The following is a 388958-nucleotide window of genomic DNA, read 5'->3' on the forward strand; positions in this document are numbered from 1 at the left end:
TCCGTGTTCGAGATCTGGCCGGCCCTGCTCAACGGCATCGAACTCGTCCTCACCGAGCCCGGACCAGCAGATCCGGCGGGCATCGCGCACACGGTGCACGACCACGGCGTCACCTCGATGTTCGTGTCCACTCCGATGTTTCACCTGATGACCGATCCGGTCATCGCGCCGGACCGGGTGTGGGAGCAGGTCGATTGCGTCGTCACCGCCGGTGAAGCGCTGTCCCCGGTGGCCGTCGACCGTTTTTGCACCGCACATCCGCACATCCTGGCGGTCAACGCCTACGGACCTACCGAGACCACAGTCTGCGCCACCACGTACGCCGTTCCCACCACCGACGACCCGGCCCGGACTACGGTGCCGATCGGGGCGCCCATCGACGGTGTGCGGGTGTACGTCCTCGACGCCGCTCTGCAACCGGTACCGGTCGGAGTACCCGGAGAGCTGTATATAGCCGGGGCCGGCGTCGGCCGCGGCTACCACGGCCGGCCGGCGATGACAGCGAGCCGGTTCCTCGCGTGCCCGTTCGAGGAAGCCGGGCAGCGAATGTACCGGTCGGGAGACCTCGTGACCTGGACGCCTTGCGGGCGCACCGAATCCGGGGAGGTGACGGCTGCGCACCTCGACTTCGCCGGCCGTGCCGACGCGCAGGTCAAGATCCGCGGATTCCGGGTCGAGCCCGGCGAGATCGAGGCGGTCCTGACGTCGCATCCCGCGGTCGCGCAGGCGGCGGTGATCGCGCGCCAGGTCCCGGGGGACACCGAGGGCAAGCAGCTGGTCGGGTACGTCGTGCTCGACCGCGAGCTGACCGTGCACGCGGACATCGATCGAGAATCGGCAGCGGTCGAGAGCTGGCAGGCGCTGTACGAGGACGTGTACTCGCAGGACACCGAACCCGTCGCGGCAGGGGAACCCCTCGCGGCGGACTTCAGTGGCTGGAACGCCAGCGACACCGGCGAACCGCTGCCCCGCGACGAGATGCTGCAGTGGCGGGACGCGACCGTGCAGTCGATCCGCCGACTGCGGCCGCACCGGCTGCTCGAAATCGGTGTGGGCGGCGGGCTGCTGCTCGCCGAACTGGCCCCCGACTGCGACGAATACTGGGCCACCGATTTCGCCGCACCGACGATCGCGTCCCTTCGCACCAAGGTGGCCGGACAACCGTGGGCGGAGCGGATACGGCTGCGGGTCCAACCCGCGCACGTGACCGAAGGGCTCCCCGAAGGCCACTTCGACACCGTCGTGCTCAACTCGGTGGTGCAGTACTTTCCCGACGCCGCATACGTGCTCGACGTGCTCGGCAAGGCCCTGCGACTGCTCGCGCCCGGCGGGACGCTGTACCTCGGCGACGTCCGGAACCTGACATTGCTGCCGTACTTCACCGCCGGGGTGGAGCTCGCGCGGGCCGACGGGACCGACACCGCCGCGAACGTGCGCGAGCGGGTACGCCGCGCACTGCTCGCCGAGCGGGAACTGCTGCTCGCCCCCGAGTTCTTCATCGCCCTGCGGCAGCACCTGACCGGCATCACGGGCGTCGAGATCCAGCTCGGTCGGATGCGAGCGATCAACGAACTCAGTCGCTACCGCTACCAGGTGGTCCTGCACACGGCTCCGGTCCGCTCGCTCGCCCCGGCACCGGCACAGCCATGGGCTCGGTTCGCGACCATGGAGGCACTGGTCGAGCACCTCCGGACAGACAGGCCGGACATGGTGCGTGTCACCGGAATACCGCACGCCGGGCTACGGCAAGCGGTCGCGTCAGCCGACGCGCTCGCCGACGCCCCCGACGCGATGCCGGTGCGGAATCTGCTCGACGCGGCCCCCGCCGATGGCGGGTGTGCGCCTGCCGACGCCGACCGCGTCGGAACGGAGTGCGGATACTCGGCCGCGGTGACCTGGTCGGACACACCCGACTCGATGGACGTCGTCTACGTCAGGCACACCGGTGATCGTGGTCCCGCCGCCCTGACCGACGTGTACCTGCTCGCCGAACCGCTCGGTGCACTCGCCCGATACGTCAACGACCCCGGTGCCGGCGCACGTCTCGACGAGATCCGCCGCTTCGCGGATGAGCGTCTGCCCGACTTCATGGTCCCCGCCGCGATCGTGCACATGGCCGCCCTTCCCCTGACGGTGCACGGGAAAGTCGATCACCGGGCCCTGCCCGCGCCGGAGTTCGCGGCCCCGAGCACGGGCTACCAGGCGCCGTCGACACCGACCGAGCAGACGCTGGCCGCGATCTTCGGCGACGTGCTCGGCATCGGAAGTGTCGGGGTGCAGGATTCGTTCTTCGCGCTCGGCGGGGACTCGATCATGTCGATCCAGCTGGTCGCCCGGGCCAAATCGGCGGGATTGGTGTTCACGCCACGAGAGGTGTTCGAACACAAGACTGTTGCGGCGTTGGCCGCTGTGGCGGCCTCCGTCGCGCCGCGGCCCGGGCCGCTCGCGGAACTGCCCGGCGGCGGAATCGGCGACATCACCGCGCTCCCGATCGTGCGATGGCTGCTCGAGCGTGGCGGTCGCTTCGACCGTTTCTCCCAGCCGGTGCTGCTGACCCTGCCGGCCGGAGCCGATGAGTCCACTCTGGTGGCCGCCCTGCAGGCCGTCGTAGATCGACACGACATGCTTCGCGCCAGGCTGCAGACCCGGCTGCCTTCGGAGGCCGATGAGTGCCTCCACGCACGGCCGGTCGGGGCGGTGGACGCCGCTGAGCTGTTGCTCCGGATACCGGTCGGCTCGGTATCCGGACCAGACTTCACTACCACGGCCAGGGCCGCTCTCGATGCTGCTGCCGGTCGGCTCGACCCTGCCTCCGGGGTCGTGCTGCAGGCGGTGTGGTTCGACGCGGGCACGACCGGCCGATTGTTGCTGGTAGCCCATCACTTGGTGATCGACGGTGTGTCGTGGCGCATCCTGGTGCCGGATCTTGCCATCGCATGGGGCCGAATCATCGCCGGACTCGACCCCGAACTCGAACCCGTAGGCACGTCGATGCGTCGATGGGCGCACGGATTGAACGAGGAAGCCCGCAGCGACACCCGGCGCGACGAACTTGCCCTGTGGCAGGAAATCCTCTCGGTCGACGAGCTCCCCTGGGGAGCGCGGCCCCTCGATCCGGCGACGGACGTCGGTGCCACCGTCGACACGATCACCGTCGACATGCCGACCGGCACCACAGCGACCCTGCTGACCACGCTGCCCGAGGCCGTCCACGGCGGGGTGGACAGCGGTCTGATCACCGCTCTCGGCCTGGCGGTCCGCACGTGGCGCCGGGGTCGCGGCCACGACACCGATCAGGTTCTGGTCGGGCTCGAAGGCCACGGTCGAGAAGAACAGGTGGTGCCCGGCGCCGACCTGTCCCGCACCATCGGCTGGTTCACCAGCATGTACCCGTTGCGCGTGGATCTGTCCGGATTCGATGCGGACGAGGTGCTCGCCGCCGGCGCGCGGACAGGGACAGCGATCGCGGCGGTCAAGGCGGTGAAGGAACAACTGCTCGCCGTACCGGACCATGGGATGGGCTACGGCTTGCTGCGCTATCTCCACGACGAGTTCCGGTCGGTGCTCGCCGCCCGCCCCGATCCGCAGATCGGCTTCAACTATCTCGGCCGGATCACCGCTACGCCGCCCGGAATCGCGCGTGAGTCCGGATGGCTACCGGTCACCGACGTCGATCTCGGTGGCGGTATCGACCCGGCTCAACCCGCGACCGCGGCGGTGGCCGTCAACGCCGTCGTCGTCGACACGGACGCCGGGCCGGTGTTGCGTACCTCGTTCGCGTTTCCGACGGGGGTGCTGGCCGCCGGTGAGGTGACCGAGCTGGCGGACCGATGGCGACAAGCCCTGACCGCGCTGGCCGACGGTGCCACCGCGCCCGGCGCGGGCGGACACACCCCGTCGGACCTGCCATTGGTGGCACTGACACAGCGGGCGATCGAGGAGCTGGAACTTCGGTATCCGGGACTCGAGGACATCTGGCCGTTGACGCCGCTGCAGAGCGGCCTGTTGTTCCATGCCCTGCAGGCCGACTCGGTCGACGCCTACATGGTGCAGCTCACTTTGCATCTGCAGGGCCGGGTCGATGCGCGGCGGCTGCGGCGCGCGGCCGCGGCCGTGTCGCAGCGGCACCCGAACCTGCGTGCCGCGTTCGCGCTGCACGACGGCCATCCCGTGCAAGTCGTCCAGCACGGGATCGAGTTCCCGCTCCGCGAGATCGATCTGACGGGAGGCGAGGCCGCCGATCGCGAGGCCGACCTGGATCGGATCCTGACCGAGGACCGGGCCGCTCGTTTCGACTCCGCCGTCGCGCCGCTGCTGCGGCTGACCCTGATCCGGCTGGCAGCCGACGAATTCCGGCTGGTGTTCACCAATCACCACCTCCTGCTCGACGGCTGGTCGGCGCCGCTGCTGCTGAAGGAGATGCTCGTGCTCTACGCCGGCGACAGCGACACGTCGGTGCTGCCGCGACCTCCCGCCTACCGCGACTATCTGAGCTGGCTCGCCGACCAGGATGCCGCCGGCGCGAGCACGGCGTGGTCGCGCTATCTGGCCGGGATCGACCGTCCGACGCTGCTTGTCCCGGGTGGGCGTGGTGAGCCGGTGGACGTCGTCTCCGAAGACACCTCGGTGACCCTCGGCGAAGACCGGAGCCGGCAACTCGAGACCTTCGCACGCGCACACGCTCTGACCCTGAACACTCTCGTGCAGGTCGCCTGGGGCATCGTGCTGGCCACACTCACCTCGCGGCGCGATGTGGTGTTCGGCAGTACCGTCTCCGGTCGGCAGGCGACGGTACCGGGCATCGAGGAGATGGTCGGCCTGTTCATCAACACCGTGCCGGTGCGAGTCACCCTCGACCCGAACAAGACCCTCACCGAGTTGCTCGAGCGGGTCCGCGCCGAACAGTCCCAGCTACTGGACTACCACTACCTCGGGCTGAGCGACATCCAGCAGGCCGCAGGCCAGGCCGCCGTCTTCGACACCTTGACGGTGTTCGAGTCGTATCCGGTCGACCGGGACGCGTTGCGCCGAGCCATCGATATCGCGGGCATGCGCGTGACCGACGTGACCGGCCGCGACTCCGGTCACTACCCCCTGACGCTGATCGCGCAATGGGACGCCGGATTGCGCCTGCGGGCCAGCTACCGCCCCGACCTGTACGCGCGCGAGAGCGCCGAGCAGGTACTGACACGGGTGGTCCGAGTGCTCGACGCCGTCATCGACGCACCCGAGATGCTGCTCGGGCGGCTCGATCTGCTCGACGAGACCGAGCACCGATACCTGGCTCCGGTCGTCAACTCCACCGTGGTCACGGAGACCGAGGCGACATGGACCGCGATGTTCGCCGACCAGGTGGCCCGCCATCAGCGCGAGGTCGCGGTCGTCGGGAACCGGGAACAGCTGACCTACGCGGAGTTCGGCGCCCGGATCAATCGGCTGGCGCGATGGCTGGTCGACCGAGGTGTCGGTCCCGACACGCATGTGGTCGTGGCGATGCGCCGTTCCATCGACCAACTCGTGGCCATGCTCGCGATCGTCGAGGCCGGAGGCGCCTACGTGCCGATCGACCCCGATCTCCCGGCGGCACGCATCGGCCACATCGTCGACACGGTCCAACCGGCGTGCGTGCTGACCTCAGCGGATACCGAATACGCGGAAACCACGTCGGTGGTGCGCACCGACACGCTCGACACTTCGGGCCTGGACGCCTCCCCGCTCACCGACGCCGACCGGCTCGCGCCGGTCCGGCCCGACAACATCGCGTACGTGATCTTCACCTCGGGTACGACGGGCGTGCCCAAAGGCGTGACGGTCACACACCGGGGACTGGCACATCTGGCCGGGTGGTTGTCCGTGTCGGGTGTGGCCGACGCCCGCTCGCGGGTCGTGCATGCGATCTCGCCGAGTTTCGACCCGTCGCTGCTGGAGGTCTTCACGGCCTTCGGTGCGGGAGCGCGGCTGGTGGTGGCGCCGCCCACGGTGAACGCAGGCCCCGAACTGGAAACGCTGCTTCGTACCGAGCAGGTCACCCACCTGATCATCACCCCCGCAGTGCTGGCCACCCTCGATCCGGGTCGGCTGCACGATCTGGAATTCGTGAATGTCGGGGGTGAGAGCTGTCCGCCGGCGCTCGTCGAGCAGTGGGCGAGCGGCAGGCGCATTCTCAACGGGTACGGCCCTACCGAGACCACGGTGACGTCGAATATCAGCGATCCGCTGGCTGCGGGCGATCCGATCACGATCGGTGGCCCGATGCCGGGATTTTCCGAGGTGCTACTCGATGAACGACTGCAACCGGTACCGATCGGGGTAATCGGCGAACTGTATGTCGCCGGTCCGGGATTGGCACGCGCATATCACCGCCAACCGGGGATGTCCGCAACCCGGTTCGTGGCCGATCCGTTCGGGGCGCCGGGCAGGCGGATGTACCGCACCGGAGATCTCATGCGGTGGACCGACAGGACCGGCCGGCTCGACCTCGAGTATGTCGGGCGTGCCGACTTCCAGGTCAAGGTGCGAGGGCTGCGAATCGAGTTGGAGGAGGTGGAGGCGACGCTGTTGCGGCATCCCGCGGTCGCCCAGGCGGTGGCGGTGGTCCGCGACGACGGAGGTGGCGACAGGCTCGTGGCCTACCTGGTGCCCGCAGCACACACCCACGTCGACACGGCCGAGGTGCAGCGATTCCTGACGTCGGTGCTGCCGTCGTACATGGTGCCGAGAACAGTGACCGTGCTTCCGGCGATGCCGGTGACACCGACCGGGAAGGTCGATCGCGCGGCGCTACCGATCCCGGCGCTGAGCCGGTCGCAGTACCGGGCCCCGCGCACCGATACCGAGCGGATCGTCGCGCAGGCCTTCGCCACGGTCCTCGATCTCGACCGAGTCGGGTGTGACGACAACTTCTTCGATCTCGGCGGCAACTCGCTGAGTGCCATCAGCGTGGCATCCACCCTCCAGGCGGAGCTGGCGCGCGACGTCGCGCTGCCACTGATCTTCCTCAGTCCTACTCCCGCCGATCTGGCACGCCGCCTGGATACCGGCGAGGCAACGACGCCGACATCCGGGGCACTCGACGTGCTGATCGCACTGCGCGCAGAAGGCAGTCGGACACCGCTGTTCTGTATACATCCAGCGATCGGCATCTCCTGGGTGTACACCGGCCTGTTGCAGTACCTTCCCGACCGGCCCGTATACGGCCTGCAGTCACCCATCCTGTCCGGCGGTCCGACCTACGCGTCTCAGCGGGCCCTCGCCCGCCGCTACGTCGAAGAACTGCGAGCCGTCCGTCCGCACGGCCCCTACCACCTGCTCGGCTGGTCACAGGGCGGCCTGATCGCGCACCACATGGCGGTTCAACTTCGCACCGAGGGAGAGACCGTCGGCCTGGTCCTTCTGGACTACTACCCGATCCAGCGCAGCAGCAGGGACCTCACCCTCGAGGAGATGCTCGCCAGTCTGGGCATCGACCCCGGCGACACCACGCAGACGACACTGTCCTCCGAAGACGCGGTCGCTCTGGTGAATCGCGCACTCGGTCACGAAACCGGGCTCACACCATTCGAACTCGAACGCATCCTGGAAGCGTATGCCGAGGTACACCGCAACGCCGCCGCGGAACTCGAGCTCGACGTCTTCGACGGCGACATGCTGTTCTTCGCCGCCGCGGACTCATTGGCAGAGTCCGACGAGGTGAGCCCGCAGTTGTGGCGGAAAGCCGTCGCAGGCACGATCTTCGAACACATCGTCGAGGGCGATCACCTGCACATGATGGCTCCTGAATCGGCCTCGATCATCGGTCCGCTCTTGGCAGACCACCTCGAGCACGGAGATGCGCCCGGCACGGTGAACGCGTGAACCGGGCCTTCCAGGAACGCTTCCTGCCCTCTCGCGGTATGGGGGAATGACCGAGCCGGACCCTGCGGTGTTTGTGCCGACGGTTCGGCTGGTGATATCTGCCACTTCGACTGGCCGTGTGCAGGCCCTCGTGATGATCTTGGTGGTTCCGGAATTCCGGAACTGTTTCCAGAGGGAGATCTTTCGAATGAGTTTCATGAGTAAGGCCGGTTTCGCCGTTGTGGCGGTGGGCCTTGCGGCAGGTTCGGTGTTCGGTGCCGGTGCGGCACAGGCGGCGAACCTGCACGGTGCGATCGCGATCAGCGGCGACGACTGGGCCTACGGGTCCAGCGTCAACGCGTCGAGCTTCGAGGAAGCGCGCGATGAGGCGATGGCGGTCTGCGGCGCCGCCGATTGCGAGATCCTGATCTCGTGGTCCAACGGCTGCGCGGCCATCGTGGAAAGCAACGACGGCGCGGCGGCGGGCGCGGGCGCTACCTCGGCCGAGGCTCAGCGTGCGGCGTTCCAGCGCCTCTCCGAGCTCACCCCGACCGCCCAGCTGGCCAACTTCGGGTCCTCCGACCTGAGTGGCGCCAAGGTCGTCGACGTGATCTGCACGGCGAACGCCCGCTGACCAGGGTGTAGAAATCGGGCCCGGATCCCCAACGGATCCGGGCCCGATGTGTGTCCGGCCGCTAGACGGGTTCGGGTTCGGTGACCGAGGCGATCCAGGCGCCGATCATGTCGGCGGTGTTGTCGATGACGACGTCGCGGTCCAGGCCCTCGTCTTCCATCTCGACCGATCGCAGGGCGGTGGCGAAACCGGCGTTGAGCACGACGAAGGCCATGATGTCGATGTCGGCGTTCTTGGTCGGGCCGAGCAGGTGGATCAGGTAGAGCTTGATGATCATGCGCAGTCGCGGCTCGAATTCCGGGATGCCGCTGCCGTAGAAGTGCAGGTCGGCGACGAGGGCGCGGACCAGCGGGCCGTTGGCGACGAGGATCTCGACCGCGGTGCGGATCACGTCGGCGACGGCATCGCGCGGCGTCATGTCGGCGGCGACCGTGAGCAGCCTGCTGTAGCGGTCTTCGACCTGCAGGAACAGCCCGTTGGTGAGCTCCTTGACGATCTCGTCGCGGTCGGTGAAATACCGGTACAGGGTGCCGATGCTCATGCCCGCTTCGGCGGCGATCCGGTTGGTCGAGGTGTTGCCGATCCCGCGGCTGCCGAAAAGCTGAGCGGACACCGTCAGAATGCGTGCCCGGGTCTCCTTCGCTCGATCCTGTTTGGGGCGTTTGCGCTGCTTATCGGCGTGCGGTGGCATTCGAGGACCTCGGCTGAAAGAGGAGTAGAAGGTGAGCGGTTACTCATCCTAGAGTCATGATCACGGAGAAACCGCGGTGTCGGCCATCACAGGGGCCCGCAGTGCGGAAGCTGAACCACCACCGGCGCCGCCGGCTCGGTGTGGAAGGAGTCGACGATGATGACGATCCCCGTGGACGGAGCCCCGATGTGGCAGCCGCTGCGCGAAGTCCGGACCTTGACGGGCACGCTCGTCGGCCACTTCGTCGACACCGTGGCAACCTGCCGGACGCTACCCGGTGACGTGATCTCGGGGGACGTCACCACCGTCACCCGGTTGTGCCTGGAAATCGTCGGCGGGATGCTCGACGGCCGCGACGAGACCGAACGGCTGAACCGGCTCTCGGTCGCCGCGGCGGGCTGGGCGCGCGAGGGCGTGCCGATCGACACCATTCTGCACGCCTTCCACGAGGGTTTCCGGCTCGCTTTCGACGCGGTGTTCGACAAGGTCGGCGACGGCGACCGCGCGAGCCTGATCGACGGATTCCGCAGGGCCGTCGCCATTTCGGATCTGCTGTGTACGACAGTCACCCGCGCCTACATCCGGGAGCACCGCGATATCGCGGGCGAGCACCACACGGCCGTGCACACCCTCACCTCGGCGCTGCTGGCCGGTCAGCCGACCGTCACGATGGCGCGCGAATGCGGGATCGCCGTCGCTGACGCGTATTCGGTACTGGCACTGTCGATCCGGCGCCACCCCGACCGCGACGATCCGCGGGTGAACAGCGTGGTGGTGGCCCGGCGCACCCTGCGCCGGGTGCAGGCGGCGCTGGCGTATCACGGCGGCGACCAGGTGCTGTCGTTGCTGTCGGTGGACGGCGGCACCCTGCTGATCCCGGCCGACCGGATGGATTCCGATGCCCTCGACACCCTGGTGGCCGCGCTCTCGCGGGCGGCCCGCGTGGACGTGACAGGCGCGCTGGTGCCCGCGACCACCGAGGAGATCCCGTCCGCGGCCGAGCGCGCGCACGAACTGCTCGACATGGTCGAACGCCTCGACTGCGAGCCCGGCCTCTACCGCTTCGGTGACCTTGCCTTGGAATACCAGCTCACCCGCCCCGGCCCCGGCCGGGCCCGCCTCGGCGAACTGCTGTCCCCGCTGGACAAGCACCCCGAGTTGTTCGAAACCCTGCGCGTGCACATCGCCAACAACATGAACCGCCGCCGCACCGCCCGCCTCCTGCACATCCACACCAACACCGTCGACTACCGCCTGCGCCGCATCGCCCAGCTCACCGGCCTGGACCCCGCCCAGGGCTCCGGCCTCTGGCAACTCCGCTCCGCCATGATCGCCCGCAGCTTCCACACCGGCCCCACCCCGGAAGCCCGCCTGGCCTAGCTCTTGCCCGCGAATATCGTTGGCGGACAGGCCACCCGCCGGTATATGGTTCACAAGACCAAAACCGGGAGGGGTTATGACCGTGGACACCGTCGAACAGTTGCGTCAGTCGATCGAGCAGGGCGCATCGCCGAAGTACCTGACCTTCTGGGGTCACACCCCGCGGCGTGACGGGACCATCGGCACGAGCTGCCTGAGCCAGTGGTGGCCCGCGGCGTTCGTCGTCGACGGCGCCGAGTTCACGAGCGCCGAGCACTACATGATGTGGCGCAAAGCGCTCCTGTTCGACGACGCGCGCACCGCGGCCCGCGTCCTCGAGGTGAAGCACCCCAGCGAGGCGAAGAAGCTCGGCAGGCAGATTCGCGACTTCGACGAAACCGTCTGGGAGCGGGCGCGATTCGAGATCGTGGTCGCGGGCAACGTGGCCAAGTTCGGCCAGGACGACGCGCTGCGGACCTACCTGCTCGGCACCGGCGCCCGCGTGCTCGTCGAGGCGAGCCCGGTGGATCGGATCTGGGGGATCGGGTTGGCCGCCGACGACCCGCGCGCGGCCGACCCCGCGCAGTGGCGGGGTCTCAACCTGCTCGGCTTCGCGCTGATGCGGGCCCGGAGCGTGCTGCGGTAGGCAAGGCGCGAGGGGGCGCGAGTTGTCGGTGGGGGTTGTTAGTCTGTGCCCGACGAACGGACCGGGAGGATTCGGGCGTCGCGACGGGCGGAATCTGTTGGCGCCGGGAATGTGTCGGTGCGCGCGGATTTCGCGGGAACGGCCGGGCGTGCAATTCGGGAAAGCTATTTCTCGAAGGTGCGTGTGGCGGTTCATGATTGGTTCGGCTTCGACCGCGAAGCCGATATTTCGATGGGGAGATTCACTGATGTCTGTTGTGGGCAAATATGCCCTGGGTGTGGCTGCTGTGTCCGCGGTGGCCGCGTTCACCGTCGTGAACGCCGGTTCGGCCGCCGCGGCCGAGAGTGGCGTGGCGATCGCCGAGGCACCCGGTTACACCGCTGTCTCGCGTGACGGTGGTTTCCAGGCCGCCGCCGGTGATCTCTACGGCGCGCTGGCGCTGTCGTCGAAGGAAGCCGTGGTCGCTTCGGCGGTCAACTACGGCAGCTGGGCGGCGGCGAGCCAGGCCGCGCTGGCCGAGTGCGGCGTGTGGGACTGCCAGATCGTCGTCGAGTTCCGCAATGCCTGTGGCGCTGTCGCGCAGGGCGCCGACTACCGCTTCGGCTGGGCCTGGGATCACTCCCTGGCCGCGGCCGAGCGGTCGGCGGTGGACGTGCTCGGGATCAGCGCCCCGCCGTTCCCGGATCCGGGTTCGGCCTCGCCGCGTGCGGCGAGCGTCATCCTGTCCGCCTGCACGGCGAACGTCTGACGAAAAGAGAGCGGGGCACGGACCATTCGGACCGTGCCCCGCTCTCGTCTTCGGTGATCGATATTCTCAGCGGCGCAGCACTTTCCGGGCCAGCCAATTCCCGGAGAACTGCACACCCTGCACACCGGCGATGATGATCAGCGTCGCCACGATCGTGACTTCCCAATCGAATTGCTGGTACCCGTAGACCAGCGCGAAATCACCGAGCCCGCCGCCGCCGACGGTGCCCGCCATCGCGGAGATGTCGACGATCGAGATCACCACGAAGGTGTAGCCGAGGATCAGCGGCCCGAGCGCTTCCGGAATCAGCAGCGTGAGAATGATCCGCAACGGTCCCGCGCCGACCGCGCGGGCGGCCTCGATCACGCCGGGATCGACCGTCACCAGATTCTGTTCCACGATCCGGGCGATACCGAACGACGCCGCCACGATCATCACGAACAGCGCGGCCTCGGTGCCGATGGTGGTACCGACGACCTCCAGGGTGACCGGGCCGAGCGCGGCCAGCAGGATGATGAACGGAATCGGGCGCACCACATTGACGATCACATTGAGCACCAGATAGACCGGCGCGTTCGCCAGCAGCCCGCCCTTGCGGGTGGTGTAGAGCGCTGTGCCGAGGACCAGGCCGATCACCCCGGCGACGACGAAGGTCACGCCCACCAGGTAGACGGTCGTCCCGATCGCCTCGAACAGGCTGGGCCGCAGCTTCTCCCAGTTGGTCTCCATCAGCCCGCCTTCCGTTCCAGGTCGGCGACCACGCGGTCCAGCGCGTCGTCGGGGCCGTGCAGCGCCAGGGTGATGCTGCCGAACGTCTTGTCCTGCAGGGTGCTCACACCGCCGTAGACGATCTCGAAGCGCACGTCGGCGGCGGTGGCGGCGGCCAGCGCCGCACCGATGCCGCTGTGATCGTCGACGTCGACGGTGACCAGCCGGCCGCCGTGCAGCTCCCGCAAGCGGTCGAGTTCGGCCGCGTCGGGCCGGTTGTGCAGCACGGTCGCCACGAACGACCGCGTCGGCGCCGCCGTCGGTGCGGCGAAAACATCGAAGGTGTCGGCCAATTCGACGATCCGCCCCTCGGCCAGCACCGCCACCCGGTCGGCGACCGCCCGGATCACGTCCATCTCGTGGGTGATCACCACGATGGTCACCCCGAGCTCGGCGTTGATCTTCTTCAGCAGCCGCAGCACCTCGCCGGTGGTCTCCGGGTCGAGCGCGGAGGTGGCCTCGTCGGCGAGCAGCAGCGACGGCGAGGTCGCCAGCGCCCGCGCGATCCCGACGCGCTGCTTCTGTCCGCCGGAGAGCTGATCGGGATAGGCGCGCGCCTTGTCGGTGAGGCCGACGAACTCGAGCAGCTCGGCGACCCGCGCCTTCCGCTCGGCGCGCTTCCAGCCCGCCACCCTGAGCGGATACTCGATATTGCCCGCGGCCGTGCGTGATCGGAACAGGTTGAACTGCTGGAACACCATGCCGATATCGCGCCGCAGCCTGCGCACCGCCGGCTCCGGCACGCCGGTGATGGGGGTGCCGGAGATCGTGACGGTGCCCGAGGTCGGCTTGTCCAGCGCGTTGATCAGCCGCACCAGGGTGGACTTGCCCGCCCCGGAGTAGCCGATCACACCGAAGATCTCGCCGCGCTCGATCCGCAGGTCGATGTCGTCGAGCGCGACCTGCCGCTCGTCGCCGCTGCCGAAGACCTTGGTGACCGAACGGAATTCGACAGCGGCAGCGCCGGAGCTCACTTGTTCGCGCGGATGCCCTGCTGCACCCGGTCCAGGATCTGTTCGAGCTCGGCGCCGGGACGGGTCACGGCGACCGCGGTGTTCTTGGTGACCTCGGCGTGCGCGGCGGCCACGGCCGGGTCCTTCCAGATCTCGACCAGCTTCAGGTAGGTCGGGTTGGTCTTGTCCTCGGCGCGGGTGACGATGACATTGATGTAGGGCTCGGCCGACGGGTTCTTCGGATCGTCCTTGTACAGCGCCGAATGCGGGTCGATGCCGGAGCGCTCGAGGAAGGTGTTGTTGACCACCGAGCCGTCGACCGAGGCCAGCGACAGCGCGGTCTGCGCGGCGTCGACCGGGGTCACCCGTACCTTCGACGCGCCCTTGTCGATGTCGGCGGGCGTCGGCTGGGCGGAGGTGCCGGTCAGCTTCAGCAGCCCGGCGGCCTGTAGCACGAACAGCGCGCGGGCCTGGTTGGTCGGATCGTTGGGGATCGCGATCTCACCGCCGGCCGGGATGTCGGCCAGCGCTTTGTGCTTCTTGGAGTACAGACCCAGCGGCACGATGTAGGTCGAGCCGATCGGGGTCAGCGTGTCCGCACTCGCCACGTTGTACTGGCCGAGGAACTGCAGGTGCTGGAACAGGTTGACGTCGATCTGCTTCTGCGACAACGCCGCATTGGGCTGCTTGTAGTCGGAGAAGTTGGTGATCTTCAGCGTGATGCCCTGCTCCTTGGCCTTCTGCTCGAAGACGTCCCACGCCTTGTCCTTGTCGGTGGTACCGATACGCACCACGGTGCCGGATCCGGCGTCGTCCGAACCGCACGCCGTGAGGGTGAGGGCCGCGGTTGCTACCAGGACCGGGATCGCCAGTACCCGACGGAATTTCACTTGATACTCCCGAATTGCTCGCTGAGGATGAACCCGGTCATCCAAGCCGCGGCCGGCGCCCGTCGACAACGGTTTGCGTTGGCTCGAGCGAAACCCTCGCAAATAGTTGGACGGCCGTCTAATTTGCGGATGTCAGCGGCGCGGGTGCTCCACCGACAGCCTGCCGCGGCGGATCAGGTCGTGACGGGTGTTCGCCGACATCGGCGGCAGCGGCTGCTCGCCACCGGCCTCGTCCGGGTTCGGCCGCACCAGCAGGGTGACGGTCGCGGCGGGCACGAAACCGGTGCTGGTCATCAGCGCCGCCGAGGCGCTGTTGCGGTCCTCGACATCGGTGACGATGTGGCGGGCCCCGCGCGCGAACAGCGCCTCCGAGCACACGTTCACCAGCCGCCGGGCGATGCCGTGGCCCTGCATATCGGGCGCGACCGCGATCCATTCGAGGTAGGCCCAGTCGTCGCGGTGCTCGAACTCCATCGAGCCGAGCACGAAGCCGACGACCCGGTCGGAATCCAGGGCGACCCAGCAGGCGTTGTCCGGGCTGTCCAGATGCTCGGCGACGGCCGTGAGCGACCACGACGTGTACGGCTTGGTGGTCGTGTCGAACACCTGGTGGCCGAGGTCGAGGACTTGACGCAGATGTCCCAGCCCCATCGGCACGACAGCGATCGAGGAGTCCATGAGGGTCAGTGTGCCCTACGCACCCTTGCGAGTCGCGGTCTTGCTGTCCGTGGATTTCTTCGCCGTCGCCTTACGCGGCGCCGCTTTCTTTGCCGCCGCTTTCCTGGCCGCTTTCTTCGGGGCGGGCGCCGGTTCGGAGTCGCGGCGGCCACTGGCCTCGAGACTGCGTTGCAGCGCCGCGACCAGGTCGACGACCTCGGCATCGGGCTGTTCGGCGGGTTCGGTGGCCGCGGCGGGTTCGACTTTGCCCGAACCGCTCGCGATCGCCTCGTCGAGGAGTTTCTGCAATTCGATCTGATATTCGTCGGTGTATTCGCCGGGATCGAAATCACCCGACATCGACTCGACCAGCGTTTCGGCCATCTTCAATTCCTGCGGGCGGGGTGCGGGCGCCTCGTCGAGCGACGGGAAGTCCACGGCACGCACCTCGTCGGGCCACAGCAGCGTCTGCAGGACCAGCACGCCGTCGCGCACCCGCAGTGCCGCCAGCCGGGTCTTCTGGCGCAGCGTGAAGTGCACGAGCGCGGTCTTGTCGATGCGTTCGAGGGTGGCCGCCAGCAGCTGGTAGGCCTTGGGCGTGGCCGAATCCGGTTCGAGGTAGTAGCTCTTGTCGAACAGGACGGGGTCGATCTGCTCGGACGGCACGAATTCCAGCACCGGGATTTCGTGTTTCTCCGCCGCGGGGAGTTTCGAGAAATCGGCGTCGGTGAGGACGACCTGGTCGCCGTCGGGGGAGACATAGGCCTTGTCGATGTCGGAATACTGGACCGAATTGCCGCACGCCTGGCAGACGCGGTCGTATTTGATCCGGCCGCCGTCCTTGGCGTGGACCTGATGGAACCGAATATCGTGGTCCTCGGTCGCGGTATAGACCTTGACCGGGACATTGACCAGCCCGAATGCGATCGAGCCCTTCCAGATCGATCTCATTGCCCCATGATGGCCGATATATCGCGCGGGGGCGAGCCGACGCCGCCCAACCGGTGCCCGTCCGTGACGCGGCGGTGCTCGACATCGTTGCGTCTGATCCAATCGTCGGGTGGACGCCGAGCTGATCATCTGCGGACTCGGCCCGGCGGGCCGGGCGGTGGCGCACCGCGCGCTGGCCCGCGGCCTGGCCGTCACGGTGATCGACCCGCATCCCGACCGGGTGTGGACACCGACGTACGCCGCCTGGGCGGACGAACTGCCGGACTGGCTGGATCCGGCCGTCGTCGCCGCGACCGTCGACGGGCCGACGGCATGGGCCGTCCGGGAGCACCGGATCGACCGCGTCTACCAGGTACTCGATACCGCGGCGCTGCAACGGTCGCTGACCGTCGACGGTGCGCGGGTGATCGCCGACCGGGTCGTCGACCTGGACGCGCGCTCGGTGCGCACGGCGAGCGGGCTCATCCGCACCGGGCGGGTGCTCGACGCGCGCGGACTGGCCAGGTCACCGCGCCGTGCCGAGCAGACCGCGTACGGCATGATCCTGCACCGGGACACCCTCGACCAGCCGACCGTGTTCATGGACTGGCGCCTGGACAACGGTGCCGGCCCGGACGATCCGGCCTCGTTCCTCTACGTCGTCCCGCTCGGCGCGGACACGATGCTGTTCGAGGAGACCTGTCTCGCGGGCCGCCCGGCTCTCGGCCCCGATGTCCTGCGGCACCGCCTCGAGCACCGTCTGCGGGCACGCGGCATTCCCTGCACCGGTGCGGAACCGGTGGAACGGGTGCGGTTCCCGGTGCAGGGTGGCAAGCCCGGCCATGGCCGATTCGGGGCGGCCGGTGGCATGACCCATCCCGCCACCGGCTACAGCGTCGCCGCCTCGCTGAGTGCGGCCGACCTCGTCGCCACGGGCACGACGGTGTGGACGGCCCAGGCACGCGCCGTGGCCGCCCTGCGCCGCGCCGGGTTGCGGGCACTGCTGGCCATCCCACCGCGCGATGTCGCGGTCTTCTTCGACGCGTTCTTCGATCTGCCCGCCCCGCTGCAACGCTCGTACCTGTCCGGCACCGACGACCTGCGCGGCACCCTCGCGGCGATGCGCGCGCTGTTCGCCGCTCTTCCCCCGCGACTGCGCCGCACCCTCGCGACGTCGGTGGCCGGAATCGGCCCGGCGCCGGCCGGGGTGTAACGGACCGGTCGCTGACCGTGAACTGAGGGGTGTGCCCGAGGTCACCCCGAGGCCCGGCGGCGCCGCCACGAAGTTGCTACCATCGCTGCGCGAACGCGCCCACCCGCCAACAGGATCGGGCCGGCGAGGCGGACCGGCCGGGAGTGTCCCGAGCCCCGCACGTCGACGTGCGTGCCGCACAGTTGCGTGACGAGTTAGGGGAATATCCGGTGTTCGAATTCACCAGGCGGCGCAGCTGCTGGGTGCTCGGCGTTTTCGCAGTGCTCGCGCTGGTGCTCGGCGCACTCGGCGCCACGCTGTTCGAGCGGGTGGAGGGCGGCGGATTCACCGACCCGGGCAGCGAGTCCAGCAGAGCACTCGACGTGCTGCGCGAGGAGTTCGGGCAGGCGCCGCCGAATCTGCTGCTGCTCGTGGAGACCGAGGGCTCGGTCGAGGACCCCGAATCGACCGCGGCGGCGACGGCACTGGTGGCCAACCTCCAGGAGCGCGACGGCGTCACCGACGTGGTGTCCTACTGGACCACCCACGAGCCCGCGCTGCGCAGCGTCGACGGCAAGCAGGGCCTGATCGTGGCCAGCGTGCTCGGCAGCGAACGTGAGATCGACCAGCGCGTCGCCGCGATCGCCGCCGAACTGACCGGAACGCAAGGCACCCTGCAGGTCAGGGCAGGTGGTCTCGCGATGTTCCTGCACGAGAGCGTCCAGCAGAGCATGACCGATATCGCCAAGGGCGAGGCCATCGCGTTCCCGCTCACCCTGATCGCGCTGCTGTTCGTCTTCGGTGGTCTGGTCGCGGCGAGTCTGCCGCTGCTGGTCGCGCTCGGCACCGTGCTGGCGACGATGGGCGCGCTGTGGCTGCTGACGCTGTTCATCCCGCTGTCGGTGTCCGCGACGAACGTGGCCACGCTGCTCGGCCTCGGTCTCGCCATCGACTACAGCCTGCTGATCGTCAACCGCTACCGGGAAGAACTGTCCGAGGGCCGCACCCCGGCGGGTGCGGTGGCGACCACCCTGCGCACCGCGGGCCGCACCGTCGCGTTCTCGGCGCTGACCGTCGCCGTCGCGCTCGCCGGGCTGCTGTTCTTCCCGCTGCTGGCGATCCGGTCCATGGGCTACGCGGGCATCCTCGTGGCGGCGCTGGCTGCCCTCGTCTCGCTGACCGCGCTGCCCGCGACTCTGCTGCTGCTCGGCCCGCGGATCGACAAGGGCCAGCTCGGCTGGTGGTTCCTGCGGGCCCCGCGCCCCGCGCCGGGTGAGGGCGCCTGGCACAAGCTCGCCACCGCGGTGATGCGCAAGCCGATCCCGATCGGGCTGGCCGTGACCGCGCTGCTGCTGCTCCTGGGCGCACCGTTCCTCGGCGTGCAGCTCGGTTTCCCGGACGAGCGCAGCCTGCCGGAGTCGATGAACTCCCGCCAGGTCACCGAGATCGTGCAGCGCGACTTCGGCGAGAGCGACCAGAACGCTCTCATCGCGGTGCTGCCCGAGAGCGCTTACAGCGCGACGGGAATCGACTCCATCGCCCGCGAGCTGTCCGACCTCGACGACGTCCGCCGCGTCGACACCGCCACCGGCAGCTACGCCGAGGGTGGCCTGCTCACCGCTCCCACCGCGGCGAACGCCCGGTTCCGGGCCGACCGGGCCGTCTACCTGTCGATCGTGCCCGCCACCACCGACAGCGACGCGCTGGCCGGGCTGGTCGAGCAGGCCCGCGCGGTGCAGACGCCCAGCGAGCTGCTGGTCGGCGGCGTCGCCGCGGCCAATGCCGACTCCATCGCCGCCATCGAGGACGCATTGCCCTGGGCGCTCGGCTTCGTGGTGCTCGTGATGCTGCTGGTGCTGTTCGCACTCACCGGCAGCGTCGTGCTGCCCGTGCTGGCGGTGATCCTCAGCGCGCTCAGCCTCACGGCGACCTTCGGCGCGTTGGTGTGGATCTTCCAGGACGGCCATCTGTCCGGGCTGTTCGGTTTCACCGTCACCGGCGATCTGGCCGCCACCGTGCCGGTGATGCTGTTCGCCGCCGCCTTCGGGCTCGCGATGGACTACCAGGTGTTCCTGCTCTCGCGGATCCGCGAGGAATACGACCGCACCGGCAAGAACGAGACCGCCGTCGCGGTGGGGCTGGAACGGATCGGGCGCATCGTCACCGCGGCCGCGATCCTCATCTCGCTGGTGTTCCTCGGCTTCCTGGCTTCCGACATCACCTTCATGAAGGCATTCGGGATCGGCCTGCCGCTGGCGGTGATCGTCGACGCCACCCTCGTGCGAGGTTTCCTGCTGCCCGCCGCGATGAAGGTGCTCGGCGACGCGAACTGGTACGCGCCGGAGTTCCTGCGCCGCCTGCACGATCGCTGGGGCCTGGACGAGGGCGGCGCCGGGCGGTCGCTGAAGCATGATGTCCCGGTGCGGGATCCGCTCGGTGTCACCACCGGCAGGCCCGTAGCCGCGGACGTCGAGACCATCGTCAACGATCCGCTCGCGCGGGCGGAAGCGGCCCGAGCCAAGGAAGACCTGGCAGCCGCGGGCCGCGGCGACACCACGGACTGACCCCGCGGGGGTCTGCTTCCCTGGCCGAGAGCTGTTGGGCGACACCGGTTTCTTGTCGGACCGGTGTCGCCCTTCGCGTTGTCCGGGTGCCTCAGATGCCGCCGGTGGCGAGCAGGCCGCCGTCGACCCGCACGCAATCGCCGGTGATCCACGCGGCCTCGTCGGAGACCAGGAACGCGATCAGCCTGGCCACGTCCTCCGGGACGCCGAGGCGCCGCAACGGGTAGGCGCTCGCGGCCCGCTCCTCATCCGCCGAGTACAGCGCGTCGGCGAACTTGGTCTTCACCACGCCCGGCGCCACCGCGTTGACGCGAATGGTCGGGCCCAGCTGCCAGGCCAGCTCCTCGGTGAGCCGGATCAGCGCCGCCTTGGACGCGCCGTAGGCCGAGATGACACCGGAGGACCGGATGCCCGCGACGCTGGCGACGTTCACGATCGCGCCACCGTGCTCGGCCATCCACGCCCGGTACGCCTGCTGGACGTAGCCGAGCGAGGCGACCACGTTCACGTCGAAGATCTTGCTGACCCCACCCAGGTCGGCGTCCATCAGCGAGCCGTACACCGGGTTGATGCCGGTGTTGTTGATCAGGATGTCCAGCGAACCGAACTCGGTGACCGCCCTGGCCACGGCCTCGGCCCTGGCATCGGCGTCGCCCGCGTTGCCCGCCAGCGTGCTCACCTGGCCCTTGTGCCCGAGGGCGCGCAGCTCGACCGCCGCGGCCTCGAGGGGCTCGGGTTTGCGCGCGGTGATCAGCACGTTCGCGCCGCGGCGCATCAGTTCGGCGGCGGTGGCCAGGCCGATGCCGCGGCTCGCTCCGGTGACGAGGGCGGTCCGGCCAAGGAGATCGGTAGTCATGCGACGAGAGTAACCACGCTCACACCGGGCGGCGCCGGTTCGGCCGCCGAGTTCGTGGACGGTAAAATGAGTGGTTCTTGCCGAGACCGACGGTGCACGATAGGTCGGTTCGGCGGCCACCATCTTTCCGACACGAGGAGAAGCTCTGTGATCACGGCGACCGACCTGGAGGTCCGGGCCGGAGTCCGCACCCTGCTCTCGGCCCCTGGGCCGGCGCTGCGGGTGCAGTCCGGCGACCGGATCGGACTGGTCGGGCGCAACGGCGCGGGCAAGACCACCACCCTGCGCATCCTCGCGGGCGAGGGCGAGCCGTACGCCGGAAAGATCGTGCGCTCCACCGAGATCGGCTACCTGCCGCAGGACCCGAAGGAAGGCGATCTCGATGTGATCGCCCGCGACCGGGTGCTCTCCGCGCGTGGCCTGGACACCCTGATCCGGGACATGGAGAAGCAGCAGGCGCTGATGGCCGAGGTGGCCGACGACAAGGAACGCGAGAAGGCGATCCGCAAGTACGGCCGCCTCGAAGACCAGTTCTCCTCGCTCGGCGGCTACGTCGCCGAGAGCGAAGCGGCCCGCATCTGCAACAGCCTCGGCCTGCCCGACCGGGTCCTCGGCCAGCAGCTGCGCACCCTGTCCGGCGGTCAGCGCCGCCGCATCGAGCTGGCCCGCATCCTGTTCTCCGCTTCCGACGGCTCCGGCGGGCGCTCCGATCGCATCCTGCTGCTCGACGAGCCGACCAACCACCTCGACGCCGACTCCATCACCTGGCTGCGCGGGTTCCTGCAGAACCACGACGGCGGCCTCATCGTGATCAGCCACGATGTCGAGCTGCTCGAGGCCGTGGTCAACAAGGTGTGGTTCCTCGACGCGGTGCGCGGCGAGCCCGACGTCTACAACATGGGCTGGAAGAAGTACCTCGACGCCCGCGCCACCGACGAGCAGCGCCGTGTCCGCGAGCGCGCCAACGCCGAGAAGAAGGCGAGCGCGCTGCGTCAGCAGGCCGCCAAGCTCGGTGCCAAGGCCACCAAAGCCGCTGCGGCACATCAGATGGTGCGCCGGGCCGAGCGGCTCATGTCCGAGCTCGACGACGTGCGCGTGGCCGACAAGGTCGCCCGCATCCGCTTCCCCGAGCCCGCGCCGTGCAGCAAGACCCCGCTCATGGTGAACAACCTGACCAAGCTCTACGGGTCCCTCGAAATCTTCACCGGCGTCAACTTCGCCGTCGACAAGGGCAGCCGGGTGGTGGTGCTCGGCCTCAACGGCGCGGGTAAGACGACCATGCTCAAGCTGCTCGCCGGCGTCGAGACGCCGACCTCGGGCGGGGTCGAGCAGGGCCGCGGCCTGAAGGTCGGCTACTTCGCCCAGGAGCACGACACCCTCGACGATGAGGCATCGGTGTGGGAGAACATCCGGCACGCGTCCCCGGACGCGGGGGAGCAGGAGCTGCGCAGCCTGCTCGGCGCCTTCATGTTCACCGGTCCCCAGCTCGAGCAGCCCGCGGGCACCCTGTCCGGCGGTGAGAAGACCCGTCTGGCCCTGGCCGGGCTGGTGTCCTCGGCGGCGAACGTGCTGCTGCTCGACGAGCCGACCAACAACCTCGACCCGATCTCGCGGGAACAGGTCCTGGAGGCACTGCGCACCTATGCGGGCGCCGTCGTCCTGGTGACCCACGACCCGGGCGCCGCCGAGGCACTGAACCCGGAACGCGTCATTCTGCTGCCCGACGGCACCGAGGACCACTGGTCGAACGAGTACGCGGAGCTGATCGACCTCGCCTGAGCCGTCAGGGCACGGAGGCGGTAGCGCAGCGTCACCACACAGCCTGAGCCATCGCGGGCCCAGAACGGCGGTGTGTCGCCCGTGAAACGCTGTGTCGCGAGGGAACTCGCGGGTCTCAGGTGAGTTTCATCACTGTTTTCGTTGATCACCGACTCCGGAGTGTCTAGCCTGGAATCAGCTGCTCGGCGACTCGGAGGAAGCCATGAGCGACAGTGCGAGACAGGCCGCTCGGTCGGCCAAGGGCAAGACGATCGGCAAGGCTGCGCTGGGGAAGGGCACCCGGGTCACGGGCAAGTCCCGCGACCGGTTGCAGTCCCAGCTGAAGAAACAGTACGAGGCGGGAGCGAGCATCCGCTCCCTGGCCAGGTCGACCGGCCGCTCGTACGGCTTCATCCACAATGTGCTGGTGGAATCGCACGTCGAGTTGCGCGGCCGCGGCGGCGCCAACCGGCGCAAGAATCCGGCCGACTGACCGCCCTCACCAGCCGGGGACGGCACCGTCCCCGCGGACGAGCAGGTTCGCCAGGCTGGTGAACAGCGGCAGGCCGGTCTTGACCTCCAGGTACGCGAACTGGCCCTGCGGGTTCACCTCGAGGAAGTAGTACTCCCCGTCGTTGCCCAGGCGCAGGTCGACGACGCCGAAGCTCAGGCCGAGTGCGCCCATCAGGGTGGCCAGCGACTTGCTGACCGAGGCCGGCAACCGGTCGCGCGCGAACGCGACCGAGGTGTCCAGCCGGGAATCGACCCGGCCTGCACCCGCCTGCGAATCGATGCGCACCGTCCACTCGATGCCGTCGACCCACACCACCCGCAGATCGCAGCTGGCCTCGACGTAGTCCTGGAAGGTGGTGGGCGTCGACCGGATCGAGCCGAGCCTGCTCAGCTCGGGCCTGGTGATGATCCGGGTCTCGGAGAACTCGCCGCGGCCCGTCCCTGTGCGCTTGTACACCACTGGGCCGGAACGGGATTCGACGAAACTGCGGGCCTCGTCCGGATCGTTGGTGATCAGCGTCTCGGGAATGGTGAAGCCTGCCCGCTGTGCCGTCTCCAGCTGCACGATCTTGCGGCTCGCGGTGCGCTCGGCGGCCGGGTCGTTGACCCAGTACGCCGGGATCGACCACAGCATGCCCTGCAGGAACCCGTCGCACTCGGCCTGGCGGAACTCGTCGTCGGCGGCGCGCACACTGTGCGGCACCCGGCACGGGTGCGCCCTGCGCCACCACACCGCGCGCACGTCGTCGAGACCGTGGATATGGGCGAGCGCGCGGTTGGTTCCTGCCTTGTCGAGCCGGAAACTGCCTGTCTCGGTGGGGAAGTCACGCAGGTCGAGCCGGATCGGATCGAGTCCGTGGTGTTCTCGCAGGGTGGCGGCCAGCGCATCGGCGTGCAGGTCGTCGGTTTCGGAGACGATGAGCACCGCGTCGGTCGCGCGTTCCATGACGGTGGGCCGCTTCAGTCGAGGCTGTCGCAGTTGATGCCGTCGCGGAAGGTGAACGTGGCGCCGGTGACGCCGCCGCGTTCGGCGATCCGCAACGTGGCCGCCCAGGTGCGGGTGGCCTGGGCCAGCAGGTCGTCACCGAGTGCCTCCGACGGCTCGGGAGCCAGCGTGATCGGCCGGTCGACGAGTTCGACGCGCATTCTGCGGGTGAAGTCGGCGGTGGCGCCGGGCCGTATGTCGACGCACACCTGCCGTTCCCCCGCGGCGGCGCGGTCCTCGGTGAGCCGCACGACATCACGCCGGTCGAAGGTCCACGTACCACCGTCGACGCGCACCGAGATGTCGCGATCGGACTCGGCCACCAGCAATCCGCGCAAGGCGGGGCCCCGATCTCGGGACGACGCGGTAGCGGGGAGGTGGATGGCGTCGGTCATGGGCACTCACTCCGATCTTCTCGTCTGCTCGCGATTTGCCAGAACCCCCGAAGGTGCTACGGATCATAGCGTGCGAGCGGGCGTCACCGAGCCGGTTCGCAAGATTTGAAGAGCCCCGGGCAAACCGCCGAGCGGCGCGTGATCGCCTAGCGGGGAGAGAATTTCGGACAACCGGGCCGCTGGTCGCCTCGTCGCACCGGCAATCGATCAGCTAACGATGCCCGGACGTGAGCGCGGCCCGCATCGCCCTGGAATTGCTGGGCGAGGCGGGCCGTGTCGGTCTGTCTCAGAGGCCGAGCAGCTCGGGGCGCTCGGCGAGAGTGCGGAAGTGCTCGGCGGGGTTGGCGACCAGCTTGCGCTCGGTCAGGTCCATCGCGCCGGCCACCACGGTGATCTCCGCGGAGATCGTGCCGTCGAGCTTGATGATCTTGTGGTGGAACCTGAAGACCTTGCCGCCGTCCCAATCGAATTCGCACGTCACGGTCACCTCGTCGCCACCGCGCAGCTCGCGCCGGTACTTGATCGTCGACTCGAGCACGACGGCCCCGATACCGCTGGCGAGGAACTTGTCCTGCGGGATCCCGGCCGCGCGCATGAGCTCCCAGCGGGCGTGCTCGCCGTACTGGTGGTAGACGGCATGGTTGAGATGGCCCTGGGTGTCGAGCTCATAGCCGCGGACGAGGACCGGTACGGAGAACGTCATACGGTGTATAACCCGGGGTTCGCGCGCGAATGTTCCCGGGTCGGGTGCAATCTCGGACACATACCGCGCGGTCCGGTATCGCATGGCATGTGCCCTCGTTGCCGTCCGGATGGGTATCTACCCCGGTCCGAGACCCACCGGAACCCCGATGTAGCGGTGTCGGCCTCAGCTGCGGTGGGCGTTGCGTTCGGCCCACCAGGCGGGGGCGTCGACGAAGTGGTTGTCGAATTCCTCTTGGGCGGCGAGGAATTCGTCGTGTGTCGCCGCGCCGTGGATGAGTCGGTCGAGCAGCCGGAAGTACTCGAAGCGCTGGACGCCGGGCATCAGGGCGATGAGGATGCGGGCGCCGCTGTCGGGGGTGGCGCCGAAGGCGTGTGGCATCAGGCGGGGGACCACCAGCGAGCCGCCCGCGCCGACGGTGAGAATGCGATCGCCCGCCATGACCTGGAGTTCGCCGTCGGCGACGTAGAAGAGCTCGTCGGAGCGGGTGTGGAAATGCGGCGCCGCGCCGTCGGCGCCCTGGTCCATGGTGACTTCCAGCGTGCTGACGGTGCCGTCGCTGGCGTCCGCATCGGTGAGCAGGCGCATGCGCACGGAGTCGGTGCCGAGGGTCTCCGCGTCTTCGGGCAGGCAGAGGGCGATGTCGCGAGTGTGCGTCATGGCAGTTCCATTCGCTGGTTGATAATTCGTTACCGAACTATATCGCAGCGAATAGAATCGTGTCCATGGATGAATCGGATCTGGATGCCGTCGACGCCATCACCGCCCAGTGGCGCCGCGAACGCCCCGACCTCGACCTCGCCGCCATGGCTGTCTTCGGCAGGCTCGGCAGGCTGATGACGGTCGCGACGGCTCGCATCGAAGCCGTGTTCACCGCCCACGGCTTACAGCGCGGTGAGTTCGATGTGCTCGCGGCGCTGCGCCGTTCGGGCGCTCCCTGCGAACTCAACCCGTCGGTGCTCGCCGACACGATGATGCTGTCGCGCGCCGGGATGACCGGCCGCATCGACCGTCTCGAAGCGGCGGGCCTGGTCCGCCGGATCGCCGACCAGAGCGATCGCAGGGCCGTCCGGGTCGGCCTCACCGACGAGGGTCGCGCGCTCGTCGATGTGGTTGTCGGCGTGCACACCGAGAACGAAACGGCGATGCTGTCCGTACTCGACCCCGCGGATCGGGAATCGCTCGATCGCATCGCCCGGATCCTGCTGCGGCGCCTCGAGGGCTAGCTGATCCCGATTTCCGCAACTCCCTGTGTTGTAGATCCCGCCGACGGCAATCGGGGTGTCAGGGAATCGTCGAACCGGCGTGCGAAATCTCGCCACGCACAACCGCCGCATCGTTCCCGGAAGAACGATGCGGCGGTTCGGGTTTCGGTGTTCAGTCGCGGCGGCGGACGGAGGCTTCGACGAGATCGAGGACGGCGGACAGGTTGTCGTCGGTGTGGCCCGAGGCGATGCGCGCGATGAGGCCGTCGAGGACCAGGTCCAGATAGCCGAGCAGGACATCGGTGGGGACGTCGTCACGCAGGGCGCCCGCGGCCTTGCGGCGTTCGAGGCGGGCCAGGGTGGCGGCGGTCAGCTCGGCCGAGCGCTGGGTCCAGCCTGCGCGGAACTCGGGGTCGGTGCGCACCCGGCGCGCGATCTCGAGGCGGGTGCCCAGCCAGTTGAATTCCTCTGGGCGGGCGAGCATATCGCGCATGACCTGCACGATGCCCTGGTTGGCTGCGACCTCGGCCATCCGCTCGGCGTCGTCCTTGGCCAGGGCGAAGAACAGCGCGTCCTTGTCACGGAAGTGGTGGAAGATCGCGCCACGGGAGAGGCCGATCGCCTCTTCCAGACGGCGCACCGTGGCGCCGTCGTAGCCGTATTCGGCGAAGCAGCGCCGTGCGCCGTCGAGGATCTGGCTGCGGCGGGCGGCGAGATGGTCGTCGCTGACCTTGGGCATGAGTCCTCCAACGGGAAATACACGGACCCCCGCCCCGGAACTCCGAGACGGGGGCTGTCGCACACAGGGCATCCGCTAGCGGATGCCCTTGTGGCGCAGCATCATTCGATACTGCACCACCGGACACCGAGGTGCTTAACCGCGGATCATGTTGCGCAGGACGTACTGCAGGATGCCGCCGTTGCGGTAGTAGTCGGCCTCACCGGGGGTGTCGATGCGGACGACCGCGTCGAAGACGGTCTTGGTGCCGTCCTCAGCGGTGGCGGTGACCTTGACGGTCTTCGGGGTGACACCCTCGTTGAGGGCGGTGATGCCCTCGATGTCGAAGGTCTCGGTGCCGGTCAGGCCCAGCGACGCGGCCGACTGGCCGGCCGGGAACTGCAGCGGCACAACGCCCATGCCGATGAGGTTGGAGCGGTGGATACGCTCGAACGACTCGGTGATGACGGCCTTCACGCCCAGCAGGCTGGTGCCCTTGGCGGCCCAGTCACGCGAGGAGCCCGAACCGTACTCCTTACCACCGAGCACGACCAGCGGGATGCCGGCGGCCTGGTAGTTCTGCGAGGCGTCGTAGATGAACGACTGCGGGCCGCCCTCGAGGGTGAAGTCGCGGGTGTAACCACCCGAGACGTCGTCGAGCAGCTGGTTGCGCAGCCGGATGTTGGCGAAGGTGCCACGGATCATGACCTCGTGGTTACCGCGGCGCGAGCCCAGCGAGTTGTAGTCCTTGCGGGCCACACCGTTGGCGTCGAGGTACTGCGCGGCGGGGGTGCCGGGCTTGATCGGGCCTGCCGGGGAGATGTGGTCGGTGGTGACCGAGTCGCCCAGCAGCGCCAGGACGCGGGCGCCCTTGATGTCGGTGACGGGGCTCGGGTCCATCGACATGCCGTCGAAGTACGGCGCCTTGCGGACGTAGGTCGACTTCTCGTCCCACGCGAAGGTGTCGCCCTCCGGGGTGGCCAGGCCCTGCCAGCGGGCGTCGCCGTCGAAGACGGTGGCGTAGGAGTTGCGGAACATGTCCTGGTTGATCGACGACTTGATGGTGTCGTCGATCTCCTGGGCCGAGGGCCAGATGTCCTTCAGGAAGACGTCGTTGCCGTCGGTGTCCTGGCCGAGGGCGTCGGTCTCGAAGTCGAAGTCCATGGTGCCCGCGAGCGCGTAGGCGATGACCAGCGGCGGGGAGGCCAGGTAGTTCATCTTCACGTCGGGGGAGATGCGACCCTCGAAGTTGCGGTTACCCGACAGCACGGCGGTGACCGAGAGGTCGTTGTCGTTGATCGCGGCCGAGATCTCCTCGGGCAGCGGGCCGGTGTTACCGATGCAGGTGGTGCAGCCGTAGCCACCGACGAAGAAGCCCAGCTTCTCCAGGTACGGCCACAGGCCGGCCTTCTCGTAGTAGTCGGAGACGACCTGCGAGCCCGGCGCCATGTTGGTCTTCACCCACGGCTTGGTCGACAGGCCCTTCTCCACCGCGTTGCGGGCGAGCAGGGCGGCGCCCAGCATGACCGACGGGTTGGAGGTGTTGGTGCAGGAGGTGATACCCGCGACCACGACGGCGCCGTGATCGAGGACGAAGTCACCGCGCTCCTCGGAGCGCACCTGGACCGGCTTGGACGGACGGCCGTTGGCGCCCTTGGCGGCCGAGTGGGCCGGGGTGTAGGTGTCGTCGGCCGCGCCGGCGGACACGGCGACCGAATCGGAAGCCGGGAAGGACTCCTCGCCCGCCTCGTCCAGCGCGGTGAGCTCACCCTCGCCGACGTAGTTGACGATGTCGGAGCGGAAGGCGCTCTTGGACTCGCTGAGCAGAATGCGGTCCTGCGGGCGCTTCGGGCCGGCGATGGACGGCACGACGGTGCCCAGGTCCAGCTCCAGGTACTCCGAGTACGCCGGCTCCTTGTCCGCGTCGTGCCACATGCCCTGTTCCTTGGCGTACGCCTCGACGAGCGCGAGCTGCTCGTCGGTGCGGCCGGTCAGGCGCAGGTAGTTGATGGTCTCCTCGTCGATCGGGAAGATCGCCGCGGTGGAGCCGAACTCGGGGCTCATGTTGCCCAGGGTGGCGCGGTTGGCCAGCGGCACCTCGGACACGCCGGCACCGTAGAACTCGACGAACTTGCCGACGACGCCGTGCTTGCGCAGCATGTCGGTGACGGTCAGCACCACGTCGGTGGCGGTGACGCCCGGCTTGATCTCACCGGTCAGCTTGAAGCCGACGACGCGCGGGATCAGCATGGAGACCGGCTGGCCCAGCATCGCGGCCTCGGCCTCGATGCCGCCCACGCCCCAGCCCAGCACGCCGAGGCCGTTGACCATGGTGGTGTGCGAGTCGGTGCCGACACAGGTGTCGGGGTAGGCCTGGCCGTTGCGGACCATGACGGTGGGGGCCAGGTACTCGATGTTGACCTGGTGGACGATGCCCATGCCCGGGGGGACGACCTTGAAGTCGTCGAAGGCGCCCTGGCCCCAGCGCAGGAACTGGTAACGCTCGCCGTTGCGCTCGTACTCGAGCTCGACGTTGCGCTCCAGCGCGTCGGCGCGACCGAAGACGTCCAGGATCACCGAGTGGTCGATGACCATGTCGGCGGGGGAGAGCGGGTTCACCTTGCTCGGGTCGCCACCGAGGGTGGTGACGGCCTCACGCATGGTGGCGAGGTCGACGATGCAGGGCACGCCGGTGAAGTCCTGCATGATCACGCGCGCGGGGGTGAACTGGATCTCGACGCTCGGCTGCGCCGAGGGGTCCCAGTTCGCGATCGCGCGGATGTGATCGGCGGTGATGTTGGCGCCGTCCTCGGTGCGCAGCAGGTTCTCCGCCAGCACCTTCAGGGCGTAGGGCAGCTTCTCGGTGCCGGGAACAGCCGAGAGACGGAAGATCTCGTAGGAGTTGCTTCCGACCTCGAGCGTGCCTTTGGCGCCGAAGGTATCAATCTTCGTCACGTCAGCTCCACTCATGTGTGAGGGTGTGCCGCCGGCGGGGCTGTGCCGGCGACTCGCGTCTTCGGAGGGGGGATCCGGCGCCGTGAGATGCCGGTTTCCTCGCCGTACGAGCCTAACAGTACGCTTGTCCTATGAAATACGCGGGGGCGGTTGGGATGCCGTGTGAGCGTATCCGCGCGCACCGTCGCGTACTGTGCCAGTCGAGCGAGTCGGGGAATGACGCGTTGACGCTCACCCTGCAGTGTTGGATGCCCGTCGCAACGTAGGCGACCGAGGCTCGACAGACCGGATGGAAGATGACCGTCTTGCACACCTTCGCGCCGATGGCCGCCGAATTGCCGCCGAATACCGTGCTGAGCAGTGTCCGGTCGGATCTCGCCGACAATCATGTCGCCGCCCCCAAAGGCGTGAACCAGGAGAAACTGGCGGCGATCGTCGCCCAGGCGCGATCCGAGGGGATCCCGCTGAGCGTCGTCGTTGTTCCAGGTAACCCCGGCCACGACTCGAGCCTACGTGACCTGGCCGCCGAGGTGGGCAAAAGCATCGACGGCACCGTCGCGGTCTTCAGCGACGACTGGGTGGGCACCCACAGCGACGGCATCAGCCGGGTCCGGCTGGAGTGGGCCGAGGATGCCGCCAAGTACAAGGGGAACCATCCCGAGGAGGCCGTGCAGGCCTTCGTCGACCGGCTGGAGCAGCCCGAGGGTCTGTCCTGGAGCGTGATCACCGCGGTGTTGCTGACGCTCGCCGCGCTGGTGATCGCCGGGCTGTATTTCGTGAAGGCGCGCCGCGGCCCCGATGCCGATGCGCAGATTGCGCCGTCGGCCCACCACGCTGACGCAGGTTCCGCCACGTAGCTGGTTTCCCTTCAGCAACATTTCCAGACCACCGGTCTGTTTTCTGCCATGAAAAGCTGACCTCCGACAGGCTAATTTCAGGCTATTCGCAAATTGCACCCCCGTGTCGCTGTGGCGGTTGTTTCCTTTGTGAACTATGTGTCGTACGGTTTCGGTGATCGCGATCGTGAATGCAGTGGTACAGGGGGCATTGGTCGACTCTTGTGGTCGGTGGGTGGGCTGATGCGCCGGTGGCGTATGTCGAGTCGAGTCACTCGGAGGTGCCGTGCGCGGTGCGGGCAGGCAGGACGAACCAGGTCTATTACGGATAGCGGCTGGATTGCTGATGACCCTGGCCGTGCTCGCGGGCGCGGGGCAGGTCGCGGCGGTGCCACCGCCCCCACCCAATCCCTCCGACGGTGAGATCGCGGGCGCCGGCGCACAGGTCGACGCGCGGGTGAGCGAGATCGATGTGCTGATCAACCGGGTCGCCGCGGCCGATCACCAGTTACGGGCCCTCGACGACGCGCTCGCCGCCAAACGTGAGGCGGCCAACCAGGCGCTGGTCGACCTGCAGACCGCGAGGGACGCCGCCGACGCGGCCGCGGCCGCGGTCACCGATTCGCAGGCACGGCTCGACGACGCGGGCGTACAGATCGGCGTGGCCCGCCAGGACTTCGACCAGCTCGCCGCCCATGCCTATGCCGACAGCGCCGCCGACGCCGCCGAGCAGAAGAAGATCGCCGCCCAGACCGCGGTCACCGTCGCCAAGACCGAATTCGCCACCCAGGCGGCTGCCCGCGACACGCTCCAGCGCGACCGCGCGGCAGCCCAGTCCGCCCTCGATGTCGCCCGCGCGACGGTGTCCGGGCTGCCGAGCCGGCGCGAGGTGTTCCTGGTCCGGGACGACCAGCGCAGGGCCGAGCTGACCGCGCTGCTCGCCGCCGCCAAAGCCGCGGCCGCCCGCGCCGCCGCCGATCAGGCCGCCCGCGACCGCGCCGCCGAGCTCGGCGAGGGGCAGCGCCCGCACACCGAGCTCGAATCCACCCCGGCCGCGCCGCGCAAGACCAAACCCAGACCGACGAAACCACCGTTCACCGGGTCGGCCGCGGTCGAGACGGTGATCGACCGGGCGATGTCGCAACTCGGCGTCACCTATGCCTGGGGTGGCGGCGACGAGGTAGGACCCACGCTCGGCATCCGCGACGGCGGTACCGGTGACGCGCACGGTGACTTCGACAAGATCGGCTTCGACTGCTCGGGCCTGATGCTCTACGCCTTCGCCGGCATCGGTGTCTCCCTGCCGCATTACAGCGGCTATCAGTACAACGCGGGCACCCGCGTCGACGTCGAGGACCGCGAACGCGGTGACATGCTGTTCTGGGGGCCGGGCGGCAGCCAGCACGTCGCGCTCTATCTGGGCAACGGGAAGATGATCGAGGCCCCCGAATCCGGTGATGTGGTGAGGATTTCGCCGGTCCGTGAGGACGGGATCATGCCGTACGCGGTCCGCATCGTCACCGACTGAGCCGTTGCCGGAGCTTCCCGATGGCTCCACGGCGACGGTGAACTGTTGGGCGAGAGCAACTTTCGGCTCGAATCCGGGTCCGGTCGGCGCGCTCGGCGATAGGCTGTAGGTGCGGCGCCACATCCGCGGGCGCTGAAACGGTCGCCTGGGGAAGACATGCCGAATCGTCTCGTCGACGCGGTCGCCCGCTGAGATCGTCGCCCGTGGCTCTGTCGAACCTGCCCGTGGGGATTGCGGACGTGTACGCGGCGCGGGATCGGCTGCGTTCGGTGGCCACAGTGACTCCCGTGCTCGGTCATCGGGTACTCGACGAGCTGTGCGGCAGGCCGGTCCTGTGTAAGGCCGAATGTCTGCAGCAGGCAGGGTCTTTCAAGTTCCGTGGCGCATACAACGCGGTAGCCGCCCTGACCGGCGAGCAGCGGCGGCGTGGGGTGATCGGGGCGTCGTCGGGCAATCATGCGAAGGCGCTCGCCTTGGCGGGCTATCTGTGGCAGGTGCCGGTTACCGTTGTTGTTCCCCAGGATGCGCCGCTGATCAAGGTCGAGGTGGCTCGGGCGCTGGGGGCCAGGGTCGTCGGCTACGACCGCGTCCGCGACGATCGCGACCGGCTCACCGTCGAACTCGCGACCGAGCACGGCTTGACCATCGTGCCGTCGGCCGACGACCGGAACGTCATCGCGGGCGCCGCCACGGTGGCACTCGAATTCCTCACGCAAGCACCGGGGATCACCGCGGTGTTGGTGCCGGTGGGCGGCGGTGGGCTCGCCGCCGGTACGGCGATCACGGTCGGGCAGCTGGCTGCGCATGTCCGGGTGGTCGGGGTGGAGCCGGAAACCGCCGCGGACACCGCGGCATCGTTGCGCGCGGGTCAGCGCACGACGCTGCCCGCCGTTCCGGACACCATCGCCGACGGGCTGCGCCATACCGTGCCGGGGGAACTACCGTGGCAGATCAACCGGCAGCTGCTCAGTACGGTAGTGACCGTGACCGACGCCGAGATCAGGGCGGCGATGGGCTGGGCGTTGCGCTGTCTCGAGCTCGTCGTCGAGCCGTCCGGTGCGGTGGCACTGGCCGCCGCGTCGCTGCTCGGCACGGCGAAAGAACCGGTGGGTGTGGTCATCTCGGGCGGGTCGGTCGACGCCGACACGTTCGCCAGGCTTGCCACACCATCGTGGTCACTCGCTGCCGATGGGTGATTCCTGTCGTATCCGCGCCGCCATCCCGCGCAGGGTCCGTTCGGTGAACAGGGTGTAGAGCTCGAGTTCGACGCCGAACTCCTCGTTGGTTCGTGACATGAGCCGGATCGCGCTCAGGCTGTGCCCACCGAGGTCGAAGAAGTCGTCGTCGAGTCCGAGCTGATCGACGCCGAGCACGTCCTGCCAGATTCCGGCCAGTGTCCGCTCGGTGTCGGTGGAGGGGGTGCGATAGTGCGTCGACAACCGGGGGCGCACGGTGGCAGGGAGGGGTAGCCGCCGCTGATCGATCTTGCCGTTGGCGGTGAGCGGAAACGCGTCGAGTGCTACCACCACGGTGGGGACGAGGTGGTTCGGCAGGCGTGCGCCGAGGAACGCGCGCAACCGGTCGGTGTCCACCTCGCTGTCCGCGACGACGTAGGCGGCCAACTGGGGTTGTCCGCTCGCATCGGGCCGGACGGTGACGACTGCGCTCCGTACCGGTGGGTACGCCAGCAGCGCACCTTCGGCTTCCGCCGGTTCGATGCGGAATCCGCGCAGTTTGATCTGGCGGTCCGTGCGGCCGAGGTACTCGAGTCTGCCGTCGCGCCGGTGGCGGCCGCGGTCCCCGGTGCGGTACATCCGCGCCGAGTCCGTGCCCGCGAACGGATCGGGCAGGAATCGCGTGGCGGTCAGCCCAGGCCGGCGGCGATAGCCACGTGCCACGCCGGGTCCACCGAGATAGATCTCCCCGGCTACTCCGGGGGGCACCGGCTGAAGGTGGGCGTCGAGGACGTGGACGACGGTGTCGCCGAGGGGATCTCCGATCGGCACCGGATCGTCGTCTCCGACCGGCGCGATGGTGGACCAGATAGTCGTCTCGGTCGGTCCGTAGACGTTGAACGCCGAGTCCGCCATGCGGCGGAGACCGGCCACCAGCGTGGACGGCAGCGCCTCGCCGCCGCACAGCCCGATCCGCACCCGCGGCGGGTCTTGCTGCTCGGCGAGGAGCTGCCAGGTGATCGGCGTCGCCTGCAGAATCGTTGCGCCCACGGTGTGCAGCAGGGCCCGCAGACGCGTCGGGTCGAGCGCGTCGCCGGAGTCGGCGATCACCACACGGGCGCCGATCGTCAGCGGGAGAAGCAGTTCGAGGGCGGCGATGTCGAACGACACCGTGGTGACCGCCACCAGTGTGTCGTCGGGGATGACGCCGAGCCGATCCGCCAGCTCGCCGAGCACATGGTCGAGCCCGGCATGAGTCACCTCGACGCCCTTCGGCTCACCCGTCGAGCCGGAGGTGTATATCACGTAGGCCAGCTCGTCGGCAGGGCACGGCGCCCACGGCCCGGTCGACGCCGGTGTCCTCCGCTCGGTCTCGGTATCGAACGGGTCCAGCGGCAGGATGCCGGGCAGGCAGGTGCCGAGGCGATCGATCAGTGATTCCTGCGTGAGCACCAGCGCTGGGCGCGCACCGGAAACCACGCGGCTCAGCCGATCCGCGGGATGTGTCGGGTCCAGCGGGAGGTAGGCCGCACCGGCACGGTGGATGCCGAGCAGGCCGGCGACGAGGTCGGGTCCGCGTTCGGCGCACAGTCCCACGAGCGACCCCGGGCCCACCCCGGCCTCGCGCAGCCGCGCCGCGATCCCTGCCGACGCGCCGTCGAGCATCCGGTAGGTCATGGTCCGGCCACCACCGGTCACCGCGACGCGATCGGGAAATCGCCGGACACTCTCGGCGATGCGGTGCGGGACAGCCGGATACGGCGGGTGTGCCCGGTGGGGGATCGGACGCGGGGCGAGGTCGTGCAGGGGCAGCGTCGCGATCGCGCGGTCCGGTGTGCCGAGAGCGGCGGCGAGCAGGTGCTCGAAATGTTCGGCGAGCAGTGCGATGGTGGCCGCGTCGAACAAGTCGGTGTCGAAGGTGAACAGTGCGGTCAGGCCGGTGTCGCGGCGCAAGAACGAGACGGACAGGTCGAACCAGCAGCCGCCGGTGTCGACCACCGTCGGCGTGAGACACACGCCGGGCAGGTCCATAGCCGGCGTGCGCTGGGTGTCGGCCAGGGTCTGGAAGACCGGACCGTGGGCGAGGCTGCGGTCGAAACGCAACTGTTCGACCAACCGCTCGAAGGGCAGATCACCGTGGTCGATCGCGCGGAACAGCGAGTCGCGCACGCGGGACAACAGCTCGCGCATCGTCGGTGTGCCGTGCAGCGACACCCGCACGGGCAGCACATTGACGAAAAGTCCGACCAGACGGTCGAATTCCGGCTCGGCGCGTCCGCCGACGGGAACGCCGATCACCAGCTCGTCCTGTCCGGTGTAGCGGCTCAGCAGCGCGGCCCAGACAGTCGACAGCACCATGAACGGGCTCGCACCGCAGGCCCGGCCGATCGCCGTGGCCGAATCGACGAGGCCCGGCGGCACCGGGCGATGGTGCACCGCGCCGTGGTGCCGCTGCACCGGCGGACGGTTGCGGTCCGTCGGCAGCGCGAGAAGTGGTGGGGCGTCGGCGAGTTCGGCTCGCCAGAAAGCCACGTCGCGGGCCACCCGCTCGGCGGTGAGCCGTTCGGCCTGCCACCCGATGTAGTCGGCGTAGGAATGCGTGGCGGGGGGAAACGCGGGTGCCGCGCCTGCCCGGCGCGCGCGGTAGGCCACGGCGAGGTCGTCGAGCAGTATCTCGAGCGACCTCGCGTCGGCGACCAGGTGGTGCACCCGCACCAGCAGCCCACCTCCCGCTTCCCCGTCGAACACCGTGACCTTCAGCATCGGTCCGTGCAGGATATTCAGCGGTTGTGCGGCCACCGAGTTCATTCGCCCGGCGAGATCGTCGGCGACGTGGACGATGTCGAACGACGTGGCGACGATGTCGGTGGGCAGGCAGACCGGTCGCCCACGGTCGTCCTGGAAGGTCGAGCGCAGCGCGTCGTGATACGCGACGACATCGCGCGTGGCGGCGGCCAGTGCCTCGTGATCGAGCGCGCCGTCGACCAGGAACGCGCTGGTGATGGTGTTCAACGGACTGTTCGGGAGCAACTGTTCGAAGAACCAGAGGCGTTGCTGGGCCGGGCACAGCGGCGCCGGGCCTGCGACGGCCGGCCTCGCCGTCGGGGCGGTGCGCGGCCCGGGGTCCCCGGGTGGCGGCAGCATTTCGGTGACCGCAGCGACCGTGGGCGTCCGGAAGATGTCGGCGGGTTCCGGGGCCCGCCCGAACGCCCGGCGGATCCGGGACACCAGCGACATCACCAGAATCGAGTCGGCGCCCGCCTCGAAGAGATCGTCGTGGACGCCGAAGTCGGGATGGTGCAGCACCTCCCGCCACAGCGTCAGCATGCGTGCCTCGTCCTCGGTGCGCGGCAGCCGGTCCGGCAGTGTCGGGGCGGTCGCCCGGTGCGCCGCCAGCGCGGCGCGGTCCACCTTCCCTCGGGCGGTGCGGGGCAGCGCGGACAAGGCGTGAAAAGCCCTTGGCACCACGGACTCCGGCAGCAGGTTGCCGGCGAACGCCCGCAGTTGCGCGGTATCGATCGAGTGACCGGCGTGCGGGACGACATAACCGACAAGGACGCTGCCGCCGGCGGCACCGGGAACCGTCGCCACGGCCGCCTCACGGACCGTTCGGTGCATCTGCAGGGTCGCCTCGATCTCACCGGGTTCGACCCGCACACCGTTGACATTGAGCTGAGCATCGACCCGCCCGTGGAACCACAGCACGCCGTCCGCGTCGAACCGGCCGCGGTCCCCGGTGCGGTACATGCGGCGGCCGGGCTCGCCGAACGGATCCGGCAGGAACCGGGTGGCCGACAGCCCCGGATCGTCGGCATACCCGCGGGCGACACCGGCCCCGCCGATGTAGATCTCACCCACCGTGCCCGGTGCCACCGGGGCCAGGACGGCGTCGAGCAGATGGATACGCCCCCACGCCGGGGGCCGTCCGATCGGGACCGGACCCGGTCGGTCCCCGCGGACGGGATGGAAGGTGGAGGTCATCGTGCATTCGGTGGGGCCGTAGTGGTTCACGATGCCCACACCTGCGCCGAATCGGTCGCGTGCGCGGCGCACGGTCTCGATGGTCAACGCTTCGCCGCTGACCATCAGCAGGCGCAGCGACCGGGGCTCCGATGTCCGGTTCGAATCGCAGAGCAACCGGATGGTCGCCGGGGCCAGCGCGGGCGCCACACTGACCCGGTGTCGCACGATCAGGTCGTGGAGAACGTCGGAGTCCGCTGTCAGCAGGTCGGGGACGAGGACCACCCGTCCCCCCACGGTGAGCGGACCCAACATGTCCCGGACCGAGGCGTCGAACGACGGCGTGGCCATCTGCAGGGCGGTGTCGGTCGCCGTGAGATATCCGGACCCCGCCAGGTTGCGCAGGTACGTCGCGGCTGAACGGTGGGTTGTGCCGACGGCTTTGGGGATTCCTGTCGAGCCCGAGGTGAACGTTATATAGGCGAGGTTGTCCGCGCGCACGCAGGCAGCCCGGTCTTCGTCCGCGCCGGTGACGTTGTCGGGATGGTCGATGTCGGTGCACACGACGTGCGTGATCGGCCCGGTCACCGTCGGGTCGTGCAGGTCGGCGCGCGTCACCAGGACCTGCGCGCCGGCGCGGCTCAGCATGGTCCGGCAGCGGGAGCCCGGCATCGCGGGTTCGACCGGAACGTAGATCCCGCCTGCCATCAGCGCACCGAGCATCGCCACGACCAAGTCGATCGATCGGCCCAGCCGCACCCCGACCACGGTCTCCGGGCCGACTCCGAGGGCGCGCAAGCGCTGGGCGAGCCGACCTGCCGAGACGTCGAGTTGTGCGTAGGTGACCATGGATTCGCCGGCGATCAGGGCGACCGCGTCCGGGGTCCGTACGGCCGTCTCCCGGAACATCGCGTGCACGAGGTCGGTGCCCGGCGGTTGTCTGCGTCCTTCGTCGGCAGCCTGCGGGACCGCACTCTCCGGCCATCCGACCAGGCGATGGAACGCGGGTGCAGCGTCGGCGGGCCCATCGGCGTCGGTGTCGAGGAACCGGGCCGTCGCTTCGATGTCCCTGCCGATCCGAGCGGCGAGGTCGCGGTCCACCGGTGGGTGCGCGTACCGCACGCTGCCGACCACCGTGTCGCGTCCGATCCGGAACGACACGACCAGGGTGGGGCCGCCGTTCTCGGCCCACTCTTCGTCCGGCGGGCCCGCGTCCGCCGTGTGCGCGGAAGTGCCTGCCATCTGCCCCGATTCGGCGCGGGTGAACCCGACGTTCAGTTCCACCTCCCACGGGCCGGGCGCGCCTGCTCGCAACCCCACCGGACGGCCGGTCCGCAGGCACACTTCCTCCACCGGCAGGCGGGACAGGTGCGTGAGCCCGGAGCGCAGCCGATCTCGTTGGGCTGCCACGGCTTCCGCAACGGTGGCACCCGAGCCGACCATCGCGTCGTGTACCACGAACCCGCGCACCAGACCGACGACGCCGGAGCCGCCGGGCAGGTGGCGTCCGCTGTGGACGACCCCGAGGGCAGCGGGCGCGCCGTCGGGGCGGCGGAAGTACAGCGCGACCGCGGCGGCCAGGACCTCGAATCCGCTGCCCAGGTATCGTCGTCCGGCCGCGTGGACCAGCGCCGTGCTGATCGCGTCGAATGTCCAGCGGTGGACGCCCATTCGCGCACGCGGAGCCGCCGACCTGGTGGCTTGCATCCAGGGCGGAACGGCAGGCCGGACACGGTCGAGTAGCGCGTTCCAGTCGGCCTGCGCTGTCCGCAACCCGTCGGCGAGCATGTCGGCGTAGTAGTCGGCGAACTGCACGGCGGTGGGCGCGGGTGCGCCGTCGTACGCACCGCGGATCTGTCCGGCGACCAGTTCTGCCGAGACACCGTCGACGCACACATGATCGAACACGCAGACAACGATGCTGCGCCCGCCGGCGGAACCGGAGATCACCTTGACGGGCAGGGCCCGTGCCCCAGCCGACCACTCGTCCGCGCCGGAGACGATGCGGCGCACGCCCGCGGGCGTACCGTCCCATTCCGCTGTCGCACAGGCAGATTCGGTGACCTCGGCGGGTTCACGAACGACCTGGACCAGTGCCCCGTCGTGCACTTCGATCGATGTGCGCAGGGCTTCGTGGGCGTCGACCACCTGCCGTACCGCACGGGCCAGTCGATCGCTGTCGACCGGTGCGTCCAGGGTGAACGCGACATGCGCGCGCTTGGCGGGTGACCAGGTGCCGTCGGCGGTGACGAAGTCGTGGTAGACGACCTGACCGGCGGAAGGCGGTAGGAACTTCACGGCAGGATCCCTCGCGTCACCGGCTCACTCCGGAATCCGGTAGTGATGCCGTTCCTCGGCGGACATCGGTCGAATCGTCAGGCCGGCCGCGTCGTCGCGGAGCCGATCCGCGGGAACGGCGAGCTCCCAGACCAGCAGCACACCGTCGGACGCGCCCGCGGCCAGCGCTCCACCGACCGCCCAGGAAAGTGAGGCGACGGCGCCACTGTCGCCCGCCAGGATCCGGGCATGCGTACCGGCGATGGGGTGCCGGACCCGGACCGTCCCGTCCGCGCCGCCGGAGGCGAGGAGCCCGTCGGCCGACCACGTCACGGCCGAGACCGCGCCGTTGTGCCCACTGTCGGCCGCCACCTGCCGGTCCTGGTCCGGACGCCACACCAGGACCGTCCCGTCCGCGCCGCCGGAAGCCAGGAGCCCGTCGGCCGACCACGCGACGGCCGACACCGCGCCACTGTGCCCGCTCAAGGCCGCCACTTCGCGCCAGTCGTCCCGATGCCACACCCGGACCACACCATCGGTCCCGCCCGCGGCGAGAAGTCCGTCGACGGACCAGGAGACGGCCGAGATCGCGCCGTTGTGCCCACCGAGGGCAGCTATTTCGCGCCAGTCGTCTCCGTGCAGCACCCGAACGATCCCGTCGGGCCCGCCACCGGCCAAGCGCCCGTCGGCCCACGCGATCGACCGCACAGCGACGCCGGGCACCTGGGCAGGCGCGGCGGGCGCCGCGGTGTCCCATATCCAGACACGGTCACCGTCGCTCACGGCCAACCGGTCGCCGTCGAGCCACGTGACGCTGAGGGCAGTCCCCGCATCCACGGTCGTCGATGCCGACACCTCGTCCAGGGCAGCGGGACGCACCTCGATCCGCCCGTCGTCCATCGCGACCGCCAGCCGCGGTCCGTTCCAGGAAACCCCGGTGATCGCGGCGGCCACGGCGAGAGCTCGCTCCGGGCGCCGCGACGGATCCCACACCCGTACCGCGCCATCGTGTCCGCCGCAGGAGGCGAGCAGGCCGGCAGCGGACCAGGTCAGCGAGAACACCTCGTCGCCTTGACGATTGAGGGTCAACGGGCGAGCCGCCGTGCCGCGGTTCCAGACGCGGATGATGCCGTCGTCGCCCGCGCACGCGAGCACTTCCTGTGCCGACCACGACAGCGCGAACACGCCACCGCTGCGCAGCGGCAGTTCCGCGGCGGGCTCGGTGCGATCACGCTCCCAGAGCCAGACCGACCCGCTGCCGCCACCTGCCGCGAGTCTGCCGAGGGGACTCCAGCCGACCGCCCACACCCCGCTGTCGTCCAGCGTCGCCTCCCAGGCCTCGCCGAGTCCGATGTCCCACACCCGGATTCGGCCGTCGGCTCCGCCCGTGGCCAGTCGCCCGTCGGGGGACCACTCCACCGAGTTCACATCGCCGACATGGCCGGGCAACAGCGTGACCGCTCCGGTGCCGGGATCCCACACCTGCACCGCGCCTTCGGAATTCCCGCCGGCCAGCCTGCCGTCGCGCGACCAGGCCAGCGACAGGACGCGACCGCCGGCCGAGGTGACCACCGCATCGGTGTCGCCGGTCCGCCGCACCCGGATCACCCCGTCGCCACCGCCGGACGCGAGCCCGCCGTCGGGTGACCAAGCCACCGCGAACGCGCCGGTGCCGTGGCCCGCCAAGGTCAGTGTCGCGCCGGCGGATTCGGTCGGCCACACCTGCACCGTGCCGTCCCCGCCCGCCGAGGCCAATTGCCCGGTGCGTGACCAGGACACCGACCAGACCACGCCGACGTGGCCGTGCCACACGTCCCGCAACGGATTCTCCAGCGCCGTCTGCAGGGCCATCCGGGCATAGATCGTCGCGGCGCACTCGGCGACCGCGACGTGGGCGAGCGTCAGGGCGAGTTGCGGGTCACGCTCGGCCAGCTCCAGCGATTGATCGGCGAGCCGATCGGCGGCTGTGCGGCGTTCCTCGCGTTGCCGGTCCAGCGATGTCCGGACGAATCGTTCCACGACCGGCGACAGTGCGCGGTGGTCCATTCCCTCAGCGGCCTCACGCAATTGGCTGCCACGAATCAGATAGTCGGCGCGCCGGCCGCTGCGCTCCCAGACCAGCGCGAGTGGTTCCAGCTCGGTGCGCCGCCGCACCGCCGCCTCCCGGGAACGCACCAGCAGGTTCAGTGGCTCCCACTGCCGCAGCAGCGCCTCGTGGGCGAGATCGAATTCCATCGCGGTCTGCGCCGACGTGGGCAGCTGCGACGGGCGGTCATCGATGATCAGGCGCGCATCCCGGAATTCGGCGACGATGCGGCGCTCCTGCTCGCCGAGTTCCTCGGCACTCACCCGGCGACGAGTGGGCTCCGGCCCCTCCCATGTGACGAAACGCAGCAATGTCTCCAGGATTTCGGTCGGGTCGTAGACGGCGGACAACTCGTCGAGGACCTGGTCGGCCTGATGGGCGATCGCACCGGCGATGCGCCCCGCGTTGTCGTAGTCGCGCAGGGTGATGAATTCCTGGTCCGTCGCCCCCGAATAGAGTTGTTGCAGAAGGTAGCCCAGCAACGGTAGGACATCGCCGCCGTGCGCTTCGCTCAGCATCAACTCGACCAGCCCGTCCTCGAAGGACACATCTGCGGCCCGCGCGGGACCGACGATCACCTCCCGGATCCGCTCCCGCGGCAGCACGCCGAGCCCATACGGGTGGGTGAACAGCGACCCGCCGTATTCGGCCTGAAAGGTGACGAGGAACTCCGCGCGCAACGACACCAGGACGTGGAACCGGGGTTCGAAGGTCAGCGCCGCCTCGAGCAGGGCGAGGATCCGCTGCCGATCACCGGCCTCGCTCAGGGTGACCAGCTCCTCGAACTGGTCGATCACCAGCAGCAGCCGCCGCTGCTCGCCGCGCGCCCGCTGCAAACGATGGATCAGCGTCCTGGGGCGACGGTAGGGGGCGCCGACGCTCGCGTCGAGCAGCAGCGTGTCTGCCTCCGAACGCAGCGCCTGCTCGGCGGCCGTGCGGGCGTCCGCGCTCTCCTGGGGGTCGGCCGATATCCGGCACAGCTCCTGGATCGGGTCGGTGCCCGGCAGGATCGGCCCGACTGTCTGCCAACCGCCCCGCTTGTTCACCGTGGGTAGTACGCCGGCCTGAATGAGCGAGGATTTGCCGCATCCGGAGGGGCCGACGATGGGGATGAACCGCAATGCCGGAATCTGTCTGGCCGACACGATCCGGTCGACCAGTTCCTCCGCCTCCGTCCGGCGGCCGAAGAACACACCCGAACGCGCCGAATCGAACGGCTCGAGACCGGGATACGGATTGCCGCTGCCACTCCACGTGCGATGCAGCACACCCCGGCGAGACAGCCAGATCACCGAGCCGAATGCGCCGATGGTCAGCGCCGAGAGCCAATACGGCGCGTAGGTGTCGATCGGTCGGAGGAGCGCGGGCCACTGCTGGGCGTTGGCGGTGACCAAGTTGGTGCCCATTCCGAGCACAACGCCGAGCAGCAACAGGGGAAGGTCGCGCTTCAAGCCCGGATCCCGTGGTTTCACGTCATGTCGCCTCTCGGGAACCGCGCGATGTCATCTGTTCCGGACCATGTAGAAGCCCACGTGCCCACCGGTGAGCCGGGCGGACCCGCAGACGATGTTCTTGGGCCGTGAGAACAGCAGACCGTCGAGGTACACCTCGGTCTCCGAGGTCGGCCGGGACAGCGTCATCGAGACCTGATGCGGTACTTCGATGTCCGGCCTGCCGACGACGTCGTAAGAGGGCCCCAGGGAGCGTCCCCAGCATGCGCCGCGCAATAACCCGGTCCCGGCGTCGTATTCGAGAACCAGATCCGCGGAATGCCCGTTCAATCGCATACCCCACGTCCCACAGAAATCGATCGGCTCGGCGGTGCCGCGGCGGAATTCTCCCGACAGCGGTGCATCCCGGCGCCAGGCGACGAATCCGAACGGAATGCCGCGCCATTTGCTCGACCCGGCAAAGGCATTGCGTCCACGGGTGAACAGGAAAGTCGAATACCGTTGTTCGGGCAGGAAATTGTAATCATGGATAACGAATTCGAGCATGTGGGGCGCGGTGCCGACGGCCCCCGTGACGTGGTGCGTCTGGCGGAACCGATCGCTGACGAATGCGCCCTCGAACGAATCCGCGCCGGTCCGGTGCAGCGACAAACGCCCGGGCCAGCCGTCGTCGGAAACCGACCAGGCGCCCTCGAAATGCTCGGCCCGCACGCGATCCCACAGTGCGGCAAGGGGGTGATCCAACTCGGTCACCGGACGCCTCCCAGCCCTCATTCGATTCGGCGCGTACGAACCCCGTTCGGCGATCGATGCCCGCCGTCACACGGAGAATTGTGCACCCATTTCCCTTGCCGCGCAACGATCTTTCGTGTCGTACAATAGCTATGCGACAGCAGCTCCCCACTACCGAAGGTGCGCGGATGGAACTCGATCCAACACGTGACGATCGAGCGCACACCGTGGATCTTCTGGTGGTCGGCGAGATCAATCCGGACGTGATCGTCAGCGGCGAGAATGTCGAGCCGGTGTTCGGTCAGGTGGAGACCCTCGTCGACAGTGTCACGCTGACGATGGGGAGCTCGTCGGTACTCACCGCCTGTGGCGCAACACGGCTCGGTGTGCGCACCGCATTCGTGGGTGCCGTGGGTGACGACCTGTTCGGCCGGTACATGCTCGGCGAGATGGCTCTGCACGGTATCGACACCGGTGACTGTGTGATCGATCCGGAGCGGTCCACCGGCGTGTCGGTGCTGCTGCATCGTGGTGCGGACCGCGCGATTCTCACCGTCCGCGGCGTGATGGCGGACTACCGGGCCGAACAGGTGCCCGATGGCGTGCTGCGGCGGGCCCGGCACCTGCACGTCGGTAGCTACTATCTGCAGCCCGCGCTCCAGCCCGGATTGCCCGCGTTGTTCGCCGCTGCCCACGCCGCCGGGGCCACCACCTCCGTGGACTGCAACTGGAATCCGCAGGGCCGCTGGGACGGCATCGCGGAGCTGCTCCCGGTCACCGACATCCTGCTGCTCAACAGCCGCGAAGCCGAGAACATCACCGGACACCGGAACCCGAGTGCCGCGGCCGCGGCCCTGCGGGACATGGGCGACGACCTGGTCGTGGCAGTGAAACTCGGTGCCGAGGGCGGCTTGCTCAGGAACCGGGACGGCGAATGGCACGCGAAGGCTCTGGAAGTCGAGGTGGTCGACACCACCGGTGCGGGTGACTCGTTCGACGCGGGGTTCCTCTACGGGTGGCTCAACGCCTGGGATCCGCTCCGGTCGCTACGACTGGCAGTCACCTGCGGTTCCCTGTCGACCTCGCAGATCGGCGGTGCGCCCGGCCAGCCGACCCTGGCCGACGCCCTTCGGTACATGTCCGATGCCGACTGAATCGGGCGCGGGCCTCGCGCAGGAGATCGCCGGTCAGCCCGATCTGTGGCAGCTCGCCGCCGCACGCGGCACCGCGATGCGCGCTCGCCAGGGCGATGTCGTCGGGCTGCCGCCACACGGAACCAGACTGGCGGTCATCGGCTGCGGCACGTCGCTGTACGTCGCCCGGGCCGTGGCCGCCCTCCGCGAGTCCGCGGGGTTGGGCGAGACCGACGCCTTCACCCCCACCGAGCTACCGCAGCGCCGGCGCTACGACGCGCTGCTCGCGATCTCCCGGTCGGGCACCACAACCGAAGTGCTCCAAGCCGTTTCGCGGCAGACACGAACCCCTGTCTACGGTCTGTGCGGCGACACCGGCAGCCCGCTGTCCGCGGCCGCAGGCCACGTCGTCACGATGCCGGAGGCTGCTGAACGCAGTGTCGTCCAGACCCGCTTCGCCACCACGGTCTTGGCCATGCTGCGTGCCTATTTCGGTGCGGATCTGACCGCCGCCATCGCCGACGCGCGGCGAGCACTCACCGATCCGCTGCCGATCGACCCCGCCGGGCACCATCATTTCGTCTTCCTCGGCCGGGGCTGGACCGTCGGCCTGGCCCAGGAGGCCGCACTGAAAGTCCAGGAGATGGCCAACGTCGTCGCCGAGTCCTACCCCGCACCGGAATACCTGCACGGACCCATCAGCGCGGCGACTCCCCGCACCGTGGTCTGGTCCCTCGGCCCCGCCGACCCGCTGGTCCTCACCGCAGCCCGCCGGGTCGGCGCCCAGGTCGTGGACCGACCATCCGACCCACTCGCCGAACTGGTGGCCGTCCACCGGGTGGCCTACGCCCTGGCCCGCACCCGCGGCCTCGACCCCGCCTACCCCCGCCACCTGACCCGATCAATCATCAGAGTCCCGTCCGCCGACGCCTGACCGTGGCGATCAGTTGTGGCGGGATGCTCGCCATGACTTCGCTCCGGAAGGAGAAAAGTCGAGCCGAGGCGACAGAATGAGCTCGAACCGGCGCCGGTACGTCGACTCGACGCGGATCGTAGCCATCTTCGCTGGTAGGTGCCGGTTCGTCGGTGGGTGATCGGGCTCGGCCGATGTGTGTGAGCCCCGTCACCGGCATGACGAATTCCGGTCTACTCCCGGCCGGTTGCGGCAGACCGGGCGATTACCTGGAATAGTTGGGGCCGCACGCACAGGACCAAAGCGAAAGCGGGGATGTTGGTGACTTCGACGGAAGGTGTGAGCGGGCCGAAGCTGGCGAAGGACGCCGGATCGGCAACGCCGAGCACCCTGGAGCGTGACGTCCAGACTCTCGAGAAGGCGATCTACGAGGTCAAACGGGTCATCGTCGGTCAGGACCGGCTCGTCGAGCGGTTGCTCGTCGGCGTGCTGTCGCGTGGTCACGTGCTGCTCGAGGGTGTGCCCGGCGTCGCGAAGACCCTCGCCGTGGAAACCTTCGCCAAGGTCGTCGGCGGCTCGTTCTCCCGGGTGCAGTTCACCCCGGACCTGGTGCCTACCGACCTCATCGGTACCCGGATCTATCGCCAGGGACGCGAGGAGTTCGATACCGAACTCGGTCCGGTCGTCGCCAACTTCGTGCTCGCCGACGAGATCAACCGCGCGCCGGCCAAGGTGCAGTCGGCGCTGCTCGAGGTGATGGCCGAGCGCAAGCTGTCGATCGGCGGCAAGACCTACCCGATGCCCGATCCGTTCCTGGTCATGGCGACCCAGAACCCGATCGAGAGCGAGGGCGTCTACCCGCTGCCCGAGGCCCAGCGCGACCGCTTCCTGTTCAAGGTCGTCGTCGACTACCCCTCGGTCGAGGAAGAGCGCGAGATCATCTACCGGATGGGCGTGACCCCGCCGGAGCCCAAGCAGATCCTGGCGCCCGAGGACATCATCCGGCTGCAGAAGCTGGCCGCGAACGTCTTCGTGCACCACGCGCTGGTCGACTACGTCGTCCGCGTGATCACCGCGACCCGCACGCCGGCCGACTTCGGCATGGCCGATGTCGCCAGCTGGATCGCCTACGGCGCCTCGCCGCGTGCCAGCCTCGGCATCATCGCCGCCGCGCGGTCGGTGGCCCTGATCCGCGGCCGCGACTACGTGGTGCCGCAGGACGTCGTCGAGGTGATCCCGGACGTGCTGCGCCACCGCCTCGTGCTGTCCTACGACGCGCTCGCCGACGAGGTCACCCCGGAAGACGTCATCAGGCGGGTCCTGCAGACCGTCGGCCTGCCGCAGGTCGCGCCGCAGGCCGTCGGCGGCCAGGCCGCCCCGCAGCAGCCCGTGGTGCCGCAGCCGCCCGCCCAGCAACAGCCCGTCCCGCAGCCGGTGAACGGGCAGCAGTCCCAGCCCGCCGGCCACGTCGCGCCCCAGTGAGTGCGCCGGAACCCGTTGTCCGCGTGCCCCTGTCGTCGCACGCGCCGCCGTCGTTCCGTGCCGGTGAACTGACCGACCCGAAACTGGCCGCCGCGCTCAAGACGCTCGAACTGACGGTGCGGCGCCGCCTCGACGGCGTACTGCACGGCGACCACCAGGGACTCATCCCCGGGCCGGGTTCGGAACCGGGCGAGGCGCGCCTGTACCAGCCGGGTGACGATGTGCGGCAGATGGATTGGTCGGTCACCGCCCGCACCACCCATCCGCACGTGCGGCAGATGATCGCCGACCGCGAGCTCGAGACCTGGCTCGTCGTCGACCTGTCGTCGAGTCTGGACTTCGGCACCGGCCGGGTGCAGAAGCGCGATCTCGCGATCGCGGCGGCCGCGGCCATCACCCACCTCACCTCCGGCGGCGGCAACCGCATCGGCGCCGTGGTCGCGACGGGTCAGCACCTCGTGCGCATCCCCGCCCGCAGCGGCCGACTGCACGCGCAGACCATGCTGCGCGGCATCGCGACCACCCCGCACGCCCGCGACGGCGTCCGCGGTGACCTGAAGGCGGGCATCGAATCGTTGCGCCGTCCGCAGCGCAAGCGCGGCCTGGCCGTGGTGATCAGCGACTTCCTGGGTGACGTCGACTGGCAGCGGTCCCTGCGCGCGATCTCGGCGCGCCACGACCTGCTCGCGGTGGAGGTGCTCGACCCGCTCGACGTCGCCCTGCCCGACGGTGGTGACGTGGTGCTGCACGATCCGGAATCCGGGCGCACCCGCGAGTTCAGCGTCACCCCCACGCTGCGGGCCGATTTCGCGGCCGCGGCCAAGGCCCAGCGTGAGCAGGTGCAGCTGGCACTGCGCAACTGCGGCGCGCCGGTGCTGTCCCTGCGGACCGATCGGGACTGGATCGCCGACGTGGTCCGGTTCGTGTCCACCCGGCGCCACAGCTTCGGCGCCCCGAGCGGGCGGGTGCCTCGCCAGTGAGTATTTCGCATTTCACGGCCGTCGTCTGGCTCGGTTTCCTGGCGGTCGTCGCCCTGCTGGTGCTCGGCTATGTGCTGGTGCAGCGCGCCCGGCACAAGCGGATGCTGCAGTTCGGCAACATGTCCGTGCTCGAGCGGGTCGCCCCGTCGCGGCCCAGCCCGGTGCGGCACGTGCCGATCGCGCTGATCCTGGTCGGCCTGGTGCTGCTGACCATCGCCGCCGCCGGTCCCACCGCCGTGCAGAAGGTGCCGCGCAACCGGGCGACCGTCGTGCTCGTGATGGACGTGTCGCTGTCGATGGAGGCGACCGACGTGGAGCCGAACCGGCTGCAGGTCGCGCAGAAGGCCGGTAAGGAATTCGTCGACGGTCTGACGCCCGGTATCAACCTCGGTTTCGTCACGTTCGCGGGCACCGCGTCGGTGATGGTGTCGCCGACGACCAACCGCGAGGCCGTCAAGCACTCGATCGACAACATCAAACTGGCCGAGCGCACCGCGACCGGCGAGGGCATCCTGACCGCCCTGCAGTCGATCGACACCCTGGCCGCCGTGCTCGGTGGCGCGGAGACCCCGCCGCCCGCGCGCGTCGTGCTGATGTCGGACGGCAAGCAGACCGTGCCCGACGACAAGGACGTGGACAACCCCCGCCACGGCTTCACCGCGGCCCGGCTGGCCAAGAACAAGAACATCCCGGTCTCGACCATCTCCTTCGGCACCGAATGGGGCACGGTCGAGATCCCGGATTCCGACGGCAAGGGTTCGCAGCGGGTGAAGGTCCCCGTCGACAACGCCTCGCTGCAGGAGATCGCCAAACTGTCCGGCGGTGAGTTCTACACCGCCTCCTCGCTGGCCGAGCTGCGCGCCGTCTACGACACGCTCGAGGAGCAGATCGGCTACGAGACCACCCGTGGCGACGCGAGCAGGCCGTGGCTGTTGCTCGGCATGCTGTTCATCGCCGCCGGCGTCGTGGTCAGTTTGCTCTATCGTCAACGCCTGCCCTAGCACCCCCGGCCCCGCGTGGTGAGTTGTCGCAGAGGCGCGACCCTGACGCGGGGCACACGAACCGGAACAGATAGGTTGGACCCTATGTCGAACGTCACATCCCGCTCGGTCCTGGTGACCGGTGGCAACCGCGGAATCGGTCTCGCGGTCGCCCAGCGCCTGCTCGCCGACGGCCACAAGGTCGCCGTCACGCACCGCGGATCGGGGGTGCCCGATGGCCTGTTCGGCGTGAAGTGCGATGTCACCGACAGTGAATCGGTCGACCGTGCGTTCACCGAGGTCGAGGAGCATCAGGGCCCGGTCGAGGTGCTGGTCGCGAACGCGGGCATCACCGACGACACGCTGCTGATGCGGATGACCGAAGAGCAGTTCGAGAAGGTCATCGACGCCAACCTCACCGGCGCCTTCCGCTGTGCCAAGCGGGCCAACCGCGCGATGCTGCGTGCCCGCTGGGGCCGGATGATCTTCCTCGGCTCCGTCGTCGGCCTCGGTGGTGGCCCCGGCCAGATCAACTACGCCGCCTCCAAGGCCGGTGTCATCGGTATGGCGCGCTCGATCACCCGTGAGCTGGGCTCGCGCTCGATCACGGCCAACGTGGTCGCGCCCGGTTTCATCGAGACCGACATGACTGCCGAGCTCCCCGAGGACCTGAAGGAGACGGCGAAGAAGTTCATCCCGCTGCAGCGTCTCGGCCAGGCCGACGAGGTCGCCGCGGTCGTGAGCTTCCTCGCCTCCGAGGACGCCCGCTACGTCTCCGGCGCAATCATTCCGGTCGACGGCGGCATGGGCATGGGTCACTGACCCGCTAACGGATCGCACCGCGCCGCCGACAATCCGGTGGCGTACGAATCGACCACCAGATTTCAGGAGAACCGAAAACTCATGGGCGGACTGCTCGAAGGCAAGACCATTCTGGTCACCGGCATCATCACCGATTCGTCGATCGCGTTCAGCGCGGCGGCGGTCGCGCAGGAGCAGGGCGCGAAGGTGATCATCACCGGCATCCCGGAACGGCTGCGGCTGATCGACCGCATCGCCAAGCGCCTGCCGCAGGAGGTGCCGCCGGCGATCCCGCTGGACGTCACCAACGAGGAGAACCTGGGCGCGCTGGCGGATGCCCTGCGCGAGCTGGCGCCCGAGGGCATCGACGGTGTCCTGCACTCGATCGCCTTCGCGCCCAAGACCCTGATGGGCCCGGAGGCGGTGCCCTTCCTGGAGGGTCCCGGCCCCGATGTGGCGAAGTCGTTCGAGATCTCCGCGTGGAGCTACGCCTCGCTGGCCCGCGCCGTGCTGCCCGTGATGAACGAGGGCGGCTCCATCGTCGGGATGGACTTCGATCCGCGCGTGGCGATGCCGTACTACAACTGGATGGGTGTCTCCAAGGCCGCACTGGAGTCGGTGAACCGGTACGTGGCCCGGGAGGTGGGCTACGCCAAGAAGATCCGCTCCAACCTGATCGCCGCGGGTCCGGTGAAGACCCTCGCGGCCAAGGCCATCGCCGGCACCGCCACCGACGACGCCAAGCAGCTGCGTCAGCTGGACGAGTACTGGGACGGCGCGTCGCCGATCGGCTGGGACGGCGCCGATGCGCGCGCCGTCGGCAAGTCGATCGTCGCGCTGCTCTCGGACTGGCTGCCCGCCACCACCGGCTCGATCATCTACGTCGACGGCGGCGCCAGCCACAACATGTGGTTCCCCGAGGGCTTCACCGCCAACTGATGACCGACGGCCTCCTGCTGCTGTCCTTCGGTGGCCCCGAGGGCCCCGAGGACGTGATCCCGTTTCTGGAGAACGTCACTCGGGGCCGCGGGGTACCGCGTGCGCGGCTCGACGAAGTCGCCCAGCACTACCTGCATTTCGGTGGCGTCTCGCCGATCAACGCGCTCAACCGCGACATCATCGCCGCGGTCGAGGCCGATCTCGCCGATGCCGGGCTCGACCTGCCGGTGTATTTCGGCAACCGCAACTGGCATCCCCAGGTGGAGGACACCGTCGCCCGGATGACCGCCGACGGTGTGCGTTCCGCCCTGGTCTTCCCGACCTCGGCGTGGGGCGGCTACTCCGGCTGTCGCCAGTACGACGAGGACATCACCCGGGCCCGCGCTGCCGTCGGCGACGGTGCGCCCGAACTGGTGAAGCTGCGCCAGTATTTCGACCACCCGCTGCTGATCGCGTCCTTCGCCGACGCGATCACCGCTGCGGTACAACAGATTCCGGCCGACCGGCGCGACGGCGTGCGCCTGGTGTTCACCGCGCACTCCATCCCGGTCTCGGCCGACATGGCCGCAGGCCCGCCGGCCGACGGTGGCCGCCTCTACAGCAGGCAGGTGGCCGAGGCGGCCCGATTGTGCGCCGCGGCAACCGGTTTCACCGACTACGACGTGGTGTGGCAGTCCCGGTCCGGCCCGCCGCAGGTGCCGTGGCTGGAACCCGACATCGTCGACCATCTGGATGTGCTGCACGGCAAGGGAATCGATGCCGTCGTGGTCTGCCCGGTCGGCTTCGTCTCCGATCATCTCGAGGTGATCTGGGATCTCGACAACGAGGCATCGGCCAGGGCTGCCGAACTCGGCATGGCCTTCGCCCGCGCCGCGACACCCGGCACCGATCGCCGGTTCTCCCGCATGGTCGTCGAGCTGATCCAGGAACGGCTCGGTGGGGGAGCGGTGCGCGAACTCGGCGAGGTGCCCGGCTACGGTTGCACCGTCGACGGCGCCCTGTGCGCGCCCGGCTGCTGCGCGCCACCGTCGCGCCCGGCCCGGCCATGAACACAACCGGATAAACATTCGCCGGGCTCCCGGGGTCCCGGGAGTAGGCTTTTCCGGACTGTGATCGACAGATCGGAGGATTTCCGATGCGTTCGATAGTGTCCCGCCGTGGACGGGTGGCGGGGGTTCTCCTCGTCCTGGCGGCGGCGACGCTGGGACCGAGCGGCTGCGGCAACGACTCCGGGTACGACGACGTCGGCCCGACCCCCACCGAACCCACCATCTCGCAGGCGTCGGTGGACGAGCTCTGCGGCATCCTCGGCGGCCAGAAGGGCACCTGGAAGGCGCTCGGCCCACAGGTCGCCCGGGTGGCGTTCACCGGCGCGATGGAACTGTGGACGGTGCAGGACCCGGTCGCGAACGCGGCAATCGCCTGGAACCGCCACATCGTCGACACCGTCACCACCCGGACCTGTCCCGAGGTCCGCACCGACACGCTGACAGTCCTCGACCTCCCCGATCTGAAGACCGCGATCGGCGGATTCTGAACCGGCGCTTGTCACTTCGCGCACCCGCTGCGCTAGCATCGCCCGCAGACCTTCGACGGAAGGTGGACATTCGCGACGGGGGAGGCCCGATGAATCATGCCGAAATGCCGGTGACCACACTAGTGCTCGCGTCCGCGACGGACGCTGTCGAAGCCCGCCGCGGGGGTGGTGGTGACGGGGTGAGTATCGGCATCGGCCTGCCTGATTGGCTCTGGATCACCATTCTTGCGGTGATCGTGTTGATCATCCTGATCGTGCTCATCCGCAAGTTCAGCAGCGGCTCGAACAACGGTGCGCCCCAGCAGATGCCGCCCCACCAGCCGTATCCGCAGGCGGTCGGGCAGCAGCCGTACCCGCCGCAGTACCAGCAGCCGCACGGATACCCGCAGCAGCCGCACGGTCACTATCCACCGCAGTACCAGCAGGCCCCGTACCCCCAGCAGTACCCGCCGCAGCAGCCGATGCCGTATCCGCAGCACGCGCCGTACCAGGGGCAGCCGCAGTATCAGCAGCCCTACCGGCGCTGACGCCTCGCGCGAAGCTAGCGGGCGGGCCCGGCGGCGGCATGCACTGCCACCAGCCGGGCTTCGCGGATCGTGTTCCACAGCGGGCGCAGCAGCGACTCGTGCGCCCCGATCGCGGTGGCCGACGTCGGCGACGACGCCGGCTCGTGCTGGGCGACCGTGAGGATCGCCGCCACATGGTCGGCGGTGTCGAGAATGCGCTTGGCGCGCAACGGAATCGAGTCGGGGTAGGCGTGCCGGGAGTACGCTGCCAGCTGCGCTTCGATCTGCTCGCGCGGGTCGGCGTCGGTGTTGCCGACGGAGGTGGTGTGCAGCTGCATGAGGGCGTCGGCGGCGTCGCGGACGGCCTCGCGCATCGTGTACTCGGCCTCGCCCAGGGACATGTCGGGCCCGGTAACGTGTGGGATGCCGACGCTGTAGACGGTCCACTGCAGGGTTTCGTCGTCGTCCCACTGCGGGATCAGGCCGGTGCCCTCCTCGCCGGGAACACCGAGCAGCAGACCCTCCTCGGCCTCGATCGCGTCGGCCGCGAACGCGGTGCCGACCGGCAGTCCGCGCACGTCACCGGGCGCGGGCAGCACCAGGCGCAGTTGCGCGCCCGCGGGCGCCATCGCCTCCCGGATCACCTTGAGCAGTGGCATGACCCCGGTGCCCGCCCCCTCCTCGCGCGAGGTCCACGGCAGGTCGCTGCGCCCGCCGGTGACCGGATCGCCCGCGGCCAGTGTGTGCCGCGCCGCCCAGGCGTGCAGTGCCTCCAGGAGGTCGTCGGGCGCGCTGGTACCGGCCAGCCAGGAGCCGGCCCACAGCGTCAGCGTGGCACTGGGAGAGCACATAATCATCGAGCATAAAGGTTTGCCCGCATTCGCGTGCGGGCACTGAGGACCTGCCTGACCTGCGGGTGGACTACTCGGGCTCGGTGACGAAGTCGATGAGCCGTTCGACGGCGCCGATCAGCGGCGCCTCCAGATCCCGGAACGAGTCCACCGCGTCGTAGACCCGGCGCCAGCCTTCCTGCGGTGTTCCCCAGCCGAGACGTGCGCAGATGCCGGTCTTCCAATCCTCGCCACGCGGCACCGTCGGCCAGGCGTCGATGCCGACCGCGGCGGGCCGCACCGCCTGCCACACATCGATGAACGGATGCCCGGTCACCAGCACGTGCGGTCCGAGGCCGGTGGTCAGCTGGGTCTCCTTGGATCCGGTCACCAGGTGGTCGACCAGCACGCCGACCCTGGCGCCCGGTCCCGGCCCGAATTCGGTGAGGCGAGCGCCCAGATTGTCCAGGCCCTCGAGGTGCTCGACGACGACGCCTTCCACCCGCAGGTCGTGACCCCACACCCGTTCGACGAGCGCCGCGTCGTGCACACCCTCCACCCAGATCCGGCTGGTCCGGGCGACCCGGGCACGCAGACCGTCGACCCGGGTGGACCCCGACGCCGACCGGGTGGGTTGCTTGGCCGCCGGCGCCGGGCGCACCAGCGTGACGGGTTTGCCGTCGATGAGGAACGCCGCCTCGCGCAGCGCGAACAGCCGGACCACGCCGCGCCCGTCCTCGAGTTTCACGAAGTCGCCGTCGTAGCTGCGGTCGAAACCGACTACGGCCCCGCAGAATCCGCTCGCCGCGTCCTCCACCACCAGATCCCGCTCGGCACGCACTGTCGGCACCGGTGTCTTCTTGGTCCGCTGGTGTCCGGAATAGATATCGCCGCCGTACATGTCACGCCCACTCACCCGGCCGAGCTTAGAGGCGCCGACAGCGAACCGGCGGTAGCGGCGCGCGAAAACGGTTGGCCGCCAAGATCGCGCCCGTGGGCGGCGAGCACGCCCGGAAACCCGTCTACAGGGCTAGTCTAGAATCGTGGCCGCAATAGTCTGGCTGATCGCGGGCATAGTCCTGGCGGCGGCGGAAATGCTCACCGGGGATCTCACGCTGCTCATGCTCGGTGTCGCCGCACTCGGCACCGCCGCCGTGAGCGCTGCCGCAGGCCTACCGCTGTGGGGCGACGCGCTGGTGTTCGGCGCGGTCGCGGGGGTGCTGTTTCTCGGTGTACGGCCGGTGCTGCGCCGCAAGTTCGGTTCCCCGCCCCCGATTCCGACGAATGTCGATGCGTTGCCGGGGAAGTCGGCGCTCGTGCTCGAACAGGTCGCGGCGCATTCGGGTCAGGTCAAGCTCGGTGGGGAAGTGTGGACCGCGCGGCCGCTGGACCCGAACGATGTCTATGACGCCGGCGTGACCGTCTACGTGATGAAGATCGACGGCGCGACCGCCGTCGTCTGGAAGGGTCCTTAGCAATGGTTGCCTTGATCGTGGCCGCCGTCCTCGTCCTGCTGGTCGTGGTGGTGGTCTTCAAATCGATCGCCCTCGTCCCGCAGGCCGAGGCGGCGGTGATCGAACGGCTCGGGCGCTATTCGCGCACCGTGTCCGGTCAGCTGACGTTCCTCGTCCCGTTCGCCGACCGCGTCCGCGCGAAGGTGGACCTGCGTGAGCGGGTCGTGTCCTTCCCGCCGCAGCCGGTGATCACCCAGGACAACCTCACCCTGCAGATCGACTCGGTGGTGTATTTCCAGGTCACCAGCCCGCAGGCCGCCGTATACGAGATCAGCAACTACATCGCCGCCGTCGAGCAGCTCACCGTCACCACCCTGCGCAACGTGGTCGGCGGCATGACCCTCGAGGAGACGCTGACCTCCCGCGACCAGATCAACAACCAGCTGCGCGGCGTCCTCGACGAGGCGACCGGCCGCTGGGGCCTGCGGGTGGCCCGGGTCGAGCTCAAGTCCATCGATCCGCCGCCGTCGATCCAGGAATCGATGGAGAAGCAGATGAAGGCCGACCGCGAGAAGCGGGCGATGATCCTCACCGCGGAGGGCACCCGCGAATCGCAGATCAAGACGGCCGAGGGCGCCAAGCAGGCCCAGATCCTGGCCGCCGAGGGTGGCAAGCAGTCCGCGATCCTCTCGGCCGAAGGTGAGCGCCAGAGCCGCATCCTGCGCGCCCAGGGTGAGCGCGCCGCCTCGTATCTGCAGGCGCAGGGTCAGGCCAAGGCCATCGAGAAGGTGTTCGCCGCCATCAAGAACGGCAAGCCGACGCCGGAACTGCTTGCCTACCAATACATGCAGACGCTGCCGATGGTGGCCCGCGGCGACGCCAACAAGGTGTGGCTGGTGCCCAGCGACTTCGGCAAGGCGCTCGAGGGTTTCGCCCAGAACTTCGCCACCAAGGGCGAGGACGGCGTATTCCGCTACGAACCGTCGCCCGAGCCGGAACAGCCGGTGAAGATCGAGGACGACTCCGACGTCGCCGGCTGGTTCGAGACCGCCTCGGACCCGAAGATCGAGCAGGCGGTGCGCGCCGCGGAAGCGACCGCCCGCACTCCCGTCGAGGGTTTCGAGCCGTCGCGGCCGAAAACCGTTGCGCCGGTACCACCGCCGCTGCCGGTACCACCGCCGATCGCACCCCAGCAGCAGCCGCCCGCGCCCCGCCCGGACGACCCGTACGGTCGCCCCTGGCAGCCGCCCCAGCACAGCTGAGGCGAGCGGGGCGGTCCGGGCCGCCTGCCCGGCGAGTGTGGCGAAAGCCGCCGCGGGCATCGGTGTGCGTGCGAGAGTAGCGGGCGTGGGCAGGCGTGTGTCAGGGAACCTCCCGGCGGAAGTGACCAGCTTTATCGGACGCGACGACGATGTCGCGGCGGCCAGGAAACTGCTCGGCGGCACCCGGTTGCTCACGCTGACCGGGGTGGGCGGTGTCGGCAAGACCCGGTTGAGCAGACGGGTCGGCGAGGCCGTGCAGCGGGCCTTTCCCGACGGTGTGTGGCTGGTCGAATTAGCGCCCGTCAGCGACGGTAACCTGGTCGCGCCGACCGTGGCACGCGAGCTCGGCCTGCGCGACGACACCAGCGCGCCGATGGCCGTCCTCACCGATTTCCTGGCAGGCAGAGATCTGCTGCTGATCCTCGACAACTGTGAGCACGTGATCGGCGCCTGCGCGGCGCTCGCGGACCGGATCATCCCCGCGACGACCGGTCTGCGGATCCTCGCGACCAGCCGCGAACCGCTCGGCGTGCCGGGCGAACAGGTCCTGCCGGTCGCGCCGCTGTCGGTACCGGACCCGGCCTCCGGCGACCTCGACAGCCCCGCGGCCCGGCTGCTCGTCGACCGCGCGACCGCCGCGGATCCGGCCTTCCGGAGGACCCCGGCCAACGCGGCGACCCTGGCCGCGATCTGCCGCCGGCTCGACGGCATTCCGCTCGCGCTGGAATTGGCGGCCCTGCGGATGCGGATGTTCACCCCCGACCAGGTGCTCACCCGCCTCGACGACGCGATGGGCTTGCTCACCACCGGTCTGCGGACCGCGCCACACCGTCAGCAGACCTTGGCGTCGGCGATCCGCTGGAGCTATGACCTGTGCACGCCCGACGAGCAGCGGCTCTGGGAACAGCTGTCGGTCTTCGCGGGCGGCTTCGACCTCGACGCCGCGGAGGCGGTCTGCCTGGTCGGTTCGCCGTCCGCGCTGCTGGCCGCGCTGACGGGGCTGGTGGAGAAGTCGGTGCTGGCCTACGGACCCGGCCTCGACGGCGCGGGGCGGTATTCGATGCTCGAGCCGTTGCGTCAGTTCGCCCGCGACCTGTTGCGGGCGCGTGGCGCCGAAGACGCCGTCCGCGTCGGCCATCGCGAGTACTACTACCGTCTCGCGCGGCGCTCGCGCACCGACTACTGGAGTGCCACCGACGTCGACTGGTTCCGCGATGTCGCCCGCGAACACGCCAATCTCCGTGCGGCCCTGCAATTCTCGCTCGACGAACCGACCGGTGCGCGGCGCGCGCTGGAGATAGCGACCGAGCTGTGGCCGTTCTGGGAGCACTGCCACTTTCTGCTGGAGGGCTACCGCTGGTTGTCCGAGGCCCTGGCGAAGGACACCGAGCGCACCGTCGACCGGGCCAGGGCACTGGCGGCGAGCTCGGTGATCGCGGCCATGCTGTCCGATACCGCGACGGCGGCGGATTTCGTCCGTGCCAGTGCGGAGATCGCTGCCGAATCCGGGTCGGCGCAGGTGCTGGTCGAAGCCGAGATGGCGCGGGCGGTCCTGGCCTTCGGGGCAGGCGATCTGCGCGCCGCGCTGGACATCGCCGTGGCGTCGTCGGTGAGCGCGCGGGACTGTGCCCATCCCCGGGTGGAGATGGAGAGCCTGGCGTTCGCCGCCGTCTGCGCGCTGGCCCTCGACGACCCGGTCGCAGGCACCATGGCCGAACGCCTGCTGGCACTGACGACCGAGCACGGCTCCCACCTGCTCGGTGGTCTCGCGTACTGGGCGGTCGGCACCCAGCGGTGGCGCGACGGTGACCAGGAGGGCGCGGTCGCGGCGCTGCGACGGTCGATCGAACTGTTCCGGCTCTTCGATCGGTGCGCCTGGCTCGCCACCAGTGTGGACGGCCTGGCCTGGGCGGCGGCCGCCGATGGCGACCTGGTGCGCGCCGCCCGCCTGATGGGGGCGGCTTCGACTGTCCGCCAGGGCAGTTCGCAACGGCTGGCGCACACGATGACCCAGCTCATCGGTCAGCGGGTCCGCGCTCGCGTCCAGGCCGCGCTGGGGGAGCAGGAGTTCGATGCCTGTTTCGACGCGGGCGCCTCGCTCCCGCTCGACGACGCCGTCGACTACGCGATGGACACCTCGCCGCCCCCGGTCGCCGTCGTCGACACGGCCGGGCCCGACGTGCTGACCCGCCGGGAACGCGATGTCGCCCGCCTGATCGCCCTGGGCTACGGCAACCGCAGGATCGGGCAGGAACTGGTGATCTCGATCCGCACCGCCGAGAGCCACGTTGACCACATCCTCACCAAACTCGGATTCACCTCCCGCACCCAGATCGCCGCCTGGGTCAGCCGGAACACCCTCTGACGCTGCCACTTTCGTGCGGAAGCGGGGTGGTCGGTCCCGGTGGGCGGGGTCGGCTCGCCGCTGAGTGGGACCGAATCCGTGCGGGGCGCGGTCCCGTGGTGAGGGTGGGCGCACGACGTCGCCGGTGTCCACCGCGCACTACGGTCCGACCCGGACCGGACAAGATCCGTAGTCGTCGGGCGATTTCCGTAGTTTCCGGGATTTCCGCACGCCGCCGGGACGGCACTGTGATGGGGGACACCAGTGCGACGTAGATGAGGTGAGCCATGACGGTCGAGGTGCTCGTCCAGGCCGGGTCCGCGCGGCAGAGCGGTCCACCGCCGGTATCGATGATCGAGCGGATGACGCTGATCCTGGACGCGTTCGACGGGGCGAGTCCGGTCCGCACACTGTTCGATATCGCCGAACGCACCGGGCTGCCGCGCTCGAGCGTGCACCGCATCATCGATCAGATGGTCCGGCTGCGCTGGCTGGCGCACGCACCCGGCGGCTACCGACTCGGTACGCGGGCGCTCGAAGTCGGCGGGCTCGCCGTCGAGCACAACGAGATCCGGGACGTGGTGAGCCCGCTGCTGCACGAGGTGTGTCAGCGGACCGGCATGGTCGGGCACCTCGGCGTGCTCGACGGCCCCGAAGTCCTCTACCTGGACAAGGCGGCGGGCCGCGCCTGCGACACCATCCCGACCCGCCTCGGCGGCCGGATGCCCGCGCACTGCACCGCTGTCGGTAAGGCGCTGCTCGCCACGCTGGAACCGAGCATCGTCGAGCTGGCTTTCCGGGAGCGGCTGCCGCAGCTGACACCGCGCACGATCAGCCACCGCGCCGAACTGCATCGCGAACTCGGCCGCGTCCGTAGTCACCAGGGGGTCGCCGTCGATCGCGAGGAGTCGGTTCCCGGCGTCGTGTGTGTCGCGGTGCCGATCCGGGCCCGCGCGCAAGGTGCGGTCGCCGCGCTGTCGCTGTCGGGCAGGCTCGGCGGTGCGCGCGCACCCGGCACGAGCAGTCTGGCCCGGGTCCTCGTGGACGTCGCCGACGAGGCCGCGCGGGCGGTCTTTCCCCGGTATCCGCGCGGGCAGTAGCGCGGGGGAAGGGGTTCAGTGGGGGAGCGGGAGCAGTTCGACGAGCGTGCCGCGGCCGGTGCCGGGCGGAAGCACGGCCAGTGCCTGGCAGCCGATGAGCCCGGCCAGATGTGGCGTGTGCGCGGGGCCGGTGCTGCGCCAGACGCCACCGGTCTGCTGCTGGACGGGGACGATCCGCGTCGGCTCGCCGGCCATCACGCCGGCGTCGGAGAGCCTGCCCCACATGGTCGGGCCGGGAGTGCGCAGGGTGAGCGCGTCTACGACGGCGGGGCCGACGGCGAGCAGGGCCGCGACCGCGGCGAACGGATTGCCGGGCAGGCCGAGCAGGACGCGGCCGTCGGGCAGCTGCGCCACCAGCGTGGAGCCGCCGGGGCGGATCGCCGCCCGTTCGACCACGATCCGTGCGCCCAGATCGGCCAGCAGGGTCCGCAGGTGGTCGGCGGCGCCGCGGCCGGTCGCCCCGACCATCACCACCAGATCGGCATGCGATTTCAGCGTCAGCCAGGAGCGCAGCAGGTCCTGGCTGTCGGCTAGGTGCCACAGCCCGGTGCTCTCGATATCGCAGCAGCGCAGGAACTCCGGCAGCACCGGCCCCAGCGAGTCCCTGGTCTCCCCGGGACCGAGCGGGCCGACCGCGCGGATCTCGTCACCGGTCATCACCACATCGGCCCGCAACGGCCCGCGCACGGTGACCGTCTCGGCTTCGGCGCTCAAGGCCGCCGAGGCCAGCGCGGCCGACACCCGGGTGCCCGCGGCCGCCAGTTCGACACCGGTGTCCCAGTGCTCGCCCTGCCGCCGGGTGTCGTCGCGCACCGGTGCACCCTGCGCCCGCATCACCACCGGCTTACCCGACACCGTCGTCGTCACCACGTGCTCGTCGCGCAGGGTGGCGGTGGTTCCCAGCGGCGTGGCCGCGCCGGTGGCGATCCGCACCGCCTCACCGGGCGCCAGCACCACCGAACAGCCGCGTCCGGCATACCTGACCTGCTGATGCAGACGCCACCACGGACCAGGTCCCGACACGGCGTAACCGTCCATCGCCGCGCTGTCCACCCGGGGAAGCGGAGAGCCGGTGGTCAGGGTGACGGCCAGCGTGGCGCCGACCGCGTCGGCCACCGGCAGTTCCCGCACGCCGATCGGCAGCAGGTGCTCGGCGATGTGCGCGCGCACTCTGGCCAGCCCGCATTCCACGGCCGGAACAACGACACCCGCTCGTGCGCTCACCACCACGTCCAGCCTCCGACCACAATTCACCGACAATCCTGCACATCGTCCGCATCGGCCGTTGCCTGCGATTTTCTGGCCAGTTGCCCCAGGGTGACGTTGTGCTCACCCGGCCGGACCGGATCTGGTGCGCATTCGGACACATCGCCGTCGCGGCGGTCATCGGCAGGCGGGCACCCGGTGAGCCCGGGACGGTTCAGGGGCGGGTTCCCCTGGCGTCGAGCAGCATGCCGAGGTAGCCGAGTTCCTGGCTCTGGGACTGGGCCATGGCGCGGGCCGCCTGCTTCACCGGTCCCGAGGTGATCAGGGCGTCGGCGGCGCGGGCCATGGTGATGCCGCCCGAGTGGTGGCGGTACATCAGTTGCAGGAACAGGGTTTCGGCCTCGGCGCCGCGCGCGGCCGCCAGCGCGTCGAGGTCGGCGGTGCTCGCCATGCCCGGCATCGCCGTCGCCGAATCACCGTGGTGCCCTGCGGATGCCGCCATCCAGGTCATCGGCTGGGCGGCGGTCGGCGCTGCGTCCGCCAGCTGTGACCAGCCGAGGAGCGTGCCGATCTCCACCCGCTGGGTGTCGGCGATCTGGTCGGCCAGCCTGCGCACGGTCGGATCGGCGGCGTGGTCGAGGCGTTCGGCGAGGATCAGCGCCTGCTGGTGGTGGGCGGTCATGTCCTGGACGAAGCCGAGCTCGGTCGCGGTGAGTACCGGTGCGGGCGTGGTGGTTTCGGGGATCAGCAGCGGGCGCAGTGCCGCGCCGAGCACCAGCAGGAACAGGGCGCCGGCGCACAGCGCGGCTCCGCGGATCGCACGGCTCATACTCACGACCCGACGGTGGATTGCTGATCCGCCGGCGGCGTATACACCGCGTTGTCGAGCTGCAGCACCATGAACCCGTTGTCGGAACAGGCGACGTAGAGCTGATCACCACGCCACTCCGGCGGAGAGAAGCACCAGTCGGTCGACATATCACCGAACGCGATATCGCCTGCGCGGGAAGTCAATGCCTGCGCCGGATCGAACCGGCCCTCCGCCATCGCCCGCAGTGCGGCGGGCGCGCTCATGAACGGAACGCCGATGATCGAGATCAGCGCGTGCGGCGAGTTCCAGACCTCCAGATTGCGCCCGGTCCGCGCCGGCGGATTGAAGTAGGCGATCTCGCGGATGGCGTCCGGATCGCGCACGTCGAACACCCGGATCCCGGAGGAGATCCAGCCGCACGCCAGTGCCGTCGGATTGTCGGGGCGATCGGCCGCACAGTAGTGCGATTCGTAGGAGAACGCCGAACCACCCATCGACGACCCGACATTGGCGTCGATATTGTCCGGCAGATTGATCTCGAGTTTGATCTTCGCGGTGATCCGCGGGGCGCTGTCATCGGAGACATCGATGAGTTTCACACCGCCGGAACCACCTTCGTCGATGGTGAAGATGTGCGGCACGCCGTCGTAGGTGACCGGCACGCTGTGCTGGGTGGCCCAGCCGTCGGTCCAGAACGTCCGGCCCAGGTGCGGCACCTGCGGATTCGGGTCGCGCCGCTGCACCGCGCTCACGTCGAGCACGGTGAAACCGCCGAGCGCGGAGAGGTAGAGCCGGTTCCCGTCCGGGCTCACGCCGAGCCCGTGCGCCTCGATCCCGGTCAGCCCCTGCCAGACGACCCGCGGCTGCGCCGGATCGGTGAGGTCGACGGCACTGAGGAAGCCGGGCACCAGACCCGAAGCCCAGTACGTGCGGCCGTCGGGGGAGAAACCGCCCTCGTGGGTCGTGATCGGCAGCGGCATCAGCAGATTCGTCCCGGTGCCGGGGTTGAGCAGCCGCGGATGCGCGCAATCGGAGATGTCGTACACCGACAGGTACCCCGCGCCGAGTGCGGCCGGGACACCCGTTCCGACGAGCAGTTTGCGAGTGGTGTTGACCTTCAACGTCTCCCAGGTCCCCGCCAGCATCGCCGGCTCGACGAGTGTCGCCGTCAGCCGGGGGTTCGCGGGATCGGACAGGTCGAGTACCTGTACGCCCTGGCGCTCGCTGAGCATGTTGCCCGGAAAGAACGTGCCGACATACGCACAGTGCTCGAAACTCGTGGACGTGATGCCCGCACCGCGGCCCTGATAGTTGCCCACCATCGACACATTGCAGCGATAACCCTGGGTGCTGCGGCCACTGTCTCGGTCACCTGCGGGCACATCGCCCTGCATCCCGGTTTCCGGCAGCGACCCCGGTCCGCAGTCCGCCCGCGGCACGGCGGTCCGCCCGACATCGAGGAATTCCTGCACCGCACCGCTGAGCTCGGCGAACGGATCCGCCGCCGACCCGGCAGGTAGCCCGATGCCGACCAGTGCGGTAACGGCCACCAGCGCCGTGTACCGCAAGACCGACCTACCCGAACGTGCGCGCATCCGTTGCCTCCCGACCATGACGAACCCCCACTGACCCAGACAGCTGTCCGTTGCGTTGGATAGTAAATCGAGTGGTGTGTCCGCGCGGGTGGTTTCGCCGAACCGGCCGCTTGTCCGGCGGGTCGAATCCCCCACCCCGGTGACGGAACGCTGTACGGTTGCCTGAGTTACGGCAGGTGCAGCCGGCGGGACCGTCTCCGCGACCGGAAAGGACTCGGATTCCATGTCGAACGATGTCGCAGGCGGGTCCGACGGCGCGGATACGACCGGAAAGATGGTAGCGGGACGATCGCCGAGAATGCCCCCGCTGGACCGATTCGTCTTCAGCGCCACCGCGATCGGAGCGCTGGCCTTCGTCGCCTGGGGCGTCCTCGACGACGAGAGCCTCGCCTCGGCCGCCGGAACCGCGCAGAAGTGGGTCATCACCAATACCGGCTGGCTGTTCGTTCTGGTGGCGACGGCGTTCGTCGTCTACGTGATCTGGCTGGCGGTCAGCAGATACGGGCGGATCCCGCTCGGCGCCGACGACGAGAAGCCCGAATTCCGCACCGTCTCCTGGATCGCGATGATGTTCAGCGCGGGCATGGGCATCGGGCTGATGTTCTGGGGTGTCGCGGAACCGTTGTCGCACTACGTGAGTCCGCCGCCGCACACCGCCGAGCCCGGCACGCCTGCCTCCGCCGAGCTCGCGATGGCGACCACGCTGTTCCACTGGACCCTGCACCCGTGGGCGATCTACGCCGTCGCCGGTCTGGCCATCGCGTACGGCACCTTCCGGAAAGGCCGCTCGCAGTTGATCTCCGCGGTGTTCCAGCCGCTGCTGGGCCGCCACGCCGAGGGCATCGGCGGCCGCGCCATCGACATGATGGCGATCTTCGCGACGCTGTTCGGGTCGGCCGCCTCCCTCGGCCTCGGCGCGCTGCAGATCGGCGCAGGCATGGAGTTCAACGGCTGGATCGACGGCATCGGCAAAGTCGGCCTGGTGGCCATCATCTCGGGCCTGACGGTCGCCTTCGTGCTGTCGGCGGTGTCCGGGGTGGAACGCGGCATCCAGTGGTTGTCGAACATCAATATGGTGCTGGCACTGGCGATCGCGGCCTTCGTCTTCGTCGCCGGGCCGACCCTGTTCGTGCTCGATATGGTGCCGACCTCGATCGGCGACTATGTGGAGTTGCTGCCGACCATGGCCTCGCGCACCGGCGCGGGCGACGAGGGGATGCAGCAGTGGCTGTCGCAGTGGACGATCTTCTACTGGGCCTGGTGGATCTCGTGGACGCCGTTCGTCGGCATGTTCATCGCCCGGATCAGCCGTGGCCGCACCATCCGCCAGTTCGTCACCGGCGTGCTGCTGGTGCCCAGCGCGGTGAGCCTGGTGTGGTTCGCGGTCTTCGGCGGGGCAGGCATCGCCGAGCAGGCCGACGACGGCGCGCTCACCGAGGCCGACGGCTCGGTGGACTCGAACTTCGCCCTGTTCCACCTGCTCGACCAGTACCCGATCACCTCGGTCACCACGGTGGTGGTGATGATCCTGGTCGGCATCTTCTTCGTCTCCGGCGCCGACGCGGCCTCCATCGTGATGGCCACGCTGTCCGAACGCGGCACTATCGAACCGTCCCGGCTGATCGTCATCTTCTGGGGCGCGGCCACCGGCGCGGTCGCCGCGATCATGCTGGTGATCGCCGATTCCGACGATCTCGGTGGCGCGCTGACCGGCCTGCAGGCGCTGACGACGGTGGTTTCGCTGCCGTTCCTGGTGGTGATGGCGGCCATGTGCGTCGCGCTGTACAAGGATCTGCGGGAGGACCCGCTCATCCTGCGCGCCGACCGCGGCATCGAGCTCGTCGAGATCGCCGTCGACAAGGGCACAGAATTGCACGAAGGCGACTTCGCGCTGGTCACCGAGCCCACCGAGGACGAGGTCGAGGAACAGCCCGACCGCAGCTAGTCCGCGGTCTCGATCCGCTCCAGCACCGCCGAGAGCTCGGCGCAGGCCTGCCGCAGGCGCCCACGCAGGGCGTCGGCCGACTCGGCGATCGCGGCCTGGGCGCGCACGTAATCGGCTCGCCCGCCGGGTGTTTCGATGCGGACCGGCTCGTAGCCGAACTCGCGCAGATCGTAGGGGCTGGCCCGCATGTCGAGTTCGCGTGCGGTGCAGGCGAGCTCGAAGCAGTCGAGCAGCAGGTCCGAGGGGATCAGCGGCGCGAGCTTGAAGCCCCACTTGTAGAGATCCATGTTGGCGTGCAGGCACCCCGGCTGTTCCCGGAGGACCTGGTCGGCCCGGGTCAGTGGTTCGGCGTTGCGGCCGACGGCGTCGGGGGTGAAGAAGCGGAACGCGTCGAAGTGGGTGCAGCGCAACGACATCGACTCCACCACCGCGTCGGTGCCCGCGTGCCCGAGCCGCAGCGGCACCTGCTGATGGCGGACGTCGTCGGTGTGATAGACCATCGCCCATTCGTGGAGCCCGAAGCACGACAGCTGGGCCGGGCGCCCCGCGGTCGCGCCGAGCAGCCGGGCCACGAACTCGATGGTGTCGCGCCGCTTCACCAGATACGCCGGGTCGGCGGTGTACACCTCGTCCTCCACCCGGTGATAACCGCGCGCGCCCGCGTAGTCGCGCGCATCGCGCAGCCCGATGCCGAACCCGGGATGCCAGCGCCGCAGCTGCGACGGCTTGTTGCCGTAGTACGTGAACAGGAAGTCGATGACCGGGTGGGTGGTGCCCGCCGCGCGGCGTTCGAGGTAGGGCCCGACCAGCTGATCGAGCCGCTCCCGATGCGCATGCGCGCGCGCCTGCCACTCGACCGCGGGCAATACCCGCAGGTCAAGAGAGTGGTCCAGGTCGTCGTGCGCGCTCACCAGGCCATTCTCCCGCACCGGTCCGCGGAGACCGATTCGCCCCGAACCCCACGCCCGGGGCAGCGCCTCCAGTCGGTCCGTGGGCTCCGGAATTCGACTTCTGACACGCTTTCGACACGAGTTCAGCGCGAGGGGCTGCGGAGAAGGACGGACAACGACACGTCGACCCCGAGGTGATCGATACAGTCGCGGACTGGCTGAAGGTGCGCTGACGCGGCTGGCATGATCGCGGTGTGGACCTACGATTCGGTATTCAGTTGGCGCCGACGGCGACCGAGCTGCCGCAGCTACGCGCGATGGCCAAGACGGCGGACCGGGAAGGCCTGGATCTGCTCGGCATCCAGGATCATCCGTACTCGGGCGGGCTGGCCGATACGTTCGCGGTGATCGCCACGGTGCTGGCGGAAACCGAACGGCTGCGGGTGTTTCCGGATGTGGCCAGCCTGCCGTTGCGCGGGCCCGCGATGCTCGGGAAGCAGGCCGCGACCTTGGATCTGCTCAGCGGCGGGCGATTCGAACTCGCTGTGGGAGCGGGCGCGTTCTGGCCGGCGATCGGCGCCATGGGCGGCCCGGTGCGATCGAATCCCGAAGCGCTGCAAGCGCTCGAGGAAGCTACCGAGATCATCCGCGCCATGTGGCATCCGGGGACGAAGGCGAAAGTCGAAGGCACGCACTACGCCGTGCAGGGCGTGCAGTCCGGACCCGCGCCCGTGCATCCCGTCGGGATCTGGTTCGGCAGTGTCGGCCCGAAGGCCAACGCCCTCACCGGACGGATCGCGGACGGCTGGGCCGCGCCTATCCCGCACTACCTGCCGTACGAGAAATGGCAGGCGGCACAGGACATCATCTCCGCCGCCGCGGGCGACGCGGGACGCAACCCGGCCGACATCACCCGGATGGCACAACTCGTCGGAACGATCACCGACACTCCGGGGCCTGTCACCTTGCGCGGCGAGGAACCGATTCGCACCGACGCCGCGGGCTGGGCGCGCATTCTGGTCGATCTCGCCACGGAAACCGGCTTCGACACCTTCGTGTACTGGCCGGAATCCGCCGACGATATCCAGCTTCGCCGCTGGATCGGTGACGTCGTTCCGGCCACCCGAGCCTTGTGCGCCTGACCGGCGTCCACTCTGCGCGCTATTCCGCACAGCTCAGGCCGGAGGTAGATTCAATGGGCGGCGGAGGCCGATTTTTTTGCTTGTGTGGCCGTGGCCGCTACGGCGCGAACAGCCGTTGCGAGAGGCACCGGGAGAGCATTCCGTGTGTCCATGACATCACGTCCATAATCTTGCGAGGTGTAATTGACGATGACACCGGATGAACTCATGGAAGAGGCCTGCAGGCTGGCAATAGAGTCGGTCGACAACGATTGGGGCGGCCCGTTCGGCGCCGTCATCGCGAAGGACGGAGTAATCGTTGCGCGCGGGCAGAATCGAGTGCTACTCACCGGCGACGCCACCGCGCACGCCGAAATCGAAGCCATCCGCAAGGCGACCCAGGTAGTCAATAGCGAAGCCCCGAGCATTGCCAAAGAACACCAGAACGAGTCGACGCTCGAATTGGTCCCGCGGCCTGCGGGATCCGCGGACAAGCTCCCGGAACGCGCGAAAATGCTGATGGGGTTGGAGATCTTCATCAGCGGCGCTCCCTGTCCCATGTGCATGAGCGCCATCTATTGGGCGCGTCTCGACGCCGTGCATTTCGCGAGCGATCTCGCGGATACCAGCGAAATCGGCTTCGACGACGCGTTTCAATACGAGGACTTTACGAGGCCGCTGCCCGAGCGGCGGGTGAAAATCGAACAGTTCCGCAGGGATCTGGGCGCCGAAGCGTACAAGACCTGGGCCGAAAAACCCGATAAGCACCCGTACTGACATGTCGGCCGCGAAAGCTGGATCGCCGAGGCAGGCCCCGGCGACGGTGGTCATCACGCAACAGCTTCTCCCCGGCCGCGAGGCGGAGTTTCGGCGGTGGCAGACGGCGGTGAACGATGCCGCGGCGGAATTCCCCGGGTTTCTCGGCGCCGACGTCACACCACCGGGTGACGCTCAGTCCGAGTGGTCGGTCGTGTACCGGTTCGATGACATCGTCAATCTGAAGCGCTGGCTCGGCAGCGCTACGCGGGCCGAGCTCCTCGCGAGCGGAACCGAGTTCTTCGAGCGGCCGTCGACGCAGCATGTGCTGGTCGACGAGCCGGACGAAGCGGGAGTGACCGTCGTCGTGTCGCATCCGGTGGCGGCCGACCGGGAAACGGAATTCATCGCCTGGCAGGACCGCATGACCGAGGTCGAACGGACATTTCGGGGCTTTCGCGGATCTGAGCTGCACCGGCCGATTCCCGGTGTCCAGAACGAGTGGACGATCGTCTATTCCTTCGCGTCGGCCGAGCATCTCAACCGGTGGCTCGAATCGCCCCAGCGCAAGGCGCTGCTCGCGGAAGCTCCGGACTTCAGGGACTTCGAGGTGCACCGCATCGCCAACCCCTACGGGTCGTGGTTTCCGCCGAGCAAGGCCGGCGAGGAGGGCGGTCCCGCGTCATGGAAGACGGCACTGTCGGTCCTGGTGGGGCTGTATCCGACGGTGGTGATCCTCACCCTGGTCATCACCGAGATCTGGCCGGGCGGGCAGCTGTGGATCAGCTTGCTGATCGGGAACATCCTGTCGGTCAGCCTGCTGACCTGGGTGGTGATGCCGGTGGTCACCCGCGCGCTGGGATTCTGGCTGCAGCCGGGCCGCGATCCCCGCACGGACGTGCTGGGACTCGCCTGTTCGGTGGGTTTCCTGACGCTCGCCGCCGTCTTCTTCTACCTGGTGACGCGGGTGTTCTGGACGCTTCCGTGAGGCAGACGCTCGACTCCGTCAGTCGCGGTCAGGGCGTATCCAGCACACTGGCCGGAACCCCGTAGGGCAGAAAACGCACCCGGCGGCGATCGTCGGTGTTGTCGCGATGCGCGCGCAAGGCCTCGAGCTCGTTCGGAAAGACCTGGTCGACCCTGGCCTGGCCGATGTCGTCGATGGTGTAGATCGCCCACACCCCGCTGCCGGTCTCGCCGGCGGTCTCCCGCTCGGGTTCCGGTGGACGGTGCGGTTGGACGAACTGACCGAGCAGCGATGTCAGCGAACCGACGCCGCCCTGATCAACACGATCGAGGTATCCGCCGGCTTTTCCGAGGAGGTCGCGGAGCTCGGTTCCTGCCTCACGTAGTGCGCGTTCGAAATCTTCCGGATCGATGCCGAAGGGCCCGTTGGTTGCCATCGCATGTGCTCCTGGGGACGAAGTGGGCGCTACGTCCTCAGTGTCCTCGCGAAACGACTACTCCGCCACGACGCACCCGCCCGCCACCGGGGACCGTGCCGGAGCGGGGCGTGGGTCACGCCGATCGGGCGACGAAAACCCGTTCCAGCAGCGCGTACAGGCAGTCCCGGTCTTGGTCGCTGAGCCTGCTCAGGCCCTCTTGGGTGGCGCGCATTTTCGCCCGGATCGCGTCGGTGACACGCTCGCCCTCGGGTGTGATGACGAGATGGGTGACGCGCCGGTCGGAGGGGCTCGCTTCGCGGCGCACGAGGCCGCGCTTCTCCAGCCGGTTGATGATCCCGGTGATATTGGAGGCGTCGCAGGACAAGATCTTTGCCAGGGCGCGCATCGCGACGGGCCCGCGGCGCAGCACCGTCAGCGTCTTGCCCTGGCTCGCTGTGAGGTTCTCGCTCGCCGCCGCCGCGGTGAAGTCCCCGTAGTAGACGCCGAGGGACACCGAGAGCAGCTCCATGAGCTGGGTCGTGTCGACGCGGGGAGCTGCTGTCATGAGACAAGCTTATCCGCAGAAACTTGACCATCTCAAATAGTTACCTCTACGGTGTCGCTATTGCTTGAAGTTCTCAACCATCGACATTGTCAAGTGACTATGAGGAGCACCCCGTGATCGTCACCGCGTCCGACGCCGCCCGTACGGCCGAGGTTCTGGCCCGGCCCGTCACCTTGAACGGCCTGACCGTCCCGAACCGCATCGTGATGGCGCCGATGACGCGCATGTTCTCCCCGGGCGGCGTGCCCGGTGACGACGTGCGGTCGTACTACGCCCGCCGCGCCGCCGCCGGCGTGGGCCTGATCGTCACCGAGGGGACCTACGTCGGCCACGATTCGGCCGGGCAGAGCGATCGGGTGCCGCGGTTCCACGGCGAAGAGCAGTTGGCGGGTTGGGCGAAGGTCGCCGCTGACGTGCACGCGGCGGGCGGCACGATCGTGCCGCAGCTGTGGCACATCGGCATGGTCCGCAACCAGGGCGAGCAGCCCTATCCCGACGCCCCGGCCGTCGGCCCCTCCGGGATCGGCGCCGACGGCACCGAGGGAGCGGGCAAGACGATGACCCAGGGTGACCTCGACGATGTCATCGGCGCCTTCGCCGAGGCCGCCGCGGCCGCCGAGCGCATCGGCTTCGACGGCGTCGAACTGCACGGTGCCCACGGCTACCTCCTAGACCAGTTCCTGTGGGCACAGACGAACCGCCGTGACGACGGCTACGGCGGCGACCCGGTGGCCCGCACGAGGTTCTCGGCCGAGATCGTGGCCGCGGTCCGCGCGGTCGTCTCGCCCGATTTCCCGGTGATCTTCCGCTACTCGCAGTGGAAGCAGCAGGACTACCGCGCCCGCCTGGCCGAGACCCCGCAGGAGCTCGAGGCGATCCTGGCCCCGCTCGCCGCGGCCGGTGTCGACGCCTTCCACGCCTCCACCCGCCGTTACTGGCTGCCGGAGTTCGACGATTCGGACCTGAACCTGGCGGGCTGGACCAAGAAGCTCACCGGCAGGCCGACCATCACCGTCGGTTCGGTCGGCCTCGACGGTGACTTCCTGCGCGCGTTCACCGGCGAGGGCGCCGAACTCAGCAGCCTCGACAACCTCCTCGATCGCCTCGAGCGCGACGAATTCGATCTGGTCGCCGTCGGCCGCGCCCTGCTCCAGGATCCGGAGTGGGCGTCGAAGGTCCTGGCGGGCCGGATCGACGAGCTGAAGCCCTACGACGCGGCGGCCTTGAAGACGCTCAGCTGACCGAGTCCGGACGGGTCATTCCGCGAAGGGATTCTGTCCGGCGGTGCACGTGGTGTCGGGCTCGGGGATCCGCAGGTCGATGAGGTAGCGCTCCCGGAGCGTGGCGGCGCACGCGCGGATCAGCTCGTGACCGTAGCCGTCGGTGACCACCACCAGTCGCGCCGTGCCCATGGCCTGCGCCGCGCGGCGGGCGGAGGTCACCGGCGTCGCCAGGTCGAAGCGGTTGTTGCCTGGTGTCGATCGGTGGGATGGCTAGGTTGCTCCAGAATTCGCTCCGGGCCGCCGAACTCGGGAAGCAGCGGACGGGGGGCGCTTCGCCCGACTCCACGCTGGTCGAAGGTGATCACGTCGAATCGTCGACTCAGCTCGCCGGCGAACAGTTCGCCGTCCGCGGCCCAGTCGATTCCGGAACCACCCGGTCCACCCGCTGCGGTGAGCAAGGTTCCGATCCGGCGTGCCGGGTCTGCTGCCTGTTGGCGGACGATCGCGAGCTCGATGGTCGGTCCGTCCGGTCGGGCGTAGTCCAGTGGCACAGGCGCGCCGGCGCATTCGTATCGCCGCAGGTTTCCTCGGCACACGGTGTCCAGGAGAGCCGGGGCGTGGGCGCGGCATCGGCGGCCAGTTCCGCGACGCTGTGGCTCGCGCCGGTCTGGTCGATCCCCGTGCAGCCGCCGGCGACGAGAAACACTGCGGCGAGTGCACCGCAGACGATCGATGTCGGAGTTGGCATGCGAACAATGGTCATGCCGGGCGTGCAGGGTGTCGTCCCCCCATTCGGGGGACCGGAACCCTGAGATCGCGTGGCCGCGCAGTGGCATAGGACACATCATTGCGCAGTCACAAGAGAGCGGGCACCGGCGTCTTGTGTGCGTTGAACACCCACCCAGCAGGGAGAGCGAGACATGAACGCACACAAGAAGGTTGCACTGGTCACCGGCGCGAACAAGGGAATCGGCCGTGCGGCCGCCGAACAACTCGCAGCTCTGGGCATGACGGTGCTACTCGGCGTTCGAGACCCGCGGCGCGGCGAGCAGACTGCCGAGGAGTTGCGCGCGGTGGGTGGCGATGCGCACGCGCTGACACTGGATGTCACAGACCCGGCCACCGCTGCGGAGTCGGCCGAGCAGATCGACGAGCGTTTCGGCAGGCTCGACATCCTGATCAACAACGCGGGCATCACCGGCTCGGGCCAGGTCTCGCCCGACCAGGCCCACGACCAGATCCCCAGCACCGTCGAAGTGGACATGGTCAGAACGGTGTTCGAGACCAACGTCTTCGGCGTGATCGCGGTGACCAATGCGATGCTGCCGCTGCTGCGTCGCGCCTCGGCGCCGCGCATCGTCAATGTCAGCTCGCACGCCGCCTCGATGACCCTCCTCAGCGATCCGGACGGTCCCTTCGCGGGGTTGCTGCCGTCGGCGGCGTACACGCCGGCCAAGAGCGCCCTCAACGCCCTGACCGTGCAGTACGCCAACGAGCTCCGCAAGGACGGCATCCTCGTCAACGCCGTCGCGCCCGGGTACGTCGACACCGACAGCAACAACCACACCGGATTCCTGACCCCCGCGCAGGGCGCCGCGGTGCTCGTCCGGATGGCCACGATCGCCGATGACGGGCCGACCGGCGGATTCTTCGGTGAAGACGGTCCGCTGCCCTGGTAGTGACGGCGGCCGCGCTCGACGAACGCAACTGCCCTGGGATCGATCGATCCCAGGGCAGGTCGGGTGGCAACCCGGAGCTGGACAGCGCTCAGTGACGCCCGCAGCCGGGCTCGCGCTACGGCGGGGTCACCACGACCTCGCCATCATCCGGCTCGTCGACCTCTGGGCGTGGTGGTCCGGTGGCCGCGTCGATCTGCTCGCCGATATAGCGGATGACCACCGCGATCATCGCGACGACCGGCACCGCGAGGAACGCACCGGTGATGCCGTAGAGCGAGCCGCCCGCGGTGACGGCGAGCAGCACGATGACGGCGTGGAGTTCCATGCTGCGGCTCTGCAGGACCGGTTGCAGCACATTGCCTTCCAGCTGCTGCACCGCGATGACGACACCGAGCACGATCAGCGCGGTGGTGAACCCGTTGCCGACCAGCGCGACGAGTACGGCGAGGGCGCCGGCGACGAACGCTCCGACCATCGGGATGAATCCGCCGATGAAGGTGATCACCGTCAGCACCAGTGCCAGCGGAACATCGAGGATGAACAGCGCCGCGCCGATGCAGACGGCGTCGACCAGGCTGACGATCGCCTGCGTACGGATGAATCCGCCCAGGGTCGCCCAGACCCGTTCCAGGACGGCTTCGACGTGGCGGCCGCTGCGGCTGCCGAACACCCCGTGCATCCAGGGCAGCAGACGGGTGCCGTCCTTGAGGAAGAAGAACACCAGCACCACCACCAAGAACACGGCGATCAGGGCCGATGTCGCGGTACTCACGCCGGTGAACACCCCGCTGGCGATCTGCGCGCCGCTGGACTGTAGTCGCCCCACGATGGCTTCGACCGCGGAATCGAGTTGCTCGTCGCGGATGCGCAGCGGCGGGCCCTGGATCCAGTCGCGTACCTGGTTGACCCCGGCGGTGGCCTTGTCGGCCAGTTCGGGTGCTTGATCGGCCACCGAGGGCACGATCAGCGCGATGACCCCGGACAGCAGCGCGAGGAATCCCACCAGGGTGATCGAAGCGGCCAGCGCGGGCGGCAGCCTGTGCTGGGTCAGCCAGCGGGTCGGCGGCCACAGGATCGTGGTCACCACGGCCGCCAGCGCGACGGGCAGGAGCACCACCCACAGCCGGGCGGTGACCGTACCGAGTACCCACGCTCCCGCCGCGATCGCGACGATGCACAGTGACCATTTGGCGACCCACAGGATCCCGCCGCCGATCACGTCCCCGCGTTCACGCCACGACTTTCCGTTCGGTTCCGCCCCGCTGGGTTCTTGCACCTGCCCATTCACGCCGCCAGTCTGGCACGCCTACCGGGGGTCCGCAGTGCCGTTCCGGCACCACCGAGGACCCCGGGCCGCGTCAGGCGGATCTGTTCACCACCGCGAGGGCGAGTTCGGTGCAGAGCGTGGCGACTTCGGCGCTCGACCGACGGGGGTCGCGCAGCCAGGTATCGACGAGCTGGTTGACCCCGCCGACGACGAAAAGCGCTTCCTGGCGCCGGATCTCCGGGTTCGCGGGGGCGTCGAGGAACTCCGCGCTGTACTGCACCACGAGATCGGTGACGATGCCGACGGCGCGGGCGCGCAGTTCCTCGAGTCCGGCGACGCTGTGCGCGTCGCTGGTGAGGATGCGGTGGACGCTCGGGTCGTCGGCGATCGTGTCGAGGTAGGTCGTCAGTGCCCGCAGCAGCTTGCGTTTCAGCCCGCCCGGCTCGGCCTGGCTGGCCTCGACCATGGCAGTGAACAGCTCCTCGTGCACCTGCTCGGCGACGGCGAGGATCAGCGCGTCCCTGGTGGCGAAATGCTCGTAGAAGTAGCGCGGCGTCAACCCGGATGCGGCGCACACGCGGCGCACGGTGACCTCGGTCAGTCCCGCCTCGCCCCAGCTCTGCCGACCCGCGGCGAGGAGCTTGTCGCGGCGTTCGTCGCGTCGATTCGCCGCGCTGATTCCCCGGTAGGACCGGACCACTTCTGCACGCGCCATTGACAGGACTTTAGCAGCCGACCTACTTTGGATATCATTCGTTATCCAGTTTGCGTCGCTCAACGAGGAGTGCCGATGGCCACCGTTCCCACCCGTCATCCCGATCGTCCCCACCGCACCCCGGCGATCGTCGGCGGCTTCGCGGCGATGCTGGGGGTCGGCAGCCCCGACCCGGTGCAATGGCAGCGCCTCGGCGAGGGCTTGCTCGTCGGCGACGAGGCGATGGATCGGCTGGTCGACTGGATGGTCACCGCAGGCACGAAGCAGATGCGCCCGCTGTTCGATCGAGCGCTCACCCACGGCATCGCCGAGGTCCCGGAGGCGCCCGAACCGCTGCGCGAGTTCTTCGCCGCGGTCGAGACCGTTCCGGCCTGGCTCGATCACGACAAACTCGTGCGCGGGGCCAAGGTCATGCTCACCAGCGGATCCGACGGCATGTACATCGCGCGCGACGTCGCCATGCTGGGCGGCTACCAATTCTCCGGCTTCAACAAGACGCTGTTGCGCACGGGAGCGCTGGAAAAGGGCTCCAATCAGCGCTGGGCCGAGACGATGCAGTGGGCGATGGACGTCCTGTCCGAGGACGGATTGTCCCCGCTGGGTCTGGGATACCAGTCCACGATCAGGGTGCGGCTCATCCACGCGTTCGTCCGCAGGCACGTGGCCGCCATGCCGGATTGGCAGGCCGAGGACTGGGGTCTGCCCATCAATCAGACCGACATGGCGGCCACGCTGGTCGGCGCCTTCATCGCACCGGCGATCGGGGGGATGGGGCTGGGTCTGCTGCTCACTCCCGCCGAAACCGACGCTGTCGCCCACCTGGTCCGCTATGTCGGCTGGCTGCTCGGCGTCGAGGAACAGTGGCTGCCGCACTCCTTCCGCGACGGCGTGCGCGTCCTGGTGCACACGCTGTCGGCTTTGGCTGACCCCGACGAGTCGACCCGCTTGCTCGCGGTGCCGATGTCACGAGACCCGCTGTCGTGGAATTACGACCGGCTGCCCACGGTCCGCCGCGGGCTCGCCTACGCCCAGCATCTGTCGGTGACGGGGACGTTCCTCGGCCGCCATACGATGCGCGCGCTCGGGCTGCCGACGGTGATCGTGCCGTGGTACCCGGCGCTGCGCATCCCCGTCAACGTACTGCGCTCGGCCACCCGCCTGCTTCCCGGCGGGCTCGACCGCGCGGCGACTCGCGGTGCGCGGGAACAGGATCGGTTCATGCGCACGCTGGTCAGCGCCGAACCGACCGTCGGCGCGGCCGCCGCGCGACTCACTCACGCGGCGTAGGTCGCTGGCGGGACTCGGCCCGGCGCGATTCCCGCTGGTCGGTCAGCGGGTGATGACCGGTACCAGGTAGGCGCGGGCGAACGCGTCCAGTTCTTCGTCGGTGTGGAGCGGGAGCAGGCCGGACGGCGCCAGGATCACCGAATGCACGATGCGGCACAGGACTTCGGCGCGGGCCAGCAGGTCCGGTGGCTCGGCCAGCATCCCGGCGGTGATCGCTTCCCGGAGCATGGACTCGGTGGTCAGGATCGACATCGCGACGGTCGGCGCACTGTCCGTGGTCAGGTGCGGCATCACGCGGTCGGGTTCGAGTGTCAGCAGGCGCTGGACGAGCGGGTGCGCACGCCAGCGGCCGACGACGGTCACGAGGATGTCCGCGACGAGGTCGTCCAGGTTGTCGTGCTTGCTCGGCAGGCTCTGCAGGTCGGCCAGCACGCGGGCGACCTCCCGGGCGAACACGGCGGTGACGACGTCGTCGCGGGACCCGACCCGGCGATACACGGTGGCCCGGTCGATGCCCGCCTGGCGGGCGATGTCTTCGATCGTCGTCTTCTTGACGCCGACCTGCTCGAACTGGATCAGTGCCGCATCGAGGATGCGCGCCGCCGCGGAATCGTCGGTTTCTGGTGTGTTCGTCGAGGTGACAGGTGCCGCGGTCATGCTGACCACGGTATCAACCACAGGGCTGATGCAACAGATCCACACTATTTGTCGCTGCAACATTGCAATCCTTTGTGTTGCATCGTACGGTTGAGGCATGGCTCACTCCGCTGACGCAACGAGGCGTCATCACCGCGAGGAAGCGCACGCGATCAACGCGCGGGACGTGCACTTCGACTTCGGTGATGTGCCGATGCACTACATCCCGGGCGAGGTCTTCGCGACCCACGTCATCAATGTCATGCACCTGGTGCTGCCGGAAGGCGAGCGGGCGATGGCCCAAGCGCTCGCCGAGGCGCTGCCCTATATCGACGACCGGCGGTTGCGCGAGGAGGTGCAGGGTTTCGTCGGTCAGGAGACGATGCACGCCAGCAGTCACGCCGGCGCGCGTGATCATCTGCAGTCCATCGGCCTCGACGTCGATTCGATGGTCAAGACCTTCGCCTGGTTCGTCGATCGCATCCTCGGTGACCACGGCCTGACCGGTCGGGCCAGGGAGGAATGGCTCAAGGAACGCCTGGCGCTGTTCGCCGGGATGGAGCACTACACCGCGGTCATCGGCGAATGGTTGCTGGAGAACGACAAGTTCGAGGACCTCGGCATGGATCCGACCATGCTCGATCTGATCCGCTGGCACGGCGCCGAGGAAGTCGAGCACCGCAGCGTGGTCTACGACGCCTACATGTATGTCGACGGCAGCTACGCGCGCAAGGCGCGCACGGCGGTGGCCGCCAGCGCGACGCTGCTGGCTACCTTCCTGGTGTCGTCGGCCTACCTGTACGCCAAAGACCCCGCCCCGCGGAAGGGCCCGTTCTGGCCGGTCCAGCTGGTCCGGGCGACCGCCCGTGGCATCGTGCCGAACTTCGGCCTGTTCCTCAGCGAGATCCCGCGGTACCTCCGGCCGGGTTTCCACCCGTCGCAGCTGGGGCCGATGGATCGCGCGCTGCGCTACCTCGCGCATTCGCCCGCGGCACGCGCGGCCGAGCAGTGACGGCGGCGGTGACCACGATGGCGGAGCAGTACACGCCACCGGCCGCCCTGCGTGCGCTCGGCGCCGTGGCCGACGGCTACCGCCACCTGTTCGTGGAGGGTCGCGCCGCGACCTTGATCTCGCGGCCGAACCCGGTGCGGCACAGCGGCTTCGAGATTCCCCTGACGATCACCCGGATCGACCCGATCGCGGTGGATGTCGTTTCTCTGACGCTGACCTCGCCGACCCGCTCACTCCTGCCGCCGTGGCGGCCCGGCTCGCACCTCGACATCGTCCTGCCCTCCGGCACACAGCGGCAGTACTCGCTGTGCGGTGACCCCGAGGATCGCCACCGCTACCGGATCGCGGTGCGCCGCATCGCCGACGGCGAGGGCGGATCGATCGAAGTGCACGACCAGCTGGCGGTGGGCGACACGATGCGCATTCGTGGCCCGCGCAACGCGTTCGACTTCATCGCCGCACCGTCGTATCTGTTCGTGGCGGCCGGAATCGGGATCACGCCGATTCTGCCCATGGTCCGGGCGGCAGCCCGGGCGCGGGCGCGGTGGCAGTTGATCTACCTGGGCCGCTCGCGGGAGACCATGCCGTTCCTCGACGAACTGGCCGCCATCGGCCATGGCCGGGTCGACCTTCGCCCCGACGACGAGTTCGGTACCCCCGATGTGGGTGAACTGATCGCCCGCGCCGAACCGGGTGCGGCGATCTATGTCTGCGGTCCGCCGCCCGTGCTCGACGCCGCGCAACGCCATGCCTTCGCCGTCAATCCGACGGGTTCGCTGCACACCGAGCGCTTCTCCGCGCTGCCGGTGGTCGACGGCAGGGAATTCGATGTGACGCTGGCCCGTTCGGGGACCACCGTCCGCGTCGGCGCGGACGAAACCGCGCTGGCCGCCATCACCCGGGTGAAACCGGACGTCGTGTACTCGTGCAGGCAGGGCTTCTGCGGTACCTGCAAGGTCGGGGTCCTGTCCGGTGCGGTGGATCACCGCGACCGCAAGCTCATCGATGCCGAGCGTGGCAGCCACATGCTGACCTGCGTTTCCCGCGCGGCCGGCGAGTCCCTTGTGCTCGATCTCTGAGTAGGGCACGAACGAGAAAGGTCGTCCATGGGACGAACAACACTTCCTTCGCCAGCACCCGTGACCACGCAGGCCGAGTCGACGTTCGACGTCCGCTCGCCGGCGACCGGCGCCGTGGTCGGTAGCTATCCGGTTTTCGCTGCGGCCGAGGTCGAGGCAGCCGTCGCCGACGCGCGCCGGGCGGCGGACTGGTGGGCGGGGCTGGGATTCACCGAGCGGGCCCGGCGGCTGGATGCCTGGCGGGGCGAAATCACCCGTGGGCGAGCCGAACTCGCCCGGATCATGCATCAGGAAATGGGCAAGCCGCTCTCGGACGCACGGCTCGAAATCGCCATGGCGCTCGAACATCTGGCCTGGGCGGCAAGCAATGCGCGGCAGGTACTCGGCCCGCGCTCGGTCCGGCCCGGCCTGCTCGCCCTGAACCAGGAATGCACGCTGGAATACCGCCCGTTCGGGGTGGTCGGCGTGATCGGACCGTGGAACTACCCGGTGTTCACGCCGCTGGGTTCGGTGTCGTTCGCCCTCGCCGCGGGCAACGCGGTGGTGTTCAAACCGAGCGAGTACACGCCGGGCGTCGGACTGTGGCTGGCGCAGCGGTTCGCCGATGTCGTTCCGGAACAGCCGGTGTTCCAGGTGATCACGGGCCTGGGGGAGACCGGTGCGGCCCTGTGCCGGGCCGGGGTCGGCAAGATCGGGTTCACCGGCTCCACCGCCACCGGCAAGCGGGTCATGGCCGCGTGCGCGGAGACCTTGACGCCGGTACTGATGGAACTCGGCGGCAAGGACGCGCTGATCGTCGATGCCGACGCGGACCTGGACGCGGCCGCCGACGCCGCGGTGTGGGGCGGGATGTCGAACGCGGGCCAGACCTGCCTCGGCGTGGAACGGGTGTACGTGCACACCGACGTCTACGACGAGTTCCTGACGAAACTCGTTGCCTGCGCCGAGAATCTGCGCGCGGGTAGCGGTGCGGCGAAGATCGGGCCGATCACCATGCCCAAGCAGATCGCGATCATCCGCCACCACATCGAGGACGCGCTGTCGCGCGGCGCGCGGGCACTGCTGGGGGGTGCCGGCGCGATCGACGGACAGTTCGTGCAGCCCACCATTCTGGTCGATGTCCCCGAGGACGCCGCTGCCGTCACCGACGAGACCTTCGGGCCGACCCTCACCGTCGCGCGGGTACGGGACATGGACGAGGCGATCGAGCGAGTGAACGCCGGGCCCTACGGCCTGGGCAGCACCGTCTTCTCGCGCCGCAACGGCAGGCAGATCGCCGACCGGATCCGCGCGGGCGGCACATCCATCAATGCCTATGTCGCCCATGCCACCATCGCGCGGCTGCCGCTGGGCGGTGTCGGTGACTCCGGCTTCGGCCGCGTGCACGGGCCGGACGGCCTCAAGGAATTCACCTACGCCAAGTCGACCACGCGCCAGCGCTTCGCGCTGCCGTTGGCGCTGACCACGTTCACTCGCAGCACGACCACCGATGCCGTCGTGGATCGGCTGGTCACCCAGCTGCACGGAAGGAACCGGTAACAATGGCAGCAACCGAACACCGTCACATCGTCGTGATCGGTGCCGGATTCGGCGGCATCGGACTCGCGATCAAAGTGCGTGAGGCCGGATTCGACGATCTCGTCATCCTCGAACGTGCCGCGGATCTGGGCGGTACCTGGCAGGCCAACACCTACCCGGGGTGCGCGTGCGATGTGCCGTCGCAGCTCTACAGCTACTCGTTCGCGCCCAATCCCGAGTGGTCGCGGACGTACGGCAAGCAGTCGGAGATCTTGGCTTACATCCGTTCCGTGGCAACGAAATTCGATGTCACCAGGCACATCCGGCTGAACACCGAACTGCTCGCGGCCCGCTGGGACGAGGCTCGCTCGCTGTGGCGCATCGAAACCTCGCAGGGCGCACTCACCGCGGACTACCTGATCTCGGCCGCCGGAGTCTTCGCCGAGGCGAAGTACCCGACGCTGCCCGGCCTGGACACCTTCGCGGGCAAGACATTCCACTCCCTGCACTGGGACCACGAGCACGAGCTCACCGGAGAACGGGTCGCGGTGATCGGTACCGGTGCCTCGGCGGTGCAGTTCGTGCCGGAGATCCAGCCGAAGGTGGCCGCGCTCACCGTCTTCCAGCGTTCGGCGCCGTGGATCATCCCGCGGATGGATCGGCCGACACTGGGTGCGGAGCGCTTCGTGTTGCGCAAGCTTCCCTTGGCGGGCAAGGCCGTTCGCGGCGCGTGGTATGCGGCGATCGAAGGTTTCGGGCTGGTCGGGTTCGTCGACAACCGCTTCCGGCACCCCTACGAGCTGCTGGGTCGCTGGCAGCTGCGCCGCCAGGTACGCGATCCGCAGCTGCGCAAGACGCTGACGCCGGACTACATGATCGGCTGCAAGCGAGCGATCTTCTCCGATGCCTACCTGCCCGCCCTCGACCAGGACAATGTCGAGGTGGTGACCGACGGGATCGCCGAGGTACGCCCGCATTCCGTCGTCACCCGCGCCGGAGTCGAGATTCCGGTCGACACGATCATCTACGGCACCGGGTTCGACACCGCGCCGTCGGTCTACGACCGCATCGTCGGCAGCGACGAGGGGTCGATCGGTGACGTCATGCGCCGGCACCGCCGCACCTACCTGGGCACCGCGGTGGCCGGGTTCCCCAACTTCTTCCTCACCCTGGGGCCGTTCGGCGCGGCGGGCAACCAGTCGGCGGTCTTCATGATCGAATCCCAGGTCGCCTACATCGTCGACGCGCTGAAGACCCTGCGCGACAAGGGTGCTCACCGGGTGGAAGTCCGGCAGCAGACCCAGGACGAGTTCATCGAGGAGATGCATCGGCGCAGCGCGTCGACGGTGTGGCTCACCGGTGGTTGCGACAGCTACTACACGACACCGGACGGGCAGAACGCCGGCCTCTATCCGAACTGGAGTTTCGAGTACCGGAAACGCACCAGTGCTTTCGACGCCGAGTCCTACGAGGTGAGTGTCTGATGGACCTCACCGCGTTCAATCCTGTCGGCCTGTTCGCTCGGCGGTCCTACGACGTGCGCGACAAGACGGTACTGATCACCGGCGCGGGTCAGGGGATCGGCCGCGAGCTGGCCGAGATCCTCTGTTCCCGTGGCGCTTTCGTGGTCGTCGTCGACGTCGACGCGATGGCCGCGGAGGCTGCCGCCGCGGGTCTCGGGTCACGTGCGCTGGCGATCGAGGCCGACGTGCGGGACCGCGCGGCGATGGTGGCCGCAACCCAGCGCGCGGTGGACACCTTCGGTCACCTCGACGTCGTGGTGGCCAATGCGGGGGTCACACCGAAGCCCGCGACGGTGCGCACGATGGACCCGCGCGATTTCGACCGGGTGATGGCGATCAACCTCGACGGTTGTTTCAACACAGTGCATCCGGCCCTGGATCACATCGTCGCGGCGCGTGGCCACGTGGTGGTCGTGTCGTCGTGCGCGTCGTTCGCGCCGGGTATGGCCGGGTCGCCGTACATGATGAGCAAGGCTGCCGTCGAGCAGTTCGGGCGCGCGCTGCGCGTGGAACTCGCCGCGGCGGGGGCGAGCGCGGGGGTGGCCTACTTCGGCGTCGTCGAGACCGAGATGACGCACGCCATGCTCGACCAGGATGATCTCGGCCGGGAACTGGACCAGATGCTGCCCTGGCCGCTGAATGTCCGGATCAGTGCCGCGCACGCCGCGACCGTGATCGCCGACGGCATCGGGCGGCGCGCGGCCCGGACCATCGCACCCAGCGGGTGGGAGCCGTACGCGCTGCTGCGCGGCGCGGTCAATGTGGTCCTGGACGCGCAGCTCGCCGGCAGCGGCAAGGTCAAGGACCTGCTCGAGCGGGTCGAGCAACGGACCATCGGGTGACGCCGAGCGGGCGAGGTTCGTTGCGGACCAGGGCCGCTCGGCTGGTGGCGGAGCGGACGGTGCGGCCCTTGGCGGCCGCGATCCCGGTCAACGCCGTGACGCTGCCGATGGCTCGCCTTGCCATCGATGCCGCGATGTGGGTCGTCGGGCCGAGTCTGGCCGGGACCGTGGTGGATCGGGTCGACGACGGCGCGGTCCACGGTGAGTTCGTCGTCGGCCCGAAGGCCACTCGCGCCGACGCGGTGATCCTGTATGTGCACGGCGGCGGGTTCGTCGCCGGGTCGGTCGCGGCGTATCGCGGTGTGGCGTCCCGGCTTTCGACGGCGACCCGCACCCGGGTCTTCGTCGTCGACTATCGCCTGGCGCCGGAATATCCCAGCCCGTGCGCCCAGCTGGACGTGGCGCGCGCGTATCGGTGGCTGCTCCGGCGCGGATACGCGCCGGACCGGATCATGATCGCCGGAGACTCGGCCGGAGGCTTCCTGGCGGCCGACCTCGTTTTCGCCAATGCTCGCTTGCGGGTTCCGGCTGCGGGCGGGCTGGTGCTGTTCTCGCCGATGGCCGACCTCGGGCTGCGGATCGCGCACACCGGGAACCGAAACCGCGACGGGGTGATCTCCTACGCGTTGTCGGCCAAGGCGGTCGCCCACTTCACGAGCGAACACCTCGAACTCCGGCCGGAGCGCGGCTTGGAATTACCGCCCACGCTGATCCAGACCGGTAGCGCGGAGTATTTCGCCGCCGACGCGGTCGAACTGACCGATCGCCTGCGCCAGGCCGGCGCGCAATGCGAACTGCAGGTGTGGCCGGACCAGATGCACGTATTCCAGGTGATGCCCGCCCTCGCGCCCGAGGCCAGGTTCGCCTTCGGCGCCGCAGGCCGATTCATCACTTCTCTCCTCGATACCGAAGCCGCCTCCGCGGTCTGAAACACGGAAGACACCACACTATGTCGACACCACGCTTCGAAACCCTCTGTGCCGCTTTCCAGCACAACGCCGCCATCGATCCCGAGGCCGTAGCGCTGCGCACTCCGGGTGACGCGCGAACCCTGACCTGGCGCGAATACGCGGCCGGCGTGCGAGACGCCGCGGCCGGTCTGGCGGCGCTCGGGGTGCGGCGCGGCGACACCGTCGCGTTGATGATGGGCAACCGCGTCGAGTTCTACCCCCTCGAAGTGGGTGCCCAGCATGTCGGCGCCACGTCGTTCTCCGTCTACAACACCCTCTCCGCCGAGCAGCTCGCGCACGTGCTCGGCAATGCGGGTGCGCGGGTGGTGATCTGCGAGCCGCAGTACGTGCAGCGGTTGCGCGACAGCGGAGTCCCGCTGGATCACATCGTCTGCATCGACGACGCCGTCGAGGGGACGGTGCCGGTGGCCGAGATGATCGCCGGTGGCGCATCCGATTTCGACTTCGACGCCTCCTGGCGTGCGGTCGAGGCAGGCGATGTGGCGACCTTGATCTACACCTCGGGCACCACCGGAAACCCCAAGGGCGTCGAGACGACGCACGCGAACCTGATGTTCCAGGCCTACGGCCTCGGTGATGTGCTGGGCTTCGAGTTCGGTGATTCGATCACCTCGTTCATGCCGAGCGCCCACATCGCCGACCGGCTCACCGCGCTCTACCTCCAGGAAGTGTTCGGCACCCAGGTCACCGCGGTGCCGGACCCGAAGCTGATCGCCGCCGCGCTGGCGGATCTGCGGCCGACCATCTGGGGTGCGGTGCCACGGGTGTGGGAGAAGCTGAAGGCGGCCATCGAATTCGTCGTCGCGAACGAACCCGACGAGACGCGCAGGCAGGGCATGCAGTGGGCGCTGTCGGTGGGCGCCAAGCGCAGCGAATACCAGCTGGCCGGGCAGCCGATCCCCGACGAGGTGGCCGCCGAATGGGCCGAGGCCGACGAACTGGTGCTGTCGAAGCTGCGGGCAAAGCTCGGTTTCGACCGCTTGCGCTTCGCCCTGTCCGGCGCCGCACCGATCCCGCCACAGACGCTCGGCTTCTTCGCCGGGCTCGGCGTGCCGATCTCCGAGATCTGGGGCATGTCGGAGCTGTCGTGCATCTGCAGTGTCAGCCACCCGCGCGACACCCGGCTGGGCACGGTCGGGCGGCTGCTGGCCGGTATGGAGTCGCTGATCGCCGAGGACGGTGAACTGCTCGTCAAGGGCCCGCTGGTGATGAAGGGCTACCGCGGTGAGCCGGCGAAGACCGCCGAAGCCGTCGACGCCGACGGCTGGTTGAGCACCGGCGACGTGGTGACCGTCGACGACGACGGCTACCTGCGGGTGGTCGACCGCAAGAAAGAACTCATCATCAACGCCGCGGGCAAGAACATGTCGCCGACGACGATCGAACACGCCATCAAGGCGGCGACCCCGCTGATCGGCGCCATGGCCACGATCGGCGACGCCCTGCCCTACAACACCGCCTTGATCGTGCTCGACGCCGAGAGCGCCGAACCGTATGCGGCCCAGCACAATCTGCCCGATGCCTCGGCCGCGGCGCTGGCCGTGAACCCCGAGGTGCTCGAGCAGATCGCCGCGGGCGTGGCCGCAGGCAACGCGAAACTCTCGCGGGTCGAACAGGTCAAGCGATTCCGGATTCTCCCGGTGTTCTGGGAAGCCGGTGGTGACGAGGTGACGCTGACCATGAAGCTCAAGCGGAAGGTGATCGCCGAGAAGTACGCGGCCGAGATCGCCGAGCTGTATGCCGAGAACCCGGCCGACCACGTCCTGGAACCGGCCTGATCGACGCAGTTCCCGCCTCGATGGCGGCCACGATCAGTGGTCCGCTATCGCATCATCCGGCTTCAGGGCCACTCGAGCCGCGCACGCCGGCACCGAGGCGGCGACCGGGAAAGTCCCGGTCGCCGCCGTCAGCGTGTCGAGGTCGATCTACGGTTTCAGAGCCCGGCATCGGGGCGCGGGATGTCGCCGCGCCAGGCACCGGTTTCGCGTCCCTCGCCCTCGATGAAGTGCTTGAAGCGGTTCATGTCACCGTTCACGCGGTGCTTCAGCACGCCGAGCTTGTCGGCGGCGGTTTCGATGAACCCCTCCGGGTCGACCTCCATCTGCGCGGTGATCCGGGTGTGGGTGTCGTCGAGGCGGTGAAAGGTGATGACCCCGGCGTGCTCGGGTCCACTGTCGGATCTCCACGCGACGCGCTCGTCCGGGTGCTGCTCGGTGATGGTGGCGTCGAACTCCCGCGTCGACGGGCCGACGTGGATGCGCCAGTGGGTGTGCCGGTCGTCGAGTTGGCGAACCTGCTCGACTCCCTCCATGAACTGCGGAAATGTCTCGAACTGGGTCCACTGGTTGTAGGCCGTACGGACCGGGACATCCACATCGACAGTTGCGGCTACCGTGCTCACTGGTACTCCTTCCCCAGCCCGACTGCGTCACCGCCACGGGCCGGATTCGGTTGAAATTGCGGGCCTGTACGGCCCGGCAGCTCGTACAGTGCGGCCCATACCCGGAGCCGCAGAGCGCAAACGAGAGTGCGGTGCTCACTCCGCGGCGCAGTGGGCCGGGGCTGTGTATTGGTAGCGTGGCGGACGGGCGTGTGAGCACAAGGATGGACAGAAGCTGGTAGCGGGCCGAAGGGCCGGCTGCGTTGGTCGATGTGGAATCGGTGTCCCCCCGGCGAGAGGCATCTCCGATGCGCGCGCAGATCAGTTTGACCATCGACGGACAGATCCGGACGGTCACCGTCGACACCCGAGCCACGCTGTTGGACGTCCTGCGTGAACAACTGGGCGTGACGACCCCGAAGAAAGGGTGTGATCACGGGCAGTGCGGGTCGTGCACCGTCCTGCTGGACGGGCGCCGGGCCACCCTCTGCCTGGCGCTGGCCGTAGCCAACGACGGGGCGACGATCGTCACCGCCGACGGGCTCGCCGACGGTGACGAGCTGCATCCGATCCAGCAGGCGTTCCTCGCGCACGACGGCTTCCAGTGCGGGTACTGCACACCGGGACAGATCTGCTCGGCGGTCGGCATGCTCGACGAAATGAGGGCAGGCGCGCCGAGCCAGGTGACCGCCCACCCGACGGCCGTGATCGAACTGAGCGCCGAGGAGATCCGCGAGCGGATGAGCGGCAATCTGTGCCGCTGCGGGGCCTACCCGAACATCGTCACGGCGATCCTGGAGGCCGGGCGATGAGGGAGTTCGCCTACGAGCGCGCCGACGACGCGGCGGGGGCGGTCGCCGCGGTTCTCGCCCAGCCCGATGCCGTATTCCTCGGCGCGGGAACCAATCTCGTCGATCATCTCAAGCTCGGGATCATCGCTCCCGGCCGACTGGTCGACGTCAGCAGGCTGCCGTTCGACGAGGTGACCGAGCGTCCAGGCGGCGGCGTGCGCATCGGTGCGGCCGTGCGCAACGCCGATCTGGCCGCTCACCCGATCATCCTGGCGCGCTATCCGATGTTGTCGTCGGCACTGCTGGCCGGCGCGTCGGCGCAGCTGCGCAACCTGGCCACCACCGGCGGCAACCTGCTGCAACGCACCCGGTGTGCCTACTTCCAGGATCCGTCCACGCCGTGCAACAAACGTGCACCGGGCAGCGGGTGCTCGGCAATCGGCGGATTCAATCGGGAACATGCCATCTTCGGCGCGTCCGGCGACTGCATTGCCACCCACCCTTCGGACATGGCGGTGGCGCTGGTCGCGTTGGACGCGGTGGTCCGCGTGCTGGGCGCGAACGGCGAACGCGATATTCCCGTGGTCGACCTGCATCGGCTGCCCGGCGACGAGCCCGAGCGCGATACCGTGCTCGAACACGGCGACCTGATCACCGCTGTCGACGTGCCCGCGCTCGACTGGGCCACCAGGTCCACCTACCGCAAGGTGCGCGATCGCGCGTCGTTCGCGTTCGCGCTGGTGTCGGTGGCGGCGGCGCTCGATATCGCCGACGGCGTCGTGCGAGACGCTCGGATCGCGTTCGGCGGCGTCGCGCACAAGCCGTGGCGAGCACGCGCCGCCGAAGACGTATTGCGCGGCACCGCTGCCACCGAGCAGCACTTCGCCGCCGCCGCGGACGCCGAGCTCGCCGCCGCGCGACCGCAGCGCCATAACGCCTTCAAGATCCCGTTGGCACGCAATGTCCTCGTCGCGACGCTGCGCGAACTGAGCGAGCAGGAGGCGCGATGAGCTCCTCGATCCGCCCACGGGCGATGGGCACTTCGCCTACCCGTATCGACGGCCCGGCGAAGCTGCGCGGTCGCGCGCCCTACGCGATGGAACATCCACAGCAGGACCCGCTGCACGGCTACCCGATCCAGGCGACCATCATCCGTGGCCGCGTGCGGGAGATCGACACGAGCGCGGCCGAGCGGATCGACGGCGTCGTCGCCGTGCTCACCCGGCACAATGCCACGCGGCTGGCCGGCAACGACGACAACGAGCTGTTCATTCTGCAGAACGACGAAGTGGCCTTCCGGGGTCAGCTGATCGGCGCGGTCGTCGCGAGCAGCCCCGAGGTGGCCCGGGAAGCCGCGGCCCAGGTCCGGGTGAGCTACGACGAGAGCTTCGCCGATGTCGCCCTGAGCGCGGACCGGGACGACCTCTACGCGCCCGAAGACGTCAGCGGGGGCTTCGCCACCGATACCTCGATCGGCGATGTGGACGCCGCGCTCGGCCTCGCACCGGTCACGATCGAACACACCTATACGACCTCGATGGTCCACAACAATGCGATGGAGCCGCACGCCACCGTCGCGCAGTGGACCGACCACACGTTGGTGCTGTTCGACTCCACGCAGGGCCCGCATGTGGTCCGGTCCACGATCGCGTCGTTGTTCGGGCTGGCGCCCGAGCAGGTGCAGGTCGTCGCGCCCTACGTCGGCGGCGGCTTCGGGTCCAAGGGCGAACCGCACGCCAATATCGTGCTCGCGGCGATGGCGGCGAAATTGGCCGACGGCCGGCCGGTGAAGCTGCCGTTGACCAGGCAGCAGTTGTTCTCGCTCACCGGCTACCGCACGCCCACGGTCCAACGGGTCCGGCTCGGTGCGCACCGGGACGGCACGCTGACCGCGATCGCCCACGATGTGGTCGAACAGGTCTCCAAGGTCAAGGAATTCGCCGAGCAGTCCGCCGTCGCCTCCCGGATGATGTATTCGGCCACCAACCGTTCGACCTCCCATCGCCTCGCGGCATTGGATGTGCCCGTCACGTCGTGGATGCGCGCGCCGGGTCACTGTCCGGGCATGTATGCCGCCGAGACGGCGATCGACGAGCTCGCGGTCGCCCTCGGGATGGACCCGATCGCGTTGCGCATCCACAACGAACCCCAGGTCGACCCGGAGTCGGGGCGGCCGTTCTCCAGCCGCGGTCTGGTCGAGTGCCTCCGCACAGGAGCCGAGCGCTTCGGCTGGCCGGATCGCGATCCGGCACCGAGATCGCGGCGGGAGGGTCGATGGCTGGTCGGGTCGGGGGTCGCGGCGGCGACCTATCCGGCCGAGGTGGCCGCCGGCAACAGTGCCCGGGTGCGGTGGACCGGTGACCGCTACGAAGTCGCGATCGACGCCATGGACATCGGCACCGGCACCTGGACGACCCTCGGTCAGATCGCCGCTGACGCCCTCGGTGTCGACCAGCATCGGATCGAGCTGCGGATCGGCGATTCCCGCCTGCCCGCCGGGACGGTCGCGGGTGGCTCGAGCGGCATGGCGTCCTGGGGCTCTGCCGTGGTGGCGGCGGCGAAAGTCTTTCGGGATCGATACGGGCCCGAACCTGCCGACGGTGCCGAGATCACCCTGGCAGCTCCCGAAGACCGTGCGCGCGAAGGGTATTCGACGCACGCCTTCGGCGCACACTTCGTCGAGGTCCGGGTGGACATCGACACCGCCGAGATCCGGGTGCCGCGCGTGGTCAGCGTCTTCGCCGCAGGCCGCATCATCAATCCACTGACGGCGCGTTCACAATTCGTCGGCGGCATCACCATGGGAGTGTCGATGGCGCTGCTCGAGCAGAGCCAATTCGACGAGCGTTTCGGTCAGGTGATCAACCACGATCTCGCCGGGTACCACATCCCGGTCAACGCCGATGTCGGCGACATCGATGTGAGCTGGATCGATGAACACGATCCCCACGTCAACCCCATGGGCTCCAAGGGAATCGGCGAGATCGGCATCGTCGGCTCGGCCGCGGCGGTGGGCAACGCGATCTACCACGCCACTGGTGTGCGCGTCCGTGATCTGCCGATCCGTCTCGAAGACCTGCTCGGGGTGATGTGAACATCGGGCAGGTTCCGCGTTGCCGGCCAGATTTTCCCGACTTGTCGACGGCCCTGATCAGGCGCTGGACCCGGTCCGTTCGGCTATCTTGAGGTCGATGTGCTCGCCTGAGATCGTTCGTCTCGCCCACGACGGTGCGCCGCGGCCCAGTCGGCGGGCTGTGCTCGGCCTCGCGGGTGCCACTGCGCTGGCCGCGGTGGCACCCGCGCCGGCTGTTGCCGCGCCGCGCTCCGGGGGTGTCGTCGATCTCACGCACACGGTGACACCCCAGTTGCCGGTCTGGCCGGGAAACCCGCCGATGGTCATGGTGCCGGTGGCCTGGCATGCGTCGGGTGGGTTCGGCCAGTTCGCGCTCGGGTACTGGGAGCACACCGGCACCCATATCGACGCGCCCGCCCACCGGATACCCGGCGCCACCACGACGGAGGCCCTCGCCGTCGACGACCTCGTCGCGCCGCTCGTCGTCATCGACATCAGTGCCAGGGCCGCCGTCGACGCGGACGCGGTGGTGACTGTTGCCGACATCGACCGTTGGCGCTCGCAACACGGGGAGATCCCGGAGCGGGCCTTTGTCGCGATGTATTCCGGGTGGGAGGGTCGCATCGCCCGACCGTCGACCTTCCTCAATCTCGACGAGCGAGGGAAGCCGCACGCGCCGGGATTCTCCGCCGAAGCCGCGGAATACCTTGTCACGCACTGCGGAATCGTCGGTGTGGGCGTCGATACGCTCAGCCTGGATTGCGGTGCCGACCCCGAATTCGGCGCGCACACAGCTGTTCTCGGCGCCGGTTGCTACGGGGTGGAGATGCTCGCCAACCTGGCCGCGGTACCGGTGACGGGTGCGACGGTCGTCGTCGGCGCTCCGAAACATGCGGGCGGTACCGGTGGGCCGTGCCGGGTGCTCGCCCTCACCTGATCGGCGTCACCAGTCCGGTCGGCCGACCGAAAGGCGGTGCTGGAAGACATTTCTCGGATCCACGGTCTTCTTGACCTGGAGCAGTCGCGGATAGTTGTCGCCGTAGTAGAAGGCGTGCCACGGTAGGCCCGAGGTGTTCCACGCGGCGTCGGTCAGGTCGGGGTCGGGATAGTTGATGTAGCTGCCGCCGTAGGTCTCGTTCGGCACCGGAACGCCACCGGTTTCGGCATGGACGTCGCGGTACATCTCGCGCGCCCAGCGCAGGTACCGGTCGTCGTCGAAGGGCAGTCGCCAGGATGCGTGGATCAGCATCTTCATGAACGAATCCCGCGCGGGCATGGCTGTCGCATCGGCGGCGACGGCATTGATCGCGCCGCCGAACGGCAGGAATTCGAGCTGGGATTCGCCGAGGAAGCGCAGATCGGTGAGGTAGCGGTAGAAGATCCGGAGTTGGTCGGGGGAGTAGGCCTTGCGCAGGTAGGCGGCCTTCGCTTTGACCCGGGTGGTGTTCACGCTCTTCGCGTAGTACACCTGGGACACGGTGTCCGGGTAGGACAGTCGGGTGACCGGGGTGCGGAAGGGCGGGGGAAATACGCCGTCGCTCACCGTGGCGACGAAATCGTCGAATCGACTTCGCGCATCGGGTTTGTCGGCATCGAACAGGATCAGCATCTCGGCCGCGCCGGTGCCGGTCGTCCTGATCATCAGCGGCGCGTAGAGACCGGCGAATTCATTGCCGGGTGCGCTGTGCCGTTCGAAGAATCCGAGGTAGTTGCCGAGGAACCGGACGAACGAATCCTCCGTCGTGATGGGCAGGATCAGCCGCGCGTTCAGCATGGCGCCCGGCGGTTTCGGTAGCGCAGCCGCCGGGTCGGAGCCGTCGGATTCGGGAGATCGGAGCAGGAACCGGGTCACCACACCGAAGTTTCCGCCCCCACCACCGGTGTGCGCCCACCACAGGTCGTGGTCGGGTCCCTCTTTGGTCGCGACAACGATTTTCGCGTCACCGTCGTCGTCGACGGTGACGACCTCCACCCCGGCCAGATGGTCGGCGACGAGCCCGAACCGCCGGGACAGCGGACCGTAGCCGCCACCGCAGACATGACCGCCCATCCCGACCCCGAGGCAGATCCCACCCGGCACCGTGACGCCCCACCGGTGCAATGCGTTGTACACCGTGCCGATATCGGCGCCCGCGTCGACCGAGAAGGCGCGGTGGTGCTCGTCCCAAGACACCGTGTCGAGCCGGCCGAGGTCGATGATCGTCCGGGTCTGCGCGTTGTCGACGAAGTCGTCGAAGCAGTGTCCGCCCGAGCGCGCCGCGATCCGCGAGTCCGCGGTGACCGCCCTGGCGACAGCGCTGCGCACCTCCTCGGTACTGGTGGGTGCGTAGATCTTGGCCGGGTCGGCCTGGAACCGCCGGTTGTAGCCACGCGCGGCGAGCGACGCGAACTCGCCCGCACCGGGAACAGGAGCCTGCGCGTGGCCGGCCGGCATTCCGAGCGCGGCGAGCGAACCGCCGACCGCGGCCGCGGTGATCAATTGCCGACGTGACAGCGACATCGGATTCCTTCCCACCGGCGCCCTTCGAGGCGAACCTGCTCGGACACTAGCGGAACCGGCCGTGCGTCGGCGGCCTGGCGGCGGGAAATGCGCAGACCTTCCTCGATCACGAATCCGTTCGCGCGCCCCACCCGGCCGAGCATGTCGCCCACAGTAATCGGCGTCGAAACTCCGGCCCGCGCCCTTGGCTGCCATCTCCTCGAAATCCCCGGAAACCTCCCACAATCTCTCCACATCTGCGCGCAGTCCTGGAGTACGGGCAAGGACACGCCACGCGTGTGGGCGCGGCGATGGCGTCGGTCGGCCTTTCGTGGGTCGTAGGCTTGTCCCATGGCATCCGATACCGACCCGTCGATCGACATCAAGCCGCGCTCCCGGGATGTCACCGACGGACTCGAGAAGACCGCTGCCCGTGGCATGCTTCGCGCTGTCGGCATGGGTGACGAGGACTGGGCCAAACCGCAGATCGGTGTCGCGTCCAGCTGGAACGAGATCACCCCCTGCAATCTCTCGCTCGACCGCTTGGCCGACGCGGTGAAGGAGGGCGTCCACGCGGCCGGCGGTTACCCGCTCGAGTTCGGCACGATCTCGGTATCCGACGGGATCTCGATGGGCCACGAAGGCATGCATTTCTCGCTGGTCAGTCGCGAGATCATCGCCGACTCCGTCGAAACCGTCATGATGGCCGAGCGACTCGACGGGTCGGTGCTGCTCGCCGGGTGCGACAAGAGCCTGCCGGGCATGCTGATGGCGGCCGCGCGGCTGGACCTGGCCAGCGTCTTCCTCTACGCGGGTTCGACGCTGCCGGGCAACGTCGACGGCAAGGACGTCACCATCATCGACGCGTTCGAGGCCGTCGGTGCCTGCATCAAGGGTCTGATCACGCGTGACGAGGTCGACCGCATCGAGCGGGCGATCTGTCCGGGCGAAGGCGCGTGCGGCGGGATGTACACGGCCAACACCATGGCCTCGGTGGCCGAGGCGCTGGGGATGAGTCTGCCCGGCTCGGCTGCCCCGCCCGCACCCGACCGTCGCCGTGACGAGTACGCCCGCAAATCCGGCGAGGCCGTCGTCGGGCTGCTGCGCCAGGGGATCACCGCACGCGACATCATGACGATGGAGGCGTTCGAGAACGCCATCACGATCGTCATGGCGCTCGGCGGGTCGACCAATGCCGTGCTGCATCTGCTGGCCATCGCCCGCGAAGCCGGTGTCGGTCTCACCCTCGCCGACTTCAACCGCGTCGGCGAGAAGGTGCCGCACCTGGGCGATCTCAAGCCGTTCGGCCGCTACGTCATGAACGATGTCGACAAGGTCGGCGGCATCCCGGTCGTGCTGAAGGCACTGCTGGACGCGGGCCTCCTGCACGGCGACGTCATGACCGTCACCGGCAAGACGATGGCCGAGAATCTGGCCTCGATCGAGCTCGGCCTCGACGGTGACGTCATCCGGCGCCTCGATCGGCCGATCCACCAGACCGGCGGACTCACCATCCTGCACGGCTCCCTCGCCCCCGAAGGCGCCGTCGTGAAGAGCGCCGGTTTCGACTCCGACGTCTTCCGGGGGACGGCGCGGGTCTTCGACGGGGAACGCGCCGCGATGGACGCGCTCGAGAACGGCACGATCGTGGCCGGTGACGTGGTCGTCATCCGCTACGAGGGCCCCAAGGGCGGCCCGGGCATGCGGGAGATGCTCGCCATCACCGGCGCGATCAAGGGCGCGGGCCTGGGCAAGGACGTCCTGCTGCTCACCGACGGCCGCTTCTCCGGCGGCACCACCGGACTGTGCGTGGGCCATGTCGCTCCCGAAGCCGTCGACGGCGGCCCGATCGCCTTCGTCCGAGACGGCGACCCGATCGTCCTCGACGTCGCCAACCACATCCTCGACGTCGAGATCGACCAGGACGAACTCGCGGCGCGCAAGGTCGGCTGGGAGCCGCTGCCACCGAAGTACACCTCGGGCGTACTGGCCAAGTACCGCAAGCTCGTCAGCTCGGCCGCGCACGGAGCGGTCACCGGGTAACTCCGCGGCGACCGCCACCCCGCTCATTCGGTGAGGCGATGGGTCCCGTCGCGTACGGTCCCGACGAACTCTTCGATCAGGTCCTCCATCGCCACCACGCCGACCGTGTTGCCCCGGCCGTCCACCACCCGGCCCAGGTGACTGTTGGTGCGGCGCAGCCGGGCCAGCGCCTCGTAGAGGGTGGTGCCGGTGCTCACCGTCGGCAGCGGGCGGATATCGGTGCGCGGGATCTGCGTCTCCGGGCCCGCGGTGTCGTCGGCCACCTTGTCGAGGACGTCCTTGACATGCAGGTAGCCGACCAGCGACCCGTCGGTGGCGCGCACCGGATACCGGGAGAAGCCGGTCTCGCCGACCGCGGCCTCGATATCGCCGAGCGTGGTTCCGTTGCCGCGCAACGGCACCGAGCGCGCCTGCGCCAACGGCACCATCACATCGCCGACGATCCGCTCCGAGGTGCCCAGCGCCTGGGTGAGCCTGCGGTGTTCCTCCTCGTCGAGCAGGCCCTCCGAGCGCGACTCACCGATCATCTCGGCCAGTTCCACCGTCGACACCGTCGCGTCCAGCTCGTCCTTCGGCTCGACCCGCATCGCCCGCAGCGAGATGTTGGCGAGGAAGTTGTAGAGCGCGATGAGCGGGCGCGCGATCCGCAGCCAGACCAGGTGGATCGGCACCAGCAGCAGCGCCGAGCGTTCCGGACCGGCCAGCGCGATGTTCTTCGGCACCATCTCGCCCAGCAGGATGTGCAGGATCACCACCACCGTGAGCGCGAGGGTGAACGCCACCGGATGCAGCAGCTGATCGGGCAGGCCCGCCAGGTCGAACGGACGCTCGAGCAGATGCGCCACCGCGGGCTCGCCGACCCGGCCGAGCAGGATCGAGCAGATGGTGATGCCGAGCTGGGCCGCCGCCAGCATGATCGACAGGTTCTCGCCCGCCTCGATGACGGTCTTCGCGTTCTTCTTGCCCTGGGCGACAAGGGCTTCCAGCCGGTCGCGGCGGGCGGAGATCAGCGCGAACTCGGCGGCGACGAAGAACGCGTTGCCCGCCAGCAGTACGAAGGTCAGCACGATGCCGAACAGGTCACCCATGATTGTGCTCCCGTGCCGCCAGGTACGCCGCGTCGACGGGGATCAACCGCACCCGGTCGATGCGCCGCCCGTCCATCCGTTCCACCCGGGCGATCCAGCCGCCGCCGGAACCGCGGGATTCGGGCAGCACCACCTCGTCGCCGGTGGCCGGGATCCGGCCGAGCTGGGTCAGTACCACACCACCCAATGTCTCGTATTCACCGTCCGGCGCTTCGTATCCGGTCGCCCGCGACACCTCGTCGATGCGCATCAGGCCCGAGCAGTCCCAGCCGTCGGAGACCCGGCGCACATCGCGTTCCTCCTCGTCGTGCTCGTCGCGCACGTCGCCGAGGATCTCCTCGATGAGGTCCTCCATGGTCACCAGGCCCGCGGTGCCGCCGTACTCGTCGACGACGAGCGCCACCTGCATGCCGTCGGCGCGGACCCGCTCCATGACGTCGTCGCCGTCGAGGCTCGCAGGCACGATCGGCACGGCGACGGCCAGCCGGCTCAACGGGATCTTTTTGCGCAGATGCACCGGATGGGTGAACGCCTGTTTGACATGCACGACGCCGAGCGCGTTGTCGAGATCGCCGTCGATGACCGGAAACCGGGAGTATCCGGTGCGGGCGGAGGCGGCGATGAGGTCGGCGATGGTGTCGTCGCGGTTGAGCGATTCGACCTTCACGCGCGGTGTCATCAGGTCCTCGGCACTGCGCTCACCGAACTCCAGCGAGCGGTCCATCACCTGCGCGGTGCGCTGATCCATGGCTCCGCGCAGGGCGGAGGTGCGCACCAGCGAACCGAGCTCCTGCGGTGAGCGGGCCGAGCGCAGTTCCTCGGCGGGCTCGATGCCCAGCCTGCGCACGATCCAGTTGGCGGCGCCGTTGAGGAAACGGATCAGCCATTTGAACATGGCCGAGAACCCGACCATCGGGCCCGCGGTGAACCGGGCCGTCGCCATCGGCTTGGCGATGGCGATGTTCTTGGGCACCAGCTCGCCGTAGATCATCGACAGCGAGGTCGCCAGGACCAGGGCGACTACCAGGGCCACACCGTGCGCGGCACTCGGGCTCAGCCCGGCCGCGTCCAGCAGCGGGTCGAGCAGCCGGGCCAGCACGGGTTCGGCGATGAAGCCGGTGACGAGCGTGGTGATGGTGATGCCGAGCTGGGCGCCCGAGAGCTGGAACGACAGGGTGTGATGGGCCTGCTTGACCAGCCGGGACCGGACGTCACCTGCGCGGGCCGCCGCTTCGACGGTGCTGCGTTCCAGCGCGGTGAGGGAGAATTCGGCGGCGACGAACAGTGCGGTGCCGAGCGTGAGTGCCACGAAACCGATCAGGCTGAGCACGGTCAGAACGATGGACATCCTCAGCACCACCCGAGCGGTGCGGCGGGGAAACCAAGAGATCGAACGGACGCTGCGAAAAGGAGGACGCCGGGTTGGTCACCCGGCTCCGTAGAGGAACCCTCCTGTGTGGCGCCCTTGGACGCGGGTGACAACTGGATCCTTTCGCGGTGGGAAAAAGCGCTGCCGAGATCGGCAACTCCATAGTAATCGGTCCCCACCGATGGTGTGTCAGCGGCGCGGGCCGGCGCCGCGCAGACGGGCGGACAGGTCCGGAAACGACGGCGGCCGACCGGAACTGCCGTTCCGGTCGGCCGTTGTCAGGCGGGAGTCACCAGCCGCTGGGCAGGGGGCGGCCCTCGGCGAAACCGGCCGCGGACTGCACACCGAGGACGGCGCGCTCGTGGAATTCCGGCAGCGAGCGGGCGCCCGCGTAGGTGCAGGAGCTGCGCACGCCAGAGCAGATGTGGTCGATGAGGTCCTCGACGCCGGGGCGCTCGGGATCCAGGCGCATCCGCGAGCTGGAGATACCCTCCTCGAACAGGGCCTTGCGGGCCCGGTCGAAGCCGCTGTCGGCGGCGGTGCGCGCGGCGACGGCGCGCTTGGAGGCCATGCCGAAGCTTTCCTTGTAGGCGTTGCCGTCCCGGTCGACGCGCAGGTCGCCGGGGGATTCGTAGGTGCCGGCGAACCAGGAGCCGATCATCACGTTCGACGCGCCCGCCGCGAGTGCCAGCGCGACGTCGCGCGGATGCCGCACGCCACCGTCGGCCCAGACGTGCACGCCGAGTTCTTCGGCGGCCGTGGCACATTCGGCCACCGCGGAGAACTGCGGGCGGCCGACGCCGGTCATCATGCGGGTGGTGCACATGGCGCCGGGGCCGACACCGACCTTGATGATCGTCGCGCCCGCCTCGGCCAGATCGCGGGTGCCTTCGGCCGAGACCACATTGCCCGCGACCAGCGGCAGTCCGAGCCCGAGTTCGGCGACGGTACGCAACGATTCGAGCATTTTGGTCTGGTGGCCGTGCGCCGTGTCGAGGACGAGCACATCGGCGCCCGCCTCGGCCAGCGCCTTCGCCTTGGCGGCCACGTCACCGTTGATGCCGACGGCGGCGGCGACCCGCAGCTTCCCGTTCGCGTCGACCGCGGGGGTGTAGATGCCGGCGCGGATCGCGCCGGTGCGGGTCATCACGCCTGCGAGGGTGCCGTCGGTGTGTGTCAGCACGGCGAGCTGGGCGTGGTCCTCGGCGAGCCGGTCGAAGATCTCGCGCGGGGACAGATCCACGGGGGCCTGGACGAAATCGGTGAGCGCGACCTCGCGTAGTCGCGCGAACCGGTCGACATCGGCGCAGGCGGCCTCGGTGACCACACCGACCGGCTTGCCGTCCTCGACGACGACCACAGCGCCGTGCGCGCGCTTGTGCATCAGCGCCATCGCATCGGATACCGACCGTTGGGGGTCGAGGGTGACGGGGGTGTCGGCGGTGAGCGAGCGGCTCTTCACGAACGCGATGGTCTCGGCGGCCGCCGGGATCGGCAGATCCTGGGGCAGGACCACGATGCCGCCGCGCCGGGCGACGGTCTCGGCCATCCGCTTTCCCGCGACGGCGGTCATGTTCGCGACCACGAGGGGGATGGTGGTGCCGGATCCGTCGACGGTGGCCAGGTCCACATCGAACCGGGACGCGACATCCGTCCGGTTCGGGACGAGGAAGATGTCGTCGTAGGTCAGGTCATACGGCGGCTGGGGTCCCGGAAGAAATCGCACTTGGCCGATGATAGCCCGGTGAGGGTCGGCGTGTGCGAGACCTCAGCGCACGGGTTCTCGTGCATCGGACAGCGGTGCCGCCTCGGTCCGGCACAGCGCGACCGTGGCCACGCACATCACCACGACGCAGACGGCGACGACCACCAGACCGACGCCGTCGGTGCGTAGTTGCTCGTCGAGGGCGGTGAGACCGAGGAACGCGGCGGCCAGTGGTTCGGCGACGGCCGCGGCGGGCAGCGACGCGGCCAGCGGGCCGGCCTGGTACGCCCGTTGTTGCAGGTAGAAGCCGAGCAGCCCGGCCCCGACCAAGGCCCAGGTCTGCCAGCCGGTGATCACGCTGCCGGGGCCGTCGCCGAACAGGGTGACCACCCGGTCGGTGAGCGCGGCGGCCAGGCCGAACAGCGCGCCACCGGCGAGTCCCAGACACAGCGCCCGCGAGGACGGATTATGGAGCAGGAACCCCGCCAGCGTCGCGACCGCGACGATGCTCAGCAGAATCGTCAAGGGCACCAGCCACTCTCGCAGCGGCGCGGTCTCCTCGCCCGCGGTCGGGTCGCCGACGATCAGGAACACGACCAGGGCGGCGACGAGGACCAGTGCCGTCGCGGCGGCCCGTCCGGTGATCCGCTGATGATTCATTCGCGCGGACAGTGGCAGCGCGAAGACCAGCGAGCTCACCAGAATCGGTTGCACAACCAGTACCGCGCCGACGCTGAGGGCGAGCACCTGCATGCCGTACCCGCCGACATCCCCGACGATCGCGGCCCACCACCGCTTGCTCCGGAGCAGGGACCGCACCAGCGCGGATCCCTCCGGGACGGCCGCGGCCGCCTGGTGCTGCGCCACCGACGAGACCGCGAACAGGAGCGCGGCGACGAGGGCGAACACGATCGCGGCGATCGGACGGTACGTCACGAGGTCAGTGTGGCGGATCCGTGGGCGGCAGGGCCGGTCCGCCGTCGGTGAGTCGCCGGCGCCATGACAGCGTCATCGGCCGGAGCGCACGGTCCCGGATCGGCCGTCCAGGAAAGAGCAGCGGGGCCGAACCGTAATCGGTTCGGCCCCGCGATGATTCAGTTTGCCGAGCGGTTGCGGCGGGCTGCCGTACCCGCCGGACGCGCGGCCCGACGACGTGAATTCGTCGGCGTGTCGCCGCTGCGGGCGTGTCCACCCGTGCCCGCGGGCTTGTGGGTCCTGGACTCGCCTGCCGGACGTTCCCGGCGCGGTGCGCCCGCGCCACGGCTGTGGCCCTGGGCCGCCTCGGAAGCCGGTGCGCCACCGGACCTGCCACGGCGCGGGCGGCCGCCGTTCGCCGACTTCGGCGCGTTGACCTGCGCCGGGGCGGCAGGCGCGGCCAGCGCGATCCCGCTGGGCTTGCGGGCGCCGGTGATCTCCACCAGCTTCCGGTCGCCGGGGCGGACCTCGACGCCGTCGGTCTGTACGCCCGCCTTGCGGGTCATCGCGGCGACGTCCTTGCGCTCCTCGTCGGTGACGAGGGTGACGACGACACCGTCCTCACCGGCGCGGGCGGTGCGGCCCGCGCGGTGCAGGTAGGCCTTGTGCTCGGCGGGCGGGTCGAAGTGCACGACCAGCGAGACGCCGTCGATGTGGATACCGCGCGCGGCGACATCGGTGGTGACCAGCACCGGCACCGACCCGTCGGCGAAGGCCGCCAGGGTGCGGGTGCGGTTGTTCTGCGCCTTGCCGCCGTGCAGCGAGCCGGCCGCGACACCGGCGCCGCGCAGCTGCTTGGCCAGGCGGTCGGCGCCGTGCTTGGTGCGCACGAACATGATGGTCAGGCCGTCGCGGGCGGCGATCTCGGTGGCGACCGAGCGCTTGACGTTCTTGTCGCGCACGTAGAGCAGGTGGTGCGACATGGTGGTCACCGACGCCTCGGGCGGCGCGGTGGAGTGGGTCACCGGCTGGTGCATGTAGCGCTTGACCAGCTTGTCGACGTCACCGTCGAGGGTGGCCGAGAACAGCAGGCGCTGGCCGTCCTTCGGGGTGCGGTCGAGCAGGCGGGTGACCTGGGGCAGGAAGCCCATGTCGGCCATGTGGTCGGCCTCGTCGAGCGCGGTGATCGTCACGTCGGACAGGTCCGCGGCCCGCTGCTTGATCAGGTCGTCGAGGCGGCCGGGGGTGGCGATGAGCAGGTCGACGCCGCGCGCGAGCCGGTCGGCCTGGCGCTTGATCGGCGCGCCGCCGACGACGGAGGCCACCCGCAGGCCCAGCGAGAGGGCGGCCTCGTCGAGCGCGCGCTCGATCTGGGTCGCGAGTTCACGGGTGGGCACCAGCACCAGGCCGCGCGGGCGGCCCGGCTTGGCGGACGCGCCGGTGAGGCGGGCCAGCATCGGCAGGCCGAAGGCCAGGGTCTTGCCCGAGCCGGTCGGGCCGCGGCCGAGCACGTCACGCCCGGCGAGCGCGTCGCCGATGGTGGCGGCCTGGATGGGGAAGGGCTTCTCGATGCCGGCATTGCGCAGGGTCTGCACCAGTGCGACGGGCAGACCGAGTTCTGCGAAGGTGGCGTCGGGACGCGTGGAGGTAGACAAAATGGCCTTTCGTTGGGCTGCGCATCGCGCTGGAAGATGTCCGGCGCCGATGACCCGGATACGCGCGGGGCGTGCACGGGGTGCGGCCCAGCAGGAAGGACCGAGCTCCCAGGATAGGCGGGATTGCCGTCGCGTGGGTAAACATGCTGGTCAGACGACCGTTTGTACCGGTGGTTGTTCGACCCTCGAAGCCGGGTGCGCGAGTGCTGCGGCTGACCGGTTTCCCGGTCGGGGGAAGGGCGGCGAATCGCCAGGTCAGCCGCGGAAGAGCCGGTTCAGCTCCTGCAGCCACGGCACCGCGACGGCGAGCGTCGGCACGACCAGGATGGCGGCCGAGCCGAGGTAGGCGGCGGTGGCGACTCTCACGTCGCCGGTGCGTCCCGCGAGCCGCTGGATGCGGATCAGCGTGCTCGGTCCGCCCGCGGCGAGCGCGCCCTGCGGCGCGGTCGACTTCGCGCAGGTGACCAGCGCGCGGGCCAGCGGCTTGGGGCCGGTGACCTTCACCGCGGAGTCGTCGGCGAGCAGTTCGATGAGCAGCTTCACCGAGCCGAGCGCGGCCTTGCTGCGGACCACCCGCGGGAACGCCTCGTGCACGGCGGTGAACGCCTCGAGCACCAGGTCGTGGCGGGCCCGCAGATGCGAGCGCTCGTGACTGACGATGGCGGTGACCTCGGCGTCGTCGAGGCTGGTCAGCGTGCCTTCGCTGAGCACGACGCGCTGGCGCAGCCCGGGTAGGCAGTAGGCGATGGGCTCGGTCGAGGCGAGCACGCGGATATCGGCGGCGCGGCGGACCGGGCCGCTCTGATCGAGCAGGTCGACCAGCATGCGATGCCGGGACCTGCGGCGACGGGTGTGCACGCCGACGCGCACGATGGAGAACATGAGCCGGGCGCCGATCATCAGGGTCAGCGCGAACACGGTGACATACACCGTCCACAGCGGCAGACCGAGCGCGTCGATCTCCTTGGTGGGGGAGGTGGTCGGCCTACCGTCGGGGCCGGGGACGAGTAGGAGGCTGGCGATGGCCAGCCCGGATCCGAAGGCGCTGAGCACGGCGGCCAGCGCGATCGCCTGCCACAGCACGAGTGCCGCGCGCGGGGACCGATGCACCCAGGTCGCGCGACTGAGCAACGCTGGTACCGGCCCTGCGAGAAGCAAGGCGAGACCGGCGAAGACTGCCGCGGTTGCGTTCATCGACTCTGCTCACTGCGTTGTGGGACCAGGGGCGCTCACGTCGTTGTGAGAGCCGCCAGGGAGTCTAGCTGCTCTTCTCGTCGGATTCGAGCTTGGCGAGTGCCTCCCGCAGCGCATCGGCCTCGTCCTTGCCCACCTGCTCGACGAAGTGCACCAGGGCGGCGGCGCGGCTGCCTGCCGCGTCGGCCTGCTGCAATGCGTCGAACATCAGGCTCGCGACCAGCTCGTCGCGGCTGTGCACGGGCGCGTATCGGTGCGCGCGATCGTCGCGCTGCTGCACCACCAGATCCTTCTTCGCCAGCCGCTGCAGCACCGTCATCACTGTCGTGTACGCGAGCTCACGCCGCGCGGCCAGTGCTTCGTGGACCTGCCGCACCGTCTGCGGTTCGTCGGCCGACCACAACTGGTCCATGACCGCTTTTTCGAGTTCGCCGAGTCCTGCCATCCCACAATTTTACGGACTCAACGACAAAGATGCGTACTACAGATCGTCGTAACGGGAGGTTTGCTGGTGTGTTATTCGTCATACCCGGCGGCGCCGTGCACGTGTCTGGTGCCGATCGGGACGATCATCGGCCGCCCCGAGACCGGATCGGTGAGCACGGTGGCCTCGAGGCCGAACACCTCGGCGAGCAGCTCGGCGGTGACGATCTCGGCCGGCTTGCCCTGTGCCACGATCCGGCCCGCGCACATCACGACGAGCTCGTCGCTGTAGCGGATGGCGAGGTTGAGATCGTGCAGGACCATCACCACGGTGCGCCCGAATTCGGCGTGCAGCCGGTCGACGAGGTCGAGGACCTCGAGCGAGTGCGCGAGGTCGAGGTAGGTGGTCGGCTCGTCGAGCAGCAGGATGTCGGTGCCCTGGGCCAGGGCCATGGAGATCCAGGCGCGCTGGCGCTGGCCGCCGGAGAGTTCGTCGAGGGCGCGCTCGGCCAGGTCGGCGATGCCGGTCTGGGCCAAGGCGGCCGCGACCTCGGTCTCGTCGTCGGCCGACCACTGCCGCAGCCAGGACTGGTGCGGGTGCCGTCCGCGGGCGACGAGGTCGGCGACGGTGAGGCCCTCGGGCGCGACCGGGGTCTGCGGCAGCATGCCGATCACCCGGGCGACGTCTTTGGTCTTCATCGACGAGATCGCCTTGCCGTCGAGCACCACCTGCCCGTCGCGCGGGCGCAGCAGCCTGCCCAGCGATTTGAGCAGCGTCGACTTGCCGCAGCCGTTGGGCCCGATGACGGTGGTGACCACGCCGGGGGCGATATCGAGGCTCAGCTCGTCGACGATCACCCGTTCGCCGTAGCCGAGGGAGACGCTGTCGGCGGCGAGGCGATGGGCGGGGCTGGTCATGAGAGCGTGGCCTTCCGATTCATGCGGACGAGCAGGTAGAGCAGGAACGGTCCGCCGAGCGCGGCGGTCACGATGCCGACGGGCAGGTCGACGGGAAGCAGTGTGCGCGAGATGATATCGGCTCCGGCGACCAGCCCGGCGCCGGTGAGCGCGGAGGCGATGAGCGGTTCACCGGGCGTGCGCAGGGCCATCCTGGCGATCTGCGGCGCCGCGAGCGCGACGAAACCGACCGGCCCGACGGCCGCGGTCGCCACCGACGCCGCCACCACCGAGGCCCCGATGAGCAGCGCCTGCTGCGCCTGGATACGCACGCCGAGCACCCGCGTCGACTCCTCGCCCAGGCGCAGCGCGGCCAGCGTCCGCGCCGACACCAGCGACACCACCGTCACCACGGCCAGCGCGATCGCGGCGGGCACGACCCTGGCCATGTCGGCGGCATTGAGCGATCCGTTGAGCCAGATCTGCGCCCTGGCGGCGTCGGTCAGGCTGGCCCGGGTGAGCAGCCAGCTGATCACCGACATCAGCACCGCGTTGACGCCGATGCCGATGAGCACCAGCCGGAACCCGGTGACCCCGCGTTCCCCGGCCCGGCCGCGTCCCCAGGCGAGCAGATAGATGACGACAGCGGTGAGCAGCCCGCCCGTGAGCGCGGCCAGCGGCGCGCCGATCGTGGCGATCAGGCCCGTGGTCGCGCCGCCGCTGCCGACCAGCACCGCGACCGCGCCGACACTGGCGCCGGTGGTGATGCCGAGCACATCCGGCCCGGCCAGTGGGTTGTGCAGAATCGACTGCATCAGCGCGCCGGACAGCCCGAGCGCCGCGCCGACCACCACGGCGGTGAGTGCCCGTGGCAGCCGCGATTCGATGATGATGAACCGCTGCGACCTGGTGCCGCCGCCACCGAGCACGTCGAGTACCCGGCCCAGCGGGATGGTGGTGTCGCCGACGGCGATGTCCAGGCAGAACAGCCCGAAGACCAGGACCGCGAGCGCGAGGACGACGCCGAGCATCACCGGGCGCAGCACCAGCGACACCGGCCCGACGCGCAGCGCGGGACGCACTTTCCGCAGCTCGGCGCCCGCCTGCTCGTCCTGCTCGTCCTGCTTGTCGGTCTCGATCGTGCTCACAGCGTCACCAGCTTCTTACGGCGCACCAGCGCGATGAAGAACGGCGCGCCGATCGCCGCCAGCATCACCCCGACCTGGAGTTCGCCCGGCCGGGCGACCACCCGTCCGGCGATATCGGCCACGACCAGCAACAGGCCGCCGAGCAGTCCCGAGTAGGGGATCAGCCAGCGGTTGTCCGGTCCGGTGACGGTGCGCGCGATATGCGGCACCACCAGCCCGAGGAACGCGATCGGCCCGACCGCCGCCGTCGCCGCGCCGCTGAGCAGCACCACCGCGAACAACCCGAAGGCCCGCGCCCGGCCGACATCGACACCGAGCCCGCGCGCCACATCGTCGCCGAGGCTCAGCAGATTCAGCCCGGGCGCCGCCGCGACCGCCATCGCCATGCCGACGACGAGGAACGGCAGCACCTGCCAGAAGACCCCGGCCTCGCGCCCGTTCACGGTGCCGACCACCCAGAACCGATAGGTGTCCAGGGCGGCGTTGTCCAGCACGACGACCGCGTTGGTCATCGCCTGCAGGAACGCGGTGACCGCGGCACCGGCCAGGACCAGGCTCAACGGGCTGGCCTTGCCGCCGCCGATCGAGGACACCCCGAACACGATCACGCCCGCGATCGCCGAGCCGGCGAAGGCGAACCAGATGTACTGGCTCGGCGCGGTGAAGCCGAACAGGAAGATGCTGAGCGCGGCCAGGAACCCCGCTCCGGCATTGAGTCCCAGCAAACCGGCATCAGCGAGCGGATTCCGGGTATACCCCTGGATGAGCGCGCCCGCGATGCCCAGCGCCATCCCGGCGATCAGGGCCAACGCGGTGCGCGGCAGACGCAGCTCACGCACGATTTCCTCGGCGGTGGAGCGGGCCGGGCATCGGAACGGGCCGCCGTCGCAGCCGAGAGCGTGTGTGACGGCGTCGAACACCGTGGACGGTGCGAGCGAGCGGGTGCCGATGGCAATGCTCGCCACCACCGCGACGGTGAGCAGCAAGACGAGCAGCAGAAGCCCGGTCAGACGACGACGTCTGACGGTGCCAGGGTGGATCACGGCGACGAACTTCTCCTGCCTCGAAACCAGACACAACTTGTGAAGTCTGGTAAGCCTAACCTATGTTCCGAGACATCATCGTCACGGGAACCAACGTTCGAGGAGGTTCGATGCCCGAGCCCGTCACCACCGCCCCGTCCCGCACCACCGCCGCGTTCGACCGCGCGTGCGCCCGGTTGCAATCGCTGCAACCCGAACATCCGCGGGTCTATGCCGTGGCGGCGATGGCCGGTCAGGGCAAACGGCGATGGTGGCATGTGCCGAACGGACTGTCCGAGGGTCGTGTCGAGCTGATGTACCGACGCCACGCCGCCGAGATGATCAACGACGACATCGCCGCCGAGGTGGTGGCGACCGCCCTCATCCACGCCGTGGTCGGCCGGGTCACGGCGCTGTTCGTGATGTCGGCCCAGGCCTGGGATCCGGGCCGGGACAACCTGTGGATCCATCATGACAACGATGGTGGCATCGACTGGGCGGGCTTGTCCGACACCACGATTCGTGTTGTCGACGGTGACCCCGGGGTGGACGAGCGCGACGCGGTCGCGCTGCCGTGCGAGGCCGCGATGGCGGTCTGGCTGGCCCAGCGCTGCGCGTCCTCGCTGATCCCGCTGCAGTCGGTCCTCACCCGTTGCTCCGGCCTGCCCGCGCGTCGATTCTGGTCCCTGGTAGGGGAATCCGTCGTCGGCGCCGCCACCTACGTGCCCGATCTGGCCCGCGCCGACAGCACCGCGGGCGGCCGCCGCGGCCAGCTCCTGCTCGGTGCGCTCGAGGACCGCGGCCTCCCGGTGCGGCGCACCAGTTGCCTGCAGCGTTAGTGCCCAGCCGGAACATCCTGGGAGAGTAGCGCGGTGGCGAGTTCGCGGAACGAGCGCAGCAGCAGCTCGCCGTAGTGCTCGGGGTCCGGCATCATCGCGGCATTCGTCGTGACCGCGATGACGATCTCGTCACCCTGCGAGGTGATCAGGTGGCGCAGGCCGTCGCCGTCGAGGATCGGCAGGGAGCCGACCGCGCGCCGGATCGGCCTGCCGCAGAAGGTGAGTGCGTCGGTGACCGGCGCCACGTTGCTGATCGTGGTGTTGCACAACGGCACCGTCGCCGAGTCGTCGAAACGTCGTTGCGCCCGTGCCCATCCCGCCGCGCGCAGCAGGAGTGCGGGCGCGGTCTCCACTCTGCGGTCGCTGCGCAGGACCACCGGGTCGGTGGTGCGCTGTTTGGCTCGGCTCGCCGACTGTTCGACGGCGGCCAGCCGGTCGATCGGATCGGCGATGTCGGTGTGCAGGTCGACGATCATCTGGGTGAGCTGGTTCGCCGAATCCCATTCGGCGACACCGCGCATCGATCTCGGCACCATCGCGGCGAGTGAGCCCGCGGGCACCTCGTCGTGCTCGGCGAGGTAGGCGGCCAGCGCGCCGGAGATGGTGGTCAGCATCAGGTCGTTGATCGTGACCCGCTGTGGTGCGGCGGCTTTGGCCGCGCGGACTTCCGGCAGTGGAATCGGCAGCAGGTGAAAGGTCAGCTCCGCGTGGATGTCCCGATTGAATCGGGTCGCCGGTCGCAGCGCGACGGGTTCGTGTACCGCACCGGCGTCGACCAGTGCGCGCAACTCCTCGTGCGCCGCGCGGGACCGCCGCAGTCCGGTGACGAAGCGGGCGGGCTGGGAGACGAGCGCGGCGGCGGTGCGCACCGCCGCCGACAGTGGTCGAGGCTCGCCGAGCCGGACGGCCGGCGCGGGTACGTCGCCGAACAACCGTTGCTCCAGCGCGCGGGTCGCGACACCGTCGCCGGCGCTGTGGTGGAACTTCAGCACCACGATCGTGGTTTCGCCGCCCATCGCGGGGACACCGTCGACGCGATCCAGGACGTGGATCTCCCACGGCGGCCGGTTCAGATCCATCCGGGTGGAGGTGATCTCGGCGATGCGCGTGCGGGCGTCGTCCCATGTCCCGGGGCGATCCAGCACCACGTGCTCCCGCACCGACAGTGCCGGATCGGGCACCCAGTACGGCAGGTCGAGGTCCATCGGCACGCGCCGCAGCCGCCGGTGGAACAGCGCCGCGTGCCCGATGCCCGCTCGCACCCAGTCCAGCACCTGTTCGACGGTGAGCGGCGGGTGTCCCGACGCGTCGGCGAAATACACCGCGACGATGTTCGACAGGTGCCGGTCGGTCTCGTCGTAGACGAAGACCGCGTCGCGCGGGCTCAGCTGTCCGGTGCCCACCCGGAGTTCGGCGCTCACAGGCCGAGCGCCGTCGCCATCATCGGCCACGAAGCGTGCAGGTCGTCTTCCCAGTAACCCCAGGAGTGGGTGCCGGTCGGGCGGACGTTGACGGTGATATTCGTGCGGCCCAGCTCGCGTGCGCGCTGTCCCATGCTCACCGTGCAGTACGCGGCCGCGGCTTCGATGCCGCCACCGACGAGCATCTGATTCATCAGGATCGAATTCGGGTTCTTGCCGTTGATGTGCACCCGCGGATTGGTGAGAGTGTCGTGCGCGCCGGGCAATCCGGTGCCGCTGGAGATGTAGATGGGGATGTCGGGCAGCCGGTGTGCCTGCACATACGGGTCGTGCTCGCGCCAGGCCGCGTCGGTGGCCGGACCCCACATGTTCTCGGTATCACCGCCGCCCATCCGCACGACGAGCGAGACGAACGCCCGCCCGATCGGGTCGCTGGTCATCGCGCAGCCGCTGTAGGAGGCGACGCTGCGGTACAGCTCCGGTGCCTGGATGGCCAGATCGAGCACCGAGGTGCCCGCCATCGAGATGCCGGCCAGCGCGTTGACCCCGGTCGTGGCGAACGCCGCGTCGATCACCGGCGGGAGTTCCCGGGTGAGGAATGTCGTCCACATGTTGTGGCCGTTGTTCTCGAGGTTCTTCGCCAGGCCGTCGTCGGGGCGCTGCCAGTCGGTGTAGTAGCTGAACGCGCCCTCCATCGGGATGACGACGTTGACGTGCTTGCCCGCGAAGAATCCGGCCGCGTCGGTCTGTCGGGGCCAGTTCGCCGAATCCTCGCCGCCGCCTGCGCCGTTCAGCAGGTACAGCGTCGGCGCGGGAACGGTCGTGTCGGCCGGGCGTAGCACCCGCAGCGCGATCGTGCGTTCCATCGACGGCGAGTAGACGCTGATGTCGGCGACCTGCCCCGACCGGGTCTGGCTCACCAGACGCGCACCGGGTTCGGCTCCCGCGTGCGCACCGTCGACGAAGACGGGCGTCGTGGCCACTGCCGCGGCGCAGACGGCCACCATGATTGCGCGGAGGAGGTGATTGTTCATCGTGATAAAAGCCCGCTGACTTTCCCTGGGAGGCGATATCGGCATCGGGGCGGGCTGTGAAATGACCCGCCCCCTATTCGTCGACGACGAATTATTTACCCGGCGTGGGAGTGCCGCCGCTCACTCATCGTTGAGGCTACCGGCACCGGTCTGCATCAATTCGTAGAGAGAACCCCTTTTTACTCCTGGATATGCTGGTTAATCAGCCCGACGAATCGGGTGCTATGGAAGGTGTGCGATTCAGGGGAAGAACGCTTCCACCGAGCCGAGGAAGACGGCGAGGAGGCCGTCGCCCTCGGCCGCAGAACCGAGGCCCGCGATCGCGGCCTGCACAATCTCGGTCAGTGAACCCATGGTCGATCTCCTTGCGTGGTCGCTGATGTGATGCCGGTAACGTAGCGCCACTTACATTATGTGGCAACCGGGTGTTTCACACACTGCGATTCGTTCATTATTTTCTTTCCTGATGGAAGCTGCTCGCCGATTGCCGCGATGCGCAACTGCACTGCATGTGACCTGTGGATACCTGGATCTTCTGGGACGGTATGGCGGCCTGTGGCGGTGAGCCTGCTCATTGCTGACCAGTTCAACAGACCCCAGTTTTGGGGGATGACGCCGAAGCGGTAGTTCTCTTTTTTCGGCTCCGGCTATGCCCTGATGTCATGTTGTATGGCTATCAATGTGGCGCATTGACGGCTCGGCGAACTAGTGGAAATGGGTCCGGGGACGGACCGTAACGGCCCGCCCCCGGATGCCCCGTCGCGTACTACTTACCCGGCGTGGGTGTGCCGCCGCTGACGGTGATCAGTGCCTGCACGAACGGCAGGACGGCCTCGCTGAGGCTGCCCGCGCCGGTCTCCAGCAATTCGTAGAGAGATCCCATGTTCTTTCTCCTTTGGTGAAGCGAAAAATATAGTGCTGTTTACGGGAAGAAGGCCTCGACCGAGCCCAGGAATACGGCGAGTAGGCCATCGCCCTCGGCCGCGGAACCTATTCCCGCAATGGCGGCCATCATCAACTCGGTCAATGAACCCATGGTGAATCTCCTTGCATGATTGGTAAGCATCCCGCCGGAAAAGAGGGGAACCCACGGCCGGGATGTGGGTAACGTAGCTCTACTCATTTCCGTCGGCAAGGAAATCGCCCGATTTGCGGAATTCGGCACCACATCCTTCCCGGTGGAAGTACCCGCCGGTGTTGGTGGCTGTCACAGCGGATCGCGCCGTGACCTGTACAGACGTCCAGTCCTGTCAGGTTCGACGGCGAACAACCACGTTCGCCGTCGGTACTGTCAATCCCCCTGGAGTGAGCCACGCCAGATGCGCGCCGGAATCCCACTGACCAGATCACGGCGCCGCAGCACCTGGATCCGCCACGGAGACAGGCGCAGGACCTGGAAGGCGGGATCATCCGGGCCCTGCCAGAACTGGCCGGGGTCGTAGCCCGCGCCGGGCGGGCTGCCGTGCCGGTACAGGTTCCACACGTGCGCGCGCTCGTCCGGATCGTCGGTCCACTCGGCCACGGTGTCGACCGCGACGGTGTTCTGCGCCGGACTCCAATAGGAGAACGTCACATGCGGATTTCCCGCGATATGGGCGGCTTTCACCGGTGTGCGGTAGGTCCCGAGCCAGCCGATCGGGTGCTCGGTGCCGGTCTCCCACACCGGAATCAGCACGCGCGACCTCGGCCGCCCCTCGGCGTCGACGGTGGTCATGGTGGCGTAGTTGATCGAGCCGACGATCGCGTCGAAGTCGGGCCTGAGATCGGCGAAGGTGTGGACCTGGGCGCGGGTACGGTTGCTCACTGCTGCTCCTCGAGGCGTGTGGTCACCGAGCGGTCGGGACTGTCGGTCACGGTGTGGTTCATGGATCCACCGTGACCGGCTGGACTTCGGATCGGCTCAGGGTCGACTCGAGGCCGCCGGTCGGCTCGGCGCCTGCGCCGGATATGGGCCCGCGGTCGCCGCCGGATTCAGGGTCGAGTCGAAGCCTCGGTGGCGTGCAGCGTGTGGGGGTCGGCTCGGCGCCCTTCGGCGAAGTCGGCGGCGAACTGGCCTGCGCCGATGTCAGCAATGATGCGCGCCTCGATGCGGACGACATCCCCGCGTTCGGCGTCGGGCAGTGGCGCGCCTGCTGACCGGCGCAGTGTGTCGGCGGCGCCGAGTAGCCGTGCGGCGTACGCGGAATCCCCTGCGAGCGAACGTGCTCCGGCGAGGCCTTCGAGTGCGAGTGCGTGGGCGCGTGGATCGCCGGTGCGCAGCGCGGAGTCCAGCCCGCGCAGCTGCAGCTTTTCGGCTTCGCCGGCGTCACCTGCCAGCTCGGCGGTGAAGCCCAGTTCGGCGAGGATCAGCGCGGCGCCGAAATGCGACCCGGCCCGCAGGTGCCAGTCCAGCCACGCGCTGAGGTGTTCACGGGCCGCGCGCAGGTCGCCGCGGCGACGGGCGACGAGGCCGAGCCCGAGTACGGCGGACTCCTCCCCGACGAGATGCCCCTGGCCGACCGCGACCTGACGGGCCCGTTCGTGCAGTTCGGCGCTGTGTTCGAGTTCGCCCCGCAGCAACGCGATCCGGCCCAGCGAGGTGAGCCGCTCACCGACTTCGGTCCACAGTCCCAGTTCCTCGGCGGTGCTCAGGGCAGCCCGGTGGTAGTCACGCGCGACGTCGAGGTCGCCGGTGACCTCGGCATGGCTACCGAGCAGGAATCCCGCGATGCCCTGTCCCCAGCGGTCGCCCACTCGCGCGAACAGGTCCCTGCTTCGTCCGGCGTGCTCGCACAGCCCGGCCAGGTCGCCGCGGGCGAACGCGTCGCGAGCCAGCGATACCGAGGCTGCCGCGACACCCCAGTCATCGGCGTTGCCGGCGAAGGCGTTGCGCAGGTCTGCCGCGTTGTCCATGCCCTGCCGCGCGGCGAACCCGGTGTGGACGTGCGCGAGATACCAGCGGGCGCGCAACTCCGCCGGTGCGAGCCGTTGTGCGACGGTGGTGTCGAGAGTGTGGCTCTCGCCCCCTTCCGTGTCGACGGTGTGGCCGGCGCCGAGCTCGAGGGCACTGCGCCACAGCAGGGCGACCCGGCGTGCGGTCGGGTCGGTCTCGCCGGGCACGGCCAGTGCGATGCCGATCGACCGGATGCCCTCGGCCAGCCGCCCCCGCATCACCCAGTACCAGGCCAGCGCGTTGACCAGGCGCAGCGCGTCGGCGGATCGGCCTGCGGTACGGGCGGTTTCGAGTGCCCGGCGCAGATCGGCCGACTCTGCGTCGAGCCGGGCGAGCCACCGCCGCTGATCGGCGGTGCGCAGCCGCTGGTCGGCGCGTTCGGCCAGGTCGAGGGAGAACGCGAGGTGGCGCAGCCGGGTGTCGAATTCCTCGCCGCTGTCGCGCAATCGGTCGACCCCGTACGCCGCGACCGACTTCAGCAGCCGGTAGCGCGGCCGGGACTCGGCGGCCGGCGTGATGATCAGGGATCGGTCGACCAGGCGAGCGAGCAGTTCCGCGACATCCGACCCGGCGACATCCCCACCCGCGCACACCACCTCGGCCGACTCCAGCGTGCCGCCGTCCGCGTGCGCCGAAAGCCGCCGCAGCACAGCGCGTTCGGGCTCGTCGAGCAGTTCCCAGCTCCAGTCGATCACCGCACGCAGCGTGCGCTGCCGGTCCGGTGCGTCCCGGTAGCCGGCCGAGAGCAGCGTGAACCGGTCCTCGATCCGCTCGGCCAGGGTGTGCACACCCAGCGCGCGGACCCGGGTCGCCGCCAGTTCCAGCGCCAGCGGCACACCGTCGAGGTGGGCGACGATGGCGGCGACCGCAGCGGCATTGTCGTCGGTGACGGCGAAATCCGGTGCGGCGGAGCGGGCGCGATCGGCGAAAAGCCGTGCGGCAGGCGACTTCTCCACCTCGGCCGCGGAGGCATCGGCGGCGGGCACCGCCAGCGGTGCCACCGGCCAGAGGTGCTCGCCCGCGATGGCCAGCGGCACCTGACTGGTCACCAGCACCCGCAGCTCGGGTGCGGCCCCGAGCAGCCGCGAGACCAGCGCGGCGGCCGCGTCGGCGACGTGCTCACCATTGTCCAGCACGAGCAGCACCTGCTTGGCGCGCACCGCCTCGGCGAGCCTGGCCGGCTGAGTCCCGTTGTCGAGCACCGGGAACGGAATCGACCCGGCCGAATCGTCGCGGACCTCGAACGCCGCGGCCACCACCTCGGTGAGCGCGGTCAGCGCACTGTCGTGCTCGGCGCCGAGGCACAGCCCGGCGAGCTCGACGAACAGGACACCGTCGCGCGCCGGATGGGTGGCCGCGGCGGCCAGCGCCAGCCGGGTCTTGCCGACTCCGCCGGGCCCGGTGAGCGTCACCAGCCGTTCGGCGCGGAGCAGCGCATCGATCCCGGCGAGGTCGTCTTCGCGTCCGACCAGTGTCGTCGGTGGAACCGGCACGGTGGGCCGCGGTGTCACGGGTGCCGCGGGCGCGGGACGTACCGGGGCGCCGAGTGCCGGATCCTGTTCCAGCACAGCGCGATGCAGCGCCGCCAGCTCGGGACTCGGATCGAGGCCGAGCTCCTCGGCGAGATGCGCACGCAGGCGTCGATAGGAGTCCAAAGCCTCCCCGTGGCGACCTGAGCGGTACAGCGCCAACATGTGCGCCGCGCGCAACCGTTCACGCAGGGGATGCCGTTCGGTGAGCGCGCCGAGTTCGTCGGCGACCTGATCGTGTTCGCCGAGCGCGATCCTGGCCTGCGCGAGTTCCTCGACGGCGGTCACACGTTGATCTTCGAGCCGCACCACCGGAATCCGCGCGAAGTCGTGATCGGCCAGGTCTGCCAGTGCGGGCCCACGCCACAGCGCCAGCGCTGCGGTGAGCAGCGGTGCGCGGGTGGCGGCATCCTCGGTGGCGCGCGCCTGCCGCAGCAACTCCTGGAACACCTGCGAATCCACCGCGCCGGCGGTGACGTCGAGCAGATAGCCGGGGGAGCGCGACACCAGCAGATCGCGGCCGCCCGCTTCGGCGTCACCGAGGACGCGCCGCAACTGGGAGGCGCGGGTCTGCAAGGAGCCCGCCGGATTGGCCGGCATCGCCGCCCCGCCCCACAGGTCCTCGACGAGCCGGTCGGCGGGCACGATCCGGCCCGGTTCGGCCAGCAGCGCACCGAGCAGCACCCGGACCTTGAGCTCGGGAACCCGGACGGGTTGCCCGTCGTCGGTCCATACCGCCAACGGCCCAAGCACCCCGAAACGCATGTCATCCACCCTAAACGGGGGCGGGGACACGGTGCGCTCGAGGCGATCCTGAGTCGATCCGAAGAGTTCCCGAAGGACCGGTCGGCACGGTGGGTCTCGTTCGAATCCTCCTCGAAGGGAAACCTCCTGATGTCCGCGTTCACCGATATCCCCGAGCGGGCCGGAGCCCGCCAATGGCTGGGGCTGGCGGTTCTGCTCCTGCCGACGGTGCTGCTGTTCCTCAGCATGACCGTCCTGTTCCTGGCCACCCCCTATATCGCCGCCGACCTGTCGCCGAGCAGCGGCCAGCTGCTGTGGATCAACGACATCTACGGGTTCGTCATGGCGGGTTTCCTCGTCACCATGGGCACACTCGGTGATCGACTCGGCCGCCGCAGGCTGCTGCTGGCCGGTGCGGCCCTGTTCGGCGCCGCCTCGGTCGTTGCCGCGTTCGCGCCGGGTCCGGAACTGCTCATCGCCTCGCGTGCGCTGATGGGTCTGGGCGCGTCCGCCGTCATGCCTGCCACCTTGTCGCTGATCACGACGATGTTCCGCGACGATCGGCAGCGTGCCACCGCCATCGGTCTGTGGGCGGCGTCGGTGTCGGCGGGTGTGGCGCTGGGTCCGCTGCTCGGCGGGCTGATGCTGGCCTCGCTGTGGTGGGGCGCGTCCATGCTGATCGGCGTGCCGGTGATGCTGCTCGTCGTGCTCGCGGTGCCGGTCCTCGTGCCCGAATACCGTGCGCCGGAAGCCGGTCGGCTCGATCCGGTCAGTGTCGCGCTGTCGCTGGCTGCCCTGCTGCCGTTCGTGTACGGCGTGAAGAAGCTGGCCGAGACCGGATTCGCCGCCGAGTCGGTGCTCACCCTGCCGGCCGGGGTGCTGTTCGCGGTGGTCTTCGTCCGCAGGCAGCTGCGCCTGGCCGACCCGCTGCTCGACGTGCGGCTGTTCGCGAACCGGACCTTCAGCGGTTCGCTCGGCGTCTACATGCTCGCCGCCATCGCCCTCGGCGGGGTGTACCTGCTGTTCACGCAGTATCTGCAACTGGTCGCCGCCCAGTCGCCGCTGGCGGCCGGGCTGTGGATCCTGCCCGCCGCGATCGGCCTGGTCATCGTCTCTACCGTGACCCCGGCCATCGCCCGCCGGGTCCGTCCCGCCTACCTGATCGCCGCGGGGCTGGCGGTCTCGACCGTCGGCTACCTGGTGCTCACCCAGGTCGACAGCGTCGCGGGCCTGCCGCTGCTCATCGTCGGGTTCTACGTCCTGTACCCGGGCATCGCGCCCGCCATGGCGCTGATCCCCGGCCTGGTCATCGGCGCGGCCCCCGCGGAGAAGGCGGGCGCGGCGTCGGCGGTGAACAGCACCGCCAGCGACCTGGGTGTGGCACTGGGTGTCGCGCTGCTCGGCAGCGTGGGTGCGGCGGTGTATCGCGCCGGGATGCCGGATGCCGAGGGCGCGGCCGCGGAAACCCTGCCCGGGGCACTGAGTTCGGCCGAGTCGCTGCCCGCCGAGGTCGCCGACTCCGTCGTGGCCGCGGCGCGCGAGGCCTTCACGAACGGACTCCATGCCGCGGCCTGGACCGCCGCCGTGCTGTCGGCCGTGGGTGCGGTGCTGGCAGTCGCGCTCCTGCGCCGGATCCCGGCCGGTGCGACATCCGTGCCGGATTCCGAAGCGGCAGTGGAGATCTCGGGTGACGGTGTTGCCGAGCGCGCCACCGTCGCGGTCTGATCACGACCGTCCCGCGCCAACACCTGCGACCACGCGATCCGCGGTACCGATCTTTCGGCGCCGCGGATCGCGTTCGATCTGCCTGCCTGTGATCACTAACTACAGTGTGCAGCACAGTGATTCAGGTCTCCGCTGGCCGACTTGCCGTCGGCCGCCACTGGACGCGATCGCGGCGCGGTCGGCCGCCCGATGCCGATCATCGACAGCGTCACGGTCGCGTGGGCGTCTGCCCACGCGGCCGACTCCACCTAGCGGTCCGGTGCGATGCGTCCGGTCACGACCATCAGCAGTTCCGCCGCAGTGCCGGAAAGCGGGGTGCCGGTGCCTGCGGTCCACCCGGTGTCGGTCGCGGTGAGTGCGTATCCGGCGAACCGCGTGCGGGCGTGGAACGGTGTGCCCATCGTCCACACCCGCTCCAGCGACCACTGCGCGGCCGACGTCGGCATGACCCGGTCGATGCCGAGCGGGATCGCGATGTCCTGACCGTGCACCAGCAGATCCATCAGCCGGTCGATCGGCATCGTCCCGATCGGCGTGATCCGGGAATCGACGGTGGCGCGCAGGTCGGTCAGCAGATCGGCGGTCGGCGTCCGGTCGGCCAGCCGGACGGCGGTGTCGTGGATGAGGCGATCGAGATTCCCCCTGGCCCGGATGAGATTCACGACGAGCGAACCGATCGTGACCTGCGTGGCCAGCACGAGATGCGCGACCACATCCCGTACCCGCCAGCCGTCGCACAGCGATGCGGTGTCCCATGCCGATTCGGGCAGGTCATGCAGCATGCCGACGAGGCTCGCGCGTTCCGCGGCCACCGCCTGCCAGATCGTCTCGGCGGTGGTGTGCTGTTCAGTCATGTGGGTACCGTAGGAACTCCACCGAGGTGGAGGTGCCAGCGACTGTGACCGACAGCACACGTCTGACGATCGGCGAACTCGCCACGCGCACGGGCGTCGCGGTCCGCACGATCCGGTTCTATTGCGACGAGGGCCTTCTCGATGTCTGGCGCACCTCGGCCGGTCATCGGGTGTTCGACCCGTCGGCCGCCGAACGCCTGATGCTGCTGCGCCGCCTGCGTTCGTTCGGCATCGGGTTGGCCGCGATCGGCGACGTGCTGGCCGGAGCGCGGTCGATCGAGGAGGTGATCGCGGCCGAACGCGCCGCCCTCGACCACGAACTGGACGCGCTGAGCCGCCGCCGATCGCTGCTCCGCGCGGTCGAACACGCCGCACCCGGCAGCCTGAATCTGCTTGCCGCCGTGACAGATCCACAGGCGGCCCGCGACGCGCTCGGCCGCTTCTGGCGACGTCAGCTGACCCCGCTGCCCACCGCGGTGATCGACGACTTCATCGACATGAATGTCCCCGAACCCGCTGCCGACGCGCATCCGGAACAGCTCATCGCCTACGCGGAACTCGTTGCCACCGTGACGAATCCGGCGCTCAGCGCGGCCATGTTCGACACCATCCGGCACCGCGCCACCCCCGGCGTCCGTGACGAACGCCGTCTGCTGTTCGAGGTGGCCGATGCCTGCCTGTCGGCAGCGCCGCTGGTCGCCTCGGGCCGCGCGCCCGCACCCGGCGCCGAACTCGACCGCTACGTCGATGCCCACGCCACCGCACGCGGTCTCGCCGACACCCCCGCCTTCCGGCGGCGCCTCCTGGCGGATGCCGAAGGCGCCGACCGGCTCCGGCGGTATTGGCAGCTCACCGCGACCCTCACCGGCGAGACGGTGACCTCCGGCGCCGCGCACCTGTGGCTGTTCGACGCGCTCGCCGCCTCGACCTCATGAGAAAGGGGAGGCCGACGATCCGGCCTCCCCTCGCTCACCGCGGCGAACTCACGGCACGACTTCGACGATGTCGCCCGGCTCCAGCCACTCGTAGTGCGCCTTGGCGCCTTCGGGTGTCAGCCGGATGCAGCCGTGGGACTGCTCCTCGGTGGGGCCGATGTGGTAGGCGATGTCGCCGTTGAAGAACACCGCGTACTCCATGGGCGCGTTGTGCAGGGTGCTCCAGTGGAACGGCTTCTTGAACGCGACCTTGAAGACACCGGGCGGGGTTTCGTACCCCGGCCTGCCGTGCGACATCGGACTCGGCCCGAAGGTCACCGTGCCCTTGTCCATCAGCCAGGCGTTGTTGGTGGACAACTGCAGGCAGGCGCGTGCCTTCTCGCTACACGGCGCGACGACCGGTTCCGGCGGGGGCGCCGGAATGATGGCCGGAACGCCGGGAACATCGGGTCCGCCGGGCCACAGTGGTTCGGCCTGTACCGGTGCCGCGACAGCCGCGCCGGCCACCGCCGCGCATATCGCCGCCTGCACAGCCCAGCGGGGGATACGACTACTACTCACGAAATCTTGCCTCTCTCGCCGCGCTCACCCCTGGCCGTCGTGCGCCCAGAACATGAGCTTTCAACATCGACACAAGCCTCGGAAACATGGAGGTATCAGTGATCATGAAGTATTGCGATCGTGTTGAGCAAGCCCGCGACGCCGCGTCCGGCGTGGCGTTTCGCGGCCCGCGAGGGAAGGATCGACGTAGCGCTTGACCACTTAGGTAAGCCTGACCTATGCTCATCTCGGCGTATGGATGAGCCGGTGGTCCCGAGGGCTGCGGTCGACCCCCTCATTCCTGCCGCGGCGGGCTCCGTCCCAGTGACGGGGTCCGCCGCTTCGTCTCCCGGGGTGCCGGGCGCGGAATCCGATGGTGTAGACCGGAGCGTATGACCGACAACACCCTGTCACTGGCCGAGATCACCCCGGAGCTGATGACCAAGGCCAGCGAAGGCACCTTCACCGATCTCATCGGATTGCGCTACACGGAGGTGAGCCCCGACCGGGTGCGCGGCGAATGGGAGGTGCGCCCGCAGCTGCACCAGCCCGCGGGCATCCAGAACGGCGGCGTCTACTGCACCATCATCGAAACTCTCGCCAGCGTCGGCGCCGGCGTCTGGTTCGGCGAGCGCGGCTCCGTCGTCGGCGTCAACAACAACACCGACTTCCTGCGCGCGGTTCGCGACGGCATCCTCACCGGCGAGGCCACCCCCATCCACCGCGGCCGCAGCCAGCAGCTATGGGTCGTGGTGATCACCGACGCCGAGGGCCGCACCGTCGCCCGCGGCCAGGTCCGCCTGCAGAACCTCGCCGCCTGACTCAGTCTTCGGTGGTGATCCGCCACCCCTCGCGGCCGAGGACGTCGACGACCAGCGCGCCGATATTCCAGGCGTCGTCCTCGCCGCGATGATGGCGGCCTTCCAGCGGCAGGCCCGCGATATGCAGCGCACCGGCCATCCCTTGCCGCTTGCGCAATCCGTACGACTCGGCGAACACCTGCTTGGCATTGGTGTGCAGCCTGCCGAACGGATACCGCACGCCGGTCGCCGCGCACTGGGCGCGGAACTGCTTGCGGTCGTAGTCACCCCAGCTCGCCCACGGCCGCGACCCCGCCGCGAACTCGGTCGCCAGCAGCAGGCAAGCCTCGGCGAACTCCACCCCACCGTCGACCTGCTCCTGGGTGAGGCTGGTCAGCTCCGTACAGAACTCGCTCACCGTCGACCGAGCGGGCCGCACGAGAATCCCGTGCCTGCTCACCCGCGTCCGCGTCGCGAGATCGACCACGGTCAGCCCGATCTCGATGATCTCGCTGCTCTGTCCGGCGGGCACCGCTCCCGCCCAGCACGTCGCCTCCACATCGACCACATTGAGCAGCCCCGTCTGCGTATTCACGCCGGTGACGCTACCGCTCGAAGAGTCTCGGATTCCCCTGGTTTTTCGTGCCGGGCGTCGATGCCTCCAGCAGAGCAGCCGGAACCGACCGGGCGGTGTGACCGCACAGCGGGTTCGCGCGGCGCGTGCCAGAATGTCTGGTCATCCGACTAGTCCACCGCCGAGGAGACCCGATGCGCCTGTCGCCGCACGAGCAGGAACGGCTGCTGCTGAGTTACGCGGCCGAACTGGCCCGCCGCAGGCAGGCTCGGGGGCTCAAGCTCAATCATCCCGAGGCGGTCGCGCTGATCACCGATCATGTGCTCGAGGGTGCGCGGGACGGGCGGACCGTGGCCGAGCTGATGTCGTCGGGGCGGTCGGTGCTGACCCGGGACGAGGTGATGGAGGGCGTGCCGGAGATGATCCATGACGTGCAGGTCGAGGCGACCTTCCCCGACGGGACCAAGCTCGTCACGGTGCACCACCCGATCGGATAGGTGACGAGCATGATTCCCGGTGAATACCTCTGTGCCGAGGGCACGATCGAACTGAACGCGGGCGCGGTCCGCCTCGAACTCGGGGTCGTCAACACCGGCGACCGGCCGGTGCAGGTGGGCAGCCACGTGCATTTCCCGCAGGCCAACGCCGTCCTCGACTTCGACCGCGCGGCCGCGCACGGCCACCGGCTCGACATCCCCGCGGGCACCGCCGTCCGGTTCGAACCCGGTCTGCTGCAGCGTGTTTCGCTCGTCCCGCTCGGCGGTACGCGCGAGGTGTACGGGATCAGCGCCAACCCGCCGGGTCGCCTCGATGCGTGACCACACGAACCCCTCGGGAGAGAACCGATGACCGAACTGAGCCGCGCCCGCTACGCCGAGCTGTTCGGGCCGACCACCGGCGACCGCATCCGGCTCGCCGACACCGACCTGATCATCGAGATCACCGAGGACCGCAGCGGCGGACCGGGTCTCGCCGGTGAGGAAGCCGTGTTCGGCGGCGGCAAGGTGCTGCGCGAATCGATGGGTCAGTCGCGGGCCACGCGTGCCGACGGCGCACCCGACACCGTCATCACCGGTGTCGTGATCATCGATTACTGGGGCATCGTCAAGGCCGACGTCGGCATCCGCGACGGCCGCGTCTGCGGCATCGGGAAAGCCGGTAATCCCGACACCATGTCGGGCGTGCACCCGGACCTCGTCGTCGGTCCGTCGACGGAGATCATCGCGGGCAACGGCCGCATCCTCACCGCGGGCGCCATCGACTGCCACGTGCACTTCATCTGCCCGCAGTTGATGGACGAGGCGCTCGGCGGCGGCATCACCACGCTCATCGGCGGCGGCACCGGCCCGGCCGAGGGCTCCAAGGCCACCACCGTCACTCCCGGCTCCTGGCATCTGGCGCGGATGCTGGAATCCCTCGATCACTGGCCGATGAACATCGTGCTGCTCGGCAAGGGCAACACGGTCAGCCAGGAATCCATGTGGGAGCAGTTGCGCGCCGGCGCTTCGGGTTTCAAGCTGCACGAGGACTGGGGTTCCACGCCCGCCGCGATCGATGCGTGCCTCACCGTCGCCGACGCGGCGGGCGTGCAGGTGGCGCTGCACTCGGACACGCTGAACGAGGCCGGGTTCGTCGAGGACACCGTCGCCGCCATCGCCGGTCGCGGCATCCACGCCTATCACACCGAGGGCGCGGGCGGCGGGCACGCGCCCGACATCATCACCGTCGCTTCGCATCTCAACGTGCTGCCCAGCTCCACCAATCCCACCCGGCCACATACGATCAACACCCTCGACGAGCACCTCGACATGCTCATGGTCTGTCACCACCTGAGCCCGTCGATCCCCGAGGACCTGGCCTTCGCCGAATCGCGGATCCGGCCGTCCACCATCGCCGCCGAAGACCTGCTGCACGACCTGGGCGCCATCTCCATGATCGGCTCCGACTCCCAGGCCATGGGCCGCATCGGGGAAGTGGTGCTGCGCACCTGGCAGACCGCGCACGTGATGAAGCGGCGTCGCGGCGCCCTGCCCGGTGACGGCGCGGCCGACAACGCCCGCGTGCGGCGCTATATCGCCAAATACACCATCTGCCCGGCGATCTCGCACGGTCTCGATGCCGAGATCGGCTCGGTGGAGGTCGGCAAGCTGGCCGATCTGGTGCTGTGGGAGCCCGCGTTCTTCGGTGTCCGCCCGCATGCGGTCCTCAAGGGCGGCATGATCGCCTGGGCCGCGATGGGTGACGCCAACGCGTCCATCCCCACCCCGCAGCCGGTGCTGCCGCGCCCCATGTTCGGCGCCGCGGCGACCGCTGCCGCGGCCACGTCACTGCACTTCGTCTCCGAGCAGGCCATCGACGACGGTCTCGCGAACCGGCTGAACGTGCGCCGAAAGCTGGTGCCGGTCAAGAATGTCCGCCAGGTCACCAAGGCTGACATGCCGCACAACGACGCCATGCCGCACATCGAGGTCGACCCCGACACCTTCACGGTCCGCGTCGACGGCGAGGTGTGGGCCGAGCAACCGGCCACCGAGCTGCCGATGGCCCAGCGCTACTTCCTGTTCTGACGGCGATGCCCCGCCGACCACAGTGTCGGCGGGGCATCGCGTGCGGCGCGCTCAGTCGAACGAGCAGCCGCTGACCGGCTTGTCCGCAAGCCGGTCCAGCAGGTAGGTCACCGCGTTGTCGGGACCGAAGCCGTCGATCAGTTCCGGACCGAAGTGGTTCGGAATCGTCGTGCCCGGCAGGATCGGCGGCAGCTCGTTGGTGCGGAAGGTGACGGTGGCACCCTGGCCGCACCAGTCCTCGGCGAGGCGGCGGGCCTGCCCGTAGGGGACGGTGTCGTCGTTGCGGCCGCTGGTGATGAGGACCGGGGTGGCCGGCTTCATGCTGCCGATGCGCAGCTCCGCGAGCACCGGTGCCGCCTCCGGCATCTCGGCGAGGTGCTCGGTGAGCGAACGGCCGTCGATGGTCAGCGAATTCGTCTTCAGGAACGGGTGATACGTGATCAGATCGGCCACGCAGGATTCGCTCAGGGTCGCGAGCATGGCGCGTCCGGAGGGGCTGATCACCCGGTCCACCGCCTGGTGGAGTTCGGGGTAGCGGGCGAGCATGGCGTTGACCCCGAATCCGATCGCGCCGCCGATCAGCGCGCCGTCGATGCGTTCCAGAATCTCCGAGAGGTCGGCGACCGGACCGCCTGCCCAGGTGCCCTTCAGATTCAGTTCCGGCGCGTACTCGGGCTGCATCTCCGCGGCCGCCGCGGTGGCGCCGCCGCCCTGTGAATAGCCCCAGAGGACCAGGGGAGTCTCGGGTCCGACACCGCCGAGCGCGTTGGCGGCGCGCGCGCCGTCGAGGATCGCGTGGCCGCTCTCGAACCGGTTGGCGTAGGTGTGGATGCCCGGGGTGCCGAGACCGATGTAGTCGGTGATCAGCACCCGCGCGCCCAGCGCGGTCCACACCGCCGAGGACGGCAGTTCCTGATTCGCCGACAGACCCAGCGGATCGGCGGTCACCGAGATACCGGTCGAGAACGCCACCGACATCGCGCACCGGTCCGCCTGGCCCGAGGTGCCGGGCCCGATGACCACGGTCGGCCGCGGTCCGGCGCCCTGCCAGGGATTCTTCGGTTCGATGTAGGTGCCGCTCACCGCGACGGGGGAGCCGTCCTGCAGCCGCGAGGTGTACATGACGTGCTGCGCCTGCGTCGGCCAGCCCGCCGCGGTCGGCGGCGTCGCGAGAATCGTCATCGGCTGCGTCTTCACGATCGCACCCGGCGTCTCCGGAATCGCCGCGGGCGGTGTGTAGAAGGCGTTCATCGGCTCCGCCGCCACCTGCTGGGCGCCTGCTCCGTGACCCGCCACTGCCGCCAGACACGCCACCGCCGTCAGCGCCGCCCGGCGCGCCAGCGATCGTGATTGCCGCATATCACTCCCATCGATGCCACGTCCGCACCGTCGCGGACGTGTTCTGAGCCGCAGCGGAGGTAGATCATGACCCAGGTCACGGCGCAGCGGCGTACCGGACGGTAACACGGTTACCGCACGCCGGAAAACCCGGGCTGGCACACTGGCGCCTATGACGGACAACGACTGGGCCGGTGTCGACCGCTATCTCGTGGACGCGCTCATCGGGGACGACGGCGCTCCGGCGCTCGCCGCGAACGCCGACGCGGGCCTGCCCGCGATCGATGTCTCCCCGCCCCAAGGCAAGTTCCTGCATCTGCTCGCCCGGAGCGCCGGTGCCCGGCGGGTGCTCGAGGTCGGCACGCTCGGCGGATACAGCACCGAATGGCTGGCGCGGGCGGTCGGGGACGAGGGCACCGTGGTGACCCTCGAGTTCGAGCCGCGCCACGCCAAGGTCGCCCGGGAGAACCTGGACCGGGCCGGGGTCGGTGCGCGGGTGGACATCCGGGTCGGGGCGGCGCTGGACACCCTGCCGGAGGTCGCCGAGGACGCGACCGAACCGTTCGACCTGGTGTTCATCGATGCCGACAAGGTCAACAACGCCAACTACGTGCAGTGGGCGCTGCGGCTGACCCATCCGGGGTCGGTGATCATCGTCGACAATGTCGTGCGCGGTGGCGCGGTGGCCGACGAGCATTCCGAGGATCCGAACGTCCGCGCGAGCCGCGAACTCGTCGAGTTGCTCGCCGCCGAGCCGAGCCTGGACGCGACGGTCGTGCAAACAGTCGGCTCCAAGGGCTGGGACGGTTTCGCCTACGCGGTCGTCAACGGTCCCCGCTCCTGAAGGCCGCAGGCGCGGTAGAGTGGGGACTCCTTCCCACGCCGCACCCGGTACGGGTTCACCCACCGGCAACGCGCGCGGCGACTACTGGGCGAACGGTATTCATCACCGGTTATCCGCCCTCGATAGCGTGGTGGTACTCGGAAGGAGCCCGGCGTCATGGAATTCCGACACCTCATTTCGTTCATCACCATCGCCGAAGAGTTACATTTCGGTCGCGCAGCGCAGCGCCTTCATCTGACCCAGCCAAGTCTCAGTGCCCAGCTGCAGAAGCTGGAGAAGTCGCTCGGCGTCCAACTGGTCGCCCGCAACTCCCATGAGGTGCGGCTGACCCCGGCGGGACGGGAGTTCGAACTCCAGGCCCGCCAGATCGTCGCCCAGCTCGACCGCGCCGCCCAGGCGGCCAAGGCGACCGCCGAAGGTCGCGCGGGCAGTCTGAACATCGGCTACAACCTTCCCGCCAGCAGACATGTGCTGCCGGAGGCCCTGACCAGGATGACCGAACGGCACCCCGACATCGTGGTGTCGCTGTGGGAGAAGCGGACCGGGCCGCAGCTGGCCGGCCTCGCCGACGGCTCACTCGATCTGGCCCTGGTCTACGGTCACCCCAGCACCGCGGACTTCCGGTATCGCCGTCTGCTGCACCGGGTTCCGCTGGTGGCCGTCGTCGGGAGACGACATCGGTGGGCGGACCGGCCAGGTGTGCCGTTCGCCGAATTACAGAGCCAGGACTGCGTGTTGTTCGCGCGGGAGCAATGTCCCGCGATGTACGACACGATCCTGCGCTCCGCGGCCGAGACCAGGATCTCGCTCAACGTCACGCATTCGGCGGACGACCCCGGCGCCACCGCGCACATGGTCTCGGTCCGTCCCCTGGTCGGGTTCGCCTCGCTCCCGCGGGCGATTTCGATGGGAATGGGTGTGCCGGGCAGTAGTTCGGTGGCGGTGAAATTGTTCGATCCGGTGCCGACCCTGGATTTGCACGCGGTGTGGCGTGCCGACGAACCGAATCCCGCCGTGTCGCTGTTCCTGGAATGCATCGAATCGGCACAGATAGATGATGCCCGGGCATTGTCGGCCTGAACCCGTCGATAGGACATGACTCTCGTGCGGTAGGAACGGCGATGACGGCGGCGACGGGAATGGTTGCCGCCGTGAAGAATTCATTTCGTGAACACAGTGTCTGTCACCGCGAACGGATTCGTTCCATCCGATACCTCCAGCCTGTACGCGATTGTTTCCGAAGCGGCCCGGCGTGACCCCGCGCGCCATTCCCTGTGTGCCGCCGACGGAACCCAGCTGACCACCGGCGAACTCGACACCCGGGTCCGCGCACTGGCCTCGGCGCTGCTCGACCGATCGGTCGCCGCGGGTGATCGCGTGGCTGTGCTCGGCCGCACGAGCCTGGAGTGGGCGCTGCTCGACTGTGCCGCCCTGGCCGTCGGCGCGGTGATCGTGCCGGTGTACCCGACCTCGTCGCCCGCGCAGATCGAACACATCCTGCGTGACAGCGGCAGCCGCTTCTTCGCGGCCGAAACCGCCGACGACGCAGCCCGTTTGGTCGCGGCCGGTGCGGCCGAGGGCACGGTGTGGTCCTTCGACGACCTCGGCGCGTGGTCGACGGGCGAGGAGCATCCGGCGCTCGACGAGCGGATCGCGGCGGTCGGCGCCGGCGATCTGGCGATGATCGTCTACACCAGCGGCACCACCGGTCTGGCCAAGGGCTGCATGATCAGCCACCGCAATATGTATGTCACCGCCGCGAACACCTCCCGGCAGACCGGCGCGCTGTTCGACGGCACGACGGTGCTGGCGCTGCCGCTCTCGCACGTGTTCGGCCAGACGATCCTGTTCGCCTGCCTCTACGGCGGCAGCCGCACCCATCTGCTGCCCGGCGTGCCCGATCTGGTGCCCGCGCTGGCCCGGCTGCGCCCCACGTTCCTGGCGCTGATTCCCTACGCGCTGGAGAAGATTCGCAAGCACACGCGCGCGCTGCTCACCGCGGAGCAGGAGGCGGAGGCGGTCGAGCGTGGCCTCGCGCTGCTGTCCGACGGCGCGGTGCCCGCCGCGGGCGACGACGCCGTGTCCGCCGCGTTCGGCGGTCGGTTGCGCTACGTGATCTCCGGTGGCGCGTCCCTCGACGACACCACGGCGGGCTTCTACGCCGGCTTCGGCGTGGTGATCCTGAACTGCTACGGCCTCACCGAGGCGGCCACCGCGGTCACCGTGAGCGCGCCGGCCACCAACCGGCTCGGCACCGTCGGCCGCCCGATCCCCGGCACCGAGGTCGGCATCGGCGCCGACGGTGAAGTGCTGGTCCGCGGCCCGCATGTCTCGCCCGGCTACTGGGGCGCGGCCGCCGACCAGCGGCCCGTCGACGACGAGGGCTGGCTGCACACCGGCGACATCGGCGAACTCGACGACGGCCACCTGCGGATCACCGGGCGCAAGAAGGAGATCCTGGTGACCTCCGGCGGCAAGAACGTCGCACCGACGCCGCTCGAGGACCGCGTCCGGCTGCATCCACTGGTCAGCAACTGCATGGTGGTCGGTGACGGGCGCCCGTTCGTGACCGCGCTGATCACCCTCGACGCCGACCGTGCGGCGAAGTGGCGTATCGACCATCCCGACGACGATCCGGCCACCGAGATCCAGGCCGCCGTCGACGACGCCAACTCACTGGTGTCGCGTCCCGAATCCATTCGCGCATTCCGCGTCGTCGACGGCGATTTCACCGTCGACGCCGGCCTGCTGACCTCGTCGTTGAAATTGCGCAGGGCCGCGATCGCCGAAACCTATTCCGCGGAAATAGATCAGCTGTACGTGTCGCGCGGGTAACACGGCGCGAAATTCCCTCCACGGTCCCGCCGACGATAGCCGGGACCGATCGGCCGATGAATTGCGGTGGCCCGCCATGGTTTCCGCAATACACCGGCGACAGACTCGAAATCGGAATTCGACCACCGAAAGTGATCACATCATGTATGACGTCATCGTCGTCGGAACCCGGGTCGCGGGCTCGCCCCTGGCCATGCTGCTGGCCCGTCAGGGCTACCGGGTGCTCGCCGTGGATCGCGCGACCTTTCCCAGCGACACCCCGTCCACGCACTACATCCACCAGGCCGGCCTCGGCTTTCTGAAGTCCTGGGGCCTGCTCGACGCCGTGGTGGCCACCGGCTGCCCGCCGATCCGCCACCTCGAGTTCACCTATACCGACATCGTGATCCCGGGCATGGCCGATCCGTCGGCCGACGGCATCGACGCCGTGTACTGCCCGCGCCGCACCGTGCTCGACAAGATCCTGGTCGACGCGGCGGGGGAGTCCGGCGCCGAGGTGATCGAGGGCTTCACCGTCACCGGGCTGCTGCGCGACGGCGACCGGGTCGCCGGTATCCGCGGCCGCGTCGGTGAGGGCCCCGAGCAGGAGTTCCGCGCCGAGCTCGTGGTCGGCGCCGACGGCTCGAACTCGATCGTCGCCAAGGAGGTCGGCGCGGCCACCTACGAGGGTTCGCCCGCCGCCTGCTTCATCTACTACTCGTACTACGAGGGCGTCGATTGGGGCATGCACCACCGCACCGGTTTCGGTGAGCAGCAGTTCGCGTCCTGGCCGACCAACGACGGCCTGGCCCTGGTCGCGGTCATGCGCAAGCGCGACCGGTTCCGTGACTTCCGCACCGATCCCGATGCGGGCGTGCAGGAGATCGTCGACCAGATCGACCCCGAAATCGGTGCGCGCCTGCGGGACACCGGCAAGCGTGTCGAGCCGTTCCGGCCGATGCTGTACCCGGACAACTACCGCCGCCAGTCCTTCGGTCCCGGCTGGGCGCTGGTCGGCGACGCGGGCTACCACAAGGACCCGTTCACCGGCTGGGGCATCACCGACGCCTTCAAGTACAGCCAGCTGCTGGCCGACCTGGTGCACGAAAGCCTCTCGGGCGCACGCCCGTTCGAGGAGACCATGCCGGAGTACCAGCGCGAGCGCGACGCCCAGAGCGCCAGCACCTACGAGCTGACCCAGTCCATCTCCGACCTCACGCTGACGCCGTACTACGACTCGGTGTTCCGCGCGGCGAGCAAGAGCGAGCACTACTCGAAGAAGTTCTTCGGTCTGATCGCCGGGCTGTACCCGCCGGACAAGTTCTTCGGCGAGGAGGAGCTGGCCGCGCTCTACGAAGAGGTGAACTTCCCCGTCGCCGACCGGCACGTGGTGAATACCGGAGTCTCGGCATGAACGGTCAGCGCCCGGAGGCGGTAGCGCAGCGTCACCACGCAGGGCGCCCGGGCATGCCGCAGGAGGTGGCAGCATGATCACGGCCGGCCTGACGGCGCTCGGCGACAGCTTCGTGGAAGGCCGGGGCGACCCGGCCGCGGCGGGCGGCTACCGGGGCTGGGTGTCGCGGCTGGGCGGCCAGCTCGGCCTGCGCCCCACCACGATCCGCAACTTCGGCACCCACGGCGCCACCACCGGCGATGTCGTCGCGGGTCAGCTGCCGGCGGCGACGAGCGCCCGGGCCGGCCTCTACGGTGTGGTAGTCGGCGTGAACGACCTGGTCAGCGCGTACGACGAGGACCGTTTCGCCGACAACCTGCACACCATCTTCACCACCCTGCGGGCGGGCAACGCCACCGTGTTCACGGCGACCTACCCCGACATCCCCGCCCGGCTGCCCGTCCCCGACGGCTTCCGCGCCCTGCTGCGCGAGCGATTCGCCGTCGCCAACGAGGTGCTCGCCCGCGTCACCGCCGACACCGGCACCCTGCTGCTGGATATCGCGGCGCACCCCGACTGGGCCCGGCCGGAGGTGTGGACCGCCGACGGTCTGCACCCCAGTCCGGCGGGCCACCGCCTCTTCGCCGCCACCGCGGCCGAACTGATCTCGTCGACCACCGCCACCACTGTCGCCGCTTGAGTGTCGCGACTGCCCGTTTTCGAGAGGAAATTACGTGACGGACGAACGACGTCTGGCCCGCGACCCGATCGCCATCGTCGGGATGTCGGGTCTGCTGCCCAAGGCACACACCCACCGCGAGTACTGGCAGAACATCATCGACGGCGTCGACTGCACCTCCGAGGTGCCCGCGTCGCGCTGGAGCCTGGACGACTACTACGACGCCGACCGCTCGGCGCCGGACAAGACCTATTCGCGCCGCGGCGCTTTCCTGCCCGACGTCGAGTTCGATCCGCTGGAGTTCGGCATGCCGCCGAATCAGCTCGAGGTCACCAGCACCATGCAGACCCTGAGCTTGGGGGTCGCACGGGATCTGCTCATCGACGCGGGCGCGACCGGTTCGCAGTGGTACGACCCGGCGCGCACCGGCGTGGTGCTGGGCACCACCGGCCCGGTGCCGCTGATGCATCCGCTGGCCGCGCGCCTGTCGACCCCGGTGCTCGAGGAGGCGGCCCGCTCGGTCGGCCTGTCCGACAGCGACGTCTCGGAGATCTCGCGCCGCTTCGTCGCCGCGTTCGCACCGTGGGAGGAGAACTCCTTCCCCGGTCTGCTCGCCAATGTGGTGGCGGGCCGTGTCGCCAACCGGCTCGGGCTCGGCGGCATCAACTGCACCGTCGACGCGGCGTGCGCGGCCTCGCTGGCCGCCATCCGCACCGCGATCGCCGAACTGCAGGACGGCCGCGCCGACATGATGATCACCGGTGGCGTCGACACCGAGAACTCGATCTTCATCTACCTGTGCTTCAGCAAGGTCGGCGCGCTGTCGCCGACCGGCCGGATCAGCCCGTTCGCCGCCGAGGCCGACGGCACCCTGCTGGGCGAGGGCATCACGATGCTGGCGCTGCGCAGGCTGGCCGATGCCCGCCGCGACGGCAACCGCGTCTACGCGGTGATCCGTGGTCTCGGCTCCTCCAGCGACGGTCGCGCCAAGAGCATCTACGCGCCGGTCGCCGCGGGCCAGCGGGTGGCGCTGGAGCGCGCCTACGCCGACGCCGAGTGCTCGCCCGCCGACGTGGAGCTGATCGAGGCGCACGCCACCGGTACCGCGGTCGGCGACAAGACCGAGCTGACCGCGCTGAAAGGGCTGCTCGCCGACGCGAGTTCGGAGACCGGGTTCGCCGCGCTGGGCAGTGTGAAGTCGCAGATCGGGCACACCAAGGGCGCCGCGGGCACCGCGGGCGTGATGAAACTCGCGCTCGCCCTGCACCAGAAGATCCTGCCGTCGACGATCAATGTCGACGCGCCCAACAGCGAGATCGACGCCGCGCACACCCCGTTCTACGTCAACACGAAGACCCGGCCGTGGGTACGCGACCCGCAGCGCCCCGTGCGCCGGGCCGCGGCGTCGGCAATGGGCTTCGGCGGCACCAACTTCCATCTCGTGCTCGAGGAAGCCGACAGTGAACGCGGGCAGGTGCTGCATCGTGTGCCCCGCGCGCACCTGTGGCACGCGCCGGATGTCGCGGGCCTGATCGACGTCGTCCGCAGCACCCCAGGCACCGACGGCGGCGACATCCCCGCCGACCACGCCCGCATCGGTTTCGTGTCCGTCGACGAGGACACCGCCGCCGATCTGCGCGCGCTGGCCGTCGACGAGATGGTGCGCAATCCCGAAGCGGCACACTGGGATCACCCTGAGGGTGTCTACTTCCGCGCCGCGGCGCTGCCGGAGGCGAAGGTCGGTGTGCTGTTCGCAGGCCAGGGCAGCCAGTACGTGGACATGGGTCTGGATGCGGCGCTGAACAATCCGCCGGTCGGCGCGGCCTTCGACGCCGCCAATGCCGCGTTCGTCGGTGCCGGGCAGCGACTGGGCGCGGTGGTGTTCCCGCCGCCCGCCTTCACCGAGCAGGCGCGTGCCGAGCAGGAATCCGCCCTGCGCCGTACCGAATTCGCGCAGCCTGCGATCGGCGCGCTCGCGGCGGGCCAGTTCCGGGTGCTCACCGAGTTCGGTCTGCGGGCGCACGGTTACCTCGGCCACAGCTTCGGCGAGCTGACGGCCCTGTGGGCCTCGGGCGCGCTGAGCACCGAGGACTTCTGCACCCTCGCCCGGGCGCGTGGCGCGGCGATGACCGTGGCCGACGGTGCCGAGGCGGGCACGATGGTGGCCGTCAACGCACCGCGCGAGGACGTCGCCGAGGCGCTGGCCGATCTCGGCGATGTGTGGATCTGCAACCACAACGCCCCCGATCAGATCGTCGTCGGCGGCGGCCCGGAGGGCATCGCCGCCTTCACCGCGCGGAGTGCCGACAAGGGCTGGGCCACCCGGGATCTGCCGGTGGCCGCGGCCTTCCACACGCCCTATGTCGCGCACGCGGTGACCGAATTCGGCGCCGCGGTCGACGAAGTCGACATCACCGAGCCCGACGCACCGGTCTACGCCGACACCGCGGGCGCGTCCTACGGCGCCGACGTCGCCGCCAACCGGGCGACGCTGACCGCGCAGCTGAGTCAGCCGGTCGAGTTCGTCGACGCGCTGCGGGCCATGCACGCCGACGGGTGCACCGTGTTCGTCGAATGCGGTCCCAAGCAGGTACTCACCTCGCTGGTGCGGCGCACCCTCGGCGACGACGTGATCGCCTTCGCCACCGATTCCGGCCCCATCGGCAACGGCGATGTGGCGCTCAAGCGTGCCGCGGTGCGCCTGGCCGTCCTCGGTGTCGAGATCGCGGGCATCAACCGCTACGCCGCCACCGAAACCCGGCCGGGCGCCCCGGCCGCCGACAGGATGACGGTAACCCTGTCGGCGCCGGAATACGTGCCTGACAGTCGCCGTACCGCCTACGCCGAAGCGCTGTCCGGGGACTACTCGGTTCAGCTCGCCGCGTCGCGGCCCCCAGCGGCTACCGAACCCGTCGCCGCCTCGATCCCCGTATCAACAGCCGCGCCGCAACCGTTCGCGGTGCACCAACCGGTGGTAGCCCCGACCGTGGAGGAACAGCTCGTGACCATCCCCGCCCCCGGCTCGTCCGCGTATCGGACGAGCGACTCGCTCGACACCGCCCTGGTGCAGCACCTGGACACCCACCGGCAGTACCTGGACGGCCAGCTCGACCTGGCCCGTGGCCTTGCCGGCGCGCTGAGCAAGGGCACGCTCGACGAGAACACCCTGCGCGCCATCGAAGCGGTGAAGGATCACGGCATCGCGATCAGCGAAAGCCACTCGCGGGCCGGCGACGTGCTCGCCCAGCTGGCCGAGCTCGAGGGCGGCGCGGCGGTGACCGGCCCCCGCGCCGTGGCCGTCACCCGGCCCGCCATGCGGGCGATCACCGCCGCACCCGCGGTGCCGGCGATCGCCGCGCCGACTCCCGCACCGGCCCCCGCGCCCACCAACGGGCACGCTTCTCCGGTCGCTCCCGCGGCGAATGGTGCTGCCGCCACTGCGGCTCCGGCACCTGCTGCGCCCCAGCCCGCCGCTGTCACGCCCCAGCACACTCCTGCCGTGCCGCAGGTCGCTGCCACCGTGCCGCAGGTCGCCGCGCCCGCCGCCGCGATCACCGGTGACGCTGTCCGCGCCGCGCTGCGTGAGGTCGTGGCCGACAAGACCGGCTACCCGGTCGAGATGGTCGACCCCACCATGGATCTGGAAGCCGATCTCGGCGTCGACTCGATCAAGCGCGTGCAGGTGATCGGCGCGCTGCAGGAGCGCTTCCCGTCGCTACCCAGCCTGGGCCCTGAGCAGCTGGGCACCCTGCGCACACTGGACCAGATCGCGGACCTGCTCGCCACCGCGGACAGCGCCTCTGCCGCGCCCGCCCCTGCCGCGCCCGCTCCCGCCGCGGCCGCCCCGGCCGACGCTGCCGCCCCGGCCGACGCTGCCGCCACCGCCGACACCCTGCGGCAGGCCCTGCGGGAAGTTGTCGCCGACAAAACCGGTTACCCGGTCGAGATGGTCGATCCGACAATGGATCTGGAAGCGGATCTCGGCGTGGACTCGATCAAGCGGGTCCAGGTGATCGGCGCACTGCAGGAACGGTTCCCGAACCTGCCCAGTCTCGGACCCGAGCAGCTCGGCACCCTGCGATCACTGGATCAGATCGTGGCCGAGCTGGCCGGGGGTGATGTCCACCCAAAAGCTGAGGCCGCGGCCGAAACGCCGCGGCACGTCGTCGAACTCGTCGGGCTGGCGCCGGTCGACCTGGCGGTCGATCCGTATCGCCTGGCTGGTCGTGCGCTGGTGGTCTGCCTGGATCCTTCGGCCGAGACCGATGCCGAGGCGATCGAGGAGACACTGCGCGAACGGAGCTGGACGGTGCAGCGAGTCGGCCCGGCCGACACCGTGCGCGGCCCGGCGGACGTGTGTGTCGTCGTGGCGGGCGTCGCGTCGGAATGGGACCAGGCCGAACACATCCTGACCGAGGCCATCCTGTTCAGCGGCCGGGTTCTGCCCGCACTGCGCGGTGCGAGCGGTCGCGCGGGCTATGTCACCGTCACCCGCCTCGACGGGCACCTGGGTCTGCTCGGTGACGCCGATCCCGTACCCGCGCTGCTGGGTGGTCTCGGTGGTCTGGTGAAGACCCTGGCCGCCGAGGAACCGGCACTGTTCTGCCGTGCCCTCGACATCGCCCCGGCAGCGACACCGGGACGGGTGGCCCAGATCGTGCTCGAGGAGCTGTGCGACGCCGCGATCGACACCATCGAGGTGGGCATCGACGGCTCCGGTCAGCGGCGCACTCCGGTGCCGAGCGGGCACAAGCCCGCCGTCACCACGGAGATCGTCAGCGCTGCAACAGCGTTCGCGCCTTCGGTGCTGACCGCCGACGACGTACTGCTGGTGACCGGCGGCGCCAGAGGTGTCACCGCCACCTGTGTGCTCGCCCTCGCCGAGCACAGCGCGGCGCGATTCGTCCTGCTCGGCCGGACCCGGCTGACCGGCGAACCGGTGTGGGCTGATGGCGTCGCCGACGGCGACCTCAAGCCGGCGGCGGTGCGCGCGCTGGCCGGAACCGGCGTGAAGCCGAAGGATATCGACCGGGCATGCGGCGAGATCCGTGCCGTCCGCGAGATCCGTTCCACCCTGGCGACTCTCGGTGATCGCGCCGACTACCTGGCTGTCGACGCCACCGACGCGGCCGCGCTCGCCGAGGCGATCGCACCGTGGCGCGAGCGTGTCACCGGTGTCGTGCACGGCGCGGGTGTGCTGGCCGACTCCCTGATCCCGGACAAGACGGCGGACTCGATCGGCCGGGTTCTGCGCCCCAAGATCGGTGGTCTCGCCGCCGTCCTGGCCGCGGTAGGGGAGCCCAAGGACCTGGTCCTGTTCACCTCGGTGGCCGGCTTGTTCGGCAACACCGGGCAGGCCGACTACGCCGCGGCGAACGAGGCCCTGTGCCGCTTCGCCGTGAGCTGGCGGCGCAGGCATCCCGGCCATCGGGTCACCGCACTGGACTGGGGCGCCTGGGACGGCGGCATGGTGACCGCCGAACTGCGCGAACACTTCCAGACCCGCGGCATCCCGCTGCTGGCCCCCGCGGCGGGCGCCGCGGCGTTCACCGCGCAGTTCACCGCGGACCGCAGGCCCGAACCGGTGCTGCTGGTCGGCGCGGCGACCGCACTGTCGACGGGCGAATGCCCGGCCGCACCGGTGCGCGCCCGCCGTGACATCACCGGCCTGGTCGACGAGCCCGTGATCGCCGCCCATCAGATCGGTGCGCACATCGTGCTGCCCGCCACCTTCGGGCTCGGCGCGATGATCAACCTCGCGGAGCGAACCCGCCCGGGCCGCACCGTGATCGGGGTCCGCGACTACCAGGTACTCAAGGGGCTCGTCTTCGATCATCCGGTCACCGCACTGGAGATCGAGCTCGAACCCGTCGCCGACGTCGACGGCCGGACCGCGGTGCGTGCCACCGTGTTCGGTGACAAGGCGGTCCACTTCCGGGCGACCCTGCTGCTCGCGGCAGGTCCCGAGGACGGGGGCAGCCAGTCGATCGTGGCCGGTCCGGGAACCGGTGCCGAGCGAATCTACGCCGACGCCGTCCAGTTCCACGCGCCGGCATTGCAGGGCCTGCGCACCATCCGGTCCGAGAGCGACAGCGCGATCGTCCTGGAGTGCTTCCTGCCCACCGGCCCGGTCGCCGACGGCGCCTACGCGGGCCGGCTGCACGATCCGGTCGCCGCCGACCTGATCCTGCAGGGCCCGCCGGTCCTCGGCCACCGCCTGCTCGGCGCGGCGTGCCTGCCGCTGGGTGTCGGCCGGATCGACTACCACCACCCGCTGCCTGCCACCGATCCGTTCGTCCTGGTGGTCGACAACCCGCGCGCCGGGCGGCTCGAAGCCCGCATCGACGCGACCGCACTGGCCACCGACGGCACAGTGCTGCAGCGCTTCTCGGACGTCACCGTCCTCACGACGCCCGATCTGACGGAGAAGTTCCAGACCTCGGTGAGGGAGTGGACCCGATGACAATCCTCGATTTCGACGGCATCGCCTTCGACCCGGTCGGCGCGGTCGACGCACGGACCGGGCAGGCGGAGCTGTCCACAACGTTCATCACGCAGGCGCCGGAGCCTGCGCCCACCTCGGCGGTCTCGCTGTACTCCGATGCAGCAGTGATTGATTCGGTGCCGAGCCCGATCGCCGAACTGCGCACCGGAGTCGTCACTGCGCACCGCGCCGCCCTCGCCGCACAGGTCGCCATGCAGCGCGCACTGTGGGTGCGGGCGACTGGTTCGGCGACATCCGGCGACGAGGCTGTCGCCACGGCGGACACCGGCCGCACAAACGGGCAGCGCGGTCACCGCGGGACCCGCGAAGCAGGTCGCGTCACCGGGATCGCGGCGCGGGAAGGTGCGTTCAAGCCCTTGGCGCGGACCGGCCGCACCCATCTCGACCGGGCGGCGCTGGCGCTGCTGGCCGAGGGCGCGGTCACGGAGGTCTTCGGGCCCGCCTATCAGCGCGACGGGGTCGAGGTGGCTGTCCGCCTCGCCGCTGGAGAACCGCTGGTGCTCAGGGAAATCGAGCTGATCGAGCTCTACGGCGGGAGTGGCGACGGCCGCGTGGTCGCCCGCTACGAGGGTGCGCCCGGCGCGGCCGGGCGGCAGGCCGCCGAAGTCTTCGCCCTGTTCACCGGCATGCACCTGTGCCTGTCGCGCAGCACGCTGACCGGCGCAACCCGGGTTGTGCCTGAGCTGACCGCGGCCGGGACTGAGACGACCTCGGTCGTGACCGGTTCCACCGCTGCCGGAACCGGGGCGACGCAGGGCACCCTGGAGCTCGTCGTCACCGGCCTGGATCTCGTTCCCCGCCCGCACGTCACCGGCACCGTGAGCTTCTCGGGTGGTGCGCCGAGCGTGGCCGTCGAGGTCGCGGTCACCGAACCGGCCGGCTCGGGCGTCGGCCCGGGCAAGGCAGTACCGAGCCTGCTGCTCAACGAGTTCCACATGACCCACCTGGCCCGCGGCGACCAGGCGATCGCCATGGGCCCGGAGTTCGCGGAGTACACCGGCGTCCGCGCGACCCGCCTGCCCACCGGCGGCCTGCTCCTGGTCGACCGGGTCCGCGACTTCGACGGTGCGCGCGGCACTCTCGACCACGCGTCGTACACCACCGAATACGATTCACCCGCCGATTCCTGGTACTACGCCGACACGGCGAACGACTCCATGCCGCACTTCGTGTACATGGAGACCTCGCTGCAGGCGGCATTGCTCATGGGCTACTACGCCGGACCGACCCTGACCCAGCCCGGCACCACCCTGAGCCTGCGCAATCTGGGCGGCACGGCAACGGTGCTGCGCCAGGTCGATCTCCGTGACCGCACGATCGAGCAGTCCTCCCGGATGCTGTCGACGACGATCCTGCCCGGATCCTCGCTGCAGACCTTCGATTACACCCTCAGCGTCGACGGTGAACCGTTCTACACCGGCGAAACCATGTTCGGCTACTTCAGCGATGAGGCACTGGCCAACCAGACCGGCCTCGACGCCGGTCGCCCCGCGCCGTCCTGGCTGGCCGAGAACCCGCAGGCACCGGTGCGGACGATCGACGTGGCCGCCCGCCGCGCCGACCTGGCCGCACCATTGTGCTCGCGCCGCACCCTGACCCTGATCGACCGGGTCGAGGTCGTCGACGGTGGCGGCAAACACGGTGCGGGATACCTGCATTCGCTGCGCGCCATCGACCCCGGCGACTGGTTCTTCACCCGCCACTTCCATCTCGACCCGGTCATCCCCGGCTCGCTCGGCGTCGAATCGGTGATCCACGCCGTGCAGGAATGGCTCGTCGACGCGGGCCACTCCGAGGGCATGGCCGATCCGGTGTTCCGGATCCCGGCGGGTATCCCGTTCAGCTGGCGCTACCGCGGCCAGTTCCTGCCCACCGACGGCACCGTCGAGCTCGAAGCGCACATCAAGGCGCTGCACCGCGGCCCGCACGGCGTGACCGCGGTGGTGGACGGTTCGCTGTGGAAGCCGGGCCTGCGGATCTACGAAGTGACCGACCTGGCCGTCGAACTCGTCGATCGGGCGGCGCGATGACCACGATGCGCACCCCCTCGGTGGCGAGCACCGTCGAGGAGATCACCGCACTGCTGCTCGACCTGGACGCCCCGGTCTGGATCGTCCGCACCGACGGCCGGGTCGGCGCCACCGCCGACGAGGCCGTGGCGGCCGGGGCCCAGGTACTGGCGGCCGTCGCGCCGCTGCCACCGGAACGCCTCGGCGACAGCGCTTTCCGCACCGCGCACGGTGTCAGGGCGGCCTATGCCGCCGGCGCGATGGCCAACGGCATCGCCGCACCCGCACTGGTGAAGGCCATGGCACGCAACGGCTATCTGGCCGCGTACGGTGCGGCCGGTGTCGCGCCGTCCGTGGTCGACGCGGCGCTGGGCGAGCTGGCCGGGGAACTGGGCGCACAGCCGTTCGCCTGCAACCTCATCCACAGTCCCAGCGAACCCGCGCTGGAACGCGCCATCATCGACGCCTGCCTGCGCCACGGCGTGCGCTGCGTGGAGGCCTCGGCCTTCATGGATCTCACCGCCGAGGTGGTGCGCTACCGCGCCGCCGGACTCGCGGTCGACCGGCAGGGCGGCATCGAACGACGACACCGGGTGATCGCCAAGGTCTCCCGCGTCGAGGTGGCCGAGCTGTTCCTGCGCTCTGCTCCGGTGCGGCTGCTGCGCGACCTGGTCGCGGCGGGCCGGATCACCGAGGAGCAGGCACGCCTCGCCGAGCAGGTGCCGATGGCCGACGACATCACCGCCGAGGCCGACTCGGGCGGCCACACCGACCGCAGGCCCCTGACGGTCCTGCTGCCCGAGCTGATCGCGGCCCGCGACCGGCTGGTCACCTCGGTCACCGGTGCGGGTCAGGTCCGCATCGGTGCCGCGGGCGGCCTCGGCACCCCGGACGCCGTCGCGGCGGCCTTCGGGCTCGGCGCCGCCTACGTGGTGACGGGGTCGGTCAACCAGTCGGCCAGGGAGGCGGCGCAGTGCGACGCCACCAAGAACCTGCTGGCCCGTGCCGAATTCGCCGACTGCGCCATGTCGCCGTCCTCGGACATGTTCGAACTCGGTGTGCAGGTGCAGGTCCTGCGTCGGGGCACCATGTTCGCCGCCCGCGCCCAGCGCCTCTACGACACCTACCGCGCCTACGACGGACTCGACGCACTGCCCCCGACGCTGCGCGCCGAGCTCGAGTCGGCGCTGTTCCGCAGGCCGCTCGACGAGGTGTGGCGGGAGTGCGTCCGGTACTTCACCGAACGCGACCCCGCCCAGCTCGCGGGCGCCGAGCAGGACCCGAAAGCCAAGATGGCGTTGGTGTTCCGCTGGTATCTCGGTCTGTCCTCGGGCTGGAGCATCCGCGGCGAAGCCGACCGGGTCGCCGACTATCAGATCTGGTGCGGCCCCGCGATGGGCGCCTTCAACACCTGGGTGGCGGACACCTATCTGGCCGCACCGGAGAACCGTGCCGTCGCCGATATCGCGGGCCAGCTGATGTTCGGCGCCGCCTACCTCACCCGTGTCGCCCAGTTGCGGACCGCCGGTGTCCGGCTGCCCGCGGCCTGCGCCCGCTACGTCCCACGTCCGCTGGAGGACCGATGACCATCGTCGAGACCGGAACCGCGACCATCGGCACCGCCTGGATGCTGTGCCCGGCCTGCCAGACCGTGATCTATCTCAAACGCTACGAACGCGCCGACCGGGTCTGCCCGGAATGCGACGACCACGGCATGCTCACCGCCGATCAGCGCATCGACCAGCTCCTCGACGAGGATTCGGCCACGCCGATCGCCACCGCGGCGACCGTCACCGACCCGCTCGCATTCACCGACACCCGCGCCTACACCGAGCGCGCGGAGCAGGCGCGCACGGCGACCGGCCTGCCCGAGGCGATCCGCTGCGTGCGCGGCACCGTCGACGGCACCCCGATCGTGCTGGCGGTCATGGACTTCCGCTTCCTCGGCGGCAGTCTCGGCAGCGCCGTCGGCGAAGCGGTCACCGCCGCGGCCGAAGCGGCACTCGCCGATCGCGCGCCGCTGGTGCTCGTCACCGCCTCCGGTGGGGCGCGGATGCAGGAGGGCATCCTCGCGCTGATGCAGATGGCCAAGACCAGCCGCGCGCTGCGCCGCCTCGACGACGCGGGCGTGCTGACCGTCTCCGTCATCACCGACCCGACCTATGGTGGCGTGGCCGCCTCCTTCGCCACCGCCACCGACATCATCGTCGCCGAACCCGGTGCGCGCCTCGGCTTCGCGGGCCCGCGGGTGATCCAGCAGACCATCGGCCAGACCCTGCCCGCCGGCTTCCAGACCGCCGAGTTCCTCCTGGAACACGGCATCGTCGACATGATCTGCCACCGCTCGGCACTGCGCGCCCGCCTGGCGCGGCTGGTCGCGATGACGAACCGCCCACTGCGCCGCACCGGGCCCGGCGACGCGGACGCGGTCATCACCGACCCGGCCGCGCTCACCATCGGTGAATCATGGGATCGCGTACGCGCGGCGCGCAGACTCGGCAGGCCGACGACCCTGGACTATCTGGCCGCCGCGTTCGACGATTTCGTCGAATTGCACGGCGACCGCATGTCGGCGGACTGCCCCGCCATGATCGCCGGCTTGGCTCGGCTCGACGGGTTGCCGGTCGTGGTGATCGGCACCCAGAAGGGCCACACCGGCGCCGAACTGACCGAACGTAACTACGGCATGCCGACGCCCGCGGGCTACCGCAAGGCGGTGCGGGTGCTGCGGCTGGCCGCCAAACTCGGCCGCCCGGTCGTCGCGCTGGTCGACACGGCGGGCGCCTACCCCGGCATCGAAGCCGAGGAACAGGGCCAGGCGGTCGCCATCGCCGAATCGCTGAAACTGCTTGCGGGACTGCCTGTTCCGGTGATCACGGTGATCACCGGCGAAGGTGGCAGCGGGGGAGCGCTCGCGCTCGCGCTGGCCGACCGGGTGCTGGTGTGCGAGAACGCGGTCTACTCGGTGATCAGTCCGGAAGGCTGCGCCGCCATCCTCTGGAAGGACCCGGCCGCCGCGCCGCGCGCTGCCGCAGCCCTGCGGGTCGACGCGGCCGCGCTGCTCGAACTCGGCATCGCCGACGCGGTAATCCCCGAACCGGACGGCGGCGCCGACCGTGACCCCGTCGGCGCGGCCGCCCTGCTGCGGCGGGCGGTGCGCCAGGCCGTGCACGAACTGCGCGCCTGGCCGACCGCCGACCTGCTCGCCCAGCGGCACAGCCGATTTCGGGCCTACGGTCTGACTCGGCCGGAAAGCCCGGCAGCGCGATGACCGCTTCCGTCTGCGGGCTCGATGTCACCGGCGATGTGCCGCACACGGTCTCGCTGCGCCCGCAACGCCAGAGACGCTGCCGCCGTCGACCATGGCGACGGTCCGCGTTCCGCCAGATCTCGGGAGAACCCATGGCCGACTTCCTGATCCGCAACCCGTGGACGGTGCTGCGGCAGGGCCTGCATCTCACGGCACGTACCGACCCCGCCCCTTCGACTCGCCCGCACCGAGAGCCAGGAGACCCGATGACCGAGTCAGCGACCAGCGAATCCACCCAGCGGGCGGTGAGTGCCACCGACGCCGATCACAGCCTCGCGGTGCTCACCCGGCACGCGATGTCCGTGCGCGCCACCGCGTCCGCCCCGACGTCGGTGACCGTCGCCAACGGCCCCGTGCTGCTCCGCATCACCTGGGACGACGGTCCCGCCTCGGCGCCCGCCGTCGGCCACGAACCCACGGGGGCCGAGGCCGGACGGCTCTCACTGGTCACCCCAGCCGCCGCCCCGACACCCACCGACCGCACCGAAAGTGCGCCCGCCGCGGACACCTTCACCCTGACCGCGGAGACCGTCGGCGTGTTCTACCGGTCGCCGGAACCCGGTGCGGCGCCGTTCGTTTCGGCCGGTGACCCGGTGCGCGCGGGCCAGCAGGTCGGCATCATCGAGGCGATGAAGCTGATGATCCCGGTCACCGCGACCAAGGAGGGCGTGGTCGCCGAACTGCTCGTCGAGAACGGTGACGCCGTGGAGCACGGCCAGCCGCTGATCGTGTTCGAGGCGCTACGGTGACCCGCCCCCTGCGCAAAGTGCTGATCGCCAATCGCGGCGAGATCGCGGTGCGGGTCATCCGCACCTGCCGGGAACTCGGCATCGCGACCGTCGCGGTGCACTCGGCCGCCGACCGGGACTCGGCGGCGGTTCGGCTGGCCGACGAACGCATGCAGATCGGACCGGCCCCGGCTAAACGCAGCTACCTGTCGATCCCCGCGATCATCGAGGCCGCCCGCGCCACCGGCGCCGACGCCATCCACCCCGGTTACGGATTCCTGTCCGAGGATCCGGATTTCGCCGAGGTGTGCGAGGCGGAGGGGTTCGTCTTCGTCGGCGCGCCCGCCGCCGTCATGGCCCGGCTGGGCGACAAGTCCACGGCCAGGGCGCTGATGGCCGACGCGGGTCTGCCGCTGCTGCCCGGCAGCCGCGACCCCATCGACGACGCCGAGGCGGCACGGGCGCTGGCCGAGGAGATCGGCTACCCGGTGATCATCAAGGCCGTCGCCGGTGGCGGCGGCCGCGGCATGCGGGTGGTGCGCGACAGTGACGATTTCGGCGCCGCCTGGCAGCACACCAGGGCCACGGCCGCCGCGGTCTTCGGGGACGGCAGGCTCTACCTGGAGCGCTATCTGGAATCGGCCAGGCACGTCGAGGTGCAGATCCTCGCCGACACCCACGGCACGGTCGCCCACCTGGGCCTGCGCGACTGCTCGCTACAGCGCAGGCACCAGAAACTGGTCGAGGAATCGCCCGCCCCCGGCCTGCCGGCCGAGCTCGCCGAACGGATCGGCGCCGCGGCCGTGCGCGGCTGCGAGGCGGCCGGCTACGTCGGCGCGGGCACCGTGGAGTTCCTGCTCGGCCCCGACGGGCAGTTCTACTTCATGGAGGTCAACTGCCGGTTGCAGGTCGAGCACCCGGTCACCGAGATGGTCACCGGCGTCGATCTGGTCGCCGAACAGTTGCGCATCGCGGCGGGTGAACCGCTGTCCCTGCCGGCCGATGTCCGCCCGCGCGGCGTATCGATCGAGTGCCGGATCAACGCCGAAGATCCGGAACGCGAATTCGCCCCGGCCGCAGGCACTCTCGTCGAGTGCGCGCTGCCCGGTGGTCAATTCGTGCGCGTCGACACCCATGTCACTGCGGGCTATGCGATTCCCCCGCACTACGATTCGCTGCTCGCCAAGGTCGTCGTCTGGGCGCCGGACCGCCCGGCCGCCATCGCCCGCATGCGCCGCGCCCTGGCCGAAACCACCATCACCGGTACCGGCGTCGCCACCACCACCGATTTCCTGCACGACATCCTCGACCACCCCCGCTTCCGCGCCGCCACCCACGACACCGCCCTCATCGGCACCTTCACGGCCCCGGCCACCACCGCCGCCCGCTGACGCATCCGGAACAGTGCTTACCCGCGGGCCTTCCTGTTCCGGACTCCGATCATAGGGTGCCGGCACCCTCGCGGCGACCGGCGATCGTGGCTGGTCGTCGTCGAGTTAACACATTCCGGAATTCCGGCGCCCGGGTGATGGGTGATGAATTCCGCACCCCAGGGTTTCTATCCGGGCGAGCAGCTGTTCCCGACACTTTGTTTACCGACGCACACGGCGACGGAAACGAAGATAAGGAACCAAGAAATGCACACCATCGACATCCTCGACACCGATATCGCTCGCGAGCTGGACGCGCTCGAGGAACTCTTCGCCCTCCCCGCGGACGATTCCGATCGGTCCGGCTACATCTACGCCTACCGGTACTGATCACCCGTTCGGCCGTCGCCGGGGGCGAGGCAGCCTGCTTCGCCCCCAGACCGTGAAGGAATTCCTTTGAGCGTCAGGCATATCGAATCGGTCCATGAGCTGGCGGACAACAGATATCTCGTCACGGGATACGAAGCCGCGATACAGCTGCTCGCGGACCGCCGGATGTCGAATGATCCGGCCAACGGCACGGATCGGCATTCGGATATCGCCGCGCAGTCGGCGGCGACTCAGCGCCACAGCACGAGCATGCAGATGTGCGACGGGGCGCGGCACACCCGGCTCCGGCGCGCGGTGGCGCCCACACTCACGCCACGCCGCTACGACGACCCCGTGGAGCGCATGCGGGGGCGGGCCACCGGCCTGCTCGACGCGCTGCTCGCGCGCGGCGGCGGCGACCTGGTCGCCGAGTTCGTGCTTCCGCTGGTGTTCTCCGTGATCTGCGAACTGCTCGGGATACCGGAAGCCGACCGCGACCGCGTGCTCGCCTGGGCCGAGGCCTCGACCATGCCCGATCCCGAGGTCAGCGAGCCCGGCACCGCCGCGCTGGACACCTACTTGGCCGCACTGCTGGCCGCCAAGGCCGAGCAGCCCGCCGATGATCTGAGCAGTGAGCTCGCCGCGTCCAGAGCCGCGGGCCGGCTCTCGGACGCCGAAGCCGTCGGTACGGCCGCGCTGATGATCGTCGCGGGCTACGAGACGACGGTCAGCTTCGTCAGCGTGTCCACCTTCACCCTCCTGATGGCGCCCCGGCTCCAGTGCGCGCTGGCCCGGCAGCCGGAGTCGCTGCCCGCGGTCGTCGAGGAGCTGTTCCGCTACCTCACTCCCACCGCGGGCACCTGGACCCGGTTCGCCATGGACGACGTGCCGATCGGCGACATCGTCATCCCGGCAGGCAGCGCCGTCGTGGTGGATCTCGTCGCCGCCAATCGCGACCCGGACCGCTTCGACCATCCCGATCGCCTCGACCCGGCCCGCACCGACACCAAGCATCTGGCCTTCGGGCACGGTCCGCACTACTGCCCCGGCGCCACCCTGGCCCGCAGACAGGCGCAGGTCATCCTCGGGGTCCTGCTCCCGCGCCTGTCCGAGTTGCGGCTCGCCGTCTCCGTCACCGACGTGCGCTGGCACCGGAATCGCTTCAGCAAGCGACCCAGCGCGCTGCCGACAACCGTCATCGACTCCCGCTCGGAGGTCATCGCGTGAACGCGACCATCCCGACACTCACCCGTCGCTACGTTGTGCTGAACGTCCTCGGCTGGCTGCCGACCGGGCTCTGCGCACCGGTGCTGATCCTGCTGCTGGCCGCGCGCGGGATCGACATGGCGACGATGGGCGCCCTCCTCGCGGCTTACGGTCTGACCGCCGCCGCCCTCGAACTGCCGACCGGCGGGCTCGCCGATGTCGTCGGCAGGCGGCCGGTGCTGATCGCCGCCTCCCTGCTGTTCTTGGTGTCGGCGGTGTCGCTCGGGATCGGCACGAGCGTGCTCGTCATCGCCGCCGGAATCCTGCTCGAGGCCGCGGGCCGGGCGCTGGACTCCGGGCCACTGCAAGCCTGGTATGTCGATGCCGTGCACGCGGTGGACGAGGACATGGACCTGACGTCCGGATTCGCGCACGGCCGCACCGCCGGATCGATCGCCCTCGCCGTCGGTGCGCTGGCGGGCGGTGCGCTCGCGGGGTGGGTCCCGGTGCCGTCGACCGGTGCCGGGCCGATCCTCGCGCTCTCGCTGCCCTACCTCGCGGCCGCGGGCGTCATCGTGCTCCGGATCGTGGTCCAGCTGGCCTGGGTCGGGGAGACGGTCCGCCGTCCCCGCGCCGATGTCCGTGCCGTGCTCGCCGATATCCCGCGGACGGTGCGGGTCGGCATCGGCACCTGCGCCCGTAACAGCGTGCTGCGCCGCATCACGGTGCTGTGCGGTGTCGTCGGTGTCGTGCTCGCGGCGGTCGAATTGCTCGCGCCGTTGCAGATCGCCGCGAGTCTCGGCGGGGACAGCCGGGCCGTCGGCGCCTTCGCCGTCTTCACCGCGCTGGGCGGCTTCGCGATGGCGGCCGGTTCGGCGGCATCGCCCACGCTGTCGCGGCTGCTCGGGTCCGTCCGGCGCACGGTGGTCGTCGCGCTGGTGCTGACCGCCGTCGCCGTCGCCGCGCTGGGTACCCCGATCCTGCTCCTGGTCGCCGCTGGATACGTGGGCGTCTACCTCGCGCTCGGGGCACCGGAACCGTTGCTGGACACGCTGACTCACCGCGCCGCGACCGCCGCGGAACGCGCCACCGTCCTGTCGGTCCAGTCGCTCGCCCTGCGGATCTGCGGTAGCGCAGGCGCGCTGGCGGCGGGCATGCTCGCGGCGAACGTCTCGTCCGCCGCCGTATGGGTCCTGGTCGTCGCGGTGCTCGGGCTCGGTGCCCTCGTCGCTACCGGGCTCCCCGGCGGCGACCGGTCGGCGGAGGCCGACTCGGCAGCCACCGACACCGGCGGGGTACTCGAGCTCGCGTGATGCCCCGCGGGGCGTGGCCCAGGGACCCCGGGCGAGCAGGCCGGATCCGGTGGCCGGACCGATCCTGCCGGTGGACACGGGCATTCGATGACATCGCCGGAATTGGCCGGGGCGTCACCGGCGGTTCGTGTGGTGCGGTCGCGGAATTCCAGCGAATCCGGTAAGCCGTACCTGTGAGGATCCAGCGTGGTCCGCGGCCCCGCCGTGGCGTCAGCGGACAGGTCGATGCGCGATGATCTGCCCGCATTGCAGCAGGGAGGTGCTGCGCCGCGAACGCGGAAACCGCACATGCGCGAAATGCAGGCGGGTGTTCGCGCTCGAACCGAAGGAGAGCCCGTTCCGGCTCCACGACGTCCGGATGCGCAAGCTGATCGAGCGGCTCGGGGACGGGCGGAATCTGCGCTACACGCTGCCGCAACTCTGGTACGCGGCGGCGCGCGGACGGGTGCCCGACCTGCGCGAGACGTTCTTCGGCCTCCGGATGGCGGTCTCGATGCTGATCGTCATCGCGACGATCATCGGGACCGTCGTCGTCGCCGTCAACGGCCTGGCCTTCTGGGCTGTCGGCATCGGGGTGGGGGTGGTCGTCCTGGTGGCGGCGAATCTGGTGCTGAACGCGGTGCGGCCCCGGTACCTGGCGACGACCTCGGTCAGGATGCCCGCCGGCTTCGACCGCTTCCAGCAGGAGGTGATCGCCCGGTGGACGCAGGTCTACGGCGCGCCGCCCCCGGGTTCGATAGATGGCCGAACCCCACTGCCGCCCGTGCCCGCGCGGCCGCGGTTCGCGGTGCTCTGTCCGGAAAGCAGTGTGCTGACCTGTCTTTCGGCGAACAATGTCGCGGGACTCTGGGGCATGGCACCCGTGGGGCGGATCGATCAGCTGCCGCCGGGTGTCCCCGTGCTGGTGCTGCACGACGCCAGCGTCCGCGGCATCACCTTCGTCGCCGACGCGCGCGCCGCCCTCGGCGCCAGGGTGGTCCCGGTCGGGCTCGCGCCGCGCGCGGTGCTCGGTAAGGAGAAGGCGGTGCGGTTGCGCGAGGGCAGGCCCACCGCCGACGAGCTGGCCCGGATCAGCGGCGAGCGACTGACGGCCGACGAACGCGCCTGGCTGGCCGACGGCTGGCAGACGCCCCTGGCGTCGGTGCCGCCCGCCAAACTTCTGGCGGCGCTGGGCAGCGCGGTGGAGCGGGTCGAGCGGGCCCTGAATCCGGATCGGCAGCGCGCCGAAGCGGTCGGGTTCCTGACATGGCCGACCCGGTGACGTCGGCGGTGCTGGGCCGGGCACTGCGGATCGCGGCGCGGCGGGCCGGTGCGCCCGGCGATCTGCGATTCACCGAACGCCAGCTCTACTACGAGCTCTGCCGCGTCCTGCTGCCGCTGCCGCGCGGACTGCGGCGTCCCACCTTCACCGTCCCGGCTCCCGTGCGCTACCCGGATTTTCGCGCCGCGCTGGCCGCGCACGGTCCGGTACCCGGCCTGCTGACACCCGAACCGCCCCGGGCCCGGCCCGCCGGTCGGCACACGCAGGAACCGGACCTGTTCGACTACGGCCTGCCGCGACTGCTGGTGTGCGAATCCACCGAGATCGCGCAGATGTTGCGCGCCAACGGCATTCCGATGGAATCGGCCTGTCCGGTGGTCGGCGCCGACGAACTGCCGCTGGACCCGCGCGTGGCGGGCATGCTGGAGCTGGTCGAGCGATCCGCGGTGTTCCTGCTCCACGACGCGAGCCCACACGGCCTGACCTTCCCCGACCGTGTGCGCGAGCTGACTCCGATTCCCGACGGCGTCCGGGTGATCCCGCTGGGATTGCGTCCCCGGCAGGCGGGCGCCCTGCACGCCACCCACCTCCCGGTCGTCGCGCCCCACGCCATCGACTCCGCGCTCGACCCGTGGGAACGAGCCTGGCTGCGTCGCGGCCGCGGCGTCGAGATCGCGGCGGTGCGCCCGGCCGCCCTGCTGCGCACCGTGCACCGCCTGGTCCGCGAGGTGCGGATCCGCGAGACGTCCACGCAGTGGAATCGCCTGCGCACCACCGGTTTCCTCACCTGGCCCACCGCATGAAAGGACCTGCTCATGTCGGTGCGACAGCAAGTCACCTACAACGATGAACTGCTCGCCGACGGCACCGTGCACCGGCACTACTCCGACGGCCGTCGCGAATGGCGCACGCGTGGATCGGGTTTCGTGTCCTGGCGCGACGACCGCGGCGGCTCCGGCCGCGACGAACCACTGGGCCGCACCCTGGTGAAGCGGATCTTCGCCGACGGCCGGGTGCTGTACGGCCGGGAATCCGGCTACGGCCGCACCCTGTGGGGCGACGGCATCCTCACCGTGAACCGGTCTTCCTTCGGCGGCCGGGTCGGCACCATCCTCGCCGCGGTCGCCGGTGGCGCGCTGCTCGGTGCCCTGGTGATGCCCCCGGAATTCCTGTCCCCGGTCGAGGAGGAGGAACTGCGCAGGCAGGCGGCGTCCCAGTCGACCGATTCCGGCGGCGGCGGTTCCGACGACTACGGCACCTGGAGCGACGACTCCGGTGACGACGGCGGCGATTTCGGGTGAGGGCGCACTGATGTCGCGCTGGTGCGCCTTCCTGACCCCCGCCGATCCGGCCGGGGCTGTCCGTGCCGTCGGCGGCGACCCGGTCGCGGTGACCACCCGGTCCGCCCTCGGACTGCTCACCGGATCCAGCTCGGCGGCAGGACATTTCACTGCGGGCAAGTACAGCGCCGTCGGCGCGGTCACCCTGTTCAACGCGCGGGCACTGCGCACCGCGCTCGGTGCGGACGCGCCACCACCGGACTGCTCGGACGGTGAGTTGCTGCTACGGATGTACGCGCAGTTCGGCGCCGCCGGAATCGCCAGGGCGGACGGCATGTTCGCGCTGGCCATCACCGACGGCGCCGATCTGGTGCTGGTCCGTGACCACGTGGGCACCCGCACCCTGTTCTATGCCCGCGCGGGTGACGCGTGGGCGGCCTCGGGATCGATTCGCGCCGTGGCGACGTGGCCCGTACTGCGCACCGGACTGCACCTGCCCGCCGTGCGTTCCTTCCTCACCTTCGCCTACCTGCCCGGCCGCGACACCTTCTTCCGCGACGTGCACGAGGCGCTGCCCGGCCGCTGCCTCCGGTTGCGCCCGGACGGCACCTCGGTCGAGGAAACCTACTGGGAGCCAGCCGAATCCGTCGACGACCTGCCCGCCGCCGAGCACGCGCTGACCCTGCGCGCCCTGCTCGACGACGCGACCGCGCGGCGGCTGCCCGCGGGCGAGCCGGTCGGCGTTCTGCTCTCGGGCGGGATCGACAGCAGCCTGGTCACCGCGCTGGCCGCCAAGCGCCACGATCAGCCGGTACGGACCTACTCCATCGCGTTCACCGGGACGACCCCCAACGAACTCGCCTACTCGGGCCTGGTCGCCGCGCACTGTCATACCGAGCACCGGGTGCTGACGGTGCCGGGGGAGACCGTCGCGGCCCGCCTCGCCGACACCGTCGCGCTGCTCGACTGTCCCGTCGGCGATCCGCTGACGGTCCCCAATCTGCTGCTCGCCGAAGCCGCCGCGGCCGACGGCGCGCGCGTGGTCCTCAACGGGGAAGGCGGCGACCCGGTCTTCGGCGGCCCCAAGAACCTGCCGATGCTGATCTTCGAACTCACCCGCGACGATCCGGACCCGGTGGCCCGCGCCGCCGCCTACCTCGACAGCTACCGCAAATGCCACGGTGACCTGCCGGTCCTGCTCAGCCGCGACGCGCTCGCCGCACTCGACGACGCCCCGCCGCTCACCGACCTGCTCACGCCCCTGCTCACCCCGGGTCCGATGACGAGCCTGCTCAACCAGCTGCTGCACACGAACCTGCGCACCAAGGGCGCGCACCACATCCTCACCAAGGTCGAAAGGCTCACCGCCGCAGCGGGAGTCGAGGGGCGGGCGCCGCTGTTCGACCGCGCCGTCATCGACCACGCCTTCCGGGTGCCGCCGCGACTCAAACTCGCCGGCGCTACCGAGAAGTGGATCCTCAAGGAAGCTGTCCGGGATCTGCTGCCCGCCACCATCGTCGACCGGCCCAAGAGCGGGATGCGGGTGCCGGTGCAGCAGTGGCTGGCCGGTCCACTGCGCGACCTCGGGCACGAGCTGCTGCTCGGCCGTTCCGCCCGGGCGCGCGGGCTCTTCCGCGAGGACACCATCCGCGCCTGGTTGCGCGGCGACGGCGCGCTGCTGCCCCGGCAAGGCGGCAAATTGTGGTTGGTGCTCTCGCTGGAACTGTGGTTGCGTGCCTTCGAGGTCACCTGAGCGCAAGGAGTCACCACCGCATGGCCGAACCGAGGATCAAGCACGCCGCGGACGACGAGAACGAGATCCACGAGGTGGCCGACTTCGCCGACGCCGGCCGCAACACCGTGACACCGGTCGCGAGTCTGCCCGCCGAGGTCGCGCTGGTCGTGGTGCGGACCTTCGCCGAGATCGTCCGCAAGGCCAAGACGATCCACGCCGCGACCACGCCCGACGCCGACGGCATCGTCCGCGCGCAGACCTTCGAGGAGGGCGACGTCTATATGGTCGAGAAGCCCTTCGACGGCTTCTTCGCCGACCGGTACCTGATGGACTTCTACGACGTCACCGAACGCGGGATCTGCTCGCGGATGCACCTGCACACCGGCCTGCGCTTCGTGCGGATGATGACCGGACCCGGCACCCACATCCGGGTCAGCAGCCTCTCCCCGTTCGAGGTCACCCACGTCGAGGGCGTGACCCCGTTCCGGCCCGAGCAGTTCACCGACGACCTGCCCGACCTGCCACCGCAGCAGCGCCGCACCCGCTACAACCTCATCGTGCCGCCGTGTTCGTTCGTGGACATGCAGATCCCGCGCGGAGTGAGTCACCAGTTCAATGCCTTCGGGCCGCACGCGGTGATCGACTCGGTGCACCCGGAGGAGTCCATCGAGGTCTTCCGCGAACGGATGTCGGGCTTCCGGATGACCGCGCAGACCGTCTTCCTGGCCGAGACCGCGCCCGACGCCGCGACCTGCGCCGAAGTCTCGGTCGCCGGGCGCTGACGCCAGCTGCGGTCAGACGGTCAGCGACCGGACGCCGGTGGCGATCTCGGTGGCCTCGGCCAGCTCCAGCCGCAGTTCGCGATCCGGTGCCGACGCGGGACCGTCGTGGTGGGTGACGCCGTCGGCGGTGATCACGTAGTGCAGCACGGTCTCGCCGATATGGACCGTCACCGTGCCCGCCGGGACGATCCCGGCGACCGCGTGGCCCAGCGGCAGCGCCAGCCAGTGCGCGCGCACCGCGTCGGTCGGCTTGCGGTCGCCGAGCCTGGGCGCGCCCCAGACCGACAGTGCGTCGAGCACCGGGCGCAAGGCCAGGCCCGCGTCGGTCAGCTCGTAGCTGGAGCGCATGCCGTTGCGGTGGTGGGTGAGCATGCCCTCGCGCTCGAGATCCTTGAGCCGGGTGGCGAGCATGTCGGTGCTGATCCCGGGCAGGTCGGCGAACAGGTCGCTGTACCGGCGCGGTCCGGCACACAGTTCGCGGATCACCAGCAGGGTCCACCGGTCCCCGACGAGGTCGAGCGCGCGGCTGACCGCGCAGTAGTGGTCGTAGCTTCGGCGTGGCACGTGTACTACCTTAACCATGGGCTTGGAAAAACCAAGTGAAATCTTGGAAATACCAAGTAGTGTGTGCGGCAACCACGGTTCGGAGGGATGTTCATGCAGGTCAAGCAGTCCAGCAAGCTGTCGGGAGTGTCGTACGAGATCCGCGGCCCGGTCGCGGAGGAGGCGGCTCGGCTCGAGGCCGAGGGCCATCACGTCGTCAAGCTCAACACCGGCAACCCGTTGATCTTCGGCTTCGACGCGCCCCCGGATCTGTTGCAGGACATGGTCCGGACGCTGCCCACCTCTACCGGGTACAGCTCGTCGAAGGGCCTGCTCTCGGCGCGGCGCGCGGTGGTGCAGTACTACCAGACCCTCGGTGTCGACGACGTGAGCGTCGAGGAGGTCTTCCTCGGCAACGGCGTCTCGGAGCTGATCATGATGGCGATGACCGCGCTGCTCGAGAACGGCGACGAGGTGCTGGTCCCCGCCCCGGACTTCCCGCTGTGGACCGCCGCGACCGCCCTCAACGGCGGCACGCCGGTGCACTACCTGTGCGACGAGGGCGCCGACTGGTACCCGGATCTGGCCGACATCACCGCCAAGATCACCGACCGCACCCGCGCCATCGTGCTGATCAACCCGAACAACCCCACCGGCGCGGTGTATCCGCCGGAGGTGCTGCGCGAGATTCTCGAGATCGCCCGCAGGCACAACCTGGTCGTCTTCGCCGACGAGATCTACGACAAGATCTACTACGACGACCTCGAGCACACCGCCGTCGCCTCGCTCGCCCCCGACCTGCTGTGCCTGACCTTCTCGGGTCTGTCGAAGAACTACCGCGCCGCCGGCCTGCGCTCGGGCTGGCTGGTGGTCTCCGGTCCCACCCAGCACGCCGCGAGCTACCTCGAGGGCCTGACCATGCTCGCCGGTCTGCGGCTGTGCGCGAATGTGCCCGCGCAGCAAGCGATCCAGGCTGCCCTGGGCGGACACCAGAGCATCTACGACCTCACCCTCCCCGGCGGGCGCCTGCGCGAACAGCGCGACCGCGCATGGGAAGCCCTCAACGCCATCCCCGGCGTCTCGTGCGTCAAGCCCAAGGGCGCGCTCTATGCCTTCCCCCGCATCGACCTGGACATGTACCGCATCCACGACGACGAGAAGTTCGTTCTCGACCTGCTCCTGCAGGAGAAGCTGCACATCGTCCAGGGCACCGGCTTCAACTGGCCGCGCCCCGACCACTTCCGCATCGTCACCCTGCCGCACGCCGACGAGCTCGAGGCCATCATCGAGCGCATCGGCCGCTTCCTGGCGACCTACCGGCAGTGATGCTCCCCTCTTTCTCGTAACGCGCTCGACCGGAAAACGGTGGGACACAAAGGCAGAACTGTGCCTCGCCACGGTGACCTGGATCGAGCGGACCTACCACCGGCGGCGACGTCAGCGAGGCCTGTCTCGGCTGACCCCGATCGAGTATGAAACCCTGAACCAGGCCTCACTCGCAGCCTGAACTACTACAACCCGCGAGTAATTCAGATCCGGGGCAGTCCCGTTCAAAGTCGGCTGGGGCCAGAAACTGTGCTTGTTCGAGGCGCGCTCCACCGTCGAACCTCGAGCAGTGGAAGCTGGCCAGTTCGCCGGTGAATCGTGTGTGGGCGAAGTTGGCGCGTTCTTGAAAGTCCTTGTGGCTGAGGCTTGCCTCGCACACGGTGGCGTGGCCGACGTCGAGCAATCGCCGCGGCTGCAAGTCGATTCGCAACGTGGCAGAGGGAAGTCCAGCCCGCCGCCCCGCCAAGAGCGGACGAGGATTCGGATCGTCGGCAACGGACGGAAGCATTCGACGTAAGTCATGACGCAGACGAGGCTGAGCATGCCGGAGTCTTGGCGCGGAACTGCGGCATCGGCAGAGCCGCAGCGACTTTGCCGTCGATCGGAGCCTTACCTGCCGGCTGGAAGCCTTGTAACCGGGAGTAGAAGGCAGTGCCGCGCGCCATGCCGTCCCGATCAGGTTGCCAAGGCCGACGACCGGACTGCGGGTTTCCCGTTCAGCTCCGGCCCGACCCACGTTCTTCGATAGCGATAGCGATAGCGCATTGCGGAAAGCGTATGGCGGATATCGCACGGACGCGATCTGCGGTGCGCGCAGTGAAGGATGCAACAACTTTGAGTTACATGCGGTACATGGACACGTGTGCACGAATGACCGGCGCTACGGCTCCCCGGCGGGAGAACCTGTTGCAGATCACGTCGTAATGCAGCGTGTGCCAGATGATGCCCGACGTCGATCTCGGTTTGGCTGCCGCTGTATCCACTACAGCGGCCCCTACTTCGCGGGTCTTGCTTCGCTACGCAGTTCAGAGTGGATCTGTCACGCCTGAATGGATAACGCGTGGTGGTTGGTTCGGCGGATGTAGCCAGGGAACCAACTGTTTGCCGGACAGCTATCTGGTCCTTCGTCCAACCATGCCGCGGGTCGACACCTTGGGCTTGATGTGTAGTCGCTCGCGCACGAGTGAGCCCCTCCGACCTGGGAACATACTGGCAAGTATTGGATACTCACAGGTATTGCGAGGAGGTCGAATGGGTGCTAGCTTTCCATCATCCGGTGGGGGAAATCGGTCTATGTGATGTGATGGAGGGGTGGGCAAGTATGAGCTCGCAGCAAGAAATTGGAACATCGGCCGAACGGCGTATCCGAGTATGGTTGATCGATCGGATCGCGGAGATTGCGGTCATCGATACGGAAAATGTCGACTCCGAAATGAGTTTCGCTGCGCACGGTCTTACATCGGCCGACATGGTCGGATTATCCGGCGAACTCGAGGAATTTCTCGACCGGAAATTGCCAGAAACGCTTCTATACCAGCACCCGACAATAAACCAGCTTGCCTATGCCCTCAGCGCTGTGGACCCGAAATCCGAATCAACGGCACTCCCTCCAGAAGTCCACGCCGACGACACCGATGATCCGCTCTGTGTGGTGGGGATGGCCTGCCGCTTTCCCGGTGGCGCAAACAGTCCAGAACAGTTCTGGCACAACCTCGTAACCGGCAAGGACGCCGGCTCCGAGGTTCCGATGCAGCGATGGGATGCACGGTCGCTGTACCACGCCGACCCCTATGAGCCCGGAACCGCATACACGACCAGGGGGGCGTTTATCGACGACATCGCCGGTTTCGATGCGAAGTTCTTCGATATCTCCCCCCGGGAAGCGCTTCGGTTGGACCCACAACAACGGGTCTTCCTCGAAGTCGTGTGGTCAGCTCTCGAGGACGCGGGAGTTCCCGCAGACCGCATCCGAGGCAGCCGGACCGGTGTATTCGTCGGAATGATGGCGACAAGCCAATATGCGAATGTCATGACCGATCGCGGGGGACAGGCAATGCTGGATGATCCGTACTTCGGGATCGGCACTGCGCCAAGTGTTCTGGCAGGAAGATTGTCCTACCTACTGGACCTGCACGGCCCGAGTCTTGTTTTGGACACGGCGTGTTCGTCATCGCTGGTCGCACTGCATCTCGCGATGGAGAGCGTGGCAAACGGTGAATGTGATCGTGCAATCGTGGCGGGAGTGAGCGCCATCCTGCACCCCGACACGTTCCGGCAGGCGTGCAAGATGCGGATGCTAGCTGTCGACGGTCGGACCAAGACCTTCGATGCCGCCGCAGACGGGTTCCTGCTCGGTGAGGGTTGCGGCGTGGTTGTGGTCGAGCGCCTCAGTGATGCCCGCGCGCACAACCATCGAGTTGTCGCGGTCCTTCGTGGATCAGCGGTCAACCAGGACGGGATGAGCAATGGGCTGACCGCGCCGAACGGCGCCGCCCAGGTGGAGGTTATTCGCACCGCACAGCAACGCGCAGGTGTGCGGCCCGGCGAAGTGGACTACGTCGAAGCGCACGGCTCGGGAACAGCTCTCGGCGATGCGATCGAGATCGCCAGCCTGACTGAGGTATTCGGCGGCGTGGATCGATCCTCGGGCCCCTTGCTCGTCGGCGCTGTCAAGACCAACGTCGGCCACCTCACCGGTGCCGCCGGGATGGCCGGCCTGATCAAGACCATTCTGGCAATCGGACACCATGAGATTCCGGCGAATCTGCATCTGCGCGAGCCGAACCCGTCGATTGACTGGTCGGCCTCGCCGGTCCAGTTGCCTGACAAGGCGACGAGCTGGCCGAGCCGTGCAACCGGGCCGATCGCAGGTGTCAGTTCCTTCGGCTGGTCCGGTACCAACGCGCACATCATCGTGGCCGGTCCACCGGTACGACAGCCCGGGTCGCGCACCAGTCGCCCTGACCAGTGGCACACCCTGCCGATCTCGGCCCGCACCGAGATCGCGCTGGTCGCCAGGGCGCGTACGCTCGCCGATCATCTTCGGACGCATAGCGACATCGACCCGGCCGATCTCGCCCACACGACACAATCAGGCCGCAGCGCGCTCGAGCATCGAAGTGCGGTCTCGTTCCAATCGGTAGAAGATGCTGCGGACCAGCTTGCCGGCATCGGAACGAAGGTCTCGACCTTTGCGGTGCGCCGCGGCGCCGACACCAGCGTGAGCTTTTTGTTCCCGGGAACCGGAGACCAGTTCGTCGGCATGGGCCGAACGCTCTACACCCACGACGACAGCTTCCGCGAGGCACTCGATACCTGTGCGGAGCTTGCGGCTGGGCATCTGGGTCTGGATTTGCGGACCGTGCTGTTCTCGACCGATGCCGACCACGATGGCGGATCAGATCTGCTGTCTGCTTTCGGCCGCGGTGCCGCAGCTACCGACGCACCGCTGGTCAGCCGCACCGACCTCGCCCATGCCGTGGTGTTTTCCCTGGACTACGCGACAGCGCAACTGTGGCGAAGTCGAGGAATCGAGCCCGCGGCGTTGCTGGGATACAGCCTGGGTGAGTATGCCGCAGCGTGTATTGCCGGCGTCTTCTCACTCGACGCGGCCATACCATTGGTCATCGGTCGTGCGAAGCTCGTTGCCGACGCGGAACCGGGTGTGATGTTGACCGTCGCAGGCAACGCCGATCGCCTCTCTCGCTACATCACAGCGGATCTATCGCTGGCCGCGGTCAATAGTCCGTCAGCCTTTGTCGTCGCGGGCCGCGAGGAAGCCATAGCCCGGTTGGAACAGTTGTTGGCGGCAGAGGAAATCGTATGCCGCCGGGTACCCACCACACGGGCGATGCACTCGCACCTGTTGCAACCTCTGCGTAACCGGTTCCTCGGAATGCTCGCGGACGTCGAACTGCGGCCACCAACGCTGCCGCTGATCTCGAATGTCACGGGAACCTGGATGACCGATGCGCAGGCGCAAGATCCCGAATACTGGGTCGACCACATGTGCTCGACGGTTCGGTTCGCCGATGGTGTGCGAACTCTCACGTCAGCGCATCCGGGGGTTGTCCTGGACCTGGGTGCTGGGCAGACCGGCAGCCTCGCCACGCAAACGCTTGCCGGCTCCGCAGACAACACCATCGTGTTGCCGACACTGCGACCTTCGGTGTCGAGAGAGCCAGAACTGGCCTTGATCGCCCGAACGGCGGGTCGTATGTGGACCCGTGGCGTCCAGATTGACTGGCCGGACGTCGACGGGAAGATCGTCGGCCTGCCGACCTATCCCTTCCAACACGAGCAGTTCTGGCCGGAAGGTGTAGCCCTCGCCACCCCCACCGACGCCACACCTCAATCTCCCGCGAGCGCTGAACCAGCTGTTCTTCAGCCCTTTTGGTCGCCGGAACCAGCCCAAGGGGGCAGAGCCATCGGCCCCTATCTCCTGTTCGCCGATCCGGACGGACCAGGAGGCCGACTTGCCGAGCTGCTCCGGCGAAGCATCAAAGACTCCGCAACTGTCATCACGGTCGTCCCCGGCAGCCAGTTCGGCCAGGTTGACGAGACCACCTACACCGTTCGTCACGACCAGCCAACCGACTATGGGCACCTCCTGACCGCGCTGGTCGCCGCTGGCACCGCGCCGCGCGTCGTCGCCCACCTGTGGTCGGTCACCGGGCACTGTTCTGATCCGGCATCCGCACCCAGGGTCGCCCAACAGCAGCTGATCGGATTCGACAGCCTTGTGGCGCTCGGAAATGCACTGGGCAGCACGGTGTTGCATGGTGTACGTCTGATCGTTGCCACCGACCACGCCGAGATCTTCGACGGTGAAACCCACCTACACCCCGCCAAAGCGACAATGCAGGGTCCGGCACTGACGTTGCCACAGGAGTATCCGGGGATCGGCGTCCGCACCGTCGACCTCGAGCTACCACCCGGAAGCGACAACACCGAATGGGACATACTCACTGCACAACTACTCGGGGAATTGCACTGGCCCGACACCGCAACAGCAGTGGCGTATCGAGGCGGACAGCGCTTCGTCCGACGCTTCCGGCCAGCGGCCCCACCGCCCCGCCGCGTCGAGTACCGAGTCGGCGGAACCTATCTGATCACCGGCGGGCTCGGCGCGGTCGGACTACAGATTGCGCGCCATATTGTCGGCACACAGGCGCAAGTGAACTTGGTGCTACTCGGGCGAACCGGGCTCGTCGGCAGGCCTGGCTCCGAATCACAAGATCAGCAGCGCAAACGGGTCATCGCCGAGCTCGAATCAGCGGGCGCCCGAGTGCTGGTGGTCGCCGCGGACGTGGCCGATCCCCAGGCCACACGCGCGGCAATCGAAACAGCGCGCCGCCGTTTCGGTTCTATCACTGGTGTCGTTCACGCTGCGGGCCTGACCACACCAGACACCTTCGCCACAGCTGCGGCGCTGACCCCGGAACTCACTGCGCTGCATTTCGGACCGAAGGTTGACGGCACCCTTTCCCTCGCCGCGGCCTTGACCGGAGACAACCTCGAGTTCGTGCTGCTCATGTCGTCGATGTCAGCGGTCCTCGGAGGGCTGGGCTTCACCGCCTACGCCGCGGCAAACGCCTTCCAAGATCGATTCGTCGAGTCAGCCGGACTACCGGGCGGCCCGGTGTGGAAGTCCGCTTGCTGGGATACCTGGCAATCCACACTGGCGGGCAACACCGCTGCGGGTGTCGGTGATTCGCTCAACCAGTACACGATGACCACCCAACAGGGGCTGAGGACGATCGACCGGATTCTCGCCGGCGCTGCGCGGCGCGTGGTTGTCTCAGCGGGGGAGCTGGACGGTCGGATTGGATCTTGGGTCGCGGGAATCGACCCGTGTCAAGCAGATACTGAACGGGAGATGAAGACGCCTCCTGCGACCATCGTGGCCGAACCTGCACATCGCCCGCAAGCCTTCGTCGGTGAAGCGGTAGGCACTCAGGACCACGAACGGCGTTTGGCTGCGCTGTGGCGAGAAGCACTCGGAGTCGAACGGGTCGGCGTGCACGACAACTTCTTCGAGCTCGGCGGCAATTCACTGGTCGGACTGCAACTCATCAACGCTATCCAGAAAGAGTTTCGGGTCGCGGTCCCGACCCTGGCGCTGTTCGAGGCGCCGACCGTCGCCGAAATGGCTGAATATCTACTCAGTGAGCGAAGTGGACCCCAGAATCCGCCGATACCTATCCCTATCGCCTCACCGGATCCCTTGTCGGAGAACACTGTTCGTCGCGGAGGCATGTTGGTCGAGGACATCGCCATCATCGGCATGGCCGGCCGCTTCCCAGGCGCGAACTCGGTCGAACAGTTCTGGGCGAACATTCGGGATGGCGTGGAGTCGATCAGCTTCTTCAGCGCCGAAGAGCTCATCGACGCCGGTGTACCGGCCGAAGTCGTCAACCAGCCGGGCTATGTCAAGGCGCGCCCAGTGTTGGACCGCATCGAGGAATTCGACGCCGAGTTCTTCGGATTCACCCCGTTCGACGCCCGTCTGACCGATCCACAGCAACGACTCTTCCTCGAAGTCGTGTGGGAAGCGCTCGAGAATGCAGGCTACGCGCCACGCTCGGTTGGAAAACCTGTCGGCGTCTTCGCCGGCGCCAACATCAGCACCTACCTGCTGCGCCGGATCACCCAGGACCCGAGCATCATCGACTCGGTCAACGACTACCAACTGGTGATCAGCAACGACAAGGATTCGCTCACGACTGCCGCGTCATACAAGCTGAACCTCCGCGGGCCCGCTGTCTCTGTGCAGACCTTCTGCTCGACCGGCCTCGTCGCCGCTCATATGGCGTGCCGGAGCCTCATCGGCGGCGAATGCGACATGGCTGTGGCCGGTGGCGTGTCGGTGCGAGTGCCAGACAAGGTAGGACACATTTTCCAAGAAGGCGGAATGGAGAGCCCCGATGGGCATATCCGTACCTTCGACGCGAAAGCCAAGGGCGCGCTCTTCGGTGACGGTGCTTCTGTCCTGGTTCTCAAACGACTGTCCGATGCGCTGGCGGACGGTGATTCGATCACGGCCGTCATCAAGGGCTCGGCGATCAACAACGACGGTTCGCAGAAGGTCGGATACACCGCGCCGAGCATCAAAGGACAAGCGGAAGTCGTATCGATGGCGATGTCGGTCGCCGGCATCGACCCCAGCACCATCGGATACATCGAAGCCCACGGAACCGCCACAGAACTCGGCGACCCCATCGAAATCGCCGCACTCACCAGAGCATTCGGTGACACCGAACGCAAACAGTACTGCGCGGTCGGCTCGGTGAAGACCAATATCGGTCACCTGGACCGGGCTGCAGGATCGACCGGATTGATCAAAGCGGCACTGGCGGTGCGCGACGGCGTGATTCCACCCTCGCTGCACTACGAGACACCGAATCCCGAGATCGACTTCGAGCGAAGCCCATTCTATGTGAGCACTGCTCTGTCGCCGTGGCGGCCCGGAGCTGGACAGCCACGCCGCGCCGGGGTCAATTCACTGGGCATGGGCGGCACCAATGCCCACGTCGTGTTGGAACAGGCTCCCCCGCAACGTGAAACAGTAGATGACGGCCGACCGAACATCCTGGTGATCTCGGCTCGCACCAGATCGGCATTGGAGGCCGCAACCCAGAATCTGGGCTCCTACCTGCGCGCCCACCCGAAACAAGCGATCGCTGACATCGCGTACACCCTGCAGGTCGGACGAGAGCGGTTCGAGCACCGGCGCGCGCTGGTCGTGACAGACAGCCACGACGCAGTGAGCGTGCTCGATGGCGACCAGGCGGATCGGTTGCTGGACCACCGCGATCGGTCCAGCAACCGGTCGATCGGATTCCTGTTCTCCAAAGCGGGGGGCCTTCGAGCCGGCATCGCCACAGACATCTACTCCTGCTGTAGAGAGTTCGCGGCGACCGTCGACACCTGCGCCGGTTTGCTCGCTCCACTACTCGGTCACGACATCCGTGACGCGTTGCTCGACGAGCAAGCCGTGCAACTCAACTCCGCAGACGAGCCGTTGCTCGCGTTCACCATGGGATTGGCACTCGCCACGCAATTCTCGGCGTGGGGATTGCGACCACAGACCATGCTCGGCTGTGAGATCGGCGAGATCGTCGCAGCCTGTGTCGCCGGGGCGTTACCGTTGGCCGAGGCCCTGATGTTCGTCGCGGAGCGATCTCGACTCCTCGACGCAATAGCCTTCGGGTCGATCAGCTTCGACGAGGGCACCCAACACCTCACCGACTGGACCGCCGAGAACCTGCACCCGGCCGCTCCGGCGATCCCTTACATCTCGACCATCACCGGGACTTGGATCACCCTGCAGGATGTCTGTGATCCGGCGTACTGGGCGCAGCTCCTGGCGGAGTCGCCAGCGTTCACCGAGGCTGTCGAGGAGATGCTCTCGGAACCCGAGCGGATGCTGCTCGAGATCGGACCAGCAGGAACAATCGGAGAGCTCGTTGCCCAGCACTGTGCCCCCGAACGCCGCCGAATGATCCTCGCGACCGGGCCTGCGACCTCCGATTCCGCAGGATGGCCCTCGAAACTGGCCACCATGCTGGCAGTGCTGTGGATCAACGGCGTCGCAATCGACTGGGCATCGGTACACGCCGCGCCGCGCCGGCGGGTGCCCCTGCCTACCTATGTGTTCCAGCGACAACGGTATTGGATCGACGAACGGTCGGCTGGCACCGACAACAACGGCCGCAACCCCTTGATCGACAGCGCTGAGGTCGCGCGTGACCCGGCCCGTGCTCTCGCGACACTGGCTCGCAGACCCGCCGACGAGTGGTTCTCCATTCCGGCCTGGCACCAGTCGGCACCAACGGTCTCGACCCCTGCGCACCTGGGCGACAACTGGCTGTTCCTCACCGATGGTAGCCAGCGCGCAAGGGAGATGGCAGACTCGATTGCCGCGGCAGGAGGCTCGGTTGTCACAGTCACGGCAGGCACCGCGTTCGCACGAACCGGCCCCGAGTCGTTCGTCGTCGAACCAGGCGTCACCTCCGACTACCTCGCCCTGCTGTCGGAGCTGATCGCCGAAGGCCTAGCCCCGCAACGAATCGTGCACATGTGGTCGACCGCCACGTACTCGGCGCCCGCGAGCACCGATGGCGCATTCCACAGCCTGCTCGCACTGGCGAAAGCCATCGCCGAGACCGGACTCGCCCAAGCGCGGCTCGACATCGTTACCGCGGGTGCGCTCGACACAGCGGCCCATGACACAGTCGACCCGTATCAGGCGATGTCTACCGGCCCACTCAAGGTGATTCCGCTCGAGTATCCAGCAGTCCAGGTCCGCCAGATCGACGCCGGCACAGATATCGGCGCAAGCCTGCTGCTGCGGGAGATATGCCGTCACACCGACGACTCCCAAATAGCCTTGCGTGGCCGCCGACGCCTCCTTCCGCGCTTCGAACAGCTCGTTCCACCCCCGATCCCCGAGGCCGACCAGGTCCTGCGTGCGCGCGGTGTCTACATCATCACCGGCGGACTCGGCGGTGTCGGACTTGCCATGGCCCAGCGGCTCGCCACACAGGTAGAGGCCAGACTGGTCCTGGTCGGACGCAGTGGGCTCCCGGCCGAGGACACCTGGGACGCTGTGGTGGCCGACCCAGCGACGTCGGCAGAGCTCAAACGTCGAATCGCCGGGATACGTTCAATTATCGCGGCAGGCGGCGAGGTGATGGTCTCTGCCGCAGATGTGTCGAACCTGGCCGAGATGCGCAAGGTCGTCGAGGAAACACTCGCCAGATTCGGTGACATCAACGGAGTCTTTCACGCGGCAGGCCAGCCGGGTGAAGGTCTCATGCAGTTCAAAACCGCCGCGCAGATAGAGAACGTCTTCGCCGCAAAGGTCTCAGGTACCGACGTACTGCGAGAGGTTCTCGCAGGAGTCGGGATCGACTTCCTCCTGTTGTTCTCGTCGATCTCGGCACTGACTGGTGGTGGCCCAGGCCAGATCGACTACTGCGCAGCAAACGCATACCTCGACGCCGTCGCGCTTTCGGAACGCGAAGACTATCGCGTCATCTCGATCAACTGGGGTGACTGGCAATGGAACAGCTGGGACGCGTCGATGACGGGGCTAGATCCTGCCGCCGAGGAGTTTCTGCGGATGAATCGTCGGCGGATAGGCATCGATTTCGATGACGGGTGGCGCTCGATCTTGCGGGTTCTTGCGATGAACGAACCACAGGTCTGCGTCTGCACACAGGATATATCCGCACTGGCAGCGGTAACTGCAGCTCTCAACATTGCGACACTCGCCGGCGCCAGTGGTCGGCCGCGGGGCGAGAAACACCCGAGACCGGATATCGGTATCCCTCTGGTAGCCGCTGACACCGAATTGACCCGTGCGATCGCCGACATCTGGCAGGACGCCCTCGGGCTCGCCGAGATCGGCATCCACGACAACTTCTTCGAACTGGGCGGAAACTCGCTGCTCGGTGTCGACATGGTGACCACGATGCGGACGAAACTGAACCTTCCCGCGCTACCGCCACACGTGCTGTACGAGGCCCCGACGATCGCAGACCTCGCCGAGTTCATCGATCACGCCGGCGCACAACCTGCCGACGAGATCGGCAACAGCACCGACCGTGGCGCGCTACGTCGGAAGAGTCTGCTGAACCGGAGGAGCCGTGGTTAGCGGCCAGGAGGTGCCACCCCACGCCGTCGCAATCATCGGAATGGCAGGCAGATTCCCCGACGCAGAAGACGTGAGCACGCTCTGGCGCAACTTGCAGGAGGGTCGGACCGCGATTCGGCGACAAAGCCCTGTCACGTCCGGGTACCGGATGCACGGCCCGAATGCTTCACTGCCCGAACCGGTCGCGGCAAGCGTGCTCTCGGATGCGGACTGCTTCGATGCCGACTTCTTCGGGGTTGATCCTGGGCAAGCACAGATCATCGATCCACAACACCGCCTGTTCCTCGAGTGTGTCTGGAGCGCTCTGGAAGCCGCCGGATACGATCCGGGAAACGCTGGCGAGAAGATCGGACTGTTCGCGGGATCGTGTTTTCCCACGTATCTACTCGGCCTTCTGGATCAGCGACCGGATCTGGTCACCGAGCACGGGCTGATGCCGATCACGATCGGCAACGACTGCGATTCGCTGACATCGTGGGTGTCCTACAAGCTGAATCTGCGCGGTCCGGCGGTGACGGTCCGCACCTTCTCGTCGAGTTCGCTCGTCGCGGTGCACCAAGCCGCGCAAAGCCTGCTGGCTGGTGAATGCGACATCGCTGTCGCAGGGGCAGCGGCCGTGAAATACCCCCAGGCCATCTCCTATCCCGGCGTCACCTCACCCAGCGGGGTATGCCGCCCGATGGATATCGGTGCAGACGGCTCAGTGGTCGGCAACGCCGTTGCCGCAGTGGTCCTCAAGCGAGCAGCGGATGCTGTTCGCGACCGAGACCACGTACACGCACTGATCCTGGGGTCGGCGGTCAACACCGACGGTGCGCGCCGTGCCTCGTACACCGCACCCGGGGTCGCAGGCAAATCTGAGGTTGTCGCCGAAGCATTGGCGAACGCTGATGTCACCGCAAGCAGCCTCGGATACATCGAGGCTCACGCGATGGGAACCAAGCTCGGCGACGAGGTCGAGATAGCCTCACTGGCAAGGGTTTTCGGTGGTTCAACCCGCTCATCGGAACCCTGCCTGGTGGGCGCTGTCGCGGCGAACCTCGGCCATCTCGACGCAGCGTCCGGAATCGTCGGCCTGATCAAAACGGCCCTCATGCTCGAACACCGTCGTCTGGTTCCACAGCCGAACTTCCGCACGCCGAACACCGCGATGCGGGCAGCCGCCGACTTCCTGCGCGTGTGCACACGCGAGGACCAGTGGGAATGCGCCGGGCCACGGCGCGCCGGGGTGAGTTCGTTCGGCATCGGTGGAGTGAACGCGCATGTCGTACTCGAGCAGCCGCCCGTCGTATCGAGCACAGCCGCACAGACCGGCGAACCACGACTGATCGTTATCTCTGCCCGCACGGCCGAGGCGCTGAACAGAATCTCTGGCCGGCTCTATGACTGGCTCGAGCAGCACCCGCAGACGTCGATCGACGACCTCGCTTTCACGTTGCGCACCGGCAAACGGGAATTTCGGCAGCGACGCGCCATCGTGACGTCGAGCCGGCAGGAGTTGCTGGCAACTCTGGTCGGTGCGCCGGGCACGCCCGCCCACATCCGAGACAACGCTGATCCTCGGCGCAAGCTGCTCGACGATCGGGGTGCGCGGTGGGCCGAAGGCGACTCGGGAAGCTTGGCCGACCTGCGCGATGGTCGTGCCCGGCGGATTCCGCTACCCACCTATCCATTCGAGCGCATCAGCTTCGCGCTGTAGCGCTGCACAACTGATGACGAATCCCGAACAGGCAACGGCGCCAACTCGGTTGAAGGGGAGTACAGATGAAGCAAGTTGGAGTTGTCGGGGCGGGCGTCATGGGCACCGGTCTGGCACAAGATCTCGCGGCCCACGGCCTGGAAGTGGTGCTCGTCGATAACTCGCAGAGCCAGCTCGTTCGCGCGGAGGAGGAGGTAGAGCGCTACTATCGGGCCGGGCGGCTGTTCGGACATGACACCGATCGATTCGGTGACCTGACCAAGAAGATCACCTACACGAGTGATCTGCAGCTGCTCGGATCCGCCGAATTCATCATCGAGAACATCACCGAAAACTGGGATCTCAAGGCCGCGGTCTATCCGAACCTCGATCGCGTATGCGCAGCGGATACGGTGTTCGCGGCGAACACGTCGTGTATTCCGATCACCAGGCTCGCATCATTGACCGGCCGCCCCGAACAAGTCGTCGGGATGCACTTCATGAACCCGGTGCCGATGAAGCCGACAGTCGAGGTCATCCGTGGCTGGCATACCTCCGACCACACCATCGACATAGCTCGAAACCTCTTGAGTCAACTCGACAAGCGCGGCGTTGTGGTGAACGACATGCCGGGTTTCGTGTCGAACCGGGTCCTCATGCTCACCGTCAACGAAGCGATATTCCTGCTCCAGGATGGCGTGGCAACCGCAGCAGACGTCGACGACATCTTTCGATCCTGCTTCGGACACGCGTCCGGCCCGTTGGAGACAGCTGACCTGATCGGCCTCGACACCATCTTGTTCAGCATCGAGGGACTGTATGAGTTCTATGCAGACAGCAAGTATCGACCATGTCCTCTTCTGAAGAAGATGGTGGATGCCGGGCTCCATGGGCGAAAGACGGGCCGGGGCTTCTTCACCTACTCCTGAACTACTGGATGGCGCTGCCGAGCGAAACGACTGGGAGGTCGACAAAAATGTTCACCGACGTACGCACCGAAATCCGCAACTTCACTGCACAACGCTTTCCCGACGGGGCGATCGCTGACGATCAAGACATTTTCGAAAGTGGCTTCGTGAATTCTCTTTTCGCCATGGAGCTCGTCATGTTCATCGAAAAGCGGATAGATGGCAGAATCCCGAACGACGAGGTCCGGCTCGACAACTTCCGGACGGTCGACTCGATGACAGAGTTGGTGGCGAGGCTGCTGCCAGCAGACGCACAGGAGTTGTCGTCATGACCCGCGTTGTCGGCATCGATCCGGCCCTCGACCAGAGGACGCGGGAGAGCATCCGAGCAATCGTCGACCGTGTCGTGGTCCCCAAGGCCGCCGAGTTCGACCGCACAAGCCGGGTCACCTCCGACGTGCTCGACGAGTTCTCGGCAGCCGGGTTCTGGGGTGCGGTACTGCCTGAAAGCGAAGGCGGGACCGGCACCGGAATGGAGGCCTTCGGCGAGTTGCACGAAGAGGTGGGCCGCGGCTGTTCGTCGATGCGTAGCCTGCTGACCGTTCACAGCATGGCGCTCTATGCGTTGGACAGATGGGGCAGTCATGCCTATCGCGAGGCGTGGTCGTCACAACTGGTGGCCGGCCGGCGACTGGGCGCATTCTGCCTGACCGAACCAGAGGCAGGTAGCGACTTCACTGCGCTGAGCGCCTTCGCGACCCGCGACGGCGCCGGATACGTGCTCAACGGGCACAAGCGATGGATAACCGGAGGTCAGCTAGCCGACATCCTGCTTGTGTTCGCCCGCACAGACAAAGGGCCCAGCGTGTTCCTGGTGGCGGCGGACCAACCCGGAGTGCACAGGCTTCCGGTGCCGGAGATCATGGGTACACGTGGCAGCCAGCTCGCCGACATCGTCTTCGAGAACTGCCGCCTCGGCCCTGAAGCGCTGGTCGGACATGAGGGTATGGGATTACCCATCGCTACCGGCGTCCTCGATATCGGTCGATTCAGCGTGGCGGCAGGTTCGGTCGGCATCCTGCAGGCCTGCCTCGAAGCCTGCGTGAGTTATGCAAGCAAACGCCGACAAGGCGGATCACTGCTGCGCGATCACCAGATGATCCAGCAGGCCATCTCGACGGTGGCCACCAACACCCGTGCCGCGCGACTGCTGGTATGGCAGGCGGGCAAACTCAAGGATCGGCGAGACCCCGACACGATTATGGCCACGTGCATCGCCAAGCAATTCGCTGCGACGAGCGCCGTGTCCGCGGCGAACGCCACAGTGCAACTCCACGGTGCCCTCGGCTGCAGCGACGAATACCCAGTAGCCCGCTATCTGCGCGACGCAAAGGTAATGGAAATCATCGAAGGCAGCACGCAACTGCAGCATGTACTGATATCCACCGATGCCTGCCAGAACCGGGCGCGCATCGTCCCGATAGATTGAGCTACCAGAGAAAGCACGATAGTGATGGAGAACTTCGCCCAGGCCGCGCCGACGGGGGCACGCATGAAAACCATCAAATGCGTAGTATGGGATCTCGACCACACCCTCTGGAGTGGAATTCTCCTCGAGGATGGCGACAGTGTTCGGCTGCGGCCGAGCGTCGTCGAGACGATCGCCGAACTGGATCGGCGGGGCATCCTGCATTCCATCGCGAGCCGCAACGACTTCGATACCACGATGGCGAAATTGACCGAACTCGGTGTTGCGCAATACTTTCTGTATCCACAGATCGGCTGGGACGCAAAGTCTGCCTCAGTGGCAAAGATCGCAAAGTTGCTCAACATCGGAATCGACTCGCTCGCGTTCGTCGATGACCAGCCGTTCGAACGCGAGGAGGTTGCGTTCGCGCACCCCGACGTTTTGTGTATCGACGCGCTCGATGCGGGGGAGATCGCGACACGTGCGGAGTTCCAGCCGAAGTATGTCACCGAGGACTCCGCCGCCCGCCGGGCCATGTACATCGCGAGCATTGACCGGACCAAGGCTGAAGACGAGTTCACGGGAAACAACGAAGAGTTCTTGTCGACACTCGGCATGGAATTCAAGATCAGCAGGGCCAGGCGCAAGGATCTCGGTCGCGCCGAGGAACTGGTGGTCCGAACGAACCAGCTCAATTCCACCGGTGTCATGTACTCCGAGGACGAGCTTGCGCAGCGCTGCGACTCGGATCGTCACCTTCTACTGATGGCCGAGTTGACCGACGTCTACGGATCATACGGGCAGATCGGGCTGGCCTCCGTTGCGCTCGAGGAGCGGGAGTGGAAGCTCGAGTTGCTGTTGATGTCGTGCCGGGTGATGTCGCGCGGTGTCGGCACTGTGCTTCTCAATCACGTCGTGGGGCTCGCGCAGGGCAACGGGGCCCGTCTGGTCGCAGCGTTCGTTCCCACCGGCCGTAACCGGATCATGTATGTCACTTACCGATTCGCCGGATTCGAGGACCTCGGCGAGAAAGATGGGGTGTCACTGCTCGTCGCCCCACTCACCGCACCGCCGAAGCCTCCGGCGTACCTGAACGTCATCACAGACTGAGCGGCCATATGACGACAGACAGCACACTGGCAGCTTCATGGCTGCCCTATCCCGGCCTTGCCGAGCAGACGCGGGTGACGCTGTACTGCTTTCCGCATGCGGGGTCGGGCGCTTCAGGATTCTTGGGTTGGCGCACCGGTTTGCCCGCCGAGGTAGCGGTGGTCCCTGTACAGCCACCAGGCCGGGAGATGCGGTGGCGCGAGGCACCGTATGAGACTGTCGACGAACTGGTCGAGGAGTTGCTCACCGTCATGTCCGGTCGCTGGCACCAACCGTTCGCGCTGTTCGGCCACAGTATGGGGGCGATCATCGCTTACGAGATCGCACGCAGACTACATGCCGGGGGGCAGCCCTCGCCGATACACCTTTTCGTCTCCGGCCGGCGCGCCCCTCAGCTTCCGGCGACCGAGCCGCTGGCGCATCGAGCGGGTGACGACGAGTTCGTCGAGGTGGTTCGAGAGCTCGGTGGTACCCCCGAACATGTGTTGACCGACGAAACGTTGCGCAGCAACCTGTTCACGCTGCTGCGCGCCGATTTCGCAGTCAACGAGACCTACCGGTACCGGCCCGGGCCGCCACTCGACACGGCAGTCACGGTGTTCGGTGGTGTCGAGGATCCACGGGTTTCGCGCAACGAGCTGACGGCATGGCAGCAGTGCACGACTGGACCGTTCGAACTCCGACTCGAGCCCGGCGGCCACTTCTTCGTCGTATCGCAGCGGGCGAGGGTGCTCGGGCACATCGGTCGCACCCTGACCGGTGCCCTGCGATGAGTGCCACCGCACTGGTTCGGATCGGAGCATACCCGACCGGCGAGGGAAAGTGGCTGCCAGGGCCGCCCCGGCCGACGATCGGAAGCCGAGACATTGACGTCTGGCGGGTATCCCTCGATGGCGGCTGTAGCCGCGCGGACTGGGATGCACTGTCGGCAGCGGACCGGCAGCGCGCGGATCGGTGCGCCGATGCCAAGACGACCAACGACTTCGTTCGCGCACATGGGACGTTGCGACGTTTGCTGGCAAGCTATCTCCTCCGCTGGCCGCCGAGCGTACTGCGGATAGCGCTCGGTCGGCACGGTAAACCCGCCTTGGCCGGAAACGAACTGACTTTCAACATGACCCATACCGATGGCCTCGCGGTCATCGCGGTGTCAGGGTCGTTGCCGGTGGGAGTTGATGCCGAGGCGACGGCGGGACCGGTCGATGTCGTCAGCCTGTCGCAACGGGTGTTGACGCCCGCCGAAGCAGCGCTCGTGGACGGCGATCCAACCCGGTTTCTTCGACTATGGACAGGCAAGGAGAGCGTCCTGAAATGCATGGGCGCCGGATTGACCATCCCGCCGGACTCGATCGAGATCCGAACAGACTCCTCCGGTCGACAGATCCTCGTGTGCCGTGGCCAGGTGTTGAATCGGTGGCAGCTCACGCCGTTGCCGCTGGGTCCGGCGTTTGTCGGCACGGTGGCCTTTCCGACTTCAGCTCGTCGAATCCGGCTGTTGAGGTGGGAGATTCGCGCTGAATCCGAACATTTGCCCTTCGAATCAACCAATCGCTCTAGGAGAGCTGCACTATGACAGTCGATATCGACCCGCCGGCCGTAGAGCCTGGTGTCGAAGCCCACGATCGGATCGCCGATGACTCCGCCACCCTCGTGCAGTTGCTGACAGCCAGGGCGCGCAGTCAACCCGACGCCACGCGGTTCGTCTTCCTCGGAGACGGCGAACACCTGACCGCGTCGTTGACCTACGCCGAGGTCGACACCACGGCCAGGGCCATCGCCGCACGACTGCTCTCCATGTCCAACCCAGGGGATCGGGCCCTGCTGTTGTATGCGCCCGGGTTGGAGTTCATCACGGCCTTCTACGGGTGTCTCTACGCAGGAGTCATCGCTGTACCTGTGGCTCCTCCCCAGATCAACAAGCTCGAGACCTCGCTGGCGAGGTTGGCTGCCATTCGCGAGAACTGCGGCGCCGAACTGATGCTCACCTCCGTCGACATCGAAGCCCAGCTCGACCCGGTCCTGACCGGGGTCGCAGCCTTCGTCGGCCTCGAGACGTTCAGCACCGACACCGTCGACGATGATCCGGCGAGGACGGTGGGACTGCCGGAGATCTCTCCCGACACCGTGGCATATCTGCAGTACTCGTCTGGGTCGACGGGACGGCCGAAAGGAATCGTGCTCACCCACCGTAATGTGTTGAGTAACAACGCACTTGTGCGCGAGTGCGTTGGAATCGATGCCACCAGCGTGGGTGTGTCCTGGCTGCCGACGTACCATGACATGGGACTGCTCGCGATGGTAACGCAGCCGGTGTTCAGTGACTATCAGATCGTCGCGATGTCACCTCTTGCATTCGTACAGCGCCCGATGCGCTGGATCGCTGCGTTGGCCGAGTACAAGGCGACGATTACCGTTGCGCCGAACTTCGCCTACGCACTCGCGGTGCAGCGGGTTCCGGTCGAGCGAGTCGCGGAGTTCGACCTGTCGCAGCTCAAGGTTGCCTTGTGCGGAGCGGAACCCATCAGGGCGCAGGCCATGGCCGAGTTTTCGCGGCATTTCATGCCTGCGGGCCTGGACGCACGGTCGTTGTTCCCGTGCTACGGCCTGGCCGAAGCGACGTTGTTCGTTTCCGGGGGGCCGGTCGGAAGTGGAGTGACCGTGCAAACTGCGGACCCGGAGCAGTTGGCGCAGCACCGATTTGCCCCAGCGATCGATGGACGTGAAATCGTCTCGAGTGGGCAGATCAATGACGGGTTCACCTTAGCGATCATCGACCCGAAGACCCGTGAGTCTCTGCCCGACGGGCGCATCGGGGAGATCTGCATAGCCGGCGACAGCATCGGTTTGGGCTATTGGCAGGCTGCCGAGCTGTCGGCTGAGGTCTTCGACGTCCAACTCCCCGAACTCGACGGCGGGTTCCTTCGCACCGGCGATCTCGGGTTTGTGCTCGATGAGCAACTGTATGTGACAGGACGCCGCAAGGACCTCATCATAGTTGACGGGCACAACCATTATCCGACCGACCTCGAGGCAACCGCGATGACCAGCCACAGTGCGGTCCGCCTCGATCGGTGTGCGGTGTTTCAGGTCGACTCGATCCCGGCAGGCGGGATCGTGGTGGTCGCCGAGATCGACCGTGGCTGGCGAATCCGCGAGACGGCCGATACGACATCGGCCGACACCAACGATGTGGGCCAAGCCGTGCCCGCAGCCGAGGTGGTCAGGGCTGTGCGCGCTGCAGTAGGAGAGCGACACGGTCTACCGGTCTCTGATGTCGTGCTGGTTGGGGCCGGTACCTTGCCGCTCACCTCGAGTGGAAAGTTGCAGCGTTTCGCGGTGCGCGAGACCTACGCCGGTGGGGGATTCACGACTCTGGGCTCGTGAGGGTCTCTTCCGGGGGCGGCGGGAGCACAGGCAAGCGTGAGGATGCGCCCGAACAGATCGCCGGCCACGGTCCCCTGATCCGGGATCTCCTCGATGGACAGTCCATTCGACAGCGCCAGCGCGACGATGGCCATTTCCGACGGACTGACAAGCAGGGTGAGATTGCGGCGACGAGCCTCGGCCTCGACGAAGTCGGCGATGCTCTGTCGGAGATGGCGGCGGTGGGTCCGAAATCGCTCGGCGATCTGTGGTTCGCGTACGACTCGCAACCAGAATTCCAGAAAGAGAATCTGCCAATCCTGCTCCGAGACCAGTGCGTCATTGATCTGCCGTCCGATGGCGGCGGCCGGATGCATCTCATCGGCATCACCTGACGGGTGATCGAGGGCGTCGCCGGCAGCCTTGATACGGCCGACGATCTGCTCTTCGAGCAGTGCGAAGAACAGATCGTCCTTGCTCGAAAAGCGTGAGTATACAGCGCCTTTGGTGAATCCGGCCGCGGCTGCGACCTCGTCGAGGGTAGTACGGTCGAATCCATTGCGAGCGAACTCGATCGCGGCAGCACCGAGGATCCGGCTGCGCATCTCTTCCTGGCTCAACCGTCGCCGGATCTCCGGTCGTGGCATTGACATCTCTCTCCCACTCCTCGATACTCATGAGTATCGAATACTGGTGCGGATCGTACTGGTGCACACGATACGCTGGAAGGGGATCGCATGTCAGCACCGGTCGAGGGTCCGGCTGCACCTGCGAGGGTCCTGCTGACAGAGGCATCCAGCCTCACCGCGCGCGAGTACATCACGGTGTTGGGTGCGGCGGGCTGTCACATCGAGGCGCTGTCGTCAGACGGCCTCGCCCTCAGTAGGTGGAGCAAGTGGCTGAGCCGCACCCACCGCTGCCCAGCTGCCGGACATGATCCGGTGGGATATTCGAGAGTGCTCACCTCGGTAGCGGAGGCCGGCAACTTCGACGCCATCTTGTCTACCCACGAAGACGCGTGGCTGTTCGCAGCCCGGCCCTCCTTGTTCCCGACCGGGCTGTCGCTGACGACCTCGAACGCCCAGAGCTTTCGCAGGGCCACCAACAAACTCGAATTTGCACGACTTGCCGACGAGATCGGCCTACCGCAACCAGATTGGGCTGAGACAACCGCCGATCGGCAATCGTTCGACTATCCCTACTACCTGAAGGCGCCGTACGGGACCGCGGGCAGTGGTGTGCGCCTCGTGCTCGACGACAACAGTCGCCGACGTGCGACTCGCGATCTCGGACAAGACCAGCCGCTCCTTGCGCAGCGACCAGCCGGCGGCACATACGCACAGGTGCAGGGGATCTTCGAACACGGCCGACTGGCGGCCGTCCATACATCGGAGAAGCGGGCATCCGGGATCGGTGGTAGCGCCGCTGCGCGTTTGAGCGTCGATCATCCGCTACCGCGCAAGCACATCGCCCTACTGGGCGAAGCGCTCGCTTGGCACGGCGGACTGACCATGGACTACTTTCACCAAGACGGCCACCCGCTCTACATCGAATGCAATCCACGAACCGTCGAGCCGTTCAATGCTGCGGCCAGCGGCGTCGATCTACCAGCCCTTTCCATCCAGCAGTCGCGCGGACAAAGCTTGCCTGCGGGCGTACGCATCGGCAAGCCCGGAATCCGCACCCACAGTCTCGCAGCAGTCAGCCTCGGCGTCGCCTCCATCACTGGTCGCCGCAGCGCAGTACTCACAGAGCTGGCCGCAGCGCTGAGCCAGCGCGGCACATACCGCAACAGCACCGAAGCGCTGACCCCCCGCCAAGACCCGCCTAGCCTGCTACCGCTTGCTGCGATCCTGTCCGCGGTGCTGATCCGGCCCCGGTTCGCCGAGGTGCTCGCCGGGCGCGCTGTACGCAACTACGCCGTCGTACCCGCGGTCGACGATCCGACTTAACTCAAACAGGAGCCTGCTGATGGCTGGAATGTTGTACAAACTCGGCGCGCTGTGCTTCCGGCACCGATGGGCCGTGACATCGGTATGGTTGTTGCTGCTCGTGGCAGCTGGGTTCCTGTCGCTGGTGCACGGCGGTAGTCCGACCAACACCTTCGTTGTTCCCGGTACCGAGGCACAGACCAGCATTGAACTCATCAAATCTCGCTTCCCGCAAGCTAATGCGGGAAGCGCCAATGCTCGGGTCGCACTCAAGTCAGCCTCGCAAGACCCACTGACAGACGTGCCCGCCGCCCTGGCCGTCGAGCAGGTCGTCGGCGCGCTAAGCGCGCTCGATCATGTCGCGGCGGTGACCAACCCGCTCAATCCGCAGCTACCCGGGATCTCCGATGACCGCCAGGTCGCGATCGTCGCCGTGACATACGACGTTCCCTCTGCCCAGCTGACCGACCACGACCGCACTGCCCTCGAGAACGCGGTCGACCCGGCCCGCCGGGCGGGTCTAATCACCGAGATCGGCGGCACCGCGGTCGAAGAACCGATTCCCACCTCCCCAGCCGAACTGATTGGGCTCGCCGTTGCTCTCGTCGTCCTCGGGGCCACGTTTCGGGCCGTCATCGTCGCGGGACTCAACATGCTGACCGCAATCGTCGGCGTCGGCATCGTCACCTTCACCATCGCCGTGACTAGCTCGATTGTCGAACTACACACGGCTGCACCAGTTCTCGCGACCATGATCGGCCTCGCCGTCGGCATCGACTACGCCCTGCTTATCCTGTCGCGATATCGTGCGGAGCTACCCGAGAGCCCCACCAACGAGGATGCCGCCGGCCGAAGTGTGGCGACCGCGGGCAGCGCCGTGCTGGTCGCTGGAGCCACCGTGCTCATCGCGTTGGCCAGCCTGTCGGTGGTCGGCATCCCATTCCTGACTGGGATGGGCCTAGCCGCGTCGATCGCGGTGGCGATTGCCGTCCTAGTCGCGCTGACACTGTTGCCTGCCCTGCTCGGCCTCGCGCAGCGCACAATCACACCAAGAACCCCGCTTGAATCCCCTTCCAGGGCAAGCGACCGGCGATGGATTGGTTTCATAGCCCGCCACCCGCTGACAATCATCGTCGTATGCGTGGGAGCACTCGGAGTCCTTGCGCTACCGATCGGTAGCATGTCCACTGGCCTGCCGAATGATGAAACGGCCCCGCCCTCGATCAGCAGGCACAAGGCCGCCGAGATACTGGCATCAGGGTTCGGTGCAGGCATCAACGGCCCACTCACCGTGGCCGTCGATCTCCAGACTGCCGCCGACCCTACAGGCGCGACCCATCAGATCGCCCGGCAACTTCAGACGTTGCCTGGAGTCGCCGCAATCCTTCCGCCGCTCGCGAACACCACCCACGACCTGGCGATCCTCACCATAATCCCGACGAGCGGACCGTCCAGCCCGCAGACACGCGACCTGGTCGACACCATTCGTGCCACCACTAACGAAACCCGAGCGATGACCGGTGCACAGATCGCTGTCACCGGGGACACAGCGATGGCGATCGATACCTCGAGGAAACTCGGGGCCGCACTGCCCGTCTATCTGGCGATCGTCGTAGCCCTGACCCTCGTCCTGCTTACCGCGGTCTTCCGATCTGTGCTCATTCCCGTCATCGCAGCCACAGGGTTCCTGCTTACCGTGGGGGCGGCACTGGGCTGCGCCACTGCAGTGATCCAATGGGGTTGGCTGGCCGGTGTATTCAGCGTCGACCAGCCAGGGCCGCTGATCTGCGTGCTTCCTATCCTGGTCATCGGGGTCCTTTACGGGCTCGCGATGGACTATCAGGTATTTCTGACCACCCGGATCGACGAAGAGCGCCGCAAAGGGGTCTCGCCGACATCGGCCGTCACCAACGGCTACTCATATGGCGCAACCGTCATCATTGCCGCCGCCGCGATCATGGTGGCCGTGTTCGGCGGGTTCGCGTGGTCGGAGGACCAGATCGTTCAGGCGATCGGATTCACCCTTGCGGTCGGTGTTTTGATCGATGCATTCGTTGTTCGTCTTACGCTGGTTCCCGCGGTGCTCCTCGTGCTCGGACGGACGGCCTGGTGGCTACCGAGCCGGATGGCACGGCTGCTCCCGGAACTGGATCTCGAAGGAACCAAGTTCGAGCGCAACCCAGTCACCTCTCGAAATTGAGACCCCATCATTGGACTTGAACTGTTACGGATTCTGAGACCGCCTTCTTCCGTCTTTGAGGAAGATGGTCTCCATCATGTCGAAGCGTTACCCGCCCGAGGTCCGCGAGAGGGCCGTGCGTCTGGCTCTCGAACGGCTCGATGATTACGGATCCGCCTACGCTGCTGCGCGCGCGATCGCCCCGATCGTCGATGTGCATCACGAGACGCTGCGGTTGTGGATCAAGAAGGCCCACGACGAGGCACCATTACCGAAAGCGTCGGTCTTTCCGGGCCTGTCCACAGCGGAGCGAGAGGAGTTGGCGCTGTTGCGGAAAGAGGTCCGAGATCTTAAGCAGACCAACGGGATCCTGAACCTGGCGTCAGCCTTTTCGCGCGGGAACTCGACCCGCGACACCGGTGACCGCGTGGGTGTTCGATATCGAAGAGTTCGCCGCGCTCTGGTACGGCCCGGCCGCCGACCGCATGCTGTTCCCACTGTACTATCTGAGCCGCTTCAGCCACATGAACGCACTCGAGCAGCTCAGGTCTGCCGTTCGACGCGATTGGTCCGAACAGGGACGACTCGACGGGGACTCGGCCGAGCAACTGGACCGCGCCTTCGAGGTACTGACCTTTCCTGAAACGTAGATCGAGATCCACGGACACGAACAGCGCGGCCCGCTGCGTGCGGTGGCTGCCCGCCACGATCAGCATGCGGCGATCGCCGAGCAGTCCCTTGGGCGCGGTGATCGTGCTCGGTGGCGGCGCAGTTGCGGCAGCTGTCGGCATCACGATCTCGATCGTCTGAGGAAAGCGCCGATGGCCCCTGTTCCCTGGTGCGATTCTGGGGAATGTCGGAGCAACTGCGGCATGGGTCGTCGGCTTCGGCATGATCAGCGGATAGGCAAGGCGACTCCCTGGCCGCAGTGTGGACGACAGCTTCGGTTGTTTCACCGTTGTTCTCGGATGTGCGGTTGTTCGACGTCCCGGACGATGGAGGACGGGAACCCTAGGTGCCGGACAGGCTCTGATGCCCATTCTCGGAGGGCCGACGAGAACCGGTCCAGCAGAACCGCCGAGGCTGCCACCCATGGCTCTCGAGCGGCCGGGAACACAAACGAGCAGGGACTCGCGTGGGCAGACATGTCGAGTGGACAAGGCCCGTCTGTTCCAGCTCGAGAAGTAGGCGGGAGTGTTCCGCCATCTGATCGCGATCGGTATTGCTCATCTGCATGTCTCCCGCCCAAGTGAAGGCACCGGGAATCGAGGCGGACGCGGCGGTGAGGGGCGGCGAAGGCCCGCCACCCCGGTGGAACACTCCCTTGGTTCTGCCGTGGTGCCCACCCCTGGGTCAGGGTGGATGTCTCGATTCCCAGTGCATCTAAAGGTTGTCAGCGCACCTGAAGCCGTGGAAGGTCTAACGTGGTTTCTATTGCCCTAGCGGCGATCTGCAACCACGGGGCGATGTGTTCGCGAACGAGCTATTGGCAGGATTGCTTGGGATGATGACGCAGACAGACGAGACCGGGCCCACGCTGAAACGGCTGCGGCTGGAACGCAACCTGACCCTGCGCGAACTCGCAGGGTTGGCGTTCTGCAACCACTCCTACCTGTCGAATGTCGAAGCCGGCCGACGGTGGCCGAAGGACCGGGGTTGGGGTGAGCGGATCGGCCGACTGCTCGATGACGGTGGCCAGCTCGTCGACGCTTGGGATGCCGACCAGCGCGAGCCCGCCCGGCATAATGACACGCTGCGAGCTCTCGCCGACGCCCGGCAAGACTCGGAGGCGCTGCTGTTGGACCCTGATGCCGCCGACCTGGACACAATTCAGGATGACGTGATCGCGATCTCTACTCGCGCGCGGCACGAATCCTATGACGAGACGCTGAGACACGCGCTGAGCCTGCGTGCGGAGCTGATGCGCCGGGTGAAGCTGGGGGCGTATCGACCTGAGGAGATCCGCGATCTGTACGTTGCCCTCGGCCGAGTGTGCGGCATCCTGTCGTATCTCACCCTCGACCTCGGGCAGGCCGACATGGCGAAGGTGCATGCGCGCGCGGCATTCGCGCTGGGAGACAGGGCGAATCACGACCATCTCCGCGCGTGGGCGAGAGGCACGCAAGCGTTGGCGCTGCGGTTCACCAAGGACTTCGAGGAAGCCGCAGCCGCTGCCCTAGACGGGCTTCGATATGTCACCACGTCGACTGGCACCGCTGACCGCGCCTGCTGTGCAGTTTCGCCGCGTCGAATGCGAACCTCGGCAATTCGGTGCGGTCAGTGGAACCGCTTGAGAAGGCAGACAGGGCGCGCACAACGCCGGACTCGATGAAATACCTGGATTCTTCACATTCACCCCGGCCAAAAAGATCTATTACCATGGCTTTTCGCTGATGTGGGCCGATGATGCGCGAGTGCTGAAACGGTCGGTCGCGGCAAGCGAGTCAGCGATCACGGCGTGGCAGGACCAGCGTTCTCCGGGAGACGAGATTCTGAGCCAGATCTACCTGGCGACCGCGTGCGCGCGTCTCGACGATCTCGACGGCAGCATCGCGGCGGTAGCGCCGGTGCTGGTCAACCCGATCACGGCGCATTTTCCTGGGTACGGCGACGAATGAGCCAGCTCGCCGAACTCCTGACCAGATACTTTCCAGATTCGGCAGTCGCGCAAGGGATGTGCGGGACACTGGGCGACTACATCCATGGTTCGTGAGCCGGGCCACTCCCCGGCGCCCGCCTGCGCGAACAGCGGGACCGCGCCTGGGAAGCCCTCAACGCCATCCCCGGCGTCTCGTGCGTCAAGCCCAAGGGCGCGCTCTATGCCTTCCCCCGCATCGACCTGGACATGTACCCCATCCACAACGACGAGAAGTTCGTTCTCGACCTGTTCCTGCAGGAGAAGCTGCACATCGTCCAGGGCACCGGCTTCAACTGGGCCCGCCCCGACCACTTCCGCATCGTCACCCTGCCCCACGCCAGACGAACTCGAAGCCATCATGCGAACGCATCGGCCGCTTCCTGGCGACCTACAGTGACGACATGAGCGAGGTCGCCTGGCGGGGCGTGGGAGCCCTGATCCGTCCCGGCGTGCTCGCGTTCGCCGGGACGATTGGCGGGACCGAGCGCCACGCCCATCACGCCGTGCAGATCGTCATCGCCGACGCGCCAGTGACCGTCCTCGACCGTGCCGGCGCGGCGCATACCGGTGCCGAGGTCGTCGTTCCGGCCGACACCGAGCACCGGATCGAATCCGGCGGTGCGACAGGCATTGTCGTGTTCCTCGACCCCGACTCCGTCGCCGGGCGCGCCGCGGGTCGTCGGGCGATCACCGCCGGATGGAGCGCGGGACCGCCCCTGCGCGAGCCCATCCGCCCGGTCACGTTGACGGCGGACTTCGTCGACGGGCTGCTGGCCACGCTCACGTCGGCGACCGCCGGCGAGATCGTCGACCGGCACCCGTGCGTCGCCGCCGCGGTGGCCGCACTGCCCGCGATGGTGGCCCGCGGACCGGTGCGCCCCGGCGAGGTCGCCGCGGCCGTCGGCCTCTCGCCGAGCCGGCTCACCCATCTGTTCACCGCCCAGGTCGGGCTGCCGCTGCGCCGCTACATCCTGTGGCTACGGCTGATGAACGCCGTGCACGGGGCACAGGCAGGTCAGGATCTGACCACGATCGCGCACGCGGCGGGCTTCGCCGACAGCGCCCATCTCACCCGGACCTGCCGGGAGATCTTCGGCCTGCCGCCGTCTGCCTTGACGAGCGCTGTGACCTGGGATTTCGGGACCGAGGACAGCCGAATCGTTCAAGCGCGGAAGCGGGTCCGGCAGCCACGCTGAGTGGTATGACTACTGCTCTGCACCGTCTCGCCCGCTACGGGTACGTCCCGTTCATGCTGGTGGGGCTCAACGGCATCGGCATCGCGCTCGCCGCCGCCCACGCCCCGAAACCCTGGCTGCTGCTCGTGCTCGGGGTCGCCATCGCCACCTCGTTCGCGGTCGAGCGGGTCATCCCGTACGAACCGACCTGGAACGGCGCGCAGGCCGACAGCGTCCGCGATCGGGTGCATGCCGTCGTGAACGAGACGCTGATCCTGGTGAGTGTCGCGGTGATCCCGGTGCTCGCCGCGCTCGTCCCCGGACCCAGTGTCTGGCCGAGTGATTGGGCGTTCCCCGTCCAGGTGGTCCTCGCGATCCTGATCGCGGACTTGGGCATAACGCTGGTGCACCTCGCCAGCCACAAGATCGGTGCGCTGTGGCGCTTCCACGCCGTGCACCACAGCGTCACCCGGTTCTATGGCCTCAACGGCCTGATGAAACACCCGCTGCACCAGACCGCCGAGATGGCCGCCGGCGTGGCCCCGCTGATCCTGATCGGCCTGCCGGTCGACGTCGCCGCCGCACTGGCCCTGGCCGTGGCCATCCAGCTCCTGCTCCAGCACTCCAACGCCGACTACCGCGTCGGTCCACTGAAGTACGTGCTCGCCCTCAACGAGGGTCACCGCTTCCACCACCTCAAATGGGCGGGCGTCGGCGACGTCAACTTCGGCCTGTTCACACTGCTCTGGGATCACCTGCTGCGCACCTACAGCTACGATCCGCGCCGCCGGTTCACCTCCGAACAGCTCGGCATGGCAGCGCATCCCGACTATCCGGTCGGCTACCTGGACCAGATGATCGAGCCCTTCCGCCGCCTCACTTGAGACCCGACCGGACGAAGGCGTTGACGATGTGGCGCTGCAACACCAGATAGAGCAGCAGGACCGGCAGGCAGGCCAGGCTCGCCAGCGCCATCATCGGGCCCCACTGGTCGCCCTCGGTGCCCATGAAACTGCGCAGGCCGAGCTGGAGGACATCGTTGGACTGGCGCAGAACGACAGCGGGCCAGAAGTATTCGTTCCAGGCGTTGATGAACAGCAGGATGCCCAGGGCCGCGAGGGCGGGGCGCAGGTTCGGCACCACCACCGTCCACAGGATGGCCCAGGAGGAGCGGCCGTCGATCTTGGCGGCGGCGATGAGCTCCTTCGGGAAGGCGTTCATGTGCTGGCGCAACAGCAGCACCGCCAGCGCCGAGCACAGCGTCGGCAGCACACAGCCGATCAACGTGTTGATCAACCCCATCCGGTTCAGCAGGATGTAGTTGGGCAGCATGGTGACCTGGAACGGCACCAGCCAGACGCCGACGAACGCCAGGTACATCAGCCGCTGCAGCGGGAAGGTGTACATCGCGAACGCGTAGGACGCCAGCAGCGCGATCAGCAGCTGGCCCGCCGCGGACAGGATCGCCACGATGAACGTGTTGGCGATCAGGCCCGCGACGTCGACCTTCTGCGCCGCGTCGACATAATTGTCGATCGACAGCGGCCACGGCAGCGGCGCGAGCGAGGTGACGTCCTCGGGCCGCCGCAGCGCCGTCGCGAACAGCCAGTAGATGGGGAACACGCACACCAGCGCCGTCCCGGCGAGCAACAGGTGGCTGCCCGCCAGGCGGAGACGGTCAATCATCATGAACGGCAACCTTTTCCGAGATCCAGACCAGCACCGCGGCCAACGCGCCGAACCCGACGAACAGCAGCACACCCGCCGCCGCGCTCAGACCCGCGTCGAAGCTGTGGAACGCGTAGTCCCAGAGCAGGTAGTAGATGTTGGTCGTGGCCTGCGACGGCCCGCCCTGGGTCATCGAGTCGATGAGCGGGAACGACAGGGTGGGACTGAGCAGGACGGTGGTGAGCACCAGGAACAGCAGGGTCGGCGACAGCAGCGGCAGGGTGATCCAGCGCCGGATCTGCCCCGGCGTCGCCCCGTCGACCCGCGCGGCCTCGCTGTAGTCGCCGCTGATCCCGGCCAGCCCGGCCCACACCACCAGCATCGCGAAACCGAGCAGCTGCCAGCCGGTGATCACGATGATCACGGCCTGCGCGGTCGAGGAGTCGTAGACCCAGTTGTGACCCGAACCGACGAGCTGGTCGACGAATCCGGAACCCGGATGCAGCAGCCACCGCCACACCGCCGCCGCCGCGACGGGCGCGACGAGGAACGGCGCGAACACCAGTGCCTGGTAGAACGTGCGGGCCCGGCCGTGCACCCGCCTGCCGGCCAGCGCGATCAGGACCGGCAGCAGCACCGTGAACGGCAGCAGGCCGAGAATCAGGGTGGCGGTCCGGCCCAGCGATCCCCAGAACGCCGGAAGATCCAGCAGCCGTGAGTAATTGGCCGTGCCGACCGGCGTCATGGGTGCGGTCGGCAGCAGGTTCCACGAGTACGTGGACAACTGCAGGGCCTGCACCAGCGGCTGGTAGGTCCATACCACCAGCAGGATCAGGGCAGGCGCCAGATACAGATAGGGCGCGATGAGCCGGGCCGCCTTGCGCCGGGTGACCCGGCGCGGACCCGGCGCAGGGGCGATGCTCGCCACCTGCGCCGGGTCCTGCCTGTCGTCGATGACGAACATGTCACCGCGTCCGTGCGGCGATCGCCGCGAGCTGCTCGAGCACCTCGGATTCCGGCCGGTCGTAGACCGGGGTCGCCGGGGTCGACTCGATTGCGGTGGCCAGCATCGTCGATCCGACGAGATCGATCCGGCTGTACCCGAATCCGGTGAGCCCGCGGTGTCTGCCCGCCGGCGCCATCGGATCGATCCGGTACGACAGCGCGGGCCCGATCCACACCGGGATACCGGCGACCGCCGCGGCGGCGGTCAGATGGTTGTGCCCGCACAGGATCATCCGGACATCCGAGCCGTCGACGACATCCACCAGCCGGTCGGCATCCTCGAGCTTGAGGAAGTCGGCCGTGGCGACGGGCGAGGGCAGCGGCGGATGATGCAGCACCAGCACGGTGCCCCGCGGGGCGGGCGTGCGGAGCTGAACGCTCAGCCAGGCCAGCTGCTCGAGTTCGAGCCTGCCCTCGTGCCGCTGCGGCGTGGTGCTGTCCAGCACGATGATGCGCAGGCCCGCGATCTCGACGCTGCGGTCGTGCGGCAGCGTGGTGTCCACCGAGCCGGGAGCCAGATCGAGGAGCTCCTCCCCGAAGGCGCCGCGCTCGTCGTGATTGCCCATGACGTAGACGATCTCGGCGCCGAGCTCAGCCGCGACTGGTTCGACGGCCGCGCGCAGCCGCCGGTACGCCTCGGGTGACCCGTTGTCGGACAGGTCACCCGAGAGCACCAGGGCGTCGACGTGCTGCCCGGCCTCGCGCAGGTGGGTGAGCACCCGCGCGAGGTTTGCGTCGGTGTCGACGACACCGTGGACGAGCTCACCGGCCGGGCGCAGGTGGGTATCGGTGAGCTGGACGATGGTCAGATCGCTCATCATGCCGCCGGCAGGAGTTTGGCGCCCTCGGCCTGCGCGGCGGTCAGCGTGGACTGGGGGTCCTTGCCCTGGAACACGATCGCCTCGACCGCGTCCATCATGCCGTCACGGACCTGCAGGTAGTTGTTGCCCGGCATGGACACCCACGGCTCCATGTTCGCGAGCTGGGCGACGTTCGGCTTCAGCAGCGGGTTCTTCGCGGCCCAGTCCTTCAGTCCGTCGGCCTGGTCGAGCAGACCGGTGCGCAGCGGCAGGTAGCCGATGTTCTGCGAGATCTTGATGTAGGACTCCTCGCTGGTGAGGAACTTGATCAGTTCCCACGAGGCGCGCTGCTTGGCCGGATCGTTGGACAGGATGTGCAGGCCCGCACCGGAATTCGTCGGCACGGTCGGCTTGCTGCCGAACGACGGCATCGGTGCCGAGCGCAGGTCCCACTTGTCCTTGGCGCCGGTGACGAAGGTGCCCTGGATGGCGCTGGTCTCGAGGATCATGCCGATCTCGCCGCGCGCGAACGCCTCGTAGCCCTGCTTCTGGTTCAGCTTGGGCATGCCGCCGGTGTTCACCAGGTTCTGCGCCATCTGGGTCACCTCGACGATGGGGGCGTCGGCGTAGGTGAGGGTGCGGCGGTTCTCGGAGATGACCCGGCCGCCGTTGGAACGCACCAGCGACTGGAAGCACCAGTCCTTGGCGGTCTTGGTGAGGCAGTCGACGTACACGCCGCCCTTGCCGGTGCGGTCGGCGATCTGCTTGGCGGCGGTGGCGACGTCGGCCCAGGTGGCGGGCGGCTTGGCCGGGTCGAGACCGGCCTCGGTGAACAGCGACGCGTTCAGGTACAGCACGGGGGTGGAGAACACGAACGGCACGCCGTAGGTGTGGCCTTCCCAGTCGTCGAGGACCCGGGCGCGCGGTGCGTAGGCGTGGCGGCCGTCGAAGTTGCGGGCCACCTCCTGCTTGCCGACCAGGGTGTCGAGCGGCTTGGCCTGCAGCTGGTGCACGGTGAAGTCCAGATCGGAGAAGCCGAGCTGGGCGACGTCGGGCGGGGTGCCCGCGACCATCTGGTTCTGGATGCTGGAGATGGTGTCGGTGGCCGGGTTCGGGCTGTTGCCCTGCGGCTTCTGCGCGGTGACCTTGATGTTCGGGTACTTCTTGCCGAAGTCGGCGATCAGCGCGTTGAACGTGTCGGTCCAGGCGCCGGCGAGACCGTAGTTGTAGGACTCGAAGGTGATCGAGACCTGCTGATCGGGCTTCAGCTCGGGAATCTGCGCGGTCGTCGTGGTGTCCGTGGACACGGTGCCGCCCAGACCGCAGCCGCTCAGGGCGACGGCGGTGGTGAACACCACGCCCAAGATGGGCAGGGTGCGTTTCATGGTGGTTCTCCTCATCAACGGGTCGTGCGGAAATCAGGGGACGGGCACTGCCGCCGCGTCCTTGCTGGGGGTCGAATCCGAGTGCGGCGCTTGCCAGCTCAGCCGCAGGCCGGTATCGGGATCGAACAGGTGGATGTCGGCGGGATCGACGCGCAGCGCGATGTCCTCGCCGGCGTGGACACCGGCCGGACGCGATGCGCGCACGCACAGGCTGGTCTTGCCCGCGTCGATGTGCACCAGTTCCTCGCTGCCGAGGTTCTCGACCATCCGCACCCTGCCGGTGACATCGTCGGCCGCGGCGTCGATGCGCAGGCGCTCGGGGCGGATGCCGGCGATCACCGCGGCGGCGTCGCCGAGTTCGTCGGTGATGTCGAGCGCGGCGTCGATGCCGTCGGCCGTCACCCGCAGGCCGCCGTCGCGGGACTGCACGACCGCGGGGAACAGGTTCATCGGCGGCGAACCGAGGAACCCGGCGACGAAGGTGGAGCGCGGCTGGTCGTAGAGCTCGGCGGGCGTGCCGCACTGCTCGACCCTGCCGTCGTTGAGCAGGGCGATGCGTGAGGCCATCGTCATCGCCTCGACCTGATCGTGGGTGACGTACAGAAACGTCGCGCCGAGTCGCTGGTGCAGGGCGATCAGCTCCGCGCGGGTCGCGCTGCGCAGCTTGGCGTCCAGATTCGACAGCGGTTCGTCCATCAGGAACGCGCCGGGATCGCGAACCATGGCGCGAGCCAAGGCGACTCGCTGCCGCTGCCCGCCCGAGAGCGCGACAGGTTTGCGGTCCAGCAGGGCCGACAGTTCCAGGGTGGCCGACACCTCGGCGACCCGCTGGGCGATCTCGGCGCGCGGCCTGCGCCGGGCCCGCAGCGGGAACCCGATGTTCCTGGCCACCGACAGATGCGGGTAGAGCGCGTAGCTCTGGAACACCATCGCCAGGTCACGGCGCTGCGGCGCCGCGTCGGTGACATCGTTGCCGCCCACCAGGATCCGGCCCTCGCTCGGCTCCTCCAGCCCGGCGATCATCCGCAACAGGGTGGATTTTCCGCAGCCGCTGGGGCCGAGCAGCACCATGAATTCGCCGTCGGCGATGTCGAGGCTCACCTCGCGCACGGCGTAGTCGGTGTCGAATTTCTTCGACACCGCGTCGATCTGCAGTCGCGCCACGTCTCTCCTTCAGGCCGGCGTGGTGCCGGCCGTGATCCACTGCGACACGCCCGCGGCGATCGCAGGCGAGTCCTTGAGCCAGGTGAAGTGATCCAGGTGCTCGACCGCGGAGTTCCCGTCGATGTGCCACTGGGTCACCTCGGCGGACGGCATGCGCGAGACCAGGAAGTCGACATTGGACTTCGGGCCGAGCACGTCCTGCGACAGCGAGATCGCCAGCACCGGCAGGGCCATGTTCGCCAGCAGCGTGTTGTAGCTGCGCTTGGTGCCACGCGGGCGGTAGTAGCTGGTGAGCGAGTGGATCGACCAGTCGACCATCACCCCGCCTGGCATCGGCGCCGGAATCAGCACGCCACCGGGCCAGTGCCCCTTGACTCGCGAGACCAGGCCGATCCACTGGATCTGGCTCAGCGCCTCGAACCAGCGGCGCGGACCGAACGCCCACCAGAACACGGTGCCGGTGCCGATCACGGTGACCCCGGCGACACGCTCGGGTTCGGCGGCGGCGAACAGCAGCGCGAGCTGACCGCCCAGGCTGTGCCCGAACAGGTGCAGCGGCGCCTGCGGGAACCGTTCCCCGACCGCGGAAACAAGGGCGGGCAGGTCGATTTCGAGCATCTCGCGGTAGCCGAAGTCGGTGTGCTCACCGAGCGCGGGCTCGGCCTCGCCGTGCGCGCGCAGATCGCAGGTCGCCACCGAGAGGCCGGTGGCGTGCAGCGCCTTGGCCAGCGACTGATAGTTGCGCGCCTTCATCGCCATAGCGGGCAGGATCAGCACCACCGGGGCGGTGGGGTCGTCGGCGGCCAGCCAGCGCACGGTGAAGCGCACGCCGTCGGCGGTGGCGACCGTCGTGGTGTCGGGCGTGGTCGTGGTCATCACTCGTCCGTTCCGGCGATGCGCACATCGCACACGTAGTCGAAGGTGAACTCGGCGGTGCGCACGTCGTTGTCGTCGAGCAGCTCGGCGCGACCGGACAGTGCGAACCGGGTGGTCTCGGTGGCGGCCAGGACGGCGGCCAGTTGCTCGGCGTCGACCGTCGCGACGGCGCGGATGCGGCCGCGGGCGGGCTTGCGGTAGGCGGCGGTGCCGCCGCGCAGCACCAGCCGGTCGATCGTGTGCAGGCGGTGCGCGGCGGCGCCGACGAACGCCGCGGCGCCCGCGATATCGGCGGCGGTGAACAGCGCGCCCGCGTGCACGGTGCCCATGTGGTTGCACATCACCGGTTCGGCGGGGATCTCGACCACCGAACGGGCAGGCGAGATCTCGGTGATCCTGGTGCCGACGTGGGCGCCGAAGGGCACCAGCGCCTGCGAGGCGTCACGCAGGTACTCGTAGTCGACGGCGTCGAAGTCGAGAGCGGGATAGGCGCCGCCGAAACCGGCGATGCTGCGCGTGGTCATAGCGGTGTCCTCTCAGCGCGATCCGCGCAGGACGCGCCGCGCGATGGACCAGCGCAGCACCTCCGACGGACCCTCGTAGATGCGGAAAGCCCTGGCTTCCACCAGGAATCGGGCCACCAGGTGGTCCTCGCAGACGCCGAGGCCGCCGTGCAGCTGCACTGCGCGGTCGAGCACCCGCCACACCGCCTCGGAGACGAACGTCTTGGTGATCGAGGCCTCGTGGCGGGCCTGTGAGGAGGCGGCGCCGTGCTCGTCGATGGTGGCGGCAGTGGCCCGGATCAGGCTGCGGGCCGCGGCGATGTCGATCTCGTTGTCGGCGATCAGACCCTGGGCCAGACCGTGATCGGCGATCGGCACGCCGAAGGAGTAGCGGCCGGTGATGTGGTCGACGGTGAGCTGCTGGGCGCGCACGGCCAGGCCGAGCCAGTTCATGCAGAACACCAGCCGCGAGGGCGCCAGGCGCACCTGCGCCAGGTCCAGGCCGCGCCCGACAGCGCCCAGGATGGCGGACTCGGGGACCTCGCAGTCGGTGAACTCGACTTCGCAGTGCCCGCCGGGTGCGCTGGTGTGGTCCAGCGTCGGCATCCGGCGGCCCACCTTCAGGCCGGGGTTGTCCTGGTCGACCAGGAACATGGTCGGGCCGTCGGTGGTGGCGGCGACACAGATGGTGAACGCCGCGCCCTGGGCGCCGGTGGTGAAGTGCTTGCGGCCGTTGATGACCCAGCCGGTGTCGGTCTCCTCGGCGACGGTGGCCAGCATCCGCGGGTCCGAGCCCGCGCCGGGGGCGGGTTCGGTCATGGCGATGGCCGAGCGGACCTCACCGGAGGCCAGCGGGGCCAGATACCGCTGCTGTTGTTCGGGATTCGCGACCGCGGCCAGCAGGTGGATATTGCCGTCGTCGGGCGCCCAGGCGTTGACCGCGAGCGGCCCGAGCAGACTCGCGCCCGCCGCTTCGAGCACTTCGGCCTGTGCCCTGGTGTCGAGGCCGAGGCCGCCGTACGCGGGATCCGAGAGCGGGCCGAAGACGCCGGCCTCCTTGGCCTTCTTCTGCAGGTCGAGGCGCAGGGCGTCGTCGGTGACCCGGCCACCGACCACGACCTCGCGTTCCACCGGGATGACGTGGTCTTGCACGAACTGCCTGGTCTTGTCGACCAGTTCCGCCACTGGAGTCATGCCGCCAGTGTCGGGCGGGTCGCGCGCCGGGAGCCGGGGCGATAGTGAATGTCGATCGGTCCAATCGACTCGCCACGCCCCGGCGGCGGTCGCGCCCGGCGTGCACCACGGTGATCTCGACAACGATTCCGCCGAGGGGAATGGGCATGACCGAAGTGAGGGTGCGGGTGATCGACCGCACCGACGAAGCCGACGCGGTGTTCGCCCTGGTGCTCGCCGCGGTCGACGGCGGTGTGCTGCCCACGTGGACACCGGGTGCGCACATCGATGTCGCGGCAGGCTCGGCTGGGGTGCGCCAGTATTCGCTGTGTGGCGATCCGGCCGAGCAGGACCGCTGGCGAATCGCCATCCTGCACGAGCCGAACGGTCGCGGCGGGTCGGCACATCTGTTCCGGACCGCCCTGCCCGGTACGACGCTGTCGGTATCGGTGCCCCGCAACAACTTCGAGCTGTCCACCGCAGCGGAGTACACGTTCGTGGCGGGCGGGATCGGGATCACCCCGATCCTGCCGATGATCGCCGCCGCCGACCGGGCAGGTGTCCGCTGGACGCTGCACTACGGTGCGCGCACCAGGGCGCATATGGCCTTCGCCGACCTGCTCACCGAGCGGTATCCGGCGGCGCGGCTGGTGCCGCAGAACGAGTCCGGGCTGCTACCGGTCGCGGAGATCGTGGCCGCGCGGCCGGCGGCGACCGTGTACTGCTGCGGGCCGGAACCGCTGCTCGCCGCGATCGAAGCCGAGGGCGTGCGGCAGGGCGTCACCGTGCGCACGGAACGTTTCGTGCCGCGGCCGGTCGAGTACACCGGGGCCGACGAGGCCTTCGAGGTGCGGCTGGCGCAGACCGGGCGGACGCTGCGGGTCGGCGCCGGCCGTTCCATCGTCGATGTCCTCGAATCGGCGGGCGTCGCGGTGATCACCTCGTGTCGCGAAGGTACCTGCGGCAGTTGCGAAACCCCGGTGCTCGACGGCGAGGTGGAGCACCGCGATTCGCTGCTCACCGCCGAGGAGCGCGAGCGCGGCGCGACGATGATGCTCTGCGTCTCGCGTGCCCGCTCCGGTGTGCTGGTGCTCGACCTGTGAGCGCGTCGCGGAATCGGCGTCCCGAGAACGTGCGCGTATTCGACGCGCCGATTCCCGTCCGGGAATGTGAGAGGAAGAAATACACGATGAGGAAATCTGCTGCGGCTGCGGCAATGCTCGCTGTCGCGATCGGCGTGACCGCCGGCGCCACCGGCTCGGCTTCCGCGGACGCCGACGCGCCGGTCAACTTCACCGCGCAGGAAGTGGCCGGCACGTCCGTCATCACCACCGATGCGGGCTCGATGGTCGTGGAGGAGGGCGCTTTCAAGCTGAAGGCTCCCAACGGCACCACCATCGCGGCCACCCCGCTGACCTTCCGTCTGGACGACTTCGAACTGCCGATCGCGGCCGAGATCGCGGGCAACACCGCGACCCTGTCCCCGCAGCTGGACGTCTCGAAGGCCGTCTACAAGCCGGTCGCGCTGCCCTATGAGGACAAGGCGCCGTGGAAGAACGAGTACGACCGTGAGGTCGCGGCCTGGAGCCGTCTGACCAGCACCATCTCCATGGGCGCCAGCATCGGCACCCTGGTCGGTGGCCTCGGCGGCGCCGCCGTCGGTTGCGTCCTCGGTGGCGTGCTCGCGGGCACGGTCGCCCTGGGCACCATCGTCGGCCTGCTCGGCCCCTTCTTGCCCGCCGCCGCCGTCGGCTGCATCGCCGGCGCCCTGCTCGTCGGTCCGGTCGGCGCCATCGCCGGCCAGATCTTCATCACCGCCCCGTTCGCGATCGGCGCGGCCATCCAGTACTTCACCACGATCAACTCCCCATTCCCGGCGAAGTGATCTGACCAGGGAAAACATCACCTGAGCAGGTAGTTTGAGGGCACTCGACCAGCATTTGTGACTTGGGTCATATTTGCTGGCCGGGTGTCTGCTCGGGCTGATCTGAGGCAAACCCCTACGGGGTGCGGCAGACCCTCGTTGGCACTAGCGATGGAAAGGTTCTGGGCAGTTAGGCGGTGGAGGGGACTCACGGCCTAGCTGCCCAGAGCCTTTCCGCTGTGAATGCTCGGTACTCGAGACGCCTGTCACAAGCGCTTGTGCTCCTGGCGTACAGAACCGGCCCGGCAGGAATCCCTGCTGTCAACTCCGGCGCGAACGTGACCCGGATCTTCCGGTCCAATCATGACCCGGCCGCCCTGCAGGAACGCCCTGTAATGCCGATTTGCGGATGAGTACGTGTGTCGAAACCGATGCTGTCGACACGACTCCTGCCCAGGTGAGCACGGCGCGAGTCCGACCCTCGTATCAGTAGCTTTCCCAGTAAACCTCGACGTTGGTGAAGTCGCGAGCCTTGAGATGCTCGATATCGATGAAGCAGTAGAGGGTTCCGAAATCGCCCCAGCCCATACCGAGTTCATGATCGGTGTCGAACTGGGCAATCAGAACAGGTCCGAGCGGTGGATAGTCGGGGAAGAAGTGTCGCTCGGCCGTCGTGTCAGGCAGGAGGCCGCGGTCGCGTTCGCCCTGGATCTCGGTCGCCCACCCACCGAGTTGATGCCACGACGATGAGTGGGAGAAGAAAATGTCGGCGAAGGACTCCAGGCGTTCGTGCACGCTGTCGTCGTGATCGCCGTCCCCGAGCAGGTACTCCTCGAGCCACTGGCGCGAAGGAATTGTCGGAACAGTCACGTACGTCATCGGAACGTGTCGGAAGAGTCGATTTTGACGTTCGAGGTCCTCGGGCAGTGCTGTTTTCTGGAGTACTACGTCGTCGGCGAAGTACAGCAGCGCGCCCGACCATCCACCGGTGTCGCCGAACACCGTGATCCTGCCAGATGTTGGAAGGCCCAGATCCAACGCGGGCAATCTCGCCAAATCGATTGTGGCCACGTGCTCGTAGTGGCCCCGATCGTCTCCGGGCCACTCGAACCCGTCCGGGAGCTCCGGAAGTCCGCCGAAGTATCCGATGAGCTTGTCTCCCTGGCTGCCGTGACGGAGCCGCAAACCTTCCCGGATCGTCAATCGGAAGTCAGGGTGCAGTTCCTCGGGGATATGCGAACTCATCAAAGCGTAAAGATCAGCCTCAACCACCACACCATCCTCACACGAAGCCCCCCCGCGACTGTTCACATCGCAGTACGGGCGTTCGGACTGTCCGTCCGAATCATGTGCTGCGGGAATCCGCACATGCCGCTGATCGCGCGTACTCGGTGACCACCACTGGCCCTGTTCTTGTTGAGCTGCGCCCACCGGGGCGGGCTCACCGCCTGCCGTTCACGCGCAGAGGCTCGCAGGTCAAGGGTTGCTCAGCAATCAGCGAAGCTGACGCCATCGGCGCCCATGGCCGAATCTTCTGCTCCCGGACCGACTCGACCTGAATACTGTTGGCAGCCAACACCTTAGCGCTCGCCGTCTATTCGGTCGCTGGACGCTACCGTTTGTCCTACTGTGCTGACGGTGCCGACTTTGATCCTGTCCCCTCGATTCACCGACGACTCGGTCCTCATGCGGGGGGCCGCCGTACGTGCCGGTTGGCAGGTGCTGCGTTTGTCCGGATGGCGTGTACCACCGGACATGGTGGCCGGACCGGCGGTGATCTACGGCGAAATGCTGTTCGCCGAAGCCGTGGCCGGACAACTCGGCCTCGCACTTCTCGACGTCGCAGAGGACTGGCTGCCCGGACTGGCCCCACGGTTCCTGCGTCGTGAACTGCGCGTGTCGACTCTGGCTGCGGCGCGGGCTCATCTGGGCCCCGTCTTTGTCAAACCTGCCGACGGACGGAAAGGTTTCGCCGGGCAGTTGTACCGGGCAGGTGCGGGGCTCCCGTCCCATGACGCGTGCCCGGATGACACGCCGGTGTACATGGCGGAGCCGGTGACCTGGCAGGTCGAGGTCCGCTGCTTCGTTCTGGATGGTCGCGTGCTGACATGCTCGCCCTACCTTCGTGAGGGGAGCTACACGAACGGCGATTGGTCGCTGACCGTCGAGGAGCGATCCGCCGCCGAGACATGCGTCGAGCAATTGCTTGCCGTGGCACCCACCCCGCCGGCCGTGGTTATCGATGTCGGCCTCATCGAAGGACGTGGTTGGGCGGTCGTCGAAGCCAATAGCGCATTCGGAGCGGGCGTGTACGGATGCGACCCGGAGCGCGTTCTCGAGGTGCTCGCCCGCGCCTGCGTGCCCCGCCACGAACTCGGCGAGTCCGAAGCTACCTGGGCGTTGCCGCCGGTCCGGCTCGAATGATCCACGACCGGCGGAGAGGGGATCCGACACGGCTGTGCGAACCATTGGTCACCATGTTGATGATGAACACCGTTCCTGGCGTTTGCCCTGGTGGGCAGGGTATGGCTACGCGTGTCTGACCTGGGGATTTTGGGTCGCAACGTTGGCTGAATAGGGCACCGCTGGGAAGCGCTGCGTACTCACTGCGTACCGGAGCTGTCGGGCTCCCCGACCATCGTCTCCCTGCTCACCGATTACTGGCGGCGGCTGCCGCTACTGCGAGTGCCGCTGTTGCCGTTGCTGCCAGCGCGCAGATTGTCATGGGGATGTATAGCCAAACGAAGCCCTCGAGCAGGTATCGGGCCTCTACCCAGGCAGCGAGCGACGAGGATGATTCACCAAGAGCGATGCCCGCCGCAGCGACGGTTACTCCTCGTAGCGCCGGTACGCGAGCTGTAACTCCGATCAGGGCCAGGACCGCAGCGACTCCCGAGACGGCGATGATGAGGCCAGCTGAGACCTCATAGAGTGTGAACGCGCCCGACGTGTAGTCGGTTTCAACGAGGACGGCCCAGGCCCGGACTGCCAGGAGGTAGCAGGGCGGCGACTAGTAAGAACACCCCCGCAATGCAGTCCAACGTTCTGCCCTGGTGCTGGTCCACTGGCGGCGGTCCATACGGCTCATACGTATGAAATCCCTCGGGATAGCCGGGCTCTCGCTGCGGGCCACTGTGTGGAAACGGTTGCGAAGACTCAGGATCTGGCTGCTGACTAGGACTTGCCACGAACGTTAGCCCTTTCCCGGACGGCCGAGCGGCTGCCCCAACTGCACCATATGGTTTTCAAACCCTAAGCGAATCCATCCCGGCCTCAGTTGAGCGGGGTCGCTCGCCGGTGATCGGCATTGGCCCTGGGTCCGGGTTGGCCTGCACATGAAGGGGCTGGCTACCCGCACTGACCGAACCGGCCAGTGCCGCGTGTGGTCGAGGTCCGTCAGACCGGCCTTCTCACAGGCAAATCGCATAGTCTGCCGCAGTGCCCAAGCTGATGCTGTCGAACCCTTTCGCAGAGAAAATACTCACGGTCTGGCTCGAACCGTGGGGCCGGGATTACTGGATGCGACCGGGAGATGCCTTCGTCATCGAATCCGACGACCGCGCCTCCTTCGAGCAGGTGAATGTTGATCCGCCATTCGAGGTGTCGTGGCTCGAGGACGGCATCATGGTCGGTGTGATGGTGGACAGCACCGTGCGGGATCGGGATGGAATTGAGCTCGAGTGCGGCCATCGACGGCCTGTTGACCTCGACGGGCGGTAACCCCGTAGTTCGGACTAGATCCGGTGCGTCGATACTGCCTCTAGGCATCCTCTTCTGCCGCAACCCGCGCGATCCCGAGGGCCGCGGCACCAGCCGCCAAACGCACTCTTCTGCCGATGCGCGTGTATTCGCCTTGGCGACCTCATCGGTCATGATTGGCACATGTCCATGCTTACGATGTACTGGCCACGCACTTCGGCCGGACGGTCACACCCAGCAGCATTTCCGTACGACAGAGATTGGATCACTGTCGGCTGCTACGGAACTCGGCTGAAGTTGCCAGCGCGTCGATTCCTGGCAGGTTGACTGCGTCGGCGCGGCATCGACTGGATGCCTCTGCGTGACGACGAGTTCCGCTGGTGGAATCCACCAGCGGATTGTCCCGGCCCGCTGCCGCCCATTGGGACTGTGGTCGAGATCCAGAGTGGCGCGTTGCGACGGCTTGGATTGCATCCTCGCCAGCAGCGCGGGTTCGAGGTGGCTCAGCTAGGCGTACCTGGGCCTTGGCCGAGTGAACGATTTCCCTGGGGCAAGATCGAAGTCACCGCCGCCCACTGGTGCTGGCACGGAGTAGCAGACAAGCACGGCGGCGCATGGTCCTACGGAACAGGTTATGACTGGTGGGGCCTCTACTCCGAGCCTTGCTCGGATTGGCCGACAGCGGCTGACAATGAATCCGCGGAGTGGCCGTTCTCGATCTACCAGTGATGCTGCGGCCAACGCACTGTAATGCCGCGACCCGTGCGGCCGGCGTTCCGTATAGGTCCAGGAAGTAGCTCAGCTTGCATCACTGGACGTGACCGATACCGTTCCGACGGTGAAGGATGCAGCCGAGTTGGATCGGCGTCGACGTTGGTATGACGGGTGGTTGCACGAGTGGGATGTGTCGCTGCTGATCGAGCTCGGGCATCTCAAGGAGGTCACGCGGCGGGCCGGGCAAGGCGACTGGTTCTGCGCACACGGTCTGGCGGACGTGCAACACCTGAACGGTCAGCACGACGGGGCGATCGAGGTGTTGCGGCCGTTCGCCCAGACCGGCTGGTGGACAGCGATAAAGGCCGTCGCCACGATATTGGCCGACTGCAGTCGCACGGACGAGGCTCTTGCGCTGTGTCGGTCCAAGGTCGTGAGCGGTGATCGCGACGCCATCGAGTATTCGGCGAGGCTGCTGGCCGACATCGGGCGCGCCGGTGAGGCATTCGATCTGCTGCGGCATGGTGTCGATGACTGGTTGCATGTGCGGGCGCTGGTTGAGGTCAGTGTGGGGTTGGGTCGCGACGAAGAAGTCACCCGGTTGCTACTTGAGGCCATCGACCGGCTTCGGCGGCCCGGTGCGGGGTTCGACGAAACTGTCTTGCACGTCGAGCTGTTGGCGGTGGTGCTCGAGCGGCAAGGACTGGTTGATGAGGCTGTCGCGCTGCTGAGCGAGGACCTGTTTTCCAGCAACATCATTGAACAGTTGATCGCGGTGCTGATCCGTCATGAGCGTTACGAGAAGTTGGGTGAACTTCTGGCAGGACGCGCCGATGCTCGAGAAATCTGCCATGTGGTCGAGCACCTGCCCGAAGGTGTCGACGTGGATCGAGTGGCTTCGGCTATCCGTGCGATGCCCGACCCCGAGAATAGTCACGCGGCATACCATCCACACGCGGCACTGGGACAGTTGCTGCTTCGTGCGGGCCGGATTGGCGAGGGGCTGGTAGAGCTGCGTAAGGCTGTGGATCCTTTGGATGTTGTTTCCCTGCAGTTTATTTGGACGCTGCTTCTTGACCTAGGGCGTCCGGACGAAGCGTTGGCGCTAATCGATGATTGCGCCGTCATAGCGGGAGGCATGACGTGGGAGCTACTGGTCGAGCGCGCCGGGCTGCTCTGCAGTTGCGGCCGCACCGTGCAGGCGATCGAGGAGTTGCGGGTTCGTCCGGAAGTCGGGGAACCGGAGGGCGCGGCGTATTTGTCCGACTTGCTAGTCTCGGTCGGGCGGCTCGACGAGGCGATTGCGGTGGTGGAACCAGGTTTTCGTCTCGGCAACAACATCGATGTGATGGCGAGATTGATGATTCGTCAGGGGCGAGTCACGGAAGGCGCGCAGCTGTTGTGCCGAGCTGCGTCTGTGGCGGGTTGGTCCTGACTCGCGGTTGTCTGAGGTGCTGGGTTGCCGGCGGCCGGGCGACCTCTATCCGCCCGCGCTTTGGGCGCCGGGCCATTGCACCCTCATCAGCGTAAGACGTTTTAGAGCACGCTGATCAGCGCTGACTTTAGTCAGCACAAGTGCGCGGTAATGCCGCCTACCGCGCGGTCGCGAACGTCCGCTTCTGCCGAATGCAGGGCACGGACTATCCCGATGTTGTGCGCTGCGAGCATGTCGGTTCCCTGCCTTACGGTGTCGATGCACACGCCGAGATTGAAGAGGGACCTGTGGGGAAACAGTACGACCGCAACGCCTTTGTCGAGATCATCCGATTCTTGGCACCGGGCCGCGACGATCATGTTCGGGCGATCCAACGGCGGGAAGACGACGGTGCACTCCAAGAATTGTTGATCCGGCTCGAGCCGACCGGAAGATCGTCCGACTTGACAGCAGTGAGCCTCTCGACCAGGTCATTCCCCGGCTCCGATCGTTGTTCATGTACCCGACCGAGATGAACCTGCGCTGGACGAAGGCCCTTCGCGTCAAGTTCGAAGCCTATGGACCTGGTACGGACGTCGAGAAACTCCTCGAATACATCGGTACACGAAGCCTCGCGGTCGGAACCGCGTTGGTCGAGATCGATACGCAGGCTGATCAATACGCACTAGCCTTCGTCTCAGCGCGCCGCAGTCACGAACTTGCCGCGGTCGCGCCGGGGCACATCGGCACGATTCCGCGTCAGCATGTGGCTACCGGGTCGCCCAGCACCGAAGCCCGGCAGAGCGCAGACCACAGCTCCTCGCACGCTGAACCCGACCTCGGAAGCCAATTGCGGTCCGGCATCTCCTGGATGGCGGTCTACTTACTCGGGTCCAGTCCAGAATCGATCCTCGACGAGCTGGGTCTTGTCGATACTGGAACCGCCTACACACCAGGTAGTTCCGCGTTGGGAGGCACGGTCCTTCCGAACTGGCTAGTCATTGTCAATCACCACGCCGATCGATTCGGCTATGTCGGCAAAACGGAACTCCTGCAACGGCTGTCGGGGCCAGGAACATATGCCGTGGCCTGCTACCACTCGGCGGACACAGGTGAGAGCAGCGCCGTTCAGTGGTTCGGCGGAACACGGTGGTGGTCGGTGCAGCATGATCCCAGTCAGATCGAGGGTCCCGACCACCTCGACTACTGGGGCAATCTCTACTGGGACTTCGCGAAGATCCGTGCAACCGCCTGGAAGAAGCACAAAGCCGCTCGGGACCACGGTCACCTATATCAAGTTCCACTCACTGCGGCTTCCGACTGGACCGGCTTCGCTGAGACCATGCCACTCACCGAGCTGATCGAACGCGGATAGGGCTCGCCACGAGCACCGATCCGAACGCACTATTCTGCCGCATAGTGCGCGGATTGTTCAGTCGTTGGTCTTGGCCGCGGGCACACGGCCGAGATCGTGAGGGTCTTGAACGTCATCAGGTGGTCCCCTTCGATTCGGCATCGGCGGTGGTGGCGCGCCCTGTCGTGGGGGAACGCGGTCAGTTTCGGGGCGGCAGCGGCAGACCCCCGGGCGGATTTCCGGTGGCCGGGGCGTTGCCTGTCCGAGGCCTGCCGCTGCATCGGCCGGGTCTAGTTGGTGGTGTGGGTCGCGAGTGCCCGGTTGAGGATGGTTCGGGCGTCCTCGCCATAGGCGGCCTGGGTGGCGAGTCGGTCGAAGCTGCGTTGGGCCAGCGCGATGTCTTCGACGCTGGCGGCTGTGACCGCGCCGGTGACGGTCTCGATGTCGACCGACACCATGTTATTGATGACGAAATATGATGCTGGGACAACGAATTCGGCGTTGATCGGGATGATGCCGATTTCCACGTTGGGGCGTGCGGCGAGGATTTCGCGGAGGAATCGGATCTGGGAGGCCATCACCAGTGAGCTACCCACGGTGCGCAGCAAGGCCGCCTCGCCGAACAGTAGGCGGAATCGGTGGTCAGGGGCGTCGAGTACGGCTTGCCGGTGCAGACGGGCGGTGACGGTGGCTTCAGTGTCGTCGGGCACCTCGAGGGCGGAGACACACGCGGAGATGACCGCGCGGGCGTAGGCGGGGGTTTGCAACAGTCCGGGGACCAGGTCGGAGCTGTAGCCGCGCTGGTTGGTCGTGGCATCCTCGAGGTCTACGAGGCTGCGTTGCAGGGTCGCCAAGCCGTCGTCGCAGGTTTCGTAGTAGCTGGTGTAGGACATGGCAATTCAACCCTGCAATAGAGGTTTGATGGTCGGCGGGATCGACGGGTGGTCTCGCCCGAGGATCGGTGATTGCGGGTATCCCCCGGAGGTCGCGGCGGGGGCTGCGACCTCCGGAGGAACCTCCCCACCCTCGAGGCTGGTCCGCCTCAGCGCTGGGATCACTGACGGCCTCGAGGTATTCGGGTGGTTTCGGTGACCGGGGGTGCGATCAGGTGTCGGTCAGTAAGGGCCGTGGTTTCGGGGCTTGGCCGCGTCCAGCAGTTCGCGCACGCAGGCCAGCAGGGTCGTACCGGAGGGACGGAACGGGGTGGTGGCGGCCACGACCCACGTCCGGGCGAGCTGGTGGCCCGGCTCCGGGGACGGCAACGCGATGTCGCCGTCGCGGACTACGGCCACGTGCGCACGCCACAGTTGAGCCACCACGGCCGGGTCACCGATCGGCTCCATGTCCGCGCGGATGAGGTAGGACCATGTTCCGGCACGTGGGTGGCCGATGATCGGGCACGGCCCCACGTTGCGGCGGTGCAATTCGATCTTGACCCGCTGGGCGAGGTCGGCGGGCATCATGACCGCGCCGGTTGATCCGGCCGACATCATGATCCGGCCCGTTGTCGGGTCGACGAAGGTCGGCAGGCCACAGACCTTGCGGTAGAACAGGCTGCGTGACTGCGGCGAGTCCCCGATGTCGGCTGCCGTGTGTGCGTGCGTCACGAACTCACTCCTGCTAAGTGTGGCCGGGGATCGCGGTGGCGAGGGCGACGATGCGGTGGATGTCGGTGACTTCGCAGCCGAACCCGGCGGCCTCGAGTAGGTCGGTGAGTTCACCGACTGTCAGCGGCCATTCGCCGTAGGTCGACAACAGCCCGACCGCTTCGGCGTGGGGTAGGTGCGGGTAGAACGTTTCGGCCACGGCCGCCCGCATCGCCTCGACCGACAGGGGCGGATCGGGCTGGATCTGGTCGGCCAGGATCAACCGGCCGTTCGCGGTGAGCACACGCCGGAACTCAGCCAACACCGCCAACTGCTGGGTGGGTGGGACGTGGTGGAGGGTGAACGTCGACACGACAAGATCGAACGCGCCGTCATCGAACGGCAAGGCGCACAGGTCGGCGTAGACGAACGACAACGCTCCCCGCGGCTTGCGGGGTGCGTGCAGGCGCGCTTGGTGCAGCATCGCCGGTGACAGGTCGCAGCCGACGATCTCGGACTCGGGGTGCAGGCCCTGGATCAGTCGTGCCATCGTCCGGCCGCTGCCTGTGCCCGCGTCCAGTGCGACGCATCGGCCGGTGGGTAGCTGCCGCGATATCTGGTCGAGTACCTGTTCCCGCACGGGTGCCTGGGTGAAGTCGGAATCGAACCCGTCCGCCCGGCGGTCCCAGTGTGCTTCGCGCGCTTCGATTCCCGGGTCCTCGGTGGTGGTGTCGTATTCGGTACTCATGCCAGGGCCTCGAGGTCGATCGGCGATCGCGCGCCGAGGTGTTCGCTCAACAGCGCGGCCAACCTGTCGCGCGCGTCGGTCAGGTCGTCGGGTTCGCGGCCGGGGCCCGCGTGGACGATGAACAAGGCGTCGGTGGTCGCGGAGGTGGCTTTGGACTTCTCGCACTGACGGACCTCGAGGCGACACAACACGTCGGTGTCATCGAGGTAGGCGTACTCCCCGGCGGGCACCGGTATCGGTTCGGTCGCGCCGAGGGGCACGAACCGTTCGGTGCCGGTAGTCATCGCCAACCGCAGATCTCCGGTGATCGTCGTCAGGTCGTGTGCGCCGAACGCCAATCGGGTCTGTGCCGAGATCAGGTTGTAGATGTCGACGAGGGGGTTGATGCGGGGCAGCCGTCCGGCGCGGTGCAGCAACCGGTGCAGGGTTTCCGTTGCGGCGACTTCGCTTTTCGCGGCTTTGCCGACCAGTGCGTGTACGGTTCGGAAGGCTTTGAACTCGGGTTCGGTCTTGAGGGTCTTCGGATCGGTCGCGGCCAGCAATGCCTTTTCGGCGGTCTCGATGGTGTGGTCGAGTTCGGGGCTCGACTCTTCGGGAACGGTGATGCCGCTGACGACGAACGCGATGGCGTGGATGCCGAGGTCGCTGACCTGTTGATCGATGCTGAACGCGGTCACTACATCTCCTGACTGGGTTGGACGAATCGGTGAAGGGGCTTGATCAGGCTCGGGCGATCCGGCCAGCTCGCGGGTTCCGCGTCAGCCGGTACAGGCGGGCCAGCATCGAATGTTGTTGCGGTGCAGTGGTTGTGATGGCGAGCCATGGCGGTAGCAAGACCGAGGCTGCGGCGCGGGGCAATGGTTCGTCGAACCTGTCGTCGTGGTCACCGGTGCCGGGAGATGATTCATCCCGGCACCGGGACGGTTGTGAGGCCCACTCGCGGACGGCGGCGGCAACCCGGGACAACTGCGGCACCGGAGCGCCGATGTAGTCGGTTGGGGCGGGGCCGAATCCGGCGAGGTAGCGGCCGGGATCGCGCTGCGGCAACGGGTCTGAATGGATCAGGCCGAGGTCCTCGAGGCTCTCCAGCAACTCGGCAAGCTCGCGACTGCCTTCGCCCTGGGCGGACGCGGATTCGATAGAAGGCGAAGGACCCAGCGGCCCAGTCCGGACCGTGTTGGTCTGACATGCTGACGGGTCGGGCTCGTTCATCGTTCCTCCGTGTCATCCATCTCGGATGTCCGTTTCTGTGACGAGGCGGGCTGCTAGGGAAGCTCAGCGGAACCGCGAGACCAACATTGACCGATTGCAACGGTCGAAAGAAGGACAAACAAGAGGACATATAGCGGCCGTGGGGAAAACTGTCACTCGTCAAATGTCCTGGTAGCGGACTACTCTCGCTCGCATGGCAAACAATGGGAATGCAGCTCTGCGCGCAGCCCGCCAGGCGCTGGGGTACCGATCCCAAGCGTCTTTGGCCGACGCGTTGACCGACGCTGCACGCGCGATCGGACTCCGCATCGAGGTAGCCGCCCGCACCGTACGCCGCTGGGAGTCAACAGACCCACCGTGGCCGCATCCAGAACACGCCGCCGCCCTGGAAGCGTTGTTCAAACGCCCGATAACTGAACTTGGATTCACGCCACCGTGGCCGAACGGCGTAGACGGGCGAGGGTCCCGAGAATCGTTGGGCACCAACGGAAATCAGAAACCAGGACGCTATCGGCGCGTCATGGGCGGCACGGAGCTGCCAGCGACAGTCGCGAAGAACTACGTGGCGATCACGGTTGCTCATCGCGGGATGTACTGGTCACTGCCAGCGAAGCAGTTGCAACGGTCCGTCTCCGATCATGCTCGGCTGGGGGCCGATCTCATCCCACAGATTGACGTACGCGCAACGACCTCGCTGGCCAGAGCCGTGTCAGAATCGGCGCTGCTCGCGGGCCGCCTCGAGTTCTTCGACCTCCAACAACCCGAGGAAGCACAGACAAGTTTCGTTCTCGCACTCCAAGCTGCCCATGAAGCAGCCGATGCCTTGCTGGGCTGTGCGGTGCTCGCACATATGGCGTTCATCCCTGCGTTCTCAGGTGAAGCGAAGCGAGCGGAGGAAGCGAGGGAGCGCGTTCGTGCGGCCCGGGCATTCGCACGGCGAGGCGGCGGAAATCATGAGCTGACGGCCTGGCTCGATGCAGTGGAAGCCGAAGTCGAGACGCGGTTCGGCAACACTCGTCAGGCTCTGAGCCTGATCCGGCACGCCGAAGAGTCCTACGTCCAGCATGATCCGCAGGATCGGCCGTCGCCGGAGTGGCTGGATTGGTTCTCCCCGACGCGGCTCGCAGGCTTCAAGGCCAACACCCTGATATCGGCGGGTGATGGCCGTCAGGCCCTGGAAACGTTGCGGCAAGTGCTCGACGAACTTCCTGCCGAATCGGTGAAACAGCGGTCGGTCTACCTCGCCGATGCCGCCGCTGCGTGTGTGTTGGACAAGCTTCCCGAGCAAGCATGCCGCTTCCTCGAGGATGCGTTGGACGGGATCGGCGAGTACTGGTACGCAACGACTTTGGACCGAATCAAGGTAGTCAGGCAGGACCTACGAAAGTGGGACTCCCTGCCCGAGGTGAGGGCGCTGGATGAGCGGTTGTACGACTGGCATACAACCGTCAACTCGCTGTCCGGCTAGCGCTCGGCCTGCACGATGTCGGGGAGCTCGGACAGGCTGTCGATTCGCCAGTCCGAAAGCTCCTTGACATCCTGGCGGTCCCGGTGAATCCATCCCCATGGTCCGCGCTGGATGTAGGCGGTCCGCATACCCACCTTCACTGCGGGAGTGATGTCGTTGTCGATGCGGTCACCGACGTAGATGATCTGATCGGCCGGGCATCCGGCGACCTCGACAACCTTCTCGAAGAACGCGACATCAGGCTTGGCCACACCCCAGTCATCGGAGGTCGCGATGAAGTCGGTCGGCAGATCGAGCCCACGCAGCAGCCCGCCAGCGCGCACTGTCTGGTTCCCGACGATGCCCACCCAGACACCCATCTCACGCAGCTTCGACAGGGCGGGGCGCACATCCGGGTAGAGGTCGTCTTCACCGAACCACTCGGGCTTACCCGCATCCGCGCGCGCCTGGCGCTGCTGATCCAGATCGAAACCGGGCTTGAACACCTGGAAGGTCTCCCGGTAGTCCAGTCCCTGGGCGATCACCGCGCCAAACACCGATACAAAGGTGTGGCGCGGAACGCCCAACCAGTCCGCCCAGGTGCCGTACTCCCGGGTCTCGTCTACAAGGGTCTCGCCGACATCGAACACAACAGCCTGGATCACCACAACTCCTACTTCGACCGCCGATCGCGCGGCACCGACCTTGCCCGAGCCAGTGTAGGGCGCGCAGGAATGACGGGTATGCCCCTAGCTCCGCTCGTTGTCGCCGGGCCTATCGGCGGCTACCAGTCCAGGTCGTAGCCCGCCCCACGCTGATGGCGCTGATTGGTTCCGGGCTCGAAATCGGCCCCGAAATCGTAATCGGTTGCGCTCTCGTCATGGCCGAACACTGCGTTGACCGCAGCATCGATAGCTGCGCCGGGTGCGTCAACTGCGGGGGTATCACTGGTCTCCAGGCTGGCGCGATCGATGTCCAGACGGGTCCAGAGTGCGGCGGCGGGCATCTCATCGGGCAGCGGCCGGGTCCGGCCGGCCTCAGTGAGTTGGTGTTCGATATCGATGCCGGCCTGGGCGGCGGCGTCGATGTGGGTGGCGATGACGGGCCAGGTCGGGTCGGAGCTGATGCGTGGGTCGATGCGGTCGACGGTGGCAGCCCATCGGTGTTGAGGTAGGTGGGTTTTGCCGTCGACTTCGAGGATGCGGCGTTGCAATCGTTGTTGGTGAGCGCGTTCGATCGCGATGTGTCGGGTGGGTCCGGTCGGGCGGTGGTCTGTGTCGGGCACGTGCAACCCTGCACGCCAGATAGCGAGGTCTGCGAGGAGTTCAGGGTCTCGGCCGATCAGTGGTCGCGCCCACTTGGGGGCAGTACCCGGGGTCCACCTACGGGCGGAGTCTCTGACCTGTTTGGCGAGTTCGGCCACGATCCGTTCCCGCGCCTGTACCGGTGCGAGGGTGTCGGGGTCGGCTGTCTCGGTCGCGGAGGCGGGCAGTCCGGGTGTCCAGGCGAGCGGGCCGGGTCCGGCCGAGTGGTTGCCGGTGCTGTCCAATCGCCAGTCCAGGACGGCGGCGGGGTCGGTCACCGTGTCGAGTTCGCGAGCGGCGATCGCGGTGCGTAGTTCGGTGATCGGATCGGCCCCGCTGATAGCGAGCACCGCCAGGTGTTGGCGTAGTACCGAGTAGGCGGAACTGTCTGTCAGTCCTGGAACAAGGTGTTCGGCGATGCGGTCGATGGTGTCGAGTCGCCGTGTACCGATGGCGTTTTCTGCGGTCATGCCGAGTGTGTCCAGGTAGATGTCGACCGCGCGGCCGATCCTGCGGGCGGGGTCGAGCGCGTCGCGGAGTTCGGTGTGGGCGGATTTGTGGGTGCCGTCGCGGTCGAGGATGTGATGGAGGTGTTCGACGGCGGTGCGTGGGTAGTGGGCGGCCACGGTGTAGATGTCGCCTTCGGCGCCGTCGAGTGCGGTGGCGATGTAGGCGTGATTTGCCCGGCGCCCGCGCGTCATCGCGACATAGAACTGTTGGCGCGACTCACGCCCGGACAGGCCGACGTGGCAGGAATCCGCGGTGATGCCTTGTGCGGAATCGATCGTGGCGGCGTAGCCCAGGTGCAGGTGGTCACGCACATACTCACCCGGCAAACGCACCACGTCAGCGGTATCGCGACCGTGTACGCGCCGCACGACGGTCACCGACTCGTCGGAATGAACCTGGCGGATGGTCCAGGTGTAGCCGTTGCGCACCCAGTCGTTTTCGCCCAAACGGAGCCGTGGATCGTTGCGTCGAGTGCGCACGGTGTCACCGACCGATGCCACCAACCCGTCACCGAGGAACACATGTGCGTCGATGGCGGTGCCCGTTGGCGGGTCGCTGTGGGCGATCCGGTAGGCGCGGGCGCGGACATTCAGTGCGGTCACGGTGTCGTGTGTGGGTGCGAGCATGACCGCATCGGAGCCGTTGGCGGTGTCGGTGGCCCACGCTCGGTAGGTGTCGTCATAGACGCTACCGATGTGCCCGGCGTGAATGCGGCCGTTGTCGAGATACCAGGCCAGTGCGGTCGGGTCGCCTTCGCGTATCCCTTTGGAGGCCAACGCTTCGCCGCGATGAGCGAACCGGACGACCTCGGTCAGCGTCGTTTCCGGGGCCGGTGAGGCGTGGGCCATGTCGGCGTCCACGCCTCCGGCGTCGATCGCCGAGAGTTGCTGATCGTCGCCGATGCATCGCACGGTCGCGCCTCGCCCGGTCAGATACCGCAGCAGTTGGAGGCGTTTGGCGGTCGGCACGGTGACGTGTTCGTCGACGATGACCAATGTTGTGTGGTCGATGTCGAGTACCCATTGCGGCAGGAACGGCAGGTGCTCACCGGTCATCGAGGCGGGCCGGTGGGCGTCGATGACGTGCAGTAGCTTGTCCACGGTCTCGGCGCGTGTACCGATCGACTCGCCCAGGACGGACGCGGCGGCGGCGGTAGGTGCCATGCCGAGCACGGTTCCGCCGCTGGATCGCCATGCAGTGGACAGGACTTGCATGGCCGTGGTTTTGCCGGTTCCCGCCGGGGCGTTGGCGGTGTGCACGCACAGTCCGGCGGTGGCGAACGATTCGATGACGCGGATTTGGCCGGAGTTCAGGGGCTCGTCGGGGTGCGCGGTGTTGTAGTCGGCGACCGCGATAGCGATGTGTTCGGGGTCGATGGTGCGTCCGCCGGGTTCGACCGAGAGCGCGATCAGTTCGGCTTCGTCGGCCAATACCGATTCGGTGGTGTAGATCCGGGAGTTCGCGCGGGTGTGCATCGGGGTGCCGTCGCGGCGGCGTAGCCAGGTCGGGACCGCGCGTAGACCGGGTTCCTCGGTCACGTCCGGGTCACCGCGCGCAACCGCTGAAAACGGCGAAAGTGCCTGCGTAGCAACCTCATCAACAACCCGTGACCAGTCTTCGGGAGCGACGATGCCGCGCAATTGGCGTTCGACTTCGGCGCGTAGGTTGAACTCGCGCCAAGTCGCGCGTCGCTGCGAAACCGCTGCTAGTACCTGGTCGCTGATGTGGGTGATGAACCCGCCATCCGGCACCGGGCGCGGCAACGGCACGGCTGCCAGGACGCGCGGAAGGATGTCGTCAACGGCATCCGGGCCGCCTAGCAGCGCTTCGGCTTCGGCGCGCCAAGTAGCCCATTGCTCGGTACGAGAGCCCGGAGCATGTTTCTTGGGGCGGGTTTCCAGGGTCGCGCGCTGGGCCAGTCGGTGTATGTCACCGGGGCCGGGTTCGTGCCCGATCGTGGCTTGCCACTGGGCGGTGAGGGTGTCGAGTCGGTCGGTGATCGCGGCCCCGCGTCGCGACCAATGGCGGATCAGCTCCAGGGGCACCCCGACGATATCGCGAACTCGGACTTGGTCAGGGGTGCGGTCGGGGCGGGTTTCGAACCGGATTCCCAGCGCGATCTCCAGGTGGTGCTCGAGGCGGGTGTCGAAGATTTCCGAGACCGTGACGCCGCTCTCGTGCAGAGTTTTGCCGTCGATGGTGCGCCATTTGCCGTCGCGGGTCAGCACGCGGTTGCTCACCAGGACATGAATGTGCAGGTCGGGGTCACCCGCGCGGGAGTCTCTGTGTTCGAACGTGGCGGCGATCATGCCTTGCACGTCGACTTGCCGGATACCGTTGCGGCCCAGCCGGGTGAACAACGCGTTGTCCTCCATCCAGGCCAACGCGTCGTTGGCCGCGAGGCGGATAGCGGTCTCGATGATCGCTCGTATCTCGGGTGTACCGATAGCCCACAACACCGAAATGCTCTTCACGGCGCTTAACGTGAAGTCGAAACCGGCGACCGCTGTGCGGTCCGGGCGCGTGTTCTTGGCGATCCAGCCCGACAGTTCGCGCGCGTCCAGCGGTGGCCGTTTGTACTCTTTGGTGAACATGGCGGTGGCGACAGTGGCGCGGATGCGGGCGCGGATGTCGTCGGGGATGTGTGCGGTGACGCACGCGCCCACTCTGGTGTTGTAGTCGCGGTACGCCTGCGCCTTGGCCTGTCGGTAGTCGGAAACCGTTGTGTAGACGGCGTATCGGTTGCCTAGTTTGATGGCTTTCTCGGCGCGGCGGGCGGCTTCGGCCGGCCGGAATCCGGTATTGAGATGCTGGGTTTTGACGCGTTCGCGAACCTGTTCGGCATTCGGGTGCATCCCGGCCCCGAACAGATTCCGCATCTGGCCTTCGGTGACCTCGGAACCCTCGGCGATGCCGAGTGTGGAAAGTCCAGTGCCGTGCCAGGTACCGGGGGCTTCGCCATGTTCGTTGTAGTAGTCCGACAGCGAGGCGCGCCCGCGCGCGGTTTTGTCGTTGGCGGCGGTTTGTCGCATGTAGTACTCGTAGCCGTTGCCCGCGCCGACCTTGTGCATAGTCGCGACCATGCCTCCATGAGGCAGTCGTCAATTCGCCTGCCGCAAGGGCGAATTGATGCGATCCGGGTCACATTTCGCGGTGATGGGCAACTTTCGACAACTCTGGACTACTTTCGACACGGGCGTGACCGAATTGTGCCCTGCCCGCGGTCGAAGAAACCCCGGAAATCGGTCCCATTCAAACAGTTCCAGCGGGCGCGCTCCGGTCGCCTTTCCGTTGACAGTGCGGGGTTGGGCCCGAGATGCAAGATGTCTGATCGTGTATGAGGGGAGTATGGGGGTGGGGGTATTGGGTGGGCTGTGTGTGTCCAGTACAGGTGTAGTTGGTGAAGTCCAGATGTAGTTGGCGAGTGAGTGGCGAAGTCCAGGTGTTGATGGCGAGGAAGGTACGCGGAGTGCTCAGCTGGCGGATGGGAGTCGGCTGGTCTTCCGTGGCTCCCGTCGCGACGCCGACGGAGATCGGCGGCTGCCGGACTTCCGGAGTCGGCTGAGGCTGTGGGTATTGCGTTGCGCTGCGTGGCGCACCGAGCTGTCGACATTCACCGCGTCGAAACTGTTTGCCTGCCTCTATCCCGAGGCGATCGCTCTCGCCCCGGTGATCGCCGCACCCCGATGGCAACAGCACGCCGCTGGGAACGCAGATCAGTTGGCGCAGTTCGTCGCCGAGGTCGGCCGCCGACTCAACGATGTCGATTACCAGCCGTCCTCGGAGCAGGACGCAATCGCGCACTGGATTGAGACCGACTGCTGGCGACCACCGGCCATTCCACCAACCACATTCCCTGGCGCACCCGGAAACCGGAAGCCCAGCCAGGTCAATCGAGTGAAAGCGGCCAGCGCGGAACGAACTCTCCGTTCGGCGGCATGGTTCGGGTTGAAGGTCCGTCGAGGCATGGGCGACGCTGTCTTGCATCACAGCACGCTCCGCCCGGTGATCGTCCGGGAATGGTCACCCGACATGCAGGAGTACCGCGGCGCGATCTGGAACAGCCAACGAACCACCAAACGGTCCGGGCAGCTGGCCTTTTCCGCGAACCTCGACACCGGTAGTGCACGAGTCTTGTCCTGTGCCAGTGAAGATGAGCCACCCTGACCTCGCTGACCTGCAGCATCAAGGTCGTCGGTAACGGCCGGTATGGTTCGCGTAGACAACGGGATCGGGGGAAGCAGCGATGACTGAATACAGCTGGGCGCGGGTGCTCGAGGAGATGCCGGAGTACCTGTTCAACTTCAGCGAGGAGGACGAACCGCGCAACGGGAACGGCATTCGGCTGCGCGACGCCGCGACCGGTTACGAGGTGTTGTTCTACGTCGTCGGCGACGAGGCGCAGATCAAGGTTCCAGTCCCTGCCGACCCCGATGTCCGGGACCGGCTGGTGTCGGTGCTTCGATCGCATCGAAAGTCATCGGTGATGACCATTACCTCGTCGGGCTCGAGCACCCGAACCGTATCCGAACTGGCCCGGTGGAACCCTGAGCCGTTGTGGGTCACCCAGGCTGAGGAAGCCGCCGAAGAATGGTCAGCCGAAGAGTTGGCGCGGCCTGCCGACAGGCGAGCATACGAACGAGTCGCCCGGCGTCCCGAAACAGCGCTGCAATGGAGGACCTATTGGCCGGACGACCCGACCGAACGCTCGAGGATCGCTGCTGCGGTGATCGAGGTTCTGCGTGATGGGCTGGGCGCGACACCGGCGCGGTTGCGCTACAGCACGTTCGACGATGCCGGCCCCGTGAAAGCTCTCTATGGGATAACGCGCCGACTGACCTCGATTGCCCCGGATCGTCCGAGTGACCGGGGTGCCGTCGACAGATGTGTCGATTGGCTCGATTTCGTCGAACGTTTCGAATGGGTTCTCACCACCCTGCCCAAGGGTGCGCTCCTGACGCTCTCAGCACCAGGTGCCGATCGCGACAAATGCTTCGTCCAGTTCGTGAACCACAACTTCGCCATCGCCAATGAATCGGTCATGTGGCAGTCGGCAGGGCTGACACGGGACGAGTTCCATCAGAGGATGACACGGCTGGGCTGGAAGTGGGCACCTCAGCAGGCCCACGGCGTTGAGCACCCGGGATGGATCGGCCCGCGGGTGCGTCATCGGCAGCGTGTCTCGTTGGGCGATGCGGCACAGCGGACGGCCGCCACGTTCCGGGATGTTCTCGGTGTCGCCGGTCCGAGCGAAATCACCTTTGCCTCCTGGGGAGCCGGAGCGATGTCTTATCTCAAGGTCGAGTTGGGGCTTGCCCGCCGCGATTCATGATGGACTGATCTCGAACCGCATCCAACCCACACGAGTGCCCTCAATTCGGCATGAGCGTGTGTCTGACGACGCACGCTCATGCCGAGCGTGGGCACCCGTACGGGCACTGACTGGGGTCTGGGTCAGTCAAGTCTGGTCAGTCGCGGGATGTCATCACCGTCTCGACGGAATCCGGTCAGCGCTCGCGCTACCTCGAGAGGCACATCGAAGATGGTGATTCCTTCACCGACCTCCTCGGACCCGACGGCGCCTGCACGAATGTCAGTGAAGCTAGGAGGCAGTTCGCCTCGGATGGCAAGATTGTCGGCGTCGTCGGCGTCATCGCCCACGTGATGCAGGGCCCATACTTCGCGACCGCTACTCCAGCCCGCAGAAGCGCTCACTGGACCCTGGTACGAGTTGTAGCAGTAGATCGCCTCACCTCCGAGGGAGATCTCCGCCATGAACTCCGGCGCGTAATCGAACACGAAGTCCTCTTCGACATCGTGGTCGATCACGACATACCACCCGCCGCGCAGTGGTGCACCGGCCAGTGCGAGCGTGTGGTCGAACTCGTTGTACTCGACACCGCTGTCGGTAAGCCCGAAGCCCTCGAGCACTGCCTGTGAGGTGCGTCCGCGCACCGCAATCCAGGAAAGCGTGGATCCCATGGGTAGCAAACTAGTGGCGCGGACGAGAATGCTGGCAACTCCAGCATCCGCACGTGCCGCCCAGTTCGCGGTCCGTACCGGATACGGACGATTGTCACGCCTGAGCATGACGTCAGAATTCACGACTGAAGCCAGGCAGCCCACAATTCGCCAACTAGACCTGGACGCTGTCGCTTATCCCCATCCAGACCAAGCTGGCGAACCGCAGGTCGGGAGAGGGCCACTCGCCAACAAGACTCGGAACGGACAGTGTGCTCGGGTGCAGGTTGCGGTGTTCGGGGTTAGGTTGCGGACGGTGTTGCGGAGTTCGGATGTAGTTTGCGGGTTTTGAAACGCGTGATCTGATGGATCAACGCCAAGCAAGGGGAGGGCCACATGAACCAGTTGCCGACGCTGTCCGCTGTCCAGATCGCCGCTGAGCGGGTCCTGCTGCGCAAGGCGCGCGACGCTGATCGGGAAGGGCTCATCGAGCTACAGACTGACCCGGAGGTCTGGGCCTACATCGGAGTTCCGCGGTTGCGGGAGGACGCCGAGCAGCGCCTCGACGCGATCGGCGGCGCAGCCAACGCGACCGCCACTGCCGGCCACTTCATCATCGCCGATAAGGCCACCGACAACCTGATCGGAACATTCGAGCTCAAACGGCGGGCCTCCGACGAGCCCGGCCACGTCACCGACGGCGGCGAGGAACTGGAACTGGGTTACCTGATGCGGCGCGAGGCTTGGGGCGCAGGACTGGCGTTCGAGGCCGCCACCGCCGCGTTGCGCACAGCCGCAGACGAGCTCCCAGACCAGCCGGTCCTCATCGTGACCCGGACCGCCAACAAACGCTCGCTCGGACTCGCAGCACGCCTAGGATTCCAGCCGGTCAGCACCTTCGAATGGTTCGACGCCGGGCAGACCCTCTGCCTAGCCAGCCTGCACTCGTTCAAAGCCTGAATGGCAGGTGACGTCGCCCTGGCCCTCCGCAAGATTGGTCCGAACACCCACGCCGCCGAACTGTTCGGCCAACCTTTCGGATCGCGGGTCGGCCTTCGCGCGATCCGAAAGGTCCACGTAGTTGGCGGTGGAACCGGATGAGTCAGCTGCTCAGACTCGGCAGCGCCTCGTGTGGTTGTGCGGGGCGGCGGTTATCGAGCCAGAACGCATAGTTCTGCAAAGAGGTTTCGAGTCCGTTGTGCAGGTAGCTCGAGTAGGCGCGTAACCCCTGTGCGGCTTCGCGCTCCCGGTCGCAGTCGTGGACAGACCATTCGCGTTCGAGCGCGCTGAGCCATTCAGCGAGCTTCGCGCGGTCGGCCCACCAGTCACGGATCAGTTCGAGGGTCCAGTGGTCGTCGCCGTCGTAGGCGTAGCCGCAGAAGGGGTCGGCCCACGCGGCGGACAACAGCAGGTGGGTTTCATGGGTGTTGTGTGGTTGGCGGAACACTACTTCGCTGCCGTAGCTGTCTTCGTAGACGATGTGGTCCGGGGCGATCAATCGACCTACACAGCAGTTGTCGGTATTGGCGCCGTAGAAGGGGCCGGGTACGTTGCGCCAGTCGCGTTCTTCCCACCGACCACGAAGGTAGTCGTCAGGATTGCCCAGCGTTCGGTGCTCGGGGCCGATCACTGGTAGCTCTGCTGAAGCGACGGCTGTCGGCATCGGATCCCAATACATCTCGTGACCATAGCTGGCCCGCTGCGGGAAGTAGCTCGGCAACTTGTCTGCGAGACTCCTCCCACTGGCCAGCAGCGGCCCTGCAAATTCGCAAGATGGGTCCGAACACCGCCGCCGAACTGTTCGGCCTACCTTCGGATCACAGGTCGGTCTGCGCGCGATCTGTGGTGATTCAGCTCGCTGACGTCCTGGTGTCGGTATCGGCGTGCACACTGGAGTAGGAAGAGCCGCTGGCCGTTGGGGCACGAAAGGAAATGAAGATGCCCAACGAGAACCGGCTCTTGCCGTGCGCGCAGACCGTTCCTGCCCAGCCGTCACAGGCGGAGGGGCAGCTATGAATGAGCCAGAACGTCCGCCGCGCCAGTGGACGGCTGAACAGCTCGCTTATATCGCGATCGTGGTCGAACGACTACGCACGGCTGGGCCACTGTCGGGGTACCAACTTGCTGTGCTGCGCAAGTGGTGGAACGGCGGCTTCGCCGAGCACAGCGTCGACGAGATCGTTTCCAGTACCTACGACTCTGCCCCCGGTACCGACAGCAGTACCGGGGGCAGTCGCGACAATGGTGGACCCGCTAGGCCACCAGACGCTGAATCTCGATCGTCTCGACGCCCGCCCCGACGCCGAACCCCGCCCGTCGGCCCGCCGGGTGAATCGTGATCTCCAGCAAGGAACGGATGATGGCGCGCTTAGCCTTCAACGGTGTCACTACCGGGTCGCGCCACTTGGTGCGTGCGTCTGGGCCTGCGGCTTTCACCACGTGAGGCATCGGCAGCGACGCATTCGCGCGGACCTCGGCAGCTTTCACAGCGGGTTCGTGAGACTGCTTGTACTGCCGGATCTCCGAAGGCGACAAGCCTTCGGAGATCGCGTCATTGATCCATTGGTCGAACTTCGCGCGTAGCACCTTCGCCTGTTCGCTCGCCGCCTCCGCCTCCTCGTCGGTGCGGGCGAGAGCGGCGAGCAATGACGGGTCCTCCAACCATTGCAACACCGCTTCTTCCACCAGATCGTCGACCAGATCGGCATCTCGCGATACGCAGAATCGCTCGCAGTCGTAGCGGCGCTTGCGATTGGGACGACCGAGCTTGTTGATGATCCGACCGTATTCGCACTTGCCGCAGCGAGGGATGCCTGACAGCAGCCAGCGCGGCTCGACACCGCGATGGTTTTCACGTCGGCGCGGGTCGGCGAACTTCGCCGTGATCTGCTCGTGTTGCTCGTCGGTGATCAGGCGTTCCCACGTCGCGGGCGTCGTGGCCGTGACACCGGTCCGCCGGTCGGTGTGTGCTCGCAACCCCGCAATGGTCGGGTTGCACACGACCTTGCGCACCGTCGTGTGATCCCAATCTGTGCGCCAGGTCTGCGGGCACGGGCACGAACGACGGTCCACCGCCTTGAGCACTCTGCGGCCCACCGTCTCCGAGCAACGGCGGCACGGTAGCCGCAACTCCGCTGCCGGAGTGGCGATCCAGGAATCACGAAGCCACCGCGCGACCGACGCCGCTGACTCGCCGGTCAACAGCCGGTCCACCATCTCCTGAACGATCGGCGCGGTGGTCTCATCCGGCAGCCGGTCTACCGCTTTTCCTCGCACGTAGACGATCCGGTACCCGTACGCCTCACGGCTGTGTGGCCGCCCATCCAGAAAGTTCTGATTGAGCTGCGCCATCGAGTCCAACCGGTTCTGCTCCGGCGCGAACTCGTTGTCGACTGCCTCGTGCGACAAGAACCGGCGATCATGCGGATTGTCCAAGTCGAACAGGCTGCCGTTGGTGTACCACAGCACGCCGAGGCTTCCGCACTGGTCGCGCAACTCGGCGAACTCACCCAACTGGCGATTGGCGCGTGAGGACGAACGCACCAGCAACACCCAACGCTTCCCGTCCGGCGCGGGCTGTGACAGGCCCGCTACCAACTCCTTGTAACCCGGACGCTCCTTCGGTGCCCACCGCGTCGCGCTGATGTCCTCGTCGATGGTCACCCGGGGATCGAGCCAGCCATGCAAGTCGGCCTGTGCACGCCCCCACTTCACCTGGGCGGGTACCGACATGTGCTTGGCCTTGTCCTCGGAGTTGCGCCCGTAGATCCACGGCGCGAGATCGGGAAAGTCCTTGGGGTTCAGGGGCATAACACCAGCGTAAGGCAGTGATATCGGTATGGGTACTTGTCCACCATCAACCAGCCGATGCCCAACAAGTAGGTGGTGGGAGAAGACCCGGTATAGAGCGACCGGGGGACACCCGACCCCGTCCGATCACCCGATCGGACGGGGTCTTTCCCATTCCGGGGAGCGGTCCGGCGGTGCCTGGGACGCCGGTCGCTTTCGGTAGATTCGAGCGATGAGCTCGACCCGCGCCGCCCTGTACTGCGGAACCCGATGGGATGAACAGGGGCGATGGTCCTACGAACTGCTCCGCGCGGACGGCACGACCGAACTGTTGCCGGGAATCGGCACCCGGCTCGCGTTCCGTGTCCGCGATGGCAGCCGATTCTGCCTCGGGTACCACGGGTTCGGTGCAGCCCGCCGGGGTCGGCTGGCGTGCCCGCGGCGCGCGCGGGTCGACAGCGGGAAGCAGTGCGCGCAGTGCCGGATCACCGAAGGATGGTCGGTGGTGCACAGTCATCGCGGTCCGCTCACGACGCTGCCCGAGCAGGTCCGTGACTATGTCGCGCAGCCACATCATCTGTATGTCGCGTACTTCGGCGACGGGATGGCGAAGGTCGGCACGGCGTCGGCCGCACGCCGTCACCGCCGCCTCTTCGAGCAGGGCGCGCTGGTGGCGCGATTCATCACCGATTCTCCCGACGGGTTGCACGTGCGGGAGCTCGAGCGGGTGGTGTCGGAGCGGGCCGGGCTCCGGCAGGCGGTCGCCGGTGTCACGAAGACCCGCATCCTGACCAAACCGCTGCGGCCGTGGTCGGCCCTGGAGTCAGCCGTCGCCGACGCGGCCGAGCATGCGGCCAGCACGCTGCCCGCCGAGATCACCCGCACCGACACCGCGTGGTCCGGGGGCCGGGAGTTCTACGCCACGATCCTCGCGCGTGGCCGCTTCCCGGACGCCACCGAATTCACCGCGGACTCCGGCGAATACGTCATCGACGCGGTCACCGCGCACGGGCACACCATCGCCTGCGTGGACGAAGCAGGTGCCGGTGAACTGGTGCTGGTCAACGACTCCCGGCTCATCGGTCGCCGGATCGAACTCGACGCGGCGATCACCGCCGCGTCCCGGCCCGCCCAGACCAGCCTGTTCTGATCGACGACGGATCAGGTGCCACATCGGGCCGGGAACACGGTTCAGCGCACGCGGACCGGGAGCTCGAGCAGACCGCGGATGAGGGTGCTGGTCTGCCAGCGGACGGTGGTGGCGGATTCGGCGAGGCGCAGGTCGGGGAAGCGGCGGAGCAGGGCGGTGAAGGCGATCTCGGCTTCGAGGCGAGCCAGGGGAGCGCCGACGCAGAAGTGGATGCCGTGGCCGAAGGCGAGGTGACCGGTGGGATGGCCGTCGACGGCGAGGGCGTCGGGGTCGGTGAAGCGGGCCGGGTCGCGGTTGGCGGCGGCCAGCGCGACGTAGACGATTTCGCCCGCGGGGATCTCGGTGCCGCCCAGCGTGATCGGCTCAGCCGTGAAGCGGACGGTGGCCATGTCGACGGGGCCGTCGAAGCGGAGGAACTCCTCGATCGCGGCGGGCACCCCGGCGGGGTCGGCGCACAGGGCCTGCCACTGATCCGGGCTGCGCAGCAGAGCGTTGACGCCGTTGCCGATCAGGTTGACGGTGGTCTCGTGGCCGGCGACCAGCAGCAGGAACGCCATCGCCACCAGTTCGGGATCGGAGAGCCGGTCGCCGTAGTCGTCGGCGAGCACCAGCTCCGACAGCAGGTCGTCGGCGGGCTGGGTTTGCTTGGCGCGCACCAGTTCTGCGAGGTACCCGGCCATCGCGGCCGCGGCGGCGGGCCGGTGCTCCTCCTCACCGACGACACCGATCAGCGCCCTGGTCCAGGCCTGGAAGTCGTCGCGATCGTCGAACGGGACGCCGAGCAGTTCGCAGATCACCGTCACCGGAAGCGGATTGGCGAAGGCCTCCATGAGGTCGACTTCGTCGGCACCGGCCATCGCGTCGAGCAGGTTCTCGGTGATCTGCTCGATTCGGGGGCGCAGGGCGGCGACCTGGCGGGTGGTGAACGCCTTGTTCACCAGTTTGCGCAGGCGGGTATGGCCCGGCGGGTCGGTGCTGAGCATGTGGGTGAGCAGCGCCACCGCATTCGGATCGCTCGGGATGGTGCGGCGCTTGTCGTGCAGGATCGCGGTGGCGGTGGCCATGTCCTTGCACAGCCGCGGATCGGCCAAGGCCATCCTGGCCTCGGCGTAGCCGACGACCACCCAGCGGACGACGTCGTCGGGGAAACGGACCCGATGGACCGGGCCTGCGGCGCGCCAGCGCCGGTAGTGGGCGTGCGGATCGTCGAAGAAGTCGGCGCCGATGGACTCGACGCGGGCAGCAGCGGTGGTGTCGGCCATCTGACCGACGGTACCCGCGCCCGGTGAACAACACACGGACCTCGCGCAATCCCGATCAGCCGATCGGAGCTCGGGATGGAATGCCCTGTGGCAAGACGGAATTCACCGTGCGCTGATCGAATGACGGAGGAATCGTCCGCAGGGAGGAAAACCATGACAAGTACCGAAATCGACGCGACCGCCGACCGGCGGGTCGCCGAATTGACCGCGGTATTCGAACGCGGGCTGGAGGAAAAGCTGGGCGTCGGCGATTCGCTGGGAATTCGGCTGGACAGCGCGTCGAAGGGGCGCACACGGTACTACCTCGACCCGAATCCGGCGACCATCAACGCGATGTTCACCGTGCACGGCGGCGTGCTGGCCACCCTCATGGACACCGCCATGGGCAGCGCGGTGTTCACCGAACTCGGTGACGGTGTCGCGTACACGACGCTCGAATTGAAGGTGAACTTCATCCGCGCGGTGACGCTCGACGGCAGCAGGCTCACCTGCGACGCCACAGCCGTACACGTGGGCAGGCGCACCGCGACCGCCGAGGGGCGCATCACCGATGCCGCGGGCAAGCTGATCGCGCACGGCACCACCACGATTCTCGTGCTGGCCCAGGGCAACTGACGGACCCGAGCCGAAACCGGCCCTGCTCCGGAATCATCCGGAGAAGGGCCGGTTTCGGCGTTCAGGCCAGGGTGCGGCAGCTGTCGACGAAGGCCATGAGTTCGTCGACGGGCTCGGTGCGGGCGTCGACCGCGCGGTCGATCACCTTCACCAGGTGCTCGTAGGCGGCCGTGTGGTCGTAGTCGGCGACATCGGCGATCCGCAACGCCCACCGCCAGTAGCCGCGCAGCGTATCCGACAGCGGCATCCGGAAATTGGCGACGACATCGCGGATCGGCGCCACCACCGCGGCACCGTCGTGGCGCAGGTACCGGGTCACCACGTCGGCCATGAAGCTGAAATGCCGCGCCTCGTCGCGCGACAACCGGGTGAGCACCGCCGCCAGCACCGGGTCGGTGACCACGTCACGCAGCTGCTGGTAGTACATCTGCGTAGCTTTCTCCTGCACCAGGGCGTAGGCGAAGAACTGGACCGGGTGGTCGTAGGGCAGGTCGAACGGCTTGTGGCCCTCGACCGCCAGTTCCGACCGCAGCGTGTCACGGTCGGTGATGCCCGCTGCCTCCTGGTAGCGGGCCAGTGCCCTGGCGTGGGTGTCCTCCTCGAGCGCCCAGCGCACGGTGAAGTGGTAGAGCTCCCGATTGTGTTCGAAGGTCGGCAGATCCACGCTGTCGTCGACGGGGAAATGCCGGTGGTAGACGTCGAAGTAGCCGGGCAGGTGGTCCTCGATGAGGGTGACGAACTGGACGGCGGAGCGCTGCCCCTCGGTGAGCCTGCCCGCGTCGGCGGCGGCCCAGTCGAAGGCGGTCTCCACGTCCCAGGCACGGGTCGCGGGGGAGGCGGCGAGGAAACCGTCGACCGCCGCGACCACGTCCCGCACGGGCAACAGTCCCGGAGTGGTGATCATGTCCTACCTGGCATTCCGGCAGACCAGCGCGTAATGCTTGGTGGTGTAGCCCCAGCCCGCGTTGGCGATCTCGAGATAGTGGCGCAGCTTGTCGGCCAGGCCGGGGCCGTGCGCGTCGATGCGCTCGGCGGCCGCGTCGACATTGCCGATCCAGTCCTCGATCGTGCGCCGGTAGTGCTCGGTCAGATCGTCGACCGAGATCACCGAGAAGCCGGCGTTCTCGGCGGCGGCGATCAGCTCCGAGAGCGGACGCAGCTCGCCGAAACCGAAGATGTCCTCGCGGACGAACCCGGTGCCGTCGCGACCGTCGAACGCGGCGCGGGTGGCCGCATTGCGGAAACAGCTCTCCGAGACGTACAGCGTGCCGCCGCGGCGCAGGACGGCCCGCGCGCGGCGGAACACCTCGTCGGGGTCGGGCATGTGCACGATCGAACCCAGCAGTGTGACGGCGTCGAAGCCGCGGGCGGGCAGGTCGAGCTGCTCGAAGTGCCCGACCCGGGTGCGCACCAGGTCGGCCACGCCGCGCGCCGCCGCCTGCTCGGCGATGTAGTCGTGCTGGCGCGGCGCCGGGCTGACACCGAGCGTCCGGCAGCCCAGTTCGCTCGCCATGTACAGGATCAGCGAACCCCAGCCGCAGCCCACATCGAGCAGCTGCTCGCCGCCGCGCAGCCCGAGCCGCTCGGCGACGAACCGCAGCTTGTTGCGCTGGGCCAGTTCCAGTGTGTCGCTGTCGGATTCGTACAGCGCCGAGCTGTACTTGCGCAGCGGATCGAGGAACTGCCCGAAGATGTCGGGGTCGAGGTCGTAGTGCTGATTGGTATCCGCGACGACGGTCATGCGCGCACAGACCGTTCGACCACCGCGGTGACCTCGGCCAGCGTGGACATCCCGAAAACGTCGGAGTCTTCGAGCTCGATGTCGAAGGTGCGCTCGATGCGGGCGATCATCCGCAGCACCCGCACCGAGTCCACGCCCGCCATGGCGCGCAGGTCGGCGTCGGGGGTCAGGTCGGCGGCGGTCAGGCCGGTCTCGGTGATCGCGATCTCGGTGACCGTGCGCAGGATGGTGTCGGCGGAAGTGGTGGTCATGGCCGGGCTCCGTTCGGGGAGAGGGTGTTCGCCGTGGACAGGGCGTGGTCGAGCAGGGCGACTTCGTCGTCGTCGAGGGTCAGCTGATCGCGGACGGCGTGCAGGTCGAACGGCTGGTAGGTGGCCGTCGACGACGCGCACACCGCGTCGTCGGCGTCGAGGATCTCGGCGTGCGCCGGGATCGGGCCGTCGCCGCGCTCGGGCGGCAGCGTTGCCACACAGCGGTATTCGCGATCGATCAGCAGCGGGGTGAGGAAGCGGGTGCGCTGGGAGACGGTGAACGCGGGGACATTGCGGGCCAGCACGATCAGGTTGCCCATCACCTCGTCGCACACGACGCCGATCAGGCCGCCGTGCACCACACCGGGATAGGACTCGAACGCGCGCCCGAGCCGGAACGCGGCCACCAGCGCACCGTCGGCGCGCGGGGTGAAACGCAGGCGCAGCCCGGAGGCATTGTGCGGAGAACAGCCGAAGCAGTGGTAGTCGGGAATCACCGACCACGGCACCTCGACGGCGCCGGGCTGCTCGGTGGCCGTCATCAGGCGATGGCGTCGGCGAGGGCGCGGCGCACCTTCGCATTGCTGGACAGGTCGAGCCCGGTGATGCCGGCGAAGGTGCGGCGCACCTTGTCGTGCAGCACCTCCAGCTCGCCCTCGGCGGCGACCTGCTCGAGGAACAGCTCGAATCCGGTGTCGATGGTCTCGTGGTCGCCCAGCTCGGCGATGCCCGCCTTGAAGGTGCTCACCGGGTGCTTGATCTTGGCCTCGGAGCTGTAGACGTAGAGCGTCTCGAGCACCGACGGCAGTTCTTCGGGCCGCTTCTTCAGCCGCTCGGTGGTGTAGTGGATGAACTCGCGCGCGTGCCCGGCCTCGTCCCGGCCGGCGTTGAGCAGCAGCTCTTTCAGCACCGGTTCGCCGACCCAGCTCGACACCGCGCGATAGACGTGGTTGACGGTGAGCTCGGAGATGATGTTGGTGGCCAGCGTCGCCGAGGGCGTGCTGCCCGGCGCGTACGGCTCGCGCATCGCGCCGACCGCGCGATCCTCGACATCCTCGCCGATCGCGCCCAGCCAGGACCGGAAAGCGTAGTGGTGCTGCACCTCCTGGTAGCCCCACACGACCGCGAAGGTGGAGAAGTCGTAGTCGTCGACGAACTCGTTGAGAAAGCCGTGCACGGCCGCGATGACATTGGACTCGCCCATCGCCGCGCTCTTGGCGAGAGTGATGTACTCCGGGCGGACCAGCGTCGGGTCGACGGCGGCCAGGTCGAGGTCGCTCAGTTTCCAGTGCAGGCGTTCGTAGTGGCGGAAGACGTCAAAGCTGTGCACTAGGCACTCCCATTCGATCGCAGGGGCGAGCGGCGCGGCGTCATCGCCGGCCGATCAGGTCGCGGGCGGCCAGCCGCTGGAGCTTGCCGCTGCTGGTGCGGGGGATGCTGCGGTGCGCGACCAGATGCACCTGCACCGCCGTGAGCCCGAGGTGGGCGGTGACGGCGGCGCCGATGGCCGCGGCGAGGGCGTCGGCCTCGGCGCCGGTGCGTTCGGTCTCGGCGATCAGCGCGATCACATCGGCACCGTCGGGGTCGACGGCCGCGGTGCAGCGGCCCTTGTGGATGCCGTCGAGATCGCGGACCGCGGCCTCGACGTCCTGGGCGTAGTAGTTCACGCCGCGCACGGTGATCATGTCCTTGCAGCGGCCGGTGACGAACAGTTCGCCGTCGCGCCGGTACCCGAGGTCGCCGGTGCGCAGCCAGCCGTCGGTGAACCGGTCGGCGACCGCGTCGGGGTCGACGGTGAGATAGCCGTCGGTGACGGGGGCGCCCTGGATGAGGATCTCGCCGACCCGGCCGTCGGGCAGATCGGCGTCGCTGTCGATGTCGACGATCCTGATCGCGATCCCCTCGACCGCGGTGCCGACCGAGGCGACCGCCCTGGCGCCGTCCTCGAAGCACGAAACCGGCTCGGCCACCGCAGATTCCGAGAGCTGCGCGCGGTCGACCCACTCGAAGACCGGCTCGCGCAGCAGCGGCGGGAAGGCGACGGCCAGGGTGGCCTCGGCCATCCCGTAGACCCCGAACATCGTCGACGGTGCGAAGCCCGCGGGCCGGAACCGCTCGCAGAAGGCGGTGACCACCGATTCCGAGATCGGTTCGGCGCCGTTGAACGCGATCCGCCAGTGGCTCAGGTCGTAGTCGCCTGCCCGCTCGGGTGGGATGGCACCGAGCAACGCCTCGTAGCCGAAGTTCGGCATGGCGGTGATGGTCGTCGCGGTGGAGGCGAATTCGCTCAACCAGCGGGCGGGGTCCTTCACGAAGGCCAGCGGCGACCAGACATGGGCGGGGATACCGCGCAGCACCGCCGACAGCGTGCCGAACAGGCCCATGTCGTGGAACAGCGGCAGCCAGAAGCCGCCCTGGTCGTCGAGCCCGAGGTCGATGCCGGTGCGGATCGCGGCCAGCCCGCTCGCCACATTGGCGTGGGTCAGCCGCACGCCCTTGGGCAGCGCGGTGCTGCCGGAGGTGAACTGCACGATCGCCAGATCGTCGGGACCGTGCTCGGGCAGGGTGTCCGGGTCCGCGGTGACCTCGGTGACGAGCTCGGTGGTGTCGACGAATTCCACGCCGATGTCACCGATCAGCGGGATCATCGACGCGAACCGCGGCGACACCAGCACGGTGCGCATCCCGGCGGCCGCGGTGATCGCGGCGAGCTTGGCCGGGTAGGCCGCCGTCGCGCGCGCGCCGGCGGGCAGCGGCAGGGGAGTGGCCGCCCCGCCCGCCGCGGCGATACCGAAGAGGGAGACCAGGAATTCCGGCGCGTTCGGGCACAGCACGCCGACCGGCTCACCGCGCCCGATACCGCGCTGGACCAGCGCGGTCGCCGCGGTGTGGGAGCGCCGCTGCAACTCGGCGTAGCCGACCCGTTCCGACACCGACCAGAATGTCGCGGGCACCTGCGGATGCGCGGCGGCGACACCGGCCAGCAGCGTGGTGAGCGTGTCGCTCGAACGCGAGGAATTCATGACCGAAACGACAACAGTGCCATATGAAATCGCGCTGAACGAATACCGAAATACGCGCGCCGATAATCACAGTCGATCGTCCAATTGCGCTGCCTGATAAAGATATTCGGCTATCGCCCGATCGGAGCAGGCAATACTGCGCGAATTCGCGGCCGTCCGGCGGTGACGATGAGCGGCGAAATCCCCGCACCGAAATCGCCCAGGAGCTGCCGGTGACTTCCGATCATGTCGCGGTCGACGACCCGACCCCGGTGCAGATCGCGGTGCTGGAGAGCGTCGCACCGCACTGCCGCCACGACCCGTATTCGAGCTACGCGACCCTGCGTGCCGCCGGCCCGTTCGTCCCGGGTCCACGCGATACCCACCTGGTGCCGCGCCACGCCGAAGCCCAGGCGATCCTGAGCGACCCGCGCTGGAGCCACGCGGAGGAGCCGGAGCTGCTGCATGGTGACAGCGAGGTCGAACTGCCCGGGTCCTTCCTCTGGATGGAGCCGCCGGACCACACCCGGCTGCGCGGCCTGGTCGGCAAGGCGTTCACCGCGCGCACCGTGGCCGGACTGCACGAGCGGGCCGAGCAGCTGGTCGACGGACTGCTCACGGCGGTGCTGGCCGACGGCGAGACCGATGTCCTGGAGGCGCTGGCCTACCCCGTGCCGCTGACCCTGATCTGCGAACTGCTCGGCGTCCCCGCCGAATCCCACGCCCATGTCCGCGAGATCTCGGCGCACATCGCCCGCGGCCTGGACCCGGACACCCTGCTCAGCCCGGCGGAACTGGCTGCCCGTACCACCGCCGTGCACGCGTTCACCGACTTCTTCGGCGACCTGATCGCCCGGCGCCGCCGTGACCCGCGCGACGACCTGATCACCGCGCTGGTGCAGGCCGAGGACGCCGGCGTGCGGCTGACCCGAAATGAGCTCATCGGCACCCTGCTGATCCTGGTCGTGGCCGGACACGAGACCACGGTCAACCTCATCGGCAACGGACTGCTGGCGCTGATCCGCCACCCCGACCAGTTCCAGCTGCTGCGCGACGACCCGGCGCTGTGCGTGCCCGCGGTCGACGAAGTGCTGCGCTACGACCCGCCCGTGCACCTGACCACGCGCACCGCCCGCCACGAGATCGAGCTCGCCGGAAAGACTTTCGTCCCCGGCGACGCGGTGATCGTGCTGATCGGCTCGGCCGCCCGCGATCCCGGGGCCTTCCCCGACGCCGACCGGTTCGACATCGCCCGCTACCTGCCGGGCCGGCGACCCGAGCGGCACCTGTCGTTCGGGCTCGGCCTGCACTACTGCCTCGGCGCGCCGCTGGCCCGTCTGGAGATGCAGACGGTGCTGCGGGCCGTCGCTACCCGTGTCGAGCGGATGCACCTGCTCGCCGCACCGCCGTACCGCCCGAACGTGGTCGTGCGCGGCATGTCCGAACTGCGAATCAGCCTGGAGGGCCGATGAGTACCGCTGTCCCCGCCGACCTCACCTTCGACGCGTTCGCGCCCGGCCACCGCGCCGACCCGTACCCCGCCTACCACCGCGTGCGCGAGGCGACACCGCTGTTCCCGTACGCCCTCGGCGACGTCCCGGTGACGCTGGTGACCCGCTACGAGGAATGCGCCGCCGTCCTCACCGGAAACGACTGGGGCCACGGCTATTCGGCGGGCATCAGCCCGTTCCGCGACACCACCGCCGCCATCCCCGGTTCCTTCGTCCGGATGGACCCGCCCGAGCACGGCCGCTACCGCAAGCTGGTGGCGAAAGCGTTCACCCCCACCATGATCGGCGCGATGGCGCCGGTCGCGGGCACGGTGGTCGACGGGCTGGTCGACGCGGCTCTCGAGCGCGGTGAACTGGACGTACTCGAGGATCTGGCGGTGCCGCTGGCCGTCGCGATGGTCGCGGTGCGCCTGCTGGGCGCCGACGCGGCCGACGGACACAGCTTCCGTGCCTGGCAATTGGCGATCGCGCGGGGCAGCGACCCGGACTCGCTGCTCGGCCCCGACGACATCAGCGCCCGCACCGATGCCGCGATCGCCTGCATGGGGCACTTCGCGCGGCTCATCGGCGAGAAGAAGCAGCAGCCGGGCACCGACCTGCTCAGCGAACTGGTCGCGGCCAGTGTGGACGGTGACTTCCTCACCGAACCCGAGGTGATCGGGATGTCGCTGCTGCTGCTCGTCGCGGGCATGGAGACCTCGATCAACCTGATCGGCAACGGGCTGCTCGCCCTGCTGCGCCACCCCGGCCAGCTGGCTCTGCTGCGCACCCACCCCGAGCTGATCGGGCCCGCGATCGACGAGATGCTGCGCTACGACGCGCCGACCCAGTTCACGATCCGGGTCGCGCTCGCCGACACCCAGGTCGGTGAGCACACCTTCCGCCGCGGCGACGGCGTCGTGGTACTCACCGGCTCGGCCAATCGTGACGGGCGGGTCTACCGCGACGCCGACACCTTCGACATCACCCGCTTCACCGGAAACCGGCCGCCGCGTAAGCATCTCGGGTTCAGTCTTGGCATCCACTACTGTGTCGGCGCGCCGCTGGCCCGGATCGAGGCCGAGGCGGCCATCCGTACCCTGCTGGACCGGGCGCCCGACCTGGCGCTGGCCGACGAGCCGATCGAGTACCGCCCCAGCCTGATCCACCGCGGCATCCGGCACCTTCCGGTGACACTGTGACCGCGTCACGCGGGCACGCGATCGTCATCGGCGCCGGGGTCGCCGGGCTGCTCGCCGCGCGGGTGCTCGCCGACACCTTCGACCGGGTCACCGTCGTGGAGCGCGACGAGCTCGACGCGAAAGAGACTGTGCGCCGCGGTGTTCCGCAGGCCTGGCATCTGCACGGCCTGCTCGATCGCGGCCGCAGGATCATGGAGGAGCTGTATCCGGGCTTCACCGAACAGGCGGTGTCGGACGGCGCGACCGTCGCCGAAGTGCTGATCGGCACCCGGTGGTATGTGGGCGGTTCCCGGCTCGCAGCCGGCTCGACAGGTCTGACCTCGGTGATCGCGACGCGGTCGCTGCTCGAGACGGTGCTGCGCAGGCGCACGCTGCGCTTGCGCGGCATCGAGTTGCTGACCCGCACGACGGTGCAGGGCCTGGTCGGTGACGCGCAGCGCGTCCGCGCGGTGACGGTGCTCGGTCCGGCAGGCACGCAGACGCTCGGCGCCGACCTGATCGTCGACGCGGGCGGTCGCGGCTCACGGATCACGCAGTGGCTCACCGAGATCGGCGCCGAGACCCCCGAGGAAGAGCGGCTCGACGTCGATCTCGGCTACGCGTCGCGGTTCTTCCGGCACCGGCCGGGTCAGCTCGGCGGGCAGGTCTCGGTGATCGTCTCGACCGGCGCGAACGGGCGCGGTGGCGGCGCGGTCCGGGTGGAGGGCGACCGGTGGCATGTCACCCTCGTCGGGATGCTCGGTGACCATCCGCCGGTCGACGACCAGGGTTTTCGCGACTACGCCGCGTCGCTGTCGGCGCCCGACATACACTCCATCGTCGTGGGTTCCGAGCCGCTCGGCGACGCGGTGCCCTACCGGTTCCGGACCGCGGTGCGGCGCCGCTTCGACCGTCAGAGTTCCGCACCGGCCGGGCTGCTGGTGCTCGGCGACGCGCTGTGCGCCTTCAATCCGCTCTACGCCCAGGGCATGACGGTCGCCGCGCTGCAGGCCGCGGCGCTGCGGGACTGCCTGGGCGCCGGCGCGGCCGATCTACCCGCGCGCTACTACGCGGCCGCCGCCGACGCGGTCGCGGTGGCCTGGCAGCTGGCCGCCGGATCGGATCTGCGGCACCCGGGCGTCGAGGGCAGACGCACGCTGCGGACCCGGCTCACCACTGTCTTCGTCACCCGGGTGCAGCGCGTCGCGCACCACGACCCCCGCGTGGCCAGGACCTTCCTGCGGGTCGCCCACCTGGTCGACCCGCCCGCCGCGCTCACCGCGCCGGGCACGCTGCGCCGAATCCTCCTCTCGGAGACCACCCACCGGAGAACACAGGAGACCCACGCATGACCTCCACGACTTCCCCGATCGATGCCCAGGCAGTCCAGACCGCACTGGTCCAGCTGTTCGGGCCGGACGGCCGCGCCGATCCGTACACCCCCGCCCGCGTGCTGCGCGAAGCGGGCCCGATCCACCAGACCCCGCTCGGTCACCATGTGCTGACCCGCTACGAGGACTGCGCCGCGGTGCTGTCCACCACCGCGTGGAGCCACGCCGAAGAGGCGGCGATGATGCATCCGACGGTGTCGCCCGAGAACGCCGCCGAGGAACTGCCCACCTCGTTCCTGTGGATGGAGCCGCCGGACCACACCCGCCTGCGCAACCTCGTCACCAAGGGATTCACCCCGCGCATGGTGACCCGGCTGCGCCCACGGATCGAGCAGCTGTGCGAGCAACTCGTCGACGATGCCGTGGCCGCAGGCGAATTCGACCTCGTCGAGCTGATCGCCTACCCGCTGCCGCTGATCATCGCCTGCGAACTCATCGGCGTGCCCGACGACGCCTACGACCAGGTCCACCGGTGGTCCCAGGACCTGGCCCGCGGCTTCGACCACGACTACACGCTGCCCGAGGAATGCCTGACCGCCCGCAGCGCCGCCTCCCGCGGATTCATGGGCTACTTCCGCGAACTGCTCAACGAACGGCGCGTCACCCCGCGCGACGACCTGCTCAGCGTGCTGTCCCAGGTCGAGGACCGCGGTGATGTGCTCACCGAGCAGGAACTCCTCGCGACCTGCATCACCACTTTCGTGGCGGGCCACGAGACCACCGCCAACCTGATCGGCACCGGGATGCTGCGCCTGCTGCGCAACCCCGACCAAATTCAGCTGCTGCGCGACCGTCCCGAGCTGCTCGCCGTCGCCCCCGACGAACTGCTGCGGCTCGACCCGTCGGTGCAGATCACCACGCGCGCCGCGACCCGCCCGATCACCGTCGCCGGGCATGAGTTCGAGAAGGGCGAAGGTGTAGTTGTGCTGATCAACTCGGCCAACCACGATCCGGCCGCCTATCCCGACCCCGACCGGGTCGACCTGACCCGCTACTCCGATCCGATGAACCCGGCCAAGAAGCACCTCGGGTTCAGCCTCGGCATCCACTACTGCCTCGGCGCCCCGCTGGCGCTGCTGGAGATGGAGATCCTGCTCGAGGTGCTGCTGCGCAAGGTCGGCACGTTCGAATTGCGGTCGGAGAATCCGCCGTTCAAGCCGAACGTCGTCATCCGCGGTCTGGAATCGCTGACGGTCGCCGTCACCCCGGCCTGATCCGGGCACTCCACCCAGCCCCGCCGGTCCAGTCGGCGGGGCTGGGTGCCGTCAGTGCTCGTCTGCCGGGATTTCCAGTGCCGCAAGGAAAGCCGTCGCCGCCGGGCTGCGGTCGGTGCGGTTCCACACGATGTACTCGATGCGGCTGGGCGCGTCGGTGACCTCGACGGTGCGCACGCCGGTGAGCTGCGGGGCGTGGGCGGCGGGCATCATGGCCACGCACAGGTCCTGGCCGACGAGGCGGGCGATGTAGTCGGCGGTCGTCACCTCGAAGGCGACATCGCGGGTCAGGCCGGCCGCCGCGAACGCGAGATCCGATTGGATCCGGCCCGCCGTGCCCGCGGGCAGATCGACGAAGACCTCGGTGGCGAGTCTGCGCAGGTCGACCGTCGACTCGGTGGCGAGTGGATGGTTCGGTGCGACCACCGCGACGAGTCTGTCGCGGGCGAGCTCGTGGACCGCGACGCCGCGCGGTCGCACGGTGGTCGGCATGCCGAGAAAGGCGACATCGAGCGTGCCCTGCTCGATCTGGTCGGCGAGGTCTTCACTGGCGCCCACTCGCAGGCTGATCCGCACGTGCGGATACCGCGCACGGAACTCGCGCAGCGCGGCGGGCAGGTCGACGGCGGCGACCGTCGGGATCAGGCCGACCGCGAGCCGGCCCCGCACCTCGCCGACGGCGGCCGCGACCTCCGCCGCTGCCCGCTCGGCCGCATCGAGACAGTGTCGGGCAGCGGGGAGGAACGCCGCCCCGGCCGCCGTGAGCCGCACCCGTCGGCTGGTTCGCTCGAACAGCTTCGCGCCCAATTCCCGTTCCAGCCGGGCGATCTGGTGGCTCAGCGCGGACTGCACGACCAGGCAGCGCTCGGCGGCCCGGGTGAAGCTGTTCGTCTCGGCGACGGCGAGGACATACCGCATCTGCTGGAGCTCCATGGATCAATCGTGAATCACGATCGGTGCGGTGACAAACATGTATTGGATTCATCGATCAGCGCGCGGTGAGATGGAGTCCATGAAAACACCAGTGGCTCAGGGGTTCGGGCTCGCCCTGGCTGCCATCGTCGCGGGACAGCTTCCCGACAAGGCCCAGAGAGAAGGATGAGATGAAGCGAGTTCTCGCGACCACGGCTGCGCTGGTCGGTGTCGCCGCGACCGTGCTGATGCCATCGCACCGGGCGGCCGCAGAAGGTCCCCTGTTCCCCACTACTATCGCGCTGCCCGCCGGGTTCCAAGCGGAGGGCGTCGCGATCGGATCGCTCCCGATCGCCTATTTCGGCTCTATGGCAGACGGTTCCATCTACCGCGCGAACCTGGTGACCGGCCAGGGCGACCTGCTGACCCGCGGCCCCGGCAGCCAGGCACTGGGCCTGCAACTCGACGACCGCGGCCGACTGTTCGTCGCGGGCGGCACCGGCGGCGACTTCCGCGTCGTCGACGCCTGGACCGGTGCGGTACTGGCGACCTACCAGTTCGCCACCGGTCCACAGACATTCGTCAACGACATGGTCCTCACCCCGGAGGGCGCGTGGGTCACCGACTCCTTCGCCCCCGTCCTGTATCACCTGCCGATCGGCCGCGACGGTGCACTCCCGCCACCCGACGCGGTGGTCCGCATCCCCCTCACCGGCGACATCGACTACATACCGGGAGCTTTCAACGCCAACGGCATCGTCCGCACACCGGACGGCACCGGACTCCTGATCGTCCAATCGATCACCGGTCATCTGTTCCGGGTCGATCCCACCACCGGCATCGCGCGCCGAGTAGACCTCGGCGGCGAATCGCTTACCGACGGTGACGGATTACTCCGCCAGGGCACCACCCTGTTCGCAGTCCAGAACCGCCGCAACGCGATCGCGATGATCACCCTCGACCCCGCAGGCACCGTCGGCACACTCGACCGCCGAATCACCGACCCGCGCTTCGATGTTCCGGCTACGGTCGCCGCCTACGGTGACCGTCTGTACCTCCCGAACGCCCGCTTCGATACGGCCCCCACCTCGGCCACTCCCTACTCGGCCGTGGCTGTCGACCGACCACGATGATTCGAAGCGCTGCACGGCAACTCGAGGACCGTCAGGCCGAGTCGATAGCCGAGGTGCCGCGGGACCGGCATCGAGATCGCGACCTCACGGTGTGGCGATGCGGACGTTGCGCATGGTGACCAGGGCTGTCGCACAGAGGGTTTCGCCGGTGTCGTCGACGGAGAACACGTCGGCGGCGGCGATGGTGAGCAGCGCGCCGGGCTTGATCACCCGGCCGCGCGCGATCACCGTGGCGCCCTTGGCGGGTGCGAGGATCTTCACCGTGTAGTCGATGGTCATGTTGACCCAGCCGATCGGCAGCAGGGTGCCTGCGGCCGAGCCGGCGGCGAAGTCGGCGAGCGAACCGAGGACGCCACCTTGGAAATAGCCGTCGTGCTGGGTGAGCTCGGGGCGGTGGGGTTGCACGATCTCGACCTCGCCGGGTTCGATCCGGCCGAAGTGGAAGCCCAGGTGGGCGGCGGCGGGCATGGACAGCACCGCGGCGGGGACCAACTGGGCGAAATCGGGGTTCGGGGCCTGCGTCGTCATCGGGTCCGGCTCCTCTGTTCGGGGGTGTGCGGCCATGCCGCGAATCCTGCCGCCGCGTACCGCGCGCGGGCGGCCGATCGCATGATCTTGCCACTGCTCGTCTTGGCCAGCTGGTCGGGCAGCGTCAGCACCAGGTCGCCGACGGCGAGTTCGTGTTCGCGGATCACCGCGGCTCTGATGGCGCCGATCACCTCGGCGGGGTCGGCGTCGAGCCGGTCTCGGCGCAGCTCTTGCACGACGACGAGGCGCTCGCCCGCGTCGCCGGGGTAGGCGAAGGCCGCCGAACTCCCGTGCCGGAGTGCGGGGTGCGCGGACTGCACGGTGTCCTCGATGTCGTGCGGGTAGTGGTTGCGGCCACGGATGATCACCATGTCCTTCGTGCGGCCGACGACATACAGTTCGCCGTCCACCAGCAGTCCGACATCGCCGGTGCGCAGCCAATCGGTGCGCGGATCGTCGGCCGTGCGCGCCCGCAGCAGTTCGTCGGTCTCCGCAGGACACTGCCAATAGCCCTGCGCCACATGGTCACCGGCCACCCAGATCTCCCCGGCTCGCCCGGGCGGGCACGGTCGCAGCGTGGCGGTGTCGACGATCCGAAGCCGCTCACCCGTCAGCACCCGGCCCGAACTCACCAGGGCGCGCGCCTTGCCGGGTCGGGCGGGCAGGTAGCGGCCCGCGCCGAGCGCCTCGGTGTCGACGGTCAGTGTGCGCGGGCCGCGGCCCTTGTCGCTGCCGGTGACCAGCAGTGTCGCCTCGGCCAGCCCGTAGCAGGGATACAGCGAGGTAGATCGGAAACCGTGTGGGGCAAAGGTTTCGGTGAATCGCGCGAGAGTGCTCGGGCGGATCGGCTCCGCGCCGTTGAACGCGACCTGCCAGCTGGTGAGATCGAGAGCGGGCAGCGGTTCGGCGGCCGCCCTGGCGACACACGCGTCGAAAGCGAAATTCGGGCCGCCGCTGGAATGCGCGCGGTACTCGCTGATCGCCGACAACCACAGCAGCGGCCGCCGCACGAAGGTGGCGGGCGACATCAGCACGCTGGTCGCGCCCACCCACAGTGGTTGCAGCACATTGCCGATCAGCCCCTGATCGTGGAACAGCGGCGCCCAGCCGACCACGGTGGACCCGCTGTCGTGCCCGAAGGCGTGCCGGATCATCTCCTGATTGGCGGCGAGATTGCGGTGCGAGACCATGACGCCCTTGGGCGTCGAGGTGGACCCGGAGGTGTACTGCAGGAACGCCACCGCGTCCGGCTCGATCGGCTCGGCCGGGAAGTCGGCGCGGGCCGCAGTGTCGACCGTCAGCCAGTGTGCCTGCGGAAGTAGCGGTTTCAGCGCCCTGCGCAACGGATCGAGTGCCAGGGTGACCGTGAGGACCGCCGAGGGCGCGCAGTCCTGGACGATCGAGCGGGTGGCGTGCTGGACGTGCTCGCGGCGCGGCGGATTCACCGGGACCGCGATCACCCGCGCGTACAGGCACCCGAAGTACGCGGCGAGGAAGTCGAGCCCCGGCGGAAAGACCAACAGCGCACGATCGCCCGGCACGCAGACCTGCCGCAGGTGCGCCGCGACGGTCGCGGCCCGCGCGTGCAGTTCGGCGTAGCCGAGGCGGTCGGCCTCGGCGCCGGTCTCGTCGAGGAAGCGGTAGGCGATCCGGTCCGGGGTGGCGTGCGCTCGCTCGCGCAGGACATCGGGCAGCAGCCTGTCCGGTCGGTTCATCGGCTCGCCCCGAACGACACCGGCAGGCTGTCGAGCCCCCGGAGCAGGAAACTGCGGTCCTGCCAGGCGAATTCGTCACCCGGCGCGGACATGCGCGGGTGTCTGCGCAGGAGTCCGTCGAGGGCGATGCGGGTCTGCAGTTGGGCGAGTGCGCCACCGAGACAGCCGTGCATGCCGTGCCCGAAGGCGAGGTGATCGCGGGGGGCGCGGGTGATGTCGAATTCGTCCGGGCGCGGGAAGACCTCGGGGTCGCGGTTCGCCGCACCCAGGCACACCAGGACGTGGTCGCCCGCGCGGATCGTCTCCCCGCCGATCACCACATCGCGGGTCGCCAGCCGCTTGGTCAGCTGCAGCGGCGCGTCGTAACGCAAGGCCTCCGCGACGGTGGCACCCAGCCGGTCGGGCGACCGGCGCACCATGGCGGCCTGATCGGGATGCCGCAGCAGCGCAAGGGTGGCGGTGCCGATGAGCGCCCTGGTGGTTTCGGTGCCCGCGACGAAACACATGATGCAGACGAAGATCAGTTCCTCGTCGGTGAGGCGGTCGCCGTTGGCGGTGCGCGCGGCGAGCAACCGGCTGATCAGATCGGCGCCGGGCCGGGCGCGGCGTTCGGCGAGTACCTCCGCCAGCGCGTCGGCGAACAACTCGACGACCGTGCGCACCCGGGTCAGGTCGTCGGCCTTCATCAGGCCGGGCTCGAGCAGGAAACGGATGTCGTGGGTCCAGCCGCCGACCCAGGCGTGCAGGGCGGGCGGCAGCGCCATCCACTCACACAGCACCGCGACCGGCAGCGGCCCGGCGAGCTCGGTGATCACGTCGGCGCGGCCCGCGGCGACCGCCGGGCGCAGGAACCGTTCGGCGACCGCGGCCACCAGGGGTTCCAGCGTCGCGATCGTGCGCGCGGTGAACACCTTGTTCACCAGGCCACGCAGCCGGGCGTGCTCGGGATTGTCGGTGAACACCAGCGAGGTGCGGCCGAGTCGCTCGATCCGCGCCACCTCCGGCTGACCGAGCCTGCGCGCCTGCTCGGTGACCAGCTTCGGGATCAGACCGGCACTGAAAGATTTGTCGTGCAGCACGGTGCGCGCATCGGCGTGCCGGGTCAGCACCCACATGCCGAGGGTCTTGTGCACCGGCCGGGATTCCCGGAGCGCCCGGTACACCGGGTACGGGTCGCGGCGGAACTCGGCACTGAACGGATTGAATCGGATCGACGGCCGCGCCGGGGAGAGCGTCATCATCGACTCCGGCGCTGGAAGAAAGTGTCCGGGTACGGCCGGGCGACGATGCGCAGCAATCCCAGCTTGCCCATCCGGAAGCCCAGCGCCGACAACTTCAGATAGCGCTCGTACCGGGCGACGGTCTCGGGGCCGACCAGGTCGACGGCCCCGGCCCGATGCTCGCGCAGCCGTCGCGCCCACTGCTCGCAGGTCCAGGCATAGTCGAGCCGGTCGTCGGTGAGCGTGGCGATCTCGAACAGGCCGTCGGCGGCCGCGGTGATCTCGGCGAGCGTCGGCAGATCGGCGTCGGGGAAGATCTCCTGCTGCATGAACGTGCTGGCCTGGTCGCGGCGCATATTGCCGTAGGCGATCGTTTGCAGCGACAAGGTGCCGTCGGTGGTCAGCCAGTCCCGGCAGCGGGTGAAGAACTCCCGGTACACCGCGATCTTCGCGGCAGCCGGGTCGTCGGGTCGCGCGAAATGCTCGAACGCGCCGATCGAGATGATCCCGTCGAACCGGGAACCGGGTTCGAAGTGCACCCAGCTCTGCGTGCGGACCTCGACACCGGGCAACGCCAACGCGCGGACGTAGGCTGCCTGCTCGTCGCTGAGCGTCAAGCCGACCAGATGCGGAACGCGGTGCTCCCGGCTGCCCCGCGCCAGGACCGCACCCCACCCGCAGCCGATGTCGAGCACCGACTCCGCCTGATCGGCGCCGACCGCGCTCAGGTGGTGCCGGAGCTTGCGTTCCTGCGCCGATTCGAGGGTGTCACCGCGAGATTCGGGCATGGCGCACGAGTAGCTGAGCGACTCGTCGAGCCACAGGCGGTAGAAGTCGTTGCCGATGTCGTAGTGGTGCCGGACCGCCGCGGCCGCCGCGTCGGCCCGGGCGGTATCGGGCACGCCGGTCACGGGCGTGCGGCGGCGGTCAACTGCGCGTGCAGATGACCCGCGACCGCGTCCAGCGTCGGGTTCTCGTAGAGATCGTCGGGTGACAGATCGACACCGAACCGTTCCTCCACCTCGATGAGCAGCGCGACCGCCAGCGCGGAATCGACACCGAGACGGTCGAAGTCGGCGAGCGGGTCGATCGAGGCCGCCGGTATCTCGAGCAGCTGCCCGAGATACTCCTGGCACCACGTGACGATGGCTTCTCTACTGGTGTCCACGACAGCTCCTCATGCGCGTTTGGCGGCCAGCCGGTCGGCGGAGGGGATCTTGAGATCCCAGGCCAGACCGAAGGTTTCGAGCGTCCAGATCAGCCAGTAGCCGGGATCGAGCCGGTACCAGTGCAATCCGAACGACGGTGACTCGGGAAAGGCGTGATGGTTGTTGTGCCAGGACTCGCCGAGCGTGATCAGCGCGAACACGCCACCGTTGCGGCTGTTCTCCCTGGACCGGTACGGGCGGGTGCCGACCCTGTGCAGGAACGAGTTGATCGCCCAGACGATGTGCTCGAGCAGGAAGATCCGCACGAACCCACCCCACAGCAGCCCGCTGACGGCGCCGGTCCAGCTCAGGGTGAGCAGCCCACCCAGCACGGTGGGAATCAGCAGGCCCAGGCCCACCCACCAGTAGTAGAGCCGGGCGACCCGCATCAGCGAACGATCCTTGATCAGGTCGGGCGCGTAGTGGACGACATTCGGGTATTCGTGCCGGCGCATCCACAGGAAATGCGAATGCGCCAGTCCGCGCAGCAGTCCGCGCACGCCGTCACCGGAAAGGTTGGGGGAGTGCGGATCTCCCGCCCGGTCGCTGTACTCGTGATGCCGCCGATGCAATGCCACCCACGACACCACCGGGCCCTGACCGGCCATCGACCCCAGCACCGCCAGCACGGCGGCGACCGCGGTGGTGGTGTGGAAGGTGCGGTGGGTGAACAGCCGGTGATAGCCCACCGTGATGCCGAGTCCGGTCGCCAGCCACATGCCGGACAGCAGCGCGAACTCGACGACACCGAACGGCCGCACGAACAGGAACCCCAGCGCGGCAACGGTTCCGGCGATCGGCGTGACATCGAACAGCAGGAAGTGCCTGCGCTGCAGCCGGTGGATGTAGGGGTTGCTGATCGTCTTCTTCCGCGGCACGGTGTCGTCTCGCGTCATCTCACCCTCGTCAGCTCGGAATTCGCCAGCCGGACAGTCGGACCGTAGCAACGCGCGAAGCCCACGGCGTGGGCTCGCCGTGGGCTTCGATCGTGGGATCGGACTTGTGTATGGCGGTGTCAGCGCGCGCCCGCGCGCAACACCACCTTGCCGTTGCGACCGGGGGTTTCCGACAGGACGGCCGCGGCGGCGGCGCCGTCGAGCGGGAACTCCGCCTGCACCTCCAGGCGGAGAGTGCCGTCGGCGGCGCGGCCGACGAGCTCGTGCACCAGGCGGACGTAGTCGGTGTGCTCGATCTCGGCGCCGCGCTGCTGCCCCCAGAAGCCTTTGACCACAGCTTGTTTGAAGATGACGGCGCCGGTGTCGATGATCAGCGGCTGACCCGACAGTGCGCCGAAGGAGACCAGTTCGCCGCGCGGGGCGAGCAGCGACATCAGGGCGCCTGCGGCCTGCCCGCTGACCTGGTCGACGGCCCGCACGATCGGCTCGCCATTGGTGACCGAGGCCGCCCGTGCCGCCCAGCCGTCGACCTCGGTGTCGATCACCGGTCCGTAGCCGAACTGCTCCAGCGCCCGCACCGATCCGGGCCCGCGCACCAAGCTCAGCACTCGCACACCCCGCTGCTGCGCGAACAGATTCACCAGGCGGCCGACCGCGCCGTTGGCGGCGTTCACCGTGATCCACTGTCCCGGCTGCACCCGCAGATCGTCGAGCAGCATCAGCGAGCTCAGCGGCATGGCCAGCAGCTGGCAGGCGGTCTCGTCGGACACCGCCGGCGGCATCGGGACCACCTGATCGGCGCGGGCGAGGAAGAAATCCGCCCACGTCGCGCGGGCGCCCGCGACCGCGACCCGCTGCCCGACCGGGACCCCGGCGCCCGCCCCGACCGCGTCGACGACGCCGACCGCCTCGGTGCCGGGGATCGCCGGGAGCGGCGGCCGGTAGCCGTAGACGCCACGGACGATGGCGAGGTCGTGGTTGTGGATCGGTGACAGCGTCATCGCGATCCGCACCTCACCCGGCCCCGGTTCGGGCGGCGGCACCTGCTGCGCGGTGAGCACGTCCTTCGGTTCGCCGAACCGGTCGATGACAACTGCCTGCATGTCCGCCTCCGTGGTGGTTGCGAGTCCTGCACGAGCCTGTTCCCATTGTGGCACTGCGGGCGAGCCGGGCCGGTCAGGCCAGGGGCGTCTCGTGGACCGTGCGCCAGCGCAGCTCGTCGGGGCTGTCGGTGACGAGGACGGCGGTGACCCGGCGGGCGGTGGCGGTGTCGCCGACGAGGTGGCGTTCGAGGAAGCGGATCACCACCGTGGTGCCGTCGTCGAGGAGGGTGCAGGCCTCGGTGATCTCGATCGTGAGACCGGGTCGCGCGTTGCGGGCCGCGCGCAGGCCGGTCAGCAGGCTGTCCCTGGCGACGACCTCGCCCGTGGTGGTGACCATGGTGAACGCCTCGTGCTGGGCGGCGGCGAAGCGGTCGAAGACCTCGGCGGGGGCGGCCGTGCCCAGCCACCGTGCCAGGTCGGCGTGCAGGGTTTCGACGGCGGACAGCACTGCGGGCCGGAGCGGGGTGGGGTGAGACACGCCCGAAGTCTAGGTGGGTCGGCGCTGTGGCAGCCCGTGGACGGGATGTCAATACGCCGCAGGGTTGATGGGTGCGGACGAGGGTGTGGTCCGGAAATAGCCCGCGCGATGGACGAGGCGGACCTGCCGGAAGGCCTACGCTCACCCCATGGCAGAGGCACTCGGAACGCGTTCGCCCGCAGCAGCTTCCGGTCGGCGGATCGCCGAGGTCGACATCCTGCGCGGGTTCGCCCTGTTCGGGATCCTGATCACCAACGCGATCGTGGCCACCACCCTGTGGTCGGTGGTCGGGACCAAGGACAAACCGGTGTCGCTGTTCGACGGCACCGTCGATCAGCTGGTGCGCGCCACCGTCGACGGGCTGTTCACCGGCCGGTTCTATCTGCTGTTCGCGTTCCTGTTCGGCTACTCGTTCACCCTCCAGATCGCGGCCGCCGAACGGGCGGGCGCCGCACCGGCCCGGCGGCTGCTGCGCCGCTGCGCCGCGCTGATGGCGATCGGGCTCGTGCACGTGTATCTGCTGTGGATCGGCGACATCCTCACCCTGTACGCGTTCCTGTGCCTGCACCTGATCCTGCTGCGCAAGCTGCGGCCGCGCACCGCGGTGATCACCGCGGTCGTGCTGTACGTGGTGTGGTCGGCGTGGAGCTTCCTGCCGGGGGAGACGAGCATTCTGGCGCTGGGCGAGTTCCTGGATCTGCCGGCACTGTCCGCCGACTACACGGGCAGCTTCGCGAGCACGTTCGCGGCGCAGACGGCCACCGCGCCGGTGTTCCTGCTGCTGATCTGGTTCGGTCAGGGCGTCCCCAGTCTGGCCATGTTCCTGCTCGGCATGGCGGCGGGCAAGCGGAACCTGTTCGAAGATCCGGACACCCTGCGCCGCTGGTCCACCCGCGCGATGCAGATCGGCTTCGGTCTCGGCCTGCCGGTCTCCGCGCTGACCTTCGCCGGTGTCATGAACTGGTGGAACCCGCCCGCCCTGGTCCACGGCCTGCAGTACCTCGTCGGCCCGGCGATGACCTTCGCCTACGTCGCCGTCGTCGTCCGGCTCGCCCAGTCGGCCCGCACCGGCCGGTACGCCGCCCTGCTCGCGCCGGCGGGCCGGATGGCGGCCTCGAACTACATCGGCCAGTCGATCGTGCTCATGGTCGTCTACACCGGGTACGGGTTCGCCCTGGCCGACAAGGTCCCGCCGCTCGGTGTCGTCGTCATCGGGCTGGTCACCTTCGCCGTCCAGCTCGCGGTCAGCGCGTGGTGGCTGCGTGGGCACCAGTACGGCCCGGTGGAGTGGGTGCTGCGCGCGGCGACCTACCTGCAGGTCCCGGCGTGGCGGCGGCCTGCTGAATCAGTCGCGGCACCGTCTCCTTGAGCAACGCTGCCGCGCATCGCCGGAGTGGGAAACAGACTGCCAGGCATCAGCTGTGAGACGCAGCGTGTTCGGCCGGGCGGTGGAATTCGGCGCGCCAGCGCTGGCGGCCGGGCGCGTCCGGGCGGGGGAGGCGCTCGATGCGGACCGGGGTGAGGGTGGGGGCGGCGAAGGCGTCGATGTCGGCGGCGGTGAGCGGCCAGGGCGGGCCGGGAGCCGGGGCGGTGGCGATGTCGGCGATGACCAGGAGGGTGGCGTCGGGAGCGAGGAGGTCCTGGATGCTCGTGATGACGGATCGGCGGACCTCGGGTGGCAGCGATTGGACCGTGATCGACTCGATCACCAGATCGAACGCGCCGAGCCAGGCGGCGGGCGGGTGCAGCAGGTCGGCGACCGTGTAGGTGACCGGAGACTGTGGGAAGCGGGCCCGGGCGCCGCGGATCGCGGTGGGGGAGATGTCGAAGGCGGTGGTTCGAATGCCCTGGGCGGCAATGAATTCGGCGTCGGTGCCGTATCCGCAGCCGATGACGAGGCCGCGGGCGCCCTGGCGGATCGAGCCGGCGGTCAGCCAGTCGACCAGGAGCGGATTCGGTTCGGCGCGGTCCCACGGAACGACCGTGCCGCCCGCCGCGGCCTCGGCGTAGAGCGGTTCGAACCATCCGGTCGGATCGTTCGCCGCCAAGGCCTGGGCGGCGAGACGACGATCGGCGGACGGCTGCGCGTCGGTCATGACTTCAGTCTCCACCACCGCGCTGCCGAGCGCCGCACGCCATACCGTGAGCTATGGCAGCCGCATCGGCTGATTCAGGGAATCAGCACGACTTTTCCTGTGGTGGAGCGATTTTCGAGGGATTCGTGGGCCAGCGCGGCCTCGGCGAGGGGGAACTCGGTGATCGCGGGGGTGAGCAGGCCCTCGGCCGCCGCGGTCAGCGCACGCCGGGACAGGGTGAGCAGATCACCGCCCGCGCGGTCGATCATCGGCGGACCGAGCACCGAGCGCGAGGTGATGCCGCGGGACGCGAGCGCGGCCGGATCGACGACGGTCGGTGTGCCCGCGGACCAGCCGAAGATCAGATGCGTGCCGCCGCGGCCGAGCAGGTCGACCGCGGCGGACCCGACCGCCCCACCGACACCGTCGAACACCTGGGTCGCTGCCCGGCCGCCGAGCTGGGCGCGCACCTTCTCCGGCCAGTCGTCGGCGGTGTAGTCGATCGCGATGTCGGCGCCGTTCGCCGCCACTGTGCGCACCTTCTCCGGACCGCCTGCCAAGCCGACCACGGTCGCTCCCGCCGCGCGGGCGCTCTGCACCAGGAGGGTCCCGATGCCGCCGGCCGCCGCGGTGACCACGGCGACGCTGTCCGCGTCGAGATCGGTGAACAGCAGGATGCCCAGGGTGGTGCGGCCGGTCCCGAGCATCGCGACCGCGGTAGCGGCCGACACGCCGTCCGGGATCGTGAGCAGCCGGTCGGCGTCGGCCGTCGCGAATTCCGCGTAGCCGCCGGGCGCGGCGCCCAGATGGGTGACCACCGGGGTGCCGAGCAGTCCGGGGTCGACACCCTCGCCCACCCGATCGATCGTCCCGGCCACCTCGCGGCCCGGCACCGTCGGCAGCGTGGGGACGGGGAACGGCCCGGGTTCGCCGCGACGCAGTGCCGTGTCGACCAGATGGCCACCGCTCGCCGCCACCGCGATACGCACCTGGCCGGGCGCTGGTTGCGGATCGGGAACGGACTCGTAGCGGAGATTGGTGGCCGGACCGAATTCGTGCAGTCGGATTGCGTGCATGGGACCACTGTTCAACCTGAACAATGGTCGAGGTCAAGTCAGCTGCCCGGCTTGACCTCGAGCGGTCAATCCTGGCGCGGTAGCGCGGTGGCGCGGCGTTCGGCGCGGGCGGCGAAACCGTCGCACAGTGCGTCCAGGCCGAGGAACAGCAGGTCCTCGGAGGTGAGTTCACTCACGCCGGCGCCGTTCAGCTCCGCCAGGGCGGGCGGCACGGGGAACGACGGCTTGCCGTCGAGGAGGTCACGCAAGCCGTTCGCGTCGTCGGTCGCCGTGCGCTTCTCCGCCAGCAGCGCGCCGCCGACCACCGGCAGGCTCGCGCCGGAGATGTAGTTCCAGACCGTGAACGCCATGGTGGTGGCCTCGCGGGCCGAGACGTCGAGCGCACGCAGGCCCTCGACCAGCCAGGCCAGGCTGGTCAGACCCTGCGGGCCGAAGCTGTAGCGGGGGACGGCGAAGGTGAGCAGCACCCAGGGATGCTGCTGGTAGAGCTCCCAATCGATCTCCGCGGCGATGCGGACCCGGTCGCGCCAGGTCCAGCCCTGTCCCGCCGGGTCCGGGTACGGATGGCGGGCGCCGATCTCGTCGGTCATGGCCGCGATCAACTCGTCCTTGTTCGCGACGTGCCGGTACAGCGACATGGTGCCGACTTCGAGCCGTTCGGCGATGCGGCGCATCGACACCGCGTCCAATCCGTCGGCGTCGGCGAGGGTGATCGCGGCGTCGACGATCGCGGTGCGAGTGAGTTTCGCATCAGTCATCCCATGACTCACTTTCGATTCTGCCTTTGCGTGCGTACACTGTACCCGTTCCCCGCGTACGGTGTACGCAAACCCCGGAAGGATGTCGGAATGACGAAGCTGGAACCGGCGGTGCCCACCGCAGTCGCCGGTGGACGCCGCGCATGGCTCGGATTGGGCGTGCTGCTGCTGCCGGTGCTGCTGGTGTCGATGGACATCTCGGTGCTGTTCCTCGCCATGCCGACCCTCACGGCCGACCTGGACCCCAGCGCCTCCCAGCAGCTCTGGATCCTCGACATCTACGGCTTCATGCTGGCGGGCCTGCTCATCACCATGGGCAACCTCGGTGACCGGATCGGCAGGCGCAATATCCTGCTCGTCGGCGCCACCATCTTCGGCCTCGCCTCCGTGCTCGCCGCGTTCGCGCCCACCGCCGCGATCCTCATCGCCGCGCGCGTGCTGATGGGCATCGGCGGCGCGACCCTGCTGCCGTCGAGCCTCGCGCTGATCTCGAGCCTGTTCCCCGACGCCCGCGAGCGCGCGACCGCGATCGGCGTCTGGACCGCGTTCTTCGCCGGTGGCTCGGCCGTCGGACCGATCATCGGCGGGCTGCTGCTGCACCACTTCTGGTGGGGCTCGGTGTTCCTGATCAACATCCCGGTGCTGGCGATCCTGCTGGTCTTCGGGCCGATGCTGCTGCCCGAGCACCGGTCGGCCGCGCTCGGCCCGCTCGACCTGCCCAGCGTCGCGCTGTCGATCGGCGGCATCCTGCCGGTGGTCTACGGGATCAAGCACATCGCCGCCGAGGGCTTCGACCTCACCTCGCTGGTGATCGCCGCGATCGGTGTCGTCGTGCTGGTGGCGTTCGTGCGCAGGCAGCGTCACCTGGCCGAGCCGCTGCTCGACATCAGCCTGTTCACCCGGCCGCTGTTCCGGGTGGCGATCGGGGCGAGCCTGGTCGGCATGATGTCGCTGGCCGCGCTGAGCTACCTGACCAGCATCTACCTGCAGTCGGTGACCGGCCGCGATCCCTTGCAGGCCGCACTGCTCGGCATCCCGATGGCCGTCGCGGTGTTCGTGTTCTCGATGAGTGGCGCGCGGGTCGGGCGCAGGCTCGGCGTGCGAGCGACATTCACGCTCGCCCTGGTGATGTCGGCGGTCGGCAATCTGATGCTGCTCGGCCTCGGTGTCGACGGCGGGCTGGTCTGGTACATCCTGGGTTCGATGATCGCCGGTATCGGCTACGGCATCTCGTTCACGCTCGTGTCGGATGTGGCCGTGTCGGCCGTCCCCGCCGAGCGGGCGGGCTCGGCGGTCGGGATCTCCGAGACCAGCTTCGAACTGGGCAATGCGCTCGGTCTGGCGCTGCTGGGTTCGGTCGCGGCGCTCGTCTTCCGTTCCGGCGGCGACTTCGGCGACACCCTGGGCGAGACCCTGGCGCAGGCGAACGGTGACACCGGCCTGATCGATGCCGCGCGCGAGTCCTTCGTCAGCGGTATGCATGTCGCGACCGCGGGCGGCGCGTTGCTGCTGATCGCGATGGCGGTGCCGGCCTGGCGCTCGGCGCGCAACACCCGCTGAGCGACGACCCGCCGGTCGCCTCACCGGGCGGATGTCCAGGTCCGTTGCATAGGATCGGCGGATGGGAAACGAGGGTGCGGCGGGCCTGGCGACATTGCTCGCGCTGGCCGATTCGCGCCTGCCGATCGGCGGGCACGTGCACTCCGGCGGTGTCGAGGAAGCGGTGTCGTCGGGATTGGTGCGCGACACCGCGAGTGTCGAGCTGTACCTGCGCCGGCGGATCGCGACCTCCGGGCTCGTCGCGGCCTCGCTCGCTGCCGCGGTGTGCGGCGCGACGCTGACCCCGGAACGCGCCGAACTCGAAGCCGACGCCCGCACCCCGTCGCCTGCCGCCCGCGCTGCCTCGCGCGCCCAGGGCCGTGGTCTGCTGCGGCTGGCCAAACAATTGTGGCCGCACCATGATTGGGCTCCCGCCGGGGTCCGGCCGCATCTGTCGACGGTGTTCGGCATGGTCGGCGCCGCCTGCGCGGCCCGCCCCGAACAGCTCGCCGGTGTGGTCGTCTACACGACGCTCACCGGCGCCGCCACCGCTGCCCAGCGACTGCTCGCCCTCGATCCCGCCGACATCGCCGCGGGCACGATGCGGCTCGCGCCGCTGTGCGACCGGATCGCCGCCGAAGCCGCCACCGGTCCGGCCGCGCTGTCGGATCCGGTGCAGGACGCGCTGGCCGAACGTCATCTGCACCGTGACATGCCGTTGTTCGCCTCCTAGCCGCACCGAATCCCGTCCCCACGAGAAGGAGTTCCCATGCCTCCCCATCTGATCGATGGCGAACCGCACGAGCACAGCCACGACCGCCCCAAGCGCCACCGCGCGCCGGGCGAGGCGCTGCGCATCGGCATCGGCGGCCCGGTCGGCTCCGGCAAGACCGCGCTGGTCGCCGCCCTGTGCAGGCAGCTGCGCGCGGAACTGTCGCTGGCCGTGCTGACCAACGACATCTACACCACCGAGGACGCGGACTTCCTGCGCAGGCACGCCGTGCTGCCCGACGAGCGGATCACTGCCGTGCAGACCGGCGGCTGCCCGCACACCGCCATCCGCGACGACATCACCGCCAACCTCGACGCCATCGACGACCTGGTGGCGGCCAACCCGCCGCTGGATCTGATCCTGGTGGAATCCGGCGGCGACAACCTCACCGCGACGTTCTCCTCCGGCCTGATCGACGTGCAGATCTTCGTCGTCGACGTGGCAGGTGGCGACAAGGTGCCGCGCAAGGGCGGCCCCGGCGTCACCTTCTCCGACCTGCTGGTGGTGAACAAGACCGACCTGGCTCCGCTGGTGGGCGCCGATCTGGGCGTGATGGAACGCGACGCGGCCACGGTGCGCGAGGGCCGTCCCACCGCCCTGGTGTCGCTGACCGACGACCCGGCCGCCACCCCGGTGCTGGCCTGGGTGCGCGAACAGCTGCGGGTCGTCGCCGAGCAGGACGCGGCCACCGGCGTTGCGCACTGAGCTGAGCATCGTCGCCGCACCGGGCCGGCTGCCCCGCATCGACGCGGTCGGCGGCCTGGCCGCGCGGTACACCGGTGCCGACACCGTGCATCTGATCGGTACGGCGGCGACCCCGCTCGGCGGGGACGAACTCGATATCAGCGTCGTGGTGCTGCCCGGCGCGCGGCTGGTCGTCCGGTCGGTGGCGGCGACGATCGCGCTGCCGAGCACCCGCACCCCGCTGTCGGTGGCGCACTGGCGCTTCGAGATCGGGGCGGGCGCCGAACTGGATGTCGACCCGGAGCCGACGATCGTGGCGGGCGGCGCGCACCATCACACGGTGACCACGGTCCAGCTGGCGCCCGATGCCCGGCTACGACTGCGCGAGCGCGTGCAGGTGGGGCGCAGCGGGGAAGACAACGGCGGATGGCGCGGTGACCTGGTGGCCGACCTCGGTGCGATTCCGTTGCTGCGGCACCGCCTCGAGCTCGGGGCGGGGGCGTCCACCGACGACCGGCTGCGTGCGCCGCGCGCGCTCGACAGCGAACTGGTCTATCCGGACGATCGAGCCGCCTGGGCGGGAAGTATCGACGCGGTTCGGTTGCCGCTGGCCGCCGGTGGTTCACTCGCGACCCACACGAGTACTCGTCTGAGTGCCGGTGTGCCGGTCACGGCGGCCGTCGGATAGCGCACGAGACAACAGTGGGAGCCGGACGGATATCCGGCTCCCACTGCTGTTTGCCCGAGGATCAGGCGCTGACCAACTCCGCTTCGTCGGCGATCGAATCCGGCGTCCCCGCTCGCGGCGGAGCGAGGAAACCGTTCGCCGCACCTACCACCGCGCCGATTCCGGCGCCGACGAGCGTGAACGGCACCGACACTGCCGAGTAGGCGGCCATCCCGCCCAGGATCGGGCCTGCGACCAGGCCGATCGGCAAGAAGACGATACCGGTGACGAGGCCGGCCACCGCGCCTGCCGTGCTCGCCCCCATGGCGAAGGGCGTAGCCACCATCGACCCGACCGCCGCGCCGCGCGCGGCGGTGCCGAGGGTCGACGAGGCGATCCGGTCCGAACGGCTGCGCTCGAGCCCGACCGAGTCGAGGAACGTCGCGAGATTGGCCTCGGCGTTGGCCGCCGTGTCGTTGATCTGGATCGACGTGTCGACCGGAACGAAGTCCGGTACCGGAACCAGCTGGTCACCGAAGCGGAACTGTCCCGGCGGCGGCAGGATCGGCGGCACCGGCGCGACCGGGGTCGGCGTGTGCAGCGTGCCCACCGGAGACAGGTAATCCGTTTCCGGGCCCGTCCGCGACCACTGCAGCGAGCTGCGCGTGTTCTCCGGCATCTGCTGGCCCACATACGGAGTGGCGTTGGGCGCCACCACGTCGAACTCCGGCCCGGCCGGGTGTTCGGGCTGGGTCACCGCCGCCTGCGCGGGATCGGCATTCGCGGTGCCCGTGCCGATCAGGGCCATGACCAGGGGGACCGCTCCCGCCGCGACGACCGAACCCACCTTCTGTCGCTGCGGGCTCGGCGCCCTGTGTTTCCCCGTCGCCATAGATCACCTTTCATCCTGGGGATTGGTCACACATATGACCTCCGGCATTCGGACCGATCCCGGACCCGGATGGGTCCGAAACGACGGCTGGCCGGAATGCCGGTGTGCGGAACGGGAACCGGAACGACGAAGGCCGGGCGGTTCAAAGAACCGCCCGGCCTTCCATAGGCGTGAATCAGCTGACTTCGCGCTCCTCGCGCACCCGCGCCGGCTTGCTGCTGTTGACGCGGGGCGCGCCGAGCGCGGCGGCGAGTTCGTCGGCGTCGGCCTTGTCGGACTGGACCTCCTCGATCGCCAGCCGGGCGAAGACCCACTGCTCGGTGGCGGCCATCTGACCGCGGTTGCGGCCGAGGAACGAGACGAACCAGCCGATCACGGTGACGATCCGGCTGCGGTAGCCCACCAGGTAGTAGAGGTGCAGCGCCAGCCAGGCCAGCCAGGCCAGGAACCCACTGAACTCGATCTTGCCGATCTGGCAGACGGCGTCGAAGCGCGAGATCGTCGCCATCGAGCCCTTGTTGAAGTACTTGAACGGCTGCCGCTGCTCCGGGGTCTGTCCCTTGAGACCGGACTTGATGGCCTTGGCCGCATACGTCGAACCCTGGATCGCGCCCTGCGCCTGACCCGGCACACCCGGCACCGACATGAGGTCGCCGACCACGAAGACGTTCGGATGGCCCTTGACGGTGAGGTCCGGTTCCACGATCACGCGACCGGCCCGGTCGACCTCGGTGCCGTCGGAACGCTCGGCGATCATCTTGCCCAGCGGGCTGGCCTGCACACCGGCCGACCACACCTTGCAGGTGGCTTCGATCCGCCGGGTGCTGCCGTCGGCGTCCTTGACGACGACACCGTGCGCGTCGACATCGGTCACCATGGCGTTGAGCTGGATCTCCACGCCCATCTTCTCCAGCCGCTTGGCGGCCTTGGCGCCCAGCTTGGGACCCATCGGGCCGAGGACGGCGCCCGCGCCCTCGAGCAGGATGACGCGCGCGTCGCGCGGGTCGATGGTGCGGAAGGTGCCGTCGAGCGTGCGGTCGGCGAGCTCGGCGATCTGGCCCGCGAGCTCGACACCGGTGGGGCCCGCGCCGACGACGATGAACGTCATCAGCCGGTCGCGCTCTTCCTGGGTGGTCGCCAGCTCGGCCTGCTCGAACGAGCCGAGGATGCGCGCGCGCAGTTCGAGCGCGTCGTCGATGGTCTTCATGCCGGGCGCGAAGGTGGCGAAGTGGTCGTTGCCGAAGTACGACTGCTGCGCGCCGGTGGCGACGATGAGGCTGTCGAAGGGGGTGACGGTGTCGCGGTTGAGTAATCGCGAGGTGACCGTGTTGTTGACCAGGTCGATATCGTGGACGTCACCGAGCAGCACCTGCGCGTTCTTCTGCTTGCGCAGCACCAGGCGGGTGGCGGGGGCGATCTCGCCGGTCGAGAGGATGCCGGTGGCCACCTGGTACAGCAGCGGCTGGAACAGGTGGGTGGAGGTCTTGGAGATCAGGGTGATGTCGACATCGGCCTTGCGCAGGTGCCTGGTGCCGAACAAACCGCCGAACCCGGAACCGATCACCACCACACGGTGTCGCTGGTTCCCGACAGACTGAGTGCTCATCGTCCTGCTCCTCGACAGACGGGGTGGGCCCCGCAATGGTGGTGACGGGGTTAACCGTAGTCGGCTCCGGATGCGACGTCGCCACGAGATCCCGGTTCCGATCTTGCTGTGGTGCGTTCATTCACCGGGTGCCGGACGCCGCGGTGAGATCCACCGTGGCGCCCGGACCGGCTGACAAGATCGAGAATACGGGACCGGGAGGGTCAGCGACCGGCAAGCAGAAGCTCGGCCACCTTGGTATCCGTCTCGGCGCCCTCGGTGTAGCCGCCCTCGGCGCCGAGCGCGTTCATGATGGCGAGCGTGTAGCGCTCACCGTTGCCCGCGACGCCGACCGAGTTGACCACCCAGCCGTCGGCCTCGGCCGACCAGCCGTTCTTCAGGCCGGGACGCATCCGCGAGCCCGCGCCCCACACGCCCCAGTGCTGGTTGGAGTCGACCGTACGCATCCGGTCCAGCAGGTAGGCCAGGTCGTCGGGGTGCATGGTGTCGAGGATGGTGTTCATCAGCCGGTCGAGGTCGGCGGCGGTGCACTTCTGGAACGACCAGTCGGGGAACATCGCCGACATGGTCGGCTGCGGGATCAGGCTGACCATGCCGTACGCGCGGAACGCGTTGTTGTAGGCCATCCGGTCGAAGCCGATGAACTTGTTCCACAGCACGTTGGTGGCGGCATCGTTGGAGGTGGCCAGCATCGCCTCGATGTTGGTGCGGTCCTCGGGAGCCAGGCCGATGGCGCCGACCCTGGCCCGGTTGAGCAGGTCGGCGGCGATCGCGAGCTTGATCGTGGACGCGGTCCACACCTGGTTCTCGGCGTGCTCGCTGGCGTAGATCCCGCCGGTCTGGCGGTCGCGCAGGACGTAGCCGGCGACGCCGGGGCGGCCGGCGAGGTAGGCGTTCACTCGCGCGATCCGCGAACTCATGTCGTTGTCGAAGCCCGGTAGCGATACCTGGGTCAACGCGGGCGGCGCGGCTTGAGCCGGAGCCGTCAGCACCGGGACGCCCGGAGTGAGGACGGCTGCGGCGGCGAGGAGACAGGCGGTTGCTGCGACCCGGGATACGACGCGGGTGGAGGGGGAACGGTCACGCACGAGGGACCACATTCGCACACCCGGCGCCCGAGCGCACTATTTGCGGAGAAATCCGCCGAGTTGTTACAGCGCCGTTGCGCCGCACCGGTTTTCCGCTCAGTGATGGGCGGCGTGCGGTGTCGCGATGGTGCAGCCGTTGAGCCGGTGGCAGTGTTCGAACGCTTCGCCGTGCTGATCGAGCGGCCAGGAGTGCAGCACCTGGTCCGGCCCGTAGCGCCGGGAATTGATCAGCTCCCAGCGGGCGCCTGCGCGCCGGACGATGAAACCGCCACCGGGAACCAGGGGAATCACCTGCGCGATCATGAACCGGACCAGCCTTTCGCCTGCGGCCGAACTGTCCCACCCGAAGAACAACGATCCCACGGCCGGTTTCCCCGGTAGCGTAGGCGCGGCCGGTAACGCGTTGCGGTGTGGCCTATTTCACTTGCCCTGGTCGGTGGTGACGGCGGGGCCGCACGATTGCGGGTCGGTCGCTGGGCGTATAAACAACGGATGCCGCTGCACCTCCATCGCGCCGAACGTGCCGACGCGCTGGCCGACGGACTCGCGGGTGTGCTCGGTGCCGTACCGGCCGACCCGTTCACCACCGAGGTGGTCGCGGTGCCAGCCAAAGGTGTGGAGCGCTGGCTGGCGCAGCGGCTGTCGGGTGTGCTCGGAGTGGCGGGCACGGGGGACGGTGTGGCCGCCAATATCGCGTTTCCCGCGCCGACGGCGCTGGTAGCCGAGGTGCTGGCCGCGGCGAGCGGGGTCGCGCCCGCCGACGATCCGTGGCACGGACAGCGGCTGGTGTGGACCTTGCTCGGGGTGATCGACGAGGTCGCCGATCAGCCGTGGGCGGCGGTCCTGGCGCGGCATCTCGGCCTGCCCGGTGCCGGGCACCGGGTGGGCAGGCGCTACGCCACCGCCGCGCACCTCGCGACCCTGTTCGACTCCTACGCCGCGCAGCGACCGCAACTGCTCCTCGACTGGGCGGCGGGTGCCGATACCGATGGCGTGGGCGGCACCGTGCCCGACGACCTCGCCTGGCAACCGCTGCTCTGGCGAGCACTGCGCGCGGCCGTCGGCTCGCCGAGCCCGGCCGAGCGCTTGGCTGCCGCGTGCGCCCGGCTGCGGGCCGAACCGGATTCCGTCGATCTTCCCGAACGCCTGTCCCTGTTCGGTCTCACCCGGCTGCCTGCCGACCAGTTGGCTGTACTGACCGCCCTGGCCGAACACCGCGAGGTCCACCTGTGGCTCGCCCATCCCAGCCCCGCGATGTGGACGGCGCTGTCGGCGGCGGTGGGCGCTGACGGCGGCGCTCCAGGCGACCCGACTGCGACGGCGGCAGGTGGCGCGTCCGGCACCGCACCACAGCAAGCGACATCGTCGGCTTCAGCGCACCTTGGCCCAGCGGGAGCCGGTCCGGCGGCTGTCATGCCGGCGCCGGACCGCAGCGGTGTGGTCCCGCGATCGGCCGACCACACCGCCGATCTGGTTCGCCACCCCCTCCTGACCGGACTGGCCAGAGACGTTCGCGAACTGCAACAGCGTCTGAACCCGTTGCTGCACAGCGAGATTCACCTCGCCGCCGAGTCTGCGGCGACCACCTTGCTCGGCGCCGTGCAGACCGCGATCCGGGACGACCGGGTTCCGGCGGCGGGCGCGAGTCCGGACGGCACCGTCGAGGTGCACGCCTGCCACGGCCCCGCCCGGCAGGTCGAGGTCTTGCGCGACCTGCTCCTGACGACCTTCTCGGGCGATCCCACGCTCCAGCCTCGAGACGTGCTGATCATGTGCCCGGACGTCGAGGCCTACGCCCCGCTGGTGCGGGCCGCCTTCGGACATCGCGGGGCCGGTGCGGTGGACCTGCCCGTCGAGGGCGAACACCCGGCGCACCAGCTGCGGGTCCGGCTCGCCGATCGCGGGCGGGCGGTCACCAACCCGATGCTGGCCGTGGTCATCGAGCTGCTGGAACTGGCCGACGGACGCGTCACTGTGACGCAGGTGCTGGACCTGGCGGCGAGCGAGACCGTGCGCCGCCGCTGTGGGTTCGACGACGACGACATCGAGCGACTGCGCGAATGGGCGGCCGAGTCGGGCGCCCGCTGGGGGATCGGGCAGCGGCAGCGCGAGGCGTTCGGCCTCGCCGACTTCGCGCAGAACACCCTCAATGCCGCCGTCGACCGGATCCTGCTCGGCGTCACCGCCGACGAGTCCGGTGACGACTGGCTGGATCTGGCCTTGCCGCTCGACGATGTCGACTCCAACGATGTCGACCTGGCGGGCCGGTTCGCCGAATTCGTCGACCGGCTAGCTGTCTGCCTGCGCGATCTGCGCGGCCCGCGGCCTGCCGCGGAGTGGACGGCGGTGCTGCTGCGCGCGGTCGACCTGCTCACCGACGTGCCGGACGCGCACTCCTGGATCCGGACCGAGGCCCGCCGCGAGATCGTCGCCGCCACCGAGCACGCGGGTGCCACGCCGCTGCGGCTCGCCGATGTCGCGGTGTTGCTGACCGGGCGCCTGGCGGGCGGGCCCGGCCGCGCCAACTTCCGCACCGGCGAACTCACCGTGTGCACACTGGTGCCGATGCGATCGGTGCCGCACCGGGTCGTGCTCCTGCTCGGACTCGACGACGACGTCTTCCCCCGCCCCGGCACCGTCGACGGCGACGACCTCTTGGCCCGCGACCCCCTGGTCGGCGAGCGCGATGCCCGCAGCGAGGACCGTCAGCTGCTGCTCGACGCGATCATGGCGGCGGGGGAGAAGCTGCTGATCCTGCACACCGGCGCCGACCCGGTCACCGGCGCCGCGCGCCCGCCCGCGGTGCCGGTGGCCGAGCTGCTCGACGTCCTCACCGCCCAGGTGGGCCGCGCGGCGATGGCCACGGTCCATGTCCGGCATCCCTTGCAGTCCTTCGACCGTCGCAATTTCGCCCCCGACCGTCCGCGCAGTTTCGACACCGTCGCCCTGGCCGGTGCCCGTGCCGCCGCGCGCCCGTCCCAGCCACGTCCGCCGCTGCTGGCCGCGCCGCTGCCGCCCGCCCCGCTCGCGGATGTCGCACTGGCGGAACTGATCTCGTTCGCCGAACATCCGGTGCGGGCGTTCCTGTGGCAGCGGCTCGGGCTGCGGGTGCCCGAGGAGGCCGAGGACATCGCCGATCAGCTGCCGATCGAACTCGACGGCTTGGCGAAATGGGATCTGGGCGAACGGATGCTGACGGCGCGGCTCACCGGCGCCGACCCCGCCGGGCTGCGCGCCGCCGAATGGCGGCGAGGTACGTTGCCGCCGTTCGGTTTCGGCGCCGCGGTACTCGACGAGGTGGAGGGCACCGTCGACACCCTCGTGCGCACCGCACTGCCCGACTACGCGGCGTCCCCCCGTGCCGTCGACATCGCGATCGATCTCGGCAACGGCCGCACCCTGGCCGGTACCGTCCCCGAGGTGCGTGGCGAGACATTGGTGCGCACCACCTACTCCCGGCTGGCACCCAAACACCGTCTGGCGGCGTGGGTTTCGCTGCTCGCGCTCGCCGCGACCGAGGACAGGTCGTGGCGGGCGATCAGCACCGGCCGCGGCCAGTTCCGCAGCAGGCCCGTCGCCCGCTCGGTGATCGTGGCGCCGGAGGCTCCCGCCGCGCTGGCCGTGCTGCGTGAGCTGGTCCGCCTGCGCGACGAGGGACTGTGCGAACCGCTGCCGGTCGCGCCCGCCGCCACCGCCGCCTACGCCGAGCGCCGCTTCCGCGGTGACAGCGTCGCCGACGCCCTGCTCGCGGCCGAACACGCCTTCGACGGCGGACCCAACGGCCCCGACAAATTCGGTGACCACACCGACCGCTACCTGCGCTACGTGTGGGGTCGCGCGCCCCGATTCGCCCAGCTCGCCGCGGAATCCGCCCGGGCGGGCGAGGCGGAGAGCACCCGCTTCGGCGCGGTCGCGCGCCGCTGGTGGGCGCCGCTGCTCGCCGCCGAGAGTCAGGGGCAACCATGACCGGGACGATGTCGGCGCCCGCCGCCTTCGACGCCGCGGGCGCGCTGCCCGAGGGCACCACCGTGCTCGAGGCCAGCGCGGGTACGGGCAAGACGCACGCCATCGTCGGTCTCGCCGTCCGCTATGTCGCCGAGGCGGGGATCGGCATCACCGAACTGCTGCTGGTGACCTTCAGCCGCGCCGCCACCCAGGAACTGCGCGAACGGACCAGGGACCGCTTCGTCACCGTCGCCGCCGCCCTGGCCGACCAGCATGTCGCGCGTGCCCATCCGGACGAGCTGGTGCGCGCGCTGGCCGACACCGACCCGGCGACGCTGCGGCTGCGCAGGCACCGATTGCTCACCGCCCTGGCCGATTTCGACGCGGGCACCATCGCCACCACGCACTCGTTCTGCCAGCGCATGCTCGACGAACTCGGCCTGGCGGGCGAGCACGATCCGGGCGCCCGGCTGGTCGAATCGGTCGACGAACTCGTCGCCACCGTCGCCGACGACCTCTACCTGGCCCGCTACGCCCGTGACCGGGCGCCGTTCACCCTCCGCGAGGCACACACCCTCGCCCTGGCCGCCGTGCACGACCGGCACGCCGACCTCGCGCCACGCACCGACGGCGCGGCCGGTGCGCGGGTCGCCTTCGCGACGGCGGTCCGCGCAGAGACCGAACGCCGCAAACGCCGTGCGGGACTGCGCGATTTCGACGATCTGCTGGTCCTGCTGCACGAGGTCCTCGCCGACCCGGAGCACGGCCCGCGGGCCTGCGCGCGGATCCGGCAGCGGTACCGGGTCGCGCTGGTCGACGAGTTCCAGGACACCGACCCGCTCCAGTGGGACATCCTGCGCCGGGCCTTCCACGAACACGCCACCCTCGTCCTGGTCGGCGACCCGAAACAGGCCATCTACGCCTTCCGCGGCGCGGAGGTGCTCAGCTACCTCGACGCCGTGGCCCTCGCCCAGCAGCGCAGCGAACTCACCCGCAACTGGCGCAGCGACGCGGGTCTGCTGCGCGCCGTCGACCATCTGTGCGGCGGTGCGGAATTGGGTCACCCCGAGATCAGCGTCTACCCCGTCACGCCGACCCGGCCCGCGACCCGGCTGCACGGCGACCCCGAGGTGATCACGCCGCTGCGGCTGCGGGTGCTGCCGCGCACCGGGGCAGGCCCCCGCAACCGGTCGGGGTTTCCCTCGGTCGGCAGGCAGCGGACGAAGGTGGCCGACGACCTGGCCGCCGACATCGTGACCCTGCTCGAATCCGGGGCGGCCATCGAGGCCAAACCCGAACGGGGCGCGGATCATTCGCTCACCGAGGTCGGCGACGGGCGGGTGCGCAGGCCGATCGGGCCGGGCGACATCGCGGTCCTCGTGCGCACCCGCACCCAGATCGACGTGGTGCGGGCCGCCTTGGACCGGGTCGGCGTCGCGTCCGTCCTGGCCGGTGGCACCAGCGTTTTCGCCACCGTGGCCGCCACCGACTGGCTGTGGGTGCTGCGGGCGCTGGAACAGCCGCATCGCGGCGACCGGGTGCGGCTGGCCGCGTGCACGCCGATCCTGGGCGTGACCGTCGCCGAGATCGACGCAGGCGGAGCCGATCTCGTCGGCCGGGTGTCCACCCAGCTGCGGGAGGCGGCCCGGCTGTTCGGTCGGGCGGGGTTCGCCGCGGTCTTCGACAAGCTCGCCACCGAAACCGATCTCGCGCCGCGCCTGCTCGCGGTGGAGAACGGCGAACGCGAACTGACCGACCTGCGCCATATCGCCCAGCTGCTCGACGAGGTCGCCCTCGCCGACGGGCTGGGCCTGACCGCGCTGACCCGCTGGCTGGCCGACCGGGTGCGCGACCCGGAGGCGGGCAGCATCAGCGGCCGCAGCAGGCGCCTCGACCGGGACGCGGCGGCCGTGCAGATCGCGACCGTGCACGCCAGCAAGGGCCTCGAATTCCCCATCGTCTACCTGCCTTTCGCGTGGGACAGCGCCAAGAACCCCTACCCGGCGACGCTGCTGTTCCACGACGACAACGGCACCCGCGTCCTCGACATCGGCGGCAAGGAGGCGCCCGGCTACAGCGAACGCCAAATGCGCTGTGAGGCCGAGGAATCAGGGGAGGAGCTGCGGCTGCTGTATGTCGCGCTGACCCGTGCCATGTGCCAGGTCGTCGCCTGGTGGGCGCCCGCGGTCACCACCGGCGCGGCGCCTCTGCACCGGATGATCCTCGGCAGGCGGCCGGGGTCCGCGCAGGTACCGCGGCGGGCGGAGATCCCCGCGGATACCGCAGCGGTGCAACGGATCTCCGAGTGGGCCGCACCCGCGTCCGAGGTGATCTCGGTGACCGCGGTCGACCGTCCCGAAGATGTCGCCCCCCGGCGGGTTCGTACCGAACTGCCGACCGGCGACCTGGCCGCGGCCGGTTTCACGCGGGTGCTCGACCAGCAGTGGCGCCGGACCTCGTATTCCGCGCTCACGGCGGGCGCCCACGACATCGCGGGCGTCACCGAGGAGGAGCCCGAAGACGGACCGGGCCCCGACGACGAACCGGCCGCGGCTCCCGTCGACGCCCCCACCGGCGGTACGGGCGCGCCCTCCCTGATGAACGCGCTGCCCTACGGTGCGGAGTTCGGCACACTCGTGCACGGCGTCCTGGAAACCGTCGACACCTCGGCGCCGGACCTCGCCGCCGAGGTCCACACCCGCTGTGTGGAAGCGGTCGAGCACACCATGGCCGAACTCGACGTCGACCTGCTGTCCACCGCGCTCCTCGAAGTCCTGTGCACCCCCGCCGATTTCGGCTCGCTCGCCGCGATCGTGCCCCGTGATCGACTGTCCGAGCTGGAATTCGAGCTGCCGCTCGGTGGCGGTGACACCCCCGGTGCCCGGTCGGCGGGGATGCACGCGATCGCCGACCTGCTGCGGACCCACCTGCCCGCCGGCGACGTGCTGTGCGGCTACGCCGACCACCTGGCGGCGCTGCCCGACACCGTCCTGCGCGGGTACCTCACCGGCAGTATCGACGCCGTGCTGCGGGTACCCGACGCCCCGGGCGAGCATCGCTACCTCATCGTCGACTACAAGACGAACCGGCTCGGCAGCGGCGATCTCACCGTCGAGCACTACCGTCGCGAGCACATGGTGACGGAGATGATCCGGTCCCACTATCCGCTGCAGGCCCTGCTGTACGCGGTGGCGCTGCACCGCTATCTGCGCTGGCGGCTGCCCGGCTACGACCCGGCCCGCCATCTCGGCGGCGCCCGCTACCTGTTCGTGCGCGGCATGATCGGCGCGGCCACCCCACCCGGCCACGGGATCTTCGACTGGCATCCACCCGCCGAACTCGTTGTCGCACTGTCGGATCTGCTCGCGGGAGGGGCGCAATGACGTCTATCCAGGTGGCGCAGCGGGGAACTGGGCTGCTGCGTGTCTTCAACGAAGCCGGAGTGCTCTCCGCCGCCGATGTGCACGTCGCGGTGCGGCTGGGCCGGATGGGTCGTGAGGACGACGAGGATGTGCTGTTCGCGGCCGCGCTGGCGGTACGCGCGGTGCGGTCGGGATCGGTGTGCCTGGAGTTGGCGCGCATGCGCGAGATCGGCATCGATGCCGACGAAACCCGCGACACCGCAACGGGAATCGACCCGGCGACACTGCCGTGGCCGGACACCGATCGCGTGCTCGCGGCATTGCGGCGCAGTCCGCTGATCTGTGGCGGGCAAGCCGGTCCGCTGCGTCCGTTGCGGATCGTCGAAGCCGATGCCGAGGGTGGCGCGCTGCTCTACCTCGACCGGTACTACCAGCAGGAGCAGATCCTGCGGCGGGTGCTCACCGAGCGCAGTGCCGACCACCCCGAGATCGATACCGAACTCGTCCGCGCGGAACTCGATCGGCTCTTCGCGGACCCCCTCGGTGAGGGCCCCGATCGGCAGCGGCTGGCCGCCGCCCTCGCCGCTACCCACTGGACCACTGTCGTGGCCGGCGGCCCCGGCACCGGCAAGACCCACACGATCGCCCGGATCCTCGCCCTGCTCACCGCGCATCGCCGCGCCTCCCCGAAACTGCCCGCTTTGCGCATTGCGCTCGCCGCGCCGACCGGCAAGGCCGCCGCGCGTCTCCAGGAAGCCGTGCGCCAGCAGGCCGCCGAACTCGGACTGCCCGAGCTGACCGCCGCCACCCTGCATCGCCTGCTCGGCTGGCAACGGGGACGCACCACACGATTCCGGCACCACGAACACAACCGCCTGCCCTACGACGTGGTGGTGGTCGACGAGACGTCCATGGTGTCGCTCACGATGATGAGCCACCTGTTCTCCGCGCTGCGGCCCGACACCCGGCTGGTCCTGGTGGGTGACCCGGACCAGCTGGCCTCCGTCGATGCCGGTGCGGTGCTGGCTGATCTGGTCGCCGGACCGATCAGCGGTGCACCGAACCCGGCGCTGCGGGAGTTGCTGCACTCCGATTCGCCGCTCGGGGCGCGGCCCGCGACGGAAGCTGCCGTCGAGCAGGCGGTGCCGGGGCTGCCCGCGATGGAACACCGGATGCCTGCGGACTCGGGCCTGCCCGCAACGGATCATCCGACGCCTGCGGACTCGGGCCTGCCCGCAACGGAACATCGGACGCCTGCCGTGTCGGGTCTGCCCGCAACGGAACATCGGACGCCTGCCGTGTCGGGTCTGCCCGCGACGGAACACCGGGTGGCTGCGGGGGCGGACCGCGAGGCCGAGCGGTCGCCAGGGACGGGCCTGCCGGCGAATCTGGTCGGGGCGCAATCAGATACAGAGTCGCTCAGTGCGCTGGAGCAGCGCCGCCTGCGCGGTGGCATCGTGCGGCTGACGCGGGGCAGGCGTTTCGGTGGCCGGATCGCGGACCTGGCCGTCGCCGTGCGCGCGGGTGACGCGGATGCCGCGCTGGCGATCCTGCGGGCAGGCGGCGCGGACGTCTCGCTGTGCGCACCCGACGACACCGCCGCGGTTCGCGCGGACGTGACCACCGCGGCCCTCTCCGTCACCGGTGCCGCGAATGCGGGCGATGCGGTCGGCGCGCTCACCGCGCTGGAATCCCATCGACTGCTCTGCGCTCATCGGCAGGGCCCGTTCGGTGTGGAGCGCTGGGACCGGATGGCCGCGGACTGGGCCACGGCAGGTGGCGCGGGACCCGAAGGGCCGCAATCGGTCTGGTATCCCGGCCAGCCGCTGCTGGTCACCGCCAACGATCACGAGGCCCGCATCTACAACGGCGACACCGGGGTGATCGTGCGCCGTCCCGACGGGTCACTGCGCGCGGCACTGCAGCGTGGCAGTGAGCCGTACCTGGTCCACCCGACCCAATTCCCCGCGGTGGTCACCGTGTTCGCGATGACCATCCACCGCAGTCAGGGCAGCCAGTACGACACCGTCTCGGTGGTACTGCCCGAACCCGAATCCACGCTGCTGACCAGGGAATTGCTCTACACCGCCATCACCCGTGCCCGGGTTCACGTGCGCATCATCGGCACCGAGGAGTCGGTTCGCGCCGCCATCGGACGGCGGGTGCTCCGGGCCAGCGGACTGTCCCGGAGCACCCCGCCGCAGTAGCGGTCAGCGGGCGGAACTGCGCGAGAAGTTCCAGGACCACCAGTGGTCGTCGTCGAGGTCTGCGCGGATGGAGTCCTCGATCTCGGTGCGGAGCTCGGGGGGCAGCTGCGTCAGCGCGGGGATGATGTCGGGGGAGAGGTTGCTCAGGTAGGCGGTGTCGAGGCGCTTTCCGTTCTCCCAGCGATCGATATTCCGTTCGGCGACAAGATGTTCCGGATTGAGGATCGCCAGCGCGATGAGCGTGCCGAGCGCGGTGCCGACCGCCGCGCGGGGCACCCACCTCCACCGCAACCGGGCGATCGCGACCAGGACGAGCACGTACACGACGCCCACCCACAGCTCACACACCTCCACCAGCAGACGCAGCACCGTGAACCCGTACGCCTGCTGATAGGTCCACATCCGCGCGAGCGCCGACCCGACGATCACCAGCGCCAGCACGCTCACCGCGCTCAGCAGAATCCGCAGCCAGCGCCGGTCGGCGGCCGTCTCGTGCGAGGACCAGCGCAGCACCGCCAGGATCACCGCCAGCGTCAGGATGCTCACCGCCGACAACTGCCAGAACCCACTGCGGGCGTATTCGGCATAGGTCAGGCCCGCGGTCCGCTGCACATAGTCGTCACCACCGAACAGCGCGACGAACTGGGCACCGACGAACACCCCGAACAGCACGGTCAGCGCACCGACCGGCAGCACCCACTCACTGCGCGACCACAACCGCGCGGGCCGCGGTGACGCCGCCGCAGCAGCGGCAGGCGGACCCGCGAGCAGATACAGCGCACCGAGCGCGCCCACGGCGACCACGCCGAACAGCAGAATCCACTGCCAGGCGGTCGCCGCGTCCACGGTGGGCACCAACCCGCTCAACAGGTCGGCGAACGTCGCATCCGCGCCACCCAGCAACGGCACGAACACCACGAGCAATGCCACCGTCGCCGCGACCGACACCCCACACCGCCGCACACTCGACAGCTCCGCGGGCCGCGCCTCCCGCAACCCCGAAAAAGCCCACGGCACAGCCCCGAACGACGCCAGCGGCACCGCGACCATGTCGAGCACGACGCCCCGCGAGGTCCGCCGGCCCAACACCGCCAGGGAACCCGCGACACACGCCGCCAGCACACACAGCGCGAACAACCACCCGGCGGCGCGGACCGTGCCGACCCCGAGCAGTACGAGTGCGGCAACGGTCCACCACAGGCGATCGCGAGCGGTGACGGGCTCGACGCTCAACGCATTGCCACGGCCGGTGGCGTCGTCAGCGCCTTGCGCGTGCTTCTGGACGGTTGCGCTTGGCGACGCGATATCGGGTGCTGTGCGCGAGGAGTCGCCGGGCGGGGTTGCAGGCGAAGGCTTCCCGGCTGCTGAGTACGAGGTGTGGCCTTCGCCGGTGCTCGGGACAGAGTCCGCTTCTTGATCGGCTGACTCCTCGACAGCCGATGTCGACGCGGTATCCTGAGCGTTGCCCGCGGGCGTCTGCGCCGCGGCCTGAACTTTCGCGGTGGCCTCACCTGTCGACCCGGTCCATACAGCTGTACGCGTGTCCCTGCCAGGTGTGGTCGATTGAGTAGAGGCGGGGGAGTTCGTGGGGTTGATCGTCGCGGGCGTGGGGGCAGCGATCGTGGGGTGCTCGGGGGACGAGGGTGGATCGTCGGCTGTCGCCGGCATCGCCGGAGTCGTCGAGTGTGCTTCTGCCGCAGCGCTCTTCGTGGTTTCGGTGCTGGATTCCGCAGGATTGTCGTCGGTGTTGCGGGAGCGGGCGCGGTAGTCGACAACGCACAGGGCGCCGGTGATCACGCCACCGGCCAGGAGCCAGCCGATGCCGGGGCGGTCGACCGGAATCACTGTCGCGCCGACGATTCCAGCCACGGCGGCAGCGGGGAGGACGCCGGCCGGTCGGGCGACACGCTGCCAGCGCTGGGGGACCGGGGGAGGTGGCGGCGGTAGTGGTGGCATCGGGCCTGGCGGCGGCGTGGCGGCGGCTTGCCAGCCCGCGGTCCACGGCTGTGGTGCCTCGGTACTAACTTGTCCTGCAGGCGATGTCGTGCCGGAACTCGCCTTCTCGGCGACGGTGACTGCTGCTTCCGGTTCGTCGTGTGTTCGCGGGGTCGCGGGCTTTTCGGTCATGATGTCCCCTCCGATGGGTGTGCGGGATCGGCCCGGGACCCTGAGGTCCGGGATGGTGTGCCAGGATGTGGTCGGGTCAGTCCGCGGGCAGGACGACGCGGATGCGGGAGCCGGGGTCGGCGACGGCGATGGTGCCGCCGTGCAGGTCGATCACCCAGCGGGCGATGGCGAGGCCGAGGCCGGTGCCGCCGCCGTCGGTGCGGCCGCCCCGGGTGAAACGGTCGAAGACGGTGGCGCGGTCGGCTTCCGGGATGCCGGGACCGTCGTCGGAGATCTCGAGGACGGTCGCCCCGGGAATGGCGTGCGCCGAGACCCGGACCTCACCGCCCGCCGGGCCGTGCCTGGCGGCATTGTCGAGCAGGTTGAACAGCACCTGGTGCAGCCGGGCCCGGTCGGCGTGCACGGTGGCATCGGCCGGTTCGATCGAGGTGGTGAAGCGGACACCGCGACCGAGCGCGGCCGTCATCACCTCGGCCTCGGCGATCACCTCCGCCAACAGCGGTGCGAGCGGCAGGTTTTCGCGGTCCAGCGTGAACGCGCCCGCCTCGATACTGGACAGATCGAGCAGTTCGGAGACGAGCAGACCGAGTCGTTCGGTCTGGGCCAGCGCGGTGCGCAGCGTCGCCGGATCGGGCTCGCTGATCCCGTCGACGATGTTCTCCAGGACCGCGTGCAGCGCCGTCACCGGCGTCCGCAATTCGTGGGAGACATTGGCGATGAGGTCGCGGCGCTGCCGGTCGGCCGCGGCCAGATCCGCGGCCATCTGGTTGAACGCGGTCGCCAGCTGACCCACCTCGTCGCGGGAGCTGGCCCTGACCCGGAAGCTGTAGTCGCCGTGTGCCATTCGCCGCGCGGCCGCGGTCATCTCGCGCAGTGGGCGGGTGATGCCGTGCGCGAGGAACTGCGAGGTGACCAGGGCGATGATCATGGCGGTGAGCGTGGTGAAGGTCGGCAGCCAGCCGATCCGCAACCAGAAGTAGGCGAACGCGACCGCACCGGAACAGACCATCAGCACGGCCAGCTTCAGCTTGATCGACCGCAGCGGGTCCAGTGGTCGCGGCATCCGGTCGGCTACCCGATCGAGGAAGGTGCGCGGCGGCTCGGCCGACAACAACTCGCTCATCGCGCGTCCAGGGCGTAGCCGACACCGTGCACGGTGCGGATCAGATCGGCGCCGAGTTTGCGGCGCAAGGCCTTGATGTGGCTGTCGACCGCGCGGGTACCGGACGCGTCCGACCAATCCCAGATGTCCTCGAGCAACCGCTCCCTGGCCAGTACCGCCCGGGGCCGTTGCGCGAGACGGGCCAGCAGATCGAACTCCAGCGGGGTCAGCCTGGCCTCGGTGGCGCCGCGCCAGACCCGCCGCTCGTCGAGGTCGATGCGCAGATCACCGACGACGATCGCGCTGTCACCGCGCTCGGTGGCCCGGTCGACGCGCCGCAGCAGGGCGTGTACGCGGGCCGCCAGCACCCGCATCGAGAACGGTTTCGTGAGGTAGTCGTCGGCGCCGACACCCAGCCCGACCAGCTGATCGGTCTCGTCGGTGCGGGCGGTGAGCATGAGCACCGGGACATGCCGGTCGGCCTGGATGCGCCGGCACACCTCGAGCCCGTCGAAACCGGGCAGCATCACATCGAGCACCACCAGATCGGGTTCCCCCGCGGCAGCCGCTGCCACCGCACCCGGACCGTCATGGGCCAGGTCGACCGTGAACCCCTCGGCCCGCAACCGTGCCGCGACCGACTCGGCGATCGTCACCTCGTCGTCGACGACGAGGATCCGACGCGCGGGCTGTCCTGTCCCGCCCCCACTGAGTTCCATGGTCAGACCCTAGCGAGCGGGTGTGGAGGGTTGCGTCGTCAATTGTGGAGATTCTGTGTGCGGCACAGCTAGGCGGCATACAGGGTGGCGGGCATGGAGCGGTAGCTGTTCAGGTTCACCAGGCCACGCGGGATCGGGGGGCCGTCCAGGTGTAGATCCGGGTACCGCTCGAAGAGTGCAGGCAGCGCGATGGTGCCTTCCAGCCGGGCAAGGCTGGATCCCAGGCAGCTGTGCACCCCGCTGCTGAACGAGAGATGTTCCGCGGCATTGGGTCTGGTCACATCGAATCGTTCGGGATCGGGGAAGACGGTGGGGTCCTTGTTGGCGCCCGCCAGCAACAGCAGGACAAGGGAACCGTATTCGACGTGCTGATCGGCGATGTCGATGTCACTGTTCGCGATGCGGCCCGTGATCCGGATGGGACCGTCGTAGCGCAGGATTTCCTCGACCGCGCCCGGCCACAGCTCCGGCCGCGCCATCAGCATCTCCAGCTGTTCCGGATGTCTTGTCAGCAGGGCGATTCCGTTGCCGAGCATGTTCACCGTCGTCAAGAATCCGGCGTCCAGCAGCAGGGCCGCGTTGGCCACCTGCTCGCGGTGGGTGAGCTCGCCACCCGTCACCAGCGTAGTGAGCACATCGTCGCCGGGTTCGTCGGTGCGCCTGGCGATCTGCTGGTCGAAGTACCGCTCGCTCTCGGCCAGATCTTCGACGGCGCGGCGGAAAGTGGCCCAGGTCAGGCCTCGCTCGAGCAGCGGCGCACCGGTATCGCCCCACCTCAGCAGAGTGGCATGCATCTCGGCGGGCAACCCGAGCAGCTCGGCGATGATCGCGATGGGCAACCGCTCGCAGAAGTCGTCGATCAGATCCGGTCGCGGCGTCGATTTCATGCCGTCGAGCAGGTCGTCGGTCACTTCGACAACCCGCTCCCGGAGTTTGGCTATCGCCTTCGGCGCGAATGCCTGCCCGACCAAGCGGCGGTAGACGGTGTGTTCCGGCGGATCGGTCACCAGCATCGAGGGCGGTTCGGCGAGGTTGGGAAGTTCCAGATCCGTCTTGGTCAACACCCAGCGCATCAGCTTCGGCAGGGCCCGGCTGTTGGGCGAGACCGCGCCGAAGCGACGGTCCCGCAGGATGAGCCGGCATATTTCGTGGTCCGCGGTGACGCGCAGCTTCGATATGTTCGTCACGGTGGGCATCCGGCCCTGCTGCCGGATTTCCTCGACGGCGCGCGGCGAGCCGCGCCCGCGATCCGGACCGGCCAGGATCTGCGCGAGGGGATCGCCGCGATGCGCCGGCATGAGGAGATAGGTCCGTGCCAGGCGATGTAAGACCAGCCACCGAAACCATGCGCGCGTCAACATTCGCCGTCACCTCCCACGCAGGATCTCCCCATGGTAGAGCGCCTAGGCACATTTGGCTAATTCTCGGCTAGCCTGAATCGGCAAGCCTTGACCATGCGAATCAGGTGAGGGGCACGATGGACAGACGCGGTTTCATCAAGGGCGTCGGCCTGACCGCGACGATGCTTGCCACGGCCACGTCTCCGGCGTGGGCGCAGGACTACCGCCTGGGCCCGAATGCGTTGTTGTACCGCGCATTGGTGCCGGAGATCTTCGCGCCGCTACCGGATCCGGCCGACCATGTGCCTGCGATCGTCATCGGATCGGGGTTCGGGGCGTCGATCACCGCGCTGCGTCTGGCACAGTCCGGAGCCGAGGTCACCGTGCTCGAGCGCGGGTCGCGCTGGCCGAATGATCCGTGGCGCAACATTTTCGCCGTCGACACGATTCCGGATGGCCGCGGCTTCTGGCATCGCACCACCTTTACCGGCCCGACCGGGAATACCGTCGCGTTCGATCCGTTCGGCGGGGTCCTCGACATCTCCAGTTACCCGGGCATCGACGTGTGGCGCGGTGCGTGTGTGGGCGGTGGCTCGGTGGTGTTCACCGGGGTGATGATCGAGCCGGAGCAGCGGTTCTTCGACCATGTGTTCGGCGGTGTGGTCGACTACCGCGAGATGCATGAGGTCTATTACCCCAGGGTTCGGGAGACTTTGCGACCGAGCCCGATCCCGGACGACATCTATCACTCCATCGCGTTCGCGCACTCGCGGGCCTGGGACGGTCAGGTCCGCGCGGCCGGCTACGCGCCGCAGCGCATCGACGGCATGTGGAATTGGCATATCATCCGCGACGAGCTGGCCGGACGATCGTTGCCGTCGGCGACAATCGGCTGTTCGAACCTCGGCAATTCCAACGGCGCGAAGTTCGATCTCAACCAGAACTACCTGCGCTATGCCGAGGCCACCGGGCGTGCCCGGATCTACCCCGGCCACCGGGTGGACGCCATCGCCGAGGAACCGGGAGCGTCGGGTCGTTATGTCGTCAGCGTGACCAAACTGGCACCTACCGGCGAGGTGCTCCGAACCCGGACGCTGACCTGCGACAAGCTGTTTCTCGGTGCGGGCTCGATCGGCACCTCGGAGCTGTTGGTGCGCGCGCGCGAGACCGGCGCGCTGCCGAACCTGAACGAGCACATCGGCGAGGGCTGGGGCAGCAACGGCGATGTCGGCTTGGCCCGGCCCCTCAGCTCACTCGAGGTGGGCACGCAGGGCGCGCCGTCCGCGAGCCGGATTCTGGACGAGGCGGGCGCACCTGTGTCGCTGGAGAACTGGTACATCCCCGGCGCACCGCCGTTCGACGTCGGCACGCTCGGATCGCTGGGCATGGTGCTCGACGACACCCGAGGCCGGTTCGTCTACAACCCCGCCAACGGGCGGGTGGACCTGCACTGGCCGGAGAACGGCGCTGCCGGCTACCTCGCGCGAGCGCAGGAAATCAACGACAAGGCGGCCTGCGACTGCGTACCCATCGGCCCACCGGGCTCTGGTGGGAACGCCTCCATCACCTCACATCCGCTGGGCGGCGCAGTGCTCGGCCGCGCGACAGACGGGTACGGGCGGGTGGTCGGTTATCGGGGCCTGTACGTCATGGACGGGGCGGCTGTGCCCGGTAGTTGCGGAACGGTGAACCCGTCGTTGACGATCAGCGCGCTGGCTGAGCGCAATATCGAACAGATCATCAGTTCTGGGGAGTAGTAGACGACGGCGAGTGTCGCAGAGGCAATCTGCAATTGGGGGTCGAAGTAATTGCAGTGGGGTATCGAAGTAGCGCTGCGTATCACTTTCGTAAATTTTATTCATTACGTCGCGGTGTGGATAGTTGGTTTGGAGTACGCGCCAGCTGATCGGTCGTCTTACACTGGCCCGGTAGGGTCTGGAGGTGACTGATGACCGTTGTGCGACCGCAGTTTCCGTACAATTCGGTCACTCAGCCGGTACCGCTGTCTGCGGGGCAGCGAGGGCTGTGGCTGGCGCAACAATTGAGCCCGGACGTGCCGATATGTGAGGCACAGTATCTCGAGTTCCATGGGGATCTGGATCTCGAGATTCTGCGTGAGGTGTCGATTCAAACGGGGCACGAATTCCAATCAGGGTATTTACGGCTGGTAGAGGTCGACGGTGAGCCGTATCAGTTGTTCGACCCGGCACTGGCTTCGCGGGGGCCGGTCATCGATATGCGTGGTGAACCGGACCCCATGGCGGCGGCCTTGCAGTGGATGCGCCGGGAGTACACCACGCCGTTGGATATGACCCGGGACCGGTTGGTCGCCTGGGTGGTGGTGTGGGTCGGGGATCGGCATTTCCTGTGGTACCTCAGGGTTCACCACGTCGCCGTGGACGGCTACGCCGCGATGACGATTGTGAATCGGGTCGCAGCGCTGTACACAGCGGCGGTGGAGGGCCGGACGGCAGAGCCGAATCGGGCGGCGGACCTGCGCACTCTCTACGAGGCCGACCGCAGTTACCGGGAGTCGACGCGGTTCACCAGCGACCAGGAATACTGGGTGGACAGACTCGCCGATGTCGGGGAAGAGTCCAGCCTGGCCGCCGGGTCCGCACCCCCGCGCGCGGACAGTGTGGTCGCACGAGCCGAACTACCCACCGTGACCGTGGAACGGATCGGTCATTCCGCGACAGTGCTGGAGGCGACCCCGGCGGCGGTGGTGATCGCGGCATTCGGAACTTATCTGGCCCGGATGACCGGCCGGGACGAGGTCGTGGTCAATATTCCCGTTTCGGGTCGCACCACCGCGGTGTTGCGGCGGTCCGGGGGAGTCTTCGTCAATGTTGTGCCGCTGCCGATCGTGCTCGGCTCGGGGGACACGGTCGCGTCGCTGGTGCGGCGGGTGCAGGCCGACCTGGTAGGAGCGTTGCGGCACCAGCGTTGCGGCCTCACCGACATTCGCGCCGCCGCGGGGAAGAACGGGGAGCGGCGTTTCGCCGGCCCGGTGGTGAATGTCATGTTCTTCCCCCAGGAACTCCGGCTCGGGTCGATGACCGCGGAATTCCATATCCTCAGCTCCGGGCCGGTCGAAGATCTGCTGGTCGATCTGTACCAGGCCGGAAACCCGCCGCAGACGATCCTCCACTTCATGGCCAATCCCAACCTCTACACCGGCCCCGAACTGTCGGCGCATTACACCAGATTCGTGCAGTTCCTCGACGCGTTCGCCGCCGCCGCGCCGGACACCGATCTCGGGCAGGTCCACCCCGACAGCGCCCGCCACGGCGCCGGGATACGGCGCCGACGCGAGAACCTGGCGTTCTGGCGGGCCACGCTCGCGGACCTTCCCATAGAGCTTCGGCTGCCGGCCGACAGGCCGCGGCCGGTGGTGCTGTCGAATCGGCGTGCCACCGTCAGCTACCCGGTGACTGCCGAGTTGACGCAGGCATTGGAAAGGTTTGCGCGGCACTATGGTTCGTCACTGTTGCTGGTGATGCAGGGCACGCTGGCGGTGCTGCTTGCCCGGTTGAGCGGTTCGACCGATATCCCGATCGGCATGCCGATCGCACCGGGTGACGGAGCCGGGCTCGTCCTGCGGACCGAGATCGATCTCGATGAATCGTTCACCGACCTGCTCGGCCGGATCAGGCAGGTCGATCTGGATGCCGTGGAGCATGCCGACGTTCCGTTCGCACAACTGGTGGATCAACTCGCGCCGCAGCGGTCGCAGTCCCGCCATCCGCTGTTCCAGGTGATGCTGGCATTCCAGAATCTGGAACGGATGAAACCGGAGTTGCCCGACGAGGTACCTCCGCTCGATCTGCACATTGTGCTGTCGGACAACGACAGTGGCGGGATGGCGGTCGCCGTCACCTACGCCACGGATCTGTTCGATGCCGCGACGATCGATTCGCTGCTGCGCCGGTGGATTCGGTTACTCGAGTCGGTGGCCACCGATCCGACGGTATCGGTCGGGATGATCGAAGTCCTCGAGCCCGCCGAGCGAGCCGATCTGTTGTCGCGCTCCGGTGCGCCCACCGCGGCGCCCACCACGCTGGCCGACTTGTTGACCACGGCAGTCGCACATGATCCCGAGGCCGCGGCGATTGTTTTCGATGGGCAGCAGCTGAGCTATCGGGAGCTGGACGAGCAGTCGAATCGATGGGCCCGACTGCTGATCCAGCGTGGGATCGGCCCGGAGGATGTCGTCGCCATCGGTATGCCACGTTCCTCCGAATCCGTGCTCGCGATGTGGGCTGTCACCAAATCGGGAGCCGCGTTCCTGCCGATCGACCCGACCCACCCCAGCGAACGCATCACGCACATACTGACCGATTCGGCAACCTCGATCGGTCTGACGGTGGCGTCGGTGCGAACTCAGTTGCCTGGCAACATCGAGTGGTTGACACCGGAGGTCCTCGACGAGGGTGAGAACCGTCCCGTCACCGACAGTGACCGGGTGCGCCCGCTGCGTGTCGACGATATCGCCTACGTCATCTACACCTCCGGATCGACCGGGCTGCCCAAAGGTGTCGCGGTCACCCACCGTGGACTCGGTAACTGCGCCATCGAGCACCGGAATGCCCTGCGCATCGAATCCGATTCCCGTACTGCACATTTGGCTTCCCCGAGCTTCGACGTCTCGGTACTGGAACTACTGCTGGCTTTGTGCGCGGGCGCGACGATGGTCATCGCGCCCAGCGATGTCTACGGCGGCGACGAACTCGGCGAACTGCTCGACCGCGAACAGGTCAGCCACGTCCTCATCACACCCACGGCGCTGTTCACCATCGACCACACCCGTTGGCCCCTACCGGATTTGAGATGTCTGCTGGTCGGTGGCGAGAGCTACGGCAGCGAGCTGGTTCAACGCTGGAACGGCAGCCGCAGCGTGTTCAACGAGTACGGGCCCACCGAGACCACCATTGCCGCGACGATGTCCGCCCCGCTGGTGTCGGGGGAGCTGGTCACGATCGGCGGCCCGATTCGCGGTGTCTCGCAATGGGTGCTGGGTCAACGGCTGCAACCGGTGCCGGTCGGTGTGGCGGGTGAGTTGTATGTCGCGGGTCCGCTGCTGGCCCGTGGATACCATGGCCGGGCAGGCCTGACGGCCGAGCGTTTTGTGGCGTGCCCCTGGATGCCTGGTGAACGGATGTATCGCACCGGGGATGTGGTCCGGTGGACGGCCGAGGGAACGATCCAGCACCTCGGCCGGTCCGACTTCCAAGTCAAGATCCGTGGTCTGCGGATCGAGCTCGGCGAGATCGACGCGACGCTCGCCGCCCACGAGACCGTCGGTTTCGCCGTCACCATCGGCCATCGCAACGATTCCGGGGGCGAGTCGCTGGCTTCGTATGTTGTTGCCGCGCCCGGTCACTCGATCGATACCACGATCCTCACGGAGTACCTGTCCGGCCGGTTGCCGTCCTATATGGTCCCGTCCGCGATCATGGTGCTGGAGCGGATCCCGTTGACGCCGGTGGGCAAACTGGATCGCAAGGCATTGCCGGATCCGGTCTTCGCCGATCGCACACCGTTCCGGGCACCCGAGACACCGATCCAGCGCACGATCGCCGAATCTTTCGCCGGCGTATTGGGTATCGACATGGTCGGTCTCGATGATTCGTTCTTCGCCCTCGGCGGCGACAGTGTTGTCGCGACCCGGGTCGCAGCGCGACTCGGGGCCGCGCTGGATACCGAGATTCCGGTGCGGCTGCTGTTCGAGGCCCCCACGGTAGCGGCGCTCGCGACCCGCGTACGGCAGTATTCCGGCACCAGGCGACAACGCCCACCACTGATCGCCGGGCACCGCCCCGATCTCGTGCCCTTGGCACCAGCCCAGCAGCGGATGTGGTTCTTCAACCAGTACGACACCGGTTCGGGGGCATACAATGTGCCGATCGCCCTTCGGTTGACCGGCGAATTGAACGTCGACGCCCTGCGATCGGCCGTGGTCGACGTGCTGCGCAGGCACGAGTCGTTGCGGACGCGGTATCCGGACCACGACGGAACGCTGATCCAGCTGATCGAACCCGCCGACGAGGTAGACCCCGAACTGGCCCTGGTCTCGGTACCGCCGAGCGAACTGGACACAGCGGTCACCGAATTCGTCACCGAAGGCTTCGACGTGAGCGTTCGGGTGCCGGTGCGCGCCCGATTGTTCCGCGCTGCCGGTAGCGCGGAGCCGGAGTACGTGCTGGCCGTCGTGGTGCACCACATCGCCGCGGACGGTTTCTCCATGACACCCCTTGCCCGCGACGTGACGACCGCGTACACCGCACGGATCCGTGGCGAACTCCCCTCGTGGACAACGCTGCCCGTCCAGTACGCGGACTACGCACTGTGGCAACGAGCTGCCCTCGGCTCGCCCGATGATCCGGAATCGCTGTGCGCCCAGCAGATCCGGTACTGGACCGCAACCCTGGACGGAGTTGCCGAGGAACTTCGTCTGCCTGCTGACCGGCCGCGGCCGGTGGTGGCGTCCCATCGAGGTGCCACCATCGGCTACACGGTCGATGCCGAGCTGATCCTGGCCTTGGGAACGTTGGCGCGGCAACACAGTGCATCACTGTTCATGGTGATCCACAGCACGCTGGCGGTCCTGCTCGCCCGGTTGAGCGGAACCACCGATATTCCGATCGGCACACCGATCGCCGGGCGTGGCGCGGCCGAACTCGACGACGTGGTCGGCATGTTCGTCAACACGCTGGTATTGCGGACCGGCATCGATCTCGATGAATCGTTCACCGACCTGATCGACCGGATCAGACAGGTCGATCTGGATGCCTTCGGACACGCCGACGTTCCCTTCGAACAACTGGTGGATCAACTCGCTCCGCAACGCTCTCCGTCCCGGCACCCGCTGTTCCAGGTGCTGCTGGCATTCCAGAACCTGGAACAGGTGCGGCTGGCGTTGCCCGGTCTCGACATCTCGGTGCTCGACCTGCCCAACGAAGTGTCTCGCTTCGACCTGCAGGTTGTGCTGTCGGACAACCACATCAACGGTGATATGGCAGTTGCGGTCACCTACGCCACGGATCTGTTCGACCCCGCGACGATCGATGCGCTGATACATCGGTGGATTCTGATACTCGAGTCGGTCGCCACCGATCCGACCGTTTCGGTGGGGGCCGTCGAGATACTGGACTCCGCCGAACGAGCCGATCTGCTGGCACATTCCGGTGCGCCCATGACAGCGCCCACCACGTTGGCCGACTTGTTGACCACCGCTGCCGCACGGGATCCCGACGCCACCGCGATCGTGTTCGAGGGGCAGCAGCTCAGCTATCGGGAGCTGGACGAGCGGTCGAACCGATGGGCCCGGTTACTCATCCAACGAGGTGTCGGTCCGGAAGATGTCGTCGCGATCGGAATGCCGCGTTCCACGGATTCCGTGCTCGCGGTATGGGCTGTCGCCAAGTCGGGAGCCGCGTTCCTGCCGATCGACCCGACCTACCCCGGCGAACGCATCACGCACATGATGGCCGATTCGAAAGCCGCGATCGGTCTGACCGTGGCATCGGTGCGCATGTCGTTGCCCGACGATATCGAGTGGCTGACACCGGACAATCTCGACGAGGGCGAGAACCGTTCCGTCACCGACAGTGACCGGGTGCGCCCGCTGCGTATCGACGACATCGCCTACGTCATCTACACCTCCGGATCGACCGGGCTGCCCAAAGGTGTCGCGATCACCCATCGCGGACTCCGCAACTGCGCCACCGAGCACCAGAATGCCCTGCACATCGAATCCGATTCCCGTACTTTGTTTCTGGCGTCGCCGAGCTTCGATGTGTCGGTACTGGAACTACTGCTGGCGACGTGCGCGGGCGCGACCATGGTCATCGCGCCCAGCGATGTCTACGGCGGCGACGAACTCGCCGAACTACTCGACCACGAGCACGTCAGCCACGTCCTCATCACACCGACCGCACTGTCCACCATCGATCACACCCGTTGGCCGTTACCGGACTGGGGACACCTCGCGGTCGGTGGTGAGGACTACGGCACCGAGCTGGTCGAGCGGTGGGGCAGCGCTCGCGACATGGTGAACGAATATGGTCCGACCGAGGCCACGATCACGACAAACCAGAGCGCTCCGTTGGCGGCGGGTGAGCTGGTCACGATCGGTGGCCCGATTCGCGGTGTCTCGGAATGGGTGCTCGATCAACGGCTGCAACCGGTGCCGGTCGGTGTGGCGGGTGAACTGTATATCGCGGGTCCGCTGCTGGCCCGTGGATACCATGGCCGGGCAGGCCTGACCGCCGAGCGTTTCGTCGCGTGCCCCTGGATGCCCGGCGAACGGATGTATCGCACCGGCGATGTGGTCCGGTGGACGGCCGAGGGAACGATCCAGCATCTCGGCCGGTCCGATTTCCAGGTGAAGATTCGTGGTCTGCGGATCGAGCTCGGCGAGATCGATGCGACGCTCGCCGCGCACGATACGGTCGGTTTCGCCGTCACCATCGGCCATCACAACGATTCCGGGGCTGTTTCGCTGGTTTCGTATGTCATTGCCGCACCTGGTCATTCGGTCGATTCCGCGATACTCGCCGATTATCTGTCCGGCCGGTTGCCGTCCTATATGGTTCCGGCTTCGATCATGGTGCTGGACCGGATTCCGTTGACGCCGGTGGGCAAACTGGACCGTACAGCATTGCCGGATCCGGTATTCGCCGACCACACACCGTTCCGGGAACCCCAAACACCTGTCGAACGCACGATCGCCAGATCCTTTGCCGGCGTACTGGGTATCGACACAGTCGGTCTCGATGATTCGTTCTTCGCCCTCGGTGGTGACAGCATCATGTCGATCCAGCTGGTGACCCGGGCCAGGGCGGCCGGTGTGGTGTTCTCCGCACGCGACGTCTTCGAGCGCAAAACGGTCGCCGGGCTGGCCGGGATCGCCGTCCGCGACAGGGCCGCCGCGAGCGGGCTTCCGAAGGAACTGCCTGGCGGAGGTGTCGGGCCGATGCCGGTGACGCCGAGCATGCGACGGCTGATCGAACGCGCGGAGTCGGGGTTCGGCCGCTTCTCAGAGGCAATGGTTTTGGGTCTGCCTGCCGGGATCGACCAGCAGCGGCTGGTGGGCACGGTGCAGGCGGTCCTCGATCGGCACGACATGCTGCGCGCGCGGCTGCGCCAAGGCGCCGAGGGGAACTGGACGTGGGAGGTGCTGCCGGTCGGGAGGGTTCGAGCCGACGACGTCGTCCACCGGGTGGCGATGGCGGGGAAGCCGGGAAGCGGCGAATTCCGTGTGTCGGCGGCGACGGAGTCGGCTGCCGCCGCGGACCGGCTCGATCCGGGCGCCGGGACCGTGCTGCAGGTGGTCTGGTTCGATCCGGCCGAAGCGGCGGAGCCGGGCAGAGTGCTGGTGCTGGTGCATCATTCGGTGATCGACAGGGTTTCCTGGCGGGTGCTGGTCGGGGACCTCGCGGCCGCGTGGGCGCGGATCGCGTCCGGCGAGCCACCCGATCCTTCCCCGGTCGCGACATCGATGCGCAGGTGGGCGCACGGGCTGGTCGAGGCGGCCCGGCTCCCGGAGCGGGCCGCCGAACTCGAAATGTGGCAGGCGATGGCCGTCGGGGACGATCCGGTGCTCGGGTCCCGGCCCCTCGACCCCGCGATCGACGTGGCTGCCACCGTCCGCACGGTCGAGGTCGAAGTCTCGGCTGAGGTGACCGAGGCGCTGCTGACCGAGGTGCCCGCGGCATTCCACGGCAGTGTGGACGACGGACTGCTGGCCGCGCTGGCGATAGCGGTGACGACATGGCGGCGCGAGCGCGCGACGGCGACCGCCGGTGGCCCGCTCACGGATGTGGTGATCGGTCTCGACGGGGACGGCCGTGCGGACGGCGTCGTCCCCGGCTCGGACCTGACGCGGACGGTCGGCTGGTTCTCGACGAGTTATCCGATGCGCCTGGATCTGTCGGGCATCGATCTCGACGACGCGTGTGCCGGCGGGCCGGCGCTGGGTGCGGCGGTCAAGTTCGTCAAGGAACAGCTCCTCGCTGTCCCGGATCACGGGATCGGCTACGGCTTGTTGCGGTATCTCAACGACGACACCGGACCGATACTGGCGACGCTGCCGACGCCGCAGATCGGGTTCACCTACGTCTCCACGTGGATTCCCGAGGGAAGGCAGTCGGCCGGATGGATGCCGGTGGACGACGATCTCGCCGGTGCGCAGAATCCGGATATGCCGGTGTCGGCGGTGCTCGACATCCATGCCTCCACCCTCGACAGTGCGGGCCGGCCGCGGTTGCGGGCGGTCTGGTCGTATCCGGCGGGGGTGCTCACCGTCGACGAGGTGCGCGCGGTGGCGGAATCGTGGTGCCGGGTATTGACCGCGATGGCGACACACATCCACCGCGCCGGGTCCGGCGGGCGGACGCCGTCGGATCTGGAGCTGGTCAGGCTCGGACAGTCCGAGATCGAGCGACTCGAAGCGAGCTATCCGGCGTTGAGCGATGTCTGGCCGTTGACTCCGCTTCAGGAGGGGTTGCTGTTCCATGCGCTGGTGTCCGAGGATTCGATGGACGCCTACCTGGTGCAGTTGGTCCTCGAGTTGCGCGGTCAGGTCGATCCGGAGCGGCTGCGCCGAGCCGGGCAGGTACTGCTCGACCGGCATCCGAATCTGCGCAGCGCCTTCGTCACCGACACCGCCGCGGGACCGGTGCAGGTGGTCGATGACGACGCCGAGGCGCCCTGGTCGGAGATCGACCTGTCCGGGCTGGACGACGGTGCCCGCCGTCGCGAGTGGGATCGGCTGATGGCCGCGGACCGCGCGACCCGGTTCGACCCGGCTCGTGCCCCGCTGCTGCGCTGGATGCTGGTCACCACGGAGCCGGAGCACTACCGGCTGGTGCTGACCAATCATCACCTGCTGCTCGACGGCTGGTCGACGCCGTTGCTCCTCAAGGAGTTCCTGATCCTCTACGCCACCGACGGCGACCCCGCGATACTGCCGGATGTACGGCCCTATCGGGACTTCCTGGCGTGGATCGCCGGGCAGGACCCGGCCGCGTCGCTCGACGCCTGGACCCGCGCGTTCGACGGCACCGACGGACCGACCCTGGTGGCTCCGGCCGACCCCGGCCGCCGATACACCGGATTGCGTGCGGTGCTCGGCGAACTGACCGAGGAACAGACCGCGGCGCTGACCGACCTCGCGCGGGCCCGTGGCATCACCGTCAACACCGTGATCCAGATGGCATGGGCGATCGTGGTGGGCGCGTTGACATCCCGGGAGGATGTGACGTTCGGCGCCACGGTGTCCGGGCGGCCGGCGCAGGTCGCGGGCATCGAATCGATGATCGGGCTGTTCATCAACACACTGCCGGTGCGCGTCCGTCTCGACCCCGCCGAGCGCATGGGGCAACTGCTCGACCGGATCCAGGCCGAGCAGGCCGCGCTGCTCGATCACCACTGCGTGGGTCTGACCGACATCGAGCGGGTGGCCGGGCCGGGGACGGTATTCGACACGATCACGGTGTTCGAATCCTTCCCGATCGATCGTGGTGGGCTGACCGCGGACACCGACATCGGCGGTATGCGGCTGCTCGACGTGACCGGCACCGACGGCGCGCACTATCCACTGGCCGTGATCGCGCGCATCGACAACACGCGACTGCACCTGGAAATCAAGTATCTGCCCGAACTTTTCGACCGGGACACGATGGCGGCGACCCTGCAGCGGGTTCTGCACGTGATCGGCGCCGCCGTCGCCGACCCGGATCTGCCGCTGGCCCGGCTGGATCTGCTCGCCCCGGCAGACCGCCGGGAGTTGACGCCGGTGTCGGGTGCTCCGGCGTTGCCGGAGCGGGTGTTGCCGGAGTTGCTGGCGGCAGCGGTGCAGCGGGATCCGGGGGCGGTCGCCGTGGTCTGCGGGGATCGGCGGTGGACCTACGGCGAGCTGGACGCGGAGTCGAATCGGCTGGCGCGCGTGTTGATCGGTCAGGGGGTGGGGCCGGAGGCGAGTGTCGCGGTGGGATTGCCGCGATCGGTCGAAGCGGTGCTGGCGGTATGGGCGGTGGTCAAGTCGGGGGCAGCGTTCGTCCCGGTGGATCCGCAGTACCCGGCCGCCCGGGTCGAGCACATGCTCTCCGATTCGGGTGTGGCGGTGGGAATCACCCTGTCGGAGTGGTGTGCTCGGCTGCCCGGGCCGGTGCGGTGGCTGGTTCTCGACGAGCCGGCGTTCGCCGCGGAGGTCGCGGAGGTGCCCGCGGGGCCGGTGACCGATGCGGAGCGAACATCGCCGGTGCGGGCAGGCACTGCGGCGTACGTGATCTACACATCCGGCTCGACAGGTGTGCCGAAGGGGGTGGTGGTGTCGCATCGAGGTTTGGCGAATCTGGTGGCCGAACAATGTGCGCGATTCGGCATCGGGCCGAGTGCCCGGGTGTTGCATTTCGCGTCACCCAGTTTCGATGTGGCGGTGCTGGAACAGCTCTGGGCATTCGGGGCGGGCGGGCGACTCGTGATCGCGCCGCCGACCGTCTACGGCGGGGGCGAGCTGGCACAGATCCTGTTGCGCGAGCAGGTGACCCACGCCGTGCTGACTCCGGCGGCCTTGGGGACGGTCGATCCGGACGGGCTCGATGACCTCGGGACCGTCGTGGTCGGCGGCGAGGTGCCCTCACCCAAACTGGTGTCGCGGTGGGCACCCGGCCGCAGCTTCTTCAACGCCTACGGTCCGGCGGAGGCCACGATTCTCACCGATGCCGGTCCGCCGCTGGCGCCGGGCGCGGCGGTGACGATCGGCGGACCGATTCGCGGGACCGGGCAGGTCGTGCTCGACGGGTGGTTGCGGCCGGTGCTGCTCGGGGTCGTCGGGGAGTTGTATCTGGCGGGTCCGGGTCTGGCGCGCGGTTACCGCAACGCGAGGGGTTTGACCGCGTCGCGGTTCGTTGCCGATCCGTTCGCGGGCCCGGGACAGCGCATGTATCGGACCGGCGACCTGGTGCGGTGGCTGCGGCTACCGGACGGGAGTCTGGCGCTCGACTACGTGGGCCGGTCGGATTTCCAGGTCAAGGTTCGCGGTTTCCGCGTCGAGCTCGGCGAGGTCGAATCGGCGCTGGTGGCCTGTCCTGGCGTGGCCGACGCGGTGGTGACGCTGCATCGGGACCCCGTCATCGGCGACCGGTTGATCGGGTACGTGGAGTCCGAGCCCGCCGCCGACCTCGACGCGGCCGCGGTCCTCGCGTTCGCCGGCGAGCGGCTGGCTTCGCACATGGTGCCCGCGACCGTCGTGGTGCTCGATGCGCTGCCGGTGACGGCGAACGGCAAGGTCGACCGCACCGCACTGCCCGAGCCGGACTTCACCACGGGCCGAGCCGAATTCCGGGCACCGGCCACCGAGGTGGAGACGACGCTGGCGGGACTGTTCGCCGAGGTCTTGGGAATCGACACGGTCGGTCTCGATGATTCGTTCTTCGCCCTCGGCGGCGACAGCATCATGTCGATCCAGTTGGTGACCCGGGCCAGGGCGGCCGGTGTGGCGTTCTCCGCGCGCGAGGTGTTCGAGCGCAAAACCGTTGCCGGGCTGGCCGAGATCGCTGTTCTCGACGACAGCGCGGCGGCGACCGCCCTCCCCGCGGAACTGCCCGGCGGGGGTGTGGGGCCGATACCGCTGACGCCGATCATGTGCTGGATGTTCGAGCGCGGCGGCTTCGACCGGTTCTGCCAGTGGGTGCTGCTCACGCTGCCGGCCGGCATCGACGCCACCGGCATCGAGGACACCGTCCAGGCGGTGATCGACCACCACGACATGCTGCGGGCCCGCCTGCACCCGGAACCCGCGCACAGCTCGGGCTGGGCGCTGCGGGTGCAGCCGACCGCGGGGCCCGCCGCCCAACTGATCCGGCGCGTGCCCGTGGATACGGCACCCGGCAGCAGCGCCTTCGCCGCGCTCCTCGACGCCGAGGTGAATGCCGCGGCCGAGCGCCTCGACCCGGCGGCCGGGGTCACGCTGCAGCTGGTCTGGTTCGACCGGGCCGGACAGCCGGGCCGGCTGCTCGTCGTCGCACACCACCTGGTTATCGACGGCGTGTCGTGGCGGATCCTCATTCCCGATTTCGCCGCGGCCTGGGCCCAGCTGAGTGTCGGGCAACGGCCTGGGCTCGCGCCGGTCGGCACCTCGATGCGCCGCTGGGCGCATGCGCTGAACACCGCCGCCGGGAGCCTCGACGAACTCGACTGGTGGCGGTCCACGCTCGGCGCCGCCGATCCGCCGATCGGTGCCCGCCCGATCGATCCGGCCGTTGACGTGCAAGCCACCGCCGCCACTGTCGAGGTGGCCCTACCTCCCGCGGTGACCCGCGCCGTCCTCACCACCCTGCCCCGGGCGTTCCACGGCAACGTGGACGACGCCCTCGTCGCCGGGCTCGCGCTGGCGCTGACTCGATGGCAGCGCCGCCGCGGCACCGCCGTCACCGAGACGCTGCTCACCCTCGAAAGCCACGGCCGCCACGACACGGTGCTCCCCGGCGCCGACCTCACCCGCACCATCGGATGGTTCACCACCAACTACCCGGTGCGGCTCGACCTGTCCGATATCGATATCGACGACGCGTTCGCCGCCGGGGCCGCCGCGGCGGCGGTCGTCAAGTCGGTCAAGGAGCAACTCCGGCAGGTCCCCGACCACGGGATCGGCTTCGGGCTGCTGCGCTACCTCAACGCCGATACCGCGCCCATCCTGCGTGCACTGCCCACCCCTCAGGTGAGCTTCAACTATCTCGGTCGGCTCGACACCACCCCCGCAGCGTTGCGTGATGCCGGATGGCTGCCCGCGGGCGACGACACCGCCGGCGGCAGCGTCCAGAACCCCGACGCACCCGTTGCAGCTCTGCTCGGCATCAACGCGGTCACCATCGACACCTCGGACGGGCCCGCTCTGAGCGCCGCCTGGGAGTATCCGACCGGCCTGCTGACCCCCGCCGAAGTCACCGAGCTCGCGGAACTGTGGCGCGACGCGGTCACCGCGCTGGCCACCCACGCGTCCCGACCCGGGGCCGGTGGGCTGACTCCCTCCGACCTCGACCTCGTCGACCTCGACCAGGAGGCGATCGACCAGCTCGAGGCCGGGCGCTCGACGCTGGACGACATCTGGCCACTCACGCCGCTCCAGACGGGGTTGCTGTTCCACGCCCAGCTCGCCGACGGCACGGTCGACGCCTACCTGGTGCAACTCTGGGTGGAACTCGGCGGGCGCGTCGACCCGGACCGGCTGCGCCGCGCGGCGCAGACTCTCCTCGGACGGCACCCGAACCTGCGGACCGCGTTCCTGCGCAGGGGCGTCGGCGCAGCGGTCCAGGTGGTGCACCGGCAGGTCGATGTGCCGTTCACCGCGCTCGACTGGACCGAGCGTGACGACGTCGACGCTGCGCTCGAACAGCTCATGGACACCGACCGCCGCGCCTGTTTCGACGTCACCACGGCACCGTTGCTGCGACTCACGCTGATCAGCACCGCGCCTCAGCGGTACCGGCTGCTGGTGAGCATGCATCACATCCTGATCGACGGCTGGTCCACGCCCCTGCTGATCCGGGAACTGCTGACCCTCTACGCCGGCGACAGCGACGCCACGGTGCTGCCCCCGGTGCGCCCCTACCGTGACTACCTGAGGTGGCTGAACGCCCAGGACCAGGACGTGGCGGAAGCCGCGTGGGCGCGTGCACTCGAGGGCACCGCCGAGCCGACCCTGCTGGCGCCCGCGGACCGCGGCCGCCGGACCACCATCGCCGCCCGCGAAGTCCGGGTGCGGCTGAGCGAACAGCGCACCGCGGCCCTGCTCGCGGCGGCCCACCGGCACGAGGCCACGCTCAACACCGTCGTCGAAGCCGCCTGGGGGATCGTGCTCGCCACCTCGACCGCGCGCGAGGACGTGGTCTTCGGCACCACCGTCTCCGGACGCCACCCGCAGATCCCCGGCATCGAATCGATGGTCGGGCTGTTCGTCAATACCGTGCCCGTCCGGATCCGGCTCGACCACCGCGAAACCCTGGCCCAGCTCCTGCGGCGAATCCAAACCGAGCAAGCCTCGCTTCTCGACCATCAGCACCTCGGGCTCGCGCAGATCCAGCGCGTGGCCGGACCCGGCGCGATGTTCGACACCGTGACCGTTCTCGAGTCCTACCCGGTCGATCGGGCCGGGCTGTCCGCGGACACCGACATCGCGGGAATGCATGTCCTCGACGTGCACGGCCGGGACGCCGCGCACTATCCGCTCGGCCTCGTCGTCCACCACGACACCCGGGTGCACCTGACGTTCAAGTATCTGCCGGAACTGTTCACACAGCACCAGATCGACGTCATCGCCGACCGCATGCTGCGAGTGCTCGACACCATCGCCGAACACATCGACCTCCCGCTGATCCGGCTGCAGCTGCTGTCGCCGGCCGAGCGAGCCACGCTGGTGCCCGTTCGCGGCCGCCCCGGTGCGGCGATGTCGGTGTTGCCGCAGGTGCTGACGGCCACGATGACGCCGGACACGGAAGCGGTGGTCTGCAACGGTGTTCGGCTGTCCTACCGCGAACTCGACGAAACCTCCAACCGATGGGCGCGAGTACTGATCGACGCGGGCATAGGACCGGAATCGTTGGTGGCCATCGCGTTACCGCGCTCTCTCGACGCCGTGATCGCCGTGTGGGCGGTCGCCAAATCCGGCGGCGCGTTCGTCCAGATCGACCCCACCCATCCGCACGACCGGATCACCCGCATCCTCACCGATTCCGGTGCCGCCGCCGGGCTGACCCTCGGCGCCCACCGAGACCGGCTGGCGGACACCACGAGATGGCTCGCCCTCGACGACCCTTCCTTCGCCGCGGCGACAGCGTCGGCGTCGCCCACCGCGATCACCGACGCCGACCGCACGAGCCCGCTGCGGCCACAGCACCCGGCCTACCTGATCTACACCTCGGGCTCCACCGGGATTCCCAAAGGTGTCCTGGTCACCCACAGCGGGATCGCGGATCTCGCCGCCGAAACACGGGAACGGTTCGGCCTCACCCCGGCCTCGCGCGTGCTGGCCGCCGCGGCGCTGACCTTCGACGTCTCGGTCCTCGAATTGCTCAGCGCCGCAGCCGCCGGCGCCACCCTGGTTCTCGCCCCCGCGCCGGTGGTCGCCGGCGCCGCACTGGCCGAGTCGATCAAGGCCGAACACGTCACCCATGCCGCCTTCACCCCGACGGTGCTCGCCTCGCTGCCCCCCGACGAACTCGACACGCTCGGCACCCTGATCCTCGGCGGCGAGACCTGTCCACCAGCCCTGGCACGACAGTGGATACCGGGCCGCACGGTGATCAACTCCTACGGTGCCACCGAAACCACCATCATGAGCTGCGCCGACGCTCCCCGGACCACCACCGACGACGGCCCGATGGCATTCGGCGGCCCGACCCGCGGATTCACCGCGGTCGTCCTCGACCGCGGGCTGCGTCCCGTCCCACCCGGCGTAGCCGGCGAACTGTACGTGTCCGGACCGGGCCTCGCCCGCGGCTACCACAATCAGCACACCACCACGGCGGCCCGGTTCGTCGCCGACCCCTACGGGCCGCCGGGGACACGGATGTACCGCACCGGCGACCTGGTCACCTGGACCGCCGACCGAACACTGCACTACAAAGGCCGCAGCGACCTGCAACTCAAGATCCACGGCCACCGCATCGAACGCGGCGACATCGAAGCCGCGCTGCGCAGCCACCCCGACATCACCTACGCCGCCGTCACCGTCCACACCCACCCCAACGGCACCGACCAGCTCACCGGCTATGTCGTCCCCACCCCGCACACCACACCCGACACCGGCGCACTGACCGGCTACCTCGCGACCCGGCTACCCACGCACATGATCCCCACCGCCATCCTCACCCTCGACCGAATCCCCCTGGCCCCCACCGGGAAACTCGACTACAAAGCCCTCCCCGCACCCGAACGGGGACCCGCGCGGTTCCGGTCGCCGTCCACTCCGCTCGAGGCCACCGTCTGCGACGCCTTCGCCCAGACTCTCGATATCGAACGAGTCAGCGTCGACGATGGCTTCTTCGCCCTCGGCGGCAACTCGCTGGCCGCCACCCAACTGGTGGCGCGGTTGGCGGAGTCGACCGGTGCCGACGTGCCGATTCAGTGGGTCTTCACCGATCCGACTCCGCAATCGCTGGCCCGCCGCATCGACGCCCGCCTGCGCGGCCTCGACGAACAAGATCCCGGCGACGCGCTCTCGGTCCTGCTTCCGCTGCGTGCCGCCGGCTCCGAGGCACCGCTGTTCTGCGTCCACCCGGCCATCGGATTGGCCTGGGGGTTCAGCGGACTCGTGCAGCACCTCGACCACGACCGTCCCGTCCTGGGGCTGCAATCCCCGACGCTGACCGACCCCACCGCACGGTTCGACACGCTCGACGACCTCGCCGCCCGCTACGTCAGGGAGATCCGGTCCGTCCAGCCGCACGGCCCCTACCACGTGCTCGGCTACTCGCTCGGCGGCACCATCGCCCACGCGATCGCCGTCCGGCTCCGCCGCGCCGGCGAGGCCGTCGCGACCCTGGCCATGATGGACACCCGCGTCGTCACCGCCCGCAGCATCGACACTCCGACACCCACCGTCGTGGACCTGCTCACCGAGTTCGGCGGCCTCACCGCCGCCGAGCTCCCCGCCGAGCTCACCATGGAGGTCGCGGCCGAGTTGCTGCACCGGCAAGGCGGACTCTTCACCGCCCTGACCCCCGAGCACCTCGTGACCCTGCACCGCGACTACACGCGGCTCGTCGACCACACCCGCAACCACCGGCCCGCGCACTTCGACGGTGACCTGATCTACTTCAGTTCCGCCGCGGAGGACACAGACGACGGCACCTCGCCGGCTCTGGCCTGGCACGACCACATCACCGGCCGGATCACCGAACACCGCATTCCCGTCCGGCACGAACGGATGACAGACCCGGACGCACTGCGCGCCATCGGACTCGCCCTCGCCGAGCACTTCAGCTCCACCGGCCGCGGCGGAGCCGGTTTCGGGGTGAGCGCGGGTCAGGCGTCGGGGAAGAGGCCGGGGAGTTCCATGGCGTAGGCGAGGTCGTCTCGGGTGCCCAGGGTGACCAGCAGGACGCGGATCATGGTGATGCGGGCTTCGGAATCCAGGGCCGGGTCGGGGTCGCTGCCGGGTTCGGTGCCCGCGGAGAGGCGGTAGACGATGTATTCGCAGACGTGCAGAGCCGCGTCCATGTCGAGCGGAGCGGGGACCGGGCGGCCCAGTTCTTCGAAGGTCTTGCGGACCAGGTCGCGGATGTCGTCGAGGGCGCGCTCGCGGTAGGCCGAGACGGGGGAGCCGGGGTCGTGGAGTTCGGCGAAGAGAGGCCGCAGCATCGGGCCGTGGCCGCGGGCCCAGTCGACATAGGCGTCGATCAGCCGGATACCCAGCTGGACCGGTTCGTCGGTGCCGGTCAGCGCCGCACGGATCCCGCCGACCAGACCGTCGTTGGAGGCGGTCAGCACCGCGTGCAGCGGCTCGGTGGCATTGCCGAAATAGCGGTAGAAGGTGGGCCTGGCCAGCCCGGCCTCCTCGATGATCTGGGCGACGCTCAGACCGCGCGAACCATGGCGCGCGAACACGGCAGCAGTCGCCTCGACGATCCTGGCGCGGACCTCCTCGGCCTGCTCTTGCGTCTGCGGTGGGCGCCCACGGCGCACCGTGGCGGAATCACCGGACATCGCACCTCCTCACAACCGCGGGACAACCGCGGAAAGCTTGACACGGCACCGCCCTCAGCCATTAATCTAACACTAGTGTTCAGGCAAATACCGAACCTGCGCGATCGCTCCGCGCGACCCATCTGCCGAGGAGAAGGGCCGACAATGACGACAGCCCCCGAGCTGACCGCCGAACCAACCGCGCTGCCTACCGCGCTGGTCAAGCCCCTGTTCGACCGTGCGATGGCGGGCGGCGCCGCGTCGGTGGCGGTCTTCGCCCCGGCCACCGGCCACAAGATCGGTGACCTGCCGCAGTCCTCCGTCGCCGACATCGACCGTGCCTTCGCCGTCGCCCGCCACGCGCAGCGCGACTGGGCCAAGGTGCCGGTCAAGCAGCGTGTGGAGATCGTGCGCCGCTTCCACGACATCGTGCTCGCCGAGCAGGACACCATCCTCGACATCGTGCAGACCGAGACCGGCAAGTCGCGCCCGCACGCCTTCGACGAGGTCGCCGACGTCGCGCTGAACTCGCGCTACTACGCCGCCGTCGCGCCCAAGCTGCTCGCCGACCGCAAGCCGCGCGGCGTGCTGCCGGTCCTCACCTCGGTCGACGTGCGCCACCGCCCCAAGGGCGTCGTCGCGGTCATCTCACCGTGGAACTACCCGCTCGCGCTGTCGGCCTCCGACGCGCTGCCCGCCCTGGTCGCGGGTAACGCCGTCATCGCGCGCCCGGACAACCAGACCGCGCTGTCGGCGCTGTGGGCCATCGACGCCGCCGAGCGCGCCGGTCTGCCGCGCGGCCTGTGGCAGGCCGTGCTCGGCCGTGGCCGCGAGATCGGCGGCGACGTGATCGCCCGCGCCGACTACGTCGACTACACCGGTTCCAGCGCGACCGGCCGCACCATCGCCCAGCAGGCCGGTGAGCGCCTGATCGGCTACTCGCTCGAGCTCGGCGGCAAGAACCCGCTGCTCGTGCTCGCCGACGCCGATGTCTCCAAGGCCGCCAAGCTCGCCGTGCGCGCCTGCTACTCCTCGGCGGGCCAGCTGTGTGAGTCGATGGAACGCATTTACGTCGACGCCTCGGTCTACGACCAGTTCGTCGCCGAGTTCGTCGGCAATGTCAAGAACATGACCCTCGGCGGCGAGCTCGACTACAGCAAGGACATGGGCTCGCTGACCTTCCAGCGTCAGCTCGACACCGTCACTGCGCACGTCGACGACGCTGTCGCCAAGGGCGCCAAGGTGCTCGCCGGTGGCCGTGCCCGTCCCGACCTCGGCCCGTACTTCTACGAGCCCACCGTGCTCGCCGACGTGGCGCCCGGCATGACGGTCTACCGCGAGGAGACCTTCGGCCCGGTCGTGTCGGTGTACAAGGTCGACTCCGACGAGGCCGCCATCGAGGCCGCCAACGACACCGCCTACGGGCTCAACGCGAGCGTGTGGAGCAAGGACGCCGAGCGCGGCAAGGCGGTCGCCGCGCGGATCAACGCCGGCTCGGTGAACGTCAACGAGGGTTTCAGCGCCGCCTGGGGCAGCGTCGACGCGCCGTCGGGTGGCCTCGGCATCTCCGGTCAGGGGCGTCGCCACGGTCCCGAGGGGCTGCTGAAGTACATCGACACCCAGACCATCGCGGTCCAGCGGGTGCTGCCGATCGCGCCGCTGCCCGGCATGTCCGAGCAGATGTGGGCCAAGACGATGACGCTGGTCTTCGGCGTCATGAAGTCGCTACGCCAGAAGTAGCGGCAAGCAGGAAACGAAGCAGGGGTAGGCATTACATGAAACTGGAGACGGTCGCGGGCAAGCGGGTGCTGGTCACCGGCGCCGCCATGGGCCTGGGCAAGTTGTTCGCCGAGACGGCGGTCCGTGAGGGCGCCGATGCGGTGGTGCTGTGGGACGTCAACGAGCTCTCGCTGCGTGAGACCGCGGCGCAGCTGACCGCCCAGGGCGGCAAGGTGCACTCCTACGTCGTCGACGTGTCCTCGCAGGACTCGATCCGCGAGGCCGCCGACGCGGTGCGCAACGAGATCGGCGGGATCGACATCCTGGTCAACAACGCCGGAATCGTGCGCGGTAACACCTACTTCTGGGAAACCGAGAACCGCGCCGACATCGACATGACCATGGCGATCAACTCGCTGGCCCCGATGTACATCGCCCTGGAGTTCCTGCCGGGCATGGTCGCCGGAGCCGGTGAGGCGCGGGTCCTCAACATCGCCTCCTCGGCCGGTCTGGTCGCCAACCCGCGCATGGCCGTCTACGCGGCGTCGAAGTGGGCGGCGCTGGGCTGGTCGGACTCGGTGCGCCTGGAGCTCGAGCAGGCGGGCCACGACCACGTCAAGTTCACCACGGTCTGCCCGACCTACATCAACACCGGCATGTTCGACGGCGCCAAGGGCATCCTGTTCACGCCGATGCTCGAGCAGAACGATGTCGTCGAGACGTCGTGGCGGGAGATGAAGAACGGTGGCGCCCTGGTGGTGCTGCCGTGGACCTCGCGGATGAACCGTGCGCTCACGGGTCTGCTGCCGATCAAGGTGCGCGACTTCTACCTCAACGCGGTGGGTGTGTACCACTCGATGGATCAGTTCACCGGACGCAAGTAGGCACCGGAAGGGGATGCCCCCGTCGACCGGCCGCGGACGCGGTGGTCGGCGGGGGCATCGTCGTTCAGCGTGGATCGGCCACGCGGGTGCCGAGGACGACGGTGGCGTAGTACTCCTCGGAGTGCTCGACCCGCGGCCCCAGGCCGTGCTCCGCGAGCACCGCGCACGCCGTGTCGACCTGTCCCGTCGAGGTTTCCACGAGCACCGTCCCACCCGGCGCCAGCCAGCTCGCCGCGCCCTCGGCGACCCGCCGGAACACATCGAGCCCGTCCGCGCCGCCGTCGAGCGCGACGAGCGGTTCGTGCTCCCGCGCCTCCGGTGGCATATCCGCGACCCGCTCGCTCGGCACATACGGCGTATTCGCCAGCAGCACATCGATGCGCCCCCGCAGATCGCCCGGCAGCGCGTCGAACAGATCACCGCCGAACACCGGCGCGCTCAACGGCGCCAGATTCTCCCGCGCGCAGGCGACGGCCACCGGATCGATATCGGCGGCGACGAGCTCGACATCGCAGCCGCGGGCGGTGAGTTCGGTGGCCGCGGTCAGCCCGAGCGCCCCACAGCCACAACACAGATCGACCACACACGCCCGGGCAGTCCCCGGCGCGACACCGGCCACCGCCTGTTCGACCAGGAACGCGGTCCGCTGCCGCGGCACGAAGACACCGGGCCGCACGCCGACCCGCACCCCGCGGAATTCGACCCAGCCGAGCAGGTATTCGAGCGGGGTCCCCGCGACCCGCTGCGCGACGAGCGCGTCGAGGCGGGCGGCGTCACCGGCGGCGGCCGCCAGCAACAGGGCGGCCTCGTCTTCGGCGAAGACACAACCTGCGGCACGCAGCGCGACGATCACGTCGGCGAGGGTGGCGGAAACATGCATGCAGCGATTGTCCCTGACCCGGCAACCGATTTATCAGCGCGAGCTGTCGAGCTCGAACGTGCGGGTCGCGTCCAGGTAGATCCCGCGCTGCGCGGCCTTGGCGGGCGGCGGTAGCTGCGAGACCAGCTGTTCGAGGGAGGTCATCGCCCCGACCACGTTCGTTCCGGCCACGATGAAGTCGGCGACCGCGCGCCGGATGTGGTTCGGCGAGGTCACCACCACGGCACCGGTCGCGCCGAGATCGCGCAGCAGCCGGGTGCTGAACAGTGCGTTCTGCACCGTCGACCCCGCCCGGTCCTCCACGTGGATCCGCTCGCCCGGCAGCCCACGCCCGACCAGCCAGCGCCGCATCGCCTCCGCCTCGGAGATCCCGTTCTGCGGGTTGCCGCCGGTGACGATCACCGGCGAGAACGGCGCGGCCACGGCCTGCAGCCAGGCCGCGGTCAGCCGGTTCTCCAGTTCGGGCCGCAGCGCGCCGTCGGGCAACAGCCCGTAGCCGAGGACCACGATCCCGGTCTGCGGACCGACCAGCGCGGGTAGCGGATTGGGCAACGTCGACGCCGCCGCGGTGACCGCGCGCAGCACGTTGGAGGTGCCTGCGGCCATCCCCGCGTCGACCGCGCCGAGCCGCGCCAGCGCCGCGCCGACCGCGGCATGGTCGCCCGCGTAGTGCGACCAGATGGCCTGCAACGCGAGCGCGTCGACGTCGTTCGGATCGGCGGCGATGAGGGCGCGCAGGTCGGCCCGGCCCGCGGCGTCGTCACCGTCGGTGAAATGCCGCTGCGCGGAGTTGTAGAGCGCGGTCACGTCCGCTTCGGCGGCGGCGGGGCCGAGGGTGGCGCTCGTGACCGCGGCGACCGCGGCGACGGTGGCAGCCAGCTGTTTCCAATGCCTCGAGATCTTCACGACAGTCGACACCTTTCCCGCGAACGGACGGCACGTACTGGCAGAGCTGATGGCAGAGCAGCCAAAACCCTACGACCGCGCGCGCCGCGCACCCCGGATCCCGACGACGTTCCGCGCGTCGCCGCCCGGTGGACCGCCGGGTGGGTCACGACGGATAAGCTGACCCACCGTGGATACCGCTTCGCTGACCGGCAAGGAACTCGCCGCCGCCATCAACGCCGACACGAAGGAGCGCGCCGCCGCGCTCACCGCCGCGGGCACCGCGCCGACGCTGGCGCTGATCGTCGCCAACGACGACCCGGCCAGCGCCTGGTACGTGAACTCGCTGCGCAAGGCCGCCGAGCGCCTCGGGATCGCGTGCGAGCGCATCGATCTCGGCGCCGACGCGAGCGCGGAGACGATCCGCGCCGAGCTGACCGCGCGCAGCGCCGACCCCGCCACCGACGCGATCATGCTGCAGACCCCGCTGCCCGCCGGCGTCAGCCTCGACGACGTGAGCTCGGCGATCGCCGCGAGCAAGGACGTCGACGGCGTCAGCCCGCTCTCCCTCGGCCTGCTCGCCTCCGGCCTGGACGGTTTCGTCCCCGCCACCTCCGAGGCCGTGGTCGAGCTGCTGAAGCATCACGGCATCGCGCTACAGGGCCGCCTGGTGACCGTCGTCGGCCGCTCGAACATCGTCGGCAAGCCGCTCGCGCAGCTGCTGCTGGCCGAGAACGCCACCGTCACCGTCGCGCACTCGCGCACCGCCGACCTGGCCGCGGTCACCACCCCCGCCGACATCGTGGTCGCCGCCGCGGGCCGGATCGGGCTGGTCACCGGCAAACACATCGGTGACGGCGCCGTGGTGATCGACGTGGGCACCAACGAGGCCGCCGACGGTGGCATCGTCGGCGACGTGGACGCGGCCTCGGTCGGCGGCAAGGCGGGCGCGCTGAGCCCCGTCCCCGGCGGCGTCGGCCCGGTGACCACCGCGCTGCTGATGCGCCACGTGGTCGTCGCGGCCGAGAAGGCGCGCGCCTGACCAGGTTCGCGCCGCCCTCGATCGGGTCTAGCGCACCGGCCCGATCGAGGTGATCAGCGTCTTCCCGCCGACCTTGGCGGTGCCGACCAGCTGCGGGTTGTAGATGATCGGCACCGATTCGGGCCGGAACTCGGTGATCACCACGAAGTACTGGCCGGCGAACGCCGCGGGCGTGATCGACAGGCAGTGGGTGGTGCCCACCGGGATCGTGTCGATGCCGGCCTGGATCGCGGTACCGGAAGGCAGTGCCGCATCGCCGGATACGAGTGTCCTGGCCTGATCACCGGACCGCGCAACGTAATACGCGTGCTGGAACGCCAGGATCGCCGCGACGCCGTTCTCGGTGCCGCCGGGACCGTTGCCCTGGATCTTGCTGCCCACCTGTTCGGCGGGGCAGTCACCGACGACCGGAGCCGCGCTCGTGGGCGCGGGCTCGATCAGGGTGCTCGCGGCCGCGGATTCCGGTGCGGGACCGCGCAATTGGTAGTAACCGCCGCCGATCAGCAGCGCGCCGGCGATCGAGGCGGCCAGCGGCGCGACCCAGCGCGGCGGGCGTCCGCGGCGCCGTGACCGGTCGATCATTCGCGCGAAGACCTCGTCGTCACCGGAGTAGTCGGGCGCGGGCCGCGGCGCCGATTCCGGTTCGGCCGTGACCCAGTCCACCCAGGTGCCTTCGGGACCGGGGGTGATGATCGGCAGTTTGTCGGTGGTCGGTCCGTTGTCGGGTTCGGTGCTCGCCGCGGGCGGCTCCGGAAGTGCGTGGCGCGCACCGGGATCGAAAGGCCCGCCGACGACGGGCAGCCGGTCGGTGTCGTAATTGTCCGCCGGGGCGAGACTGTGCGCCGGGGCGAGCTGCCCGAACAGGTCGGCCGGCCGCTCGGGCGCGTACCCCGCGGACAGGGAGATCACCGGAATACCCGCCGGGGTCGCCGGCCCCTCGATCCGGTGCCGGGGGCCGGTAACCGGCTGCGGACCAGACGTTTCGGTCAGTCTGCGTGGCCGCGGCGCACCCAGGGCGCGCCCGGGCCACCGTGGGGTAGCAGCAGTGAACGGATCACCGGCCGAGCCGGGGTCGTGCTGTCGAGCCCCGGTCGGTCTGTGTGCATCCGGTCGATCCATCGCCCCACCTTCATCAGGGGAGTCGCCGTCAGGTTCCGTCCCGCAACGATTTCGTTACGGGCACGATACTGCGCTGACGGTGGGAACGCCGAATGCCACGAGGGAATTACTCACCAGTGAATGTAGACCGAGTCACCGATGCCGACATTCTCGTAGTACCAAGCCGCATCGCCGGGGGCGAGATTGATGCATCCGTGGCTCACATTGGCATAGCCCTGCGAGTCCACCGACCATGGTGCGGAGTGCACGAATACGCCACCCCAGGTGAGCCTTTCGGCCCATTCGCCGTCGATGATGTAACCCTCGGGGTCGTCGAGCGGGATGCCGATGGTGCGCGAGTCGAACACGACGGACCGGAACTTCTCCAGCACGGTGAAATTGCCGGTCGGCGTTTCGAAACCGGGCTTGCCCATGGACGCGGGCATGTCGCGGACGACCTGTCCGCCCATGCTGACGACGAACCGGTGCGACGACAGGTTCGCTTCGGCGTAGACGCCCTGATTGGTCTGGAATTCGGTGCGCTGGTTGCCGAATTGCACCGAGATCGGTGAGCTCGCGGGCAGCGTGCCGGTGGGTGTCCAGCGCAGTTGGGTGTCGTCGATCCAGGCGAAGGTGCCGGGCAGCGCCTCGGTGGACCGGATCGCTGCGGCGCGTTCGGCGCCCGCGCGGTCGGCGACCGGCGCCGCGAAGGTGAACGTGACCGGCGCGGCGACGCCGACGACCTGTCCGTTCGCCGGTGATATCGCGGTGACCGTCGCGGTCGGAGTTCCTCCGATCAGGGCCGCGGATACGGCTCCGGACCAGAAGGCGGCCAGCAGTGCCGCCATGGTCGCGACGAACAGGAAACGAAGTGCGTTCCTCATAAACGCCACCCCTTCAGTCACTCGTAGGCGGATTCCAAGTCTAGGCCGCCATGATCAACTAGACCTATCGAAGTGGTAACGGCGGACAGGTCTTACGGAGTGTCGTCTTGAATTCGCGCTGTCGCGACTCAGCCGCGAACTGCGTGCAGGACATCGGCGTGCAGGGCATCGGCGCGGGCGGCGATCGTGTCGACGCGCAGTAGGGCCGCGGCGAACGCGTCGCCCAGCGCCGCGGGCAGCGAGCCGACATTGATCTCGATATTGAGCTGCGAGCTCATGGCCGCCGCGCGGGCGGCGTCGGCGGCCGCGCCGATGTCGGTGACCACGTTGGGGTTGCCGACCGGCAGGAGTTCGGCGGCCAGCGACAGGATCTCGTCGGCCTCGTCGACCACCGCGGCGGGCACCCGCGCCGCCTCGACGAGTGCGGCGTTGATCGCCTCGGTGCGGGCGGCGACCTCGTCGTCGGTGTCCTTGGGCAGCTTGTAGGCCGCGCCGACGGCGGTGAACGCGGCGGCGTCGGCATCGGCCAGCGCCAGCGACCGCGCCTGGGCGGCATCGGCGGCCTCGATGATCCGGTCGACGATCGGCCGGTGCACGGCGTCCTTGGCGCGGGTGGTGTAGCGCGCGACCATCGCCACCAGCGCCGCGGCCTGGGCGGCGTGCAGGGCGGCCACGGCGCCGCCGCCCGGTGCGGGCACCTTGGCGCCCAGCTCCGACAGATAGTGCTCCAGGGTCACCGAACCGAAGGAGGGGGCGATCTGCTGCGGCGAGGCGGTGGGCTGCGACACGACGTGGTGGCCTTTCGATGCGGCGAGAACTGCGGTGGGGATTGCCGTCAACGCTACCGGGTGCCCACCGGAACACCCCGCCCGACCAGCACCTGCACGGACAGACCGACCGGTCGGGGTGGCTGTGCGCGCCGGGGCTATGTTGGGTGTCATGCGGATCGGATTGAGCATCAACTACTCGGGCGGTTTCAAGGAGGTCGCGGCCGAGGTCGCCGACCTGGAACGCGCAGGCCTGGACATCGTCTTCGTGCCGGAGGCGTACTCGTTCGACGCGGTCAGCGCCCTGGGCTTCCTGGCCGCCCGCACCGAACGGGTGCAGCTGGCTTCGGGCATTCTGCAGCTCTACACCCGTACCCCCAGCCTGACCGCGATGACCGCGGCGGGCCTGGACTTCGTCTCCGACGGCCGCTTCATCCTCGGCATCGGCGCGTCCGGCCCGCAGGTCATCGAGGGCTTCCACGGCGTGCCCTACGACGCCCCGATCGGCCGCACCCGCGAGCTCGTCGAGATCTGCCGGAAGGTCTGGCGCCGCGAGAAGCTCAACTACCAGGGCAAGTACTACCAGATCCCGTTGCCCGCCGACCGTGGCACCGGCCTGGGCAAAGAGCTCAAGCTGATCAATCACCCCGTGCGCGAACGCATTCCGGTGCTGCTCGCCGCGCTCGGCCCGAAGAACGTCGAGCTGGCCGCCGAGCTCGCCGAGGGCTGGCAGCCGATCTTCTTCCTGCCCGAGAAGGCCAAGGATGTCTGGGGCGACGCGCTGGCGGCGGGCAAGGCCAAGCGTGACCCGTCACTGGGCGAGCTCGAGATCTTCGCAGGCCCGCCGCTGGCGATCGGCGAGAACGTCACCCCGCTGCTGGACTTCGTGAAGCCGCACCTGGCGCTCTACATCGGCGGCATGGGCGCCAAGGGCAAGAACTTCTATCACACGCTGGCCACCAAGTACGGCTACGGCGCGGCCGCCGACCGCATCCAGGAGCTGTACCTGGCCGGTGACAAGCAGGCCGCCGCGCAGGCGGTGCCCGACGAGCTGGTCCGCGACGTGTCGCTGATCGGCCCGGAGGGCTTCGTGAAGGACCGCATCGCGGCCATGGCCGAGGCGGGCGTCACCACGCTGAACGTCACGCCGCTGGCCGAGAACGCCGCGGGCCGGGTCAAGCTGATCGAGCAGCTGCGCGCGCTCTGCTGACCTGTCGACGACAACGCGCCGCCGCCCGGCGAAGCTCTCCGGGCGGCGGCGCGTTTTTCGTGGTCAGGACGTGAACGACGCCAAGGCGGCGGCCAGTGTGGTGTGCATCGCGAACACCTGGTCCAGGCTCGTCATCTTCAGCTGACGACTGGTGGCAGGCCCGTCGGCGACGACCGCGATCGCCGTCGTCTCGCCTGCCCGCTGATGCGCGGCGACCAGGGTCGCCATGCCCGCCGAGGCCAGGAACCCGACCGCGGTCAGGTCGATCACCAGCGTCGCCGGTTTGCCGGCCAGGATGGCCTCGATCGTGGCGTCCAGCGCGGGCGCGGTCGCCAGGTCGACCTCGCCGGTCACCGTCAGCACCGTGACGCCGTCGTGTACCGCCGTCGTGGTGGTCATCGTGTCCGTGAGTGGATACGCGTCTCCGGATGAGTTGGTCACGACTCAACAACACACAACTTCGCCCGAATACGCAAGCCACTGCCGGTGCCGAACCGGCCGTACCTATACTGGAAAACCAGTGTGAGTCCTCCGTTGACCCGCCGGGCCAGCGCCTTTGCCAGGGATCTTCGATCGCCAGGAGCCACGATGCTGCCCGATCCCGTCGACGCCACCGACCTCAACATCTACGGCACCGACCAGCTGCCGTGGAGCCGGGTGCGCACCGCCATCGAGAACGGTCTCGCCGCGCTGGAGACCACCCAGTTCCTCGGCACCGTCGGCCCCGACGGCAGGCCGCACTCGGCGGGCATCGGCGCGACGCTGGTCGGCGAGTACTTCTACTTCACCAGCGGCCCCGGCACCCACAAGTCGCGCTACCTGGCCGCCAATCCCGCGTGCACCCTGTCGTTCCGGTTCCCCGACGACGTCGATCTCGTCGTCGAGGGCACCGCGGCGCGCACCACCGATCACGCCGAGATCGACCGGGTCACCGCGTCGTACCGGGACACCGGCTGGCCCGCCGAACGCGACGGTGACGCGGTCACCGCGCCGTTCAGCGCCCAGAGCGCGGGCCCGGCGCCCTGGTATCTGTACCGGTTCACCACCCACGCCGCGGTGGGCGTCGCCCTGACCGATCCGCACGGTGCCACCCGCTGGCGGTTCGTCCAGGACTGATCGGCGTGCTCAGCTTCTTCTTCAACGCGGCGGTCGTCGCGCTCGCCATCGATCGGCTCAACGGGTACGTGCCCGGCGCAGGGTGGGGCTGGTGTTATCCGGAAGTCGTCGTACTGTGAGGGCGTGAACATCGATGTGACGCCGCTACCGGGGATCGGCGTGTGCAAGGACTTCCCGCTGGCGCAGGCGCGTCGCCGGATCGGCGTGATCGAGCATCGCGACGGCAGCGTCGATCTGGTCGTCTCGCGGGTGGGGGACTACGACACGACCACGTCGATTCCCTTGTCGAGCAACGAAATCGGTGTCCTCGCCGGTCTGCTCGGTGCGCCGCAGGTGGTGCAGAAGACCCAGGACATCCATGGCGTCGGGGAGTTGTCGACCAGGCAGTTCGCGATCGATCGCGGTAGCCCGTTCGACGGTCGGCCGTTGCGGGACACGGCGATGCGCACCCGCACCAAGGCCTCGGTCGTCGCGGTGGTCCGCGCGGGGGATGTGACGCCCTCGCCGGGAACGGATTTCACCTTCATCGCCGGTGATCTCGTCGTCGTCGTCGGTACCGACGAGGGGCTGGAGGCCGCCGGAAGGTTGCTCGACCAGGGCTGAGCGACCGTGCGAATGGTAAAGAGAAGGTAAGGTATCGCCTAGCTGAGGTTAGGTGATCCAATGAATGTAGATGTGACTTCCCTGCCGGGAATCGGTGTCCGGAAAGAGTTCTCGCTGACGAAGGTGGACCGCCGCATCGGCGTGGTCGACCATCGCGACGGTGGCACCGATCTGATCTTCACCAAGGTCGGCGACCCGGATGCCACCGTGCAGATTCCGCTGTCGAGCACCGAGGCCCGTACCCTGGCCGGTTTGCTGGGCGCGCCCCAGCTGGTCGCGCAGCTGCGGGAAGAGCACCGTGACCTCGACGGGGTGAGCACGCGGTCGATGCCGGTGCCGTCGAACTCGGCCTACGCCGGACGGCGCCTGGGCGAGACCGAGATGCGGACCAGGACCCGCGCCTCGATTGTCGCGGTACTGCGGGCCGGCGAGGTCCATGCCTCACCGGGTCCGGAGTTCGAGTTTCTCGGCGGTGACATGGTCGTCGTAGTCGGCACCAATGCCGGGCTCGACGCGGCCGCCGCGATCCTCACCGACGGCTGAGCCGGTGCAGATCAGTGGATCCGCGCTGGCCTTGATCCAGCTCGGGGCGGTGTTCTTCGGTTTGGGTGTGCTCGGGCGAATCGCGGGCCGCGTCGGCCTCTCGCCCATCCCGCTCTACCTGCTCGGCGGTTTGGTCTTCGGTACCGGCGGCCTGATCGAGTTCCACGAGGTGGAGGACTTCATCCACATCGCCAGCGAGATCGGCGTCGTCCTGCTGCTGCTGTTGCTCGGCTTGGAGTACACGGCGGGGGAATTGGTCACCGGCATGCGCAAGTCGTGGACGGCCGGCCTGCTCGACCTGGTGCTCAACGCGACACCGGGCATCATCGTGGCGCTGATGCTGGGGCTGGGGCCGACCGGTGCCATCGCGATGGCGGGCGTCACCTATATCTCGTCCTCCGGCATCGTGGCGAAGGTGCTCAACGACCTGGGCAGGCTGGGTAACCGGGAAACCCCGGTGGTGCTGTCGATCCTGGTGTTCGAGGACCTGGCGATGGCGGTCTATCTGCCGGTGCTCACCGCCGTGCTGGCCGGCGTCGGCTTCGTGGCCGGATTGACCACCGTTGGCATCGCGCTGGTCGCGGTGACCGTGGTCCTCGTCGTCGCGCTGCGCTACGGCAGGTATGTCTCGGCGATCGTGGCCAGCGAGGATCGGGAGATCTTCCTGCTCAAGCTGCTCGGTTCGGCGCTGCTTGTGGCCGGTGTCGCCTCGGCGGTGCAGGTATCGGCGGCGGTGGGCGCGTTCCTGCTCGGCATCGCGATCTCCGATTCCACCGCGCACGACGCCACCAAGATCCTCGAACCGCTGCGCGACCTGTTCGCGGCGATGTTCTTCGTCCTGTTCGGGCTGAGCACCGATCCGGCGACGATTCCGCCGGTCCTGGGCTGGGCGGTGCTGCTGGCGGTGGTCACCACCACGACCAAGATCGCCACCGGCTGGTGGGCGGCCAAACGCGCGGGCGCGTCCCAGCTCGGCCGGGCCAGGGCGGGCACGGCGCTGGTCGCCCGCGGCGAGTTCTCGATCGTCATCGCCGGTCTGGCCGTGGCCGCCGGTGCGGTGCCCGCCGAGTTCGCCGCGCTGGCGACCACGTATGTGCTGCTGATGGCGATCATCGGCCCGATCGCGGCGCGCGTCGTCGAGCCGGTCATGCGGGCCACCGTCGGCCGCAAGCAGCGCATCCCGGCGGACACGACCGCGGAGTGAGCCGCGTCCTCGGCCCCCGCAGCCTCCGGCGCGGGGGCCGTCGGCGTTCTCACGGCTCGATCAATCCCGCGCGGATCGCGTATCGGGTGAGTTCGAGCCGGTCGCGCAGCCCCAGCTTCTGCAGGATGTTGGCGCGATGCCGGTCGACGGTCTTCGCGCTGATCACCAGCGTGGCGGCGATATCGCGGGCCGAGTACCCCTCGGCGATCAGCTTGAGCACCTCCTCTTCGCGCGGAGTCAGAATCGCCTCCGGTAACGCGGAGCCCTGCCTGGCCAGCTGCAGATAGTCGCGGACCAGGGCGGTGACCGCGCCCGGGTACAGGAAGGACTCGCCGCGCATCGTGGCCCGGCACGCCTCGATGAGGTCGCGGTCGGCCACCGATTTGAGCACGTAGCCCGACGCGCCCGCCTTGAGCGATTCGAAGAAGTACTGCTCGTTGTCGTACATCGAGAGCATGAGGATGCGCACGCCGGGCCGGGTGCGGGTGATCTCGCGGGCGGCCTGGATGCCGGTCATCCGCGGCATGGCGATGTCGAGGATGACCAGATCGATCCGGTCGCCGGCCAGCGCGGTCACCGCGTCGAATCCATTGGCCGCCTCGGCGACCACGCGCAGATCCGGCTCGTTGTCCAGGATCATCCGCAGTCCGCTGCGGACCAGGGCGTGGTCGTCGGCCAGCAGGATCCGGGTCGGCTCGCTCATGTCGGTGCTCCGTTCCGCCGCACGGGAATCGCGAGTTCGACCGCGGTGCCGCCCGCGATCGGCGAGGTGATGGTCAGCGTCGCGTCGATGAGCATGGCGCGCTCGCGCATGCCCCGGATACCCGCGCCGTTCTCGAGCACACCGCCGCGGCCGTTGTCGGACACCCGCAGGATCAGGGTGTCCGCGAGTGGTGTCAGCTCCAGCTGCACCTCGTCGGCGCCCGAATGGCGCAGCACATTCGTCAGGCTCTCCTGGGCGATGCGATAGCAGACGAGTTCGACATCCGGGTCGAGCCGGTCGATGTCCGGGTCCAGCCTGCGGTGCACGGGAATGCCCGCGGTGCCGGTGAATTCGTGACACAGGGCGTTGATCGCGCTGTGCAGCCCCAGGTCTTCGAGCACGTCGGGCCGCAGGCGTGCGGCGATCCCGCGGACTTCGTCCAGGCATCCGCGCACCGTTTCCTGTGCCTCCTCGACCTCGTCGCGCAGACCGGCCGGCGCACGGTCGAGTACCCGTTTGAGCCGCAGCAGCGCCACGGTCAGGCTCTGCCCGATCTCGTCGTGCAGTTCGCGCGCGATGCGCTGCCGCTCGCCCTCCTGCGCGGCCAGTGCCGTCGCACCGGCGACGGAGCGTTCGGCTTCGAGCCGGTCCAGCATGGCGTTGAACGTCTCGATCAGGTGGTGGAAGTCGCCGCTCGTGCGCCGGTCCAGCCGGGCGGCCCGATGCGGTGGGTCGACCCGGCGCATCGAGGCGACGAGCTCGTCGAGCGGGGCGAGGCTGGTGCGCAGCGCGATCGCATTGGCGGTGAGGATCACCGCGAGCCCGATGACCAGCACCGGCACCTCGGTCAGCCGGACCCTGGCGGAGACGGTGGCGGGGGAGAACGCCAGGACCAGCGTGCCGAGGGTGAACACGACACCGTTGAGCAAGCAGACCCGCCAGAACAAGGCCGTCACCGGTGTCCGGGCTGCTAGACGGTTCATACGACCCAGCATGCTGCTGCGCCGCCGCTGTGTCCATGGGGTCCGGCACCCATTCGGCGCCCTCCCCACCACCCGCTGAGCAGGGGGAAATGGGTGTCACGGCCGATGGTGGCGACGGCCACGGCCGCCGAGACTCGGTGCGTGGACGTATTCGATCACGGCTGGAAGGACTCGCCCGGGATGGACACCGATCGCACGACGATCCCCGGCACCGGCGTGCTGCACAACTTCCGCACCCGCCGCGGCACCCGCTTCGCGCTGCTGACCGAGTCGACGGGAACCCGCCACCTGCTCACCTACAGCGCGGGCAGCGACGAACCGGCCGCCGATATCGCCCTGGCGCCCGACGAAGCCGATCAGATCGCCGAACTCCTGCACAGCAGTTCCGTCCGCGACCGGCTCTCGCGGCTCGAGCAGCGCATCGAGCACCTCACCGATCGGGGCTGAATCACTGTGCGCGCCGAGGACATCGCGATGAACCTGCCGACCGTGCGGCCCACCGACCCGGTCGCCAAGGCGGTGCGGCTGATGGTCGTCAACCGGCTGCCCGGCCTGATCGTCGTCGACGACGCCGACCGGCCCGTGGCCGTGCTGCCCGGCACTCAGGTACTGCGCCTGGTGATACCCGGCTCCTACCAGAACGATCCGACGCTGGTCCGCACGATCGACGAGGTGCACGCCGACCTGTTCTGGCAGGAACCGGGCAGCCTGACCGTGGGTGACTGCCTGCCCGACGGCGCGGTCTCACCGGCCACCGTCACCCCGGACGCGACGCTGCTCGAGATCGCGATCCTGATGGCGCGCAAGCACAGTCCGCTCATCGCCGTGGTCGACCGCTCGCGCACCCTGCGCGGCGCGATCACCCTGGAACGGCTGTTGACGAGCCTGGCCGTCGCTGGACCCGGCGACTGAGGCAGAACCGATGGCCGCAGCCCTCGCCGTGCTGATCTTCGTGGTCGCGTTCTTCTTCATTGCCACGGAGAAAGCCGACAAGGTCAAGACCGTGCTGATCGCGGCGGGCCTGATGGCGGTGTTCGGGCTGATCCCCGGCGAGCAGGTGTTCTTCTCACCGCACGAGGGCATCGACTGGAACGTCATCTTCCTGCTGCTCGGCATGATGATCATCGTCGGCGTCGTCAAGCAGACCGGCCTGTTCGACTATCTGGCGATCTGGTCGGCCAAGCGGTCCCGCGGCAACCCGTACCGCCTGATGGTGATGCTCATGCTGATCACCGCGGTGGCCTCGCCGTTCCTCGACAACGTCACCATCATCATGCTGGTGGCGCCGGTGACGGTGGTGGTGTGCCGCAGGCTCGGCCTCGCCGCGCAACCGTTCCTGATCGCCGAGGTGCTCGCGGCCAATATCGGTGGCGCGGCGACGCTGATCGGCGATCCGCCCAACATCATCATCGCCAGCCGGGCCGGCCTGACCTTCAACGACTTCCTGGTGCACATGGCACCGATCGTCGTGCTCACCTTCGCCGTGTTCGTCGGCATGACCCGGCTGCTGTTCTGCTCCGCACTGCGCACCGAGCCCGGATCGGTCGACGCGGTGATGGCCTTGCAGGAGCGCCGCGCGATCCGCGATCCGAGACTGCTGGTCCGCTCGCTGATCGTGCTCGCCGGGGTGATCGTCGGATTCTGCCTGCACGGCATCGTGCACGTGTCGCCGTCGGTGATCGCGCTGGTCGGCGCGGGCACCATGGTGCTGGTCTCCGGGCTCGACATCGGCGAGATCCTGCAGGAGGTGGAATGGCCGACCCTGGTGTTCTTCATGGGCTTGTTCGTGATGGTCGCGGGACTGGTCCACACCGGCGTGATCGCCGCGATCGGTACCGCCGCGACCGAGGTGGTCGGTGACGACTACTTCCTCGCCGCCACCGCGCTGGTGTTCGGCTCGGCGCTGCTCGGCGCGTTCGTCGACAACATCCCGTACACGGCCACCATGGCGCCGGTGGTCGAGGGCCTCGTCGCCGACGCCCCCGACCCGGAAACCGGCCGCTCCCTGTGGTGGGCCTTCGCGCTCGGCGCCGACTTCGGCGGCAACGGCACCGCGGTCGCGGCCAGCGCCAATGTCGTCGCCCTCGGCATCGCCGCCCGCGCCGGGCAGCGGATCTCCTTCTGGCAGTTCACGAAATACGGCATCCTGGTCACGGTGGTCAGCACGACGATGGCCTGGATCTATGTGTGGCTGCGCTACTTCTGATCCCGCGGTTCAGCGGGCACGCGCGTGCCGGGTGACAAGGCGGTGGAGCAGTCGCGCGGCGGTGCGGGCGGTGCGCTGGTCGATATCGAGGCCGGGGTTGAGCTCGGCGACATCGACCACGGCGAGTTTGCCACTGGCGGTGACCTGATCGCAGACGGCCTGGATCGTCGACAGCGCAACGCCGTACGCGGCAGGCGCGCTGACGCCCGGGGCGACCGCGGCGGGCAGCACATCGAGATCGATGGTCAGGTAGAGCAGATCGATCCCGGCCAGGAAGTCCTCGACGAACGCGGCGACCCGCGCCGGTTCGCAGTCGTCGTCGAGCAGATACGGCACGCCGAATCGGTCGGCGGTATCGAACAGGACGTTGGTGTTGCTGGGCTGGCTGATCCCGATCACCGCGTAGCGCACGTCGGGGTCGGCCTCGAGGATCTGCCGGAACGGGGTGCCCGAGCTGGGTACCGGATCGGGGCGCAGGTCGAAATGCGCGTCCAGGTTGAGGATTCCGACGGTGGTGCCCGGTGTGCGGCGCGCCGCACCCGCCACCCCGAGGTACGTGCCGTAGGCGACTTCGTGCCCGCCGCCGAGGACGACCGGGAAGGCGCCGGCGTCCAGCAGGCCGGACACCGTCGCACCGAGCCGGCGCTGGCCGTCCTCGAGGCGATCGTCGGTGACCGCCACGGTGCCGGCGTCGAACGCGCGCAGCGGTGCGCCGAGCGCCATCGGTGACAGCGCGCGGCGCAGCGCGTTCGGTCCCTGCGCCGCACCCTGGCGGCCCTTGTTGCGGCGCACCCCTTCATCACTGGCGAAGCCGACGAACACGCACGCACCGGGATCGGTGCCCGGCTCGTACGACGTGACCACCTGGTGCCAGCGCAGATGCTCGGAGGTGCTGCCGTCGATCCGGCCGGTCCACGAGGATTCCGACATCATCGGGCAGACCTCATCGAGAGAGCTCCGAGGAAACCCCCGGCTTCAGCCGTGGGGAGGAATCGGAGCTAAACGTTTTTCTGGTTCTCGACATAGCGTTTCACTACCTCCAGGGTTGCGCCGCCGACAGTGGCGACGAAGTACGAGTTGGTCCACAAGGTGGGCAAGCGGGACTTGAGGGCGGGGAACTCGGCGCGCAGGACGCGGGAGGAGCGGCCCTTGATCTGTTTGACCAGGCGGTGAATCCCGAACTGCGGATCGCATGAGACGAGCAGGTGCACGTGGTCGGGCATGGTCTCCAGCTCGATGATGTGTGCGTCTCGTTCGGTGCAGACTTCCCGGATGAGTTGCTCGAGGCGTTCTTCGATGCGTCCGTCGATGACTGGCCGCCGGTATTTCGGGCACCACACGACGTGGTAGGTGCAGCAGTAGACGACGTTGTTGTTCGATCGGATCTCGTCCACGCTAACAGTATATTGCTCAGTGCTGTATAACCGAACGTATGGGCGAGACCGTGCGCTACACCTACCGCTTGCGCCCCGGTGCGCAAGCGGTGCGCGCGCTCGAATCCGAATGGCATCGCTGCCGCTTCCTGTGGAACGAAGCCGTCCACCAGCAGCGCGACGGTGAAAGGCCCACCTTCTCTCGCCTGTCGAAGATGCTCACCGAAGCGCGTGCCCGCACCGCATGGTTGCGGGAGGGATCGCAGGTCGCCCAACAGCAGATGCTGCGCACCTACTCCCAAGCATTGGACCATTCGTTCAAGGTGAAGGGACGCGGCCGACCGACCGTCAAGCGGCGCAGGACTTCCCTGCCGTCGTTGGAGTACACGACACGCGGGTTCGGTATCGCCCACGGCAAGCTCGCCTTGCCGAAGGGCGTCACCATCCCGGTCGTGTGGTCGCGGGGGCTGGCGTCCCCGCCGTCGTCGGTCCGCGTCTACAAGGATTCGCTCGGCCACTGGTACGCCTCGTTCGTCGTCCGCCGCGAAGTCGAACCCGCTCCCATCGCCACGGGAGCGATCGGTATCGACTGGGGTGTCTCCACCACGGCAACCACCACCAGCCCCGCCCATGACCTGCCGTATTCGGGGCATCGCCGCCGCTGCGCCGCCGAACTCGCGCGCGCCCAGCGGAAGATGGCCCGCCGACGACGCCCCAGGGGCCAGGCCCCCAGCCGCGGCTACCAGCAGGCGCGGCATGAAGCTGCCCGCCTGCACAAGAAAGCGGCCCGGCAGAACGCCCATGCCGCACGAGTGTGGGCGCGTCGTGTCGTCGCCGACCACAACACAATCGCGGTTGAGGACTTCAAACCGAAGTTTCTCACTCGTTCCACGATGGCGCGGAAAGCGGCTGATGCTGCGATCGGTGCAGCGAAACGAGAACTGATCGAACGTGCCACGCGGGCGGGGCGAAAGGTGGTGTTGGTTCCGCCCGCATACACGACGATGACCTGCGCGAGCTGTGGAGCGAGAGCCAAGCAGCGGCTTGCCTTGCAGGTGAGGATCTTCAGTTGCGAGTCCTGCGGGCGCACCGCAGACCGTGACCGGAACGCCGCCACCGTAGTTCTGGCGGCCGCGGTAGAACTCGACCGTGCCAGTGGTGACGACGTAAGACATTGCGGGCCTCCCTCCGGGGCGGTCAGTAGTGCGGTCCGAGTTGGAAATCCCCCGGCTTCAGCCGTGGGGAAGGGTTAATTCGAGTAGGCGAGCACGCCGCCGCGCCACACCTGGCTGATCAGCGGAACTCCGGGACGATAGGCCAGATGCAGGTGCGACGGAGCGTCCAGCGCGATCGCGTCGGCCCGCACGCCGGGCGTGAGCGCGCCGATATCGGTGCGCCGCAACGCCCGTGCGCCACCCGCGGTCGCCGCCCAGACTGCCTCATCGGGAGTCATGTGCAAGTCCCGGACCGCCAGGGCGATACAGAACGGCAGGCTTGTCGTATAGCTTGTGCCTGGATTGCAGTCGGCGCCCAATGCCACGGTGACGCCGGCGTCGAGCAGTGCCCGCGCGTCGGGATAGCTGTTGCGGGTGCAGAAGTCGGCGCCCGGCAACAGCGTGGCCACGGTCTCGCTGCCCGCCAGCGCGTCGATATCGGCGGCGGTCACATGCGCGACGTGATCCACCGACGCGGCGCCCAGTTCCACCGCGAGCTGTACACCGGGACCCTGATGCAGCTGATTGCCGTGCACGCGGGGCACCAGACCGTGCGCGATGCCCGACGAGAGCACCGCGTGGGCTTGCTCGCGGTCGAAGGCGCCCTGCTCACAGAACACATCGATCCACCGGGCGTGCGGCGCGCACCGCGGGATCATCTCGGCGCACACCATCGCCACGTAATCGTCGGCGCGCCCGGCGTACTCCGGCGGCGGCACATGCGCGGCGAGCAGGGTCACCTCGTCGGTGAACCGGCCCGCGATCGCGACGCTGCGCAGTTCGTCGGCGACGGTCTGGCCGTAGCCGCTCTTGCATTCGACCGTCGTACTGCCCGCGCGCAGCGACTCGTCCATGAGCCGCTGCACAGTCGCGGCGAGCTGCTCGTCGGTCGCCGCGCGCGTGGCCTCGATGGTGGTGCGAATGCCACCGGCCCCGTACGGGCGACCGGCCATCCTGGCCGCGAACTCCTCGGCGCGGTCGCCGGCGAACACCAGGTGCGAGTGGGTCTCGACGAATCCCGGCAGTACGGCCCGTCCGCCGAGGTCGACGCCGATGTCGGCGGCGGGCGCGTCGGCGCTGTCGCCGACCCACACGACGGTGTCGCCGTCGAAGACGACGGCGGCGTCGCGCCGGATGCCGAGCGGACCGGCGCCGAGGGCTGGATCGTTGGTGACGAGGGTGCCGATATCGGTCAGTGCGGTGGTGGGCACTGGGGGAGTCCTCCTAGCTGCGGGTGTCGACCATCTCGGTGTGCGTGGGGTAGATCATCCGCGCGGGCGGACGGGCGGTGCGGCGCGCGATCGGGTAGTAGATCGCACCGGTGAACACGATGCCGACGATCCACGAGATATCGGCGCCGCCGAGCAGGTGCGTGATCGGACCGGTGTAGAGCTTCTGCGCGAGGAACGGGATCTGGGCGAGGACGCCGAGGCCGTAGCAGAGCAACGCGGGCACGTTCCACGCCCCGTAGCGCCCGTTCGGATCGTAGAGCGCGGGCAGGTCCACCCGTTCCTTCGAGATCAGGTAGTAGTCGATCAGATTGATTGCGCTCCACGGCGTGAACACCATGAGCAGCACCAGGACGAAGTTCTTGAAGTTGTCGAGGAAGTCCGCGCTCGCGGCGAGCGCGATCAGCATCGAGACGCCGACGAACCCGACGATGTAGAGCGTGCGGGCGCGGGTGGAGATCTGCGAGCGGCCGTCGAACGCGGTGACGGTGGTCAGGATCGACATGAACCCGCCGTAGGCGTTGAGGACGTTCACGGTCAGCTTGCCCACCACGATCACCAGATACACGCAGAACGCGAGCACGGCCGGTCCGGCGAGCGTGCCGAGGAACCCGACCTGATCGGCGAGGAACGACTTGCCCGCGACCGCGGCCACCAGCGCGCCGAAGGTCATCGCCCACTGCGAGCCGAGCACGCTGCCCAGGAACGTCGACCAGAAGGTGGTGCGCTCGCTGGTGCTGCGCGGCAGATACCGGGAGTAGTCGGCGACGTACGGGCCGAAGGTCAGCTGCCAGCCCGCGCCGAGGGAAATCGCGAGCAGGAAGGTCGCCGCGTCGAACCCGATCACCCCGACGAAGTCGCCGACCGGATATTCGGCGAACAACCGGACCGTCAGATAGGTGAAGCCGACGATCCCGATCACCGTCGCCACCCGCCCGACGACATGGATCAGCCGATACCCGGTGACCGCCACGAACGCGGTGAGCGCACCGAAGATCACGATGCCGATCACCGGATTCTCGACATGCAGCATGTTGTTCACCGCCTGCCCGGCCAGCACCGTGCCGGTCGCGGCGAAGCCGAGGTACATCAGGATCACCAGCACCAGCGGGACGACCGCGCCCTTGACGCCGAATTGGGCCCGGCTGGAGATCATCTGCGGCAGTCCCATGCGCGGTCCCTGCGCCGAATGCAGCGCCATCACGACTCCGCCGAAGACATTGCCCAGCAGCAGGCCGATGATCGCCCACAGCGCGTCGGCGCCGAACACCACCGCGAGCGCGCCGTCCACCACCGCCGTGATCTGCATATTCGCCCCGAACCAGAGGGTGAACTGGCTGCGCGGGGTGCCGTGCCGTTCGCCGTCGGGGACGACGTCGATGGTGCGGCGTTCGGGCGTGAGGAGATCCTCGGAGCCGGTCGTTGTCATAGCGGCCTGTCTTTCTGCGGTGACGCCGTCGACCCGAGCATGTGCGCTGGGTCACGTCCGATATGTATATGCCTGTATAGACAGGTACGTCAAGCGCTAAGCTCCCCGCCGACCTGCCGCGCATTGACACGGCTGTATATACAGGTTTATACATGTACCGGTCGCTGTGACCGGCCCCACAGGCGAATCCATCGGGTGATCACCCGCTCCGTGCGCCTTTCCGATCCGGGAGAATGGTTTGAACAAGCCCGTTGCTGTGCTGACGCGTGGACTCACCGCGCGCCACATCCGTTTCATCGCGCTCGGCTCGGCCATCGGCACCGGCCTGTTCTACGGCTCGGCGGAGGCGATCCACCGCGCGGGCCCGTCGGTGCTGCTGGCCTACCTGATCGGCGGCGCCGCGATCTACCTCGTGCTGCGCGCCCTGGGCGAGATGGCGGTCAGCAACCCGGTCTCGGGTTCGTTCGGCGAATACGCCAGCAAGCACCTCGGTCCGCTGGCCGGTTTCCTGACCGGCTGGACCTACACCTTCGAGATGCTCATCGTCTGCCTGGCCGACGTCACCGCGTTCGGTGTGTACATGGGGTTCTGGTATCCCGACGTGCCCCGCTGGATCTGGGTGCTGTCGATCATCTTCTTCATCGGCGCCGTCAACCTGCTCAGCGTGCAGGTGTTCGGCGAGGTCGAGTTCTGGTTCAGCCTGGTCAAAATCGTCGCCATCGTCGCGATGATCGCCGGCGGCATCGCCATCCTGATCTTCGGCTTCGGCATCCACGACACCGGCGGCGGCGTGCAGAACCTGTGGACCGACGGCGGGTTCTTCCCGACCGGCTTCGGGGGCTTCGTCGCCTGCTTCGCCATCGTGATGTTCGCCTTCGGCGGCACCGAGATCATCGGCATCACCGCGGGGGAGGCCGAGGACCCGCAGCGCACGATCCCGCGCGCGATCAACACCGTGCCCATCCGGATCATCCTGTTCTACGTACTCACCCTCGCGGTGATCATGGCGATCAACCCGTGGCAGAGCATCGGCGACGAGGGCAGCCCGTTCGTGCAGATCTTCCAGAGCCTGGGCCTGGGGCCCGCGGCGGCGGTGCTGAACGTCGTCGTGATCACCGCGGCGCTGTCGGCCATCAACAGCGACATCTTCGGCGCGGGGCGGATGATGTATGGCATGGCCCAGCGTGGTCAGGCGCCCGCGGTGATGCAGCGGGTCTCACGCAACGGCGTGCCGTGGATGACGGTGGTCGTCATGACCGTCACCCTGCTGGTCGGTGTGCTGCTCAACTACCTGATCCCGGACAAGGTGTTCCTGGTGATCGCCTCGATCGCCACCTTCGCGACCATCTTCGTCTGGCTGATGATCCTGTTCTCGCAGTACCGCTCGCGACAGCGGATGTCGGCCGAGCAGGTCGCCGCGCTGAAGTTCCCGGTGCCGTTCTGGCCGTATGGGCAGCTGATCACCATCGGTTTCCTGGTGTTCGTGATCGCGGTGATCGCCTTCGACGCCGACAGCCGGGTGGCGCTGATCGTCGGCGCGGTCTGGCTGGCGCTGCTGTGTGTGGCCTACCGCCTGTGGGTCCGTCCGGTTCCGGCCGAGCCCGAAGCGGTTCCCGCGCCGGAACCTGTCGCCGATATCGCCTGAAAGTTTTTGTCTCGCACATAGTTCGGAATGGAGAAGCATAGTGAGCATCGACTCGGACCGGTCCGCGCCGGTCGCCGTGGAACCGGTCGTCGTCGGCACGGGTCCGGTGGCGCCGCAGGACGTGGTGCGGGTGGCCAGGGACGGCGCCGCGGTGCGGCTGTCCGACGAGGCGCTCGTGGCGATGGGGGAGACCCGGCGGTGGATCGAGGCGCTGGCGGCCGACCCGAAGCCGGTGTACGGCGTGTCCACCGGCTTCGGCGCGCTGGCCGTCCGGCACATTCCGCTCGAGTTGCGTCAGCAGTTGCAGCGCAGCCTGATCCGCTCCCATGCGGCGGGTTCGGGTGCCGAAGTGGAGCGGGAGGTGGTGCGCGCGCTGATGCTGCTGCGCCTGTCGACCCTGGCCACCGGCCGGACCGGCGTGCGGCCGGTCGTCGCGCAGACCTATGCCGCGCTGCTGTCGGCGGGGATCACCCCGGTGGTCTACGAGTACGGCAGCCTCGGCTGTTCCGGTGATCTCGCACCGCTGGCCCACGTCGCGCTGGCCGTCCTCGGTGAGGGCACGGTCCGCGACGCCGACGGCGAGTTGCGGCCCGCCGCCGAGGCACTGGCCGTCGCGGGCATCGAACCGGTCGAGCTGGAAGAGAAGGAGGGTCTGGCGCTGATCAACGGCACCGACGGCATGCTCGGCATGCTGGTGCTCGCCTGCCACGACCTGCGCAATCTGCTGCGCCTGGCCGACGTCACCGCGGCCATGAGCGTGGAGGGCCTGCTCGGCACCGACAAGGTCTTCGCCGCCGATCTGCAGGCCCTGCGCCCGCAGCCGGGCCAGGCGATCGCCGCCGCCAACATGACCCGCCTGCTCGCCGATTCGGCGATCGTGGCCAGCCACGCGACCCCCGACTGCACCGTCGTCCAGGATGCCTACTCGCTGCGCTGCGCACCGCAGGTGGCGGGCGGCGCCCGCGACACCCTCGCCCACGCCGAACGCGTCGCCGGCTACGAACTGGCCTCCGCTGTCGACAATCCCGTGGTCACCCTGGACGGCCGCGTCGAGTCCAACGGCAACTTCCACGGCGCCCCCGTCGCCTACGTGCTGGACTTCCTCGCCATCGTCGTCGCCGATGTCGCCGGCATCAGCGAACGCCGCACGGACCGCTTCCTGGACAAGGCCCGCAACCACGGCCTGCCCCCGTTCCTCGCCGACGACCCCGGCGTCGACAGCGGCCACATGATCGCCCAGTACACCCAGGCCGCGATCGTCTCCGAGCTCAAGCGCCTCGCCGCGCCCGCTTCGGCCGACTCGATCCCGTCCTCGGCCATGCAGGAGGACCACGTCTCCATGGGCTGGTCGGCGGCCCGCAAGCTGCGCCGCTCGATCGACGGCCTCACCCGGGTCCTCGCGATCGAGGCTCTCACCGCCGCGCGGGCCCTGGACCTGCGCGCCCCGCTGACCCCGGCCCCGGCGACAGCGGCCGTCCGCGATGTTCTGCGCGCACACGTCGACGGCCCTGGCCCCGACCGCTACCTCGCCCCCGAAATCGACGCGGCGGTCCGCCTCGCCGCCTCCGGTGCCCTTCTCGCCGGCGCCGAATCGGTCATCGGCCCGCTGGGCTGACTCGTTCCCTGACGGAGCCCCTGCCGAAATCGGCAGGGGCTCCGTTGTTTCCGGATCAGCGGCTCGCTTCTTCCGGAAGCAGGTGGGCGAGCAGGAGTTTGATCAGCAGTACCGGCGCGAACCAGGCCACCTCGGCCGGGACGGCAAGCACGCCGGTGACCCAGAGCAGCGCGAAGGCCGTGACGGCGAAGGCGACCGGCCTGCGCAGCGGGGCGGGTGACGTGCTCACGATGAGCGCTCCGGTCAACGCCAGTACGTAGATGGTGACAGCGGCGGACCAGCTGAACGCGGGCACCACCCAGGCCAGCAGGAACGGCTGGATGTGAATCGCGACGAAGCCCAGATGGTGAACGGCGGTGCGCCCCGGGCGGTGATACCAGCGCTTGGCCGAACCCATCGCATTGACGACGGATCCGCCGAACAGGTCGAACGCGAGCACCGCGATCACGGCGACCACCGGCCACGGGTGATCCGCCCGGATCGCCAGTGCCGCGGCACCGGCCGCGCCGCCGATCGCGACGGAGAATCCGAGGGTGACCTCGGCCCTGGTCGCCCCCGGCGCGATCAGGCGATCGGTGAGCGTCATCGCCGGATCCCTTCCACGCAGACCTGCAGAACCGGCTCGGTGAGATCCCGCAGCGACAGCTCCGGATCCACCAATGTCTGGATGAGACAGCCCTCGATGGCCCCGATGATCACCGCCGCATGCCGCTCATCGATGCCGTCGCGCAGCGTGCCCTCGGCGTCGGCCTCGCGCAGCAATTCGGTGACCGCCGCGCGATATTCGCGATAGACCGCGACCATATCGATGGGCGGTTTCGCGGCCCACACATCCAGCAGGACCCGGGCGTGATCAGGGTGCTCGGCCAGCATCGCCATGGCGCCGCGGACAAGCCGCTCCAGACGTTCGAGGGCAGGCCCGTCGCCCCTCTCGCCGAGCACCTCCGCGGATCGCCGCGCGTAGCTCTCGAACACTCCGGCGAGAAGCGAATCCCGGCTCGGAAAGTACAGGTAGACACTGCCTTTGGCGATCCCGGCCTCGGCGGCCACATCCTCGATCCGCGCAGCGGAGAAGCCCTTACGGGCGAACACGGCAGCCGCGGCGAGCAGGATCTCCTCCTGCCGCGCGGCGCGATCGACAATCCTCGGCATGCATTTATTATGCCTGACTGGTCAGTCATAATAAACCCTGTTCCGCGATTCGGGTTCTCGGGCAATCTGGGTACGCCCACATCAAGCAGGACCTGGGACTGCACAGCGGGGCGCAACTACTGGCCGCTGCCAGGACAATCACTGTTTCGCGGCGCGGCGATCGATCGGCCTTCTATCATGTCCGAGTGCCGGAGTCATCGTCCGGCAACTCTTTTCGCGATCGACCTTCACCTTCCCACCGAACGTGATTGGGGTGCGCAAACAATGACCGAACCAATCGGAAGCGTCACCGGCGAAACTCTGCAGAACATCGCGGCCGAAGGCGTGTGGGCCGGAGGCCTGACCTACACCCCCGCGGTGCTGCGCGTCGCGCGGGCCCTGCTGGCCACGGCGCAGGGCAGTGCCACCGGCGTGCTGCCGCCCGAATTGCAACAACCCGTCGACAAGCTGCGCGCTGCCGCCACGGTCAACGTGCTGCGAATCCCCGCCCACGACGAGGCGCAGCTGTCGGCCCTGAGTATCAAGCTGAACACCCAGACGCCCAGCCCGGTCGTGGTGATGCCGGCCGGGTGGAGTCCCTACGGCTGGCTGCCCTTCGTCTGGACCTATTTCCAGCTGGCGCTGGACGGCTATCACGTGCTGGCCTACACGCCCCGGGGTATCGGGCAGGCGGGCCTGATATCCACCTCCACCGGCTATATCGACGTCGGCGGCCCCAATGATTGGGCTGACGGCGTGACCGTCCTCGATTACGCGGTGGAGACCTTCGAGCCGAGCGCGATCGGCATGCTCGGTGAGTCCTACGGGTCGGGGCTGAGCCAGCTGGTAGCCGCGCACGACCCGGCCAACCGGGTGCGGGCGGTCGTCGCCCTGAGCACCTGGGGAAACCTGGCGACCAGCATGTATGACAACGGCACCCGGCATCTCGCGGCGGTCGATGCGCTGATCGCGTTCACCGGCGGCCCCGAGGAGGACAAGTTCGACGAGAGGACCCGCGAGATCCTCGCCAAATTCCGGGAGAACCGGGATATGGAGGACGTAGTGGACTGGGGCACCGAACGGTCCCCAGCAGCCTATCTGGACCAGACCAACTCGCGCGGCATCCCCACCTTCATGTCGAACACCTGGCACGAGAGCCTGTTTCCCGTCAATCAGGTGCTCGACACCTACAACCGGCTGACAGTTCCCAAACGGCTGAACCTGTGGATCGGTGATCACGGCGCGCCCGAAGGTGTCGGGCTGGTGGGTGTTCCGCTGGGCATCGCGTTCCCCGGCATGTTGACGCCCATGCGAGAGGCGCGCGACTGGGTGAACCATTACCTGCGCGGCACGAAACTGCCCGAGCGCGAACCGGTCGCCAACCAGATCATGTTCACCTACAAGACCAAGCCGGTTTCCGGTGGCGCACAACGGATCACCGAGGCGGCCCGCCGGGAGTTCGCCTACGACTGGTCACCCGACGAGAACATCGAGCGGCTGTTCCTGGGCGACGGGGTGAGCGACGGGATCCTCCGTACCAAGGAGGACACCGGCTGGTCGCGCACGTTCACCGTCGGCCAGGAGACCAAGGCGCGGGCCGTGGACGCCCCGCTGACCACCGGTCAGGACGAGTGGTTCGGCAACCCGAAGGTGTACCAGCTCAACGAATTCGAGCGTGACCTGCTCCAGATCTGGCTCACCGAACCACTCACCGACGGCCGGATGGTCCACGGCACGCCCACCGTGCGACTGACCGTGGCCAGCACCACCACCGAGGCCACCCTGGTGGCGTACCTGTTCGACGTGGCGGCCGACAACACCGCCCGCATCATCACCCACGAGCCGTGCACGGTGACCGGGCTGACCCCGGGCGAGGGACGCACTGTCGAGTGGCTGCTCCAATCCGCCTGCTACGAAATCCCCGAAGGTCACCGGCTGGCCCTGGTCGTCAACAGCCGCGACCCGCTGTACTCCTACACCGAGACCCGCGACAAAGCCTTGCACTCCACCACCATCACCTCGCCGGAGAACGAGGAGTCCTACCTCGACCTCCCGCTGCCCCAAGCCTGACGAGCCGATCCGCACTACTGCGGTGGAGGGGCGTATCGATGTGAGACCGACCCATGGCATCGGCCCCGGTCAATGACCGGGGCCGATCGTCGATATCTCAGAGGCCGGCGCATCGGTGGAGCGGGCCAGTGCCGCGTGCACCCAGTGCAGGGCTCGCCCCACGGTGATGCGATCGCCGAAGAACCGCCCTGTCAGAGCCCAGTAGCGACGAACCCGATGGTCGGCGTCGGCTGCCTCGATCAGCAGTTGTTCCCGGAAACGCGGGGAATCGCGCTCACCTCGCGCACCGGCATGAGCGTCGACGAAGCGATCGAGTTCGCTGCCTCCGTGCGGCTGTACGTCTTGCGCGACCAGCGTCACCACGTCGACCAGGGCGTCGTCCACGTCGGAGTACAGCCTTCGCCGGTCTCGGATCAACTCCGGATGGCTCAGCCAGAGATGCTGCCGCACAGTACTGTTCAGTGCGGGGTCGGCCACCAGGGCGGCCAACTCGGCATACGCGACGACCTCGGCGACGGACGGATCAGCGGGCGGTCCCGGCACATTCCAGCCCACGTAGCGGTCGATCTCGCTGCGGGGGACCGGTGCGAGGATCCGCCGCCAGAACTGCACGAGGCATTCGTGGACCGCACCACCGTCCTGGGCGGCGGCCAGCAGGGCGAGCCGCTGGGCGCGCTGCGTCGGGGCGGCCGTCCCGACTGCCCGCAGTGACGCCCGCCGCCATGCCAGCGACCTGAATTCGCTATCGAGCCGCGCACTTTCGGCAGCGATGATCTCGTCCATCGACCGCTCGCCGCGCAGCACCTCGGTGATCGAACCCAGCCCGAGACCGAGCGCACGCAATCGCCGGACCAGCAGCAGCCGTTCGGTGGCACTGTCGGTGTCGAACATCCGATGCCCACCCGCGCTGCGGCCGGATTCCAGCATGCCCTCGTCGCAGTAGAACCGGATCGTGCGCACCGGAAGTCCGGTCCTGCGCGCCAGCTCCCCGATGCGGTGTCTACGTGCAGAAGATGGAGGCCGAGCAGCCGCAGCTCGCCGGGGAGATGGGGCGAAATTCAGGGAAAGCCAGGAGAATTGCGCTGACCGGTGACCAGACCGTCGCCCGCACCGAGCGCGGGTGCAGGCGGCGGAAGGGGATCAATTCTCCTGCATGGGGATTCGCACCCCGCGCTCCCGGGCGACGTCGGCGGCGTGCTCGTAGCCGGCGTCCACATGCCGGATGACACCCATGCCGGGGTCGTTGGTGAGGACCCGCTCCAGCTTCTGGGCGGCCAGGGGCGTGCCGTCGGCGATGCAGACCTGGCCGGCGTGGATGGAGCGGCCCATGCCGACGCCGCCGCCGTGGTGGATCGAGACCCAGGAGGCGCCGGAGGCGGTGTTGAGCAGGGCGTTGAGCAGGGGCCAGTCGGCGATGGCGTCGGAGCCGTCGGCCATGGCCTCGGTTTCGCGGTAGGGGGAGGCGACCGAGCCGGAGTCGAGGTGGTCGCGGCCGATGGCCAGTGGTGCGGACAGCTCGCCCGAGGCGACCATCTCGTTGAATTTCAGGCCGGCGCGGTGGCGTTCGCCGTAGCCGAGCCAGCAGATGCGGGCGGGCAGGCCTTCGAACTTCACCTTCTCGCCCGCCATGGTGATCCAGCGCTTCAGGTGCTCGTTCTCGGGGAACAGCTCCATGATCGCGCGATCGGTGGCCGCGATGTCCTTCGGGTCGCCCGAGAGCGCGGCCCAGCGGAACGGCCCGAGGCCCTCCTCGAACAGCGGGCGGATGTAGGCGGGCACGAAGCCGGGGAACGCGAAAGCCCGGTCGTAGCCGCCCTTTCGGGCCTCGTCGCGAATCGAGTTGCCGTAGTCGAACACCTCGGCGCCCTTGTCCAGGAACCCGACCATCGCCTCGACATGCTTGGCCATCGACGCCTGCGCCTCGGTGGTGAACCACGCCGGATCCTTCTCGGCGAGGGTGTGCCAATCCTCCAGCGCGACACCGATCGGCAAGTAGGACAGCGGATCATGCGCGGAGGTCTGGTCGGTGACGATATCGATCGGCGCGTCCATGGCCAGCAGCTGCGGGAACACCTCGGCGGCATTGCCGACCAGGCCGATCGACAGCGCACGGCGGTCGTCGCGCGCCGCGATCGCGAGATCCAGTGCCTCCTGCAAGGATTCGGCCTTCGTATCGAGGTAACCGTGCGCGATCCGCCGATCGATGCGCGCCGGATCGCAGTCGACGCACAGCGCGACGCCCTCGTTCATTGTCACCGCCAGCGGCTGCGCGCCGCCCATGCCGCCCATCCCCGCGGTGAGGGTGATGGTGCCGGCCAGCGTGCCGCCGAACCGCTTGCGCGCCACCGCGCCGAAGGTCTCGTAGGTGCCCTGCAGGATGCCCTGGCTGCCGATGTAGATCCACGACCCCGCGGTCATCTGGCCGTACATCATCAGGCCGAGCTGCTCGAGCTTGCGGAAATCTTCCCAGTTCGCCCAGTCACCGACCAGATTGGAGTTGGCGAGCAGCACCCGCGGCGCCCACTCGTTGGTGCGGAACACGCCGACCGGCTTGCCGGACTGCACCAGCAGCGTCTCGTCCGAGGCGAGCGTCTCCAGGGTCCGCACGATCGCGTCGAACGCCGCCCAGCTGCGCACGGCGCGGCCGGTTCCGCCGTAGACGACCAGGTCGTCGGGGCGCTCGGCGACCTCGGGATCGAGGTTGTTCATCAACATCCGCAGGGCACCCTCCTGCTGCCAGCCCAGCGTGTGCAGCTGCGATCCACGCGGGGCGGACACGGGCCGGGGGCCGGCGGGTGGCGGGGTGGCGGCGTCGGTCATCGGTTCACTCCTCGAAAAGACGGCTGTGTCCTGGGTCACTGAAATCCAGACTAGTGGTATAGTCCTGTATATACAAGTAACTGTCAAGCGTGCTGTGCCGTCCGGGCGCAACGTATTCTCTGGGCAAACTGAGGGAACGGATACCGGTGGTGGCGATCGAAGTGGTCGATGCGGACCTGGCCGCGCTGTACAGCGAACTGGGGACCGAATTCGCGGCGTACGAACGCGTCAAGCAGCTGATCATGGCGCAGATCAAGGGTGGCCGGTGGACCGAGGGCGCGCAGATCCCCTCGGAGAACCAGCTGGTCAACGCGCTCGGCCTGTCCCGGATGACGATCAATCGCGCGCTGCGTGATCTCACCGCCGACGGCGCGCTCAATCGGGTGATGGGCGTGGGCACCTTCGTCGCGCCGACCAAGGCCGCCTCGCCGCTGTTCGAGGTCAGGAACATCGCCGACGAGATCTCCCGGCGCGGGCACCGGCATCGCACCGAGGTGGTGTTCGTCCGTGCGGAGGAGGCGGGCGACCGGGATCCGGTGCTCGGAAATGCCATGAGCGGCAGGGTGTTCCATTCGCTGCTGGTGCACATCGAGGACGACGTCCCGATCCAGGTGGAGGACCGCTACGTCAATCCGGCCCAGGCGCCCGACTACCTGGCCCAGGATTTCACCACCGTCACGCCGAACACCTACCTCAGCGAGGTCGCTCCGCTGATCCGCGGCGAACATGTCGTGGAGGCGGTGCGGGCCAGTCGCGAGGAGTGCAAGCTGCTCGATATCGACCGCGACGAGCCGTGTCTGCTCATCCGGCGCCGCACCTGGTCCTCGGGTGGGCTTGTCAGCGCGGCGCGGCTGATCCACCCGGGATCGCGCAATCGGCTCGAAGGCAGCTTCGGTTCCGGGTCGAATCACGGCGAATAAGAATCCCGAACTCACCGCGGGATTCCGGGCAGTGTGAGCACTGGCCGGTGTTCGGGTGCGGCGCGCCCGTCGATGGTGCTTGGAATTGTTACGCGATCTGAATACTATTCGCTGCCAGCAATTGCTCCGCTAACCACAAATGTGGCTCTGACTTGGGAGTATCTATTGGGGATCGCCGAGCGGCGGTTTCGGGTTATCACTGTTTCGTGACGAATCGGTTGGTAGCCCAGGTCCGGGCTGTAGGTTTAGTAGCCCATGGTTCTCTGGGTTCCATTCAGGTAACGGAGAGGCGGAAATGGCTACAGTCGCACGGCAGTCGGGGCCGCACAGGATGATCTCCCGGCAGGGCATTTCCGCACTGAAATCGTCGATGTCGCCGTCGACTCTGGTGACCGTCGGCCTGATCTTGCTGATCCCCGTCCTCGCCACCGCGGGCCCCATCGCGGCGTCGGCGCTGATTGCCCGGTATGCCGGAGTCGACGGGTCGGGTGTGCTGGTTCTCGTGGTGATCGCGGCCGTGGTGTGCGCCGCCGTCGTGGCCGCGGTCTGGGCGTTCCGGCTCGCGTGGCGCCGCGGCGCGGCCACCGGGCAGCACCCGTTCGGTTTCCTCGCCCGGTAGGAGCTCGCCATGCAGACGCACCGACCGGCGGCGGGCCCCGCCGTCCCCGCGATCGATCCGCTCCGCACTTCCGACATCGACGAATGCCGCCGCCTGCGCATCGTCGCCCGCATCGACGACCCGGTGGTGTGGCACTCGGCCGCCGCGCGCCTGCTCGACTGTGGCCGCCGCCGCTGGCACGCGCGGCACGACATCGCCGACCATCCGGCGTTACGCCGCTGGTCGTGCATTCAGGATTCGCAGCGGCTGCCCGAACAGCCCTGCCTGCGAACGCTTTTCGCGGCAGTCGCGGCGGGTCAGGAGATCGGCGTCGGCGACCCGTGCGCCGATTTCGCCACGGCGGTGATGCTGCTGTCGAGTTGCCCGGCGGCGGTGGTCCGCCAGTCCGACCCGATGAATGATCCACGCGCCGTGTGTTTTTCGGTGTACGCGTACCGCGAGGACGACCTGCCCCTGGCGGAGGACCTGATCACGACGACGATCCACGCCTGCGGCGCCGTCCTGGCCCGCCGCTGCACCGTCCTGCGCCGCGGCGCGGCGGTCGGGCCCGTCACCCCGGTCGTCGATCATCCGCTGCCGGAGTTGCTGGTCCTGGGCGGTTCCGCGGCGCGCTGACCCGCGGTCATCCTTCGGCGAGGATCTCGGTCAGCGTCGCGGTGATCGCCGCGCGCAGCCCGTCGTGCCGAGCGCTCAGCGCGTGCTCCGGAGCCGAGCGTTCCGCGCCGTACAGGTGGACCGGGCCGACCCGCAGCTGCTCGGGTTCCCAGGCGTAGCGCGCGTGGATATGCCCGTGGAGGTGTCCCCAGGTGTTGCCGAGTACCTCGTAGTTGATCCGCAGGAACGCCGGATCCGCTGCGCGACAGGCGCGTTCGACCGCCTCGCCGAGGATCACCATGTCCGCCATGAACGCGCCCCGCTCCGGCCGCGGCAGCTCGGTGAGCTGATCGGCATCGCCGTCGTAGATCAGCACGCAGTATCCGGGCAGGTGCTGGGTGTCCCCGATGACGGCCCAGCCGGTGATCAGCCGGCGCAGCACCGTCGGATTCGTCCCCGCCGCGGCGGCACCGGCCCGATCGCTACGCCAGTCGTTCGCTTCTGGATCTTGCGACATGCTGCCACATTCCTGTCCTGCGCCGACGACGCCTGTGCGAGAAGGGTGTTCGATCGTACCCGGACAACCTGTGCCACGCCGACGTCTGGCGCATGCCGACGATGACCTTCGACGGCGGCGCCCCGGCCCGGATCATCGTGACCCGCTACGGAAGGCCGAGGTCGAAGCGCACACCGGAGCGCAGCACTTCCGTGGCGGACAGGCCGAACATATCGTGAAAAGTCTCGCTGAAGTGGGACGGCGTGGCGAAACCGGCGTCGACGGCGCAGCGGGTGAGGTCGCGGCCCGCGGCGGCGTCGCGGATCGCGTGGATGACCCGGGTCCAGCGCTGATAGCCACGGAAGGTGGTGCCGCACTGCTGGGCGAACAGCCGCAGGAAGTGCGTCTTCGACAGGCCGAGATCGGCGGCCATCGCCTCGGCCCGGAAGACGTGGTGGGGGTTGCGGCTGATCGCGGCAGCCGCCCAGGAGATCCGCGGATCGGCGACCGGCGTGTGGCCCGCGCCGGCGCCGGCGAAGATCTGCTCGGGCTCGACGACAGCGGCACCGCACAGCTCGACGAGCTTGCGTTCGCGCCGGTGTCCGAGCCCGTACGGTCCGGCGACAGCGGTCATCTCGTCGGCGATCGTCGTCGCGGGCGCACCGGCGGGATCGACGTACAGCAGCAGGATCCAGCCGCCGGGGGCGTTGACCCGATGGACCGTGCGGGCGGGCGCGAACGAGCTGCCGGTGTGGATCTCCCCGTGGGTGGCGGTCTCGAGGACGAACGGCCCGTCCAGGCCGACGCTGAGCACCGCGACCGAGGGCGCGTGCGGGTCGACGCCGAGCTCGGGCCCGATGTAGCCCACGTGCCCCGGCCGCATCCACACCACCGGCGACCGCACCGGACCGCTCTTCTCCGACAACACACCGACGGTCACGGCTGCCAGCGTATCGGGGCGCCGCTCAGTCGAAGGCCACGGTCGCGAGCATCTCGCGCGCGATCCGCTCGGGGTCCGTCGAGGTCGCCAGCTCGGACCCGTCGAGCGCGCCCTCGCGCCACAGCGTCGCGAACCCGTGCACCAGCGACCACGCGGCCAGCCGCGTCGCCCGCTGCCGCTCCGGTTCCTGATCGGACTGTATCTCGGCCACCCCGGCGCGCAACGCGGCGCCTGATCGCTCCCGCGCCGCCACCAGCTCCGGATCGTCCGCGCGCAGCACCTCCCGCCGGAACATGATGTCGAACCGGCCGGGATTGCTCAGCGCGAAGCGGATATAGGCCAGGGCCACCTCCCGCATATCCTCGCCTGCCGCCGCCAATTCCGTTGCCAGCAGGTCGAATCCCTCGATCGCCAGCGCGGTGAACAATCCGGCCCGGTCACCGAAGTGATGCGCGGGCGCCGCGTGGGAGACCCCGGCCCGGCGGGCGAGTGCCCGCAGCGACACCCCCTCGATGCCCTCGGCCGCGATCTGCTCGGCCGCCGAGTCGAGCAGGGCTGCCCGCAAATCGCCGTGGTGATACCCGGTTTTCGTCATGCCTCGATCCTGACGCACAAACTTGTCATTGACAAGTTCCGATGCTGCTGTCAATCTTTCCAGTGTCAAGATTGGCGGCAGGCCAGTCGACGTTCGTCTCGAGGAGTTCTCATGGCCCCCTTCATCGCTCTCGCCGTCGTCACCGCCCTGGCCAGGCTGATCGGGTGGCTCACCGACCTCGCCTGGCTGGACTCCTGGCCCCGCGCGATCGCCCTCGGCCTGGCGGCGATGTTCACCCTCACCGCGAGTGCGCATTTCGCCGAACCCCGCCGCACCGCCCTGATCGCGATGGTCCCGCCCAGCTTTCCCAACGCACCAGCCCTCGTGACCCTGACCGGTGTCCTCGAACTGGCCGGGGCCGTCGGTCTACTGATTCCGGCCACCTCGCCCGTCGCCGCGGCCTGCTTGTTCGCGCTGCTGCTCGTCATGCTCCCGGCGAACATCCGCGCCGCGCGCGCCGATCTGGGCATCAAGACCATGCCGCTGCCCGCCCGCACCGTTCTGCAAGGAATCTTCCTCGCCGCCTGCGCCCTGGTCGTCCTCGGCTGAGGGACCGCACGTTTCCGAAAGCGCACCGCCGGACTCCGCCGTCACAGTATTCGGTACGCCGCCCGGTGCGCGGCCGCACAGACCCGAGAGGAACGACGATGACCATCACCGACGTGGCCGAGGTGCTGGAATCCCCACCTGCGGCGAAAGCCGCGCCATCGGGACCGGCTGTCGCCGGCCTCCTTCGCCCCTACCTCGGCAGCTTCACCGCCGTGGTGATCCTGCAGGTCATCGGCGCCGTCGCGGGCCTGGCGCCACTGCTGGCCGTGGTCGAACTGGGCCGAACGTTGTTGTCGCCCGATCCGATCGATCACGGACACGTCTGGCTCGTCGTCCTCGCGGGCGCGGCGGGCCTGTTCGTCCGGCTGGTGTTCACCGCGGCCTCCGCCGGCCTCGGGCACCTGCTCGACGGCCGGGTGCAACTGTCGTTCCGCAGGCAGCTGGCCGCGCGGCTCGGTCGTGTCCCGATCGGCTGGTTCGGGCAGCGCAGGACCGGTGAACTCGCGAAGGTCGTCGGCGAGGACGTGGACGCGGTGCACCCGTTCATCGCCCACGCGCCCGGTGAACTCGTCGCCGCGTCCGTGGTCCCGCTGGTGTCACTGGTCTACCTGTTCACCGTCGACTGGCGGCTCACCCTGATCACCCTGATCCCGGTGGTGCTGGCGATCGCCCTGATCCCACTGATGATGACGCCGACCCGGCTGCGCGAGCAGGAGGAATTCGACGCCGCCATGGGTCGCATCGCGGATTCGGTGATCGAGTTCGTCCGGGGCATCCCGGTGGTCAAGGTGTTCGGCGGATCCGGTCGCGCCCATCGCGCATTCCGCACGGCCACCGACGATTTCGTCGGCACCTTCTACCGGATGGTGCGGGGACTGTCGGTGATCGCCGCGGGCATGCAGCTGGTGCTGTCGCCACCGTTCGTCCTGCTGGTCGTGCTGATCGGCGGCGCGGCGCTGATCACCGGCGGCGGCATGGCCCCGGCCGACCTGCTGCCCTTCGTCCTGCTCGGTCTCGGCCTGACCGCGCCGGTGGCAGCTCTCCTCGGCCACGGCTTCGACGATCTGCAGGCCGCCCAGCGCGCCGTCGGCCGGATCAAGGACGTGCTCGCCGTGCCGCCGCTGCCGGAACCCGCGTACCCGATCGCGCCGGCAGGCCATCGAGTGGAGTTGCGCGACATCCGATTCGGCTACGAGGCGGGCCATGACGTGTTGCGCGGTATCGACCTCGCCCTCGAACCGGGAACGACCACCGCGCTCGTCGGTCCGTCGGGCAGCGGGAAATCCACACTGGTCCAACTCCTTCCGCGCTTCTTCGACCCGACGCACGGCACGGTCTCGCTCGGTGGCGTCGATCTGCGCGAGCTCGGCAGCGACGAGCTCTACCGGCAGGTGTCGTTCGTCTTCCAGGACAGCACCCTGCTGCACGCCACGATCGCCGACAATATCGCGCTCGCGGTGCCGCACGCCGACCTCGACGACGTGGTGCGCGCCGCCCGGCAGGCGAACATCCACGATCGCATTCTCGAACTGCCCGCCGGCTACCAGACCGTGCTCGGCGCCGGGGTGACGCTGTCCGGTGGTGAGGCGCAACGGATCTCGCTCGCCCGCGCCCTGCTCGCCGCCACGCCCGTCTTGATCCTCGACGAGGCGACCTCCTTCGCCGACCCGCAGACCGAGCTGGCGGTGCGGCGCGCACTCGCGGCGGGGGCAGCCGACCGCACGACACTGGTCATCGCGCACCGCATGGAAACCATCGCCGACGCCGACACCGTCGTCGTCCTGGACGATGGTGCGATCGTCGAACGCGGCAGGCCCGCCGACCTGCTGGCGGCAGGTGGCCGGTTCGCCACGCTCTGGCACGCACATCGATCGGCGATCGCCGACGGACCTCGAGGAGACGAAGACCGATGATCCGGATGCTGCTGCGCGTGCTCGGCCACGAGTACGCCGGGCCGGTGCGTCGCACCGTCGCCCTGATGACGGTCACCGCGATCGTCGAAGGACTGTCCTACGCCCTGCTGGTCCCCGTGTTGCGCGCCCTGTTCGGCAGCGATCCCGGCGAGGTCCGGCCCTGGCTGCTCGGCTTCGGCGCCGCGGTCGCGACCTACGCGGTGCTGCGCTATCTCAGCGATCTCGCCGGTTTCCGCAGCGGAACCACCCTGCTGGAAGGGATGTATCACCGGATCGGCGACCATCTGGCCAGGCTGCCCCTCGGCTGGTACAGCGCGAGCCGGGTGGGCGAGGTGTCGGTGCTGGCCAGCCGCGGTGTGCTCGACTCGATGGGCGTCATCGCGCATCTGCTGTCGCCGTTCATCTCCGCCGCGGTGACGCCACTGACGATCGTCGTCGTGATGTTCGCCTACAACTGGCAACTCGGGCTGGCCGCCGCGCTCGGCGCACCGGTCGTCGCGGCCGTCCAGATCTGGGCGGGCCGGTCCACGGCGGCCGGCGACGCGGACAACGCCGCGCGCGGCGCCGAGGCCACCGGGCGGGTCATCGAGTTCCTGCAGGCCCAGCCGGTGCTGCGGGCGGGCGGCCGGACCGGTGAACGGTTCGGGCTGCTCGACGACTCCCTGACCGCACTGCAGCAGGCATCACGACGGTCGACCCTGTCGGCGCTACCCGGCGTAGTCGGCCTGGCGCTGACGGTGCAGGCGCTGTTCACCGTCGTGCTCGTCCTCGGCGCGTATCTCGTCCTGAACGGAGGTATCGGTGCCGCAGAGCTGCTCGCCATCCTGGTGCTGGCCGCCCGCTGCGCCGACCCGTTGCTCTCGCTGGCCGACATCGGCGGCAAACTCCGCGCCGCACGGTCGGTGCTGGCGCGCCTGGATGCGGTCCTGCGCACCGCACCGCTGCCGGAACCGCGCGAACCGGCGCTGCCGGCCGGCCACGACCTGGCCTTCGATTCCGTCGCGTTCCGGCAGGGCAATCGCACCGTGTTCGACGACGTGTCGCTGACGGTGCCCGACGGGAGCACGCTCGCTGTCGTCGGCCCGTCGGGCGCGGGCAAGACCACCCTGCTGCAACTGCTCGCCCGCTTCGCCGACGTGGACGCGGGTGCGGTCCGGGTCGGGGGAGTGGACGTGCGCGACATCAGCACCGAGGAGCTCATGTCCCGGATCGCGGTCGTCTTCCAGGACGTCTACCTCTTCGACGGCACCATCGAGGACAACGTGCGGCTCGGCCGACACGGCGCCGACGACGCCGAGGTTCGCGCGGCGGCCGCGGCGGCCCGGCTCGACGAGGTGATCGAGCGTCTGCCCGGCGGCTGGGCCGCGCATGTCGGCGAGGGCGGCGCCCGCCTGTCAGGCGGTGAGCGCCAACGTGTGTCGATCGCCCGCGCACTGCTGAAGGACGCGCCGATCGTGCTGCTCGACGAGATCACCTCCGCGCTCGACCCCGTGAACGAGGCGGCCGTGCACGCGGGCATCGAGCGCCTGATGGCGGGCCGGACGGTGGTGACGGTGGCACACCGCCTGCGTACTGTCCAGCGCGCCGACCGGATCGTGTTCGTCGACGGCGGGCGCGTCGTGGAACAGGGCACCCACGACGAGCTGCTGCGCGCGGGCGGCCGCTACGCCGGGTTCTGGGCAACCTCCGGGGTCTCGGTCGCGGGCGGGTGATCCGGCGGCGGTGCCGACGCGCGCGAAACCACACCGGCCGTCGCCGGAGTTGCGCGGGCCGGCCAGGCCCGCCGAGTCTGAAATGATCTTGGTGCCGCTTTGACATCTGGCGGTGAATTGTCAAGTCTGCGTACATATTTCGAGGACGCGTCCATGTGGACGGTTTGTGAAAGTTGCCAAACGTCCACGTTCCTCTTTGAGGAGATGTCACCAAGCGCCGAACCCGATTCGCGGCATCCCGGGCGCGGCCGTAGAGTCGGCAGTCGAGTGTTGTCCGCATGTTTCTCGGTGATCGCCCGCAGGACGATGATGTCCTCGGCGAACGTTTTGAACAGGCGTTTCCCGGCATCCCGGGGACCGGCCTCGTAGTCGGCGCGACCCTACAAGGGGTCGTCGGTCCGAGCATCTCTGTCGCAGCGCCGCGTCAGCTCAGGTACTTACCTTTGCGCAACACACTGCCACCCACCGGTCGGTCGGTGTCACGGAATCTGTTGGGGCACTGCGAGTTCGACATCATCCGGTTCGGCGCCGGAGTGGATCCACCGCTCTCCCAGCATAAATGGCACATGAGTTACCTTGCGGCACTATCCAATACCACGTTCGCGAGTTGAAACCTGTTGTAGTGCTTGACAAGTGGGCCAGCGGTCCACAAAACTACCCGTCGGTAGCCGGCGATCGGGAGCTCAGGGCCGGTAGTTGTGACAAGTCACTCCCAGTGACTACCCCGCCTGAACCCCCGTGAACCCCTGTGCACCAGTCGGGGTGAACCTCACTGCCACCGTGACCACACCAAAGGAGTTCAGCGCTATGGACAATCACGCGCTACCCTCAGCGCACCGTCAGGATGCTCGTCCGACAGTGCACCCGGGCGATCAGGTGGCGGTGCTGCCCAGACCGTCGGTCACCACGCAGCCGGTTGTCGACGACAAGCCCGCCGGGCCGGTCGAACTGCTTCCGCTGGTCACCGAGCGACTGCACGAAATCCTGATCACCGGCGGCGATTTCGATGCCATCTACCGGCATGTTCTCGCCGCGCCCGGCAAGCGGGTGCGGGCTCGTCTCGTGCTCGCGTGCGCCGGCCTGCTACCCGATGTCGCGGCGGCGCCACAGCATGCCGCCATCGACCTGGCCTGCGCGATGGAGATGCTGCACGAGTCCTCGCTGCTGCACGACGACATCTGTGACGGTTCCCTGCTGCGCCGCGGCGCGCCCTCGGTGCCTGCCGCGTTCGGCGTCCGTATCGCCGCCAGGGCGGGATTCCACATGGCGGGCGCCGCGATGCAGGTGGTCGCCCAGGTGCTGGCCGACAACCTGGGAGTGTTCGCCGGGATCGGCGACGCGCCCGGCGTGACCTATGCCGACCGGTTGTCGGACCTGTCGTTCGGCCAGCTCATCGAGACCTTGCCGCCCGCGGTCGACGCGACCGCGCTGCGCCGCCACTACGAACTCGTGGCAGGCGCGAAGACCGGCACGCTGTTCCGGCTGGCGTGCTCCTACGGCGGCACGGCGGGCGGCGCCGACCACGACCGGCTGCAGGCCCTGATGCAGTACGCCGACCAGCTCGCGCTCGCCTTCCAGATCATGGACGACGTCCGCGACATCGAGGGCGGCCCCGAGCTGGGCAAGGACGCCTGCGGCGATCTGGACCGGCGGGTGCCGACCTGGCCGGTCATCGAATGGCTGGCGCTGCGCCCCGGTGCGCGCGACATGTGGCTGTCCACGGAAACTTCCAGCGCCACGCTGCAGACCGACCTGGTCGAGAGCGGGGCCACCCAGGCCGCGCGCGTCGTCGCGGTGCAGGCCACCGAGACCGCGAGCGCGGCCCTGGACATCTTCCCGTCCACGCCCGCGCGCGCGGACCTCCGCGAACTCTTGCAGCAGGTGATCAACCGATGAGACAGACCAGAATCGGCGCCCTGGCCTACGGCCTGCGCCACCTGCGGCGCGCACCGGATATGGCCGTGCTGCGGGCCGCCTCGTCACCGGAGGAACTGGCCAGGCTGGCGCTGATCCCCGCGGGCCGCAACCTCGGCATCTCGGTGAGTTTCCTGCCCGCGCGCCAGCGGGCCGAGGCGACCGCCGCGCTGCTGGCCTGCCGGGTGCTCGATGCCTTCGAGGACCTCAGCGATCGCGCGGTCGCGAGCAGTGCCGTGCTGGCGGCCGCCGACTACCTCACCAGCACCACCGACACGCCGCCGCCCGCCCTGCCCGCCGTCGCCGCGGAAGCTCGCGACAGCGAGGCCGTCGACCGGCTGCTCGCCGAGCGCATCGGCGATATCAAAGCGCTGCTGTCCGCGCTGTCGGCGGAGGGGCGCGAGCGGGTCGGTGCGGTGATCGTCGACGTGGCCGGTGTCATGGCCCGCAATATCGACACGCCGCTGTCCCGGGTCGTCTACAGCGAAGGCGTGCTCGGGCGGGTCACCCACTACGCGTGCGCGCTGGTCGCCGAAGGCGTGCTGTCGGAAGCGGATCTGCGCGAACTGACCGGCTGCGTCGCGGTGATCGCCCAGTCCGCAAACGATCTGCGCGACAACGAGTTCGAGATCTACGGGGTCGCCGACCGCGAGGAATTGAAGCGGGTGGTGATGCTGCAGCTGCTGGCGCCCGCGCTGGGCGGCTTCGCCCTGCTCGCCCGCCTCGGCCCCGGCACACCGAGTCCCGGTGCGCGCGCGGCGATGGCGTACATGACCATCACCACGGCAGCGTTCCTGTGCTCGGTCGTCGACGCGCCCTCGCCCTACCGGCGCAAGGTCGGCGCCGCGCTGCTGGCGGCTTCGTCGGACACCTACTGGAACAGGATGCTGGACCGGGTGCGCCGCACCGCCGATCTGGCGATCCACCGGATGCTCGACGCCTCACCGGATTTCGCCGACGGCGCGAACCAGGCGACCGAGGTGCTCGGCGCGGGCGACCCGCGATCGATGCCGACCTCGCTGGTCCCGCTGATCGTCGACACCACCTTCGCGCTCGTGCAGACCCTGCCGGAGGGACCGCTGACCGGCGAGCTCCCCGACGCCGAAGTGCGCACCATGATGATCGCCGATCACCTGGCCTTCGGTGCCATGGAGCGGGTGCCACCGCACGAACCCGAAGCTCTGCAGGCGCTCGCCACGAGACTCCAACTCGCTGCCCTCGACACCAGCACCCAAGGGAGCCGCCCATGAGCATCGTCACCAGACCCGCGCTCACCGTCCTGGACACCACTAGCGAAGGAGCTCTCCTATGAGCACCGGAACGCCCGTCGCGCCGGAGCACGCCCCGTTCAGCAAGCGCGTGCTCAAGCTCGAGCACGCCTCGAACGTCGGCCCGCTGATGCACATCGCGCTGTGGATCGGCATGCTGGCCCTCGGCCTGTTCGTGCCGTTCGCCACGAACTGGTACATCGCGGTGCCGCTGATCATCGTGCTGTCGCTGCTGAACCTCTCGCTGACCATCGGCGTGATGCACATGCACACCCACCGGCCACTGTTCGTGTCGAAGTTCCCGAACCGGGTCGTCGACTTCCTGTGCTGTCTGCCCGGCAACCTGACCGCGGCCGAGATGCGCGAGGTCCACGTCCTCAACCATCACCGGTTCAACGACGGGCCAGGTGACGTCACCTCGACCGCCGGGATGGAGAAGGGCCTCGGCGCCATCTGGTACTGGGTCCGCTACGGCGTCATCGTCAAGATCCACACGATGCGGACCATCTTCGCGGCCGACCCGGCGCCGCGCCGCCGCAAGACGCGCCAGCAGTTCCTGCTCGACATGGCGCTGTACGCGGTGGTCATCGGAACCGTCTGGTACCTGGTCGATTTCGATCGCTTCGTGCTGTTCTACTGGGTGCCCTTCCTGATCACCCAGGTCAACGCCGGCTACTTCGCCTGGTTGAGCCACGCGCCGGCCAAGGGCTTCGAGGACGACCCGAGCACCTCGCTGAACAACGCGGGCAACATTCTCAACTTCCTGATCTTCAACCAGGGCTACCACAGCGTGCACCACCGCTACCCCGGTATCCACTGGAGCCAGATCCCGGACAAGCTCGACTACATGCGTGATGTCAACCCCGGCGTCATCGTCCCCTACTGGATGGTGGCCCAGTCGGGCTGGCGCCTGTTCTGGCCCGGCGGCTTCCTCAACGAGGGCTACGGCACCAAGTGGAAGGCCCGGCTGGAGAAGCGCATCGACGAGGGGACCGTGCGTTCGCGGTACCTGCCGTGGTTCGCATGGATCTGATCACGCCGACACCGACCCAGGCGCGGGACGTGCTGACGAGCCGTTCGCGGCTCGTCCCGTTCCTGTTCTCCTTCGCCGTCTACGGCGTCGCGGGCATCACCGTGCCGCTGATGCTGCTGTTCGCCGGCGGCTGGTTCCTGCCGAAGACGATCGACAAGGGCCCGCACCTGTCGACCGTCCCGGCGATCGTCGTCGACGTGCTGCTGCTGGCGCTGTTCGGCCTGCAGCACTCGGGCATGGCCAGGCCCTCGTTCAAGGCGTTCGTCACCCGCTGGGTGCCCGAAGCGCTGGAGCGGACCGTGTACATCGTGATGGTGTGCCTGGTCATGTGGGTGATCATGCTGGCGTGGCAGCCGATTCCGGCGGTGATCTGGTCGGCCGAGGGCACCGCGGGGCTGGTGCTCGATGCCGGGTTCTGGCTCGGCTTCGTGCTCGTCTACGCGGCGACGCTGCTGCTGAACCATTTCCACCTGCTCGGCATCAGCCAGGCCTACCGCGAGTACGTCATCCAGGTTCCCGACGCGACCGTCGATCGGCTCCAGGTGAACGGGGTCTACCGCCTCGTGCGCCATCCGCTGATGACCGGCCTGCTGGTCTCGTTCTGGTTCGCCAGCACGTTCACCGTCGGGCACCTGGTGTGGGCACTCGGGTTGACCGGTTACATCCTGCTGGGCACCTACCTGGAGGAACGCGACCTGATCGCGCGCTTCGGTGCGTCCTACCGCGCCTACGCAGCGCAGGTCCCCGCCTTCTTCCCGTCCGTGTTCCGCATCTTCGGCCGATCGAGTCGGCAGCCGTAAAGGCGTGCCGCCCGGCGCGTTTCCCGTTCGGGACGCGCCGGGCGGACCCTGCCCGAGTTCGGGAGAGGAATCGACGTGAACGGTCATCCTGTTCGAGAGCGCACCAGAGACAACTCCACAGACGCGGGCCCCGTTCCCGGCGTCGGCCATTCCTACGCCAAGGCGATCCTGCTGGGCGAGCACACCGTCGTCCACGGCACGCCCGCGATCGCGTTCCCACTGCCCGCGCTGCCGGTGCGCGCCCTCGCCCGTCGCGGCGCTGCCGGTGCGCAATCGGAGGTGCCCGCCGAGGGCGGTTTCCGGTTCCGCGCGGGTGACCCGCACACAGCGACCGCCGCGTCCGGGCCGTGCGTCGCGGTCGAAGAGGCGTTGCGGCGGTGGGGATTCGGTGGCGATGTCGTCGATGTCGTTGTCGAGTGCGATATTCCGCTGGCGCGTGGACTCGGCTCCAGTGCCGCCTGCGCGGGCGCGGCGGTGCGCGCGGTCGCCGACCTGTACGGCCGCACCGTCGATCCCGGCACGCTCTACGAACTCGTGCAGTGCGGCGAGCAGGTCGCGCACGGCCGGGCCAGCGGCATCGACGCCAGCGCCGTCCTGGCGAGCGGCCCGATCCTGTTCCACCAGGGCTCGGCCCGTCCGATGGAGATCGGCCTGGACGCGGCCTTGGTGATCGCCGACACCGGCGTGCCCGGTTCCACCCAGCACGCGGTGGCCGGCGTGCGCCGCACCCTGGAGCGCGATCCGCGGGCAGCCGAGCATCTGCTGGCCAGGGCCGCCGACTTGATCGGTTCCGCCGCGGCCGACCTGTCGGCCGGGCGCGCCGAGTCGCTGGGCAAGACGATGCTCGATTTCCAGGGTCTGCTCGCCGAACTCGGCGTCAGCACACCGCATATCGACACCCTCGTCGACGCGGCGCTCGACGCGGGCGCGTTCGGCGCGAAGCTGACCGGCGCCGGCCTCGGCGGCTGCGTCCTCGCGCTCACCGAGACCGGCGGCGCACTCGCGGTGAGTGCCGCGCTGCGCCGGGCCGGTGCCGTGCAGACCTGGACGGTCGGCACCGCGAGCTTGCGCACGGCCTCCCTGTCCCTATCCTCCTCGAGACCGGAACTCGATACACACCGATGACTTTTTCTTCCGCAGTACCCGTAGTACCCGCAGTACCCCTAGCGTCCGAGCGGCCCGAGGATCGTGGTCGCGACGGCGAGGCCGTCGCCCTCGCCTATCCGAACATCGCCCTGGTGAAGTACTGGGGCAAGCGCGACGAAACCCTGTTCCTCCCCGTCACGGGGAGCCTGTCGATGACGCTGGACATCTTCCCGACCACGACGTCGGTGCGGCTGATCGACGGACCGGCCGACACCGTCGAGCTCAACGCCACCGCCGCCACCGGCACCGCGCTCGCACGCGTCGAGAAGTTCCTCGACCTGGTCCGCGCCACGGCGGGCCGCACCGAACGCGCCGCGGTGGTGACCGCCAACGCGGGCCCGACCGGTGCCGGCCTGGCCTCCTCGGCGAGCGGGTTCGCCGCACTGGCCACCGCCGCGGCCGCGGCCTACGGACTCGACCTGGACGGCCGCGCCCTCTCCCGCCTGGCCCGCCGCGGCTCCGGGTCGGCCTCGCGCTCCCTCTTCGGCGGCTTCGTCGTCTGGCACGCGGGCGAGGGCGACGGCGAAGCGGGCGATCTGAGCTCCTACGCCGAGCCGATCGGTGGCGACGAACTCGACCCGGCGCTGGTCGTCGCGGTCGTCGAGGCAGGCGAGAAGGCGGTGTCGAGCCGCGTCGCCATGCGCCAGACCACCGAGACCTCGCCGTTCTACCGGCCGTGGGCCGAATCCTCGATGCTCGATCTCGACGAGATGCGCAAAGCCGTTGCCCGCCGGGATCTTCCCGCGATCGGCGAGATCGCCGAGCGCAATGCCCTCGGGATGCACGCCACCATGCTGACGGCGCGACCGGGCATCCGCTACCTGTCGCCGCATTCGCTCGCGATCCTGGACGCGGTGCTCGCGCTGCGCGCCGACGGCATCGTCGCCTACGCGACCATCGACGCGGGGCCCAACGTGAAGGTGCTGTGCACCCGCGCCGACGCGCCCACGGTCGCCGCCAGGATCGAGGGCCTCGGCGAGTTCGTCACCACCCGGACCGCGCACATCGGCCCGGGCGCACGGCTGACGACGGGTGGCGACGGTGAGTAGTAACGGAGATCGGTCCGGGACCCTGACTGCGGAAAGTCGGCGATCGCCGACCGGCCGCGCAGGTCGGCCCGGGAGTGGGGGAGCCGACGGCCTTCGGCCTGTGATCAGTTGTCGCGCACCAGGAAAGCTGTTCATCGCAGGTGAGTACGCCGTCGTCGAGCCTGGGCATCTGGCGGTGCTCACCGCTGTCGACCGCTACGCCACCGCCACGGTCACCGACGCTGCTACCGGGGTGACGGGGGGATTCGTCACGGTCACCGACCCGGCTGCCAGGGTGACAGGGGAGTTCGGCACGGTGACCGGTGCGCCCGCCGCGGTGACTGACGCGTCCGCCGGGGTGGTTGTGACGCTGCGGTCGGACCTGGACGGTGGCGTGACGCTGGCCTGCGGCCGCGAGGGTGATCGTTTGGTCCCGCTGACACCCGATGCCGGTGTGCCCGCGGCATTCGCCTATGTCTTCGCCGCAGCATCGGTCATCGATCGGTTGCTCGCCGAGCGTGGAATCCCCTCCCGCCCTTACGAAGTGGACGTCACAGCCGACCTGGGCGATGCCGATGGCCGCAAGTACGGTCTCGGCTCCAGCGCGGCTGTGACGGTAGCCACCGTCGCCGCCCTCGGGCAGTTCCACGAGCTCGAGCTCACGGCGATGCAGCGGTACCGGCTGGCCATGCTGGCCACGATCGCGGTCAACCCGCGCGCCTCCGGCGGCGACGTGGCGGTGAGCACCTGGGGCGGCTGGCTCGCCTACGGTTCCCCCGACCGCGCGGTCGTCGCCGAGATCGCCGCCGCCGAGGGCATCGATGCCGCGTTGCGTGCACCGTGGCCCGGATTGTCCGTGCGTCCGCTGCCCACGCCGACCGGGCTCGCTGTGCAGGTCGGTTGGACCGGAAACCCCGCCTCCACACCGGCATTGGTCGCCGGTCTCGGCGCGGCCACCCGCGCGCCGGGCGACCGGGCGACGTTCAACGCGCGCAGCAACGAGTGCGTGCAGCGCCTGCTGACCGCGGTCGAAGCCGACGACTCCGCCGGGGTCGGCAGCGAGATCGACTGTGCACGTGAGCTTCTGCTCGAACTCGACGAGACCTCCGGTCTCGGCATCATGACGCCACGGCTGCACGCGCTGTGCGCGGCGGGCGCCGCCGTCGGCGCTCCGGCCAAACCGTCCGGCGCGGGCGGTGGTGACTGCGGTATCGCGCTCGTCGACCGCACCCGCACGGCCGCGATCACCGAACTCACCGACCGTTGGGTAGCCGCAGGCATCCGGCCGCTGCCGTTGCGGACCCACCCGTTCGAAGGGGATGCCGCATGATCGCCGATCGCAAGGACGACCACGTTCGCCACGCGGTGAGCCAGCGCCGCGCCGACACCGGCGCCAACGACTTCGACTGCGTCACCTTCGTCCACCACGCGCTGGCCGGCATCGACAGCGACGACGTGTCGCTGGCTGTCGACGTCGCCGGAAAGCGGTGGGACACACCGCTCTACGTCAACGCGATGACCGGCGGCAGCGCAGGCACCGGCGAGATCAACCGCAAGCTGGCCATCGCCGCCCGCGAAACCGGCATCCCCATCGCCACCGGCTCGATGAGCGCCTACTTCCGCGACCCGGGGGTCGCCGACACCTATCGCGTGCTGCGACAAGAGAATCCACACGGATTCGTGATGGCGAACGTCAATGCGACGGCGTCACTGGATCAGGTGCGGCGGGCCATCGATCTGCTCGAGGCCGACGCGCTGCAGATCCACCTCAACGCCGTGCAGGAAGTCGTCATGCCCGAGGGCGACCGGTCCTTCGGATCCTGGCCCCGCCAGATCGAGCACATCACCGCCAATGTCGGAGTCCCGGTGATCGTCAAGGAAGTCGGGTTCGGCCTCAGCAGGCAGACCGTCACCTGGCTGCGCGACGCCGGCGTCACGGTGGCCGATGTCGGTGGCCGCGGCGGTACCAACTTCGCGCGGATCGAGAACGAGCGGCGCCCGGCGGCCGACTTCGCCTTCATCGAGAGCTGGGGCCAGTCGACCCCCCACTGCCTGCTGGACTGCGCCGGGATCGACGGTATCGATATCGCCGCGTCCGGTGGTATCCGCTCGCCGCTCGACATCGCCCGTGCGCTGGCGCTCGGTGCCGACGCGACCGGCGTCGCCGGTGCGTTCCTGGACACGATCGTGCGCCAGGACACCGACGCGCTGATCGCGCAGATCCGCACCTGGCTCGATCAGCTGCGCCAGATCCTGACCGTGCTCGGCGCCCGCACCCCGGCCGAGCTGGCCGGCTGTGACCTGCTGATCACCGGGGACGTGGCGACCTTCTGCGCACTGCGCGGCATCGACGTGGCGGCACTTGCCCACCGGAGTCCCTGGTGGCGCGAATCGAAAGACCGAGGAGAAGTCATCCATGAATGACATGTCGTACGCAGCGGTCCCGCTGCAGTGGGTGGGGCCCGTGCGCATCACGGGCAATATCGTCGACGACGCCGTCGATGTCCCCTTGGCCACCTACGAAACGCCCCTGTGGCCCTCGGTCGGCCGTGGCGCGCGGATCTCCACCCTGTCCGAGCGCGGCATCGTCGCGACGCTGATCGACGAGCGGATGACCCGCTCGATCCTGCTCGAGGCCGACGACGCCTACACCGCGCTCACCACCGTCCGGCAGCTGAAGGACCGCTTCGCCGAGCTGCAGGACGTGGTCGCGGGCAGCAGCCGCTTCGCCCGGCTCATCGATCTGCACCACCAGATCAACGGCAATCTGCTGTTCCTGCGGTTCGAGTTCAGCACCGGTGACGCCTCGGGCCACAACATGGCGACCCTGGCCAGCGACCACCTGATGGACCACATCCTGGCCACCATGTCGGGCGTGCGCTACGGCTCGATCTCGGGCAACTACTGCACCGACAAGAAGGCCACCGCGGTCAACGGGATCCTCGGCCGCGGCAAGAACGTCGTCACCGAACTGCTGATCCCGCGTGCGGTGGTGCAGCAGCGCCTGCACACCACCGCCAGGCAGGTGGTGGAACTCAATATCCGCAAGAACCTGATCGGCACGCTGCTGGCGGGCGGAATCCGTTCCGCCAACGCGCATTACGCCAATATGCTGCTGGCGTTCTACCTGGCCACCGGGCAGGACGCGGCGAACATCGTCGAGGGCTCCCAGGGCGTCACCCACGCCGAGGACCGCGACGGTGACCTGTACTTCTCGTGCACGCTGCCCAATCTCATCGTGGGGACCGTCGGCAACGGCAAACACGCGAGCTTCGTGGACGAGAACCTCGAACGCCTCGGCTGCCGCGCCGACCGCGAGCCCGGCGAGAACGCCCGCCGCCTCGCCGTCATCGCCGCGGCGACCGTGCTGTGCGGCGAGCTGTCGCTGATGGCCGCACAGACCAATCGCGGTGAATTGATGCGCGCCCACACTCAATTCGAGCGGTCAACCACGAGCAACGGAACACAACTATGACTACAACTCCGGTCGGCATCCACGACCTGTCGTTCGCCACCACCCACTACGCCCTCGACCACGCCGTCCTCGCCGAAAGGCTCGGGGTGGATCGCGACAAGTTCTACCTCGGCATCGGCCAGGAGAAGATGAGCGTCGCCGCGGCCGACGAGGATATCGTCACCATCGCCGCGGCCGCGGCCCAGCCGATCCTCGAGCGGCACGGCACCGACAACATCCGCACCGTGCTGCTGGCCACCGAGACCGGTGTCGACCAGTCCAAAGCCGCTGCGCTCTACCTGCATTCGCTGATCGGGCTGCCCAACGCCGCGCGCGTGGTCGAGCTCAAGCAGGCGTGCTACGGCGGCACGGCGGGCCTGCAGTTCGCCGCGGGCCTGATCGCGCGCGACCCGTCGCAGCGGGTACTGGTCATCGCCGCCGACATCGCCAAGTACGAGCTCGACACCCCGGGTGAACCGACCCAGGGCGCGGCCGCCGTCGCGATGCTCGTCAGCGCGAATCCGGCGATCCTGCAACTGGATCCGAAGTCCGGGCTCTACAGCGCCGACATCATGGACTTCTGGCGGCCCAACTACCGGACCGCCGCCATCGTCGACGGCAAGACCTCGGTCAACGCCTACCAGAAGGCCGCCCAGGAAGCGTGGACCGATTACCGCCGCCAGGGCGGGCGCGACCTGTCGGAGTTCGCCGCGTTCTGCTACCACCAGCCCTTCACCAAGATGGCCTACAAGGCGCACCGCCACCTGCTCGAGAGCCAGGGCCACACCGCCGACGCCGCCGAGATCGAGGCCGCGATCGGCGATACCACCCACTACAACCGCACGGTCGGCAACAGCTACACCGCCTCGCTCTACCTCGGCCTGGCATCGCTGCTCGATCATGCGGGCGACCTGACCGGCCGGGCCCTGGCCATGATCAGCTACGGATCGGGCAGCGTCGCCGAATTCTTCAGCGGCACAGTGCAGCCCGGATACCGCGAGCACCTGCGGACCGAGGCGAACCGGGCGGCGATCAGCTCGCGGGAGCTGCTGGACTACGACCACTACCTGCGGCTGCACGAAGCCACCTCGCCCAGCGACGGCGCGTACCACGCCATGCTGGAGGAGACCCGTCGCCCGTACCGGCTGGCCGCCGTCTCCGGCCACAAACGCATCTACGAATCTCGCTGAGGTCTCCACATGAGCAGTAACGGCACGTCGACGTCTCGGCGGCACATCCAGGTCCTGATCATCGGAAGCGGTCTGTCCGGTCTCGGCACGGCCATCCGGCTGAGCCAGCGGGGCCTGACCGACTATCTCGTCATCGAACGCGGCGCCGACGTGGGCGGCACCTGGCGCGACAACACCTATCCGGGGGCGGGCTGCGACGTGCCGTCCCACCTCTACTCGTATTCGTTCGCGCTGAACCCCGACTGGTCCCGCTCGTTCTCGCCGCAAGCCGAGATCGAGCAGTACCTGCAGCAGGTGGCCGATCGCTACGGCGTGCGCGACAAGCACCTGTTCGACACCACGATGACCGCCGCGCGCTGGATCGACGCCGACGGCCGGTGGGAGGTCGACACCAGCAACGGTGCCTTCACCGCCGACTTCCTGGTGTCGGCGGCGGGCGTGCTCGCCGAGCCGAATCTGCCTGATATCAAGGGGATCTCGAGCTTCGAGGGCGAGATCTTCCATTCGGCGCGCTGGAACCACGACGCGAGCCTGGCGGGCAAGAAGGTCGCCGTCATCGGCACCGGCTCCTCCGCGGTCCAGATCGTCCCGTCGATCGCGCCGCAGGTCGAGCGACTCGATGTGTACCAGCGCACCGCGACATGGGTGATGCCGCAACTGAACCGGCCTTACCTGGCGCCGGAGCGCTTCGCCTTCAAGCACGTTCCGGGACTGCAGCGGATGATCCGGGCGCTGATCTACATCGCCCGCGAAGCATTCGTCGTGACCCAGGTGAAGGTCCCGTGGACCGGCCTGCTGCTGGAAGCGGTCGGGCGGGTGAAGATGCGGCTCGAGATCCGGGATCCGGAGACGCGGCGCAAGGTGCTGCCCCAGCACCGCGTCGGCTGCAAGCGCATGCTGGTGTCGAACAAGTTCTACGGCGCGCTCGACCGCGACAACGTCGATCTCGTCACCGACGGCATCGCCGAGGTGCGCGAGCACTCGATCGTGTCCGAGGACGGCACCGAGCGTGAAGTCGACGCCATCGTGCTGGCCACCGGCTTCCATGTCGCCGATTCGCCGACGTTCAACCTCTACACCGGTCGTGACGGCCGGACGGTGTCGGAGGCGGCCGACGCCGAGGGCTACCAGATGTACAAGGGCACCACGGTCGCCAACTTCCCCAACATGTTCTTCATGCTGGGCGCCAACTCCGGGCTGAACTACACCTCGCTGATCTATGTCATCGAGTCGCAGATCAACTACGTCGTCGACGCGGTGACCACGATGCAGCAGCGAAACCTGCAGTCGTTCGAGGTCAAGCTGGACGCACAGCACGAATACAACCGCGGGCTCGCGCCCAAGATGGCCCGCACCGTGTGGGCCACCGGCGGCTGCACCAGCTGGTTCCTCGACAAGCACGGCAACAACTCCGCGCTGTGGCCGGACTTCAGCTTCCGGTACCGGAAGCTGGTGCGCGCGTTCGACATCGAGGCCTACGAAACCACGGCGAAGACGCCGTGACCGAGATTCCCCGCCGCCACGTGCGGGTGGCGATCATCGGGGCCGGGTTCGCCGGGCTCGGCGTGGCCATGCGGCTGCGCCGGCTCGGGATCACCGACTTCGTCGTGTTCGAGCGCGCGAGTGACATCGGTGGCACCTGGCGGGACAACACCTATCCCGGTGCGGGCTGCGATGTTCCGTCCCAGCTCTATTCGTATTCGTTCGCGCCGAATCCGAACTGGACGCACTCGTTCTCGACGCAGCCGCAGATCCAGCAGTATGTGCAGGACGTCGTCGACCGCGCCGGGGTGCGCGAGGCGATCCTGCTCGACTGCGAGGTGACCGACGCGCGCTGGAACAGCGCGACGGCACGCTGGGAAATCCAGACCGGCAAAGGCGTGTTCACCGCCGACATCACGGTGTCGGCGGCGGGTCCGCTGAGCGCGCCGAAGGTGCCGGACATCAAGGGCATCACCACGTTTCGCGGTGCGCTGTTCCACTCCTCGCGGTGGGATCACGAGGTCGATCTGGCCGGTAAGCGGGTCGCGGTCGTCGGTACCGGCGCCTCGGCCATCCAGATCGTGCCGTCGATCGCGGGCGAGGTCGGCAGGCTCGACCTGTACCAGCGCAGTGCGCCCTGGGTGCTGCCCCGCCTCGGCCACCGGTACACCCTGCTGGAACGCCTCACCTACCGGCATGTCCCGGGGGCACAACGGGTGGCCCGCGCCGGGGTCTACTGGCTGCGTGAGTCCTTCGTGCTCTGGCAGTCGAAATACCCGCCGCTGGCCGACTTCTTCGCCTTCGGCGCGCGCCTGAAGCTGTGGTGGGTGATCCGGGACGCGGCGCTGCGGCGCAAGCTCACCCCGGACTACCGGTTGGGCTGCAAGCGGATGCTGATCTCGAACGAGTACTACCCGGCGCTGGCGCGCGACAATGTCGAGGTCGTGACCGACGGCATCGAGGAGATCAGGGAGCAGTCGATCGTCGCGAACGACGGCACCGAACGCGAGGTCGACGCGATCGTGCTGGCGACGGGGTTCCGGATCACCGACTCGCCGACCTACGACCTGATCAGCGGCCGCGACGGGCGCACCCTGTCGGAGGTGTTCGGTGCCGGCGGTCTCAGCGTGTACAAAGGCACCACGATCGCGAACTTCCCGAATCTGTTCCTGATGATCGGCCCGAACGCCGCCCTGAGCTACACCTCGGCGGTGTTCACCATCGAATCGCAGATCAACTACATCGTCGATGCGATCACAACGATGGACGCGCAGGGCCTGCGGACCGTGGAAGTCAGCGAACAGGCACAGGCCGACTACAACCGGGACCTGCAGACCAAGTTCGCGGGAACTGTCTGGAACGGCGACTGCACCAGCTGGTTCGTCGACGAACGAGGCGAGCATTCCCGCCTGTGGCCGGACTTCAGCTTCCGATTCCATCGGATGCTGCGTTCCTTCGATGTCGAGGCCTACGAGACGACCACGCACAGCGAGCAGGCCGCGACGAACTCCTGACCCAGCTGACCCCGGGACGGCGCTGGGCCGTCCCGGGGTCAGTGCCGGGTTACTCGGTGATCGCGGACAGCGTTTCGATCAACGTCACGACTACATCGAGGAGGTCACCGAGAAAAGCAGAAAACATGAAACTCTCCTTTCAATCGGATGATCGACCCGCAGGCGTGCATGAAATCGACACGTAATGTCGACTTCTTCGAAGCGGTAGAGACTGGCGAAACTCTGCAATTCAGATTGCGGGGAGATCGCTGGAATTTTTGGGGTCACACCGGGATGGTGTGGAATCGCGTTCACACCGTAGCAAACGTGGATTCACGCGTTCAAGGATGGTGAGATTCGCTAACGAAATCTTGAAATTCTGCCGAATAACCTGGTCAGGGCGGGTATTGGCGAAGGGTGCCGACTGGGTCGCGGTCACGGAATGCCGTTGTGACCGGCATTTCTCTTCGCGCGGTGAGTACACCGGGTGTTATCGGAACGTATTGTTGGGTGACTGTTCGGGTGGCCGTGTCGACCCACGCAGGGGATTTGCTGTCGGAAATGTTATCGACGGCAGGGTCACCCACATGCGGACCCGGGTGCCGTTCTCGTCGTGGCTGAATTCCAGATCCTCGGTCAGCACCCGCATCATCTCCACGCCGCGGCCGCGGTAACCGGGATCGGTCGGCGTGGGAATCCAGCGGCCCGAGTCGGTGACCTCGATGACCACGCGGTCGCCTTCACACGTCGCGGTGAGGGTGACGCGGCCGGGCTCGGTGTCGCGGTAGGCGTGTTCGACACTGTTGCTGCACGCCTCGTTGGCGGCGGCGACCAGGTCGGCGGCCAGGTCGTGCGGGACGGCGGCGGTCGCGAACCAGCGGTAGAGGCTGCGCCGCAGGCCCGTCAATTCCGATGCGGCAGCGGGGATGTCGAGATGCAGCGGCTCGGGCGGCTGCCGGTAGACGACCATCGCGACGTCGTCGTCGTAGCCCGCGGGCGGACACAGCCGGGACAGCACGGCGTCGGCGACGTCGCGGGGGAGTGCGCCGCCGGTCTCGCTGAGCACGCCGGCGATCTTGACGAAGCCCTCGTCGATGTCGTACCCACGTTGCTCGACGAGCCCGTCGGTGAACAGCACCAGGGTCGCGCCTGGCGGCAGCGCCGTGGTGGCCTCCGGCCTGCGCGGGGTGTCGAAGGTGGCCAGTGGCACCGCACGTCCGCCTTCGAGGACCCGGCCCGGTCCGCCGGGTGGTGCGAGGACCGGCGGCATATGGCCGGCATTGGAGTAGCGGACCATGCCGCGCTCCGGGTCGAGCACGGCCGCGCACACCGTGGTGCACATGGCGCCGGGGATCCGGGCGGCGACGGCGTCGAGCTCGGCCAGCAGCTGGGCAGGCCCGGCGCCACGGAGCAGCAAAGCGCGCGCCGCCGTGCGCAACTGGCCCATCACCACCGCGGCCGACAGACCACGGCCGACGCAGTCGCCGACGACGACACCGATGGTGCCGTCCCGCAGCGGCACCACGTCGTACCAGTCGCCGCCGATCTCGAGCGGCGGCAACGCGGGCTCGTAGTGCACCGAGAAGCGCGGCGGCAGCTCGATCGGGCCGAGCATCGCGCGCTGCAGGGTGAGCGAGGTCGCGCGGGCCTGATCGAAGTTGCGGGCACGCTGCAGCGCGACGCTGAGATGACCGACCAGCAGCGAATACAGCGCCCAGTCGGCCGCGCTGATCGCGCGTGGCGCACCGAAGCGCACCCACAGCGCCGCATCACCGGTCTCGCCGAGCGGCGCGATCACCGCGTCGACGCCGCCTTCCTCGCCGGTGATGGCCGAGAGGCCGCGCGCGGGCTGCCTGCGCGAGCGATCGAGCAGCGCCCGCACGTCCTCGCCGAGGGTGACCCGCCGCGTGGGGTCCGAGACCGGAGCGGCGACGAATCGTGGTGCGCCCTCGGCACTTTCGGTGACAGCGGGCTCGGGGAGCGGCGGCTCGCCGCAGGAATACACGTCCGGCTGCCCGGTCCGGCTCGGCCACACCGCCACGAGCGCGGTCTGCGCGCCCATCGTCCGGCGCAACTCGTCGAGCCCGACCGCGAGTACCTCCACCATGCTCGTCGCCGCGCCCACCGCGGTGGCCAGCCGCGAGGCCGCCTGATCGCGGGCCTGCGCATCGTGTTCGGCGGTGACGTCGCGCACGGTGCCGACGAAGATCTGCTCGTTGTTCTCCTGCTTCACCAGCGAGCTGGCGCTGACCGCCAGCCAGCGCTCCCGGCCGTCACGGTGACGCACCGGCATCACGAAACGCGATGCCTCCGTACCGATCTGGGGATAGCCTGCCTTGTCCGACAGTGCCCACGGATGGGGTGGCCGGTACGGCACGTCGTCCGCGCCGTACCCGGTGAGCACCCCGAACGCGGAGTTCACCTCGACGATGGTGCCGTGCGAGTCGGCGACGAAGAACCCGTCCTGCAGCGACTCCACCAGCGCCGTGCGGAACGCGTCGCGGCCGGCCAGATCCTCGGCGCGCGAGCGCTGCTGCTCGTAGCGGCGGGTGCCGTCGAGATAGCCGCGGGTGGCGATGTCGAGCGCGGCCATCGTCTGCAGCAGGAATTCCAGCGCCACCTCGGCGCTGCGCGGATCGGCCTGCGTCCCCGCGTACTCGGCGACCGCCCGGAAATGGTTCTCGGTGAGGTCGAGCAGGCTGATGCCCTCCACGAGGGCACGCCTGCCGAGGTCGTATCCCTCGGTGAGGCCCGCCTGGCCGGGCGCGGCGACGTGGCGGCGCAAGGCAGCCGAGTAGTCGTCCAGAAATGCGGCCAGGCCAGCGGTCATCGGCAACCTTTCACGGGCAGGCTCCGCGGAAGCGGGCCGCGAGCACGAGGGCGTCGTCGGTGTCCTTGGCGTCGCGGGCGAGCAGATCGCCCGCGATCGCGGTGGCGGGGCGGGCCAGGTCGATCGACTCGGGGCCGACCGAGACGATCCCGTCGGTCGCCATCAGCAGCAGGTCACCGGGGCGGATCGGCAGCGTCTGCGGTTGCAGGTGCGAGGGTAACCGGTAGCCGACGATGCCGCCGGTGAGCAGCATGGTCGCCCGGAGCTCCGGACCCGCGGGGCCCAGTGTCAGCAGCCGCGACTCGACATTGCCGACACCGAGCCACTGCAACGTCTCGCCAGGACCCATCAGCGCCAACGAGACTGCGGCGCCGCGGGTTTCGACCATCGCGCGATGACAGAGCACCATCAGCACATCCAGCGGTTCGCCGCGATTGTCGGACAGGATGACCATCGCGCGGTCGGCCGCGTCGGCCGCCGCCGCGCCGTGCCCGAGCCCGTCGAGCACGCCGAAGAGCGCGCCGCCGTCGCCGGTGTCGAGGATGACGGCACGATCACCGGAGACTTCCTGCCCGGGCAGTGCCCGACCGGCCGTCGACCATTCCGTGCGGCCGATAATCCCGTCTTCATGCACCGTCGGGTACCCACTTCCACATCTCGATCAACGTCCCGCGGCCCGGGGCGGAATCGATGGTGAGCCGGTCCATCAGCCTGCGTGCGCCGGGCAGGCCGAGACCGAGGCCTCGGCCGGTGGAGTATCCGTCCTCCAATGCACGAGGGATGTCTCTGATGCCGGGACCCTGGTCCTCGGCCTGGACGACGAGCGCGCGCCTGCCTTCGCGCAGGTCGACGAGCAAGCGAATCTCTCCACTGCCCGCGTAGCTGGTGATATTGCGGGCGATTTCGGAGATGGCGGTGGAGATCATGGTGCGGTCGGTGAGGGTGAAGCCGAGTTGTGCTGCCAGTTCGTGTCCGGCCTGCCGGGCGATGACGATGTCACCGGACACCTTGACCGCGATCGCCACCTGCTCAGCGGCCACTGTCACGACCATCTCGTCGGCGCGGGTGCCGGTTCAGCCAGGCGAGGCCCTCTTCGAGATCCAGCGCGGTGTGCATGTCCTCGAAGGTCAAACCGAGCTGCACCATCGCGAAGGCGACCTCGGGTTGTAGCCCCACGATGACGGTCTCCGCGCCGCGCAGCTGGGTCATGTGCGCGATGGTGCGCAGCGAGCGCGCGGCGAAGGAGTCCATGACGTCGATCGCGGTGACGTCGACGATGATGCCGGTCGCGCGATAGCGACTGACCTGCTTCATCAGGTCGTCCTGCAACCGCTCGGTGTCGGCATCGGTCAACGCCGACTGCACCGAAGCGATCAGGAACGTGCCCTGTTTGAGAATAGGTACCGGCATGGTGAGGAAATCAGCGCCCGTCCCGCTCACCGGCGCGCTCGGTGACCCGAGAGACCTCGTAGCCCAGCAGGCGCTCGGCTTCTTCGATACCGCCCTGGAGGTCACCGACGGCGTTCATCTTGGACAGATCCAGGCCGATGGTGACCAGCGTGAGCGCGATCTCCGAGGACAGACCGGTGATGATGACGTTGGCGCCCATCAGGCCCGACGCGTCGACGGTCTGCACGAGGTGGTTGGCCACCACCGAGTCGATCGCGGGCACACCGGTGATGTCGATGACGACGACCTTGGCGCGATTGGCGCGGATGGCGCGCAGCAGCTGCTCGGTGAGCTGGCGGGCGCGCTGGGAGTCGAGCACACCGATGATCGGCAGGATGAGCAGCTGTTCGCGCACCTGCAGCACCGGCGTCGACAGCTCGCGGATTGCTTCCTGCTGCTGGCGGATGACGCGCTCGCGCTCCTGCACGAACGACACGCCCACGGTGTTGGCGATGCGGTTGGCGGCAGGCTCGTAGGCGTCGAGCACCTGGTTGAGCAGCTCGAAGTTGGACTGGTACTTGGAGAACAGCGAGCGGGCCAGCACGTCGCGCAGCAGCAGCACGATGCCGAGGACCTCGTCGGTCTCGACGCCTCGCGGAATGATGCGCTCGGACAGATCGCGGGCGTATGCCTGCAGTGCCTCGACGCTACCGGTCTCGAGCACCTCGACGTAGTTGTCGAAGATCGAGGTGGCCTCGGAGAAGATCTCCTCCGGGGTCATCGCCGTCAGCAGCTGGGCGTCGGTGATGCGCCGGGCCCATTCCTCACGCAGGGCGGTGCGGTTCTGCCGGAGGTGGTCGACCAATTGCGGCAGCAAGTTGTCTACCGGGCGCGCCGGCAGCGAATCCGCCGAAAGACTCATGGACACCTCGGACATGGAAACTCCTGCCCCTTTCGACGGACATTCTCGGTGCGCACAGCGCGCTTTGACCCGAGCCTACTCATACCCCATCCCAGATGCCGCCCAAACCTGCGGGTTGTTCGCCGCTCGTGGGCTACTCCGGGGCGAACCCACGTTCCAGGGCGCGCAGCGCGCGGTCGAGATAGACCGTCAGATCGGTGTCGCCGCGCTCGAGCCAGGCGTCGAAGGCGGCCCGCGCGGCGGCCAGCGTGGTGCGGCCGACGGCCAGGGGGACGAGGTCGCCCGCGGTGGTGCCGAGCCGGTGGGCGGCGAACTCGCCGACCGCGCGTTCCCAGGCGTCGTAGTGCGCGCCCGCGCCCGCCGAGAGCGCGGGGACGCCGGAGACCAGGCGCATCCTGGTGCGCAGCTCGGGGATATCTTCGGCGCGATATCTGTTGGCCGCCACCACGATTCGGCGCACCGCCGCCATCATCGGCTCGTCGTCGGGAACCGCGGCGAACGCGTCGCGCAGGTCGGCGACCTCGTTGTCGAACTGGTGCCAGAGCACCTCGGCCTTGCTGGGGAAGTACCGGAAGAAGGTGCGTTCGCTGACACCGGCCTCGGCCGCGATGCGTTCGACGGTGATGTCGTCGAACCCGTGCTCGGCGAACAGCTTCATCGCGATGACTTCGAGTTCGCGGCGCGTGGTGCGCGGTGGGCGACCGCGATGAGCGCGCGGCGTCGGGGCTGACATGGATACAGACTAGGGACTCTGCGCGCTCTTGATTATGTCAGTGACTGTCGTTAATGTCGGAACCATGTTCGTGGCCCACCTCACATGGCCCGAGGCGGGCACCTGTGCCGCCGCGGGAGTGGTCCTGGCCATCCCGCTCGGCGCCACCGAGCAGCACGGCCCGCACCTGCCCCTGTCCACCGACACCGACATCGCCGCCGCCGTGTGCGCCCTGGTCGCCGCCGAGCGGCCCGACGTGCTGGTCGCGCCTGCCGTTCCCTACGGCGCCAGCGGTGAGCACGCCGGGTTCGCGGGCACCTTGTCGATCGGGCAGGCCGCGCTGGAACTGCTGGTCGTGGAACTGTGCCGGTCGGCCACCGACACTTTCTCGCGGATCGTGCTGGTCAACGGGCACGGCGGCAACGTCGAGGCACTGCGCCGCGCTGTCGCACTGCTGCGGTCGGAGTCCCGCGACGTGCGGCTGTTCTCGCCCGGCTACGGCGGCGACCCGCACGCGGGCCGCACCGAAACCTCGATCCAGCTCGCGCTGTCGCCGGACCACGTGCGCGCCGAGCTGGCCGAACCGGGCGACCAGCGCCCGCTGACCGAGCTGCTGCCGCTGCTGCGTGCCGGCGGTGTACGGGCCGTGAGCCCCAACGGAATTCTCGGCGACCCCACCGGGTCGAGCGCCGACGAAGGCGCCGCGCTGCTACGCGCGGCCGCCACCGCACTACTGGAAGACCTGGGCCGATGGTGGCCGCAGGATCGTGAGGAAGGACCACGTCGATGAATCCCTGGTTCGAGACCGTTGCCGAGGCGCAGCGCCGCGCCCGCAAGCGCCTGCCGAAATCGGTGTACGGGGCGCTGATCGCGGGCTCCGAACGCGGCCAGACCATCGAGGACAACCAGACCGCGTTCACCGAACTCGGCTTCGCCCCGCACTGCGCGGGCCCGATCGGCGAGCGCGATCAGTCGACCACCGTGCTCGGTCAGCAGCTCTCGATGCCCGTGCTGATCTCGCCCACCGGCGTGCAGGCGGTGCACCCCGACGGTGAGGTCGCCGTCGCCAGGGCCGCGGCCGCGCGCGGTATCGCCATGGGCCTGAGCTCGTTCGCGAGCAAGCCGATCGAAGAGGTGATCGCGGCCAACCCGTCCACGCTGTTCCAGCTGTACTGGTGCGGCAACAAGGACCAGATCCTCGAGCGGATGGCCAGGGCGAAGGCGGCGGGCGCGGTCGGGCTCATCCTGACCCTGGACTGGTCGTTCTCGCACGGCCGGGACTGGGGCAGCCCGGTGATCCCGGAATCGCTGAACCTGCGCACCATGATGAAGTTCGCGCCGCAGACCCTGGCCCGCCCACGCTGGCTGGCCACCTACCTGCGCTCGGGGTCCATCCCCGACCTCACCGCACCCAACATGGCGGTCGGCGGCGGCGCGGCCCCCGGCTTCTTCGGCGCCTACGGCGAGTGGATGCAGACTCCCGCGCCCGATTGGGACGACGTCGCCTGGATCTGCGAGCAGTGGGACGGCCCGGTGCTCCTCAAGGGCGTGATGCGGGTCGACGACGCGCTGCGCGCGGTCGACGCGGGCGTGGCGGGCATCTCGGTGTCCAACCACGGCGGCAACAATCTCGACGGCACCCCGGCCGCGATCCGGGCGCTGCCGGTGCTCGCCGACGCGGTCGGTGACCAGATCGAGGTCGTGCTCGACGGCGGTATCCGCCGTGGCAGCGATGTCGTCAAGGCCGTGGCGCTGGGTGCCCGCGCGGTGCTGATCGGCCGCGCCTCCCTGTGGGGCCTGGCGGCTAACGGGCAGGCAGGCGTGGAGAACGTGCTCGACATCCTGCGCGGCGGTATCGATTCCGCGCTGCTCGGCCTGCGCAAGACCTCGATCGCCGAGCTCGACCGCGGCGACATCATCGTGCCCGCCGGTTTCGAGCGGGCCCTCGGGGTGCCCGCCGACCTCGAACGACCGCTCACCACAGCGGATCTCGTCCAGAAGTAGCACCGGTCCACGGCGACGGGCCTCGTCCACGACGAGGTCCGCCGCCGCGGTCGTTCGCGGTACGCGGGTCACGGCGCGCCGCTAGGATCGTCGGATTCGGTACCGAATCGAGGGGGACATCGTGCGTGGGGGATCCAGGGGCGAGCGGCAGCGAGCCCGAGTCATGAAGTCGCGCAGCGTATCCTGCACGCTGCCCGCGCTGGTGGCGATGGCACTCGTGTCGGCGGGGTGCGGCACCGGCGCACCGGCGCACCGCGCGGCGACCACCACGAAGCCCCCGGTGACGAGCACCGCGCGGCCGACGACGACCACGCCGTCCGCCACCACCTCGGCCCGCCCGACCACCAGCACCGCCGCGCAACCGACCGCCGTCGGGATCTGCGTGGACACGACATCGTCGACCCGCGTGGCCGACGGCCTGTGCGGCACCTCCGACACCCGCTACGCCAACTTCTGGTACCAGCACACGGACACGCTGGTGTACCCGGCGATCGGCGCCGCTGTCGCCCTGGCCGCCGGCAGTTTCCTCCGCCCGTCCGGAACGGGTGTCTACGACCGTGGCGTGCCGGACAGTGGCGGGACCGTCCAGCGCGGCGGTCTCGGGAACAGCAGGCCCGACTCCGGTGACAGTGCCGGGTCGTAGCGCACGCTGCGTCGGCGCTACCGCCGCGGGCACCTGGTCACGCCAGATCCGCGGCGGGCTCGTCGACCGGCTGTGCGGCGGGGCCACGCCCGGTCGGCCCGAATCCGTCTGCCGCACTGCGGTGATGGTCGATCAGCACGTCGTAGATCTCGGCGAGCGCGGCGAGCTGGCCACGGTCGAGCACGTCGATCATGTGCCGACGCACGCTGCGCACGTGTGCGGGCGCCGCGGTCGTGAGGAGCTGCCCGCCTGCCGTGGTGAGCCGGGCGACGGTGCGGCGTTGATCGTGCGGCATCGTCTCCCTGGCCACCAGCCCGCGTTTCTGCATGCGGGTGATCTGATGCGAGAGCCTGCTCTGCGACCACTCGAGCGCACCGGCCAGATCGGCGAAGGTCAGCCGCTGACCCGGCGCGTCGGCCAGATAGACCAGCACGGAGTACTCCACCCAGCTGAGGTTCGCTGCCCGGCCCGCGTCACGCCCGATCGCCGCGGCGATCAGGTCGCGGGTCCGGACATAGCCCAGCCAGGCACGCATTTCGACATCATCGAGCCACTGTGGATCGGTCACGATCGAGCTCCAGATTCTCCGGTGCAGGCTTCGGATTGGAACGGTGCACACCCCGCCACCGTCCGGAGAATGGGTAGCACCGTTTGGGTTGAACGTGCAACCTCGATCTTGGTTCAGGCAATTGTCGTGCGTCACATAGGGTTGCCTAACCAGCAGGTGGGCGCGGGTGGTCGATAGGCTTCCGAGTGCTTTGTGACCAGCCACCCGAGGAGTGCGATTCGTGACCGCGCCGGAGTTCCGCTATTCCGATCTGCTGCCGATCGGCGCCGACGACACGCCGTACCGCTTGCTCACCACCGAGGGGGTCAGCACCTTCGAGCACAACGGCCGCACCTTCCTGCAGGTCGAGCCCGAAGCGCTGCGGCTGCTCACCGAGACGGCGATCCACGACATCAGCCACTACCTGCGCCCCGCGCACCTGCGCCAGCTGCGCAAGATCATCGACGACCCGGAGTCCTCGGGTAACGACCGCTTCGTCGCGCTGGACCTGCTCAAGAACCTGAACATCTCCGCGGGCGGCGTGCTGCCGATGTGCCAGGACACCGGCACCGCGATCGTGATGGGCAAGAAGAGCGAGGGCGTGCTGACCGGGGTCGACGACGCCGAGTGGATCAGTCGCGGCGTGTTCGACGCCTACTCCACGCTGAACCTGCGCTACTCCCAGCTCGCCCCGATCACCATGTGGGACGAGAAGAACACCGGCTCCAACCTGCCCGCGCAGATCGAGCTGTACTCGACCGAGGGCACCCCCGACAACCCGGTCTACAAGTTCCTGTTCATGGCCAAGGGTGGCGGTTCGGCCAACAAGTCGTTCCTGTACCAGGAGACCAAGGCCGTCCTGAATCCCGAGCGCATGCTCGAGTTCCTCGACGAAAAGATCCGCTCGCTCGGCACCGCGGCCTGCCCGCCGTACCACCTCGCCGTGGTCATCGGCGGCACCAGCGCCGAATTCGCCTTGAAGACAGCGAAGTACGCCTCGGCGCACTACCTGGACAACCTGCCCACCGAGGGCTCGATCACCGGGCACGCGTTCCGTGATCTCGAGCTCGAGGAAGAGGTGTTCCAGCTCACCCGCGAGTTCGGCATCGGCGCGCAGTTCGGCGGCAAGTACTTCTGCCACGACGTGCGCGTGGTCCGCCTGCCTCGCCACGGCGCGTCCTGCCCGGTCGCCATCGCGGTGTCCTGCTCGGCCGACCGCCAGGCGCTGGCCAAGATCACCAAGGACGGCATCTTCCTGGAGCAGCTGGAAACCGAACCGGCCCAGTACCTTCCGGAGCAGACCGAGGACATCCTCGGCGGCGACGTGGTGCAGATCGACCTGAACCGCCCGATGGACGAGATCCGCGCCGAACTGTCGAAATACCCGGTGAAGACCCGGCTTTCGCTGACCGGCCCGCTGGTCGTGGCCCGCGACATCGCGCACGCCAAGATCAAGGAACGCCTCGACGCGGGCGAGCCCATGCCGCAGTACCTGCGCGACATGGCCGTCTACTACGCGGGCCCCGCCAAGACCCCCGACGGCTACGCCTCCGGCTCCTTCGGCCCCACCACCGCCGGTCGCATGGACTCCTACGTCGACCAGTTCCAGGCCGCGGGCGGCTCCATGGTCATGCTCGCCAAGGGCAACCGCTCCGCCCAGGTCACCAAGGCCTGCAACGAGCACGGCGGCTTCTACCTGGGCTCCATCGGCGGCCCCGCCGCCCGCCTGGCCCTGGACTGCATCAAGAACGTCGAGGTCCTCGAGTACCCCGAACTCGGCATGGAAGCCGTCTGGAAGATCGACGTCGAGGACTTCCCCGCCTTCATCGTCGTCGACGACAAGGGCAACGACTTCTTCGCCGAAACCTCCAAGCCCATCGCCCTGCGCGTGCGCACCCGCTCCAAGGAACGCGTGTAACCGTCCCGGTCGGACACCGACCTCGAAGACCCCGGCGTCGCCACGTGCGGCCCGGGGTCTTCGTTCGTCCGCCGGTGCGCGGACCTCGGTGTAGTGTGACCCGCGACATGCGCTGGACCGGCTCGACGGGGGTGGAAATGGCGGCCACCGAAATTCCGCCCTCGGGGCGCGTCGCACGCGGCGCGAAGCTGGGGCGGCTGGCCGCCGAGCAGACCGTGCGCGGCGTCGGGACACGGCTGTCGATGATCGGGCGCACCGAGGAGGCCCGGCAGGTGCTGGCCGAGCGGTCGGCGATGAAGACGGCCCAGCAGATTGTCGAGGTGCTGGGCAGCATGAAGGGCTCGGCGATGAAGCTGGGCCAGATGCTGTCGGTGCTCGATCTCGACTTCGTCCCCGAATCGCACCGTGCGCAGTTCACCCGCCAGCTCGCGGCGCTGCGCGACCGGGCGCCCGCCGTCGAGTTCCCCACGATGCGCCGGGTGATCGAGGACGACCTCGGGCCGCTGGCGGACGTCTTCGCCGATTTCGACGAGACCGCGATCGCCGCGGCCTCGATCGGCCAGGTGCACCGCGCGACCCTGCGCGACGGCCGCGCCGTGGCGGTGAAGGTGAAGTACCCCGGGGTGGAACGGGCCGTCCATGCCGACATCGGCAATCTCGAATTCCTCAGCAAGATGGCCAGATCCGTGCTGCCGAGCATGGCCGACACCGGAGTGCTCGAGGAGATCGCCGCCAATCTGCGCAGCGAACTCGACTACCTGCGCGAGGCGCGGACCCAGCGTCGGGTGGCGCAGCGCTATCGCGGCCACCCCTACATCACCGTGCCGGACGCGATCGAGGAACACTGCTCGCACAACGTGCTGGTGACCGAATACGTACCGGGACATTCCTTCTCGCATCTGCAGACCCTGCCCGCGACCGACCGGAACCACTACGGCGAGCTGATCTACCGCTTCTATCTCGGCACCCTGTTCACCGACAACGAGTTCTGTGGTGACCCGCACCCGGGCAATGTGCTGCTCGCCGAGGACGGCAGGCTCGCCTTCGTCGACTTCGGGCTCTACAACCGGATGGACCCCGCGCACGTCGATTTCGAGCGCTCCTGCCTGCGGGCCGCCGCCGAGGACCGCCCCGAGGACCTGTACGCGGCCTGGGTCGGGCGCGGCATCATCGACCCGGACGCCGGCGTCACCGTCGAGGAATGCCTGGCCTACGTGTGGGCGGCCTGCGGCTGGCACCTGCTCGACGAAGAGGTCACCATCACCCCCGAATTGGCCACCAGCGCCGTCCTTCTCGCCGTCGACCCGCGCTCGGCCGAATTCCAGGGCATGCGCAGGCAACTGCTCCCGCCCGAACACGTCTTCTCCCGCCGCGCCGACCTGTTCACCTTCGCCACCCTCGGCCAGCTGCGGGTGCGTGCCAACTGGCACCGACTGGCCAGGGAATGGCTCTACGGCGAGCCGCCGACCACCGAGATCGGCCGCGAGATCGCCCGCCGGCGACAGCACCGCTAGCCCCCTCCGCCCCCGGATCGCCGTGCTGCACCGGGCTGACCTGCGTCTACGCATCGACGTAGTAGCTTGGTCGGCGTAGGTCACCGGCGACGAGCGGAAGGAGGCACGAGTGGGTCACTCGACTGCCCGTCCTTCCCGGCGCCGGGCGGGTGTCCTGTGCGCGTTCCTCATGGTCGTGGCCGCCGTGTGCGCGCTCGTGATCGATTGCACGACGGTGCATCACGACGACCATCACGGCGCGGATGCGTCGTTCGGCCTGGTCGCCGCCGTCGCTGAGGGAGCCGGCCTCGTCGTCCCCGACCACCCGGTGCCCGATCACTGCCTGGTCGGTACCGCCGCGCCGGACAGCGGGCTCGTGCTCCCGGCGCTGGGACTGCTCGCGGCGCTGGTCGTCGTGCTCGTCGCGAGCCTCGGTCACCCGGCGGTCGCACCACGCGGACCGCCGTATTCGTCGCCGCGGTACCGCCAGGGCCGCGACATCCTCACCCAGTTCTGCATCTGTCGACGCTGATCGGTCAGCGCCAGGCCGGTCCCGTGTGGCCGGCCGGTGTCCGCTGCCCGTTCTCGTCAGTTCCGCCGTGCCCGGCGGACGACACAGGAAGCGACAGACATGCAGGAATACGTGCTCGACCGGACCGTTCCCTCGATCGCAGACCGACCGCACGCGCTGGTCGGCAACACCCCGGTGATGTGGGTCGGTGCGCCGCTCGCCGGCGCCGACCGGGGATTCTGGGCCAAGCTGGAAGGATTCAATCCCGGCGGAATGAAGGATCGCCCCGCCTTGCACATGGTGGGCAGGGCCGAGCAGCGCGGCGATCTCGCACCCGGTGCCCGGATCGTCGAATCCAGCAGTGGCACACTCGGGCTCGGCCTCGCGCTGGCGGGCTTGGCCTACACCCATCCGGTCACCGTGGTCACCGATCCCGGGCTGGAGCCGATGGTCGCGCGCATGCTGACGGCCTTCGGCGCACAGGTCGACATGGTCGAGCGTCCGCACCCCACCGGTGGCTGGCAACAGGCGCGCCGGGACCGGGTCGCCGCACTGCTCGCCGCCGAACCGACGGCGTGGTGCCCGGACCAGTACAGCAATCCCGACGCCGCCGACGGCTACACCGGGCTCGCCGACGAACTGCTCGCGCAGCTCGGCCGTATCGACGTGCTGGTCTGCGCGGTCGGCACGGGCGGCCATTCCGCGGGTGTCGCGCGGCAGCTGCGGCGGCATCATCCGCGGCTGCGCCTGATCGGCGTCGACACGGTGGCCTCGACGATCTTCGGTCAGCCCGCGGGGCCACGGCTGATGCGGGGGCTCGGCTCGAGCATTCGCCCGGCCAATGTCGACTACCGCGCGTTCGACGAGATCCATTGGGTCGCACCGGCGGAAGCCGTCTGGGCCTGCCGCGCGCTGGCCGCCACCCACTACGCCACCGGCGGCTGGAGCGTCGGCGCGGTCGCCCTCGTCGCGGGCTGGGCCGCCAGGACCGCCGATCCGGGGACCAGGATCGTCGCGATCTTCCCCGACGGTCCGCACCGCTACTTCGACACCGTGTACAACGACGGCTACTGCCGTGAACACGGCCTGCTCACCGGCCCGCCCCCGGTGGCGCCCGCGACCATCGCCCACCCCGCCGACTGTGTGGTCGAGTCCTGGACCCGGTGCGCGACGGTCGTCGATCCCGGTGCGCCGACCGGCCGGGACGCGAGCGCGGGACCGGTGATCGCATGAGAACCCTGCGGGCTTTCGCCGGTTTCGACACACCCGCCCGCCTGTTGATGATCAACCAGTTCGGCATCAATCTCGGTTTCTACATGCTGATGCCGTACCTGGCCGGCTACCTGTCCGGTCCGCTCGGCCTGGCGGCCTGGGCGGTCGGCCTGGTGCTCGGGGTGCGGAACTTCTCGCAGCAGGGGATGTTCCTGCTCGGCGGCACGCTGGCCGATCGCCTCGGCTACAAGCCGCTCATCGTGGCCGGATGTGTACTGCGCACCGCGGGATTCGCCGCGCTGATCTTCGCCACCTCGCTGCCGATGCTGCTGATCGCCTCCGCCGCAACGGGGTTCGCGGGTGCGCTGTTCAATCCCGCGGTGCGGGCATACCTGGCCGCCGAGGCCGGGGATCGGCGAGTCGAGGCGTTCGCGGTGTTCAACGTGTTCTATCAGGCGGGCATCCTGGCGGGGCCGCTGCTGGGAATCGCCTTGCTCGGCCTCGATTTCCGGTGGACGGCCGCGGCCGCCGCGGTGGTGTTCGCGGTGTTGTCGGTGGCACAGCTGTGCGCGCTGCCGCAGCGGAAGGGCGTCACCACGACCGGGTCGGTGCTGACGGAGTGGCGCGCGATCGCGGGAAACCGGCGGTTCGTGGCGTTCGCGGTGGCGATGGGCGGCTCGTATGTGCTGTCGTTCCAGGTGTACCTGGCCTTGCCGTTGCAGGCCGACAGCATCGCCGGCGCCGGTGCACAGGTTCTCACCGCGCTGATCTTCGTGGTCTCCGGTGTGGTCGCCGTCGCCGGGCAGGTGCGGATCACCGCATGGTTCCGGGCGCGCTGGGGGATCGGTCGCGGACTGGTCCTCGGCGTCGGCGTGCTGGCGACGGCGTTTCTGCCGCTCGCGCTGGTGCCCGGCCCGGCGCGGTTCGGGCCGGTGGCGGCCACGGTGGCCCTGCTGCTGGCGGCCGCCGTGCTGGCGGTCGGGACCGCGGCGGTGTTTCCCTTCGAGATGGACACCGTCGTCTCGATGGCCGACGGCAAGCTGGTGGCGACCCACTACGGGTTCTACAACACGATCGTCGGAGTCGCGATCCTGGCGGGCAATCTGGTGACGGGAGCAGTGCTCGGCGCCGCGCGGGCGGCCGGGGCGGACCGGCTGGTCTGGGTGGGTCTGATGCTGATCGGCGCCGTGACCGCGGTGGCGGTGCATCGCGCGATCCGACCCGTCCCCGGACGCCACCGGCAGCACCCAGCCCAGCCGCTCCATACCGCGGCACCCGGCCGATGGCCGGTCCGCTCCGGCGGTGACTTGTGGGCCGAACCCACCCGGCCGCCACGCATCGACCAGACGAGTCGGTGACCTCGGCCGCGCTCGCGCCCGTCCCACGGACGGCTCGGGCGCGAGCGCGGTCGATAGAATTCCGCCCATGACTACTGTGCTCGGCCGGGTGGCCGACCGGATGCTGGTGACGATGACGGCCGCCGCGGCTGTGACCGCCGTCGGTATCGGCCTCGCCGATGCCCAGCCGGGCACTCCCGACCAGCGCGAACAGTTCCAGTCCGCCGCGGGCACCGAAGGCCTCGACCCGTCGCTGGCCCTGGCCTACACACTCGCCGAACAGCAGGCGCACGCCGAGGGCGTCCCCCTGTCGATCACCTCGGGCTATCGCACGCACGAGCAGCAGGAAATGCTGTGGCAGGACGGCCTCGCCACCTACGGCAGCCCCGACGAAGCCCGCCGCTGGGTCCTGCCTCCGGAGGAATCGACCCACGTCTCCGGACACGCCGTCGACGTCGGCCCCCAGGTCGGCGCCCAGTGGCTGGAAACCAACGGCAACCGCTGGGGCCTGTGCCGCACCTTCGACAACGAATGGTGGCATTTCGAACTCGTCACCGCACCGGGCGCGGCGTGCCCACCCCGGGTCCCCGACGCCAGCATGCGGTGACGCGGGGCGGCACCACATCCGCAGCCGGTCTGCGGTAGCCGAACGAGCCGGACAGCGTGACGCATGCCCGGCTCGGTGGGTTCAGCGGAGGGCGGCGAAGAACGTCCGGATGTCGGCGACGTGGGCCGTGGGTTCCTCCATGGCGACGAAGTGGTTGCCGGGGTTGCCGGACGGCCAGTGGGTGATCTTGTTGTCGCGGCCGGCGAGTGTGCGCATCAGGGGTGAGCCGCCGCCGTAGACGCCGGTCGGGACCAGGTTCTGGCCGGTCGGCCAGGCGAAACCGCCGTCGCGCAGGCCGTTGTACATCGGCCAGGACGAGGTGCCGATGGATTGGGTGAACCAGTAGATCGCGATATTGGTGAGGAGATGGTCGCGGGCGATCACGTCTTCGGCCAGGTCGGCCATCGGGGTGAACTCCTGGAATTTCTGCATCAGCCAGGCCAGCAGCGCCACCGGGGAATCGTTCCAGCCCAGGGCGAAGGTTTGCGGCGCGGCGCGCAGCAGGGTGTGGTGGTCGACGCCGCCGGTCATCCACTGCTGCATCTCCTCCCACTGCAGGAGGTCCTCGTCCGACATCGTCGGCACGTCGGCAGCCGTCGGCATGCCGATCCCGCCGTCGAGATGGACGCCGATGACGTGCTCGGGTGCGGCGAGCGCCATCTCGGGGGCGATGTAGGCGCCGAGATCGCCGCCCTGGGCGCCGTAGCGGTCGTAGCCGAGGCGGTCCATCAGGGTCGTCCACATGCGGGCCACCCGGGCCGTGGTCATCCCGGTGTCGCGCGGCGCGGCCGAGAAGGCGAATCCGGGGACCGACGGCACCACGACGTGGAAGGCGAGAGCCGGGTCGAGGCCGTGCGCCCGCGGATCGGTCAGCGGGCCGATGGTGCGGGTGAATTCGACGAACGACAGCGGCCAGCCGTGGGTGAGCAGCAGCGGCACCGCAGTCGGCTCGGCGGAGCGGACGTGCAGGAAGTGCACGTCGAGGCCGTCGATCTCGGTGACGAATTGCCCGAACGCGTTGAGCGCGGATTCCTGTGCGCGCCAATCGAAGTCCTCGGCCCAGTAGCGCGCCAGCTCACGCAGGTAGTCGGTCGGCACGCCGCGATCCCAGCCCGTACCCGGCAGCGGCGCCGCCCAGCGGGTCCGGCGCAGGCGGTCGCGCAGGTCGTCGAGGTCGGCCTGCGGGATGTCGATGCGGAAGGGGCGGATGGTCGTCATGTGCTCTCCTCGGTCGGTGTGTTCTCGACGGTAGAAGTCATCTAGGACAGTTCTGGTCCTAGATGCCGGGCAGAATGGCGAACATGACCGATACCGCCGCCCGCCTGCTCCGTTTGCTCTCGCTGTTGCAGCTGCCTCGCGAGTGGCCGGGCAGCGAGCTCGCGGAGCGGCTCGGCGTCACCGACCGCACGGTCCGCCGCGATGTCGACCGGCTCCGTGAGCTGGGCTACCCGGTGGTGGCCGCCCTGGGCGCGACCGGCGGCTACCGGCTCACCGCCGGCTCGGCGCTCCCGCCGCTGGTGCTCGACGAGGACGAAGCGGTGGCCGTCGCGGTCGGCCTGCGGGTCGCGGCCGGGCAAGCCGTCGCCGGTATCGAGGACGCGTCGGTGCGCGCGCTGACCAAGCTCGAACAGGTCCTGCCCGCGAAGTTGCGCAGGCGGGTGCGGGTGGTCGGCGCGGCGGTCGCGGTGCGCGCGGGCACCGGGCCCACGGTCGATCCGGAGGTGCTCACCACCCTCGCCGCCGCGGTGAGCAACCGGGAACGGTTGCGGCTGCGCTACCGGGACGCGGCCGGTGTGGAGTCGCGCCGCCACGTCGAACCGGTGGGCGTCGCGGCGGCGGGCAGGCGCTGGTATCTCGTCGCCTACGACCTCGATCGCCAGGCGTGGCGCAGCTTTCGCGCCGACCGCATCGAGAGCCCGCAGCCCACCGGCGCCCGCATTGTCACGCGACAGCTACCCGCCGCGGATGCCGCCGAATACGTGGGCGGCAACCGGACCGATTGGGGCACAACGGAATACCGGGTCGACGTGACGATCGACGCGCCGCTGAGGCGGGTCGAGGGCAGGCTCGGCGAGTCCGTGGACTCGCTGGCCGCCGACGGCGACACCGCCTGCAGGCTCACCGAGACCCGCGACGACGACCCGGAATGGCTTGCGGTGCACTTGATGTCACTGGGCGTGCGTTTCCGCGTGCACGATTCGCCCGAACTGCGCACCAGGTTGCGGCAGCTGGCGGGGCGCGTCGCGTCCGCGCTGGAAGAATGAACCGTGCTACAGCCTGCCCGCGTCCTTGAGCACCCGGCGCGACTGGGCGAAGAGCATGCCGACATTGACCGTCTTGCGACAGACGACCACGACCACCAGGTCGTCGCGGCTCTCGGCACGCAAGAACAGATGGGTGAGGTTGTTGGAGTTGACCAGGATCTCCTGGAAATAGTGGTCGTCGCTGCGGATGCCGCGCCGCTCCTTCCAGATGTCCTCGATCATCACCACATTGCGGCCCTGGAACAGGTCGAGGGTGGCGGCCGCGAGCAGGTCGAGGACCTCCGGTGGGTGGTTGTCGACGGTCTCCACCGACAGCAGCATGCCGGTCGACATGTCGATGATGCCCGCGGCGACGCAGTCGGGTACCTCGGCGCGCAGCGATTTCACCGTCGCGCCGAGGTGTTCGGTCATGTTGGCTGGGGTGCCGTTGGGGTTCATGAGATCCTCTCGGTTCTCCGCCGTGGCGAAGGGTCGGGCACGTCCACGGAGGTCGTGGACGGGGGCGCGGCCTGCGGTGGGCGCGGCCGGAGTGTGTCGTTGATTCCGCTGGCGCCACGGCGACGGCGGGGGAGCGCCGGGTCGACCATGCCCCCGCCTGCGGTGGCAGGTGGTTGGTCGGCGGCGGGCGGGGCGGGCACGGTCAGCTGCCCGCAGGCGAGGAGGCGCGCGACCTCGACGGTGACCGGGTAGAGCGGGCGGCCGAGCAGGAACGCGAGATCGCGGCAGGTGCGGGTGCCGTCGACCAGGCGCAGGATGGCGGCGCTGTCACCCGCGTCACGGATCGAGCGGCCGAAATCGGTGAGCGCCAGCAGGTTCCGATGCGGCGACAGGCCCGCGTGGGCGAGTGCGGACAGTCTGCGTGCGGTCTCGCCGAGCAGCCATTCGGATTCGTAGCCGAGGTCCTCGCCGGCGAAGACCTCCGGATCGGCGTCGATCCAGTGGCAGCGATCGATCCAGCCCGCCGCGATGGCGAACACGCCGTCGACGGCCGCCGTCATCCGCAGCAGGCGGGTGCGGGCCGCGCCGAGTGGCTGCTCCTCGCGGTCAAGGACGTCGAAACCCGGTGCGCCGCAGGTATTCACGGCGATGATCCGCCCGTCGGCGAACCGGATGTCACCGCCCGGCTCGCCGGTGACCCGCAGGATGCCGGAGAGCCGGCCCGCGCCCGAGGCGGTGAGCGCTGTTTCGAGCGGACGGGTGGTGTCCCGCAGGGGGACGGGTAGCTGCATGGTGGTCACATCCGGCGGTGGGCATGGGAAGGTCGGCGCCGGATCGATGGAATGGCGACCGCGGCGCAGGCGGGCCAGCAACGGCCACCGACCAATTCCGGCGAGTATTTCCGGCACCTTCATCGGGCTGAGTCGGCCGAGTTCCGGCGAACTCAGCGCATCGGTAAACGCGGCGACCGTGACCGGCCGGATCGCACGAATGCGCGGCACTGCGCTAAACCGGAAACCTGCCGGTCAGACCGGGGTGGGAGGTGTTGATTCTGTCGATATCGCACGACGATCCCCTGAAGACTTGCTGATGGCGTGCGATGGCGACCGCACCGTGACCGTGCCGGCCCGACCGGGTCGTCGCCGTCACGTGAGCAAAATCCTGGCAGCACTGAGGATTTCGAGCAACCGATTCCGGGAAATTCGATGCGACAATTCCCGGTGGAGAAAACCGGTCGGTCTCGGGTGTCCGGCAATTCCCTGGCCACCACGGTGTCGCCGTCGCAGCGTGGCGTCAAGGCCGGTTGCGGCACCGGGTGTTCAGCCCACCCGCGCCGGTTCGCCCGGCATGCCCTCCAGAGTGAGTCCACCCTCGATGGTGTTGGGGACGCGGCGCCGGTTGGGTGAGCCCAGTGCGGTGGTGAGGTCGCCGCCGTCGTGCTCGGCCAGCAGCTCGCCGCTGTCCCACACGAGCAGCGTCGCGCTGACGGTGTTCTCGGCGGTCGAATGCGCGAGGTCGTAGTGGGCGCAGCCGGGGACGTGCCCGTAGGTGATCCACAGGTCGTAGCCGGTCATGAACAGGTCGAGATCGAATTGCACACTCAGGCCGAGCAATTCGCTGCGGCCGTTGTCGTCGACACCGGCGAACGCCTCGTCCAGCGCGAGCAGGCGCGGTGCCTGCGGATCGGCCGAATCGAGCATCACGTGCGCCGCCGCGAACAGCGGCAGGTGCAGCGAGACCGACTGCTCGCCACCGGAGAGCGCGCTGTGCCGGGCCACGGTCAGCTTGTCCTCGCTGCCGTCCCCGTTGATGAGGGTGAACGAGAACACCCGCCAGGTGCGGTAATCGAGCGTGGCGGCGAGGATCTCGGGGTAGGACCGCTCCGGGTGGGCGGTGCGGGCCGCGCGGATCTCGGCGGCGAAGTGGGCGCGGACCGCACCCAGATCCTCCGGGCTCAGCGCCGCGGTGTCGCGGTCGAGCAGCTTGCACATGGCGCGGGCGGCCTCGGACAGGCCGTCGGCCAGCACCCAGTGCACCCCGATGGTGTTGCCCGAGGACATCCGGCGCTGCTTCATCTCCGCCCCCATGCGGGAGATGAGTTCGCGTGCGTCGCTGGTGCGTTCGTGGATCTGCTGGGCCAGGCCGGTCAGCAGCGCGTCCTCCAGGATGCGGCGTTCGGCGTCGGTGAGCAGCAGTTCCTGATCGCGGCGGGCGGCGTCGATGCGGGCGGCGAAATCGGCGAGCGCGGCCTGGCCGTTCTCGTCGTGCACGGCCACCACGGTGAGGCCGTCGGCGGCGTCCCAGTGCAGCCGGTAGTCGCGGCCCGAGGCGGTGAGCGCGGCGTCGAACTCCTGCAGCGCGCTGGTGACCGCCGAGCGGGTGGACTTGCGCCCGGCCTCGGTGGCCCGCACCTGGGCGGTGGCGGTGTCGAGATCGGCGAACAGGGCGGCCACCTCGTCGGGCAGCACCACCGGATCGGTCTCGGGGCCCGCCGCGACGATCCGGTACTGCAGCTGCTCCGGCGTCGACCAGGCGGCGTCGGTGCTCGGCCAGTGGTGCTCGACGGCCGCGCCGAGCAGGCTGAGCAGGTCGGGCCGGGCATAGGGCGCGAGCGAGCGCACCTCGGCCAGTACCTCGGTGAGGGCGGTGGCGAGGGCTTCGTTCGCGGTGCGATAGGCGGCCTCGGCATCGCCGACGGCTTCGATCGCGGCATTGGCGGCCTTGCGGGCGGCCCGCTGCTCGGCCTTGGCGGCCTCGATCGCGGACCGCGCGGCCTCGAGTTCCCGATCGATGTCGGCGGCGCTCGCACCCAGTGCCTCGCGGAGCGTCTCGAGCTTGCGTTGCTGCTCGGTGTATCCGAGCCGGGCCGCCTCGGCCTCCTCGGCGAAGGCCTCGGCCAGCGCCCGCGCCTCGTCGTGGCGGTCGGCGCCCTCGCGTTCGCGTTCGCGTTCCCGCTCGTGCTCGGCGCGCAGCCGCAGCAGTCCGGTGCCGGTGTTCTCGAAGTGCCGGATCGCGGCGGCCAGCGCGTCGAGTTCGCGGGCCTCGGTCGGAGTGCGGTGCGCCTGGGCGGTGGCACGCAGCTTCTTGTCCATCGCGGTGGCTTCGCCGACCGCCTGATCGAGTTCGCGTTCGGACTGGGTGACGGCCTCGGACCTGGACCGCATGAGGCCGGCGGTCTCGGCGACCGCGCGGAGGGCCGAGGTGATCGCGGAGGGGCGGGGGAGCGCTTTGGTCGCCGCGCTGATAGCGGCCAATTCGGCTGTAGCCGTTGCTTCTTCGGCTTTCGCGGCGTCGGCCTCGGTGGTGGCGGCGTCGATCGCCGCGTCGAGCTCGGCTTGGCGCAGTTCGCGGCGTCGGGCGCGCGCGGTCGCACCGAGGAATTCGGCCTCGGACTTCGTGTGGCGGCCCACGTGCAGGCCGTGGCGATAGCTGCCGGAGGGGCCGATGACGACGGGGGCCGCGTCGCCCGCCGAGGTCAGCGGGACGCGGAGAGGCTGGAGTTGGGCCGAAACCATCCCGGTTGTCGCAGCCGCGGGCGTGGTCGCACCGGTCATCGCGCCCGTATCCACCGTCGCGTCGGTGGCGGATGCCTGCGCAGTATCCGATGCCGATGCGTCGTCGAGTGCGATCGAGGCGAGGACGTCGGCGACGGTCGCGGTCGGGATCGACAGGTCGTCGGAATTCTCCTCGACGACAAGGACTTCGGCGAGTGTGCGGCCGGTCGGGCGGTCCTCGGTGGGCAGCGGGAGCAGGTAACGAACACCGTCGACATCCGGCGGGAGGTCGGGGCCGCAGATCCAGGCGTCGAGGAGGCCGGCTGCTTGCAAGGCGGCCTCGATGCCTGCGGCTTCGGCGGGAGTTACCGTGTCCGCGAAGCGAACAAGTCGCCACAGGGGCGCGCCGGGCAGACCGTCGTGTTCGCCGGAATCGGTGGGGTGCGGGGGCGGTGCGTCGTCGCGTTCAGCGGCCACGCGCTTGCGTTCGGCGCGAAGGCTTTCCCGGCGCGCGATGGCGGCGGCTGCCCTGGACTTGGCGTCCTGACGGCGGGTGCGGATCTGCTCCTGGAGGGGCTCGCAATACTCGGCCAGCACCTCGTGTGCGGAAAGAGCGTCCTCGGCGCCCGCGGCGGCGACGGCCGATTCCAAGGCGGCGAACAGGCCGGGGCGATTCGGATCGGCGATGAGTGGTATGTCGGGGCCTACAGCGCCAGAGCCAAGGCCAGAGCCGGTGTCGCCTGACCGACCTGCCAGGTCGGTGCCGTGCCCATCGGGCAGCATGCCGTCGGCAATCGGCGCGAAGACCGCCGAGTTGGTCTGCCACCAGGTGCGCAGGGCGGCAGCGGATTCGGTGCGAGCCAGGGCGACGGCGGCCTCGGCATGGGCCACCTCGGCGGCCGCGGCATCGCGCAGCTCCACCGCACGTTCGGCGAGGCGCTGGGCGCGGGTGCGATCGGCTGCCAGGGATTCCCAGCGGCTCAACGCTTTTCGTACCGCGCGGACGTCGGCATCGCGTTCCTCCGCGTGCCCGCGCACGGCGGCGGTGATCTGGTCGCCGCGGCCGTCGGCGCTCGGCGTCACCCACTCGATGCCGGCTTCCTCGGCGGCGGCGCGCAAGGCGTCCTCGCCGCGGACCAGCGCGGCGGCGGCGGTGCGCACCGCCTCGGCGGCCCGCTCGGCCTCTTCGGCGCGGCGCTGCAGGGTCTGGCTCGCCTCGGCGGCCTTGTCGCGGTGCACGGCGGCCGAGGTCTCGAGCCTGCGGACCGCGTCGGCGAGGTCGTCGAGTTGCTGTTTGCCCTCGTAGGCGCTGGAACGCTGCAGGTTCTCGCGGTCGGCGATGGCCTGCTCGTAGGCGTGGTCGGCCTCTTCGGCCCTGGTCTCGGCCTCGGTGCGGTCGGCCTCGCGGCGAGTGCGCAGGGCGGTCGCCGCGAACAGGGCGGTCGAGGCGTTGGTCACCGCGTCGAGCCGGGTGCGGACCTGGTCGACATCGGTCTTCGCCTGCACCGCAAGGTATTTCCGGTACACGTCGACGAAACGGCGGGTCGCGGTGTCGGCCTGGACGAGCCCGTCGAGGGTGCGCCCGACCTCCTCCATATCGCTGAACGATCGGGCCGCGTCCAGGATCAGCTGCTCGTCGAGCGGCCGCAGACCGTCGGTCAGCGCCTGCGAGAGGCCACGTGGGTCGAGGTTCTTGGCCAGCTGCGGCCTGCGCAGCGTGAGGATCAGGTTGATCAGCTGGTCGTAGCGCTGCACACCGAGCCCGAACATGCGCGCGTCGATGGCGGCGCGGTACTCCACCGGCCGGTCGACGATGGCGTCGCTGCCGATCTGCTCGGCGAGCTGCTTGCGGGTCAGCGGGCGGTCGTCGGGGCCGATGAGGGAGAAGTCGACACCGGCGCGGCCGTCGGCGACGAAGTACCAGCGGGTCACCTTGTCCGAGGACCGGGTGGCGCGCATACCGATGCCGACGGTGACGACCTCCGGATCGTCCCAGCTGCCACGGGCGAACTCCATCCACACATACGAGTAGGCCGACTCCTGCTTGCGGTAGAGCAGGTTCGACTTCATGGTGCGTTCTTCACCGGCGAACGGGTTGAGCCTGCGCGGTTCGATGCGCCCGTCGAGCACGAACGGGAACAGCACTTCCAGGGCTTTGGTCTTGCCCGACCCGTTGGGTCCGCGCAGCACCAGGCGGCCGTCGGCGAAACAGAACTCCTGGTCGCGGTAGTCCCACAGGTTGACGATGCCCGCGCGGGTCGGGACGAAACGCACTCCGCCGTGAATGAGCGACATCTCCTCAGTTCCCTCCCGTTCCGGTGCTGCTGCCGTCGGTGTCGGCGGCGGTGACGAACAATTCCTCGGCTTGACGGACCCGCACGGTGACCACCGCGCCCCGGTATCTGGCCAGCGCGGGCAGCACGAGCAGCCCGCCCTCGACCGGCCGGATCAGCCGCAATCTGGTGAGCAGGGCGACGACCTCGGTGGTGAGCCCGCCGACGTCGGCCTGCCATTGCGCGGCGAAGGTCGCGCCATAGCGATCGGTCAGCGCGGTGACGGTGCTGCGCACCCAGGCGTCCTCGAGGTACGGATAGGTGACCGGCCCGGTGTCCGCGAGGTCTTCGGCGAGGGAATCCGCTGTGGTGTCGAGGGTTTCGGCGTCCTCGGCGAGCGGGGCGAACATGCCTGCCTCGGGGATGGCCGCGTCGAGCTGGTCGAGCAGTGCGTCCTCGTCGGTGGGACCGGGCCGGTGCGGCACCGGATTGTCGATGTCGAGGACCACGTCGGCGATCTCGCCGATGAGCAGCAGCGCCACCTGCGCGAGGGTGCCGGTGCCGGGGAAGCGGGTGTCGGACAACCTGCCCGAGGTGTCGATCAGCGCGACCCCTTCGGCGCGGCGCTCGGCGCGCAGACCCGTGCAGTACTCGACCTCACCCACCAGACGGTCCTGGCCGAGCAGCGCACGTTCGGCGGGCGGGAGGTCTTCCAGGTATACGACGGGCCGCTCCACCAGGGCGCGGCGCACCCGGCGGGCCTGCTCGGCGGGCGCCTGCTCGGTGTCGTCGGCGAGCAGACCGCGCACACTGTGCAGATGCTGCAGCGCCCGCGGCGGCCGGAACAGGGCGAACACCACCGGCCGGTCGATGTCGTAGAGTGCCTCGCCCGCCTCGGGATCGCTGGCCCAGCCACCCGCGTCACCGTCGGCCAGCGTCAGCGCGCCCCGGGTGCCGAGCCAGCCGACCGCGTCGACGAAGGCGTCCCGGTCGGCGGCACGGTCGGTGGACAGCTCGAGGCCGTCGATCCGGCTCGCGTAATCGGCCACGTGCTCGGCCAATTCGGACAGGGTGATCTGGTCGCCCGCCCGGCCGAGCGCGGCCAGCGCCAGTGCCAGATAGGCGTAGCGACGGCGATCGAAGACGCGATCGTTGACGCTGCGCGCGGGCATGGTGTCGTCGAGCCGGTCGTGCACGGGATAGAGCCGGGCCGTGGTCTCGGTGACCTCCAGGCGGTAGCCGAACAACTCGGCGAGGTCCTCGCGTAGTTCGGTGGCCCAGCGCCGGATCAACGGCAGCGCGATCCGGTCGGGATAGACCCTGGTGACCAGGTGATTGGCGAGCATCACCCGGGCGGCGCGCTGGTAGCTGTCCAGGGCGAGTGCGTCGATGCGGCGTTGCTGTCTCATCGTGGCGTCCCCCGTCGCGTCGTCGCGGTGACCTCGAGTCGGCGATTGTTCAGGTGCAGCAGGCCCGCCGCGGTCCGGATGATTGTCGACCCGTCACAGGGACGCACCGTCAGCGTCACGCCGTTGTCGGAACCTGTTGTGCCGTCGACCTTTCCGCTGACCGGCACCCACGCCGTCGAGGCCGCGTCGAGCAGCCGCAGCAGCACCTCGGTCTCCCGCTGGTCGAGCACCCGCTCGTGCACGGCGCCGGTGGCCAGCGAAGCCGCGGCCGCCGCGCGCTCGCGTTGCGCGGCCAGCTGTGCCTCGCGCAGCCTGCGGATGCCCGCGTCGTTGCGCGCGATCCGGGCCGGCGCGCCCGCGGTCGGCGCGCGACCGGTTTCCGCGAGGGTCCGCGAGATCTCCAACGGTGGTGCCTCCCACCAGGACCGGCCCGCCGGAATCACCTCGGCGTCGGGATGTTCCAGCGCCAGATGGCGCGGCCTGCCCAGGCCGAACACCGCGTCGTAGAGCGCGTGCGCACTACCCGTGGTCGGGGTGTCGACGAACCAGGCGGCCAGATGCCGCAGCGCCGATTCGCGGCTGACCCCACCGCGGCGGGTCTCGGTGACCCGACGCAACAGCGACAGCACCGCGGCGATGGCGCTCATCGTCGCCTCCCGCAGCCGGTCGGCCTCGCAGGACTCGTTCGCCTCGCCGCTGCCCGCGGCGACGAACCAGGTGCGCAGGCCGTCCCAGCGCGACCGCCAGTCCGCTTCCCGTTCGGCCGGGCTCAGCAGCACCCGCTCGTCGCAGCTCGCCGCGTGGCCGATCAGCTGCTCGACGCCGGTGTCGGAGACCTCACCGATCGCGGCCGCCAGCCGGGGCGCGAAACGAGCCAGGTCCATGCTGAACTCGCGCATGTGCGCGAGCAGCGCATCCTTGTGCGCGAGAAAGGATTCCGGGGTGATCTCGGTGGTGCGGACCAGATCGCCCAGCGACAGGTAGAAGTGCGCCGCCCGCGCCGCCATGTCGGTGAGGGTCGCGTCGAGCCTGCGCAGCGTCGTGTAGACGCGTTCGGCGTCGCCGTCGCGGTTGGCGGTGGCCAGGGTGCGCAGATCGGTGAGCAGCTCGGGCAGCACCAGGCGCGACAGCGACGCGTCGTCCATCCTCGCCGTCAGCACGCCTGCCACCGCCCGGTACGCCTGGAAACCGGCCTGGGCGAACTGGTAGACGTAGTGCCGGTTGCGGTACTCGGCGAGGGTGGCCGCGCGGGTGCCGTCGTAACTGCGTTCCAGCACGCCCCAGCGATGCAGCTGCTCGAGCAGCGGGCCGATCTCGACGGCGGGCAACGGCACGCCCGCGGGCCCCGCGTGCACGCCCGTCTCGGCCCTGGCGATCCAGTCGGCGACGTCGTCGGCGTGCAACAACACCACGTACGCGGCGCGGGCGCTGTCGAAAGCGCGCAGCACCCGCAGGTAGTCGGCGCGCTTCTCGGCGGTCGCGAACGAGAACAACCGCAGACGCTCGTCCCACAGGGCGGGTACGGCGCTGGGCAGGCCGTCGGCGAGGTCGGTCACCGTAGACAGGTTAGTGGTGGCCGCCGGGCGGTCCTGGGGACCCGTCCCGGATCGGCGCGCCTCCCGCGTCTGGTATTCACGGCTCACCCGACGTTGAGCGAGCGCAGCTGCGCGAGGAACGACCGCGTGCGCGGGTCTCCTGGGTAGCGTTCGATGATCTCCCTGGCCGCCTCGCCCGCGATCCACGCCAGCGACGGCAACGAGCGCCTGCCCGCGGTGAAGGCCGACATGCCCTCCTCGATCGCGCGTTCGAGATCGCGGTCGCGCACGGCGACCACGGCCAGCGTCAGCCGCGCCTCCGACACCCGCATCGGATTGCGGACCGAACCGTCGGGCCGGGTCGAATCGCTGATCACCTGGTGGGCGTAGCGCTCGGCCAGCCGGTCCTGACCGGCGACGCGGCAGCAGTCCATGGCGTAGAAGTCGAACTTCGTCGCGTCGATGACGAAGTGGTTGTCCAGACCGGCCGGATGCCCCATCCGCGACAGGATGGCCCTGCCCTCGTCGAGCGCGGTCTGCACGGCGCGGCGGTCGCCGAGCCGGGCCCAGCCCTTGGCGCGCTGGGCGGCCAGCTGTACCCCGACACTCATCGACGTGGTGCCCGGCATCGCCTTCTCCGAGACGTCGATCGCGCCCCGGAAATTGCCCTCGGTCAGCGCGAACCAGGCCGACATCTCGGCGGCCCACGCGGAGATCTCGACATTGCCCGCCTCGCGACCGAGCGAATCCGCGGCCCGGCGGGTCGCCTCGGCGCCTGCCCGCTGCCCGAGGTCGTAGCCGACGCAACCGACCAGCAACGCCACCCAGCCCGCCAGCACGAGGATTTCCCGATGCTGGCTCAGGGTGAGCCTGGCGTCGAGCAGCGAGGTGATCCGGCGCAGCCACGCGGTGCCCTCGGCGTGCAGTTCGTGCGGGTCGGCGTAGGCGTACTCGCAGCACAGCCGTTCGGCGGTGATCCGCACCGCGTCCAGGGTCGCGCTGTTGACGTCGGACATCCGGAGCCTGCCGATGAACTCCAGGGTGTCCATACCTGTCGCCGATAACAGCTCGTCATCGCGGTTGGGCCGGGATTTGGGGAAGAACGCGGCGGTGACGGTGTCGAACGCGGCCGCGATGATCGGCGCGTAGAACTCGTCGGGGCGCGATTCCCCGGATTCCCAGCGCCGCCAGTTGCGCAGCAGAGTACTGTCCGTCGGCAGGTTGTGGGAGGACTTGGCACGCATCGCGCGGACGGCATCGGCTTGCGACCACCCCCTCGCGTCACGTTCCGAGCGCATCCGGACAGCCCAGACGGGTCGATCATCAGTTGCGGTCACGGCGGTAGTATCCCACCAGTTAACGTTCGGCGTCCCGAATAGGGCATGTAGATGTCATCGGCTTGACATCTGCTGCCGCGGGCCGCGAATACGCATGCTGTAAGCAGGTGCTCGGCCCGCAGACCGGACACCCGCTTTGCAGGAGAGCTTGCAGGGCAACGCAGTACCCCCGCGCGGCGCACGGCGTGGCGCGGGGGGATCCGACAACAGAACAGCGATCCCTATCCAACGGAGGTTCGGGTGGAAGCGTTGATCTATGGATACTTGCGGGACGACCTGGCCGAAGGCCAGAGCGACCAATTGGAGGACGCGCTACGCAGCCTCGCGCGCACTGCGGGGATGTGTTTCGCTGCGACGTTCCATGAATCGACCGCGGGTGACGGTGCGGCGTTCGCCGAGCTCACTCAGGAATTGAAGCGTGCCGACGCCCACCATGTGGTGGTGCCGTCACTCGATCACCTTGCCGGCCAGACGATCCCGCGTGACATGCTGATCGCGAAGCTGGCGCACGAAGCGGCCGCCCAGGTTCTGACCTTGGAGCGCTAGCCGTGGCCACATCCGCCGACACCGAACCACCATCCCGGTAGCGACGGCTCCGGCCGCGAGACAGGCGCACAGTGCGAGCAGGCGCTGGTCGCCGAACACCGGGTACACCTGCCAGTGCAGCAGGTACGCGAACAACGAGCTGTCGGCCACCGTCACCGCCACCACGGCGACGACGGCGGGCACGCGCAGCGCGGGCAACCAGACGAGCACCAGGATGCCCGCCATGACCAGGCGTTCCCGATCGGTGACGCCGAAATACCCGGGCACACTTGCCAGCAGCACGGCGCTGACGATCAGCCGCTGCCAGACTGCCGTCGCCTTCGCTCCGGCCCAGCCGAGAACGAAGTACCAACAGGCCAGCGGTGACAACGGGATATCGCGCTCGGGGTAGAGCCCGAACGACTGCCAGCGCAGCACCAGGGTGAGGCCGAGCAGCGCGAGTGCGAACCAGAACGGCGCCCGCCGCTCCCACCGGTCGATCCGGGGTATCCGCAGCAGCAGAGCCGCGGCCACCGTGCAGTAGACCAGCACCTCCAGGAACCACAGATGCCCCGCCGTGTCGTTGCGCGGGCCGAGGATCTTGTTGAGCAGCAACACATTCTGCCAGCTGTAATAGCCGGGCTGGGCGAGCATGGTGAGCAGCACCCACAGCGCCGTCGGCACCGCGATCATCGCCACCGCCCGGCCGGTGTGGCGCAGCCGGTGCGCGGCAGGCGCCGAGCTCACGGCGAAGCGGGCGAAGTTGTAGCCGGCCACCGCGAGCAGCACGTGCGCCGCGCCCCACACCTCGAACAGCTGGATATGCGAGCCGAGGACGAGCACCATGCCGATCGCGCGCAATGCCGAGGACGTGTCCAGCGCCCGGCCGAAGCCGGTGCGCGAGCGCGGTGCCCGCTCGAGCCGGTCGATCGACTGCTGCGGCCAGTCGGCAGGCAACCTGCCGATGACCCGTTCCAGCCGGGCGGCCGTGGTGACGTAGCTCAGCGAATTGCCGCCCAGCTCCACGAAACTCTGTTCCGGCGAGATCCGCTCGGCGGGGATCGCCAGCGTGTCGGCGTAGATCGACCGGACATCGTCGCCCGTCTCGGCCGGTTCCGGGGCCAGCGACCGCACGGCCGGATAGTCGATCTTGCCGTTGGCCAGGCGTGGCAGCTCGCCGACGGTGACCACGGCGACGGCCGCCGCGGGCAGCCCGGACATCCGGGCGATCAGCGCGGCGGGATCGCCGCGGCCGTTGCCGCTCACCGCCGCGATCACGCGCGCGCCGTCGTCGGCGCATGCGGCACCGAAACCGGCTGCGGCGAGCTCGGATTCGATCCTGCCGAGGTCGATGCGCAGCCCGAACAGCTTCGCGAAGCGGCTGCGCCTGCCGACGACCTGGAACAGGCCGTCGGTGGTGCGCCGCGCCAGGTCACCGGTGCGCAGCGCGTCCACGGTGCGGCCCAGCGCCAGGTCGGCGGGGCGGCTCGCGTAGCCGAGCATGACGTTCGGACCGTGGTAGACGAGTTCGTCGGCCGCGCCGTCGTCGACCGGCTCGAGCGTGAAATGCCCGCCGGGCACCGGTATTCCGATGCAGTCGGGATGCTCGACCGCCTGTTCCGGTGGCAGATAGGCCATTCGGGCCGTGGCCTCGGTCTGCCCGTACATCACGAAGAACTGCCAGCCCGCCGCCGCGCCGAGCCGCGCGTAGGCGCGCACCCGGTCCGGTTCGAGCCTGCCGCCCGCCTGGGTGACGTACCGCAGATCAGGCAGGGACATGTCCGCGAAACCGATCCGGTCCAGCAGTTCCACCGTGTACGGGACCGCGGCGAACGAGGTCGCCCGGTGCGCGCGGAACTCGTCCCAGAACTCGGGGTCGAGTACCGACCGGTCGGTGAGCAGCAGGCTCGCGCCGCGCAGCAGATGACTGTGCACCACCGACAGGCCGTAGCAGTAGAACAGCGGCAGCGTGGTCGCCGCGCGATCCTCGGGCCCGATCTCGAGGTAGCGGGCGATGGATTCGGCATTGGCGAGCAGATTGCGCGCCGACAGCCGCACCAGCTTCGGCGACCCGGTCGACCCCGACGTGCTCAGCAACAGCGCCAGCTCCGGATGCAGCCGGTGGGCCGAGCTCGCGCGCTCGGTAACGATCCGGCCGTGGTCGACGACGACGTCCGGATCGTAGGTTGCGGTGAGTTCACCGGAGAGCTCGCCGGTCAGCAGCACCACGCACCCCGCGTCGAGCGCGCCGAGGTAGGCGACGAGCGAGTCGATGTCGTTGCCCGCGGTGAGCGCGACCAGCCGCCGCTGTGGGCCGAGCCGCGCCGCGAACTCCGCGACACGGTCGGCCAGCTGGGCATAGGTCACCCGGTGCGGGGTGTCGGCGGGCGCTGCCGGGTGCCGGTGCAGCACCGCGATCCGGTCGTCGAATCCCCGGAGATGAGCGACGATCGGGTGGTTCGGCACGCCGAAAAGTCTAGGTGGCGTGCCACCGATATCCGGGAGGTAGGCCGGTGGCGAACTCCCGGTGAACGAAGGTCAGAGGCCGAAACTGCCCGGGCCGCGCCGGCGCAGGTACTTCTCGAACTCCGCCGCGATGGCGTCGCCGTCGATCTTCGACATCGTCTCGTTGAGGTCGATCGCCGCGTCGCCGCGCTCCTCGAGCGAGCGCACGTACTCGTTGATCTCCTCGTCGCCGACGGTCATCTCGTTGACGGCCGCTTCCCACTCCTCGGCTTGTTTGGGCAGCTCACCGAGCGGAACCTCGATGTCGAGGACGTCCTCGACACGGTGCAGCAGCGCGATCGTGGCCTTCGGGTTCGGCGGCTGCGACACGTAGTGCGGCACCGCCGCCCAGAACGACACCGCGGGCACCCCGGCCCTGACGCACTGGTCCTGCAAGACGCCGGTGATCCCGGTCGGGCCCTCGTACCGGGTCTGTTCCAGACTGAACCGCTCGGCCGCCTCGGGGCTGTACGCCGATCCGGTCACCGGAACGGGCCGTGTGTGCGGTGTGTCGGCCAGCAACGCGCCGAGGATGACGACCGTCTCCACCCCCAGCTGCTCGATGAACTCGAGCAGGTCGTTGCAGAAACTGCGCCACCGCATATTGGGCTCGATCCCGCGCAGCAGCACGACGTCGCGGTCGCTCCCGGGGGGCGAACACACCGACAACATGGTCGACGGCCACTGGATCTCCCTGGTCACCCCGTCCACCTGGCGCACCGTGGGGCGGTTCACCTGGTAGTCGTAGTAGTCCTCGGAATCGAGTTCGGCGAGCGGCTCCGCGTCCCAGATCAACTCCAGATGTTCGACCGCGCCACTGGCGGCGTCACCGGCGTCGTTCCAGCCCTCGAAGGCCGCGACCAGCACGGGATTGCGCAACGTCGGCAGTTCCGTCTCGGGGGTTTCACTGGCATCCACCCGGTCAGCCTAGTGTCTTCGGCGAATTGTTTTGCGGTGACGGGCGCTGTTGCGTGTTTCCCGCGCGGGCTGTGTCGAGCGCCACTCGATTCACCCGCATGGTCTTGTGCGTCGGGGCCGCCCATTAGTCTTGAATCATGTCTGCGTCCTTGCCCACGGTGTTCGATACCACGCTCCTCGACACGCTCCGACGGCGTGTCGTCATCGGCGACGGTGCGATGGGCACGATGTTGCAGGCTGCGGATCTGTCACTCGACGATTTCCGCGGCCTCGAGGGATGCAACGAGATCCTCAACGACACCCGCCCCGATGTCCTCGCCGACATCCATCGCGCCTACTTCGCGGCGGGCGCGGATGCGGTGGAGACCAACACTTTCGGCTGCAACCTGCCCAACCTGGCCGACTACGACATCCAGGACCGGATTCGTGATCTGTCCGAGCGCGGTACCCGGATCGCGCGTGAAGTCGCCGACGAGATGGGTCCGTCGGCCGACGGCACTCCGCGCTATGTCCTGGGCTCGATGGGTCCCGGCACCAAGCTGCCGACGCTGGGTCACGCGCCGTTCGTGTCGCTGCGCGACGCCTACACCGAGGCCGCGCTCGGCATGCTCGACGGCGGCGCCGACGCCATCCTGATCGAGACCTGCCAGGACCTGCTGCAGGTCAAGGCCGCGATCACCGGCAGCAGGCGGGCCATGCTCGCCGCGGGCCGCCGGATCCCGATCATCACCCACGTCACCGTGGAGACCACCGGCACCATGCTGGTCGGCAGCGAGATCGGTGCGGCGCTGACCGCGCTGGAACCGCTCGGCATCGACATGATCGGCCTGAACTGCGCGACCGGCCCCGACGAGATGAGCGAGCACCTGCGGCACCTGTCGCGGCACGCGAACATCCCGGTGTCGGTGATGCCGAACGCGGGCCTGCCGGTGCTCGGCGCGAACGGCGCGGAGTACCCGCTGACCCCGGAGGAGCTCGCCGTCGCGATGAGCGGCTTCGTCTCCGAGTTCGGACTGTCGCTGGTCGGCGGCTGCTGTGGCACCACCCCGGAGCACATCCGCCAGGTCGCCGAGGCGGTGCGCCAGGTCGAGACCACGCTGCCCCCGATCGAGGCGCGGCGCACGCCCGAGCACGAGCCGGCCGTGTCGAGCATGTACACCGCGGTCCCGTTCGAGCAGGACGCGTCGATCCTGATGATCGGTGAGCGCACGAATGCCAACGGCTCCAAGGCATTCCGCGACGCCATGCTGGCCGAGGACTGGCAGCGCTGCCTCGAGATCGCCAAGGACCAGACCCGCGACGGTGCGCACATGCTCGACCTGTGCGTCGACTACGTCGGCCGCGACGGCTCCAAGGACATGAACGAGCTGGCCTCGCGCCTGGCCACGTCCTCGACCCTGCCGATCATGCTCGACTCCACCGAACCGCCGGTGTTGCTGGCGGGGCTACAGCACCTGGGTGGCCGCTGCGCGGTGAACTCGGTGAACTACGAGGACGGCGCCGGCCCGGATTCGCGGTTCCAGCAGATCATGCGGCTGGTGTCCGAGCACGGCGCCGCCGTCGTCGCGCTGACCATCGACGAGGAGGGCCAGGCCCGCACCGCCGAGACCAAGGTGGCGATCGCCGAGCGGTTGATCGAAGACATCACGACCAACTGGGGTCTGCTGGAGTCCGACATCATCGTCGACACGCTGACCTTCACTCTCGGCACCGGTCAGGAGGAGTCGCGCAAGGACGGCGAGGAGACCGTCAAGGCGATCCGCGAGCTCAAGCGCAAGCACCCGGCCGTGCAGACCACCCTCGGTCTGTCCAACATCTCCTTCGGCCTGAACCCCGCCGCCCGGCAGGTGCTGAACTCGGTGTTCATGCACGAATGTGTCGAAGCCGGACTGGATTCGGCGATCGTGCACGCGTCGAAGATCCTGCCGATGAGCCGGATTCCCGACGAGCACCGCCAGGTCGCGCTGGATCTGATCTACGACCGCCGCACCGAGGACTACGACCCGCTGCAGAAGCTGATGGCGCTGTTCGAGGGCGTGTCCACCGCGTCGTCGAAGGCGTCGCGGGCCGAGGAGATGGCCGCGCTGCCGCTGTTCGAACGGCTCGAGCGCCGCATCGTCGACGGTGAGCGCAACGGACTCGGCGATGACCTGGACGAGGCTATGCAGACGGTGCCGCCGCTGCAGATCATCAACGAGACGCTGCTGTCGGGCATGAAGACCGTCGGTGAGCTGTTCGGCTCGGGCCAGATGCAGCTGCCGTTCGTGCTGCAGTCGGCCGAGGTGATGAAAACCGCTGTCGCGCACCTGGAACCGCACATGGAGGCCACCGACGACTCCGGCAAGGGCCGGATCGTGCTCGCCACCGTGAAGGGCGACGTGCACGACATCGGCAAGAACCTGGTCGACATCATCCTGTCCAACAACGGCTACGAGGTGGTCAACCTCGGTATCAAGCAGCCGATCGCCACCATCCTCGACGCCGCCCAGGACAAGAAGGCCGACGTGATCGGCATGTCTGGGCTGCTGGTGAAGTCGACCGTGGTGATGAAGGAGAACCTCGAGGAACTCAACGCCAAGGGTGTGGCCGAACAGTTCCCGGTGCTGCTCGGTGGCGCCGCGCTGACCCGCGCGTATGTGGAGAACGACCTCACCGCCGTCTACGAGGGCGACGTGCACTACGCCAGGGACGCCTTCGAGGGCCTGCGGCTGATGGACGAGATCATGACCGTCAAGCGCGGTGGTGGGCTCGATCCCGACAGCCCGGAGGCCGTCGCAGCCAAGGCGAAGGCCGCCGAGCGCAAGGCCCGCCACGAGCGGTCCAAGCGGATCGCCGCCGAACGCAAGGCCGCCGAGGTCCCGATCGAGGTGCCCGAGCGGTCCGACGTCGCCGCCGACCTGCCGGTGCCGACCCCGCCGTTCTGGGGCACCCGCGTGGTGAAAGGCCTGCCGCTGCAGGAGTATTCGGGTCTGCTCGACGAGCGGGCGCTGTTCCTGGGGCAGTGGGGCCTGCGCGGCCAGCGCAGCGGTGACGGGCCGACCTACGAGGAACTGGTGGAGACCGAAGGCCGTCCGCGGCTGCGGGCCTGGCTCGACCGGCTCGCCACCGAGGGTGTGCTGCAGCATGCCGCCGTGGTCTACGGCTACTTCCCGGCGGTGTCCGAGGGTGACGACGTCATCGTGCTCACCGAGCCGGATGCCGATGCGCCGGAGCGGTATCGCTTCACCTTCCCGCGTCAGCAGCGCGACCGGTTCCTGTGCATCGCCGACTTCATCCGCTCGCGCGAGCAGGCCCGCGAGACCGGCCAGGTCGACGTGCTGCCGTTCCAGCTGGTGACCATGGGGCAGCCGATCGCCGACTTCGCCAACGCGCTGTTCGCGGCCGACAACTACCGCGACTACCTCGAGGTGCACGGCATCGGCGTGCAGCTCACCGAGGCACTGGCCGAGTACTGGCATCGCCGGGTGCGCGAGGAACTGACGCTGGACGGCCAGTCGGTCGCCGACGACGATCCCGCCGACATCCTCGACTACTTCAAGCTCGGTTACCGCGGTGCGCGGTACTCCTTCGGCTACGGCGCCTGCCCGGAGCTCGAGGACCGGGCCAAGCTGGTCGACCTGCTCGAGGCGGGCCGGGTCGGGGTGACGCTGTCGGAGGAGTTGCAGCTGCACCCGGAACAGTCGACCGACGCGTTCGTGCTGCTCCATCCGGAGGCGAAATACTTCAACGCCTGAGACACTGACAGGCGTCGGCAGATCGGACCGGTCCCCGCGGGGCCGGTCCGCTGTCGTCGGGTGGCTGTGAGTCTGCTCACGAACCGGCGGCGTGTCCATGGGCCGGGCCGGTTCGTGGACGAGGACAAAGCCTTCAGCACGTAGGATTTTCGAAAGTTTCATCCCGCTGTGGCGCGGAGGGCTGGACGACTCGGCGGTATGGCAGGAGGGGCACACGATATGACATCGGATCGGTTGATCGCGGGACGCTATCGACTCACCGACCCGATCGGCACCGGTGCGATGGGGGTCGTGTGGCGTGCCACCGATGTCCGGCTGCGCCGTACCGTCGCGGTGAAGCAGCTGCTGCTCGCGCCGGGACTCACCGGATCGCAAGCGCTGGAAGCGAAGCTGCGCGCCATGCGCGAGGGCCGCATCGCGGCGCGTCTGCACCATCCCAACGCCATCACCGTCTTCGACGTCGCCGAGGAAGACGGCCAGCCGTGGCTGGTCATGGAATACATGAACGCGCCCAGCCTGGCCGTGAAGCTGGCGGGCGGCGCGACCCTCCCGCCGATCGAGGTGGCCGGGATCGGCGCGCAGGCCGCAGCGGCGCTGTCGGCGGCGCACGACGCCGGAATCATGCACCGGGACGTGAAGCCGGCCAACCTGCTCGTCGGTGACGACGGCACCGTCAAGCTCACCGACTTCGGCATCTCGCATGCCACCGGTGACGTCACGGTGACCGCGACCGGATTCCTGGCCGGCACACCCGCTTACCTGGCGCCCGAGATCGCCCGTGGCGACGATCCGAAGCCCGCCGCCGACATCTTCGCGCTCGGCTCGACCCTGTACGCGGCCGTCGAGGGGGCGCCGCCGTTCGGTGAGGGCGACAATCCCCTCGCGGTCCTGCATGCCGTCGCCAGGGGAGTGGTGCCGGAACCGAAGCACGCGGGTCCGCTGGGGTCGGTGCTGATGTGGCTGCTGACCGCGTCGGCCGAGGACCGCCCGACCATGGCGCAGGCCAGGAAGGCGCTGGAAGATGTTGCGGCAGGGCGCGTGCCGGCGCTGCCCGCCACCGCGACCAAGGTGCTGCCGATGACCGAGGCGGCCACGACGCTGCTGCCACGGCCCGCAACGCCCGCGGGTGGGGCGGCGGCGAAGTCCGGTGCGGCCGCACTGCTCGGCAGCGGGCTGGCGCTGGCCAAGGCGGCCAGGTCGGCGATCACGGGCGGGTCACCTGCCGCGGGAACCGGTGGGGCCGTCGGTGTTTCCGGGTCGGCGGGGCGGCCATCCGCGCTGGGCTCGGACCGCGCGCCGTCGGCGGCGGGCGCGAACGCGGACCGGGCAGATGCCGAACAGCGCGGGGCGCAGGCCGACGCGCGGGGAACCGGCGACCACGAGCGCGCCGGGTCACCTTCCGGTCCACCGCCGGTCGGCCCGAATCCGCCCGCGCGCACCGATTCGCCGAACAACAGCCGTGCCATCCTGCTGCTCGCCGCTGCCGTCGCCGCCTTCACGGTGATGCTCGTCGTCCTGGTCGTCACCCGCGATCGGGGCGCCGATCCCGGTCAGCAGGCGCAGAACCCGGTCACCGTGACCACCGTGGTCGACGGCAAGGTGAGCACCGTCGTGATCGTGCCCGAGCAGGAGACGGTCACCGTGTCCGCCCCCGCGACCGCGGTGCCGAACGGGCCGACGACCACGGGCGCCACCTCCAGCGCCCCGGCGACAAGTACCTCCGGCAAGCCCACCTCCACGCCGTCGCCGACCAGTACGGCGATCACCACCACGCCGTTCGGCCCGCCCACGCCGGACCGGGTGGCTCAGTTCATCGCCGGGTACTACGGCATGCTGCCCGGCAATATCGGTGGCGCCTGGGCGCAGCTCGCCCCCGGCTATCAGGCGCAGACCGGCGGCTTCGGGCAGTACTCCTCGTTCTGGTCGACGGTGCGGTCGGTGACTGTCGGGTCGATCACGCCCAACGGGGAGAACCGGGCGGTCGTCTCGCTGACCTACCACCTCGCCAATGGCACTGTGAGCTCGGAGAACCGCTGGATTCAGGTCAGCGGCACCGGCAACGCGCTGCAGATCGCCGGCTCGGGTGTCTGAGGCGCACCCGCTACCCTGAACGCGACCCGGTGACCGCCGGTCCGACTCCGACGAGAACGAGGCGAGAAACAGGTGAGCGCGCGACCGGCCGCGGTGCTGTGGGACATGGACGGCACGTTGCTCGATTCGGAGAAGCTGTGGGACATAGCGGTCCGCGAACTGGCCCGCGAACACGGCAGCGAGCTGACCGACGAGATCCGCCACGCGCTGATCGGCGCCTCCGGCCCGAACGCGCTGCGCATGCTGTTCGACGGCATCGGGGTCGAGGCCACGTCGCGGGTGATCGCCGAGGCGGGGGAGTTCCTCGAACGCCGCGTCACCGAGCTGATGCTCGGCCCGATCCCGTGGCGGCCCGGCGCCAAGGACGCGCTCGCCATGGTGCGCGCCGAGGGCCTGCGCTGCGCGCTGGTCACCAACACCAAGCGCTCGCTCACCGAATACGGTCTCGACACCCTCGGCCGCGACTTCTTCGACACCTCGGTCTGCGGTGACGAAGTGCCGCACGGCAAACCCGATCCCGCCGTCTACCGCAAGGCCGCCGACCTGCTCGGACTCGACCCGGCCGAGTGCGTGGCCATCGAGGATTCACCCACCGGCGCACTCGCGGCCCAGGGCGCGGGGTGCGGTCTGATTGTGATTCCGTGCGAAATAGCGGTTCCCGAGGCGCCCGGGCGGGTATTCCGGGAGTCGCTGGTGGGTTTGTCGGTCGCCGATCTGCGGGCCGCGCTGGATGTGCGTGACGAACATTTCGGCAGCGCAGCGAGATAGGGCGAAAGAGCCTACCGTGATTATTCCGCGATCGACATAGATTGTATGAAAACTGTTGCCGCACAGCTGATTTCATGACGCTGTGATCTGTCCGGGATAGTCCGGATTTGCCGAAACCCTGGGCGTGTCGGCGAAAGTTCCCGCAAACTGAACACATGACAGGGACGCGGGGGCTTGACGAAATCGTCGACATCGCACGGTATCCGCTCACCGATCTCGGTGGTCCGGGCCGGCGCGCCGCGGTCGAAGCCGCTCGCGCCGAATTGGCCGAGGACGGCTGCACGGTCCTGCGCGAGTTCATCCGGCCGGAGTTGTGGGACACGCTGCGGGTCGAGGGGGAGCGGATCGCCCCACACGCCCACTACAAGGTGGAGCGGGTCAACGCCTACAACATCCCGCTCGACGCCGACCTGCCCGCCGGCCATCCGGCCCGGATCGTGCTCGACCGCGGCAACGCCTTCGTCGCCCGCGACCGCATCCCCGCCGACGCGCTGATCCAGCGGCTCTACACCGATCCGGTCTTCCAGCGGTTCGTCGCCGATTGTTTCGAACTCGACGAACTGCACGAATTCGCCGACCCGCTGGCCGGTCTGTGCCTGAACGTGGTCGAGCCGGGCATGTCGCATCCGTGGCATTTCGACACCAACGAGTTCACCGTCAGCATGCTGACCCGCCGTCCCGAATCGGGCGGTGTCTTCGAATACTGCCCCAACATCCGCGACCCGCACGCCGAGCATCTCGACGACGTGCGTGCCGTGCTCACCGGTGAGGGCGAGCGGTTCATCCGCTCGCTCGAACTGCGCCCGGGCGACCTGCAGCTGTTCAAGGGCCGCTTCTCGCTCCACCGGGTCACCGAGGTGGCCGGTGCGGGACAACGACATTCGGCGATCTTCGCCTACACGGACCGGCCAGGGGTGATCGGCACTGTCGAACGCACCAGGCAGCTGTTCGGCCGTGTCCTGCCCGACCATGTGGCCGCCGCGGCCGACGCTGTCCGAGGTGACCGACTGCTCGACTGAGAGGAACCGCCCATGTCCGTTCCGTTGCACACCACCGGCAAAGCATCTTTCGACGACATCTACGAAAGCCCCGATCCGCGTGCCTACTTCGCGCGGATGAACGAGCTGGACTACCGGATCCCGGAACTGGCCAAGCCGCACTTCCACGAGCAGCTGCGTCAGCTGCGGGCCGCGCGGCCGGACCGGATCCCGACGGTGCTCGACCTGGGCTGCTCCTACGGGGTGAACGCGGCGCTGCTGCGGACCGGCACGACGGTCGACGAGCTGGCCGGCTACTATCGCGACCACGCCGAGACCGACAAGGTCGGGCTGATCGCGGCGGACCGGGAGCGGTTACGCGCCGACCTGATGCCCGACGTACGCTTCGTCGGGATGGACGCCGCACGCCCGGCGCTGACCTACGCCCACGCCGCCGGATTCCTGCACGACTACGTGCACGCCGACCTCGAGGCCACCGAGCCGACCGAGGCCCAGCGCCGTGTGCTCGCCACCGCCGATCTGGTGATCTCCACCGGATGCGTCGGCTACATCACCGAGAAAACCCTGTCCAGGGTCGCCCAAGCGGATCCGCACCGGCGACCGTGGATGGCGCATTTCGTGTTGCGGATGTTCGATTTCGGTCCCATCGCCGAGGAACTCGCCGCGCTCGGCTATCGCAGCGAGCAGCGTCCCGGTATGTTCCAGCAGCGTCGCTTCGCCTCCGCCCAGGAACGTGCACAGGTGCTGGAAGCGTTGGCGGCCAAGGGAATCGACACCACCGACCACGAAGCCGAAGGCTGGCTCTATGCCAACCTGTTCGTGTCACGCCCGCACCCCACCGAGACCTGAGGATCTGGATTGAACCAACCGACGTTCGCCGCCGAAGACAGCCTGCCCCGGGTACCGCTGCCGACACTGGACGACAGTTGCGCGCGGTTCCTGCAGTGGTGTCAGCCGCTGCTCGGCGCCGAAGAACTCGCCACCACCGAGGCCGCAGTCGCCGAACTGCTGCGGCCCGGTGGGGCAGGCCGGACCCTGCACGCCGCGCTCGCCGACTACGACGCCACCCCGGGGGTCGGCAGCTGGCTCGACGAGTTCTGGCCGTCGCGGTACCTGGGCCGCCGCGACCGGATCGCGTTGAACGCCAACTTCGTCTTCCTGTTCCGCGACGACACCCCGCTGGCCGCCTCGACCGTGGCGGGCCAGGCCGAGCGGGCCGCTGCGATCATCGGCGCCGCCGTGGACTACAAGCTGTCGCTGGACCAGGAGCAGATCCCGCCGGTCACCCAGCGCGGGCAGCAGCTGTCGATGTGGCAGAACGAGTACCTGTTCTCCGAGACCCGCATCCCGGGCGAGGTGCAGGACACCGTGCGCAAGCCCTACAGCCCGGAATGGCCGGGTCCGTCGGACGCGCGCCACATCGTGGTCTTCTACCGCGGCAACATCTTCCGGATGGACGTGATCGGTGCCGACGGCGCGCCGTACGCGTTCGAGGACGTGGTCGACGGGCTGCGCGCGGTCATCAAGGGCGGCACCAAGCCCGCGGCCACCGACACCTCGGTCGGGCACCTGACCACCAAGGCCAGGGCGGAGTGGGCGCGCAGCCGGGCCACCCTGCGTGCCGAGGCGGCCAATGTCGCGGCCTTCGACGAGGTCGAGACGGCGCTGTTCGCGGTCTGCCTGGAGGATTTCACCCCGCGCGACGAACTGCACGCCTGCGATCAACTGCTGCACGGTGACAGCGCCAACCGGTACTTCGACAAGTCGGTGTCGTTCATCGTCTTCGCCGACGGCCAGGCAGGCATCAACATCGAGCACTGCGGTCTCGACGGCACCACCGTGCTGTCGTTCGTGGACACCCTGCTCGAGCGGACCGCGCAGGACCACGCCGCCACCAGCGGCGCGCGGGCCCAGGGGCTGCCGCAGGTCGAGCCGATCGAGTTCGTCCTCGACTCGGCCGCCCGCGCCGACATCGCGGCGGCGGGCGCCGACTTCGCCCGCTTCGCCGCCGACACGGCGACCGCCCTGGTCTCGTTCGACGACTTCGGCACCGGCGCGGCCAAGAAGCTGGGTATCTCGCCCGACGCCTTCGCCCAGCTGGCCTACCAGCTCGCCCACCGGCGCAGCAAGGGCCTGACCGGCGCCACCTACGAGTCCATCGCGACCAGGCAGTTCCGCAACGGCCGCACCGAGGCCATGCGCGTGGTGACCCCGGAGATGGTGGCCTTCGTCGACGCGATGGTCGACGATTCCGTCGAGCGCGACGGCAAGCTGGCCGCGGCCCGCACGGCGGCGTCCGCGCACGTCGGCCGGGCCAAGGAGTGCCAGGCGGGCGAGGCGCCCGAGCAGCACCTGTGGGAACTGCAGTGGATCCAGCGCCGTCGCGGTGCGGAACTGGGTGTCGCCGACGAGCAGATCGCGCTGTTCGACAGCCCCGGCTGGACGATCATGCGCGACGACTACCTGAGCACGAGCTCGGCCCCGTCGGTCCACATCCGCTACTTCGGTTTCGGCTCCACCAGCCCCACCTGCATCGGCATCGCCTACGTGCTGCTGCCGGACCGCTGGAACATCTACCTGGCCACCCCCAAGTCCGTGGCCGACCAGATGTACGCCTTCGCCGACCACCTGCGCACCGCGGTCGCCGACCTGCGCGACCTGCTGGCAGACCCCTCCTGACCGGTACCCGCGCATCGTGGCCGCGAGCGGCTGCGGTGCGCGGGAAAACCGGTGTACAGGGTGTGAAACAATCACTGATCGTGAAGAACTTCGAATCCCTGTTCGCCGAGCTGACCGAGCGTGCCCAGACCCGTCCCGAGGGTTCCGGCACCGTGGCTGCGTTGGACGCCGGCGTCCATTTCCAGGGTAAGAAGGTGCTCGAGGAAGCCGGTGAGATCTGGCTGGCCGCCGAGCACGAGAGCGACGAAGCCCTCGCCGAGGAGATCTCCCAGCTGCTGTACTGGGTCCAGGTGATGATGGTGGGTCGCGGGCTGAAGCTCGAGGACGTGTACCGACATCTGTGACGGCTGATCCGTCCGGTCGACACCTCCTCCCGTCTTCTTCCCGAAAGGACCCCATTCCCATGTTGCGCGTCGCAGTTCCCAACAAGGGTTCGCTGTCGGAATCCGCCGTCTCGATCCTGAGCGAGGCCGGTTACCGCAAACGCACCGACTCCCGTGAGCTGACCGTCCTCGACCCCGTCAACCAGGTCGAGTTCTTCTTCCTGCGGCCCAAGGACATCGCCATCTACGTCGGCTCCGGTGAGCTCGACCTCGGCATCACCGGCCGTGACCTGGCCCTGGACTCCGGTTCGCCGGTCAGCGAGCGGCTGTCGCTCGGCTTCGGCCGCTCCTCCTTCCGCTACGCCGCTCCGGCGGGCGAGGACTGGAAGGTCGAGGATCTGGCGGGCAAGCGCATCGCCACCTCGTACCCGAACCTGGTCCGCGCCGACCTCGCGCGATTCGGCATCGAGGCCGAGGTGATCCGCCTCGACGGCGCGGTCGAGATCTCGATCCAGCTCGGCGTGGCCGACGCGATCGCCGATGTGGTCGGCTCCGGCCGCACCCTGCGTCAGCACAACCTGGTCGCCTTCGGTGACTCGCTGTGTGATTCCGAGGGCGTGCTGATCGAACGCACCGGGTCCGACCAGAACGATCGTGCGCGCAACCAGCTCATCGCCCGCATCCAGGGTGTCGTCTTCGCCCAGCAGTACCTGATGCTCGACTACGACTGCCCCAAGTCGCTGCTCGACGAAGCCGTCGCCATCACCCCCGGCCTGGAATCGCCCACGGTCTCCCCGCTCACCGACCCCGAGTGGGTCGCGGTGCGCGCGCTGGTCCCGCGCAAGCAGGGCAACGACCTGATGGACCGCCTCGCCGACCTCGGCGCCAAGGCGATCCTGGCCACCGACATCCGCTCCTGCCGCGCATTCTGACCTCGTTTCGCCCCTGACCTGCCGAGACGAACGGCCCGACGCGTGCGTCGGGCCGTTCGCGTCGGCGGCTGGTGCCCGCCCGTCGACTGTTGGGTCGGTGGCCGCCGAAGCGTGTCCGGTGTTCCGTGAGATCGGTTCAGGGTGAGCGCAATCGGTGTGGGGTGGGGGAGGGCGTTGCTACCTTGCGGTTTCTCGATGAGAAACACTAGGAGTCACCGTGTCGCAGACACCGCCCGAGCCGCGGCCGGGTAGCGCATTCACGTGGAACGAGGACTGGCTGGCCACGGTCGTCGGTCTCGCGTTGATCGGCCTCGTGCTGGCCGGGGCGATTCCCGAGTGGCTGGTTCCGTGATGAGCGAGCCGAAGACGACGACGGAAACCGCGGCATTGCAGGCCGATCCGCGGCCGACGAGTACCGATATCGTGGCGGGAATCCTGCTCGTGCTTGCGCTCGGCGCGCTGACGCGGTTCTTCGACACCCAGGTGCCGCAGTGGGCGGCCGATACGCCGCTCGCGCGGGTGGCCAAGACGGTCGAGTATCCGGTGTACGCGATCGCGATCGGGCTCGCGGGCAATGTGGCGCTCAGCACATTGGGTCTGCGGGAACGGCTTTCGGCCGGGTTCCGGACCGAGTTCTTCATCAAGACCGGGGTGGTGCTGCTCGGTGCGTCGATCAATCTGAAGATCCTGGTGACCGCGGCGGGGCCGTCGATCGTGCAGGCGCTGGCGCTGATCACCATCGTCTTCGGGTTCACCTGGTGGTTCGGCGGCAAACTCGGGCTCGACGACAAGCTGCGGGCGCTGCTGTCCTCGGCGGTGTCGATCTGCGGGGTGAGCGCGGCGATCGCGGCGGCGGGTGCGGTGCAGGCGCGGCGCGAGCAGATCGCCTACGCGGCGTCGATGGTGATCATCTTCGCGTTGCCGTCGATCTTCCTGCTGCCCTGGCTCGCCGAGGCCTTCGGCTTGTCGGACGCGGTGGCGGGCGCCTGGATCGGCGGCAATATCGACACCACGGCGGCGGTGGCCGCGGCGGGCGCGCTCGCCGGTGAGGATGCGCTGAAGATCGCCACGATCGTCAAGACCACCCAGAACGCGCTGATCGGGCTCGTCGCGATCGCGCTCACGGCCTGGTTCGCCTTCCGGGTGGATCGCACGCCGGGGGCGGCCCGCCCGAGCCTCGGCGAATTCTGGTCCAGGTTCCCGAAGTTCGTGCTCGGCTTCATCGCGGCCTCGATCATCGGCACCCTGTACCTGCAGTCGGTCGACAAGAAGACCGGCGCCGCGCACATCGCGATCATCAACGATCTGCGCACCTGGTTCCTGATCCTGGCGTTCGTCTCCATCGGCCTGGAGTTCTCGCTCCGCGGACTGCGCGAGGCGGGCTGGCGGCCGATCGCCGTCTTCGGCTCCGCCGCCGTGGTGAATCTGGCTGTCGGTCTCGGTCTTTCGGTGCTGTTGTTCCGCAACTTCACCGTGTGAGCGATCACCGTCGCGCGGCCGTCGGTGATCGGCGGCCGCGCGGCGCCGGGTCCGGGCGGGGGCCCGGCGCTCAGACGTCCTCGGGAGGCCGCACCTCCGGCAGACCCAGCTCTACCGGCGCCGAATCCTGCTGCGGCCACCCCGGATACGGCGGCGGGGTGCCGCCGAACTCCGGGCACAGGTTCTGGAAATCACAGAAGCGGCACATCGCGTTGCGATTGGGCGGGAAGTCGCCGGTGCGGCCCGCCTCCAGGATCGCCTGCCACAGCGCGATCAGGATGCGTTCGAAGCGTTCCAGCTCGTCACGGTCGGGGGTGTAGGTGAGCAGCACCTTGTCGGCCAGGTAGATCAGGCGCAGCTGGGCGGGCACGATGTCGCGGGTGCGCAGGATCATCAGCGCGTAGAACTTGAGCTGGAACAGCGCGCGCGCCTCGTGCAGCGGGCCGGGGGCGCGGCCGGTCTTGTAGTCGACGACCCGCAGCAGGCCGTTCGGAGCGATATCGATGCGGTCGACGAACCCGCGCAGCGGAATCTCACCGGCGAGATCGACCTCCACCCGTTCCTCGAGCGCGTGCGGCTCGAACCGGGTCGGGTCCTCCAGCTCGTAGTAGCTCTCGACCAGCCGCCGCACCTCGTCGAACAGCGCCTCCGGCCCGCCGTCGGCGACCAGCTCGTCGATACCGGCGCGATCGGCGCGCACCCGATCCCACGCACCGGGCACCAGCTCGGCGGCCCGCTGCGGATGACGATCGGCGGCGGGCAACCCGAACAGGTCCTCGAGCACCGCGTGCACGACGGTGCCGCGGACGGCGGCCCGCGTCGGCGGCTCGGGAATCCGGTCGACCGCCCGCAACCGGTACTTCAACGGGCACTGCTTGAAATCGGCTGCCCGCGAAGGCGACAACGCCGGACGCGACCGCCGGGCCGGTTCGTCGGCGGTGTCGTCGGCGAGGGATACGGACACGGGCACTGACATACTTCGCAGGGTATCGGCAGCCACCGACACCGATCGCGACGAATCGGTGAGCCCGCGCGCTCTACCGAGATCACAGCACCCGACGGCGGCACGGCCGTCGCCGACACCGACCGGCTCACCCACGGCGTGCTGCGCTTCCCCGACGCCGCGACCGCGACCACCGCCGCCGCTGCGCGGGCAAGACGCCCGCGCCCGCGCCGGGCGACGTACCCGGCGTGTCCTGCCTCACCGACGGCACGACGCATGCCGACGCGGGTCACCCCGTTCGGTGTGTGATCGCGCGGACCTGGCAGGCTGGAGGCTTCATTCGAAGAACGGAGATACATGACGGCCAGACGGACCGGTCCATTCGCCATCGGGGACCGGGTGCAGCTGACCGATGCCAAGGGGCGCCTCTACACGGTGGTGCTGGAGGAGGGGAAGGAATTCCACACCCACCGCGGCGGCATCAAGCACGACGACCTCATCGGCACCGACGAGGGCACGGTCGTGAAGTCGACCAACGGTACCCCCTACCTGGCGTTGCGCCCCCTGCTCGTCGACTATGTGCTGTCGATGCCGCGCGGTGCGGCCGTCATCTACCCCAAGGACGCCGCGCAGATCGTCCACGAGGGCGATGTGTTCCCCGGCGCCCGGGTGCTCGAGGCAGGCGCGGGCTCCGGCGCGCTGACCTGCTCGCTGCTGCGCGCGGTCGGCCCCGAGGGCGAAGTTATCTCCTACGAGATCCGCGACGACCACGCCGAGCACGCGATCCGCAATGTCGAGACCTTCTTCGGCGAACGTCCGGCAAACTGGTCGCTGACCGTCGCCGACGTTGCCCAGTACGAGGGGAAGCAGGTCGACCGCGTGGTCCTGGACATGCTCGCCCCGTGGGACGCGCTGCCCGCCGTATCCAAGGCGCTGGTGCCCGGCGGCGTGCTGATCGTCTACGTCGCGACGGTCACCCAGCTGTCGAAGGTCGTCGAGGCGCTGCGCGAGCAGGAGTGCTGGACCGAACCGCGCTCCTGGGAGTCGATGGTCCGCGGCTGGCACGTCGTCGGCCTTGCCGTGCGCCCCGAACACCGGATGCAGGGCCACACCGCGTTCCTGGTGAGCGCGCGCCGGCTCGCCGAAGGCACTGTCACCCCCAAGCCGCAGCGGCGTCCGTCGAAGGGCTGACGAGGTTTCGGCTCCCCGGATCCGGGGCAGCTTTCGAGGTGGGCGCCCGAGTGCCCACATCGAAAGCCGCCCCCCCGGGGGGAGCGGCGTGGATCCCGGCCCCCATCGGCCGGGGCAGGGAGGGGACCCCATGCCGAGTACCGAACCGAACGCCGCGAAGGACCCGTCCGCTGGGACGCTGTATCCTGGTGAGTCACCGCGGGTCTACCGCGCGATGTTCAACGTCTTCCCGCCGTATCTGTTCGGCGGGGTACGGGTGAAACACATTGCCGCCGACTGGACTTCGGTCCGCGTCGCCTACACGGTGCGTCCGTGGAACCGCAACAACCCCAATCGGGCCGCGTTCGGCGGCACCCTGTACTCGATGACCGACCCGTTCTTCGCGATCATGGCCTACGGCCAGCTCGGCCGCGGCTACCGGATCTGGAACATCACCGGATCCATCGAGTTCCGCACGCCGGGCCGTGGCACCGTCACCACCACCATGGGCCTGTCGCGCGAGCAGGTCGCCGAGATCCGGCAGGCCACCGAGGCGGGGGCGAAGTCGATCACCGAGCACAGCGCCGAGATCGTCGACGGGAACGGCACACTCGTGGCCCGCGCCGCCCAGCAGCTCTATGTCCGGCGGCTGCCGGACTGAGCCCGGCTGGCGGGCCATCGCCCCGATCCCGAGGAAGCTGCCGGGGTCGAGCAGCGCGCGCACTCGTTCGCGGACTATCGGGATGCCCACCGCGGGTTCTCTGTGCAGTTCACAGCGATCGAAAGGCCCCGGCTGTACTCGCGGACTACCCGGGCCGCGCGCGGGCCTCAGGCGGGCGTGCAGGGGGCCTGGGCGAAGCCCAGCAGCAGGCAGCCGCTGGCGTCGGAGAGCTTCCAGGTGCCGTCGACCTGCTCCCAGGTGACCGGGAAGGCGGGCGCGGTGCCGTGCGGCGAGGTGATGGTGACATCGGCGGTGGCGGTGTTTCCGCTGGTCACGACGTTGTCGACGGCGAAGGTGAGGGTGTAGCCGGCCAGCATGCCGTTCATCTGGTCGATGTTGGACTTGCGCGCATCGCCGTTGACGATCAGCTCGGCCTTCGCGTCGGTGGACAGCGCCGGGTCGGCGAACTTGACCAGTGTCGCCTTCAGGGAATCGGCGGTGGGGGCGGCGGCGTTGTCACCAGTCGGAGCCGGGGTTGCCGAAATGCTGGACGGAGCGGCCGCGATACTGGTACTGCTGCTGGTGGCGTTCGTCGAGGAATCGTCGGAGCCGCCGCAACCGGTCAGTCCGACGGTGACGGCGAGTGCCGCAGCAGCGGTAGCGACGGTGACACGGATCGTGCGGGTAGGAAGGAGCATGCTCAGCAACCTTTCGGCTCGATGGGCGAGTGCACTCGCCGAGTGCCCCGGGGCGGGGTGTTAGGGGAGCCTAACACGGTCCCGGACCGGCCCATCACCGTACAAGATGTGATCACGACGAAACCATGTCGGAAAGCGAGAACGGACCGCGCCCGGTAGCGTTGAAAGACCGGGACTGGGAGGAGCAGCATCATGAGCCCCAACGAGAATTCGGATTCGGCGGCCTGGCGAGAGCTCGAGGCGGTACGCGCCGAGGCGGCTGCTCTTCGCAGGCAACTCGCCGACTCGCCGGATCGCGCACGCGAATTGGAAGCACGGATCGATTCGCTGACAATCCGCAACGGCAAGTTGATGGACACGCTCAAGGAAGCGCGCCAGCAACTGATCGCCCTGCGGGAGGAAGTCGATCGCCTCGGCCAGCCGCCCAGCGGCTACGGCATCGTCATCCACAGCTATGACGATCAGACGGTCGACGTCTTCACCTCCGGTCGCAAGATGCGCCTCACCTGCTCGCCCAATATCGACGTCGCGACGCTCGAGTACGGCCAGACCGTCCGGCTCAACGAGGCGCTCACCGTCGTCGAAGCCGGAAAGTTCGACGCCATCGGTGAAATCGGCACGCTGCGCGAGATTCTCGACGACGGCAGGCGCGCCCTGGTGGTCGGCCATGCCGACGAGGAGCGCGTCGTCTGGCTGTCCGGGCCGCTGTCCAAGGTCGCCGAGTACGACGACCTCGACGATCCCGACTCGCCGATTCGCAAACTGCGCCCCGGTGATTCGCTGCTGGTCGACACCAAGGCCGGCTTCGCGTTCGAGCGCATCCCCAAGGCCGAGGTCGAAGACCTTGTGCTGGAAGAGGTCCCCGACGTCGACTACACCGACATCGGTGGTCTCGGCCGCCAGATCGAGCAGATCCGCGACGCCGTGGAACTGCCGTTCCTGCACAAGGATCTGTTCCGCGAGTACGCGCTGCGCCCGCCCAAGGGCGTGCTGCTCTACGGTCCGCCCGGTTGCGGTAAGACGTTGATCGCCAAGGCCGTTGCCAACTCGCTGGCCAAGAAGATCGCCGAAGCCCGCGGTGAGGACGCCAAGGAGGCCAAGTCCTTCTTCCTCAACATCAAGGGCCCCGAGCTGCTCAACAAGTTCGTCGGTGAGACCGAGCGGCACATCCGGATCATCTTCCAGCGGGCGCGCGAGAAGGCCTCCGAGGGCACGCCGGTGATCGTGTTCTTCGACGAGATGGACTCGATCTTCCGCACCCGTGGTTCGGGTGTCTCCTCCGATGTGGAGACCACCGTTGTGCCGCAGCTGCTTTCGGAGATCGACGGCGTGGAGGGACTCGAGAACGTCATCGTCATCGGCGCGTCCAACCGCGAGGACATGATCGACCCCGCGATCCTGCGGCCGGGCCGCCTGGACGTGAAGATCAAGATCGAGCGGCCGGACGCGGAATCGGCGCAGGACATCTTCTCCAAGTACCTCACCGAGACGCTGCCGCTGCACGAGAGCGATCTGCACGAGTTCGAAGGCGACAAGGCCGCGTGCGTGGAGGCGATGATCGAGAAGGTCGTCGAGCGGATGTACGCCGAGAGCGACGACAACCGGTTCCTGGAGGTCACCTACGCCAACGGTGACAAGGAGGTCCTGTACTTCAAGGACTTCAACTCCGGCGCGATGATCCAGAACATCGTCGACCGGGCGAAGAAGTACGCGATCAAGTCCGTGCTCGACACCGGCAACCCGGGTCTGCGGATACAGCACCTCTTCGACTCGATCGTGGACGAGTTCGCCGAGAACGAGGACCTGCCCAACACGACCAACCCGGACGACTGGGCCCGGATCTCGGGCAAGAAGGGCGAGCGGATCGTCTACATCCGCACGCTGGTCACCGGCAAGAACGCCTCGGCCAGCCGTGCGATCGACACGGAGTCGAATACGGGTCAGTACCTGTGAGTCGGGCGAGCGGATCGTCTACATCCGGCTGCGTCCGATTCACCGGCAAGAACGCCTCGGCGAGCCGCGCGATCGACACCGAGTCGAACACCGGTCAGTACCTGTGAGTCGGGCGAG

The 388958-nt window shown here is 68.8% G+C and carries 308 protein-coding genes and 2 pseudogenes (1 of these 310 only partly in view); 176 read left to right on the forward strand and 134 right to left on the reverse strand.

Annotation, left to right across the window (positions count from 1 at the left end):
- On the forward strand, window positions 1-7854 hold the 3' portion of the coding sequence (locus ACFVAV_RS09705; RefSeq protein ID WP_379032664.1) for an amino acid adenylation domain-containing protein. Its footprint begins 5937 nt before the window's first position; 7854 of the gene's 13791 nt are visible here — the last part of the coding sequence; its start codon lies beyond the left edge, outside the window; its stop codon occupies window positions 7852-7854.
- Between the two features lie 187 nt (window positions 7855-8041).
- Window positions 8042-8467 carry a DUF4189 domain-containing protein gene (locus ACFVAV_RS09710; protein WP_379032666.1) on the forward strand — a complete coding sequence of 142 codons (426 nt, stop codon included), beginning with the start codon at window positions 8042-8044 and terminating at the stop codon, window positions 8465-8467.
- 61 nt (window positions 8468-8528) lie between these two features.
- On the opposite strand, the gene ACFVAV_RS09715 is transcribed toward ACFVAV_RS09710, so the two are convergent.
- The gene (locus tag ACFVAV_RS09715) at window positions 8529-9158 is read right to left on the reverse strand and encodes a TetR/AcrR family transcriptional regulator (protein WP_379032669.1); all 630 of its coding nucleotides are present in this window, start codon (window positions 9156-9158) and stop codon (window positions 8529-8531) included.
- Between the two features lie 156 nt (window positions 9159-9314).
- On the opposite strand from ACFVAV_RS09715, the gene ACFVAV_RS09720 reads away from it, so the two are divergent.
- The 3 genes from ACFVAV_RS09720 (at window position 9315) to ACFVAV_RS09730 (ending at window position 11911) form a co-directional block, all read left to right on the forward strand.
- Window positions 9315-10538 carry a PucR family transcriptional regulator gene (locus ACFVAV_RS09720; protein ID WP_379032672.1) on the forward strand — a complete coding sequence of 408 codons (1224 nt, stop codon included), beginning with the start codon at window positions 9315-9317 and terminating at the stop codon, window positions 10536-10538.
- A 76-nt stretch (window positions 10539-10614) separates the two neighbouring features.
- Complete coding sequence (locus tag ACFVAV_RS09725) at window positions 10615-11163, forward strand: NADAR family protein (protein ID WP_379032675.1); 549 nt, start codon at window positions 10615-10617, stop codon at window positions 11161-11163.
- Between the two features lie 277 nt (window positions 11164-11440).
- Window positions 11441-11911, forward strand: coding sequence for a DUF4189 domain-containing protein (locus ACFVAV_RS09730; RefSeq protein WP_379032678.1), 471 nt, complete (start codon window positions 11441-11443; stop codon window positions 11909-11911).
- 66 nt (window positions 11912-11977) lie between these two features.
- Here the strand turns inward: ACFVAV_RS09730 and ACFVAV_RS09735 are convergent, their stop codons facing one another.
- The 5 genes from ACFVAV_RS09735 to ACFVAV_RS09755 form a co-directional block, all read right to left on the reverse strand.
- The gene (locus ACFVAV_RS09735; RefSeq protein ID WP_379032681.1) at window positions 11978-12640 is read right to left on the reverse strand and encodes a methionine ABC transporter permease; all 663 of its coding nucleotides are present in this window, start codon (window positions 12638-12640) and stop codon (window positions 11978-11980) included.
- Window positions 12640-13653 (reverse strand): methionine ABC transporter ATP-binding protein, encoded by a 1014-nt coding sequence (locus ACFVAV_RS09740; RefSeq protein WP_379032685.1) that lies wholly within the window; start codon window positions 13651-13653, stop codon window positions 12640-12642. Before ACFVAV_RS09740 ends, ACFVAV_RS09735 begins: the two co-directional genes overlap by 1 nt.
- The gene (locus ACFVAV_RS09745) at window positions 13650-14522 is read right to left on the reverse strand and encodes a MetQ/NlpA family ABC transporter substrate-binding protein (RefSeq protein ID WP_379032687.1); all 873 of its coding nucleotides are present in this window, start codon (window positions 14520-14522) and stop codon (window positions 13650-13652) included. The genes ACFVAV_RS09740 and ACFVAV_RS09745 overlap by 4 nt, the downstream gene beginning before the upstream one ends.
- 132 nt (window positions 14523-14654) lie before the next feature.
- Window positions 14655-15200 carry a GNAT family N-acetyltransferase gene (locus tag ACFVAV_RS09750; RefSeq protein ID WP_379032690.1) on the reverse strand — a complete coding sequence of 182 codons (546 nt, stop codon included), beginning with the start codon at window positions 15198-15200 and terminating at the stop codon, window positions 14655-14657.
- A 15-nt stretch (window positions 15201-15215) separates the two neighbouring features.
- Window positions 15216-16130 (reverse strand): Ku protein, encoded by a 915-nt coding sequence (locus ACFVAV_RS09755; protein ID WP_379032693.1) that lies wholly within the window; start codon window positions 16128-16130, stop codon window positions 15216-15218.
- A 109-nt stretch (window positions 16131-16239) separates the two neighbouring features.
- Here ACFVAV_RS09755 and ACFVAV_RS09760 point away from each other — a divergent pair, with 109 nt between their 5' ends.
- Together ACFVAV_RS09760 and ACFVAV_RS09765 are read left to right on the forward strand one after the other, a co-directional pair.
- On the forward strand, window positions 16240-17322 hold the full coding sequence (locus ACFVAV_RS09760) for a lycopene cyclase family protein (RefSeq protein WP_379032696.1): 1083 nt from the start codon (window positions 16240-16242) through the stop codon (window positions 17320-17322).
- Window positions 17323-17465: 143 nt separating this feature from the next.
- Window positions 17466-19865, forward strand: coding sequence for an MMPL family transporter (locus tag ACFVAV_RS09765; RefSeq protein WP_379032699.1), 2400 nt, complete (start codon window positions 17466-17468; stop codon window positions 19863-19865).
- Between the two features lie 91 nt (window positions 19866-19956).
- On the opposite strand, the gene ACFVAV_RS09770 is transcribed toward ACFVAV_RS09765, so the two are convergent.
- Entirely contained in the window at window positions 19957-20721 is a 765-nt protein-coding gene (locus ACFVAV_RS09770; protein ID WP_379032702.1) for an SDR family oxidoreductase, read from the reverse strand.
- A gap of 147 nt (window positions 20722-20868) precedes the next feature.
- Between ACFVAV_RS09770 and ACFVAV_RS09775 the strand changes: the two genes are divergently transcribed.
- Together ACFVAV_RS09775 and ACFVAV_RS09780 are read left to right on the forward strand one after the other, a co-directional pair.
- Entirely contained in the window at window positions 20869-22500 is a 1632-nt protein-coding gene (locus ACFVAV_RS09775) for an ABC-F family ATP-binding cassette domain-containing protein (RefSeq protein WP_379032705.1), read from the forward strand.
- A gap of 202 nt (window positions 22501-22702) precedes the next feature.
- Window positions 22703-22972 carry a helix-turn-helix domain-containing protein gene (locus ACFVAV_RS09780; protein ID WP_379032708.1) on the forward strand — a complete coding sequence of 90 codons (270 nt, stop codon included), beginning with the start codon at window positions 22703-22705 and terminating at the stop codon, window positions 22970-22972.
- A 6-nt stretch (window positions 22973-22978) separates the two neighbouring features.
- Here the strand turns inward: ACFVAV_RS09780 and ACFVAV_RS09785 are convergent, their stop codons facing one another.
- The 4 genes from ACFVAV_RS09785 to ACFVAV_RS09800 all read right to left on the reverse strand — a co-directional run bounded on the left by ACFVAV_RS09785 (window position 22979) and on the right by ACFVAV_RS09800 (window position 25735).
- Entirely contained in the window at window positions 22979-23938 is a 960-nt protein-coding gene (locus ACFVAV_RS09785; protein WP_379032711.1) for an MvdC/MvdD family ATP grasp protein, read from the reverse strand.
- A gap of 14 nt (window positions 23939-23952) precedes the next feature.
- Window positions 23953-24372: a hypothetical protein gene (locus ACFVAV_RS09790; protein WP_379032715.1), complete on the reverse strand. Its 420-nt coding sequence runs from the start codon at window positions 24370-24372 to the stop codon at window positions 23953-23955.
- Window positions 24373-24658: 286 nt separating this feature from the next.
- Window positions 24659-25075 carry an acyl-CoA thioesterase gene (locus tag ACFVAV_RS09795; protein WP_379032717.1) on the reverse strand — a complete coding sequence of 139 codons (417 nt, stop codon included), beginning with the start codon at window positions 25073-25075 and terminating at the stop codon, window positions 24659-24661.
- 165 nt (window positions 25076-25240) lie between these two features.
- Window positions 25241-25735 carry a cupin domain-containing protein gene (locus tag ACFVAV_RS09800; RefSeq protein WP_379032720.1) on the reverse strand — a complete coding sequence of 165 codons (495 nt, stop codon included), beginning with the start codon at window positions 25733-25735 and terminating at the stop codon, window positions 25241-25243.
- Window positions 25736-25800: 65 nt separating this feature from the next.
- Between ACFVAV_RS09800 and ACFVAV_RS09805 the strand changes: the two genes are divergently transcribed.
- The gene (locus tag ACFVAV_RS09805; protein ID WP_379032724.1) at window positions 25801-26301 is read left to right on the forward strand and encodes a MarR family winged helix-turn-helix transcriptional regulator; all 501 of its coding nucleotides are present in this window, start codon (window positions 25801-25803) and stop codon (window positions 26299-26301) included.
- Between the two features lie 151 nt (window positions 26302-26452).
- Here the strand turns inward: ACFVAV_RS09805 and ACFVAV_RS09810 are convergent, their stop codons facing one another.
- A complete protein-coding gene (locus ACFVAV_RS09810) occupies window positions 26453-27019 on the reverse strand; it encodes a TetR/AcrR family transcriptional regulator (RefSeq protein ID WP_019047713.1) in 567 nt (188 codons plus the stop codon).
- Window positions 27020-27154: 135 nt separating this feature from the next.
- Window positions 27155-29968, reverse strand: coding sequence for an aconitate hydratase AcnA (acnA, locus tag ACFVAV_RS09815; protein WP_379032727.1), 2814 nt, complete (start codon window positions 29966-29968; stop codon window positions 27155-27157).
- A 281-nt stretch (window positions 29969-30249) separates the two neighbouring features.
- On the opposite strand from acnA, the gene ACFVAV_RS09820 reads away from it, so the two are divergent.
- The 3 genes from ACFVAV_RS09820 to ACFVAV_RS09830 all read left to right on the forward strand — a co-directional run bounded on the left by ACFVAV_RS09820 (window position 30250) and on the right by ACFVAV_RS09830 (window position 33513).
- Window positions 30250-30810: a DUF6676 family protein gene (locus tag ACFVAV_RS09820; protein WP_379032730.1), complete on the forward strand. Its 561-nt coding sequence runs from the start codon at window positions 30250-30252 to the stop codon at window positions 30808-30810.
- Window positions 30811-31135: 325 nt separating this feature from the next.
- Entirely contained in the window at window positions 31136-32317 is a 1182-nt protein-coding gene (locus ACFVAV_RS09825) for an NlpC/P60 family protein (RefSeq protein WP_379032732.1), read from the forward strand.
- 203 nt (window positions 32318-32520) lie between these two features.
- Window positions 32521-33513: a threonine/serine dehydratase gene (locus ACFVAV_RS09830; protein ID WP_379032734.1), complete on the forward strand. Its 993-nt coding sequence runs from the start codon at window positions 32521-32523 to the stop codon at window positions 33511-33513.
- Here the strand turns inward: ACFVAV_RS09830 and ACFVAV_RS09835 are convergent.
- The 3 genes from ACFVAV_RS09835 to ACFVAV_RS09845 are packed head-to-tail and all read right to left on the reverse strand — an operon-like array spanning window position 33493 to window position 44019.
- Window positions 33493-39750: an amino acid adenylation domain-containing protein gene (locus tag ACFVAV_RS09835; protein ID WP_379032736.1), complete on the reverse strand. Its 6258-nt coding sequence runs from the start codon at window positions 39748-39750 to the stop codon at window positions 33493-33495. The genes ACFVAV_RS09830 and ACFVAV_RS09835 overlap by 21 nt on opposite strands.
- Window positions 39751-39774: 24 nt before the next feature.
- Window positions 39775-43287 carry an NACHT and WD repeat domain-containing protein gene (locus ACFVAV_RS09840; RefSeq protein ID WP_379032739.1) on the reverse strand — a complete coding sequence of 1171 codons (3513 nt, stop codon included), beginning with the start codon at window positions 43285-43287 and terminating at the stop codon, window positions 39775-39777.
- Between the two features lie 30 nt (window positions 43288-43317).
- Window positions 43318-44019 (reverse strand): hypothetical protein, encoded by a 702-nt coding sequence (locus ACFVAV_RS09845; RefSeq protein WP_379032742.1) that lies wholly within the window; start codon window positions 44017-44019, stop codon window positions 43318-43320.
- Window positions 44020-44186: 167 nt separating this feature from the next.
- On the opposite strand from ACFVAV_RS09845, the gene ACFVAV_RS09850 reads away from it, so the two are divergent.
- From ACFVAV_RS09850 to ACFVAV_RS09895, 10 genes are all read left to right on the forward strand, one after another.
- Window positions 44187-45152 carry a carbohydrate kinase family protein gene (locus tag ACFVAV_RS09850; RefSeq protein ID WP_379032745.1) on the forward strand — a complete coding sequence of 322 codons (966 nt, stop codon included), beginning with the start codon at window positions 44187-44189 and terminating at the stop codon, window positions 45150-45152.
- Complete coding sequence (locus tag ACFVAV_RS09855) at window positions 45142-46065, forward strand: SIS domain-containing protein (RefSeq protein ID WP_379032748.1); 924 nt, start codon at window positions 45142-45144, stop codon at window positions 46063-46065. Before ACFVAV_RS09850 ends, ACFVAV_RS09855 begins: the two co-directional genes overlap by 11 nt.
- 294 nt (window positions 46066-46359) lie before the next feature.
- Window positions 46360-47526 (forward strand): AAA family ATPase, encoded by a 1167-nt coding sequence (locus ACFVAV_RS09860; protein WP_379032751.1) that lies wholly within the window; start codon window positions 46360-46362, stop codon window positions 47524-47526.
- Window positions 47527-47549: 23 nt separating this feature from the next.
- On the forward strand, window positions 47550-48506 hold the full coding sequence (locus tag ACFVAV_RS09865) for a DUF58 domain-containing protein (protein WP_379032754.1): 957 nt from the start codon (window positions 47550-47552) through the stop codon (window positions 48504-48506).
- Window positions 48503-49507: a VWA domain-containing protein gene (locus ACFVAV_RS09870; RefSeq protein WP_379032757.1), complete on the forward strand. Its 1005-nt coding sequence runs from the start codon at window positions 48503-48505 to the stop codon at window positions 49505-49507. The genes ACFVAV_RS09865 and ACFVAV_RS09870 overlap by 4 nt, the downstream gene beginning before the upstream one ends.
- An 84-nt stretch (window positions 49508-49591) precedes the next feature.
- Entirely contained in the window at window positions 49592-50308 is a 717-nt protein-coding gene (gene fabG1, locus ACFVAV_RS09875) for a 3-oxoacyl-ACP reductase FabG1 (protein WP_379032760.1), read from the forward strand.
- Window positions 50309-50389: 81 nt separating this feature from the next.
- Window positions 50390-51226 carry an NADH-dependent enoyl-ACP reductase InhA gene (gene inhA, locus ACFVAV_RS09880; protein ID WP_189023417.1) on the forward strand — a complete coding sequence of 279 codons (837 nt, stop codon included), beginning with the start codon at window positions 50390-50392 and terminating at the stop codon, window positions 51224-51226.
- Complete coding sequence (locus tag ACFVAV_RS09885; RefSeq protein WP_379032763.1) at window positions 51226-52275, forward strand: ferrochelatase; 1050 nt, start codon at window positions 51226-51228, stop codon at window positions 52273-52275. Before inhA ends, ACFVAV_RS09885 begins: the two co-directional genes overlap by 1 nt.
- A gap of 86 nt (window positions 52276-52361) precedes the next feature.
- Complete coding sequence (locus ACFVAV_RS09890) at window positions 52362-52763, forward strand: hypothetical protein (protein WP_379032766.1); 402 nt, start codon at window positions 52362-52364, stop codon at window positions 52761-52763.
- Between the two features lie 89 nt (window positions 52764-52852).
- Window positions 52853-53290 (forward strand): hypothetical protein, encoded by a 438-nt coding sequence (locus ACFVAV_RS09895; protein WP_379032769.1) that lies wholly within the window; start codon window positions 52853-52855, stop codon window positions 53288-53290.
- Between the two features lie 14 nt (window positions 53291-53304).
- On the opposite strand, the gene ACFVAV_RS09900 is transcribed toward ACFVAV_RS09895, so the two are convergent.
- Together ACFVAV_RS09900 and ACFVAV_RS09905 are read right to left on the reverse strand one after the other, a co-directional pair.
- A complete protein-coding gene (locus tag ACFVAV_RS09900) occupies window positions 53305-54120 on the reverse strand; it encodes a hypothetical protein (protein WP_379032772.1) in 816 nt (271 codons plus the stop codon).
- Window positions 54121-54190: 70 nt separating this feature from the next.
- Window positions 54191-55015 carry a DUF3097 domain-containing protein gene (locus ACFVAV_RS09905; protein WP_379032775.1) on the reverse strand — a complete coding sequence of 275 codons (825 nt, stop codon included), beginning with the start codon at window positions 55013-55015 and terminating at the stop codon, window positions 54191-54193.
- Between the two features lie 127 nt (window positions 55016-55142).
- On the opposite strand from ACFVAV_RS09905, the gene ACFVAV_RS09910 reads away from it, so the two are divergent.
- The 4 genes from ACFVAV_RS09910 (at window position 55143) to ACFVAV_RS09925 (ending at window position 60259) form a co-directional block, all read left to right on the forward strand.
- Entirely contained in the window at window positions 55143-55574 is a 432-nt protein-coding gene (locus tag ACFVAV_RS09910) for an NfeD family protein (RefSeq protein ID WP_379032778.1), read from the forward strand.
- Between the two features lie 2 nt (window positions 55575-55576).
- The gene (locus tag ACFVAV_RS09915) at window positions 55577-56815 is read left to right on the forward strand and encodes an SPFH domain-containing protein (RefSeq protein ID WP_379032781.1); all 1239 of its coding nucleotides are present in this window, start codon (window positions 55577-55579) and stop codon (window positions 56813-56815) included.
- 121 nt (window positions 56816-56936) lie between these two features.
- Complete coding sequence (locus ACFVAV_RS09920; protein WP_379032784.1) at window positions 56937-59180, forward strand: ATP-binding protein; 2244 nt, start codon at window positions 56937-56939, stop codon at window positions 59178-59180.
- A gap of 266 nt (window positions 59181-59446) precedes the next feature.
- Entirely contained in the window at window positions 59447-60259 is an 813-nt protein-coding gene (locus tag ACFVAV_RS09925; protein ID WP_379032788.1) for an IclR family transcriptional regulator, read from the forward strand.
- 15 nt (window positions 60260-60274) lie between these two features.
- Here the strand turns inward: ACFVAV_RS09925 and ACFVAV_RS09930 are convergent, their stop codons facing one another.
- The 3 genes from ACFVAV_RS09930 to ACFVAV_RS09940 form a co-directional block, all read right to left on the reverse strand.
- The gene (locus tag ACFVAV_RS09930; RefSeq protein ID WP_379032791.1) at window positions 60275-61483 is read right to left on the reverse strand and encodes a molybdopterin-binding protein; all 1209 of its coding nucleotides are present in this window, start codon (window positions 61481-61483) and stop codon (window positions 60275-60277) included.
- Between the two features lie 196 nt (window positions 61484-61679).
- Window positions 61680-62294 (reverse strand): DUF305 domain-containing protein, encoded by a 615-nt coding sequence (locus tag ACFVAV_RS09935; RefSeq protein ID WP_379033587.1) that lies wholly within the window; start codon window positions 62292-62294, stop codon window positions 61680-61682.
- A gap of 2 nt (window positions 62295-62296) precedes the next feature.
- Window positions 62297-63871: an LVIVD repeat-containing protein gene (locus tag ACFVAV_RS09940; RefSeq protein ID WP_379032794.1), complete on the reverse strand. Its 1575-nt coding sequence runs from the start codon at window positions 63869-63871 to the stop codon at window positions 62297-62299.
- Window positions 63872-64169: 298 nt separating this feature from the next.
- On the opposite strand from ACFVAV_RS09940, the gene ACFVAV_RS09945 reads away from it, so the two are divergent.
- Entirely contained in the window at window positions 64170-65816 is a 1647-nt protein-coding gene (locus tag ACFVAV_RS09945) for a BCCT family transporter (protein WP_379032797.1), read from the forward strand.
- Here the strand turns inward: ACFVAV_RS09945 and ACFVAV_RS09950 are convergent.
- Complete coding sequence (locus tag ACFVAV_RS09950) at window positions 65813-66691, reverse strand: 3-methyladenine DNA glycosylase (protein WP_379033590.1); 879 nt, start codon at window positions 66689-66691, stop codon at window positions 65813-65815. The two genes, ACFVAV_RS09945 and ACFVAV_RS09950, sit on opposite strands and share 4 nt — an antisense overlap.
- Before the next feature lie 269 nt (window positions 66692-66960).
- Between ACFVAV_RS09950 and ACFVAV_RS09955 the strand changes: the two genes are divergently transcribed.
- From ACFVAV_RS09955 to ACFVAV_RS09965, 3 genes are all read left to right on the forward strand, one after another.
- Window positions 66961-67848: an LLM class flavin-dependent oxidoreductase gene (locus ACFVAV_RS09955; RefSeq protein WP_379032800.1), complete on the forward strand. Its 888-nt coding sequence runs from the start codon at window positions 66961-66963 to the stop codon at window positions 67846-67848.
- Between the two features lie 189 nt (window positions 67849-68037).
- Window positions 68038-68604: a nucleoside deaminase gene (locus tag ACFVAV_RS09960; RefSeq protein WP_379032803.1), complete on the forward strand. Its 567-nt coding sequence runs from the start codon at window positions 68038-68040 to the stop codon at window positions 68602-68604.
- A gap of 1 nt (window position 68605) precedes the next feature.
- Window positions 68606-69571 carry an antibiotic biosynthesis monooxygenase gene (locus tag ACFVAV_RS09965; protein ID WP_379032806.1) on the forward strand — a complete coding sequence of 322 codons (966 nt, stop codon included), beginning with the start codon at window positions 68606-68608 and terminating at the stop codon, window positions 69569-69571.
- Between the two features lie 28 nt (window positions 69572-69599).
- Here ACFVAV_RS09965 and ACFVAV_RS09970 read toward each other — a convergent pair whose 3' ends face one another.
- Both ACFVAV_RS09970 and ACFVAV_RS09975 read right to left on the reverse strand, forming a co-directional pair.
- Complete coding sequence (locus tag ACFVAV_RS09970; protein ID WP_379032809.1) at window positions 69600-69986, reverse strand: hypothetical protein; 387 nt, start codon at window positions 69984-69986, stop codon at window positions 69600-69602.
- A 115-nt stretch (window positions 69987-70101) separates the two neighbouring features.
- A complete protein-coding gene (locus ACFVAV_RS09975; RefSeq protein ID WP_379032812.1) occupies window positions 70102-70533 on the reverse strand; it encodes a MarR family winged helix-turn-helix transcriptional regulator in 432 nt (143 codons plus the stop codon).
- Between the two features lie 113 nt (window positions 70534-70646).
- Here ACFVAV_RS09975 and ACFVAV_RS09980 point away from each other — a divergent pair, with 113 nt between their 5' ends.
- Complete coding sequence (locus ACFVAV_RS09980; protein WP_379032815.1) at window positions 70647-71774, forward strand: NADH:flavin oxidoreductase; 1128 nt, start codon at window positions 70647-70649, stop codon at window positions 71772-71774.
- Between the two features lie 15 nt (window positions 71775-71789).
- Here the strand turns inward: ACFVAV_RS09980 and ACFVAV_RS09985 are convergent, their stop codons facing one another.
- Window positions 71790-71975 carry an alpha/beta hydrolase gene (locus tag ACFVAV_RS09985; RefSeq protein ID WP_379032818.1) on the reverse strand — a complete coding sequence of 62 codons (186 nt, stop codon included), beginning with the start codon at window positions 71973-71975 and terminating at the stop codon, window positions 71790-71792.
- 701 nt (window positions 71976-72676) lie between these two features.
- Here ACFVAV_RS09985 and ACFVAV_RS09990 point away from each other — a divergent pair.
- Window positions 72677-73435: an SDR family oxidoreductase gene (locus ACFVAV_RS09990; RefSeq protein WP_379032821.1), complete on the forward strand. Its 759-nt coding sequence runs from the start codon at window positions 72677-72679 to the stop codon at window positions 73433-73435.
- Between the two features lie 115 nt (window positions 73436-73550).
- Here ACFVAV_RS09990 and ACFVAV_RS09995 read toward each other — a convergent pair whose 3' ends face one another.
- Together ACFVAV_RS09995 and ACFVAV_RS10000 are read right to left on the reverse strand one after the other, a co-directional pair.
- Window positions 73551-74723, reverse strand: coding sequence for an AI-2E family transporter (locus tag ACFVAV_RS09995; RefSeq protein WP_379032824.1), 1173 nt, complete (start codon window positions 74721-74723; stop codon window positions 73551-73553).
- Between the two features lie 70 nt (window positions 74724-74793).
- A complete protein-coding gene (locus ACFVAV_RS10000; protein ID WP_379032826.1) occupies window positions 74794-75417 on the reverse strand; it encodes a TetR/AcrR family transcriptional regulator in 624 nt (207 codons plus the stop codon).
- A 75-nt stretch (window positions 75418-75492) separates the two neighbouring features.
- Between ACFVAV_RS10000 and ACFVAV_RS10005 the strand changes: the two genes are divergently transcribed.
- Window positions 75493-76704 carry an oxygenase MpaB family protein gene (locus ACFVAV_RS10005; protein WP_379032828.1) on the forward strand — a complete coding sequence of 404 codons (1212 nt, stop codon included), beginning with the start codon at window positions 75493-75495 and terminating at the stop codon, window positions 76702-76704.
- A 42-nt stretch (window positions 76705-76746) separates the two neighbouring features.
- On the opposite strand, the gene ACFVAV_RS10010 is transcribed toward ACFVAV_RS10005, so the two are convergent.
- Window positions 76747-77361 (reverse strand): TetR/AcrR family transcriptional regulator, encoded by a 615-nt coding sequence (locus tag ACFVAV_RS10010; RefSeq protein WP_379032830.1) that lies wholly within the window; start codon window positions 77359-77361, stop codon window positions 76747-76749.
- A 97-nt stretch (window positions 77362-77458) separates the two neighbouring features.
- Here ACFVAV_RS10010 and ACFVAV_RS10015 point away from each other — a divergent pair, with 97 nt between their 5' ends.
- The 7 genes from ACFVAV_RS10015 to fadD11 are packed head-to-tail and all read left to right on the forward strand — an operon-like array spanning window position 77459 to window position 86063.
- Window positions 77459-78352 carry a metal-dependent hydrolase gene (locus tag ACFVAV_RS10015; protein WP_379032832.1) on the forward strand — a complete coding sequence of 298 codons (894 nt, stop codon included), beginning with the start codon at window positions 77459-77461 and terminating at the stop codon, window positions 78350-78352.
- A gap of 17 nt (window positions 78353-78369) precedes the next feature.
- Entirely contained in the window at window positions 78370-79431 is a 1062-nt protein-coding gene (locus ACFVAV_RS10020) for a PDR/VanB family oxidoreductase (RefSeq protein WP_379032834.1), read from the forward strand.
- Between the two features lie 27 nt (window positions 79432-79458).
- Window positions 79459-80970 carry an aldehyde dehydrogenase family protein gene (locus ACFVAV_RS10025; protein ID WP_379032836.1) on the forward strand — a complete coding sequence of 504 codons (1512 nt, stop codon included), beginning with the start codon at window positions 79459-79461 and terminating at the stop codon, window positions 80968-80970.
- A gap of 2 nt (window positions 80971-80972) precedes the next feature.
- Window positions 80973-82433, forward strand: coding sequence for a flavin-containing monooxygenase (locus ACFVAV_RS10030; protein WP_379032838.1), 1461 nt, complete (start codon window positions 80973-80975; stop codon window positions 82431-82433).
- A complete protein-coding gene (locus ACFVAV_RS10035) occupies window positions 82433-83314 on the forward strand; it encodes a short-chain dehydrogenase/reductase (protein WP_379032840.1) in 882 nt (293 codons plus the stop codon). Before ACFVAV_RS10030 ends, ACFVAV_RS10035 begins: the two co-directional genes overlap by 1 nt.
- Window positions 83315-83373: 59 nt before the next feature.
- Window positions 83374-84243, forward strand: coding sequence for an alpha/beta hydrolase (locus ACFVAV_RS10040; protein WP_379032843.1), 870 nt, complete (start codon window positions 83374-83376; stop codon window positions 84241-84243).
- Between the two features lie 20 nt (window positions 84244-84263).
- Window positions 84264-86063, forward strand: a complete 1800-nt coding sequence (gene fadD11, locus ACFVAV_RS10045) for a fatty acid--CoA ligase FadD11 (RefSeq protein ID WP_379032845.1) — start codon at window positions 84264-84266, stop codon at window positions 86061-86063.
- 155 nt (window positions 86064-86218) lie between these two features.
- On the opposite strand, the gene ACFVAV_RS10050 is transcribed toward fadD11, so the two are convergent.
- A complete protein-coding gene (locus ACFVAV_RS10050; RefSeq protein WP_379032847.1) occupies window positions 86219-86686 on the reverse strand; it encodes an SRPBCC family protein in 468 nt (155 codons plus the stop codon).
- Window positions 86687-86973: 287 nt separating this feature from the next.
- Here ACFVAV_RS10050 and ACFVAV_RS10055 point away from each other — a divergent pair, with 287 nt between their 5' ends.
- The 4 genes from ACFVAV_RS10055 (at window position 86974) to ACFVAV_RS10070 (ending at window position 91466) form a co-directional block, all read left to right on the forward strand.
- Window positions 86974-87477 carry a 2Fe-2S iron-sulfur cluster-binding protein gene (locus tag ACFVAV_RS10055; RefSeq protein ID WP_379032850.1) on the forward strand — a complete coding sequence of 168 codons (504 nt, stop codon included), beginning with the start codon at window positions 86974-86976 and terminating at the stop codon, window positions 87475-87477.
- Complete coding sequence (locus ACFVAV_RS10060; RefSeq protein WP_379032853.1) at window positions 87474-88466, forward strand: FAD binding domain-containing protein; 993 nt, start codon at window positions 87474-87476, stop codon at window positions 88464-88466. The genes ACFVAV_RS10055 and ACFVAV_RS10060 overlap by 4 nt, the downstream gene beginning before the upstream one ends.
- On the forward strand, window positions 88463-90550 hold the full coding sequence (locus ACFVAV_RS10065; protein ID WP_379032856.1) for a xanthine dehydrogenase family protein molybdopterin-binding subunit: 2088 nt from the start codon (window positions 88463-88465) through the stop codon (window positions 90548-90550). The genes ACFVAV_RS10060 and ACFVAV_RS10065 overlap by 4 nt, the downstream gene beginning before the upstream one ends.
- A 97-nt stretch (window positions 90551-90647) precedes the next feature.
- Window positions 90648-91466, forward strand: coding sequence for a cyclase family protein (locus ACFVAV_RS10070; protein ID WP_379032859.1), 819 nt, complete (start codon window positions 90648-90650; stop codon window positions 91464-91466).
- A 6-nt stretch (window positions 91467-91472) separates the two neighbouring features.
- Here ACFVAV_RS10070 and ACFVAV_RS10075 read toward each other — a convergent pair whose 3' ends face one another.
- Window positions 91473-93029 carry an FAD-binding oxidoreductase gene (locus ACFVAV_RS10075; protein WP_379032862.1) on the reverse strand — a complete coding sequence of 519 codons (1557 nt, stop codon included), beginning with the start codon at window positions 93027-93029 and terminating at the stop codon, window positions 91473-91475.
- A 330-nt stretch (window positions 93030-93359) separates the two neighbouring features.
- Here ACFVAV_RS10075 and ilvD point away from each other — a divergent pair, with 330 nt between their 5' ends.
- Complete coding sequence (ilvD, locus tag ACFVAV_RS10080) at window positions 93360-95051, forward strand: dihydroxy-acid dehydratase (RefSeq protein WP_379032865.1); 1692 nt, start codon at window positions 93360-93362, stop codon at window positions 95049-95051.
- 23 nt (window positions 95052-95074) lie between these two features.
- On the opposite strand, the gene ACFVAV_RS10085 is transcribed toward ilvD, so the two are convergent.
- From ACFVAV_RS10085 to ACFVAV_RS10130, 10 genes are all read right to left on the reverse strand, one after another.
- Window positions 95075-96139, reverse strand: a complete 1065-nt coding sequence (locus ACFVAV_RS10085) for a hemolysin family protein (protein ID WP_379032868.1) — start codon at window positions 96137-96139, stop codon at window positions 95075-95077.
- A complete protein-coding gene (locus tag ACFVAV_RS10090; RefSeq protein ID WP_379032871.1) occupies window positions 96132-97487 on the reverse strand; it encodes a hemolysin family protein in 1356 nt (451 codons plus the stop codon). Before ACFVAV_RS10090 ends, ACFVAV_RS10085 begins: the two co-directional genes overlap by 8 nt.
- A 310-nt stretch (window positions 97488-97797) precedes the next feature.
- Entirely contained in the window at window positions 97798-99234 is a 1437-nt protein-coding gene (locus ACFVAV_RS10095; protein WP_379032874.1) for a GuaB1 family IMP dehydrogenase-related protein, read from the reverse strand.
- A 42-nt stretch (window positions 99235-99276) separates the two neighbouring features.
- Window positions 99277-100149, reverse strand: a complete 873-nt coding sequence (locus tag ACFVAV_RS10100) for a DMT family transporter (RefSeq protein ID WP_379032877.1) — start codon at window positions 100147-100149, stop codon at window positions 99277-99279.
- Window positions 100150-100307: 158 nt separating this feature from the next.
- Complete coding sequence (locus tag ACFVAV_RS10105; protein ID WP_379032880.1) at window positions 100308-101783, reverse strand: DEAD/DEAH box helicase; 1476 nt, start codon at window positions 101781-101783, stop codon at window positions 100308-100310.
- Window positions 101784-102038: 255 nt separating this feature from the next.
- Window positions 102039-102977: a M56 family metallopeptidase gene (locus ACFVAV_RS10110; RefSeq protein ID WP_379032884.1), complete on the reverse strand. Its 939-nt coding sequence runs from the start codon at window positions 102975-102977 to the stop codon at window positions 102039-102041.
- Between the two features lie 64 nt (window positions 102978-103041).
- Entirely contained in the window at window positions 103042-103422 is a 381-nt protein-coding gene (locus ACFVAV_RS10115) for a BlaI/MecI/CopY family transcriptional regulator (RefSeq protein WP_379032887.1), read from the reverse strand.
- A gap of 71 nt (window positions 103423-103493) precedes the next feature.
- A complete protein-coding gene (locus ACFVAV_RS10120; RefSeq protein ID WP_379032890.1) occupies window positions 103494-104318 on the reverse strand; it encodes an ABC transporter ATP-binding protein in 825 nt (274 codons plus the stop codon).
- A complete protein-coding gene (locus tag ACFVAV_RS10125) occupies window positions 104315-105445 on the reverse strand; it encodes a FecCD family ABC transporter permease (RefSeq protein WP_379032893.1) in 1131 nt (376 codons plus the stop codon). The genes ACFVAV_RS10120 and ACFVAV_RS10125 overlap by 4 nt, the downstream gene beginning before the upstream one ends.
- Complete coding sequence (locus tag ACFVAV_RS10130; protein ID WP_379032896.1) at window positions 105442-106524, reverse strand: FecCD family ABC transporter permease; 1083 nt, start codon at window positions 106522-106524, stop codon at window positions 105442-105444. The genes ACFVAV_RS10125 and ACFVAV_RS10130 overlap by 4 nt, the downstream gene beginning before the upstream one ends.
- Window positions 106525-106598: 74 nt before the next feature.
- On the opposite strand from ACFVAV_RS10130, the gene ACFVAV_RS10135 reads away from it, so the two are divergent.
- Complete coding sequence (locus ACFVAV_RS10135) at window positions 106599-107306, forward strand: hypothetical protein (protein ID WP_379032899.1); 708 nt, start codon at window positions 106599-106601, stop codon at window positions 107304-107306.
- Here the strand turns inward: ACFVAV_RS10135 and ACFVAV_RS10140 are convergent.
- The 4 genes from ACFVAV_RS10140 to ACFVAV_RS10155 form a co-directional block, all read right to left on the reverse strand.
- A complete protein-coding gene (locus tag ACFVAV_RS10140) occupies window positions 107303-108727 on the reverse strand; it encodes a wax ester/triacylglycerol synthase family O-acyltransferase (protein WP_379032902.1) in 1425 nt (474 codons plus the stop codon). The two genes, ACFVAV_RS10135 and ACFVAV_RS10140, sit on opposite strands and share 4 nt — an antisense overlap.
- Complete coding sequence (locus ACFVAV_RS10145; protein ID WP_379032905.1) at window positions 108724-109761, reverse strand: alpha/beta hydrolase; 1038 nt, start codon at window positions 109759-109761, stop codon at window positions 108724-108726. Before ACFVAV_RS10145 ends, ACFVAV_RS10140 begins: the two co-directional genes overlap by 4 nt.
- Before the next feature lie 1291 nt (window positions 109762-111052).
- Window positions 111053-111565, reverse strand: a complete 513-nt coding sequence (locus ACFVAV_RS10150; RefSeq protein ID WP_379032908.1) for a pyridoxamine 5'-phosphate oxidase family protein — start codon at window positions 111563-111565, stop codon at window positions 111053-111055.
- Between the two features lie 167 nt (window positions 111566-111732).
- Window positions 111733-114987: a BTAD domain-containing putative transcriptional regulator gene (locus ACFVAV_RS10155; RefSeq protein ID WP_379032910.1), complete on the reverse strand. Its 3255-nt coding sequence runs from the start codon at window positions 114985-114987 to the stop codon at window positions 111733-111735.
- Window positions 114988-115116: 129 nt separating this feature from the next.
- Between ACFVAV_RS10155 and ACFVAV_RS10160 the strand changes: the two genes are divergently transcribed.
- Window positions 115117-116691: an MFS transporter gene (locus ACFVAV_RS10160; protein ID WP_379032913.1), complete on the forward strand. Its 1575-nt coding sequence runs from the start codon at window positions 115117-115119 to the stop codon at window positions 116689-116691.
- A 248-nt stretch (window positions 116692-116939) separates the two neighbouring features.
- Here ACFVAV_RS10160 and ACFVAV_RS10165 read toward each other — a convergent pair whose 3' ends face one another.
- Window positions 116940-117545 (reverse strand): maleylpyruvate isomerase family mycothiol-dependent enzyme, encoded by a 606-nt coding sequence (locus ACFVAV_RS10165; RefSeq protein ID WP_379032916.1) that lies wholly within the window; start codon window positions 117543-117545, stop codon window positions 116940-116942.
- A 44-nt stretch (window positions 117546-117589) separates the two neighbouring features.
- On the opposite strand from ACFVAV_RS10165, the gene ACFVAV_RS10170 reads away from it, so the two are divergent.
- Window positions 117590-118480, forward strand: coding sequence for a MerR family transcriptional regulator (locus ACFVAV_RS10170; protein WP_379032918.1), 891 nt, complete (start codon window positions 117590-117592; stop codon window positions 118478-118480).
- A 48-nt stretch (window positions 118481-118528) separates the two neighbouring features.
- Here the strand turns inward: ACFVAV_RS10170 and ACFVAV_RS10175 are convergent, their stop codons facing one another.
- Window positions 118529-119041, reverse strand: a complete 513-nt coding sequence (locus tag ACFVAV_RS10175; RefSeq protein WP_379032921.1) for a L,D-transpeptidase — start codon at window positions 119039-119041, stop codon at window positions 118529-118531.
- A 416-nt stretch (window positions 119042-119457) separates the two neighbouring features.
- On the opposite strand from ACFVAV_RS10175, the gene ACFVAV_RS10180 reads away from it, so the two are divergent.
- Window positions 119458-119841 carry a PaaI family thioesterase gene (locus ACFVAV_RS10180; RefSeq protein ID WP_379033593.1) on the forward strand — a complete coding sequence of 128 codons (384 nt, stop codon included), beginning with the start codon at window positions 119458-119460 and terminating at the stop codon, window positions 119839-119841.
- 1 nt (window position 119842) lies between these two features.
- On the opposite strand, the gene ACFVAV_RS10185 is transcribed toward ACFVAV_RS10180, so the two are convergent.
- A complete protein-coding gene (locus ACFVAV_RS10185; protein ID WP_379032924.1) occupies window positions 119843-120415 on the reverse strand; it encodes an exonuclease domain-containing protein in 573 nt (190 codons plus the stop codon).
- 173 nt (window positions 120416-120588) lie between these two features.
- On the opposite strand from ACFVAV_RS10185, the gene ACFVAV_RS10190 reads away from it, so the two are divergent.
- The 3 genes from ACFVAV_RS10190 to ACFVAV_RS10200 are packed head-to-tail and all read left to right on the forward strand — an operon-like array spanning window position 120589 to window position 122961.
- Window positions 120589-120891: an urease subunit gamma gene (locus ACFVAV_RS10190; protein WP_379032927.1), complete on the forward strand. Its 303-nt coding sequence runs from the start codon at window positions 120589-120591 to the stop codon at window positions 120889-120891.
- Window positions 120892-120900: 9 nt separating this feature from the next.
- Window positions 120901-121212 carry an urease subunit beta gene (locus ACFVAV_RS10195; RefSeq protein WP_379032930.1) on the forward strand — a complete coding sequence of 104 codons (312 nt, stop codon included), beginning with the start codon at window positions 120901-120903 and terminating at the stop codon, window positions 121210-121212.
- Window positions 121213-121239: 27 nt separating this feature from the next.
- Window positions 121240-122961 carry an urease subunit alpha gene (locus ACFVAV_RS10200; protein WP_379032933.1) on the forward strand — a complete coding sequence of 574 codons (1722 nt, stop codon included), beginning with the start codon at window positions 121240-121242 and terminating at the stop codon, window positions 122959-122961.
- Between the two features lie 51 nt (window positions 122962-123012).
- Here the strand turns inward: ACFVAV_RS10200 and ACFVAV_RS10205 are convergent, their stop codons facing one another.
- Window positions 123013-124320, reverse strand: a complete 1308-nt coding sequence (locus tag ACFVAV_RS10205; protein WP_379032936.1) for a lipase family protein — start codon at window positions 124318-124320, stop codon at window positions 123013-123015.
- A 151-nt stretch (window positions 124321-124471) separates the two neighbouring features.
- On the opposite strand from ACFVAV_RS10205, the gene ACFVAV_RS10210 reads away from it, so the two are divergent.
- The 19 genes from ACFVAV_RS10210 (at window position 124472) to ACFVAV_RS10300 (ending at window position 151897) form a co-directional block, all read left to right on the forward strand.
- On the forward strand, window positions 124472-125143 hold the full coding sequence (locus tag ACFVAV_RS10210) for an O-methyltransferase (protein ID WP_379032939.1): 672 nt from the start codon (window positions 124472-124474) through the stop codon (window positions 125141-125143).
- 156 nt (window positions 125144-125299) lie between these two features.
- On the forward strand, window positions 125300-126223 hold the full coding sequence (locus tag ACFVAV_RS10215; protein ID WP_379032941.1) for a LysR family transcriptional regulator: 924 nt from the start codon (window positions 125300-125302) through the stop codon (window positions 126221-126223).
- Window positions 126224-126310: 87 nt separating this feature from the next.
- A complete protein-coding gene (locus ACFVAV_RS10220) occupies window positions 126311-127978 on the forward strand; it encodes an AMP-dependent synthetase/ligase (RefSeq protein ID WP_379032944.1) in 1668 nt (555 codons plus the stop codon).
- Between the two features lie 142 nt (window positions 127979-128120).
- The gene (locus tag ACFVAV_RS10225; protein ID WP_379032947.1) at window positions 128121-129371 is read left to right on the forward strand and encodes an NAD(P)/FAD-dependent oxidoreductase; all 1251 of its coding nucleotides are present in this window, start codon (window positions 128121-128123) and stop codon (window positions 129369-129371) included.
- Window positions 129372-129444: 73 nt separating this feature from the next.
- Window positions 129445-130050, forward strand: coding sequence for an SGNH/GDSL hydrolase family protein (locus ACFVAV_RS10230; RefSeq protein ID WP_379032950.1), 606 nt, complete (start codon window positions 129445-129447; stop codon window positions 130048-130050).
- Between the two features lie 34 nt (window positions 130051-130084).
- Window positions 130085-136492, forward strand: a complete 6408-nt coding sequence (locus ACFVAV_RS10235; protein ID WP_379032953.1) for a beta-ketoacyl synthase N-terminal-like domain-containing protein — start codon at window positions 130085-130087, stop codon at window positions 136490-136492.
- Window positions 136489-138564 carry a beta-ketoacyl synthase gene (locus ACFVAV_RS10240; RefSeq protein ID WP_379032956.1) on the forward strand — a complete coding sequence of 692 codons (2076 nt, stop codon included), beginning with the start codon at window positions 136489-136491 and terminating at the stop codon, window positions 138562-138564. Before ACFVAV_RS10235 ends, ACFVAV_RS10240 begins: the two co-directional genes overlap by 4 nt.
- The gene (locus tag ACFVAV_RS10245; protein ID WP_379032959.1) at window positions 138561-140129 is read left to right on the forward strand and encodes a PfaD family polyunsaturated fatty acid/polyketide biosynthesis protein; all 1569 of its coding nucleotides are present in this window, start codon (window positions 138561-138563) and stop codon (window positions 140127-140129) included. The genes ACFVAV_RS10240 and ACFVAV_RS10245 overlap by 4 nt, the downstream gene beginning before the upstream one ends.
- Window positions 140126-141814: an acetyl-CoA carboxylase, carboxyltransferase subunit beta gene (gene accD / locus ACFVAV_RS10250; protein ID WP_379032962.1), complete on the forward strand. Its 1689-nt coding sequence runs from the start codon at window positions 140126-140128 to the stop codon at window positions 141812-141814. The genes ACFVAV_RS10245 and accD overlap by 4 nt, the downstream gene beginning before the upstream one ends.
- Window positions 141815-142059: 245 nt before the next feature.
- Entirely contained in the window at window positions 142060-142602 is a 543-nt protein-coding gene (locus tag ACFVAV_RS10255; RefSeq protein ID WP_379032965.1) for an acetyl-CoA carboxylase biotin carboxyl carrier protein, read from the forward strand.
- A complete protein-coding gene (locus ACFVAV_RS10260; RefSeq protein ID WP_379032968.1) occupies window positions 142599-143972 on the forward strand; it encodes an acetyl/propionyl/methylcrotonyl-CoA carboxylase subunit alpha in 1374 nt (457 codons plus the stop codon). Before ACFVAV_RS10255 ends, ACFVAV_RS10260 begins: the two co-directional genes overlap by 4 nt.
- Window positions 143973-144218: 246 nt before the next feature.
- Entirely contained in the window at window positions 144219-144341 is a 123-nt protein-coding gene (locus ACFVAV_RS10265) for a hypothetical protein (protein WP_379032971.1), read from the forward strand.
- Between the two features lie 66 nt (window positions 144342-144407).
- The gene (locus tag ACFVAV_RS10270) at window positions 144408-145547 is read left to right on the forward strand and encodes a cytochrome P450 (protein ID WP_379032973.1); all 1140 of its coding nucleotides are present in this window, start codon (window positions 144408-144410) and stop codon (window positions 145545-145547) included.
- A complete protein-coding gene (locus ACFVAV_RS10275; protein ID WP_379032977.1) occupies window positions 145544-146839 on the forward strand; it encodes an MFS transporter in 1296 nt (431 codons plus the stop codon). Before ACFVAV_RS10270 ends, ACFVAV_RS10275 begins: the two co-directional genes overlap by 4 nt.
- Window positions 146840-147146: 307 nt before the next feature.
- Complete coding sequence (locus ACFVAV_RS10280; protein WP_379032980.1) at window positions 147147-148100, forward strand: hypothetical protein; 954 nt, start codon at window positions 147147-147149, stop codon at window positions 148098-148100.
- Entirely contained in the window at window positions 148085-148903 is an 819-nt protein-coding gene (locus tag ACFVAV_RS10285; protein WP_379032983.1) for a hypothetical protein, read from the forward strand. Before ACFVAV_RS10280 ends, ACFVAV_RS10285 begins: the two co-directional genes overlap by 16 nt.
- 12 nt (window positions 148904-148915) lie before the next feature.
- Complete coding sequence (locus tag ACFVAV_RS10290) at window positions 148916-149401, forward strand: hypothetical protein (RefSeq protein ID WP_379032986.1); 486 nt, start codon at window positions 148916-148918, stop codon at window positions 149399-149401.
- Window positions 149376-151133, forward strand: coding sequence for an asparagine synthetase B family protein (locus tag ACFVAV_RS10295; RefSeq protein WP_379032989.1), 1758 nt, complete (start codon window positions 149376-149378; stop codon window positions 151131-151133). Before ACFVAV_RS10290 ends, ACFVAV_RS10295 begins: the two co-directional genes overlap by 26 nt.
- 20 nt (window positions 151134-151153) lie before the next feature.
- Window positions 151154-151897 carry a hypothetical protein gene (locus tag ACFVAV_RS10300; RefSeq protein ID WP_379032992.1) on the forward strand — a complete coding sequence of 248 codons (744 nt, stop codon included), beginning with the start codon at window positions 151154-151156 and terminating at the stop codon, window positions 151895-151897.
- Between the two features lie 12 nt (window positions 151898-151909).
- On the opposite strand, the gene ACFVAV_RS10305 is transcribed toward ACFVAV_RS10300, so the two are convergent.
- Entirely contained in the window at window positions 151910-152461 is a 552-nt protein-coding gene (locus ACFVAV_RS10305) for a winged helix-turn-helix transcriptional regulator (RefSeq protein ID WP_379032995.1), read from the reverse strand.
- Window positions 152462-152548: 87 nt separating this feature from the next.
- Here ACFVAV_RS10305 and ACFVAV_RS10310 point away from each other — a divergent pair, with 87 nt between their 5' ends.
- The 11 genes and pseudogenes from ACFVAV_RS10310 (at window position 152549) to ACFVAV_RS10360 (ending at window position 172974) form a co-directional block, all read left to right on the forward strand.
- Window positions 152549-153766, forward strand: coding sequence for a pyridoxal phosphate-dependent aminotransferase (locus ACFVAV_RS10310; RefSeq protein ID WP_305082661.1), 1218 nt, complete (start codon window positions 152549-152551; stop codon window positions 153764-153766).
- A gap of 9 nt (window positions 153767-153775) precedes the next feature.
- Window positions 153776-153947: pseudogene (locus ACFVAV_RS10315) on the forward strand (IS3 family transposase); the annotation flags it as partial.
- A 1140-nt stretch (window positions 153948-155087) separates the two neighbouring features.
- Window positions 155088-164426, forward strand: coding sequence for an SDR family NAD(P)-dependent oxidoreductase (locus ACFVAV_RS10320; RefSeq protein WP_379032998.1), 9339 nt, complete (start codon window positions 155088-155090; stop codon window positions 164424-164426).
- 10 nt (window positions 164427-164436) lie between these two features.
- Entirely contained in the window at window positions 164437-166125 is a 1689-nt protein-coding gene (locus tag ACFVAV_RS10325) for a beta-ketoacyl synthase N-terminal-like domain-containing protein (protein WP_379033000.1), read from the forward strand.
- 65 nt (window positions 166126-166190) lie between these two features.
- Complete coding sequence (locus ACFVAV_RS10330; RefSeq protein ID WP_379033003.1) at window positions 166191-167033, forward strand: 3-hydroxyacyl-CoA dehydrogenase family protein; 843 nt, start codon at window positions 166191-166193, stop codon at window positions 167031-167033.
- Window positions 167034-167080: 47 nt separating this feature from the next.
- Complete coding sequence (locus ACFVAV_RS10335) at window positions 167081-167344, forward strand: acyl carrier protein (protein WP_379033005.1); 264 nt, start codon at window positions 167081-167083, stop codon at window positions 167342-167344.
- Window positions 167341-168501, forward strand: coding sequence for an acyl-CoA dehydrogenase family protein (locus tag ACFVAV_RS10340; protein ID WP_379033008.1), 1161 nt, complete (start codon window positions 167341-167343; stop codon window positions 168499-168501). Before ACFVAV_RS10335 ends, ACFVAV_RS10340 begins: the two co-directional genes overlap by 4 nt.
- Window positions 168502-168525: 24 nt before the next feature.
- The gene (locus ACFVAV_RS10345; RefSeq protein ID WP_379033011.1) at window positions 168526-169590 is read left to right on the forward strand and encodes an HAD-IIIC family phosphatase; all 1065 of its coding nucleotides are present in this window, start codon (window positions 168526-168528) and stop codon (window positions 169588-169590) included.
- A gap of 8 nt (window positions 169591-169598) precedes the next feature.
- Window positions 169599-170363, forward strand: a complete 765-nt coding sequence (locus ACFVAV_RS10350) for a thioesterase II family protein (protein WP_379033014.1) — start codon at window positions 169599-169601, stop codon at window positions 170361-170363.
- Window positions 170360-171163, forward strand: coding sequence for a 4'-phosphopantetheinyl transferase family protein (locus ACFVAV_RS10355; RefSeq protein WP_379033018.1), 804 nt, complete (start codon window positions 170360-170362; stop codon window positions 171161-171163). Before ACFVAV_RS10350 ends, ACFVAV_RS10355 begins: the two co-directional genes overlap by 4 nt.
- The gene (locus ACFVAV_RS10360; RefSeq protein WP_379033021.1) at window positions 171160-172974 is read left to right on the forward strand and encodes a fatty acyl-AMP ligase; all 1815 of its coding nucleotides are present in this window, start codon (window positions 171160-171162) and stop codon (window positions 172972-172974) included. The genes ACFVAV_RS10355 and ACFVAV_RS10360 overlap by 4 nt, the downstream gene beginning before the upstream one ends.
- On the opposite strand, the gene ACFVAV_RS10365 is transcribed toward ACFVAV_RS10360, so the two are convergent.
- Complete coding sequence (locus tag ACFVAV_RS10365) at window positions 172938-173600, reverse strand: TetR/AcrR family transcriptional regulator (protein ID WP_379033024.1); 663 nt, start codon at window positions 173598-173600, stop codon at window positions 172938-172940. The two genes, ACFVAV_RS10360 and ACFVAV_RS10365, sit on opposite strands and share 37 nt — an antisense overlap.
- A gap of 90 nt (window positions 173601-173690) precedes the next feature.
- On the opposite strand from ACFVAV_RS10365, the gene ACFVAV_RS10370 reads away from it, so the two are divergent.
- The 9 genes and pseudogenes from ACFVAV_RS10370 (at window position 173691) to ACFVAV_RS10410 (ending at window position 181760) form a co-directional block, all read left to right on the forward strand.
- Window positions 173691-174905, forward strand: coding sequence for a hypothetical protein (locus ACFVAV_RS10370; protein WP_379033027.1), 1215 nt, complete (start codon window positions 173691-173693; stop codon window positions 174903-174905).
- Between the two features lie 19 nt (window positions 174906-174924).
- Window positions 174925-177084, forward strand: a complete 2160-nt coding sequence (locus ACFVAV_RS10375) for an MMPL family transporter (protein ID WP_379033030.1) — start codon at window positions 174925-174927, stop codon at window positions 177082-177084.
- A 76-nt stretch (window positions 177085-177160) separates the two neighbouring features.
- Window positions 177161-177409 (forward strand): annotated as a pseudogene (locus ACFVAV_RS10380) (transposase); the annotation flags it as partial.
- A gap of 85 nt (window positions 177410-177494) precedes the next feature.
- Window positions 177495-177713 (forward strand): hypothetical protein, encoded by a 219-nt coding sequence (locus tag ACFVAV_RS10385; protein WP_379033613.1) that lies wholly within the window; start codon window positions 177495-177497, stop codon window positions 177711-177713.
- Between the two features lie 818 nt (window positions 177714-178531).
- Window positions 178532-179395 (forward strand): helix-turn-helix domain-containing protein, encoded by an 864-nt coding sequence (locus ACFVAV_RS10390; RefSeq protein WP_379033033.1) that lies wholly within the window; start codon window positions 178532-178534, stop codon window positions 179393-179395.
- Between the two features lie 82 nt (window positions 179396-179477).
- The gene (locus ACFVAV_RS10395; RefSeq protein WP_379033036.1) at window positions 179478-179681 is read left to right on the forward strand and encodes a hypothetical protein; all 204 of its coding nucleotides are present in this window, start codon (window positions 179478-179480) and stop codon (window positions 179679-179681) included.
- Between the two features lie 227 nt (window positions 179682-179908).
- Window positions 179909-180106, forward strand: coding sequence for a hypothetical protein (locus ACFVAV_RS10400; protein WP_379033039.1), 198 nt, complete (start codon window positions 179909-179911; stop codon window positions 180104-180106).
- The gene (locus ACFVAV_RS10405; RefSeq protein ID WP_379033042.1) at window positions 180103-180897 is read left to right on the forward strand and encodes a helix-turn-helix transcriptional regulator; all 795 of its coding nucleotides are present in this window, start codon (window positions 180103-180105) and stop codon (window positions 180895-180897) included. Before ACFVAV_RS10400 ends, ACFVAV_RS10405 begins: the two co-directional genes overlap by 4 nt.
- A gap of 5 nt (window positions 180898-180902) precedes the next feature.
- Window positions 180903-181760 carry a sterol desaturase family protein gene (locus ACFVAV_RS10410; protein WP_379033045.1) on the forward strand — a complete coding sequence of 286 codons (858 nt, stop codon included), beginning with the start codon at window positions 180903-180905 and terminating at the stop codon, window positions 181758-181760.
- Here ACFVAV_RS10410 and ACFVAV_RS10415 read toward each other — a convergent pair.
- The 8 genes from ACFVAV_RS10415 to ACFVAV_RS10450 are packed head-to-tail and all read right to left on the reverse strand — an operon-like array spanning window position 181753 to window position 189471.
- Entirely contained in the window at window positions 181753-182565 is an 813-nt protein-coding gene (locus ACFVAV_RS10415; RefSeq protein ID WP_379033048.1) for a carbohydrate ABC transporter permease, read from the reverse strand. The genes ACFVAV_RS10410 and ACFVAV_RS10415 overlap by 8 nt on opposite strands.
- On the reverse strand, window positions 182555-183508 hold the full coding sequence (locus ACFVAV_RS10420; protein WP_379033050.1) for a carbohydrate ABC transporter permease: 954 nt from the start codon (window positions 183506-183508) through the stop codon (window positions 182555-182557). Before ACFVAV_RS10420 ends, ACFVAV_RS10415 begins: the two co-directional genes overlap by 11 nt.
- A 1-nt stretch (window position 183509) precedes the next feature.
- Complete coding sequence (locus ACFVAV_RS10425) at window positions 183510-184367, reverse strand: metallophosphoesterase (protein WP_379033053.1); 858 nt, start codon at window positions 184365-184367, stop codon at window positions 183510-183512.
- Complete coding sequence (locus ACFVAV_RS10430; protein ID WP_379033056.1) at window positions 184367-185734, reverse strand: ABC transporter substrate-binding protein; 1368 nt, start codon at window positions 185732-185734, stop codon at window positions 184367-184369. Before ACFVAV_RS10430 ends, ACFVAV_RS10425 begins: the two co-directional genes overlap by 1 nt.
- A 33-nt stretch (window positions 185735-185767) precedes the next feature.
- Window positions 185768-186898 carry an ABC transporter ATP-binding protein gene (locus ACFVAV_RS10435; RefSeq protein WP_379033059.1) on the reverse strand — a complete coding sequence of 377 codons (1131 nt, stop codon included), beginning with the start codon at window positions 186896-186898 and terminating at the stop codon, window positions 185768-185770.
- 9 nt (window positions 186899-186907) lie between these two features.
- The gene (locus ACFVAV_RS10440) at window positions 186908-187774 is read right to left on the reverse strand and encodes an alpha/beta fold hydrolase (RefSeq protein WP_379033062.1); all 867 of its coding nucleotides are present in this window, start codon (window positions 187772-187774) and stop codon (window positions 186908-186910) included.
- On the reverse strand, window positions 187774-188298 hold the full coding sequence (locus ACFVAV_RS10445) for a YiiD C-terminal domain-containing protein (RefSeq protein ID WP_379033064.1): 525 nt from the start codon (window positions 188296-188298) through the stop codon (window positions 187774-187776). Before ACFVAV_RS10445 ends, ACFVAV_RS10440 begins: the two co-directional genes overlap by 1 nt.
- Before the next feature lie 12 nt (window positions 188299-188310).
- A complete protein-coding gene (locus ACFVAV_RS10450; RefSeq protein ID WP_379033067.1) occupies window positions 188311-189471 on the reverse strand; it encodes an acyl-CoA dehydrogenase family protein in 1161 nt (386 codons plus the stop codon).
- 140 nt (window positions 189472-189611) lie between these two features.
- On the opposite strand from ACFVAV_RS10450, the gene ACFVAV_RS10455 reads away from it, so the two are divergent.
- A complete protein-coding gene (locus ACFVAV_RS10455) occupies window positions 189612-190553 on the forward strand; it encodes a PDR/VanB family oxidoreductase (protein ID WP_379033070.1) in 942 nt (313 codons plus the stop codon).
- An 86-nt stretch (window positions 190554-190639) separates the two neighbouring features.
- Window positions 190640-191335, forward strand: a complete 696-nt coding sequence (locus ACFVAV_RS10460; RefSeq protein WP_379033073.1) for a hypothetical protein — start codon at window positions 190640-190642, stop codon at window positions 191333-191335.
- Window positions 191336-191800: 465 nt separating this feature from the next.
- Here ACFVAV_RS10460 and ACFVAV_RS10465 read toward each other — a convergent pair whose 3' ends face one another.
- Entirely contained in the window at window positions 191801-192586 is a 786-nt protein-coding gene (locus ACFVAV_RS10465) for a DUF1963 domain-containing protein (protein WP_379033076.1), read from the reverse strand.
- Between the two features lie 366 nt (window positions 192587-192952).
- Between ACFVAV_RS10465 and ACFVAV_RS10470 the strand changes: the two genes are divergently transcribed.
- The 4 genes from ACFVAV_RS10470 to ACFVAV_RS10485 all read left to right on the forward strand — a co-directional run bounded on the left by ACFVAV_RS10470 (window position 192953) and on the right by ACFVAV_RS10485 (window position 198516).
- Window positions 192953-193738, forward strand: a complete 786-nt coding sequence (locus tag ACFVAV_RS10470) for an ATP-grasp domain-containing protein (RefSeq protein ID WP_379033079.1) — start codon at window positions 192953-192955, stop codon at window positions 193736-193738.
- Between the two features lie 1014 nt (window positions 193739-194752).
- Window positions 194753-195034, forward strand: coding sequence for a hypothetical protein (locus ACFVAV_RS10475; RefSeq protein ID WP_379033082.1), 282 nt, complete (start codon window positions 194753-194755; stop codon window positions 195032-195034).
- Window positions 195035-195830: 796 nt separating this feature from the next.
- Entirely contained in the window at window positions 195831-197162 is a 1332-nt protein-coding gene (locus ACFVAV_RS10480; protein ID WP_379033085.1) for a hypothetical protein, read from the forward strand.
- 496 nt (window positions 197163-197658) lie between these two features.
- A complete protein-coding gene (locus tag ACFVAV_RS10485) occupies window positions 197659-198516 on the forward strand; it encodes a hypothetical protein (protein ID WP_379033088.1) in 858 nt (285 codons plus the stop codon).
- Between the two features lie 269 nt (window positions 198517-198785).
- Here ACFVAV_RS10485 and ACFVAV_RS10490 read toward each other — a convergent pair whose 3' ends face one another.
- From ACFVAV_RS10490 to ACFVAV_RS10510, 5 genes are all read right to left on the reverse strand, one after another.
- Complete coding sequence (locus tag ACFVAV_RS10490) at window positions 198786-199388, reverse strand: DUF5753 domain-containing protein (RefSeq protein WP_379033091.1); 603 nt, start codon at window positions 199386-199388, stop codon at window positions 198786-198788.
- Window positions 199389-199610: 222 nt separating this feature from the next.
- A complete protein-coding gene (locus ACFVAV_RS10495) occupies window positions 199611-200102 on the reverse strand; it encodes a DNA-directed RNA polymerase subunit beta (RefSeq protein WP_379033094.1) in 492 nt (163 codons plus the stop codon).
- Window positions 200103-200115: 13 nt separating this feature from the next.
- The gene (locus tag ACFVAV_RS10500; RefSeq protein WP_379033096.1) at window positions 200116-200829 is read right to left on the reverse strand and encodes a class I SAM-dependent methyltransferase; all 714 of its coding nucleotides are present in this window, start codon (window positions 200827-200829) and stop codon (window positions 200116-200118) included.
- Window positions 200826-201506 carry a B3/4 domain-containing protein gene (locus ACFVAV_RS10505; protein WP_379033099.1) on the reverse strand — a complete coding sequence of 227 codons (681 nt, stop codon included), beginning with the start codon at window positions 201504-201506 and terminating at the stop codon, window positions 200826-200828. The genes ACFVAV_RS10500 and ACFVAV_RS10505 overlap by 4 nt, the downstream gene beginning before the upstream one ends.
- 43 nt (window positions 201507-201549) lie before the next feature.
- On the reverse strand, window positions 201550-202041 hold the full coding sequence (locus ACFVAV_RS10510) for a hypothetical protein (protein WP_379033102.1): 492 nt from the start codon (window positions 202039-202041) through the stop codon (window positions 201550-201552).
- Window positions 202042-202234: 193 nt separating this feature from the next.
- Here ACFVAV_RS10510 and ACFVAV_RS10515 point away from each other — a divergent pair, with 193 nt between their 5' ends.
- Window positions 202235-203509 (forward strand): XRE family transcriptional regulator, encoded by a 1275-nt coding sequence (locus ACFVAV_RS10515; RefSeq protein WP_379033105.1) that lies wholly within the window; start codon window positions 202235-202237, stop codon window positions 203507-203509.
- Here ACFVAV_RS10515 and ACFVAV_RS10520 read toward each other — a convergent pair.
- Window positions 203506-204153, reverse strand: a complete 648-nt coding sequence (locus ACFVAV_RS10520; protein WP_379033107.1) for an HAD family hydrolase — start codon at window positions 204151-204153, stop codon at window positions 203506-203508. The genes ACFVAV_RS10515 and ACFVAV_RS10520 overlap by 4 nt on opposite strands.
- 119 nt (window positions 204154-204272) lie before the next feature.
- Window positions 204273-208385 (reverse strand): MobF family relaxase, encoded by a 4113-nt coding sequence (gene mobF / locus ACFVAV_RS10525; RefSeq protein WP_379033110.1) that lies wholly within the window; start codon window positions 208383-208385, stop codon window positions 204273-204275.
- A gap of 493 nt (window positions 208386-208878) precedes the next feature.
- On the opposite strand from mobF, the gene ACFVAV_RS10530 reads away from it, so the two are divergent.
- Both ACFVAV_RS10530 and ACFVAV_RS10535 read left to right on the forward strand, forming a co-directional pair.
- On the forward strand, window positions 208879-209469 hold the full coding sequence (locus tag ACFVAV_RS10530; protein ID WP_379033113.1) for a hypothetical protein: 591 nt from the start codon (window positions 208879-208881) through the stop codon (window positions 209467-209469).
- A 79-nt stretch (window positions 209470-209548) separates the two neighbouring features.
- Complete coding sequence (locus ACFVAV_RS10535; RefSeq protein WP_379033115.1) at window positions 209549-210634, forward strand: hypothetical protein; 1086 nt, start codon at window positions 209549-209551, stop codon at window positions 210632-210634.
- A gap of 122 nt (window positions 210635-210756) precedes the next feature.
- On the opposite strand, the gene ACFVAV_RS10540 is transcribed toward ACFVAV_RS10535, so the two are convergent.
- Window positions 210757-211392: a hypothetical protein gene (locus ACFVAV_RS10540; protein WP_379033118.1), complete on the reverse strand. Its 636-nt coding sequence runs from the start codon at window positions 211390-211392 to the stop codon at window positions 210757-210759.
- Window positions 211393-211659: 267 nt separating this feature from the next.
- Between ACFVAV_RS10540 and ACFVAV_RS10545 the strand changes: the two genes are divergently transcribed.
- The gene (locus ACFVAV_RS10545; RefSeq protein WP_379033120.1) at window positions 211660-212223 is read left to right on the forward strand and encodes a GNAT family N-acetyltransferase; all 564 of its coding nucleotides are present in this window, start codon (window positions 211660-211662) and stop codon (window positions 212221-212223) included.
- Between the two features lie 142 nt (window positions 212224-212365).
- On the opposite strand, the gene ACFVAV_RS10550 is transcribed toward ACFVAV_RS10545, so the two are convergent.
- Together ACFVAV_RS10550 and ACFVAV_RS10555 are read right to left on the reverse strand one after the other, a co-directional pair.
- Window positions 212366-212941 carry a ferredoxin gene (locus tag ACFVAV_RS10550; RefSeq protein ID WP_379033124.1) on the reverse strand — a complete coding sequence of 192 codons (576 nt, stop codon included), beginning with the start codon at window positions 212939-212941 and terminating at the stop codon, window positions 212366-212368.
- Window positions 212942-213516: 575 nt separating this feature from the next.
- The gene (locus tag ACFVAV_RS10555) at window positions 213517-215073 is read right to left on the reverse strand and encodes a recombinase family protein (RefSeq protein ID WP_379033127.1); all 1557 of its coding nucleotides are present in this window, start codon (window positions 215071-215073) and stop codon (window positions 213517-213519) included.
- Between the two features lie 211 nt (window positions 215074-215284).
- Here ACFVAV_RS10555 and ACFVAV_RS10560 point away from each other — a divergent pair, with 211 nt between their 5' ends.
- A complete protein-coding gene (locus ACFVAV_RS10560; RefSeq protein ID WP_379033130.1) occupies window positions 215285-216202 on the forward strand; it encodes a hypothetical protein in 918 nt (305 codons plus the stop codon).
- Between the two features lie 41 nt (window positions 216203-216243).
- Here the strand turns inward: ACFVAV_RS10560 and ACFVAV_RS10565 are convergent, their stop codons facing one another.
- Window positions 216244-217464 carry a cytochrome P450 gene (locus ACFVAV_RS10565; protein WP_379033132.1) on the reverse strand — a complete coding sequence of 407 codons (1221 nt, stop codon included), beginning with the start codon at window positions 217462-217464 and terminating at the stop codon, window positions 216244-216246.
- Window positions 217465-217617: 153 nt separating this feature from the next.
- Here ACFVAV_RS10565 and ACFVAV_RS10570 point away from each other — a divergent pair, with 153 nt between their 5' ends.
- Complete coding sequence (locus ACFVAV_RS10570) at window positions 217618-218079, forward strand: PaaI family thioesterase (protein ID WP_379033135.1); 462 nt, start codon at window positions 217618-217620, stop codon at window positions 218077-218079.
- A 61-nt stretch (window positions 218080-218140) separates the two neighbouring features.
- Here the strand turns inward: ACFVAV_RS10570 and ACFVAV_RS10575 are convergent, their stop codons facing one another.
- The 6 genes from ACFVAV_RS10575 to ACFVAV_RS10600 are packed head-to-tail and all read right to left on the reverse strand — an operon-like array spanning window position 218141 to window position 223094.
- Window positions 218141-218983, reverse strand: a complete 843-nt coding sequence (locus ACFVAV_RS10575; protein ID WP_379033139.1) for an acyl-ACP desaturase — start codon at window positions 218981-218983, stop codon at window positions 218141-218143.
- 3 nt (window positions 218984-218986) lie between these two features.
- A complete protein-coding gene (locus tag ACFVAV_RS10580) occupies window positions 218987-219820 on the reverse strand; it encodes an SAM-dependent methyltransferase (protein ID WP_379033142.1) in 834 nt (277 codons plus the stop codon).
- Window positions 219817-220071: an acyl carrier protein gene (locus tag ACFVAV_RS10585; protein WP_379033146.1), complete on the reverse strand. Its 255-nt coding sequence runs from the start codon at window positions 220069-220071 to the stop codon at window positions 219817-219819. Before ACFVAV_RS10585 ends, ACFVAV_RS10580 begins: the two co-directional genes overlap by 4 nt.
- Window positions 220068-220613, reverse strand: coding sequence for a PaaI family thioesterase (locus tag ACFVAV_RS10590; protein ID WP_379033149.1), 546 nt, complete (start codon window positions 220611-220613; stop codon window positions 220068-220070). The genes ACFVAV_RS10585 and ACFVAV_RS10590 overlap by 4 nt, the downstream gene beginning before the upstream one ends.
- A complete protein-coding gene (locus tag ACFVAV_RS10595; RefSeq protein ID WP_379033153.1) occupies window positions 220613-221401 on the reverse strand; it encodes a ferritin-like domain-containing protein in 789 nt (262 codons plus the stop codon). Before ACFVAV_RS10595 ends, ACFVAV_RS10590 begins: the two co-directional genes overlap by 1 nt.
- Before the next feature lie 40 nt (window positions 221402-221441).
- A complete protein-coding gene (locus ACFVAV_RS10600; protein ID WP_379033156.1) occupies window positions 221442-223094 on the reverse strand; it encodes an AMP-binding protein in 1653 nt (550 codons plus the stop codon).
- A gap of 212 nt (window positions 223095-223306) precedes the next feature.
- Here ACFVAV_RS10600 and ACFVAV_RS10605 point away from each other — a divergent pair, with 212 nt between their 5' ends.
- Genes ACFVAV_RS10605 through ACFVAV_RS10620 form a run of 4 tightly spaced genes read left to right on the forward strand, consistent with a single transcriptional unit; the run spans window position 223307 to window position 228349 of the window.
- Entirely contained in the window at window positions 223307-224545 is a 1239-nt protein-coding gene (locus tag ACFVAV_RS10605) for a cytochrome P450 (protein WP_379033159.1), read from the forward strand.
- A complete protein-coding gene (locus ACFVAV_RS10610; RefSeq protein WP_379033161.1) occupies window positions 224542-225765 on the forward strand; it encodes a cytochrome P450 in 1224 nt (407 codons plus the stop codon). The genes ACFVAV_RS10605 and ACFVAV_RS10610 overlap by 4 nt, the downstream gene beginning before the upstream one ends.
- Window positions 225762-227096: an NAD(P)/FAD-dependent oxidoreductase gene (locus ACFVAV_RS10615; RefSeq protein ID WP_379033164.1), complete on the forward strand. Its 1335-nt coding sequence runs from the start codon at window positions 225762-225764 to the stop codon at window positions 227094-227096. The genes ACFVAV_RS10610 and ACFVAV_RS10615 overlap by 4 nt, the downstream gene beginning before the upstream one ends.
- Entirely contained in the window at window positions 227093-228349 is a 1257-nt protein-coding gene (locus ACFVAV_RS10620) for a cytochrome P450 (protein ID WP_379033167.1), read from the forward strand. The genes ACFVAV_RS10615 and ACFVAV_RS10620 overlap by 4 nt, the downstream gene beginning before the upstream one ends.
- Before the next feature lie 51 nt (window positions 228350-228400).
- Here the strand turns inward: ACFVAV_RS10620 and ACFVAV_RS10625 are convergent, their stop codons facing one another.
- Window positions 228401-229282: a LysR family transcriptional regulator gene (locus ACFVAV_RS10625; RefSeq protein ID WP_379033170.1), complete on the reverse strand. Its 882-nt coding sequence runs from the start codon at window positions 229280-229282 to the stop codon at window positions 228401-228403.
- Between the two features lie 170 nt (window positions 229283-229452).
- Here ACFVAV_RS10625 and ACFVAV_RS10630 point away from each other — a divergent pair, with 170 nt between their 5' ends.
- Window positions 229453-230394 (forward strand): SMP-30/gluconolactonase/LRE family protein, encoded by a 942-nt coding sequence (locus tag ACFVAV_RS10630; RefSeq protein WP_379033173.1) that lies wholly within the window; start codon window positions 229453-229455, stop codon window positions 230392-230394.
- Window positions 230395-230478: 84 nt separating this feature from the next.
- On the opposite strand, the gene ACFVAV_RS10635 is transcribed toward ACFVAV_RS10630, so the two are convergent.
- From ACFVAV_RS10635 to ACFVAV_RS10670, 8 genes are all read right to left on the reverse strand, one after another.
- Window positions 230479-230922: a PaaI family thioesterase gene (locus tag ACFVAV_RS10635; protein WP_379033176.1), complete on the reverse strand. Its 444-nt coding sequence runs from the start codon at window positions 230920-230922 to the stop codon at window positions 230479-230481.
- Window positions 230919-232637 carry a fatty acyl-AMP ligase gene (locus ACFVAV_RS10640; protein WP_379033179.1) on the reverse strand — a complete coding sequence of 573 codons (1719 nt, stop codon included), beginning with the start codon at window positions 232635-232637 and terminating at the stop codon, window positions 230919-230921. The genes ACFVAV_RS10635 and ACFVAV_RS10640 overlap by 4 nt, the downstream gene beginning before the upstream one ends.
- Entirely contained in the window at window positions 232634-233875 is a 1242-nt protein-coding gene (locus tag ACFVAV_RS10645; RefSeq protein WP_379033182.1) for a cytochrome P450, read from the reverse strand. Before ACFVAV_RS10645 ends, ACFVAV_RS10640 begins: the two co-directional genes overlap by 4 nt.
- Window positions 233875-234759, reverse strand: a complete 885-nt coding sequence (locus ACFVAV_RS10650) for a class I SAM-dependent methyltransferase (RefSeq protein ID WP_379033185.1) — start codon at window positions 234757-234759, stop codon at window positions 233875-233877. Before ACFVAV_RS10650 ends, ACFVAV_RS10645 begins: the two co-directional genes overlap by 1 nt.
- Before the next feature lie 5 nt (window positions 234760-234764).
- On the reverse strand, window positions 234765-235025 hold the full coding sequence (locus ACFVAV_RS10655) for an acyl carrier protein (RefSeq protein WP_379033187.1): 261 nt from the start codon (window positions 235023-235025) through the stop codon (window positions 234765-234767).
- Between the two features lie 9 nt (window positions 235026-235034).
- Window positions 235035-235961, reverse strand: a complete 927-nt coding sequence (locus tag ACFVAV_RS10660; protein WP_379033190.1) for an acyl-CoA desaturase — start codon at window positions 235959-235961, stop codon at window positions 235035-235037.
- A gap of 119 nt (window positions 235962-236080) precedes the next feature.
- A complete protein-coding gene (locus ACFVAV_RS10665) occupies window positions 236081-237064 on the reverse strand; it encodes a zinc-binding dehydrogenase (RefSeq protein ID WP_379033193.1) in 984 nt (327 codons plus the stop codon).
- Between the two features lie 73 nt (window positions 237065-237137).
- The gene (locus tag ACFVAV_RS10670; protein WP_379033196.1) at window positions 237138-237542 is read right to left on the reverse strand and encodes a hypothetical protein; all 405 of its coding nucleotides are present in this window, start codon (window positions 237540-237542) and stop codon (window positions 237138-237140) included.
- A 148-nt stretch (window positions 237543-237690) separates the two neighbouring features.
- On the opposite strand from ACFVAV_RS10670, the gene ACFVAV_RS10675 reads away from it, so the two are divergent.
- Entirely contained in the window at window positions 237691-238911 is a 1221-nt protein-coding gene (locus tag ACFVAV_RS10675; RefSeq protein WP_379033199.1) for a DUF418 domain-containing protein, read from the forward strand.
- Window positions 238912-238957: 46 nt separating this feature from the next.
- Here the strand turns inward: ACFVAV_RS10675 and ACFVAV_RS10680 are convergent, their stop codons facing one another.
- From ACFVAV_RS10680 to ACFVAV_RS10690, 3 genes are all read right to left on the reverse strand, one after another.
- A complete protein-coding gene (locus ACFVAV_RS10680; protein ID WP_379033202.1) occupies window positions 238958-239638 on the reverse strand; it encodes a class I SAM-dependent methyltransferase in 681 nt (226 codons plus the stop codon).
- 74 nt (window positions 239639-239712) lie between these two features.
- Window positions 239713-240693: a zinc-binding dehydrogenase gene (locus tag ACFVAV_RS10685; RefSeq protein WP_379033205.1), complete on the reverse strand. Its 981-nt coding sequence runs from the start codon at window positions 240691-240693 to the stop codon at window positions 239713-239715.
- A gap of 65 nt (window positions 240694-240758) precedes the next feature.
- The gene (locus ACFVAV_RS10690; protein ID WP_379033208.1) at window positions 240759-241451 is read right to left on the reverse strand and encodes a TetR/AcrR family transcriptional regulator; all 693 of its coding nucleotides are present in this window, start codon (window positions 241449-241451) and stop codon (window positions 240759-240761) included.
- Between the two features lie 90 nt (window positions 241452-241541).
- On the opposite strand from ACFVAV_RS10690, the gene ACFVAV_RS10695 reads away from it, so the two are divergent.
- From ACFVAV_RS10695 to ACFVAV_RS10710, 4 genes are all read left to right on the forward strand, one after another.
- Window positions 241542-243011: an MFS transporter gene (locus ACFVAV_RS10695; protein WP_379033211.1), complete on the forward strand. Its 1470-nt coding sequence runs from the start codon at window positions 241542-241544 to the stop codon at window positions 243009-243011.
- 61 nt (window positions 243012-243072) lie between these two features.
- Complete coding sequence (locus ACFVAV_RS10700; protein WP_379033214.1) at window positions 243073-243723, forward strand: urease accessory protein UreF; 651 nt, start codon at window positions 243073-243075, stop codon at window positions 243721-243723.
- A 36-nt stretch (window positions 243724-243759) separates the two neighbouring features.
- Window positions 243760-244467, forward strand: a complete 708-nt coding sequence (ureG, locus tag ACFVAV_RS10705; RefSeq protein WP_379033217.1) for an urease accessory protein UreG — start codon at window positions 243760-243762, stop codon at window positions 244465-244467.
- The gene (locus ACFVAV_RS10710) at window positions 244457-245134 is read left to right on the forward strand and encodes an urease accessory protein UreD (protein WP_379033220.1); all 678 of its coding nucleotides are present in this window, start codon (window positions 244457-244459) and stop codon (window positions 245132-245134) included. The genes ureG and ACFVAV_RS10710 overlap by 11 nt, the downstream gene beginning before the upstream one ends.
- 61 nt (window positions 245135-245195) lie before the next feature.
- Here ACFVAV_RS10710 and ACFVAV_RS10715 read toward each other — a convergent pair whose 3' ends face one another.
- From ACFVAV_RS10715 to ACFVAV_RS10730, 4 genes are all read right to left on the reverse strand, one after another.
- Window positions 245196-246005, reverse strand: a complete 810-nt coding sequence (locus tag ACFVAV_RS10715) for a hypothetical protein (protein ID WP_379033222.1) — start codon at window positions 246003-246005, stop codon at window positions 245196-245198.
- Window positions 246006-246180: 175 nt separating this feature from the next.
- On the reverse strand, window positions 246181-247611 hold the full coding sequence (locus tag ACFVAV_RS10720; RefSeq protein WP_379033225.1) for an NAD(P)/FAD-dependent oxidoreductase: 1431 nt from the start codon (window positions 247609-247611) through the stop codon (window positions 246181-246183).
- Between the two features lie 203 nt (window positions 247612-247814).
- Window positions 247815-248711, reverse strand: coding sequence for a tat pathway signal sequence (locus ACFVAV_RS10725; protein WP_379033228.1), 897 nt, complete (start codon window positions 248709-248711; stop codon window positions 247815-247817).
- 84 nt (window positions 248712-248795) lie between these two features.
- Window positions 248796-249062 (reverse strand): hypothetical protein, encoded by a 267-nt coding sequence (locus tag ACFVAV_RS10730; RefSeq protein WP_379033231.1) that lies wholly within the window; start codon window positions 249060-249062, stop codon window positions 248796-248798.
- Between the two features lie 129 nt (window positions 249063-249191).
- Here ACFVAV_RS10730 and recC point away from each other — a divergent pair, with 129 nt between their 5' ends.
- Genes recC through ACFVAV_RS10745 form a run of 3 tightly spaced genes read left to right on the forward strand, consistent with a single transcriptional unit; the run spans window position 249192 to window position 258213 of the window.
- Window positions 249192-252665 (forward strand): exodeoxyribonuclease V subunit gamma, encoded by a 3474-nt coding sequence (gene recC, locus ACFVAV_RS10735; RefSeq protein WP_379033234.1) that lies wholly within the window; start codon window positions 249192-249194, stop codon window positions 252663-252665.
- Complete coding sequence (locus ACFVAV_RS10740; RefSeq protein ID WP_379033237.1) at window positions 252662-256027, forward strand: UvrD-helicase domain-containing protein; 3366 nt, start codon at window positions 252662-252664, stop codon at window positions 256025-256027. Before recC ends, ACFVAV_RS10740 begins: the two co-directional genes overlap by 4 nt.
- Window positions 256024-258213 carry an AAA family ATPase gene (locus ACFVAV_RS10745; RefSeq protein ID WP_379033240.1) on the forward strand — a complete coding sequence of 730 codons (2190 nt, stop codon included), beginning with the start codon at window positions 256024-256026 and terminating at the stop codon, window positions 258211-258213. Before ACFVAV_RS10740 ends, ACFVAV_RS10745 begins: the two co-directional genes overlap by 4 nt.
- 3 nt (window positions 258214-258216) lie before the next feature.
- On the opposite strand, the gene ACFVAV_RS10750 is transcribed toward ACFVAV_RS10745, so the two are convergent.
- The 4 genes from ACFVAV_RS10750 to ACFVAV_RS10765 form a co-directional block, all read right to left on the reverse strand.
- The gene (locus ACFVAV_RS10750; protein WP_379033243.1) at window positions 258217-260340 is read right to left on the reverse strand and encodes a DUF4153 domain-containing protein; all 2124 of its coding nucleotides are present in this window, start codon (window positions 260338-260340) and stop codon (window positions 258217-258219) included.
- 76 nt (window positions 260341-260416) lie between these two features.
- A complete protein-coding gene (locus ACFVAV_RS10755; RefSeq protein WP_379033247.1) occupies window positions 260417-261463 on the reverse strand; it encodes an ATP-binding protein in 1047 nt (348 codons plus the stop codon).
- On the reverse strand, window positions 261460-262161 hold the full coding sequence (locus tag ACFVAV_RS10760) for a response regulator transcription factor (protein WP_379033250.1): 702 nt from the start codon (window positions 262159-262161) through the stop codon (window positions 261460-261462). The genes ACFVAV_RS10755 and ACFVAV_RS10760 overlap by 4 nt, the downstream gene beginning before the upstream one ends.
- Before the next feature lie 68 nt (window positions 262162-262229).
- Window positions 262230-263522, reverse strand: a complete 1293-nt coding sequence (locus ACFVAV_RS10765) for a cytochrome P450 (RefSeq protein WP_379033253.1) — start codon at window positions 263520-263522, stop codon at window positions 262230-262232.
- Between the two features lie 116 nt (window positions 263523-263638).
- Between ACFVAV_RS10765 and ACFVAV_RS10770 the strand changes: the two genes are divergently transcribed.
- Together ACFVAV_RS10770 and ACFVAV_RS10775 are read left to right on the forward strand one after the other, a co-directional pair.
- Window positions 263639-265258, forward strand: coding sequence for a GMC oxidoreductase (locus ACFVAV_RS10770; RefSeq protein WP_379033255.1), 1620 nt, complete (start codon window positions 263639-263641; stop codon window positions 265256-265258).
- Between the two features lie 191 nt (window positions 265259-265449).
- Window positions 265450-282570, forward strand: coding sequence for an amino acid adenylation domain-containing protein (locus ACFVAV_RS10775; RefSeq protein WP_379033258.1), 17121 nt, complete (start codon window positions 265450-265452; stop codon window positions 282568-282570).
- Here ACFVAV_RS10775 and ACFVAV_RS10780 read toward each other — a convergent pair.
- Window positions 282531-283211: a TetR/AcrR family transcriptional regulator gene (locus ACFVAV_RS10780; protein ID WP_379033261.1), complete on the reverse strand. Its 681-nt coding sequence runs from the start codon at window positions 283209-283211 to the stop codon at window positions 282531-282533. The genes ACFVAV_RS10775 and ACFVAV_RS10780 overlap by 40 nt on opposite strands.
- Before the next feature lie 144 nt (window positions 283212-283355).
- Here ACFVAV_RS10780 and ACFVAV_RS10785 point away from each other — a divergent pair, with 144 nt between their 5' ends.
- Together ACFVAV_RS10785 and ACFVAV_RS10790 are read left to right on the forward strand one after the other, a co-directional pair.
- Window positions 283356-284930, forward strand: a complete 1575-nt coding sequence (locus ACFVAV_RS10785; RefSeq protein ID WP_379033263.1) for a succinic semialdehyde dehydrogenase — start codon at window positions 283356-283358, stop codon at window positions 284928-284930.
- A gap of 35 nt (window positions 284931-284965) precedes the next feature.
- Entirely contained in the window at window positions 284966-285793 is an 828-nt protein-coding gene (locus tag ACFVAV_RS10790; protein ID WP_379033266.1) for an SDR family NAD(P)-dependent oxidoreductase, read from the forward strand.
- A gap of 64 nt (window positions 285794-285857) precedes the next feature.
- Here the strand turns inward: ACFVAV_RS10790 and ACFVAV_RS10795 are convergent, their stop codons facing one another.
- Both ACFVAV_RS10795 and ACFVAV_RS10800 read right to left on the reverse strand, forming a co-directional pair.
- The gene (locus tag ACFVAV_RS10795; RefSeq protein WP_379033268.1) at window positions 285858-286673 is read right to left on the reverse strand and encodes a putative protein N(5)-glutamine methyltransferase; all 816 of its coding nucleotides are present in this window, start codon (window positions 286671-286673) and stop codon (window positions 285858-285860) included.
- A 33-nt stretch (window positions 286674-286706) separates the two neighbouring features.
- On the reverse strand, window positions 286707-287579 hold the full coding sequence (locus tag ACFVAV_RS10800) for a YdcF family protein (protein WP_379033270.1): 873 nt from the start codon (window positions 287577-287579) through the stop codon (window positions 286707-286709).
- Between the two features lie 169 nt (window positions 287580-287748).
- Between ACFVAV_RS10800 and ACFVAV_RS10805 the strand changes: the two genes are divergently transcribed.
- Window positions 287749-288600: a bifunctional 5,10-methylenetetrahydrofolate dehydrogenase/5,10-methenyltetrahydrofolate cyclohydrolase gene (locus ACFVAV_RS10805; RefSeq protein ID WP_379033273.1), complete on the forward strand. Its 852-nt coding sequence runs from the start codon at window positions 287749-287751 to the stop codon at window positions 288598-288600.
- 27 nt (window positions 288601-288627) lie between these two features.
- Here the strand turns inward: ACFVAV_RS10805 and ACFVAV_RS10810 are convergent, their stop codons facing one another.
- The 3 genes from ACFVAV_RS10810 to ACFVAV_RS10820 all read right to left on the reverse strand — a co-directional run bounded on the left by ACFVAV_RS10810 (window position 288628) and on the right by ACFVAV_RS10820 (window position 291370).
- Window positions 288628-289509, reverse strand: a complete 882-nt coding sequence (locus ACFVAV_RS10810) for a hypothetical protein (protein ID WP_379033276.1) — start codon at window positions 289507-289509, stop codon at window positions 288628-288630.
- A 320-nt stretch (window positions 289510-289829) separates the two neighbouring features.
- Window positions 289830-290582 carry a L,D-transpeptidase family protein gene (locus ACFVAV_RS10815; protein WP_379033279.1) on the reverse strand — a complete coding sequence of 251 codons (753 nt, stop codon included), beginning with the start codon at window positions 290580-290582 and terminating at the stop codon, window positions 289830-289832.
- A gap of 128 nt (window positions 290583-290710) precedes the next feature.
- Window positions 290711-291370 carry a cyclodeaminase/cyclohydrolase family protein gene (locus tag ACFVAV_RS10820; protein WP_379033282.1) on the reverse strand — a complete coding sequence of 220 codons (660 nt, stop codon included), beginning with the start codon at window positions 291368-291370 and terminating at the stop codon, window positions 290711-290713.
- A 151-nt stretch (window positions 291371-291521) separates the two neighbouring features.
- Between ACFVAV_RS10820 and ACFVAV_RS10825 the strand changes: the two genes are divergently transcribed.
- Entirely contained in the window at window positions 291522-292559 is a 1038-nt protein-coding gene (locus tag ACFVAV_RS10825; RefSeq protein ID WP_379033285.1) for an LLM class F420-dependent oxidoreductase, read from the forward strand.
- 63 nt (window positions 292560-292622) lie between these two features.
- On the opposite strand, the gene ACFVAV_RS10830 is transcribed toward ACFVAV_RS10825, so the two are convergent.
- Window positions 292623-292958 carry an STAS domain-containing protein gene (locus ACFVAV_RS10830; protein WP_379033289.1) on the reverse strand — a complete coding sequence of 112 codons (336 nt, stop codon included), beginning with the start codon at window positions 292956-292958 and terminating at the stop codon, window positions 292623-292625.
- A 189-nt stretch (window positions 292959-293147) separates the two neighbouring features.
- Here ACFVAV_RS10830 and ACFVAV_RS10835 point away from each other — a divergent pair, with 189 nt between their 5' ends.
- The 4 genes from ACFVAV_RS10835 to ACFVAV_RS10850 all read left to right on the forward strand — a co-directional run bounded on the left by ACFVAV_RS10835 (window position 293148) and on the right by ACFVAV_RS10850 (window position 296025).
- A complete protein-coding gene (locus ACFVAV_RS10835) occupies window positions 293148-293675 on the forward strand; it encodes a pyridoxamine 5'-phosphate oxidase family protein (RefSeq protein WP_379033292.1) in 528 nt (175 codons plus the stop codon).
- A 123-nt stretch (window positions 293676-293798) separates the two neighbouring features.
- Complete coding sequence (locus ACFVAV_RS10840) at window positions 293799-294278, forward strand: cation:proton antiporter regulatory subunit (RefSeq protein ID WP_379033295.1); 480 nt, start codon at window positions 293799-293801, stop codon at window positions 294276-294278.
- A gap of 60 nt (window positions 294279-294338) precedes the next feature.
- Entirely contained in the window at window positions 294339-294821 is a 483-nt protein-coding gene (locus ACFVAV_RS10845; RefSeq protein ID WP_379033298.1) for a cation:proton antiporter regulatory subunit, read from the forward strand.
- Between the two features lie 10 nt (window positions 294822-294831).
- The gene (locus ACFVAV_RS10850) at window positions 294832-296025 is read left to right on the forward strand and encodes a cation:proton antiporter (protein WP_379033595.1); all 1194 of its coding nucleotides are present in this window, start codon (window positions 294832-294834) and stop codon (window positions 296023-296025) included.
- A gap of 49 nt (window positions 296026-296074) precedes the next feature.
- Here the strand turns inward: ACFVAV_RS10850 and ACFVAV_RS10855 are convergent, their stop codons facing one another.
- Together ACFVAV_RS10855 and ACFVAV_RS10860 are read right to left on the reverse strand one after the other, a co-directional pair.
- Window positions 296075-296728 carry a response regulator gene (locus ACFVAV_RS10855; RefSeq protein ID WP_379033301.1) on the reverse strand — a complete coding sequence of 218 codons (654 nt, stop codon included), beginning with the start codon at window positions 296726-296728 and terminating at the stop codon, window positions 296075-296077.
- A complete protein-coding gene (locus ACFVAV_RS10860) occupies window positions 296725-297711 on the reverse strand; it encodes a histidine kinase (RefSeq protein WP_379033303.1) in 987 nt (328 codons plus the stop codon). Before ACFVAV_RS10860 ends, ACFVAV_RS10855 begins: the two co-directional genes overlap by 4 nt.
- A gap of 141 nt (window positions 297712-297852) precedes the next feature.
- Between ACFVAV_RS10860 and ACFVAV_RS10865 the strand changes: the two genes are divergently transcribed.
- From ACFVAV_RS10865 to ACFVAV_RS10875, 3 genes are read left to right on the forward strand one after another with little or no spacing between them, the layout of a single operon-like run.
- Window positions 297853-298158 carry a hypothetical protein gene (locus tag ACFVAV_RS10865; protein ID WP_379033305.1) on the forward strand — a complete coding sequence of 102 codons (306 nt, stop codon included), beginning with the start codon at window positions 297853-297855 and terminating at the stop codon, window positions 298156-298158.
- Between the two features lie 27 nt (window positions 298159-298185).
- Window positions 298186-298623 carry a CBS domain-containing protein gene (locus ACFVAV_RS10870; protein WP_379033307.1) on the forward strand — a complete coding sequence of 146 codons (438 nt, stop codon included), beginning with the start codon at window positions 298186-298188 and terminating at the stop codon, window positions 298621-298623.
- 10 nt (window positions 298624-298633) lie between these two features.
- Window positions 298634-299917, forward strand: coding sequence for an SLC13 family permease (locus tag ACFVAV_RS10875; protein ID WP_379033310.1), 1284 nt, complete (start codon window positions 298634-298636; stop codon window positions 299915-299917).
- A gap of 9 nt (window positions 299918-299926) precedes the next feature.
- On the opposite strand, the gene hutG is transcribed toward ACFVAV_RS10875, so the two are convergent.
- Window positions 299927-300850: a formimidoylglutamase gene (hutG, locus tag ACFVAV_RS10880; protein ID WP_379033313.1), complete on the reverse strand. Its 924-nt coding sequence runs from the start codon at window positions 300848-300850 to the stop codon at window positions 299927-299929.
- A gap of 65 nt (window positions 300851-300915) precedes the next feature.
- Entirely contained in the window at window positions 300916-301311 is a 396-nt protein-coding gene (gene tnpA, locus ACFVAV_RS10885; RefSeq protein WP_379033316.1) for an IS200/IS605 family transposase, read from the reverse strand.
- Between the two features lie 38 nt (window positions 301312-301349).
- Here tnpA and ACFVAV_RS10890 point away from each other — a divergent pair, with 38 nt between their 5' ends.
- Window positions 301350-302543, forward strand: a complete 1194-nt coding sequence (locus ACFVAV_RS10890; RefSeq protein WP_379033319.1) for an RNA-guided endonuclease InsQ/TnpB family protein — start codon at window positions 301350-301352, stop codon at window positions 302541-302543.
- Here ACFVAV_RS10890 and hutI read toward each other — a convergent pair.
- On the reverse strand, window positions 302540-303715 hold the full coding sequence (gene hutI, locus ACFVAV_RS10895) for an imidazolonepropionase (protein WP_379033322.1): 1176 nt from the start codon (window positions 303713-303715) through the stop codon (window positions 302540-302542). The genes ACFVAV_RS10890 and hutI overlap by 4 nt on opposite strands.
- A 13-nt stretch (window positions 303716-303728) precedes the next feature.
- On the reverse strand, window positions 303729-305162 hold the full coding sequence (locus ACFVAV_RS10900; RefSeq protein WP_379033325.1) for a purine-cytosine permease family protein: 1434 nt from the start codon (window positions 305160-305162) through the stop codon (window positions 303729-303731).
- Window positions 305163-305400: 238 nt separating this feature from the next.
- Here ACFVAV_RS10900 and ACFVAV_RS10905 point away from each other — a divergent pair, with 238 nt between their 5' ends.
- Window positions 305401-306807, forward strand: a complete 1407-nt coding sequence (locus tag ACFVAV_RS10905) for an amino acid permease (RefSeq protein ID WP_379033328.1) — start codon at window positions 305401-305403, stop codon at window positions 306805-306807.
- 46 nt (window positions 306808-306853) lie between these two features.
- Window positions 306854-308422 carry a histidine ammonia-lyase gene (gene hutH, locus ACFVAV_RS10910; protein WP_379033598.1) on the forward strand — a complete coding sequence of 523 codons (1569 nt, stop codon included), beginning with the start codon at window positions 306854-306856 and terminating at the stop codon, window positions 308420-308422.
- Between the two features lie 55 nt (window positions 308423-308477).
- Here the strand turns inward: hutH and ACFVAV_RS10915 are convergent, their stop codons facing one another.
- Entirely contained in the window at window positions 308478-309008 is a 531-nt protein-coding gene (locus ACFVAV_RS10915) for a hypothetical protein (RefSeq protein ID WP_379033331.1), read from the reverse strand.
- Window positions 309005-309574 carry a TetR family transcriptional regulator gene (locus ACFVAV_RS10920; protein WP_379033333.1) on the reverse strand — a complete coding sequence of 190 codons (570 nt, stop codon included), beginning with the start codon at window positions 309572-309574 and terminating at the stop codon, window positions 309005-309007. Before ACFVAV_RS10920 ends, ACFVAV_RS10915 begins: the two co-directional genes overlap by 4 nt.
- A 264-nt stretch (window positions 309575-309838) precedes the next feature.
- On the opposite strand from ACFVAV_RS10920, the gene ACFVAV_RS10925 reads away from it, so the two are divergent.
- Entirely contained in the window at window positions 309839-311623 is a 1785-nt protein-coding gene (locus ACFVAV_RS10925; protein ID WP_379033336.1) for a CocE/NonD family hydrolase, read from the forward strand.
- A gap of 69 nt (window positions 311624-311692) precedes the next feature.
- Here ACFVAV_RS10925 and ACFVAV_RS10930 read toward each other — a convergent pair whose 3' ends face one another.
- Window positions 311693-312685, reverse strand: coding sequence for a MerR family transcriptional regulator (locus ACFVAV_RS10930; RefSeq protein WP_379033601.1), 993 nt, complete (start codon window positions 312683-312685; stop codon window positions 311693-311695).
- 78 nt (window positions 312686-312763) lie between these two features.
- Window positions 312764-314443: a urocanate hydratase gene (gene hutU, locus ACFVAV_RS10935; RefSeq protein WP_379033338.1), complete on the reverse strand. Its 1680-nt coding sequence runs from the start codon at window positions 314441-314443 to the stop codon at window positions 312764-312766.
- Window positions 314444-314589: 146 nt separating this feature from the next.
- On the opposite strand from hutU, the gene hutC reads away from it, so the two are divergent.
- From hutC to ACFVAV_RS10950, 3 genes are all read left to right on the forward strand, one after another.
- A complete protein-coding gene (gene hutC / locus ACFVAV_RS10940) occupies window positions 314590-315363 on the forward strand; it encodes a histidine utilization repressor (protein ID WP_379033340.1) in 774 nt (257 codons plus the stop codon).
- Between the two features lie 295 nt (window positions 315364-315658).
- Window positions 315659-315982, forward strand: coding sequence for a hypothetical protein (locus tag ACFVAV_RS10945; RefSeq protein WP_379033343.1), 324 nt, complete (start codon window positions 315659-315661; stop codon window positions 315980-315982).
- A 9-nt stretch (window positions 315983-315991) separates the two neighbouring features.
- On the forward strand, window positions 315992-316597 hold the full coding sequence (locus tag ACFVAV_RS10950) for a hypothetical protein (protein ID WP_379033346.1): 606 nt from the start codon (window positions 315992-315994) through the stop codon (window positions 316595-316597).
- A gap of 7 nt (window positions 316598-316604) precedes the next feature.
- Here ACFVAV_RS10950 and ACFVAV_RS10955 read toward each other — a convergent pair whose 3' ends face one another.
- From ACFVAV_RS10955 to ACFVAV_RS10965, 3 genes are all read right to left on the reverse strand, one after another.
- Complete coding sequence (locus tag ACFVAV_RS10955; protein ID WP_379033350.1) at window positions 316605-317093, reverse strand: HIT family protein; 489 nt, start codon at window positions 317091-317093, stop codon at window positions 316605-316607.
- Between the two features lie 145 nt (window positions 317094-317238).
- Window positions 317239-318012: a helix-turn-helix domain-containing protein gene (locus tag ACFVAV_RS10960; protein ID WP_379033353.1), complete on the reverse strand. Its 774-nt coding sequence runs from the start codon at window positions 318010-318012 to the stop codon at window positions 317239-317241.
- Window positions 318013-318037: 25 nt separating this feature from the next.
- Window positions 318038-318607 (reverse strand): TetR/AcrR family transcriptional regulator, encoded by a 570-nt coding sequence (locus ACFVAV_RS10965; RefSeq protein ID WP_379033356.1) that lies wholly within the window; start codon window positions 318605-318607, stop codon window positions 318038-318040.
- Between the two features lie 111 nt (window positions 318608-318718).
- Here ACFVAV_RS10965 and ACFVAV_RS10970 point away from each other — a divergent pair, with 111 nt between their 5' ends.
- The 15 genes from ACFVAV_RS10970 (at window position 318719) to ACFVAV_RS11040 (ending at window position 337610) form a co-directional block, all read left to right on the forward strand.
- Window positions 318719-319156: a DoxX family protein gene (locus tag ACFVAV_RS10970; RefSeq protein WP_379033359.1), complete on the forward strand. Its 438-nt coding sequence runs from the start codon at window positions 318719-318721 to the stop codon at window positions 319154-319156.
- Window positions 319157-319254: 98 nt separating this feature from the next.
- Window positions 319255-321069, forward strand: coding sequence for an ABC transporter ATP-binding protein (locus ACFVAV_RS10975; RefSeq protein WP_379033362.1), 1815 nt, complete (start codon window positions 319255-319257; stop codon window positions 321067-321069).
- Window positions 321066-322781, forward strand: a complete 1716-nt coding sequence (locus ACFVAV_RS10980; RefSeq protein WP_379033365.1) for an ABC transporter ATP-binding protein — start codon at window positions 321066-321068, stop codon at window positions 322779-322781. The genes ACFVAV_RS10975 and ACFVAV_RS10980 overlap by 4 nt, the downstream gene beginning before the upstream one ends.
- 807 nt (window positions 322782-323588) lie before the next feature.
- Window positions 323589-324677, forward strand: a complete 1089-nt coding sequence (locus ACFVAV_RS10985) for a polyprenyl synthetase family protein (protein WP_379033368.1) — start codon at window positions 323589-323591, stop codon at window positions 324675-324677.
- Window positions 324674-325945: a hypothetical protein gene (locus ACFVAV_RS10990; RefSeq protein ID WP_379033371.1), complete on the forward strand. Its 1272-nt coding sequence runs from the start codon at window positions 324674-324676 to the stop codon at window positions 325943-325945. Before ACFVAV_RS10985 ends, ACFVAV_RS10990 begins: the two co-directional genes overlap by 4 nt.
- A gap of 58 nt (window positions 325946-326003) precedes the next feature.
- Window positions 326004-326996: a fatty acid desaturase gene (locus ACFVAV_RS10995; RefSeq protein ID WP_379033373.1), complete on the forward strand. Its 993-nt coding sequence runs from the start codon at window positions 326004-326006 to the stop codon at window positions 326994-326996.
- On the forward strand, window positions 326987-327796 hold the full coding sequence (locus tag ACFVAV_RS11000) for a methyltransferase family protein (protein ID WP_379033376.1): 810 nt from the start codon (window positions 326987-326989) through the stop codon (window positions 327794-327796). The genes ACFVAV_RS10995 and ACFVAV_RS11000 overlap by 10 nt, the downstream gene beginning before the upstream one ends.
- Before the next feature lie 75 nt (window positions 327797-327871).
- Window positions 327872-328921: a mevalonate kinase gene (gene mvk / locus ACFVAV_RS11005; RefSeq protein ID WP_379033379.1), complete on the forward strand. Its 1050-nt coding sequence runs from the start codon at window positions 327872-327874 to the stop codon at window positions 328919-328921.
- Window positions 328918-329991, forward strand: coding sequence for a diphosphomevalonate decarboxylase (gene mvaD / locus ACFVAV_RS11010; RefSeq protein WP_379033382.1), 1074 nt, complete (start codon window positions 328918-328920; stop codon window positions 329989-329991). Before mvk ends, mvaD begins: the two co-directional genes overlap by 4 nt.
- Before the next feature lie 100 nt (window positions 329992-330091).
- A complete protein-coding gene (locus ACFVAV_RS11015) occupies window positions 330092-331300 on the forward strand; it encodes a phosphomevalonate kinase (RefSeq protein WP_379033385.1) in 1209 nt (402 codons plus the stop codon).
- Entirely contained in the window at window positions 331297-332394 is a 1098-nt protein-coding gene (fni, locus tag ACFVAV_RS11020; RefSeq protein ID WP_379033388.1) for a type 2 isopentenyl-diphosphate Delta-isomerase, read from the forward strand. Before ACFVAV_RS11015 ends, fni begins: the two co-directional genes overlap by 4 nt.
- Window positions 332387-333445: a hydroxymethylglutaryl-CoA reductase gene (locus ACFVAV_RS11025; protein WP_379033391.1), complete on the forward strand. Its 1059-nt coding sequence runs from the start codon at window positions 332387-332389 to the stop codon at window positions 333443-333445. Before fni ends, ACFVAV_RS11025 begins: the two co-directional genes overlap by 8 nt.
- A complete protein-coding gene (locus ACFVAV_RS11030) occupies window positions 333442-334614 on the forward strand; it encodes a hydroxymethylglutaryl-CoA synthase (RefSeq protein ID WP_379033394.1) in 1173 nt (390 codons plus the stop codon). The genes ACFVAV_RS11025 and ACFVAV_RS11030 overlap by 4 nt, the downstream gene beginning before the upstream one ends.
- Before the next feature lie 9 nt (window positions 334615-334623).
- Complete coding sequence (locus ACFVAV_RS11035; RefSeq protein ID WP_379033396.1) at window positions 334624-336117, forward strand: flavin-containing monooxygenase; 1494 nt, start codon at window positions 334624-334626, stop codon at window positions 336115-336117.
- Window positions 336114-337610: a flavin-containing monooxygenase gene (locus ACFVAV_RS11040; protein ID WP_379033399.1), complete on the forward strand. Its 1497-nt coding sequence runs from the start codon at window positions 336114-336116 to the stop codon at window positions 337608-337610. The genes ACFVAV_RS11035 and ACFVAV_RS11040 overlap by 4 nt, the downstream gene beginning before the upstream one ends.
- Before the next feature lie 469 nt (window positions 337611-338079).
- On the opposite strand, the gene ACFVAV_RS11045 is transcribed toward ACFVAV_RS11040, so the two are convergent.
- The 6 genes from ACFVAV_RS11045 to mftR all read right to left on the reverse strand — a co-directional run bounded on the left by ACFVAV_RS11045 (window position 338080) and on the right by mftR (window position 343463).
- Window positions 338080-340419: a SpoIIE family protein phosphatase gene (locus ACFVAV_RS11045; protein ID WP_379033402.1), complete on the reverse strand. Its 2340-nt coding sequence runs from the start codon at window positions 340417-340419 to the stop codon at window positions 338080-338082.
- 10 nt (window positions 340420-340429) lie between these two features.
- Window positions 340430-341053 (reverse strand): stage II sporulation protein M, encoded by a 624-nt coding sequence (locus ACFVAV_RS11050; RefSeq protein ID WP_379033405.1) that lies wholly within the window; start codon window positions 341051-341053, stop codon window positions 340430-340432.
- Window positions 341046-341471: an ATP-binding protein gene (locus ACFVAV_RS11055; protein WP_379033408.1), complete on the reverse strand. Its 426-nt coding sequence runs from the start codon at window positions 341469-341471 to the stop codon at window positions 341046-341048. The genes ACFVAV_RS11050 and ACFVAV_RS11055 overlap by 8 nt, the downstream gene beginning before the upstream one ends.
- Complete coding sequence (locus tag ACFVAV_RS11060) at window positions 341449-341829, reverse strand: STAS domain-containing protein (RefSeq protein WP_379033604.1); 381 nt, start codon at window positions 341827-341829, stop codon at window positions 341449-341451. Before ACFVAV_RS11060 ends, ACFVAV_RS11055 begins: the two co-directional genes overlap by 23 nt.
- Before the next feature lie 10 nt (window positions 341830-341839).
- Window positions 341840-342745 carry an STAS domain-containing protein gene (locus tag ACFVAV_RS11065; RefSeq protein WP_379033410.1) on the reverse strand — a complete coding sequence of 302 codons (906 nt, stop codon included), beginning with the start codon at window positions 342743-342745 and terminating at the stop codon, window positions 341840-341842.
- 118 nt (window positions 342746-342863) lie between these two features.
- On the reverse strand, window positions 342864-343463 hold the full coding sequence (gene mftR / locus ACFVAV_RS11070) for a mycofactocin system transcriptional regulator (RefSeq protein ID WP_379033413.1): 600 nt from the start codon (window positions 343461-343463) through the stop codon (window positions 342864-342866).
- Between the two features lie 64 nt (window positions 343464-343527).
- Between mftR and mftE the strand changes: the two genes are divergently transcribed.
- From mftE to ACFVAV_RS11085, 3 genes are all read left to right on the forward strand, one after another.
- The gene (mftE, locus tag ACFVAV_RS11075) at window positions 343528-344232 is read left to right on the forward strand and encodes a mycofactocin biosynthesis peptidyl-dipeptidase MftE (protein WP_379033416.1); all 705 of its coding nucleotides are present in this window, start codon (window positions 343528-343530) and stop codon (window positions 344230-344232) included.
- Entirely contained in the window at window positions 344229-345446 is a 1218-nt protein-coding gene (gene mftD / locus ACFVAV_RS11080) for a pre-mycofactocin synthase MftD (protein ID WP_379033419.1), read from the forward strand. Before mftE ends, mftD begins: the two co-directional genes overlap by 4 nt.
- A gap of 163 nt (window positions 345447-345609) precedes the next feature.
- Window positions 345610-346089 (forward strand): hypothetical protein, encoded by a 480-nt coding sequence (locus tag ACFVAV_RS11085; protein ID WP_379033422.1) that lies wholly within the window; start codon window positions 345610-345612, stop codon window positions 346087-346089.
- 37 nt (window positions 346090-346126) lie between these two features.
- On the opposite strand, the gene ACFVAV_RS11090 is transcribed toward ACFVAV_RS11085, so the two are convergent.
- Window positions 346127-346657, reverse strand: coding sequence for a MarR family winged helix-turn-helix transcriptional regulator (locus ACFVAV_RS11090; protein ID WP_379033425.1), 531 nt, complete (start codon window positions 346655-346657; stop codon window positions 346127-346129).
- 220 nt (window positions 346658-346877) lie between these two features.
- On the opposite strand from ACFVAV_RS11090, the gene ACFVAV_RS11095 reads away from it, so the two are divergent.
- From ACFVAV_RS11095 to ACFVAV_RS11120, 6 genes are all read left to right on the forward strand, one after another.
- Entirely contained in the window at window positions 346878-348554 is a 1677-nt protein-coding gene (locus tag ACFVAV_RS11095; RefSeq protein ID WP_379033428.1) for a fumarate hydratase, read from the forward strand.
- A 137-nt stretch (window positions 348555-348691) separates the two neighbouring features.
- Entirely contained in the window at window positions 348692-350068 is a 1377-nt protein-coding gene (locus ACFVAV_RS11100; RefSeq protein ID WP_379033607.1) for an ABC1 kinase family protein, read from the forward strand.
- Window positions 350069-350177: 109 nt separating this feature from the next.
- Entirely contained in the window at window positions 350178-350579 is a 402-nt protein-coding gene (locus ACFVAV_RS11105) for a hypothetical protein (protein ID WP_379033432.1), read from the forward strand.
- Window positions 350580-350678: 99 nt separating this feature from the next.
- Window positions 350679-351791, forward strand: a complete 1113-nt coding sequence (locus tag ACFVAV_RS11110) for a PLP-dependent cysteine synthase family protein (RefSeq protein WP_379033435.1) — start codon at window positions 350679-350681, stop codon at window positions 351789-351791.
- Window positions 351788-353128 carry an MFS transporter gene (locus ACFVAV_RS11115; RefSeq protein ID WP_379033438.1) on the forward strand — a complete coding sequence of 447 codons (1341 nt, stop codon included), beginning with the start codon at window positions 351788-351790 and terminating at the stop codon, window positions 353126-353128. The genes ACFVAV_RS11110 and ACFVAV_RS11115 overlap by 4 nt, the downstream gene beginning before the upstream one ends.
- 67 nt (window positions 353129-353195) lie before the next feature.
- Window positions 353196-353714, forward strand: a complete 519-nt coding sequence (locus ACFVAV_RS11120; RefSeq protein WP_379033441.1) for a M15 family metallopeptidase — start codon at window positions 353196-353198, stop codon at window positions 353712-353714.
- 81 nt (window positions 353715-353795) lie between these two features.
- Here ACFVAV_RS11120 and ACFVAV_RS11125 read toward each other — a convergent pair whose 3' ends face one another.
- Window positions 353796-354932: an epoxide hydrolase family protein gene (locus tag ACFVAV_RS11125; protein WP_379033444.1), complete on the reverse strand. Its 1137-nt coding sequence runs from the start codon at window positions 354930-354932 to the stop codon at window positions 353796-353798.
- Between the two features lie 83 nt (window positions 354933-355015).
- Here ACFVAV_RS11125 and ACFVAV_RS11130 point away from each other — a divergent pair, with 83 nt between their 5' ends.
- Entirely contained in the window at window positions 355016-355978 is a 963-nt protein-coding gene (locus ACFVAV_RS11130) for a helix-turn-helix transcriptional regulator (RefSeq protein ID WP_379033447.1), read from the forward strand.
- 6 nt (window positions 355979-355984) lie between these two features.
- Here ACFVAV_RS11130 and ACFVAV_RS11135 read toward each other — a convergent pair whose 3' ends face one another.
- From ACFVAV_RS11135 to ACFVAV_RS11160, 6 genes are all read right to left on the reverse strand, one after another.
- Complete coding sequence (locus ACFVAV_RS11135) at window positions 355985-356416, reverse strand: hypothetical protein (protein WP_379033450.1); 432 nt, start codon at window positions 356414-356416, stop codon at window positions 355985-355987.
- The gene (locus tag ACFVAV_RS11140) at window positions 356413-357417 is read right to left on the reverse strand and encodes a hypothetical protein (protein ID WP_379033452.1); all 1005 of its coding nucleotides are present in this window, start codon (window positions 357415-357417) and stop codon (window positions 356413-356415) included. Before ACFVAV_RS11140 ends, ACFVAV_RS11135 begins: the two co-directional genes overlap by 4 nt.
- A 318-nt stretch (window positions 357418-357735) precedes the next feature.
- Complete coding sequence (locus ACFVAV_RS11145; RefSeq protein WP_379033455.1) at window positions 357736-362205, reverse strand: SbcC/MukB-like Walker B domain-containing protein; 4470 nt, start codon at window positions 362203-362205, stop codon at window positions 357736-357738.
- Window positions 362206-362209: 4 nt separating this feature from the next.
- Window positions 362210-363592 carry a DUF2398 family protein gene (locus ACFVAV_RS11150; protein ID WP_379033458.1) on the reverse strand — a complete coding sequence of 461 codons (1383 nt, stop codon included), beginning with the start codon at window positions 363590-363592 and terminating at the stop codon, window positions 362210-362212.
- The gene (locus ACFVAV_RS11155) at window positions 363589-365148 is read right to left on the reverse strand and encodes a TIGR02677 family protein (RefSeq protein WP_379033461.1); all 1560 of its coding nucleotides are present in this window, start codon (window positions 365146-365148) and stop codon (window positions 363589-363591) included. Before ACFVAV_RS11155 ends, ACFVAV_RS11150 begins: the two co-directional genes overlap by 4 nt.
- 83 nt (window positions 365149-365231) lie before the next feature.
- A complete protein-coding gene (locus ACFVAV_RS11160) occupies window positions 365232-366371 on the reverse strand; it encodes an XRE family transcriptional regulator (protein WP_379033464.1) in 1140 nt (379 codons plus the stop codon).
- A 333-nt stretch (window positions 366372-366704) separates the two neighbouring features.
- On the opposite strand from ACFVAV_RS11160, the gene ACFVAV_RS11165 reads away from it, so the two are divergent.
- Window positions 366705-367010, forward strand: a complete 306-nt coding sequence (locus ACFVAV_RS11165; RefSeq protein WP_379033467.1) for a hypothetical protein — start codon at window positions 366705-366707, stop codon at window positions 367008-367010.
- Here the strand turns inward: ACFVAV_RS11165 and ACFVAV_RS11170 are convergent.
- Both ACFVAV_RS11170 and ACFVAV_RS11175 read right to left on the reverse strand, forming a co-directional pair.
- The gene (locus ACFVAV_RS11170; RefSeq protein WP_379033469.1) at window positions 366912-369455 is read right to left on the reverse strand and encodes an AMP-binding protein; all 2544 of its coding nucleotides are present in this window, start codon (window positions 369453-369455) and stop codon (window positions 366912-366914) included. The two genes, ACFVAV_RS11165 and ACFVAV_RS11170, sit on opposite strands and share 99 nt — an antisense overlap.
- A 72-nt stretch (window positions 369456-369527) precedes the next feature.
- Window positions 369528-370412, reverse strand: a complete 885-nt coding sequence (locus ACFVAV_RS11175; protein WP_379033472.1) for a PAC2 family protein — start codon at window positions 370410-370412, stop codon at window positions 369528-369530.
- A gap of 137 nt (window positions 370413-370549) precedes the next feature.
- Here ACFVAV_RS11175 and metH point away from each other — a divergent pair, with 137 nt between their 5' ends.
- The 10 genes from metH to ACFVAV_RS11225 all read left to right on the forward strand — a co-directional run bounded on the left by metH (window position 370550) and on the right by ACFVAV_RS11225 (window position 383416).
- Window positions 370550-374146 carry a methionine synthase gene (gene metH, locus ACFVAV_RS11180; protein ID WP_379033475.1) on the forward strand — a complete coding sequence of 1199 codons (3597 nt, stop codon included), beginning with the start codon at window positions 370550-370552 and terminating at the stop codon, window positions 374144-374146.
- Window positions 374147-374365: 219 nt separating this feature from the next.
- The gene (locus tag ACFVAV_RS11185; RefSeq protein ID WP_379033477.1) at window positions 374366-376237 is read left to right on the forward strand and encodes a serine/threonine-protein kinase; all 1872 of its coding nucleotides are present in this window, start codon (window positions 374366-374368) and stop codon (window positions 376235-376237) included.
- A gap of 72 nt (window positions 376238-376309) precedes the next feature.
- Window positions 376310-377005 (forward strand): HAD family hydrolase, encoded by a 696-nt coding sequence (locus ACFVAV_RS11190; protein WP_379033480.1) that lies wholly within the window; start codon window positions 376310-376312, stop codon window positions 377003-377005.
- 155 nt (window positions 377006-377160) lie between these two features.
- Entirely contained in the window at window positions 377161-378024 is an 864-nt protein-coding gene (locus tag ACFVAV_RS11195) for an arpA protein (RefSeq protein WP_379033483.1), read from the forward strand.
- Between the two features lie 12 nt (window positions 378025-378036).
- The gene (locus ACFVAV_RS11200) at window positions 378037-378852 is read left to right on the forward strand and encodes a class I SAM-dependent methyltransferase (protein ID WP_379033486.1); all 816 of its coding nucleotides are present in this window, start codon (window positions 378037-378039) and stop codon (window positions 378850-378852) included.
- Window positions 378853-378861: 9 nt separating this feature from the next.
- Window positions 378862-380682, forward strand: a complete 1821-nt coding sequence (locus tag ACFVAV_RS11205; RefSeq protein ID WP_379033489.1) for a choline/carnitine O-acyltransferase — start codon at window positions 378862-378864, stop codon at window positions 380680-380682.
- A gap of 80 nt (window positions 380683-380762) precedes the next feature.
- A complete protein-coding gene (locus tag ACFVAV_RS11210) occupies window positions 380763-381026 on the forward strand; it encodes a phosphoribosyl-ATP diphosphatase (protein WP_110041330.1) in 264 nt (87 codons plus the stop codon).
- Window positions 381027-381085: 59 nt separating this feature from the next.
- Window positions 381086-381937 carry an ATP phosphoribosyltransferase gene (gene hisG, locus ACFVAV_RS11215; RefSeq protein WP_379033492.1) on the forward strand — a complete coding sequence of 284 codons (852 nt, stop codon included), beginning with the start codon at window positions 381086-381088 and terminating at the stop codon, window positions 381935-381937.
- A gap of 217 nt (window positions 381938-382154) precedes the next feature.
- Window positions 382155-382289 (forward strand): hypothetical protein, encoded by a 135-nt coding sequence (locus ACFVAV_RS11220; protein WP_379033495.1) that lies wholly within the window; start codon window positions 382155-382157, stop codon window positions 382287-382289.
- Entirely contained in the window at window positions 382289-383416 is a 1128-nt protein-coding gene (locus tag ACFVAV_RS11225; protein ID WP_379033498.1) for a YeiH family protein, read from the forward strand. Before ACFVAV_RS11220 ends, ACFVAV_RS11225 begins: the two co-directional genes overlap by 1 nt.
- A gap of 70 nt (window positions 383417-383486) precedes the next feature.
- Here ACFVAV_RS11225 and ACFVAV_RS11230 read toward each other — a convergent pair whose 3' ends face one another.
- On the reverse strand, window positions 383487-384392 hold the full coding sequence (locus ACFVAV_RS11230; protein ID WP_379033500.1) for a RecB family exonuclease: 906 nt from the start codon (window positions 384390-384392) through the stop codon (window positions 383487-383489).
- A gap of 324 nt (window positions 384393-384716) precedes the next feature.
- Between ACFVAV_RS11230 and ACFVAV_RS11235 the strand changes: the two genes are divergently transcribed.
- Both ACFVAV_RS11235 and ACFVAV_RS11240 read left to right on the forward strand, forming a co-directional pair.
- Entirely contained in the window at window positions 384717-385550 is an 834-nt protein-coding gene (locus ACFVAV_RS11235; RefSeq protein ID WP_379033503.1) for a tRNA (adenine-N1)-methyltransferase, read from the forward strand.
- 130 nt (window positions 385551-385680) lie between these two features.
- Window positions 385681-386190, forward strand: coding sequence for a DUF4442 domain-containing protein (locus ACFVAV_RS11240; RefSeq protein ID WP_379033506.1), 510 nt, complete (start codon window positions 385681-385683; stop codon window positions 386188-386190).
- 167 nt (window positions 386191-386357) lie between these two features.
- On the opposite strand, the gene ACFVAV_RS11245 is transcribed toward ACFVAV_RS11240, so the two are convergent.
- Complete coding sequence (locus ACFVAV_RS11245; protein WP_379033510.1) at window positions 386358-386888, reverse strand: hypothetical protein; 531 nt, start codon at window positions 386886-386888, stop codon at window positions 386358-386360.
- A gap of 192 nt (window positions 386889-387080) precedes the next feature.
- Here ACFVAV_RS11245 and arc point away from each other — a divergent pair, with 192 nt between their 5' ends.
- Window positions 387081-388841, forward strand: coding sequence for a proteasome ATPase (gene arc, locus ACFVAV_RS11250; protein WP_379033513.1), 1761 nt, complete (start codon window positions 387081-387083; stop codon window positions 388839-388841).
- Window positions 388842-388958: the final 117 nt, after the last annotated feature.

Origin of the sequence: Nocardia sp. NPDC057663, assembly GCF_042799895.1 — a bacterium.
Lineage (GTDB): Bacteria > Actinomycetota > Actinomycetes > Mycobacteriales > Mycobacteriaceae > Nocardia.

Excerpts from the sequence above, each read along its gene's own strand:
- ACFVAV_RS11100 (WP_379033607.1), top strand. The coding sequence starts at position 348,692 with ATGGCGGCCACCGAAATTCCGCCCTCGGGGCGCGTCGCACGCGGCGCG.
- ACFVAV_RS09940 (WP_379032794.1), bottom strand. The coding sequence starts at position 63,871 with ATGCGCGCACGTTCGGGTAGGTCGGTCTTGCGGTACACGGCGCTGGTG.
- ACFVAV_RS11025 (WP_379033391.1), top strand. The coding sequence starts at position 332,387 with ATGAATGACATGTCGTACGCAGCGGTCCCGCTGCAGTGGGTGGGGCCC.
- ACFVAV_RS09795 (WP_379032717.1), bottom strand. The coding sequence starts at position 25,075 with ATGACGTTCTCCGTACCGGTCCTCGTCCGCGGCTATGAGCTCGACACC.
- ACFVAV_RS10860 (WP_379033303.1), bottom strand. The coding sequence starts at position 297,711 with ATGAACCGTCTAGCAGCCCGGACACCGGTGACGGCCTTGTTCTGGCGG.
- ACFVAV_RS09975 (WP_379032812.1), bottom strand. The coding sequence starts at position 70,533 with ATGACAGCAGCTCCCCGCGTCGACACGACCCAGCTCATGGAGCTGCTC.
- ACFVAV_RS10755 (WP_379033247.1), bottom strand. The coding sequence starts at position 261,463 with ATGAGCGAGTTGTTGTCGGCCGAGCCGCCGCGCACCTTCCTCGATCGG.
- ACFVAV_RS10785 (WP_379033263.1), top strand. The coding sequence starts at position 283,356 with ATGACGACAGCCCCCGAGCTGACCGCCGAACCAACCGCGCTGCCTACC.
- ACFVAV_RS10330 (WP_379033003.1), top strand. The coding sequence starts at position 166,191 with ATGAAGCAAGTTGGAGTTGTCGGGGCGGGCGTCATGGGCACCGGTCTG.
- ACFVAV_RS10370 (WP_379033027.1), top strand. The coding sequence starts at position 173,691 with ATGTCAGCACCGGTCGAGGGTCCGGCTGCACCTGCGAGGGTCCTGCTG.
- ACFVAV_RS10010 (WP_379032830.1), bottom strand. The coding sequence starts at position 77,361 with ATGACCGCGGCACCTGTCACCTCGACGAACACACCAGAAACCGACGAT.
- ACFVAV_RS10750 (WP_379033243.1), bottom strand. The coding sequence starts at position 260,340 with ATGACCGAAAAGCCCGCGACCCCGCGAACACACGACGAACCGGAAGCA.
- ACFVAV_RS10230 (WP_379032950.1), top strand. The coding sequence starts at position 129,445 with ATGATCACGGCCGGCCTGACGGCGCTCGGCGACAGCTTCGTGGAAGGC.
- ACFVAV_RS11160 (WP_379033464.1), bottom strand. The coding sequence starts at position 366,371 with ATGCGTGCCAAGTCCTCCCACAACCTGCCGACGGACAGTACTCTGCTG.
- mftE (WP_379033416.1), top strand. The coding sequence starts at position 343,528 with ATGTTCGTGGCCCACCTCACATGGCCCGAGGCGGGCACCTGTGCCGCC.
- ACFVAV_RS09780 (WP_379032708.1), top strand. The coding sequence starts at position 22,703 with ATGAGCGACAGTGCGAGACAGGCCGCTCGGTCGGCCAAGGGCAAGACG.
- ACFVAV_RS10400 (WP_379033039.1), top strand. The coding sequence starts at position 179,909 with ATGTACCCCATCCACAACGACGAGAAGTTCGTTCTCGACCTGTTCCTG.
- ACFVAV_RS10565 (WP_379033132.1), bottom strand. The coding sequence starts at position 217,464 with ATGGCCGACACCACCGCTGCTGCCCGCGTCGAGTCCATCGGCGCCGAC.
- ACFVAV_RS09825 (WP_379032732.1), top strand. The coding sequence starts at position 31,136 with ATGACCCTGGCCGTGCTCGCGGGCGCGGGGCAGGTCGCGGCGGTGCCA.
- ACFVAV_RS09855 (WP_379032748.1), top strand. The coding sequence starts at position 45,142 with ATGCCGACTGAATCGGGCGCGGGCCTCGCGCAGGAGATCGCCGGTCAG.
- ACFVAV_RS09970 (WP_379032809.1), bottom strand. The coding sequence starts at position 69,986 with ATGGCAACCAACGGGCCCTTCGGCATCGATCCGGAAGATTTCGAACGC.
- ACFVAV_RS10975 (WP_379033362.1), top strand. The coding sequence starts at position 319,255 with ATGACCATCACCGACGTGGCCGAGGTGCTGGAATCCCCACCTGCGGCG.
- fadD11 (WP_379032845.1), top strand. The coding sequence starts at position 84,264 with ATGTCGACACCACGCTTCGAAACCCTCTGTGCCGCTTTCCAGCACAAC.
- ACFVAV_RS10455 (WP_379033070.1), top strand. The coding sequence starts at position 189,612 with ATGGGCATGACCGAAGTGAGGGTGCGGGTGATCGACCGCACCGACGAA.
- arc (WP_379033513.1), top strand. The coding sequence starts at position 387,081 with ATGAGCCCCAACGAGAATTCGGATTCGGCGGCCTGGCGAGAGCTCGAG.
- ACFVAV_RS10740 (WP_379033237.1), top strand. The coding sequence starts at position 252,662 with ATGACCGGGACGATGTCGGCGCCCGCCGCCTTCGACGCCGCGGGCGCG.
- ACFVAV_RS11235 (WP_379033503.1), top strand. The coding sequence starts at position 384,717 with ATGACGGCCAGACGGACCGGTCCATTCGCCATCGGGGACCGGGTGCAG.
- ACFVAV_RS10635 (WP_379033176.1), bottom strand. The coding sequence starts at position 230,922 with ATGACGACGCAGGCCCCGAACCCCGATTTCGCCCAGTTGGTCCCCGCC.
- fabG1 (WP_379032760.1), top strand. The coding sequence starts at position 49,592 with ATGTCGAACGTCACATCCCGCTCGGTCCTGGTGACCGGTGGCAACCGC.
- ACFVAV_RS10775 (WP_379033258.1), top strand. The coding sequence starts at position 265,450 with ATGACCGTTGTGCGACCGCAGTTTCCGTACAATTCGGTCACTCAGCCG.
- ACFVAV_RS10630 (WP_379033173.1), top strand. The coding sequence starts at position 229,453 with ATGAAGCGAGTTCTCGCGACCACGGCTGCGCTGGTCGGTGTCGCCGCG.
- ACFVAV_RS10035 (WP_379032840.1), top strand. The coding sequence starts at position 82,433 with ATGGACCTCACCGCGTTCAATCCTGTCGGCCTGTTCGCTCGGCGGTCC.
- ACFVAV_RS10515 (WP_379033105.1), top strand. The coding sequence starts at position 202,235 with ATGGCAAACAATGGGAATGCAGCTCTGCGCGCAGCCCGCCAGGCGCTG.
- ACFVAV_RS10900 (WP_379033325.1), bottom strand. The coding sequence starts at position 305,162 with ATGACAACGACCGGCTCCGAGGATCTCCTCACGCCCGAACGCCGCACC.
- ACFVAV_RS10300 (WP_379032992.1), top strand. The coding sequence starts at position 151,154 with ATGGCCGAACCGAGGATCAAGCACGCCGCGGACGACGAGAACGAGATC.
- ACFVAV_RS09805 (WP_379032724.1), top strand. The coding sequence starts at position 25,801 with ATGGATGAATCGGATCTGGATGCCGTCGACGCCATCACCGCCCAGTGG.
- ACFVAV_RS10560 (WP_379033130.1), top strand. The coding sequence starts at position 215,285 with ATGAGCTCGACCCGCGCCGCCCTGTACTGCGGAACCCGATGGGATGAA.
- ACFVAV_RS10950 (WP_379033346.1), top strand. The coding sequence starts at position 315,992 with ATGCAGACGCACCGACCGGCGGCGGGCCCCGCCGTCCCCGCGATCGAT.
- ACFVAV_RS10425 (WP_379033053.1), bottom strand. The coding sequence starts at position 184,367 with ATGAGCGATCTGACCATCGTCCAGCTCACCGATACCCACCTGCGCCCG.
- ACFVAV_RS10055 (WP_379032850.1), top strand. The coding sequence starts at position 86,974 with ATGCGCGCGCAGATCAGTTTGACCATCGACGGACAGATCCGGACGGTC.
- ACFVAV_RS10875 (WP_379033310.1), top strand. The coding sequence starts at position 298,634 with ATGGCCGCAGCCCTCGCCGTGCTGATCTTCGTGGTCGCGTTCTTCTTC.
- ACFVAV_RS11060 (WP_379033604.1), bottom strand. The coding sequence starts at position 341,829 with ATGCCGGTACCTATTCTCAAACAGGGCACGTTCCTGATCGCTTCGGTG.
- ACFVAV_RS10920 (WP_379033333.1), bottom strand. The coding sequence starts at position 309,574 with ATGCCGAGGATTGTCGATCGCGCCGCGCGGCAGGAGGAGATCCTGCTC.
- acnA (WP_379032727.1), bottom strand. The coding sequence starts at position 29,968 with ATGAGTGGAGCTGACGTGACGAAGATTGATACCTTCGGCGCCAAAGGC.
- ACFVAV_RS10660 (WP_379033190.1), bottom strand. The coding sequence starts at position 235,961 with ATGACGCGAGACGACACCGTGCCGCGGAAGAAGACGATCAGCAACCCC.
- ACFVAV_RS10000 (WP_379032826.1), bottom strand. The coding sequence starts at position 75,417 with ATGGCGCGTGCAGAAGTGGTCCGGTCCTACCGGGGAATCAGCGCGGCG.
- ACFVAV_RS10310 (WP_305082661.1), top strand. The coding sequence starts at position 152,549 with ATGTTCATGCAGGTCAAGCAGTCCAGCAAGCTGTCGGGAGTGTCGTAC.
- ACFVAV_RS10690 (WP_379033208.1), bottom strand. The coding sequence starts at position 241,451 with ATGACTGATGCGAAACTCACTCGCACCGCGATCGTCGACGCCGCGATC.
- ACFVAV_RS10200 (WP_379032933.1), top strand. The coding sequence starts at position 121,240 with ATGACCGAACTGAGCCGCGCCCGCTACGCCGAGCTGTTCGGGCCGACC.
- ACFVAV_RS09885 (WP_379032763.1), top strand. The coding sequence starts at position 51,226 with ATGACCGACGGCCTCCTGCTGCTGTCCTTCGGTGGCCCCGAGGGCCCC.
- ACFVAV_RS10510 (WP_379033102.1), bottom strand. The coding sequence starts at position 202,041 with ATGAACGAGCCCGACCCGTCAGCATGTCAGACCAACACGGTCCGGACT.
- ACFVAV_RS11200 (WP_379033486.1), top strand. The coding sequence starts at position 378,037 with ATGTCCGTTCCGTTGCACACCACCGGCAAAGCATCTTTCGACGACATC.
- ACFVAV_RS10665 (WP_379033193.1), bottom strand. The coding sequence starts at position 237,064 with ATGCAGGCAGTTGTCATCGACCGGTTCGGCGAACCGAAGGACGTGCTC.
- ACFVAV_RS11240 (WP_379033506.1), top strand. The coding sequence starts at position 385,681 with ATGCCGAGTACCGAACCGAACGCCGCGAAGGACCCGTCCGCTGGGACG.
- ACFVAV_RS10240 (WP_379032956.1), top strand. The coding sequence starts at position 136,489 with ATGACAATCCTCGATTTCGACGGCATCGCCTTCGACCCGGTCGGCGCG.
- ACFVAV_RS10090 (WP_379032871.1), bottom strand. The coding sequence starts at position 97,487 with ATGTCCATCGTTCTGACCGTGCTCAGCCTGATCGGTTTCGTGGCACTC.
- ACFVAV_RS10215 (WP_379032941.1), top strand. The coding sequence starts at position 125,300 with ATGGAATTCCGACACCTCATTTCGTTCATCACCATCGCCGAAGAGTTA.
- ACFVAV_RS11030 (WP_379033394.1), top strand. The coding sequence starts at position 333,442 with ATGACTACAACTCCGGTCGGCATCCACGACCTGTCGTTCGCCACCACC.
- ACFVAV_RS10135 (WP_379032899.1), top strand. The coding sequence starts at position 106,599 with ATGCCCGAGCCCGTCACCACCGCCCCGTCCCGCACCACCGCCGCGTTC.
- ACFVAV_RS10490 (WP_379033091.1), bottom strand. The coding sequence starts at position 199,388 with ATGTCCTACACCAGCTACTACGAAACCTGCGACGACGGCTTGGCGACC.
- ACFVAV_RS10110 (WP_379032884.1), bottom strand. The coding sequence starts at position 102,977 with ATGAACGCAACCGCGGCAGTCTTCGCCGGTCTCGCCTTGCTTCTCGCA.
- ACFVAV_RS10020 (WP_379032834.1), top strand. The coding sequence starts at position 78,370 with ATGGCGGAGCAGTACACGCCACCGGCCGCCCTGCGTGCGCTCGGCGCC.
- ACFVAV_RS11065 (WP_379033410.1), bottom strand. The coding sequence starts at position 342,745 with ATGTCCGAGGTGTCCATGAGTCTTTCGGCGGATTCGCTGCCGGCGCGC.
- ACFVAV_RS09770 (WP_379032702.1), bottom strand. The coding sequence starts at position 20,721 with ATGACTACCGATCTCCTTGGCCGGACCGCCCTCGTCACCGGAGCGAGC.
- ACFVAV_RS11055 (WP_379033408.1), bottom strand. The coding sequence starts at position 341,471 with ATGGTCGTGACAGTGGCCGCTGAGCAGGTGGCGATCGCGGTCAAGGTG.
- ACFVAV_RS10500 (WP_379033096.1), bottom strand. The coding sequence starts at position 200,829 with ATGAGTACCGAATACGACACCACCACCGAGGACCCGGGAATCGAAGCG.
- ACFVAV_RS10120 (WP_379032890.1), bottom strand. The coding sequence starts at position 104,318 with ATGACCAGCCCCGCCCATCGCCTCGCCGCCGACAGCGTCTCCCTCGGC.
- ACFVAV_RS10815 (WP_379033279.1), bottom strand. The coding sequence starts at position 290,582 with ATGAGGAACGCACTTCGTTTCCTGTTCGTCGCGACCATGGCGGCACTG.
- ACFVAV_RS10025 (WP_379032836.1), top strand. The coding sequence starts at position 79,459 with ATGGGACGAACAACACTTCCTTCGCCAGCACCCGTGACCACGCAGGCC.
- ACFVAV_RS11245 (WP_379033510.1), bottom strand. The coding sequence starts at position 386,888 with ATGCTCCTTCCTACCCGCACGATCCGTGTCACCGTCGCTACCGCTGCT.
- ilvD (WP_379032865.1), top strand. The coding sequence starts at position 93,360 with ATGGCATCCGATACCGACCCGTCGATCGACATCAAGCCGCGCTCCCGG.
- ACFVAV_RS10625 (WP_379033170.1), bottom strand. The coding sequence starts at position 229,282 with ATGGAGCTCCAGCAGATGCGGTATGTCCTCGCCGTCGCCGAGACGAAC.
- metH (WP_379033475.1), top strand. The coding sequence starts at position 370,550 with ATGTCTGCGTCCTTGCCCACGGTGTTCGATACCACGCTCCTCGACACG.
- ACFVAV_RS10825 (WP_379033285.1), top strand. The coding sequence starts at position 291,522 with ATGCGGATCGGATTGAGCATCAACTACTCGGGCGGTTTCAAGGAGGTC.
- ACFVAV_RS10065 (WP_379032856.1), top strand. The coding sequence starts at position 88,463 with ATGAGCTCCTCGATCCGCCCACGGGCGATGGGCACTTCGCCTACCCGT.
- ACFVAV_RS10060 (WP_379032853.1), top strand. The coding sequence starts at position 87,474 with ATGAGGGAGTTCGCCTACGAGCGCGCCGACGACGCGGCGGGGGCGGTC.
- ACFVAV_RS10205 (WP_379032936.1), bottom strand. The coding sequence starts at position 124,320 with ATGCGGCAATCACGATCGCTGGCGCGCCGGGCGGCGCTGACGGCGGTG.
- mftD (WP_379033419.1), top strand. The coding sequence starts at position 344,229 with ATGAATCCCTGGTTCGAGACCGTTGCCGAGGCGCAGCGCCGCGCCCGC.
- ACFVAV_RS10700 (WP_379033214.1), top strand. The coding sequence starts at position 243,073 with ATGGGAAACGAGGGTGCGGCGGGCCTGGCGACATTGCTCGCGCTGGCC.
- ACFVAV_RS11110 (WP_379033435.1), top strand. The coding sequence starts at position 350,679 with ATGCAGGAATACGTGCTCGACCGGACCGTTCCCTCGATCGCAGACCGA.
- ACFVAV_RS10320 (WP_379032998.1), top strand. The coding sequence starts at position 155,088 with ATGAGCTCGCAGCAAGAAATTGGAACATCGGCCGAACGGCGTATCCGA.
- mftR (WP_379033413.1), bottom strand. The coding sequence starts at position 343,463 with ATGTCAGCCCCGACGCCGCGCGCTCATCGCGGTCGCCCACCGCGCACC.
- ACFVAV_RS10760 (WP_379033250.1), bottom strand. The coding sequence starts at position 262,161 with ATGGAACTCAGTGGGGGCGGGACAGGACAGCCCGCGCGTCGGATCCTC.
- ACFVAV_RS10535 (WP_379033115.1), top strand. The coding sequence starts at position 209,549 with ATGACTGAATACAGCTGGGCGCGGGTGCTCGAGGAGATGCCGGAGTAC.
- ACFVAV_RS10070 (WP_379032859.1), top strand. The coding sequence starts at position 90,648 with ATGTGCTCGCCTGAGATCGTTCGTCTCGCCCACGACGGTGCGCCGCGG.
- ACFVAV_RS10890 (WP_379033319.1), top strand. The coding sequence starts at position 301,350 with ATGGGCGAGACCGTGCGCTACACCTACCGCTTGCGCCCCGGTGCGCAA.
- ACFVAV_RS10190 (WP_379032927.1), top strand. The coding sequence starts at position 120,589 with ATGCGCCTGTCGCCGCACGAGCAGGAACGGCTGCTGCTGAGTTACGCG.
- fni (WP_379033388.1), top strand. The coding sequence starts at position 331,297 with ATGATCGCCGATCGCAAGGACGACCACGTTCGCCACGCGGTGAGCCAG.
- ACFVAV_RS10685 (WP_379033205.1), bottom strand. The coding sequence starts at position 240,693 with ATGCACGCAATCCGACTGCACGAATTCGGTCCGGCCACCAATCTCCGC.
- ACFVAV_RS10620 (WP_379033167.1), top strand. The coding sequence starts at position 227,093 with ATGACCTCCACGACTTCCCCGATCGATGCCCAGGCAGTCCAGACCGCA.
- ACFVAV_RS10575 (WP_379033139.1), bottom strand. The coding sequence starts at position 218,983 with ATGATCACCACTCCGGGACTGTTGCCCGTGCGGGACGTGGTCGCGGCG.
- ACFVAV_RS10180 (WP_379033593.1), top strand. The coding sequence starts at position 119,458 with ATGACCAAGGCCAGCGAAGGCACCTTCACCGATCTCATCGGATTGCGC.
- ACFVAV_RS09850 (WP_379032745.1), top strand. The coding sequence starts at position 44,187 with ATGGAACTCGATCCAACACGTGACGATCGAGCGCACACCGTGGATCTT.
- ACFVAV_RS11135 (WP_379033450.1), bottom strand. The coding sequence starts at position 356,416 with ATGAACCCCAACGGCACCCCAGCCAACATGACCGAACACCTCGGCGCG.
- ACFVAV_RS09755 (WP_379032693.1), bottom strand. The coding sequence starts at position 16,130 with ATGAGATCGATCTGGAAGGGCTCGATCGCATTCGGGCTGGTCAATGTC.
- ACFVAV_RS09915 (WP_379032781.1), top strand. The coding sequence starts at position 55,577 with ATGGTTGCCTTGATCGTGGCCGCCGTCCTCGTCCTGCTGGTCGTGGTG.
- ACFVAV_RS09945 (WP_379032797.1), top strand. The coding sequence starts at position 64,170 with ATGCCCCCGCTGGACCGATTCGTCTTCAGCGCCACCGCGATCGGAGCG.
- ACFVAV_RS10540 (WP_379033118.1), bottom strand. The coding sequence starts at position 211,392 with ATGCTCAGGCGTGACAATCGTCCGTATCCGGTACGGACCGCGAACTGG.
- ACFVAV_RS10790 (WP_379033266.1), top strand. The coding sequence starts at position 284,966 with ATGAAACTGGAGACGGTCGCGGGCAAGCGGGTGCTGGTCACCGGCGCC.
- ACFVAV_RS10030 (WP_379032838.1), top strand. The coding sequence starts at position 80,973 with ATGGCAGCAACCGAACACCGTCACATCGTCGTGATCGGTGCCGGATTC.
- ACFVAV_RS09990 (WP_379032821.1), top strand. The coding sequence starts at position 72,677 with ATGAACGCACACAAGAAGGTTGCACTGGTCACCGGCGCGAACAAGGGA.
- ACFVAV_RS10115 (WP_379032887.1), bottom strand. The coding sequence starts at position 103,422 with ATGGCAGGACTCGGCGAACTCGAAAAAGCGGTCATGGACCAGTTGTGG.
- ACFVAV_RS10610 (WP_379033161.1), top strand. The coding sequence starts at position 224,542 with ATGAGTACCGCTGTCCCCGCCGACCTCACCTTCGACGCGTTCGCGCCC.
- ACFVAV_RS09800 (WP_379032720.1), bottom strand. The coding sequence starts at position 25,735 with ATGACGCACACTCGCGACATCGCCCTCTGCCTGCCCGAAGACGCGGAG.
- mobF (WP_379033110.1), bottom strand. The coding sequence starts at position 208,385 with ATGGTCGCGACTATGCACAAGGTCGGCGCGGGCAACGGCTACGAGTAC.
- ACFVAV_RS10945 (WP_379033343.1), top strand. The coding sequence starts at position 315,659 with ATGGCTACAGTCGCACGGCAGTCGGGGCCGCACAGGATGATCTCCCGG.
- ACFVAV_RS10870 (WP_379033307.1), top strand. The coding sequence starts at position 298,186 with ATGAACCTGCCGACCGTGCGGCCCACCGACCCGGTCGCCAAGGCGGTG.
- ACFVAV_RS10460 (WP_379033073.1), top strand. The coding sequence starts at position 190,640 with ATGAGGAAATCTGCTGCGGCTGCGGCAATGCTCGCTGTCGCGATCGGC.
- ACFVAV_RS10780 (WP_379033261.1), bottom strand. The coding sequence starts at position 283,211 with ATGTCCGGTGATTCCGCCACGGTGCGCCGTGGGCGCCCACCGCAGACG.
- ACFVAV_RS10450 (WP_379033067.1), bottom strand. The coding sequence starts at position 189,471 with ATGACTCCAGTGGCGGAACTGGTCGACAAGACCAGGCAGTTCGTGCAA.
- ACFVAV_RS10985 (WP_379033368.1), top strand. The coding sequence starts at position 323,589 with ATGGACAATCACGCGCTACCCTCAGCGCACCGTCAGGATGCTCGTCCG.
- ACFVAV_RS10165 (WP_379032916.1), bottom strand. The coding sequence starts at position 117,545 with ATGACTGAACAGCACACCACCGCCGAGACGATCTGGCAGGCGGTGGCC.
- ACFVAV_RS10955 (WP_379033350.1), bottom strand. The coding sequence starts at position 317,093 with ATGTCGCAAGATCCAGAAGCGAACGACTGGCGTAGCGATCGGGCCGGT.
- ACFVAV_RS10925 (WP_379033336.1), top strand. The coding sequence starts at position 309,839 with ATGACCGAACCAATCGGAAGCGTCACCGGCGAAACTCTGCAGAACATC.
- ACFVAV_RS11150 (WP_379033458.1), bottom strand. The coding sequence starts at position 363,592 with ATGAGACAGCAACGCCGCATCGACGCACTCGCCCTGGACAGCTACCAG.
- ACFVAV_RS10745 (WP_379033240.1), top strand. The coding sequence starts at position 256,024 with ATGACGTCTATCCAGGTGGCGCAGCGGGGAACTGGGCTGCTGCGTGTC.
- ACFVAV_RS10255 (WP_379032965.1), top strand. The coding sequence starts at position 142,060 with ATGACCGAGTCAGCGACCAGCGAATCCACCCAGCGGGCGGTGAGTGCC.
- ACFVAV_RS10340 (WP_379033008.1), top strand. The coding sequence starts at position 167,341 with ATGACCCGCGTTGTCGGCATCGATCCGGCCCTCGACCAGAGGACGCGG.
- ACFVAV_RS10715 (WP_379033222.1), bottom strand. The coding sequence starts at position 246,005 with ATGGCGACGGGGAAACACAGGGCGCCGAGCCCGCAGCGACAGAAGGTG.
- ACFVAV_RS10405 (WP_379033042.1), top strand. The coding sequence starts at position 180,103 with ATGAGCGAGGTCGCCTGGCGGGGCGTGGGAGCCCTGATCCGTCCCGGC.
- ACFVAV_RS10970 (WP_379033359.1), top strand. The coding sequence starts at position 318,719 with ATGGCCCCCTTCATCGCTCTCGCCGTCGTCACCGCCCTGGCCAGGCTG.
- ACFVAV_RS09785 (WP_379032711.1), bottom strand. The coding sequence starts at position 23,938 with ATGGAACGCGCGACCGACGCGGTGCTCATCGTCTCCGAAACCGACGAC.
- ACFVAV_RS09720 (WP_379032672.1), top strand. The coding sequence starts at position 9,315 with ATGATGACGATCCCCGTGGACGGAGCCCCGATGTGGCAGCCGCTGCGC.
- ACFVAV_RS10770 (WP_379033255.1), top strand. The coding sequence starts at position 263,639 with ATGGACAGACGCGGTTTCATCAAGGGCGTCGGCCTGACCGCGACGATG.
- mvaD (WP_379033382.1), top strand. The coding sequence starts at position 328,918 with ATGACTTTTTCTTCCGCAGTACCCGTAGTACCCGCAGTACCCCTAGCG.
- ACFVAV_RS09710 (WP_379032666.1), top strand. The coding sequence starts at position 8,042 with ATGAGTTTCATGAGTAAGGCCGGTTTCGCCGTTGTGGCGGTGGGCCTT.
- ACFVAV_RS10375 (WP_379033030.1), top strand. The coding sequence starts at position 174,925 with ATGGCTGGAATGTTGTACAAACTCGGCGCGCTGTGCTTCCGGCACCGA.
- ACFVAV_RS10415 (WP_379033048.1), bottom strand. The coding sequence starts at position 182,565 with ATGATGATTGACCGTCTCCGCCTGGCGGGCAGCCACCTGTTGCTCGCC.
- ACFVAV_RS09925 (WP_379032788.1), top strand. The coding sequence starts at position 59,447 with ATGACGGTCGAGGTGCTCGTCCAGGCCGGGTCCGCGCGGCAGAGCGGT.
- ACFVAV_RS10555 (WP_379033127.1), bottom strand. The coding sequence starts at position 215,073 with ATGCCCCTGAACCCCAAGGACTTTCCCGATCTCGCGCCGTGGATCTAC.
- ACFVAV_RS10195 (WP_379032930.1), top strand. The coding sequence starts at position 120,901 with ATGATTCCCGGTGAATACCTCTGTGCCGAGGGCACGATCGAACTGAAC.
- ACFVAV_RS09965 (WP_379032806.1), top strand. The coding sequence starts at position 68,606 with ATGTCGGCCGCGAAAGCTGGATCGCCGAGGCAGGCCCCGGCGACGGTG.
- ACFVAV_RS11185 (WP_379033477.1), top strand. The coding sequence starts at position 374,366 with ATGACATCGGATCGGTTGATCGCGGGACGCTATCGACTCACCGACCCG.
- ACFVAV_RS10440 (WP_379033062.1), bottom strand. The coding sequence starts at position 187,774 with ATGACCACGACCACGCCCGACACCACGACGGTCGCCACCGCCGACGGC.
- ACFVAV_RS09890 (WP_379032766.1), top strand. The coding sequence starts at position 52,362 with ATGCGTTCGATAGTGTCCCGCCGTGGACGGGTGGCGGGGGTTCTCCTC.
- ACFVAV_RS09900 (WP_379032772.1), bottom strand. The coding sequence starts at position 54,120 with ATGTGCTCTCCCAGTGCCACGCTGACGCTGTGGGCCGGCTCCTGGCTG.
- ACFVAV_RS09725 (WP_379032675.1), top strand. The coding sequence starts at position 10,615 with ATGACCGTGGACACCGTCGAACAGTTGCGTCAGTCGATCGAGCAGGGC.
- ACFVAV_RS10965 (WP_379033356.1), bottom strand. The coding sequence starts at position 318,607 with ATGACGAAAACCGGGTATCACCACGGCGATTTGCGGGCAGCCCTGCTC.
- ACFVAV_RS11125 (WP_379033444.1), bottom strand. The coding sequence starts at position 354,932 with ATGACGACCATCCGCCCCTTCCGCATCGACATCCCGCAGGCCGACCTC.
- ACFVAV_RS10160 (WP_379032913.1), top strand. The coding sequence starts at position 115,117 with ATGTCCGCGTTCACCGATATCCCCGAGCGGGCCGGAGCCCGCCAATGG.
- ACFVAV_RS09820 (WP_379032730.1), top strand. The coding sequence starts at position 30,250 with ATGACCGTCTTGCACACCTTCGCGCCGATGGCCGCCGAATTGCCGCCG.
- ACFVAV_RS11045 (WP_379033402.1), bottom strand. The coding sequence starts at position 340,419 with ATGACCGCTGGCCTGGCCGCATTTCTGGACGACTACTCGGCTGCCTTG.
- ACFVAV_RS10640 (WP_379033179.1), bottom strand. The coding sequence starts at position 232,637 with ATGAACCGACCGGACAGGCTGCTGCCCGATGTCCTGCGCGAGCGAGCG.
- recC (WP_379033234.1), top strand. The coding sequence starts at position 249,192 with ATGCCGCTGCACCTCCATCGCGCCGAACGTGCCGACGCGCTGGCCGAC.
- ACFVAV_RS10345 (WP_379033011.1), top strand. The coding sequence starts at position 168,526 with ATGGAGAACTTCGCCCAGGCCGCGCCGACGGGGGCACGCATGAAAACC.
- ACFVAV_RS09715 (WP_379032669.1), bottom strand. The coding sequence starts at position 9,158 with ATGCCACCGCACGCCGATAAGCAGCGCAAACGCCCCAAACAGGATCGA.
- ACFVAV_RS10410 (WP_379033045.1), top strand. The coding sequence starts at position 180,903 with ATGACTACTGCTCTGCACCGTCTCGCCCGCTACGGGTACGTCCCGTTC.
- ACFVAV_RS10795 (WP_379033268.1), bottom strand. The coding sequence starts at position 286,673 with ATGCATGTTTCCGCCACCCTCGCCGACGTGATCGTCGCGCTGCGTGCC.
- inhA (WP_189023417.1), top strand. The coding sequence starts at position 50,390 with ATGGGCGGACTGCTCGAAGGCAAGACCATTCTGGTCACCGGCATCATC.
- ACFVAV_RS09895 (WP_379032769.1), top strand. The coding sequence starts at position 52,853 with ATGAATCATGCCGAAATGCCGGTGACCACACTAGTGCTCGCGTCCGCG.
- ACFVAV_RS11130 (WP_379033447.1), top strand. The coding sequence starts at position 355,016 with ATGACCGATACCGCCGCCCGCCTGCTCCGTTTGCTCTCGCTGTTGCAG.
- ACFVAV_RS10085 (WP_379032868.1), bottom strand. The coding sequence starts at position 96,139 with ATGGGTGACCTGTTCGGCATCGTGCTGACCTTCGTACTGCTGGCGGGC.
- ACFVAV_RS10430 (WP_379033056.1), bottom strand. The coding sequence starts at position 185,734 with ATGAAACGCACCCTGCCCATCTTGGGCGTGGTGTTCACCACCGCCGTC.
- ureG (WP_379033217.1), top strand. The coding sequence starts at position 243,760 with ATGCCTCCCCATCTGATCGATGGCGAACCGCACGAGCACAGCCACGAC.
- ACFVAV_RS10570 (WP_379033135.1), top strand. The coding sequence starts at position 217,618 with ATGACAAGTACCGAAATCGACGCGACCGCCGACCGGCGGGTCGCCGAA.
- ACFVAV_RS10585 (WP_379033146.1), bottom strand. The coding sequence starts at position 220,071 with ATGACCACCACTTCCGCCGACACCATCCTGCGCACGGTCACCGAGATC.
- ACFVAV_RS10855 (WP_379033301.1), bottom strand. The coding sequence starts at position 296,728 with ATGAGCGAGCCGACCCGGATCCTGCTGGCCGACGACCACGCCCTGGTC.
- ACFVAV_RS10350 (WP_379033014.1), top strand. The coding sequence starts at position 169,599 with ATGACGACAGACAGCACACTGGCAGCTTCATGGCTGCCCTATCCCGGC.
- ACFVAV_RS10680 (WP_379033202.1), bottom strand. The coding sequence starts at position 239,638 with ATGACCGACGCGCAGCCGTCCGCCGATCGTCGTCTCGCCGCCCAGGCC.
- ACFVAV_RS10335 (WP_379033005.1), top strand. The coding sequence starts at position 167,081 with ATGTTCACCGACGTACGCACCGAAATCCGCAACTTCACTGCACAACGC.
- ACFVAV_RS10225 (WP_379032947.1), top strand. The coding sequence starts at position 128,121 with ATGTATGACGTCATCGTCGTCGGAACCCGGGTCGCGGGCTCGCCCCTG.
- ACFVAV_RS09735 (WP_379032681.1), bottom strand. The coding sequence starts at position 12,640 with ATGGAGACCAACTGGGAGAAGCTGCGGCCCAGCCTGTTCGAGGCGATC.
- ACFVAV_RS10980 (WP_379033365.1), top strand. The coding sequence starts at position 321,066 with ATGATCCGGATGCTGCTGCGCGTGCTCGGCCACGAGTACGCCGGGCCG.
- ACFVAV_RS10845 (WP_379033298.1), top strand. The coding sequence starts at position 294,339 with ATGAATGTAGATGTGACTTCCCTGCCGGGAATCGGTGTCCGGAAAGAG.
- ACFVAV_RS09935 (WP_379033587.1), bottom strand. The coding sequence starts at position 62,294 with ATGAGCCGTGCGATCCGCGGAGCCGCGCTGTGCGCCGGCGCCCTGTTC.
- ACFVAV_RS10365 (WP_379033024.1), bottom strand. The coding sequence starts at position 173,600 with ATGCCACGACCGGAGATCCGGCGACGGTTGAGCCAGGAAGAGATGCGC.
- ACFVAV_RS09960 (WP_379032803.1), top strand. The coding sequence starts at position 68,038 with ATGACACCGGATGAACTCATGGAAGAGGCCTGCAGGCTGGCAATAGAG.
- ACFVAV_RS11000 (WP_379033376.1), top strand. The coding sequence starts at position 326,987 with ATGGATCTGATCACGCCGACACCGACCCAGGCGCGGGACGTGCTGACG.
- ACFVAV_RS11145 (WP_379033455.1), bottom strand. The coding sequence starts at position 362,205 with ATGTCGCTCATTCACGGCGGAGTGCGTTTCGTCCCGACCCGCGCGGGC.
- ACFVAV_RS10145 (WP_379032905.1), bottom strand. The coding sequence starts at position 109,761 with ATGAACAATCACCTCCTCCGCGCAATCATGGTGGCCGTCTGCGCCGCG.
- ACFVAV_RS10720 (WP_379033225.1), bottom strand. The coding sequence starts at position 247,611 with ATGAGCACTCAGTCTGTCGGGAACCAGCGACACCGTGTGGTGGTGATC.
- ACFVAV_RS10765 (WP_379033253.1), bottom strand. The coding sequence starts at position 263,522 with ATGTTGACGCGCGCATGGTTTCGGTGGCTGGTCTTACATCGCCTGGCA.
- accD (WP_379032962.1), top strand. The coding sequence starts at position 140,126 with ATGACCATCGTCGAGACCGGAACCGCGACCATCGGCACCGCCTGGATG.
- hutG (WP_379033313.1), bottom strand. The coding sequence starts at position 300,850 with ATGATGTCGGAATCCTCGTGGACCGGCCGGATCGACGGCAGCACCTCC.
- ACFVAV_RS10995 (WP_379033373.1), top strand. The coding sequence starts at position 326,004 with ATGAGCACCGGAACGCCCGTCGCGCCGGAGCACGCCCCGTTCAGCAAG.
- ACFVAV_RS10645 (WP_379033182.1), bottom strand. The coding sequence starts at position 233,875 with ATGACGCTCTCCCCGGCGCGGCCGTCGATCCGATTCAATCCGTTCAGT.
- ACFVAV_RS10445 (WP_379033064.1), bottom strand. The coding sequence starts at position 188,298 with ATGACCACGCGCAGCATCGCCGGTTTCGGCGGCGCCTATCCCGCTCTC.
- ACFVAV_RS10830 (WP_379033289.1), bottom strand. The coding sequence starts at position 292,958 with ATGACCACCACGACGGCGGTACACGACGGCGTCACGGTGCTGACGGTG.
- ACFVAV_RS11115 (WP_379033438.1), top strand. The coding sequence starts at position 351,788 with ATGAGAACCCTGCGGGCTTTCGCCGGTTTCGACACACCCGCCCGCCTG.
- ACFVAV_RS10265 (WP_379032971.1), top strand. The coding sequence starts at position 144,219 with ATGCACACCATCGACATCCTCGACACCGATATCGCTCGCGAGCTGGAC.
- ACFVAV_RS10245 (WP_379032959.1), top strand. The coding sequence starts at position 138,561 with ATGACCACGATGCGCACCCCCTCGGTGGCGAGCACCGTCGAGGAGATC.
- ACFVAV_RS10355 (WP_379033018.1), top strand. The coding sequence starts at position 170,360 with ATGAGTGCCACCGCACTGGTTCGGATCGGAGCATACCCGACCGGCGAG.
- ACFVAV_RS10580 (WP_379033142.1), bottom strand. The coding sequence starts at position 219,820 with ATGACCGTCGTCGCGGATACCAATCAGCACTACGACCTCGACCCCGAC.
- ACFVAV_RS10725 (WP_379033228.1), bottom strand. The coding sequence starts at position 248,711 with ATGTGGTCCCTCGTGCGTGACCGTTCCCCCTCCACCCGCGTCGTATCC.
- ACFVAV_RS10990 (WP_379033371.1), top strand. The coding sequence starts at position 324,674 with ATGAGACAGACCAGAATCGGCGCCCTGGCCTACGGCCTGCGCCACCTG.
- ACFVAV_RS10835 (WP_379033292.1), top strand. The coding sequence starts at position 293,148 with ATGCTGCCCGATCCCGTCGACGCCACCGACCTCAACATCTACGGCACC.
- ACFVAV_RS11225 (WP_379033498.1), top strand. The coding sequence starts at position 382,289 with ATGAGCGAGCCGAAGACGACGACGGAAACCGCGGCATTGCAGGCCGAT.
- ACFVAV_RS09810 (WP_019047713.1), bottom strand. The coding sequence starts at position 27,019 with ATGCCCAAGGTCAGCGACGACCATCTCGCCGCCCGCCGCAGCCAGATC.
- ACFVAV_RS10005 (WP_379032828.1), top strand. The coding sequence starts at position 75,493 with ATGGCCACCGTTCCCACCCGTCATCCCGATCGTCCCCACCGCACCCCG.
- ACFVAV_RS11035 (WP_379033396.1), top strand. The coding sequence starts at position 334,624 with ATGAGCAGTAACGGCACGTCGACGTCTCGGCGGCACATCCAGGTCCTG.
- ACFVAV_RS10485 (WP_379033088.1), top strand. The coding sequence starts at position 197,659 with ATGTACCCGACCGAGATGAACCTGCGCTGGACGAAGGCCCTTCGCGTC.
- ACFVAV_RS10015 (WP_379032832.1), top strand. The coding sequence starts at position 77,459 with ATGGCTCACTCCGCTGACGCAACGAGGCGTCATCACCGCGAGGAAGCG.
- ACFVAV_RS10550 (WP_379033124.1), bottom strand. The coding sequence starts at position 212,941 with ATGTATTGGGATCCGATGCCGACAGCCGTCGCTTCAGCAGAGCTACCA.
- ACFVAV_RS10155 (WP_379032910.1), bottom strand. The coding sequence starts at position 114,987 with ATGCGTTTCGGGGTGCTTGGGCCGTTGGCGGTATGGACCGACGACGGG.
- ACFVAV_RS11230 (WP_379033500.1), bottom strand. The coding sequence starts at position 384,392 with ATGTCAGTGCCCGTGTCCGTATCCCTCGCCGACGACACCGCCGACGAA.
- ACFVAV_RS09750 (WP_379032690.1), bottom strand. The coding sequence starts at position 15,200 with ATGGACTCCTCGATCGCTGTCGTGCCGATGGGGCTGGGACATCTGCGT.
- ACFVAV_RS10285 (WP_379032983.1), top strand. The coding sequence starts at position 148,085 with ATGGCCGACCCGGTGACGTCGGCGGTGCTGGGCCGGGCACTGCGGATC.
- ACFVAV_RS09860 (WP_379032751.1), top strand. The coding sequence starts at position 46,360 with ATGTTGGTGACTTCGACGGAAGGTGTGAGCGGGCCGAAGCTGGCGAAG.
- ACFVAV_RS10600 (WP_379033156.1), bottom strand. The coding sequence starts at position 223,094 with ATGAATTCCTCGCGTTCGAGCGACACGCTCACCACGCTGCTGGCCGGT.
- ACFVAV_RS11195 (WP_379033483.1), top strand. The coding sequence starts at position 377,161 with ATGACAGGGACGCGGGGGCTTGACGAAATCGTCGACATCGCACGGTAT.
- ACFVAV_RS10210 (WP_379032939.1), top strand. The coding sequence starts at position 124,472 with ATGACGGACAACGACTGGGCCGGTGTCGACCGCTATCTCGTGGACGCG.
- hutU (WP_379033338.1), bottom strand. The coding sequence starts at position 314,443 with ATGACCGACGCCGCCACCCCGCCACCCGCCGGCCCCCGGCCCGTGTCC.
- ACFVAV_RS10915 (WP_379033331.1), bottom strand. The coding sequence starts at position 309,008 with ATGACGCTCACCGATCGCCTGATCGCGCCGGGGGCGACCAGGGCCGAG.
- ACFVAV_RS10360 (WP_379033021.1), top strand. The coding sequence starts at position 171,160 with ATGACAGTCGATATCGACCCGCCGGCCGTAGAGCCTGGTGTCGAAGCC.
- ACFVAV_RS10290 (WP_379032986.1), top strand. The coding sequence starts at position 148,916 with ATGTCGGTGCGACAGCAAGTCACCTACAACGATGAACTGCTCGCCGAC.
- ACFVAV_RS10675 (WP_379033199.1), top strand. The coding sequence starts at position 237,691 with ATGGCAGAGGCACTCGGAACGCGTTCGCCCGCAGCAGCTTCCGGTCGG.
- ACFVAV_RS10695 (WP_379033211.1), top strand. The coding sequence starts at position 241,542 with ATGACGAAGCTGGAACCGGCGGTGCCCACCGCAGTCGCCGGTGGACGC.
- ACFVAV_RS10545 (WP_379033120.1), top strand. The coding sequence starts at position 211,660 with ATGAACCAGTTGCCGACGCTGTCCGCTGTCCAGATCGCCGCTGAGCGG.
- ACFVAV_RS09790 (WP_379032715.1), bottom strand. The coding sequence starts at position 24,372 with ATGACCGACGCCATCCACCTCCCCGCTACCGCGTCGTCCCGAGATCGG.
- hisG (WP_379033492.1), top strand. The coding sequence starts at position 381,086 with ATGTTGCGCGTCGCAGTTCCCAACAAGGGTTCGCTGTCGGAATCCGCC.
- ACFVAV_RS11120 (WP_379033441.1), top strand. The coding sequence starts at position 353,196 with ATGACTACTGTGCTCGGCCGGGTGGCCGACCGGATGCTGGTGACGATG.
- ACFVAV_RS10075 (WP_379032862.1), bottom strand. The coding sequence starts at position 93,029 with ATGTCGCTGTCACGTCGGCAATTGATCACCGCGGCCGCGGTCGGCGGT.
- ACFVAV_RS11085 (WP_379033422.1), top strand. The coding sequence starts at position 345,610 with ATGAAGTCGCGCAGCGTATCCTGCACGCTGCCCGCGCTGGTGGCGATG.
- ACFVAV_RS10590 (WP_379033149.1), bottom strand. The coding sequence starts at position 220,613 with ATGACGGCCACCGAGCAGCCCGGCGCCGTCGAGGTGCCGTGGTCGGTG.
- ACFVAV_RS10420 (WP_379033050.1), bottom strand. The coding sequence starts at position 183,508 with ATGTTCGTCATCGACGACAGGCAGGACCCGGCGCAGGTGGCGAGCATC.